General features: G+C 71.0%; 398 protein-coding genes, 1 tRNA gene, 14 pseudogenes and 1 riboswitch (1 of these 414 running past the window's edge). Of the genes and pseudogenes, 187 read left to right on the top strand and 226 right to left on the bottom strand.

From position 1 onward, the window contains the following. The 4 genes in view from PBV52_RS02070 to PBV52_RS02055 are tightly spaced (at most 42 nt apart) and all read left to right on the top strand, a layout consistent with a single transcriptional unit that may run on beyond the window. A protein-coding gene (locus tag PBV52_RS02070) for a metal ABC transporter solute-binding protein, Zn/Mn family (protein ID WP_274236530.1) crosses the window boundary here: on the top strand, nt 1-910 show its 3' portion. 32 nt of this gene lie to the left of the window's left edge; only the last 910 of its 942 coding nucleotides appear in the window; the start codon falls outside the window, past its left edge; it ends in the stop codon at nt 908-910. Then, nucleotides 907-1,734: a metal ABC transporter ATP-binding protein gene (locus PBV52_RS02065; protein ID WP_373921811.1), complete on the top strand. Its 828-nt coding sequence runs from the start codon at nt 907-909 to the stop codon at nt 1,732-1,734. Before PBV52_RS02070 ends, PBV52_RS02065 begins: the two co-directional genes overlap by 4 nt. After that, nucleotides 1,731-2,606 (top strand): metal ABC transporter permease, encoded by an 876-nt coding sequence (locus tag PBV52_RS02060; protein ID WP_274236529.1) that lies wholly within the window; start codon nt 1,731-1,733, stop codon nt 2,604-2,606. The genes PBV52_RS02065 and PBV52_RS02060 overlap by 4 nt, the downstream gene beginning before the upstream one ends. 42 nt (nt 2,607-2,648) lie before the next feature. After that, nucleotides 2,649-4,637 (top strand): heavy metal translocating P-type ATPase, encoded by a 1,989-nt coding sequence (locus tag PBV52_RS02055; protein ID WP_274236528.1) that lies wholly within the window; start codon nt 2,649-2,651, stop codon nt 4,635-4,637. Between the two features lie 16 nt (nt 4,638-4,653). Here PBV52_RS02055 and PBV52_RS02050 read toward each other — a convergent pair whose 3' ends face one another. The 4 genes from PBV52_RS02050 to PBV52_RS02035 all read right to left on the bottom strand — a co-directional run bounded on the left by PBV52_RS02050 (nt 4,654) and on the right by PBV52_RS02035 (nt 11,165). Then, a complete protein-coding gene (locus tag PBV52_RS02050) occupies nt 4,654-5,721 on the bottom strand; it encodes a LacI family DNA-binding transcriptional regulator (RefSeq protein ID WP_274236527.1) in 1,068 nt (355 codons plus the stop codon). Nucleotides 5,722-5,819: 98 nt separating this feature from the next. Further along, nucleotides 5,820-8,192, bottom strand: a complete 2,373-nt coding sequence (locus PBV52_RS02045) for a beta-galactosidase (RefSeq protein ID WP_274236526.1) — start codon at nt 8,190-8,192, stop codon at nt 5,820-5,822. Continuing rightward, nucleotides 8,189-9,955: a beta-galactosidase gene (locus PBV52_RS02040; protein ID WP_274236525.1), complete on the bottom strand. Its 1,767-nt coding sequence runs from the start codon at nt 9,953-9,955 to the stop codon at nt 8,189-8,191. Before PBV52_RS02040 ends, PBV52_RS02045 begins: the two co-directional genes overlap by 4 nt. 37 nt (nt 9,956-9,992) lie before the next feature. Next, nucleotides 9,993-11,165, bottom strand: coding sequence for a sugar MFS transporter (locus tag PBV52_RS02035; protein WP_274236524.1), 1,173 nt, complete (start codon nt 11,163-11,165; stop codon nt 9,993-9,995). Between the two features lie 152 nt (nt 11,166-11,317). On the opposite strand from PBV52_RS02035, the gene PBV52_RS02030 reads away from it, so the two are divergent. The 3 genes from PBV52_RS02030 (at nt 11,318) to PBV52_RS02020 (ending at nt 13,559) form a co-directional block, all read left to right on the top strand. Next, nucleotides 11,318-12,082, top strand: coding sequence for a transcriptional regulator (locus tag PBV52_RS02030; RefSeq protein WP_274236523.1), 765 nt, complete (start codon nt 11,318-11,320; stop codon nt 12,080-12,082). After that, nucleotides 12,079-13,056: a threo-3-hydroxy-L-aspartate ammonia-lyase gene (locus PBV52_RS02025; protein WP_274236522.1), complete on the top strand. Its 978-nt coding sequence runs from the start codon at nt 12,079-12,081 to the stop codon at nt 13,054-13,056. The genes PBV52_RS02030 and PBV52_RS02025 overlap by 4 nt, the downstream gene beginning before the upstream one ends. 143 nt (nt 13,057-13,199) lie before the next feature. Beyond that, nucleotides 13,200-13,559: a cupin domain-containing protein gene (locus PBV52_RS02020; protein ID WP_274249228.1), complete on the top strand. Its 360-nt coding sequence runs from the start codon at nt 13,200-13,202 to the stop codon at nt 13,557-13,559. Between the two features lie 39 nt (nt 13,560-13,598). Here PBV52_RS02020 and PBV52_RS02015 read toward each other — a convergent pair whose 3' ends face one another. Then, nucleotides 13,599-14,573 (bottom strand): NAD(P)-dependent alcohol dehydrogenase, encoded by a 975-nt coding sequence (locus tag PBV52_RS02015; RefSeq protein WP_274236521.1) that lies wholly within the window; start codon nt 14,571-14,573, stop codon nt 13,599-13,601. A 207-nt stretch (nt 14,574-14,780) separates the two neighbouring features. On the opposite strand from PBV52_RS02015, the gene PBV52_RS02010 reads away from it, so the two are divergent. Further along, nucleotides 14,781-15,485, top strand: a complete 705-nt coding sequence (locus PBV52_RS02010) for an SDR family oxidoreductase (RefSeq protein WP_274236520.1) — start codon at nt 14,781-14,783, stop codon at nt 15,483-15,485. A 22-nt stretch (nt 15,486-15,507) separates the two neighbouring features. Here PBV52_RS02010 and PBV52_RS02005 read toward each other — a convergent pair whose 3' ends face one another. Both PBV52_RS02005 and PBV52_RS02000 read right to left on the bottom strand, forming a co-directional pair. Beyond that, nucleotides 15,508-16,866, bottom strand: a complete 1,359-nt coding sequence (locus tag PBV52_RS02005) for a VWA domain-containing protein (RefSeq protein ID WP_274236519.1) — start codon at nt 16,864-16,866, stop codon at nt 15,508-15,510. Continuing rightward, complete coding sequence (locus tag PBV52_RS02000) at nt 16,863-17,729, bottom strand: MoxR family ATPase (RefSeq protein ID WP_274236518.1); 867 nt, start codon at nt 17,727-17,729, stop codon at nt 16,863-16,865. Before PBV52_RS02000 ends, PBV52_RS02005 begins: the two co-directional genes overlap by 4 nt. 140 nt (nt 17,730-17,869) lie before the next feature. Here PBV52_RS02000 and PBV52_RS01995 point away from each other — a divergent pair, with 140 nt between their 5' ends. Further along, the gene (locus tag PBV52_RS01995) at nt 17,870-18,439 is read left to right on the top strand and encodes a TetR/AcrR family transcriptional regulator (RefSeq protein WP_274236517.1); all 570 of its coding nucleotides are present in this window, start codon (nt 17,870-17,872) and stop codon (nt 18,437-18,439) included. A 66-nt stretch (nt 18,440-18,505) separates the two neighbouring features. Here the strand turns inward: PBV52_RS01995 and PBV52_RS01990 are convergent, their stop codons facing one another. Both PBV52_RS01990 and PBV52_RS01985 read right to left on the bottom strand, forming a co-directional pair. After that, the gene (locus PBV52_RS01990; RefSeq protein WP_274236516.1) at nt 18,506-19,816 is read right to left on the bottom strand and encodes an FtsX-like permease family protein; all 1,311 of its coding nucleotides are present in this window, start codon (nt 19,814-19,816) and stop codon (nt 18,506-18,508) included. Between the two features lie 3 nt (nt 19,817-19,819). Next, nucleotides 19,820-20,605 carry an ABC transporter ATP-binding protein gene (locus PBV52_RS01985; RefSeq protein ID WP_373921999.1) on the bottom strand — a complete coding sequence of 262 codons (786 nt, stop codon included), beginning with the start codon at nt 20,603-20,605 and terminating at the stop codon, nt 19,820-19,822. A 291-nt stretch (nt 20,606-20,896) separates the two neighbouring features. Here PBV52_RS01985 and PBV52_RS01980 point away from each other — a divergent pair, with 291 nt between their 5' ends. Further along, complete coding sequence (locus PBV52_RS01980; protein WP_274236514.1) at nt 20,897-21,826, top strand: hypothetical protein; 930 nt, start codon at nt 20,897-20,899, stop codon at nt 21,824-21,826. Nucleotides 21,827-21,950: 124 nt separating this feature from the next. Further along, the gene (locus PBV52_RS01975) at nt 21,951-23,489 is read left to right on the top strand and encodes an FAD-dependent oxidoreductase (RefSeq protein WP_274236513.1); all 1,539 of its coding nucleotides are present in this window, start codon (nt 21,951-21,953) and stop codon (nt 23,487-23,489) included. A gap of 10 nt (nt 23,490-23,499) precedes the next feature. Here the strand turns inward: PBV52_RS01975 and PBV52_RS01970 are convergent, their stop codons facing one another. The 6 genes from PBV52_RS01970 to rhaI all read right to left on the bottom strand — a co-directional run bounded on the left by PBV52_RS01970 (nt 23,500) and on the right by rhaI (nt 31,271). Next, nucleotides 23,500-24,150: an LUD domain-containing protein gene (locus PBV52_RS01970; protein ID WP_274236512.1), complete on the bottom strand. Its 651-nt coding sequence runs from the start codon at nt 24,148-24,150 to the stop codon at nt 23,500-23,502. Beyond that, nucleotides 24,147-25,634, bottom strand: a complete 1,488-nt coding sequence (locus PBV52_RS01965) for a LutB/LldF family L-lactate oxidation iron-sulfur protein (RefSeq protein ID WP_274236511.1) — start codon at nt 25,632-25,634, stop codon at nt 24,147-24,149. Before PBV52_RS01965 ends, PBV52_RS01970 begins: the two co-directional genes overlap by 4 nt. Beyond that, on the bottom strand, nt 25,631-26,386 hold the full coding sequence (locus tag PBV52_RS01960; RefSeq protein ID WP_274236510.1) for a (Fe-S)-binding protein: 756 nt from the start codon (nt 26,384-26,386) through the stop codon (nt 25,631-25,633). The genes PBV52_RS01965 and PBV52_RS01960 overlap by 4 nt, the downstream gene beginning before the upstream one ends. Before the next feature lie 71 nt (nt 26,387-26,457). Next, nucleotides 26,458-27,909: a rhamnulokinase family protein gene (locus PBV52_RS01955; protein WP_274249225.1), complete on the bottom strand. Its 1,452-nt coding sequence runs from the start codon at nt 27,907-27,909 to the stop codon at nt 26,458-26,460. 8 nt (nt 27,910-27,917) lie between these two features. Continuing rightward, nucleotides 27,918-29,957: a bifunctional aldolase/short-chain dehydrogenase gene (locus PBV52_RS01950; RefSeq protein WP_274236509.1), complete on the bottom strand. Its 2,040-nt coding sequence runs from the start codon at nt 29,955-29,957 to the stop codon at nt 27,918-27,920. Nucleotides 29,958-30,110: 153 nt separating this feature from the next. Further along, nucleotides 30,111-31,271, bottom strand: a complete 1,161-nt coding sequence (gene rhaI, locus PBV52_RS01945; RefSeq protein ID WP_274236508.1) for an L-rhamnose isomerase — start codon at nt 31,269-31,271, stop codon at nt 30,111-30,113. Between the two features lie 274 nt (nt 31,272-31,545). Here rhaI and PBV52_RS01940 point away from each other — a divergent pair, with 274 nt between their 5' ends. From PBV52_RS01940 to sigJ (PBV52_RS01895), 10 genes are all read left to right on the top strand, one after another. Then, nucleotides 31,546-33,063 carry a sugar ABC transporter ATP-binding protein gene (locus PBV52_RS01940; RefSeq protein ID WP_274236507.1) on the top strand — a complete coding sequence of 506 codons (1,518 nt, stop codon included), beginning with the start codon at nt 31,546-31,548 and terminating at the stop codon, nt 33,061-33,063. Beyond that, the gene (locus tag PBV52_RS01935; RefSeq protein WP_274236506.1) at nt 33,060-34,100 is read left to right on the top strand and encodes an ABC transporter permease; all 1,041 of its coding nucleotides are present in this window, start codon (nt 33,060-33,062) and stop codon (nt 34,098-34,100) included. The genes PBV52_RS01940 and PBV52_RS01935 overlap by 4 nt, the downstream gene beginning before the upstream one ends. Then, nucleotides 34,093-35,085: an ABC transporter permease gene (locus PBV52_RS01930; protein ID WP_274236505.1), complete on the top strand. Its 993-nt coding sequence runs from the start codon at nt 34,093-34,095 to the stop codon at nt 35,083-35,085. The genes PBV52_RS01935 and PBV52_RS01930 overlap by 8 nt, the downstream gene beginning before the upstream one ends. Nucleotides 35,086-35,115: 30 nt before the next feature. Then, nucleotides 35,116-36,195: a rhamnose ABC transporter substrate-binding protein gene (gene rhaS, locus PBV52_RS01925; RefSeq protein ID WP_274236504.1), complete on the top strand. Its 1,080-nt coding sequence runs from the start codon at nt 35,116-35,118 to the stop codon at nt 36,193-36,195. 17 nt (nt 36,196-36,212) lie between these two features. Then, nucleotides 36,213-36,533, top strand: coding sequence for an L-rhamnose mutarotase (locus PBV52_RS01920; protein WP_274236503.1), 321 nt, complete (start codon nt 36,213-36,215; stop codon nt 36,531-36,533). 69 nt (nt 36,534-36,602) lie between these two features. Beyond that, a complete protein-coding gene (locus tag PBV52_RS01915; protein ID WP_274236502.1) occupies nt 36,603-38,033 on the top strand; it encodes a BNR repeat-containing protein in 1,431 nt (476 codons plus the stop codon). An 84-nt stretch (nt 38,034-38,117) separates the two neighbouring features. Further along, nucleotides 38,118-39,143 (top strand): LacI family DNA-binding transcriptional regulator, encoded by a 1,026-nt coding sequence (locus PBV52_RS01910; protein ID WP_274236501.1) that lies wholly within the window; start codon nt 38,118-38,120, stop codon nt 39,141-39,143. Nucleotides 39,144-39,244: 101 nt separating this feature from the next. Further along, entirely contained in the window at nt 39,245-40,546 is a 1,302-nt protein-coding gene (locus PBV52_RS01905; RefSeq protein WP_274236500.1) for an alpha/beta fold hydrolase, read from the top strand. A gap of 28 nt (nt 40,547-40,574) precedes the next feature. Continuing rightward, entirely contained in the window at nt 40,575-41,318 is a 744-nt protein-coding gene (locus PBV52_RS01900) for a PIG-L deacetylase family protein (protein WP_274236499.1), read from the top strand. Nucleotides 41,319-41,351: 33 nt separating this feature from the next. Next, nucleotides 41,352-42,254 carry an RNA polymerase sigma factor SigJ gene (gene sigJ / locus PBV52_RS01895; protein ID WP_274236498.1) on the top strand — a complete coding sequence of 301 codons (903 nt, stop codon included), beginning with the start codon at nt 41,352-41,354 and terminating at the stop codon, nt 42,252-42,254. A 19-nt stretch (nt 42,255-42,273) separates the two neighbouring features. Here sigJ (PBV52_RS01895) and PBV52_RS01890 read toward each other — a convergent pair whose 3' ends face one another. Beyond that, nucleotides 42,274-42,474, bottom strand: a complete 201-nt coding sequence (locus PBV52_RS01890) for a DUF5999 family protein (RefSeq protein WP_274236496.1) — start codon at nt 42,472-42,474, stop codon at nt 42,274-42,276. A gap of 150 nt (nt 42,475-42,624) precedes the next feature. On the opposite strand from PBV52_RS01890, the gene PBV52_RS01885 reads away from it, so the two are divergent. After that, entirely contained in the window at nt 42,625-43,455 is an 831-nt protein-coding gene (locus PBV52_RS01885) for a pentapeptide repeat-containing protein (RefSeq protein WP_274236495.1), read from the top strand. On the opposite strand, the gene PBV52_RS01880 is transcribed toward PBV52_RS01885, so the two are convergent. Continuing rightward, nucleotides 43,417-44,958 carry a cytochrome P450 gene (locus PBV52_RS01880; RefSeq protein ID WP_274236494.1) on the bottom strand — a complete coding sequence of 514 codons (1,542 nt, stop codon included), beginning with the start codon at nt 44,956-44,958 and terminating at the stop codon, nt 43,417-43,419. The two genes, PBV52_RS01885 and PBV52_RS01880, sit on opposite strands and share 39 nt — an antisense overlap. Before the next feature lie 120 nt (nt 44,959-45,078). Between PBV52_RS01880 and PBV52_RS01875 the strand changes: the two genes are divergently transcribed. Together PBV52_RS01875 and PBV52_RS01870 are read left to right on the top strand one after the other, a co-directional pair. Then, nucleotides 45,079-45,687, top strand: a complete 609-nt coding sequence (locus tag PBV52_RS01875) for a TetR/AcrR family transcriptional regulator (RefSeq protein WP_274236493.1) — start codon at nt 45,079-45,081, stop codon at nt 45,685-45,687. Between the two features lie 119 nt (nt 45,688-45,806). Next, on the top strand, nt 45,807-46,532 hold the full coding sequence (locus tag PBV52_RS01870; RefSeq protein WP_274236492.1) for a DUF2470 domain-containing protein: 726 nt from the start codon (nt 45,807-45,809) through the stop codon (nt 46,530-46,532). On the opposite strand, the gene PBV52_RS01865 is transcribed toward PBV52_RS01870, so the two are convergent. The 3 genes from PBV52_RS01865 to PBV52_RS01855 all read right to left on the bottom strand — a co-directional run bounded on the left by PBV52_RS01865 (nt 46,500) and on the right by PBV52_RS01855 (nt 50,214). Continuing rightward, nucleotides 46,500-47,720, bottom strand: coding sequence for a lactonase family protein (locus PBV52_RS01865; RefSeq protein ID WP_274236491.1), 1,221 nt, complete (start codon nt 47,718-47,720; stop codon nt 46,500-46,502). The two genes, PBV52_RS01870 and PBV52_RS01865, sit on opposite strands and share 33 nt — an antisense overlap. A gap of 135 nt (nt 47,721-47,855) precedes the next feature. Continuing rightward, entirely contained in the window at nt 47,856-48,914 is a 1,059-nt protein-coding gene (locus PBV52_RS01860) for a hypothetical protein (RefSeq protein WP_274236490.1), read from the bottom strand. Between the two features lie 46 nt (nt 48,915-48,960). Then, the gene (locus PBV52_RS01855) at nt 48,961-50,214 is read right to left on the bottom strand and encodes an aromatic acid exporter family protein (protein WP_274236489.1); all 1,254 of its coding nucleotides are present in this window, start codon (nt 50,212-50,214) and stop codon (nt 48,961-48,963) included. Nucleotides 50,215-50,476: 262 nt separating this feature from the next. Between PBV52_RS01855 and PBV52_RS01850 the strand changes: the two genes are divergently transcribed. Beyond that, nucleotides 50,477-51,808: an erythromycin esterase family protein gene (locus PBV52_RS01850; protein ID WP_274236488.1), complete on the top strand. Its 1,332-nt coding sequence runs from the start codon at nt 50,477-50,479 to the stop codon at nt 51,806-51,808. 13 nt (nt 51,809-51,821) lie between these two features. On the opposite strand, the gene PBV52_RS01845 is transcribed toward PBV52_RS01850, so the two are convergent. Beyond that, nucleotides 51,822-52,316, bottom strand: coding sequence for an FBP domain-containing protein (locus PBV52_RS01845; RefSeq protein ID WP_274236487.1), 495 nt, complete (start codon nt 52,314-52,316; stop codon nt 51,822-51,824). 96 nt (nt 52,317-52,412) lie between these two features. Between PBV52_RS01845 and PBV52_RS01840 the strand changes: the two genes are divergently transcribed. Beyond that, on the top strand, nt 52,413-53,336 hold the full coding sequence (locus PBV52_RS01840; RefSeq protein WP_274236486.1) for a DUF3626 domain-containing protein: 924 nt from the start codon (nt 52,413-52,415) through the stop codon (nt 53,334-53,336). On the opposite strand, the gene PBV52_RS01835 is transcribed toward PBV52_RS01840, so the two are convergent. Then, a complete protein-coding gene (locus PBV52_RS01835) occupies nt 53,267-53,863 on the bottom strand; it encodes a PAS domain S-box protein (protein WP_373921998.1) in 597 nt (198 codons plus the stop codon). The genes PBV52_RS01840 and PBV52_RS01835 overlap by 70 nt on opposite strands. Nucleotides 53,864-54,051: 188 nt before the next feature. On the opposite strand from PBV52_RS01835, the gene PBV52_RS01830 reads away from it, so the two are divergent. The 4 genes from PBV52_RS01830 (at nt 54,052) to PBV52_RS01815 (ending at nt 59,889) form a co-directional block, all read left to right on the top strand. Further along, nucleotides 54,052-57,228, top strand: coding sequence for a cytochrome P450 (locus PBV52_RS01830; RefSeq protein WP_274236484.1), 3,177 nt, complete (start codon nt 54,052-54,054; stop codon nt 57,226-57,228). 23 nt (nt 57,229-57,251) lie between these two features. After that, nucleotides 57,252-58,214: a phosphotransferase family protein gene (locus PBV52_RS01825; RefSeq protein ID WP_274236483.1), complete on the top strand. Its 963-nt coding sequence runs from the start codon at nt 57,252-57,254 to the stop codon at nt 58,212-58,214. A 59-nt stretch (nt 58,215-58,273) separates the two neighbouring features. Continuing rightward, nucleotides 58,274-59,563, top strand: coding sequence for an ROK family transcriptional regulator (locus PBV52_RS01820; RefSeq protein ID WP_274236482.1), 1,290 nt, complete (start codon nt 58,274-58,276; stop codon nt 59,561-59,563). Between the two features lie 71 nt (nt 59,564-59,634). After that, nucleotides 59,635-59,889 carry a hypothetical protein gene (locus PBV52_RS01815; protein WP_274236481.1) on the top strand — a complete coding sequence of 85 codons (255 nt, stop codon included), beginning with the start codon at nt 59,635-59,637 and terminating at the stop codon, nt 59,887-59,889. 42 nt (nt 59,890-59,931) lie between these two features. On the opposite strand, the gene PBV52_RS01810 is transcribed toward PBV52_RS01815, so the two are convergent. From PBV52_RS01810 to PBV52_RS01790, 5 genes are all read right to left on the bottom strand, one after another. After that, nucleotides 59,932-60,960 carry an SDR family oxidoreductase gene (locus PBV52_RS01810; protein ID WP_274236480.1) on the bottom strand — a complete coding sequence of 343 codons (1,029 nt, stop codon included), beginning with the start codon at nt 60,958-60,960 and terminating at the stop codon, nt 59,932-59,934. A gap of 77 nt (nt 60,961-61,037) precedes the next feature. Continuing rightward, the gene (locus PBV52_RS01805; RefSeq protein ID WP_274236479.1) at nt 61,038-62,000 is read right to left on the bottom strand and encodes an SDR family NAD(P)-dependent oxidoreductase; all 963 of its coding nucleotides are present in this window, start codon (nt 61,998-62,000) and stop codon (nt 61,038-61,040) included. 291 nt (nt 62,001-62,291) lie between these two features. Beyond that, nucleotides 62,292-62,564 (bottom strand): hypothetical protein, encoded by a 273-nt coding sequence (locus PBV52_RS01800; RefSeq protein ID WP_274236478.1) that lies wholly within the window; start codon nt 62,562-62,564, stop codon nt 62,292-62,294. Further along, nucleotides 62,561-63,250, bottom strand: a complete 690-nt coding sequence (locus PBV52_RS01795; RefSeq protein WP_274236477.1) for an HAD family hydrolase — start codon at nt 63,248-63,250, stop codon at nt 62,561-62,563. The genes PBV52_RS01800 and PBV52_RS01795 overlap by 4 nt, the downstream gene beginning before the upstream one ends. A gap of 57 nt (nt 63,251-63,307) precedes the next feature. After that, on the bottom strand, nt 63,308-64,348 hold the full coding sequence (locus PBV52_RS01790) for a PHP domain-containing protein (protein WP_274236476.1): 1,041 nt from the start codon (nt 64,346-64,348) through the stop codon (nt 63,308-63,310). A 112-nt stretch (nt 64,349-64,460) separates the two neighbouring features. On the opposite strand from PBV52_RS01790, the gene PBV52_RS01785 reads away from it, so the two are divergent. After that, nucleotides 64,461-64,697, top strand: coding sequence for a hypothetical protein (locus PBV52_RS01785; protein WP_128435875.1), 237 nt, complete (start codon nt 64,461-64,463; stop codon nt 64,695-64,697). A gap of 9 nt (nt 64,698-64,706) precedes the next feature. Here PBV52_RS01785 and PBV52_RS01780 read toward each other — a convergent pair whose 3' ends face one another. Further along, the gene (locus PBV52_RS01780; protein WP_274249223.1) at nt 64,707-65,936 is read right to left on the bottom strand and encodes a ricin-type beta-trefoil lectin domain protein; all 1,230 of its coding nucleotides are present in this window, start codon (nt 65,934-65,936) and stop codon (nt 64,707-64,709) included. Nucleotides 65,937-66,134: 198 nt separating this feature from the next. Between PBV52_RS01780 and PBV52_RS01775 the strand changes: the two genes are divergently transcribed. Continuing rightward, entirely contained in the window at nt 66,135-66,911 is a 777-nt protein-coding gene (locus tag PBV52_RS01775) for a sulfite exporter TauE/SafE family protein (protein WP_274236475.1), read from the top strand. On the opposite strand, the gene PBV52_RS01770 is transcribed toward PBV52_RS01775, so the two are convergent. Next, complete coding sequence (locus tag PBV52_RS01770) at nt 66,908-67,528, bottom strand: VanZ family protein (RefSeq protein ID WP_274236474.1); 621 nt, start codon at nt 67,526-67,528, stop codon at nt 66,908-66,910. The genes PBV52_RS01775 and PBV52_RS01770 overlap by 4 nt on opposite strands. Nucleotides 67,529-67,769: 241 nt before the next feature. On the opposite strand from PBV52_RS01770, the gene PBV52_RS01765 reads away from it, so the two are divergent. From PBV52_RS01765 to PBV52_RS01740, 6 genes are read left to right on the top strand one after another with little or no spacing between them, the layout of a single operon-like run. Beyond that, nucleotides 67,770-67,952, top strand: a complete 183-nt coding sequence (locus PBV52_RS01765; RefSeq protein WP_274236473.1) for a hypothetical protein — start codon at nt 67,770-67,772, stop codon at nt 67,950-67,952. After that, nucleotides 67,949-68,401 carry a monovalent cation/H+ antiporter complex subunit F gene (locus PBV52_RS01760; protein WP_274236472.1) on the top strand — a complete coding sequence of 151 codons (453 nt, stop codon included), beginning with the start codon at nt 67,949-67,951 and terminating at the stop codon, nt 68,399-68,401. Before PBV52_RS01765 ends, PBV52_RS01760 begins: the two co-directional genes overlap by 4 nt. After that, the gene (locus tag PBV52_RS01755) at nt 68,394-68,645 is read left to right on the top strand and encodes a hydrogenase subunit MbhD domain-containing protein (protein ID WP_274236471.1); all 252 of its coding nucleotides are present in this window, start codon (nt 68,394-68,396) and stop codon (nt 68,643-68,645) included. The genes PBV52_RS01760 and PBV52_RS01755 overlap by 8 nt, the downstream gene beginning before the upstream one ends. Further along, the gene (locus PBV52_RS01750) at nt 68,642-69,382 is read left to right on the top strand and encodes an MnhB domain-containing protein (RefSeq protein ID WP_274236470.1); all 741 of its coding nucleotides are present in this window, start codon (nt 68,642-68,644) and stop codon (nt 69,380-69,382) included. Before PBV52_RS01755 ends, PBV52_RS01750 begins: the two co-directional genes overlap by 4 nt. Before the next feature lie 10 nt (nt 69,383-69,392). Continuing rightward, a complete protein-coding gene (locus tag PBV52_RS01745; protein ID WP_274249221.1) occupies nt 69,393-69,740 on the top strand; it encodes a sodium:proton antiporter in 348 nt (115 codons plus the stop codon). Further along, nucleotides 69,740-71,500, top strand: coding sequence for a complex I subunit 5 family protein (locus PBV52_RS01740; protein WP_274236469.1), 1,761 nt, complete (start codon nt 69,740-69,742; stop codon nt 71,498-71,500). The genes PBV52_RS01745 and PBV52_RS01740 overlap by 1 nt, the downstream gene beginning before the upstream one ends. 15 nt (nt 71,501-71,515) lie before the next feature. Here PBV52_RS01740 and PBV52_RS01735 read toward each other — a convergent pair whose 3' ends face one another. Next, nucleotides 71,516-72,178 (bottom strand): DUF4230 domain-containing protein, encoded by a 663-nt coding sequence (locus PBV52_RS01735; protein WP_274236468.1) that lies wholly within the window; start codon nt 72,176-72,178, stop codon nt 71,516-71,518. 144 nt (nt 72,179-72,322) lie between these two features. Between PBV52_RS01735 and PBV52_RS01730 the strand changes: the two genes are divergently transcribed. Both PBV52_RS01730 and PBV52_RS01725 read left to right on the top strand, forming a co-directional pair. Beyond that, complete coding sequence (locus PBV52_RS01730; protein WP_274236467.1) at nt 72,323-73,513, top strand: cytochrome P450; 1,191 nt, start codon at nt 72,323-72,325, stop codon at nt 73,511-73,513. A 101-nt stretch (nt 73,514-73,614) separates the two neighbouring features. Beyond that, nucleotides 73,615-74,568 (top strand): ribose-phosphate pyrophosphokinase, encoded by a 954-nt coding sequence (locus PBV52_RS01725; RefSeq protein WP_274236466.1) that lies wholly within the window; start codon nt 73,615-73,617, stop codon nt 74,566-74,568. A 51-nt stretch (nt 74,569-74,619) separates the two neighbouring features. Here the strand turns inward: PBV52_RS01725 and PBV52_RS01720 are convergent, their stop codons facing one another. Next, nucleotides 74,620-75,000 carry an anti-sigma factor antagonist gene (locus tag PBV52_RS01720; protein ID WP_274236464.1) on the bottom strand — a complete coding sequence of 127 codons (381 nt, stop codon included), beginning with the start codon at nt 74,998-75,000 and terminating at the stop codon, nt 74,620-74,622. Nucleotides 75,001-75,153: 153 nt separating this feature from the next. Further along, the gene (locus PBV52_RS01715; protein ID WP_274236463.1) at nt 75,154-75,591 is read right to left on the bottom strand and encodes a MarR family winged helix-turn-helix transcriptional regulator; all 438 of its coding nucleotides are present in this window, start codon (nt 75,589-75,591) and stop codon (nt 75,154-75,156) included. 103 nt (nt 75,592-75,694) lie between these two features. Here PBV52_RS01715 and PBV52_RS01710 point away from each other — a divergent pair, with 103 nt between their 5' ends. Both PBV52_RS01710 and PBV52_RS01705 read left to right on the top strand, forming a co-directional pair. Further along, complete coding sequence (locus PBV52_RS01710; RefSeq protein ID WP_274236462.1) at nt 75,695-77,146, top strand: aldehyde dehydrogenase; 1,452 nt, start codon at nt 75,695-75,697, stop codon at nt 77,144-77,146. A 25-nt stretch (nt 77,147-77,171) separates the two neighbouring features. Continuing rightward, nucleotides 77,172-78,278, top strand: a complete 1,107-nt coding sequence (locus PBV52_RS01705) for an NAD(P)-dependent alcohol dehydrogenase (RefSeq protein WP_274236461.1) — start codon at nt 77,172-77,174, stop codon at nt 78,276-78,278. Nucleotide 78,279: 1 nt separating this feature from the next. Here PBV52_RS01705 and PBV52_RS01700 read toward each other — a convergent pair whose 3' ends face one another. Beyond that, on the bottom strand, nt 78,280-79,230 hold the full coding sequence (locus tag PBV52_RS01700) for an NADP-dependent oxidoreductase (protein ID WP_274236460.1): 951 nt from the start codon (nt 79,228-79,230) through the stop codon (nt 78,280-78,282). A gap of 71 nt (nt 79,231-79,301) precedes the next feature. Between PBV52_RS01700 and PBV52_RS01695 the strand changes: the two genes are divergently transcribed. From PBV52_RS01695 to PBV52_RS01665, 7 genes are all read left to right on the top strand, one after another. Beyond that, nucleotides 79,302-80,255: a GlxA family transcriptional regulator gene (locus tag PBV52_RS01695; RefSeq protein ID WP_274236459.1), complete on the top strand. Its 954-nt coding sequence runs from the start codon at nt 79,302-79,304 to the stop codon at nt 80,253-80,255. 65 nt (nt 80,256-80,320) lie between these two features. Next, complete coding sequence (locus PBV52_RS01690; RefSeq protein ID WP_274236458.1) at nt 80,321-81,169, top strand: hypothetical protein; 849 nt, start codon at nt 80,321-80,323, stop codon at nt 81,167-81,169. Between the two features lie 262 nt (nt 81,170-81,431). After that, on the top strand, nt 81,432-83,156 hold the full coding sequence (locus PBV52_RS01685; RefSeq protein WP_274249219.1) for an ATP-binding protein: 1,725 nt from the start codon (nt 81,432-81,434) through the stop codon (nt 83,154-83,156). Between the two features lie 4 nt (nt 83,157-83,160). Beyond that, entirely contained in the window at nt 83,161-83,571 is a 411-nt protein-coding gene (locus PBV52_RS01680; protein ID WP_031485587.1) for a roadblock/LC7 domain-containing protein, read from the top strand. Then, nucleotides 83,568-83,939 (top strand): DUF742 domain-containing protein, encoded by a 372-nt coding sequence (locus PBV52_RS01675; RefSeq protein WP_274236457.1) that lies wholly within the window; start codon nt 83,568-83,570, stop codon nt 83,937-83,939. The genes PBV52_RS01680 and PBV52_RS01675 overlap by 4 nt, the downstream gene beginning before the upstream one ends. Next, nucleotides 83,920-84,525 (top strand): ATP/GTP-binding protein, encoded by a 606-nt coding sequence (locus tag PBV52_RS01670; RefSeq protein WP_274236456.1) that lies wholly within the window; start codon nt 83,920-83,922, stop codon nt 84,523-84,525. Before PBV52_RS01675 ends, PBV52_RS01670 begins: the two co-directional genes overlap by 20 nt. Continuing rightward, entirely contained in the window at nt 84,522-85,772 is a 1,251-nt protein-coding gene (locus tag PBV52_RS01665; RefSeq protein WP_274236455.1) for a cytochrome P450, read from the top strand. Before PBV52_RS01670 ends, PBV52_RS01665 begins: the two co-directional genes overlap by 4 nt. 76 nt (nt 85,773-85,848) lie before the next feature. Here the strand turns inward: PBV52_RS01665 and PBV52_RS01660 are convergent, their stop codons facing one another. The 3 genes from PBV52_RS01660 to PBV52_RS01650 form a co-directional block, all read right to left on the bottom strand. Then, on the bottom strand, nt 85,849-87,546 hold the full coding sequence (locus PBV52_RS01660; RefSeq protein ID WP_274236454.1) for a hypothetical protein: 1,698 nt from the start codon (nt 87,544-87,546) through the stop codon (nt 85,849-85,851). 447 nt (nt 87,547-87,993) lie between these two features. Beyond that, nucleotides 87,994-89,628, bottom strand: coding sequence for an amidohydrolase (locus tag PBV52_RS01655; protein WP_274236453.1), 1,635 nt, complete (start codon nt 89,626-89,628; stop codon nt 87,994-87,996). A gap of 124 nt (nt 89,629-89,752) precedes the next feature. After that, nucleotides 89,753-91,255 (bottom strand): APC family permease, encoded by a 1,503-nt coding sequence (locus PBV52_RS01650; protein WP_274236452.1) that lies wholly within the window; start codon nt 91,253-91,255, stop codon nt 89,753-89,755. A 124-nt stretch (nt 91,256-91,379) separates the two neighbouring features. On the opposite strand from PBV52_RS01650, the gene PBV52_RS01645 reads away from it, so the two are divergent. The 3 genes from PBV52_RS01645 to PBV52_RS01635 all read left to right on the top strand — a co-directional run bounded on the left by PBV52_RS01645 (nt 91,380) and on the right by PBV52_RS01635 (nt 93,090). Further along, nucleotides 91,380-92,138 (top strand): TetR/AcrR family transcriptional regulator, encoded by a 759-nt coding sequence (locus PBV52_RS01645; protein WP_274236451.1) that lies wholly within the window; start codon nt 91,380-91,382, stop codon nt 92,136-92,138. Between the two features lie 15 nt (nt 92,139-92,153). Then, nucleotides 92,154-92,618, top strand: a complete 465-nt coding sequence (locus tag PBV52_RS01640) for a pyridoxamine 5'-phosphate oxidase family protein (protein ID WP_274236449.1) — start codon at nt 92,154-92,156, stop codon at nt 92,616-92,618. 79 nt (nt 92,619-92,697) lie between these two features. Continuing rightward, a complete protein-coding gene (locus PBV52_RS01635; protein WP_274236448.1) occupies nt 92,698-93,090 on the top strand; it encodes a VOC family protein in 393 nt (130 codons plus the stop codon). 91 nt (nt 93,091-93,181) lie between these two features. Here PBV52_RS01635 and PBV52_RS01630 read toward each other — a convergent pair whose 3' ends face one another. The 4 genes from PBV52_RS01630 to PBV52_RS01615 form a co-directional block, all read right to left on the bottom strand. Next, nucleotides 93,182-93,502, bottom strand: a complete 321-nt coding sequence (locus tag PBV52_RS01630) for a DUF4235 domain-containing protein (RefSeq protein WP_274236447.1) — start codon at nt 93,500-93,502, stop codon at nt 93,182-93,184. 24 nt (nt 93,503-93,526) lie between these two features. Beyond that, nucleotides 93,527-94,540 carry a glutathione S-transferase family protein gene (locus PBV52_RS01625; RefSeq protein WP_274236446.1) on the bottom strand — a complete coding sequence of 338 codons (1,014 nt, stop codon included), beginning with the start codon at nt 94,538-94,540 and terminating at the stop codon, nt 93,527-93,529. A 382-nt stretch (nt 94,541-94,922) separates the two neighbouring features. After that, on the bottom strand, nt 94,923-95,372 hold the full coding sequence (locus tag PBV52_RS01620; RefSeq protein WP_274236445.1) for a nitroreductase family deazaflavin-dependent oxidoreductase: 450 nt from the start codon (nt 95,370-95,372) through the stop codon (nt 94,923-94,925). A gap of 82 nt (nt 95,373-95,454) precedes the next feature. Continuing rightward, on the bottom strand, nt 95,455-96,084 hold the full coding sequence (locus tag PBV52_RS01615) for a LysE/ArgO family amino acid transporter (RefSeq protein ID WP_274236444.1): 630 nt from the start codon (nt 96,082-96,084) through the stop codon (nt 95,455-95,457). Between the two features lie 310 nt (nt 96,085-96,394). On the opposite strand from PBV52_RS01615, the gene PBV52_RS01610 reads away from it, so the two are divergent. Next, complete coding sequence (locus tag PBV52_RS01610; RefSeq protein ID WP_274236443.1) at nt 96,395-97,603, top strand: cytochrome P450; 1,209 nt, start codon at nt 96,395-96,397, stop codon at nt 97,601-97,603. Between the two features lie 42 nt (nt 97,604-97,645). Beyond that, on the top strand, nt 97,646-97,846 hold the full coding sequence (locus PBV52_RS01605) for a ferredoxin (RefSeq protein WP_274249217.1): 201 nt from the start codon (nt 97,646-97,648) through the stop codon (nt 97,844-97,846). On the opposite strand, the gene PBV52_RS01600 is transcribed toward PBV52_RS01605, so the two are convergent. Continuing rightward, nucleotides 97,821-98,723 carry a sigma-70 family RNA polymerase sigma factor gene (locus PBV52_RS01600; protein ID WP_274236442.1) on the bottom strand — a complete coding sequence of 301 codons (903 nt, stop codon included), beginning with the start codon at nt 98,721-98,723 and terminating at the stop codon, nt 97,821-97,823. The two genes, PBV52_RS01605 and PBV52_RS01600, sit on opposite strands and share 26 nt — an antisense overlap. Nucleotides 98,724-98,789: 66 nt before the next feature. Between PBV52_RS01600 and PBV52_RS01595 the strand changes: the two genes are divergently transcribed. Beyond that, complete coding sequence (locus PBV52_RS01595; protein ID WP_274249216.1) at nt 98,790-99,467, top strand: FMN-dependent NADH-azoreductase; 678 nt, start codon at nt 98,790-98,792, stop codon at nt 99,465-99,467. 215 nt (nt 99,468-99,682) lie between these two features. Here the strand turns inward: PBV52_RS01595 and PBV52_RS01590 are convergent, their stop codons facing one another. Beyond that, nucleotides 99,683-100,234 carry a TetR/AcrR family transcriptional regulator gene (locus PBV52_RS01590; protein WP_274236441.1) on the bottom strand — a complete coding sequence of 184 codons (552 nt, stop codon included), beginning with the start codon at nt 100,232-100,234 and terminating at the stop codon, nt 99,683-99,685. Nucleotides 100,235-100,341: 107 nt separating this feature from the next. On the opposite strand from PBV52_RS01590, the gene PBV52_RS01585 reads away from it, so the two are divergent. The 3 genes from PBV52_RS01585 to PBV52_RS01575 all read left to right on the top strand — a co-directional run bounded on the left by PBV52_RS01585 (nt 100,342) and on the right by PBV52_RS01575 (nt 102,386). Then, the gene (locus PBV52_RS01585; protein WP_274236440.1) at nt 100,342-100,800 is read left to right on the top strand and encodes a nuclear transport factor 2 family protein; all 459 of its coding nucleotides are present in this window, start codon (nt 100,342-100,344) and stop codon (nt 100,798-100,800) included. A gap of 9 nt (nt 100,801-100,809) precedes the next feature. After that, nucleotides 100,810-101,343: a flavoprotein gene (locus PBV52_RS01580; protein ID WP_274236439.1), complete on the top strand. Its 534-nt coding sequence runs from the start codon at nt 100,810-100,812 to the stop codon at nt 101,341-101,343. A 74-nt stretch (nt 101,344-101,417) separates the two neighbouring features. Continuing rightward, entirely contained in the window at nt 101,418-102,386 is a 969-nt protein-coding gene (locus tag PBV52_RS01575) for an aldo/keto reductase (protein ID WP_274236438.1), read from the top strand. Between the two features lie 17 nt (nt 102,387-102,403). Here the strand turns inward: PBV52_RS01575 and PBV52_RS01570 are convergent, their stop codons facing one another. Continuing rightward, on the bottom strand, nt 102,404-103,225 hold the full coding sequence (locus tag PBV52_RS01570) for a phytanoyl-CoA dioxygenase family protein (RefSeq protein ID WP_274236437.1): 822 nt from the start codon (nt 103,223-103,225) through the stop codon (nt 102,404-102,406). A 63-nt stretch (nt 103,226-103,288) separates the two neighbouring features. On the opposite strand from PBV52_RS01570, the gene PBV52_RS01565 reads away from it, so the two are divergent. After that, nucleotides 103,289-104,221, top strand: coding sequence for a helix-turn-helix domain-containing protein (locus tag PBV52_RS01565; RefSeq protein ID WP_274236436.1), 933 nt, complete (start codon nt 103,289-103,291; stop codon nt 104,219-104,221). A 346-nt stretch (nt 104,222-104,567) separates the two neighbouring features. Further along, nucleotides 104,568-106,688 (top strand): ricin-type beta-trefoil lectin domain protein, encoded by a 2,121-nt coding sequence (locus PBV52_RS01560; protein ID WP_373921809.1) that lies wholly within the window; start codon nt 104,568-104,570, stop codon nt 106,686-106,688. Nucleotides 106,689-106,746: 58 nt separating this feature from the next. Here the strand turns inward: PBV52_RS01560 and PBV52_RS01555 are convergent, their stop codons facing one another. From PBV52_RS01555 to PBV52_RS01545, 3 genes are all read right to left on the bottom strand, one after another. Next, entirely contained in the window at nt 106,747-107,973 is a 1,227-nt protein-coding gene (locus tag PBV52_RS01555) for an SLC13 family permease (protein ID WP_274236434.1), read from the bottom strand. 120 nt (nt 107,974-108,093) lie between these two features. Further along, nucleotides 108,094-108,750, bottom strand: coding sequence for a DUF4232 domain-containing protein (locus PBV52_RS01550; protein WP_274236433.1), 657 nt, complete (start codon nt 108,748-108,750; stop codon nt 108,094-108,096). A gap of 56 nt (nt 108,751-108,806) precedes the next feature. Beyond that, a complete protein-coding gene (locus PBV52_RS01545) occupies nt 108,807-111,191 on the bottom strand; it encodes a SpoIIE family protein phosphatase (protein ID WP_274236432.1) in 2,385 nt (794 codons plus the stop codon). Nucleotides 111,192-111,334: 143 nt separating this feature from the next. Here PBV52_RS01545 and PBV52_RS01540 point away from each other — a divergent pair, with 143 nt between their 5' ends. Together PBV52_RS01540 and PBV52_RS01535 are read left to right on the top strand one after the other, a co-directional pair. Continuing rightward, entirely contained in the window at nt 111,335-114,442 is a 3,108-nt protein-coding gene (locus PBV52_RS01540; protein WP_274236431.1) for a glycoside hydrolase family 2 TIM barrel-domain containing protein, read from the top strand. Between the two features lie 233 nt (nt 114,443-114,675). After that, a complete protein-coding gene (locus tag PBV52_RS01535; RefSeq protein WP_274236429.1) occupies nt 114,676-116,910 on the top strand; it encodes a glycoside hydrolase family 9 protein in 2,235 nt (744 codons plus the stop codon). A gap of 71 nt (nt 116,911-116,981) precedes the next feature. Here PBV52_RS01535 and PBV52_RS01530 read toward each other — a convergent pair whose 3' ends face one another. The 4 genes from PBV52_RS01530 to sigJ (PBV52_RS01515) all read right to left on the bottom strand — a co-directional run bounded on the left by PBV52_RS01530 (nt 116,982) and on the right by sigJ (PBV52_RS01515) (nt 120,770). Further along, on the bottom strand, nt 116,982-117,707 hold the full coding sequence (locus PBV52_RS01530) for an acyl carrier protein (protein ID WP_274236428.1): 726 nt from the start codon (nt 117,705-117,707) through the stop codon (nt 116,982-116,984). 231 nt (nt 117,708-117,938) lie between these two features. Next, entirely contained in the window at nt 117,939-118,322 is a 384-nt protein-coding gene (locus tag PBV52_RS01525; protein ID WP_274236427.1) for a VOC family protein, read from the bottom strand. A 25-nt stretch (nt 118,323-118,347) separates the two neighbouring features. Continuing rightward, nucleotides 118,348-119,841: a cytochrome bc complex cytochrome b subunit gene (locus PBV52_RS01520; protein WP_274236426.1), complete on the bottom strand. Its 1,494-nt coding sequence runs from the start codon at nt 119,839-119,841 to the stop codon at nt 118,348-118,350. Beyond that, entirely contained in the window at nt 119,838-120,770 is a 933-nt protein-coding gene (gene sigJ, locus PBV52_RS01515; RefSeq protein ID WP_274236425.1) for an RNA polymerase sigma factor SigJ, read from the bottom strand. The genes PBV52_RS01520 and sigJ (PBV52_RS01515) overlap by 4 nt, the downstream gene beginning before the upstream one ends. A 208-nt stretch (nt 120,771-120,978) precedes the next feature. Between sigJ (PBV52_RS01515) and PBV52_RS01510 the strand changes: the two genes are divergently transcribed. The 3 genes from PBV52_RS01510 to PBV52_RS01500 all read left to right on the top strand — a co-directional run bounded on the left by PBV52_RS01510 (nt 120,979) and on the right by PBV52_RS01500 (nt 123,747). Next, the gene (locus PBV52_RS01510; protein ID WP_048578995.1) at nt 120,979-121,224 is read left to right on the top strand and encodes a hypothetical protein; all 246 of its coding nucleotides are present in this window, start codon (nt 120,979-120,981) and stop codon (nt 121,222-121,224) included. Nucleotides 121,225-121,227: 3 nt separating this feature from the next. Next, complete coding sequence (locus tag PBV52_RS01505) at nt 121,228-121,605, top strand: toxin Doc (RefSeq protein ID WP_274236424.1); 378 nt, start codon at nt 121,228-121,230, stop codon at nt 121,603-121,605. 522 nt (nt 121,606-122,127) lie between these two features. Continuing rightward, a complete protein-coding gene (locus tag PBV52_RS01500) occupies nt 122,128-123,747 on the top strand; it encodes an RICIN domain-containing protein (protein ID WP_274236423.1) in 1,620 nt (539 codons plus the stop codon). Nucleotides 123,748-123,962: 215 nt separating this feature from the next. On the opposite strand, the gene PBV52_RS01495 is transcribed toward PBV52_RS01500, so the two are convergent. From PBV52_RS01495 to PBV52_RS01475, 5 genes are all read right to left on the bottom strand, one after another. Further along, nucleotides 123,963-124,940, bottom strand: coding sequence for a 2-hydroxyacid dehydrogenase (locus tag PBV52_RS01495; protein WP_274236422.1), 978 nt, complete (start codon nt 124,938-124,940; stop codon nt 123,963-123,965). Continuing rightward, on the bottom strand, nt 124,937-126,106 hold the full coding sequence (locus PBV52_RS01490; RefSeq protein WP_274236420.1) for a lactate 2-monooxygenase: 1,170 nt from the start codon (nt 126,104-126,106) through the stop codon (nt 124,937-124,939). The genes PBV52_RS01495 and PBV52_RS01490 overlap by 4 nt, the downstream gene beginning before the upstream one ends. A gap of 73 nt (nt 126,107-126,179) precedes the next feature. After that, a complete protein-coding gene (locus PBV52_RS01485; RefSeq protein WP_274236419.1) occupies nt 126,180-126,878 on the bottom strand; it encodes an alpha/beta fold hydrolase in 699 nt (232 codons plus the stop codon). Continuing rightward, the gene (locus PBV52_RS01480; RefSeq protein ID WP_373921808.1) at nt 126,875-128,503 is read right to left on the bottom strand and encodes a cytosine permease; all 1,629 of its coding nucleotides are present in this window, start codon (nt 128,501-128,503) and stop codon (nt 126,875-126,877) included. The genes PBV52_RS01485 and PBV52_RS01480 overlap by 4 nt, the downstream gene beginning before the upstream one ends. 194 nt (nt 128,504-128,697) lie before the next feature. Beyond that, on the bottom strand, nt 128,698-129,249 hold the full coding sequence (locus tag PBV52_RS01475; RefSeq protein WP_274236417.1) for a hypothetical protein: 552 nt from the start codon (nt 129,247-129,249) through the stop codon (nt 128,698-128,700). A 338-nt stretch (nt 129,250-129,587) separates the two neighbouring features. On the opposite strand from PBV52_RS01475, the gene PBV52_RS01470 reads away from it, so the two are divergent. After that, nucleotides 129,588-130,022, top strand: coding sequence for a protease inhibitor (locus PBV52_RS01470; protein WP_274236416.1), 435 nt, complete (start codon nt 129,588-129,590; stop codon nt 130,020-130,022). A gap of 150 nt (nt 130,023-130,172) precedes the next feature. Here PBV52_RS01470 and PBV52_RS01465 read toward each other — a convergent pair whose 3' ends face one another. The 6 genes from PBV52_RS01465 to PBV52_RS01440 form a co-directional block, all read right to left on the bottom strand. After that, on the bottom strand, nt 130,173-130,586 hold the full coding sequence (locus tag PBV52_RS01465; RefSeq protein ID WP_274236415.1) for an STAS domain-containing protein: 414 nt from the start codon (nt 130,584-130,586) through the stop codon (nt 130,173-130,175). Between the two features lie 194 nt (nt 130,587-130,780). Continuing rightward, nucleotides 130,781-130,987 (bottom strand): CDGSH iron-sulfur domain-containing protein, encoded by a 207-nt coding sequence (locus PBV52_RS01460; protein WP_274236414.1) that lies wholly within the window; start codon nt 130,985-130,987, stop codon nt 130,781-130,783. Next, nucleotides 130,968-131,642 (bottom strand): HemK2/MTQ2 family protein methyltransferase, encoded by a 675-nt coding sequence (locus PBV52_RS01455; RefSeq protein WP_274236413.1) that lies wholly within the window; start codon nt 131,640-131,642, stop codon nt 130,968-130,970. Before PBV52_RS01455 ends, PBV52_RS01460 begins: the two co-directional genes overlap by 20 nt. Further along, complete coding sequence (locus PBV52_RS01450) at nt 131,643-132,674, bottom strand: iron-containing redox enzyme family protein (RefSeq protein ID WP_274236412.1); 1,032 nt, start codon at nt 132,672-132,674, stop codon at nt 131,643-131,645. A 40-nt stretch (nt 132,675-132,714) separates the two neighbouring features. Further along, nucleotides 132,715-132,897, bottom strand: coding sequence for a hypothetical protein (locus PBV52_RS01445; protein WP_274236411.1), 183 nt, complete (start codon nt 132,895-132,897; stop codon nt 132,715-132,717). 49 nt (nt 132,898-132,946) lie between these two features. Then, the gene (locus PBV52_RS01440; protein WP_274236410.1) at nt 132,947-133,960 is read right to left on the bottom strand and encodes a Ppx/GppA family phosphatase; all 1,014 of its coding nucleotides are present in this window, start codon (nt 133,958-133,960) and stop codon (nt 132,947-132,949) included. 101 nt (nt 133,961-134,061) lie between these two features. Between PBV52_RS01440 and PBV52_RS01435 the strand changes: the two genes are divergently transcribed. Beyond that, on the top strand, nt 134,062-134,391 hold the full coding sequence (locus tag PBV52_RS01435; protein ID WP_274236409.1) for a helix-turn-helix transcriptional regulator: 330 nt from the start codon (nt 134,062-134,064) through the stop codon (nt 134,389-134,391). A 29-nt stretch (nt 134,392-134,420) separates the two neighbouring features. Then, entirely contained in the window at nt 134,421-134,951 is a 531-nt protein-coding gene (locus PBV52_RS01430; RefSeq protein ID WP_274236408.1) for an SRPBCC family protein, read from the top strand. Between the two features lie 6 nt (nt 134,952-134,957). Here PBV52_RS01430 and PBV52_RS01425 read toward each other — a convergent pair whose 3' ends face one another. The 6 genes from PBV52_RS01425 to PBV52_RS01400 form a co-directional block, all read right to left on the bottom strand. Next, on the bottom strand, nt 134,958-136,481 hold the full coding sequence (locus PBV52_RS01425; RefSeq protein ID WP_274236407.1) for an alpha/beta fold hydrolase: 1,524 nt from the start codon (nt 136,479-136,481) through the stop codon (nt 134,958-134,960). Between the two features lie 198 nt (nt 136,482-136,679). Continuing rightward, nucleotides 136,680-139,496: an NHLP bacteriocin export ABC transporter permease/ATPase subunit gene (locus PBV52_RS01420; protein ID WP_274236406.1), complete on the bottom strand. Its 2,817-nt coding sequence runs from the start codon at nt 139,494-139,496 to the stop codon at nt 136,680-136,682. Nucleotide 139,497: 1 nt separating this feature from the next. Beyond that, complete coding sequence (locus tag PBV52_RS01415) at nt 139,498-141,723, bottom strand: NHLP family bacteriocin export ABC transporter peptidase/permease/ATPase subunit (protein WP_274236405.1); 2,226 nt, start codon at nt 141,721-141,723, stop codon at nt 139,498-139,500. Continuing rightward, nucleotides 141,720-142,526: an HlyD family efflux transporter periplasmic adaptor subunit gene (locus PBV52_RS01410; protein ID WP_274236404.1), complete on the bottom strand. Its 807-nt coding sequence runs from the start codon at nt 142,524-142,526 to the stop codon at nt 141,720-141,722. Before PBV52_RS01410 ends, PBV52_RS01415 begins: the two co-directional genes overlap by 4 nt. Nucleotides 142,527-142,669: 143 nt before the next feature. Further along, a complete protein-coding gene (locus tag PBV52_RS01405) occupies nt 142,670-142,885 on the bottom strand; it encodes a hypothetical protein (RefSeq protein WP_030052098.1) in 216 nt (71 codons plus the stop codon). 475 nt (nt 142,886-143,360) lie between these two features. After that, the gene (locus PBV52_RS01400) at nt 143,361-143,774 is read right to left on the bottom strand and encodes a PaaI family thioesterase (protein ID WP_274236403.1); all 414 of its coding nucleotides are present in this window, start codon (nt 143,772-143,774) and stop codon (nt 143,361-143,363) included. Nucleotides 143,775-143,963: 189 nt separating this feature from the next. Between PBV52_RS01400 and PBV52_RS01395 the strand changes: the two genes are divergently transcribed. Beyond that, nucleotides 143,964-145,271 carry a S1 family peptidase gene (locus PBV52_RS01395; protein WP_274236402.1) on the top strand — a complete coding sequence of 436 codons (1,308 nt, stop codon included), beginning with the start codon at nt 143,964-143,966 and terminating at the stop codon, nt 145,269-145,271. A gap of 1,197 nt (nt 145,272-146,468) precedes the next feature. Here PBV52_RS01395 and PBV52_RS01390 read toward each other — a convergent pair. After that, nucleotides 146,469-148,622, bottom strand: coding sequence for a SpoIIE family protein phosphatase (locus PBV52_RS01390; protein ID WP_274236401.1), 2,154 nt, complete (start codon nt 148,620-148,622; stop codon nt 146,469-146,471). A 355-nt stretch (nt 148,623-148,977) separates the two neighbouring features. On the opposite strand from PBV52_RS01390, the gene PBV52_RS01385 reads away from it, so the two are divergent. Beyond that, the gene (locus PBV52_RS01385; RefSeq protein WP_274236400.1) at nt 148,978-149,586 is read left to right on the top strand and encodes a response regulator transcription factor; all 609 of its coding nucleotides are present in this window, start codon (nt 148,978-148,980) and stop codon (nt 149,584-149,586) included. A 231-nt stretch (nt 149,587-149,817) separates the two neighbouring features. On the opposite strand, the pseudogene PBV52_RS01380 reads toward PBV52_RS01385, so the two are convergent. From PBV52_RS01380 to lanKC, 4 genes and pseudogenes are all read right to left on the bottom strand, one after another. Continuing rightward, a pseudogene (locus tag PBV52_RS01380) lies at nt 149,818-150,969 on the bottom strand (ATP-binding cassette domain-containing protein); the annotation flags it as partial. A 380-nt stretch (nt 150,970-151,349) separates the two neighbouring features. Further along, a complete protein-coding gene (locus PBV52_RS01375; protein ID WP_274236398.1) occupies nt 151,350-153,041 on the bottom strand; it encodes an ABC transporter ATP-binding protein in 1,692 nt (563 codons plus the stop codon). Between the two features lie 95 nt (nt 153,042-153,136). Beyond that, nucleotides 153,137-153,253, bottom strand: a complete 117-nt coding sequence (locus tag PBV52_RS01370; protein WP_274236397.1) for a SapB/AmfS family lanthipeptide — start codon at nt 153,251-153,253, stop codon at nt 153,137-153,139. Between the two features lie 58 nt (nt 153,254-153,311). Then, nucleotides 153,312-155,909 (bottom strand): class III lanthionine synthetase LanKC, encoded by a 2,598-nt coding sequence (lanKC, locus tag PBV52_RS01365; RefSeq protein ID WP_274236396.1) that lies wholly within the window; start codon nt 155,907-155,909, stop codon nt 153,312-153,314. Between the two features lie 187 nt (nt 155,910-156,096). Between lanKC and PBV52_RS01360 the strand changes: the two genes are divergently transcribed. The 5 genes from PBV52_RS01360 (at nt 156,097) to PBV52_RS01340 (ending at nt 162,381) form a co-directional block, all read left to right on the top strand. Continuing rightward, complete coding sequence (locus PBV52_RS01360) at nt 156,097-158,553, top strand: SpoIIE family protein phosphatase (RefSeq protein WP_274236395.1); 2,457 nt, start codon at nt 156,097-156,099, stop codon at nt 158,551-158,553. A 94-nt stretch (nt 158,554-158,647) separates the two neighbouring features. Then, nucleotides 158,648-159,715 carry a glucose-1-phosphate thymidylyltransferase gene (locus tag PBV52_RS01355; protein WP_274236394.1) on the top strand — a complete coding sequence of 356 codons (1,068 nt, stop codon included), beginning with the start codon at nt 158,648-158,650 and terminating at the stop codon, nt 159,713-159,715. Next, on the top strand, nt 159,712-160,710 hold the full coding sequence (rfbB, locus tag PBV52_RS01350) for a dTDP-glucose 4,6-dehydratase (RefSeq protein WP_274236393.1): 999 nt from the start codon (nt 159,712-159,714) through the stop codon (nt 160,708-160,710). Before PBV52_RS01355 ends, rfbB begins: the two co-directional genes overlap by 4 nt. After that, nucleotides 160,707-161,588, top strand: coding sequence for a dTDP-4-dehydrorhamnose reductase (rfbD, locus tag PBV52_RS01345; protein ID WP_274236392.1), 882 nt, complete (start codon nt 160,707-160,709; stop codon nt 161,586-161,588). The genes rfbB and rfbD overlap by 4 nt, the downstream gene beginning before the upstream one ends. Continuing rightward, entirely contained in the window at nt 161,575-162,381 is an 807-nt protein-coding gene (locus PBV52_RS01340; RefSeq protein WP_274236391.1) for a class I SAM-dependent methyltransferase, read from the top strand. The genes rfbD and PBV52_RS01340 overlap by 14 nt, the downstream gene beginning before the upstream one ends. Before the next feature lie 73 nt (nt 162,382-162,454). Here the strand turns inward: PBV52_RS01340 and rfbC are convergent, their stop codons facing one another. Both rfbC and PBV52_RS01330 read right to left on the bottom strand, forming a co-directional pair. After that, complete coding sequence (gene rfbC, locus PBV52_RS01335) at nt 162,455-163,066, bottom strand: dTDP-4-dehydrorhamnose 3,5-epimerase (RefSeq protein WP_274236390.1); 612 nt, start codon at nt 163,064-163,066, stop codon at nt 162,455-162,457. Between the two features lie 4 nt (nt 163,067-163,070). Further along, nucleotides 163,071-165,008, bottom strand: coding sequence for a glycosyltransferase (locus tag PBV52_RS01330; RefSeq protein ID WP_274236388.1), 1,938 nt, complete (start codon nt 165,006-165,008; stop codon nt 163,071-163,073). A 123-nt stretch (nt 165,009-165,131) separates the two neighbouring features. Here PBV52_RS01330 and PBV52_RS01325 point away from each other — a divergent pair, with 123 nt between their 5' ends. Beyond that, nucleotides 165,132-165,632: a metallophosphoesterase gene (locus PBV52_RS01325; RefSeq protein WP_274236387.1), complete on the top strand. Its 501-nt coding sequence runs from the start codon at nt 165,132-165,134 to the stop codon at nt 165,630-165,632. A 255-nt stretch (nt 165,633-165,887) separates the two neighbouring features. Here the strand turns inward: PBV52_RS01325 and PBV52_RS01320 are convergent, their stop codons facing one another. The 7 genes from PBV52_RS01320 to PBV52_RS01290 are packed head-to-tail and all read right to left on the bottom strand — an operon-like array spanning nt 165,888 to nt 173,441. Beyond that, nucleotides 165,888-166,508: an SRPBCC family protein gene (locus tag PBV52_RS01320; RefSeq protein ID WP_274236386.1), complete on the bottom strand. Its 621-nt coding sequence runs from the start codon at nt 166,506-166,508 to the stop codon at nt 165,888-165,890. Between the two features lie 11 nt (nt 166,509-166,519). Then, complete coding sequence (locus PBV52_RS01315; RefSeq protein WP_274236385.1) at nt 166,520-167,644, bottom strand: XdhC family protein; 1,125 nt, start codon at nt 167,642-167,644, stop codon at nt 166,520-166,522. Then, entirely contained in the window at nt 167,637-168,839 is a 1,203-nt protein-coding gene (locus PBV52_RS01310) for a VWA domain-containing protein (RefSeq protein ID WP_373921806.1), read from the bottom strand. Before PBV52_RS01310 ends, PBV52_RS01315 begins: the two co-directional genes overlap by 8 nt. Before the next feature lie 5 nt (nt 168,840-168,844). After that, complete coding sequence (locus PBV52_RS01305) at nt 168,845-169,720, bottom strand: MoxR family ATPase (RefSeq protein ID WP_274249212.1); 876 nt, start codon at nt 169,718-169,720, stop codon at nt 168,845-168,847. Nucleotides 169,721-169,756: 36 nt separating this feature from the next. Next, complete coding sequence (locus tag PBV52_RS01300; RefSeq protein ID WP_274236384.1) at nt 169,757-170,611, bottom strand: xanthine dehydrogenase family protein subunit M; 855 nt, start codon at nt 170,609-170,611, stop codon at nt 169,757-169,759. Beyond that, nucleotides 170,608-172,974 (bottom strand): xanthine dehydrogenase family protein molybdopterin-binding subunit, encoded by a 2,367-nt coding sequence (locus tag PBV52_RS01295; RefSeq protein ID WP_274236383.1) that lies wholly within the window; start codon nt 172,972-172,974, stop codon nt 170,608-170,610. Before PBV52_RS01295 ends, PBV52_RS01300 begins: the two co-directional genes overlap by 4 nt. Next, the gene (locus PBV52_RS01290) at nt 172,971-173,441 is read right to left on the bottom strand and encodes a (2Fe-2S)-binding protein (protein WP_274236382.1); all 471 of its coding nucleotides are present in this window, start codon (nt 173,439-173,441) and stop codon (nt 172,971-172,973) included. Before PBV52_RS01290 ends, PBV52_RS01295 begins: the two co-directional genes overlap by 4 nt. A gap of 253 nt (nt 173,442-173,694) precedes the next feature. Between PBV52_RS01290 and PBV52_RS01285 the strand changes: the two genes are divergently transcribed. From PBV52_RS01285 to PBV52_RS01270, 4 genes are all read left to right on the top strand, one after another. Then, nucleotides 173,695-175,701, top strand: coding sequence for a translation factor GTPase family protein (locus PBV52_RS01285; protein WP_274236381.1), 2,007 nt, complete (start codon nt 173,695-173,697; stop codon nt 175,699-175,701). Between the two features lie 44 nt (nt 175,702-175,745). Beyond that, complete coding sequence (locus PBV52_RS01280) at nt 175,746-176,399, top strand: tetratricopeptide repeat protein (protein WP_274236380.1); 654 nt, start codon at nt 175,746-175,748, stop codon at nt 176,397-176,399. A 97-nt stretch (nt 176,400-176,496) separates the two neighbouring features. Then, nucleotides 176,497-178,356 (top strand): cellulase family glycosylhydrolase, encoded by a 1,860-nt coding sequence (locus PBV52_RS01275; RefSeq protein WP_274236379.1) that lies wholly within the window; start codon nt 176,497-176,499, stop codon nt 178,354-178,356. A gap of 65 nt (nt 178,357-178,421) precedes the next feature. Further along, the gene (locus PBV52_RS01270; protein WP_274236378.1) at nt 178,422-179,078 is read left to right on the top strand and encodes a nucleotide disphospho-sugar-binding domain-containing protein; all 657 of its coding nucleotides are present in this window, start codon (nt 178,422-178,424) and stop codon (nt 179,076-179,078) included. Between the two features lie 28 nt (nt 179,079-179,106). On the opposite strand, the gene PBV52_RS01265 is transcribed toward PBV52_RS01270, so the two are convergent. Next, nucleotides 179,107-180,363, bottom strand: coding sequence for a YncE family protein (locus tag PBV52_RS01265; RefSeq protein WP_274236376.1), 1,257 nt, complete (start codon nt 180,361-180,363; stop codon nt 179,107-179,109). 234 nt (nt 180,364-180,597) lie between these two features. Here PBV52_RS01265 and PBV52_RS01260 point away from each other — a divergent pair, with 234 nt between their 5' ends. After that, nucleotides 180,598-181,260 (top strand): TetR/AcrR family transcriptional regulator, encoded by a 663-nt coding sequence (locus tag PBV52_RS01260; RefSeq protein ID WP_274236375.1) that lies wholly within the window; start codon nt 180,598-180,600, stop codon nt 181,258-181,260. Nucleotides 181,261-181,297: 37 nt separating this feature from the next. Here PBV52_RS01260 and PBV52_RS01255 read toward each other — a convergent pair whose 3' ends face one another. Together PBV52_RS01255 and PBV52_RS01250 are read right to left on the bottom strand one after the other, a co-directional pair. Continuing rightward, on the bottom strand, nt 181,298-181,624 hold the full coding sequence (locus tag PBV52_RS01255; RefSeq protein ID WP_274236374.1) for a PepSY domain-containing protein: 327 nt from the start codon (nt 181,622-181,624) through the stop codon (nt 181,298-181,300). A 128-nt stretch (nt 181,625-181,752) separates the two neighbouring features. Next, a complete protein-coding gene (locus PBV52_RS01250; protein WP_274249210.1) occupies nt 181,753-182,964 on the bottom strand; it encodes a glycosyltransferase in 1,212 nt (403 codons plus the stop codon). A gap of 225 nt (nt 182,965-183,189) precedes the next feature. Between PBV52_RS01250 and PBV52_RS01245 the strand changes: the two genes are divergently transcribed. Next, on the top strand, nt 183,190-185,151 hold the full coding sequence (locus PBV52_RS01245; protein ID WP_274236373.1) for an RICIN domain-containing protein: 1,962 nt from the start codon (nt 183,190-183,192) through the stop codon (nt 185,149-185,151). Between the two features lie 7 nt (nt 185,152-185,158). Here the strand turns inward: PBV52_RS01245 and PBV52_RS01240 are convergent, their stop codons facing one another. Beyond that, nucleotides 185,159-185,482, bottom strand: a complete 324-nt coding sequence (locus PBV52_RS01240; protein WP_274236372.1) for a hypothetical protein — start codon at nt 185,480-185,482, stop codon at nt 185,159-185,161. Next, on the bottom strand, nt 185,479-187,107 hold the full coding sequence (ctaD, locus tag PBV52_RS01235) for a cytochrome c oxidase subunit I (protein ID WP_274236371.1): 1,629 nt from the start codon (nt 187,105-187,107) through the stop codon (nt 185,479-185,481). The genes PBV52_RS01240 and ctaD overlap by 4 nt, the downstream gene beginning before the upstream one ends. A gap of 106 nt (nt 187,108-187,213) precedes the next feature. Between ctaD and PBV52_RS01230 the strand changes: the two genes are divergently transcribed. Together PBV52_RS01230 and PBV52_RS01225 are read left to right on the top strand one after the other, a co-directional pair. Further along, nucleotides 187,214-187,747 (top strand): RNA polymerase sigma factor, encoded by a 534-nt coding sequence (locus PBV52_RS01230; protein ID WP_274236370.1) that lies wholly within the window; start codon nt 187,214-187,216, stop codon nt 187,745-187,747. Further along, on the top strand, nt 187,740-188,696 hold the full coding sequence (locus PBV52_RS01225; protein ID WP_274236369.1) for a CU044_5270 family protein: 957 nt from the start codon (nt 187,740-187,742) through the stop codon (nt 188,694-188,696). The genes PBV52_RS01230 and PBV52_RS01225 overlap by 8 nt, the downstream gene beginning before the upstream one ends. A 10-nt stretch (nt 188,697-188,706) precedes the next feature. Here PBV52_RS01225 and PBV52_RS01220 read toward each other — a convergent pair whose 3' ends face one another. From PBV52_RS01220 to PBV52_RS01210, 3 genes are all read right to left on the bottom strand, one after another. Continuing rightward, the gene (locus PBV52_RS01220) at nt 188,707-189,555 is read right to left on the bottom strand and encodes a bifunctional 5,10-methylenetetrahydrofolate dehydrogenase/5,10-methenyltetrahydrofolate cyclohydrolase (RefSeq protein WP_274236368.1); all 849 of its coding nucleotides are present in this window, start codon (nt 189,553-189,555) and stop codon (nt 188,707-188,709) included. A gap of 22 nt (nt 189,556-189,577) precedes the next feature. After that, nucleotides 189,578-189,673: riboswitch (ZMP/ZTP riboswitch) on the bottom strand. Between the two features lie 53 nt (nt 189,674-189,726). Continuing rightward, nucleotides 189,727-190,827 carry a YihY/virulence factor BrkB family protein gene (locus tag PBV52_RS01215; RefSeq protein WP_274236367.1) on the bottom strand — a complete coding sequence of 367 codons (1,101 nt, stop codon included), beginning with the start codon at nt 190,825-190,827 and terminating at the stop codon, nt 189,727-189,729. 169 nt (nt 190,828-190,996) lie between these two features. Then, nucleotides 190,997-191,362: a nuclear transport factor 2 family protein gene (locus PBV52_RS01210; RefSeq protein ID WP_274236366.1), complete on the bottom strand. Its 366-nt coding sequence runs from the start codon at nt 191,360-191,362 to the stop codon at nt 190,997-190,999. Between the two features lie 171 nt (nt 191,363-191,533). On the opposite strand from PBV52_RS01210, the gene PBV52_RS01205 reads away from it, so the two are divergent. After that, a complete protein-coding gene (locus PBV52_RS01205) occupies nt 191,534-191,776 on the top strand; it encodes a hypothetical protein (RefSeq protein WP_274236365.1) in 243 nt (80 codons plus the stop codon). A gap of 74 nt (nt 191,777-191,850) precedes the next feature. Here the strand turns inward: PBV52_RS01205 and PBV52_RS01200 are convergent, their stop codons facing one another. From PBV52_RS01200 to PBV52_RS01160, 9 genes are all read right to left on the bottom strand, one after another. After that, on the bottom strand, nt 191,851-193,050 hold the full coding sequence (locus PBV52_RS01200) for a type III PLP-dependent enzyme (RefSeq protein WP_274236364.1): 1,200 nt from the start codon (nt 193,048-193,050) through the stop codon (nt 191,851-191,853). Then, the gene (locus PBV52_RS01195) at nt 193,047-194,801 is read right to left on the bottom strand and encodes an IucA/IucC family siderophore biosynthesis protein (protein WP_274236363.1); all 1,755 of its coding nucleotides are present in this window, start codon (nt 194,799-194,801) and stop codon (nt 193,047-193,049) included. The genes PBV52_RS01200 and PBV52_RS01195 overlap by 4 nt, the downstream gene beginning before the upstream one ends. Next, nucleotides 194,801-195,997, bottom strand: coding sequence for an MFS transporter (locus tag PBV52_RS01190; RefSeq protein WP_274236362.1), 1,197 nt, complete (start codon nt 195,995-195,997; stop codon nt 194,801-194,803). The genes PBV52_RS01195 and PBV52_RS01190 overlap by 1 nt, the downstream gene beginning before the upstream one ends. Further along, on the bottom strand, nt 195,994-197,673 hold the full coding sequence (locus tag PBV52_RS01185; protein ID WP_274236361.1) for an IucA/IucC family protein: 1,680 nt from the start codon (nt 197,671-197,673) through the stop codon (nt 195,994-195,996). The genes PBV52_RS01190 and PBV52_RS01185 overlap by 4 nt, the downstream gene beginning before the upstream one ends. Next, on the bottom strand, nt 197,670-198,845 hold the full coding sequence (locus PBV52_RS01180) for an acetyl-CoA carboxylase biotin carboxylase subunit family protein (RefSeq protein WP_274236360.1): 1,176 nt from the start codon (nt 198,843-198,845) through the stop codon (nt 197,670-197,672). Before PBV52_RS01180 ends, PBV52_RS01185 begins: the two co-directional genes overlap by 4 nt. Before the next feature lie 90 nt (nt 198,846-198,935). Continuing rightward, complete coding sequence (locus PBV52_RS01175) at nt 198,936-199,955, bottom strand: ABC transporter substrate-binding protein (RefSeq protein ID WP_274236359.1); 1,020 nt, start codon at nt 199,953-199,955, stop codon at nt 198,936-198,938. Between the two features lie 26 nt (nt 199,956-199,981). After that, entirely contained in the window at nt 199,982-200,800 is an 819-nt protein-coding gene (locus PBV52_RS01170) for an ABC transporter ATP-binding protein (RefSeq protein ID WP_274249207.1), read from the bottom strand. Between the two features lie 44 nt (nt 200,801-200,844). Then, nucleotides 200,845-201,894 (bottom strand): iron chelate uptake ABC transporter family permease subunit, encoded by a 1,050-nt coding sequence (locus PBV52_RS01165; protein ID WP_274236358.1) that lies wholly within the window; start codon nt 201,892-201,894, stop codon nt 200,845-200,847. Beyond that, nucleotides 201,891-202,919: a FecCD family ABC transporter permease gene (locus tag PBV52_RS01160; RefSeq protein ID WP_373921805.1), complete on the bottom strand. Its 1,029-nt coding sequence runs from the start codon at nt 202,917-202,919 to the stop codon at nt 201,891-201,893. The genes PBV52_RS01165 and PBV52_RS01160 overlap by 4 nt, the downstream gene beginning before the upstream one ends. Nucleotides 202,920-203,093: 174 nt before the next feature. On the opposite strand from PBV52_RS01160, the gene PBV52_RS01155 reads away from it, so the two are divergent. Continuing rightward, on the top strand, nt 203,094-203,939 hold the full coding sequence (locus PBV52_RS01155; RefSeq protein ID WP_274236357.1) for a (2Fe-2S)-binding protein: 846 nt from the start codon (nt 203,094-203,096) through the stop codon (nt 203,937-203,939). A 132-nt stretch (nt 203,940-204,071) separates the two neighbouring features. On the opposite strand, the gene PBV52_RS01150 is transcribed toward PBV52_RS01155, so the two are convergent. The 4 genes from PBV52_RS01150 to PBV52_RS01135 are packed head-to-tail and all read right to left on the bottom strand — an operon-like array spanning nt 204,072 to nt 209,474. Then, the gene (locus PBV52_RS01150; protein WP_274236356.1) at nt 204,072-205,832 is read right to left on the bottom strand and encodes an ABC transporter ATP-binding protein; all 1,761 of its coding nucleotides are present in this window, start codon (nt 205,830-205,832) and stop codon (nt 204,072-204,074) included. A 29-nt stretch (nt 205,833-205,861) separates the two neighbouring features. Continuing rightward, nucleotides 205,862-207,376 (bottom strand): TIGR00730 family Rossman fold protein, encoded by a 1,515-nt coding sequence (locus tag PBV52_RS01145; RefSeq protein ID WP_274236355.1) that lies wholly within the window; start codon nt 207,374-207,376, stop codon nt 205,862-205,864. Beyond that, nucleotides 207,373-208,707 carry an FAD-binding protein gene (locus PBV52_RS01140; RefSeq protein ID WP_274236354.1) on the bottom strand — a complete coding sequence of 445 codons (1,335 nt, stop codon included), beginning with the start codon at nt 208,705-208,707 and terminating at the stop codon, nt 207,373-207,375. Before PBV52_RS01140 ends, PBV52_RS01145 begins: the two co-directional genes overlap by 4 nt. After that, nucleotides 208,704-209,474, bottom strand: coding sequence for an isopentenyl transferase family protein (locus PBV52_RS01135; protein ID WP_274236353.1), 771 nt, complete (start codon nt 209,472-209,474; stop codon nt 208,704-208,706). Before PBV52_RS01135 ends, PBV52_RS01140 begins: the two co-directional genes overlap by 4 nt. A 256-nt stretch (nt 209,475-209,730) precedes the next feature. On the opposite strand from PBV52_RS01135, the gene PBV52_RS01130 reads away from it, so the two are divergent. Further along, a complete protein-coding gene (locus tag PBV52_RS01130; RefSeq protein WP_274236352.1) occupies nt 209,731-210,324 on the top strand; it encodes a transketolase in 594 nt (197 codons plus the stop codon). On the opposite strand, the gene PBV52_RS01125 is transcribed toward PBV52_RS01130, so the two are convergent. Then, nucleotides 210,317-210,913, bottom strand: a complete 597-nt coding sequence (locus PBV52_RS01125; protein ID WP_274236351.1) for a rhodanese-like domain-containing protein — start codon at nt 210,911-210,913, stop codon at nt 210,317-210,319. The two genes, PBV52_RS01130 and PBV52_RS01125, sit on opposite strands and share 8 nt — an antisense overlap. Before the next feature lie 83 nt (nt 210,914-210,996). Here PBV52_RS01125 and PBV52_RS01120 point away from each other — a divergent pair, with 83 nt between their 5' ends. Beyond that, the gene (locus PBV52_RS01120; protein ID WP_030051803.1) at nt 210,997-211,284 is read left to right on the top strand and encodes a metal-sensitive transcriptional regulator; all 288 of its coding nucleotides are present in this window, start codon (nt 210,997-210,999) and stop codon (nt 211,282-211,284) included. 62 nt (nt 211,285-211,346) lie between these two features. Here the strand turns inward: PBV52_RS01120 and PBV52_RS01115 are convergent, their stop codons facing one another. Both PBV52_RS01115 and PBV52_RS01110 read right to left on the bottom strand, forming a co-directional pair. Next, nucleotides 211,347-212,096, bottom strand: coding sequence for a sulfite exporter TauE/SafE family protein (locus tag PBV52_RS01115; protein ID WP_274236350.1), 750 nt, complete (start codon nt 212,094-212,096; stop codon nt 211,347-211,349). Beyond that, nucleotides 212,093-213,841, bottom strand: coding sequence for a rhodanese-like domain-containing protein (locus PBV52_RS01110; protein WP_274236349.1), 1,749 nt, complete (start codon nt 213,839-213,841; stop codon nt 212,093-212,095). The genes PBV52_RS01115 and PBV52_RS01110 overlap by 4 nt, the downstream gene beginning before the upstream one ends. 213 nt (nt 213,842-214,054) lie before the next feature. Between PBV52_RS01110 and PBV52_RS01105 the strand changes: the two genes are divergently transcribed. The 3 genes from PBV52_RS01105 to PBV52_RS01095 all read left to right on the top strand — a co-directional run bounded on the left by PBV52_RS01105 (nt 214,055) and on the right by PBV52_RS01095 (nt 216,923). Then, the gene (locus PBV52_RS01105; protein WP_274236348.1) at nt 214,055-215,143 is read left to right on the top strand and encodes an S-(hydroxymethyl)mycothiol dehydrogenase; all 1,089 of its coding nucleotides are present in this window, start codon (nt 214,055-214,057) and stop codon (nt 215,141-215,143) included. Then, the gene (locus PBV52_RS01100) at nt 215,143-215,772 is read left to right on the top strand and encodes an MBL fold metallo-hydrolase (RefSeq protein WP_274236347.1); all 630 of its coding nucleotides are present in this window, start codon (nt 215,143-215,145) and stop codon (nt 215,770-215,772) included. The genes PBV52_RS01105 and PBV52_RS01100 overlap by 1 nt, the downstream gene beginning before the upstream one ends. 236 nt (nt 215,773-216,008) lie before the next feature. Beyond that, nucleotides 216,009-216,923, top strand: a complete 915-nt coding sequence (locus PBV52_RS01095) for an SDR family oxidoreductase (protein ID WP_274236346.1) — start codon at nt 216,009-216,011, stop codon at nt 216,921-216,923. On the opposite strand, the gene PBV52_RS01090 is transcribed toward PBV52_RS01095, so the two are convergent. After that, nucleotides 216,914-217,462: a hypothetical protein gene (locus PBV52_RS01090; protein WP_274236345.1), complete on the bottom strand. Its 549-nt coding sequence runs from the start codon at nt 217,460-217,462 to the stop codon at nt 216,914-216,916. The genes PBV52_RS01095 and PBV52_RS01090 overlap by 10 nt on opposite strands. Nucleotides 217,463-217,512: 50 nt before the next feature. Between PBV52_RS01090 and PBV52_RS01085 the strand changes: the two genes are divergently transcribed. After that, nucleotides 217,513-218,310, top strand: coding sequence for an SDR family NAD(P)-dependent oxidoreductase (locus PBV52_RS01085; RefSeq protein WP_274236344.1), 798 nt, complete (start codon nt 217,513-217,515; stop codon nt 218,308-218,310). A gap of 71 nt (nt 218,311-218,381) precedes the next feature. Here PBV52_RS01085 and PBV52_RS01080 read toward each other — a convergent pair whose 3' ends face one another. Both PBV52_RS01080 and PBV52_RS01075 read right to left on the bottom strand, forming a co-directional pair. Then, the gene (locus PBV52_RS01080; RefSeq protein ID WP_274236343.1) at nt 218,382-219,842 is read right to left on the bottom strand and encodes an amino acid permease; all 1,461 of its coding nucleotides are present in this window, start codon (nt 219,840-219,842) and stop codon (nt 218,382-218,384) included. A gap of 229 nt (nt 219,843-220,071) precedes the next feature. Next, nucleotides 220,072-221,673, bottom strand: a complete 1,602-nt coding sequence (locus PBV52_RS01075; RefSeq protein WP_274249203.1) for a CdaR family transcriptional regulator — start codon at nt 221,671-221,673, stop codon at nt 220,072-220,074. Between the two features lie 359 nt (nt 221,674-222,032). Between PBV52_RS01075 and PBV52_RS01070 the strand changes: the two genes are divergently transcribed. Then, the gene (locus tag PBV52_RS01070) at nt 222,033-222,731 is read left to right on the top strand and encodes a L,D-transpeptidase (protein WP_274236342.1); all 699 of its coding nucleotides are present in this window, start codon (nt 222,033-222,035) and stop codon (nt 222,729-222,731) included. 31 nt (nt 222,732-222,762) lie between these two features. On the opposite strand, the gene PBV52_RS01065 is transcribed toward PBV52_RS01070, so the two are convergent. From PBV52_RS01065 to PBV52_RS01050, 4 genes are read right to left on the bottom strand one after another with little or no spacing between them, the layout of a single operon-like run. Then, a complete protein-coding gene (locus tag PBV52_RS01065) occupies nt 222,763-223,965 on the bottom strand; it encodes a Gfo/Idh/MocA family protein (protein WP_274236341.1) in 1,203 nt (400 codons plus the stop codon). 29 nt (nt 223,966-223,994) lie between these two features. Beyond that, complete coding sequence (locus PBV52_RS01060) at nt 223,995-225,338, bottom strand: sugar ABC transporter substrate-binding protein (RefSeq protein WP_274236340.1); 1,344 nt, start codon at nt 225,336-225,338, stop codon at nt 223,995-223,997. 11 nt (nt 225,339-225,349) lie between these two features. Next, nucleotides 225,350-226,270: a carbohydrate ABC transporter permease gene (locus tag PBV52_RS01055; RefSeq protein ID WP_274236339.1), complete on the bottom strand. Its 921-nt coding sequence runs from the start codon at nt 226,268-226,270 to the stop codon at nt 225,350-225,352. A 15-nt stretch (nt 226,271-226,285) separates the two neighbouring features. Next, entirely contained in the window at nt 226,286-227,251 is a 966-nt protein-coding gene (locus PBV52_RS01050) for a carbohydrate ABC transporter permease (protein WP_274236338.1), read from the bottom strand. A gap of 166 nt (nt 227,252-227,417) precedes the next feature. On the opposite strand from PBV52_RS01050, the gene PBV52_RS01045 reads away from it, so the two are divergent. Both PBV52_RS01045 and PBV52_RS01040 read left to right on the top strand, forming a co-directional pair. Beyond that, nucleotides 227,418-228,578, top strand: coding sequence for an ROK family transcriptional regulator (locus PBV52_RS01045; RefSeq protein WP_274236337.1), 1,161 nt, complete (start codon nt 227,418-227,420; stop codon nt 228,576-228,578). Between the two features lie 100 nt (nt 228,579-228,678). Next, nucleotides 228,679-228,864, top strand: coding sequence for a hypothetical protein (locus tag PBV52_RS01040; RefSeq protein WP_128436520.1), 186 nt, complete (start codon nt 228,679-228,681; stop codon nt 228,862-228,864). A gap of 193 nt (nt 228,865-229,057) precedes the next feature. Here PBV52_RS01040 and PBV52_RS01035 read toward each other — a convergent pair whose 3' ends face one another. Continuing rightward, a complete protein-coding gene (locus tag PBV52_RS01035) occupies nt 229,058-230,437 on the bottom strand; it encodes a S1 family peptidase (protein WP_274236336.1) in 1,380 nt (459 codons plus the stop codon). 200 nt (nt 230,438-230,637) lie between these two features. Between PBV52_RS01035 and PBV52_RS01030 the strand changes: the two genes are divergently transcribed. After that, nucleotides 230,638-231,822, top strand: coding sequence for a MalY/PatB family protein (locus PBV52_RS01030; protein ID WP_274236335.1), 1,185 nt, complete (start codon nt 230,638-230,640; stop codon nt 231,820-231,822). A gap of 94 nt (nt 231,823-231,916) precedes the next feature. Continuing rightward, nucleotides 231,917-232,303 carry a PPOX class F420-dependent oxidoreductase gene (locus PBV52_RS01025; RefSeq protein WP_274236334.1) on the top strand — a complete coding sequence of 129 codons (387 nt, stop codon included), beginning with the start codon at nt 231,917-231,919 and terminating at the stop codon, nt 232,301-232,303. A 35-nt stretch (nt 232,304-232,338) separates the two neighbouring features. Here PBV52_RS01025 and PBV52_RS01020 read toward each other — a convergent pair whose 3' ends face one another. Then, the gene (locus tag PBV52_RS01020) at nt 232,339-235,110 is read right to left on the bottom strand and encodes a hypothetical protein (protein ID WP_274236333.1); all 2,772 of its coding nucleotides are present in this window, start codon (nt 235,108-235,110) and stop codon (nt 232,339-232,341) included. Nucleotides 235,111-235,286: 176 nt separating this feature from the next. Between PBV52_RS01020 and PBV52_RS01015 the strand changes: the two genes are divergently transcribed. Next, nucleotides 235,287-236,681, top strand: coding sequence for a Gfo/Idh/MocA family protein (locus PBV52_RS01015; protein WP_274236332.1), 1,395 nt, complete (start codon nt 235,287-235,289; stop codon nt 236,679-236,681). Here the strand turns inward: PBV52_RS01015 and PBV52_RS01010 are convergent. The 10 genes from PBV52_RS01010 to PBV52_RS00965 form a co-directional block, all read right to left on the bottom strand. After that, the gene (locus tag PBV52_RS01010; RefSeq protein WP_274249201.1) at nt 236,663-237,079 is read right to left on the bottom strand and encodes a Zn-ribbon domain-containing OB-fold protein; all 417 of its coding nucleotides are present in this window, start codon (nt 237,077-237,079) and stop codon (nt 236,663-236,665) included. The genes PBV52_RS01015 and PBV52_RS01010 overlap by 19 nt on opposite strands. A gap of 158 nt (nt 237,080-237,237) precedes the next feature. Continuing rightward, nucleotides 237,238-237,978, bottom strand: a complete 741-nt coding sequence (locus PBV52_RS01005) for a TetR family transcriptional regulator (protein ID WP_274236331.1) — start codon at nt 237,976-237,978, stop codon at nt 237,238-237,240. Nucleotides 237,979-238,015: 37 nt separating this feature from the next. After that, on the bottom strand, nt 238,016-238,228 hold the full coding sequence (locus PBV52_RS01000) for a Trm112 family protein (RefSeq protein ID WP_274236330.1): 213 nt from the start codon (nt 238,226-238,228) through the stop codon (nt 238,016-238,018). Then, the gene (locus PBV52_RS00995) at nt 238,225-239,151 is read right to left on the bottom strand and encodes a DMT family transporter (protein ID WP_306801414.1); all 927 of its coding nucleotides are present in this window, start codon (nt 239,149-239,151) and stop codon (nt 238,225-238,227) included. Before PBV52_RS00995 ends, PBV52_RS01000 begins: the two co-directional genes overlap by 4 nt. Beyond that, nucleotides 239,135-239,893: a bifunctional 2-polyprenyl-6-hydroxyphenol methylase/3-demethylubiquinol 3-O-methyltransferase UbiG gene (locus PBV52_RS00990; RefSeq protein WP_274236329.1), complete on the bottom strand. Its 759-nt coding sequence runs from the start codon at nt 239,891-239,893 to the stop codon at nt 239,135-239,137. Before PBV52_RS00990 ends, PBV52_RS00995 begins: the two co-directional genes overlap by 17 nt. Then, nucleotides 239,890-241,248: a condensation protein gene (locus tag PBV52_RS00985; protein ID WP_274236328.1), complete on the bottom strand. Its 1,359-nt coding sequence runs from the start codon at nt 241,246-241,248 to the stop codon at nt 239,890-239,892. Before PBV52_RS00985 ends, PBV52_RS00990 begins: the two co-directional genes overlap by 4 nt. After that, a complete protein-coding gene (locus PBV52_RS00980) occupies nt 241,245-245,405 on the bottom strand; it encodes an alpha-(1->3)-arabinofuranosyltransferase family protein (protein WP_274236327.1) in 4,161 nt (1,386 codons plus the stop codon). Before PBV52_RS00980 ends, PBV52_RS00985 begins: the two co-directional genes overlap by 4 nt. After that, nucleotides 245,402-246,202, bottom strand: a complete 801-nt coding sequence (locus PBV52_RS00975) for a class I SAM-dependent methyltransferase (protein ID WP_274236326.1) — start codon at nt 246,200-246,202, stop codon at nt 245,402-245,404. Before PBV52_RS00975 ends, PBV52_RS00980 begins: the two co-directional genes overlap by 4 nt. An 11-nt stretch (nt 246,203-246,213) precedes the next feature. Continuing rightward, entirely contained in the window at nt 246,214-247,500 is a 1,287-nt protein-coding gene (locus PBV52_RS00970) for a glycosyltransferase family 4 protein (RefSeq protein WP_274236325.1), read from the bottom strand. Between the two features lie 197 nt (nt 247,501-247,697). Next, nucleotides 247,698-248,690: a DUF3068 domain-containing protein gene (locus PBV52_RS00965; RefSeq protein ID WP_274236324.1), complete on the bottom strand. Its 993-nt coding sequence runs from the start codon at nt 248,688-248,690 to the stop codon at nt 247,698-247,700. Between the two features lie 221 nt (nt 248,691-248,911). Between PBV52_RS00965 and PBV52_RS00960 the strand changes: the two genes are divergently transcribed. The 8 genes from PBV52_RS00960 to PBV52_RS00925 all read left to right on the top strand — a co-directional run bounded on the left by PBV52_RS00960 (nt 248,912) and on the right by PBV52_RS00925 (nt 257,534). Further along, nucleotides 248,912-249,106 carry a hypothetical protein gene (locus PBV52_RS00960; protein ID WP_274236323.1) on the top strand — a complete coding sequence of 65 codons (195 nt, stop codon included), beginning with the start codon at nt 248,912-248,914 and terminating at the stop codon, nt 249,104-249,106. A gap of 3 nt (nt 249,107-249,109) precedes the next feature. Further along, entirely contained in the window at nt 249,110-250,330 is a 1,221-nt protein-coding gene (locus PBV52_RS00955) for a helix-turn-helix domain-containing protein (protein WP_373921804.1), read from the top strand. A 125-nt stretch (nt 250,331-250,455) separates the two neighbouring features. Then, nucleotides 250,456-251,547: a substrate-binding domain-containing protein gene (locus tag PBV52_RS00950; RefSeq protein ID WP_274236321.1), complete on the top strand. Its 1,092-nt coding sequence runs from the start codon at nt 250,456-250,458 to the stop codon at nt 251,545-251,547. 115 nt (nt 251,548-251,662) lie between these two features. Beyond that, nucleotides 251,663-252,979: an ABC transporter substrate-binding protein gene (locus tag PBV52_RS00945; protein WP_274236320.1), complete on the top strand. Its 1,317-nt coding sequence runs from the start codon at nt 251,663-251,665 to the stop codon at nt 252,977-252,979. A 223-nt stretch (nt 252,980-253,202) separates the two neighbouring features. Then, nucleotides 253,203-254,027, top strand: a complete 825-nt coding sequence (locus PBV52_RS00940; protein ID WP_373921997.1) for a carbohydrate ABC transporter permease — start codon at nt 253,203-253,205, stop codon at nt 254,025-254,027. Continuing rightward, nucleotides 254,024-254,947: a carbohydrate ABC transporter permease gene (locus PBV52_RS00935; RefSeq protein ID WP_274236318.1), complete on the top strand. Its 924-nt coding sequence runs from the start codon at nt 254,024-254,026 to the stop codon at nt 254,945-254,947. Before PBV52_RS00940 ends, PBV52_RS00935 begins: the two co-directional genes overlap by 4 nt. Beyond that, on the top strand, nt 254,944-256,017 hold the full coding sequence (locus PBV52_RS00930) for a hydroxyacid dehydrogenase (RefSeq protein ID WP_274236317.1): 1,074 nt from the start codon (nt 254,944-254,946) through the stop codon (nt 256,015-256,017). The genes PBV52_RS00935 and PBV52_RS00930 overlap by 4 nt, the downstream gene beginning before the upstream one ends. Next, nucleotides 256,014-257,534, top strand: a complete 1,521-nt coding sequence (locus PBV52_RS00925) for an HAD-IA family hydrolase (RefSeq protein ID WP_274236316.1) — start codon at nt 256,014-256,016, stop codon at nt 257,532-257,534. The genes PBV52_RS00930 and PBV52_RS00925 overlap by 4 nt, the downstream gene beginning before the upstream one ends. Before the next feature lie 124 nt (nt 257,535-257,658). On the opposite strand, the gene PBV52_RS00920 is transcribed toward PBV52_RS00925, so the two are convergent. Beyond that, complete coding sequence (locus PBV52_RS00920; protein WP_274236315.1) at nt 257,659-260,103, bottom strand: polysaccharide lyase 8 family protein; 2,445 nt, start codon at nt 260,101-260,103, stop codon at nt 257,659-257,661. Nucleotides 260,104-260,301: 198 nt separating this feature from the next. On the opposite strand from PBV52_RS00920, the gene PBV52_RS51380 reads away from it, so the two are divergent. Then, nucleotides 260,302-261,084, top strand: a complete 783-nt coding sequence (locus PBV52_RS51380) for a cellulose binding domain-containing protein (protein ID WP_306801413.1) — start codon at nt 260,302-260,304, stop codon at nt 261,082-261,084. A 53-nt stretch (nt 261,085-261,137) separates the two neighbouring features. Here the strand turns inward: PBV52_RS51380 and PBV52_RS00910 are convergent, their stop codons facing one another. The 5 genes from PBV52_RS00910 to PBV52_RS00890 all read right to left on the bottom strand — a co-directional run bounded on the left by PBV52_RS00910 (nt 261,138) and on the right by PBV52_RS00890 (nt 267,686). After that, nucleotides 261,138-261,512 (bottom strand): hypothetical protein, encoded by a 375-nt coding sequence (locus PBV52_RS00910; RefSeq protein ID WP_274236314.1) that lies wholly within the window; start codon nt 261,510-261,512, stop codon nt 261,138-261,140. A 422-nt stretch (nt 261,513-261,934) separates the two neighbouring features. Further along, nucleotides 261,935-262,858: a MurR/RpiR family transcriptional regulator gene (locus tag PBV52_RS00905; protein WP_274249199.1), complete on the bottom strand. Its 924-nt coding sequence runs from the start codon at nt 262,856-262,858 to the stop codon at nt 261,935-261,937. Between the two features lie 81 nt (nt 262,859-262,939). Next, complete coding sequence (locus PBV52_RS00900) at nt 262,940-264,724, bottom strand: ArnT family glycosyltransferase (RefSeq protein ID WP_373921803.1); 1,785 nt, start codon at nt 264,722-264,724, stop codon at nt 262,940-262,942. A 37-nt stretch (nt 264,725-264,761) separates the two neighbouring features. Then, nucleotides 264,762-266,699, bottom strand: a complete 1,938-nt coding sequence (locus tag PBV52_RS00895) for a phosphatase PAP2 family protein (RefSeq protein WP_274236313.1) — start codon at nt 266,697-266,699, stop codon at nt 264,762-264,764. Between the two features lie 108 nt (nt 266,700-266,807). Then, nucleotides 266,808-267,686, bottom strand: coding sequence for an N-acetylglucosamine kinase (locus PBV52_RS00890; protein WP_274249195.1), 879 nt, complete (start codon nt 267,684-267,686; stop codon nt 266,808-266,810). A gap of 360 nt (nt 267,687-268,046) precedes the next feature. Here PBV52_RS00890 and PBV52_RS00885 point away from each other — a divergent pair, with 360 nt between their 5' ends. The 6 genes from PBV52_RS00885 (at nt 268,047) to PBV52_RS00860 (ending at nt 276,317) form a co-directional block, all read left to right on the top strand. Further along, on the top strand, nt 268,047-269,180 hold the full coding sequence (locus tag PBV52_RS00885) for an ROK family protein (RefSeq protein WP_274236312.1): 1,134 nt from the start codon (nt 268,047-268,049) through the stop codon (nt 269,178-269,180). A 275-nt stretch (nt 269,181-269,455) separates the two neighbouring features. Next, nucleotides 269,456-270,778, top strand: a complete 1,323-nt coding sequence (locus PBV52_RS00880) for a sugar ABC transporter substrate-binding protein (RefSeq protein WP_274236311.1) — start codon at nt 269,456-269,458, stop codon at nt 270,776-270,778. Nucleotides 270,779-270,903: 125 nt separating this feature from the next. Next, nucleotides 270,904-271,815 (top strand): carbohydrate ABC transporter permease, encoded by a 912-nt coding sequence (locus tag PBV52_RS00875; RefSeq protein ID WP_274236310.1) that lies wholly within the window; start codon nt 270,904-270,906, stop codon nt 271,813-271,815. Next, entirely contained in the window at nt 271,812-272,714 is a 903-nt protein-coding gene (locus PBV52_RS00870; protein ID WP_274236309.1) for a carbohydrate ABC transporter permease, read from the top strand. The genes PBV52_RS00875 and PBV52_RS00870 overlap by 4 nt, the downstream gene beginning before the upstream one ends. Before the next feature lie 2 nt (nt 272,715-272,716). Continuing rightward, entirely contained in the window at nt 272,717-274,435 is a 1,719-nt protein-coding gene (locus PBV52_RS00865; RefSeq protein WP_274236308.1) for a hypothetical protein, read from the top strand. Nucleotides 274,436-274,484: 49 nt separating this feature from the next. After that, nucleotides 274,485-276,317, top strand: a complete 1,833-nt coding sequence (locus PBV52_RS00860; protein ID WP_274236307.1) for a hypothetical protein — start codon at nt 274,485-274,487, stop codon at nt 276,315-276,317. A 171-nt stretch (nt 276,318-276,488) separates the two neighbouring features. Here PBV52_RS00860 and PBV52_RS00855 read toward each other — a convergent pair whose 3' ends face one another. Beyond that, nucleotides 276,489-277,169 (bottom strand): nucleoside/nucleotide kinase family protein, encoded by a 681-nt coding sequence (locus tag PBV52_RS00855; protein WP_274236306.1) that lies wholly within the window; start codon nt 277,167-277,169, stop codon nt 276,489-276,491. 224 nt (nt 277,170-277,393) lie between these two features. Here PBV52_RS00855 and PBV52_RS00850 point away from each other — a divergent pair, with 224 nt between their 5' ends. The 4 genes from PBV52_RS00850 (at nt 277,394) to PBV52_RS00835 (ending at nt 282,054) form a co-directional block, all read left to right on the top strand. Further along, nucleotides 277,394-278,899, top strand: a complete 1,506-nt coding sequence (locus tag PBV52_RS00850; RefSeq protein WP_274236305.1) for a hypothetical protein — start codon at nt 277,394-277,396, stop codon at nt 278,897-278,899. Beyond that, nucleotides 278,896-279,852 carry a lysylphosphatidylglycerol synthase domain-containing protein gene (locus tag PBV52_RS00845; RefSeq protein WP_274236304.1) on the top strand — a complete coding sequence of 319 codons (957 nt, stop codon included), beginning with the start codon at nt 278,896-278,898 and terminating at the stop codon, nt 279,850-279,852. Before PBV52_RS00850 ends, PBV52_RS00845 begins: the two co-directional genes overlap by 4 nt. 98 nt (nt 279,853-279,950) lie before the next feature. Further along, complete coding sequence (gene prcB, locus PBV52_RS00840) at nt 279,951-280,805, top strand: proteasome subunit beta (protein ID WP_274236303.1); 855 nt, start codon at nt 279,951-279,953, stop codon at nt 280,803-280,805. A gap of 127 nt (nt 280,806-280,932) precedes the next feature. Further along, nucleotides 280,933-282,054 carry a HoxN/HupN/NixA family nickel/cobalt transporter gene (locus tag PBV52_RS00835; protein ID WP_274236302.1) on the top strand — a complete coding sequence of 374 codons (1,122 nt, stop codon included), beginning with the start codon at nt 280,933-280,935 and terminating at the stop codon, nt 282,052-282,054. 76 nt (nt 282,055-282,130) lie between these two features. Here the strand turns inward: PBV52_RS00835 and PBV52_RS00830 are convergent, their stop codons facing one another. The 3 genes from PBV52_RS00830 to sthA form a co-directional block, all read right to left on the bottom strand. Then, nucleotides 282,131-283,102 (bottom strand): hypothetical protein, encoded by a 972-nt coding sequence (locus PBV52_RS00830; RefSeq protein WP_274236301.1) that lies wholly within the window; start codon nt 283,100-283,102, stop codon nt 282,131-282,133. Nucleotides 283,103-283,113: 11 nt separating this feature from the next. Next, nucleotides 283,114-284,586, bottom strand: coding sequence for an APC family permease (locus PBV52_RS00825; protein ID WP_274236300.1), 1,473 nt, complete (start codon nt 284,584-284,586; stop codon nt 283,114-283,116). Between the two features lie 288 nt (nt 284,587-284,874). Then, nucleotides 284,875-286,278 (bottom strand): Si-specific NAD(P)(+) transhydrogenase, encoded by a 1,404-nt coding sequence (gene sthA, locus PBV52_RS00820; RefSeq protein ID WP_274236299.1) that lies wholly within the window; start codon nt 286,276-286,278, stop codon nt 284,875-284,877. 133 nt (nt 286,279-286,411) lie between these two features. On the opposite strand from sthA, the gene PBV52_RS00815 reads away from it, so the two are divergent. After that, a complete protein-coding gene (locus PBV52_RS00815) occupies nt 286,412-287,548 on the top strand; it encodes a sulfite oxidase (RefSeq protein WP_274236298.1) in 1,137 nt (378 codons plus the stop codon). Between the two features lie 141 nt (nt 287,549-287,689). Here PBV52_RS00815 and PBV52_RS00810 read toward each other — a convergent pair whose 3' ends face one another. Both PBV52_RS00810 and PBV52_RS00805 read right to left on the bottom strand, forming a co-directional pair. Beyond that, a complete protein-coding gene (locus PBV52_RS00810) occupies nt 287,690-287,896 on the bottom strand; it encodes a hypothetical protein (RefSeq protein ID WP_128436560.1) in 207 nt (68 codons plus the stop codon). Nucleotides 287,897-288,103: 207 nt separating this feature from the next. Further along, nucleotides 288,104-289,312 (bottom strand): beta-1,3-glucanase family protein, encoded by a 1,209-nt coding sequence (locus tag PBV52_RS00805; RefSeq protein WP_274236297.1) that lies wholly within the window; start codon nt 289,310-289,312, stop codon nt 288,104-288,106. A 488-nt stretch (nt 289,313-289,800) separates the two neighbouring features. Between PBV52_RS00805 and PBV52_RS00800 the strand changes: the two genes are divergently transcribed. After that, on the top strand, nt 289,801-290,697 hold the full coding sequence (locus PBV52_RS00800) for a GNAT family N-acetyltransferase (protein ID WP_274236296.1): 897 nt from the start codon (nt 289,801-289,803) through the stop codon (nt 290,695-290,697). A 133-nt stretch (nt 290,698-290,830) separates the two neighbouring features. Next, nucleotides 290,831-291,157 carry a hypothetical protein gene (locus PBV52_RS00795; RefSeq protein ID WP_274236295.1) on the top strand — a complete coding sequence of 109 codons (327 nt, stop codon included), beginning with the start codon at nt 290,831-290,833 and terminating at the stop codon, nt 291,155-291,157. 294 nt (nt 291,158-291,451) lie between these two features. Here the strand turns inward: PBV52_RS00795 and PBV52_RS00790 are convergent, their stop codons facing one another. After that, the gene (locus PBV52_RS00790) at nt 291,452-292,240 is read right to left on the bottom strand and encodes an IS5 family transposase (RefSeq protein WP_274236294.1); all 789 of its coding nucleotides are present in this window, start codon (nt 292,238-292,240) and stop codon (nt 291,452-291,454) included. A 165-nt stretch (nt 292,241-292,405) separates the two neighbouring features. Continuing rightward, nucleotides 292,406-292,804, bottom strand: a complete 399-nt coding sequence (locus PBV52_RS00785; protein ID WP_274236293.1) for a peptidase inhibitor family I36 protein — start codon at nt 292,802-292,804, stop codon at nt 292,406-292,408. 412 nt (nt 292,805-293,216) lie between these two features. On the opposite strand from PBV52_RS00785, the gene PBV52_RS00780 reads away from it, so the two are divergent. After that, the gene (locus tag PBV52_RS00780) at nt 293,217-296,915 is read left to right on the top strand and encodes a hypothetical protein (RefSeq protein WP_274236292.1); all 3,699 of its coding nucleotides are present in this window, start codon (nt 293,217-293,219) and stop codon (nt 296,913-296,915) included. A 237-nt stretch (nt 296,916-297,152) separates the two neighbouring features. Here PBV52_RS00780 and PBV52_RS00775 read toward each other — a convergent pair whose 3' ends face one another. Further along, a complete protein-coding gene (locus PBV52_RS00775; RefSeq protein WP_274236291.1) occupies nt 297,153-297,611 on the bottom strand; it encodes a MarR family winged helix-turn-helix transcriptional regulator in 459 nt (152 codons plus the stop codon). Between the two features lie 63 nt (nt 297,612-297,674). Here PBV52_RS00775 and PBV52_RS00770 point away from each other — a divergent pair, with 63 nt between their 5' ends. The 3 genes from PBV52_RS00770 to PBV52_RS00760 all read left to right on the top strand — a co-directional run bounded on the left by PBV52_RS00770 (nt 297,675) and on the right by PBV52_RS00760 (nt 300,176). Further along, on the top strand, nt 297,675-298,043 hold the full coding sequence (locus tag PBV52_RS00770) for a VOC family protein (protein WP_274236290.1): 369 nt from the start codon (nt 297,675-297,677) through the stop codon (nt 298,041-298,043). Nucleotides 298,044-298,491: 448 nt separating this feature from the next. Then, nucleotides 298,492-298,896 (top strand): hypothetical protein, encoded by a 405-nt coding sequence (locus PBV52_RS00765; RefSeq protein ID WP_274236289.1) that lies wholly within the window; start codon nt 298,492-298,494, stop codon nt 298,894-298,896. A gap of 323 nt (nt 298,897-299,219) precedes the next feature. Then, nucleotides 299,220-300,176 carry an IS481 family transposase gene (locus PBV52_RS00760; protein ID WP_274236288.1) on the top strand — a complete coding sequence of 319 codons (957 nt, stop codon included), beginning with the start codon at nt 299,220-299,222 and terminating at the stop codon, nt 300,174-300,176. A 19-nt stretch (nt 300,177-300,195) separates the two neighbouring features. Here PBV52_RS00760 and PBV52_RS00755 read toward each other — a convergent pair whose 3' ends face one another. Beyond that, complete coding sequence (locus tag PBV52_RS00755) at nt 300,196-301,083, bottom strand: Gfo/Idh/MocA family protein (RefSeq protein ID WP_274236287.1); 888 nt, start codon at nt 301,081-301,083, stop codon at nt 300,196-300,198. Between the two features lie 265 nt (nt 301,084-301,348). Here PBV52_RS00755 and PBV52_RS51555 point away from each other — a divergent pair. After that, nucleotides 301,349-301,438: pseudogene (locus PBV52_RS51555) on the top strand (ABC transporter ATP-binding protein); the annotation flags it as partial. Between the two features lie 61 nt (nt 301,439-301,499). Here the strand turns inward: PBV52_RS51555 and PBV52_RS00745 are convergent. The 5 genes from PBV52_RS00745 to PBV52_RS00725 form a co-directional block, all read right to left on the bottom strand. Next, a complete protein-coding gene (locus PBV52_RS00745; RefSeq protein ID WP_274236285.1) occupies nt 301,500-303,971 on the bottom strand; it encodes a CBM35 domain-containing protein in 2,472 nt (823 codons plus the stop codon). A gap of 82 nt (nt 303,972-304,053) precedes the next feature. Continuing rightward, complete coding sequence (locus PBV52_RS00740; RefSeq protein ID WP_274236284.1) at nt 304,054-304,884, bottom strand: carbohydrate ABC transporter permease; 831 nt, start codon at nt 304,882-304,884, stop codon at nt 304,054-304,056. Then, complete coding sequence (locus PBV52_RS00735; RefSeq protein WP_274236283.1) at nt 304,881-305,801, bottom strand: carbohydrate ABC transporter permease; 921 nt, start codon at nt 305,799-305,801, stop codon at nt 304,881-304,883. Before PBV52_RS00735 ends, PBV52_RS00740 begins: the two co-directional genes overlap by 4 nt. Before the next feature lie 2 nt (nt 305,802-305,803). Then, the gene (locus PBV52_RS00730; RefSeq protein WP_274236282.1) at nt 305,804-307,135 is read right to left on the bottom strand and encodes an ABC transporter substrate-binding protein; all 1,332 of its coding nucleotides are present in this window, start codon (nt 307,133-307,135) and stop codon (nt 305,804-305,806) included. 187 nt (nt 307,136-307,322) lie between these two features. After that, on the bottom strand, nt 307,323-308,360 hold the full coding sequence (locus PBV52_RS00725; protein WP_274236281.1) for a LacI family DNA-binding transcriptional regulator: 1,038 nt from the start codon (nt 308,358-308,360) through the stop codon (nt 307,323-307,325). Nucleotides 308,361-308,487: 127 nt separating this feature from the next. On the opposite strand from PBV52_RS00725, the gene PBV52_RS00720 reads away from it, so the two are divergent. From PBV52_RS00720 to PBV52_RS00705, 3 genes are all read left to right on the top strand, one after another. Beyond that, nucleotides 308,488-310,638 carry an alpha-galactosidase gene (locus PBV52_RS00720; protein ID WP_274236280.1) on the top strand — a complete coding sequence of 717 codons (2,151 nt, stop codon included), beginning with the start codon at nt 308,488-308,490 and terminating at the stop codon, nt 310,636-310,638. 142 nt (nt 310,639-310,780) lie between these two features. Further along, nucleotides 310,781-311,149, top strand: a complete 369-nt coding sequence (locus tag PBV52_RS00715; RefSeq protein ID WP_274250008.1) for a hypothetical protein — start codon at nt 310,781-310,783, stop codon at nt 311,147-311,149. A gap of 213 nt (nt 311,150-311,362) precedes the next feature. Further along, the gene (locus PBV52_RS00705; protein WP_274236279.1) at nt 311,363-312,493 is read left to right on the top strand and encodes an ABC transporter substrate-binding protein; all 1,131 of its coding nucleotides are present in this window, start codon (nt 311,363-311,365) and stop codon (nt 312,491-312,493) included. Nucleotides 312,494-312,628: 135 nt separating this feature from the next. On the opposite strand, the pseudogene PBV52_RS00700 reads toward PBV52_RS00705, so the two are convergent. Further along, nucleotides 312,629-313,266: pseudogene (locus PBV52_RS00700) on the bottom strand (TetR/AcrR family transcriptional regulator). 219 nt (nt 313,267-313,485) lie between these two features. Then, nucleotides 313,486-313,818 (bottom strand): hypothetical protein, encoded by a 333-nt coding sequence (locus tag PBV52_RS00695; RefSeq protein ID WP_274236278.1) that lies wholly within the window; start codon nt 313,816-313,818, stop codon nt 313,486-313,488. Nucleotides 313,819-314,219: 401 nt separating this feature from the next. Between PBV52_RS00695 and PBV52_RS00690 the strand changes: the two genes are divergently transcribed. From PBV52_RS00690 to PBV52_RS00680, 3 genes are read left to right on the top strand one after another with little or no spacing between them, the layout of a single operon-like run. Then, nucleotides 314,220-315,479, top strand: coding sequence for an MFS transporter (locus PBV52_RS00690; protein WP_274236277.1), 1,260 nt, complete (start codon nt 314,220-314,222; stop codon nt 315,477-315,479). Next, nucleotides 315,479-318,712, top strand: coding sequence for a type I polyketide synthase (locus tag PBV52_RS00685; protein WP_274236276.1), 3,234 nt, complete (start codon nt 315,479-315,481; stop codon nt 318,710-318,712). Before PBV52_RS00690 ends, PBV52_RS00685 begins: the two co-directional genes overlap by 1 nt. Next, nucleotides 318,709-325,968, top strand: a complete 7,260-nt coding sequence (locus tag PBV52_RS00680) for a MupA/Atu3671 family FMN-dependent luciferase-like monooxygenase (RefSeq protein ID WP_274236275.1) — start codon at nt 318,709-318,711, stop codon at nt 325,966-325,968. Before PBV52_RS00685 ends, PBV52_RS00680 begins: the two co-directional genes overlap by 4 nt. 9 nt (nt 325,969-325,977) lie before the next feature. Here PBV52_RS00680 and PBV52_RS00675 read toward each other — a convergent pair whose 3' ends face one another. Next, nucleotides 325,978-326,325 carry a hypothetical protein gene (locus tag PBV52_RS00675; RefSeq protein WP_274236273.1) on the bottom strand — a complete coding sequence of 116 codons (348 nt, stop codon included), beginning with the start codon at nt 326,323-326,325 and terminating at the stop codon, nt 325,978-325,980. Between the two features lie 108 nt (nt 326,326-326,433). Beyond that, nucleotides 326,434-327,393: a GlxA family transcriptional regulator gene (locus PBV52_RS00670; protein WP_274236272.1), complete on the bottom strand. Its 960-nt coding sequence runs from the start codon at nt 327,391-327,393 to the stop codon at nt 326,434-326,436. A gap of 156 nt (nt 327,394-327,549) precedes the next feature. Between PBV52_RS00670 and PBV52_RS00665 the strand changes: the two genes are divergently transcribed. Then, nucleotides 327,550-328,011, top strand: a complete 462-nt coding sequence (locus tag PBV52_RS00665; RefSeq protein WP_274236271.1) for a DUF2269 family protein — start codon at nt 327,550-327,552, stop codon at nt 328,009-328,011. 113 nt (nt 328,012-328,124) lie between these two features. After that, a complete protein-coding gene (locus PBV52_RS00660; protein ID WP_274236270.1) occupies nt 328,125-328,343 on the top strand; it encodes a hypothetical protein in 219 nt (72 codons plus the stop codon). Nucleotides 328,344-328,349: 6 nt separating this feature from the next. On the opposite strand, the gene tgmB is transcribed toward PBV52_RS00660, so the two are convergent. The 4 genes from tgmB to PBV52_RS00640 all read right to left on the bottom strand — a co-directional run bounded on the left by tgmB (nt 328,350) and on the right by PBV52_RS00640 (nt 331,332). Then, nucleotides 328,350-329,324 (bottom strand): ATP-grasp ribosomal peptide maturase, encoded by a 975-nt coding sequence (tgmB, locus tag PBV52_RS00655; RefSeq protein WP_274236269.1) that lies wholly within the window; start codon nt 329,322-329,324, stop codon nt 328,350-328,352. Between the two features lie 16 nt (nt 329,325-329,340). Next, nucleotides 329,341-329,532: a putative ATP-grasp-modified RiPP gene (gene tgmA, locus PBV52_RS00650; RefSeq protein WP_274236268.1), complete on the bottom strand. Its 192-nt coding sequence runs from the start codon at nt 329,530-329,532 to the stop codon at nt 329,341-329,343. 118 nt (nt 329,533-329,650) lie between these two features. Continuing rightward, nucleotides 329,651-329,947: a DUF1232 domain-containing protein gene (locus PBV52_RS00645; RefSeq protein ID WP_274236267.1), complete on the bottom strand. Its 297-nt coding sequence runs from the start codon at nt 329,945-329,947 to the stop codon at nt 329,651-329,653. Between the two features lie 209 nt (nt 329,948-330,156). Next, complete coding sequence (locus PBV52_RS00640) at nt 330,157-331,332, bottom strand: TRM11 family methyltransferase (RefSeq protein ID WP_274236266.1); 1,176 nt, start codon at nt 331,330-331,332, stop codon at nt 330,157-330,159. A gap of 223 nt (nt 331,333-331,555) precedes the next feature. Here PBV52_RS00640 and PBV52_RS00635 point away from each other — a divergent pair, with 223 nt between their 5' ends. Then, on the top strand, nt 331,556-332,218 hold the full coding sequence (locus PBV52_RS00635) for a 1,4-alpha-glucan branching protein (protein ID WP_274236265.1): 663 nt from the start codon (nt 331,556-331,558) through the stop codon (nt 332,216-332,218). Nucleotides 332,219-332,255: 37 nt separating this feature from the next. Here the strand turns inward: PBV52_RS00635 and PBV52_RS00630 are convergent, their stop codons facing one another. The 7 genes from PBV52_RS00630 to PBV52_RS00600 all read right to left on the bottom strand — a co-directional run bounded on the left by PBV52_RS00630 (nt 332,256) and on the right by PBV52_RS00600 (nt 343,323). Continuing rightward, nucleotides 332,256-333,419, bottom strand: coding sequence for a hypothetical protein (locus PBV52_RS00630; protein WP_274236264.1), 1,164 nt, complete (start codon nt 333,417-333,419; stop codon nt 332,256-332,258). 224 nt (nt 333,420-333,643) lie between these two features. Beyond that, nucleotides 333,644-334,141, bottom strand: coding sequence for a lamin tail domain-containing protein (locus PBV52_RS00625; protein ID WP_274236263.1), 498 nt, complete (start codon nt 334,139-334,141; stop codon nt 333,644-333,646). A gap of 102 nt (nt 334,142-334,243) precedes the next feature. Further along, nucleotides 334,244-335,209: a DUF1152 domain-containing protein gene (locus PBV52_RS00620; protein WP_274236262.1), complete on the bottom strand. Its 966-nt coding sequence runs from the start codon at nt 335,207-335,209 to the stop codon at nt 334,244-334,246. A gap of 96 nt (nt 335,210-335,305) precedes the next feature. Beyond that, nucleotides 335,306-336,670: an FAD-dependent oxidoreductase gene (locus tag PBV52_RS00615; RefSeq protein ID WP_274236261.1), complete on the bottom strand. Its 1,365-nt coding sequence runs from the start codon at nt 336,668-336,670 to the stop codon at nt 335,306-335,308. A gap of 205 nt (nt 336,671-336,875) precedes the next feature. Then, a complete protein-coding gene (locus PBV52_RS00610; protein WP_274236260.1) occupies nt 336,876-337,694 on the bottom strand; it encodes a chitosanase in 819 nt (272 codons plus the stop codon). A 162-nt stretch (nt 337,695-337,856) separates the two neighbouring features. Next, nucleotides 337,857-340,634, bottom strand: a complete 2,778-nt coding sequence (locus tag PBV52_RS00605; RefSeq protein ID WP_274236259.1) for a SpoIIE family protein phosphatase/ATP-binding protein — start codon at nt 340,632-340,634, stop codon at nt 337,857-337,859. A gap of 163 nt (nt 340,635-340,797) precedes the next feature. Further along, nucleotides 340,798-343,323, bottom strand: a complete 2,526-nt coding sequence (locus PBV52_RS00600; RefSeq protein ID WP_274236258.1) for a SpoIIE family protein phosphatase — start codon at nt 343,321-343,323, stop codon at nt 340,798-340,800. A 270-nt stretch (nt 343,324-343,593) separates the two neighbouring features. Between PBV52_RS00600 and PBV52_RS00595 the strand changes: the two genes are divergently transcribed. From PBV52_RS00595 to PBV52_RS00585, 3 genes and pseudogenes are all read left to right on the top strand, one after another. After that, nucleotides 343,594-345,276, top strand: coding sequence for a hypothetical protein (locus PBV52_RS00595; protein WP_274236257.1), 1,683 nt, complete (start codon nt 343,594-343,596; stop codon nt 345,274-345,276). Nucleotides 345,277-345,749: 473 nt separating this feature from the next. Beyond that, a complete protein-coding gene (locus PBV52_RS00590) occupies nt 345,750-345,959 on the top strand; it encodes a hypothetical protein (RefSeq protein WP_274236256.1) in 210 nt (69 codons plus the stop codon). Between the two features lie 521 nt (nt 345,960-346,480). Next, a pseudogene (locus tag PBV52_RS00585) lies at nt 346,481-346,747 on the top strand (hypothetical protein); the annotation flags it as partial. 72 nt (nt 346,748-346,819) lie between these two features. On the opposite strand, the gene PBV52_RS00580 reads toward PBV52_RS00585, so the two are convergent. Continuing rightward, nucleotides 346,820-347,596, bottom strand: a complete 777-nt coding sequence (locus tag PBV52_RS00580; RefSeq protein ID WP_274236255.1) for a hypothetical protein — start codon at nt 347,594-347,596, stop codon at nt 346,820-346,822. Further along, on the bottom strand, nt 347,589-348,170 hold the full coding sequence (locus PBV52_RS00575; RefSeq protein WP_274236254.1) for an RNA polymerase sigma factor: 582 nt from the start codon (nt 348,168-348,170) through the stop codon (nt 347,589-347,591). Before PBV52_RS00575 ends, PBV52_RS00580 begins: the two co-directional genes overlap by 8 nt. Nucleotides 348,171-348,324: 154 nt before the next feature. On the opposite strand from PBV52_RS00575, the gene PBV52_RS00570 reads away from it, so the two are divergent. Further along, nucleotides 348,325-348,804 (top strand): cupredoxin domain-containing protein, encoded by a 480-nt coding sequence (locus tag PBV52_RS00570; protein ID WP_274236253.1) that lies wholly within the window; start codon nt 348,325-348,327, stop codon nt 348,802-348,804. Between the two features lie 167 nt (nt 348,805-348,971). Here PBV52_RS00570 and PBV52_RS00565 read toward each other — a convergent pair whose 3' ends face one another. The 7 genes and pseudogenes from PBV52_RS00565 to PBV52_RS00535 form a co-directional block, all read right to left on the bottom strand. After that, a complete protein-coding gene (locus tag PBV52_RS00565) occupies nt 348,972-349,709 on the bottom strand; it encodes an HAD family hydrolase (RefSeq protein WP_274236252.1) in 738 nt (245 codons plus the stop codon). Next, entirely contained in the window at nt 349,706-350,512 is an 807-nt protein-coding gene (locus PBV52_RS00560; protein WP_274236251.1) for a DeoR/GlpR family DNA-binding transcription regulator, read from the bottom strand. The genes PBV52_RS00565 and PBV52_RS00560 overlap by 4 nt, the downstream gene beginning before the upstream one ends. Nucleotides 350,513-350,718: 206 nt before the next feature. Then, nucleotides 350,719-351,753: a zinc-binding dehydrogenase gene (locus PBV52_RS00555; RefSeq protein ID WP_274236250.1), complete on the bottom strand. Its 1,035-nt coding sequence runs from the start codon at nt 351,751-351,753 to the stop codon at nt 350,719-350,721. 326 nt (nt 351,754-352,079) lie between these two features. After that, nucleotides 352,080-352,289, bottom strand: a pseudogene (locus PBV52_RS51550) (zinc-binding dehydrogenase); the annotation flags it as partial. Further along, on the bottom strand, nt 352,286-353,170 hold the full coding sequence (locus PBV52_RS00545; protein ID WP_274236249.1) for a carbohydrate ABC transporter permease: 885 nt from the start codon (nt 353,168-353,170) through the stop codon (nt 352,286-352,288). The pseudogene PBV52_RS51550 and the gene PBV52_RS00545, both read right to left, overlap by 4 nt. Beyond that, nucleotides 353,167-354,126: a carbohydrate ABC transporter permease gene (locus tag PBV52_RS00540; protein WP_274236248.1), complete on the bottom strand. Its 960-nt coding sequence runs from the start codon at nt 354,124-354,126 to the stop codon at nt 353,167-353,169. The genes PBV52_RS00545 and PBV52_RS00540 overlap by 4 nt, the downstream gene beginning before the upstream one ends. A gap of 78 nt (nt 354,127-354,204) precedes the next feature. After that, nucleotides 354,205-355,554, bottom strand: a complete 1,350-nt coding sequence (locus tag PBV52_RS00535) for a sugar ABC transporter substrate-binding protein (RefSeq protein ID WP_274236246.1) — start codon at nt 355,552-355,554, stop codon at nt 354,205-354,207. Nucleotides 355,555-356,270: 716 nt separating this feature from the next. On the opposite strand from PBV52_RS00535, the gene PBV52_RS00530 reads away from it, so the two are divergent. The 6 genes and pseudogenes from PBV52_RS00530 (at nt 356,271) to PBV52_RS00505 (ending at nt 359,849) form a co-directional block, all read left to right on the top strand. Then, nucleotides 356,271-357,272 carry an acyl-CoA desaturase gene (locus PBV52_RS00530; protein WP_274236245.1) on the top strand — a complete coding sequence of 334 codons (1,002 nt, stop codon included), beginning with the start codon at nt 356,271-356,273 and terminating at the stop codon, nt 357,270-357,272. 55 nt (nt 357,273-357,327) lie between these two features. Continuing rightward, nucleotides 357,328-357,726 (top strand): DUF5994 family protein, encoded by a 399-nt coding sequence (locus PBV52_RS00525; protein WP_274236243.1) that lies wholly within the window; start codon nt 357,328-357,330, stop codon nt 357,724-357,726. A gap of 159 nt (nt 357,727-357,885) precedes the next feature. Further along, nucleotides 357,886-358,206 (top strand): annotated as a pseudogene (locus PBV52_RS00520) (DUF5994 family protein); the annotation flags it as partial. A gap of 101 nt (nt 358,207-358,307) precedes the next feature. Beyond that, nucleotides 358,308-358,571, top strand: a complete 264-nt coding sequence (locus tag PBV52_RS00515; RefSeq protein ID WP_274236241.1) for a hypothetical protein — start codon at nt 358,308-358,310, stop codon at nt 358,569-358,571. A 229-nt stretch (nt 358,572-358,800) separates the two neighbouring features. Then, nucleotides 358,801-359,172, top strand: a complete 372-nt coding sequence (locus PBV52_RS00510; protein WP_274236240.1) for an STAS domain-containing protein — start codon at nt 358,801-358,803, stop codon at nt 359,170-359,172. Further along, complete coding sequence (locus tag PBV52_RS00505; RefSeq protein WP_274236238.1) at nt 359,169-359,849, top strand: hypothetical protein; 681 nt, start codon at nt 359,169-359,171, stop codon at nt 359,847-359,849. Before PBV52_RS00510 ends, PBV52_RS00505 begins: the two co-directional genes overlap by 4 nt. Nucleotides 359,850-360,147: 298 nt before the next feature. Here the strand turns inward: PBV52_RS00505 and PBV52_RS00500 are convergent, their stop codons facing one another. Continuing rightward, on the bottom strand, nt 360,148-361,962 hold the full coding sequence (locus PBV52_RS00500) for an ABC transporter ATP-binding protein (protein ID WP_274236237.1): 1,815 nt from the start codon (nt 361,960-361,962) through the stop codon (nt 360,148-360,150). 225 nt (nt 361,963-362,187) lie between these two features. Here PBV52_RS00500 and PBV52_RS00495 point away from each other — a divergent pair, with 225 nt between their 5' ends. Continuing rightward, a complete protein-coding gene (locus PBV52_RS00495) occupies nt 362,188-362,361 on the top strand; it encodes a hypothetical protein (protein ID WP_274236236.1) in 174 nt (57 codons plus the stop codon). Nucleotides 362,362-362,454: 93 nt separating this feature from the next. Here the strand turns inward: PBV52_RS00495 and PBV52_RS00490 are convergent, their stop codons facing one another. Next, entirely contained in the window at nt 362,455-363,381 is a 927-nt protein-coding gene (locus PBV52_RS00490) for a GNAT family N-acetyltransferase (RefSeq protein WP_274236235.1), read from the bottom strand. Between the two features lie 94 nt (nt 363,382-363,475). Continuing rightward, a complete protein-coding gene (locus PBV52_RS00485) occupies nt 363,476-363,850 on the bottom strand; it encodes an SH3 domain-containing protein (RefSeq protein WP_274236234.1) in 375 nt (124 codons plus the stop codon). Nucleotides 363,851-364,074: 224 nt separating this feature from the next. On the opposite strand from PBV52_RS00485, the gene PBV52_RS00480 reads away from it, so the two are divergent. Continuing rightward, nucleotides 364,075-364,524: a hypothetical protein gene (locus PBV52_RS00480; RefSeq protein WP_274236233.1), complete on the top strand. Its 450-nt coding sequence runs from the start codon at nt 364,075-364,077 to the stop codon at nt 364,522-364,524. 91 nt (nt 364,525-364,615) lie between these two features. Beyond that, on the top strand, nt 364,616-365,434 hold the full coding sequence (locus tag PBV52_RS00475) for a DUF817 domain-containing protein (protein ID WP_274236232.1): 819 nt from the start codon (nt 364,616-364,618) through the stop codon (nt 365,432-365,434). Here the strand turns inward: PBV52_RS00475 and PBV52_RS00470 are convergent. The 3 genes from PBV52_RS00470 to PBV52_RS00460 form a co-directional block, all read right to left on the bottom strand. Further along, nucleotides 365,429-366,034, bottom strand: coding sequence for an NUDIX hydrolase (locus tag PBV52_RS00470; protein WP_274236231.1), 606 nt, complete (start codon nt 366,032-366,034; stop codon nt 365,429-365,431). The genes PBV52_RS00475 and PBV52_RS00470 overlap by 6 nt on opposite strands. Before the next feature lie 132 nt (nt 366,035-366,166). Further along, nucleotides 366,167-366,502 (bottom strand): antibiotic biosynthesis monooxygenase, encoded by a 336-nt coding sequence (locus tag PBV52_RS00465; RefSeq protein WP_274236230.1) that lies wholly within the window; start codon nt 366,500-366,502, stop codon nt 366,167-366,169. 148 nt (nt 366,503-366,650) lie between these two features. After that, nucleotides 366,651-367,811 (bottom strand): S1 family peptidase, encoded by a 1,161-nt coding sequence (locus PBV52_RS00460; RefSeq protein ID WP_274236229.1) that lies wholly within the window; start codon nt 367,809-367,811, stop codon nt 366,651-366,653. A gap of 262 nt (nt 367,812-368,073) precedes the next feature. Here PBV52_RS00460 and PBV52_RS00455 point away from each other — a divergent pair, with 262 nt between their 5' ends. Both PBV52_RS00455 and PBV52_RS00450 read left to right on the top strand, forming a co-directional pair. Further along, nucleotides 368,074-368,706, top strand: a complete 633-nt coding sequence (locus PBV52_RS00455) for a bifunctional 4-hydroxy-2-oxoglutarate aldolase/2-dehydro-3-deoxy-phosphogluconate aldolase (RefSeq protein WP_274236228.1) — start codon at nt 368,074-368,076, stop codon at nt 368,704-368,706. A 139-nt stretch (nt 368,707-368,845) separates the two neighbouring features. Then, entirely contained in the window at nt 368,846-369,847 is a 1,002-nt protein-coding gene (locus PBV52_RS00450) for a sugar kinase (RefSeq protein WP_274249192.1), read from the top strand. 197 nt (nt 369,848-370,044) lie between these two features. Here the strand turns inward: PBV52_RS00450 and abc-f are convergent, their stop codons facing one another. After that, on the bottom strand, nt 370,045-371,691 hold the full coding sequence (abc-f, locus tag PBV52_RS00445; RefSeq protein WP_274236227.1) for a ribosomal protection-like ABC-F family protein: 1,647 nt from the start codon (nt 371,689-371,691) through the stop codon (nt 370,045-370,047). 317 nt (nt 371,692-372,008) lie between these two features. Between abc-f and PBV52_RS00440 the strand changes: the two genes are divergently transcribed. Next, the gene (locus PBV52_RS00440; protein WP_373921996.1) at nt 372,009-372,437 is read left to right on the top strand and encodes a hypothetical protein; all 429 of its coding nucleotides are present in this window, start codon (nt 372,009-372,011) and stop codon (nt 372,435-372,437) included. Nucleotides 372,438-372,616: 179 nt separating this feature from the next. Next, nucleotides 372,617-373,054: an ATP-binding protein gene (locus PBV52_RS00435; protein ID WP_274236226.1), complete on the top strand. Its 438-nt coding sequence runs from the start codon at nt 372,617-372,619 to the stop codon at nt 373,052-373,054. A 50-nt stretch (nt 373,055-373,104) separates the two neighbouring features. Here PBV52_RS00435 and PBV52_RS00430 read toward each other — a convergent pair whose 3' ends face one another. The 3 genes from PBV52_RS00430 to PBV52_RS00420 all read right to left on the bottom strand — a co-directional run bounded on the left by PBV52_RS00430 (nt 373,105) and on the right by PBV52_RS00420 (nt 375,019). Continuing rightward, complete coding sequence (locus PBV52_RS00430; RefSeq protein ID WP_274236225.1) at nt 373,105-373,545, bottom strand: ATP-binding protein; 441 nt, start codon at nt 373,543-373,545, stop codon at nt 373,105-373,107. A 147-nt stretch (nt 373,546-373,692) separates the two neighbouring features. Next, nucleotides 373,693-374,064, bottom strand: a complete 372-nt coding sequence (locus tag PBV52_RS00425; protein WP_274236224.1) for a PRC-barrel domain containing protein — start codon at nt 374,062-374,064, stop codon at nt 373,693-373,695. Nucleotides 374,065-374,179: 115 nt separating this feature from the next. Further along, nucleotides 374,180-375,019: a SigB/SigF/SigG family RNA polymerase sigma factor gene (locus PBV52_RS00420; RefSeq protein ID WP_274236222.1), complete on the bottom strand. Its 840-nt coding sequence runs from the start codon at nt 375,017-375,019 to the stop codon at nt 374,180-374,182. A 391-nt stretch (nt 375,020-375,410) separates the two neighbouring features. On the opposite strand from PBV52_RS00420, the gene PBV52_RS00415 reads away from it, so the two are divergent. After that, on the top strand, nt 375,411-376,286 hold the full coding sequence (locus tag PBV52_RS00415; RefSeq protein ID WP_274236221.1) for an RNA polymerase sigma factor SigF: 876 nt from the start codon (nt 375,411-375,413) through the stop codon (nt 376,284-376,286). A 328-nt stretch (nt 376,287-376,614) separates the two neighbouring features. Here PBV52_RS00415 and PBV52_RS00410 read toward each other — a convergent pair whose 3' ends face one another. Next, a complete protein-coding gene (locus PBV52_RS00410; protein ID WP_274236219.1) occupies nt 376,615-377,085 on the bottom strand; it encodes an ATP-binding protein in 471 nt (156 codons plus the stop codon). Between the two features lie 246 nt (nt 377,086-377,331). Between PBV52_RS00410 and PBV52_RS00405 the strand changes: the two genes are divergently transcribed. Then, entirely contained in the window at nt 377,332-377,733 is a 402-nt protein-coding gene (locus tag PBV52_RS00405) for an STAS domain-containing protein (RefSeq protein ID WP_274236218.1), read from the top strand. Between the two features lie 23 nt (nt 377,734-377,756). Here PBV52_RS00405 and PBV52_RS00400 read toward each other — a convergent pair. After that, nucleotides 377,757-378,098 (bottom strand): annotated as a pseudogene (locus tag PBV52_RS00400) (MarR family transcriptional regulator); the annotation flags it as partial. Between PBV52_RS00400 and PBV52_RS00395 the strand changes: the two are divergent. Continuing rightward, nucleotides 378,095-378,358: pseudogene (locus PBV52_RS00395) on the top strand (phosphatase); the annotation flags it as partial. The pseudogenes PBV52_RS00400 and PBV52_RS00395 sit on opposite strands and share 4 nt — an antisense overlap. Further along, entirely contained in the window at nt 378,355-380,097 is a 1,743-nt protein-coding gene (locus tag PBV52_RS00390) for a PP2C family protein-serine/threonine phosphatase (protein ID WP_274236217.1), read from the top strand. The pseudogene PBV52_RS00395 and the gene PBV52_RS00390, both read left to right, overlap by 4 nt. Here the strand turns inward: PBV52_RS00390 and PBV52_RS00385 are convergent. Next, nucleotides 380,064-381,110 (bottom strand): zinc-binding dehydrogenase, encoded by a 1,047-nt coding sequence (locus PBV52_RS00385; RefSeq protein ID WP_274236216.1) that lies wholly within the window; start codon nt 381,108-381,110, stop codon nt 380,064-380,066. The two genes, PBV52_RS00390 and PBV52_RS00385, sit on opposite strands and share 34 nt — an antisense overlap. Nucleotides 381,111-381,151: 41 nt before the next feature. Further along, a complete protein-coding gene (locus PBV52_RS00380; protein WP_274236215.1) occupies nt 381,152-381,976 on the bottom strand; it encodes an IclR family transcriptional regulator in 825 nt (274 codons plus the stop codon). A gap of 47 nt (nt 381,977-382,023) precedes the next feature. Between PBV52_RS00380 and PBV52_RS00375 the strand changes: the two genes are divergently transcribed. After that, nucleotides 382,024-383,739 (top strand): IlvD/Edd family dehydratase, encoded by a 1,716-nt coding sequence (locus tag PBV52_RS00375; RefSeq protein WP_274236214.1) that lies wholly within the window; start codon nt 382,024-382,026, stop codon nt 383,737-383,739. Nucleotides 383,740-383,792: 53 nt separating this feature from the next. On the opposite strand, the gene PBV52_RS00370 is transcribed toward PBV52_RS00375, so the two are convergent. From PBV52_RS00370 to PBV52_RS00340, 7 genes are all read right to left on the bottom strand, one after another. Beyond that, complete coding sequence (locus PBV52_RS00370) at nt 383,793-384,287, bottom strand: peptidylprolyl isomerase (protein ID WP_274236213.1); 495 nt, start codon at nt 384,285-384,287, stop codon at nt 383,793-383,795. Nucleotides 384,288-384,516: 229 nt separating this feature from the next. Beyond that, nucleotides 384,517-385,206 (bottom strand): GAF and ANTAR domain-containing protein, encoded by a 690-nt coding sequence (locus tag PBV52_RS00365; RefSeq protein ID WP_274236212.1) that lies wholly within the window; start codon nt 385,204-385,206, stop codon nt 384,517-384,519. 92 nt (nt 385,207-385,298) lie between these two features. Continuing rightward, a complete protein-coding gene (locus tag PBV52_RS00360) occupies nt 385,299-386,072 on the bottom strand; it encodes an aminoglycoside adenylyltransferase domain-containing protein (RefSeq protein WP_274236211.1) in 774 nt (257 codons plus the stop codon). Nucleotides 386,073-386,256: 184 nt separating this feature from the next. Beyond that, the gene (locus PBV52_RS00355) at nt 386,257-387,249 is read right to left on the bottom strand and encodes a TAXI family TRAP transporter solute-binding subunit (protein ID WP_274236210.1); all 993 of its coding nucleotides are present in this window, start codon (nt 387,247-387,249) and stop codon (nt 386,257-386,259) included. Next, nucleotides 387,246-388,664: a HAMP domain-containing sensor histidine kinase gene (locus PBV52_RS00350; protein WP_274236209.1), complete on the bottom strand. Its 1,419-nt coding sequence runs from the start codon at nt 388,662-388,664 to the stop codon at nt 387,246-387,248. The genes PBV52_RS00355 and PBV52_RS00350 overlap by 4 nt, the downstream gene beginning before the upstream one ends. Before the next feature lie 18 nt (nt 388,665-388,682). Next, the gene (locus PBV52_RS00345; protein WP_274236208.1) at nt 388,683-389,345 is read right to left on the bottom strand and encodes a response regulator transcription factor; all 663 of its coding nucleotides are present in this window, start codon (nt 389,343-389,345) and stop codon (nt 388,683-388,685) included. Between the two features lie 16 nt (nt 389,346-389,361). Then, on the bottom strand, nt 389,362-390,708 hold the full coding sequence (locus PBV52_RS00340) for an MFS transporter (RefSeq protein WP_274236207.1): 1,347 nt from the start codon (nt 390,706-390,708) through the stop codon (nt 389,362-389,364). A gap of 165 nt (nt 390,709-390,873) precedes the next feature. On the opposite strand from PBV52_RS00340, the gene PBV52_RS00335 reads away from it, so the two are divergent. Beyond that, a complete protein-coding gene (locus PBV52_RS00335) occupies nt 390,874-391,965 on the top strand; it encodes an ABC transporter permease (protein WP_274236206.1) in 1,092 nt (363 codons plus the stop codon). Nucleotides 391,966-392,063: 98 nt separating this feature from the next. Here the strand turns inward: PBV52_RS00335 and PBV52_RS00330 are convergent, their stop codons facing one another. The 6 genes from PBV52_RS00330 to PBV52_RS00305 form a co-directional block, all read right to left on the bottom strand. Next, nucleotides 392,064-393,191, bottom strand: a complete 1,128-nt coding sequence (locus tag PBV52_RS00330; RefSeq protein WP_274236205.1) for a hypothetical protein — start codon at nt 393,189-393,191, stop codon at nt 392,064-392,066. Between the two features lie 100 nt (nt 393,192-393,291). Further along, nucleotides 393,292-394,626, bottom strand: coding sequence for a polyprenyl diphosphate synthase (gene uppS, locus PBV52_RS00325; RefSeq protein ID WP_274236204.1), 1,335 nt, complete (start codon nt 394,624-394,626; stop codon nt 393,292-393,294). A 241-nt stretch (nt 394,627-394,867) separates the two neighbouring features. Next, nucleotides 394,868-395,194, bottom strand: a complete 327-nt coding sequence (locus PBV52_RS00320; RefSeq protein WP_274236203.1) for a squalene/phytoene synthase family protein — start codon at nt 395,192-395,194, stop codon at nt 394,868-394,870. A gap of 1 nt (nt 395,195) precedes the next feature. After that, nucleotides 395,196-395,588, bottom strand: coding sequence for a DUF6114 domain-containing protein (locus PBV52_RS00315; RefSeq protein ID WP_274236202.1), 393 nt, complete (start codon nt 395,586-395,588; stop codon nt 395,196-395,198). Continuing rightward, complete coding sequence (locus tag PBV52_RS00310) at nt 395,585-396,055, bottom strand: DUF6230 family protein (protein WP_274236201.1); 471 nt, start codon at nt 396,053-396,055, stop codon at nt 395,585-395,587. Before PBV52_RS00310 ends, PBV52_RS00315 begins: the two co-directional genes overlap by 4 nt. 314 nt (nt 396,056-396,369) lie before the next feature. Continuing rightward, the gene (locus PBV52_RS00305) at nt 396,370-396,969 is read right to left on the bottom strand and encodes a 2'-5' RNA ligase family protein (protein WP_274236200.1); all 600 of its coding nucleotides are present in this window, start codon (nt 396,967-396,969) and stop codon (nt 396,370-396,372) included. Nucleotides 396,970-397,204: 235 nt separating this feature from the next. Here PBV52_RS00305 and PBV52_RS00300 point away from each other — a divergent pair, with 235 nt between their 5' ends. Beyond that, on the top strand, nt 397,205-397,864 hold the full coding sequence (locus PBV52_RS00300) for a hypothetical protein (RefSeq protein ID WP_274236199.1): 660 nt from the start codon (nt 397,205-397,207) through the stop codon (nt 397,862-397,864). A 31-nt stretch (nt 397,865-397,895) separates the two neighbouring features. On the opposite strand, the gene PBV52_RS00295 is transcribed toward PBV52_RS00300, so the two are convergent. Both PBV52_RS00295 and PBV52_RS00290 read right to left on the bottom strand, forming a co-directional pair. Continuing rightward, nucleotides 397,896-398,330, bottom strand: coding sequence for a hypothetical protein (locus PBV52_RS00295; RefSeq protein WP_274236197.1), 435 nt, complete (start codon nt 398,328-398,330; stop codon nt 397,896-397,898). A 28-nt stretch (nt 398,331-398,358) separates the two neighbouring features. Continuing rightward, nucleotides 398,359-399,198 carry a DUF1206 domain-containing protein gene (locus PBV52_RS00290; protein ID WP_274236196.1) on the bottom strand — a complete coding sequence of 280 codons (840 nt, stop codon included), beginning with the start codon at nt 399,196-399,198 and terminating at the stop codon, nt 398,359-398,361. Between the two features lie 321 nt (nt 399,199-399,519). Here PBV52_RS00290 and PBV52_RS00285 point away from each other — a divergent pair, with 321 nt between their 5' ends. From PBV52_RS00285 to PBV52_RS00275, 3 genes are all read left to right on the top strand, one after another. After that, nucleotides 399,520-400,260, top strand: a complete 741-nt coding sequence (locus PBV52_RS00285) for a class I SAM-dependent methyltransferase (protein WP_274236194.1) — start codon at nt 399,520-399,522, stop codon at nt 400,258-400,260. Nucleotides 400,261-400,765: 505 nt separating this feature from the next. Next, nucleotides 400,766-402,121, top strand: a complete 1,356-nt coding sequence (locus PBV52_RS00280; protein WP_274249190.1) for an NAD(P)/FAD-dependent oxidoreductase — start codon at nt 400,766-400,768, stop codon at nt 402,119-402,121. A gap of 192 nt (nt 402,122-402,313) precedes the next feature. Continuing rightward, complete coding sequence (locus tag PBV52_RS00275) at nt 402,314-403,108, top strand: VC0807 family protein (RefSeq protein ID WP_274236193.1); 795 nt, start codon at nt 402,314-402,316, stop codon at nt 403,106-403,108. A gap of 13 nt (nt 403,109-403,121) precedes the next feature. Here PBV52_RS00275 and PBV52_RS00270 read toward each other — a convergent pair whose 3' ends face one another. Continuing rightward, nucleotides 403,122-403,652 carry a hypothetical protein gene (locus PBV52_RS00270; protein ID WP_274236192.1) on the bottom strand — a complete coding sequence of 177 codons (531 nt, stop codon included), beginning with the start codon at nt 403,650-403,652 and terminating at the stop codon, nt 403,122-403,124. 244 nt (nt 403,653-403,896) lie between these two features. Then, on the bottom strand, nt 403,897-405,423 hold the full coding sequence (locus PBV52_RS00265; protein ID WP_274249188.1) for an FAD-binding oxidoreductase: 1,527 nt from the start codon (nt 405,421-405,423) through the stop codon (nt 403,897-403,899). A 146-nt stretch (nt 405,424-405,569) separates the two neighbouring features. On the opposite strand from PBV52_RS00265, the gene PBV52_RS00260 reads away from it, so the two are divergent. After that, nucleotides 405,570-406,166: a TetR/AcrR family transcriptional regulator gene (locus PBV52_RS00260; RefSeq protein ID WP_274236191.1), complete on the top strand. Its 597-nt coding sequence runs from the start codon at nt 405,570-405,572 to the stop codon at nt 406,164-406,166. A gap of 108 nt (nt 406,167-406,274) precedes the next feature. Here the strand turns inward: PBV52_RS00260 and PBV52_RS00255 are convergent, their stop codons facing one another. Beyond that, on the bottom strand, nt 406,275-406,844 hold the full coding sequence (locus PBV52_RS00255) for a heme-binding protein (RefSeq protein WP_274236190.1): 570 nt from the start codon (nt 406,842-406,844) through the stop codon (nt 406,275-406,277). A 234-nt stretch (nt 406,845-407,078) separates the two neighbouring features. Here PBV52_RS00255 and PBV52_RS00250 point away from each other — a divergent pair, with 234 nt between their 5' ends. Together PBV52_RS00250 and PBV52_RS00245 are read left to right on the top strand one after the other, a co-directional pair. After that, a complete protein-coding gene (locus PBV52_RS00250) occupies nt 407,079-408,296 on the top strand; it encodes a sensor histidine kinase (RefSeq protein WP_274236189.1) in 1,218 nt (405 codons plus the stop codon). Next, nucleotides 408,293-408,934 carry a response regulator transcription factor gene (locus PBV52_RS00245; RefSeq protein WP_274236188.1) on the top strand — a complete coding sequence of 214 codons (642 nt, stop codon included), beginning with the start codon at nt 408,293-408,295 and terminating at the stop codon, nt 408,932-408,934. Before PBV52_RS00250 ends, PBV52_RS00245 begins: the two co-directional genes overlap by 4 nt. Before the next feature lie 98 nt (nt 408,935-409,032). On the opposite strand, the gene PBV52_RS00240 is transcribed toward PBV52_RS00245, so the two are convergent. The 4 genes from PBV52_RS00240 to PBV52_RS00225 all read right to left on the bottom strand — a co-directional run bounded on the left by PBV52_RS00240 (nt 409,033) and on the right by PBV52_RS00225 (nt 415,950). Continuing rightward, complete coding sequence (locus PBV52_RS00240; RefSeq protein ID WP_306801412.1) at nt 409,033-409,410, bottom strand: subtilase-type protease inhibitor; 378 nt, start codon at nt 409,408-409,410, stop codon at nt 409,033-409,035. Nucleotides 409,411-409,766: 356 nt separating this feature from the next. Then, complete coding sequence (locus PBV52_RS00235) at nt 409,767-411,191, bottom strand: Gfo/Idh/MocA family protein (RefSeq protein WP_274236186.1); 1,425 nt, start codon at nt 411,189-411,191, stop codon at nt 409,767-409,769. Nucleotides 411,192-411,835: 644 nt separating this feature from the next. Next, complete coding sequence (locus PBV52_RS00230; RefSeq protein ID WP_274236185.1) at nt 411,836-414,796, bottom strand: hypothetical protein; 2,961 nt, start codon at nt 414,794-414,796, stop codon at nt 411,836-411,838. 680 nt (nt 414,797-415,476) lie between these two features. Beyond that, nucleotides 415,477-415,950 (bottom strand): hypothetical protein, encoded by a 474-nt coding sequence (locus PBV52_RS00225; protein WP_274236184.1) that lies wholly within the window; start codon nt 415,948-415,950, stop codon nt 415,477-415,479. Nucleotides 415,951-416,849: 899 nt separating this feature from the next. On the opposite strand from PBV52_RS00225, the gene PBV52_RS00220 reads away from it, so the two are divergent. After that, nucleotides 416,850-417,233: a hypothetical protein gene (locus PBV52_RS00220; protein ID WP_274236183.1), complete on the top strand. Its 384-nt coding sequence runs from the start codon at nt 416,850-416,852 to the stop codon at nt 417,231-417,233. 361 nt (nt 417,234-417,594) lie between these two features. Next, a complete protein-coding gene (locus PBV52_RS00215; RefSeq protein WP_306801411.1) occupies nt 417,595-418,044 on the top strand; it encodes a GNAT family N-acetyltransferase in 450 nt (149 codons plus the stop codon). 28 nt (nt 418,045-418,072) lie between these two features. On the opposite strand, the gene PBV52_RS00210 is transcribed toward PBV52_RS00215, so the two are convergent. Both PBV52_RS00210 and PBV52_RS00205 read right to left on the bottom strand, forming a co-directional pair. Next, a complete protein-coding gene (locus PBV52_RS00210) occupies nt 418,073-418,774 on the bottom strand; it encodes a transposase (protein ID WP_274236181.1) in 702 nt (233 codons plus the stop codon). 113 nt (nt 418,775-418,887) lie between these two features. Then, a complete protein-coding gene (locus tag PBV52_RS00205) occupies nt 418,888-419,676 on the bottom strand; it encodes an ISL3 family transposase (protein WP_274236180.1) in 789 nt (262 codons plus the stop codon). A 446-nt stretch (nt 419,677-420,122) separates the two neighbouring features. Here PBV52_RS00205 and PBV52_RS00200 point away from each other — a divergent pair, with 446 nt between their 5' ends. The 5 genes from PBV52_RS00200 (at nt 420,123) to PBV52_RS00180 (ending at nt 425,141) form a co-directional block, all read left to right on the top strand. Further along, nucleotides 420,123-421,364, top strand: a complete 1,242-nt coding sequence (locus PBV52_RS00200; RefSeq protein WP_274236179.1) for a GNAT family N-acetyltransferase — start codon at nt 420,123-420,125, stop codon at nt 421,362-421,364. A 273-nt stretch (nt 421,365-421,637) separates the two neighbouring features. Continuing rightward, on the top strand, nt 421,638-422,654 hold the full coding sequence (locus PBV52_RS00195; protein ID WP_274236178.1) for a DUF6215 domain-containing protein: 1,017 nt from the start codon (nt 421,638-421,640) through the stop codon (nt 422,652-422,654). Nucleotides 422,655-422,910: 256 nt separating this feature from the next. Next, nucleotides 422,911-423,399 (top strand): transposase family protein, encoded by a 489-nt coding sequence (locus PBV52_RS00190; RefSeq protein WP_274236177.1) that lies wholly within the window; start codon nt 422,911-422,913, stop codon nt 423,397-423,399. Then, a complete protein-coding gene (locus tag PBV52_RS00185; RefSeq protein ID WP_274236176.1) occupies nt 423,389-424,159 on the top strand; it encodes a DeoR/GlpR family DNA-binding transcription regulator in 771 nt (256 codons plus the stop codon). The genes PBV52_RS00190 and PBV52_RS00185 overlap by 11 nt, the downstream gene beginning before the upstream one ends. 211 nt (nt 424,160-424,370) lie before the next feature. Next, a complete protein-coding gene (locus tag PBV52_RS00180; protein WP_274236175.1) occupies nt 424,371-425,141 on the top strand; it encodes a trans-aconitate 2-methyltransferase in 771 nt (256 codons plus the stop codon). Nucleotides 425,142-425,631: 490 nt separating this feature from the next. Here PBV52_RS00180 and PBV52_RS00175 read toward each other — a convergent pair whose 3' ends face one another. Further along, nucleotides 425,632-426,033, bottom strand: coding sequence for a DUF6083 domain-containing protein (locus PBV52_RS00175; RefSeq protein WP_274236174.1), 402 nt, complete (start codon nt 426,031-426,033; stop codon nt 425,632-425,634). A gap of 42 nt (nt 426,034-426,075) precedes the next feature. On the opposite strand from PBV52_RS00175, the pseudogene PBV52_RS00170 reads away from it, so the two are divergent. The 5 genes and pseudogenes from PBV52_RS00170 to PBV52_RS00150 all read left to right on the top strand — a co-directional run. After that, a pseudogene (locus PBV52_RS00170) lies at nt 426,076-426,451 on the top strand (hypothetical protein); the annotation flags it as partial. A gap of 161 nt (nt 426,452-426,612) precedes the next feature. Then, nucleotides 426,613-427,086 carry a hypothetical protein gene (locus PBV52_RS00165; protein WP_274236173.1) on the top strand — a complete coding sequence of 158 codons (474 nt, stop codon included), beginning with the start codon at nt 426,613-426,615 and terminating at the stop codon, nt 427,084-427,086. Between the two features lie 107 nt (nt 427,087-427,193). Continuing rightward, entirely contained in the window at nt 427,194-428,792 is a 1,599-nt protein-coding gene (locus tag PBV52_RS00160) for a peptidoglycan-binding protein (protein ID WP_274236172.1), read from the top strand. 9 nt (nt 428,793-428,801) lie between these two features. Next, nucleotides 428,802-429,275 (top strand): protease inhibitor I42 family protein, encoded by a 474-nt coding sequence (locus PBV52_RS00155; RefSeq protein ID WP_274236171.1) that lies wholly within the window; start codon nt 428,802-428,804, stop codon nt 429,273-429,275. After that, nucleotides 429,272-429,685: a hypothetical protein gene (locus PBV52_RS00150; protein WP_274236170.1), complete on the top strand. Its 414-nt coding sequence runs from the start codon at nt 429,272-429,274 to the stop codon at nt 429,683-429,685. The genes PBV52_RS00155 and PBV52_RS00150 overlap by 4 nt, the downstream gene beginning before the upstream one ends. Before the next feature lie 16 nt (nt 429,686-429,701). On the opposite strand, the gene PBV52_RS00145 is transcribed toward PBV52_RS00150, so the two are convergent. The 3 genes and pseudogenes from PBV52_RS00145 to PBV52_RS00135 all read right to left on the bottom strand — a co-directional run bounded on the left by PBV52_RS00145 (nt 429,702) and on the right by PBV52_RS00135 (nt 431,669). Further along, on the bottom strand, nt 429,702-430,163 hold the full coding sequence (locus PBV52_RS00145) for a winged helix DNA-binding protein (RefSeq protein ID WP_274236169.1): 462 nt from the start codon (nt 430,161-430,163) through the stop codon (nt 429,702-429,704). Between the two features lie 382 nt (nt 430,164-430,545). Beyond that, nucleotides 430,546-430,686: pseudogene (locus PBV52_RS00140) on the bottom strand (IS5/IS1182 family transposase); the annotation flags it as partial. 101 nt (nt 430,687-430,787) lie between these two features. Next, nucleotides 430,788-431,669: an endonuclease/exonuclease/phosphatase family protein gene (locus PBV52_RS00135; protein ID WP_274236168.1), complete on the bottom strand. Its 882-nt coding sequence runs from the start codon at nt 431,667-431,669 to the stop codon at nt 430,788-430,790. On the opposite strand from PBV52_RS00135, the gene PBV52_RS00130 reads away from it, so the two are divergent. From PBV52_RS00130 to PBV52_RS00120, 3 genes are all read left to right on the top strand, one after another. Next, complete coding sequence (locus tag PBV52_RS00130) at nt 431,650-432,195, top strand: hypothetical protein (RefSeq protein WP_274250007.1); 546 nt, start codon at nt 431,650-431,652, stop codon at nt 432,193-432,195. The two genes, PBV52_RS00135 and PBV52_RS00130, sit on opposite strands and share 20 nt — an antisense overlap. 666 nt (nt 432,196-432,861) lie before the next feature. Further along, a complete protein-coding gene (locus PBV52_RS00125; protein WP_274236167.1) occupies nt 432,862-433,104 on the top strand; it encodes a DUF5302 domain-containing protein in 243 nt (80 codons plus the stop codon). A 551-nt stretch (nt 433,105-433,655) separates the two neighbouring features. Beyond that, entirely contained in the window at nt 433,656-433,889 is a 234-nt protein-coding gene (locus tag PBV52_RS00120; RefSeq protein ID WP_274236166.1) for a hypothetical protein, read from the top strand. Nucleotides 433,890-434,378: 489 nt separating this feature from the next. On the opposite strand, the gene PBV52_RS00115 is transcribed toward PBV52_RS00120, so the two are convergent. Further along, on the bottom strand, nt 434,379-435,065 hold the full coding sequence (locus PBV52_RS00115) for a Type 1 glutamine amidotransferase-like domain-containing protein (protein ID WP_274236165.1): 687 nt from the start codon (nt 435,063-435,065) through the stop codon (nt 434,379-434,381). Between the two features lie 424 nt (nt 435,066-435,489). On the opposite strand from PBV52_RS00115, the pseudogene PBV52_RS51545 reads away from it, so the two are divergent. Then, nucleotides 435,490-435,669, top strand: a pseudogene (locus tag PBV52_RS51545) (SAM-dependent methyltransferase); the annotation flags it as partial. A 35-nt stretch (nt 435,670-435,704) separates the two neighbouring features. Here PBV52_RS51545 and PBV52_RS00110 read toward each other — a convergent pair. Beyond that, nucleotides 435,705-436,913 (bottom strand): annotated as a pseudogene (locus tag PBV52_RS00110) (WD40 repeat domain-containing protein); the annotation flags it as partial. 351 nt (nt 436,914-437,264) lie between these two features. On the opposite strand from PBV52_RS00110, the gene PBV52_RS00105 reads away from it, so the two are divergent. Next, a complete protein-coding gene (locus tag PBV52_RS00105; RefSeq protein ID WP_274236163.1) occupies nt 437,265-437,516 on the top strand; it encodes a hypothetical protein in 252 nt (83 codons plus the stop codon). A 363-nt stretch (nt 437,517-437,879) separates the two neighbouring features. On the opposite strand, the gene PBV52_RS00100 is transcribed toward PBV52_RS00105, so the two are convergent. The 6 genes from PBV52_RS00100 to PBV52_RS00075 form a co-directional block, all read right to left on the bottom strand. Then, entirely contained in the window at nt 437,880-438,578 is a 699-nt protein-coding gene (locus PBV52_RS00100) for a hypothetical protein (RefSeq protein ID WP_274236162.1), read from the bottom strand. Nucleotides 438,579-438,778: 200 nt separating this feature from the next. Further along, nucleotides 438,779-438,925, bottom strand: a complete 147-nt coding sequence (locus PBV52_RS00095; RefSeq protein ID WP_274236161.1) for a hypothetical protein — start codon at nt 438,923-438,925, stop codon at nt 438,779-438,781. Between the two features lies 1 nt (nt 438,926). After that, nucleotides 438,927-439,679, bottom strand: a complete 753-nt coding sequence (locus tag PBV52_RS00090) for a hypothetical protein (protein ID WP_274236160.1) — start codon at nt 439,677-439,679, stop codon at nt 438,927-438,929. Between the two features lie 843 nt (nt 439,680-440,522). Beyond that, the gene (locus PBV52_RS00085) at nt 440,523-440,720 is read right to left on the bottom strand and encodes a DUF6207 family protein (protein WP_274249186.1); all 198 of its coding nucleotides are present in this window, start codon (nt 440,718-440,720) and stop codon (nt 440,523-440,525) included. A gap of 215 nt (nt 440,721-440,935) precedes the next feature. Then, entirely contained in the window at nt 440,936-441,178 is a 243-nt protein-coding gene (locus PBV52_RS00080) for a hypothetical protein (protein ID WP_274236159.1), read from the bottom strand. Nucleotides 441,179-441,291: 113 nt separating this feature from the next. Next, a complete protein-coding gene (locus PBV52_RS00075; RefSeq protein WP_274236158.1) occupies nt 441,292-441,441 on the bottom strand; it encodes a hypothetical protein in 150 nt (49 codons plus the stop codon). A gap of 1,077 nt (nt 441,442-442,518) precedes the next feature. Between PBV52_RS00075 and PBV52_RS00070 the strand changes: the two genes are divergently transcribed. After that, nucleotides 442,519-442,692 carry a hypothetical protein gene (locus PBV52_RS00070; protein ID WP_274236157.1) on the top strand — a complete coding sequence of 58 codons (174 nt, stop codon included), beginning with the start codon at nt 442,519-442,521 and terminating at the stop codon, nt 442,690-442,692. Nucleotides 442,693-443,451: 759 nt separating this feature from the next. On the opposite strand, the gene PBV52_RS00065 is transcribed toward PBV52_RS00070, so the two are convergent. From PBV52_RS00065 to PBV52_RS00055, 3 genes are all read right to left on the bottom strand, one after another. Further along, entirely contained in the window at nt 443,452-443,697 is a 246-nt protein-coding gene (locus tag PBV52_RS00065) for a hypothetical protein (protein ID WP_274236156.1), read from the bottom strand. Beyond that, nucleotides 443,664-444,410, bottom strand: coding sequence for a hypothetical protein (locus PBV52_RS00060; RefSeq protein ID WP_274236155.1), 747 nt, complete (start codon nt 444,408-444,410; stop codon nt 443,664-443,666). Before PBV52_RS00060 ends, PBV52_RS00065 begins: the two co-directional genes overlap by 34 nt. A 785-nt stretch (nt 444,411-445,195) precedes the next feature. Further along, nucleotides 445,196-445,828 carry a hypothetical protein gene (locus PBV52_RS00055; protein WP_274236154.1) on the bottom strand — a complete coding sequence of 211 codons (633 nt, stop codon included), beginning with the start codon at nt 445,826-445,828 and terminating at the stop codon, nt 445,196-445,198. A gap of 10 nt (nt 445,829-445,838) precedes the next feature. Between PBV52_RS00055 and PBV52_RS00050 the strand changes: the two genes are divergently transcribed. Continuing rightward, nucleotides 445,839-446,441, top strand: a complete 603-nt coding sequence (locus tag PBV52_RS00050) for a hypothetical protein (protein ID WP_274236153.1) — start codon at nt 445,839-445,841, stop codon at nt 446,439-446,441. 92 nt (nt 446,442-446,533) lie between these two features. Here the strand turns inward: PBV52_RS00050 and PBV52_RS00045 are convergent, their stop codons facing one another. Next, nucleotides 446,534-447,244, bottom strand: coding sequence for an SDR family oxidoreductase (locus tag PBV52_RS00045; RefSeq protein WP_274236152.1), 711 nt, complete (start codon nt 447,242-447,244; stop codon nt 446,534-446,536). A gap of 381 nt (nt 447,245-447,625) precedes the next feature. On the opposite strand from PBV52_RS00045, the gene PBV52_RS00040 reads away from it, so the two are divergent. Next, nucleotides 447,626-448,102 (top strand): RES family NAD+ phosphorylase, encoded by a 477-nt coding sequence (locus tag PBV52_RS00040; protein WP_274236151.1) that lies wholly within the window; start codon nt 447,626-447,628, stop codon nt 448,100-448,102. Between the two features lie 149 nt (nt 448,103-448,251). Next, nucleotides 448,252-448,857, top strand: coding sequence for a dihydrofolate reductase family protein (locus PBV52_RS00035; protein WP_274236150.1), 606 nt, complete (start codon nt 448,252-448,254; stop codon nt 448,855-448,857). A gap of 299 nt (nt 448,858-449,156) precedes the next feature. Here PBV52_RS00035 and PBV52_RS00030 read toward each other — a convergent pair. From PBV52_RS00030 to PBV52_RS00020, 3 genes and pseudogenes are all read right to left on the bottom strand, one after another. Continuing rightward, nucleotides 449,157-449,955 (bottom strand): annotated as a pseudogene (locus tag PBV52_RS00030) (IS5 family transposase); the annotation flags it as partial. Nucleotides 449,956-449,977: 22 nt separating this feature from the next. Then, nucleotides 449,978-450,388: a RacP protein gene (locus PBV52_RS00025; RefSeq protein WP_274236149.1), complete on the bottom strand. Its 411-nt coding sequence runs from the start codon at nt 450,386-450,388 to the stop codon at nt 449,978-449,980. A gap of 2 nt (nt 450,389-450,390) precedes the next feature. Then, nucleotides 450,391-451,094: pseudogene (locus PBV52_RS00020) on the bottom strand (DUF6192 family protein). Between the two features lie 772 nt (nt 451,095-451,866). Here PBV52_RS00020 and PBV52_RS00015 point away from each other — a divergent pair. Continuing rightward, nucleotides 451,867-451,940, top strand: a tRNA-Met gene (locus tag PBV52_RS00015). Between the two features lie 495 nt (nt 451,941-452,435). After that, on the top strand, nt 452,436-454,862 hold the full coding sequence (locus tag PBV52_RS00005; protein WP_274236148.1) for a DEAD/DEAH box helicase: 2,427 nt from the start codon (nt 452,436-452,438) through the stop codon (nt 454,860-454,862). Nucleotides 454,863-455,204 lie beyond the last annotated feature (342 nt).

Here is a 455,204-nt window from a genome sequence, read left to right as displayed (position 1 = left end):
GCTGATAACCGGCACCTGCCTGGTCCTCCTTGCGGGATGCGGCAGTTCGTCGGACTCCGGCAGCGGCACCGATGCCTCGCACAGCCCCGCCGCGGCCTCCGTCATCCCGGTGGTGGCCTCGACCAACGTCTACGGGGACATGGCCGAGCAGATAGGCGGCGGGAAGGTGGAGGTCACCTCGATCATCAGCGACCCCGACCAGGACCCGCACTCCTACGAGGCCAACACGCAGAACCAGCTGGCGCTGTCCAAGGCGAAGGTCGTCATCGAGAACGGCGGCGGTTACGACGACTTCATCGACCGCATGCTGAAGACGAGCGGCGACTCGTCCGCCGAGGTGATCAACGCGGTCAAGGTCTCCGGCAAGGGCGCCCCGGCGGGCGGGGAGCTCAACGAGCACGTCTGGTACGACTTCCCCACGGTCGCCAAGCTCGCCGACCGCATCGCCGCCGCCCTGACCAAGGCCGACCCGGACGACGCCGCCACCTTCACCGCCAAAGCGAAGGCCTTCAAGGCGAAGCTGAAGCCCCTGGAGCAGAAGGAAGCCCGGATCAAGACCGCCCACGGCGGCGAGGCAGTGGCCATCACCGAGCCCGTACCGCTGTACATGATCGAGGCGAGCGGGCTGAAGAACGCGACCCCCGAGGAGTTCAGCGAGGCCATCGAGGAGGGCGACGACGTCTCCCCGAGGACCCTGCAGCAAACGCTGGCGCTGTTCACCGGCAAGAAGGTCAAGGCGCTGGTCTACAACGAGCAGACCTCCGGACCGCAGACCGAGAAGGCCGAGCAGGCGGCCAAGGCTGCCGGAATTCCCGTCGTCCCCGTGACCGAGACCTTGCCCAAGGGCAAGGACTATCTCGGCTGGATGACCGCCAACGTCGACGCGCTCGCGAACGCGTTGGCCAAGTGAGCCGGTCCACCGGGGCCGTGATCAGCCTGCGCGCAGCCGCCCTCTCCTACGGCGAGCGCGTGCTGTGGCGGGACCTCGATCTCGACGTACGGCCGGGCGAGTTCCTGGCCGTGCTCGGCCCCAACGGATCGGGCAAGACCAGCTTCGTGCGCGCCCTGCTGGGCGGGCGGCAGCTGTCCGCCGGCACGCTGACGGTGCTGGGCCGTCCGCCCCGGGGCGGCAGCCGGCACATCGGCTACGTACCGCAGCAGGGAACGCTGTCCGCGCACGCCATGCTGCGCGCCCGGGACCTGGTCCGCTTCGGCATCGACGGGCACGGCTTCGGACCCCGGCTGCGCACGGGCGCCGTACGCCGTCGCGTGGACGAGATCCTCGCCTCGGTCGGGGCCGCCGCGTACGCGGACGTCCCCGTCGGCCTGCTCTCCGGCGGCGAACGCCAGCGCGTACGCATCGGACAGGCGCTGGCGACCGACCCCCGGATCCTGCTGTGCGACGAGCCGTTGCTCTCGCTCGACCTGCACCATCAGCGGGCCGTGACGGAGCTGGTGGACGCACGGCGCCGCTCCCACGGCACGGCGGTGGTCTTCGTGACCCACGAGATCAACCCCGTGCTGGGACTGGTGGACCGCGTGCTGTACCTGGCCCGCGGCGGCTTCCGGGTCGGCACACCCGACGAGGTGCTGACGTCCGAGGCGCTGTCGCAGCTGTACGGCACGCCGGTCGACGTCATCCGCGTCCGGGACCGGATCACGGTCGTGGGCGTACCCGACGAAGTGGCGCAGCCGCCGCACCACCCCGAACTGACGCATGGAGTACGGCCATGACCATCGCCGACGGGATCTGGCAGCAGATCTTCGACTTCGACAACTACGGCGAACTGCTCGCCCTGGTCCGCAACTCCCTGATCGCCGGCGCCGCACTCGGCCTGGTCGGCGGCCTGGTGGGGGTCTTCGTGATCATGCGCGACCTGCCGTTCGCGGTGCACGGGATCAGCGAGCTGTCGTTCGCCGGTGCCTCGGCCGCGCTGCTGCTGGACGTGAACATCGTGGCCGGCTCGATCGTCGGTTCCCTGATCGCCGCCGGAGCCATCGGCCTGCTCGGTTCGCGCGCCCGGGACCGCAACTCGGTGATCGGCATCATCATGCCGTTCGGCCTCGGCCTCGGCGTGCTCTTCCTCGCCCTGTACAAGGGCCGGGCGGCGAACAAGTTCGGCCTGCTCACCGGGCAGATCGTCGCCGTCGACACCCCGCAGATGTCCTGGCTGCTCGGCACCTGTGCCGTAGTGCTCGTGGCGCTGGCGGCCATGTGGCGGCCGCTCACCTTCGCCAGCGCCGACCCGGAGGTGGCCGAGGCGCGGGGCGTGCCGGTACGGGGGCTGTCGTTCGCCTTCATGATCGTGCTGGGCCTCGCGGTCGCCCTGTCCGTCCAGATCGTCGGGGCGCTGCTGGTCCTCACCCTCGTCGTCACGCCCGCGGCCGCCGCGGCCCGGATCACGGCCTCACCGGTGCTCCTGCCGGCGCTGAGCGTGGTGTTCGCGGTGGCCTCCATCGAGGGCGGGATCCTGCTGGCCCTGGGCAGCAGCGTTCCCATCAGCCCGTACGTCACCACGATCTCGTTCACGATCTACGTCGTGTGCAGGCTGGTGGGGAGGTATCGGGCACGGCGGTGGGGAGCCGCGCGAGCCGCTCCAGTATGAAGACATGAATGAGTATTCATCTGTTCCTGTATCGTGCCGTGCATGACTTCCACGCTCACCTCGCCGTCGGCCGACCGAGCCGTGTCCGCGCGGTCCGGCCACGTGCCCCGGCGGCGTACGCGGCTGCTCGCGCTGCCGGAGGTCCGCTGGGCCGTCACGGCCACCGCGCTGTTCCTGCTCGCGCTGCCCCTGCAGTTCACCGGAGCACCTGCCTGGACCTGGGGCCCGCTGTACGCGCTGGCGTACGCCACGGGTGGCTGGGAGCCGGGCTGGGAGGGGCTCAAGGCGCTGAAGGACAGGACCCTCGACGTCGATCTGCTGATGGTCGTCGCCGCGCTCGGCGCCGCCTCGATCGGGCAGGTGATGGACGGCGCCCTGCTGATCGTCATCTTCGCGACCTCGGGTGCCCTGGAGGCGCTCGCCACCGCCCGCACCGCCGACTCGGTACGCGGACTGCTGGACCTCGCCCCCGCCACCGCCACCCGGATCGGCCCCGACGGCACCGAACAGGCCGTTGCCGTCGAGGAGTTGGCGGTCGGCGACACCGTCCTCGTACGGCCCGGCGAGCGCGTCGGAGCCGACGGACGGGTGCTGGACGGCGCCAGTGAGGTGGACCAGGCGACCATCACCGGCGAACCACTCCCCGCGGCGAAGGAGCAGGGCGACGAGGTGTTCGCCGGCACCCTCAACGGCACCGGCGCCCTGCGCGTCCGGGTCGAACGCGACGCCTCCGACTCCGTGATCGCCCGGATCGTGCGGATGGTGCAAGAGGCGTCCGAGACCAAGGCCCCCACTCAGCTGTTCATCGAGAAGGTCGAACAGCGCTACTCGCTGGGCATGGTGGCCGCGACGCTCGCCGTGTTCGCTGTCCCGCTCGCCTTCGGTGAGGCCTTCTCCGAAGCCCTGCTGCGCGCCATGACCTTCATGATCGTGGCCTCGCCGTGCGCGGTGGTCCTGGCCACCATGCCGCCCCTGCTGTCGGCCATCGCCAACGCCGGCCGGCACGGTGTCCTGGTCAAGTCGGCGGTGGCGATGGAACGCCTCGGCCAGGTCGACGCCGTCGCGCTGGACAAGACCGGCACCCTCACCGAGGGCACGCCGCGCGTCACCGACGTACGGCCGCTGCCCGGATACGGCCTGGACGAGGACGAGTTGCTGACGCTCGCGGCGGGCGCCGAGCACCCCAGCGAACACCCGCTGGCCCGGGCCGTGGTGGCCGCGGCACACGAGCGCCGCCTCGGGCTGCCCACCGCGCAGGACTTCGCCTCCGCGCCCGGGGTCGGGGTGAAGGCCCTCGTCAACGGCCGTACGGTCGAGGTCGGCGCCCCGGCCCGCCTGCTCGACCACGCCGACGGTGACGCGAGCCCGGTCGCCGCGCTCGCCGGGGAACTCGAGCAGTCCGGCCGTACCGCCGTCCTCGTGGTCGTCGACGGCGCCCCCGCCGGAGTGCTCGGCATCGCGGACCGGCTGCGCCAGGACGCCGCCGCCACCGTCGCCTCCCTCGCCGCGCTCACCGGCACCGCCCCGATCCTGCTCACCGGCGACAACCCCCGGGCCGCCGCCCGACTGGCCGCCGAGGCCGGCATCGAGGACGTGCGTGCCGGGCTGCTGCCGCAGGACAAGACGGGCGCGGTCAAGGAGTTGGAGGGCGCGGGCCGCAAGGTGATGGTCGTCGGGGACGGTGTCAACGACGCACCCGCCCTGGCCGCCGCCCACATCGGCGTCGCCATGGGCCGGGCGGGCTCCGACCTCGCCCTGGAGACCGCCGACGCGGTGATCGTCCGCGACGAACTCGCCGCCGTCCCCACCACCGTCGCCCTCTCCCGCCGGGCCCGGAAGCTGGTCGTGCAGAACCTCGTCATCGCCGGGGTGTTCATCGCCGGCCTCGTCACCTGGGACCTGGTCGGCACCCTTCCGCTGCCGCTCGGCGTCGCGGGCCACGAGGGCTCCACGGTCCTCGTCGGCCTGAACGGACTGCGCCTGCTGCGCGACGCGGCCTGGCAGCGAGCGGCGACCGACGCGACCGACTGAGGGAACCGACGGGCCGTCAGTGCCCCGGCGCGGGGCCGCTGCTGCGACGGACCACGAGGTCGACCGGGACCAGCGAGTCGACCCGGGGCGGCTCGGCGGGGCCGTCGAGCCGGTCCAGCAGCAGGCGCAGCGAACGCGTGCCGATCTCGGCGAAGTCCGTGCGTACGGTGGTCAGCGGGGGCAGGAAGTGCGCGGCCTCGGGGATGTCGTCGTAGCCCACGACACTGACGTCGTCCGGGACCGAGCGGCCGGATTCGTGCAGGGCGTGCAGCAGGCCGAGGGCCATCTGGTCGTTGGAGGCGAACACGGCCGTGACCTCCGGGCGCCGGGCCAGCTGCCGGCCCAGCTCATAGCCGGAGTCGGCGCTCCAGTCGCCGATCAGCGGGGCCGGGACCTCGGCGCCGGCCGCCTCCAGACAGGTCTGCCAGCTGCCCGTCCGGTGGTCGGCGGAGGTCCAGCCGGCCGGGCCCGCGATGTGCCACACGGTGCGGTGGCCCAGCCCCAGCAGATGCTCGACGGCCTTGCGGGCCCCGGCCCGAGAGTCGCCGGTGACCTGCTGGGTGTCGACGTCGAGGCCGTTCTCCAGCACGACCAGTGGGGTGTCGAGGTGGGTGTCCGCCAGGGTCTTGCCCACCCACAGCTGCGGGGCGATGGCGATCACCCCGTCCGCGCCCTCGGCCGACAGCCGGTTCACCGCCTCGACCACCGTGTCCGGCTCGGCCGTGTCCAGCGCGATCGAGCTCAGCAGGTAACCGGCCTCCTGGGCCGCGGTGTTGATCGCGGTGAGGATGGCGGCGGGGCCGTAGCGGGCGGCGTCGAAGGAGATCACGCCGAGCATCCGGGTCTTGCCGCTGGCCAGCGATCTGGCACTGCGGCTCGGTCGGTAGCCCAGCGTCCGCATGGCCGTCAGAACCGTCTCGCGGGTCTCGGGCCGCACCGACGGATGGTCGTTGAGGACGCGCGAGACGGTCTGCTTGGAGACACCGGCCAGCCGGGCCACGTCGTCCATCACGGGACGCGAGCCCGCGAAGTTCCGTCTGCTGCGCCCTCTCGGAGCGGAGCCGTCGGCGGAGCTGCGGGTCATGATGGCTGTTTCCTCGACGTCGGTACGGCGGTGGTGTCCCGCCCCGGCAGACCCCAGCATAGGCAGGCCGACGGGGCGGGATCCCGGATGGGCGCCGCTCAGCCCGGCGGTCGGACCGCCCAGGTACGGCTGCTGATCCACTCGGCCCGCGTCACGGCAGCCGTCCGCGCCGCGCCCCCTGCGTCCCGCGGCACGTGGACTCCGGCGTCGGCGTGCAGCGGCAGTACCCGCACCCGCAGCACCGCTCCCGCCGGGAGCCGTCCGATGTCCCAGACCCGCCCCGAGAAGAACTGGTCGGCGACCAACGCGTCCCCCACATACGCCCGCCCCACGTCCCCGCTCCAGTGCAGCCGCAGGACGGTGCCGTCCGGGAGATCCTCCGGTACGTCGATGCGGTACTCGGCGGCCACCGTGTCGAAGTACTTGTCGGCAGGCGCGCTCGCCCGGTCCAGCACGCCGGTCGAGGGCTCGGGTGCCGGACCGGCAGGCCGGACGAGGGTGACCGGCACCGCGGAGGCCTCACCCTCCGCGCCGCCGCCCCCGACGGTGTAGCGGGCGAACACCCCGTCCGCCTCGGCGGCCACCGTCGCACCGTCCACCAGCAGCGGATGCTCCGGCGCGGGCAGCACGGCGAACGACGGTCGTACGGCAGTGCTGTGCACCCGCACCTCGTCGCGGTCGAAGACGACCCCGTCCGCGCACAGCACCAGCCGCTCGGCGCCCCAGGCCTCACCCCGGTAGACGGTACGAGCCGTCGCCGCGTCCAGCACCAGCAGGCCGACCCGCCCGCCGTCCACCGCCTCCACCTCGACCAGCGCGTCGGTGCCGGGCCGCAGTCCGGTCAGCAGGATCCGGCCGTCCACCTCGGCGATGTCCCCGGACGGCGCGCTCACGGACTTCACCGTGCCCGCGTCCAGGGCGATTTCGGGCGCGACGCCGTCGGTGGCGGCCAGCACCAGGACCGGATGGCCGTCCAGGCCGACCGTGCACACCGGCTGCCCGGTCGCCCACTCCAGCCGCACACCCGCGACGTCGAGCCGCAGCGGCCAGCAGAAGTAGGCTCCGGCGGGCACGGCGACGGGCGAGCCGGGCAGCGTCAACGTCCCGGCGCCGCCCGGGAATTCGACGGTGAAGGAGGTGTCCGGACGGTCGGGCAGGGGTTCGTGCGGCTGGTGGTTGTTGACGAACAGGAAGCCCGAGGTGCCGTCCGCGCGGACCGCCCAGCGCAGCGTGTCCCGATCATGCTGGCCCTCAGGCCGACCCTCCGGCAGCACGGACTCCATCGGGGCGATGAGGTGGCCGAAGTCCGCCAACAGCAGGTGCTGCAGGCGTAGTTCGTCGTACGAGGGGCGGTACTGTCCGTACTCGCCGAGCGGTGCCTGGAAGTCGTACGTCAGGACGGGCAGGTCGTTGGGGTAGCCGGTGGCGTGGGACTCCTGGAGTGTGGATTGCTCCCCGGCCGGATTCGTGCCGCCGTGGAACATGTAGTAGCCCTGCCACACCGAGCCGCAGCCGATCTTGGTGAGCCCGAGCGCGCCGATGTCGGCGGCGTCGAGACGCGGCCGCCGGTGGTACGCCACCGCCATGCCGCCGCCCAACTCGCAGGTGGCCCAGGGAAATCGGTCCGCGAGGGCGTCCGGGGCGCCGCCCCGGACGGTGGTCGGCCGCAGATCGGCGCCGATGCCCTCGTCGTCGCGCTGGTGGGTGAAGAAGAAGTGCTTGCGGCAGGTGTCGGGCCAGCCGCCGTCCGCCTCGGTCCAGAAGGCCTCGGGGTAGCCCCCGTACAGGGGGAGCAGTTCGTCGCCCGGGAGCTGGACGCCGCCCCACGCGGTCGACGTCCACATCGGTGCGCTCAGGCCGGCCTCCTGGGCGAGGCGCTTCAATGTCCTGAGGTGACCGGGCTGGTCGTAGAGCTCGTTCTCGATCTGGATCGCGATGATCGGGCCGCCGTTGCCACGGTCGAGGCCGCGCAGCTGCTCGGCGATGGCCGCGAACCAGCCGCGCACCGGCTCCAGATACGCCGGGTCGTCGGTGCGGGGCGTGCAGTCGCGGGCCAGCAGCCAGTCGGGCAGGCCGCCGTTCCGTACCTCCGCGTGGGACCAGGGGCCGATGCGCGGGATGAAGTCCAGGCCGTGGCGGGCGCACAGTTCGGCGAAGCGGCGCAGGTCGCGGTTGCCGTCGAAGCGGACGCGGCCCTCGATCTCCTCGTGGTGGATCCAGATGAGGTAGCTCGCCACGGCGGTCACGCCGCCCGCCTTCATCTTCAGCAGTTCCTCCTCCCACTCCCCGGCGGGGTAGCGGGAGTAGTGGAACTCGCCGGAGACCGGGAACCAGGGGCGGCCCGAGCGGGTGAGCCAGCGGCTGGTCACCTCGATCGGGTCGGCGACACCGGGCGCGTCGGCGAACGGGAGGTGAGCCGTCAGTGGGGGAGCGGCGGGTGCGGGGATGCGCAGGCGGTGTGGGTGGGTCACCAGGTGTTCTCCGGTCCGAGGTCTGCGGTGTCGGTGAGCTGGGCGCGCGTGGCGGTGGTGGCGTGCAGTTCCAGGACGACGAGGTCGTTGGTGCCCGGGCGCAGGACCGGCGCGGGGACGTACAGGGTGTGCTGCGGGCCGCGGTTCCAGTAGCGGCCGAGGTGGAAGCCGTTGATCCAGGCCTGGCCCTTGGTCCAGCCGGGCAGGGCGAGGAAGGTGTCGGCCGGGGTGTCGACCTCGAAGGTGCCGTGGTGGAAGGCGGGTTCGGCGGCCGTGGGCGCGTCGGACGGCTCGAACGGCACAGCGTCCAGGTTGTGCAGCGGCAGGGGGTGGCAGTCCCAGCCCCGCAGGGGGGTGCCGTTGAAGGTGGCAGGGCCGAGGAGGCCCTTGGGGGCGCCGATGCGGGGGCCGTAGTTGACGCCGCCCATGTTCTCGACGAGGACCTCCAGCGTGGCGCCGGGGCGCGGGACGCGTACGGGGAGGGTCTCGTCGTGGCGTTCGCGTTCGAGGACGCCGACGGGGGCGCCGTCGACGAAGACCTGGGCGCGGTCGCCGACACCGCCCGCGAAGTGCAGCAGACCGTCGCCCGCCGCCTCGAAGGTCGTGCGGTAGAGGGCGTAACCGGTCTGCAGGCCCAGGTCGTTCATCGTGGCCGGGTCGTCGGTGCGGACCGGTTCGGCGAGGGTGGAGGCGTGGGGGAGGAGCGGGGCCAGGCGGTCCAACTTGACGGCGACGGGCGGGAGTTTGGGGACAGGTGCGGGAGCGGGCTCGTCGGGAATCGTCGCGTGGCGGGCGATGACCTCGCGGAAGGCGTGGTACTTGGGGCCCGGGTCGCCGCACTCGGTGAGGGCCGCGTCGTAGTCGTAGGAGGTGACGGTGGGCTCGTAGGCGTGCTTGTGGTTGGCGCCGTTGGTGAAGCCGAAGTTGGTGCCGCCGTGGAACATGTAGATGTTGACCGAGGCGCCCGCGGACAGCAGGCGGTCCAGGTCGGCCGCGGCGTCGGCCGCGTCCCGCACATGGTGCGGCCCGCCCCAGTGGTCGAACCAGCCGATCCAGAACTCCGCGCACATCAAGGGGCCCTCGGGCTGATGCCTGCGCAGCTCCGCCAGGTTCTGCTCGACCCGGCTGCCGAAGGTGGCCGTGGCCAGTACACCGGGGAGGCTTCCGGCGGCCTGGTGCTCGGGGTTGGCCTGGTCGCAGGTGAAGAGCAGCTCCTCGACGCCCTGGGAACGGAAGGCCTGTTCGAGGTGTTTGAGGTAGGCGGAGTCGTCGCCGTAGGCCCCGTACTCGTTCTCCACCTGTACGGCGATCACCGGGCCGCCCGCCGCGGCCATGTACGGCAGCAGCGGAGGCAGCAGGGCGTCGAGGTAGCGGTCGATCGCCCCGGTGAAGCGTGGGTCGCTGGTGCGCAGCTGGATGTCGTGGTCCGCGATCAGCCACGCGGGCAGACCGCCGTCGTCCCACTCGGCGCAGATGAACGGCCCCGGGCGCAGCAGGACGTGCAGGCCCTCGTCGCGGGCGAGGCGCAGATAGCGGGGCAGGTCGAGGAAGCCGTCGAGGACGAGGGGGCCGTCCGGATCGGGCTGGTGGAGGTTCCACGGCACATACGTCTCCACCGAGTTGAGCCCCATCAGGCGGGCCTTGCGCAGCCGGTCGGCCCACTGGTCGGGGTGGATCCGGAAGTAGTGCATCGCGCCGGAGATGATCCGGAACGGCTCGCCGTGCAGCAGAAAACCGTCGGGGGACGTCGTCAGAGCGGACATACGGAAGCTTCCCTTCACCATGAAGTGCGCAGCGGGTTCAGCGAGTGCGGGTACTGCGGATCAGCCAGAGCGTGGCGGCCAGGCACAGCGCCGAGACGCCGGACAGCAGGAGCGGGACCGCGCGGATCCCGGACCACTCGATGGCCTTGCCCAGCGCCGGGCCCGCCACCACGCCGCCGACCATGGAGGCGGCGATGACCACCGCTCCCGCTCTGCGGGCCCGCGGGGCCGCCCGGTGGAGCCACGGCAGGCCGGTGGGGAAGATCGGCGCGATGAACAGGCCGACGCCGGCGTACGCGTAGGGGGCCGCCCCCGGAACCGTGGCGAGCAGCAGGCACACCGTCATGCCCGCGCACGAGACCGTGATGATGGCCTGGGCCGAGAAGCGCAGCGCGATCGGGGCGACCAGGAAGCGGCCGACCGTCATCATCAGCCAGTACACGGACGTGGCGGTCGCGGCGAATCCGGCGCCGTACCCGACGGTCTCCAGATGGGTCGGTTCCCAGCCGCCGACACCTGCCTCGATGCCGACGTGCAGCACGTACAGGGTGACGAACACGGCGAGCACGGAGCCGAGGCTGCGGGCGAGGACCTGGCCGCCGTGCGACTCGCCGGCCGCCTCGGACGGCTGCGGCGCCCGGTCGCGGACGCCGCGCAGGCACAGCAGCAGCGGCAGGTTGGCCAGCGCGAAGCCGAGGAAGATGGCCGGGTAGTGTGCGGCGCCGACCACGCCGATCAGAACCGGGCTGAGGATCGCGCCGATGCCGAAGTGGGCGTGGAGGAAGTTGAGCATGGCGGTCGAGCGGTGCCCGAACCCGACCGCGAACAGCTGGTTGAGGCCGTAGTCGATACCGCCGAAGCCGAGCCCGGCCAGCAGGGCCATGGCCAGGGCGGCCGGCCAGTTCGGCGCCAGCGCCAAGCCGGCTGCGCCGACGGCCATCAGCAGATACGAGGCGCCCAGGATCCGCCGGTTGCCGATCCGGCCGTAGAGCCGGTCGAAGAGCAGCACGCCGGCCACCCCGCCGACGAAGTGCGCGCTCAGCCCGAGGCCGGCCGCCGACGGGGACAGGCCGAACTCCTCGCGGAAGGCGGGAATCGCGGGGCCGTACAGAGCCTGGAGGACGCCGATGAGCATGAAGCCCACGCAGGAGGCGACTACGGCGGCGGGGCTGAAGACCCGGGGGTTCGGGGGTGCCGACGTCACTGTCATGAGGCGTGATGTTACCGGTAACATCACGCCGCTCGTCAAGATCCGTGCCGCACTCTCAACGTCCTGGACTGCCAGTACAAACACTGGACATGTAGTCTAGAAACTGACTCGGTGGGCAGAACGCCGGGCCAAGGGCGGACGAGGAGTGCGCGATGGCGGCCGAGCCGGGCCTGGAATCCGAGCGGGACGCGATCGTCGCCGCGCTGACGCCCGTCATCGACGGGCTCGCGGCCACGTTCGGGCCGATGTGCGAGGTGGTCCTGCATGACTACCGGCGGCCGGAGAAGTCCGTGGTCGCCGTGGCCGGGTCGGTGACCGGGCGGGCCGTGGGCGGGGCGATGAGCGAGATCGGCATGCGGATCGTCGCGCGCGGTGACGGGGCGGGCGACGAGCTGAACTACGTCACCAGGACCCGGGGCGGCAAGCTGGTCAAGGCGTCCACCATGGTGCTGCGGGACTCCACGGGCACCGTGTTCGGCGCCCTCTGCGTCAACCTGGACATCACCGCCGTCAGCGACGCCCACGCCCTGCTCGGTGCCCTCGCCGGCATCGGCGGCACCCCGGCCGACGTGCCCGTCACCACCTTCGGCAACGACATCGACTCCGTAGTCGACGCCATCCTCGACGCCCACCAGATCCGGCAGAACGGCAGTTGGGCCGCCCTCGACCGCGCCCAGCGCCTGGAGCTGTTCCGCGGCCTGGACGAGCGGGGCGTCTTCGCCGTGCGGCGGGCGATCGAACAGGTCGCGGCCCGGCTCGGCATCTCCCGTGCGTCCGCCTACAGCTATCTGTCGCAGGCGCGCGCCGACGCCCGGACGGTGCCGGACCGGGCGCCGGACGGCACGACCGACCGAGCGCCGGACCGCCCGGCCGATCGCGCAGCGACCGACAAGACATCCCCTGGAGGACACGCGTGACGACCACCACCCCGCCGGTCACCCTCGACGACGTCCGCGATGCCGCCGCGCGGCTCAAGGGCGTCGCGCACCGCACGCCGGTGCTGCGCTCGCGCACGCTCGACGAACTCGTCGGTGCCGAGGTCTTCCTCAAGTGCGAGAACTTCCAGCGCGTCGGCGCCTTCAAGTTCCGTGGCGCCTACAACGCGGCCTCGCGGCTGACGCCGGAGCAGCTCACCCGCGGCATCGCCGCCTACTCGTCCGGGAACCACGCCCAGGCCGTCGCCCTGGCCGCCCGGGAACTCGGCGCCACCGCGGTGATCGTCATGCCCGAGGACGCCCCGCCGTCGAAGCGGGCGGCGACCGCCGGCTACGGCGCTGAGATCGTCACGTACGACCGCTACACCGGCGACCGTGTCGCGATCGGCGAGGCCCTGGCCGCCGAGCGCGGCCTCGCCCTCATCCCGCCTTACGAGCACCCGCATGTCATCGCAGGTCAGGGCACTGCCGCCCTCGAACTGCTCGAAGAAGTGGGGGAGTTGGACGCACTGGTCACGCCGGTCGGCGGCGGCGGACTGATCGCCGGCAGTTCCACGGTGGCCAAGGGCCTGCACCCGGGCATCCGGATGATCGGCGTGGAGCCGGAGGCCGGCGACGACACCAAGCGATCCCTGGAGGCGGGGCGGCGCATCAGCATCCCGGTGCCGCACACCATCGCCGACGGACAGGCCCTGCACACACCCGGGGAACTGACCTTCTCCGTGAACCGGCGGCTCGTCGACGAGATCGCGCTGGTCAGCGACGACGAGATCCGGGACGCGATGCGCTTCGCGTTCGAACGCCTGAAGATCGTCGTCGAGCCGAGCGGCGCCACCCCGCTGGCCGCCCTGCTCACCGGCAGGGCGGGTGCGCTGCCGCGCCGGGTCGGCGTGATCATCTCCGGCGGCAACATCGACGCCGAGCGCTTTGCCGAGCTCTGCGGGAAGCAGGCCTGAGCGGGCGTTCCCCGAATGGCGGCCCCGGTTCGACGAGCGGACGATGGAGTGGTAGGGGGTCGGCTGCCGACGGCGGTGTCCAGGGTCGCCGGGGAGACCGGCCCAGGCCGCGGTGAACCGCGGCCGGAAGGGAGTGCGTCATGGTGTTGGAAGTGAAGCCGCTCGAGAAGCCGGACGAGCGCCGTGATTTCCCCCGCGGCCACCTCGAAGCCGTCCACATGACGGATCTCGATTTCGCCGTGGCGACCTTCGAGCCCGGCTGGCGCTGGACCGAGTCCGTGGCCCCGATCGCGGGCACCGAGAGCTGTCAGATGCACCACAACTGCTACATGGTCCAAGGCCGCATGCACATCCGGATGGACGACGGCGGCGAACAAGAGGTCGGCCCCGGCGACGTCTTCGTCTGCTCGCCGGGACACGACGCCTGGGTCGTGGGCGACGAGCAGGTCGTGGTCTACGACTTCCAGGGACAGACGGCGAGGGAGTACGCGAAGTCGAAGTAGCGGCGGCACGCGTGGCACCGCTCGGCCCGCGTCGGCACCTCACACGGTGACGACGACCTTCGCGCGCGCGTGCTCCACCTCCACGTACCGGATCGCCTCGGCCGCCTCGCTGAGCGGATACGTCCGCTCGACGACCGGGGCGATCTTCCCGGACTCGGCGAGTTCGCACAGCGCGGCGAGGTTCGCCCTGCTCTGGTGGGCCGGGAGTTCGAGCAGCCGCTGGCGGGCGAAGGGCGCCGCCAGCCGCCTCCTGAAGAAGAGCCCCATCGGTCCGACGACGCTGCCGCCCTCGTACACGCCGCCGCCGGACAGCACGAGCGTGCCGGTGGGAGTGACCGCGCGCCGGAACTCGGACAGCGAGTGGTTGCCCACCAGGTCCAGCACGACGTCGTACTGCCGGGCGCCGCGGGTGAAGTCCTCGCGTGTGTAGTCGATGACGTGATCCGCGCCGAGTGAGCGGACCAGGTCCACGTTCCTCGTGCTGCACACCGCGGTCACCTCCGCGCCGTACGCCTTGGCGAGCTGCACGGCGAACGCGCCCACACCGCCCGACGCGCCGTTGACCAGGACCGTCTGGCCCCGCTGCACCCGGCCCACGTCCCGCAGTCCGATCAGGGCGGTGTTCCCCGCCAGGGGTATCGCGGCCGCCTGCTCGAAGGTCAGGTTGGCGGGCTTCGGGCCCACCATGCTGTCCTTGGCGCACACGAACTCCGCGAACGCGCCGTCGGCCTCGCCGAACACCTCGTCGCCGGGCTTGAGCCCTATGACCCCGCTGCCCACCGCTTCCACGCGGCCGGCGAAGTCCCGGCCCCGGACCCTGGCCTTCGGCCTGGTGACCCCGAAGACGAGGCGGGCGATCTTCGGGTCGCCGTGCATCAGATGCCAGTCGTAGGCGTTGACCGAGGCCGCGTGCACCCGCACCAGCACCTCGTCGGCCGCCGGCACCGGAGTGTCGAAGTCCCTGAACTCCAGCGTGTCCGCCGAGCCGTACCGGTCCTGAACCACTGCCTTCATGGGGTCCCCCTCTGTTTGTGGCGAGCGTACGGAACGCCCACGGAACCGGATATCGGGGATGAACCCTGATTTTCTCCGGAGTCGACCCCGGCCTTGCCCGGAGAAAACCGATCGGTTTACCATGGCTTCGACGATGCGGAAACCGATCGGTCTCCTGTGTCTGTGTCGAAATACCTGTGCCTGTGTCGAAACATCCGGGAGAAACCCATGACCACCATCGAAGGCTCCGTCGCCCTGGTCACCGGCGGCAGCCGCGGCATCGGCCGCGCCCTGGTCGCCGCCCTGTACGAGCGGGGCGCGAAGAAGGTGTACGCCACCGCCCGCGACCCGCGCACCGTCACGCACCCCGACGCCGTGCCGCTCGCGCTCGAGGTGACCGACCCCGCGTCCGTCGCGGCGGCCGCCGAGCAGGCGCAGGACGTCACCCTGCTGATCAACAACGCGGGAGCCTCGGTGAACGCGAACTTCCTCGACTCGCCCGTCGCGGACGTGCGGCGCGAATTCGAGACCAACTTCTACGGACCGCTCCTGGTCACCAGGGCCTTCGTCCCCGTGATCGAGCGCAACGGCGGCGGCCACATCCTCAATGTCCACTCCGTGCTGTCGTGGATCGGCCTCGCCGGCTCCTACAGCGCGTCCAAGGCCGCCTTCTGGTCACAGACCAACTCGCTGCGCCTCGACCTGAAGCCGCGCGGCATCGACGTCACCGGCCTGCACGTCGGGTACGTCGACACCGACCTGACCGCCGGCATCGACGCGCCCAAGTCCACGGCCGAGAGCGTGGCGGCACAAGCCCTCGACGGGATCGCCTCGGGCGCCTTCGAGGTGCTGGCCGATGACATCTCGCGGCAGGTCAAGGCGGGGCTGGCGGCCGATCCGGTCACCCTCTACCCGCAGCTCGCCGCCGTCTGATCAGCTCCTGATCGGCGCCTGATCACACCGGCAGCAGGCGCGCCACCAGCGCGCTGAGCTGCCGGGCGGTGCGGCATTCGTGCATCTCGACCAGCTCGGCGTAAGCGGGCGCGGCGGAGTCGCCCGTGCCCCAGCGGGAGCGCTGCTCGGGGTTCAACCAGTAGACGCGGCGTGCCTGGCCGGCGATCTGCCGTACGGCCGGCAGGTTCGGGTCGCTCCTGTTGGTGCGGGCGTCGCCGAGGACGAACACGGTCGTGCGCGGGCCGACCGCGTCGCCGTACCGCTCGGCGAACTCGCCCAGCGCCATGCCGTAGTCGCTGCTGCCGTGCCAGGCGGTGAGCCTGGCCTCCGCCTCGATGCGCGCATTGAGCCCTTCCGGGTCGGCGGTGCCGCGTTCGAGCAGCCCGGTCACCTCGTCGATCCGGTTGACGAAGGCGAACACGCGCACCTTGCTGAACTGGTCGTGCAGGGCCTGCACCAGCAGCATCGTGAAGTCCGAGAAGCCGGACACCGAGCCCGACACATCGCACAGCAGCACCAGTTCGGGGCGGACGGGACGCCGTCGGCGCAGCACCGGCTTCATGGGCACCCCGCCCGTCGACAGCGACCCGCGCAGGGTCCGCCGTAGATCGATCGAGCCCCGGGAGGCGCGGCGGCGACGTGCCGCGAGCCGGGTCGCGAGCTTGCGGGCGAGCGGTTGAACAGCCCTGCGCAGCTCGGCCAGTTGAGCCTTCCCCGCGAACAGGAAGTCGACCCGGTCGGCGGTCGGGGTCACCGCCCGCCGGGCGATCTCGTCGCGGCCGCGCCGCTCGGCGACCCGGCGCCGCGCCTCCGCGGCCACCAGCGCCCGGAACGCCTCGATGCGCCGCCGGATCTCGTCCTCCAGCAGCCGGTCGGCGAACCCCGAACTGCCGCCCTGCGCACGGATGTTGTCACGGACACGGGCGAGCAGGGTCTGCGGACGCAGTCGTTCGAGTGCCTGGTACGACGACCAGCCGTCCGACTCCGGCGAGGAACCGTAGCCACCGAAGCCGTCGACCGCCTCGACGGCCAACCGGCCCATCATCACCTGGTCGTCGGCGGTGAGCGCGGCCGCCAGCCGTTCGCGCAGGTCGTCCCGTCCCGCGGTCTTCTGCTCCGGCGCGCCGACACCGCGCGGGAAGTACAGGTCGAAGACCGGGTCGAACACCTGACGCTGGCCGTTGCCGTGCAACAGCGTCGCCGCCAGCCCCTCGCGCAGCAGCTCCCGGTCCGCGAGGCCGAGCGCCTCCACCGCCTGCGCCGCGTCCACCGTCTCGCCGGTACCGATCCGCACGCCGTGCGCGCGCAGCGCCCCGACGAGGGACGTCAGCCGCTCCGCGACACCGGCGGGCGTGGTCACAGGGCGTCCAGGGTGTCCAGGTCCAGCTTGGCGGACGCCTTGAGCACGTCGTCCTGGTGCTTGAGGAGGACGCCGAGGGTGGCCTGCATGACCGTCTCGTCCAGCGTGTCGGCGCCGAGCGCGAGCAGCGTGCGCGCCCAGTCGATGGTCTCGGCGACCGAGGGCACCTTGCGCAGGTCCATCGCCCGCAGCGCGCCCACGACCCGGACGACCGACCGGGCCAGCGCCTCGTCGAGCCCCGGCACCTTCAGCCGTACGATCCGGCGCTCCATCTCCTCTTCGGGGAAGCCGATGTGCAGGAAGAGGCAGCGGCGGCGCAGCGCCTCGGACAGCTCCCGGCTCGCGTTGGAGGTGAGGACGACGAACGGGCGGCGCGTCGCGCTGATGGTGCCCAGCTCGGGGACGGTCACCTGGAAGTCGCTGAGGACCTCCAGCAGCAGGCCCTCCACCTCGACGTCCGCCTTGTCGGTCTCGTCGATCAGCAGCACCTTGGCGTCGTCGCCCCGGATGGCCGTCAGCAGTGGCCGCGTGAGCAGGAACTCCTCGCTGAAGATGTCCGTGCGTGCCTCGTCCCACGTCTCGTCGCGGCCCGCGCTGATGCGCAGCAGCTGCTTGGCGTGGTTCCACTCGTACAGCGCCCGGGACTCATCGACCCCTTCGTAGCACTGCAGGCGTACCAGCCGCGCCCCGGCGACCTCGGCGACGGCCTTGGCCAGCTCCGTCTTGCCGACCCCGGCGGGGCCCTCCACCAGGAGCGGCTTGCCGAGGCGGTCGGCGAGGAAGACGGTCGTGGCGACCGCGGGCGAGGCGAGATAGCCGGTCTCGGCCAGACGTGCGGAGACGTCGTCGACGGATGTGAACAACGGGGCCTCCAGCTCGGCGGCGACAGTCGGGATACATATCTAAGCGCTTGTTCACCCGATGATGCCACGGGTGTTCCGTGCATCGGAAGGTGGTATACCGATCGGTTCCTCGCGTCCGGTGCCGAGGTAACCTCGCCCGTATGGCCACTACAGACAAGGCGTCCACCAAGGACCGGCTCCTCGACGCGGCGGCCGAGCTGTTCTACCGCGACGGCGTCTCCATCGGCGTCGAGGCGCTGTGCCGGACCGCCGGGGTCTCGAAGCGGTCCATGTACCAGCTGTTCGCGAGCAAGGACGAGGTCCTCGCGGCGAGCCTGGAGCGACGGCTTCCGGCGTACGAGGCCCAGCTCGTGCCCGGCTCGCAGGAGACCGGCACGCCCCGCGAACGGATCCTGCACGTCTTCGAACGGCTGGAGGCGGCGTCCGCCGAGCCCGCCTACCAGGGCTGCCCCTATCTCGCCGCGCTGGTCGAGCTGAAGGACCCCGAGCATCCGGCGAGTGTGGTCGCGCGGGCGGCGAAGGAGGGGCTTCAGGGCTACTTCCGTGCGCAGGCCGAGCAGGGCGGGGCGCGGGATCCCGAGCTGCTCGCCCGCCAGCTGATGCTGGTCTTCGACGGGGCCAGTGCGCGCGCGGGCGCGAAGGTCGAGACGCTGGACGGGCTGGCCACCGCGACCGTGATCGCGCTGCTGGACGCGTCCGGCGTGAAGTGAAGGGAGGGGCGGCCGCCGAAGCAGCCGCCCCTCGTCGCAGAGGTCCTTCTCGTGACGTCACCGTTCTCATGACGCCACGGCCACCGCCCCGACCGCCGGAGTGCGCAGCGTCCGCCGGGCCGTGACCAGGCTCGTCCCCAGCGTCACCGCCGCCGCGGTCGCGGCCACCGCGACCCCGATGTCGTAGACCTCGCCCGGAAGCACCCCGTCGGTGCGGACCACGGTGAACGGGACGATCCCGGCCAGCGCGGCCACCATGCCGAAGAGGACTCCGGTGACGGTCAGAATGAGCGTCTCGACACCGACCGTCCCGAGCACCTGGCCCGGCGTCGCCCCCGCCAGGCGCTGCTGCCCGAACTCCCGGGCGCGGTAACTCGTCGCGGCGTAAAGCGAGTTGACCAGCATCACGCAGACGAAGACCACGATGATGCCGACGACCGTGAAGTTGAGCGTCTCCAGGTTCTTGGCGTCGATCGACTTCGTCAGACCCGAGGCCTCGACGGCGTCGCTCTCCACCGCCTGCATGGTGAGCGTGGCCGTGGCCACCGCGGTGAACAGGATCAGCGACATCAGGATCCCGGCCAGATGACCGGCCCGCTCCCGCAGATTCCGTACGGCCAGCCAGCCGCTCGCCCCGCTCAGCGGCAGCCGGTCCAGTACGCCCTCCAGTAGTCGTGGTGCCATCAGCGCGAAGCCCACCGACAGCAGGATCGCCCCGTAGGCCGGCGGCGCCATCAGGGCCGCGTCCGTCGCCGAGAACACGAAGGTGGAGGCGACCGACGCCGCACCGGCGAGCAGCGCCGCGTACGCGAGGAACCTGCGTGCCCCGCCCCGCCGTTCATGCCCGCGCGTCGCCCGCCGTACGGCGAGGAAGGCGGCGCCCGCCGACGCCAGCAGCGTGATGGCGATGCCCGTCGTCAGAGCGATCGGGCCGAAGGAGTGGTCGACGGATCCGGCGACCTGACCGCTGTCCTGGAACACCTCCAGCAGTGCCTGCCCACCCAGCATCGCCGGGCCGATCGCCAGCGCCGCGCCCACCAGGGCCACGACCACTGCCTCGCCCACCACCATCCGCTTGAGCTGCGCCGGAGTCGCCCCCGAGCAGCGCAGCAGCGCCAACTCGGCGGCGCGCTGGCGGACGTTGACCGTCAGGGTGGAGGCGACGGCGAAGAACACCAGCAGGGTGCCGTAGCCGCCGACGACGCCCGCCGCGGTGGACAGGGTCTCCGCGCTGGTCGCGTCGACGCCGTCCTGCGCCGCCGTGTCGTGCATCGAGTGGAACGTCATGATGATCGCCGCGCCCAGGAACGCGGACAGCAGTGTCGCGAGGAACCGTCCGGGGCGGTGCCGTATCGACCGCATGGCCAGCAGGAACATCGCTCACACCCCCGTCGCCACGTTGTCGCCCAGGTGCGCGAGGCGTTCGGCCACCGCGTCCGCCGTCGGGGCGTCCAACCGGCCCGCCAGCCGGCCGTCCGCCAGGAACAACACCGAGTCGGCGTAGGAGGCGGCGACCGGGTCATGGGTCACCATCACCACGGTCCGGCCGTGCACCCGCACCGCCTGCTGGAGCAACCGCAGCACGTCGCGTGCGTTGCGCGTGTCCAGGGCACCGGTCGGCTCGTCCGCGAAGATCACCCGAGGCTCCGTGACCAGGGCGCGGGCGATCGCCACGCGTTGCCGCTGACCGCCGGACAACTGGTCGGGGCGGTGCCCGAGCCGGTCGCCGAGGCCGACGGAGGTCAGGACCTCCTTGGCCCGCTCGCGGTCGACACGCTGCCCGGCGAGCTTGAGCGGCAGCACCGTGTTCTGGGCGACGGTCAGCGTCGGAAGCAGGTTGTACTGCTGGAACACGAACCCGATCCGTCCCCGCCGGAACTTCGTCAGCTCGGCCTCGCCGCCGCCGGTCAGCTCGGTGCCGTCCACCCGCACGATGCCGCTGTCCGGCCGGTCCAGCCCGGCCGCGCAGTGCAGCAGCGTGGTCTTGCCGGACCCCGAAGGCCCCATCACCGCGGTGAAGGTGCCCCGCCCCAGACCGAGGGTGACCCCGTCCAGAGCGGTCACGGCACTGTCGTGCGCACCGTAGGTCTTGGTGACCTTGACCAGCCGGAGCGCCTCGGCGGCGGGTCCCTTGTCGTGCGTGCGTCGCGAACCTGCGCGCAACATCGTCATCACTCTCCGTCCGGCACTCCCTGTGCCCTGCCGAAGAAGCTACGGAGCCGGGGGGCCGACCACATTGGGCGCAGAACCCGTATTGCCGGGTGTACTCAGCGACACCCTCGACGGGGGGTCGGCCGCGGTCACGGCTCCGCGCGGCGACGGATGTACGGCGGAGGTCACGGCTCCGTGACGTCGGTGACCGGACTGGTGCCGTGGGGAGGCTTCCGGCCGGGATCCGGCACCGGTACAGCTTTCTCATGACGGACAACGGGGGACTGTCATGAACGGGGGACTGTCATGACGGACGATGAGGGACGCCGCCACCCGTGGTGGCGGGCATTGCGGGAGTCGGTCCAGGGGGCCGACACCGAGTTGCGGCCCGAAGGGCTCAGGGACGTCGTGCCGGCCGGCTTCGACGGCACCTATGTGCAGTTCGGTGATCTGTATCCCGAGCAGCAACTGCAACTGCAGCTTCTCCACGGTGCCTCGCAGCGCGCCTTCGAACGCAGGACGCGGATCTCGGCGCGGGTCACCGTGGTGCGGGTGCTCGGCAACGCGCTGAGCGACCCGCGGCTCGCCGACGCCAAGCCCAACGAGCACCTGACCCAGTATCTCGACCAGGAGATCGCCGACTTGAGGGGCCGGCTGGCGCAGGACAGTGCGACCGCCGTCAGCCGGGGCCTCAACATCGGCCTCGCCGTCGGCTCGGCCGCGAGCCTCGCCCTGCTCGCCGTACCGCTGCTCTGGGGCGTCGACCTGCTCGGCGCCCTCGGCGTGACGCTGAACTGCGCCAACCGCTGGAGCCTGCTCGGCGCGTTCGTGTGCGGCGGCGTCGGGGCGTTCGGGGCCGTGCTCAGTGTGCTGGTGCGGCTCAGGGGCAGCGTGGACCAGCTGACGCGCCGACTGAGCGACGGGCGCGAGGACATCGTCGTCCCCGGCCAGATGGCCCGCAGCATGCGCCACGAGGGCGTCTACCGCGTGTTCGTCGGCTGGATACTCGCCCTCGCCGTGTACTTCCTGCTCAGCGGCGGCATCGTGCCGGTCTTCGAGTCGCCCGCCACCGCGGCCGAGATCTGCCCGGCCGCGGGGAGCCCGGGATCGGCCGCCCAGGGCACCGAGTTCTGGGGCTTCTGGAGCGCCATCGGCTTCGTGGCGGGCTTCAACGAGCGGTGGGCCTTCGGCATCCTGAGCCGCGACTCGACGAGGCGATCGGGGAAGAGCGCCTGATTCCCGGGCTTCGAGGGCGGGGCGGCGAGTACCGCCTTCCGTCGGGCCGCTACCAGGTGACCTGCGCCGTGGGCCGACCGGCGGCCCGTCGTGTGGCCCCGTCGGTGCGGGGAACTCGGCCGCCATGGACGATCAGGGCCGCACCCACACGTCGTACTGGATCGAGACGGCACCGCCCGGCGAGCTCGCACCCCCACCCGACGGTGACCTCACCGTCGAGGTCGCCGTGGTGGGGGCGGGCATCGCCGGGCTCAGCACCGCCTGGGAGCTGGCCCGGCGCGGGCACGGCGTCGCCCTGCTGGAGGCGGACCGGGTCGCCGCCGGCGTCACCGGCCACACGACGGCCAAGCTGAGCGCCCAGCACACCTTGATCTACGACCGGCTCCGCCGCACCCGCGGCAAGGAGGGAGCGCGCCTGTTCGCGGCCTCGCAGATGGACGCGATCCGGCACGCCGCCGAGACCGCGGACGCGCTCGGCATCGAGTGCGACTGGGAGGGCACGGCGGCGTACACCTACGCCGAGGACGGCGACCGCACCGACGAGCTGCGGGCCGAGGCCACCGCGGCCCGGGAGGCGGGTCTGCGCGCCGAGTACGTGACCGACACGGATCTGCCGTTCCCGGTCGCGGGCGCGGTCCGGGTCGAGGAGCAGGCACAGTTCCACCCCCGCAAGTACCTGCTGGCGCTGGCCGAGGACCTGCGCCGCCTGGGTGGCCGGGTGCACGAGCACACGCGCGTGGTCGGTCTCTCCGAGGGCGACCGGTGTGTCCTGACGACCGAGGACGGGGTGAAGGTGACCGCGGGGTCCGTCGTGGTCGCCACCCACTATCCGATCTTCGACCGGGCCCTGCTGTTCACCCGGCTCTCACCCCGCCGCGAACTCGTGGTCGCCGCTCCCATCGAGTCGGCCGCGGCTCCGACCGGCATGTACATCACCCCCGAGCAGAACACCCGCTCCGTCCGCACGGCACCCTACGAGGACGGCAAGCGCCTGCTCATCGTCACCGGCGAGCACTTCACCCCCGGCACCGGCGACGATGTCGAGGCGCGGTTCGAGACCCTGTCCGCGTGGGCGGTGGAGCGCTTCGGGGACCTCGACTTCACGCACCGCTGGGCCACGCAGGACAACGACCCCACCGACTCCGTGCCCCTCGTCGGCCCGCTGCACCCCGGGAGCCGGCACACCTACGTGGCCACCGGCTTCGGCGGCTGGGGACTCGCGAGCGGCATCATGTCGGGCCGCCTGCTGTGCGATCTGATCACCGGCCGCGAGAACCCGTGGAGCGACCTGTACGACCCGCGCCGCGTGACGTCCGTCCTGCGCGAGGGGAAGGACTTCCTCAAGCACCAGGCCGACGTGGCACGCCACTTCGTCGGCGACCGGCTCCAGCACCTGCCGGGCCCCTCGGCCACGTCGGTGGACGATATCGCCCCCGGCGACGGCGCCGTCGTCCACGTGTCCGGGAAACGCTGCGCCGTCCACCGCGACGAGGACGGGAAGGTGCACGCCGTCTCCGCGAAGTGCACGCACCTGGGCTGTCTCGTGGCGTTCAACCGCGCCGAACGGGCCTGGGAATGCCCGTGCCACGGCTCCCGCTTCGACCCCGACGGCCGCGTCGTGCAGGGCCCCGCCGTGCGGCCGTTGGAGCCACGCGACATCTGAGGCGAATCACTCAGTCGACGAGGACGACCTCCAGGGTGCGCGGACCGTGCACCCCCTCGACCCGGTCCAGCTCGATGTCACTGGTCGCCGAGGGGCCCGAGATCCACGTCAACGGGCGGGCGGGATCGAGGCGTTCGAGGGCCTGCGGGACGGACGACACGACCTGTTCGGGGACCCGTACGACACAGATGTGGTGGTCGGGGACGAGGGTGATGCGGCGACGTCCCTGGTCGGCCGAGCCGTCCAGGACGAGGGTGCCGGTCTCGGCGACGGCCACCGCGCACGCCGTGACCACACTGTCGATCCGGTCCAGTTCGTCCGGGGTGCTCTCCGTCCGGTCCGGGATCCGCTCCGCGTCGGCCGCCGAGAGCCACTCGGGCTCCAGCCCCGGCGGCACGAGCACCGTCTTCGCACCCCGCGCGGCGAGCATCCCGGCGATCGTCGCCGGGAGGTCGGCGGCCGTGCAGCGGTGCACCACGGCCCGGTAGTCCGCCAGGTTCTCGGCCAGCAGATCGACCGTCTCCGCGACTGAGCGCTCCCCGTGCTCGCGCAGATAGTCGCGGGGAACGGCCTGCTCGTACGGCGTGTCGTCCTGTCGTTCGGCCGCCACGTCCGCCAGCGCGCGCCGCACCCGGCCCAGGATCCTGTCCCTGCTGCTCACTTCGCACCGTCCTTCGCGCCCTGCGTACGCTGCCACCAGTCCCGGAAGGGCTCCGCGGGCACCGTCGGCAGATCCCGGCTGTCGCTCCACGCCTTGCCCGGGCCCGGCAGCGACCGGGGATGCAGGCGGCGGGTGCGCGAGGCGAGCCGCTGACCGGTGCGCAGAGCACCGGGATGGCTGAACGCCCAGCGCGCCGCCCGCATCGCGGCCCGCTCGGCGGCATGCCCCTTCGCCGGCTTCAGCACCACCTTGTTGCCCCGCGCGGTCACCTGGCCGCCCTGCACCACCCGCTCCCGCAGATGCACCAGCACCTCGGGGATGTCGATGGCGACCGGGCACACCTCGTAGCAGGCACCGCACAACGACGACGCATACGGCAGCGAGGCGTCGATCTCGCTTGCCACGCCCCTCAGTTGAGGGCTGAGGATGGCGCCGATCGGGCCCGGGTAGACCGAGCCGTACGCATGCCCGCCGGCCCGCTCGTACACCGGGCACACGTTGAGGCACGCCGAGCAGCGGATGCAGCGCAGGGCCTGGCGGCCGACCTCGTCGGCGAGCGTGTCCGTGCGGCCGTTGTCGAGCAGGACGAGGTGGAAGTCCTGCGGGCCGTCAGCCGTTTCGGAGTCTGTCGTGCCGGTCCACATCGACGTGTACGGGTTCATGCGCTCGGCGGTGGAGGAGCGGGGGAGTGTCTGCAGGAACACCTCCAGGTCCCGCCACGTGGGCACGATCTTCTCGATGCCGACGACCGAGATCAGCGTCTCGGGCAGGGTCAGGCACATCCGCCCGTTGCCCTCGGACTCCACGACCACCAGCGTGCCGGTCTCGGCGACCATGAAGTTGGCGCCGGAGATGCCGACCTTGGCCCGCAGGAACTTCTCGCGCAGGTGCAGTCGGGCGGCCTCGGCGAGTTCGGCGGGGGTGTCGGTGAGTCCCTCGGGGGCTGGGCGGCCCCACTCGCTCATCTCGCGCTCGAAGATGTCCCGGATCTCAGCCCGGTTGCGATGGATCGCCGGAACGAGGATGTGCGAAGGCCGGTCCTTGCCCAACTGCACGATCAGCTCGGCGAGATCGGTCTCGTAGGCGCGGATGCCCTCCGCCTCCAGCGCCTCGTTCAGCCCGATCTCCTGCGTGGCCATCGACTTGACCTTGACGACCTCCGACTCACCGGTCGCCTTGACGAGGTCCGCCACGATCCGGTTGGCCTCGTCGGCGTCCGCGGCCCAGTGGACCGTACCGCCGGCCGCCGTGACCGCCTCCTCCAACTGCACGAGATACCGGTCGAGATGACGCAGCGTATGGTCCTTGATCCGCTTCCCGGCCTCCCGCAACTGCGCCCAGTCGGACACCTCCGCGACGGCGTTCGCCCGCTTGGCGCGGATGGTGTGCGTGGCGTGCCGCAGATTGCCGCGCAGGGTCTGGTCGTGTACGGCCTCGTGCGCGGCCTTCGGAAAGGCCGGCATCCCTACGAACGTCCCGCTCATACGGCCGGCTCCTCCTCCGTGCTCGCCAGGATCTCCGCGATGTGCACCGGCCGCATACCGGTCCGCAGCCGGGCCATGGTCCCGCCGATGTGCATCAGACAGGAGTTGTCCGCCGCGCACAGCACGTCGGCGCCGGTCGACTCGGCGTTGCGGACCTTGTCCGCACCCATCGCCGCCGAGACATCGGCGTTCTTCAGCGCGAAGGTGCCGCCGAAGCCGCAGCACTCGTCGGCGCCCGGCAACTCGGCCAGCTCCAGCCCCTTGACGGCCTGGAGCAGCCGCCGGGGCCGGTCGCCGAGGCCGAGGCCGCGCAGCCCGTGACAGGTCGGGTGATAGGTGACCTTGTGCGGGTAGTACGCCCCGACGTCCGTCACCCTCAGCACATCCACCAGGAACTCCGTCAGCTCGTACGTCTTCGGCACCACCGGCGCCAGCGTCGCCGCGAGCGTGTCCCCGCGCCCCTCGGCCCGGGCCCGCTCACCCATCCGCGGATACAGCTCCCGCACCATCGCCCCACACGACCCGGACGGGGTGACGATCGCCTCGTACTCCCCGAAGACATCGGAGAAATGCCGGGCCAGCGGCTCGGCCTCGTGCCGGTATCCGGTGTTGTAGTGCGCCTGCCCGCAGCAGGTCTGGGCCATCGGGAAGTCGACCTCGACGCCCAGCCTGGTCAGCAGTTTCACCACGGCGCGCCCGGTGTCCGGATAGAGCGTGTCGTTGACACAGGTCAGGAACAGGGCGACACGCATCGCGGCTCCTTGTGATCGATCATCGGATGAGTGCAGGGTAATGCGGACACGCGGCCGGGGGGAGACCCCGCTCACCCTCGGGTGAGCCGGGCCTCCGCCTCGCTCCAGCGCGCCGCGTCCCCCCGCGGCTCGTACCGGGTCAACGGCTGCGTACGGGTGAGCAGTCGCCGCCCGTCGGCAAGGTCGCCGACCAGCCCGTGGGTCCGTGCCTGGACCAGGACGTTTCCGAGGGCGGCGGCCTCGGTCGGGCCGGCCACCACCGGAAGCCCGCAGGCGTCGGCGGTCAGCTGGCACAGCAGAGCGTTGCGCGTGCCGCCCCCGACGACGTGCACGACGTCGACCGGATGGTCGGCCAGCCGCTGTGCCTCGGCGATCGCCCTGCGGTGGGCGAGGGCGAGCGAGTCGAGGATGCAGCGCGTGATCTCGGCGGGCGATGCGGGCACCGGCTGCCCCGAGGCACGGCACGCCTCGGCGATCCGCTCCGGCATCCGCCCCGGCGCCAGGAACGCCGCGTCCCCCGCGTCCACGACCGACCGCAGCGCCGGCACCTTGGACGCGTCGAGCAGCAGCCCGCCCAGATCGGGTTCGCCCCACGCCCGTACGCACTCCTGGAGCAGCCACAGCCCCATGATGTTCCGCAGATACCGGACCGTGCCGTCCAGCCCCAGCTCGTTGGTGAAGTTCGCGGCCCGGCTCTCCTCGGTGAGCACGGGGGCGCCCAGCTCGAGGCCCGCCAGCGACCAGGTGCCGGTGCAGATGTACGCGAACCGCTCGCCCTCGGCCGGGACGGCGGCCACGGCGGACGCGGTGTCGTGCGACCCGACCGCCGTCACCGGCACCGGACCGCTCAGCCCGGTCTCCTCCAGCACCTCGCCGCGCAGCAGCCCCGCGGGATCGCCGGGTCGCCTGAGCGGTGCGAACAGGCCCAGGTCGATGCCCAGCCGGGAGGCGATGTCGTAAGACCAGTCCCGCGTCCGCGGGTCGATCAGCTGGGTGGTGGAGGCGTTGGTGAGCTCGGTGCCCTGCTCGCCGGTGAGCCAGTACGCCAGCAGGTCGGGGATGAGCAACAGCCGCTTGGCATACGGCAGTTGGGCCGAGGACCGGGCGGCGGCCAGCTGGTACAGGGTGTTGAAGGGCGCGTACTGCAACCCGGTGGCGGCGTACAACTCCGCCGCCGGGACGGTCGCCCACACCTTCTCCGCGACGCCCTCGGTCCGGGAGTCGCGGTAGTGCACGGGATTGCCGAGCAGTGCCCCGTCGGCGTCCAACAGCCCGTAGTCCACGGCCCAGCTGTCGATGCCGACGGAGTCGAGTCGTCCACCGCCGTGGGCACCGGCCGCCCGCAGCCCCTCCAGCACCCCCGCGTACAGGGCGAGGACATCCCAGCGCAGCCCTTCGGGCACCCGCACGGGCCGGTTCCGGAAGCGGTGCGCTTCGGTCAGCTCCAGGCTGTCGGGGCCGACGCGGCCGACCATGACGCGCCCGCTGGAGGCGCCCAGGTCGACCGCGGCGTACGACTTCACGGCCGCGCTCACCGCAGGAAGGCGGCCGCGACGCCGGCGTCGACCGGGATGTGCAGTCCCGTGGTGTGGGTCAGGTCCCCGCCGGTGAGGGCGAAGACGGCGTTCGCGACATGGTCGGGGAGCACCTCGCGCTTGAGGATGGTCCGCTGGGCGTAGAACTCGCCCAACTTCTCCTCCTCCACCCCGTACACGGCGGCCCGCTTGGCCCCCCAGCCACCGGCGAAGATCCCGGACCCACGTACCACGCCGTCCGGGTTGATCCCGTTGACGCGGATGGCGTGCTCGCCCAACTCGGCGGCGAGCAGCCGCACTTGATGGGCCTGGTCGGCCTTGGTGGCGGAGTAGGCGATGTTGTTGGGTCCGGCGAAGACGGCGTTCTTCGAGGCGATGTAGACGATGTCACCGCCCAGCTGCTGAGCGATCATCACGCGCGCCGCCTCCCGCGACACGAGGAAGGAACCGCGCGCCATGATGTCGTGCTGCAGGTCCCAGTCCTTCGCCGAGGTCTCCAGCAGCGGCTTGGAGATGGAGATACCGGCGTTGTTGACCACCAGATCGACCCCGCCGAAGGCCAGCACCGCCGCCTTGAAGGCCTCGGCGATCTGCTCCTCGGACGTGACGTCGACCGTCACCGCGACGGCCTTGTCGGACCCGCCGAGCTCCTCGGCGACGGCCTGGGCGTTCTCGGCGTTGAGATCGGCGACGACCACACACGCGCCCTCGGCGACGAGCCGCTGCGCGATGGCCTTCCCGATCCCGCTGCCCGCGCCGGTCACGAGCGCGACCCGCGTCGCGAGCGGCTTGGGCTTAGGCATCCGCTGAAGCTTGGCCTCCTCCAGCGCCCAGTACTCGATACGGAACTTCTCCGACTCCTCGATGGGCGCGTAGGCCGAGACAGCCTCCGCCCCCCGCATCACATTGATGGCGTTGACATAGAACTCACCCGCGACCCGGGCGGTCTGCTTGTCCTTGCCGAAGCTGAACATGCCGACCCCCGGGATCAGCACGATCGCCGGGTCGGCGCCGCGCATGGCGGGGGAGTCGGGCAGCGCGTGCCGCCGGTAGTAGGCGGCGTACTCCTCGCGGTACTCGGCGTGCAGCTCCTTGAGCCGGGCGACGGCCTCGTCGAGGGGAGCGGTGGGCGGCAGGTCGAGGACGAGCGGCCGGACCTTGGTCCGCAGGAAGTGGTCCGGGCACGAGGTGCCCAGGGCCGCGAGGCGCGGGTGCTCGGCGCTCGCGAGGAAGTCGAGGACGACCTCGGAGTCGGTGAAGTGACCGACCTGCGGCCGGTCCTGGGAGGCGATGCTGCGGATGACCGGCGCCAGCGCCGCGGCCCGCTCCCGCCGCTCGACGGCGCCGAGCGCCGCGTACCCCTCGATCACCGGCCCGAAGGGCTCCGGCTTCCCGCGCTCGGCGAGAAACGCCTCGGCGGTGCGGATGATGTGCAGCGAGTTGCGCTCGCACTCCTCGGAGGTGTCGCCCCAGGCGGTGATGCCGTGCCCGCCGAGGATGCACCCGATCGCCTGCGGGTTGGCGTCCTTGACCGCGGCGATGTCGAGCCCCAGCTGGAACCCGGGCCGCCGCCACGGCACCCACACCACGGTGTCACCGAAACACTCGGCGGTCAGCTTCTCGCCGTCGGCGGCACAGGCGAGCGCGATGCCGGAGTCGGGGTGCAGATGATCGACGTGCGCGGCCTCGACGAGCCCGTGCATGGCGGTGTCGATGGAGGGAGCGGCCCCGCCCTTGCCGTGCAGGCAGTAGTCGAAGGCGGCGACCATCTCGTCCTCGCGCTCGACGCCGGGATAGACGTCGACGAGCGCCCGCATACGGTCCAGCCGCAGCACGGCCAGCCCGGCCTCGGTGAGCGTCCCGAGATCACCACCGGACCCCTTGACCCACATCAGCTCGACGTCACCACCGGTGACGGGGTCGGTGTCGGTGCCCTTGGCGGAGGCGTTTCCGCCGGCGTAGTTGGTGTTGCGGGGGTCGGAGCCGAGCCGATGGGAACGGGCGAGGAGGGCGGCGGCTTCGGGATGGGTTGCCATGACTGTTCAGTCCTTATGAGAAGAGGGGACGGGCAGCGCCCCTCCAGGGGCGCGGGGCTGTGTTGAATTTGCGGCTACCGCCGCGCGGGCGCGACCAGCCACATATGGCCCGCAGCCTGCAACGAATCGAATTCGGCAGACGAGACCCGGCAATCAGGCCCCCCAACCGGCCTGCTCCCCACCGACCCGCTCAGCCACGATCTTCTCGGCCCACCCGGACCGGCGGTACGCAGCAATGGGGTCGGCGTCGAGCCCCATCTCCTCCCGCACCTCGGCAAGCAACGGCCGCACATCCGTGTTGTACGCGTCCATCACCACGGCATTCGCACTGAGCACATCCCCGGCCTGCTGGGCAGCACTCAGCGCGTCCCCGTCCACGAGGAGCGCCTTCGCCGTGGCCTCCTGCACGTTCATCACCGACCGGATGATCGCCGGGATCTTCGCCTCGATGTTGTGGCACTGGTCGAGCATGAACGCGACCTCGGGAGAGAACCCACCCCCACGCACGACCTCGTACATGATCCGGAACAGCTGGAACGGGTCCGCGGCGCCCACCATCAGGTCGTCATCCGCATAGAACCGGGAGTTGAAGTCGAACCCTCCGAGCTTCCCCTCCCGCAGCAGCGTCGCGACGATGAACTCGATGTTGGTCCCGGGCGCGTGGTGCCCGGTGTCGACCACGACCTGGGCCTTCTCCCCGAGCTTCAGGCAGTGCGCATACGCCGTCCCCCAGTCCGGCACGTCCGTCGTGTAGAACGCCGGCTCGAAGAACTTGTACTCCAGCAGCATCCGCTGCCCTTCGCCCAGCCGCTCGTACACCTGCGAGAGGCCCTCGGCCAGCCGGTCCTGCCGAGCCCGGATGTCGTCCTGCCCGGGGTAGTTCGTGCCGTCCGCGAACCACAGCTTCAGATCCCGCGACCCCGTGGCGTCCATGATGTCGACGCACTCCAGCAGATGGTCCACGGCCTTGCGCCGCACCACCGCGTCGGGATGGCAGATGCTGCCCAGCTTGTAGTCGTCGTCCTGGAAGGTGTTGGAGTTGATCGCGCCCAGCTTCACGCCACGCTCTTCGGCGTGCTTGGCCAGCGCCGCGTAGTCGTCGACCTTGTCCCACGGAATGTGCAGGGCAACGGTCGGCGCGACACCCGTGAACGCGTGCACCTGAGCGGCGTCGTCCAGCTTCTCCCACGGCGTACGCGGAACGCCCTGCTGGGCGAACACCTTGAACCGCGTCCCCGAGTTCCCGTACGCCCACGACGGCGTTTCGACTGCCTGGGTCTTGAGTGCGGCCTTCACCGCGGCGAGCTCGGTCACTTTGAGGGCTCCTGTGACGTCGGGTCGGAAGGACTTCTGAACGGCTTCGCTGTGAAACGATTCAAGACGGGAACGTATGAGTCCCTCGAAGGGGTGTCAAGCCCCACGGCCAAGGGTTCTTCTCGTGACTCGGCCGTGACCTTCATTCATCGAAACTTTTTCGACACGGACCCATTGACGTGACATGCGCTCCGTGCCTAACGTCCCGGCAACCAAGTTGAAACCTTTCACGACGCCGAGAGGGCCGTCCCGCCGGCGTCGTCGAGGAGCCCCCATGACCCACCCGTCCAAAACGGGTCCGGCCCCGGTTCTGGCGCTCAAGGACATCTCCAAGTCCTTCGGCGCGGTCCGCGCCCTGCGGGACGTCTCCCTGGAGCTGTTCCCCGGGGAGGTGCACGCCCTCGCCGGTGAGAACGGCGCGGGCAAGTCGACCCTCATCAAGACGCTCGCCGGCGTACACCGGCCCGACGCGGGCCAGGTGCTGCTCGACGGTGCGCCCGTCGTCTTCCACGGCCCCGGTGACGCCCGCGACGCCGGGATCGCCGTGATCTACCAGGAGCCGACTCTCTTCCCCGACCTGTCGATCGCCGAGAACATCTTCATGGGCCGCCAGCCGCAGCGCGCGCTCGGCCGGATCGACCACAAGGCCACGCACGCCGCGACCCTGGCCCTGATGCAGCGCCTCGGCGTCGAGCTCGACCCCGACCGCCCCGCGCGCGGCCTGTCCATCGCCGACCAGCAGATCGTCGAGATCGCCAAGGCGCTCTCCTTCGACGCCCGCGTCCTGATCATGGACGAGCCGACCGCCGCCCTCACCGGCAGCGAGGTCGCCCGCCTCTTCGGGGTCGTCCGCGCCCTGCGCGAACAGGGCGCCGCCGTCCTCTTCATCTCCCACCGGCTGGAGGAGATCTTCCAGATCTGCCGGCGGGTCACGACCCTGCGCGACGGCGCCTGGATCGCCAGCGAGCCGCTGGACGGCATGACCGAGGACGACCTCGTACGCCGGATGGTCGGCCGCGACCTCGACGAGCTGTACCCCAAGCAGGACGTGAAGCCGGGCGAGGTCGCCCTGAGCGTGCGCCGGCTGACCCGTGAGGGCGTCTTCACCGACGTCTCCTTCGACGTACGACGCGGTGAGATCGTCGGCCTCGCCGGGCTCGTCGGCGCGGGGCGCACCGAAGTCGCGCGGGCCGTCTTCGGCATCGACCGCTGGGACGCCGGCGAGGTCTGCGTCGACGGCAAGGCCCTGACCAACGGCGCCCCGTCCACCGCCATGGCGTCCGGCCTCGCCCTCGTCCCCGAGGACCGGCGCGCCCAGGGTCTGGTGATGGACATGTCCATCGAGCGCAACATCGGCCTCACGGGACTTCGTACGACCGTCAAGGCGGGGTTGATGGACCGCGGCGCCGAACGCAGCCGGTCCCTCGACTGGGCCGTCAAGCTCCAGGTGAAGTACGCCCGGATCGCCGACACGGTGAACACCCTGTCCGGCGGCAACCAGCAGAAGGTCGTCCTCGCCAAGTGGCTCGCCACCGGCCCCAAGGTACTGATCGTCGACGAACCCACCCGGGGCATCGACGTCGGCACCAAGGCCGAGGTGCACCGGCTGCTCAGCGAGCTCGCCGCCGACGGCGTGGCCGTCCTGATGATCTCCTCCGACCTGCCCGAGATCCTCGGCATGGCCGACCGCGTGCTCGTGATGCACGAGGGCCGCCTGACCGCCGAGATCCCGCGCTCCGACGCCACCGAGGAAACCGTGATGGCCGCAGCAACCGGGAGGGCCGCCGCATGACGGTGATCACTCCCAAGGAGGCCCCTGTCACCGACGTACCGAAGTCCAGCGGCACCCGCCTGGTCGACCGCGTCTTCAAGATGCGCGAACTCGCCATCCTGGTCGTCTTCGTGGTGATGATCGTCGTCACCCAGCTCGGCAACAGCGAGTTCCTCACCGAGCAGGGCATCAAGGACCTGCTCCTGAACGCGACGATCCTCGTCCTGGTCGCCACCGGCCAGTCCCTGGTGGTGATCACGAGGAACGTCGACCTGTCGGTCGGCTCCACCCTCGGCATCAGCGCCTTCGCCGCCGGTACGTATCTCCAGGGCGGCGGGAACCCGGTCGTCGCCGTACTCCTGGCGGTCCTGATGGGCATCGGCTTCGGCCTGCTGAACGGCCTGCTCGTCAGCCTCGGCCAGGTGCCCGCGCTCGTCGTCACCCTGGGCACGCTGTACATCATCCGCGGCATCGACTCGATCTGGGTCGGCGCCCGGCAGATCACGGCGGCCGACCTCCCGGACGGCTTCGTCGACTTCGGCTCCGGCGGCATCTCCGCGGTGCCGTGGCTGGCGCTGATCGCCGTCGCCGTCCTGGTGGCGACCGCGTACTACCTCAAGCACTTCGGCAGCGGACGCGAGCTGTACGCGCTCGGCTCCAACCCGGAGGCCGCCCGCCTCGCCGGCATCCCGGTGCGCAAGCGGATCCTCGCCGCGTACACCTTCTGCGGTGCGCTGGCCGGACTCGCGGGCGCCATGTACCTGGCCCGGTTCGGCAACGTCGACTCCAGCACGGGCAGCGGCTACGAACTCACCGTCGTCAGCGCGGTCGTGGTCGGTGGTGTCGTCTTCACCGGCGGCTCCGGCAGCGTCTACGGCGCGGCGCTCGGCGCGCTGCTGCTGACCTCCATCAACAGCGTGCTGCCCGCCCTCGGCGTCAGCTCCGTCTGGGTGCTCGCCATCAACGGCATCCTGCTCATCCTCGCCATCGCGGTCGACCGGATCGTCGCGCTGCGCGTGGCCACCGCCCTGAAGAAGAGGAACGCCCGCCATGGCTGACTTCTCGCTGAGCCGAGCGATCCGCTGGGACACGGTCGTCGGTGCGCTTCTGATCGTCGTGCTCCTGCTGTCCTTCGGAACGGTCGATGGTTTCGGGAACGCTCTCAACCTGTCGTTCCTGATCGGAAACACCCTTCCGATCGCAATGATCGCCCTGCCCATGACGCTCCTGGTCGTCTCGGGCGAGATCGATCTCTCGGTCGCCTCCACAGCCGGTCTGTCGGGCTCGGTCATGGGTGTCCTGTGGAACCAGGGCATGGCGATCGAGACGATCATTCCGATCTGTCTGGCGCTCGGCGTGGTCTGCGGACTGATCAACGGCCTTCTGGTGACCAAGCTGGGGCTCCCGTCGCTCGCCGTCACCATCGGCACCCTCGCCGCCTACCGCGGCATCGCACAGATCATCCTCGGCTCCGACGCGGTGACCGACTTCCCCACGCAGTACCTCGACTTCGCCTCCGGACACATCGGCGACACCTTCATCCCGTACGCCTTCCTGCCCTTCCTGGTGCTCCTCGCGATCGCCGTGATCGTCCTGCACGCCACCCCGTTCGGGCGGTCGGTCTTCGCGACCGGCGCGAGCGAGGAGGCCGCGAGGTTCGCCGGTATCCGGGTCAAGCGGCAGAAGCTGATCCTGTTCACGGTGACGGGCCTGATGGCCTCGCTCACCGGGATCTTCTGGGCGCTGCACTTCGCCAGCGCCCGCTACGACAACGCCACGGGGCTCGAACTCTCCGTCGTGGCAGCCGTCTTGCTGGGCGGCATCGACTTCGACGGCGGCAAGGGCACGCTCGGCGGCGCGATCGCGGGAGTCTTCCTGCTCGGCGCGCTGCAGAACGTGATGAGCCTCCAGGACGTCTCCGCCCAGTCGCAGATCGTCGTCACCGGCGTCCTGCTGGTCCTCTCCGTGCTCGGCCCCCGGGTCGCACGGCAGATCTCCGTAGCGAGGGCGGGCCGCAAAGCCGCCTCGACTCCGGCCTCGTAACTCAGCCCTTCCTCGTAAAGGACCTTCGTCATGCGCAAGTCATCCCTCCGCCGTACCTGCGCGGCCCTCGCCGCCGTCACCTCGTTCGCCCTGGCCGCCACCGCCTGCGGCGGTACCACCAAGGAGGACGTCAAGAGCGAGGGCGCCTCGGCCGCCTCCGCCGGGAAGGCCGACCCGAACGCCGAGCTGAAGAAGGGGCTGACCGTCGGCTTCCTGCCCAAGCAGGTCAACAACCCGTACTTCACCTCCGCGGACAAGGGCGGCGAGGCGGCCCTGAAGGAGCTGGGCTCCAGCTACAAGGAGGTCGGCCCGTCCAGCGCCACCGACACCGCCGGCCAGGTCTCCTACGTCAACACGCTCACCCAGCAGCAGGTCGACGCGATGGCCGTCTCCGCGCAGGACCCGGGCGCCCTGTGCACCGCGCTGAAGCAGGCCATGAAGAACGGCATCAAGGTCGTCACCTACGACTCCGACACCACCGCCGACTGCCGCAACGCCTTCGTCTCGCAGGCATCCGCCGAGGACCTCGGCCGCACCGAGGTGCAGCTGCTCGCCGAGCAGATCGGCTACAAGGGCGAGATCGCGATCCTGTCCGCCGCGCAGACCGCGACGAACCAGAACATCTGGATCGACTTCATGAAGCAGGAGCTCAAGGACCCCAAGTACAAGGACATCAAGCTCGTCAAGGTCGCCTACGGTGACGACGACGCCCAGAAGTCCTTCCAGCAGACCCAGGGCCTGCTCCAGGAGTACCCGAACCTGAAGGGGATCATCTCCCCGACCACCGTCGGCATCAAGGCCGCCGCCCAGTACCTGTCGGGCTCCAAGTACAAGGGCAAGGTCAAGCTGACCGGCCTCGGCACCCCGAACGACATGCGCAAGTACGTCAAGAACGGCACGGTCGAGGGCTTCGAGCTGTGGGACCCGGCGAAGCTCGGCGACCTGGCCGCCCGCGCCGCCGTCGCCCTGGTCTCCGGCCAGATCACCGGCAAGGAGGGCGAGACCTTCAAGGCCGGCGACACCACGTACACCATCGGCAAGGACGGCGTGATCAGCCTCGGCAAGCCGACCGTCTTCGACGCGAAGAACATCGACCAGTTCAACTTCTGAGATCCGGAGGGTTGTTGATGCAACGCGTGTGCTTCCTGCTGAAGGTCCGGGCGGAGCGCCTCGAGGAGTACCGCGAGCGGCATGCCGCCGTGTGGCCCGAGATGCTCCAAGCGCTCTCGGCCACCGGCTGGCACAACTACTCGCTCTTCCTGCGCGAGGACGGACTGCTCGTCGGCTACCTGGAGACCGAGGACTTCGCGGCCGCCGTAGCCGGTATGGAAGCCACCGACGTCAACGCCCGCTGGCAGGCGGAGATGGCGCCGTTCTTCGAGTCGTTGGACGGCGCCCGGCCTGACGAGGCCATGAAACCGCTCACCGAGGTGTTCCACCTCGCCTGACCACACCCCGCAGGACCCGTCCCCACCCTGTTCCCCTCCCGCACCTCGCCGACAACGGAGTCCCCCGAGATGAAGAGACGTACGCTGCTGGGCGCCGCCCTCGCTGGAGCCGTCATGACCCCCGCCCTCGCGTCCGGAACCGCCCGTGCCGCCGACCCCGGCCCGTCCCTCACCCTGACCGGCACCACCACACTCGACACGCAGGCCATCTTCTTCGTGTCGTACGACGGTCTGGTCAACAACAACTCGTTCCAGAAGAACGGCCTGCTGACCTACAAGGGCTACCAGTACGCCGTCTGGTACACGGCCGACCGCAACGCCGTCGTCGGCCGCCGCGTGCTCGGCTCCAGCACCTGGTCCACGGTCAAGGTCGGGCACACGCTCCGCTACAACGACTCCCACAACGTCATCTCCATGGGCGTGTCCAAGGTCGACGGCCGCCTGCACCTCAACATGGACTCGCACAGCGACGGCTTCACCTACGTCAAGTCGGTCGCGGGGCTGGTGGACAACCCCGCGGGCCTGAGCTGGACCGCGAGCCGCTTCGGTGCCCCGCAGTCCACCCTCGACGGCCTCGCGCTCACCTCGCAGTTCACCTACCCGCAGTTCATCTCCACCCCCGACGGCAAGCTGCAGCTCAGCTACCGGGTCGCCATCTCCGGCAACGGGCGCAACGCCCTCGCCGAGTACGACGGTTCGACCTGGACCAACCTGGGTGAGTGGAGCAGCTCCACCGGGACGTACACCAGCGAGCACGGCTCGTCGACCGCTCGCAACATGTACCTGCACGGCATCGACTACGACAAGAACGGCCGACTGCACTCCTTCTTCACCTGGCGCGAGCAGAACGGCGCCGTGATGTGCAACGGCGGCGGCATCACCAACCACGACACCGGCTACGTCTACTCCGACGACCGCGGCCGCACCTGGCGCAACAACGCCGGCACCGTCGTCGGCACCACCGGCGGCTCCGACAAGGTCGCCGTCACCGACAGCGGCCTGGTGATCGACGCGCTCAACCCGGACCACTCCCTGATGAACCAGGAGAGCCAGTTCACCGACTCCGCGGGCCTGCCGCACGCGATCATCAGTTACGTGCCGGGCCGCTTCGGCCAGTGCACCACGAACTACGTCGCCGACCGCACGGCCAACGGCCGCGCCTTCCACGTCCGCAAGAACTCCTCCGGCGCCTGGCAGAAGACCGAGATACCGGTCCCGCTGAACTCCAGTCAGCGCACCAAGCTGATCCTGGACAAGTACGACAACGCGTACGCGATCTTCCCGTTCTGCCGGATCGCCGGGGCCTCCAAGGCCTCCGGTTACACGGACTGGTCGGTCCTGTACGACGGCGTCACGGCCGGGCTGAACGCCTTCGGCGAGGTCGTCATCGATGAGACGCGCATCGCACAGGACAACTTCCTGTCGATCATGTACCAGGAGAAGTCCAGCGGTACGACGCCCTCGGCGCTGCGCAACCTCAACTTCCGCCTGCCCGCCTGACCACAGCTGTTGTGGGCGGCTTGACGGTAATGTGCCTTCCCGCCGCCCCACGTCTTGTCGCGTCTTACTGGAGGTCCCTGCCCGATGACCCAGTCGGTGGGTATCAAGGACGTCGCCCGCGCCGCCGGAGTCTCCGTCGGCACGGTCTCGAACGTCATCAACCGTCCGGACACGGTCGCGACCGAGACCCGGGCGCGGGTGCAGTCCGCGATAGACCGGCTGGGCTATGTCCGCAGCGAGTCCGCGCGCCAGCTGCGCGCGGGCCGCAGCCGGATCATGGGGTTGCTCGTCCTCGACATGGGCAACCCCTTCTTCGTCGACGTGGCGCGCGGCGCCGAGCGGGCCGCGCGTGAGGCCGGGCTCGGCGTGATGGTCTGCAACAGCGCACAGAGCGCGAGCGAGGAGGCCGAGTACCTGTCGCTCTTCGCCGAGCAGCGGGTGCGCGGTGTCCTGCTCACCCCGGCCGACGCCACCGGCCGCAACATCGAGACGTTCCGGCGGCACAACATCCCCTTCGTCCTCGTCGACCGGGTCGCCGAGGGCACCACCGAGTGCTCGGTCTCCGTCGACGACGTCGCGGGCGGCGCCCTCGCCGTACGCCATCTCGTCGACGCCGGGCACCGCTCCATCGCGTACGTCAGCGGCCCGCCCGGCCTCAACCAGGTCCGCGACCGCCGCACCGGCGCCCTGCACGCGCTTCAGGAGGCCGGCCTCGGCCCCGAGCACCTGCGCGAGCTGCCCACCGAGCGGCTCGACGTCGCCGCCGGCCGGGACGCCGGCGCCCGCCTGCTCGGCCTCGCCGAGCGCCCGACCGCCGTCTTCTGCGCCAACGACCTGCTCGCCCTCGGCGTCCTGCAGGCCATGTACGCCGCGGGCGTCGGCGTCCCCGACGACCTCGCGATCGTCGGCTACGACGACATCGAGTTCGCGGCCGCCGCGGCCGTGCCCCTCACCTCCGTACGGCAGCCCGCGGTCACCATGGGCACTCTCGCGGCGGAGATCCTGCTGGAGGAGACGGAGGAGGAGACCGCGACGAGGAAGCACGAGCACCGGCGGGTCGTCCTCCAGCCGGAGCTGGTGGTCCGGCGGTCCAGTCTCTCGGCCCGCTGATCCGCCGTTCAGTACGATTTCATGATCCCGGGGCTCGGTCGGCGGACGAACATGTGCTGAACTGGGACGCGGCCCGAAAACCCTCCGTCCCGGGAGCCCTGTTGACCGTCAGCTACCGCCAGCCCGGCGTCGTCCTCACCGACCGCCACTTCACCGTGCCCCTCGACCACGACGCCCCGAACGGCGAGACGATCGAGCTCTACGCCCGCGAGGTCGTCGCCGGCGACAAGGCACACCAGGAGCTGCCCTGGCTGGTCTACCTCCAGGGCGGCCCCGGCTTCGGCGCGAACCGCTTCGTCGGCAAGGGCGCCTGGCTCGGCCGCGCCCTCAAGGAGTACCGCGTCCTGCTCCTCGACCAGCGCGGCACCGGCCACTCCACGCCCGCCAACCGCCAGACCCTCCCGCTGCGCGGCGGCCCCGCCGAACAGGCCGACTACCTCACGCACTTCCGCGCCGACTCGATCGTCCGAGACTGCGAGGCGATCCGCCGGGAGGTGACCGGCGGCGCCCCCTGGACCGTCCTCGGCCAGAGCTTCGGCGGCTTCTGCACGGTCAACTACCTCTCCACCGCCCCGGAGGGCCTGACCGCCGCCGTCATCACCGGCGGCCTGCCCTCCCTCGACGCGCACGCCGACGACGTCTACCGCGCGGCCTACCCCCGCATCGAGCGCAAGGTCGGCGCGCACTACGCCCGCTACCCGCAGGACGTCGAGCGCGCCCGCCGTATCGCCGACCATCTCCTCGCAGGCGACGTGGTCCTGCCGAACGGCTACCGCCTGACCGCCGAGGCCTTCCAGTCCCTCGGCATCGTCCTCGGCGGCAGCGAGGGCAGCCACCGCCTGCACTACCTGCTGGAGCACGCCTTCGTGCGCACCCCGCAGGGCCCGGCCCTCTCGGACGCCTTCCAGGAGGAGGTCCAGGGCCTGCTGTCGTACGCGAGCCACCCGCTGTACGCCCTCGTGCACGAGGCGATCTACGGCCAGGACGCGCGCCCCACCGCCTGGTCCGCCGAGCGCGTGCGCGCCGAGTTCCCGCAGTTCGACGCGGCCAAGACGCTCGCGGGGGACGGGCCGCTGCTGTTCACCGGCGAGACCATCCACCCCTGGATGTTCGACTGCGACCCGGCCCTGCGCCCGCTGCGCGAGACCGCCGAACTCCTCGCCGCCCGCACCGACTGGAAGCCCCTGTACGACCCGGCGCGCCTCGCCGCCAACGAAGTGCCGGTCGCGGCGGCCGTCTACCACGACGACATGTACGTCGACACCGCCCACTCCCTCGCCACCGCCCGCGCCATCCGCGGCCTGCGCACCTGGGTCACCGACGAGTTCGAGCACGACGGCGTACGGGCCGGCGGCCCCCGCGTCCTGGACCGGCTGCTCGCGCTCGCCCGTGACGAAGCGTGATGTCGGTGTGACGGGCTAGTGTGCGGGCATGACCGAGCCGACGATCACTCAGCTCCAACCCATGCCCGACGACTGGCAGCGCGCGCTCGCCGTCGTCGCACACCCGGACGACCTCGAGTACGGCTGCTCGGCGGCGATCGCCGGCTGGACGGACGGGGGCCGCGAGGTGGCGTACGTCCTGGCGACCCGTGGCGAGGCCGGCATCGACACCCTGGAGCCCGCGAAGTGCGGCCCGCTGCGCGAGCGCGAGCAGCGGGCCGGCGCTGCGGTCGTGGGTGTGTCGGCGGTGGAGTTCCTCGACCACGAGGACGGCGTGATCGAGTACGGCACCGCCCTGCGCCGCGACATCGCCGCCGCGATCCGCCGGTACCGGCCCGAGCTGGTGATCACGCTGAACCACCGGGACACCTGGGGCGGCGTCGCCTGGAACACCCCGGACCATGTGGCGGTCGGCCGTGCCACGCTGGACGCGGCCGGTGACGCGGGCAACCGCTGGATCTTCCCGGAGCTCGCCGAGCAGGGCCTGGAGCCCTGGGGCGGTGTCCGCTGGGTCGCCGTCGCCGGTTCCAGTACGCCCACGCACGCGGTGGACGCGACGGCCGGGCTGGAGCGCGCGGTGCGCTCGCTGCTGGAACACCGCACCTACATCGAGGCGTTGACGAGCCAGGACCCGCAGACGTACGCCCGCGGCTTCCTCACCTCGAACGCCGAGGCGACGGGGAAGCGGTTCGGCGGGAAGCCGGCCGTGGCGTTCGAGCTGTTCAGTCGGTAGACCTGCTCAATTGATGGGCGAAACGGGGGGAATGTGAACGACACGGAACTGCTGGCGGACCGCTTCGAGGAGCACCGCGGCCATCTCAAGGCGGTCGCCTACCGCATGCTCGGCTCGCTGGCCGAGGCGGAGGACGCCGTGCAGGAGGCCTGGCTGAAGCTGAGCCGCAGCGACGCGGACGACATCGAGAACCTCGGCGGCTGGCTGACCACGGTGGCCGGCCGGGTCTGCCTGGACATGCTCCGCTCGCGCACGCGACGCCACGAGGAGCCGCTCGACGACACCTTCGTCCCGGATCCCGTGATCAGACCGCTGTCGACGATCGACCCGGAACAGGAGGTGCTCCAGGCCGACTCGGTGGGCCTGGCCCTGCTGGTCGTGCTGGAGACACTGGAGCCCGCCGAGCGGATCGCGTTCGTACTGCACGACATGTTCGCGGTGCCCTTCGACGACATCGCGCCGATCGTGGAACGCTCCTCGGCCGCGACCCGCCAGCTGGCCAGCCGTGCCCGGCGCCGGGTGCGGGGTGCCACGCCCTCCGCCGAGCCCGACCTCGGCAGACAGCGGCAGGTCCTCGACGCCTTCATGGCGGCCTCCCGCGCGGGGGACTTCGAGGCGCTGCTCGCGGTCCTCGACCCCGATGTCGTGCTGCGGGCCGACTCCGGGCCGCTGGTCGGCGGTGTGGCGGCGTCCAAGGTGGTGCGCGGGGCGAAGCCGGTGGCCGAACAGGCGATGCTCTTCCGGCAGTTGGCGCAAGCCACGCAGTTCATCCGGTTCGTGCTCGTCAACGGCACGGTCGGGATCCTCAACGCCCCCGAAGGCCGGCCGATGTCGGTCATGGCCGTCACCATCGCCGACGGCCGGATCACGGAGATGTACATCCTGGCCGACCCCGAGCGTCTCGGGCGCCTGGACCTGACCGGTCTGGGCGTCTGACGCCTGACGCCTTGATGGCTCAGGCGGCCACGGCCAGCACGCCGACCGTACGGTGCGGGCTCACCACCCGCCCGTCCGGGAGGAGCTCTCCGGTGTCGTCGAAGACGATCGTGCCGTTGCACAGCAGGCTCCAGCCCTGTTCGGGGTGGGCCGACACGATCAGGGCGGTGTGATGGTCCGGGCTGTCGGCGGTCGGGCACGGGGGCTGGTGGCTGCACATGACGTCTCCCTGAAGTCCGTTACGGCGCCTGCCTGTTCGGCGTATGTACCAGTGGTAGCGGAGCTTGTTTTCCGTTGTATGAGGAGACCCCCACAGGGCCGGAAAATCATCGGTGAGGTTGGATGACGTCCAGGTCGTAGGCTGGCGGACATGCAAGAACACCTGACCGACCTGGTCGAACTGCGCGGCGACTGCGAGCGATGCTTCGGGCTGTGCTGCGTCGCGCTGCCCTTCACCGCCTCCGCCGACTTCGCGATCGACAAGCCGGCCGGAAGGCCCTGCCGGAACCTCCAGGACGACCACCGCTGCGGCATCCACGCCCGGCTGCGGCACAAGGGCTTCACCGGCTGCACGGTCTACGACTGCTTCGGTGCCGGTCAGAAGGTCTCGCAGGTGACCTTCGCCGGGAAGGACTGGCGCACGGCCTCCCGCGAGCACGCCCGGCTGATGTTCGACGTCTTCCCGGTCGTCCGTCAGCTCCACGAACTGCTCTGGTACCTGGCCGAGGCCCTCACCCTGCCCGCCGCCCGCCCCCTCCACACCGATCTGTGCCGGATCCTGGACAGGACCGAGGAGCTCACCCGCCAGACCCCGGAGGAGCTCGCGGCGCTGGACGTGGCCGCGCACCGCCAGGACGTCAACCTGCTCCTGCTGAAGACCAGCGAGCTGGCCCGGGCCGGCATCGGCGGCCGTAAGAAGAACCGCCGGGGCGCGGACCTGATGGGCGCCCGTCTCAAGGGCGCCGACCTGCGCGGCGCGAACCTGCGCGGTGCCTACCTCATCGCCGCCGACCTGACCGGCGCCGATCTGCGCGGGGCGGACCTCATCGGCGCCGACCTGCGTGACACCGACCTCACGGACGCCGATCTGACCGGCGCGTTCTTCCTGACCCAGCCCCAGCTGAACGCGGCCCGGGGCAGCGCGAGCACGCGGTTGCCCGCCTCAGTCAGCCGGCCTGTGCACTGGACAGCGGAGCTCTGAGGGCACGTCCTCGGCGGTCCCGGAGGAGGCCTGTGCCGTAACCGGAGTCCCGGCCGCCCGCCGCTCCAGGCGCAGCCGCAACCCCTCCGGCATCAACGTCAGCCGCTCCGTCACCCGCAGCCGATAGGCCGGGTCGCTCCCGAACTCGTAGCGGCGCAGCAGCAGCCCCAGCACCAGCGTGGCCTCGTGCAGCGCGAACTGGCGCCCGATGCAGGCCCGCGCCCCCGTGCCGAACGGCTTGAAGGTGTGCGGCGGACGCGTCCGTACGGCCTTCGGATCGAAGCGATCCGGATCGAACCGCTCGGCGTCCGCGCCCCAGACCTCGGGATCGCGGTGCAGCATCGCCGTGAGCACCAGCGCCCACGCACCGCGCCGCATCGGATGGACCCCGCCGAGCACCGTGTCCTCGCGCGCCTCCCGGGCGAAGGCGGGCGCCGTCGGCCACAGGCGCAGCGACTCGTCGAGGATCCGGCGCACATACCGCAGCCTCGCCACCTGGTCGTAGCCGGGCACCGCCGTGTCGCCCCAGACGCGGTCCACCTCGGCACGGGCGCGCTCGGCGACGTCCGGGTGCCGGGAGAGATAGTGCAGGGCGAAGGAGAGCGCGCCCGAGGTGGTCTCGTGGCCGGCCACCAGGAACGTGATCACCTGACGGCGGACATTGCGTGCGGAGAGCCGCTCGCCCGTCTCCGGGTGGACCGTCTGCAGCATCCGGTCCAGTAGATCCCCGTCCCCGGGCCCGCTCGCCGTACGGGCGCGGACCAGGTCGTCCACCGTGCGGTTGAGGTAGGCGATGTCGGCCTGGTTGCGGCGCGCGGCACGCCGCAGCAGGAACGGCGTCGGCACGGTGTTGAGCCGCTGCGCGTAGGTGAGCGTGCCGACCATCGCCGTCACGAAGGGATGGGGGCGGGCCCGCTCGAAGGAGCCGAAGTCGTGCCCGAACCCGGTGCGCGCGATGGTCTCCAGGGTCAGCTTGGTCATGTCGCCGGGCACGTCCACCGCCCGGCCCGCAGCCGCCTCGCGGTCCCAGTGGTCCATGAGCCGGTCGGCCACGGCCAGCATCATCGGGTGGTAGCCCGCCATGGCCTCCCGGCTGAACCCCGGCGCCAGGACGTCGTGCGCCAGCTGCCAGTTCGGCTCGTGGTTGTACGCCGTGAACAGACCGTCCCCGACGACCGGGCGCAGATTGGCTATGCCGAGTCCCACGTGCTTGGCGAAGCGCGCCTCGTCCGCCATGTCGGCCGCGAGTCCGGCGCCCCAGACGAACACGAACTCCCTGTTGAACGCCCTGCGCCGGAAGATCGGCCCCAACTCACGGGCGTACCGCAGGGAGTCCTGCAGCGGCGTACGCCGGCTGGCGCCGAGCACGTCGCCGAGCAGCGGGAGCCGGTGCGGGGGACGGGGTATGCGGGACAGCTCCGGCCAGCCCTGCTCGGCGCTGCGGAACCCCTTGGGAAGTCCGGTCCCGTGGGGAAGTCCGGTCCCGGTCACTGTCTCCGCCATGACGCGATCTCCCTCGATCCAGCGGCACGTTGAGCTGTTCATGCGAGCTATTTGTACGTGGGTTCAATAACGTGCTCAGTCTGGTCCCGCTGTTGAATCCACGTCAAGTAAAGTGCGGGCATGGCCGCGAACCAGGGCGAGCGCACCCGCCGCCGGCTCAGCACCGAGAAACGCCGAGAGCAGCTCCTCGCGGTCGGGGCGCGGCTGTTCTCGGAGAGCCCGTACGACGACGTGTGGATCGAGCAGGTCGCCGAGATCGCCGGTGTCTCACGCGGGCTGCTCTACCACTACTTTCCGAACAAGCGGGAATTCTTCGCGGCCGTCGTCGAGCGGGAGAGCGAGCGCATGCTGCGCATGACGGCCGCCGTGCCCGGAGCCCCGGTGCGCGAGCAGCTCGCCGCGGGTCTCGACGCGTATCTGGAGTACGTCGAAGCCCACGCGCATGGATTCCGCGCCTTCCACCGCGCCGACGCGGCCGGCGACCAGGCCGTGCGCAAGGTCTACCAACAGGCCCTGGCCGCACAGGAGAAGCAGATCCTCGCGGCCATGGCGGCGGACCCCGAGTTCGGCCCGGTCTTCGAGCTGCGGCCCGATGCCGGGCTCGCCGTGCGGGGCTGGCTGGCGTTCACCACGGCCGTCTGCCTGGAGTGGCTGAGAGGCTCGGACCTCTCCCGGGAGCAGGTGCGCGACCTGTGCGCCCGCGCCCTGCTGGGCGTCATCACACCCTGAGTGACCGCGCGCACCGTACCGCGTGCACGTGCAAAGAGATCGCACAGGATCGGCGGGTCCGGTTGGCGTGCGGCCCGATCTTCGATAGGTTAGGCAAGGCTTACCTAAGGAGGTTTGGGATGGGTGACAGCCAAGCGTGGACGGCCGCGCCTTCCGCGGCGGAGCGGGCCCGGTCGGTGCTCGCCGCCGCGTGGTCCTGCGCGGTGACCGCGGAGGGCAGTCGCGAGGAGCTCGTCGGCGCGCACACCGTGGCCGAGGACGGCCGCGTCCTGCTGGACGTGCCGGAGGACAGCGCGCTCGTCGCGGCGGCGATCTGCGCGCCCCGCGGAGAGCCCGCCGCCGTCCTGGAGTTCGCCGACGTCGCCCCCGTGCCCGTACGCAAACGGATCCGCGCCCGGCTCTGGCTGTCGGGCTGGTTCACCCCCGAGGAGGGCCAACTGGCGTTCCGGGCGACGCGGGTGGTGCTGCGGCAGCCCTCCGGTGCCGTGGTCGTCGACCTCGACGAGTTCGCCGCCGCCATGCCCGACCCGCTGGCCGCCGCCGAGGCCCGGCTGCTCACCCACCTCGCCGACTGCCACCCGGACGCCGTGGAGCGGCTCACCCGCCTCGTCGACTCCGACAGTCTGCACGGCGCGGTCCGCGTCCAGCCGCTCGCCGTCGACCGGCACGGACTGACGCTGCGGATCGAACGCGCCCGCGCCCAGGCCGACGTACGACTGCCGTTCCACCGGCCCGCCGACGACGTCGCACAGCTCACCGAACGCATGCACATCCTGCTCGCCCAGGCCAGCGCCGCCTCCTGCCCCCGCGCCCTACAGCGGCAGCGCACAGACGGCGACGGGTGACGCGAACGGCTCGCCGGCGAGCCGCAGTTCACCGCTGCCCTCGTCGACGTGGAAGACGCTGACGGTGCTCGACCGCTGGTTCGCCGCGAACAGCAGCGAGCCGTCCGGCGAGAGGGCGATCTGCCGCGGGAAGTCCCCGGACACCGGCACCGTGCCGAGCAGCCTGAGCCGGGCGCCGTCCGCCTCCACCGCGTAGCGCGCGAGGCTGTTGTGGCCCCGGTTGGCGAGATAGGCGTACCGGCCGTTCGGCGTCACGACGATCTGCGCCGGATAACTGGTGCCCGAGCCCGTGCCCGTGGACTGCTCCGCGCCGACGGTCAGCCGGCCCGTGCCGGGGTCGTACGCGCACACCGCGACGGTGTTGTCGACCTCGTTGGCCAGATACGCGTACCGGCCGCCCGGGTGGAAGGTGAGATGACGCGGGCCCGCACCCGGCTCGGTCTGCGCCCGTGCCACCTCGGTGAGCGTGCCCGCCTTCCGGTCGAGGCGATAGGTGTACACGGTGTCCGTGCCGAGGTCCACGGCGAGCACATGGCCGCCGTCGGGGCTCGTGATGAACTGGTGGGCGTGCGGGCCCTCCTGTCCCGGACCGGGCGCCGGACTGGAGTGCGTGACCAGGTCGGTGCGCTCCCCGAGCGCGCCCGAGGGATCGATCGGGTGCACGGCGACGCTGCCCGTGCCGTAGTTGGCACTCAGCAGCCAGCGGCCGCTCGGATGCACGGACAGATGGCACGGCGCGGCCCCGCCGGTGCTCCGGCTCCCCAGCACCTTGCGGTCGGCGAGGCGGACGGCGGTCACGGCGCCGTCCTCACGCTCGTCGACCGCGTACAGCGTCCGGCCGTTCGGGTGCAGCGCCAGATACGACGGGTCGCCGACGCCGCTGATCGTTCCGGTGCCGGTGATACGGCCCGTCGCCGGGTCGTACGTGGCGAGGCCGATGCCCGTGCCGCCGCCCTCGACGGAGGTGTAGGTGCCGAGGTAGAGGGGGCGCGGGCCGGACGGCTCGCGGCTCTCGGTCTGGGCGCTCGGACGGGTCCCGGGAGTGGTCGCCTCGGGGGTCGCCGTGTCGGCCGTGTCCGCGGGGGCGGGTGCGTCGTCGCACGCCGTGGCCGCCGGGAGTGTCACGCCGGCGGCCGATCCCGCGAGGGTTCCGACGAATCGGCGCCTGCTCAGCCCACCACTGCCCATGTCCACACCTCAGGTCGTCGGTCGTCGTGGTCGCGACAGCCACCTTCGCGTGGATCACCCGTCGAGCGCAAGAAGAGCAACGCGCGTTGCATACAGTGCAATGCAGGGGTGTGGCGTGCGTGCGCTTCGGGTCGCCTACCAGTCCCCGTTCTCCACGGGCTTGCCCTGTGCGTCCTTCAGCGGCGTCACCTGGCCCGGCGAGGGCGCCTGCCAGGGCTCGTGGTCGTCGCCGAGCCAGTCGCCGACCGGCTTCACCGACTCCAGCGTGTCCGTGGGGGCGAGATCCTCGGCGTCCTCGTCGTAGTAGTCGAACCACGGCAGTCCCGCGCGCGTGTACGCCGCCCGGTCCACCGGCGACGGCGGGGGAGCCTCGCCGGTGATGCGGCGCCACTGCGGCGGCGTCACGAGATGGACGAAGACCCGGCCCGCGGCGCGGTTCGACCAGTCCGACAGCGGCCGGTCGTCCTGGTAGACCTCCTGGCGCATCGAACCGCCGACGCCCAGCCCCATCGCCGCGGCGGCCCGGGGCGGCCGGCCCGCCGGAGCGGCGGCGGGCGCCGGGACCGCGCCCTGAGGGGCGGGCGCCGCCATGGGCAGGGCGGCGCCGTAGCCGCCGTACGAAGGCATCGCCCGCGCCTGCTCCGCCCGGCGCCGCTCCTCCTCACGCCACCTGGCCAGCTGCGGCTCCTTCAGCGCGAACGACTGCAGCTGTACGCCGCCCCAGACCTCCTCGCCGGTCACCTGACCCTCGACGGTCGCCCCGAGCCCCAGCGGTACGGCCACGAACTGGCGGACCGTGCCCTTCCCGGAGTTGATGCCGTCCAGCCAGGGCTGGCGGGGCAGTACGACGTAGTTCTGCGGCTTGCGGGACAGCCGGTCGCGCCACGGCTTCCCCGAGACCGCGCACACCTTGCCCACCCCGACCTGCAGCGCGGCCGGCTCCGTCGTGCCCCCGAAGCTCAGCCACATCGCCTCGCGCAGATACACCGGCAGCATCACACCGCCGCGTGACCGCCACGCCTCGGGAACGCTGTCCGCGTAGTCCGCCACCCGCCGGACCGGGAACTCGCCGAGCCCCGGCGGCAGCGGGTGCGTGCCCGACTCGGGCAGCCGCAGCGTACGGATGAACCGCACCGCCACACCGCCCGGCAGCCGCAGGGTGTTTCCGTCGATCCGCACGGTCGTGTCGGCCATCGGGCAGCTCCTTCGCCTCAGGCGCCGGCCCCGTCCCGGCGTCCCCTCACGAAGAACGCCCGCTGATCCCCGTACGGTTCCGCCACAGCTGCTCCTGAACGCCCATGCGCTCGCGCAGCCGGGTCAGGCGCGGCATCCGGGTGCGCTGCTCCTGCGAGACACGGTCCAGTTCCTCCAGCAGCCGGCGCGAGCGGTGCTCGGTGTCGAGCTCGTCGAGGATGCGGTTGACCTCGGTGAGTACGGCACCGAGCAGCTGCCAGTGCCGGTCCTCGCGCTCGGCCTCCTCGCGCAGCAGCAGGGCCAGCTTGTCGCGGGTGCCCGCCGCCGTGCGCAACTCGGCGGCGAGCCGGGACTCCGCCGCGTCGGCGTTGCTGCTGACATGGGTGGTGACCAGCACCGAGAAGCTGACCACCGCGTCGGCGATCTCGGACAGCAACTGGTCCACGACGGCGCCCGTCTCCTTCGCGAACAGCGGCTCGGGCTCCCGCTCCTTCGCGAGGTCGGTGAGGGTGCGCGCGAGCACCCGCAGGACCACCGTGCAGATCTCCAGCGTGTCCAGTCCGGTGCGCAGCACCACGCGGTGCAGCAGGCTGTCGCGCACGCGCGGATTGAGCCGCAGGCTGTCCTCGGCCTGCTTCAGCGCCGCGTCCACCTCGACGATGTCGTGGTCGAGCCGGCGCGCCTCGTGCAGCCGGGCCGCGGCCTGCTCGAACGGAGTGTGGCCGGCCGCCTCCTCGCCGATGCGCAGCATCAACTGCCGCAGCCGACGGGCCAGTCCCTCCAGCGACTCACCGGCCTCCTCCACCCACACCGGCGGCGCGAGGAGCAGATTGAAGCCGAGCCCGACCACCGCGCCGATCAGCGTCTCCAGAATCCGCGCCCAGGCCGTGTCCCCGACGGTGGTGACTCCGAGGACCAGCATCGCGCTGATCGCCACTTCGGGCACGTACTCGTCGACCCGCACCAGATGGCCCACCACCAGCGAGGCCACGATCAGCAGCGCCAGACTCCACCAGGTCAGGCCGACCAGGAGGCTGAAGGCGATGGCGACCAGGACGCCCGCCACCACGGAGTTCACCCGGCGGATGCCGTTGGTGAGCGTGGCGTACAGCGTGACCTGGACGACCAGCAGCGCCGTCAGGGGCGCGGTCAGCGGCGCGGCCTCGGGGCTCAGGCGCAACGCGATGACGTAGGCGATCGTCGCCGCGGCCGCCGACCGCAGCGTCTGGACCGTCACGGGGTCCCGGCGCAGTTTCCCGAGCCACTCCAGGGACGGCGTCCCCTCACGTACGTCCCGCATCCTCGGCTGTTCCCTTTCCACAGATGCTTCCCACACCCTGCTTGCGGAACATAACGGTCCGCAAGGAACCCCAGATTGATCGCAGCGGCCGCGGTACGGCAAGGGGCTGGGCCGGTGATCGTCGACACCACCCGCGCGAGGCCGGGCGCCCGACCGGGTCCGGAACTGAGGAAAACCCCCGCCGTCACCCGGCGGTTGACCGCAACCGGGGACGGAGGACCGCGGGATGGTCCCCGCCGGCCCGGAGCGCAAGCCTTGGATCATGAATCGGCATCGGACCGGATTACTGCTGACCCTGTTCATCATCCTCGCCGCCCTGACGACCGGCATCCCGGCCACGGCGGCACCGACCCCCACCACGGTCGTCGGGGCACTCGACCGGGCCGCCCACCCGCTGCGGAGCGTCGAACCGGGCGGCGGCACCGGCGATCTGCGCCCCCTGGACCGGATGATCGGCGACGCCCGGGTCGTCGGCCTGGGCGAGGCCACCCACAGCTCGCACGACTTCTTCGCCCTCAAGGACCGCGTCTTCCGCCACCTGGTCGAGGAGAAGGGCTTTCGCACCTTCGCCCTGGAGGCCCCCTGGAGCACAGGGCAGCGCCTCGATGACTACGTGCTGCTCGGCAAGGGGGATCCGCGGCGCATCATGCGCGAGGAGTTCCAAGGGGACTACCTGTGGTGGAACAACACCGACTATCTGCGCCTCGTCGAGTGGATACGCGCGTACAACCTCCGGCACCCCGGCGACCCCGTCCGCTTCATGGGCGACGACATCTCCTGGACCGGACCCGAGCTGTACGACGCCGTCGAGGACTACGTGGCCGCCAGTCACCCGCAGCTGAGCGCCCGACTTGCCGAGCTGTACCGCGGGCTGCGGCCCACCGTGTCGACCGGCGCATACATCGAGCAGTACCTGAAGCTGCCGTACGCCGAGTGCATGGAGCGGGCGGAGCGCACGGGTGAGGCGCTGCGGCTGCTGGAGCGGCAGGATCCGGGCGCCGACCGCGAGGCGTACGACCGGGCAGTCCAGCAGGCGAGGGTGATCGACCAGACCGCCCGGCAGTACGCCTTCGACATCGAGGACCCCGCCGAGATCGCCGCGGCCATGCGCTACCGCGATGCGGCGATGGCGGCGAACGTGGTGTGGTGGCAGGGGCGCACCGGTACCAAGGTGCTGCTGTCGGCGCACAACAACCACGTCGCGTATGTCGCGCACGACCCCGCTCAGTACCCGAAGGTGCAGGGCGCGTTCCTGCGGGACAGCCTCGGCGCGGGCTATGTGAGCGTCGGCCTGACCTTCGCGCAGGGCTCGTTCAACGCCACCGGCCAGGACGACGTCATCCAGCGCTGGACGCTGGGTCCGGCGGGCCCGGGCAGCAGCGAGCGGATCCTGGACCGGGTGCGGCACCGCGACTACCTGCTCGACCTGCGGACCGCCCCGTCACCGGCTGACGCCTGGCTGCGGCAGGCACACCCCACGCGCAGCATCGGCACCGCCTACCCCGACGGCCCGCACGACATCGCGCTCGCCCGCAGCTACGACGTCCTGATCCATCTGCACCGGGTGGAGGCGGCGACGCTGCGGGACCAGTGATCGTCGCGGGTGCTCAGACGTACAGCTTGTCGAGGAAGGCGGTCAGATTGCCCGTGGTCCGGGCGATCTGCTCCGCCGGCGTCAGGCTCTCCTCGAAGCGGCTCCCGGACTCCAGGTTCTTCTTGCCGCGGACGTACAGCGAGCAGGCGAGGTCGGTGCACATGTAGAGGCCGACCGAGTTGCCCTCGCGGCCCGCCGCCCCCGCCTTGCGGGCCGTCATCAGCGAGACGCCGCCGCCCGGATGGGTCGTCAGGCAGAGGGAGCACATGCTGCGGTGCAGGAAGCCGCGCTGCGAGGAGGGGAAGCGGAGGGTGACGCCCACCGGGCGCCCCTCCCGCTCGGTGACCAGATAGCTGCGATCGGGGGCTCCTGGATCACGCCAGCCGAGGAAGTCGAGGTCGTCCCAAGGGCGTTCGTCGAGATCGCGGGGGAGGGACAGGCGCTTGGCCTCGCCTTTCGAGCAGTTGATGAAAGAGTTGCGGATGTCCGGCTCGGTGAGTGGCTTCATGGGGAGACTCCGGGGGGTAAGGGTGTTGGGCTGATCGGTAAAACCTAGGGGCCCTAGGTTCATGGCTAGGATAGGCAGCTTGATGAGGGGGAGCCAGTGAATTTCGGCCCTGTCGGGTCACCTCGGGCCCGGGCGGCACTGCGGCACGTCGCGGCCTCGTCCACGGGGCCGGCCCTCGACCCCGAGGTGCGCGTCACCCTCAACTTCCACCCGGACCGGCTGGTGCGGGGCGTACCGATCCTGCGCGCGCTGGCCGAGGACGGCACCTACCACTCGCAGTTCGTCACCGGCACCAGCAACGGCGGGCTCACCGCGCACCCCGGCGGCGACCGCTGGCGCTGGGAGAGCCGGATCTTCGGCGGGGTCTACGACGACGCGCCCGGCCACGAGCGGCCCGTGTACGGCGCTCTGAACTTCCGCCGCCAAGTGGTGGGCGCCGCCCCGCGGTTCGGCTCCTCGCACTTCCGGCTGACCGGCACGGCACTCGCCCGCGCCACCTTCTGCTACCCCGACAGCGCGGCCGAGCCGACCGACTTCGGCGTCGCCGTCGGTATGCACCTCGTCGCCCTCGCCGAGGCCGACGAACAGGACGCCCTCAATGACTACATCGAGGCGCAGGTCCACGGGGGAGTCGTCCTCGCCCGAGACGTCGAGGCGATCGTCCTGGACGCGAGCTACCGGGGCACGCCCGTCGAGATCGCCGCCCGTCTGCTGCCGTTCCCGGTCGAGTGGCACCCCGGCTATCGGCTCACCGTGGCCGACCTGCACCGCCACGCCGACTACCGCGGCCAGGAGTACGCCGAGCTGGGCGCCCGCCTCGCCGAGAACGGACTGATCAACCCACGCGTCATCGGCAACGCCGCCCGCACGGGCCGCTACGAACTCCAGGACCTGAAGATGGTGTGGCACACCCTCGCCCGCTTCGGCGCGCCCGAGGGAGCGGGGACCGCCTACTCGGGCTCCTCCGATGCGGCCGGCGTCGGCGGCCACACCCCGGCAGCGAGCAGGCCCAGTGCGTAGGCGCGGGCGACCAGTTCCGTGCGGTTCGCCGCGCTCCAGCGTGCCGACAGGCGCCGCAGGTGGTAGTTCACGCCGTCCACGGTGAGGCCGGTCTCCCGGGCGGCCTGCGCGGTGGTGGCGCCCCCGGCGAGCAGCGCCAGGATGCGTGCCTCGGTCGGCGCCACCTTCACGGGCCTGCGTTCCTGTGCCTCGCGCTCGCCCAGGACCCGGAGCAGCACCAGCAGCGCCGGCGTCTCCTCCACGGTGTCGCTCACCGGGTCCGCCGTCAGCTCCCCGTACCGCTGCGCACCGCCGGGCGCCTGCCAGCGCACCGACACCTGGTACCGCGACCGGTGCCGCAGCCGCAGTGCCTCGGCGATCCGCTCCACCTGCGTCGCCTCCTGCGGGCGGAACAGCTCCAGCACGTCCCGGCCGCGCAGCCGTCCCGGGGTCGTACCGCACTCCGCCGCCATCGCCGGATTGGCCAGCAGGACCGCGCCGTACACATCGCAGACCGCGATCGGTACCGAGACGCGGTCGAAGACCATCAGGGCGCGGTTGCGCCAGACCACGGCCTCGGGTCGAGCCCAGTCCACAGCACCTCCGGTCCCTCGGCGCAAGCGTGACGCACATCCATGGACTACACAATCATGTAGGGGCGGGGTGCGGGTGGCCGGGGCCCGTCGATCACGCTGGATCGCAGTAGTCCCGTACCGCGAAAGGCAGTTGTCGCGCCATGCCCCCCACCGCGTTGCACCCGCAGCCCCTCGACACCCTCCCCGGTGTCCCCGTCGTCGACATCACCGCCGTCGGACCCGGCCGTACCCCGATCCAGCAGGTCATGGAGCTGATGCGGGAGCACGGGCCGGTGCTCGTGCGGCGGCTGCACGGGCGGGAGACGCTGTTCACCGCCGACCTCGACCTGGTGGCCGACCTCGCGGACGAGAAGCGGTTCGCCAAGCATGTCGGGCCCGCCCTGGAGAACGTCCGGGAGTTCGCCGCCGACGGCCTGTTCACGGCGTACAACGACGAACCGAACTGGGCCAGGGCGCACGACATCCTCATGCCCGCCTTCGCGCTCGGCTCGATGCGCACCTACCACCCCGTGATGCTGAAGGTGGCCCAGCGGCTCATCGCGTCCTGGGACCGCGACGCCGGCGCCGGACAGCCGGTGAACGTCCCCGACGACATGACCCGCATGACCCTCGACACCATCGGGCTCGCCGGGTTCGGCTACGACTTCGGGTCCTTCGAGCGGGCCGAGCCGCACCCCTTCGTCGAGTCGATGGTGCGCTGCCTGGAGTGGAGCATGAACCGCCTGGCCCGCGTCCCGGGCCAGGACCACTGCGCCGCCGACGCGGCCTTCCGGGACGACGCCGCCTACCTCGCCCAGGTCGTCGACGACGTCATCGCCTCCCGCGCCGGCACCGACCAGCGTGACGCCGAGGACCTTCTCGGCCTCATGCTCACCGCCGAGCACCCGCGGGACGGCAGCACCCTCGACGCCGCCAACATCCGCAACCAGGTCATCACCTTCCTGATCGCCGGCCACGAGACGACCTCCGGCGCGATGTCCTTCGCGCTGTACTACCTCGCCAAGCACCCGGCCGCGCTCCAGCTCGTGCAGCGCGAGGTCGACGAGCTGTGGGGCGACCGGGCCGACGTCGAGCCGACGTACGACGAGGTCGGCAAGCTGACGTACACCCGCCAGGTGCTCAACGAGGCGCTGCGGCTGTGGCCCACGGCCGCCGCGTTCAGCCGGCACGCCCTTCAGGACACGATGCTCGGCGGCCGCATCCCGCTGCGCGCCGGGCAGTTCGTCACCGTCCTCGCCCCGATGCTGCACCGGCAGCCGGTCTGGGGCGACAACCCCGAGCTGTTCGACCCCACCCGCTTCACGCCCGAGGCCGAGGCGGCGCGCTCGGTGCACGCCTTCAAGCCGTTCGGCACCGGTGAACGCGCCTGCATCGGGCGGCAGTTCGCCCTGCACGAGGCGACCATGCTGCTGGCGATGCTGGTCCACCGCTACCGGCTGCACGACCACGCCGACTACCGCCTCACCATCAAGGAGACCCTCACCCTCAAGCCCGACGGCTTCACCCTGACCCTGACCCCGCGCACGCCCGCCGACCGGGTGCACACCCCGCTGCCCGGCGCCGCCCCCGCGGCCAGGGAAGCCATGTCCGACACGGCCGCCCTCCCCGCCCGCGTCCGCCCCGGCACCAGCGCCCTGTTCCTGCACGGCAGCAACTACGGCACCTGCCGCGACTTCGCCGCCCAGCTCGCCGACGAGGCCGCCGCCATCGGCTGCGAGACGCAGATCGCGCCCCTCGACGACTACGCCGGCGGCCTGCCCACCGACCGCCCGGTCGTGATCACCGCCGCCTCCTACAACGGCCGCCCCACCGACGACGCCACCGCCTTCGCCGCCTGGCTCGACGAAGCCTCCGACGCCGGTGACGTCACCTACGCCGTCCTCGGCGTCGGCGACCGCAACTGGGCCGCCACCTACCAGCACGTCCCGACCCGCTTCGACGACCGCCTCGCCGAACTCGGCGCCACCCGCCTGACCGACCGCGCCGCCGCCGACGCCTCCGGCGATCTGACCGGCGCGGTACGGGACTTCACGGCCAGGCTCCGCACGGCTGTGCTGGAGCAGTACGGCGACCCGGACGCCACTGCCCCGGCCGACGACGAGCCCACGACGGCGTACGAGGTCCGAACCCTGACCGGCGGCCCCCTCGACGCCCTCGCCGAACGCCACGGCCTCGTCCCGATGACGGTCACCGAGGCCCACGACCTCACCGCCCCCGGCTACGCTCGCCGCAAGCGCTTCGTCCGCGTCGCCCTGCCGGACGGTGTCACCTACCGCACCGCCGACCACCTCACGGTGCTGCCCGCGAACGCCCCGGCCCTCGTCGACCGCGCCGCCACCGCACTCGGCATCGACCTCGACACCGTCCTGGACATCCGCGCCACCCGCCCCCGCCGCGACGGCCTCGCGGTGGACCGGCCCCTGACGGTGCGCCAACTCCTCACTCACCACGTCGAGTTGCAGGAGCGCCCGAGCGCCGCCCAGCTGTCCGCGCTCGCCGCCGCCAACCCGTGCCCGCCGGAGCGCATGGCGCTGGCGAACCTGACCGACGATCCGCGCACCCTGGTCGAGGTGATCGAGGACCACCCGGCGCTGCGAGGCGCCCTGGACTGGCCGACGCTGCTCGACCTCCTCACCCCGCTGCGGCCCCGCCACTACTCCATCTCCTCCTCACCCGCCGTCGACCCCGGCCACGCGGACCTGATGGTGTCCCTGCTTCAGGCTCCGGCCCGCTCGGGCAAGGGCGTCTACCGAGGCACCGGATCCGGACACCTCATGACCGTCCGGCCCGGCGACACGGTGTACGCCCGCGTGCAGCCGTGCCGGGAGGCCTTCCGGATCGGCGGCTCCGAACCGGTCGTCATGGTCGCGGCCGGCACGGGCCTCGCCCCCTTCCGCGGGGCGATCGCCGACCGTACGGCGGCACGAGCGGAGGGTGCCGAACTCGCCCCCGCCCTCTGCTACTTCGGCTGCGACGCCCCCGACGTCGACTTCCTGCACGCCGAGGAACTGCGCGCCGCCGAGGCCGCCGGCGCGGTCTCGCTCCGTCCGGCCTTCAGCGCCGCCCCAAAGGACGGCGTGACCTTCGTCCAGCACCGCATCGCCGCCGAGGCCGACGAGGTCTGGGGGCTGCTCGGCGCGGGCGCCCGAGTGTACGTCTGCGGGGACGGTTCGAGGATGGCGCCGGGTGTACGGGAGGCGTTGCGTACGCTGTACCGGGAGCGTACGCCGGACGCCGACGACGTGGCGGCCGAGCGGTGGCTCGACGGGCTGATCGCGGACGGCCGTTACGTCGAGGACGTGTACGCGGCCGGCTGACCGAAGGGGAGGGTGGGCGCACGGTGGTGGACTCCTGGGAACGGGCCCGGCAGGTCCTGGACGCGGCCGGTCTTCCGCCGGGACACCTCGCCCACCTGCGCCCGCTGTCGGGCGGCACGTACAACACGGTCGAGGAGCTGGTCCTCGTGGACGGCCGTCGCTATGTGCTGAAGGTGCCGCCCGACGCGACGCTTCCGGGCATGGCGCACGAGAGCGAACTCCTCGTGTCCGAGGCCGAGTTCTACCGCGCGGCCGCGAAGGCGGACGTGGCGGCGCCGCGTGTGGTGACCCTCGGAAGCCATCTGCTGATGACCGCCTGTCCGGGCGACCCCTGGGACGGCTCACTCACGGACACGGAACAGGCCGCCCTGCGCACGGAGTTGGGCCGTCAGGTCGCCCGACTGCACACCATCACCGGGCCGGGCTACGGCTACCCGTCCGGTGCCCTCGGCCCGCTCGCCGACGACTGGCGCACCGCGTTCACGGGGATGCTCGACGCCGTCCTGGACGACGCCCGCCGTTACGGGGCCCGCCTGCCGCGCCCCGCCGACGCCGTGGCCCGTACGCTCCGGGCCGCCTACGACGCGCTCGACGAGGTCACCGTCCCGTGTCTCGTCCACTTCGACCTGTGGCGGGGCAACATCCTGGTCGACCGTGCGTCGGGGGAGGCCCGCATCGGCGGGCTCATCGACGGGGAGCGCATGTTCTGGGGCGACCCGCTGGCCGACTTCGTCTCCCTGGCGCTGCTGGGGGACATCAAGAAGGACGAGGCGTTCCTGGCCGGATACCGGGAGGCCGCAGGGCGGGCCGAGTTCGACGCGGCGGCCCGACTGCGCCTCGCCCTCTACCGCTCCTACCTCTACCTGATCATGCTCACCGAGACGATCCCCCGGGCGGTCGACGCCGGGCAGGAGCGCTGGGTCCAGGAGGCCGTCGCTCCGGAACTCCTGGCGGCGCTGGCCGAGATCGAGGACCTGACGTCGTAGTTCACAATGGGGGACGGTTCGAACAGGGTGGGGAACAGGGCTGGTCCGAAGGGAGCCGCATGGCGGGGCGGAACGGGCGCACGGTACGCGACCTCAGACGGGGCAACCGTACGGTCGTACTGCAGCGCCTCTACTTCGACGGCCCCCTCAGCCGCTTCGAACTCGGCCCGGCGACCGGCCTCAGCTCCGGTTCCGTCAGCAATGTCGTCGCCGAGCTGATCGCAGACGGCCTGGTCGAGGAGGCCGGCAGCGTCGACTCCGACGGCGGCCGCCCCCGCATCCTCTTGCGCGTGGCTCCCGGCAGCGGTCACATGATCGGCGTCGATGTCGGCGAGACCCGGGTGCGGATCGGGCTGTTCGACCTGACCCTCACCGAACTCGCCCGCGCCGAACGGCCTTTGGCGCAGCAGCGGTACGAGGTCGAAGGCATCGTCCGCCATGTGCGCGACGGCATCGCCGAGGTGCTCGCGGCATCCGGCATCGGGCCCGAGCGGCTCCTCGGCGTCGGTATCGGCGTCCCCGGGATCGTCGAGCACACGCCGCGGCTCGGCACCCTGGTGCACGGGCAGACGATCGGCTGGGACGCGGTACCGCTGGAGCAGCTTCTGCGCGACGGCTGCGAACTCCCCGACACCGTCCCGTACTTCATCGACAACGGCGCCAGGACCCTCGGCCAGGCCGAGATGTGGTTCGGCGGCGGCCACGGCGCCCGCAGCGCGGTCGTCGTGCTGTTCGGCTCCGGCGTCGGCGCCTGTCTGGTCGCCCCCGAGGCGGAGCACGGGCGGGCGGTGGAGTGGGGGCATCTGACGGTACGGGTCAGGGGGCGCCGCTGCCGGTGCGGCGCGCTCGGCTGCCTGGAGGCGTACGCGGGCGCCGAGGCACTGCTGGAACGCTGGCGCGAGGAGGGCGGGAGCATGCCGGAGGGCGCCGACGAGGAGACCGCGCTGGCGGCGATGCTGGCCGGCGCCTATCCGCCCGAGGGCGGTGCGGCCGACCCGGTGGCGCTCGCCGTACTGGAGGAGACGGCCGAGTACGTGGGCGCGGGCCTGTCCGACCTGATCAACCTCTTCCAGCCCGAGCGCATCCTGATCGGCGGCTGGGCGGGTCTGCGGCTCGGCGCCCACCTCCTGCCCGCCGTACGCCGGCACGCGGCCTCGTACGCCCTGCGGCATCCGGCCCGGAAGGTCACCGTCGACCTCGGCAGGCTCGGCCCGGACGCGGTCACCGTCGGTGCCGCGATCCTGCCGCTCGCCGACTTCTTCGCGCGCGGCGGCCGGCGCGCCGAGCCTGTGCCCGAGGCCCCGTCGACCGCCTGGCGCACGGCCCTGGCGGAGCGGGTGGCGCCCTGAGGTTTCGCCGGTGTCGGGAACGGTACTCGCGGGGCTCACGAACGACCTTGGACGACGCGAGGAGGTGCACCATGGCCGACGACCGTCGCGCTGCGCAGGACAAGACCGGCGAGCCCGTGCCGCGGGATCTGCCGGATCAGCAGGCGAACCCGGGAGAGGACCCGGGGGAGGACCCGTGGGAGGTGCCCGTCGAGCGGGCGGACGACAGCACCGAAGCGGACGACGTCCCCGACACGGACGAGGCGGGAACGGGCCGACAGGGCGCGGCCCGGTCGGGCACGGTCCAGCCGGAGGAACATCCGGTACCTGAGGAGCCGTCCGGCTGAGACAGGTCCTCGTTGAGGCAGGGCCCCTGAGCAGGGCGCAGGTCAGCCCGCCTTGCGGCCCCGCATCGGCTCCGTCGGCGCACCCTCGCCGCGCTGCAGGCCCTGCAGAAACTCCTCCAGCACCTCGGACGCCGTGCGTTCCGGGCGCCAGCCCAGTTCCGTACGCGCGCGTGTGCAGTCCATCAGCGGCAGCCTGAGCACCGCGTCGAAGAGGTGCGGGGAGGCGGGCAGCAGGTGCAGCCCCCACGCGGCGGCGATCGCCGAGCGGGCCGCCGTACGGTGCAGCCGGACCGGGCGGGCGCCGAGCATCTCGCCCAGCAGAGCCGCGTCGACCGGGGGGTCGGCCGCGAGGTTGAAGGCGCCGCGGACGTCGGACTTCACGGCGAGCTGATAGGCCCTGGCCGCGTCGTCCGTGTGCAGCGCCTGCACCCGCAGTCCTGGAATGTCGGGCAGGAACGGCAGCAGCTCCGGGCGCGCCAGCGGGCCCGGCAGGAAGCGGCCACCGAAGATACGGCGCTGCTCGCTCGCCGACTCCCGCTTGAACAGGAACGCCGGCCGCATCCGCACCACACGCAACCTGGGATGGGACCGGTCGAAGGTGTCCAGCGCCCGCTCCAAGTAGGCCTTCTCCCGGCAGTACGCGGCGTCGGGCCAGCCGTGTGTCGGCCACGACTCGTCCACTGCGTGGTCCTTCGGCCCCGGCGAGTACGCGCCGACCGACGACGCGTGCACCAGCGTCGGGACCCGCGCCGCGGCCACCGCGTCGAAGACCTGAATGCTGCCCAGCACGTTCGTCCGCCAGGTCACGGCCGGATCGTGCGTGGGCTGGAACGCCCAGGCCAGATGGATGACGGCATCGGCACCCTCGAACAGGCTCGCCGGATCGGCCTGCTCGGACGCCAGGTCGACCGCCGCCCAGTCCGTCTTCGGCGGCGACCACTCGGGAGTCCTGCGGGCCAGCCCCAGCACGGAGCCGACCTCCGGATCCTCCGAGAGGAGCCGCACCACGCTCGTGCCGACGTTGCCCGTGGCACCGGTGACCACGATCCTGCGGGCCGGTTCGCTGCTCACCTGCGCCTCCTCACGGGAGTGGGGACGGGAGCGTCCGAGTACCCCGTTCCGAGGCGCCCGCACGCTCCGCACCCGCGCTACGCGGCGAACGCGTTCACACCCGTCAGCTCCGCCGACAGCTGCCACAGCCGTGCGGCCTGCTCCGGGTCGATCGCCCAGTCCTTGACGCCACTGCGCTCGTCGCCGTCGTGGGCGGGCTCGGCGATGTCGCAGTCCTCCAGGTAGACCCCGCCCATGCCGTCCAGCTGGGGCGACGTCGCGGCCCACACCTGCGTGGCCGCGCCCTGCGCCGGGCTCTTGAAGCCCTCCGGGTTCAGCGGGTTGCCCTGCTCGTCGATCCAGCCGCGCTCCACCATCTCCTCCTTCGGGAGGTGGCGCTGCAACGGGGTGAGGATGCCGCCCGGGTGCAGCGAGAAGGCCCGTACCCCGTGGTCGGCGCCGAGCTTGTCGAGGTGGACGGCGAACAGGACGTTCGCGGTCTTCGCCTGCCCGTACGCCTCCCACTTGTCGTAGCCCTGCCGCCAGTGGACGTCGTCCCAGCGCATCCCGGAGAAGTGGTGGGCCCGCGAGGACACCGAGACCACGCGGGCACCGCCCGGCTCGATCGCCGGCCACAGGCGGTTGACCAGTGCGAAGTGACCGAGGTGGTTGGTCGCGAACTGAGCCTCCCAGCCGGGCCCGACCCGGGTCTCCGGACAAGCCATGATCCCGGCGTTGTCGATCACGAAGTCGATCGTGTGGCCGGAAGCGAGGAACCGCTCGGCGAAGCCGCGCACGCTCTCCAGGTCGCCGAGATCCAGCTCGTCCACCTCGACGCCGCCGAGGCCGGACAGCGCCTCCTCGGCGGTGGCCCGGCGACGGGCGGGGACGACTACCTGGGCGCCCGCCTTGGTGAGCGCGCGGGTGGTCTCCAGGCCGAGGCCCGAGTAGCCGCCCGTCACGATCGCGAGCTTCCCGGTCAGGTCGATGCCGTTCAGGACGTCGTCGGCGGTGCTCGTGGCGTCGAAGCCGGAGCCGATCTTGTGCTGTGCAGTGCTCATGCCGGGAACGCTACGAATTGGAGTGCTCTCCAAGTCAAGCCGACCCGTAGGCACGCGCCCGAACGGGAGAAGCCCCGACCGGACGGGGGGTTCCGGTCGGGGCGGTCAGGGGTGTGGGTACGGATGGCGGTCGCCTCTCGGCGAAAGGCTCCACAGGGCTTCAGCCGAACGATCGTCCCTGTGGGCAAAAGGTGAGGCCCGGGGACACTGTCCCATCCGCACCCACGCGTTGTTCAACGGGCAACTACCTTTCGGTGTTCCAGCACTGGGGACGATGTGAGGTGATCTGCGTCACCCCCGTTGACCTGCCGGAACGGTCTCGCTCCACACGTTCTCCGCCTGCAGCAGCGCCGGCCGGTCGGGCGGGAGTGGCGTGCGGCCTTCGTCGGCCGCGACGGCGAGGGTCCGGGTGAGGGCCCTGATGTGCCCGGTGACACGCCAAAGCGCCGCCAGTTGGCCGGCACCATCAGCAGGGGCACCCCCGAGCGCCCGCTGTCGTACCGATTCCACGGCCCGGGTGCCCCGGCGCTCAGGCCGTCGCACCCCGTCGGTCACACGGGTCATCCGCCGCGCGCGTCCGCGCCGCCCGGCACCTCGGCCAAGGGGCTGTCCGCCAGGGACGCCAGCAGGTGGGCCGGATCCTCGTAGACCGCCCGCGCGCCCGCGTCCAGCAGGTCGGCGCGGGGGATGCCGCCGCACAGGACGCCCACGCAGCGCACACCGGCCCGGGTGCCGGCTCGCATGTCCCACACGGTGTCGCCGACGAAGACCGCGCGCTCGGCGGGCACCCCGGCCAGTTCCAGGGCGTGCTCGACGGGCTCCGGTGCGGGCTTGCCCTCCTCGACGTCGTCGGCGCTCGCGGTGGCGGTGATCGCGTCGTCCGCGGCGATCGCCCGACGCAGCGCGGACAGCTCCGCACCCCCGGCCGAGGTCGCGAGGACGACGCGCCAGCCGTTGCGGTCGAGGCGCCGCAGCAGCCGGCCCGCGTCCCGCAGCGGGGGCAGCCGGTCGAAGTACTGGCCGTACAGGGCCTTGTGGGCGGCGCCCAACTCGGCGTCCTGGTCCTCGTCCCGGTCGTCGCCGAGGAGGTGGGCGATCAGGTCGGTGGAGGCGAGGCCCACGGCCCGGTGGACGGCGTGCATGGGCACCTGGTGTCCGGCCTGCCGGAAGGCTTCCCACCAGGTCGTGACGTGGAGGTGGTTGGTGTCGACGAGAGTTCCGTCGACGTCGAACACCGCCGCCCGTTCCATGTGTGCCGCCCCTTCCTGGTGCGGGCCGGTTTCCGTACCTGCCGCACGAGTACCACGTCAGGCGCCCGCCACTCGGGACGGTGTCCGGCCCTCGTGGGTCCAGGCCAGCAGCTCGTCCATGCTCCAGGTGGTGACCACCCGCTCGGCGGGCACCGCGCACTCCTGCGCCCGCGCACAGCCGTACCGCTGCCAGTCCAGCTGACCGGGCGCATGCGCGTCGGTGTCGATGGAGAACAGCGTGCCCGCCGCCACGGCTCGGCGCAGCAGCCGCCGGGGCGGGTCGAGCCGCTCGGGCCTGCTGTTGATCTCCACCGCCGTACCGGACTCGGCGCACGCGGCGAACACCTCGTCCGCGTCGAACTCCGACTCGGGCCGCCCACGCCCGGTCACCAGCCTGCCGGTGCAGTGCCCCAGAACGTCCGCGTGCGGATCGCGTACGGCGGCGACCATGCGGCGGGTCATCGCGCGGGATTCCATGCGCAGCTTGGAGTGCACGGACACCACCACGACGTCGAGCCGATCCAGCAGCTCGGGTTCCTGGTCGAGCGAGCCGTCCTCGAGGATGTCGCACTCGATGCCGGTGAGCAGCCGGAACGGCGCCCAGGTCGCGTTCAGCTCCGCCACCACGTCCAGCTGCTCGCGCAGCCGGTCGGCCGACAGCCCGCGGGCGACGGTCAGCCGCGGGGAGTGGTCGGTCAGCGCCGCCCACTCATGTCCGAGCTCGGCCGCCGTCCGCCCCATCTCCTCGATCGGGCTGCCGCCGTCGGACCAGTCGGAGTGCAGATGGCAGTCCCCGCGCAGCAGCTCCCACAGCTGCCGCCCGCTCTCGGGCGGTGCGGCAGCCGCGGACCTGCCCTCCAGGTCTGTCAGATAGCCGGGCACCTGACCGGCCAGCGCCTCGCGCACCACCTGGGCCGTCTTCGGACCGACGCCCCGCAGCGACTCCAGCGTCCCGGCCTCGGCCCGGGCCCGTACCTCGTCCTCGGGCAGCTCGGCCAGTACCCGGGCGGCCGTACGGAAGGCGCGTACGCGATACGTCGGCGCCAGCGACCGCTCCAGCAGAAAGGCGATCCGGTTCAGCGCCTCGACGGGATCCATCGCCACCTCCCCCTCCAGGGTTCCCCGGCGCTGCCGCCCCCGCACGACGGCGGACGGATTCGTGGGTGACCTGGAGGATTCGTCGACGCGGATTGCGCTCTACGCTCTATGCATGACCGAAAGCGCGAGCCCGTACATTTCAAACCCGCGGATCATGGTGCTCGGGGTTCAGCCGGGCACGCCTCCGTTCCGCATCCTGGAGATCGACGGCGAGGTCGTCGGTCAGGCGAAAACCGTCACCGACGTTCTGGAGGCCGCCGCCGCCTTCGGCATCACCGTCCATGACCTGGATGACCCGGACGTGGTCCGCTGGGTCGGCGGAGACAAGTTCACCTGGCACCACCACTAGCCGGCCGGGTCAGCCGACCGTCCACTTCTGGTTGGCGCCGCCCGTGCAGGTCCAGATCTGCAGCCGGGTGCCGCCCGCCGAGTTGTTGCCGGCCACATCGAGGCACTTGTCGGCCTGCGGGTTGACGATGTCGCGCGCCGCGGAGACGGTCCATCTCTGGTTGGGGCCGCCGGTGCAGTCCCACAGCTGGACGGTCGAGCCGTCCGCGGTGCCGTTGCCCGTCACGTCCAGGCACTTGCCGAGCGCCCGGAGCGTGCCGTCGGCGCCGGCGGTCCACTGCTGGGCGGCGGAGCCGTTGCAGTCGTAGAGCTGTACGGGTGTGCCGTTGGCGGGGTTCGCCCCGGCCACGTCCACGCACTTCCCGGCCAGGCCCCTGATCGCGCCGCCGGTGGCCGAGTCGCCGGTCGTCACCGAGACGTGGTCCACGACCAGCTGCTGCGGAAAGACCGTGGATCCGTCCGGGTCGCCCGGCCAGTAGCCGCCGACCGCGAGGTTCAGGATCAGGAAGAACGGCTTGTTGAACACCCAGGTCCGCCCGCCCAGGTCGGCGGGTGTGCGCCGCTGGTAGACGTTCCCGTCCACGGACCAGGTGATCGAGTCGGGTGCCCAGTCGATGGCGAAGGTGTGGAAGGCGTCGGCGAAGGCCTGCCCGTTCGGGAGGGAGTAGGCGGCCCCTATGCCGCCCGACCCGGAGTAGCCGGGGCCGTGGAGCGTGCCGTGCACCGTCGAGGGCTCGAAGCCGACGTTCTCCATGATGTCGATCTCGCCCGAGTCCGGCCAGTCGACCGGTGTGCCGAGCATCCAGAACGCGGGCCACATGCCCTGCCCGCGCGGCACCTTCAGCCGCGCCTCGACATGACCGTACTGCGCGGTGAACTTCCCGGCGGTGTTCAGCCGGGCCGAGGTGTACTGGCAAGTTCCGTACCAGCACTGGTAGTTGGCGGGGTTCTCGCGTCGGGCCGTGATCACCAGGTGGCCCTGGCCGTCCAGCGCCGCGTTCTTGTTGCCCGGGGTGTAGTACTGCCGCTCGTGGTTGTTGACGTTGTCGCCGGTTTCGATCTGCCACTTCGACGAGTCGACCGCGGCACCGGCGGGCCCGTCGAAGCTGTCGGAGAACGTCACCGCGGCGGCCGTGACGTCCGGTGGTTCCGCCTGGGCGGGTCCGATCGCGGCGGACGCGACCAGGACGGCCGACAAGGCGGCGAGGAGACACGTGCGGAGCAGGCGTGGGGCGGCCATCATGCTCCCTTCCGTACGGCGACCCGGTGGACGGGTGCGCCGAGCGAGGTGGGGGGTGAAGGTGTCGCCACTTGATTTAAGGAGTGAGATAAGGGGCCGTCAATACTTTGGTACAGACCAGAAGTCGGGCGTGCGCGATCGTCCCCGCCCGGCATGATTCGTCCGTCGCCGAAGTGTTCGGTTTCTAGGCTTCTCGCCATGAACGCCGCACACATCGGTGAGTTGCTCGCCGTCCTGGGCGCGGGCATCGCCGCCGGTGCCGTCAACGCCGTCGTCGGCTCGGGGGCGCTGATCACCTTTCCGGTCCTGCTCGCGACCGGCCTGCCACCCGTCACCGCGACGGTCTCCAACGCGCTCGGCCTGATCCCGGGCTCGATCAGCGGAGCCATCGGGTACCGCGAAGAACTCCGTGGCCAGCGCCGGCGCATCCTGAAGTGGGGCGCCGGCGCCCTGCTCGGCGGACTCACCGGCGCCACGCTGCTGCTGGCCCTGCCCGCCTCGGCGTTCGAACGGATCGTGCCGGCCCTGGTGGGACTTGCCCTCGTACTGGTCGTCCTCCAACCCCTGATCGGCAGGAAGTTGCGCAGCCGCCGAGCACGCGAGGGGCGAACCGTACGTCCCGACGGTGGCCCCCTGCTGCTCGTCGGACTGACCCTGGCCAGCGTCTACGGCGGCTACTTCTCCGCGGCCCAGGGCATCATCTATGTCGCCCTGATGGGCATGCTCCTCGACGACAGCCTGCAACGCCTCACCGCCGTCAAGAACGTGCTCGTCGCCGTGGTCAACTCCGTCGCCGCGCTGTTCTTCCTCGTCGTCGCGGACTTCGACTGGACCGCCGTAGCTCTGCTCGCGGTCGGATCCGCGGTCGGCGGCCATCTCGGCGCCACGACGGGCCGCCGCCTGCGCCCTTCCGTCCTGCGCGCGCTCATCGTGGTGGTCGGCACGGTGGCCGTCGTCCAGTTGGTGCTGCGCTAGGCCTTCTCGGAGCGCGACCCCCGGGCGTGTACCGCGCGGCTCAGTCGCCGGCCCAGCAGGAGGTAGCCGATCAGGGCTCCGGTGGTGTTGAGGATGACGTCGTCGATGTCGAAGGCGCGCCCTGTCACCAGCGCGCCCTGCGCGAACTCGACGAGAAGCATGACGGTCGCCGTGAGCAGAAGAACGCGCAGGACGCCGCGCGTCCGGGGGGCGACGACGGGGACCAGGATGCCGAACGGAACGCCCAGCAGCAGGTTCCCGCCGATCTGCCGGACGGCGTCGCGCAGTTCGGGCTGGTCCAGATAGGCCCGCAGGGAGCGGCCCGGATGCAGGTTGGTGTGGGTCAGGGCCGCCGAGGCGGGGGAGGGCTGCAGGGTGAGCTTCGCCAGGACGACGGCGAAGGCGACCATGAACGCGAAGGCGCACAGCATCGCCAGAAGGCGGGCGAGGAAGCGCAGGGGGTTCTGCTTGGGTCGCGGGGTGCGCCGGGACTTGGCGCCGCGCTCGGACTTGGCGGCGTCTGAGGTTTTGGCGCCGCCCGCCGACTTGGCGCCGCCTGCGGTCTTGGAAGTGCCGGGGCGTATCGCGGCGCGCGAACGTGGGGTTCCACGGGCCATGCGGTCCTCCAGTCTTCAACTTCCCTTTGTAATAAGGGGATTACCCCGGTAGCCCGATGCGATGCCGCCTCCGCCGCTCCCGGTCACGGCCGCCCGCGGTTTCCCTTCATGCTGTCGGGGCACTCCGGCCGGAGACCCGCGCGTGCCGCCGCCTCTGTCGCCCAGGGTGGTGTTTGGATGACGCGGAACCGAAGTATGGGAAATAACGGACATCTGGAGATTCGGTCCACGGAGGTGGCGTATGGACCGGCGTACGACGCTGCTCGCCGCATCCGAGTTCCTGGCCTGGTGGGCCGCGCTCGCCGTGCTGTGGCTGGTCCTCATCAGCGCCGTGGACACCCTGGAACTCGCGGTCGGCGCGGGCGTCGCCGCCATGGCAGCGCTCGCGGCCGTGGCCGCACGCCGGGCGGTGACCGGACGATGAACGGCTGGCTCCTCGCGGCGACCGTCGTACTCGGCGGGGGAGTGGGCGCCACCCTCTGGGGTGTCGCCACCGGACCGCTGCGGCGCCGGGTCGTGGCCCAGAACCTCTCCACCGCCCTGGCCTGCCCCGGACTGCTCCTGCTCGGGCAGGGGTACGAGCGCCCCTCTTACGTCGATCTCGCCCTGGTCCTCGCCCTGCTCGGCCCCGTCGGCACCCTCGTCTTCGCCCGCCTGCTCACCGACGAACTGGCCGACGACCCGCCGCGCGCCTGGGGCCTGACGTGGGCGGCCGCAGGTCTCGCCGCGGCGGTGGTCCTGGCGCTGTGCGTGGCGGTCGGGCCGAGCCGGGCGATGGTGAAGCTCCTGCTCACGGGCGCGCTCCTGATCGGCGGGAACCTGGTCGCCTCCCGTGCGCTGGCCGGCGGTTTCGCGGGGGTGCGCGGTGGCTGACGCGGTCATCGTCGTCGCGCTGGTGCTCGTCGCCGTCTGTGCGACCGTGGCGGTAGCCGTCCGCGACCCCGTGCGCCAGGCCCTCGTGCTGGCCGTCCTCGGTGTCGTACTCGCCGTGCTGTTCACCTCGGTGCAGGCGCCCGACGTCGCCCTGTCGCAGCTGGCGGTCGGCGGCGCCCTCACCCCGCTGCTGCTGCTCCTGTCCGTCCGCAAGGTCAAGCGGCGCAAGGGGCGGGAGCGATGAACCCGCGCACCCGGCTCCGGCTCGTCCTCGTCGGCGGCGCCGGCCTCGCCGTGCTCCTCGTCGCCGCCTGCCTGCGGCTGCCGGACTTCGGCGGCGACACCCACCCGTACGGCGACCGCGCCGTGCACGAGTCCCTCGCCCGCCGCACCGCCAACTCCATCGCCTCCGTCAACTTCGACCAGCGTGCCTTCGACACCCTCGGCGAGATGACCATCCTGTTCGCGGCCGTCGTCGGCTGTGTCGTCCTGCTGCGGCAGACCCGCGACGAGCACCGCGCCCGGCCCGAACCCGCCGACGTGGCCCCGCCGGTACGCCGATACGCCCTGATCGTCCTGCCGATCGCCCTGGTCACCGGCCTGTACCTCATCGCGCACGGCCAGCTCAGCCCCGGCGGTGGCTTCCAGGGCGGCGTCGTCGCCGCGACCTCCCTGCACCTGCTCTACCTCGGCGCCGACTACCGCGCCCTGGAACGCATCCGCCCGGTCGGCCTCTACGAGGTCGGCGACGCCGTCTCGGCCTCGGCCTACCTCGTCACCGGCCTCGCGGGCCTCATCGGCTCTGCCGCCTTCCTCGCCAACACCCTGCTGCCGTACGGCACGTTCAACACGCTGTCCTCCGGCGGCACCGTGCCGCTGCTGAACGCGGCCATCGGCATGGAGGTCGCCTGTGCGGTCGTCGTGCTGCTGGCCCGCTTCCTGGACCAGGCCGTCGAGATCGAGGAGGAGAGCGGGAAGTGAGAGCGTCGTGATGGATGTCCTGCCGTACCTCGTCGCCGTGTGGATCTTCCTGGTCGGCTGCTACGGCCTCGCCACCAGCCGCAATCTGATCCACGCCGTCGGCTGCCTGTCCGTGTGCCAGTCCGCCACGTACGTCCTGCTGCTGGCCGTCGGCTACCGCGACGACGCCACCGCCCCCGTCTTCTCCGACATCGAGCCCGGCTCACGCCCCGTCGTCGACCCGGTCGTGCAGGCGCTCGCCCTGACCGACGTCGTCGTCGGCGCCACCGTCACCGCCCTGCTGCTCGCGCTCGTCATCCAGGTCTCCAAGCGGCACGGCACGGTCGACCCCGACGAACTGACCGAGCTGCGCGGCTGATGGACGACCTGCTGCCGCTGCTCGTCGCCGTACCGCTCCTCGGCGCCGCCCTCCTGGTCGCCGGCGGACGCCGCCTGCCCCGCGTCGTCGCCGAGTCCGTGGGCTGTGCCGTCTCGGCGGGCACGGCCGGGCTCGCGATCGTGCTGCTGCTGAACTCCTCGCCGCCGATGGCCGAATGGGTCGGCGGCTGGACGCCCGTCGAGGGCCGCAGCGTCGGCATCGTCCTGGCCGGGGACGGCGCGGGGCTCGGCATGGCGGCCCTGGCCTCCCTGCTGACCCTCGCGGCCCTGGCGTACTCCTGGCACTACTTCGAAGAACCCCCGCGTCGGCACGCCGGTTCGTTCCCCGCGCTGATGCTGCTCTTCCAGGCGGGCATGTGCGGGTTCGCGATCGCGGGCGACCTGTTCAACGCGTTCGTGTGGTTCGAGCTGATGAGCGTCGTCGCCTACGCGCTGACCGGGCACCGGGTCGAGGAGGCCAAGGCCGTGCAGGGTGCGCTGAGCTTCGGGGTGGTCACCTCGCTCGGCGCGTACGCCATGCTGATGGGCATCGGTCTGCTCTACGCCCGCACCGGCGAGCTCGGCATGGCGCAGATCGGCCGCGGTCTCGACGCGCACGGGCCGCCGGACGCGCTGGTCCTCGCCGCCTTCGTCCTCGTCCTGACCGGCCTGCTGGTCAAGGCGGCCGCCGTGCCCTTCCACTTCTGGCTCCCGGACGCACACGCCGTCGCCCCCACCCCCGTGTGCATGCTGCTGTCGGGCGTCATGGTCGAACTCGGCGTGTACGGCGTCTGGCGCGTGTACGGCACCGTCTTCGCCGGACCCGGCGGGATCCCGGCGGCCGACCTGGAGCGGGTGCTCGTCGTGCTCGGCTGCGTGACGGCGGTGATCGGCGCCGTCATGTGCTGGTACCAGCGGCACATCAAGCGGCTGCTGGCCTGCTCGACGGTCGCCCACACCGGGCTGTTCCTGATCGCCATCGGCGTACTGACACCGGAGGCCGACGACGGGGTCGCCCTGTACGTCCTCGGCCACGCCGGTGTGAAGGCCGCGCTGTTCGCCTGCACGGGCATCCTCCTCGACCGGTACGGCAGCGTCGACGAACACGCGCTGCACGGGCGGGCCCGGGAACTGCGCGGTGTCGCCGTGCTGTTCACAGTGGCCGGACTCGCGCTCGCCGGACTCCCGCCGTTCGGGACGTCGTTCGGCAAGGCCGTCACGGAGGAGGCCGTGGGCGGCCCGCTCATCGTGCTGTACGTCGCCGCGAGTGCGGTCACCGCCGGTGCGGTGCTGCGGGTCGCCGCCCGGGTGTTCTTCGGGCTCGGCCACCCGCCCGAGGAGGACACCGAGTACGAGACGACCGGCGGCGGTGAGCGGCCCGAGACCCGGCATCGGCTCGGCCGGATCCCCGACACCATGACCGTGGTCCCCGCCCTGCTGCTGGCCGGCTCGCTCGCCGTCGGCGTGGCCCCCGGCCTCGGCGAGGTCGTGGCGCACGCCGTCAACGAGGCCGGGTCCGGCGGTGCCGCGGTGCCCGCACCGCACTGGAGCCCGGCCGGTGTGCTGCTGGACCTCGCCTCCACCGCGCTGGCCCTGGGCCTCGCGGCGCTGGCCGTGACCCGGCCGGGGTTCCTCACCGTCCCGGACCGGGCACGGCCGCTGCGGCGCCTGCAGTCCGGGCACGTCGGGGACTACGTGGCCTGGGTGCTGGTGGGCGCCACCGTGCTCGGTGCGCTGGCCCTGCCGGGCCTGCTGTCGTAGGGGAGTCGCGGGGGCTCAGACCCCGTACGTCACCTTCACCTCCTTGAAGCCGAGGGAGTGGAGCAGCCCCTCGAGCATGTCGGTGGTGTTGGTCTCGGCACGTGCGGTCAGCCTGCTCTCCTTGGCCGCGTCGCCGATGTGCTTGACCGCCAGCTTCTGGACGGCCTGTTCGCTGTTCGGATTGTCCGAGAAGAGATCGCCGAGGCGGTCGAGGAGACCGCGCTCCTTGGACACGGCGTAGGAGCGGTCGGGGTCCAGGGACGGTTTGCCGAGGGCGGCGTGCGGGAGACGGAGCGTGGCGGACGTACGGTCGTCGTTGACCGTGACGTCGTCCTCACCGACCTTTCCGAGGTCGACATAGGCGTCCACGGTGCCCGCGCCGACGTACAGCGTGCGGGTGCCGCGGATCGCGTCGGGCAGGAACTTGGCGTCCTTCTCCAGATCCACGACGATCTGGAAGTTGCCGGAGGCGGCGTCATAGCGGCTCATGTCCTGGATGGACTGGAGCAGTGCGGGACCCGAGCGGTCGTTGGTCTCGGTGCCGAACAGGTCCTTGAGGCCGGGGATCACGCTCAGCCGGATCCCGGCGAAGAAGACGACGAGCACCAGGATCAGGGCGCTCACCACCTTCGCCCAGCCGGGCATGCGCTTGTTGATGCGCTTGATGGGAGTCGTCATGTCGACGTTCCTCCTTCCCTGTTCAACGAAGTACCCCCAAATCCCTTGCCGGACCTGTCCGTTGGCCGATTACCTCCGCTGACTGGGGCAGGGGCGGCGCACTAGCGTGGGGAACCGTCCGTACCGGCGCGTCTGGAGACCCGGATGAGCGCAGACAGCACCTCCCGGCCGCTTCGCCCCATGCACCGCATCAGCCTCCCCGAGCCCGGACCGCCCCGGCTCGGCACCCTCGCCACGGGCACCCCGGTGTGGCTCGTGACCCGGTACGCCGAGGTGCGGCAGGTGCTCATGGACCCCCGGTTCAACCGGAGTTCGCTGCACGCGGCGGACGCCCCGCCCCTGCTCGTCGTACCGAACCTGCTCGACTCCCCCGACGGGCTTCTCAACCAGGACGGTGCCGCCCACCAGGTGCTGCGCGGCACCGTGCAGCGGGCCTTCACGCCCCGGGCGATCGCGCGCTGGCGGCCCTGGGTGGCCTCGGTGGTCGAGGCCCTCCTGGACGACCTCGCCGAACGGAACCGGCCCGCCGACATCATCGAGGGGTTCACGCGGCCGCTGCCCGTCTCGGTGATCTGCCGCCTGATGGGGCTGGAGCACGTGGACCGCGAGCGCATCCGGCACTGGGCCGACCACGCCCTGTCCGGCGGCGCCCACACCGCCGAGGAAGTCGGCCTGGCGATGCGGGAGTTCGGGGAGTTCGCCGGTCGACTGGTGGCCGAGCGGCGGACGTCGCCCGGCGACGACCTGGTGAGCGGGCTGGTCGCGGCGGGCGACGAGCTCGGCATCGACGAGCGCCGCCTGGTCACCCTGGTCTGCGGACTGGTCGTCGCCGGGCACGAGACCACCATGACGGCCCTCGGCAACGCCGTCGTCTACCTCCTCACCGACGGGCAGGCCGCCTGGCCGGGGCTCGCCAAGGACACGGAGGCGGCGGCCACCGCGGCCGAACAGCTGCTGCGCACCATCCCGCTCAGCGAGGGCCGCGTCCTGCCCGGGCTGATCCGCCGCGCCGTCGAGGACACCGAGGTGGGAGGCGTGCTGATCCCGGCGGGCAGCGTGGTCGCCGTCCAGACCAACTCCGCCGGCCGCGATCCCGAGGTCTTCCCGCCCGGCGAACCCGACCTCTTCGCACCCCTGACCTCGCCCGGCATCGCCTTCGGCGCCGGACCCCACCACTGCCTGGGCGCCTGGCTCGCCCGCCTGGAACTCGAACTCGCCCTGCACCGCCTCGCCGCCCGCTTCCCACGCCTGCGCGCCGAGTTCACGCCCGAGACCATCGCCTGGCGGGAGGGGCAGATGACGCGGAGCCCGCTCCGGTTGCCCGTGTCCTGGTGAGGCAATCACCGCACGCTCTCGCCCTCGTCTGAGCTGCAACGTTTCTGCCGAGGTCAGTAGCATGATTCCGCCACCCGGAATGATCATGCTAGGAGCGGATCGTGCGAGAGATCGCCGTGTTCAGCGGTAGTGCCCACCCCGAACTGGCGGCGGAGGTCTGCGCTCACTTGGGGGTGCCGCTCAGCCCCACCCGGGTCAGCCGTTTCGCCAACGACTGCCTGGAGGTGCAGCTGCAGGCCAACTGCCGGGAACGGGACGTCTTCCTGATCCAGCCGCTGGTCCGGCCGGTCCAGGAGCACCTGGTCGAGCTGCTGCTGATGTGCGACGCCGCGCGCGGGGCGTCCGCACGCCGGATCACCGTCGTCATGCCGCACTACTCCTACGCCCGCTCCGACAAGAAGGACGCCCCTCGTATCTCGCTCGGTGGGCGGCTCGTGGCGGACCTGATGGTGTCGGCGGGTGCGAGCCGCGTCCTCGCCATGACGCTGCACTCGCCCCAGGTGCACGGCTTCTTCACGGTGCCGGTCGACCACCTGCACGCACTGCGCGAACTCGCCGCCCACTTCCGCCGGTACGACCTCTCCCGTACGACCGTCGTCTCGCCGGACCTCGGCAACGCCAAGGAAGCCGCCGCGTTCGCCCGGATGATCGGCGCTCAGGTGGCCGCCGGCGCCAAGCAGCGGTTCGCGGACGACCGGGTCAGCATCAACTCCGTCATCGGCGAGGTGACCGGGCGGGACGTGATCATCCTGGACGATGAGATCGCCAAGGGCAGTACCGTCCTCGAACTCCTGGACCGCCTGCGCGAGTTGGGGCCGCGGTCAATCCGCGTCGCCTGTACGCACGGCCTGTTCGCGTCCGGCGCCCTGAAGCGGATCGGCGAGCAGCCCGACGTACTGGAGATCGTGTGCACCAACACCGTGCCGGTCCCGGAGGAGGAGCGCACCGAGAAGCTGCACATCCTGTCCATCGCCCCCGCACTCGCCGAGGCCGTGCGCCGCATTCACAACGGGGAGTCCGTCAGCGCCCTGTTCGACGCGCCGGGAACCGCATAGACGCCCGGGCCATCTCCACCGGCACGAGATGTTCCGCAAGCCGCGGGAGCCTCATAACGTGCCGGACGTGGCCTCGGGCCGGTCCAGGGCCGCGTCCGGTGTCGGATGCGCGGGCAGCAGCCGGGACAGCCCGGTGATTTTGAGGACCCGCAGGGTGAGCGGGTGGGTGCAGACCAGGTGCAGCTGCCCGCCGTGGTCGAGCACCCGGGCGCGGGCCCGGTACAGCAGCCGCAGCCCCGAGCAGTCGAAGAACTCGACGCTCCTGAGGTCGATCACGATCCGGGCATCGGGGTGTGTCGTCACCCGGTCCAGGTACGGCGCTATCTCCACCGCCGCCGCGATGTCGATCTCGCCGCGGAACTCCAGCACCGTGTGGCCCCGGTGCCGGTGGACGCGCAGATGCCGACTGAACGGCGCAGGCTCCTGCTGCACGACGACATCGCCTCCAACCTGCTCACTTGCCGCGGGCTGCTCAAATCCAGTCCCCGCCCTGCAAGTTACCCTCGATGGAGCGAATTTGAGCATGTTCGATTGACATATGTCTTCGAATTGCGACAGAGGCTTCGCGAGATGTCCGGGGCACGGCTACGACAGTGCGTGCCAGGCCTTCGTGAGTGCCTGGCGGAACTGCTCGGTCTGATGGGCCGTGAGGTCCCGCACCATCCGCTCCTCCAGCTCCCGTACGGACTCCTCGTGCCGGGCGAGCAGCTCGCGCCCCGCGTCCGTCAGCAGGATCAGCAGCTCCCGGCGGTTGCGCGGGTTGCGCTCTCGGCGGACGAGCCCGCGGCTCTCCAGGCTGCGCACCAGATCCGCGATCGACTGCGCCGTGACGAACGAGTCGCGCGCCAGCTGTGCGGCCGACAGTCCGTCGTGCCGCTGCAGCACGGTGAGCGCGGTGTACTGCAGCGCGGTGATCCCGGACGGCCTGACCAGCTCGTCCAGGTGGGAGCGCACGACGAGCTCCACCTGCTTCACCATGTAGAGAAGCGACGGAGGTGCCTTGGTTGCCTGGGTGTCGAGCATGAGTTCACCCTAGAGCATTGACAGGAAACCTGTCTGTAATGAGACTGCGAACACGCAGGAATCCTGTTGGTTGAAATCTTGGCGATGAGGCTGAGGAGTGGCAATGACCACCTTCGAGATCGAACCCGGTCGGTTGTTCATCGGGGGCCAGTGGCGTGAGGCCGCCGACGGAGCGCGCACCGAGGTGGTCGACCCGTCCCGCGGCGCGGTCGTCACGACCGTCGCGGACGCCGGTGCCGCCGACGTGGACGCGGCCGTGCGCGCCGCGCGGGAGGCCTTCGACGACGGCGCCTGGTCCGGGCTGAGCGGGCGCGAGCGCGGCCGGGTGCTGCACCGGGTCGCCGAGCTGATCCGGGAGAACGCCGACACCATCGCGGAGCTGGAGAGCCGCGACGTCGGCAAGCCGATCACACTCGCCCACGCCGTCGACGTCACCAACGCGGCCAACGACTACGAGCACTTCGCCGCCCTCGCGCACGCCCTGGACGGCTCCGTCCGGGACACGCCCATGAACGCCCTCGCCTACGTCCGGCGTCGGCCGATCGGCGTGGTCGCGGCGATCACCCCGTACAACTTCCCGCTGATCCTGGCCGGCTCGAAGATCGCCCCGGCGCTCGCGGCCGGCAACACGGTGGTGCACAAGCCGGCCGAGGAGACTCCGCTCAGCGCCCTGTACATGGCCGAGCTCTTCAAGCGGGCCGGTGTCCCCGACGGCGTGGTCAACGTCGTCACCGGCGGCCCCGCGGCCGGCGAGGCACTGCTGCGGCACTCCGGGGTGGACAAGGTCGCCTTCACCGGCTCGACCTCGGTCGGCCGCAAGGTCGCGGGCATCGCCGGTGAGGCCCTCAAGCCCGTGACCATGGAGCTCGGCGGCAACGCGGCCCACGTCGTCTTCGAGGACGCCGACCTGGAGAAGGCCGTCGGCGCGATCATCAAGGGCTTCGTCTTCAACACCGGGCAGTTCTGCATGGGCGGCCCGCGGCTGCTGGTGGCGCGCCCGGTCTACAGCACGCTGCTCGGCATCCTCGCCGACGCGGTGCCGGGGGTTCCGCTCGGCGACCCGCGCAAGCCCGAGACCGTCGTCGGTCCGATGGCGGGGGAGCGGCACCTGCGCAAGGTGGAGGAGTACGTCGACCTGGCCCGCAAGGAGGGCGGCCGCATCGTCTGCGGTGGTGAGCGGCTCGACCTCGACGGCGGCTACTACTACAAGCCCACCGTGATCGCCGACCTGCCGAACGACTCCCGCGTGATCCAGGAGGAGATCTTCGGCCCCGTCCTCACCGTCCAGCCCTTCGACTCCGAGGACGAGGCCGTCGAGCTCGCCAACTCCACGCCGTACGGTCTGGCCTCCGGCGTCCAGACCAGCAACCTGGCCCGCGCCCACCGTGTCGCCGACCGGCTCCAGGCCGGCATCGTCTGGGTCAACGACTGGGCGATGCTCGACCCCGCGGTCCCCTTCGGCGGCGTCAAGGACTCCGGCTTCGGCCGCGAGTACGGGCCCGAGGCGCTCGACGCCTACACCACCACCAAGTCCGTCGTCGTCTCGCTCGACTGAGCGCACCGCCAAGGAGATTCACCAGATGTCCATCCCCACCCGTGCCGCCGTCGTCGAGTCCGGCGGAGCCCCCTTCACCCTCTCCGACGTGGAACTCGCCGAGCCCGGACCGCACGAGGCCGTCGTCCGCATGGTGGCGACCGGCCTGTGTCACACGGACCTCGGCGTGGCGAGCGGCGGACTGCCCTTCCCCCTCCCCGGCGTCCTCGGCCACGAAGGCGCGGGCGTCGTCGAGGCCGTCGGCCCGTCCGTCACCGGCGTCGCGCCGGGCGACCACGTCGTACTGTCCTTCACCTCGTGCGGTGACTGCCGCAACTGCCGGGGCGGCCACCCGGCGTACTGCGCGACCTGGCTGCCGCTGAACCTCATCGGCGGGCGCCGGGCCGACGGCAGCAGCACGATCAGCCGGGGCGGCGAGGAGCTCGGCGGTCACTTCTTCGGGCAGTCCTCCTTCGCCGAGCGGGCGCTGGTCGACGAGCGCAGCCTCGTGAAGGTCGACCCCGACGTGCCACTGGAGTCGATCGCCCCGCTGGGCTGCGGCGTGCAGACCGGAGTCGGCGCCGTCTGGAACGTACTGAAGCCGGTCACCGGAAGCACCGTCGTCGTCCTCGGCGCGGGAGCCGTCGGCCTGTCCGCGGTCATGGCCGCCGCCCTCACCCCCGCCACCAACATCGTCGCCGTCGACCGGGTCGGCGAACGCCTGTCACTGGCGAAGGAGTTGGGCGCCACCCACACGGTCAACGCCGCCGAGACCGATCTCGCCGAGGCGCTCGCCCAGATCACCGGCGGCCAGGGCGCCGACGGCGTCGTGGAGACCACGGGCAACGTCGGCGTCCTGCGCCAGGGCGTCGACGCGCTCGCCGCCCGCGGCACCCTGGTCGTCGTCGGCGCCCCGCCGTTCGGCACCGAGGTCGCCCTCGACGTCAACGGGCTGCTCGGCGGCAAGCAGGTCGTCGGACTCACCCTCGGCGACGCCGAGACGCAGGTCTTCATCCCCGCCCTGGTCCGCCTGGTGAAGGAGGGGCGGCTCCCGCTGCACCGCCTGATCAGCACCTATCCCTTCGCGGAGATCGACCAGGCGGTGCGGGACATGGGAGCGGGCAAGGCGATCAAGCCCGTGCTGACGTTCTGAGTCAGTCCACCACCAGGACCAGCTTCCCCGTGGTCCGGCCGGTGTCGCCCAGCGCATGCGCCTCGGCGGCATCGGCCAGCGGGAAGGTACCGGCGATCGTGGGGCGGAGCCTGCCCGCCTCGACCAGTTCGGCGATCGCGCGCATCCCCGCTCGGTCGGCGTCCACGAGGACGAACTCGGCCCGCACGCCGAGTCGTTCGGCCTGCTCGTACAGCTCCTCGTCGGCGCCCGGCAGGATCGACACCACCACTCCGCCCGGACGCAGTACCGGCAGCGAGCGCAGCGAGTGGTCGCCGCCGACGGTGTCCAGCACCACGTCGACGTCCTTCACGGCGTCGGCGAAGTCGGTCTCCCGGTAGTCGATCACCTCGTCGGCGCCCAGCTCCCGCAGGAGGTCGTGCTTGCCCGCGCTCGCCGTGCCGATCACGTACGCTCCGCGCGCCTTGGCGATCTGGACGGCCACATGCCCGACGCCGCCGGCCGCCGCGTGGATCAGGATCCGCTGACCGGGCTGGAGGTCGGCGCGCTCCACGAGCGCCTGCCAGGCGGTCAGGGCCACCAGCGGCAACGCCCCGGCCTGGACGTGGTCGATGGCGGCGGGCTTGTGTACCAGGGCACGGGCGGGGGCGACGACGTACTCGGCGTGCGAGCCGGCTCCATACGGGTAGGGCAGCATCCCGAAGACCTCGTCGCCGGGGACGAAGCCCGAGGCGCCGAGTCCGACGGCCTCGACCACGCCCGAGACGTCCCAGCCGAGGACGAACGGCGGCTCGCCGAGAAAGATGCCGGCGGCGCGGTGCTTCCAGTCGGTGGGGTTCACGCCGGCCGCCCGCACCCGGACCAGCACCTCGTTCGTGCGCGGCACGGGCCGCTCCAGCTCCACTTCCTTCAGGACCTCGGGACTGCCGAGGACGTCCTGGCTGATGGCTCGCATCGTGTTCACAGTGCTCATGGTCAACCAGCCTGCCGGGGTGCGCCGCGCTGGAAAATGGCACGATTGCCAACCTTCGATAGGATCGTGCCATGGCAGATATGGAGCGGGTCGTGGTGCTGGCCCTGGACGGCGTCTATCCCTTCGAGCTGGGCATCCCCAGCCGGATCTTCGGCGCGGCCGACGGCCGGTACGAGGTGCTGACCTGCAGCGTCGACGGCAGCCCCGTACGCAGCAACGCGGACTTCACGATCGGCGTCCAGCACGGCCCGGAGATCCTCGCCACGGCCGACACCGTGGTGATCGCCTCCGTGGCCGTCCCGCACATCCCCGTGGAGCTGCCCGCCGAGGTCGCCGCCGCGCTTGCGCGGATCCGCCCGGACGCACGCATCGTGTCGATCTGCACCGCCGCCTTCGTACTCGCCGCGGCGGGCCTCCTCGACGGCCGCAAAGCCACCACGCACTGGCATGTGACCGATCTGTTCCGGCGCCGCTATCCGCATGTCGACCTGGACCCCGACGTTCTCTTCGTCCACGACGGCCGGATCCTCACCTCGGCCGGCGCCGCCTCCGGAGTCGACGTCTGCCTGCACATCGTGCGCACCGACCACGGCAGCGAGCTCGCCAACGCCGTCGCCCGGTGCTGCGTCGTACCGCCCTTCCGGGACGGCGGCCAGGCCCAGTACATCGAGCAGCCGGTCCCCGAGAGCGGCGCCGCGAGCACCGCGGCCACCCGTGCCTGGGCCCTGGAACACCTCGACGAGTCCCTCACCCTGACCGACCTCGCCGCGCAGGCGCGGATGAGCCTGCGCACCTTCGCCCGCCGCTTCAACGACGAGGTCGGCCTCAGCCCCGGCCGCTGGCTGATCCAGCAGCGCGTCGCCCGCGCCCGGCACCTGCTGGAGATCAGCGACCTGTCGGTGGACCAGATCGCCGGCCAGGTCGGCTTCGCCACGGGAGCCTCCCTGCGCCAGCACCTTCATGCCGCGATCGGGGTGTCACCGCAGGCGTACCGCCGTACGTTCCAGGCGGCTGACACGCCGTAGACCGAACGTTCCCGCCCTCCGCCGCGTCGAAGGATCAAGGAAAGCGGCCAGGGCAGGGGGCAGGGATGCGCAGAGGGCTCGCGGTGGTGGCGGTACTGGCGGCGACGGCGGTCGCGGGGTGCGGTGCCGAGGAGGATCCGGTCGTGGCGGGCACAGCGCCGGCGGCGCCCTACGACGGTCCGCTGTACGTCCCCGCTCAGGACCTCGACGAGGACAGCGCCCGGGCCGTACGCGCGGGTTCGGGCGCTGCGGGCCGGGCGCTGGAGTGCGACGGGGAGATCTACTCGGGTGGCGGCAGCGAACCGTGGAGCGAGGGGGACGGCGGATCCACGGCCGAGGACGGCCTCGAGGCGTACTTCGAGATCGAGCAGCCCGACGTGCCGCGTTCCGGCTACCGCGTGGAGCGGGAGGGGAAGGGCCGGGTCCTGTTCTCCTACGACGTCGACGGGCGGACGAAGGTGGCGGTCATCGTGGCCAAGGACCGTAAGGACCGCCCCGGTTGGGGCCCCGAGACCAGCGCCTCCTGCGATCCCGCCGAACTCCCCGAGAGCTTCACGGCCACCAAGGAGTACGAGATCTGGACGGACGAGGACGGCCACCGCGTGCCGACCACCGAGATCAGCAGCTCCGCCGGATCGGCCCACTGCGACTGGCAGCAGGCGCACTTCCTCGAACTCGGCGCACACCAGGACCGCAAGCTGTACGCCCGCGATCCCGACGGCGTACTCGAACCCGGCATGCTGAACGCCGCCTACGACGGCGACGTACCCATGCCCGACGACGCGCACGACACCGGATACCGGCTCGGCGACCGGCGGCTGTGGCTCACCGACGACACGTCGACGGCGTACGTCCGCACCCCCGACGGTGTCGAGGCCTGGCCCCGGGTGAAGGACGGCATGGGCTGCAAGTGAACCCCGCGTGAACCCAGGCGTCGTTTTCTCCAACTGTGCAGGTCAGTAAAGGCATTTATCGATGTTTGTGCTCTTGGCTGACAGTGATGGAACCCTCACTTCCGCCAACCTGTCAGGTTGATCCTTTTGCGTTCAAACCCGATAAGCTCCCGTTCGGCGCTGCGAGTTGACTCGGTCGCGATCGGTCGTCTCGCGGTGCGTACTCATGAGTGCGATCGCCTTGCACACCCCCCTTGATCGATCGTTGCCTCGAAGGATGCAGATGGAACTCGCCACTCCGCCGCCGGCGGCGCGGCCCCCTGTCGCCTGGTACAGCTGGTGGCTGATGCCGCTGGCTTTAGGAGGTGGGACGGTTGCCGCCACGTTCATGAGCTCGGAGCGAATAACCGCCGGCGTCGCGGGTGTCGCGGCGACCGCGGCCAGCGCCGTGTGCGTACGTCTCCTGCTGCGTACCCGGACGCAGCTGACCAGATCCGAGGTCGACTTCCGCACCTCGCAGGCCGAGCACTCTCAGCAGTGGCAGCAGCACGTGGCAGGCCTGGAGCGGAAGTTCAGCGCCGAGCGCGCCGCACTGGAGAGCCGGCTCGGTGACCAGTCCGGCGCCTACGAGGCGCAACTGGCCGAGCAGGCCCGGGCCTACGAGGAACGGCTGGCCGAGGAGAGCGGCTCCTACGAGGAGCGGATCGCTGCCCAGGCCCAGTCCTACGAGGCCCAGCTCGCCGCCCAGGCCGAGGTCTGGCAGGAGCAGCTGGCCCACCAGCTGTCCGCGGTCGCCCGGCTCGCCGACGAACAGTTGCCCGAGGCGCTGCGGCAGCTGCGCGCGGGCGACGCCATCGACGACGTCCTGCCGAGCGTCAACCAGTGCGCCAAGGTCAGCGCCGAGTTGCAGGCCAACCTGCGCAAGGTCCTGCGGACCTCCCTGATCGGCGTCGAGGAGGAGTTCAACCGCTCGACCTCCGCCGAGCAGGCCGTGATCAGCGTCGGCAACCGCATCCACGTCCTGACCAGCAAACTCCGCGGCCGTCTGCACGAACTGCAGGGCGAGCACGGTCGGCTGCCGGCCGTCGCCCGGGGCCTGATGGAGCTCGACCAGGCGATCGGCCCCGCCGACTGTCTCGCCGCCAGCATCAGCGTCCTCGGCGGCTCGGACCGGCCCGGCCGGCAGTGGCAGGAGCCGCAGCGCCTGCTCAGCGTGGTCCGCGGCGGCATCGGCCGGATCAAGGACTTCCACCGCATCGACGTACGCCACCTGCCCGAACTCGGCGTCGACGGCGGCCTCGTGGACCACCTCACGCTGATCTTCGCCCACCTCCTGGACAACGCGGCCCGCTACTCGCCGCCCACCGAGCCGGTGGTCGTCTCCGGCAAGGAGGTCCCGAACGGTGTCGGCATCGAGATCCAGGACTCGGGCAAGGGCCTGAGCGAGGAGAAGAAGCGCGAGGCCGAGGAGGCCCTGACCGGCACCGCGGCCGGACCGGGCATCGGCGGCATCTCCGAGGACGCCAACATCGGTCTGCGCGTCGTCGGCGCTCTCGCCCGCCGCTACGGCATCCGCGTCACCTTCGCGGACTCGCCCTGGCTCGGCACTTCGGTGGTTGTGGTGGTTCCGCACAAGTACTTCAGTCCGCTGCCCGCCGCCGCCCCGGCCGCCGCCGCGACCCCGGCGGTGCGGTCCGCCGAGGCCGCCCCGGTACGCACGGCGGCCGCCGCCGAATGGGTGGCCGAGTCCGGCGAGGCCGTGGACACCACGCCCGGCGGACTGCCTCGGCGCCGCAGCAAACGGAACGAGACGGTGCGGCACGAGCCGGCCGAACGCCCGGAGCGGACGGAGGAGTCGAGCGTCGCCGCCGTCCCGCCGGACGCCTCGTTCGCCGGTCTGGCCGCCTTCGCCACGGCCGGCCGGGAGGTCGGCGAGGAGTCCACCGAGGAGGAGACCGCACCTGCCGGACGCGGATCCACCGAGCACCACACTGAAGAGAGCGACTAGTCCCATGACGCAACAGGGAACCGACGTGAGCTGGGCGCTCCGTGACCTGGTGGAGAGCATCCAGGAGATCAACTTCGCCCTCGTGGCCTCCAGCGACGGCAAGGCCATCACCTCCTACGGTGCCGAGGACCCCGACGACGTGGACCGCTTCGCGGCAGTGGTGGCCGGACTGCAGGCGCTGGCGCAGCCGGTCGCCGAGCAGTTCCCCAAGTACGCGGGGCAGCTCAGGCTGGCCATGATCGAGGTCGACGGCGGGCACCTGTTCGTCGTACGGGCCGGGGTGGAGACCTATCTCGGCGTCCTCGCCCGGGAAGGCCTCGACCAGGGCCTGCTCGGACATCAGATGAGGGACCTGGCGCGCAGGATGGGCGAGTTGCTCGGCACCACTCCGCGCCTGGAGGAGCACTCTGGATGAGTGCTCCCCGCCTGCCCACGAATCCGTCCGGTCTCGAGCGCTACTACGTTCTCACCAAGGGGCGTAGCGGACCGGGCGGTTCGGCGTCGAGTCTCGACGTGGCGACCCTCATCGTCTCCCGCACCGCCCCTGCACTGGGCTTGCAGCACGAGCACGAGGAGATCCTCCGGCGCTGCCGCGAACCGCTGTCGGTGGCCGAACTCGGCGCCCACCTCGGACTGCCCTTCAACATTCTCGCGGTGCTGCTGACGGATCTGCTGGAGGCAGGCCACGTCGAAGCCCGTGACCCCATCCCGGCGCACGACACCGGCCGCGGGCCCGACCTCGCGCTCCTTGAGGAGGTACTCAGTGGACTTCAAAGGCTTTGACCATCCCGGCGGGCCGGGTGGCGGGGGCACCCGCTCGGTGAAGGTGATGATCGCCGGTGGCTTCGGCACGGGGAAGACCACCATGGTCCGCTCGGTGAGCGACATCAAGCCGCTCACCACCGAGGAGACCCTCACCCAGGCCAGTGCCGACGTCGACCACCTCATCGGCGTCGCCGACAAGACGGAGACCACCGTCAGCCTGGACTTCGGCAAGATCGGCCTCAATGACAGCCTGATGCTGTATCTGTTCGGCACGCCCGGCCAGGAGCGCTTCTGGTTCCTGTGGAACGGCCTGTTCAAGGGCGCGCTCGGCGCGGTCGTCCTGGTGGACACCCGCCGGCTCGCCTCCAGCTTCCGGGCCATCGAGGAGATGGAGCGGCAGAACGTCCCGTTCGTCGTCGCGCTGAACGTCTTCCCCGACTCCAAGGACTACCCGGTCGAGGAGATCCGGGACGCCCTGGACATCCCCGAGCACATCCCGGTCGTGGCCTGCGACGCCCGCGACCGGGCCTCCAGCCGTGACGTGCTCGTCGCGCTGATCCGGCACTTGAAGGATCGCTCCTCCGTCGCACTGGAGCCCCGATGAACGAGCAGACTTTAAACGGTCCCGACGCGCCCCGCGGGTGCCCCGTCGCGCACGGCGGGGCAGAGCTCACGCGGCTGTACGGCCCGGACGCGGCCACCGACCCGCAGGCCATCTACGAGCGGCTGCGCAAGGAGCACGGCTCCGTCGCACCGGTGCTGCTGGAGGGTGACGTTCCCGCCTGGCTGGTGCTCGGCTACCGCGACAACCGGCGGGTGCTGGACAACCCTCGTCAGTTCAGCCGGGACGCCCGCATCTGGCGGGACTGGCGGGAGGGCCGGATTGCGGAGTCCCATCCGCTGGTGCCGATGGTGGGCTGGCGGCCCGACTGCGTCTCCCAGGACGGAGAGCCGCACCGCAGGCTGCGCGGCGCGGTCACCGACGGACTGCTGGCCGCCTCCAGCCGCGGCATCCGGCGGCACGCCACGTACTTCGCGAACAAGCAGATCGACGGGTTCGCCGACGACGGGCGCGCCGACCTGGTGGCCGACTACGCCGATCAGCTGCCGATGCTCGTGCTCACCCGGATCCTGGGCCTTCCCAAGACGGACGGGCTACGCCTGGTCGAGTCGTGCGCCCAGGTCTTCAAGGGCGGCGAGGACGCCTTGGTACACAACGGACACATCATGGAGATCCTGGGCGAACTCGCCCAGCGCAAGCGGTCCGAACCGGGCTCGGACTTCACCACCGCCCTGCTGGAGCACCCGGCGGCGCTGGACGAGGACGAGGTCGTCAGCCATCTGCGCCTGGTGCTGATCGCCGCCCACACCACGACCAGCAACCTGCTGGCCCGGGTGCTGCAGCTGCTCCTGACCGACACGGCACGGCTGTCCGGGCTGATCAGCGGTCAGCTGAACGTGTCCGCCGTGGTGGAGGAGGTCATGTGGAACACCCCGCCGCTGGCCGTCCTGCCGGCGCGGTTCGCCACCAGCGAGCTGGAGCTCGGCGGGCACGACATCGAGGAGGGCGACCTGCTCCTCCTCGGCCTCGCCCCGGGCAACGTCGACCCGGAGATCCGGCCCGACGAGGGCGTGGCGGTCCAGGGCAACCAGTCGCACCTGGCTTTCAGCTCGGGTCCGCACGAGTGCCCCGGGCAGAACATCGGCCAGTCCATCATCGAGGTCGGCGTGGACGTCCTGCTGCACCGGCTGACGGGCCTGCGCCTGGCCGTACCGCCGGAGGAACTCGGCTCGACCGCCTCCACGTGGGAGTCCCGGCTGGACAGTCTGCCGGTCGAGTTCGCCGTCTAGCCCACCCCAAGCGACCGCTGCCCGGCCGGATTCCGGCCGGGCAGCGTCGTGTCCTCCCCCTCCAGGGATCGCGGCGTCAGCCGTCGAGCCAGTCGCCTTCGACGCCCGTGGGACGGTATCCCGTGGCGTTCCAGAGGAAATGCGGGTGGGCGCCCGCGAACATGTAGGCGAGCAGCGCGGTGTCTTCCCTCCCGGTTCGAGGGTCGTGCAGGGTGTGAAACTTCTCGGATCCGACTACGCCGGCGTCTTGTTGGACATCACGAGCGCGGGCTGGGGACGGCTCGGCGCTGGATGCCTCCACGGCGGCGATGTAGGTGCGGCGCAGGATCTCCCACGCACTGTCGATGTTGCCGTGCCAGGGGCCGTGCAGTGCTTCGAAGGCATGGAGCTCGGCGTCGAAGAGGGGCCATGCCCGGGGGTACTGGGCTCGGCAGCGTGCGGACAGCTCGGCGGTCCGGGGGCTCAGTGCCGGTACGGCGGGTCGCGGGGCGATGGTGAGGGTGGTGCCGTGGGTGAGGATGCCGGTGCACGGGTTGGGCTGCAGGTCGCACAGCGGGCAGTCCTCGGTCGGGGGGAGGCCCTGGGTGATGCCGTCGAACCACAGGGCGTGGCGGCCCGTGAGCCCCATCCAGGTGATGGTGGTGGTCATCAGCCAGGTGTTCCACATCGAGGTGTGCGCCTCGGGCATGCAGCCGTACTTGACGAGGGCTATGGCGCAGGCGGCGTAGAAGGCCTTGGTGTGGGTGGGCATCTCGGCGAGCCAGAAATTGCTGATCTCACCGGTGAGGGCGTCGGCTCGTACGTCGGTCATGTCGTCGATGACGCGGCACAGCAGCAGGGAGGCGAGGTTCTCCTCCTGCCAGAGTTCGGTGTCGGGTGCGACGTGCCAGAACAGGCAGTCCAGCATCTGCAGGATCGAGTAGGTGCTCTGGGTGAGTGGACTGGTCTGCGGGAGCGTGACGCTGCCCGCGAGGTGCTGTTGGAGCCAGTACTCGTCGACGGACCGCTTATGGGCCGAGAAGAGTCCGCTGACCAGGGCCCGTGCGCTGTTGGTGCTGAAATTCTCGGCCAAGCGGCCTTCGGCGTGCTGGGTGAGGCGCGTCGTGTCGATGGTGTCGACAACGCGTTTGTATTCGTGGAAGACGAGGATGTCGTCCTCGAAGCGGTGGCGGTGGCCGATGTCTCGTTCAAGGTCGTTCATCTGCCGGGTCCAGGACCATCCACCGGTCAGGACGCTGTCGAGTTCCCGGCGGTACGGCCAGGTCTTGACGGCGAGGGGTCGACCGGCGCTCTGCCGCCAACCGTAGTCACCCAATGCGCGTGCGGGGGGCGTGGGCAGCCGACGGCACAGCGGACAGGCGCAGACGGTTGCCTGCTCCTCCTCGCGCGGCGGGGTGAGTGCCCGGCTCCTCCAAGCCCCTTCCAGCATCATGCAGGTCAAGCGGCATATCTCGATATCGGTGCTGACTTGGGGGAAGGCTTTCTCGATCACGCGCAGGCCGGCGTCGAGGTGCCTCAACCTGGCATAGCCTTCCTCGTCCGGAGGGAGCAACGCGGGCTGCGCCAGATGGAGGGCTCCCTCCAGATGCAGCGTGGTGCTGGAGTGGCGGGATCCGAGTGCGTCCAGCCGCTGCTGAGCGGCGTTCTGGGACCTTCGGTACTGCTCCGTGCTCCCATTGATGCGTTTCACGAAGAGGCGGGCCAGGACGTTCCCCGCTTCCGTGGGCTGGAGTTGGGCGCTTGGCTGCGCCGGGAGCAAGCTGTTGGCGGACACCGTCGGAGCAGCACCTACTATTCGAGATTTCACACCGGTTTCCCATCAAGCTGTGGTCATGACAACGGAATCGATCGACCGTGGTTGGGGGCCGGTCGTGATCCGAGGATGTTCTGTACGTTCGGCGACGGCTTCGCCGAGCACCTGCACCGCCGCCTCAGATGTGTTGGCGGCCTGCGGCAGGGCCCATGACCCGCTCCTGGACGTACTCCAGATGTCTGCTGACGGGGGTGTCGAAGGGGAGGTCGAAGGTGACGTCCTGAGGCATGCGCTTCCTTTCGGGAGACGGAACGCAGAGCCCCCCGCCCCTGCGAGTGGGCGGTCGTCGTGACCGCCCACGCACTCGAACTGGTCTTCGCGGTACGAAAGTTGAACCGAGAAGCGGTACGAAGCTGCCCAGAGCGTAAATGATCTACACCGTAACCGGACCGTGATCTGCGTTACTGCTCATGCCTCTTGAGCTGCGTATACTCGCGCGCCCCCGACATAAGTGAGAGATACACGCGTCTCCGTGATCGCCTCCGTCGGCCCCTCGAACGGATCGCGGTCCAGGACCACCAGATCCGCGAGCGCCCCGGCGCGCACCTCGCCCGTGTCGTCGAGGTGGTTCACATAGGCCGAGCCCGACGTATAGGCGGTCAACGCCTCGGCGAGTCCCATGCGTTCACCGGGCAGGAACACCGGCGTGTCGCCGCCGTCCGGTGCCACGCGGTTGACCGCCACATGGATCCCCTGGAGCGGATCCGGGCTGCTCACGGGCCAGTCACTGCCTGCCGCGAGCCGGGCACCGGAGCGCAGCAGCGCGCCGAACGGGTACTGCCACGCAGCACGTTCGGGCCCCAGGAAGGGAATGGTCAGCTCGTCCATCTGCGGTTCGTGCGCGGCCCACAGCGGCTGGATGTTCGCGGTGGCCCCGAGCCGGGCGAAGCGCGGCACGTCGGCGGGCTGGACGACCTGGAGATGTGCCAGGTGGGGCCGCGTGTCGCTGGGCCCGTTCGCGGCGCGCGCGGCCTCGATCGCGTCCAGCGCGTCGCGTACGGCCCGGTCGCCGAGGGCGTGGAAGTGGCACTGGAAGCCGAGCGCGTCCAACTCGGTGACGTACGTGGGCAGTTGTCCGGCGTCGATGAAGCTCGTACCCCGGTTGGCGGTGGCGCAGCCGCACTTGTCGAGGTAGGGGTCCAGCAGCGCCGCCGTGCCGGTCTCGGCGACCCCGTCGAGCATCAGCTTGACGCTGCCCGCGCGGAAGCGGCCGTGGCTCAAGGCGGCCCGCCGCTCGACCAGTTCGGGAATCTGCTCGGCGCCGCGCTCGCGGTCCCACCACAGCGCCCCGACGACGCGGGCGGTGAGCGAGCCGTCCCGCGCGGCCGCCAGATACGCCTCGGACGGGTCGTCCATGCCGAGGAACTCGCCGACCAGCGCGTCCTGCCAGGCCGTGATGCCGAGCGCGTGCAGATGCCGCTGTGCGTGCAGCAGGGCCGCCAGTCGGTCGGCCGGTGTGGCGGGCGGGGTGAGCCGTCCGACGAACTGCATCGCCCCCTCCTGCAGCGTCCCGCTCGGCTCACCCGAGGCGTCCCGGTCGATGCGCCCGTCGGCGGGGTCGGGCGTGTCGCGCGTGATGCCCGCGAGCACGAGGGCGCGGCTGTTGACCCAGGCGCCGTGGTGATCGCGGTTGGGCAGATACACCGGCCGGTCCGGCACCACCGCGTCCAGCAGCTCCTTCGTCGGCGTACCGCCCTCGAAGGCCTCCATCGACCAGCCGCCGCCGGTGATCCACTCCCGCTCGGGGTGCGCGTCGGCGTACGCGCGCACCGCGGCGAGGGTCTCCTGCGCCGTCTTCGCTCCGGTCAGGTCGCACTGGCTGAGCTCCAGCCCCGCCGGCACCGGATGCACATGCGCGTCCTGGAATCCGGGCAGCAGCAGCCGCCCGGCGAGGTCCACCACCTCGGTCCGCGGCCCGACGAGATCGTGCACCTCCTGATGTCCTACGGCCGCGATGCGCTCGCCGGTGACGGCCACGGCGGTCGCGGTGCGGCCCTCGGGAGTGAGGACGGGACCGCCGGTGAAGAGGAGATCTGCGTGCATGTTCCGTTTCCTGGTCGAGGTGGTCGAGGTGGTCGAGGTGGTCGAGGTGGTGGCCGAGGTGGTCGAGATGATCGAGGCGCGGTTAGGTGATCGAGGCGCGGTCGAGTTGCTCGGATCGGTCGGGTCAGCGGGATGTGGCGAGCAGCTGGGGCGCGTCCGCGTCGGTGCCCTTGCCGGTGCGGAAGTACGGCGACCTGCGCACCCACCTGGCCCACGCGGCGGCCACGAAGCCCGAGGCGATCATCGCCACGGGAGTGGACAGCAGGAACCACCCGTTGTCCGCGCTGACTTCGAAGTGATCGGCGGAGGTGTAGAACGACCAGCCGAGGTATCCGCCGAGGCCGAGCAGGGTTGCCGCGCTCAGCGCGGGCAGTACGACCGCCCGGATGCCCTGGCGCCAGTCCTCGCGCAGCAGCGAGCGGAAGCGCACGGCGGCCGCGAGGGCCGTGAGGGCGTACGACAGGGCGACCACGATGCCCACGGCGCTCACCGTCGCCATGATCATGTCGGCGAGCCGCGGGATGACCAGCGCGAGCGCCGCGACCGCCGCCGCGAGTGCGCCGATGAGCAGTGTTCCGGCGGCCGGAGTGCCGTACCGGGGGCTGACCTTGGACCACACCGGCCCGAGCGTACGGTCCCGGCTCATCGCGAACATCGCCCGGGCCGTGGGGATCACGCCGGCCTGCAGTGAGGCGACCGCCGAGAACATCAGGGCGACCAGGGGGAGCGCCGCCCAGGGCTGGGCCGCCAGCCGGTCGCCGAAGAAGGCCAGGCCCTCGGCGCCGTGGCCGACCAACTCCGGCTCGGACAGGACGCGTTGGAAGGCGATCGAGCCGAGCAGGAACAGCGCCAGCATGGTGAACAAAGTGGTGATCCCGGCCCGGGACGCGTCGCGCGGGTCGCGCACCTCCTCGTTGACGCTGAACGCCGACTCGAAGCCCCAGTAGCAGAACACCGACAGCAGCATCCCCTGGGCGAGTGCCGTCGCCGACGGGATGGCGAACGGGTCGAACCAGCTCAGGCTGAAGTCGTGTGGGCCGGTGACGATGCCGTATCCGCAGAAGCCGAGCAGGACGACGTACTCGAAGACCAGCAGCCCGGCCTGCAGTCGCGCGGCGGTGCGGATGCCGGTCACGGCGGTCAGCGTGACCGCCACCAGGACCAGGATGCCGACCGCTGTCGTCTGCGCGGTCGAACCCGGGTCCAGCGCGAGGCCGCCCAGCCGGTGGAGCCCGGCGTCCCCCGCGAGCTGGAGCAGGGCCGAGCCGGTGACCGCGGTGGTGTACGCGAGGAACGCCAACACGGCGACGATGTTCACCCAGCCGACCATGAAGCCGAGCCACGGAGTGAGCGAACGGCCCACCCACACATAGCCGTTGCCCGCGTTCGGCTCGACGCGGTTGAGGCGGGAGTAGGCGCCCGCGATGCCGAGGATCGGCAGAAACGCCAGCAGCATGATCGCCGGCAGGTGCAGACCGACCACCCCCGCGGTGACCCCCAGCCCGATGCCGATGCTGGTGGTCGCGGCCGTGCTGGACGCGGCGATGGCGACGCCGTCCAGGACACCGAGGGACTTGCGCAGCGCGGGCTGCGAGGCTGGGTCGACGCTGTGGGGATGGTCGGGCATGGCCGCTCTCCGCTCGCACCGGGGGCCTGGACGGCCCCGATGAGCGGACATGAAACTGCCCGGGGGGTTAACAGGTCAACGGTGTTGTCATAAGGTGCCCGCACCGCACCGAGGGAGGCAGTCCATGAGCGAGCGCGTCGTCCCGCCCGCCGCCCGGCAGCGCAGGCGACCCACCAAGCAGGGCGTCGTCCTGTCCGAGGCACTGATCATCGAGACGGCCCTCAGACTCATCGAGGAGCACGGCGCCGACGCCCTCTCGGTACGCCGCCTGGGTCGTGCCCTTGGTGCCGACCCCAGCTCGCTGTACCGGTACTTCCAGCACACCGACGACCTGATGCTGGCCATCGCCGACGAGCTCATCGGCCGTACGCTGCGCACCTGGCGACCCACCGGAGACTGGCGCGCCGACCTGCGGGACCTGGGCCTGCGCATGCACGCCGGGGCCCTCGCGTACCCCCGGGCGGCGGTACTCAGCTCGTACCGGGTGACCGGACGGGCGTACGAGATCCAGGCCGTCGAGACCATCCTGGGCGTCCTGCGTCGCGCCGGGTTCCCCGACGCCGAGGCGGTGCGGATCTACCACGTGTTCGTCGACCAGGCCCTCGCCCACGGCGCCCTCGACTCGGCGAGCGCGGCGATGCCGAAGGCCGCACGGGAGGCGGAGGCGGCCGTCTGGCGGGCGACGTACGCGCGACTGCCCGCAGACACCCACCCGCACATCGCCGCCACCGCCCGCCACCTGGTGGCGGACATGCCGCACAGCTCCTACCCGGCCGCCCTGGACCTGCTGCTCAGCGCCGCGGCGGCTCGACTGGCCGCAACCGGTCCTCGGACGGCCCGCCCGGCAGCGACACTGGACAGGTCCGTCAACACCGCCCCCTGAGGAGGCCGTTCGCCGATGACGCCGCAGCCCGCACGCCCCGCCAAGCAGCGCAAGCAGGACACCCTGAACCGACTGGAGCACGACGAGGACCTGTGGGTCGCCACGGCCGAGGTCGACGGGGGCGTGCCGTATCTCGTCCCGCTCTCCTACCTCTGGGACGGCTCGACCCTGCTGCTCGCCACGCCGGCCAACAGCCCGACGGGCCGGAACCTGCGGACGACCGGCAGAGCGCGCCTCGGTATCGGGCCGACCCGGGACGTCGTCATGATCGAGGGCACGGTCGACACGATCGCCCCTGCTCAACTGCCCGAGGAGGTGGCCGACCGGTTCGCGGCCAGGACCGGCTTCGATCCGCGGCAACTCTCCACGCCCTACCTGTACTTCCGCGTGCGGCCGCAGCGTGTGCAGGCCTGGCGCGAGGCCAACGAGCTGGCCGGGCGGGAGCTGATGCGAGACGGGGAGTGGCTGGTGGCGGACTGAAACGGCCCGGCCGGGACACCCGGGAGGTGCAGGGCGGCGGGACAGGACCGTCCCGCGCCCCGGACCCCTCGGAGGAATCATGTCGCTGGTGAAAGCGGGCTTCGTCGTGCTCGACTGTGCCGAGCCGGAGAAGCTCGCCATGTTCTACCGGGAACTGCTGGACGGTGAGCAGACGGAGGCGACCGCCAACCGCGTGGAGATCAGGGGCGCCGACGGCACCCGGCTGGCGTTCCGCCGCGACATGAACGCGACGCCGCCGAGCTGGCCGCGACCCGAGAACTCCCTCCAGGCCCACCTGGACTTCGTGGTGGAGGACCTGGGCGAGACGGAGCGCAGGATCGTCGGGCTCGGCGGCCGTCCCCTGGAGGCGAAGGACGCGGCGGGGCCGTACGAGGAACGCGGCTACGCCGACCCGGCCGGCCACTCCTTCACCCTGCGCCGCCTCGCCTCTACGGCGCCGAAGCAGGGCTGAGTCACCTCGGCTCCGGCCGGCCTTCCGGAGGGACGGTTCCGGCCGGTCGCCCGAAGGATCTGTTCCGGACAGGTCTCCCGTACGTGTGCTCTCAGTCCCGCCCGCCCTTCTCACTGACCGGCCACACACCCGTCGAGCGTTCGATCGCCTTGGCGCCCGTGCGGTCCGCCAAGCTGCGTGCCACCGCGAAGAGGGCGCCCTGGACCGCGGCCGCCAGCAGGATCTCGCCCCAGCCGCGGTCCCGGTCCAGGGCGTCGGGGGCGTCCTCCTCGTGCCGTATCGCCATCCATGTTTTGCGGAAGGCGAGCCCCGCCAGCGCACCGCTCGCCCAGCCGAGCGCGAATCCCAAGGGCTTGTAGGCGAGGGGGAGCTTCATCTTCTTCTGCTTGTTCCTCTTGGTCTTGCCGGCCATGTGCGCCTGCGCCTCCTTCGTCGGTCAGGGCCGTCCCCGCGCCGGGACCTGCTCGGCCTCGGGAACCGGCCCGGGCGGTGTCCCGTCGCCGAACGGCCTGCCGCCCAGCTCCTGACGGTGGTGCGGTGTCAGCCACCCCGGCAGATCCGGTCCGAGGGGCACGATGCCGGTCGGGTTGATGCCGCTGTGCACCTGGTAGTAGTGCCGCTTGATGTGGTCGAAGTCGACGGTGTCACCGAATCCGGGCGTCTGGTAGAGGTCGCGGGCATACGCCCACAGGACCTGATTCTCCGTCAACTTCCAGCGGTTGCACTTGAAGTGGCCGTGATAGACGGCGTCGAAGCGGACCAGCGTGGTGAACAGCCGGATGTCCGCCTCGGTGATCGTGTCGCCGACCATATAGCGCTGCCCGGCCAGCCGCTGCGCCAGCAGCTCCAGCCGCCGGAAGAGACGCGCGTACGCCCCCTCGTACTCGTCCTGGCCGGTGGCGAAGCCCGCCCGGTACACACCGTTGTTGACGTCCTCGAAGACGTCCGCCATCACGGCGTCGATCTCGTCCCGCCGCGCCTCGGGGTACAGGTCGGGCGCCCCCTCGCGGTGCAGGGCCGTCCACTCGGTGGCGAGGTCGAGCGTGATCTGCTGATAGTCGTTGGTGACGAGCACGCCGCTCGGCACGTCCACGATCGCGGGCACGCTGACGCCGCCCGGGTAGTCGGTCTCCCGCCTGTCGAAGGCCTCGCGCAGGAAGCGGATGCCGAGCACCGGGTCGCGGTCGTCGGGGTCCAGCGTGAAGCGCCAGCTGCGGTCGTCCTGGATCGGGTCGGCGATCGCCAGCGACAGGGCGTCCTCCAGGCCGAGCAGCCGCCGGGAGATCACCGCCCGGCTCGCCCACGGACAGGCACGGCTGACCACCAGACGGTAGCGGCCCGCCGCCACCGGCCAGCCGTCCCGGCCGTCCGCGGTGATCCGGTCCGTGAAGTGGGCCTTCGACCGATGGAACGACTTCCTCCCGTAGGCGGTGTTGCCCCCGCCGCTCATGACCGGGCTCCTTCCTGCCATACGGCTGTGTCGTACGCCGGGTTCCCCAATCTCACCCAACCTCGTCATCGCCGTCGCCAAGGCCGTCGGAGGACTCCTCGCCGGGCGGACAGCATGAACGAGGTCCAGCGGCGCCGACGAGGAGTTCGGCGGCAAGGTGGCGGGCATGGTCGTGCTCGGCGTCGCCTTCGTGGCCGAGGGCCTGTCGCTGGTGCGGGCGCCGCATGCGAGGCACGAAGAAGCCCCGCCGCGACGGGGGAACGCGGCGGGGCCTGACGCACGGGTGCCCGGCGGACAACGGTTCATGCGTCCCGGGCGAGAAAAACTTTTCGGAGGCCGATCAGCCCCAGCCGAAGCGCTGGCCGAGACCGCGGCCGACCCGTCAGTCCTCGTCGAGCGGCTCCAGCACGAAGACCGGGATCACCCGGTCCGTCTTCTCCTGGTAGTCGGCGTACGGCGGATACGCCGCGACGGCCCGCTCCCACCACTCGTCCTTCTCCGCGCCGGTGATCTCGCGGGCCCGCATGTCCCGCTTCACCGGTCCGTCCTGGAGCTCCACCTGGGGATCGGCCTTGACGTTGTGGTACCAGACCGGGTGCTTGGGCGCCCCGCCCTGCGAGGCCACCACGGCATACCGCCCCTCGTGCTCGACGCGCATCAGCGGCGTCTTGCGGATCTTTCCGCTCTTGACACCCCGGGTCGTGAGCAGGATCACCGGCATCCCGGTGTCCAAGAGGGTCGTGCCCTGGGTGCCGCCGGAGCTCTCGTACAACTCCACCTGGTCGCGTACCCACTTGGTCGGGCTCGGCTCGTACGCACCGTGAAGAGGCATGGCCTAAGTCCCATCGTCGTGTCCTGGTACTGACTTACGTCCCTCTGCAACACGCACGCGCGCGTGATTCATCCTGCCGCGACTACATCAGCATCCGTACGGCCAGTGCCAGGATCACGCCGCTCGACACCAGCGCCGTCACCAGCCGCCCCCGCTGCCCCGTCAGCACCCGCCCCAGCAGTGCGCCGCTCCCGGCGAGCAGCACCTGCCAGCTCGCCGACGCGGCGAAGGCGGCCAGCACGAACACGCCCTGTTCCAGGGGTGGTACGGCATCCGTCGCGCGGGTGCCGAGCACGAGAGCCGCGAAGTAGATGACCGTGGTGGGGTTGAGCAGGGTGATGCCGAGCAGCGCCAGGTAGGCGCGCGCCGGGCTCGGGGGAGGGGGAGTGGAGCGGCCGCCGGTGGTGACGCGGTGGTCGCGGTGGTGGCGTACGGCGCTGACGGCGCCGCGTACCGCGAGGATCGCGAGGACCAGGGCGGAGGCCCAGCGCAGCGGTACCAGTACCGGACGCAGTGCGGCGGCCAGGGCTGAGCCGCCGAGGGTGGCCACGAGGGCGTAGAGCCCGTCGGCGGTCGCGACGCCGAGCGCGGCGCAGACCCCGGTCCGCAGGGAGGTGCGGGCGGTGAGGGAGACGAGGTAGGTCGCGACCGCGCCGACCGGGACGGCGATGCCGTAGCCCGCGATCAGCCCGGCGACGAGCGCCGCCGTCACGACGTGGGAAGCGCAGGCCTCCACGGACGGCCGGGCTGCTGCTGGAACCGCACCGGACGAACGGCGACGGTCGGCGGCAGGAAGGCGGTGGTCTTAGACATGGCCGGATTCTGCGGGTGGCGGCTGCCCGCCGGCAAGCGAATTTTGCCGGAGGACCGGCCGGAGGTCTCCGCGACCGAAGCTCTGTACGACGATCTCCGGCCAGATTGCCCGCGCGCCTGATCTGGCCGAACTTGGCGTCGTCTCATTAGATGCCCCGGGCATCTAATGAAGATCGGCATGACGCACTCTTCGTCTGCGAGGTCTTTCCATGACGGACATGACGGAATCGCACACCGTCGCCTTCCCTCAGAACCGCACCTGTCCGTACCACCCACCCACCGCCTACGACCCCCTGCGCGAAGCCCGCCCGCTGGCCCGCATCACCCTCTACGACGGCCGCCCCGTCTGGCTGGTCACCGGACATGCCCTCGCCCGCACCCTGCTGGCCGACCCGCGGCTGTCCTCCGACCGCACCCGGCCGGGCTTCCCCGCGCCCAACGCCCGGTTCGCGGCGGTCCGCAACCGGAAGACCGCGCTGCTGGGCGTCGACGACCCCGAACACCGGGTCCAGCGGCGGATGATGGTTCCCAGCTTCACGCTCAGGCGTGCCGCCGAGCTGCGCCCGGAGATCCAGCGGATCGTGGACGAACGGCTCGACGCGATGATCGCCCAGGGAGCGCCCGCCGAGCTGGTGAGCGCCTTCGCGCTGCCCGTCCCCTCGATGGTCATCTGCGCCCTGCTGGGCGTCCCCTATGCCGACCACGACTTCTTCGAGGAACAGTCCCGGCGCCTGCTGCGCGGGCCCACGGCCGACGACACCATGGACGCCCGCGACCGACTGGAGGCGTACTTCGCCGAGTTGATCGACCGGAAACAGAAACAGCCGGAGCCCGGCGACGGCGTCCTGGACGAACTCGTCCACCAGCAGCTGCGCGCCGGCGAGCTGGACCACGAGGAGCTCATCGCCCTCGCCACCATCCTGCTGGTCGCCGGCCACGAGACGACCGCCAACATGATCTCCCTCGGCACCTTCACTCTCCTCCAGCACCCCGGCCGCCTCGCCGAGTTGCGCGCCGCCCCGGCGCTGCTGCCCGACGCGGTCGAGGAACTCATGCGGATGCTGTCGATCGCCGACGGCATGCTGCGCGTCGCCGTCGAGGACATCGAGACCGACGGCGGGACGATCCGGGCGGGCGACGGCGTGGTCTTCTCGACCTCGGTCATCAATCGCGACGAGGCCGTCTACCCCGACCCCGACAGCCTGGACTGGCACCGCCCCACCCGCCATCACGTCGCCTTCGGCTTCGGCATTCACCAGTGCCTCGGCCAGAACCTGGCCCGCGCCGAGATGGAGATCGCCCTGCGCACCCTCTTCGACCGGCTGCCGAACCTGCGCCTGGCCGTCCCTGCGGAGGAAATCCCCTTCAAACCCGGCGACACGATCCAGGGGATGCTGGAACTCCCCGTGACCTGGTAAGAGGCTCCGGTCATGCAGAACGAAACGCGCGAAACGCGCCCCATGCAGATCGACATCGACCACGACCTCTGCGTCGGCGCCGGCCAGTGCGCCCTCGCCGCCCCGTCCGTCTTCACCCAGGACGACGACGGCTTCAGCGCCCTGCTCCCCGGACGGGAGGACGGCGGCGGCGACCCGATGGTGCGGGAGGCCGCCCGGGCCTGCCCGGTCAGCGCCATCACCGTGTCGGAAACGGGGAGTTGACGCCGGGCGCGTCGAGCACGGCCAAGTCGAGCGCGCGCAGCCGGGCGGGGTCGGCGATCACCTCGTAGGAGCTGATCCGCCCGCCCCGCACGGTGGCCGCGACGACGTACCGCAGCCGTCCGCGCGGGGCGACGACCAGTCCCACGTCACCGCCCACGAGCGCCGGCACCGCGAAGCGCGCCCGCTCGCGCAGGAGCACCGTGCCCTCCGCGACCGCCCGGGCACCCCGCAGCTCCGCCGCCACGCCCGGCGGCAGGGCCGCGAGGTCGGCCCGGCGGACGACCTCGGGGGCCAGCAGGCCGAGCAGTGCGCCCAGGTCACCGCCCCGCGCGGCGGCGAGGAACGCCTCGACGACCTGTCGGTGCCGGTCGAGCTCGGCCCCCGGGACCGCGGGCGTGCCGCGCACCTTGTGCCGGGCCCGGCTGGCGAGCTTCTTCGCCGCCGGCACGGACCGCTCGACGACGCGGGCCACCTGGTCGAAAGGCACCCCGAACAGGTCGTGCAGCACGAAGGCGACCCGCTCGGCCGGGCCGAGCCGGTCGAGGACCACGAGCAGGGCGAGACCCACCGAGTCGACCAGCACGGCCTCGTCCTCGGGAACGGCCCCGCCGCCGGACTCCGGTGCCTGGTCCCCGTACGGATCCTCGCGCTGCGCGGCACGGGAGCGCAGCATGTCCAGGCAGATGCGGGAGACGACCGTCGTCAGCCAGGCCGCCAGATGGTCGATGCCGTCGTCACCCGCACGGCTGAGCCGCAGCCACGTCTCCTGGACGGCGTCCTCGGCCTCGTCGAGCGAACCCACCATCCGGTACGCGACTGCCCGCAGCTGACCCCGCTGGGCCTCGAACCGCCGTGCCAGTTCGTCCGCGCCGTCCATCGGTCACCTTTCTCCGTCGTGTCCCGTCACCCCTACGACGAACCCGACCCGACCGAGGTGACCGACATGACTCTGCTGCACATCGACTCCAGCGCCGACCTGGCCGCCGACTCCGTGACCAGGCAGCTGACCGACCTCTACGTGAGGACATGGCGCGCCGTACACCCCGACGGCACCCACCGCCACCGCGACCTGTCGGCCGACCCGGTGCCCCCGCTGACCCCGGCGTACACCACCCTCGGCCGCCGGGTGGAACGCGAGGGCTTCGTCCCGCCGGACAAGGTGCCGGCGCTGATCGAGAACGCCGCAGAGGAGAGGGAGTGGCAACTCACCCTGCCCCTGCTCACCGAACTGCGGTCCGCGGACACGGTGTTGCTCGGCGTCCCGATGTACAACTTCTCCGTGCCCGCGTCCCTGAAGGCCTGGATCGACCGGGTGACCTTCCCCGGCGCGTTCTCGGACCCGGACAGCGGCGAGAGCCTGCTGCACCACACCCGGGTCGTCGTGGTCATGGCCCGCGGCGGCGGATACGGCCCCGGCGCCCCGCTGGAGCACTGCGACTTCCAGACGCCTTATCTCCGGGCCTACTTCGGCCGACTCGGCGTGGCGCCGGACAACCTCCACCTCGTCGCCGCCGAGCTGACCCGGATCGACGTCCTGCCCCAACTGGCCGGTCTGGAGCACCTCGCGGACGTCTCCCTCGGCCGGGCCTGCGCGGTCGTCACGGAACTCGCCGCGGCCTGACCTCAGCGCGCCGCCGGCAGCGTCCGTGCCCGCCTCCTGGGCCTTGGTCGCCGGCCGCGCGCTGCCTGTGATGGCAGCCGTGACAATTTCCACGTCGTTGCGGCCGAGCTGACCCGGATCGACGTCCTGCCCCAACTGGCCGGTCTGGAGCACCTCGCGGACGTCTCCCTCGGCCGGGCCTGCGCGGTCGTCACGGAACTCGCCGCGGCCTGACCTCAGCGCGCCGCCAGCAGTGACCGCGCCGCCTCCCGCGCCTCGGCCGCCGGCCGCGTACTGCCGGTGATGCCCGCCGTGACCATGGCGCCCTCGGCCAGCAGAAACAGCGGCCCGGTCAGCGCGTCGGGCAGCCCCGCCCCCGCCACCAGCGAGGCGAGGTAGTCGCGGAACGCCCGCTTGTGCGCCCGGACCTGGTCCGCCACCCGCTCGGAGCGGGCGCCCAGCTCGCCGTACGAGTTGATCCACGCGCACCCGCGGAAGTCCGGCTCGCCGAACCACTCCTCCAGCCAGTCGAAGACGGCGAGGATCCGCAGCTCGGGGTCCGCCTGTCGCTCCACGGAGGCGGCGAGTTGTCCGCGCCAGCGCACGTCGCGCCGCTCCAGATACGCCTCCACCAGCTGCTCCTTCGCCGGGAAGAGCTGATAGAGCCGCTTCAGCGAGACCCCGGACGCGCCCCGGATGTCGTCCATGCCGACGGACTGGATGCCGCGCCCGTAGAACAGCTTCTCCGCGGCGTCCAGTGCCTGCTCCCGGGCGGTTGCGCTGTCCATGTACGACCACTCCTTGACGTGAGAACGAGCGTTCTCCTACCGTAGCAGTCACGCGGAGAACGCTCGTTCTCCGTTGTTCGCACTGCCCTTTCCGCCCGGAGGACGCCATGACCGACCGCCCGCCCCTGCCGCCGTTCACCCGCGAGAGCGCCGCGAGGAAGGTGCAGGCCGCCGAGGACGCCTGGAACACCCGCGACCCGCACAAGGTGGCGCTCGCCTACTCGGCGGACTCGGTGTGGCGCAACCGCGACACCTTCGTCACCGGCCGCGCCGAGATCGTCGAGTTCCTCACCGCCAAGTGGGCCCGGGAGCACGAGTACGCGCTGCGCAAGGACCTGTGGGCCTTCGACAGCAACCGCATCGCGGTCCGCTTCCAGTACGAGTGCCGGGACGCCGAAGGGCAGTGCTGGCGGTCGTACGGCAACGAGCTGTGGGAGTTCGACGAGCACGGGCTGATGACCCGGCGCGAGGCGAGCATCAACGACGTACCCATCGAGGAGAAGGAACGCCGGATCCACGGCCTGCGCCCCGAGGCCGAACGAGGGCTGTCCTTCCCGCTTGAGTAGGGTGCGCGGGTGACCGAACAGGACGAGCGAGCGCCCTTTCTCTACGTCGTCGTATGCGCCGCCGGCATCGCCACGGACGTCGGCAAGCTGATCACCGCCGCGCAGGAGCGCCGGTGGCAGGTCGGGGTCATCGCGACGCCGCTCGCCATGAACGGTTTCTTCGACACCGCCGCCGTCGAGGCGCAGACCGGCCGCCCGATCCGCTCCGCCTGGCGTCGCCCCGGTGACTCACGGCCCTTCCCGGAGCCCGACGCGGTCGTCGTCGCCCCGGCCACCTTCAACACGATCAACAAGTGGGCCGCCGGCATCGCCGACACCCTCGCCCTGGGCACCCTGTGCGAGGCGCACGGCCTCGGCGTGCCCATCGCCGCCCTGCCCTGCGTGGCCGACGCGCTGGCCGCCCATCCCGCGTACCAGGACAGCCTGATACGGCTGCGGGGGATGGGCGTGCGCCTCGGGGAGCCGTACGCCGGTGAGGTGGGGGAGGACGGCGGGCGGCCGGAGTTCGGGTGGGAGCGGGCGCTGGACCTGCTGGACCCGTGACGGAACCGGCCTCGCCCGCACCCGACCACGTACGCTCCCCCTGGTACCCCAACCCGAAGGCAGGAGCAGCAACGATGCAGTACGTGAAGCTCGGTTCGACGGGCCTGGACGTGTCGCGGATCTGTCTGGGCTGCATGACCTACGGGCTCCCCGACCGCGGCGTGCACGAGTGGACCCTCGACGAGGAGGCGTCGCGGCCGTTGATCCGGCAGGCGCTGGACGCCGGGATCAACTTCTTCGACACCGCCAACGTCTACTCCGACGGCACCAGCGAGGAGATCGTCGGCAAGGCGCTGCGCGACTTCGCCCGCCGGGACGAGATCGTGCTCGCGACGAAGGTGAACGGCCGGATGCGGCCCGGCCCCAACGGCGCCGGCCTCTCCCGCAAGGCCATCATGTCCGAGATCGACCACAGCCTCGCCCGCCTCGGCACCGACTACGTCGACCTGTACCAGATCCACCGCTTCGACCCGCAGACCCCGGTCGAGGAGACGATGGAGGCGCTGCACGACCTGGTGAAGGCGGGCAAGGTGCGCTACATCGGGGCGAGTTCGATGTACGCCTGGCAGTTCTCCAAGATGCAGTACACGGCCGAGCGGCACGGCTGGACGAAGTTCGTCTCGATGCAGAACTACTACAACCTCCTCTACCGCGAGGAGGAGCGCGAGATGCTGCCGCTCTGCGCGGACCAGGGCGTCGGCGTGCTGCCCTGGAGCCCGCTGGCCCGCGGCCGGCTCACCCGGGACTGGGGCACGGTCACCGAGCGCAGTGCGGGCGACAACTTCGGCAGCCGTCTGTACGTCGACAGCGACCGGGTCGTCGTCGAGGCCGTCACCCGCGTCGCCGACGAACGCGGCGTCCCGCGCGCCCAGATCGCCCTCGCCTGGCTGCTGCACCAGGACACGGTGGCGGCCCCGATCATCGGCGCCGCCAAGCCGCACCACATCGAGGACGCGGCCGCCGCGGTCGAACTGGAGCTCAGCGAGAAGGAGTTGGAGGAGCTCCAGCAGCCGTACGCTCCGCATCCGATCATCGGTCACTGACCGGCGCCGCCGACGGATCAGTGCGGCCCGTGCGGTGCGAACTCCGTGCCGCACGGGCCCGAGCCCTCGCTGTGCGGCAGCGGGACGCGGTCGCCGCTCATCGTCAGCGTGCGGTAGTACTCGCCGATCCGCTCGGTCGAACGCCCCACGTAGTGCCCGATGAACGACCGGCGAAAACGGCCCTCCGTGCGGTTGGGCTGCGAGCCGTGCACCAGGCTGCCGTTGAAGAACAGGACGTCCCCCGGCTCCATGTCGACGGGTACGGCCGTAAGGCCGGGCGGCGGCGGCACGTACTCACGCGCGAAGGACACGTCGGCGTCCGCCGTTTCCGGGCAGAACAGGTCCATGGCGTGGGTGCCGGGGACGACTTCGAGGCCGCCGTTGTCCCGGTCGATCACATCGCACGCGATCCACGCCGCCACACACGTGCCCGGCTCGACGCGCAGATAGAAGTTGTCCTGGTGCAACGCCTGCCCCCGGGCACCCGGCGGCTTGAAGTAGAACATGCTCTGCGCGGCCAGCACCTCCTCCCCGAGCAGCACCTCCAGCACGCTGCGCAGCCGGGCATCGAGCAGCACCCGCAGCGACAGCTCGTCGATCTCGTGCGGCTGCATCACCCGGGGATACACGCGCAACGGGTCGCCGTCCGACGGCCGGGGCTCGAAGTGCCCGGCCACCGGCCCGGCCGCGTGCAGCGCCGCGAACCGCTCGCGGAGCCGGTCGATCTCGTCGTACCCGAACAGTCCGCGTACGACCGTGAAGCCGTCGTCGCGAAACTGGCGGAGCCCGGTCTCGGGCAGGATGGGGGCGCCGGTGGCGCCGATGTCCGTGGCTGTCATGCGTCCACTCCTCGGTCAGGCGTGCTCACCCGGCCACGCTAGGCCGATGCCCGCCCCAGGAGGATGACCGTGAGCGCTGACGGATTGCCCGAGACTGCTGCACCCGGCGATCCCGCCCCGCCGCCTGGCCTGGTGGTGGTCGGGCACTTCGACCAGCCGCCGGGGTACGGCATCGACCGGCCGCGCGGCGCGGACAGCTGGCTGTTCACCTGGACCACCGGCGGGCGGGGCCGGCTGCGCCACGGAAGCACCGAGGCGCGGGCCGGGGCGGGGGATCTGGTGGTGCTCGCGCCGGGCGTCCCGCACGGCTACGGGGTCGAACCCGGCGCACGGCACTGGGAGTTCTGGTGGGTGCACTGCCAGGCCCGCTCCTCCTGGCAGTCCTGGCTGCGCCCGTACGACACCGGCGAGGGGATGTACGTCGTCACGCCGACGCCGGACGCGGTGCACGGCCGTGTCGAGGCGGCCTTTCGCCGGATGCTCGCCGACGCCCGCTGGACGGGGACGGGCGCGCCGCCCGCCTCGGCGCCCGCGTCGGCGCCGGGGGAGGGGCCGGTCGCGGTGGCGCACGGCACCGCGGCCCGCGAACTCGCCCTGTGCGCACTGGAAGAGGTCGTCCTGCTCACCGCCGGCACCGCGCGGACGCCCCCGTCCCACCCCGGCGTCGACGAGCGGGTACGCCGGGCCGAGGCGCTGATCGCCGCCGATCCGGGCGCCCCGCACACGGTGCGCTCGCTCGCCGAGCACGTCGCGCTCTCGCCCTCCCGGTTCGCCCACCTCTTCACCCGGCAGCTCGGGCAGTCACCGATGCGCGCGCTGCGCGAGGCACGTCTGCGGCACGCCGCCCGGCTGCTGGAGACCACCGGCCTGTCCGTGGAACGCGTGGCAGCCGCCTCCGGGTTCGCCAGCCCGTTTCACTTCAACCGGGTGTTCCGCGAACGGTACGGGGTGCCGCCCGGCGCGTACCGGGCGAGTGGCCCAATGGTTGGCGCATGACTTGTGTAGGCCGGGTGAAGGCGCGTGTGTCCGTATGACCAGGCAAAAAGGTGGAAGCGCGGCCGTTCAATGGTTTTCATCGGCTCCCGAAGAGCCTTGAGTGAATGCCATTTCCGATTGCCCTGACGATGTGCCGTAAATGACTGCGATCGGCTGTTGACCAATCGTCAAATCCTGATCGCCGGGCACGCAATGCACAAAAAACTGGAATCGCTTGTTCCCTGTCCCTGACCTGTGCAAAGGTGTGCCTCGCTCCCACACGCCCCATGCTTCACAAGAGCCGCGCCCGGAGCATACCCGTTGGTATGAACCATTAAAGCCGCATGCCCTCCGGAGGAATGCCGCCGTGCATGACGCAGGCCCGTCGAATTCCCCTCATGACCCCCGCCTCTTCGAAGTGACCGACGCTCAGCTGAGCGCCGAACTGAAGAAGTGGACGGGGGCGACACCGGCACTCCATCCCGTCGGTGAACTCCTCGACCGGCACTGGGAAGCAGGCTTCGCCTACGCACGGCTGTGCACCGCGGACGCCCGGTCCGCCGGCATGCTCACCACCGCGGCATTCACCCGGCTCTTCGGCGAAACACTGCGGCAGACCGGACCGACGTCGGCGTGGCGGCCCCAACTGCTCGTCACCGTGCGCCGGATCGCGGCGGAGTGGGACACCGACCGCCGACAGGAACTGCTCCATCCCGAGCTGCGGACCGAGCCCGGCAGCGGGGAGCGCGTCTCCGCCCGGCTGCTGCCCCCGGCCGACCGCCGCCTGCTGTCCGGGGCGTTCCAGCGGCTGCCCCAGTCCGCCCGCTGCCTGCTGTGGCACAGCGAGGTGGAGGCCGAACCGCTGGCGATACCCGCCGGACTCCTCGGCCTCGACGAGGAGGACGCCCGGGTCGAACTCGGCCGGGCCCACGAGCGTTTGCGCGAGGAGTGCCTCCAGGTCCACCGCGAACTCGCCCCGGAACAGGAGTGCCGTAGCTACCTGCGGATGCTGGACGTGACCTACCGGCGCGGCGGCGTCGACGTCGACCCCGACCTGCGCGAGCACCTGGAGCGCTGCGGGCACTGCAGCGACACCGCAGGCCAGCTGCACTTCTTCAACGCGGGGCTCGGCGTCGCACTGGCCGAGGCGGTGCTCGGCTGGGGCGCGAGAGCCTATCTGGAATCGAGAGCGAGCCAGGCCGAGAAGCCGGCCGAGGCCGAGCCGACGCCGACAGCGGCTTTCGCGGGCGAGTCCTTCTTCTCCGAGGGCGGCGCCTTCGCCCCTGCCGCAGATGCCTTCGCGGGCGAGGGGCGCGCGCCCGCGGCAGAGAACTTCGCCTTCGGGGGCGAGGCTCCCACGCCCGCTCCAGGGGCGCCCGCCCCCGCGGGCCGGCCCTTCTCCGCTGCGGACGTGGTCGCCCCGCCTGCACAGACAGGCCCTCGACGGGCACGCCGCACCGCACGCCGGACCGCCCCGCGCACCGACGCCACCACCGCCCCCGGTCCGGGCGCCCCGCGCAGCTGCTCCAGACGCGCCGCCCTCAAGGCCACCCGCCGTGCCGCCCGGCGCCGCAACCTCACCGCGGCCGTCGCGACCGTCAGCGCCCTCGTCGTCCTCCCGCTCGTCGTCTGGTCCGTCGTCGGCTCCGGAGATTCCACTCCGACCGCGGGCGAGCGCCCCTCCGAAGCGCCCGGCTCGAACGCGGGCTCCGCCAGCAGCAACCCGTCCTGGGCGGGCGCCGCCGAGGCCGCGAAGGGCGATCTGCGGGGCCGGCTCTACAACATCGGATCCGGGCTGTGCGTCGGCATCGTCGGCGGGAAGGCCGTCAAGAACGCGGAGACCGAGCTCGCCACCTGCTCCTCGGCCGCCGGCCAGCAGTGGTCATACGAGACCGACGGCCTGCTGCGCAGCGGCGCGGACCCCGATCTGTGCCTCGACTCCCACCTCGGTTACTCGGTCCGGCTGGCCCCGTGCACGGATGCCGCCGATTCCGACACCAAGAACGTCCGCTACGACTTCACCCTCCAGGGCACCCTGGTGCCTCGCTTCAACCAGGAACTGGCCCTCAGCCCCGCCGCCACGGACGGCTCGGGAGCACTGGTCCTCAAGACCCGTGACGACGACGGCGACGCCCAGCACTGGGTGATCGACACCTCGAAGGCCGAACTCCAGATGGAGGCGGTCAACTGGGACACGGTCGCCCGTACTCCGCAGCTGACGACCCCGAAGCCCACGCCGACCCCCACCCCGACGCCCAAGCGGTCGAAGACACCGACGCCCACCCCGACGCCGTCCGCGCCCCCGTCGACCTCGCAGCCGACCCCCACGAGCCCGTACCCGACCGACCCGTACTGCTACTACCACCCCTACTCCTGCTCGTCGGACGGCCAGTACGGCGGGTCCGGTGGGGGAGGTTACGGCGGATACGGCGGATACGGGTATGGCGGTTACGGCGGTTACGGCCAGGGTGGTGGCGGTCGCGGCTGACCGCTGATCGCTGCCCCGGCTGATCGCTGCCCGGCTCGGTCGGCCGGTCCGCCACGACTCAGCCTCCGACCACCTGGAGCGACGCCCACAGCGCCACCACGGCCGGGACAAGGGCGGCCGGCACCGCGAGCAGCCCGAGCCGGGTGAACTCGCCGACGGCGACCTCGTGCCCGTGCCGGTGCGCGATGCGCCGCCACAGTAGGGTGGCCAGCGAGCCGGCGTACGTCAGGTTCGGGCCGATGTTCACCCCGAGCAGCACCGCGAGCACCGCGCCGGGCCCGGCCGGGGCGGTCAGCGGCAGCAGGACCAGCACGGCGGGCAGGTTGTTGATCAGGTTCGCCAGTACGGCGGCCAGCGCGGCGATGCCGAGCAGCGCGGCCAGGCCCGAGCCGTCCGGCAGCACCTGCCGGAGCGCGTCGGCGAGCCCATGGTCGACCACGGCGCGCACGACGACGCCGAGCGCGAGCACGAACGCCAGGAACGCCGGTGTGGCGGCCCGCACCACGGTGAGCGGGGAGGCCCGGCGCCGTACGATCGCCCGCCCGGCCAGCACCAGTGCCCCCGCGAGCGCCGCCCACGCCGGCTCGACGCCCACTGCCGAGGCCATGACGAACCCGGCCAGCGTGCAGCCCACGGTGACCAGCGCGAACAGCGGCAGCTCGGGGGCCTTCCCGGCGTCGGGCGTGTGGACCGGCGCCATCAGCTCGTCGGCGAACCAGCGCCGGAAGACCAGGTACTCGGCGCCGATCGCGGCCAGCCAGGGCAGCGTCATCAGCGCCGCGAACCGGGTGAAGCTCAGCCCGCTCGCCTCGAAGGCCAGCAGGTTGGTGAGGTTGGACACCGGCAGCAGCAGCGAGGCCGTGTTCGACAGGTGCGCGCAGGCGTAGACGTGGGGTTCGGCGCGGACGCCCGCCCGGGCGGCGGTGGCCAGCACGACCGGCGTCAGCAGCACCACCGTGGCGTCCAGGCTGAGCACGGCCGTGATCGCCGAGCCCAGCGCGAACACCGCGGTCAGCAGCCGTCCGGGAGACCCCGCGGCCCAGCGGGCCATCCAGGCCCCGCAGGCCCGGAAGAGCCCCTCGACATCGCAGAAGTGGGCGAGGACCAGCACCGCGGCGAGGAAACCGACCACCGGCCCGAGCCGCTCCACCTCCGCCCACGCATGCGCCGGCGAGATCACCCCGGTCGCGATCGCCACCCCCGCGGCCGGTACCGCGACCGCGGCCTCCGGAAGGCCGAACGGGCGCAGAACGGCCCCGAACAGTACGGCGATGAGCAGGGCCACGGACAGTGCTTCGGCGAGCGGGGCGTTCAGAGCGGGTCCTTCAAGACGTGATCGAAGACGTGCCCGCACATGAAAACAGGCTGAGGTAAGAGCCCTGTGAGCGCCCCCGGCCGGGAGGGATCAACCACCCGTGCCGGGCTGGACCACGGTCAGGAAGACCGAGGACTCGTTTCCGGCCACGGGCACCTCACCGGCCGTCCACGCCACCTCGATCGAGTCCCGCTCGTCCGGCGGCGTCACGAGCAGTGCCTCGGGCGTGGCCGTACGGGCCCTGCTGATCTCGGGGCTGGCGAAGGTCAGCCCGGCCCAGGCGCTCCGACCCGGGGCCAGTGTGACGGTGGTGGGTGTGTCGGGAGAGCGCTTCGGATCCGGGCCGAGCTGCTTGCCGGAGGCGTCGACGAAGGCGGCACCCGGATAGCCGCGCACGGTGCAGGTCCGGTCGGCCGTGTTGGTCAGCACGATCGGGAAGTTCCGCTGTCCGGCCCCCGGGCTGGGGCGGCCGATGGCGGCGCGCAGCTCGGAGGTGTGGCACCGGGTGGTGGAGCCGGTCGGCTCGGTCGCGGGGCTCTTGGTGCCGGCCGTGCTCGGCTCGGTCGTAGGGGTCCCGCTGCCGGCTGTGCCGGGTCCGGTCGTACGGCTGCTCGTGCCGACCGGTGTCTGGACAGCGCCCGACGAGTCGGCGCCGTTGTCGCAGGCGGCCAGCAGGGCCACCAGCGCGACGGCGCTCACCAGAGGGGTCGCTCGGTGTAAGGCGTGGAATGCCCGTGCACGTCCCATGTTGGTGACGACTCCCCGTTTTGCCGCCGAGTACTCAATGTTCTGCCGCCGACTGCTCACTCCTCGTCGAGGAGCCCGATCTCCGCCCAGATCGTCTTGCCGTCCGCCGTGTGCCGGCTGCCCCAGCGCTGGGTCAGCTGGGCGACCAGCAGCAGCCCGCGGCCGCCCTCGTCGAAGATCTTGGCGCGGCGCAGATGCGGTGCCGTGTGGCTGGTGTCGGACACCTCGCAGATCAGCGTGGCCGCGTCGTGGATCAGCCGGAGGCGGATGCCGGGGGTGCCGTAGCGGATGGCGTTCGTCACCAGCTCGCTCACCACCAGCTCGGCCGTGAACGTCGCCTCGCTCAGATTCCAGGCGTCGAGCTGCTCCATGACCTGCTTGCGGATGGGCGCGACGAGTGCCGGGTCGGCCGGGATGTGCCAGGTCGCGACCTGCGAGGGGGGCAGTCCCTGGGTGCGGGCCAGCAGCAGGGCCACGTCGTCGGCGGCGCCGGCCGGCGGGAGCAGGGCGTGCAGGACGTGGTCGCAGGTCTCGTCCAGCGAGCCGGAGGAGGCCGACAGCGCCTCGCGGAGCAGGGCATGACCGGTGTCGACGTCGCGCTCGCGGCTCTCGATCAGGCCGTCGGTGTAGAGGGAGAGCACCGTGCCCTCGCGCAGTTCGAGCTCGGCTGACTCGAACGGCAGCCCGCCCAGCCCGAGCGGCGGCCCGGCGGGCAGCTCGATCTCCTCCGGCTCGCCGCCCGGCGGGACCATGACGGGCGAGGGGTGTCCGGCCCGGGCCAGCGTGCAGCGCCGGGAGACCGGGTCGTACACCGCGTACAGACAGGTGGCGCCCACCTCACCGGGGCTGCCGTCGGTGCCCGCCTCCTCGGAGAGGCGTACGACCAGGTCGTCGAGGTGGGTGAGCAGTTCGTCGGGCGCGAGGTCGATGTCGGCCAGCGTGCGCACCGCCGTGCGCAGCCGGCCCATGGTGGCCGACGCCGCGACGCCGTGGCCGACGACGTCCCCGACGACCATCGCCACCCGCATCCCGGACAGCGGGATCACGTCGAACCAGTCGCCGCCCACCCCCGACCGCGCCGCCGGGAGATAGCGCGAGGCCGCCTCCAGCGCCGCGGTGCGCGGCAGGGACCGGGGCAGCAGGCTGCGCTGCAGGGCGAGGGCGGTCTCGCGTTCGCGGGAGTAGCGGCGGGCGTTGTCGATGCAGACCGCCGCGCGTGCCGTGATCTCCTCGGCCAGCAGCACGTCGTCGGGGGTGAAGCGGTCGGGGTTCTTGAACCGGGTGAGCACGGCGACGCCGAGGGTGGTGCCGCGGGCCTGGATCGGTACGGACATCGTCGTGTGGATGCCGTGCTCCTTGATCCGCTCGGCGCGTGCCGGGTCCCAGGCGAGCCACTGGGCTAGGTCGCCGGTCGACGTCGAGGCCACGATGGTGCGGGCCGCCAGCAGCGCGTCGGCCTGGGGCGACGGGGTGGGGTACACGTCCACATGTCCCGGTTCGGCCACGGCTTCGGGGTTGCCCGGGTTGACGGACCGGTGGGCGGCCCGGCGCAGGCTGACCGGGGCGGTCAGCCGGCCTGTGGGCGACTCGCCGCCGTGCTCCGGAGGGTCCAGCAGGTCGACGCTCACGAAGTCGGCGAGGGCGGGGACGCAGATCTCCGCCAGCTCCTCGGCCGTCCGGGTCACGTCCAGGGTGGTGCCGATCCGGACGCTGGCCTCGTTCACCAGCTGCAGCCGTTCCCGGGCCAGGTACTGCTCGGTGAAGTCGTGCGCGGCGACGGACACGCCGCGCACCCGCCCCTCGCTGTCGGTGATCGGGGCCATGCGGGCCAGCCAGGCGTACGTCCTGTCCCCACCGACCGGAACGTACGTCTGCACGTCGGTGCCCCGGCCGGTGGTGAGCACGCGCAGGAGGTACTGCTCGATGTCCGTGCTCTGCGCTTTGCCGGTCAGTTCGGGCGCCCGCAGCCCGCGCACATGCTCCTCGGAGAGCCGCAGGATCTCCGCCATGACGGCGTTGATCCGGCGCAGCCGCAGCCGGTCGTCGTAGATCGCGATGGCACAGGGGGAGTCGAGGAGACCGATGTTGTCGAGCGGGTCGTCGGGCGAGCTCGGGCCGTCCCCTTCGAGCGGCGTGACCACGAGCCAGTGGTCGGGGCCGTCGTCGTTCGGCCGGAGGCGGTGGGCGAGCAGCCACACGGACACCGCGCCGCCGTCGCGATGGCGCAGGGTGACGGTGCCGTCCCAGCGGTCGCTCTCCGGCGCGACGGACCCGCTCCGCCCCGCGCCGGCCAGCAGATCCAGGGCGGGGCGCCCCACGACCTCGGCGGCCCGGTGGCCCAGCAGCCGTTCGGCCCCGGCGTTCCACTCGACGATCTTGCCGTCGTCGTCGATGACGGCCCGGGCTGTCGCGGCGTCGTCGAACGGATACTCCGGGTTCATCGTTCCAGGCTAGTGCGTCGGCTGCCCACGCACCCCGGAACTCCCGTGCGCACCCTTGACGGTATGGCGTGCCACCCCGTCAGAATCTGTTTGTTCACGATCAGTTGTGAGTACTTCTGCGCCCTGATGAGGGAGAGCCGCCCATGACAGTCAGTCGTAGATCGTTACTGCTCGCCTCCACGGCCGCCCCGGCGGCCGGAGCGCTGCTGACCACCCCGACGGCACGGGCCGCCGAGGGCGCCGAATCCAGCGGTGCCGGTCCCGGCCGCCGCACGGTCGCGCTGCGCGACGGCTGGCGCTTCGCCCTGGTGAACCCGGGCGGCCTCACCGACCCGACCGGCGCGTACGCGGGCGCCGCCGAGCCCGGCTACGACGACTCGGGCTGGCGCGAGGTCGCGGTGCCGCACGACTGGAGCATCGAGTTCGCGCCGACCACCGAGCACGGCACCACCAGCGGCACCGGCTTCTTCCCCGGCGGGCTCGGCTGGTACCGCCTCGCCTTCACCCTGCCGCCCGGCCTCGCAGGCAAGCGGATATCGGTGGAGTTCGACGGCGTCTACATGGACTCGTACGTCTACTGCAACGGCAAGGAGGTCGGCCGCCACCCCTACGGCTACACCGGCTTCGCCTTCGATCTCACCGACCTCGTGCACACCGACGGCAGCACCGAGAACGTGCTCGCGGTCAAGGTGCACAACCGCCTCCCCAGCAGCCGCTGGTACTCGGGAAGCGGCATCTACCGCGAGGCCCGCCTCGTCGTCACCGAGCCGGTGCACGTGGAGCGCTGGGGCACGTACGTCACGACACCGGAGATCACCGAGGAGCGGGGCGTCGTACGGGTGCGGACCGCGGTGGTGAACGCCTCCGGCGGCGGCACGGACGTCGAGGTCGTCTCGCGGATCGTCGATCCGGGCGGCCGTACCGTCGCCCGTACGTCCTCCACGGTCCCCGTCACCGACAAGGCGACCGAGACCCACGAACTCGCCGTCCCCGAGCCGAAGTTGTGGGACTTCGACACCCCGCACCACCGCTACACCCTGAAGACCGAACTGCGTGTCGGCGGCAGGATCACCGACACGTACCGCACCGGCTTCGGCTTCCGTACCTTCCGCTTCGACCCGGGCGAGGGCTTCCACCTCAACGGCTCCTACGCCAAGATCAAGGGCGTCGACCTGCACCACGACCTGGGCGCCCTCGGCGCCGCCGTCAGCATCGACGCCGTCCGCCGGCAGATGACCATCATGAAGTCGATGGGCGTCAACGCCTTCCGCACCTCCCACAACCCGCCCTCGGCGGAGATGATCCAGGTCTGCGAGGAACTGGGCATCGTGATGCTGGTGGAGGCGTTCGACTGTTGGAAGACCGGCAAGACGCGGTACGACTACGGCCGGTTCTTCGACGAGTGGTGCGAGAAGGACGCCACCGAGATGGTGCTCGCGGCCCGCAACTCGCCGGCCGTGCTGATGTGGTCCATCGGCAACGAGGTCCCCGACTCCACGTCCACCGCAGGGCTGGCCATGGCCGACCGGGTCATCGGCGCCATCAAGGCCGCCGACGACACCCGCCCGCTCGTCATCGGCTCCGACCGGCACCGCCGCGTGCCCGCCAAGGGCTCCCCGGCCGACCTCATCCTGGCCAAGCTGGACGGCCTCGGCCTCAACTACAACACCGCCAAGTCGGTGGACGAGCTGCACGCCGCCTACCCGCACTTGTTCCTCTTCGAGTCCGAGTCGTCGTCGGAGACCTCGACGCGCGGGACGTACCAGGAGCCGGAACACCTCAACACCGGCGAGAACCACACGCCGGGCAGGCGGGCGACCTCGTCGTACGACAACAACCTCGCCTCCTGGACCATGAGCGGCGAGTACGGGCACAAGAAGGACCGGGACCGGAAGTGGTTCGCCGGGCAGTTCCTGTGGTCGGGCATCGACTACATCGGTGAGCCCACGCCGTACGACGTCTTCCCGGTCAAGGCCTCCTTCTTCGGCGCGGTCGACACGGCCGGCTTCCCGAAGGACATGTACCACCTGTTCCGGAGCCAGTGGGTCGGCGAGCCGATGGTCCATCTGCTGCCGATGACCTGGAACCACCAGGAGGGCGACACGGTCGAGGTGTGGGCGTACTCCAACGTCGACACCGTCGAGCTGTTCCTCAACGGAAAGTCCCTCGGCACGCGGACGTTCGACACCAAGAAGACCGTCGACGGCCGGCCCTACCTGGAGACGACCGAGGCGACCGGCGACGACAAGACCTTCACCGACGGTCCCTATCCCGGCAGCTACACCAGCCCGAACGGCAGTGCGGGCAAGCTCCATCTGACCTGGAAAGTGCCGTACAGGGCAGGCGAGTTGAAGGCGGTGGCCCGACGGGACGGCAAGGTCGTCGCCACCGATGTGCTGCGCACGGCCGGTGCACCGAAGGCCGTACGGCTCACCGCCGACCGCAAGTCCCTCGCCGCCGACGGCCGTTCGCTGGTCTTCGTGACCGCCGAGGTCGTCGACGCCCGGGGTGTGGTGGTGCCCGACGCCGAGGACCTGATCGCCTTCGAGGTGACGGGCGGCTCGCTCGCCGGGCTCGACAACGGGCGGGAGGAGAGCGCCGAGCGCTACCAGGCCAGTACGCGTACGGCCTTCCACGGCAAGGCGCTGGCGATCGTACGGTCCGGCACGAAGGCGGGCGCCCTGAAGGTGACCGCGCGGGCCGAGGGCCTGCGGGCGGGGAACGTGAGCGTGCGGGCGACCCCTGCCCGTTCGGCCGCGCTCACCCCGGCCGCGGCGTTCGAGCCGGACCACCGGGCGCCGACCGACTTCCCGCATGCGGACGCCAGTTACTCCGGCCGCCCCGATACCCTCCCCGCCGCCATGCTCGACGGCGACCCGGCCACCGGCTGGTCGAACGGCTTCCTCAAGTCGGCCACGGCCCTGCTCCCCGCCTTCGGCGGAGCTCGCCCCGAGGACTGGGTGTCCGTGGACTTCGGGCGGGCGCGGACCTTCGACCGGATGGAGATCTCATTCACGGTGGACGCCACGCACACCCTGCCCGCCTCGATCGACGCCGAGGTCTGGGACGGCCGGAGGTACGTGCCGGTGACGGCGGCGTCCGTGGACTGGGCCACCGCCTCGGACGCGCCGACCGTCGTCACCTTCGACGCGGTACGAGGTTCCCGGTTGCGGCTGACCCTGACCAGCGCCCACCCGGGGGAGCCCCGAGGGGCAATACGCATCAGCAAGCTGGAGGCACCGGCCACCTGAGCCACGTCACGGTCCGGACGACCGGTACGGCAACGCCCCTGAGGGGCGCGGGGAACTGCGCGACAAACCACGACGGCGCCGCACCGGAAAACGAACGCTCGCGGCGCCCCCGGCGGAGCGTTTCGTCCGGACCGTTGACGTAGTGTCATGTCGCCAACAAGCATGGCTGCGTCCGCCACTGGGAGCGCTCCCACCCCGAGCGTCACCCGCCCCTCCCCTCGAGGAGCCCAGACGTGAAACGACGCAGAATCACGTTGCTGACCCTGACGGCCCTGCTGGCCGCAGGCCTGGCCGCCGCCCCCGCCGGCGCCGAAGAGGTCGAGCAACTCAAGAACGGCACGTTCGACACCACCACCGACCCGTGGTGGACGACCAGCAACGTCACCGCGGGTCTGTCCGACGGGCAGCTCTGCGCCGACGTCCCCGGCGGCACCACCAACCGCTGGGACGCCGGCGTCGGCCAGAACGACATCGCCCTGGTGAAGGGGGAGTCGTACCGGTTCTCCTTCACCGCCGACGGCTCGCCCCAGGGGCACGTGGTGCGGGCGATCGTCGGGCTGTCGGCGGCGCCGTACGACACCTACTTCGAGGTGACACCGGAGCTGAGCGTCTCCGGGAACTCCTACTCGTACACCTTCACCTCACCCGTCGACACCCGGCAGGGCCAGGTCGCCTTCCAGCTCGGCGGCAGCGCGGACGCGTGGCGCTTCTGCATGGACGACGCCTCGCTGCTGGGCGGCGTCCCGCCCGAGGTCTACGAGCCCGATACCGGGCCGCGGGTGCGGGTGAACCAGGTCGCCTATCTGCCCGCCGGGCCGAAGAACGCCACGCTGGTCACCGACGCCACCCAGAAGCTGCCCTGGGAGCTGAAGAGCGCGTCCGGGGCCGTGGTCGCCCACGGCTGGACCGTGCCACGCGGCACCGACGCCTCCTCCGCGCAGAACGTCCACTCCATCGACTTCGGCGCCTACCGCAAGCAGGGCAAGGACTTCACGCTGGTCGCGGGCGGAGAGGCGAGCCGGCCCTTCGACATCGGCACGGCCGCCTACGAGCGGCTGCGCCTGGACGCCGTGAAGTACTACTACACGCAGCGCAGTGGCATCGCGATCCGCGACGACCTGCGCCCCGGCTACGCCCGTCCCGCCGGACACGTCGACGTCGCGCCCAACCAGGGCGACGGCAAAGTGCCCTGCCAGCCGGGCGCGTGCGACTACACGCTCGACGTCACCGGCGGCTGGTACGACGCCGGCGACCACGGCAAGTACGTCGTCAACGGCGGCATCTCGGTGTGGGAGCTGCTGAGCACGTACGAGCGCGAACGGCTCGCTCGCACCGGGGAGCCGGAGAAGCTGGGTGACGGCACGCTCGCCATCCCGGAGGGCGGCAACAAGGTGCCGGACATCCTGGACGAGGTCCGCTGGGAGCTGGAGTTCCTGCTGAAGATGCAGGTGCCCGCGGGGCAGCCGCTGGCCGGCATGGCGCACCACAAGATCCACGACGAGCAGTGGACGGGCCTGCCGCTGCTGCCGAGCGACGACCCGCAAAAGCGCGAACTGCACCCGCCGTCCACCGCGGCGACCCTGAACCTGGCGGCCACGGCCGCGCAGGCGGCGCGCCTGTACAAGCCGTACGACAAGGAGTTCGCGGCGAAGGCGCTGGGTGCCGCCCGCAAGGCCTGGACCGCGGCGCTCGCGCATCCCGACCGGTACGCCTCCGAGAGCGACGGCATCGGCGGCGGCACCTACGCCGACAACAACGTCACCGACGAGTTCTACTGGGCGGCGGCCGAGCTGTATCTCACCACGGGGGAGAAGGGGTTCGCGGACCACGTCCTCAGCTCGCCCGTGCACACGGCCGACGTCTTCGGCTCCCTCGGCTACGACTGGGCCAGGACGGCGGCAGCGGCCCGACTGGACCTGGCGACCGTGCCGAGCGGGCTGCCCGGCCGGGACAAGGTGCGCCAGTCCGTGATCAAGGGCGCGGACGGCTATCTGGCCACCCTGAAGTCACAGGCGTACGGCATGCCCTACGCCCCGACCGGCAACCTCTACGACTGGGGCTCCAACCATCAGATCCTGCACAACGCCGTCGTGATCGCCACCGCGTACGACATCACCGGCGCCTCGAAGTACCGTGACGGTGCGCTGCAGAGCATGGACTACCTCCTCGGCCGCAACGCGCTGAACATCTCGTACGTGACCGGCTATGGCGAGGTCAACTCCCACAACCAGCACGCCCGTTGGTACGCCCACCAGCTCGACCCCAACCAGCCCAACCCACCGGTCGGCACGCTCGCCGGCGGGCCGAACTCGGGCATCCAGGACCCCTACGCACAGAGCAAACTCCAGGGCTGCGTCGGCCAGTTCTGCTACATCGACGACATCCAGTCCTGGTCGACGAACGAGCACACGATCAACTGGAACTCCGCCCTGACCCGCATGGCCTCCTTCGTGGCCGACCAGGGTTAGACCGCGCGAGCCCGCCGTCGCACAGGTGCGGCGGCGGGCTCGCGGTGGTGCCGGGTGCCCTGGCGGGGGACCTACGGGGCGATGTTCATGACGGGCAGGTCCTTGCTCACGCCCGCCAGGTAGTAGTCCTTGGGCGCCGAGAAGACGACGAACTCGCGGTCGTCCTCGCGGATCTTGGTCCGGATGGTGAAGTTCCCGGCGGCATCCGTGGTGGTCTGCGCGTCGTACTGGCTCTCGAAGTACTGCCGCAGGAAGACCCGGGTCCCGGCGACCGGGCCGTGCCCCGCGGGCCAGGTGACCTTGCCCGTCACGGTGAGGCCGTCGCCGGGGCGCACGATGAGCTTGCTGACCCGGTAGGTGAGGGAGCTCGCGACGGGCTCGACCCTGACTGCGGTGTCCGCGAAGGCCATGTGGAAGTCGGTGGGGTCGGTGTCGTACACGGCCCGGAACCGCACCTCGTGGCGCGGGGAGAGGTAGCGGCTGGGCTCGTCGTCCCAGCGGTCCGCCGGGACGTCCTCAAGGGTGTACCGCCCCTCGGCGTCGGTGCGGACGGTGCCCAGGCCGCGCGTCTCCCACTCCGTCGGGTCGATGGGGTCGCCCCACGGGTTCCAGGTCTTGAACAGCACCGACTCCTCGAGCTGGACCGGTGCGTCGGCGACGGGGGTGCCGTCGGGACGGGTCAGCGTGCCGGTGAGGTCGACCGTGCGGTGGTCGTAGTCGGTCGTGGCGGTGCTGCTGGTGAGGGTCACCTCGTAGTCGTCGCCGTCCGCCGCGTGGGCGGGCGGTACGACCACCACGGTGGCGGCCAGGGCGAGCGCGGCGACGGCGGTCGGCGGGCGGCCGGTAAACGCATGTGCACGTGAACTCCGTTGCTGGTGCGGTCGGTTGTCGCGCCGGGATCTGCGGGGGGTGCCGGCGTGGGATGTGACCCATGGGACCTCACCCGGGGTTGTACGGACCCTCAGGAATACACGCCCCGTACACGTGGAGTTCTCTCACCGGCCGCCTGCCGGTTCGTCGACCGCGTCTTAAGAAGACATCGCAGCGCGATCGGACTCGCTGCGCAGGACACAGAACTCATTGCCCTCAGGATCCGCGAGGACGGCCCAGCCCGTGCCGTCGGGCTTCCGGTGATCAGTGACCAGGGCGGCTCCGAGATCCAGCAACCGCTCGATCTCCTCCTCGCGCGAGGTCGACGGGCGCAGGCACAGGTGGATGCGGTTCTTGATCGTCTTGGGTTCCGGCACCTCGTTGAAGTACAGCACCGGGCCCTGCGGAAGCATCACCTGAGTCTCCCGATCGCCCGGCCTGTCCTGCGGATGCAGCGGACAGCCGGTCACCTCACTCCAGAACCGAGCCAGTTCATAGGCATCCGAACAGTCGATCGCCACGTTCTGCACTACCGAGATCATGCAGGTGAGCCTGCCTGAGCACCGCTCAGTCCGCCACCGGATTGCCCACGCCCTGGTGATCGCCTTCGACGAGTTCCGCGGGCCGCCGGTGGGCGGTCAGGGTGTGCAGCTCGGCCCGCTCCAGCGGCTGGTGCACCTCGACGTACTCGCCGTGCGGAAGCCGCTTGATCACGCCGGTCTCCCGGCCGTGCGACACCAGCTCCCGGTCGCGGAGTTGGATGCCCAGGCAGATGCGGCGGGTGACGACGAACACGGCCACCGGGACGACCAGCGTCGCGATGCGGATCGCCCAGGTCACCGCGTTGATCGACAGATGGAGCCGGGTCGCCACGATGTCGTTGCCGCCGCCCGCCAGGAGGATCAGGTAGAGGCTGATCCAGGCCGCGCCGATCCCCGTGCGGACGGGGCGGTTGCGGGGGCGGTCGAGGAGGTGGTGCTCGCGCTTGTCGCCCGTGATCCGGGCTTCCAGGAAGGGATAGACGCCGATGAAGACCAGCAGCAGGGGGAAGACCACGACCGGGATCAGCACCCCGAGGACGAGTGTGTGGCCCCCCAGGGTGATCTCCCAGCCCGGCATGATCCGGACCAGCCCCTCGGCGAAGCCCAGGTACCAGTCGGGCTGGGCGCCCGTGGAGACCTGGTCGGCCCGGTAAGGGCCGTACGACCAGACCGGGTTGATCGAAGCCACCGCAGCCATGAACGTGAGCGCGCCGAAGACCAGGAAGAAGAAGCCGCCCGCCTTCGCCAGGTACACCGGCATGAACGGGGCGCCGACGACATTGCGTTCGGTGCGTCCGGGACCCGCGAACTGGGTGTGCTTGTGGTACACGACCAGCAGGAGGTGCGCCACGACCAGCGCCGCCATGATGCCGGGGATCACCAGGATGTGCAGGGAGTAGAAGCGGGCCACGATGTCATGGCCCGGGAACTCCCCGCCGAACAGGAACATGGACAGATACGTCCCGACGATCGGGACGGACAGCAGCGCGCCGTTGACGAACCGCAGGCCCGTCCCCGACAGCAGGTCGTCCGGCAGCGAGTAGCCGAACAGGCCCTCGAAGAGGCCGAGCAACAGCAGGGACCAGCCGAACAGCCAGTTGATCTCCCGTGGCTTGCGGAACGACCCCGTGAAGAAGTGCCGCATCATGTGCGTGAGCATCCCGGCGACGAAGACCAGCGCCGCCCAGTGGTGCAGTTGCCGTATCAGCAGCCCGCCCCGCACGTCGAAGCTGATGTCCAGCGTGGAGGCGTACGCCTCGGACATGCGGACGCCGTTGAGGGGGAGGTAACTGCCGTGGTACGTCACCTCGTTCATCGAGGGGTGGAAGAACAAGGTGAGGTACACGCCCGTCAGGATCAGGACGACGAAGCTGTACAGGCAGATCTCGCCGAGCAGGAAGGACCAGTGGTCCGGGAAGACCTTGCGCAGATACTTCCGGCCGAGGGAGTGGATGCCGAGCCGCCCGTCGAACCAGTCCGCGACGCGCTCACCCCTGCCGGGCAGCTCGCGGGCGCTCATGCTTCCCCCCTGCGCACATGCGTGAGCTTCTCGGGGTTGCTCACGACATAGACACCGCAGACCCGCTCGCCGTCCGGTGTCAGGTCCAGGACCAGGACGGCGTACGCCTCCTCGCCGTCGAACAGCACCGCGGCGTCGTCGCCGTTGACCCGCCGGTGGCGCAGCTCCAGGTGGCCGCCCCCGCCCCCGCCCCGGCGCGCGTACGAACCGAAGAGCCGGACCGCCTTGTCCCTCCCGTGCACGGGCCGCAGCCCCGCCCGCTTCCGCTTGCCGCCGCCATCCGTCCACACCGTCACGTCCGGCGCGAGGATCTCCATCAGCGCGGCGATGTCCCCGCCCACCGCGGCCCGCACGAACCGCTCGGCTGCCTCCCGCCGCACCCGCGGATGCGCCTCGTACAGCGGCCGCCGCGCATGCACATGCCCCCGCGCGCGATGCGCCAGCTGCCGTACGGCCGCCGGGCTGCGGTCGAGGATCTCCGCGATCTCCGTGTGGGCGTACCCGAACACCTCGTGCAGCACGAACACCGCGCGCTCCAGCGGTGAGAGCGACTCCAGGACGACCAGCATCGCCAGCGACACGGACTCGGTGCGCAGCGCGGGGTCGTCGACGCCGTCGTCCTCGCCGTCCGCGACCAGCGGCTCGGGCAGCCACGGGCCGACGTACGTCTCCCGGCGGCGGCTGATCGCGGCCCGCCGCGCCAGCGCGTGGTTCACGGCGATCCGCACGAGATACGCCCGCGGGTTGGCGATCCCGTCGAGCGGCGAGCCGCCGCCTCGCGCCGTCCACGACAGCCATGTCTCCTGCAGTACGTCCTCGGTGTCGGCGACGCTGCCGAGCATGTTGTAGACGACGCCGAACATCAGCTCACGGTGCTCGACGAAGACGCCGGTCGCGTCGGCGGTGACGGACATGGGGATGTCGGACATACGGTGGGCCTCCCGGTGCGCGCTCACTACTGCGAGGCCCGGCGGGGGCCGGAATGTGACATCCCACGGTCGAATGTGACCCACGTCTCGATGACGTCGGGCGCGGTCTCGCGGCCGAGCACGCGTTCCGCACCCCCTGGTACCGGCATACATCACACTTGACCTGCAGGTATTTACGGGCAAGTACCCGAGCGGTACCGTGAAGGGCATGCCAGCTCTCAACGTGGAGTTCAGCGACCGCGAGCTAGAGGACCTGCGGCAGATCGCCAAGGAACGCGGTACGTCGATGAAGGCGCTCGTGCGGGAGGCGGCCGCGGCCGACATAGCCCGGCACCGGGCCCTGCAGGAGGGCGCCGAGGCGTTCCGCCGGTTCTTCGCGTCGCACGCCGACGAATTCGCGGCCGCCTTCCCCGACGACGAACCGTCCGCCAAGGGCGAGGGACGGGCCGCCTGACCGATGGCACCCGTGATCCATATCGACGTGCCCTGGCTGCTCCAGCGACACGAAGAGGTCCTGCCGGACCAGCCCACGATCAACGACTTCTCCGCGTTGGTCGCCGCCGTCGCACGCCATCGGGTGGATCCGCCCCGTCTGGGCGTCGACTCCGACCCGGCCTGGCGGGCCGCCGTGCTGCTGCACACCCTCGCCCTGCTCAAGCCGCTGCCCGCGGCCAACGCCCGCTTCGCCTGCGCGTCCGCGGTGGCCTATATGTTCGTCAGCGGCGTCGGCATCGACCCGCCCTACGGCGCCCTCGTCGACCTCGCCCGTGACCTGATCTCCGGCAAGGTCGACGTGTACGGCGCGGCCGACCGGCTGCGCTCCTGGCAGATCTGAGGCCGGCCGCCCGGTGGTCCGGGCTCTCCCGTGGCGGTCCCCGTTCCTCCCGCCCCGGGGGCCGCCGACCGAGGGCGGGAGGAACGGGGTCGGCGGCCCGTGGCGCGCAGGAGAGCCGCCGTCCCACGCGCGGGCCTTCCGAGAGGGCCGACTCCAGTGGACTACGCGGGCGCGTGCGCCGGGGAGCGTGCGGGGCGCTCCGGCGCGTGCGCGGGCTTCACACGGGGCGCACGGAATGTCGAAAGCTCGCGCAGCTGTGGAGAGTTGCCGCGGTATCTGACTTTCTTTCAAAGGTGCGGATGTTGCCCAAGTGCCTTGTTGGCCATTGGTGTGCTGTGCAAGGGTGAACTACCCGTGGGGGGTGGGAAAAGGCCGGGGCTCATTCGTTCCGTGGGGAACCGGGGCGGATGGACGTTGGTGAATTCACGCTCCCCGCACTCGCGTCGAAGAGGTAGGCACCAAGTCGCTCTCCTTTTCGGCGACCGGACTTCCGAGTCATGCGCGTGGGAAGGAATCCGCTCAGTGCCCACCCCCCACCCCCCTCGCCCCCCTTACCCCCCGCCCGGTGGGGTTCCCGAGGAATCCGACGAAGGTCTCGCCGCCCGGCTGCGGGGCCGTCCGGACGGCGAGGCCGCTCCGTCCGTCGCGCTGCTCATGGCGCGGCACTGGCAACCGGTTCACGAGTACGCGGTGATCTGCCTCTCCTCCCCGGAGGAGGTCGCCGACATGGTCACCGCCGCCGCCTTCCACCAGGTCCTCGGCCGTCTGGCGCTGGGCGAACCGGCCGCCGCGCTGCGGCCCCGGCTGCTCGTGGCAGTCCGGGACGCGGTCCGGCAGTGGTCTGCCGAGGACCGAATATCGGGCGTTCTGCCGGAGCTGGGGAAACCCGCGGGCGGTCGCGGTATGCGTACCGCGAAGTCCATGACGCCCGAAAATCGGAAGCTCGCCGATCGGTCATTCCAGGCGCTTCCGGGACTTGCCCGGTGTCTGCTCTGGCACACCGAGGTCGAGGCCGAGCCGTTAAGTGTCCCCGCCGGTCTGCTGGGCATGGATACCGTTACCGCCTCGGCCGCGCTCGAACAGGCGCGTGATAAATTCCGCGAAGGTTGTGTACATGTCCATCGGGAACTCGCGCCGACGAAGGATTGCCGGTTCTACAACCGCCTCCTCGACGTCCCGATTCGCCGGGGCGGCGCCCTGCTGCCGGATGTTCAGCAGCATCTGACGGAGTGCCGCTACTGCCGTAACGCCGCCGAACAACTGAGCCATTTCGAGGGCGGGTTGGGTGTGCTCATCGCCGAGGCGGTGCTCGGCTGGGGCGCACGCCGCTATCTGGACACCAGACCCGGCCGCACCCAGAGCGACGGCCCCCGCACCCGTGGCTCCGCCCGGCACGGCTCGGCACGACGGCGCCTGCTGCCGCGGATCCCCGCGCAGGTCCGCAGGGCGCCCGGCGGACCGCGCTCCTCGCGGACGCTGCTCACGGGAGTGGGCGTGGCCTCAGCAGGGCTGATCGCGATCATGCTCGCGACCGGCCTGCTGTCGGACGACGACGGGGTCGACCCCGCCGCCTCCGCCACCGGCGGCGGCACCGGATCCCCCGTGCCCCCCGCGGTCTCCGCCTCACCGCCCGGCACGGCCCAGCTGCCGGGCGCACCGCGGCAGACCAGGCTGCGCAACGACGACGCCGACCTGTGCCTCGACATCCGCGGCGAGCCCAAGGCCGGCGCCGGGACCGAGCTGGCCGAGTGCTCCGCGGACGACACCCAGCAGTGGTCGTACGAGAAGGACGGCCGGCTGCGCAGCGTGGCGGACCCCGGCCTGTGTCTGGACTCGCACGTGGACGCCGGCGTGGTGATCCTCGGCAAGTGCGTCGACGACGACTCGAAGCGGGCCGACGACGTGCGCTACGACCTCACCGTGCAGGGCGAGTTGCTGCCCCGCTGGGACGAGCAGCTCGCCCTGACGTTCACCACTGCGGACGCGGGCTCCGACATCGTCGTCAAGGTCCGCGACGGCTCCGACGAACAGCGCTGGCTGGCCGACCCGGTGGCGTCGGCGAACCCCGGGTCGCTGTCGAGCGAAGAGACCGAGACGCCGCAGGCGCGGGCGGTGCGGTTGGCGGAGGAGCAGGAGGCGTAGGCGTAGGCGAGGCCGGGGTGAGGCGGGGGCCGCGATCGGCGGATTTCGCCGGGGCGGTGACGGGCGCGACATGCGCGACCGCAGGCCGCGTCTCGGTCTTACCGTCGGGCCGTCGGGCCGAGCAGGTTGCGGGGGCGGACCGATCCGAGTCGGTCCGCCCCCGCCCGCCCCGGCCTCCGCCTCCGAGGGACCTGCCACCGGCCGGGAATGCCTGCCTAGTTCACGACGTCCTGCGGTGCTCCGCCCGACAGGAACGCGGTCACGTTCTGGACGGCGGCCAGGGCGATGCGGACGAGGGTCTCGCGGGTGACGCCGCCGACGTGCGGGGAGAGCACCACGTTCGGGGCGCGGAGCAGGCGCAGGGCCGGGGTGGGCGGTTCGGGGTCGAAGACGTCGATGCCCGCCCCGGCCAGGGCGCCCTTGTCCAGCGCGTCCGCGAGGGCGTCCTGGTCGATCAGGGCGCCCCGCGCGGTGTTGATCACGAACGCCGACGGCTTGAGGAGGGCCAGCCGCTCGGCGTTCAGCAGGTTCCGGGTCTCGTCGGTGAGCGGGGCGTGCAGGGAGACGTAGTCGGCGGTGCGCAGCAGTTCGTCGAGCGGGACATGGCGGGCGCCGCCGAACTCGGCCTCCGTCTGCGGCGGCAGCCGTCGTCGACCTGCGTAGACGACGCTCATGTCGAACGCGGCCGCGCGGCGCGCGACTTGCCGCCCGATCTGGCCCAGGCCGACGATGCCGAGCGTCTTGCCGGACAGTTCGGTCAGCGAGTGCTGCAGCCGGGGGAGGGCCCAGTCGGCCTCGACGAGCGCGGTGTGGGCGGGGACGATCTGCTTGGCCAGCGCGAGCATGAGGGCGAAGGTCTGCTCGGCCACGTTCTGCGCCTCGGCACCGCTGGAGCCGATGTTGCACACGCGCACTCCGCGCTCGCGCGCCGCGTCCACATCGACGTAGTCGAAGCCGTGGCTCGCGCACTGAACCAGCTCCAACTCCGGTGCCGTGCCGAGGTGTTCGGCGGTCACCGGGGCGAGCGCGGTGATGACGACATGCGCGGCGCGCAGGGCGTCCGGGTCCTCGTCGGCCACCTCGACGACGGTGACGTCCGCCCCCTCGGGGAAGAGCGTGGCGAGGCCGGCGCCGATGCCACGACCGCCCACATGGGGCGAGATGACGGCGAGGACGTTCTTCGTGGCGGTCATGCGGATTCCTCGATGAGGTCGGCGGGGCCGATCGTGGCGGGGGTGGCGTGCCCGGACAGGGCGAGGGTGAGGTCGAGTTCGGCGAGCAGGCAGCGGATGACGTGCTCGACGCCCGCCTGTCCGTCGAGGCCGAGCCCGTACGCGTACGGCCGTCCGACGAGCACCGCCCGCGCGCCGAGCGCGAGGGCCTTGAAGATGTCGTCGCCGGTGCGGATACCGCTGTCGAACAGCACGGTCAGCCGGTCGCCGACCGCCTCCACGACCCGGGGCAGGGCGTCCGCCGCGCCGAGGGAGCCGGCCACCTGACGGCCGCCGTGGTTGGAGACGACGACCCCGTCCATCCCGGCGTCGGCGGCCGCGCGGGCGTCGTCCGGGTGCAGGATGCCCTTCAGGACGATCGGGCCGTCCCAGTTCTCCCGCAGGAACGCGAGGTCCGGCCAGGTCTTGGCGGGGTCCGAGAACATGCCGACGAAGTGCATGACGGCCGCGTTCGGATCCTCCACCACCGGCTTGGCCAGGCCCGCCTGGAAGGCCGGGTCGGAGAAGTAGTTGGCGGTGCCCACGCCGTGCAGGAACGGCAGATACGCCTGGTCGAGATCGCGCGGCCGCCAGGCCAGCATCGGCGTGTCCAGGGTGACGACGAGCGCGGTGAACCCGGCCGCCTTCGCCCGGTTCAGGAAACTCCGGGCCACCTCCGGGTCCTTCGGCCAGTACAGCTGGAACCAGCGCTCGGCGTCGCCCATCGCCTCCGCGACCTGCTCCATGGGCGTGCTGGACGCCGAGGACAGGATGAACGGCACGCCCTGCGCGGCCGCGGCCCGGGCGGCCGCGCACTCGGCGTCCGGGTGCATGATCGACAGCACGCCGACCGGCGCCAGGGCCAGCGGAGCGGGCAGGGCGCGGCCCAACACCTCGACGGACAGGTCCCGTTCGTGCACGTCCCGCAGCATGCGCGGCACGATCCGGCGTCGCCGCAGCGCCGCCCGGTTGGCGCGGGCGGTGCTGCCGTCGCCCGCGCTGCCCGCCACATAGCCGACGGGACCGGGACCGAGGCGCTGCTCGGTCAGCTCCTCCAGCCGGGTCAGATCGGTGGGCAGCCGGGGCACGGCACCCGTCATCCCGTTCAGATAGATCTCGTACTGGAAGTCCGCCCAGTGCTTGCCCATGCGTACGCCCCGCCTCTCGCCACTGAGAACGCGCTGTACGCAGACCATACCGACCGGTAGGAGGGTGGGTGGATCAGGGGGCGGCCACCGTCTCGTGCAGGATGCGCGCCAGGTCCTGTGGCTGGGAGAACATCGGCCAGTGGCCGGTGTCCATGTTCACCAACTCCCAGCGGTCGCTCTTGAGGAGCTCGGCTGCGGCCCCCCACGGTTCGTCGCCGTCGAGGAGGCACTTGATGTAGGTGCCGGGGAGCTTGCTCAACGGGCGGGCCATGACTGCCGGTTCGGTCAGGGTGGCTCCCGGGTGTGGCGTCTGGCCGTCGACGAGGCGGGCGATCTGCTCGTCCGTCAGTCCTTGGTCCGCGTAGTGGGCCGCCGGGGCAGACGGCCAGAAGCCGCCGTTCTCCTCGATCTCCGCCCGCACGTGGTCGCTCGGCCAGCCCGACAGGAACGACTCCCCGTCGACGGCGACACTGGCGTCCACCAGCACCACGTGCCGCAGCCGGTCACCGATCCGGACGGCGGCCTGCCCGACCGGTATGCCCGAGTAGCTGTGCCCGACCAGGACGACGTCCCGCAGATCGAGGCGCTCCACCTCGGCGACGATGTCATCGACGTGACTTTGCTGCCCGGGCGCCGGCACGCCCTGCTTCTCGGCGAGGCCGGACAAGGTCAGAGGATGGACGGCCCGCCCGGAGGCGCGCAGCGATGCCGCCACCTCGTCCCACGCCCACGCTCCGAGCCTTGCACCGGCCACCAGTACGAAGTTGGTCATGCCCGCAACCTAGCCGACGGGTCTGACAACGACGCGTCGTCGCCCGATGCACCCGGACCCGTGATCGGCGGCACGGGAACCTCGACGGTGCGGACCAGCCGCGCACCCTGCGGCCCGTATACCGCGCGAGGCTCGGGGAACAGCCGCAGCAGCGCCAGGAACAGCGCCGCCGCCACGACCAGCGACAACGGCAGGCTGATGTCGACGCCGCCCGCGAGATCGCCCAGCGGCCCGACGAACTGCCCCGGAATGTTGGTGAACAGCACGCCGATCAGCGCCGCCACCCACCAGGCGGTCATGCCGCGCCAGTTCCAGCCGTGCGCGAACCAGTAGCGGCCGCCGCGCTGGCGGCGGTTGAAGACCTGCAGGGCGTCGGGGTCGTACCAGCCGCGCCGGGTCCAGTAGCCCAGCATCATCACGACCATCCACGGCGTGGTGCAGGTGATGATCATGGTGGCGAAGGTCGAGATCGACTGCACCAGGTCGAGTCCGAACCGCCCGACGAAGATGAACGCGATCGACAACGCGCCGACCAGCAGCGTCGCCTGCACCCGCGACAGCCGAGGGAACACCGAGGAGAAGTCGAGCCCGGTCCCGTACAGCGCGGTCGTCCCCGTCGCCATACCGCCGATCAACGCCAGCAGACAGACCGGCAGGAAGTACCAGCCGGGCGAGATCGCCAGCAGCCCGCCCACGAAGTCGGGCGCCGCCGGATCGACGTACTCCGGAACCTTCGTGGCGATGATGCTCGCGGTCGCCAGGCCGAAGACGAACGGCAGCAGCGTCGCGATCTGCGACAGGAACGCGGCGCCGATCACCTTGCGGCGCGGGGCGCCCGCCGGGATGTAGCGCGACCAGTCACCGAGGAACGCCCCGAAGGAGACGGGGTTGGACAGCACGATCAGGGCCGCGCCGATGAACGACGGCCAGAACAGCGACTGGGTGGCCGCATCCGCGGAGGCGGTGAAGACGCCCGCGTACGACGGGTCGAAGTCGCCGGCGAACGCGATGGCGCCGAGCAGGAACAGCACGCTCGCCGAGGGCACGGCGATCTTGTTGACGAACAGCATGAAGCGGAAGCCGTACACGCACACCGCGAGGACCAGGCCCGCGAACAGGGCGTACGCGACGACGTACGACAGCGTGCCGCGGGTCAGGCCGAAGAGCCGGTGCGCGCCGCCGACCAGGGCGTCGCCGGAGCTCCACACCGAGATCGAGAAGAACGCGACCGCCGTCAGCAGGGACAGGAAGGAGCCGACCACGCGGCCGTGGACGCCGAGGTGCGCCGAGGAAGAGACGGCGTTGTTGGTGCCGTTGACCGGTCCGAACACCGCCATCGGACAGAGGATCAGCGCACCCGCGACGACCCCGAGCAGCGTGGCCGCCAGGCCCTGCCAGAAGGAGAGGCCGAACAGGATCGGGAAGGCGCCGAGCACGCAGGTGGAGAAGGTGTTGGCGCCGCCGAAGGCGAGGCGGAACAGATCGAGCGGGGTCGCGCTGCGCTCGGCGTCGGGGATGCGGTCGACGCCGTGGGCCTCGACTTCGGTCAAGGAGGGGGCGGGGGAGGGGGGTTCGGGGTGCGAGGGCTGTGAGGACTGCGCGGGCTGGGAGGGCTGGGAGGACAAGGGGGCTCCAGCGTGGGCGGGGCGGTGGAGCGCGTCGTGGCGCGGCGGGGGCAACGGCCGGTGCCTGCCGCTGGGGTGTGCGGGCAGCGCGGATGCCGTCCTCTGGGGGGTCTGCAGACGGTATGGCGCAGCGCAGGATCCGCACCAGAGGACGGTTCATCCATCTTCGGTGCCGTCAGTGGACGAATTCTCCATCAGTCGCCGTCCCTGGGTGCCTCCTCGGTCTCGGTGTCCGGCCCCTGCGCCCGTACCCGCTGGACGTTCTCCAGGGACTCGCGCAGTTCCGTGAGCCAGTCGTCGGTGTGCCGCTGGACCAGCCGTACGCACCAGGCGAGGGCGTCGCTGCGGCTGCGGGCGACCCCGCCGGCGATCAGGGTGTCGAGGACCTGGCGCTCGGGCTGACGCAGCCGGGTCATCACGGGGGCGGCGATGTGCGTGAACAGCGCGCGTTCGTCGCCGCACTCCACTCCCCAGGAGACCTTCCGGCGGAACCGGTGCTCCGCCTCACGGGCCACCTCGATCCGGGCCTCCCGGGTGCGCTCCCGGAACTCCTGGATCCGGCCCTCCACCGCCGCCTCCCGCTCGGCGGCCGAGACGTCTTCGGCCAGGTGGGGGGAGGGAATGCGGCCGATCACGGTGATCTCCTCGCGGTCGACCGTCACCTCGGTCAGCTCCTCGAAGAGGTCGTCGGGCAGACGGCCGGCGAACCAGCCGCGCAGCTTCTCTCGTTGTTCGCTGGTAATCATGTAATGACCATTACTCCGCCCACCCATGAACACAAGGGGGTGGCGGACGAGTCAGCCGAGAGCTCAACCGGAGGGCCCAACCGGAATGTTTCAGGCCTATTAATGAGCGTGCGTAATCCGGCCACCCGGGGACTTGGAGCGATCAAGAACCGCCAAGTTCCGGCGTTGGAACGTTCGAATTCCGTTACTTCACGCCACTGATTCAATACGCAAGGTTACCGAAACGCGTGGTGTCGATGTGAGTTTCGGTGCCGGACTCGGCAGACTCCCGCTCGTCGCTCCGGCACCGATCGCGCCGGAGTCGGCACACCCTCAACTCGAGCGGAAGGATGCACACAATGCGGAACACCGCGCGCTGGGCAGCGACCATCGGCCTCACGGTCACCGCCGTATGCGGACCCCTCACCGGATCCGCCCTGGCCGCCCCGGACGCCACCCCGGCCTCGCTCTACGCACCCTCGGCCCTGGTGCTCACCGTGGCCCACGGTGACACCGCCACCATGAGCACCCCGGTGCGCGCGGTCACCCTCAGCTGCGCCCCGACGCCCTCCGGCACCCATCCCGACTCGGCCTCGGCCTGTGCCGAACTCCGGGGTGTGAGCGGGAACTTCGATGCCCTGACAGCGAGAGACGGCATGCTGTGTACCAAGCAGTACGACCCCGTGATCGTCACCGTCGACGGGGTCTGGCAGGGCCGGCGCGTCTCGTATGAACGCACGTTCGCCAACGAGTGCGTGAAGGGCTCGTACACCACGAGTCTCTTCGCGTTCTAAAGGACCGGGATCGCACGGTCCCCGTGCAGTTCGGCGAAAGGCTCGCGGATGGGGAGTGCGAGCCTTGCCGAGGGGCCCTCTGTGATCTCGCATCGGGGGTCGGCCGGGCGGAGTGGGGCCGCCCGGTCGACACCTCGGACCGCTACGGGATCACCCGCCTTCCCCGGGGATCCGGGCTAGGGGCGCAAAACGGCCGAGCAGGCCCGCGCCATGCAGTAGCCGCCGGATCCGCGGCGCGTCGGAGACGACCCGGAGGCGGCCGCCGTGCTCTCTGGCCCGCGTCTCGGCCCGGCACAGGACGCGCAGTCCCGAGCAGTCGAAGAAGTCGACCCGCCGCAGATCGACCACCACGTCGCACTCCGGCCTCGCGGTCGCCGCGTCCAGATGCTCGGCGAGCAGCGTCGCCGTCGCCAGGTCGATCTCACCCACGGCCTCGACCACGGTGAACGCGCCGCATCTGCGCGTGCGGGCATGGGCGTTCGCCGGGGGTGGCACGGACCGGAGCGGGTCCGCGGTCATGTCCTCGGTCGGTTGGGGGGCGCGGTCGTCGGCGTCCGGCGTCATGTCCGCTCCACCTCGGAAAGGGGCGCATTTGATCAGGGTTGTTACCCGGGGGCGAGGGTGAGCATCCCTGCGGCGCCGCGCGCAAGATCTGGTTCACTCGACCTGGTGAATTCCGCCCAAGGTGGTTGACTCCCCGTCGGCCTCGGCGCTGGCGTCGGCGTTCGTCGTCGTGGTCATTCGCCGTACCGACCGGCTCACCGATCCCTGGCCCGTTCGCGGTGGCTGGTGTCGCACCAGGGGTAGCGGCGGCTGCGGCGGCAGGTGCACAGGGCGACGCGGAAGCGGTCGGAGCTGACGATCGTGCCGTCCTCCAACTCCACCTCAACCGGGCCCTCCACCAGGAGGGGACCTCGGCGCTGGACCTTGATGCGGCGCGGCTCGTCAGACGGGGAGTTCGGCACGGACGACCACCAGTTCCTCCCTCTGATCCGGTGCGGACAGCAGGCCGCGCTCACGCAGCCAGCCCTCCCGTGACCGCAGGACGGGGCCGAACGGGATCATGCGACGCCGCGTCACGGACGCCTTCAGTCCTGCCCCGCGCAGGTGTGTCAGTGTCCGGCCGGGGCAACTGAGCGCCGAGTGCACGACCAGGAGAACGCCGCCGGGGCGCAGTAGCGCGGGGGCCTCCTTGCAGATCCGGTCGAGGATGAGCCGTCCGTCCCGGCCCGCGTCCCAGGAGCGGGCCGCACCGTGGGGTGCGCGGCCCGTGTCGGGCGCGGGCACATACGGCGGATTGGCCAGGATGAGGTCGAACGACTGCCCCCGCACCGGGGCGAACAGGTTGCCGTGCCGGATGCGGACATGGAGCCCGGCCAGCCGGGTGTTCAGGCGTGCCGTGCACACCGCGCGCCAGGACACGTCCACCGCGGTCACGCGTGTGCCGCGTCGAGCGGCCTCGATCGCCAGCGCACCTGTACCGGTCCCCACGTCGAGGACGTCCGCGCGATCGGGCAGCGGCTCGTCGCGCAGGGCGCCGACGAGCAGGGCGGTGTCTTCCCGAGGGGCGTACACGCCCGGCGGCACCAGTGGCTTCACGGCGCCCGGGTACCCCGGCATTCAGGAAGTAAGGCGTATTTCGGACCTTAGGGGCGTGTGCAGCGACGACCGTCCCGCGCGCCAGGCGTCGAGCAGCCGGTCGGCGAGGCGGTTCTCCAGATGGCCGGTGACGTCGATGCCGAAGGCGATGTCCGGGGCCAGGTGCGGCTCCTCGGCGAGCAGGCCGCCGATGACGTCATGGCGTACGACCTGCTCGTGCACCGCGTCCGCCTCGACATGTTCGTCGTAGAAGTGCTCGGCGGCCGGTCCGGCGCCCGTGCGGCGCATTGCCTCGGCCAGTCGCCGTGAGGCCGGTGACGAGGTGATCTCGACCGTCGCGAAATGGCCGACGAGCGCCCCGCGCAGCGCCCGGTGCAGGCCGAGCAGGGACATCAAATTGACCGTGGCCAGGGCCTGCGCGCTCGCCGCGTCGAGATACCGCCCGTACGTCGTGTCCAGGCCGAGGTCCGTCATCAGGTCGGCGAACAGGCGCGCGTGAACGCGTTCGGGCCGGCCGCCGCCGTACTCGTCGAACTCCACCGCCGCCATGCCCGCCTTGGCCCTGCCCCGCAGCCGGGGCAGCACCCAGGCGTGCGGGTCCGCCTCCTTGAGGTGGTACAGGGAGCGCTGGGCCGCGTACTCGCGCAGCTGCCACAACTCGCCCTCGGCGCACAGATAGTGGCTGACGTCCGTGCCGTCGACGGGCTCGACGAGGAGGTCGGCCAGCGCGTCCTCGACGCTGTCGTGGGTGGGCGCGTCCGCGCGCAGGGCGGTCAGGAAGCGGTGCTCCAGCGCCGCGCGGAAGCGCAGCAGGTCCGGGGCCCACTCAAGGGACTCGGGCACGGCGGCGAAACCACGGTAGTGCAGTTCGTAGCAGAGGTAGAGGGCCAGCTGGAGATCGTCGCCGTAGACGGCCGTGTCCGCGACGTCCTCCTGCCGGGGCGGCGGGCCCGTACCCCGCAGATACTCCTCCACGGCAGCGGACGCGCGACCCCGCGCGGTCGGCAGCGGGGGCCCTGCGCCGCCGTGTGCCGGGCGGAGGTCGTGTGCCATGGCCGCCGAGTACCCGTGGGGCGCCGGGCCACCCGCCCGCTCACTCGCCCTCGGACTCCTCCTGGGCGCGCGTGTTGGGGGTGATGGCGTCGCCGGCCTCACCCCTGCGCCGGCGCTGCTCGGCGGAGTCCCGGGTACGGCGCTCGGCGTCGGCGATCTCGTCGATGACCTCTTCGAGCGCCGTCTCGGGGTGCTCCTCGTGCTGCTTCCTGCCGTCGGTCACGGCGTCTCCTTCCGTCGTCGGAGGTTGCGAGCGGTGAGCCCTTCCTGGGTCAGCTGGTCGCGGGCGCGCTCGCGATCCGCAGCGGTACCGGTTCGGACGAAACGGCCACGTCGTCCAGACGGGTGATCTCCGCCCACCAGGACGCGCCGTCCTCGATGTGCCGCAGCATGATCCCTTCGCGGATCGCCCACGGACAGATCGTCACCGTACTGAGGCCGGTCAGCTTCATCGCCGTGTGCGCGACCACCGCGCCGGCCAGGCTCTGTCCGGCGCGCGGTGCGGAGATGCCAGGGAGAGCTGCGCGTTCGGCGGCGGGCAGCGCGGCCAGGCGGCCGATGGCCTCGCGCAGGTTCGCACGCGCCAACTGCCGTTCCATGAACGGCCCGTGGCGACCCGGTGCGGCCCCGCACAGACGGCCCAGCTGCTGGAACGTACGCGAGGTGGCGGCCGCCGTGTGCGGTCCCTCCCAGCGGATCCGGGCCGCGACGTCCCGCAGTTGATGGCGGACCTTGCGGCGCAGCGCCCGTACTTGTCGCGGCGCAGGCGGGTCCTCGTCGGCGAGGAACTCATGGGTCAGCCGCGCCGCGCCGAGCGGCAGCGACGCCACGAAGTCGGGTAACCGGCCACGGCCGAACGCCACTTCGAGCGAGCCGCCGCCGATGTCCAGCAGGGCGAGCGGGCCCGACCGCCAGCCCATCCACCGCCGCGCCCCCAGGAAGGTGAGCTCGGCCTCGACCTCGCCCGGCAGTGTGCACAGGCTCACCCCTGTCCGCGCGCGCACGGTACGCACCACGTCCTGGCGGTTCGGTGCGGCGCGCACCACGGCGGTCGCGAAGGCCAGGGGAGCGGTGGCGCCCCATCTGGTCGCGGTCCGGCCCGCGGCGGAGACCGCGCAGGCCAACCGCTCGACGGCCTCCTCGGGGATGCTGTCCCCGGGTCTGACCTGTTCGGACAGCCTCAGCCGCCACTTCTCGGTGTGGACGGGCAGTGGCACCCCGCCCTGCGCATCGGCCACCACCAGCCGGACCGTGTTCGACCCCACATCCACGACGCTGATTCGCATGCGTCGCCAGTACCCGTTTCGGAGCGGGGGCAACGGGGGCGCACAGGAGCGAGGCTTTGTATTCCTTGACAGGAATATAACCGCAGAGGCATGATGGAGCCATGTCCGACGCCTCGCTCTGGAGCGCCCTCGCCGACCCCCACCGGCGGGCCATCGTCGCGCTGCTCCTGGAGCGGCCGCGGCCCGTCGGGGAGATCGTGGAGGCATGCGGGCTGAGCCAGCCGAGTACGTCGAAGCATCTGAAGGTGCTGCGGGAGGCGGGCCTGGTGCGGGTGCGGCAGGATGCCCAGCGCCGCGTCTACGCCCTCGATCCCGCCCCGATCGCCGAACTCGACGCCTGGCTGGCCCCGTACCGCGAGCTCTGGAACCGCAGCCTGGACGCCCTGGGGCGCCGACTCGACGAGACGCCGGACGACACCTCGCACCCCTAGAGGAACCCACCATGAAGGACTGATCCACCATGACCGCCGACCTCACCGGCACCTACCTGAGCCTGGACGACGGCCGCCCGGCCGTCCGCTTCAGCCGTACCTACGACCATCCCGTCGAGCGCGTCTGGCAGTTCGTGACCGACGCCGACGAACTGGCCCACTGGTTCCCCTCCCGCGCCGAGATCGAGCTGCGCCCCGGCGGCACGATCAAGTTCAGTGGCGACCCGAACATGGAGGACTCCACGGGCCGGGTGATCGCCGTCGAAGAGCCCCGGCACCTGTCCTTCGAGTGGGGCGGCGACGAACTGCACTTCGACCTGGAGGCCCTGGACGACAGGCGCACCCGCCTCACGCTCACCAACGTCCTCGTCGCCGAGAACACCGCGGCCCGCAACAGCGCCGGCTGGGAGGTCTGCCTGGCCGCCCTCGACGCGCACGCGCGCGGGGAGCGCTTCGAGGGACCGCACGCCGGGGCCGAGGCACCCTGGAAGGAGTTCTACGACGGCTATGTCTGCGCCGGCGTCCCCTCCGGTGCCCCGGTCCCGGGCCTGGACGCCTGAGCCCGGTCAGTTCGTCCCGGCGGGGGCGCAACTGCTCCCGGCGCTCGGGACTCTCAGCTCCGTGAGGTAGTCGTCCACGGCGTCTCGTGTGCAGTCACTGCGCCGGTAGACGCTGTGTCCCGCGCCCGCGTACGGCAGCAGGACGGTCGTTCCGCGGGTCTGCCGATGGACGTTGACCGCCCACGCGAAATGGTTCGCCGGGTCGTGCCGCGAATGCAGCATGAGGATCCTGGGCGCCTCGGTGATGCGCAGACGGTGCTGCGGATTGTTCACCTCGTCGGGCCAGCCGATGCAGCCGGCCACCGCGGCATGCACGCGAGGCGAGCCGCGCATGTGCGGTGCGGCCTGTACTTCGGCCTGGGTCAGCCCGGCGTACTCCCGGTAGTCCTTCGCCCGGATGCTCCAGTCCTGGCAGAAGACCGCGTAGAACGGTTCCGATGTCGTCTGCTGGTCCGCGTCCTGCGACACCGGCGGCTGGGCTTGCCGAGGGTGCTCGGGCCGTCGCCGCTCGTTCGGGTCCTGCGCGTCGAGGCCCGCCACATAGGTGGCCAGCTCGTCCCAGTCCGGGCCGTAGAAGCTCTTGAAGGCGAACAGAGCGATCGCGTGCGCGCCGAGGAGCTGATCCGGGCTTTGCGGATCGCTTATCTCCCCCCGGTCCGCTCTGGCGAGCAGGCCGTCCCATACGGCGGTGACGTCCCGGCCGTGCAAGGCGCAGGAGCGGGTGCGCTCGCACCACTTCACGAACTGGTGGAACGAGTCCTCCGCGGCGGCCGCGGAGGAGACGAGGAACTCCCGGGCGCCGAGGCTGTGGTCGATGTTCGCGGTGAGGGCCATCGATCGGATGCGGTCGCCGTACTCCTCCGCGTACTGCTCACCGATCAACGTGCCGTAGGAGTGGCCGAAGTAGTTGATCTTCTTCTCGCCCAGCGCCTCGCGGAGCGCGTCCATGTCGTGGACCACGCTCAAGGTGTCGGCGTGGTCGAAGAGCGGACCGGTGTGCCGTCGGCAGTCCTCGCGCAACGCGCGGTTGAACTCGGCGAGTCGATCGAACTCCGCCTGGTTGCGGGGGTAGACCGACGGCTGTTGGTTCAGCAGTTCGGTGGAGCACTTCACCGGGTGGCTGCGGCCGACGCCCCGCGGGTCGAACCCGACGATGTCGAACCTCTCCTGGATGTCCGCGCTGAAGTGGGACCTGGCCTCGTCCACGGCGAAGTCCACCCCCGAAGCGCCCGGCCCACCCGGGTTGACCAGCAGCACGCCGACCCGGCGATCCGGATCAGTCGCGTTGCGGCGGGCCACCGCCAGATCGAACTTCTCTCCCGAGGGGCGGGCTCGGTCGACGGGTAGGCGCAGCGTCCCGCATTCCGCTGTGGCGTCCTTGGGGCAGGGTTTCCAGTCGATCGCCTGTTGCTTCGTCGAGGCATTGCCGGGAGGGTCGGTTTCCGCCGCCTCCACGATCGGGGTCGACGCTCCGGCCAGTAATAATCCGGCGGCGAGCACTCCGGTGAGCGCCCTGAAGAGCGGTTGCATGAAGTCCCTTCCGAGAGTCCTGCGAAACGGATCACGGGGGTCGCCCGCATGATCAACGTGACAGTGATCCAATCGGGGGCACAACCGTGCAGGACGGGAACCAGGGAAGGCTCCGGGGCGAGGTCAGGGCCGCTCTCGGGGCGACACCTCAGGGGTTGCCGAACGAACCCCTGAAGCTTCCCCGGACTTGATGTGCTCTCACGCCATCTGGCGTCGCACCAGCTCGTGCAGCCGCCCGTTCGTGTCCGCGAGGAGCTGTGCGGGCGGGCCCTGCTGGGCGACCTTGCCGTCCTCCATCACGATCACGCGGTCGGCGTCCAGCACCGTCGACAGGCGGTGCGCGATGACGATGCGGGTGGCGTTGAGGGCCTTGGTGGACTCGATGACCGTGCGCTGTGTCTCGTTGTCGAGGGCGCTGGTCGCCTCGTCGAAGAAGAGGATGCGCGGGCGGCGGATCAACGCCTGGGCGATCATCAGACGCTGCCGCTGGCCGCCGGAGATCGCGCCGCTGCCCGAGACGATCGTGTGCAGCCCCATCGGCATCCGCTTGATGTCCTCGGCGAGCCCCGCCATCTCGGCCGCCGCCATCGCCTCCTCCGGCGTGTACGGCTCCGTACCGCAGATGACGTCCAGGATGGACCCGGTGAAGGGCTGCGCGTGCTGGAGCACGACCCCGCACTGCCGGCGCACGGCCGACTGGTCGAGCGCCGACAGGTCCTGGCCGTCGTAGAGCACACTGCCGGACACCGGCTTGTCGAAGCCGATCAGCAGCCTGAGCAGGGTCGACTTGCCGCAGCCGCTGGGGCCGACGATCGCCACGAACTCGCCCGGGCGTACGTCGAAGGACACGTCGTCGAGGATCAGGGGACCGTCGTCGGAGTACCGGAACGACAGCCGGCGCGCCTCGATCGCCCCGGTCAGCGGGCCCGGCCGGGTGCTCGCCGTGCGCACCTCGGGCGTCGCGTCCAGCACCGGCTTGATCTCCTCGAACAGCGGCAGCGCGGCCACCACCGACACGAACGAGCCGGTCAGCTGGGTGACCGAGGTCAGCAGCATCGTCACCGAGGTGTTGAAGGTGAGGAACGCGGCCGCCGACATCGACCCGCGCGCAGGGCCCGCCAGCAGCATGAACATCAGCAGGGTGCACACCGGCAGGTACACCGCACCCATCACCGTGGTGAGGTTCTTGATCCGCCCCACCTTCTGCTGGAGCTCACGGCTGCGCGCGAACCGGTCCGCCCAGGCCGCGTACGCGTAGTTCTCGGCCGCCGCGACGCGCAGCTTCGGCAGCCCGCGCAGCGTCTGGAACGCCTGGTTGTTCAGCTTGTTGCTGAGCACCACCAGCCGCCGCTGCCAGCGCACCTGCCACAGCCCGAGCCCCAGGAACGCGCCCGCGATGACGACGAGCATGCCGATCGCCGCCATCGCCATCGGCACGCTGTACCAGAACAGCAGCGCCAGGTTCATCGCGCCCACCGTCACCGACGACGCGACGACGGGGCCGACTCCGGCCATCAGCCGGCGGATCGCGCTGATGCCCATGGCCTGGCTCGCCAGCTCGCCGGTCGAGCGCTCGGTGAAGAACTTCGTGGGCAGCCGCAGCAGCCGGTCCCAAAGGGCCGGCTGGAGCGTCGCCTCGATACGGCCCTCCAGGCGCAGGATCGTCAGGTTCTGCAGCAGCATGAACGCCGCGGCCACCACACCGCTGATCATCACGGCCAGACAGAACTGCACGATGAGCCCGGTCTGCGCCTTCGGCACGAACTCACCGAGCACCTTGCCGGTCGCGATCGGCACCAGCGCACCGATCGCCACCGTCACCAGCCCGCTGACCATGAGGTTCGTCAGGTCACCGCCGGTGCCCCGCATGCTGAACCGCAGAAGCCTGAGCGGGCTCAACGCGCGGTCGGGCAGCGGGCGGTAGAACATCACGGCCCGCGGCTCGAACTCCTCCGCGTTGGCCTTCTCGATCGGCGTCTCACGGCCGGTCGCCGGATGGACGGCGACATAGCCGCTGCGGCGCCACAGCAGCGCCACCGGCGCACCGGACAGCGCCCGGTGGCCGACGAGGGGGCCGACGTTGTCCCGCCACCACCGCCCGTCCAGGCGTACGGCCCTGGCCCGGACACGGGAGGCCAGGGCCACCCGCTCGACCGGGTCGAGCCGGTCGCTCTCGGTGCCGCTCTGCGCGGGCTCGGCCAGCGTGATCCCGGCCGCCTCGGCGACCAGCTTGCAGGCCGCGTAACTGGCGTCCGCGTCGGCGGCCGTCGTGCGCTTGTCGCTGCGCTTGCCGATGGACGCCAGCAGCGTCCGGTCGGCCTGCGCGCGCACCGCCTCGCCGGCCTTGATGCCCTCCGCGGTGCGTGTCTCGTGGGTGCGCTCCAGCTGCTCGATCCAGCGGTCCAGCGTGGTCAGCAGGCGGTACTGCTGGTCGACCATGGACTGCCAGACCGCCGGGTCCATGAGCAGGTCGGCGGCCGCCTCCGCGCCGTACAGCGAGCCGTACTGCACGCTGCCCGGCGGCACCTGCATCCAGAAGACGTCGTCGTCGGTCACCTCGGCGGCGCGCTCGGTGGCCATCGGCGCCTGGAAGAGGATGGAGAGGCTACGGCCGACGCCGAGCGCGAGGGCGTACTCCAGCGGGCTCGTCGTCGGTGGGACGTACTGCGGGTTGCCGTACTCGTCGTACGACCACGTCTGTGTGTTGGCGGGCTGGTACAGCTCGCGCAGCCCGATGCGGTGCACGACGCAGTCCCTGAGCGGGCGTGCCACCAGCGTGTGGTGGGGTCCCGGGACCGGGCCCAGCAGCAGCGAGCCCGCCTCCAGGCGACCGAGGTGGTGCCAGTGGCCCTGCTGCCCGGCGTCGACCGCGAACAGGTCCACGGCGCCGGACGCGACCAGCCACAGCACCTGCGGGCCTTCGAGGTCCAGACGGTTGAAGCCGGCGCAGTCGATGCGCGTGCCCATCTGCCCGAGCGCGTTGAGGACGAGGTCACCCTCGTGGACGGAGGTCATCTCACCGCTCCTTGACCAGCGCCGCGTACGCGCCACCGCGCGCCACGAGCTCCTCGTGCCGCCCGCGCTCGACGATCGTGCCGTGCTGCAGTACGACGATCTCGTCGCTGTCGCGCACGGTGCTGAGGCGGTGTGCGATCACCACACAGGCGCAGCCGCGCTTGCGCAGGTTGTCCATCACGACCTGCTCGGTCTCGGCGTCCAGCGCGCTCGTCACCTCGTCCAGCACCAGGATGCTGGGGCGACGCACCAGCGCCCGTGCGATCTCCAGGCGCTGGCGCTGCCCGCCGGAGAAGTTGCGGCCGTCCTGCTCGACCTTGCTGTGGATGCCGCCCGGGCGGCGCATGACCACGTCGTACAGCGCGGCGTCGCGCAGGGCGTCCACCACCGCGTCGTCCGGAATCGACGGGTCCCACAGGGCCACGTTGTCGCGGACCGTGCCCTCGAAGAGGAACACCTCCTGGTCGACGAAGGAGACGGAGGAGGCGAGGGCGCCGCGCGGGATGTCCTCGATGCGCTGGTCGTCGATGCGGATGACGCCCTCCCAGGGCGCGTACAGCCCCGAGATCAGCCGGGAGACCGTCGACTTGCCGCTGCCGGAGCCGCCGACCAGGGCCACCTGCTGACCCGGGCCGACCGTCAGGTCGAAGCCGGTGAGCAGGGGCTTGTCGAGCGGGCTGTAGCCGAAGGTGATGTTCTGCAGCTCCACGTGCCCATTGAGTCGGCGCGTCGACTCGCCGGTGCCGGGGCGGCCGTAGAGCGGGTCCGCCTCGAAGTTCTCCACGTCCTTCAGACGGGCTACGTCGGCGGCGAAGTCCTGGATCCGGCCCGCGACGCCGTTCAGGCGGGTGATCGGGGCGGTGAAGCGGGTGACCAGTGCCTGGAAGGCGACCAGCAGGCCGACGGATATGCCGCCCTCGACCGCCCGCATGCCGCCGATCCAGAGGATGAGCGCACTGTTGAGGGTCGCGAGCGTGGGGGCGACCACGCCCAGCCAGGCGCTCGGCACGCCGAGGCGCTGCTGTTCCTCCAGCGTGGTGGCGTGCTGTCCGGCCCACTTGCGGAAGTAGCCGTCCTCGCCGCCGGTCGCCTTCATCGTCTCGATCAGCTGAAGGCCGGTGTAGGCGGTGTTGGTGAGCCGGGCGTTGTCCGCGCGCAGCTTCGCCGTGCGGGTGGCGCGCAGACGGATCACGACCCGCATGGCGACGACGTTCAGCAGGGCGACGCCGATGCCGACGAAGGTGAGCTGGGGGTCGTACGTGTAGAGCAGGATCGCGTAGAGGACGACGACCACCGCGTCCACGCCCGCCGCCGCGAGGTCGCGGGCCAGCGTCTCGGCCACCGCGTCGTTCGACTGCAGGCGCTGCACCAGGTCGGCCGGGCTGCGCTGGGAGAAGAACGTCACCGGCAGCCGCAGCAGATGGCGCAGGAAGCGGGCGCTGGAGAGGGTGGAGGAGATGATGCGGCCGCGCAGCAGGTTCGCCTGTTGCAGCCAGGTCAGCACGAGGGTGAGCGCGACGCAGGTCCCCATGGACGCGAACAGCACGCCCAGCAGGGACGTCTGGCCTCCGATGAGGAACATGTCGATGTAGGTGCGGCTCAGCGCGGGCACCGCCGCGCCGACCACCACCAGCAGCAGGCTCGCCAGGACGGCGGCGGGCATCGTGCCCGCGGTGCCGCGCAGCCGGGCCGGCATCGCGCCGAGCACGCCCGGCTTGCGTCCGCCCTTGCTGAAGCCCTCGCCGGGCTCCATCACCAGGACGACGCCGGTGAAGCTGCCGTCGAAGTCCTCCATGGGCACGAAACGGCGGCCCTTGGCCGGGTCGTTGATGTACACGCCCCGGCGGCCGAAGCGGCGGCCCATGCCGTCGTAGACGACGTAGTGGTTGAACTCCCAGAACAGGACGGCCGGCGTCTTCACCTCGGCGAGGGCGGCCGTGTCCATCTGCATGCCCTTGGCCGTCAGCCCGTAGCTGCGGGCGGCCTTGAGCAGGTTGCTGGCGCGCGAGCCGTCACGGGAGACGCCGCACGCGATGCGCAGCTCCTCCAGCGGGACATGGCGGCCGTAGTGGCCCAGCACCATCGCGAGGGAGGCGGCGCCGCACTCCACGGCCTCCATCTGGAGCACGGTGGGCGTGCGGACGGTCTTCGACCTGCCCTTGGGCACGGGGCGCTTCGGCGGGGCGGCGCGGCGCCTGCTGCTGCGGGTCTCCTGGGTGGCGCTCACGGCAGCAGCCAATCGACGGGACGCTGGTCGGCCAGCCGGATCGAGGCGTCGGCCATGGTCATGGAGGTGAGGGAGAACGGCGGCCCGTCCGCGGACGACCACTTGTAGCCGCTCTTGGTGCTCGACTCCTTGTCCAGCTTCACCAGTACGGCCACGGGCCTGCCGTCCTTGGTGAACTGCTCGCCCAGCTGGTTGTCCCCGAGGAACGCGGCGATCTGCTGCGCCGACTGCGCGGAGCGGTCCACCGACTTCACATGGCCGCGCAGGACGCCGTACTCCTGGGTGGGCACGGAGGAGACGGTGAGGTCCACGGCGGCCTTGTCGGGGATGGAGGCGGCGTTCTCGGCGGGCACGTACACCGTGGCGTACAGGGCGTCCTCGGTGTGGGCGACCTTCTCCACGGCGGCGACGTTCGCGCCGGTGGCGATGATCTGCCCGATGGTGGCGGCGAGCGCGGTGACCCGGCCCGCGGCGACCGTGCGGACGACCGTGTCGCCCTTGGCCGTACGGACCTTCAGTACGGGGGAGTTCGCCGGGAGCCGCTGGCCCTGCTCGGCGAGGACCGCGGTGACCTGGCCGGCGACCGGACTCTGCAGGATGTAGCTGCCCTGCCCGTGGGTGAGGACGGCGGGCGCGCCGACCGTGGAAGTGACCGAGCCGGTCATGGCCCACACGGACGCGGCGGCCATGACGACCACCGTCACGGAGAGCACCAGCCAGCCCTGGGGGCGGGCGAAGCGCACCGGAAGGTCGAGCTCCTCCGGTGACTGGAGCTTGGCGAGGGCCTGTTGGCGGAACTGCACGGGACTTTTCCCTCACCTGAGGATGAGCGGAGACCGGCTCGCGTGAAGCCAGGTCGTGGTGCGAGTGGTGCCGGTTGTTTTATGGCACCCGAGAGTCCCGGAGCCGGGGAACGGCTCCGGGACTCAGCGGTAAAAAGGCGCGATCAGAGACCGGCGACCAGACCCGAGACCGGGGCGGTGTTCAGGCCGGTGACACCCTCCACGGTGCCGACGACCGTGTCGACCAGGCCGGAAACCGGGGCGATGCCGTTGACAGCGTCGAGGGCACCGTTCACAGCGTTGACCTGCAGGCCGCCGGAGACGTTGTCGAGCTCGGCGTCGGAGATCTCGACGGTCGCAACCTGGGGGGTGGAGTTCATGATGGAACTTCCCTTCCTAATGGGTATTTCACAAGGGGGAGCGGCCCCCTCTGGGGACAGATGACGGCCGCGACCGCAGGCGCCCGGCACCCGTTTCCGAAAGCCGTTCACGGCCCCTGCGGTGCGATGGATCAAAGCACGCTGCGGGTACGGGCTTCCAATCAAACTCCGGCCTCACCAGGGCACTTTGATCTCAGCGGCATCGTTCCGTGCAGACGCGGGCACGTCTTGTCGGCGACTTCTTCACATGCGTCACAGCATCGGCTCGGGTGAGCTGTTGCATCGGCTCGGGGGAGGTCCGGCCGGTGCGGCGGCGAATCCGACACTCCCGCCCCAAGGGGGTGACCGTGGGTAGCGCCTTGTGCAGAACCCTGGTCCACGGTGACTTCGTTGAGTATTGAATGTGCAGATTCCCTGAAGCTGGGATTCCGATCGGTGTTCACGACTGACCGCTACCGATCGGTAGCGGATCGTGTCAGCCCAATAGTGCGTACACCGTGCTCGCCCGGGCGGCGATTTCTCCAGATCCCTCGGCGGTCATCGTGATGTCGGCGAATGCCATACGACGGCCCAGCTTGGTGACGACCGCTTCGATCAGGACATCCGAACCGATCACCGCGCGCTGAAAAGACGTCGACTGCTGCACCGTCGTCATCGGCCCGTACGCCCCGCGTGCCGCCGACACGGCGATCACGGTGGCGGTGTCGGCGGCGGCCATCAGCGCCTGCCCCGACAGCGCGCCGCCCTCCCGGGCGAGCCCGTCCGACCAGGGCATGCGCAGGATCGCGCGGCGTTCTTCCACCGCCTCGACCGACAGACCCAGTTGAAGGACCCAGGGGGCGAAGTTGGCGGAGAGGATCTTGTCGGCTTCGGCGGTGGTCATCGTCATATGGGGGATTGTTCCCGCCGCCGGGTCTCCGGGCGCGGTCCTTGGCCGATTCGGTGTTTCGAGCGGGGTGTTTGCGAACGGAGTTGAACGCTCCACTCGAACCGTGCGTACCAACTGCCAACCAGGCGCCCCGAAAAGCTGCCGGACGAACGGCGGCACAGACCCCGTCCCCCCAGGAGGTCGAGAAGTTTGAGTCACAAGCGAATTCCGAAGCGCAAGGCCGCGATAGCCGCGGGCAGCGTGGTGGCGCTCGGAGCGGCCGCGATCCTGCTGCCCAACGCCAACGCGTCCCAGGACGGCGCGTCGGGCGATGCCGCCGCCCCCAAGACCCTGAAGGCGGCGGACGCGTCGGATCTCGCCTCGCAGCTCGAGGGACTGCTCGGCGACGCCTTCGCCGGTTCGTACTACGACAGCGAGAGCCGGCAGCTCGTCGTCAACGTCGTCCCCGGCGACAACAACAACGTGGTCGTCCAGGCGAAGAAGGCGGGCGCGAAGGTCCGCGAGGTCGAGAACAGCCTGACCGAGCTCGCGTCCGGCGCGCAGACCCTGAAGTCCGAGGCGACCATCCCGGGCACGGCCTGGGCGGTCGACCCCAGAACGAACAAGATCCTCGTCACCGCCGACAGCACCGTCTCCGGCGACAACTGGGACCAGCTGGAGTCGACCGTCGAGAGCCTCGGCTCCGGCATGGCGACCATCAAGAAGTCGGCCGGCACCTTCAAGACCTTCCTCTCCGGTGGCGACGCCATCTTCGCCGGCGGCTCACGCTGCTCCGCGGGCTTCAACGTCACCGCGGGCGACGGCACCCCCGCTTTCCTGACCGCCGGACACTGCGGGGTCGCGGCCGAGCAGTGGTCGGACGCCGAGGGCGGTCAGCCGATCGCCACCGTCGACCAGGCCACCTTCCCCGGCGACGGCGACTTCGCGCTCGTCAAGTACGACGACCCGGCGACCGAGGCGCCGAGCGAGGTCAACCTCGGCGACCAGACCCTCGCGATCAGCCAGGCCGCGGACGCCGAGGTCGGTCTCCAGGTCCTCCGGATGGGCAGCACCACCGGGCTGAACGACGGCCAGGTCACGGGACTCGACGCCACCGTGAACTACCCCGAGGGCACGGTCACCGGGCTCATCCAGACCGACGTCTGCGCCGAGCCCGGCGACAGCGGCGGCTCCCTGTTCACCCAGGACGGCCTGGCGATCGGCCTCACCTCCGGCGGCAGCGGTGACTGCACCGTCGGCGGCGAGACGTTCTTCCAGCCGGTGACCACCGCCCTGGAGGCGGTCGGCGCGACCCTCGGCGGCGACGCCGCGGGCGGCGCGGGCGCGGGCGAGGAGGCCGGCGCCGGTGAGGAAGCGGGCGCTGGTGAAGAGGCCGGAGCCGGTGAGGAAGCCGGAGCCGGTGAAGAGGCCGGAGCCGGTGAAGAGGTCGGCAACGGCAACGCCGACGGCACGGGCAACGGCCTCGGCGAGATCGTCGGCAACGGCGTCGGGAACTGACGCCTGACACCGACGCACGGATCCGAGTGATCCGGACGAGAACATGGTCCGGCCCTCCGGCGGGAGGGCCGGACCGCTCCGTTTCGGGGTCGTGGACCTCGCGCCCGCAACAGCCGGGTCGTCGGCCGTCCATCCACGCCGGGCCATCGCCGCCGGGCCCGCAGTCGCGTTGTCGGCCCGGCACCCGCAATGTGCCGTCAGTCTTCACCCGCGCCGGATCACCTGCCTCGGGCCCGCAGCCGCGTTGCCAGCCTCGCCCGGCACCCGCAGCGTGCCATCAGTCCCGACCCGCGCCGGGTCTTCGGCCCCGTGCCCGCACCGTGCCGTCAGTCCTTACCCGCAGCCGCGTTGTCAGCCCCATGCCCGCAGCCGTGTCGTCAGCCTCGTCCGGCGCCTGCCGCCGTGTCGTCAGCCCCGTGCCCGCAGCGTGCCGTCAGTCCCGACCCGCACCGGGTCTTCGGCCCCGGCCCGCAGCCGTGTCGTCAGCCTCGTCCGGCGCCTGCCGCCGTGTCGTCAGCCCCGTGCCCGCAGCGTGCCGTCAGTCCCGACCCGCACCGGGTCTTCGGCCCCGGCCCGCAGCCGTGTCGTCAGCCTCGTCCGGCGCCTGCCGCCGTGTCGTCAGCCCCGTGCCCGCAGCGTGCCGTCAGTCCCGACCCGCACCGGGTCTTCGGCCCCGGCCCGCAGCCGTGTCGTCAGCCTCGTCCGGCGCCTGCCGCCGTGTCGTCAGCCCCGTGCCCGCAGCGTGCCGTCAGTCCCGACCCGCACCGGGTCTTCGGCCCCGGCCCGCAGCCGTGTCGTCAGCCTCGTCCGGCGCCTGCCGCCGTGTCGTCAGCCCCGTGCCCGCAGCGTGCCGTCAGTCCCGACCCGCACCGGGTCTTCGGCCCCGGCCCGCAGCCGTGTCGTCAGCCTCGTCCGGCGCCTGCCGCCGTGTCGTCAGCCCCGTGCCCGCAGCGTGCCGTCAGTCCCGACCCGCACCGGGTCTTCGGCCCCGGCCCGCAGCCGTGTCGTCAGCCTCGTCCGGCGCCTGCCGCCGTGTCGTCAGCCCCGTGCCCGCAGCGTGCCGTCAGTCCCGACCCGCACCGGGTCTTCGGCCCCGGCCCGCAGCCGTGTCGTCAGCCTCGTCCGGCGCCCGCAGCCGTGTCGTCAGCCTCGTCCGGCGCCCGCCGCCGTGTCGTCGCCCCTTCCGCCGCTGTGCCGTCAGCCCCGTGCCCGCAACAGCAGCAGCGCCACGTCGTCGACCCGTTCCCGCACCGACGCGGCATGCTGGATGAGCAGATCGGCCAGTTCGTCCAAGGGGCGCTCCCCGGACTCCGTTAGCACCTGGCCGAGATCGGCGAGCGCGTCCTCGATGTCGACGCCGGGCGACTCGATCAGTCCGTCGGTGTAGAGGACGAGCACACAGCCGGGCGTGAGGTCCACCTCCGTGGTCGGATACGTGGGCGAGCCGTCGATGCCCAGCAGCGGGCCACCGGCGAGGTCGAGCACCCGCACCCGTCCGTCCGGCCGTCTCAGCAGCGGCGGCGGATGCCCGGCGCGGGCCATCACCGCCCGCCCGTGTTCCGGGTCGAGCCGCAGGTACAGGCAGCTGGCGAACAGGTCGGAACCGAGGTCGAGCAGCAGCCGGTTGGTGCTGCGCATGACCTCCTCGGGCGCCTGACCGACGGTCGTGTACGCGCGTACGGCGGTGCGGATCTGGCCCATCAGGCCGGCCGCGGTGACGTTGTGGCCCTGTACGTCCCCGATCACCGCCGCCGCCGTCAGGCCCTGCTCCGTAGGCACCAGGTCGTAGAAGTCGCCGCCGATCTCCATGCCCTGCATGGCGGGCAGATAGCGCGCGGCCGCTTCGACGCCGGGCAGCGTCGGCAGCGAGTGGGGGAGCAGGGCGGCCTGCAGGCCGTGCGCCAACTGGTTCTTGGCGTCATAGAGCTGGGCCCGCTCCAGGGCCTGCGCGATCAGCCCGCCCAGACTGGTCAGGACCGCCCGTTCGTCCGCCGGGAACGGATGCGGCTCGGCGTAGGCGAGCACACAGGTGCCGACCGGCCGGCCGGAGGCGATCAACGGCAGATACGCCCAGGCCGCAAAGCCGTCCGGGGTCGCGTGCCGCACCGGATACAGGCGCTCCAGCTGCTCCTGGGAATCGAAGAACGCGGGCACCCCGGTACTCAGGGCGTGCGTGCCCGGAGTCTGCTGGGTCAGCGGCATTCCGTCGAACCGCTCCACGATCTGCGGATCCGAATAGCCGCGGTGGCCGAGCACATGCAGCCGGCCCGCCCGCGAGCCCAGGACCACCAGGGCCTGGCTGCCGACGGCCGGCACGATCTCGTCCGCGACCAGCTGCACCACGTCCTGCACACCCGCCGCCTCGGTGAGCGCACCGGCCAGACTCAGGACCTGGGAGATGGTCACCAGCCGGGCCGGCGCATCGTCGGGCTGTGGTTCGCTACGACCCATCTCGGCCACCGCGCGAGCCCTGCTGATCCGCACGCTCAGGCCGGTGGTGCTCGGATACATGCGGAAGGACAGCCAGTCGCCGGGTGGGCGCAGCGCCACGAACGACGTCGTGTGCTGGCTCATCAGCGCGGCCCGGTAGCGGTCCTCGTACACGGGGTCGTTGAGCCAGGGCACCGAGGCCCACAGCTGGTTGCCGAGCAGCCGACTGGCCGGGACGCCGATCAGCTCGGCCGCCGCCGGGTTCGCGAAGCTGATCCGGCCGTGCAGGTCGAGCGAGCACAGCCCGTACGGCAGCCGCGACACCATCCGGGCCGCCTCCACCGTGCCGAGCGTGCCGGCCGCGCCGCCGAACGCCGGCCCGGCGAGCAGATCGGGCTCGGGCAGCGGCGGGCGGCTGTCCTCCTTGGCGCGCTCCAGCCGCACCGCGAGCCGACGGCAGGCCGCGGTCAGGTGTTCCCGCTCCCGCTCCGACAGCTCCGGGGGATGCGAACCTGGCCAGGTCACGAAGATCGCGCCGTAGACGGTGGTCTCGGTGGCCACGGGCAGCGCGGCCAGCGCGAAGGGGTAGGGCAGCACGACGGCGATACGCGGATACCGGGCCGCCATGTCCTCCTCGCCCCCGACCCACACCAGGCTCCGCTCACGCACCGCCTCCGCGACGGGGATCGGCGCGCTCAGCCCGACCCGCTCCCACGGCGCCGCGAAGGCCCGGGGCAGCCCCGCCATCACCGCCATCTCCAGTACGGGCTCGTCGGCCGCCAGCAGGTACACGGCACCGGAGTGCGCGTGCACCTCGTCCATCATCGACGCCAGCGCCAGCGACAGCAGCGGCCGGCCGACCCGCGTCCTCGCGGCCGCCGGTGCCTGGGCGGACGTCTGCCCGTCGGACACGCCGACCACCTCCTCGCACGGGCGCGTCCCGGAGGCGACCCGAGCCGCTCACGCGTGCCGGGCCCCCAGGGCTCAAATCTCCCCCCTCCCGGCCCTTCGCGCACGGCGAGCGCCCGGCGGCCCCGGCGCGGGCCTGGGTACGGGCACACGGGTATCCGCGGCACGGCGAGATCCGCCGCGTACCCCCTCGGCCCCGGGTCATGCCCCCACAGTCGAAGCGCGGCGCGGTGTACGGGCGCCGTGCGTGCGCCCCCGCGCACCCTGATGGCCGGTTCTTCGCGACCGGGGATGGTGCCGGACGCGAACAATGGGGCACGCGCATTTCACCAAAGAACCGGTGTAGGGCGAGTCGAAGGGGCGGGCAGTGATCCGGGTGCTTCTGGTGCACGACGCGTGTCTGGTCAGATCGGTCCTGGCGGAGTGGCTGCGCCGGGAACCGGACCTCGGGGTGTTCGACGCCTCGTGGCAGAGCGCGCCCGGCCGTCTGCGATCGGTGCGTGCGGACGTCTGCGCGGCCGACCTCGACTGCTCCGACGCCTATGGCATCCCGCCGCTGGGCGACCTCTGCGCACGCGAGGCGGGCCGGACCCCGCCCCGGCTCCTCGTGCTGGCCAGCGCGCACAGACCGGGCCTGCTGAAGCGGGCCGCCGAGGCCGGGGCGCTCGGCTACGTGGACAAGGAGAGCCCGCCCGAGCAGCTCGTGGACGGGATCCGGCACGTCTCCGAGGGAAAACGTTTCGTCGATGACTCGCTGGGTTTCGGTTTCCTCAAGGCCGCCGAGATGCCGCTGACGCGGCGGGAGCTGAGCGTGTTATCCCTCGCCGCCGAGGGAGCCTCGGTGGCGGAGATCGCGGGGAGCCTGCATCTGTCCCACGGGACCGTGCGCAACTACATGGCCGCCATCACCCGCAAGACCGGTGCCCGCAATCGCATCGACGCGATCCGGATCTCGCAGGGCGAGGGCTGGCTCTGACGGCTCGGGCGTCCAGCTGCCGACGAGAGCGCGGTACGACGCCGAGCGGCGTACGAGGTCGTCGTGTGTGCCGTACGCCGTGTGCCGGCCGTCCATGACGAGTACCCGGTCGGCGCGGCGGGCCGAGCTGATGCGGTGCGCGACGACCACCAGGGTGCCGCCCGGCCGCTGGGCGAAGGCCCGCTCCGCCAGCTCCTCGGCCCGCGGGTCCAGGTGGCAGGTCGCCTCGTCGAGCAGGGCGAGCGGGGCGCGCGAGAGATAGGCCCGGGTCAGGGCGACGAGCTGCCGTTCGCCTGCGGAGAGCGCCGCCGGATCCACGGTCGCGCCGGGCCCGCCGAGCGCCTCGAGCAACGGCAGGAGCCCCACCGTCTCGGCCGCGGCGAGCAGCTCCCCCTCGGGTACGGGGTCCGGCCGCAGGTGCCCGAGGTTCTCGGCGAGCGTGCCGGTGAACACGTACGCCTCCTGCGGGATGAGCACCCGCGACGCGGCGGCCTCGGGCCCGGGCACCGGGTGCCCGCACAGCCGGACGGTGCCGTGTCCCGGTTCCAGCAACCCGGCGACCAGCGCGGCGAGCGTGGACTTCCCGATACCGCTCGGCCCCACGACTGCCAGGTGGGCACCGGGCCGGAGGGTGAGGTCCAGGTCGTCGATCACGGGGGTCGCGTCGGGGCCGTAGGCGAAGGTGACGGAGGTGAGGGCGAGGGCGGGCGGGGCGGCGGCCGCGTTGGCCGGGCGGGCGGGGTGCGCGGGGGGTTCGTCGGCGGTGTGGGGTGGGGGAGCGGGAGGTTCGTCGGTGGCGCCCTCAGCCCTGGCCCCGGTCCCGGCCCCGCCCGCCCCGGAGGACGTTTCGCGGGTCAGTCGGTGCAGTACCACCACCAGCCGTGAGCCGCTTGTGCCCAGGCCGTGGACCAGGTTGTGGAGGGCTGGGAGGAGGGACTGAGTGACGTAGGCGAGGGCGCCCACCAGTGCGCCGGCGGTGACGCCGTGGTCGAGGAGCCAGGGCGCGCAGGCGAGGAGCAGCACGATCGGGAGCTGGCCGCCGAGTGCGAGCGAGGCCGCGCGCAGGACACCCCAGCGGGCGAGGGCGGAGGCGGCCCGCAACTCGGCATCCACACGGCTCCCCGTGGCCGCGGCGACCCGTTCCTCCGCACCGGCCGCCGTGATGTCCCGCAGCCCCGGGCAGACCGCGCCGAGCCGGTCGGCCAGCGCCTCGTCGGCGACGAGGAACGCCTCCTGCCGGCGGGCCAGCGGTCGCAGTGTCGCCGCGAACAGGCCCAGACCCGCGGCGAGCGGGGGCCCGACGACCAGCAGGAGCAGCGGGTCGAGCGACACCAGTCCCGCGACGGCGCCGATCGCGGTGAACACGAACGAACGCGACACCATCACCAGCCCGGCGAAGGTGTCCCGCGCGATCTCGACCTGCTGGGTCAGCCCGGACAGCGCTCCGGCGTCCGCCTCCCGCACCCCGCGCGAGACGACCCGCGCGACCAGCCGGTCCCGGAGCGGTTCGACCAACGCGGCGACCGCGCCGTACACCCGAGCCGTGCCGTACGCCCCGACCAGCACGCCGAGTCCGGCCACCCCGAGCCAGGCGAGCCCGATCCCGGGCCGTCCGGCCAGGAACCCCTCGTCCAGGGCGCGGGCGAGCGCGTACCCGGTGAGGAAGGTCTGCCCGGTCTCCAGAACGGACCAGCCGGCCAGCCGCACCAAGACCCGCCACCGGTCCAACAGGAAGCGCAGGCCGCGCCGGTGGACGCCCTCGGTCATGGCCGCTCCCCGTCCACGAAGACCGCCCGGTACTCGGGCATCCGCCACAGCCGCTCGTGCGGTCCCACCGCCCGCACCCGGCCCCCGTCCAGCCAGGCCACGGCGTCCGCGCGGGCGGCCGTCGCGGCGCGGTGGGCGATCAGGAGCCGGGTGCCGCCGTGCGGGCCGCCGTTCGCCAGGGCCGCGGTGATGCGGGCCTCGGTCACCGTGTCGAGGCTGGAGAGGGCGTCGTCGAGTATCAGCAGCCGGCCGCCGTGGGCGAACGCCCGGGCGAGGCCGAGGCGTTGGGACTCCCCGCCGGAGCGCGGGGCGTCGGCGACGGCGGTGGCGTAACCCCGGGGCAGACGGCGCACGAAGTCGTCCGCGTGGGCCGTACGGGCCGCCTCGCGGACACGGTCGGGGGAGGGGGACGACAGGGCGAGGCCGATCTCCTCCTCGACCGTGCCGCCCAGCAGGGCGGGGCGCTCGAAGGCGTGACCGACGGCCCGGCGCAGCGCGTCGTGGGTGAGTTCAAGCAGCGGCACCCCGTCGAGCAGCACCTCTCCCGAGTCCGGTTCGGCCAGCCGGCCGGCGACCGCGGCGAGCAGCGACTTACCCGCGCCCGACCGGCCCACGACGGCCAGCGTCGTCCCGCCGGGCACCACGAGGTCGACTCCGTCGAGCACGGCACGCCCACCGCGCCGGGCGGTCACCCCGCGCAGCTCCAGTCGGCCCGGACCGGGCGGAAGCGAGCGGTCGCCGTAGCGGGGGGCGGGCTCGGCGAGCACCTCGCCGAGGCGGCCGGTCGCCGCCCGGGCCCGGGCCAGGCCCGCGAGATGACCGACCAGGACGCCGACGCCGGTGGCGAGGACCGCGTACCGGGAGGCCGCGAGCACCTCGCCCACCGTCAGCCGGTGCCGGGCGAGCAGGACCCCGGCCACGGCGACGACGCCGAGTTGGAGCAGCGGGGCCACCGCGACGGACCGGCCGGCGGCCCGCCCCTGCACCTGCCACATGCGGTGCCCGGCGTCGGACAGTTCGGGCAACGGCCGCAGGATCCGTGCCGTCTCCCGGTCGGCCGTACCCGCCGCCTCGATGGTGCGGTGTCCGCCGACGGCTTCCGAGAGTGCCCGCGCGATCCGCCCCTGCGCCTGCTGGTAGCGCGTCACGCATTCCCTGGTGTCGCGGGCGAAGGCGCGCAGCAGCAGGGCCAGCACGGGTGCCCCGGCCAGCAGCACCGCCGCGAGCCACGGGTCGATCAGAGCGAGGGCCACCACGCCCCCGACCGGTCCGGCGAGCGCGGCGAGCAGAGCGGCCCGGGCGGTCGGTGCCGTGCCGGCCTGGGCGGCGTTGCCGACGAGACGCGCGACGAGGTCGCCGGGTCCGAAGCGGGCGCCGGCGCGCGGGCCGACGGCCAGGACATGCCCGGTCAGACGTCGGCGCAGCCAGGCGGTGGTGCGGGCGTCCACCGTGCCGCCGAGCACGGTCTCGCAGGCGTCGAACAGGGCGAGCAGCACGACGATCGCGGTGCAGTACAGCACCCAGCGGGTCGCCGGGGACCGGGACAGCAGCAGGTCCAGGGTGTGCCCGAGCGCGGCGGGCAGCAGCAGACCGGCGCCGGTGGCGGCCGTGCTCACCAGGCACAGGACCAGACAGCGGGCGGGGGCCGGGCCGAGCGGCCCGGGGAGCGTCCTGATGGCTTGTGTCATGGGCCGCACGCCTCACCCCTCGGTGTGTGCAGGACCCCGGGCGGCCCCTCCCTCGCGGGAGTGGACCGCCCGAAGTCATGGACGCACGGTGCTGGTCAGAGACAGAGCGTCAGGCTCGCCGCGCTGACGCAGGACAGCAGGCTGAGCGTGCTGGCGCCACCGCCGCCGGTCAGCTCATCGGACTCCATCGCCTGCAGGTCGAGAAGTGCCATCTCGTTTCCTTCCTTCGGTGTCGTCCACCCGTGGGGACGGGGTTGGGTCACGGCTCCGTCAAGTCGCGGAACCGCGTATGTGGGGCCGCCCGAGCGGCGGCAGGAACGGCAGGTGAGCGGTGTCCGGGGTGTCGAGGGCCGCGCCGAGCGCGAGCAGGCACCCTGCCGTTCCGGTGCTCAGGTCCATCGACAGCCGCATCATCTGGTGGCCGGGGAAGGCCAGTTGGCCCTGGTAGTCCATCGCGAACCAGCCGAGCCCGTCGATCTGTTCGGCGAGCCGCTCCTTGCTCGCGCCGGGCGTGTCCGTGCGCGCGAGGTGCAGGATCATCCCGGCACGGCCCTGGAACAGGCCGGGCTGTACGTAGAAGCGGCTGGTGGCGGCGGTCAGGATGCCGGCGCGCGCCCGCTCGAACTCTCCCTCCGAGTCGGCGCCTTGGGCGAGGTAGTCGTCCAGGACCATCCCGATGCCCGCGCTCCCGTCACCGAGGTACGGCAGCGTCCGCCAGCCCTCGTCGACCTCCAGCGAGCCGGTCGGGTGCGTCATGCAGCAGTCCAGGTCCCGGCGCAGCGCCACTTCGGCAGCCTTCAACAGCAGTGGCTCACCGGTCCGTTCGTACTGCCGCAGCAGGAACAGCGCGGGCCCGCTCGCCCCTCGCAGCAGCCCGGCCCGGCGTCGCTTCGGGGAGTCCGCAAGGGGCTGCGCGAGTCGTCGTACGAGGATGTCGGCGGCCTCGGCGGCACGGTCCCCGAGCTCCGACTCGCCGGTCGTGCGGGCCAGTTCACCGAGGACCAGCCCGAGTCCGGCCAGCCCGCCGTGCAGGTCGGAGGAGAGGTTCTGCCACCGTTCCGCGAGGATCCGCTCGATCAGGTCGAGGGCGCGCTGCCGGTGGCCGAGCCGGTCCAGGACGTGGGCGACGCCCGCGAGACCGTCGTACAGCCCCAGCGGCGTGCCCGTCGGCGGCGGCGCGGTGCGGGCCAGGAGCCAGCGCTCGCCCTCCTCGTACCGCTCGGCGCCGACCGCGTCCAGCGCGTACAGCACCCCGGCCGCGCCGTGCGCCAGCCCGAGGCCGCCGCCGTCGTTGAACTGTGTGATGTCGCCGGGGAAGAGCCGGTCGTCGCGTTCCGGGGTCGCCGAGGCGAGCAGCGCCTTGACCATGGAGTCGCGGCTGTAGGGCCAGTCCCCGGGCTCCACGAACGCCGGTGCCGGCGCCGTGCTGCCCCGCGTGATCTCCGCCACCGCCTCGTCCAGGAACTCTTTTGGTACGTCCGGGAACTGACGAGTGATCACTTCGGCGAGGTGGGCCGCCTTCCCCCGGTCGACCACGAACAGGGTGGTGACCGGCAGGAACAGGGCGAGCCGCAGACAGGCCAGCGCATAGCGGTCGACGTCGGCGCCGGTGCGGTCCGGCGGGGCGAAGAAGCCGGGGTGGGCGACCACCTGCCGGCCCTGTTCGGAGATCGGCGCCGCCGCCTCGAAGTCGAGCAGGGACACCGACTCCTCGTCGGGGCCGACCATGATGTTGAAGACGTGCAGGTCGTTGAAGGCGATCCCGCGCGCGTGCACCGCCTCCACCGCCCGCTGAACCGCGCCGTGGATGCGCACCGCCCACGCCGTGTACTCGGCCACCGCCTTCGGGTCGGGGTCCGGGGTGAGCAGCGGATGCCGCTCGGCGAAGAACGAGTTCAGCGGGCGACCCTCCAGGAAGTCCATGACCAGGAACCGGTGGTCGCCGAGCGTGAACCAGTCCCGCACCCGGGGCACCACGCCCGTCCCCGCCACCTGCTCCAGGGCGGACTTCTCCCGCTCCAGGCGCGCTATCGCGTCCGCCCCGTCGGCCGCCAGCCCCGCGTGCGGCCGCCCCTCCTTCAGCACTACCTTGCGCCCGTCCCGGGTGTCGGTGCCCGCGTACACCCCGCCGCCGTTGGAGAAGTGCAGCGCCTTCTCGATGCGGTACGGCAGCTCGCCCACCGTCGTGGTGTTGCGTGCCGTCAGATGCGGCTCCAGGAAGGCCGGCAGCGTCACCCACTCCGGCACCTGGAAGGACGGCGCCCGCCGGTCCGGCACCCGCTTGCCCTCGCCGTCGCGCACCGCCGGCACGAGCGAGCCGCGCTCGTCGACGACGAAGGTGCGCGCGAACGCGCCGTAGCGGACGTAGAGCGGGCCCTCGTACCACCGCAGATCGGTGAGGATGTACGGCCCCTCGAAGCCCTCCAGGAGCCCCCCGAGCTCGCGCAGCACGACGTGCAGCTGCTCCTCGTCGGCCGGGTAGATCGTGACGAACTTGCCGCTGGTGTCGCGGGCGGCGTACTTGGTGTTGCGCAGATGCAGCAGATGCGGGGCCGGCACGAACTTGAACGGGATGCGCCGGGGCACGCAGTAGTCCCACACGATCGCGGCGATCCGCTCCGCGTTGTCCCGGGTGGCCGAGGCGTGGATCTTCCAGCCCTGGGCCGGACCGGGCACGGGCGCCCCGTCCGCGCCGAGCGGCGTGAGCGTCAGCCAGTCGCCGATCCGCGCCGCGTCCCAGCCCTCCGGCACCTCGCGCCGTGCCGTCTCGTAGCCGAGCCCGGTGCCCGGTGTCCCTGCCGACATGCGTTCAGGCGTCTCGTAGAAGTGCCGGTCGGCGAGCGCGTACACCTCGTACCGCTTGTCCATGCGTCCCCCTCCGTGGCCCGACGCCGAGACTTCCAGCGGCCGGCCGGGCGCGGACAGTCACGGCTGTCACGAGATCACCGTGCGGAACGCATGCGTCAAGAACTGTTCGGAGGATTTCGACTGTGGCCCTCGTTGACGCTCCATCGAATGGTCACAGGGGCTGCGCAGGTGTCTCATAAGCGCTGTAATGGCGGACGTGGTCAATGAGGGCGCCGCGGGACGCAGGACGAGGAGTCTGCGTGCCGAAGGCGCCCTGAAGGCGCTTGCCGTCGAGCCGGACTCGCCCGAGCGGCTGCGCCGGGTCCTGGAGCAGGCGCTCGTCTTCGCCCGAGCCTCCTTCGCCGCCGTGTACACGCCGAGTGAGGACGGCGAGCTGCTGTGCCTGATCGAGTCCGTCGGTGTGCCCCGGACCCTGTACGGACTGCGCGACGGATACGCCCTGGCCGGACGCTCCCCGGTCGCCGACGCCCACCGCACCGGCCGCTTCGTGTGGCTCGCCCCGGAGGAGATCGCCGACTCCGCGGCGTCGCGACGGGCGCCGTCGCGGGACTTCCACCTGGCCGTCCTCCCCGCCCAGGGCGACGACGGCGGTGGCTGTCTGCTGGCCGTGAGCGAGAGCCCGGGCGGCTTCGACACCGCGGACCGCGCGTGCCTGGAGCTGGTCGCCGAGGCCGTCGCCCTGCCCGCCCTGTCTGTGGCCGCCGAGGGCGGCGAGCTGTCGGCGGGCGCCTTCAGCCTCGCCATGGACAGCGGCCGCGTCGAGGTCGGCGACGACATCCTGGAGCTGTTCGGCCTCGGCCCGGACGAGTTCGACGGCAAGGTCGAGACGCTGCTGGGCCTGACCGTCCCGGAGGACCTGCCGTCGCTGATGTCCGTCGTCGAGGCCGGTCACATGTCCATCGGCGACCGTGAGCTGGAGTTCCGGGTCCTGCAGCCCACCGGACCGCCCAAGTGGCTCAGGCTGCGCGGCCGCCTCCTGCCCGGTGGCGAGGGTCAGCCGGCCCGCCTCGTCGGCACCGTCGCCGACACCTCCACACTGCGCGCCGAGGTCACCGACGTGGCCCGCGTGCAGCGCCTCGCCGCCGCCCTCGCCACCGCGGGCACCGTCCGCGACGTCAGCCACGCCGTGGTCACCGCCCTGCGCAAGCCACTGCGTGCCGACCGCATCGCGCTCGCCGAGCTGGAGAACGACCGTCTCGTCGTCATCGTCCTCGACCCGCCCGAACCCGAGTACTGGCCGGAGCTGTGGCGCATGGAGTGGCGTGCCGAGTGGCCGGACGCGCCGGTACGGGCCATGCCCACCCTGGCCGCCGCCCTGCGCGAGGGCCGCGCCCAGATCTGGCCCGCCGGCACCCCGCTGGAGCCCGCCCTCGCCGATGTCGGCCCGGGCGGTCTCGCGGTCCTGCCCCTGCCCGCCGGGGGCCGCATGGCCGGCGCCTGCCTGATCGGCTGGGACGCCCCGCACGACTTCGGCCCCGACGAACGCGCCCTGCTCACCGCCTCCGCCGGCCTCGCCGGCCAGGCCCTGCTGCGGGCCCACGCCTTCGACGCCGAACACGAACTCGTCGGCATGCTCCAGCGCCAGCTGCTGCCCCGCCGGCTGCCCCGGCTGCCCGGCGCGGAGGCCGTCGCCCGCTATCTGCCCACCACGGCAGGGCTGGAGGTCGGCGGCGACTGGTACGACGTGATCCCGCTGTCCGACAACCACGTGGCCCTCGTCATCGGCGACGTCCAGGGCCACAGCGCGGCCGCCGCCACCCTCATGGGCCAGATGCGCACCGCGCTGCGCGCCTACGCCGTCGAAGGGCACCCGCCGGACGTGGTGGTCCACCACGCCAACCGCCTCCTCATGGACATGGAGACCGACCTCTTCGCCACCTGCTGCTACGTGGACGTCGACCTGGAGGAGGGCTCCGCCTGGTGCGTGCGCGCCGGCCACCTCCCGCCGGTGCTGCGCCACCCGGACGGCAGCACGGAGATCGCCGAGGCGGAGGGCGGACCCCCGCTCGGCGTGATGCGGGAGGCCGACTTCCCGATGAGCCCGCTCAGCCTCCAGCCCGGCACGGTGATCGCCCTCACCACCGACGGCCTCGTCGAGTCCCCCGACGCCGACATCGACGCCGGAATGGACCGGTTCGCGCACGAACTCGCCCTCGCCGACCCCGCCCACCTCGGCCTCGTCGCCGACGCCCTGCTCGTGGGCGCGCGCCGCACCGACGACATCGCCCTGCTCCTCATGCGCTACGAGGGCATGGCCGTGCGCCCGCTGCGCGACAGCTGGACGGTGTGGCGCGTCCCGCAGGCCGTCGGCCACGCCCGCCGCTTCACCCGGCGCACCCTGCGCTCCTGGGGCGTGCCGCCGCAGGACATGGACGCCGTTCTGCTCGTCGTCTCCGAGCTCGTCACCAACGCCCTCGTGCACACCGACGGCCGGGTCCGCCTCGACCTGACCCTCGTCAACCACCGGCTGCGGGTGGCGGTCGCCGATGCCTCACCCCGCACGCCGGTCAAACCGACCAGCATCAGCTGGGAGGCCACCGGCGGCCGCGGCGTCCTCCTGGTCGAGGCCGTGTCGGCGGCGTGGGGAACGGTGCCGGTCAGTGGCGGAAAACAGGTGTGGAGCGAGATCGCACTGGGCGGGTGAGGCCGGATGCCGGTGAACGTCCGGCGGCGCGGAAGCTGCGAACAAGCCAATCCCCGCACCGTCAAATCGGGGGAATCGGGGCTAAGGTGAACCGATGAAGGCTCTCGTGCTGTCCGGCGGCGCCGGTACGCGCTTGAGGCCGATCACGCACACTTCGGCCAAACAGCTCGTGCCGGTGGCCAACAAGGCCGTGCTCTTCTACGGACTGGAATCCATCGCCGCGGCCGGCATCACCGACGTCGGCGTGATCGTCGGTGACACCGCCGCGGAGATCCAGGAGGCGGTCGGTGACGGGTCCAAGTTCGGTCTGGAGATCACCTACATCCCTCAGGAACGCCCGCTGGGCCTGGCCCACGCCGTCCTCATCGCCCGCGACTACCTCGGCGACGACGACTTCGTGATGTACCTCGGCGACAACTTCATCGTCGGCGGAATCACCGACCTCGTCGAGCAGTTCCGCGGCAACCGCCCCGACGCCCAGATCCTGCTCACCCGCGTCCAGGACCCGCGCTCCTTCGGCGTCGCCGAACTCGACGACACGGGACAGGTGATCGGCCTGGAGGAGAAACCGGAGCACCCCAAGAGCGACCTCGCCCTGGTCGGCGTCTATCTGTTCACGCCGAGGATCCATGACGCGGTCCGCGCCATCACACCGTCCTGGCGCGGCGAGTTGGAGATCACCCACGCCCTCCAGCACCTGATCGACGCCCGCGCCGACGTGCGCTGCACGGTCATCAAGGGCTACTGGAAGGACACCGGGAACGTCACCGACATGCTGGAGGTCAACCGGACCGTCCTGGAGGGCCTCGCACGCCGCATCGACGGCGACGTCGACGACGCGTCTGAGACCGTCGGTCGGGTGGTCGTCGAGGAGGGGGCGCGCATCGTCAACTCGCGCATCGTCGGCCCCGCCGTCGTCGGCACCGGCACCGTCGTCGAGGACTCCTACGTCGGCCCCTTCACCTCCATCGCGGAGAACTGCCGTATCACCGACAGCGAGTTGGAGTTCTCCATCGTGCTGCGGGACTCCTCGATCGACGGGGTGGGCCGGATCGAGTCCTCGCTCATCGGACGGCACGTCGAGGTCACCCCCGCGCCCAGTGTCCCCAGCGCCCACCGCCTCGTCCTCGGAGACCACAGCAAGGTGCAGATCCACACATGAACCTTCTCGTCACCGGCGCCGCCGGCTTCATCGGCTCGACCTACGTCCGCACGCTGCTCGCCCGCGACGCACCGAGCGCACCCGGCGCACCCGAGGCACCACGCATCACGGTGCTGGACAAGCTCACCTACGCCGGCACCCTCGACAACCTCGAACTCGACCACCCCCGGCTGGAGTTCGTGCGCGGCGACATCCGGGACGCCGAGCTGGTCGACAAGCTGATGGCCGAGGCCGACCAGGTGGTGCACTTCGCCGCCGAGTCCCATGTGGACCGTTCGATCACCGGCGCCGCCGACTTCGTCCTCACCAACGTGCTCGGCACCCAGACCCTGCTGGACGCGGCCCTGCGCTACGGCGTCGCACCCTTCGTGCACATATCGACGGACGAGGTCTACGGCTCCGTCGAAACCGGCTCGGCCACGGAGGGGGGCATCCTGCGGCCCAGCTCGCCGTACTCCGCCTCCAAGGCCTCCTCCGACCTGCTCGCCCTCGCCTACCACCGCACCCACGGCCTGGACGTCCGCGTCACCCGCTGCTCCAACAACTACGGCCCGCGCCAGTTCCCCGAGAAGGTCGTCCCGCTGTTCATCACCAACCTCCTCGACGGCGAGCAGGTCCCCCTCTACGGCGAGGGACTCAACGTCCGCGACTGGCTGCACGTCGACGACCACTGCCACGGCGTCGAACTCGTCCGCACCAAGGGCCGCCCCGGCGAGATCTACAACATCGGCGGCGGCACCGAGTTGAGCAACAGGGACCTCACCGCCCTGCTGCTGGACGCCTGCGGCGCCGACCGGGACCGGGTGCGGCACGTCGAGGACCGCAAGGGCCACGACCTGCGCTACTGCGTCGACTGGACCAAGGCCCGCACCGAACTCGGCTACCGGCCCCGCCACGACTTCGCGTCGGGCCTCGCCGACACCGTCGCCTGGTACCGCGACCACCGCGCCTGGTGGGAACCCCTCAAGCGCCGCGTAGGTGAGGAGCACGGATGAGGTGGCTGGTCACCGGCGCGGGCGGCATGCTCGGCCACGACATGGTCGAGGAACTCCGTGCCCGCGGTGAACAGGTGACCGGCCTCGACCACGGCGGCCTCGACGTCACCAGCCCCGACGCCGTGGACCGCGCCCTCGCCGCGTACCACCCCGACGTGGTCGTCAACTGCGCCGCGTACACGGCCGTGGACGACGCCGAGAAGGACGAGGAACGGGCCCTGCGCATCAACGGCGACGGCCCGGGCCTCCTGGCCCACACCTGCACCACCTACGAGGCCCGCCTGATCCACGTCTCCACCGACTACGTCTTCGCCGGCGACGCCCGGACCCCCTACGCGGAGAACCATCCCACCGCCCCGCGCACCGCCTACGGCCGCACCAAACTCGCCGGCGAGCGGGCCGTACTGGACGAACTCCCGGCGGCGAGCGCCATCGTGCGCACCGCCTGGCTGTACGGCGTCCACGGCCGCAGTTTCGTCCGTACGATGATCGAGCTGGAGGCGAGCCGGGACACCGTCGACGTCGTCGACGACCAGCGCGGGCAGCCCACCTGGAGCGCCGATGTCGCCGCGCTCATCGCCGACCTCGGCCCGCGCGTCGGCCGTGACGCGACCGGCATCCTCCACGCCACCGACTCCGGCGAGGCCACCTGGTACGACCTGGCCCGCAAGGTGTTCCAGCTCCTCGGCGCCGATCCCGCCCGGGTGCGCCCCGTCACCAGCGAGGCCTTCCCCCGGCCAGCGCCCCGCCCCGCGTACAGCGTCCTCGCGCAGGGCCGTGTCCGGCGGCTCGGTCTCGCCCGAGCGCGCGACTGGCGCACCGCTCTGCAGGAAGCACTGCCCCGGATCCGCAAGGAGACCCTTCGTGAAACGCCATGAGTTCCTGAGGGACCTGCACAAGGTCAGCGGAAACCGCAACTACCTGGAGATCGGCGTCAACGACGGCCGCAGCCTCAGACTCTCCCGCGTCCCGACCATCGCCGTCGATCCCGCCTTCAAGGTCGTCACGGAGATCCGCTGCGACGTCCACCTGGTCAAGGCCACCAGCGACGACTTCTTCGCCCGCGACAACCCGCTCATCCACCTCAAGGGCGGCCGTCACCCGCTGCGCAACCTGCGCCGGGGCCGCAGTCCGCTCGGGTACTGGCGGCGTACCGTCCTCGACCTGTCGTTCATCGACGGCATGCACCTGTTCGAGTACGCGCTGCGGGACTTCATGAACATCGAGCGGCACTCCGACTGGACCAGCGTGATCGTCTTCGACGACATGCTGCCGCGCAACGTCGACGAGGCGGCGCGGGACCGGCACACCGGTGCCTGGACCGGGGACGTCTACAAGATCGCCGAGATTCTCGGGCGCTATCGCCCTGATCTGGTGACCGTTCTCGTCGACACCCGGCCGACCGGGCAGCTCGTCGTCTTCGGTGCCGATCCCCGCAACCGGGTGTTGCGTGACCGGTACGACGAGATCGTCGCCGAGTACGACGTTCCCGATCCGCAGAAGGTCCCCGAGACGATCCTGGACCGGGCGGGGGCGGTGGCGCCCGAGGTGCTGCTCGGCGCGGGGTTCTGGCGGGCGCTCGGGCGGGCTCGGGGGCTGGGTGTGCGGCGGGCGCGGGGGTGGGAGCCGTTGCGGAAGGCGGTCGAGGGGGTTGCCGGCAGCCGTCCGTAGTGCCGCGATGTGTCGTCGTTCCTCTGCGGAGCCCCATATCGATACAGCCCCGCGCCCCTCGGGGGCGTTGGCGTCAGCCGCCGTCGAGTCGCCCCGTGCGCAGTTGGGCGTAGTGGGCGGCGCAGGTCTCGTACGACGGGAGCAGGCCGGCCTCTCGCGCCTCTGCCAGTGACGGTGCCTGCTCGTCCTTGGGTGACAGTACCGGCGGGATGTGCTCCGGCCAGGCGATGCCCAGGTCCGGGTCGAGCGGGTGCACCCCGTGTTCGCGCTCCGGGGCGTAGCCCGTCGAGCACAGGTAGATCACGGTGGCCTCGTCGGTGAGCGCCATGAAGGCATGCCCGAGGCCTTCCGCGAGGAACAGCGCGTGTCGGCCGTCGTCGTCGAGGCGCAGCGCCTCCCAGCGCCCGAAGGTGGGGGAGCCGACGCGGAGGTCGACCACCACGTCCAGGACGGCGCCGCGCAGACACGTCACGTACTTGGCCTGGCCGGGCGGCACGTCCGAGAAGTGCACGCCGCGCAGTACGCCCCGGCGGGAGACCGAGCAGTTCGCCTGTGCCAGGGACAGGTCGTAGCCGGTGGCCTCGCGGAACTCGGCACCCCGGTACCACTCGTGGAAACTGCCTCGGTCGTCCGGGAAGACCTTGGGCTCCAGCGCCCAGGCGCCTTCGATGCCGAGCGATCGCATGCCGTCACCGCCGCCGGGCCCGGGCCCGCAGCCGGGCCGCCGTTCGCCCCAGCGCCGTACCGAGCCCGCGCCGTGCCCTACGGACAAGTCGTCGCAGGGCACTGGGGCGGGGAGTCCGGACCGCGCGCACTCCGCCGGCGCCGGCGCGCAGGGCGAACGGCAGCGTGAGGAAGCGCGGGCCAGGTGCGCCGAGCGCCGTCCGCCAGGTCGTTCCCCGCAGGTCGCCCAGGGGGAGCAGGGCGTCCAGGAGGGCCCCGGACCCTTGCGGGGAGAGGGTGGCGGGCACGTCACGGGCGGTGCCGGACGAGGTGAGGCGGAGCGAGACGTCCGTGCCGTCGTGGGGGACGTGCAGGGGGAGCAGCGCGCGCAGTCGGGCGCCCGAGACCGTGACGTCGTCCGGGGTGAGGGTGCCGAGGCCGAGTCGGCGGGTCGCGCGGTCCACGTCCAGGGCGAGGTTCGCCCGCGGTGCGGTCCAGTACGGCAGGACCACGTGGCCGCCGACGATGCCGGCGTGCGGGGCGGGGCGGTCCTCGCGCGGCGCGGGGCCGAGACGGCACTCCTTGGTCCAGCCGCCCAGCTTGACGCGGACGAAGGCGTCCCACAGGCCGTCGCGGGTGAGGGTGACGGGATCGACGGCGGCGGTGGCGTGCAGGACCAGGCGGACCCGGCGGTCGTCGCCGGCCGGCACCTCCTCCCGGGTGAACGCAAGCGGCTGGAAGTACTGGGCGGCGCTGGAGCGCTCACGCAGCAGCAGGTCCGCGGTGGCCTCGCCGAACCGGGCGACGGTGTCCTCGCCCACCCAGGCGATGGCCGCGGCCAGGTCCCCGGGCGGGCCGTCGAGTGGCGTACGGGCGGCCGGGTCGGCGGCGAAGGCCATCGCCTCGCCGGCGGCCGCGAACTCGGCCGAGAAGCCGACCCGCAGCGTGCCGTCCTCCCACGCCACGCGCCCGGGGACAGCCGTGAGCGCGATGCCGGCCTCCCACTCGGCGAAGGCCTCCACGTCGTCGTACCGATCCGCCGCGATCAGCGCGGCGACGACCTGCTGTGTCGGCTGCAGCCCGGCCGCGACCCCGGGCCCGAACCGCTCCACGGCGACCTGGTGGATCTCCTCGAACAGCTCCCGGCGATAGTCCGCCGGCATGGCGAGGAAACGCCGCCCGCGCAGCCGCTCGACCATCTCCACGCGCAGCCAGCGGCGCAGCAGCCGGTCGCGCAGGGGGCCCGGCTCCGTGTACCGCTCGACGACGTCCAGGGCCTCCCGGAGGTTCTTGAAGTACCCGCCGGGGTCGAAGCGCCGGAAGCCGGCGTTCGAGGCGTCGTCCCGGCGGACGTGGTAGTAGCAGACGTAGTCGCTGAGCACCGAGACGTTGCTCGCGCGCAGGTACGCCTCGGTGACGAAGACGTGGTCCTCCAGGCGCCGTCTGCCCTCGGGGAAGCGCAGGCCGATGTCGTCGAGGAAGGCGCGGCGGAACATCTTGTGCGGGGTGAGGCTGTCGATCAGTGGCGCGTCGGCGACGGTGGCACGCGGGTGGTTGCGGCGGAACAGCTCCACCGGCACCGCGCGGCCCTTGCCGGCCATCTTGCCGACCACGACATCGGCGCCGTGGGCCACGCCGTAGTCGTACATCCGCTCCAGGGCCTCGTCGCCGAGGTGGTCGTCGTGGTCCACGAACATCACGTACTCGCCGCGAGCGGCGGCGATCCCGACGTTGCGGGGCTTGCCCGACCAGCCGGAGTTCGCCTGGTGGACGACGGTCACCCGGGGATCCGTGGCGGCGAGCGCGTCGAGCCGGGCGGGTGTGTCGTCGGTGGAACCGTCGTCGACGAAGATCACTTCGTACGCGTCCGGGGGGAGCGACTGCCTGAACAGCGACGCGATGCAGTCCTCGACATAGACCCCGGGGTTGTACACGGGGACGACCACGCTGACCTTGACCGGCATCGGTCTCCGAGCCCCCCTGGGGGTCGCTGGGCGTTTGCGTCGGATTGCGGCGTTCGTGGCCAAATCCTAACCCTGCCACGCCTTTTGTCCACTGCTCAACGATCGATGCCGTACGTTGACGCCGTGCGCCTCCTGCTGATGTCCGACACCCACCTGCCCAAGCGCGCCAAGGCACTGCCTGATCCGCTGCTCGCCGAACTCCCGCGCGCGGACGTCGTGTTCCACGCCGGGGACTGGGTCGACGCGGCCACGCTCGACCTGTTGGAGAGCCGCTGCGCCCGGCTCGTCGGGGTCCACGGCAACAATGACGGACCGGACCTGCGCGCCCGGCTGCCGGAGGTGGCGTACGTCGAGCTGGGCGGTCTGCGCTTCGGCGTGGTCCATGAGACCGGGCCCGCACAGGGCCGCGAGACGCGCTGCGCCGCCCGGTTCCCCGACCTCGACGTGCTGGTCTTCGGGCACAGCCACATCCCCTGGGACACCACCGCCCCGGCCGGCCTGCGCCTGCTCAACCCCGGCTCGCCGACCGACCGCCGTCGCCAGCCCCACTGCACCTACATGACCGCCGCCGTGGCCGAGGGCCGCCTCACGGACGTGGAACTGCACCGGCTGCCACCGCGCTGACAGCCGGCGTCAACGGGGCACGCGCCTCAACAAGATCCGGGCCGCCCCATGCGAAGGGAAGCGGCCCGGACTCGGTAATGCGCTGTCATGGACCTCCTTCCCGCTCAGAGGCGTTGTTCGGGGGCACGTATGCCTCCTTGTGGAGCCCCGTACCCCTTCTCGCCCGCCTTACACCCCCGGAATCGAGTCACTCGCGGGCTCATCGGGACGCCGGGATCAGGAGGTGTGACGCCGGGACCAGGTGTGACGCCGGGATCAGGCGCGGTGGGCCCGCCGCCACCGCAGGATGCGCGCCACCCCGAGCACCACCCCGAACACCACGCCTGCCGTCACCACCGCCATCGCGGCCCGCTTCGCCACCGGCACCCCGGCCGTGCGGAGCAGATCGAGCGGCTGCTCCAGCTGCTCCTCGGCCACCGCCGCACCCCCCGCGGGCTCGGTCAGCCGCTGTGACAGGGACGCGGCGAACTGCCCGACCAGCCGGTCACCCACCTCGGCCATGACCCCACGCCCGAACTGCGCCGGCCGCCCGGTCACGGTGAGATCGGTGTCCACCGACACGGCCGTACCGCCGTCGCGCTCGCTGAGCGTGCCGGTCATCGTGGCCCGTGCGGTGCCCTGCCCCCGCGTCTCCCGGCCACGCGCGGTCAGCACCATGTGGTGCGCCGACTCGTCCTGCTCCTCGAAGACCGCGGTGCCCTTGTACGTCACGGTGATCGGGCCCACCTTGACCTTCACCGCGCCGGTCACGGTCTTGCCGTCGTACTCCTCGACGCTCGCCCCGGGCATGCAGGGCGCGACGCGTTCGATGTCGAGGAGCGTGCGCCAGGCCTCGTCGACCGGGACGGGGACGGTGAACTCGTGGTGCAGTTCCATGACTTCCTCCCTCATGCTCCCCGCGGGCGCACCCGCGTTCCGTGCGGATGGATGGCGCCGGCGGTCGCCGTCAGCGGAGTGCCGCTGCCGCCCCAGCGCAGGGCGACGATCTCGGCGGCGACGGACACGGCGACCTCCTCGGGCGTACGGGCCCCGAGGTCGAGCCCGACCGGGGAGCGCAGTCGGGCCAACTCGTCCTCGCCGAGCCCGGCTTCGGCCAGCCGCTTCATCCGGTCGTCGTGTGTAAGGCGGCTGCCCATCGCCCCGATGTACGCCGCCGGCCGGCGCAGTGCCTCTTCGAGCAGCGGTACGTCGAACTTCGGGTCGTGGGTGAGCACGCAGATCACGGTGCGTTCGTCGGTGTCGGTGCCGCTCAGATAGCGGTGCGGCCAGTCCACGATCACCTCCACGCCGTCCGGGAAGCGTTTCGGCGTGGCGAACACCGGGCGGGCGTCGCACACCGTGACCCGGTAGCCGAGGAAGTCGCCGATGCGGGCGACCGCGGCCGCGTAGTCGATCGCGCCGAACACCAGCATGCGCGGCGGCGGCGCGAAGGAGTGCAGGAAGACGGTGACCGCGTCCTCGCGGCGCTCACCGCGGGGACCGTAGTGCCGCGAACACGTGGCGCCGAGGGCGAGTTCACCGCGCGCGTCGGCGGTGACCGCCACGTCGAGGCCGGACGTGCCGAGCGTGCCCGCGACCCGGTCCGGCCACACCGCCAGCGCCGCTCCGCGCGGGGCGGGCCCGTCGGTCACCGTCGCCACGGTCACCGGCCGGCCCGCCGCGACCGACTCCGCGACCTCGCCGAAGGAGGGATCCGAGACGGCCGTGACCGGACGCACGAGCAGGGTGATCTCGCCGCCGCAGGTGAGCCCCACCGCGAACGCGTCCTCGTCGCTGTACCCGAAGGTCTCCAGCCGCGCCTCGCCGCTCGCCACCACCTCCTGCGCGAGTTCGAAGACGGCCCCTTCGACACAGCCGCCGGACACACTGCCCACGACCTCGTCGTCCGGTCCCACCGCCATCGCGGCGCCGGGGTCGCGCGGGGCGCTGCGGCTCGTGGCGACCACCGTGGCGAGTCCGAACGGCGCGCGGGCCGCGTACCAGCCGCCGAGCACCGGGAGAATGTCACGCATCGACCGCTCCTCTCACCACCGCCGCCAGCCGCTCCAGGGCGGCCAGGCTGTGCCCCTCGACGAAGGCGTCCACGCTCGGCAGCGCCGCCGCCATCCCGGCCGCCAGGGGCGCGTAGCCGGGGCGCGCCTTGCGCGGATTGGCCCAGATCACCCGGTGCGCCAGCCGGTGCAGGCGGCGCATCTGGGCCGCCAGGAGCTCCGGGTCGCCGCGCTCCCAGCCGTCGGACAGCACCACCACGATCGCACCGCGCGCCATGCCGCGCTGCCCCCAGCGATCCAGGAACGCCCGCAGCAGCTCGCCCAGCCGGGTACCCCCGCGCCAGTCGGGCACCGCCGCCGCGACCGCGGCCATCGCCAGGTCCGGATCACGGTGCGACATCTGCCTGGTCACCCGGGTCAGCCGGGTGCCGATCGTGAACACCTCGGTGCCTCGTGTGTGGGCGGCCGCGTGCGTGAAGCGCAACAGCGCATCTGCGTACGGCGCCATGGAGCCGCTGACGTCCACGAGCAGCACGACCCGGCGGGGCCGCTCCGCCCGCGCGTGCCGCCGCAGGCGTGCGGGCTCCCCACCGCGCCGCAACAGCTCCCGCACCGTCCGGTGCGGATCGACCTCGCCGCGTCTGGCCGGGCTCCGGCGCGCGGAGCGGCGTGTCTCGCCGCGCAACGCGAACGCGGCCAGCAGCCGGCGCACCTGCTCGCGTTGGGCGGCGTCCAGGTCGGCGACGTCGCGATGGCGCAGGACCTCGGCGGTGCTGGCCAGGGAGGCCGTCGGCGGGGCCTTGGGCTCGGCACTTGCGGAGGTGCCGGTGCCGCCGCTGACGACCAGCCGCAGTCGAGGTGGGGGAGGAGTGGGCACCGTACGGCTGACCCGCTCACCGCCACCGAAGCAGGCAGCGAACACCCGCTCGTACCGCTCCAGGTCGTCCCGGTCCCCGCACAGCGTCAGCCGCCCCGCCCAGTACACGTCGGCCCGCAGCCCCGGCCGCAGGACGTCCACCGCGCACAGGAACGCGTGCACCCGCTCGGCACTCGCGTCGACGCCCGCCGCGCGCAGGGCACGGGCGAAGCCCAGAAGCGCGGCGTCCGCGGCGAACACGCCCGTCACGCCCGTCACACCTGTCATGCCGGTGCCGCCTGTCATGCCGGTGCCGCCTGTCATGCCGGTGCCGCCTGTCATGCCGGTCCCGTCAGTCATGCCGGTCACGCCCCTCGCGTCGCGAGCACCGCCGCGAAGTCCAGCCCCCGTGCCCGCTCGGCGTCCTCCCGGTACTTCAGCACCGAACCCAGCGTCGCCACCGCCAGCTCCGCGTCCACCTCGCTCGCGCCCAGCGTGTCCAGGGCCTCGGCCCAGTCGATCGTCTCGGCGACACCGGGCGGCTTGAGCAGGTCCTGCGCGCGCAGCGCCTGCACCAGGGCCGTCACCTGCTCCGCCAGCCGCGCCGACACCTGTGGCAACCGCCGCCGCACGATGGCCAGTTCGCGGGCGAAGCCGGGATGGTCGAACCAGTGGTACAGGCACCGCCGCTTGAGCGCGTCGTGGACCTCGCGCGTGCGGTTGGAGGTGAGCACGACCACCGGCGGCACCTCGGCCCGCAGGGTGCCCAGCTCCGGAATCGTCACCGAGTACTCCGACAGCAGCTCCAGCAGGAACGCCTCGAACTCGTCGTCGGCCCGGTCGATCTCGTCGACCAGCAGCACGGACGGCTGGGTCTCCAGGGCGCGCAGCAAGGGCCGGGCGACCAGGAAGCGCCGGTCGTACAGCTGACCCTCAAGAAGGTCGGAGTCGGTGACGCCGGCGGCCTCGGCGGCCCGTAGGTGCAGCAGCTGACGTGGGAAGTCCCAGTCGTACAGGGCCTGCGAGGCGTCGATGCCCTCGTGGCACTGCAACCGGATCAGCGGGGCGTCGAGCGCCTCGGCGAGGGCGGAGGCGAGCGCGGTCTTGCCGACGCCCGCGTCGCCCTCGCAGAAGAGCGGCCGGCCGAGCCGCAGGGCGAGGAAGCAGGCGACGGCCAGCCCGTCGTCGACGAGGTACCCCGTCGCCTCCAGGCGGTCCCGCACCTGCTCCGGGCCGTCCATGCCGGTGATCGACCCGCCCACGCCGGTGATCGCCGCTCACCCCATCCCGGCGGCCGCCAGCACCGCCCGCTTGGTGAGCACCCGCGCCAGATGCGCCCGGTACTCGGGTGAGGCCGAGGTGTCCTGGGACGGCCGGGTGCCCTGTGCCGCCTCCTGGGCGGCCTGCGCCACGGCGTCCGGGTCCCCGGCGCCGGACAGCGCCTCCTCGGCGGATGGGGCCCGCAGGGGCGTGGTGCCCATGTTGGTCAGCCCGACCCGTGCCTCGGCGATGTGCCCGTCGTCGCGCCGTACCAGCGCGGCCACGCCGACGATGGGCCAGGCCTGGGCGACCCGGTGGAACTTCTCGTAGCGGAAGCCCCAGCCGTCCGCCTTCGGGATCCGCACCTCGACCAGCAGCTCGTCGGGCGCCAGCGCGGACTGCAGATAGTCGACGAAGAACTCCCGCGCCGGGATCGTGCGCTGCCCGCGCGGTCCCTGGGCCACCAGCTCACCGTCCATCACCAGTACCACCGCGGGCAGGTCTCCGGCCGGGTCGGCGTGTGCGAGCGAGCCGCCGAGGGTGCCGCGATGCCGTACGGCCGGGTCCGCGACCGTCGAGGTGGCGGCCGCCAGCAGTCCCGCGTGCCGCCGGACCAGCGGATCCGCGATGACGTCGTGGTGCGTGGTCATCGCACCGATGACCAGCGTGTCGCCGTCCTCCCGCACCCCGCGCAGCTCGGGGATGCGGTTGACGTCGACGACCAGTTCCGGGAAGGCCAGCCGCAGCCTCATGAGCGGCAGCAGGCTCTGCCCGCCGGCCAGCACCTTGGCGTCCTCGCCCGCGTCGGCGAGCGTGCGCACCGCCTCGTCGACGCTGCTGGGACGGGCGTACTCGAATGCGGGGGGAATCATGCCGACGTCTCCTTCCCGGAGCGAACGGCCTGCCAGACCCGTTCGGGTGTGCAGGGCATCCGGATGTCCTGGACACCGAAGGGGCGCAGGGCGTCCACGACCGCGTTGACCACGGCGGGCGTCGAGGCGATCGTGCCCGCCTCGCCCACCCCCTTGACGCCCAGGGGATTGGAGGTCGCCGGTGTCTCGGTGCGGTCGGTGACGAACTCGGGCAGGTCCGGGGCGCCCGGCACCAGATAGTCGGCCAGCGTGCCGGTGACCAGGTTGCCGTCCTCGTCGTACAGGGCCTCCTCGTACAGTGCCTGGGCGATGCCCTGCGCGATGCCGCCGTGCAGCTGGCCCTCCACGATCATCGGGTTGATCACCTTGCCGACGTCGTCGACGCACACGTACGACCGGATGTGCACGGCACCCGTCTCGGTGTCGACCTCGACCGCGCACAGGTGGGTGCCGTGCGGGAACGAGAACGTGTCGGGGTCCAGGACGTGCTCGGCGTTGATCGACGGTTCCATGCCGTCGGGCAGGTCGTGCGAGGCGAAGGCCGCGAAGGCCACCTCCTGGATGGTCTTGCGGGCTTCGGGAGAGCCCTTGACGGTGAAGGCGCCGTCCGCGAAGTCGAGGTCCGCCTCGCTCGCCTCCAGCAGGTGGGCGGCGACCTTGCGGGCCTTGTCCACCACCTTGCGTGCCGCCTCGTGGACGGCGACGCCGCCGATGACGAGTGAGCGCGATCCGTAGGTGTCCATGCCGTGGGGCGCCAGCATGGTGTCGCCGTGCATCACCTCGACGTCCTCGAACGGCACCCCGAGGGCGTCGGCGGCGATCTGGCTCCAGGACGTCACATGGCCCTGTCCGTGCGGACTGGTGCCGGTGACGACCTCGACCTTGCCGGTGGGCAGCACCCGGATGCTCGCCGCCTCCCAGCCGCCCGCGGCGTAGCGCATCTCGCCCAGCCAGCGGCTCGGCGCGAGGCCGCACATCTCGGTGTACGTGGAGACGCCGATGCCGAGGCGTACGGTGTCCCCGTGGTCGACGCGGTCGGCCTGCTCGGCGCGCAGCTTGTCGTAGTCGAACAGGGCGAGCGCCTTGTCGGTGGCGGCCTCGTAGTTGCCGCTGTCGTAGGTGAGCCCCGCGATCGTGGTGTACGGGAACTCCTCGTGCCGGATCCAGTTGTGGCGCCGCAGGTCGACGGGGTCCATGCCGAGTTCGGCGGCGAGGTCGTCCATGATCCGCTCGATCGCGTACGTGGCCTCCGGGCGGCCCGCTCCGCGGTAGGCGTCGATCGGGGTGCGGTTGGTGAAGACGCCGGTGCAGGAGAAGTCGTAGGCCCCCATCTTGTAGATCGCCGGGTACATGGAGGCGCCGAGGACCGGGATGCCCGGGCTGAGCAGCATCAGGTAGGCGCCCATGTCGGCCAGCAGCGAGACCTTCAGGCCCAGCACGGTGCCGTCGCTGCGGGCGGCGATCTCGATGTCCTGGACCTGGCTGCGGCCGTGGTGGGTGGCGACGTTGGCCTCGGAGCGGGACTCGGTCCACTTCAGGGGCCGGCCGAGGCGCTTGGCCAGCACGAGGGTGATCACTTCCTCGCCGTAGACCTGGAGCTTCGAGCCGAATCCGCCGCCCACGTCGGGGGCGACGACGCGGATCTTGTTCTCCGGGATGCCGGTGGTGACGGCGAGCAGGACCCGCAGGACGTGCGGGATCTGGGTGGAGGAGTAGAGGGTGAAGTCGCCGGACGCGGCGAGCGGGGTGACCACGACGGCGCGGGGCTCCATCGCGGTCGGGATGAGGCGCTGCTGGTGGTAGCGACGGGTCACGACGACGTCGGCCCGTGCCTTGGCGGCGGCGTAGTCGCCGCTCGCGGAGTGGTAGTCGTAGCAGCGGTTGGTGCCCTTGTCGGAGTGGACCAGCGCGGTGCCCTCGGCCAGCGACCCCTCGATGTCCAGGACGGCGGGCAGCGGGGTGTAGTCGACCTCGATGGCCTCCAGTGCGTCGGCGGCCGTGTACCGGTCGCGGGCCACCACGACGGCCACCGGGTCGCCGGCGTAGCGCACCTCGTCGACGGCGATCGGCGGGTGGTCCGGCACGACGGTGTCCTCTGCGACGGGCCAGGCGCACGGCAGCGAGCCCATCGCCTCCGCGAGGTCGCGTCCGCTGAACGCGGCGATGACGCCGGGGAGTTCGAGGGCCGCCGACACGTCGACGCGGTCGATGCGGGCGTGCGCCATCGGGCTGCGCAGGATCGACAGGTGCAGCAGTCCGTTGACGCTGATGTTGTCGGTCCAGTTGGTCTGCCCGGTGATCAGGTGGGCGTCCTCCTTGCGGGTCCGGGCGCGGCCGACCTCGCGTTCGACGGTCTCGCTCATGCCGTGACCTCCTCCTCGGAGACGTCCAGCACCGCCCGCACGATGTTCTGGTAGCCGGTGCAGCGGCAGAGATTGCCCTCCAGGCCGTGCCGTACCTCGTCCGGCGTGGGATGGGGGTGCTCGCGCAGCAGATCGCGGGCCGCCATGATCATCCCTGGGGTGCAGTAGCCGCACTGCAGCGCGTGCCGCTCGTGGAAGGCCCGCTGCAGGGCCGTCCAGTCGCCGTCGTGGGCCAGTCCCTGGACGGTGGTCACCTCGCACCCGTCCGCCTGGACGGCGAGCACGGTGCAGCTCTTGACGGCGGTGCCGTCCAGTTCGACGGTGCAGCTCCCGCAGCTCGTGGTGTCACAGCCGATCGGGGTGCCGGTCAGACCGAGGCGGTCGCGCAGATAGTGGATCAGGAGGAGGCGGGGCTCCACGTCGTCCTCGTACGTCGTGCCGTCCACCTTCACCGAGATGTGAGTCATGTGCCCTCCAGAGGCCGATCGGGGGGAGAGGGGGAAACATCGGCCGGGCGTGATGTACGTCACTCTATGGCTGTGGCGGTGACGCGGCGAGTGCTGCGGGCAGGGTTCGTTGAGCATTAATCCATTGCCTGTGCGGGGCCTGTCCTGCTGCACTGCACGGGACCCGTCGCCACACACAGAGGAGCAGCAATGCGCACTGCGTTCATGTCCCCCCAGGAAGGAACGACCCCCACTTCAAAGGACATGACGCTTCGTGCACTTGCTCAACCTCGGGATCCTCGCCCATGTCGACGCCGGTAAGACCAGCCTGACCGAACGCCTGCTGCACACGGCAGGCGTGATCGACGAGATCGGCAGCGTCGACGCCGGGAACACGCAGGCCGATTCCCTCGCGCTGGAGCGGCAGCGCGGCATCACCATCAAGTCCGCCGTCGTCTCCTTCGCGCTGGACGACGTGACGGTCAACCTCATCGACACCCCCGGCCACCCGGACTTCATCGCCGAGGTGGAGCGGGTGCTCGGCGTCCTCGACGGCGCCGTGCTGGTCGTCTCCGCCGTGGAGGGCGTCCAGCCGCAGACCCGCGTCCTGATGCGCACGCTGCAACGGCTGCGCATTCCGACCCTCGTCTTCGTCAACAAGATCGACCGACGCGGTGCGCGGTACGACGCCGTCCTGCGGGCCATCTCGCAACGGCTGACGGCGGCCGTCGTGCCCATGGGAACGGCCGCTGCCCTCGGCACACGGGACGCGCGCTTCCTGCCCGGCCTCGGCCCGTCCGCGCTGGACGTCCTCGCCGACCTCGACGACGACCTGCTGACCGCCTATGTCGAGGACACGGTCTCCCATGACCGCCTCCACGCCGCGCTCGCCGACCGGACCCGGCAGGCCTTCGTCCATCCGGTGTACTTCGGCTCCGCCGTCACGGGCGCGGGCGTCGACGCGCTGATCGGCGGGATCAGGGAGTTGCTGCCCGCCGCGGGCGGTGACCCCGACGGACCGGTCTCGGGGACCGTCTTCAAGGTGGAGCGGGGTCCGGCGGGGGAGAAGGTCGCGTACGCGCGGATGTTCTCCGGGACCCTGCACACCCGTGACCGGATCCGCTTCGGCGCGCCCGGCGAATCGAGCGACGCCGGCGGCCTCGCCGACCTGCGCACCGAGGGCCGGATCACCGCGGTCAGCGTCTTCGATCACGGCGCGGACGTCCGGGACGATCTGGTGGCGGCGGGCCGGATCGCCAAGCTCTGGGGCCTGGGCGACATCAGGATCGGCGACGCCCTCGGCGAACCCCGCAAGACGCACGGGCACTTCTTCGCGCCGCCCACCCTCGAAACCGTCGTCGTCCCGGGCGACGGAGCGGACCGGCGCGCCCTGCACCGTGCGCTCACCCTGCTCGCCGAACAGGACCCGCTGATCGACCTGCGCCACGACGAGGTACGGCAGGAGACCTTCGTCTCCCTCTACGGCGAGGTACAGAAGGAGGTCATCCAGGCCACGCTCGCCGACGAGTTCGGCCTCGACGTCACCTTCCGCGAGACGACGCCGCTGTGTGTCGAGCGGCCGGTCGGCTCGGGCGCGGCGGTCGAGTTCAACAAGAAGGACGGCAACCCCTTCCTCGCGACGGTCGGCCTGCGCGTCGACCCCGCCCCGGTCGGGTCCGGCGTGGCCTTCCGGCTGGAGGTGGAGCTCGGCTCCATGCCGTACGCCTTCTTCAAGGCCGTCGAGGACACCGTCCGCGAGACCCTCGGCCAGGGCCTGCGCGGCTGGCAGATCCCCGACTGCACCGTCACCATGACCCACTCCGGCTACTCACCCCGGCAGAGCCACGCCCACCAGGGCTTCGACAAGAGCATGTCCAGCACCGGCTACGACTTCCGTGGCCTCACCCCGCTGGTCCTGACCGAGGCCCTGCGCCGGGCAGGCACCCAGGTGCACGAGCCGATGCACCGCTTCCGTATCGAGGCCCCGGCCGACACCCTGGCCGCCCTGCTGCCGGTGCTGACCAGGCTGCGCGCGGTGCCGCAGAGCACGCAGACGCGCGGCACCTGCTGCTCGCTGGAGGGATCGGTGCCCGCGGCCCACGTGCACGAGCTGGAGCAGCAACTACCCGGGCTGACGCGCGGCGAGGGTGAGCTGGAGAGCACCTTCGACCACTACGCCCCCGCCGCACGCGGCACCGTCCCGGAGCGACGGCGCACCGACCTCAACCCGCTGAACCGCAAGGAGTACCTGTTGAACCTGACGCGCAGGGTCGGCGGCTGAAAAGTCGTTGGGAGGGTGAGGGACGGCTTTCGTACGATCGCCGGATGACTGCGGACACACGGATAGAGCAAGCCCAACTCCTTTACGAGCGTGCGGTGTTCGGAGGTGACAGCAGTGCGCTGGCGCCCGCCGAGCGAGGGCTCGACGCGGTCGAGGCGGATCTCGCCCTGACCCGCGGCAAGGTCGTCCATGCCCGATTCCTCGAGGAGCGGGTCGAGGACGCGCGGGAGCTGGAGCTCTTCGAGCGCGCGGCGCGGCTGTACGAGCGGCTCGGCGACGTGCGGGGCGAGGGGGAGGCGCTGTTCTGGGTCGGCACCTTCCACCAGGTGGTCCGTGACGACACTGAGGCGGCCCTGCCCGCCTTCACCCGCGCCCTCGACCTCGCCACCCGGGCCGACGACCGGCTGACCATGTCGTACGCCCTTCGGCACCTGGGCTTCGCGGAGCACATGGCCGGACGGCTCGATGCGGCGCGAGACCGTTTCGAGGAGTCCACCCGGCTGCGCCGCGAGCTCGGATTCCTGCCGGGAGTGGCCGCCAACCTGATCGGGCTCGCCTACGTCGCGGCCCAGCAGGACCGGCGGGAGGAAGCCGCGGAACTCCTCCGGGAAGCGGTGGAGTCGGCCGAGAAGTCCGGGGCGGAAGGTGTCCTGCGGTGGGTGGCCGAGGCTCGTGAGGACCTCGATCTGCCCGGGTAGGGACGGCAGGGATGAGACCGGCGTGCTGGCCGAGACAGAACTTACTCCAGAGTCAGGGGTGTTGACTGTGTCCTGAAATCACCGGACTGTAGTGGACATGCCGAATATCCGGACGCGTCTGCTCGTTGTCCTGGTCGTCCTTTTCGGATCCCTGACGGTGGCGGGCCCCACTCCCGCCACCGCCGCGACCCTTCCCGACTCCCTCTGGTTCGACGAAACGCCCCTCACCGTCCAGAACGGCCGCTTCACCGACGGAAACGGCCGCGAGGTCGTGCTGCGCGGCTACAACGTCTCCGGCGAGACCAAGCTGGCCGAGAACAAGGGCCTGCCCTTCGCCTCGGTCGCCGACGCGAAGAAGTCCGCGACCGCGCTGCGCGCCCTCGGCGGCGGCAACTCGATCCGCTTCCTGCTGTCCTGGGCCTACGCGGAACCCGTACGCGGCCAGGTGGACACCACGTATCTGGCCGCCGCCACCGCCCAGATGCGCGCCTTCCTCGACGCGGGCATCCGCGTCTACCCCGACTTCCACCAGGACCTCTACTCCCGCCACCTGTTCGATCCGGACAGCTGGTACACGGGCGACGGCGCCCCCAAGTGGGCCGTCGACGCCGGGAACTACCCGGACGAGAACTGCGGGATCTGCCTCTTCTGGGGCCAGAACATCACCCAGAACGAGGCCGTGAAGCAGGCGTCGCACGACTTCTGGCACAACGCGCACGGCCTCCAGGACGCCTTCCTGGCCACCGCCCAGAAGACGATGGCGTACGTCAAACAGAACGTCTCCGCCGCCGAGTTCGCGGGCGTCGTCGGCTTCGACCCCTACAACGAACCGCACGCCGGCACCTACGACTCCGGCCAGACCAGCCGCACCTGGGAACGCGACATCCTGTGGCCCTTCTACGAGAAGTTCCGGTCCCGCATGGACGCGGCCGGCTGGCAGGACAAGCCGCTCTTCGCCGAGCCGAACCTCTTCTGGAACGCCAACATCGACTTCCAGAAGCAGGAGGGCGGACTACTGGACGCGGGCACGCTCGGGCCGCGGTACGTCTTCAACACCCACTTCTACGACCAGAAGGCCATCTCGGGCGTCTTCATGTGGGGCAAGGCGGCCGACGGCCAGTACGCCGGCGACTTCGGCACCGTCCGCGACCGCGCCTCGGCCACGAAAACACCCGCGATCGTCAGCGAGTTCGGCCACCCACTGGCGGGATCGGTCTCCGACAAGGCACCGACCGTGCTCAAGGCGATGTACCAAGCCCTCGACTCCCGGGTCCCGGGCAAGAGCTGGTGGTCCGACCCGGCCGGCTCCGGCCCGGTGCTCTCCGGTTCGCAGTGGCAGTGGGACATCTACAACGGACGCCACCACGAGCTGATGAACGACAACCCCGACAAGGTCCTCACCACCGGTGACGCCTGGAACGAGGAGGACCTGTCCGCCGTACGCCTCGACGACTCGGGAACACCGGTGCTGCGGCAGGACGCCCGGCTGCTGGACCGCCTCTACCCGAGCGCCACGTCCGGCGCGACGGTCGCCTTCACCTACGAGGACCGCTCCCGGGACGGCGACACGACCCTGACCTGGAACCCGGTGCCCAGCTCACTGCCGAACGTCGCGCAGCTGGTGGGGTCGGGACAGTACGGGCTGCTGCTCTGGCGCTCCAACAGCGGCACGGCGCCGACCGAACTGCACCTTCCCGCGTCCTTCCCGACCGGGTCCGCCACGGTGGTCTCCGACCTGGGCACGGCGTACGCGCCGCCGTCGTACACCGCGGCCACCCCGGTCGGCGTGGCCGCGGAACCGGGCGGCACGGGAAGCCGCCGCCTGCTGCTCACCGACTCGGACTCCGGCGTCCTGCACTACGCGCTGGTGACGAACGGGGCGAGCGCTCCCTCGACCGCCCTGTTGAACGCCGCCCGGTCCGAGCTCTCCGCGTGGGCCGCGCGGACTGCCGGATAGGCAACGTCGTTCGACCCTCCCCTTACGTCGGGCTGCACGCTGTACGCCGACGAAAGGGCAGGTGAATGAGCTACTCCGTGGGGCAGGTCTCGGCCTTCGCCGGGGTGACCGTGCGCACGCTGCACCACTACGACCGGGCGGGACTGCTCTCGCCCAGTGGCCGCAGCGGCGCCGGTTACCGGCTGTACAGCGACGCCGACCTGGAGGACTTCCTCGCGGCCGGAGCGCGCCCGGTGTTCGTCGGCTTCGGCAGTAGGGCGGGCGGCCACGGTGAGCGGCTGAGCGAGATCGCCGTCGAGGCGCTGCGCCGCGCCGGGTTGCGCGGGATCCTCCAGGCGGGCAGCGCCGGACTCGCGGCCGACGCCGACGCCGACGCCGACGACGTCCTGACGATCGGCGACGTACCGCACGACCTGCTGTTCCCGAGGGTGGCCGCGGCGGTCCATCACGCCGGGGCGGGCACCGCGGCGGCAGCTCTGCGCGCCGGGGTCCCCGCCGTCCCGGTGCCGGTGGCGGCGGACCAGCCGTTCTGGGCCGGGCGGCCGGCCGCGATCGGTGCGGCCACCGCCCCGGTCCCCTTCGCGTCCCTCACCGCCGAACGCCTCGCCGACGCGCTCGGTCGGGCCGTACGGCAGCAGGCGTACACCCGGGCCGCCTCGGTCGCCGCGCGGCACATGGCGGCCGAGGACGGTGTGGGTGCGGTGCTCAAGGCCCTGGGCTGAGCTCAAAGGGCCCCGGTCCCTGGGCTGCTCAGCCGGTCGACGGGCTGGTCCAGTCGGCCGGTACATGAGCCAGCCGGACCCGCTGCGGGTGGTCGCCGACCGGGACGGACACCTGCTTCTTGCCGGTGGCGAAATCGATGGCCGTGACCTGGTCGGTGCCGCTCTCGGAGACCACGCAGGACTTGCCGTCGCCGCTGACCGTGGCCCAGTAGGGCTTGGAGGCGGTGACGAGCGGGCCCTCCTGGAGGGTGGTGCGGTTGACCACGGTCGCGTAGTCGTCCATCGTGCCCGCGACGCACAGTTTGCTGCCGTCGGGGCTCATCGAAAGGCCGTGGTGGCGTGAGTCGTTGACGAAAGTGGTGCGGTCGTCGCTGGTCGCCGCGTTCTTCGGCAGGGTCTTCGTGCGGGTGATCTTGTCGGTGGCCAGGTCGTACTCGAAGAAGCCGTTGAAGAACGACACCTGGAAGTACAGCTTCGACTCGTCCGGCGAGAACACCGCGGGCCGGACCGCGTCGGAGTAGTCCGTGAGACCGATCGCGTCCAGGCGCGGGCGCATGTCGATGACTTTGACCTGCTGGTACGTGGTCGCGTCGACGACGGTGATGCGCCGGTCGCCCTTCGTCCAGTCCAGCCACGGGGCGTCGGTCTGTGTGTTCACGTCGCCGATCGCCATGTTGTAGATGTACTTGCCGTCCTGGGTGAAGATGTTCTCGTGCGGCTTGTCGCCGGTGGCGAACTTGCCCAACTCCTTTCCGGAGTTGATGTCCAGCACGTGCACGGTGTTGGCGGTCGAGGCCGACACCGCGACCCGCTTGCCGTCGGGGGAGACCGCCATGTGGTCGGCGCGGTAACCGGACACGGAAAAGCGCCAGTTGATGGCACCGGTGGCCAGATCGATGGAGACCACGTCGGCGAAGCTCGGCCGGGAGACGACCATCGACGTGCCGTCCGGCGTGGAGTACATGTCGTCGACGAACTGGTCGTGGCCCTCGCCGACGCTGTTGCGGATCGCCATGAAGTAGATCCACTTGATCGGATCGGCGTTGATCTCCGCCATCCGCTCGTCCTTGTCGGGGACGACATCGATCCGGCCGATCTTCGCGAAGTCGCCGGAGGACTTGATGACATCGGCGGTGCCGTCCCAGTTGTTGCCGACGAACAGCACCTCACGCAGGGCGGCGGCGGAGGAGTCGGCGGCGGCCGTGGCGGCGGTCGCGGGGGCGGTCACGGTCAGGGCGAGGGCGGCGGCTACGGAGCACAGGTGCCTGGGTCTGATGGCAGGCATGACTGCTCTCTTCCTCTGAGGTGGGGCGTCAGGAGTGGGGCATGGCAAGAGCGGGACGGTGACTCCGAAGCACGGTGAAACTCCGAAGCACGGTGAGCTCCGAAGCACGGCGAATCTGAACACCGGTGCTTTCAGAATCAACTTACTGAAAAGTAAGGAGGGGGTGCCCTTCTCCACAAGACTGCGTACACGACAAAATTGGCCGTCGGGTCGGCGAGGCGGTGGGAGGACAGTGTGGCGGGCAGGCTCAAGGCGCCCACCGGCCGCTACGGCGGCAAGTCGGCCGAGGAGCGACAGGCCGAGCGGCGGCGCCGCTTCCTCGACGCCGCGCTCCAGCTGTTCGGCGACAGCCCCGGTTACCGGGGCACGACGGTCGCGGCGCTGAGCGAGGCCGCGGGCCTGTCGACGCGTCAGTTCTACGAGGAGTTCCGCACGCTCGAGGACGTCCTGGCCGCCCTCCACCTCCAGGTCAACGCGTGGGCGGAGGAGGCCGTTCTGGCGGCGGTGACCGGCGCGGAGAACCTGCCCCTCGCCGAACGCGCCACCGAGATCTTCCGCGCGTACGCCGCGAACGTCACCTCCGACCCGCGCCGCATCCGCATCACCTTCGTCGAGATCATCGGCGTCAGCCCCCGCCTGGAGGAACAGCGCCTCGCCCGGCGCGCCCGCTGGGTCGAACTCGTCTGCGCCGAGGCGGCGTTCGCCGTCACCCGTGGCGAGGCGGTGCCCCGCGACTACCGCCTCGCCGCGACCGCGTTCATCGGCAGCGTCAACGGGCTGCTGCACGACTGGAGCGCGGGGTGGGTGGACGCGACCCTCGACGAGGTCGTCGACGAACTCGTCCGCCTCCTCCTCGGCATCCTGCAGCCGGCCGGCCCACGGCTTGCCGGGCCCTGACACAGGGGCTCGACGGTGGTGCCGGCACCGTCGGGGATCAGTCCTGGTCGTTCTTCTCGCTCTCGCTGTCCGCCGAGCTGCCGATGACCTTGAAGTCCTTGTCGAGGTGGACGTCCGTCTGCTTGCCGTTGCCGAGCGTGACCTCGACCTCGTAGTACCCGTCCTCGTCGCCGACCTCGGTGTCCGTGACCTTGCCGCCTCCGGTGTGCTCCAGCGCGGCGGCGCTCGCCCTGTCGAGCGCGCTTCCCGTGATGGGCTTCTCGGAGTCGTCCCCGCCGGCGGTGGCCACGGCGAGCCCGGTGCCGCCGCCGATGAGCGCGGCAGAGATCACGCCTGCGACGATCCACTTGCCCTTGTGCCTCATGTCCACTCCCTGTGCCGCGCGGTGCCGCGCCCGCCCTGTCGGGCGGTCTGGCCTGTGCTTCCAGGATGCGATGCCGCCGCTGAACGCCTGCTGAACGAAGCTGAACGGCGATTCAGCTCTGCTTCGCCTCAGCCCTGGAGCCGGTTCAGCGCATCGAGGACGGGAGCCACGCCGTCCTCGGCGCGCAGTCGCTCGGCCAGGGTCCGGGCGCGACGGCCGTAGGACGGATCGCCGGTCGCCTGCCGCAGGGCGGCTGCCAGCGCCTCGGCCGTGAGGTTCCGCAGCGGTACGGCGCCGGGTGCCACGCCGAGGGTGACCAGGCGACCGGCCCAGAAGCCCTCGTCGAACTGGATCGGCACCGCAACGGCCGGCACCCCGGCGCGCAGCCCGGCAGCGGTCGTGCCCGCCCCGCAGTGGTGGACCACGGCCGCCATCCGCGGGAACAGCGCGGAATGCGGCACCTCACCGATGGTCAGTACGTCGTCCCCGGCGGCCTCCAGGCCACCCCAGCCCCGCTGGATCACCCCGCGCAGCCCGGCCCGGCGCAGGGCGCCCACGACCTCGGCACTCAGCCGCGCCGGATCCGGCACGGTCGCGCTGCCCAGGCCCACGAAGACCGGCGGTGGACCCGCGTCCAGGAAGTCCCGTAGTTCGGGCGGGAGTTGGGCCTCACCGTCGTACGGCCACCAGTAACCCGTCACCTCCAGGCCCGGCCGCCAGTCGTGCGGCCGGGGCACCACCAGGGAGCTGAAGCCGTGCAGTACGCGGCCCCCGTGCGTGCCGCGTGCCTTGCCGCGAGACAGCCCCAGGCGTGCCCGCAGGTCCGGTACGGCTGCCGAGAAGACCCGCTCGATGGCCAGCTGCACGCCGTGCCCGGCGACCCGGTTCCCGACGGCTCCCCAGGAGCGGCCCCCGAGCATCGGCGGACCGAACTCCCGGGTGGGGGCGAGCGGTTGCAGGGGGACGTCGATGCTCGGCAGCGACAGGCCCTCGGCGATGACCTGCCCCAGCGGCGCGGTGGAGCCCGCCAGGAGCAGGAGGTCACTGGACCGGGCGGCGGCCAGCATGTCGTCCGTCATCCGGCCGGCCAGGGTCCGTGCCATCCCCACCACGCGCACCAGCTTGCCGACGCCGGTCGCGCTGCGGTGCAGATTGCGGCCGCGCGCGGACTCCAGTTCCGCCCGTGGATCCAGCGGCATCGGATGGAAGCGTACGCCCGACCCGGCGACCAGCCGCTCGAAGCAGCCGTGCGTGACCAGGGTGACCTCGTGTCCGGCCCGGGACAGGGCGTGCCCGAGTCCGGTGTAGGGGGCCACGTCGCCCCGGGAGCCCGCCGTCATGATCGCTACGCGCACGTCGGCCAGTATGGCGGCGCCCATGCCGAGTGCGAAGGGCCTGTGGGCGAGAGGGACTTCGGATCCGTCCCATCCGTTGACTTCCCTGTCTCCTGGCTCTACTTTCAGCGCCATCATGTTCGATGTTACGAATCATGTGCGATATATCGAACAATCGGGCAGTCTGGATGATCCTCCCGCACTGGTGATCCTCCCGCACTAAGGAGCCGCATGTACCCCCCGCCTCGACCCCGTCTCGTACGCCGTTGTAGATCCGCCGTCGCGCGCGCCCTAGTCCTGGCGCTCGTCGCGACGGCCGCGTTCCTGTTCGCCGGGGCCGCCCCGGCCCAGGCGGTGACGGCCCGTCAGATACCGGTGCCCGAGGCCCCGATGGGCTGGGCGTCCTGGAACGCCTTCGCCGCGAAGGTCGACTACAACGTCATCAAGCGGCAGGTCGACGCGTTCGTGGCGGCGGGTCTGCCCGCGGCCGGCTACGAGTACATCAACATCGACGAGGGCTGGTGGCAGGGCACCCGCGACAGTGCCGGCAACATCACCGTCGACGAGGCCGAGTGGCCGGGCGGCATGAAGGCCATCGCCGACTACATCCACAGCAAGGGCCTGAAGGCCGGGATCTACACCGACGCCGGCAAGGACGGCTGCGGCTACTACTTCCCGACCGGCCGCCCCGCCGCGCCCGGCTCCGGCAGCGAGGGCCACTACGAGCAGGACATGCTGGCCTTCTCCCGCTGGGGCTTCGACTTCGTGAAGGTCGACTGGTGCGGCGGTGACGCCGAGGGCCTCGACCCGAAGACGACCTACCAGGCGATCAGTAACGCCGTGGTCGCCGCGACCGCCTCCACCGGCCGCCCGCTCGCCCTCTCCCTGTGCAACTGGGGCTACTCCAACCCCTGGAACTGGGCCCCGGGCATGGGCCCGATGTGGCGGACGAACACCGATATCTTCTTCCACGGCGGCACACCGTCGTACAGCAACGTCCTGACCGCCTTCGACCGCAACATCCACCCCACGGCCCAGCACACCGGCTACTACAACGACCCCGACATGATGGTCGTCGGGATGAACGGCCTGACCGCCGCACAGAGCCGCTCCCACATGAACCTGTGGGCGATCTCCGGCGCCCCGCTGCTCGCCGGCCTCGACCTCACCACCCTCACCACCGAGACGACGAACATCCTCACCAACCCCGAGGTCATCGCCGTCGACCAGGATCCGCGCGGCCTCCAGGGCGTGAAGGTCGCCGAGGACACCTCCGGTCTCCAGGTGTACGGCAAGGTCCTCGCCGGCACCGGCAACCGTGCCGTCGTCCTCCTCAACCGCACGTCGACCACGCAGAACATGACCGTCCGCTGGTCCGACCTGGGGCTGACGAACGCCACCGCGACCGTCCGTGACCTGTGGGCCCGCCAGAACGTCGCCACGACCGGTACCAGTTACACCACCAGCGTCCCGGCGAACGGCTCCGTCATGCTCACCGTCACCGGGGGCACCGAGCAGTCCGCGAGCACCTACAGCGGCACGTCCAGCTTCTCCGGCGTGGTCGCCGGAAGCGCCGGCCTGAAGACGGTCGACGTCTCCTACACCAACAACACGTCCACCGCCCGGACCGCCACCCTCACCGTCAACGGCCAGACCCCCACCAAGGTCTCCTTCCCGCCGACCGGTTCGAGCGCCGGCAACATCTCCGTCAACGTCTCCCTCGTCAAGGGCAGCACCAACACGATCTCCTTCTCCGGCGCCCCGACGCTCGACGGCATCGTCGTGCGTCCGCTCCCGGGCAAGAACGGCGCCCTGGTCACCGGCACCCAGTCCGGCCGCTGCGCCGACATCAACGACAACACCATCGCCAACGGCACCGACGCCCAGCTGTGGGACTGCACCGGCGGCCAGAACCAGGTCTGGCAGTACAACAGCACCCGCAAGGAGCTGGTGGTCTACGGCAACAAGTGCCTGGACGCCTACAACCGCGGCACCACCAACGGCACCCGGGTCGTCATCTGGGACTGCAACGGCCAGAACAACCAGCAGTGGAACCTCAACAGCGACGGCACCCTCACCAACGTCAACGCCGGGCTCTGCCTGGACGCGTACGGCGCGGCCACGGCCAACGGCACCAAGCTGGTGCTCTGGACCTGCAACGGCCAGAACAACCAGAAGTGGACGGTGAGCTAGCGCAGTCCTAGGCAAGGCACACGGCAAGGACACCGAAAGCCAAGGCGCAGGTCAGCAGCCAGCCGGCCAGCAGACGGCGCCGCAGGCCGCGGTATCTCGCCTCGTACTCGTCCCGCAGTCTTCCGGCACGCGCCGCCGTGTGCTGCCAGGAGGCGCGGGCGAGTGCGAGGTATTCCGCCTCGAACCGCCGCTCCACCTCGCCGCGCTGAACCTCCGTCAGCCACTGCAGCGGCGCACTGAATCGCGCGGCGGCGGTACGGCCTTCCTCGCGGGTCGCGGCCAGCAGCAGATGACCCTCGATGTCGTTGAGGAACTCCTCCGCGATGCTCACAGAGCTGTCAACTCCTTCTCCGGCGTGGGAGCGTGCCGCAGGTCGAACGCCGGGGATTCGGAACGGATCCGGGGCAGCGTCAGGAAGTTGTGGCGCGGCGGAGGGCATGACGTCGCCCATTCCAGCGAGCGGCCGTAGCCCCATGGATCGTCGGCCTCGACCTTCTCGCCGTATTTCGCGGTCTTCCAGACGTTGTAGAAGAACGGCAGCAGCGACGCGCCGAGCACGAACGAGAAGACGGACGACAGGGTGTTGAGCGTCGTGAGCCCTTCCACTGCCAGATAGTCGGGAATCCGGCGCTGCATTCCGTTCACGCCCAGCCAGTGCTGGACCAGGAACGTGCCGTGGAAGCCGATGAACAGCGTCCAGAAGGTCATCTTGCCGAGGCGCTCGTCGAGCATCCTGCCCGTGAACTTCGGCCACCAGAAGTGGAAGCCGGAGAACATCGCGAACACCACCGCGCCGAAGATGACGTAGTGGAAGTGCGCCACGACGAAATAGGTGTCGGACGTCGGGAAGTCCAGCGGCGGAGAGGCGAGCATGACGCCGGTCAGACCGCCGAAGACGAAGGTGACCAGGAATCCCGTGGCCCAGAGCATGGGTGTTTCGAAACTCAGTGAGCCCTTCCACATCGTTCCGATCCAGTTGAAGAACTTCACGCCTGTGGGGACGGCGATGAGGAACGTCATGAAGGAGAAGAACGGCAGGAGTACGCCGCCGGTGACGTACATGTGGTGCGCCCACACCGTCACGGACAGGCCCGCGATCGCGATGGTCGCCGCGATCAGACCCATGTAGCCGAACATCGGCTTGCGGGAGAAGACCGGGATGACCTCGGAAATGATGCCGAAGAACGGCAGGGCGATGATGTAGACCTCCGGGTGGCCGAAGAACCAGAAGAGGTGCTGCCACAGCAGTGCTCCGCCGTTGGCGGAGTCGAAGACGTGGGCGCCGAACTTGCGGTCCGCCTCCAGCGCGAACAGCGCCGCGGCCAGCACCGGGAAGGCCAGCAGCACCAACACACCGGTCAGCAGCACGTTCCACACGAAGATCGGCATGCGGAACATGGTCATGCCGGGGGCGCGCATGCAGATGATCGTGGTGATGAAGTTGACCGAGCCGAGGATGGTGCCGAAGCCGGAGAGCGCCAGACCCATGATCCACATGTCGGCGCCGATGCCCGGGCTGCGGACCGCGTCCGACAGCGGGGCGTAGGCGAACCAGCCGAAGTCGGCCGCACCCTGCGGGGTGAGGAAGCCGCCGACCGCGATGAGCGAGCCGAACAGGTACAGCCAGTAGGCGAACATGTTCAGCCGCGGGAACGCCACGTCCGGCGCGCCGATCTGCAGCGGCATGATCCAGTTCGCGAAGCCCGCGAACAGCGGCGTCGCGAACATCAGCAGCATGATCGTGCCGTGCATCGTGAACGCCTGGTTGAACTGCTCGTTCGACATGATCTGCAGGCCCGGACGGGCCAGCTCGGCGCGCATGAAGAGCGCCATCACGCCACCGATGCAGAAGAACGCGAACGACGTGACCAAATAGAGCGTTCCGATCGTTTTGTGATCCGTGGTGGTCAGCCACTGGACGGCTTTGACGCTCCTGATGTCTCTGATCCTCTTCACGCCCCGCCTGTGTCCGCGCCCCACCCCGCACGTCACACTCGAGGGACGCGACAAGAATCACGGAAACGGGTGTGACGATCCCGCGGGTGCCGGACACGAACGGAACATGAGCAACGACGAGATCTTCGCCGCTGCCTATCGCGAGCACTACTGGGCGGTCAGCCGCTACGTCGCGCGGCGACTGGACGGGCGCACGAGTGAGGTCGAGGAAGTGGTGGCGGAGGTGTTCACCGTCGCCTGGCGGCGCCGGGACGACCTCCCGGCCACGCCGCTGCCCTGGCTGTACGGCGTGGCACGCAACTGCCTGGCGAACGCGGTACGCGGCTACGGGCGACGCCGCCGACTGGTCGACCGGCTCGGCAACGACGAGACCGCGCACGGCCGGCACATCGTGGACAGCCCCGACTCGGAGGCGCCGGGCGCCTGGGTGCACGAGGCGCTGAACCGGCTGTCCCCGGCCGACCAGGAGGTGCTGCGGCTGACGGCGTGGGAGGAACTGGGCGTCGAGGAGGTCGCCGTGGCCCTCGGCTGCGGCAGCCGGGCCGCGGCCATGCGGCTGCACCGGGCCCGGCGCCGGCTGAGAGCCGAGATCGACCGTATGTGCCCGCCGACCGCGTCCAAGGAACGAAGCCATGGCTGACGAACTCGAACTTCTGCGCCGAGCCAACCCGGTCCCGGTCGACGGTCCCCACTTCGGCGACGGCCCCCTCGACCACCACGCCGAGCGGCAGCTCGACCACCTGATGCGGCAGCGGCCCTCCCACCGCCCGCGGCTGGTCTGGGGCCTGGCAGCCGCGGCCGTCGTCGCCGCGCTCGTGTCGGCGCTGCTGTTCACCGGCCAGACCACCGCCCCGGCGGTCGCCGCACCCCGCCCGCTGCTCGTGCAGGCCGACTCCACCCCCGTAGCCCTGCAAACCCTGGCCGATCGGGCACGGGCGGCCGCGGCCGACGGTGCGCCGAAGCTCCGCAAGGGCACGCACGTGCAGTCGTGGAGCATGGGCATGAGCGACGACAAGCCGCCGATCACGCTTCCCGAGGAGCGCATCGTGCGCTGGAACGCCGACGACAGCCACACGGAGATCGTCGTGGCGACCGACCCCCGCCACCCGGGCCGGCCGGTCCTCGGCGGCGAAGGGGAACTCGTCGAGGACGGCCATGTCCTCAGCAGGCAGACCTACCCGCCCAGTTGGAGCGACGCCCCGCCGCAGGCGCCGCCTCCGACCGACGTCGCACGCCTGCGCGCCTACCTGCAGGAGGCCGGGTACAGCAAGACCGCACTGAACACCGGCGAGCTCCTCGACGCCGTCGCCTCGCTGCTCGACACCTGGACCCTCGGCGCCCGCGAGTCGGCGACGCTCGCACGGCTCCTTGAGGACACCGAGGGGCTCAGGCCCGTCGGGCAGGTGACGGACCGGCTCGGGCGGCGCGGACAGGCGTACGTGTACGACGGGTCCGGCCCCCGCCGCATGCTGATCATGGACCCGGCCACCGGTGCCGTACTCGGGCTGGAGACCACCTTCACGAAGGCGGAACCGGAGTACGGCGTCAAGGCCGGCGACGTGATGTCGTACAGCGCCTGGATGCGCTGACCCGGAGCCATCACACCCCGAGCTGCCGGGCGGCCGCGTCCACGGTCTGCTCCAGCAGCGTGGCGATGGTCATCGGACCGACGCCGCCCGGCACCGGAGTGATGAGCGAGGCCCGCTCGACGGCGGAGTCGAAGTCGACGTCGCCGACGTTCCCCGCGTTGTAGCCGGCGTCGATCACGACGGCGCCGGGCTTGATGTCCTGACCCCGGATCAGCCGCGGCCGGCCCACGGCGGCGACCACGATGTCCGCCTCACGCACGGCCGCGGACAGATCCGCCGTACGGGAGTGGCAGTACGTCACCGTCGCGTCGCGGGCCAGGAGCAGCATGCCGGCCGGCTTGCCGAGGATCGCGCTGCGGCCGACGACCACGGCGCGCCTGCCGGCCGGGTCGACGCCGTACTCGTCGAGCAGCCGCACGATCCCGCCGGGCGTGCACGACACGAACCCCGGCAGCCCGAAGCTCATCGTCGCGAACGAGGCGAAGGTGACACCGTCGACGTCCTTCTCCGGCGCGATCGCCTCGAACGCCGCCCGCTCGTCGATGTGCGGGCCCATGGGGTGCTGGAGCAGGATGCCGTGCACGGCGGGGTCGGCCGACAGGTCGCGCAGGGTGCCCACGAGTCGTTCCGTGGTGGTGTCGGCGGGCAGCGGTACGTGGCGCGAGATGATGCCGGCCTTGCGGCAGCGGTTCTGCTTCATGCGGACATACGTCACGGACGCGGGGTCCTCGCCGACCAGCACCGTCGCGAGGCAGGGCGCGGTGCCCGTGCGTTCGGTGAGGTCGGCCGCCTTCTTGGCGGTCTCGTCGACGATCCGCCGGGCGAGCGAGGTGCCGTCCATGAGCCGGGCCTGAGACATGATCCACTCCTGGGCTGGTTGTCCGGTTCGCCCAGGCGCACGGCATCGACTCCGCGTCGACTTTGTCAGGGCCGCTCCCCGGTGGTGCTCCACCTCAGCGCCAGTCACGGCCCACGGCCCACCCTAACGGAGGCGGCGCAAGGCCCGGACAGCGCGTCCGTACGCGGGCCGTCAGGGACCGCGCAGGCGTCGCCGGTCCTGTTCGTCCCACGTGCGGGTGTCGCGCGGCGGTGTGTAGGGCTCCTCGTCGGGTGGGTGACCGCCGGCGATCGCGCGCTGTCGTACGGCCTCCGCGTCGAACTCCAGGCCCAGCAGAATGGCCAGGTTGCCCACCCACAGCCAGACCAGGAAGACGATCACGCCCGCCATGGTGCCGTAGGTCTTGTTGTACGAGGCGAAGTTGGCGACGTAGAAGGCGAAGCCCGCGGAGGCGATCAGCCAGATCAGCAGGGCGAGGAAGCTGCCCGGAGTGATCCACCTGAAGCCGCGCACCTTGGCGTTCGGGGTCGCCCAGTACAGGATCGCGATCATGGTGGTCACCAGGACGGCCAGCACGGGCCACTTGGCGATGTCCCAGACCGTCAGGGCCGTGTCCCCGATGCCCAGCGTGGAGCCGACCTGGCGGGCCAGCGCGCCGGTGAAGACGACGATCAGCGCGCTGATCACGGCCAGCACCATGAGCACGACGGTCACCGCGAGCCGGATCGGGAGGACCTTCCACACCGGGCGCCCCTCGGGCATGTCGTAGACCGCGTTGGCGGTGCGGATGAAGGCCGCGACATAGCCGGAGGCCGACCACACCGCCAGGACGAGACCGACGACCGCCATGACGGAGCCGAGACCGCCGTTGCCCTGCAACTGCTCCACCGCACGCGTGAGGATGTCCCGGGCCGAGCCGGGTGCGAGCTGGTTGATGTTGTCCAGGACCTTGTCGGTGGCCGACCTGCCGACCAGACCCAGCAAGGACACCAGCACCAGCAGGGCCGGGAAGAGCGACAGCACGCTGTAGTAGGTCAGGGCAGCCGCGCGGTCGGTCAGCTCGTCGTCCTTGAACTCCCGCAGGGTGCCCTTCAACACCGCCCGCCACGACCGTCGGGGCAGCTCGGTCGGCGTGTCGGGCGCCTGCCGCTCCACCTGCGGATCGGGCCCGAAGCGCTCCGGCGAGGTCTGCGCACCGGCTGCGCCCTGCCCTGCCCGGTCGGTGGCCGGTGGCGTGGGCGGACTGCGTCGCGCCCGGTGATCTTTGCGCCTGGATTTGAGAAGCCGAGTCATGCTCCCCCGGGTATCCCGGCCGTACCCTGCTCAAGCGCCGCCGCGCGAGCGCTCCACCGACGGCCACGGCCACAACTGCGTCTACGACAGCGACCGAAGAGCAGCCGAGAAGGGCCAGGTCGGTCACGAGCCGACCTGGGCCTTCGGCGGTCCCTTCCTGCTACGTCTCCTACTCGTCCCACGCCTCGATCAGGATCTGCCGGGAGATCTTGCCGTCGCGCAGCGTGATCATCGACTCGGACAGGACGCGCACCCCGTCCGCGTACTCGCAGGACTCGCTGTAGGCCGCGCGGTCACCCTGGATCACGCATCCCTCCAGCTTGTGCGTCATGTCGCGGCTGTAGACGTCGCTCAGCATGTCGGCGATCTCGCCTCGGCCGTGCAGAACCTTGGGGTGGCTGGGCTGGGCGTTGCGGTTCACGACGCGTAGCTCCGCGTCGTCCGTGTACAGCGACAGAAGCGTCTCGGGGGTCTGTCCCTCTATACCCCGGCGCAGTGTTTCGGTGTCGAACGAGGGGCTGGTGGCTGTGCCCATGGTGACCTCCTTCGAGGCCCGCGGCAGGGGCGAGGTGAGGACCGCGAAAGCCTCTCCTCCGAGGCTCCTCCGCCCCGGCGGACTCGGCAAGCGCAGCCGGAGCGGTGCGCCTGTCGAGTGAGTGGCGCCGGGCGGCCGTGTCCGGCGAGGGCCCGCCGCGTTGCAGAAAGCATGATCTCAACACGACGTATCGTCGCCGCCGTTGGTCTGGCCGCCGGAATCACCGGACTCACCGTGCCGATGGCGAACGCGGCCGACGTGGACGCCCGCAACGCCGGTTCGCTGAACCCGGTCGCCACGCTCGACTCGCTCGCCGCGACCGGCATCCCCGAGGAGCACAAGCACCGGGTCCCGCGGGTCTCCCAGCACCTGGGCCACCTCAACCACCTCAACGGCCTGAAGCAGCTGCCCTAGGTCACCGACCCACAGCAAGGGCCGCCCGGATCCCGCCGGGCGGCCCTTCGTGTGTGCCGAGAGTGACGCGCCGACTACCCGGCGGCGCCCAGGAAGTGGAAGCCCGGCCTGGGGTGCATCAGGAAGTCGTGATGGGAGATGTTCCAGGCGTAGGCCCCCGCCAGCGAGAACGCCACCCGGTCCCCGGCCCGCAGTCCGGGCGCGGGCACATGGCGGGCCAGCAGGTCCTTCGGCGTGCACAGCTGGCCGGCCAGGGTGACCTGCTCGCCGTCGGCCGCCGGACGCGGCCAGGGGTGCGGCCAGGCGTCCACCGGCAGCACGGAACAGGGCTGGTCGTGGCCCTTCGTCGCCGGGGTCCGCAGATGATGCGTGCCGCCGCGCACGACGCCGAACTGCTCGCCGTGGCTGTGCTTGACGTCCAGCACCTCGGTGGCGTACCAGCCGCAGTACGCCGTCAGCGCCCGGCCCGGCTCGATGCGCAGCGTCAGCTCCGGGTGCGCCTCGGCGAGCCGGGCGAGCCCCTTGCCGTACGTGGCCCAGTCGAAGCGGCGCCGAGGGTCGGCGTAGTCGACGTGCATGCCGCCGCCGACGTTCACCTCGGCGAGCGGTACGCCCAGGCCCGTCGCCCAGCCGACGACCGACTCCGCCACCGCCACCTGCTCGGCCGCCTGAAGGCCGCTGGCCAAGTGGGCGTGGATGCCGCGCAGTTCGAGGTGCGGATACGTCCCGTCGGTGAGGGCGCGGACAGCGTCGGCAGCCTGCGCCGGGTCCATCCCGAACGGTGTCGGACGCCCGCCCATCGCCAGCGAGCTGCCCGCCAACGACCCGTCGGCCACCGGCAGGTTGACCCGGGGCAGCACCGCAACCCGCCGACCCGGCGCGTAGCTCCGGGCCAACTCCGCCAGCATGCACAGCTCGTGGAGGCTCTCGACGTGGAAGCGCTCGACTCCCGTCTCCAGCGCGGCCGTCACCTCGCCCGGCGTCTTGCCGGGCCCTCCGAAGGCGAGCGGCCGGCCCGGCACCGCCCCCGCGACGTGGGCGAGTTCGCCGCCCGAGGAGACCTCGTAGCCGTCGACGTACGGGCCGAGCGCGGCGAGGATCTCCGGCTCCGGGTTGGCCTTGGCGGCGTAGTACAGCTCGACCCGCTCGGGCAGGGCGTCCCGCACGGCGGCGGCGTGGGTGCGCAGGGCCGTCAAGTCGTAGACGTACGCGGGGAGTTCGACGGAGGGCAGGGACAGGACGCGGTCGCGGACCGCGACTGTGGGCTCGGTCATCGGGCAGCACTTCCGCTCGTGTCGCGCAGGATGTCCGCGGCGAGGGGGGACGGCAGCCGGACGTAACCGGCCTCGCGGTCGGCCTTGCGCTCCCAGCGGGTGAGCAGGTTGGCCTTGGCGGGCAGCGGTACCCCGGCGAGCAGGGCGGCGAGACGGGGCGGGCAGCCGTCCCGGTCGGCGTACGTCCGCAGCGTTTCGCGCACCCGCGCCCACAGCGCGGCCTCCGCCTCGGGGTGCAGGTCGGCGAGCGCGGCGAGCAGCTCGGCGATGTGGTTGACCAGCAGGCAGTAGACGACCCGGTCCCAGCCGCGCTGGGCGTCGTACGTCATAGGGCCCGCCACCTCGGGCGGCAGCGCGGCGAGGGTGTCCCCGTGGTGGTCGGGGACGAGCTTGGTGCCCTCCAGGTCGCGGAAGAGGACCTGGGCGGGCATGCCGTCGCCGTCGACACAGACCAGGACGTTCTGCAGGTGCGGCTCCAGGACCAGGCCGTGGTCGAAGTAGGCGGACATGACCGGCGGGACGAGCAGTTCCAGGTACGCCGACCACCAGGCGAGGGCGGTGCGGGCGTCCGCGCCCCGCAGGAGGCGGGAGATGTGCGCGGGACTGGTCGGGTACTCGTCGGCCACCGCGGCCGCCAGCAGGGGAGTGGTGCCCGGCGCGAGGCGCTGCGGCAGGCCTTCGCGGACGATGACCCCGAAGCCCTCGAACAGCTCGCGGTCCGGCGTGCCGTCCGGGCCGGGGAGGGCGAGCGTACGGTAGGCGGGCTCGCGCAGCACCGCGCTGCCGGGGAAACGCTCGGCCAGGTCGGCGAGCGCCGGGGCCAGGACACGGGTGAGGGCGACGGCGCCCGACAGCTCGTACGTGCTGTTCTTGCGCAGGCAGTTGGTGATCCGCACGTTCAGGCTGAACTTCAGGAACGTCTCGCCGTCGTACAGGGTGCGCACCGATGCCGTCGCGGCGAAGGGCCGTCCGCCCGGGCCGAGGTCGAGGACGTCGCCGCGGTCGAAGGCCGCGCGCAGCAACGGGTGCTCGCGGAGCGTCTCGTACTGCCAGGGGTGGGCGGGCAGCAGACGGTAGCCGTCGGGGACGTCCGTGCGCTGCCGGTCCAGCGGGGCGACGGCCGAGGCCTCGACGTACTCCTCGGCGATCAGGTCGGCGCGCACGGCAAGGTGCCGCAGCGGGAAGGCGGCCCCGACCTCCGGGGCGTACGCCGACCAGGCGCGCGGGTCGCCGGTGCGGGCCTTGGGCGTGGGGTGGAAGCGGTGGCCGAACAGCAGGGACTGCTCGGAGGCGAGATAGGCCGGGAGAGGGGCGAGCGGGCCGGCCGAGGGCGAAGCCGCCCGCGGGCCGGCCAGCGCGGTCGCCACGGCCTCGTGGCTGGAGGCGATCTGCTCCAGGAACTCCTCGTTGCGCACACCCGTGCGCAGCGACAGCTCGTCGTGCGTGTACTCGGCCAGACGCCGCCAGCCCACCTCCGCCCAGTCGCCGTCACGCTGCTCGCTCACCGGGCCGGTGAACCGGTGCGCCCCGAGGAGCGAGGACCTGCGCAGGGCGACGCGCAGGAGGACCCCGCGGCGGGGCAGGCGCAGCAGCAGGTTGCCGTCCGTGACGACCGTCTGGTGTTCGGGGCCGGACACCTCGCGCAGCAGGCAGTTGAGCAGGGTGTGGGCCACCGCTTCGTCGGCGGTGGGGAGTTCGGCCGTCGAGAGCTTGGAGGAGGAGCTCCCGAGGGAGTCGGTCAGGGAGGGCATCAGCGGCTCCGGCGGGTGCGGTGGTTCAGTGTGGGGAGAAGAATCACGACGACGGTGACCGCGGCGGCGGCGCCGCCGGTCAGCACGGGTGCGGCCGGTCCGAAGCGGGCGCTGCCCACCGCCGCGGCCACGCCGGCGGCGACCGCGCCGGCCTTGGAGAAGAACTCCAGCGAGCCGAACATCCCGCCCGGCGCACGGCCCCTCGCGCAGTCGGCGGCCAGCACCGACAGGCACACCAGGCCGAGGGTGAGCCCCACGCCGAGCAGCAGCCGTACGGCGATCAGCGTGGTCAGGGACCCGGCGACCCCGTGCCCGGCGAGCCCGAGCGCGATACAGGCGAAGCCGAGCGCGATCCCGGCCCGCGGCCGGTTGCGGAACGCGGCGTGCACCGCCAGCGCCGCCACCAGATAGACCAGGTGGGGCAGGGCGAACAGCACACCGGACAGCGCCGGCGAGGTCCCCGGGATCCGGTCGTCGACGAGCGCGATCAGATAGGGGAAGGAGATGACGGTGGAGAACACGAAGGCGAACTCCAGCGCGTACAGCGCCCTGAGCGAGACCACCGCGGGCGTGTCGTCCGCCGTCTCGGGCTTGGTCCGACGCTGCTCGACGGGTTCGGGTTCGGGCAGCGCCGCGAGCAACAGGGCGGCCGTGAGCGGCAGTACGGCGAGCAGGGCGTACTGCCGGTGCGGGGAGAGCCAGCCGGACAGCGAGCCGACCACGATCGGCGCGACCACCAGCGCGGCCCGCGCGCTTCCCTGCATCAGGGTGAGCGCCTTGGACAGCGCAGGGCCCTGAAGAGCGGCGCCCAGATAGCCGTTGGACGCGGCGAAGGTGCCGCCCAGGATGCCCTGGAGCACCAGCGCCACCGTGAACGTGGCCAGCGAGTCCGCCCAGCCCGCGAGCAGGAAGGACACGGTGAGCCCCAACTGGGCGCGCAGCAGCAGCCGTTTGCGGCCGAACCGGTCCGCGAGCCGCCCCCACAGTGGGGCGCCGAGCGCACCGAACACGGTCGGCACGATGTAGAGCACGCCCGCCCAGCGGGCACCGTGGTCGCCCAGCTCCGGCAGGATCTGGGTGAGATACGGCGGCAGGCCGAGCGCCGCGAACGACGCCACGAAGTAGCAGCCGGCCACCGCTTGCACGTGCCCGCGTCCGAACCCGGTGCGCGGCATCCGCAGAGTCTGCACGGTCATGCCGAACCACCGCCGGGCAGGAGGTAGTTGGGGCCGGTCGTGTAGTGCTTGTTGATGTCGGCGGCGCCGGAACGCTCCTTGGACAGCAGTGTCCCGGCCGTCACCATCGCCTTCACCGGCAGTCGCGGCGCGTCCAGCACGCGAGCGCGCAGGACGGCTCCGGCGTCGCCGCCGAGCCGGTCCACCGCCTCGGTCAGCCGGTCACGGATGAGGTCCAGCAGGGCCTGGCGGTGCCCGGTGAGCCCGAACGCGTAGGACCCGGCGCACAGATGAACCGTGATGGTGGCGAACACGTCGGCGACCGGCCCGTCGTCCGTACCGAAGATCCGCGCGTCGTCGAAGTCCCACGGCCCGGGGAGCACGGCGGCCAGCCGCTCGGTGTTGATGCGCGGCCCGTCGTTGTCCTTGAACAGCAGCCGCAGACTTCCCGGCCGCAGCACCACCGAGATGTTCTGCTGGTGTGACTCCAGCGCGATGCCGTACCCGAACAGCGTCGTCTGCCAGTCGAACAGCAGCGTCAGGAGGGCGTCCAGCAGGGCGAGCGGGTCGCCGCCGTAGAAGCGGTCGGCGAGATGGCCGACGACCGGCCGCCCGTCGGGTGCCTCGGCGAGCAGGGCCGCCAACGGTACGACCACCGCGTCGTCGAGTCCCGCCGGGTAGCGGCGGCACAGGACCGCCAGCAGTTCGTGACCGGCGTGCGCGTACGTCGTCTCGTCGGCGTGCAGGATCGTGTCCCGGAAGCGGGGCTCCCGGGCGATCACCGCCTCCAGCAGTCGCTGTCCCGCCGCGCCGTCGATCAGCGTGCCGGGCTTGACGGTCCGCTTGTTGCGCAGGCCCAACGTGGCGGTGGCGAGGGGGAGTTTGAGATGCAGCGTGAGATCCGCGACCGTGGCGACGGTACGCATCGACAGGGTCGGTACGACGTCCAGATGGGCGCGGTCGGCGAGCACCGCGCCCTCGGGGAGAGCGGCGGCCGACAGAGCATCGACGGTCAGCGGATGGACGGGCAGGGCCACATGGGTGTCGCGCACCCCGGGCAGCCCGAGCGTCGCGGGCGTGGGCCAGGACTGCGGGAGGGCACCGGCCAGGGTGACCGACTCGCGGGGCACGGCGAGCCACCGCAGCGCGAAACGCGGATGGAACTCCGGGGCGTACGCGCGCAGTTGCTCCTCGCTCAGCCCGGAGCGGCCGCGCGCGGTCGGGTAGACGGGATGGTCGATGCGGGCGGCGAGGGTCTCGTACGCCAGAGTGCCGCCGAGCCCGGTCCGGTTCCCGAGCCTGTCCATGACCTCGGTACGCGTCGCCGCGTGCAGCCGCAGGGTGGCCAGCGTCTGCCGGCACTCCTCGGCGAAGGCGTCGAAGCCGCCCTGGTCCTCCGGCTCGGCCAGCGCACGCAGCGCGCTCAGCACGGTGTCGTACGACGTCAGCTCGGCGCCGTCCGACTCGCGCACGAGGAGCGGCAGCCGGGCGGCGTACTCGCACTGGTAGCCGTCCTCGGCGACGGGCAGCAACAGGGCGTCGTCGCTTGCGGCGGCCAGCCGTATCCAGGGGCCGTCGGGCCGCTGCGTCAGCGTGCCCTTCGTGCGCAGCCCGACCACGTCCTCGCGCAGCAGGGCGCTGAGCACCCGCGTGAGCAGCTCCGCCTCGCAGGTGTCCGTCACAGGCGGTGCGGTCACGGCTGGATCTCCCAGCGCCGCTCGGCCAGGAAGTCGGCCACCACCCGGTCCACGGTCGGCTGGTCGGTGCCGCAGGCCCGCAGGACGCCGAGGTAGTCGCGGTTGGTCCCGTACAGCTCGTGCCGCTCACCCACCGCACGCAGGGGACGGTACGTCAGACGCACGCCGTCGACATCGAGATCCGTGGCCTCGGGGGCACCCGCCAGCGTGCCGGCGCGGTCGGCGCACGGGTACTCCAGACGGGCGGCGCCGTCGCGGCGGGCGCCCAGGCCGGCCGGGAGGGGCTCGCCGAGATGGGTGCGCAGGATGTGCTCGAAGAGCGGGATCTCCAGCAGCCGGGCCAGCAGCAGATCGCACTGGTCGCCGATGGCGCGGTAGTTGACCTCGATGATCCGCGCCCGCCCGTCGTGCACCACGAACTCGGTGTGGCAGGCGCCGAACCCGACGCCCAGCGCGTCCAGTTGCGCCAGGACCTGCGCGACGACCGGCTCGGGGTGGGCGGGGACGAAGGTGAGACGCTCCTCGATGAAGTACGGCGGCGGCGACAGCTCGGTGTGGAAGCCGCCCAGCACATGGCGGACGCTGCCGTCGCCGAGGGTCTCCAGGGTGAACAGGTCGCCCGGGAGGTACTCCTCGACGACCAGGACGGCGCCCGGCCGACGCTCCAGGATCTCCTTGGTACGCGTCACCAGTTCTTCGGGGCCGTCGACGAGGACCACGTCCTCGGAGGCCACGCCCTCACGCGGCTTGACCACACAGGGGTACGGCGCGTCGCCGGGCGCGACCGGTTCGGTCAGCTCGGCCGACCACACGGTGTCCACGCCGGCCGTCGCGAGCCGGCGGCGCATCTCGGCCTTGTCCTTGCAGCGCAGGGTGGCCCGCCAGTCCTTGCCGGGGAGGTCGAAGTAGGCGGCGGCCAGGGCGGCCTGGGTCTGGAGGTGGTCGCTGTTGGTGAAGACGGCGTCGGGGCGGTGATGCGTCGAGATCCGGGTGATCACGGCGCGGAAGTCACGGACGTCGCACTGCAGGATCTCGACGTCCGGGTAGACGCGGCGGTGGGCCTCCGGCTGGTCGGTCAGGACGGTGACGTCCAGTCCGAGCCGGGCCGCGGCGGGCAGGAAGCCCTCGGTGACGGAGTCGGTCGGATTGAGCGCGAGCAGGTACAGGCGCATGGCAGAGGAACAACTTCCGCTAGCGGGTGGGGGGTTGGGGGCGGGCCACGCCGGTCCGGGCGTGCGGCCCGCCCCCGTGAACAGCGGCGGCTACTTCGCCGGGAGCTCCACGCCGGTGGCCTTCGCCACGTCCTTGAGCATCTCCTCGGCGGCCTGGACGCCGATGCCGGACATCCACGTCTCGTCCGGCACCTCGAAGACCTTGCCGTCCTTCACGGCCGGCAGGTCCTTCCACACCGGGTTGGAGACGACCTCCTTCTTCTGGGTCTTGTCCTCGGCGTCGGCGGCCGTGACGAAGATCAGGTCGGCGTCGGCCTGGTCGATCTCCTCGGGGCTGACGTCCTTCATCGTGACCTCGGGGTCGCTGGAGATCTGCGACTTGGGCCGCTGGAAGCCGATGTCGTTCAGGACGACACCGCTGTAGGAGTTGGTCTGGTACAGGCGGGTCGGGCCGGCGATGAAGCGGACCACGGAGACGGTCGGCATGGTGCCGCCGTCCTTCTTCTTGATGGCCGCACCGAGCGCCTTGGCCTGCGTCTCGTACTCCTTCAGCTTGGCCGCGGCCTCCTTCTCCAGGCCCAGCGCCTCGGCGTGGACCTTCAGGTTCTCCTTCCAGACACCGCCGGTGGTCTCGGTGAAGACGGTCGGGGCGATGGCGCTGAGCTTGTCGTAGACCTTCTCGTGCCGGACCTTGGAGGACAGGATCAGATCGGGCTTCAGCGAGGCGATCTTCTCCAGGTTCGGCTCCAGGAGCGGACCGACGTCGACGGTGTTCTTGAGCTCGCCGTCCAGGTACGTCGGGAAGCCGCCCGAAGTCTTGAAGTGCGGGGCGACCGCGCCGACCGGGTCGATGCCGAGCAGGGTGACGTCGTCCAGCTCACCGGTGTCGAGCACGACGACCCGCTTCGGCTGGGACGGGATCTTCACGTCGCCCATCACGGTCTTGAGGGTGCGCGGGAAGGCGGAGCTGTCGGCCGCGGCCTTGGCCGCGTCGGTCTTGTCGGAGGAGTCCTCGCTGCCACAGGCGGCCAGAACGGCTGTACCGAGCAGGACGGAGAGCAGCACGGCGAGGAGCCGGCCGATTCCGCGCAGGGGAGAGCGCATGAACATGGGGTCTTTCTGTGAGTGGGGACTGATCAGGCGGTCGCGGCGGTATGCCGTACCGCGCTGCTCTTCGGGATGACCAGCGGGGTGCCGGTCTCCGGGTCGGGGATCACCCGGCAGTCGACCTCGAACACGGACTTGACCAGCTCCGCGTCGAGGATGTCGGCCGGGGCGCCGGCGGCGGCGAGGCGGCCGTCCTTGAGGACCACCATGTGGTCCGCGTAGCGGGCGGCCTGGCCGAGGTCGTGCAGCACCATCACCACGGTGCGGCCCGCCTCGGCGTGCAGGGCGGCGACCAGGTCGAGGACGTCGAGCTGGTGCCGCAGGTCGAGGAAGGTGGTCGGTTCGTCGAGCAGGAGCAGCTCGGTGTCCTGCGCCAACGCCAGCGCGATCCAGGCGCGTTGCCGCTGACCGCCGGAGAGCTGGTCCACGGGGTGGTCGCGCAGCGCCGTGGTGCCGGTGCGCTCCAGGGCCTCGTCGACGGCCTTCTGGTCGGCGGCCGACCAGGGGCTGAGCAGCCGCTGATGGGGATAGCGGCCGAGTCGTACGAGCGCCTCGACGGTGATCGCCTCGGGAGTCACCGGCTGCTGCGGCAGCAGACCCAGGCGGCGGGCGAGGGAACGGGCGGACATACGGTGGATGTCGGCGCCGTCGAGCGTCACGGTGCCGGCGGCCGGGGCGAGAAGCCGACTGAGCCCCCTCAACAGGGTCGACTTGCCACAGGCGTTGGGGCCGACGATCGCCGTGACGGCGCCGCCCGGCAGCGTCAGATCGAGACCGCCGACCACGATCCGGTCGCCGTAGCGCAGATCGAGGCCCTGCGTGGAGAGCTGGTTGGTGGTGGGGGACATGTGCGGCTCCTGAAGACCGGTGGAGAGTTCGTGCCGGGCGCCGGTCATCGGTGACTCCTCTGGACGGGCGAGCTCTGGCGCAGCATCAGCACCAGCAGCCACGGCGCGCCGAGCGTGGCGGTGACCGCGCCGACCGGCAGACCCTCGATCGGCAGCAGGTGCTGCACGACCAGGTCGGAGGCGAGCAGCAGCACCGCCCCGGTGAGCCCGGCGAGGGCGAGGGACGCGGCGGTCGGCGGCCCGGTGACGAACCGCACGATGTGCGGCACGGCGAGCGCGACGAACGTCACCGGCCCGGCGAGCGCGGCCGCCAGCGACGTCAACACGACGGCGACGACCAGCAGTTGGAGACGGGTGGCGGAGGTGCGCAGGCCCAGGGCCCCCGCCGAGTCGTCCCCGAGGTCGAGCACCGCCAGCTGCCGGTGCATCACCAGCGCGGCGGCGAGCGCGAGCACCATGGCGCCGCCCGCTCCCCACACCTCCGTCCAGGTCCGCCCGTACACCGAACCGGTCGTCCACTGCAGGGCCGATCCGGCGAGCTCGGCCGGGAAGCGCACGATCATCAGGTTCACGGCCGCGGCGAGGCCCGCCTGCACGGCGAGCCCGGTGAGCACCAGCCGGGTGACCGCGAGCCCCGAGCGCCAGGCGAACACGCCCAGCAGCAGCGCCGCGAGCAGCCCGCCGCCCAGCGCCCCGACCGGGATCAGCACCTGCGAGGCCCCGGCGGCGATCAACGCGACCGCGCCCAGCGAGGCGCCGCCGGTCACGCCCATGACATCGGGAGACGCGAGCGGATTGCGGAACAGGCGTTGCAGCACCAGGCCCGCGGCGCCCAGCCCGGCACCGGCGACGATCGCCGCCACCGACCGCGGCGCCCGGAACTGCTGCACCACCAGCACGTCCCCCGGATCCCCGAGCCCGACCAGCGCACGCAGCGCCGTGCCCGCGGGCATCGGTATCTCACCCGTCGTCAGGGACACGGTGAGCAGCACGAACAGGAGGGCCAGGCCGGTCGTGGCGAACACCAGGACGCGGCGCCGGACCCGGGCACGGGACGTGGACTTCGTACGCACGGACACGACCGCGGCGCTCATCGGGCCACCCTCCGTGCCAGCAGCGCCAGCAGCGGCGCACCCAGGAACGCGGTCACGATGCCGACCTCCAACTCCGAGGGGCGGGTCACCATCCGGCCGAGCACATCGGCCGCGAGCAGCAGCAGGGGCCCCGCGATCAGACAGCCGGGCACCAGCAGTCGGTGGTCGCCGCCGAGCAGCGGCCGTACGAGGTGGGGCGCAGCCAGCCCGATGAAGGCGATCGGACCGGCCACCGCCACCGCCGAACCGGCGAGCAGGACGACCGCGATGCCGCCGGCCAGGCGGATCCGGGCCACCGGAACGCCGAGCGCCTGGGCCGAATCGTCGCCCAGGGCAAGGGCGTTGAGGGCGGGGGAGACGGCCAGAGCCACCACCAGCCCGAGCACCAGGGTGGGCAGCACCGGCCACAGCACGTCGAGGGTGCGGCCGGACAGCGAACCAGCCAGCCAGAAGCGGGCCTCGTCCAGGGTGCGCTGGTTCATCAGCATGACCGCCCACGTCCAGGACAGCAGCACGAGTTGGAGGACGGTGCCGCCCAACGCCAGCCGTATGGGATCGATGTCTCCGGCGCGGCGGGCGAGGGCCTGCGCGAACAGGGCGGCGCCGGCCGCTCCGGCGAACGCGAACCACACGTACTGGGCAGGGCTGTTGAGTTTCAGCGCGAAGATGGCGACGACGACTGCGAAGCCGGCGCCCGCGTTGATGCCGAGCGTGGTCGGCGAGGCGAGCGGATTGCGGGTGATGCCCTGGGCGACGGCTCCGGCGACCCCGAGAGCGGCTCCGACGGCGAGCCCGATGACGGTGCGCGGCAGGCGCAGCCCGGTCACCACGAGGGCGTCGCGTCCATGGGCGTCGCCGAACAGCGCGTCCGTCACTGTGGACAGGGGCACCGAACGGGCGCCGAGGGCGAGGCTCAGGGCGGTGCAGAGCGCCAGGGCCGCGATGCCGATGAGGAAGAGCGGTATGTGCCTCAGGGCACGGAAGGACACACCTGTGGGGGGTGCGTCCTGTTGGGTCGCAGTCACAAGCGGTGAGATTAGGTTAGGCTTCCTTTAGATTACAACTGCTGTGAGTTCGCTGTGACATGCGCAATAGATGATCGCCGCACCCTGTGCCGCCTGGCTGTTTCCATGTGATCATGGATGTAAGGTAAGCCTTACCTAGTTGGTTTTCGTTGAAACCTCGCAACAGGAGCGCCGATGTCCGTGGCCCTGAAGACCTCGCCGACCGGCGCCGTCGCGCGCACGCTCGGTGACGTCTACGGGCGCCTGGCGGACCTGTGCGAAGTCCTGTCGGTGCGTGTCGCGGAGCCCGGCACCGAGGTGGCCCGAGCGGGGGTGACCGCGGCGGAGCTGACGAAGGACCAGTTTGTGCTGGACGCCTTCGTCGAGGCCGAGGCGGCCCGCATCCAGGAGCGCTACGGGACGGTGCCGCGCCGTCACGTCGCCGCCTCCCGCGCGCTGCACGACTACGCCTGGTCCGTCTCGCTGTTGATGAGCGGGGTCTGGTATCTGGAGCGCCGGGTGCCCCGGATCCGGCCCGAGGACCTGCGGCTGGACCTCGCCACCGCCGAGTTCACGCTCGTTCCCGGCGTCGATCTGACCTGCCTGGCCGACGACCCTGCGGGGGCGCTCCCGGGAGTGGTGACGGTCCCTCATGAAGAGGCGCTGCGCGCCGAGTTGAGGGTCGCGGTCGCCGAGCACATGGAGCCGCTCCTGACCGCGATCGGCCCCACCGCACGGCGTGGCTCACGCGCCCTGTGGGGCATGGTCGCCGACGACCTGGTCTCCGGCATCTGGTACCTCGGCCGCACACTCGGCCGCGAGGACGACGCCGTACGGGCGGCCACCGAACTGCTGCCGACCGGGCGCGCTCCCTACCCGGGCGGCGCAGACTTCCGGTACCTGACGACCGACGACGGCCGTCGGCACCCGACACGCACCCGGACCGGCTGCTGCATGTACTACACGATCCGCCCCGACGAGGCGTGCGCCACCTGCCCCCGCACCTGCGACACGGAACGCCTGCGCCGTCTCCAGAGCTGAAACGGCCTATCGGCAGCGCCCCTCAAGGGGCGCGGGGCTGCATGGAACATGCGGCTTCGCCGCGTGGGCGCGACAAGCCACGATGGCGCCGCAGACGCCCGACAACACAACGCGGCACTCCTCATCGCGGCACTACCCGGCGGAGCGCGTCGCCAGGAACTGCGTCGCCGCGAGCTCCGCGTAGAGCGGATCGGCCGCCACGAGTTCCCGGTGGGTGCCCACCGCGCGCACCCGGCCCCCGTCCATCACCACGATCCGGTCGGCCATCGTCACCGTCGACAGCCGGTGCGCGACGACCAGAACCGTGGTCGTACGGGCGACGTCGGCGACGGTGTCGCGCAGCGCCGCCTCGTTCACCGCGTCGAGTTGCGAGGTGGCCTCGTCGAGGAGCAGCAGGCGGGGGCGGCGCAGCAGGGCGCGGGCGATGGCGACGCGCTGGCGTTCGCCGCCGGAGAGCTTGGTGCCCCGGTGCCCGACGAGCGTGTCGAGGCCGGCCGGCAGCCGGGAGACCAGGCCGTCCAGGCGGGTCGTCTTCAGTACGCGCGTGAGGGCGTCGTCGTCCGCGTCCGGGTTGCCCAGCAGCAGGTTGTCCCGCAGCGAGCCGGACAGGACCGGGGCGTCCTGCTCCACATAGCCGATCGCCGAACGCAGTTGGGGCAGCTCCCAGTCGGCGAGGTCCCGCCCGTCGAGCGTGATGGTCCCGCCCTCGGGGTCGTAGAACCGCTCGATGAGGGAGAACACGGTCGTCTTGCCCGCGCCGGACGGGCCGACGAACGCCGTCATGCCCTGGGCCGGCACGGCGAACGTCACCCCGTGGTGGACGTACGGCAGATCGTCGGCGTACCGGAAGCGCACGTCCTCGAACGCGACCGCGGCCGGCTCCGCCCCGGCGGTGGGCAACGGCGCGGGCGCGGCGGCCGGTTCGGCGGGCAGCCGCAGCGCCTCCTGGATCCGGGCGAGCGCCGCCGAGCCCGTCTGGTACTGCGTGATCGCGCCGACCACCTGCTGGATCGGCGACATCAGATAGAAGACGTACAGCAGGAAGGCGACCAGCGTGCCGATGTCGACCGCCCCGGTCGCCACCCGCGCCCCGCCCACCGCGAGCACCGTGATGAACGCGATCTGCATGGAGAGCCCGGCCGTGTTGCCCGCCGCCGCCGACCACTTGGCGGCCCGCACGCTCTGCCGCCACGACTCCTCGGCCGCCTCGTGCAGCGTCTGCTCCTCCCGGTGCTCGGCGCCCGAGGCCTTCACCGTGCGCAGCGCGCCGAGGATCCGCTCCAGCGAGGCCCCCATCACCCCGACCGCGTCCTGCGCCTGCCGGCTGGCCCGGTTGATGCGCGGCACGATCACGCCGAGGATCGTGCCGGCGCCCAGGATCACGGCCAGCGTGACCGCCAGCAGCACCGGATCCACCAGGCCCATCATCACCACCGTCGCCACGAGCGTCAGGCCTCCGGTCCCGAGACCCACCAGCGAGTCGGTCGTGACCTCGCGCAGCAGGGTGGTGTCCGAGGTGATACGGGCCATCAGATCGCCCGGCTCACTGCGGTCCACGGCGGTGATGCGCAGCCGCAGCAGATACGACGACAGGGCGCGCCGCGCCCCGAGCACCACCGACTCGGCGGTGCGCCGCAGCACGTACGAACCCAGCGCGCCGACCGCGGCGTTCGCGACCACCAGCCCGGACATGATCAGCAGTGCCCCGGTGATGGCCCGGTCGTGGGACAGGTCGTCGATCAACTCCCGCGCCACCAGCGGCAGCAACAGCCCGGTGGCACCCGTGACCAGGGAGAGCACGGCGCCCGCCAGCAGGGCCCAGCGGTGCGGGCGCACGTAGCCCAGAAGCAGCCGCCAGGTGGGCGGGGCGGTTTCGGTCGCTGCGATGCTCAACGAGGCTCCTCAGGAGTCGTACGGAGCATTCAGGCTACGTCGGCCCCCTCCCGCGGAGCCTGCCAGTTTCGTGCCACGGCGAGCGCCAGGGGCCGCTGCGCGCCCTCGGGCAGACAGCCGTCCAGCATGCCGGTCAGGACGGCACCCGGCCCGAGCTCGACGCAGACCGTCACACCGTCGCGGTGCAGTCGGCCGGCGGCGTCCGCGAAACGGATCGGCTCGCGCATCGCCCGCACCCAGAAGTCCGGCGTGGCCGCCTCGGCCCCGACCGGCTCGGCGGTGGTGTCGGAGAGCAGCGGCAGGCGCGGGGCACGCAGGTCGAGCGACTCCAGGGCGCGGCGGTAGTCGTCCAGCAGGGCGTCGAAATGGGGGGAGTGGGGTGCCACGTCCAGGCGGAGCGGATGCGTACGGCGACCGCGGGCCGCCCACTCCTCGCAGATCCGCCGCACCGCCGCACGGTCTCCCGACACGACCACCGACCGTGGCCCGTTGACCGCCGCGATCACCGCCCCCGGCCCAGGGCTGAGCTCCGCGGGGGACGCCTCCACGGCCGCCATGCCCCCCGTCTTCGGCAGCGCGTCCGCGAGCCGGGCCAGCGCGCCGACCGCACGACAGGCGTCCGGCAGGGACAGCACCCCCGCCGTGTGCGCGGCGGCCATGTGACCGGCCGAGTACCCGAACAGCACGTCCGGGCGCACCCCTTGGCTCTCCAGCAGCCGGTACTGCGCGATCTGCAGCGCGAAGACCGCCGGATACCCGAACGCGACCCGGTCGAGCAGGGCGGCGGTGGGCGTCCCCGCCTCGGCGAACATCACGTCCCGCAACGGCACGCCGACGTACGGATCGAGCAGCGCGCACACCTCGTCGAGGGCATCGGCGAACACCGGGGACGAGCCATGGAACGCGCGCCCCATGCCCGGCTGCTGCGATCCGGCAGCCGAGAACAGGAACGCGACACGCCCCTTCGGTATCCGCACCGCGGCCGGCGCCTGCGCAGGCACGTCGCGCGCCTGCGTCAGCCGCGCCACCACCTCCTCGACCGACGCGCACACCACGATCCGCTCCAGATCCCCGGGATACAGGAAGCCCTCGTCCCGCGCGTGCTCCAGGAAGGACAGCAGAGGGCGATAGAAGCCGGACGGGTCGAGGAGCAGGCACGGTTTGTGGTGGATCCGCAGCTGGGCCCAGGACAGCACCTCCAACAGCTCCTCCGCCGTGCCCAGCCCGCCCGGCAAGGCCACGAAGGCATCGCCCTCGGCGGCCATCCGCGCCTTGCGCTCATGGATGTCGCCGACCACCACGAGGTCGGTGAGTCCCGTGTGGGTGATCTCGTACGGCAGCATCAGGCGCGGCACCACTCCGGTCACCGCCCCGCCGGCGTCCAGCGCCCCGTCCGCCACGGCGCCCATGAGACCGGTGCGCGCACCGCCGTAGACCAGCCGCAGGCCGGCCCCGGCCAGCGCGCGGCCGAGTGCGGCGGCGGAGCGCAGATGGCCGGGGCCGCGGCCGGGGGAGGCACCGCAGAAGACGGTCACCGCGGTCACGTCCACAGGCCGTACCCCCTGGTCAGGACGTGGTGCGGGTCGTACAAGTCTTTGGCGTGGGCCAGATCCGGCCAGACGGGGCCGAAGTGGGCGCGCCAGTCCCCGGGCGACATCGGCAGCGCGCCGACCGGGTGGAGGACACCGCCGACGGTCCTGGCCCGCTCGTACAGCGCCCGGTTGGCGGCGACCAGACGCCGTACGACCGCCGGGGCGGCGGGCGGTGCCGTGCGCATCAGGGCGAGCAGACAGAGCAGTTCGCCCGCGGGCCTGCGCAGCAGCGGGGCGTGGAGCGTGCGGCCCGTCAGCGGGCGGAGCTGGACCGTGCCGCACAAGCGCAGGCCCTGCTGGGCACCCTCGGCCAGTACGGCCGGGACGAAGGAGCCCGCGGCCTCCTCCGGCAGCAGCAGGGTGAGCCAGGGATGCGGGCGGTCCCACTCGCCGGTGGCGCGCAGCAGCCGCTCGTCGCGGTCCAGGCGGTGCACATACTCGGCGTACGACAGGTCCGCGATCTCCTCGGTGTCGCGGTCGTGGTCCAGATCGCCGATCAGCAGCTCGTCGTCGGCGGGCGGTCCGCCGTCGTGCGGCACGACCGCCTCGATCATGTAGCGCCAGCTGCCGCCGAGCGCCGGCCGCGGCTGGCCCGCGACATGGCTGAAGCGGCTGTCGCGGGACAGGCGCCGCTGATCGGTGAGGTAGGTGCCCGGGGCGTCGTGATAGAGGCGGTAGCGGCGCACATGGGTCGGCGCGGGCACCAGGGCGAGGGTGGCGCGCAGGATCAGGGCGCACTGGCCGAGCCCCGCCAGGACCGCGCGGAAGAGCTCCGGACGCCGGTCGGGGGCACAGACCAGCCGTTCACCGGTGCCGGTGACGACCTCCAACTCCCGTACCCAGTCGGCCACCGGACCGTACCGATGGCTGGAGCCGCCGAAACCTCCGGTGCTCAGCAGCCCGCCGACGCTGCCGCCGAGGTGGTCCGGCAGCACCGGCGGCGTGAGCCCCGCGGCGAGCGCGGCCCGCACGACGTCCCGCCACAGCGCGCCGGCCCCGGCGGTCAGCGTCCGCTCGCCCGGCGCACAGCGCACGTCGTCGAGGGCGGCCATGTCGACGACGTAACCGCCGTGCGCCTGCCCCTGCCCGTACAGGGCCTGTCCGGCACCGCGCGCGGAGACCGGCAGCCCGCGCGGCCCGGCGAAGGAGACGAGTTCCTGTACGTCGGTGGCGGAGCGGGCCGTGACCACGCCGAGCGGACTGGAGCCGACGATATGGCCGAAATCGGTGGAGGCCTCTTTCACCCCCGACTTCACCCACTTCACCCCGGTCGCGCCCGTCATGCCGCACGCTCCAGCATGCCGAGATCGAACGTGGGGGCCGTCGTCGCGTTCTCGAAAATTTCGGTGAACACGCGATGTTGGAGAATGCCGTGTTCCGCATGCCGCTCGGCGATGAGAGCGGCGATCCGGTGCAGTATGTGTTCGGGAATTTTCTGTTTGTCGATGGTCGCCGCATCTAGTGAGTATTTCGCGCAGCATTCGAGCACGGCCTCGAATCCGTTGACGGACGCGGCCAGCCGGCGCTGCCGCGGATCGTGCCAGAGCGCGGCCAGTTCCTGGAGCAGCCCCGGGCCGCAGACGCCCGGCGTGAGCATCTCGCGGGCCCGGTGGGTGAGGTTGGCCAGGTACACGTCGCACGCCGGAAGCGGAAGGAGACGGACCGTCAGCCGCCAGGCGAGCTGCGCCCGGCGAGCGCACAGCACCCGCAGCAGCGATATCGAGCCGCCCTCGATGATCACCAACCGGTGCCGGGCGGCGAGCCGCTCCACGAGTTCGACGAGTGCGTCCGCGGCCTCCGCCGCGGACAGGTCGCCGTCGGCGAACGTCCGGTCCCCGAGCCAGTGGCGGCGCACGCCCGGCACCTCGGCCCCGGCGCGGGCGCTCGTGGTGGCGAGGTCGGTGAAGCACTGCAGGCGGTCGGCGACGACGATCGGGGCGCCGGTCACCCGGGCCAGCTCGGTGGCCGCGGCGCTCTTGCCGACCCCGGTCGGCCCCGCGATCAGATGGACGAACGGACGGACCGCGGGAGACGTTTCGTGCTCGACCATGGCGGGATGTCCCCTTCCGCTTCGGGTACGGGAAAGACCACTGCACAAGTTACGCAGCACGGCCTGCGGGGACACCCAGCGAAAAGCCCGGACCGGGCAAAGAGACTGCCACATTCATGTGGGCTTGTTAAAGCTTCAAGCGGGACTCGTTGGGAGGACTGATTTCGGGGAATCCAGGGTCTTGTGAGTGGCCGTCGCATTGTTTCTTAACGAATTCATGACGCGTCGCAGGAACCCGTCCCCAGGAGGACCCGCCGTGCACCCCGACATGCTGCAGGCCGTCGCCGAATCCCTGCCCACCGCCCGCCCCGACGGGCCCGCCGGACGCGGCACCGTCCTCGTCGGCTACGGCGCCGTGGAGGAACTCGCGCGGTTCGCCACCGACCCGCGCTGGAGCGTCCACGTCCCCGGCCATCCGGACGAGGTGCGCCATGCGATCGGGCGCGCCGTGCAGCGCGGCGAGCGGGCGTACGTGCACCTCTCCGGAGGGTCCAACGCCGAACCGCGCTGCCCGGCAGAGGGCTTCGAACTCGTCCGGGAAGGGTTCGACGGCGTCGTCCTCGCGGTCGGCGCCGCCCTCGACCCCGTGCTGCGCGCCACGGCCGGCCTCGACCTGGCCGTGCTCTACGCGGCCACCGTCCGCCCCTTCGACGAGGTCGGCCTGCGGACGGCCGTGCTGGCCGCCGACCACGCCGACGTCGTGCTCGTCGAGCCCGGACCGCCCGGCCTGTCGGCCCGGCACGTCGCCGAGACCCTGGTGCACGTACCGCACCGGCTGCTGCCCCTGGGGGGCGCGGACGGCCTGGACGAGGACGTCCTCGCCCGGGCCGTCCGGGACTTCCTCAGATGACCGGCGCCTCCCCGCGCTGAGCCAGGGCGGTCAGGGTCGCCTCGAGGTCCGCGGGGCGCGGGCGGTTGTGCGGCAGCTTCGACAGCAGTACGGCCATGCCGCAGGTGTCGGTGAGCGCCGAGAAGACGAGGCCGCCCGCGATGCCGGCGGACAGCAACTGCCAGGCCGGGTGCAGCAGTCCGAGGCCGAGACCGGCCAGGACGATCGTGCCCGCGGTGAAACGGACCTGGCGCTCCATGGACCAGGTGCCGCGCGAGGCCGCCGTCGGCCGGTGCAGCTCGTGCCCGCGCTGCGCCCAGCCCTGGGTGCCGCCCGTCAGGGTCATGGCCCGGACGCCGTGCTCGGCGAGGACGCGGCAGGCGTTCTCCGAGCGGGCCCCGGAGGCGCACACCACCAGGAGCTGCTCGCCGGGGAGCCGGTGCAGGGCCGGCAGGGCGCTCTTGAGCCGGTCCAGGGGGATGTTCAGGGCGTCGGGCAGATGACCTGTGGCGTACTCGCCCGGCGTGCGGACGTCGATGACGGTCAGGCCGGGCAGACGGGAGCGGGCCTCGTCGATGTCGATGTCGAGGGGGCCGTGGGGTGCGGTCATGGGAAATGAGATCCTTTCCGAGGAGGAGGTAAAATACCCCCAAGGGTATGTGGCGGTAGGTAGCGGTAGGTAGGGGAGTGATCGTGGAGCTGCAGTTCGAGGGTGATGACCTCAAGTCCGTGCTGAACCGGCTGCGCCGGGCGCAGGGGCAGATCTCCGGAGTGATCAAGATGATCGAGGAGGGCCGCGACTGCGAGGACGTCGTCACCCAGCTGGCCGCCGCCTCCCGTGCCCTCGACCGGGCCGGCTTCGCGATCATCGCGACCGGGCTGCAGCAGTGCCTCACCGACGCCGAGAAGGGCCGGAGCAACGGCGAGACGACGGAGCAGATGAAGGCGCGGCTGGAGAAGCTGTTCCTGTCACTGGCGTAAGGGCGTAGGGCGTAAGGGCCGTAAGGGGGAGGGGCGGCAACGGGCTGTCGTAGGCCCGGTCGTCATACGACGGCGTCGGCGAGCATGAACACGGCCACCGCCAGCAGGACGTACGCGAAGATCCGCTGCAGCGTGCCGCCCGAGACCTTCGCGGCGAGACGCTTGCCGTCCCACGCGCCGAGTATCGCGGCCGCGGCGAACGGTCCGACGGTGGTCCAGTCGAGGCTCACGGCCGAGCCGGACCTGGCCGCCAGCGCGACCAGCGAGTTGACGGTGATGACCAGCAGACTCGTGCCCACGGCGGACCGCATGCGCAGCCCCACCACGTTCACCAGCGCCGGTACGGCGAGGAAGCCTCCGCCCACCCCGAGCACCCCGGTCACCGCGCCGAGCCCCGCTCCGGCCCGGACGACCCGACCGGCACGCACCGGCACGTCGTCGTGCCGTACGGAGGCCGACGGCCGGAGCATGCGCAGCGCGGCGAGAGCGGCGATCACCGCGAACGCCCCGGTGAGCAGCCCGGGAGACAGCCGCCCGGACACCGCACCGCCGACCGCCGCCGGCATCAGGCCCGCCGCCGCGAAGAGCCCTCCGGCGCGCCACCGCACCGTGCGCTCGCGGGCGTGCGCGGCGAGCGCGGTGGCGGAGGTGACGGCGACGACGACCAGACTCGCGGTGGCGGCCTCGGCCGGCGTGAAGCCGAGCAGGTACATCAACGCGGGCACGGCCAGCACACTGCCGCCGCCCCCCAGCGCCCCGAGCGCGAGCCCGGTGACGCCACCGGCGAGCAGCCCGAGGACGAGGGTGCTCACCGGGGGTGGCCGGGGGTACACGCCCCCGGCTCCGCCACCACGGGAAGCCCCGCCTCGACCCAGGCCCGCATGCCGCCGATGACGTCCACGACGTCCGTGCCGCCGCGCGCGGTGAGCAGGGCGGCGGCCTCGCGGGAGCGCTTGCCGGAGCGGCAGATCGCGACGATCGGGCGGCCCTGCGCGGCCTGCGGCAGCAGCTCCCCGGCCGTGAGTGAGGAGAGCGGCGCGAGTACGGCGCCCGGGGCGTGGCCCGTGGCCCACTCGTCGGGTTCGCGGACATCCAGGAGTACGGCCTCCGAGCCCGCCCGCTCCTCGGCCTCGGCCGCAGTGATGCGCGCCATCGGGAGCCCGGCGTCGCGTGCCGCGGCGAACCCGTCGTCGACGGCGACGACCTCACGTCCCGCCGCGTCGAGCAGCGAGGCGGCGATGGCGGCCCGCATACCGCCGGCGCAGTGCACCCACACGGTGCCTTCCGGTATCTCCGGGAGGCGTTCGCGCAGGTGGTGCAGCGGAATGTGCACCGAGCCCTTGATCCAGTCGGCGTCGCGCTCGGAGTCGCGCCGCACGTCCAGGACCACGACGTCGTCCTGTGGGGCCAGTTGGGCTGCGGCCAGTTCGGCGAAGGTGCCGCGCGGGAAGGTGCGCGGCCGCTCGTCCTGCCCTATCCAGTCGGTGGGGGAGCCGGTCGCGCCCGCGGCCGGCCGGTCGATGCCGACCCGGACGAGTTCCCGCTGGGCGTCGGCCAGTTGGGCCGGTGTCTCGGCGAGCAGGGTGACCGGCTTGCCCCACGGCAGCAGCCAGGCCAGATAGGTGGCGAGCTGCCCCTCGGCCTCGAAGTTGAGCGACCCGGCGACATGCCCTTCGGCGAACGCGACCCGGTTGCGCAGATCCACCACCCACTCCCCGGCGGCCAGCCGTGCCGCGATCTCCTCGGCGTCGGCCGGGCGGGGCGGCGTCAGGTCCACCGGAGCCGGGCCCCGTGCGTTCGCCGGACCCATGTGGGCGTAGTACGCGGGGATGTCGTCCAGCCCGGCGAGCAGGTCGGCGACGAACGCGTCGACGTCCTTCACCAGGGCCTCGTTGACGGCGCGCTCACGCCCGATCGTCGTCGCCGTCCCGCCCGCCGCCTGTGTGGCGGAGCAGAAGCTGCCGAAACCGTGCGTCGGCAGGACCGCCGTCTCGTCCGGCAGCTCGGCGGCCAGCCGGTGCGCGGAGTCGTACTGCGCCCGCGCCAGCCGCCCCGTCAGCCCCGGTTCGACCAGGTCGGGCCGTCCCACCGTGCCGATCAGCAGGGAACCGCCGGTGAAGACGGCCACGGCGCGCGCCGACTCCTCCGGGACCTCCTCCCGGGCCTTCTCCCGGATCTCCTCCTGGATCTCCTCCAGGACGTACGACGTGTGGTGCGGGGTGTGCCCGGGAGTGGCCAGGGCGCGCAGCACCAGGCCCTCGTCGATCTCCGTACGATCTCCGTCGGCGACCGGCACCCGCTCGTACCCGACCCGTGCCGCGGCCGGCACGAGGTAGGCGGCGCCGGTGATCCGGGCCAGTTCCAGGCCGCCGGTCACGTAGTCGTTGTGGACGTGGGTCTCCACGACGTGGGTGATGCGCACACCCCGCCGCGCGGCGGCCTCGATCACCCGGTCGATGTCCCTGGGCGGATCGACCACCGCGGCGCTGTGCGCGCCGCCCGCCAGATAGCCGCGGTTGCCCAGTCCCGGCACGTCGATGGTGTCGACGAAGTACACGGCAGCACTCCCTCTCCTGGTGAAGCGTGTGAGCTCCCCCGGGCGGAGAATTACCCCCGGGGGTATATGAACCACAGTAGCAGGGTACCCCCGGGGGTATTTTGGGGAGGTGGCCGGAAGCAGATGTGGAGGCCCTGGCTCCGTGCCTTTACCGATCAGTCACGTCTAGGGTCGGAGGTGGACGGAGAGCCGCCGAGCGAAGGGTTCAGCACCATGGCGCAGGAAGTACGGGGCGTGATCGCACCGGGCAAGGACGAGGCCGTGCGCGTGGAGACGATCGTCGTGCCGGACCCGGGGCCGGGAGAAGCCGTCGTACAGGTGCAGGCCTGCGGGGTCTGTCACACCGACCTGCACTACAAACAGGGCGGCATCAGCGACGACTTCCCCTTCCTGCTGGGCCACGAGGCGGCCGGTGTCGTGGAGTCGGTCGGCGACGGCGTCACGGACGTGGCGCCCGGTGACTTCGTGATCCTCAACTGGCGTGCGGTGTGCGGGAACTGCCGGGCCTGTCTGCGTGGCCGGCCCTGGTACTGCTTCGACACCCACAACGCGCAGCAAAAGATGACCCTCGCCTCGACCGGTCAGGAACTCTCCCCGGCGCTCGGCATCGGCGCCTTCGCGGAGAAGACGCTGGTCGCGGCCGGGCAGTGCACCAAGGTCGACGCATCGGTGGCCCCCCAGGTCGCCGGTCTGCTGGGCTGCGGCGTGATGGCCGGAATCGGTGCCGCGATCAACACCGGCAACGTCGGCCGGGGCGACACGGTCGCGGTGATCGGCTGCGGCGGGGTCGGGGACGCGGCGATCGCCGGATCGAACCTGGCAGGGGCGGCGAAGATCATCGCCGTGGACATCGACGACCGCAAGCTGGACAAGGCCCGCACCATGGGCGCCACCCACACGGTCAACTCGCGCGAGACCGACGCGGTCGAGGCGATCCGCGAACTGACCGGGGGCTTCGGTGCCGACGTCGTCATCGAGGCGGTGGGCCGCCCGGAGACGTACAAGCAGGCCTTCTACGCCCGCGACCTCGCCGGCACGGTGGTCCTCGTCGGCGTACCGACGCCGGAGATGAAGCTCGAACTGCCGCTGCTGGACGTCTTCGGCCGTGGCGGGGCGCTGAAGTCCTCCTGGTACGGCGACTGCCTGCCGAGCAGGGACTTCCCGATGCTCATCGACCTGCATCTGCAAGGCCGCCTGGACCTGGAGGCCTTCGTCACCGAGACCATCCAACTGGACGAGGTGGAGAAGGCGTTCGAGCGGATGCACCACGGCGACGTGCTGCGCTCGGTGGTGATGCTCTGATGGCCGCCCGCGTCGAACGCCTCGTCACCTCCGGGCAGTTCACGCTCGACGGCGGCACCTGGGACGTCGAGAACAACGTGTGGCTCGTCGGCGACGACCACGAGGTGATCGTCATCGACGCCGCCCATGACGCCGACGCCATCGCCGCGGCCGTCGGGGACCGGCGTCTGATCGCGATCGTGTGCACCCACGCCCACAACGACCATATCGACGCCGCGCCCGCCCTGGCGGACCGCACCGGCGCCACGATCTGGCTCCACCCCGACGACCTGCCGCTGTGGAAGCAGACCCATCCGGACCGCGACCCCGACGCCCACCTCGTGGACGGCCAGATCATCGAGGCGGCGGGCGCCGACCTCACGGTCCTGCACACCCCGGGCCACGCGCCGGGCGCGGTCTGCCTGCACGACCCCGGCCTGGGCGTCGTCTTCACCGGCGACACCCTCTTCCAGGGCGGCCCCGGCGCCACCGGCCGCTCCTACTCCCACTTCCCGACCATCATCGACTCGATCCGCACCCGCCTGCTCGCCCTCCCGCCCGAGACCAAGGTCCTCACCGGCCACGGTGACGCGACCACCATCGGCGCGGAGGCGCCCCACCTTCAGGAGTGGATCGACCGCGGTCACTGAGGAGGCTGCCGCATCTGGTTCCTGCCGACCCACGAGATCTGGTTCCTGCCGACCCACGAGATCTGGTTCCTGCCGACCCACGAGATCTGGTTCCTGCCGACCCACGACGTACTCGACGCGAGACTGCGCCCGGCCGGGTGACCCGCCGGCAGGGCCAGGAAAAGACGACAGAAGATGTCCGGCTTACCCGGCACCCTCGACAGCGACATCGCTCGTACAGGGTCGGGAGGCCGGACATGTCACAGCCGTTGCAGGACAAGGTCGCACTGGTCGCGGGGGCGACACGGGGAGCCGGGCGGGGCATCGCCGTGGAGCTCGGGGCGGCCGGCGCCACCGTCTACGTGACGGGACGCAGCACACGTGCCCGGCGCTCGGAGTACGACCGCCCCGAGACGATCGAGGACACCGCCGACCTGGTCACCGAGGCCGGCGGTCACGGGGTCGCCGTACCCACCGACCATCTCGACCCGGCGCAGGTCCGCACGCTCGTCGACCGCATCGCGGACGAACAGGGCCGCCTCGACATCCTCGTCAACGACATCTGGGGCGGCGAGAAGCTCTTCGCCTGGGACAGCCCGATCTGGGAGCACGACCTCGACAAGGGCCTGCGGCTGCTCCGGCTCGCGGTCGAGACACACGCGATCACCAACCACCACGCCCTGCCCCTGCTCCTTCGCCACCCCGGTGGACTCGTGGTCGAGATGACCGACGGCACGGCCGACTACAACGGCGACCACTACCGGAACTCCTTCTTCTACGACCTCGCCAAGTCGTCCGTCCTGCGCATGGCCTTCTCCCTCGGCCACGAACTCGGACCGCGCGGCGCCACGGCCGTCGCGCTGACCCCGGGCTGGCTGCGCTCGGAGATGATGCTGGAGGCGTTCGGGGTGCGGGAGGACAACTGGCGGGACGCCCTCGAACGCGTCCCGCACTTCGCCATCTCCGAGACGCCGCGCTATGTCGGCCGCGCCGTCGCCGCCCTCGCCGCCGACCCCGACGTGGCCCGCTGGAACGGCGAGTCCCTCTCCAGCGGGCAGCTCGCGCAGGTCTACGGCTTCACGGACCTCGACGGCAGCCGCCCCGACGCCTGGCGGTACCTCGTCGAGGTCCAGGACGCGGGGAAGCCGGCGGACACCACCGGCTACCGCTGAGGAGGTACCGGATCGACCGCGGGGAGCGGCCAGCGCGCGGAGTGGCCCGGCGGGAGGCCGAGGTCCTCGCGCACCGCCGTGTAGTAGCCCGCACGTCCGGCGCGCTGCCGTTCCAGCAGCGCCTGCCAGGCCTCGCGGTCGTCTCGGCGCTCCCGCACGAACCGCTCCATCTCCAGCGCCGTCACGACCCAGGCCCGCGCCTTCTCCACCACCGCGGGGCTTCCCAGCATGATCAGCGCTTCACCTGAGGGATCCCGGCGGGTGGTGGCCTCGGCCAGCAGCGGCTGGGCCTGTTCGAGCGTCAGGGGGTCCGGGTGCGGATCGACACCGGCCTCGGCGGCGACGCGGTACGTCACCGTGACCGTCTTCTTCACCGACTGCGCGTAGTCGGCGTACACCCCCAGCCGACGCTCCTCCCAACGGGCCGCCTGCTCCCGCCGAAACCTCACCTGGTCGCCCCGCACGACCGCCAGATACGAACCGAGCGCGCCGATCACGACGCCGATGAGCGCGGGGAGTTGCTGAATGAACACGGACATGGACGCACGCTATCTGCCCGGATGATCGCCCCGGCACTACGGTTCGGCGCATGACGGACACAACGCGCTTCGCAGGTTACGGAGTCCTGATCACCGGCGCGGCCCGCGGCATCGGCGCGGCCGTCGCACGCCGTTTCACCGAGGAGGGTGCGCGCGTCCTGGTGACGGACAGGGACGGGCCCGAGGCCGAGACGACAGCGGCGCGACTGCGGGGACGAGGCCTCGCGGCGCAGGCGCTCACGTGCGACGTCGCCGACCGTGCGTCCGTCGAGGCGGCCGTCGCCCACGCCGTCGACACCTTCGGCTCGCTCGACGTCCTGGTCAACAGCGCCGCCTCCTGCACACCCGACACCCCGCTCTTCGAGGACGGCCCGGACGAGGCGTGGGCCCGCGACCTCGACGTCACCCTGACCGGCACCTACCGCTGCTGCCGTGCCGCCCTCCCGCACCTGGCCGCCACCGGCCGCGGCGCCGTCGTGAACATCGGCTCCGTCAACGCCCTCCAGGACTTCGGCAACCACGCCTACAGCGCCGCCAAGGCCGGCCTCGGCTCCCTCACCCGCACCCTCGCCGGGCATGCCGCCGCCCGCGGCGTCCGCGTGAACCTGGTGACGCCGGGCACGGTCCGGACCTCGGCCTGGGAGGGGCGGGAGGCGGAACTCGACGCGATCCGCCCGCTGTACCCGCTGGGGCGGGTCGGTGAACCCGAGGACATCGCCGCCGCCGTCGCCTTCCTGGCGTCCCGCGACGCGGCCTGGATCACGGGCACCACCCTCACCGTCGACGGCGGCCTCACGGCGGTCAACACGGGCTTCCATGTGGGGACGCGGGGGCGGGGCGGCACATGAGCGGCCCAAAACAGGACGGCTCCCCGCCGAGGTGGCGGGGAGCCGGGGACGCGGTACGGCAGTCGCGGTGACTACCGGGGCGCGACCGCTTCCTTGGTGCCGTTGCTCCGGATCCGCTCCCGTACCACCGAGATCCCGATCACGAGGGCGGCGACGAGCACGGAGAGCAGGACCTGACTGCGGCCACCGCCCTCGCTGTCGTCGGTGAGCATGTAGACGAGCACGAACGAGATCATGCCGATCGTCGCCCACGTCAGATACGGGAACAGCCACATCCGGACCACGAGCTTCTCCGGGCTCTCGCGCAGGATGATCCCCCGCATCCGCAGTTGCGAGAAGCAGATGACCAGCCACACGAACAGCGCGATCGCGCCCGAGGAGTTCAGCAGGAACTGGAAGACGGTGTCCTTCCACAGGTAGTTGAACAGGACCGCGACGAAGCCGAAGGCCACCGAGGCCAGGATCGCCGGCTGCGGGACACCGCGGGAGTTCGTGCGGACGAAGGACCGCGGCGCGTCGCCACGCTGGCCGAGGGAGAAGGCCATGCGGGAGGCGGTGTAGAGGCCGGAGTTGAGACAGGACAGCACGGCCGTCAGCACGACGACGTTCATGATCTGCCCGGCGTGCGGGATGCCGATCGAGTCCAGGGCCGCCACGTACGAACCGTGCTTGGCGATCGAGGGGTCGTTCCACGGCAGCAGCGCGACCACGACGAGGATCGAGCCGACGTAGAACACGCCGACCCGCCAGATGACGCTCCTGGTGGCCTTGGCGACGGCCCGCCGGGCATCGGGGGACTCACCGGCGGCGAGGGTGACGATCTCGCTGCCCATGAAGGAGAAGACGACCAGCAGGATGCCGGTGAGGATCGCGCCGGGCCCGTTGGGCAGGAAGCCGCCGTGCTCGGTGAGATTGCCGAAGCCGGTCGCGGCGTGGTCGGAGCCGGGCAGCACACCGAAGATCGCCAGGCTGCCGAGGACGATGAAGCCCGCGATGGCGACGACCTTGATGCCCGCGAACCAGAACTCGAACTCGCCGAAGGAGCCGACCGAGGCCAGGTTCGTGGCGGTGAGCACCACCATCACGATCAGCGCCCAGGCCCACTGCGGTACGGCCGGTACCCACCCCTCCAGGATCACGGCACCCGCGGTCGCCTCCACGGCGAGCACGACGACCCAGAAGAACCAGTACAGCCAGCCGATCGAGAACCCGGCCCAGCGACCGAGCGCCCGGTCCGCGTAGGCGGAGAAGGAGCCGGAGGTCGGATTGGCCGCGGCCATCTCGCCGAGCATCCGCATCACGAAGACGACCAGGGCGCCGACCAGTACGTACGACACCAGGATGCCAGGTCCGGCGGCGGCGATACCGGAGGCGGAGCCCACGAAGAGCCCGGCGCCGATCACCCCGCCGATGGCGATCATCGACAGATGGCGGTTCTTGAGACCGGCCCGCAGACCTGCCTGCTCCGGGGGCTGAGCACCTGCGGGCGGAGCGGTGTCAGGGGGGAGAGAACCGAGGGGACGTGTAGTCATGTCGACATCCATTGAGTGGTTGGGGAGGGCCTGGCGGGGAGTGGGCGCCCGGAGAAAGCGTTCACGGCGTGGAGCAGGTGTCTCGCTCCGTCTCCTCGTGGGAGGTGAGCCGTGTCACTTGGGGAAATGGATTTGCGCAAGCGTATGGGGGGCCGTGGGGCGACGTGTTTGTGAAGGACGAACAAACTGGCCCGCAATGCCTGTACGAGCGGCCAATGCGCGGGCGGCGTCAGCCGGTGGGCGGCAGCCGCAGCTGGAGCATGGCCAGCAGACGCTGGTCGGGACGGCTCAGGTCGAGACCGGTCAGCTCCTCGGCCCGGCGAAGGCGGTAGCGCAGCGTGTTGGGGTGCACGTGCAGCTGGGCGGCGGCCTCCCGGACATCACCGAAGGCGTTCAGGTAGACCAGCAGGGATTCGGCCAGCCGGCCCTGGTGGGCGCTGTCGTGTGCCACCAGGGCGGTCAGCCGTGGATCCCGTATCTCAGGGTGGGTGGAGAGCAGCGTCAGCATCTCGCTGACCAGCACTTCCGCCTGGATGTCGGGCAGCGCGGCGACCGCGGTGGGAAGGCCGGCGCTCATCATGGCGTCGAGGATGCGGTCGGACTCCCGGCGCGACTCGGGGACGTCGCCGAGCCCGGCCACCAGGCGGCCGACCGAGCCACGCAGCGGCAGGCCCAGGTGACGCCGTGCCGCGTCGGTGATCTCCTGGCACCAGCCGCGCAGTGTGTCCGTGTCGATGCTGCGGGGCAGCTGGGGCAGGAGCACGTAGATACGGGGATCGAGCTGCGTGACCAGCGCGCTGCGGTGCCGTGCGGCGATGTGCACCGAGATCAGGTTGGTGACCTCGGTGTGGGTCAGCTCCGGTGCGGCGCCGACATGACTGGTCTCCGGCGCGGCGACGACCTCCGCGGTCCCGTACGAGAACCCCAGGACGGCGGCCGGGAGGCCGGCGTCGAATCCCAGGTGGGTGGCGAGCGGCTGCGGCCCGGTGCTCCCCTCCAGAAGCCCGGCCAGCAGGGTACGAGTGAGCGTCAGGTCCTCGGAGAGCTCCCGGCGGCGGCGCACCAGGTGGTGCGCGGCGACCCGGGCCGCGCCCAGAAGTGCCTGTTCCGAGTGCTCGGACAGGGGTGCCGAGCCCTCCTGTACCCAGATGGTGCCCAGCTGCCGGTCCCCGGACCGGATCGCCACCGCGAGCCGGCGACGGATCCCCAGCTCGGGGTGGCTGTCGATACCGATGACCTGGTCGCTGGAGTGCAGGTGCTGGAACACGCCCCACTCGCGCAGCTTCGCCAGGTACGCCTCCGGTCCCTGCCAGCCGAGGATGGAGCGCCGCCGAAGGTCGTCGATCTCGTCGGAGTCGGTGGAGCGGGAGTAGGCCAGCACCCGGTTGGCGGCGTCCTCGATGCTGACGATGCCGCTGGTGAGGATGGCGGTGGTCTGGGCGAGGGAGAACAGGTCGCCCTCTTCCGCCCCCGCGCCGGGGTGTCCCGGAGGGGCGTCGTCGAGGGCGGCGCGGGCCAGCGCGCTCACCTGCTCCCAGCGCGCTTCACTGCGCAGCGAGAGCAGAGCCACCCCGGCCTCGGCGGCCGTCTCGCCGAGGGCCGCGGCCTGACCAGGACCGTCCAGCTTGACCACGACGGCGGCGGCTGCGTCACGGGCGGCGGCCCGCAGCGCGGGAAGGGCGGCGCGGCCCCGGGCGCCGATGACGAGAACCAACTCGCCGGGCTGGGCAGTCGGAGGGTCCTCGGGGTCGAGCAGGGCAACGCCCCGGATCTCGACGTCGAGCCCGGCGGGAGCGGCCTGCAACTCCACCAGAGTGTCACCCAGGGCCATCAGCAATTGGCGCAGGCTGACACTGGCTGAGGGCGAAGACACCGCGGCCGGATCCATGAACGGGGATCGTACTGGGGTACGGCAGCCGACCTGCAAGCATCGCCCGGGGCCGGCCGCCACGACGTCGGCCGCCCGCTCGACCCCTTCCCCCCGCCGGGCGTCCGTCGGCATGCCCACCGCAGGCGGACTGCAGAAGCTCCGGAAGCCGGGAGAGATCGTCGGCGAGTATGCGATGCACCACGGCAGCGTAGGCACAATTTCACCGTTCGGTCACAGCCGCACCCGGACCACAACCCCCGACCCCGCGCACCTGTCTAGCTGGCAGAGAACGCACGAATCACAAGGGGAAAGGCCTGGCCATGGGGGACATTCGCAGACGGCGCGCCGTCGCACTCGGCATCACGGGCGGACTGGTCGCACCGCTCACGCTGGCACTCGGCGCCGCGCCGGCGCAGGCCGCGAGCTGTACGACGCAGACCGGGCCGTATCAGAAGCAGGTGGAGAAGTTCCTCGGCCGACCGGTCGACGGCAAGCAGTCCGCCGCCGACTGCAAGGCCATCCAGGCCTTCCAGAACAAGCACGGCATCACCCCGAACGTCGGGTACGCCGGCCCCGTCACCTGGGGCGTGATGGACCTGATGAACAAGCAGAAGGCCGTCGGGAACAACCCCAACAAGGACGGCAGGTGCCCGACGAACAAGGGCCGCATCGCCTGCGTGAACCTCACGCTCCAGCTGAGCTGGATCCAGGACGGCAGCAGGCTCGTCCACGGCCCGGTGCCCGTGCGCACCGGCCGTGACGGCTACGAGACCCGCACCGGCCTGAAGAAGATCTACTGGCGGGACATCGACCACGTCTCGAACATCTACGACGTGCCGATGCCCTACAGCCAGTTCTTCGACGGCGGCCAGGCCTTCCACTCGGTCGGCGTCAGCATGTGGAACCCGCCGGGTTCGCACGGCTGCGTCAACATGACCAAGACCAGCGCCAAGAAGTACTGGTCCCTGCTGAAGAACGGCGACGACGTCTTCGTGTACGGCCGCAAGCCGGGCACCTGACGCAGCACAGGTGCCCGGCCGCGGGAGGGCCTCACGCCTCGGGCGCGTCCCCGAAGTCCGGGATCTCCAGCCTGACCCCGCCCTGCCGCGCGGACTCGTGCGCGACGATGCCCGGCAGGGTGTAGCGGGCCGCCACCCACGCGTTCACCGACGGCAGCGTGCGGGTGTTGACCGCGGTCACGAAGTCGTCCACCAGGAAGTGGTGGCTGCCCTCGTGGCCGTTGTGCAGGTTGTCGAACTCCCGGGGCAGCCGCGACCGGTCGTGCACCGGCGCCGAACCCGAGGTGAAGGCGGCCCGCAGATCCGGCGCGATGTGCTGGAGTGACGGGTCGTCAGGAGCCATGGTCGGCTTGGGCTCCAGCAGCTCGCTGATGTCCTGCACGCCCTTCTTGTCCTGCCACAGCGCCACGGTGGCGAGCTGCTCCATGCTCGCCTCGGTGCCGAAGAACCGGAAACGCGACTCCCGTATGTGCGAGGGGTAGCCGACCCGCCGGAACTCGTTGGTACGGAACGAGCCGCCACCCGCGACCTCGAACAGCGCGGTCGCGTTGGACACGTCGTTGCCGAACTGGCTGACGGACTTGTCGAAGACACCGTCGCCGCGGTCGTCCACGACCCCGATCGCCGACACACTCACCGCGTGCGTCCGCCAGGCCCCCAGCACACCGCCGACCGCGTGCGTCGGGTACAGCAGCGGGGGATAGCTGGCGGTCGCCTTCCAGTTCTCGCCGCCGCTGTACTGGTACGCCTCGTAGAACCCCAGGTCCATGTCGTGGACGTAGTCGCCCTCGGCGTAGAAGAGCCGCCCGAAGGCGCCCTCGGCGATCTGGTTGCGGGCGTGCACCGTCGCCGGGTTGTACTGGCTGGTCTCACCCATCATGTACGTCAGTCCGGTCGCCTTGACCGCGTCGATGATCGCCGCGATCTCCTGCGTGGTGATCGCCATGGGGACCGCGGAGTAGACGTGCTTGCCGGCGTTCAGGCCCTGGAGCACCAGCGGGCCGTGCGTCCAGCGCTGGGTGAAGATGGCGACCGCGTCGACGGCCTTCGACTCCAGCATCGCCTCGTACGAGGGGAAGGTGCCGGCCAGTTCCTGTGCGTCGGCGAGCTGCTCGGCCCGCTCGGGCAGCAGATCGGTGACGTACACGTCGCTGACCCCGGGGTGGGCCTGGAACAGCGTGGCGAACTGGCCGGAGAACTGGCCGGCGCCGACGATGCCGAGGGAGAACGTCATGTAAGGCGTGCCCTTCACTGGTAGAGAGATCACTGCGAGAGGATCCGGTTGATCTGGCTGGTGGTCTGGTCGAGGCCGTTCACCGATGCGCCGTTGCCGTAGATGTCCTCCATCTGCGGCTGCATGAGCGCGGTGACGTCTGCCGCGTAATTGGTGATCGGGTAGGAGAAGGTGCGGAAGCGCTTCTTGTCGGCCACGGGTTCGGTGAAGGCCGAGACGTCGATGCCCTTCCTCTCGTAGGCGGCGATGGCGGCCTTGGTGCCGGCCGGAGCGGCGGGGAAGACGACGCCGTACTTGCCGACGACGGTCTGGCACGCGTCGGAGGCCAGGTAGGCCACCCACTTGCGGGCGCCCTCCTTGTTCTTGGAGGCCTTGGTGATGGAGTCGGCGAGGCCGTTCATCATGGTGGCGCGCCTGCCGGTCGGGCCGACCGGGGTGACGGCGGTCTTGATGTCCCTGCCCTTGAAGCCGGCGTAGGTGGAGATCATCCAGGCCCCGTCGAAGGCGGCGGCGGCCTTGCCTGCCGCGACCTGTGTGTTGGCCTGGTTGGACTGGACGTTGTAGTCGGAGAAGGGGGCCAGGTAACCCTTCTTAGCCAGCCCGAAGTACCACTTGACCACGTACTTGAAGGTCTTGCTGTCGTACTGGTACTTCGTGCCCCAGCGGGCCTTGTCCGTGAAGTTCCACCCGGCGGAGGCGGTGAACATGCTCCACTGCGTCTGGCCGTCGCCGTAGCCGCCGCCGTTGCTGGCCAGTCCGTACACCTTGACATGGTTCTTGTCGAAGCCGGGCTCGTCGCCCCGCTTGCCGTTCCGGTCGACGGTGAGGTGCGCGATGGCCTTCTCGAAGGTGCCGCCGTCCTTCGGGTTCCAGGACAGGCTGTCGAGCTGCTCGGTGGTGAGCCCGGCGCTCTTGGCCATCTTGTCGTTGTAGAACAGCGCGACGGTGTCCCAGTCCTTGGGGGCGCCGTAGCGGTGGCCGTCCTGGCCGATCCAGTTGGCGGCGAGCCCCGGCTGGTAGCGCGAGTCCTTGATGCCGAGGTCGTCCAGCGGCTCCAGCACCTGCAGATCGGCGAACTGGCCGAACTTCTGGATGTGGTCGGTGAACACGTCCGGCTGAGTGCCCGCGATGAACCCGGCGGTGAGCTTGGTCCAGTAGTCGCTCCAGCCCAACTGAGTGATCTTGACGTGCAGTCCGGGGTTCTCCTTCTCGAACCCCTTCGCGCAGGCCTGATAGGCGGGCAGCTGGTTGGCGTCCCAGAGCCAGTACGTCACGGTGTTCGCGGACGCCCCCGTGGAGTCGCCCTTCGCGCAGCCGGTCGCCAGGGACAGTGCCAGCGCTCCGGCGAGCGCGGTCAGCGTACGAAGTCGCATCTTCAAGTCCCTCACTTGATCCCGGTGAAGCCGATGGAGCTGACGATGCGGCGGGCGAAGCAGGCGAAGAGCACCAGCATCGGGAGCGCGGCGATCAGCGTCGCCGCCGTGAGCCCGGACCAGTCGACGCCGGTCGCCGGGGTCTGCGCCCGGAAGATCGCCAGTGCCACGGTCAGCACGCGAGAGCTGTCGCTGTAGGAGACCATCAGCGGCCAGAAGTAGTCGTTCCAGGAAGTGATGTACGTCAGCACGGACAGCGTGATGATCGGCGTGGACGCCATCGGCAGGACCACCCGAAAGAAGATCTTGATCTTTCCGGCGCCGTCGAGCAGCGCCGCCTCCTCGATCTCGCCGGGGATGTTCATGAAGAACTGCCGCAGGAAGAACACGGCGAACGGGGTCATGAACAGGCTCGGCAGGGCGATGCCCAACAGCGAGTCCACGAGGTGGAGTTGCTTGATGAGTACGAAGTTCGGCAGCAGCGTGAAGATGGTCGGCACCATCAGCCCGGCCAGGAACAGACCGAACACCTTGTCCCGGCCGCGCCAGCGCAGCCGCGCGAAGGCGTAGGCGGCCATCGCCGAGAAGAAGATCTGGCAGCCGGTGATCAGCGTCGAGACGATCACCGAGTTGAGCAGGTAGCGCCAGAAGTCCAGTCCGCCGCCGGCGCCGCCCTGGGCGATGGCCTCCTTGGCGGACTGCAGCCCGAGGGCGCGTTCGAAGCCGCTGGTGGTGAGGCCGACGGGCAGGGGATTCGCGGGGTCTGCGTTGAGGCCCGCGTTGCTGGACAGCGCGGTGCGCAGGATCCAGTAGAACGGCAGCGCAGTGATGAGGACGATCAGGCCCATCACGGTCCAGGCGGCGGCCCGGCCGACGGAGAACCTGCGCCTGACCGGACGTATCCCGGTCGTCGTAGTGGTCACGGCAGCCACGGTGAGCTCCTTCCGTCAGCCGAGGTCGGTCTGGCCGGCCCGGGTGAGCCGGTACTGCAGGACGGTGATCGCGCTCAGCACGACCAGCAGGGCGACGGACATCGCCGACGCGTAGCCGAACTGGAAGCGGCCGAAGGCGGAGCCGTAGATGTAGTACTGAAGGACGTTGGTCGCGTTCGCCGGACCGCCCGCGGTGGTCACCGCCACGGTGTCGAAGACCTGGAACGAACCGATCACGGTCATGATCAGCACCACGGCCAGCACCGGCCGCAGCAGCGGCATGGTGATCCGCCAGAACATCCGCCACTCGCTCGCGCCGTCCACCCTGGCCGCCTCGTAGACGTCGTTCGGGATGGCCTGGAGGCCGGCGAACAGGAGCAGCGCGGTGTAGCCGACGTGCCGCCAGACGTTGATCAGGGCGATCGTGGGGATGGCCCAGGTCTCGTCGTTGAGGAAGGGGATACGGTCGAAGCCGACCGCGCTGATGATCTCGTTGCCGATGCCGAGCTGGGTGTCGAGGATCCACAGCCAGACCAGGCCCGCGACGACGTTCGACATCAGATACGGCGTGAGCACGATGCCCCGCAGCATCGCCGACTGGGTCAGCCGCTGCAGCAGCACCGCGATCGCGAGCGCGGCGACCGTCTGTACGCCGATGTTGATGACGACGTACTCGACGGTCACCTTCAACGAGTCCCAGAAGATCGGGTCGTGGACCATCCGCACGTAGTTGTCCAGGCCCACCCACTGCGCGGGCGTGAGCAGGTTGAACCGGGTGAAGCTCAGATAGATGCCCCGCAGCGTCGGCCAGAGCAGGAAGACCAGGAAGCCCAGCATCGCCGGAGCGATGAACACCGCGGCGAGCCGCCCGTCCCCCTGACTCTCGCGGGAGCGCGCCCGCCGCGTCCTCGACTTGGTCCCTGCCCCCTCGGCGCCGCCCAGAGGCAGACGCGACGGAGGGCTGCTGGAGGCGATGGTCATCGGGAGACTCCCTCGTCTGCGGCTCTCGTCCTCGGCCACTTACTTTTGTGGCGGAAGAATCCACCCGTCAAGAGGCGTGCCGATATCTTCTCCAGGCCCTGTCGAACGGCTTAGACTGGCCTGGTTGCTTTTGTAGGGAAAAAAATCATGTGGGAGCCTGACGACCATGACCGCAGTAGCCGCCAGCTGGCTTCCCCTCAGCCCCGGTGAACGCTCGGTGGCGATCGAGGTGCTCCTCGGCGGCCCGGTGTCGCGCACCGAACTCGCCCGGCGGCTCGATCTGTCCGCGGGCAGCCTCACCCGGCTGACCAAACCGCTGATCGAGTCGGGCCTCCTCGTCGAGGTCCCCGAGGCGGGCGCCCCGGCGGAGGTGCGTCAGGGCCGGCCGTCCCAGCCGCTGGACGTCGTCGCCGAGTCACGCTCCTTCATCGGCTTCAAGATCACCGATGACATGGTCTACGGCGTCGTCACCACCCTCCGGAGCGAGATCGTCGCCCGCTACGACCGCCCCCTCGCCACCCACGACCCCGCCGAGGTCGTGGACCTGCTGGGGGAGATGGCCGACGAACTCGCCGGCAGCCACCCCCGGCTCGCCGGCATCGGCATCGGTGTGGGCGGTCTCGTCGAGGAGCGTGCCGTGGTCGGGGAGTCCCCGTTCCTGCACTGGCGCGACGTCCCGCTCGCCGAACTGGTCGAGGAGCGCACGGGCTTGCCGGTCGTCGTGGAGAACGACGTGGCCGCCCTCGTCGAGGCGGAGACCTGGTTCGGCGCCGGCCGCGGCCTCGACCGCTTCGTCGTCCTCACCATCGGCGCCGGCATCGGCTACGGGCTGGTCTTGTGCGGCAAGCGGGTGCCGTATGCCGAGGAGGACCGGGGCTTCGGGCGGCACTGGATCGTGAACCCCAACGGTCCGCTCACTCCCGACGGGGCCCGCGGCAGCGCCGTCTCCCTGCTGACCATCCCCAACATCCGCTACCAGGTGCAGGCCGCCACCGGCCGTGACCGCACATACGAGGAGATCCTCGAGCTCGCCGCGGCGGGCGAGCCGATGGCCTCCCGGGTCATCGAGGAGGCGGCCCGCGCCCTGGGCACCCTGGTCGCCCAGATCGGCAACTTCGTGCTGCCGCAGAAGGTCCTGCTCGCCGGAGAGGGGGTCGGTCTGATGGAGGTCGCCGGCAAGACTGTGACGGAGACCATCCGCGCCCATCGGCACCCGCTGGCCGCCCCGATCGACCTGGAGATCAAGGTGTCCGACTTTCACGACTGGGCGCGTGGTGCCGCCGTTCTCGCGATCCAGGTGCTGGTGCTCGGGGCGGCGGACGCCTGAACTCCTCGACCCGCGTTGACAGATGGACGTGATCAGCAACACGGTCTGAAATGTCCGTATTGTGCGAGCTTACTCACGGCGCCTTCACCTTGGGAGCTCTATGCTTCACAGCATGTCCACCACTGTTGAATTCGCCTCCGATCGATCGGCTGACGAGGTCAACGAGGAGATCCGGGCGCTGTGGCGCCGGGCGGGCGGGACACTGAGCGTCGAGGAGCGCGAGGAGTACCAGCGCCTCGTCCTGGAGTGGGCCGCCGCGGTCCCGCAGCCGGCGAAGGCGGCCTGAGCACTCGCATCGGCGAAGGCCCGAGCGGCCGTCCCCGACGAGATCGCCTCGCCTCGGCGACACCTTCCCGGGCACTCCTGACCCGTTGAGTGCCCCTCTCCCACTGACCTCGGCTCGCACACCGACCTCAGCCGGCGCTCGGCCGGCCCCGAGGTGCGGGCCGGCCACGTCAGGTCCCGTCAGGTCCCGTCCGTCAGCCCCAGGTCGCCGAGTAGTGGCGCCGGTACGCCTTGCGGTCCTGCTCCGCGCGGATGAAGCGGGCCGCCACCAGCGCGACCATGCTCCCCGCGATGACCAGCAGCCCGGGGCCGACGTTCTTCGGGTCCGCGAGCCGGGACAGCAGGGTCGACGCATCGGCGCCGGCGATCGGGGTCGACGAGCCGGGCGATGCCGCACCGGGCGCGATCGCGCTCTGCGTGGCCGACGCGGACGGCGTCGGAGCGGGCGAGCCGTTCTGCTGACCAGCGCCGCTCGGCGCCGCGACGATCAGCTTCATGCCGAGCGAGTCCAGCGCCTTCGTCACCGGCTGGAAGAAGGTCGTGCCGCCCGCGTTGCAGTCGCCGCTGCCGCCCGAGGTCACCCCCAGCGCGATCCCCTCGGAGAACATCGGACCACCGCTGTCCCCGGGTTCGGCGCACACGTTGGTCTCGATGAGCCCCGTGACCGTGCCCTCCGGGTAGTTGACCGTCGCGTTGACCGCGGTCACCTCACCGTCGCGCAGCCCGCTCGTGCTGCCGCTGCGGAACACCCGCTGCCCCACGGCCGGATCGGCCAGACCCGTGATCCGCACACCCTTGCCGTCCCCGATGGAGACGACCTCGGCGCCGGCGCCCGCGTCCCCGCTCGCGTACTCCACCAGGGAGAAGTCGGCGCCGGGGAAGTTCTGCTTGACGGTGCGGCCGATCTGCTGGGTGCCCCGGTTGTCGGCGAACCACACGGAACCGTCCGGCCCGCAGTGCCCGGCCGTGAGGATGAAGTCGCGCTGTCCGTCGGTGACGTTGAAACCGGCCGAACAGCGCCCGGCGGTCGACAGCAGCGGCAGTGCGCCGTTGAGCCGTGTCGTGAACGTGCCCTCGGTGCGCTCCATGCGGACGAAGCCGCCCATGCCGTCCGCGAGCTTCGTCATCCGGGACCAGTCGGCGGCCGAGACGGTGCTGTCGCCCCGTACCACCACCTCGTTGGACCGGTAGTCCATGACCCACGCTGTACCGGCCACGCGGGGCGCCGAACGCAGCGTCGACGTCGCCGACTTCAGCTCGTCCATGCTGTGGTCGACCATCTTGGCCTCGGCGCCGGACTGCCGCACCTCGGCGGCCGCCTCCTCGTCGGTGACCGCGACGACCGGCTTCCCGTCGGAGCCGATCCAGCTGCCCGCCGTACGGGAAGTGCCCAGGCGGGAGACGAGACCGCTGCCGGTGTCGGTGGCCGGAGCGGCGTAGGTGTGCGGGCCAGTGGAGCCGTCGGGAGGTTCGCTCGCCACGGCGCGTGTGACCATCGTTCCTCCGAGGAGGAGTCCGCCGACGGCCGCCAGCCGTGTCACTCGCCGGACGAGACGTCGTCGTGCGTGCCTCATGCAGGGCTCCCGAACCAGTACAGCGCGGCGTGAACGCCGCGGGGCCCTCCCGGAGTTGAGCACCCTCTCTCCATACGTGGCCCGGCAGGCCCGCGTTCACCGCACAGGTGATCGTTCTTGCGTCGGCGCCGCACCCGCCACCGACCGCTCCCCGTCCTCACCGTTCCCGGCCACCGCACAGGCCTCTATCTTTGTGCCCCATGACCAGGATCCCGTACGAGACGTCCGGTGAACCGAACCCCTTTCGCGCACTCGCCTTCGACCGTCTCCGATGTCGTACGAGCATGAAGTGGCGTGCCTATCCCGACGACGTGCTGCCGATGTGGGTGGCCGAGATGGACGTACCGCTCGCCGAACCCGTCGTCCGCGCGCTCACCGACGCCCTCGCACTCGGCGACACCGGCTACCCGGCGGGCACCGGCTACGCCGAGGCTTTGGCGGGGTTCGCGGACAAGCGGTGGGGCTGGGACGGGCCGGCCGTGGAGCGGACGGCGATCGTGCCCGACGTGATGCTCGGTGTGGTCGAGATGCTCAAACTGGTCACCGGACCGGGCGATGCGGTCGTGGTGAACTCACCCGTCTATCCGCCGTTCTACCAGTTCGTCGGGCACATGGACCGGCGGGTGCTCGAGGCCCCGCTGGGCGTGGATCTGCGCATCGACCTCGACGCTCTTGACGAAACGTTCCGGCGGGCGGTCGCCGGCGGGCGGCGCGCCGCCTTCCTGCTGTGCAGCCCCCACAATCCGACCGGCACCCTGCACACCGCGGACGAACTGGCCGCCGTGGCCGCCCTCGCCGACCGCCACGCCGTGCGGGTCGTCACCGACGAGATACACGCACCGATCACCGCCGGCGGTGCCGAGTTCGTGCCGTACCTGAGCGTCCCGGGTGCCGAGAGCGGGCTGTCGCTGATGTCGGCGTCGAAGGCCTGGAACCTGGCCGGCCTCAAGGCGGCCCTGGCCATCGCCGGGCCCGCGGCCGCCGCCGACCTGGCCCGCCTGCCCGAAGAGGTCAGCCACGGGCCCAGCCACCTCGGCGTCATAGCCCACACCGCCGCCCTGCGTGACGGCACCGGCTGGCTCGACGCCCTGCTGTCCGCACTCGACGACAACCGGCGCCTGCTCGCCGACCTCCTGGCCGAGCACCTCCCGGCGATCACCTACCGCCCGGGCGAGGCCACCTACCTCGCCTGGCTCGACTGCCGCGCCCTCGACCTCGGCGACGGTGTCGACCCGGCCGACGTCTTCCTGCGCCGCGGCCGGGTGGCACTCAACTCCGGGATCCCGTTCGGCACCGGGGGAGCCGGGCACGTACGGCTGAACCTGGCCACCTCGCCGGAGCTGATCAGGGAAGGCGTACGGCGGATGGCGGCGGCACTCGACTGAGACGGCACGGGCGAGGGTCGCGAGGCTTGCCCGACAGCAGGGGGGGGCGAGGGCGCCGGTCGGCACCCGCACCCCCCTGCCTACACTTCCCGCCATGGACGACACGTTGCTGGAGCAGCTCGGCGCGGGCAAGTACCTGCTCATCACCAGCTACCGCAAGAACGGCACAGGCGTGGCCACGCCGGTCTGGGTGGTGCGCGACTCGGACGCACTCGGCGTCTGGACGGTCGCCGACTCCTGGAAGGTCAAGCGCATCCGGGCCCGCGGCGACGTCCTCGTCGGCCCCTGCGACCTGCGCGGCAGGCCCACCGGCGACCAGGTCCCCGCGACCGCCGAGATCTGCGACGAGGCGACCAGTGCCCGCTACCGCCGGCTCATCGCCCGCAAGTACGGGATCACCGGCCGACTCACGCTGCTCGGCAGCCGACTGCGCCGCGGTGTGCACGGCACAGTCGGCATACGCATCACGTTGACGCCCTGACCTGCTGACCTACGTCACGGCCGGCCGGCGGCGCGTCACGGGGCGTCCAGCACCGTGCCCGTCACCGCCGGCGTGCCGGGCAGCGGCTCACCGTTGTCGTCGGCCGGCTGGAAGCGCACCGACTCGGCCGGCTCGGCCACCTGGTCCTTGAGTGTCGGCACCTGTACCTCGGTGCTGGTCTGCCCCGGCTGGACGGACGCCCACAGGTAGAGACCGTCGACCTTGGACAACGGCCGCTCCGGATCCGGCGACGCACCGGTGTTGTCCAGGAGCCAGCGGGGGTCGACGTCCTTCGTCGACAGCTCAGGACCGTCGGTGACCGGCAGCACGGTGAGCAGCCCGCTCACCTCCGCGTCGGCCACCGCGGACAAGGAGATCCGCCACTTCAGCGGCTGCCCCTCGGTCACCCGGTCGGCGACCGGCGTCACGGACACCGAGGGCACCGGATCGTCGTTCTCCACGGTCACCCCGCCCCGGTGCGCGCCGATGACGGAGCCGCGGACCGCCTTCACGAACACGTCGTGCGCCAGGTCGTAGCCGTAGCGGCGATTGCCCTCGACCTTCACCGGTACGTCGATGTCGTGCGCGCCCGGCCGGACCGTCACCAGCCGGTCCGTGGTCCGGCCGGTGTCCGGGTCGGCGACGAACAGCCGTACCTGCCCGCTGCCGTGTCCCGAGACCCGGACCGGCACCCGGTACGTCCGTACGCCCGAGTCCCCTTCCTTGACGGTCAGCCGGCCGATGTCGACCCGGGGCAGCGGAGCCTCGCGCACCAGCGGTGTGCCCGCCCGCCAGCCCCAGGCGTCCATCAGCCAGGCCCGTCCGGACCCCGTGCGCGGCGTCAGTTCCAGAGACTTCACGTGGCGCAGGTCGAGCGCGGCCGCATCGTCCGACCCGATCGGCACGCGCACCTCACGCGCCCAGTACGAGGCGGTCCGCTCCGTCCCCGGCAGCCCGTCGACCTTGACCCGGCCGAGGGTTCGCTGCCGTCCGGCGGTGTCGGTGACGGAGACGTCCAGCTGCGTTCCGGTGCTGTTCGGCGGCACGATGACGCGCAGCGCCAGCGCCTTGTCACCCGCCAGGGACAGCGGCCGGTCCGGTCGGATCCGTGCGGCGGAGCCCGCCGCGGACCAGCGCAGCGCGACCGCGCGGCGGCCGGGCTCGCGGTCGGTGTCCCACCGCGCGAAGTGCGGTGAGGCGCCGGCCGTCTCCGACGACAGACAGGCCTTGGCCGCGGAAGGATCCACCGCCGAGCACAGTCGGCCTCCACTCACGCCGACCTTGCCGTCCGGAAGGAACCCGGCGCCGCGCCGCGCGCCCACCGCATGCGTGAGAACGCGCGCGGGATCGGCCGACGGCGCACGGCGGCCCGAGCCGTCGAGCAGCGGACGGACCCGGTCGTCCCCGGCGACGAACAGCCGTGCCGCCGCCGCGATGTAGGTGGCGCCGGCCTTGTGCTGCTGGTCGGCGGTCAGCCGGGTCCTGGTGCCGGGGGAGCAGACCGGGTCGCGCTCCTCCTCGTCGGTCCAGAAGTCGTCGTCGGCGGGTGCCTCGGCCTGCCCCGGCGTCCACTCGCTGTTGAAGTAGTTGTGGTTGGCGCCCACCATGTACACGGCACTGTGCAGCGCGGCACCGCGGCTGACCCGGCGGGTGCCGTCGACGTACACCTCGCCCTGCAGATCGGAGACATCGCCGTCACAGCCCGGCAGGATCGTCATCGACGGCACATCCGCGACCGGGTTCTGGCCGAAGATCGTCGGGCCGATGAGCACGGTGCCGCGGATCCGCCAGCGCACCGGGCCGTGATAACCGTCCTGGTCCGCGGGCGGCGGGTAAAGGCTGTCCATCGCGGCCCGGTTGACGCCCTCGCCGCCGCGCGAGTGCCCCACCAGCAGCACCCGCGACAGATCGGCGCCGGGTGCCTGCCGTACGGCCGCCGGTGCGGTGCCCGGGTGGGCGGACCAGCCGGCCCAGCGGGCGAGATGCCGGCGTACGAGTGACGAGCGGGCCTGCGCGCCGCCGTCCTCGGCGCGCCAGTCCTGGCCGTTGATGCCGTTGGCGGAGATCGACACCGTCACATAGCCCTGGGAGGCGAGCAGGCGCTGGTCGCGCAGATAGCCGCGGTGGCTCGGCACCGGCTTGGAGCCGGCCGCGCAGGGCCAGTCGCCGCTGATCTCGCCCTGCCGCGTGTAGCAGGTGACGTGGCGTCCGTGGAGGAACAGGGCGAGCGGCCGGCGGCCGTCGGCACCCTTGGGCGCCACGACCACGGCCCGCATCTCGACCGGCTCGGCGAAACCGGGCAGCCGTACCGGGTCGAGGTCGTACTCGCCGGTGACGGTCCGGTACACGCCCGGCTTGCCGGGGTCGACCTGGTTCGCCGGCAGCTGCCGGGGGGCGGTCACCGCCGAGCGGCCACCGCCACCGGTGCCGGCCTCGGGCGCGTCCAACCGGCGCCCTGCGGCCCGTACTTGAAGGTCCTCGACGGAGACCGGCGGGACACCGTCGAGGCCGAGCCGGAACGTGCGCCCGTCCTTCGCCGGCGCCGGACGGCCGAGCAGTTGGTCACCGGCGTAGAACTCGACCCGGGCGTTCCCCATCGGCACCCGCTCGTCGGACCGCCACACCAGCTTGCGCGCGGATCCCTCACCGGTGATGCTCCAGTCCGGCGGCAGACCGTCGCCGCTGTCCGACGAGTCCGCTAACGGCCGTACTTCGGACGCCTGTTGGGCCTGAGCCCACCCGGGCGACGCCCCCACCACCGCGAGGACCGCCAAGGCGGTGACCCATATTCGCCGGGCACGGATCACGTGCCCCTCCTTCCACTCGCCCCAGGACGTCCCCGGGGCCCTCACTCCGGGAGGACGGAAAGAGGTGCTTGTGCGTTGCCTGTGAAGGACGGGAACGATGATGGAACCGGTGGTCGGCCGAACACCGGGTCGGTGGCTGAGGACTGGCCGGGCGGCCGAGGGGAAAGGCCACCACAATGAGCCGAACTCCGCACCGCCGCGCCGCCGTTGTCGGCACCGGCCACCGCGCCCAGACCTTCACCCGGGCCCTCGCCGAACGCCCCGGCCACCTCGTCGCCGCCCTCTGCGACCCCAGCCCCACCCGGATGGCCTTCCACAACCGGCTGTTGGCCGAGGCCGGCGCACCCGCCGCCACCCAGTGGGCGCCGGACCGCTTCACCGACATGCTCGCCACAGAGGACATCGACGAGGTCGTCGTCACCACCGTCGACGCGGAACACGATCGCTACATCGTCCCTGCGCTGAAAGCGGGCTGCCGCGTCGTGACCGAGAAACCGATGACGGTGGACGCGCAGCGCTGCGCCCGCATCCTCGACACGGTCCGGGACACCGGCAACTCCCTCACCGTCGCCTTCAACTACCGCTTCAACCCCGTGCACGAGAAGGTCCGCGACCTGCTCGCCGACGGCGCGATCGGCGAGATCCTCTCCGTCCACTTCGAGTGGCTGCTCGACGTACGCCACGGCGCCGACTACTTCCGCCGCTGGCACCGGGACAAGCGCAACAGCGGCGGCCTGATGGTGCACAAGTCAGGCCACCACTTCGACCTGGTCAACTGGTGGCTCGCGGACGAGCCGAGGGACGTCTTCGGCTACGGGCGGCTCGGCTTCTACGGCCCCGCCGCGGGCGAACGCCACGGGCTGCGCCGGGACTACGACCGCGCCCACGGCGCCGACCAGGCCGCCGACGACCCCTTCGCCCTGGACCTTGCGGCCAACGACACGCTGCGGGCCCTCTATCTCGACGCCGAGCGGGACGACGGGTACGTGCGTGACCGCAACGTGTTCGGCGGGCCCGTCTCCATCGAGGACGACATGGCCGTCCTCGTGCGGTATGCCGGGGGCGCGACGATGACGTATCACCTCACCGCGTACTCGCCGTGGGAGGGCTACCGGGTCATGTTCAACGGCAGTGCGGGACGGCTGGAACTCGAGGTGGAGGAGAGCCGCTGGCAGCCGCCCCGGGCCCGGATCGGCTCCGGCAGCGGTGCGGTGCACGGGGACACGGCCGCCGAGCACGCGGGCGGCGCCCGGCTCACGCTGCGTCCGCTGTGGCGGCCTCCGGTGGACGTTGGGCTCGTGACCGCCCACGAGGCGCACGGCGGGGGCGATCCGCGCATGCTGGACGCCCTCTTCGGCCCCGTCGATCCCGCGCAGACGGCCGACTCGGGGACGGAGGCACCCGCGGTGGCGCATCCCACGGCCACCGAACGCGACGGCGCGCTGGCCCTGGCCGTCGGGCTCGCCGCCAATCAGTGCTTCGAGACGGGACGGCCCGTGGCCGTACCGGAGTTGATCCCCGGGATCCGGAAGCCCTCAGTCGATCAGGGGGCTCAGGTCCAGGCGCGGTAGGGCTCGTCGATCAGCTGGAACACCGGCTCGCCCCGGACCGGGTCCTTCGCCGTGGACAGCCGGACCCGGTCCCCGCTGTGGATGCCGATGGGCGGGCCCATCACCCGTCCGCGTACGACGAACCCCTCGGCCATCTCGACGAGCGACACATTGCGCGCGGCGGGCGTGTTGCGGTGGACCACCGTCGAGTGGCGTACCGTCCCCACGCCCTCGCTGCGCTCCGTCCGCAGGTCACTGCCCTGGCAGACCGGACACAGCAGCCGGTGGTACATCGCCGTGCCGCACCAGGTGCAGCGCTGGAAGAGGACGGCCTCCGTGGCAGGGGCCGCGGGGTCGAGTACGCCGGCCGCGGAACCTGCGGTCTGACGAGCAACAACGCTTCCTGAGTGGTGGTACACGCTGGTCAACTCCCTGCGCTCGGCCGGAATCCCACGTGCGCGGGTCACCCGTGCACGCACGTGCCCGGTTCACCGTGCCACCGTGCACAGCGGCAGCGTATGGCACTCAGTGCCATACGTAAAGGCACTCCGTACCCTGAATCTGTTCGGGGACCCGATCAGTCCCGCCCGAGCGTGGCCTCGATCTCCTGGACGACCCGCCACAGCGGGGCACCGCGCCGGGACACGACGACCACCACGTCCTCGGGCTCCTCCGCACCGGCGGGGCCCGGGGGAGGGGCGGCGCCGAAGGCCGACTGCACATACCCCAGGGCGTGGTCCACCGCGGCGCTCGCGTCGCCCTGGCCGTCCGAGCGCAGCCAGGAGCGCAGCGCGTTGTTGTGCGCCGCGACCACGGCGGCGGCGATCACATCGGCCTGCAGGGTTCCGTCGCGCCGGGCGGCGAAGCGCTCGCGCAGATACTCGGCCAGGGCACGCTCGTAGCGCCACACCACCGACAGCTCGTAGGCACGCAGCCCCGGCACCTTCTTGGTGAGCCGGTAGCGCTGCACCGAGAACGTCGGGTTCTCCGCGTACATGCGCAGCACCAGCCGGGCCGCGTCGCACACCCGGCGCACCGGCTCGTGCTCCGCGCCGCTCGCGGCGAGGAAGGCGGTCATGTCGGCGAGGCACCGCTCGTGGTCGGGGAAGACCACGTCCTCCTTCGAGGGGAAGTAGCGGAAGAAGGACCGCCGTCCGACACCGGCCAGCGCCACGATGTCGTCGACGGTCGTCTGCTCGTAGCCCCGCTCCGGGAACAGCTGGAAAGCCGCCGCGACCAGCGCCTCCCGCATCGGTGGCTTCGCCGCCCCGGCCTCCGTCTTCTCGTCGCGGCCGGGGGTCCCGCTGCTGGTGCTCATGGACGGGAACGTAGCACCAGAGCGAGGCCCGTGGCACTCAGTGCGCTGTCGGCAGGGTACTGAGTGCTGCCAGTTGTTCGTCCGACACCGGCTCCCCCGAGTCGGGCAGCAGTTGGGGGATGCCGTCGATCACGGGATAACGGCGACGCAGGCGGGGGTTGTAGAGCGCGGAACCCGGTCCGTCCAGGATCAGCGGTCCTTTGTCGAGGGGACAGACCAGGATCCTCAGCAGCGGGTCGTCGGGCTTCATGAGCGGTTCCCTTCGGGGGTGGGGCGGTGCGCGTCGTGACGCGGCAGGGTGAGCACGACGGCCAGGGCGAGCGCGGTGCCGCCCAGGCGCAGGGTCAGCCGCAGCGGGTCCTGCGGGAGCGGTTCGCCGAACGCGACCGTGCCGCCCGCCACGCTGAACACGCAGGTGACGGTGGTGCACACGGGCACGATCAGCGAGGCCCGGCAGCGTTGCAGGGCGGTCTGCGAGAGCACGAGGCCGAAGGCCCCGGTGAGGAGCAGGAGGTAGGGGTAGGGGGAGGCGAGCAGAGCCGGTACGGCGTCGCCGAGACCCGCGGTGGTCAGCCGGCCGGACACGCCCTTGATCGCGAGCGAGCTCACCCCGTACAGCAGCCCGATCGCCACGGCGTACACCACACCCGTGGTCGGCGGCCGATGGCGCCGGCGGGCCCGCCGCTCGGCCGTGCCGTACAGCCACAGGCCGAGCGCGAGCGCCGGTACGCACAGGGCGAGCAGGGTGCCGGCCGGAGCGGTGCGCGCGATCGGCTCGGGGCTGTCGCGCAGCGACGCCACCATCATCAGCAGCGCCAGCGCGATGACGGCGACACCCCGCCGCTCCGCGGCCGTCAGCCGCTCGCCCAGCACCACCGAGGAGAGCAGGAGCAGCAGCACCAGCCCGGAGACGAACAGCCCTTGCGCCGCCGCGATCGGCAGGACCCGGTAGACGGCCAGCTGAGCGGCGAAGCCCAGGGCCAGGGCCAGCGCGCCGCCGACCCACAGCGGGCTGCCGGCGAGCAGGCGCAGCGCCCGGCCCGGCCGTGCGGCGCGCAGCGGCGGCAGACCGGCCAGCGCCCGCTTCTCCAGCACGAACCCGGTGCTGTAGAGGACGTTCGCCAGCAGGGCCGCGACCACTCCCCAGACCACGGCGCTACCTCCGCCTGGCATGCACGAGGAGGATCGAGGACAGGGACGGCAGCCGGCAGGCCAGCCGGTCGAGCGGGCGCAGCGCACGCGGAACCCCGTGGAAGGGCGCCCCCTCCAGCCGTACCACCTCGAAGCCGGACGCCGTCACGAACTCCCGCAGCGCCCGCGCCGTGAACAGCCGCAGATGGCCCACCACTTGGCTGCCCGGCCTGCCGTGGACACGGCGCAGACTCACCTCCGAGAAGACGGGCTGGACCCCGCCGACCAGCAGCGCCCGGTTGTACCAGGCGGCCAGGTTCGGGGTGGAGAGCATCAGATGACCGCCCGGCCGCAGCACCCGGCGCAGCTCGTCGAGGGCGCCGTCGGGGTCGACGAGGTGCTCCACGACCTCGCTGAACAGCACCGCGTCCGCACTGCCGGACACGAACGGAAGCCCGCCGTCGGACAGTTGGCCGCGCACCACCCGCGGCAGCCGCCGCGCCGCCCGGCGCAGCGCGTCCTGCGACCAGTCGACGCCCACGATCCGGTGCCCGTCCAGGACACGCGCGGCGACGGCCGCCGCCGAGCCGTCCCCGCACCCCACGTCGAGCACGGTGGCGGGCGGTCGCTCCGGCACTGCGGGACCGAGCGCGCGGGCCAGCATCCTGGCCTGCCGCCGACTGCGGTCCTCGCCGGAGGCGACCGGGACGGCCGGGTCCTCGTAGAAGTCCCGAAGCCCCGGGGCGGGAGCCTTGGTGGCCGGGGACGGCGGTGATGTGGTCATGGCGCGCTCCGAGGGCCGTATGTCATCAACAGGCACTCCTCGAAGAGACGGGCCAGGGCGGCGCCGGCCGCGTCGTCGAGGAGGTCGCGCGACCAGCGCAGCGTCATGTGCAGCCGTCCGCCGGTGGAGGCCGCCGCCAGGCTCAGACCGCGGGGCATACGGGCGGGCGCGGAGAACCACACGGCACGGGCCCGCCCCGCGTCGCCGAAGTCCAGCGGATACGGCACCCGCCCGAGGTTGCTGAGCAGCAGGGTCGACGTCCATGGGGCGACGGCCCGGCGCGCGCCGCGAGTCAGCGCGCCGCGCACCCCGACCGGAAGCAGGGGCGCCGTCAGCAGAGCCGCCCCCGGTCCCAGTGGTGTGCGCTGTGGTGACTTCAGCGTCCGGGTGCGCCGGGCGGTGGTGCGCAGCAACCGGGTCACGGCCGCCGGATCGGGATGCCGGGCCAAAAGCAGCGGTGTGTCGGTCCGGTCCGCGGGCGTCATCGGCACCTCGGCGAGCCGTGTCCCGTTCCCGAGGGGCATCGCCAGGTCGCGCGAGCGGTCGTCCACGGGCATGGTGATCCGCACCGGGCGGTCGGGCCTGCCGTGCGACTGGTTCCAGCGGCCGACCATCAGGGAGGCGGCGACCAGGAGTTGGTCGTTGACGGTCCAGTCGGCGGCCGGATCCGGTTGCGGCAGTGGCAGGTCCATCTGGAGCATGCCGTTCGCCGCAGCACGCGCGCGCGTCGGGCGGGCGGCGGTGTCGGGGGCCAGCCGTGCGGGCCGGGCCCTTCGCACACGGCCGTCCCTGTGCCGCCCGGCGGGCGCCCGGCGCACGGGCGCGACCGGTGCGGTGACCGTGCCCTCCCCGCCGTAGAGCGCGGCCGTCGTGGCGAGCACCCGCAACCCGGACGGCGCGTCGAGGGCGGTGTGGTGCAGGGTGAGCAACAGGACGGACCGTACGGCGTCGAGGGCGACCACCTCCAGGCGCACGGGCGGCGACCGGTACAGCGGCGGGCACAGCGCGAGCGCCCGCGCGCGGGCACGGGCCAGGGCGCCTGGGCCCGGCCCGGCGAAACTCACCGGGTCCACGTCCGGCGTGCCGGTCAGCTCCCACTCGTAGCACCGCCGGTACCAGCGGTGCGGCGCCTGACGTACGAGGATCCGGGAGTGGACGAGCAGCGCCCGGCCGAACGCCTCCCACAACCGCCGCGCGTCCGGTCGGCCGGGCAGATGGACCTCGATGTGGACGGTCTCCGGCTCGTCGTCGCTGAGGCAGTGCCGGGACACCTCGTCGACGATCGGGAACGCCAGCCGTGCCGGAACCGGCGCGCTGCCGCGCCCGGTGAAGGGGTCGGTCTCGAGCGCGGTCATCGCTCACCGCCTCTCCCGCCGGTCCCCGTCCTGCCGGAGCCGATCGTCACGACCGCCGCGGACAGGGCCACGAGCGCCAGCACCTGGGCCACCGCGCCGAAGGCGCCGCGATCGGCGGAGAGCGGCGCGCCCGCCCCCGTGGCCGCGGCGATGCCCGCCCCGGCCATGGCCGCCGCGGCGACCGGGACCAGGGCGCCGGGTCGCAGCCGGGCGACCAGCGCGAGCGCGGGGACCACCAGGGCGAGCGGTCCCGCCACCAGTGCCACGACCGCGGTCGGCGCCACCGTTCCGAGGAACAGACCGGGCGCGGCGGGAACTTCCTTGTGTCCGGGCGAGGTTCGAGCGGTACGTCGCCGTCCCACGAAGGCGAGTGCCACGAGCGCGGCGACACCGACCGCCCCGCCGACCAGCGCGGTCCGGTACAGCCCCGCGGGCTCGTACTCCATGTGCACGGTGCCGGACTTCCCGGCCGGGACCAGCCAGGCCTGCTGCCAGCCGTCGAGCCGGACCGGCGTGAGCTCCTCGCCGTTCAGCGTGGCCTTCCAGCCGTCGTTGACGTTCTCGTACGTCCGCAGGTACGACGCCTCTCCCGACCCGGCGGACACGGAGACCGTCCGGCTGTCGCCGGTCCACTTCCGTACGGTGACCTCGCGGTCCGCCGCAGCGGCGACGGCACGCGGCTCGCCCCGGGACAGCGTGACGTCCGTGATCGCGAGCGGCCCGGTGTCGCCGGCCTCCACGCGGTGCCTGCCGAAGGCCAGCTCCAGGCCGCCGGCCTTCGCCTCGTCGCTCGCGCACAGCTCCACCTTCACCGGCCGGCGCTCCGTCAGATCGCGGACCAGGCCGGACGCCTTCGTCGGGTGGAGCGTGCCGTCGACGTCGAGCTGCGGGCCCTGTCCGCACGGCAGCGAGAAGCGGGCGTCCAGCTCGGGCGGCGGAACACGCAGGCCGGCGAGCGCGGGCAGGTACACCTCGCTCAGGCCCACGGGCAGGTGGAGCCGTTCGTCGGCCACGGGGTTGTAGAGGGTCAGCGGCGCGGTCTCGGTGACCGTGATGTCGAGGCGGTCCGTGGTGATCGCGTCGAACCGCGCGAGCCCTTCGGAGTCCACGTCGGCCGTCGCCGTGCCGTGCGGCGAGCTGATCCGCACCTGCTCGGGACGGGAGGACAGGCCGCCCGCCGCGCCGAGGACGATCTCGTCGATCTTCTTCCTGCCCGGCCAGCTCAGATGGATCACGGGTCGGTCGCCGGCGATCCAGGCCGTCGTCAGATCGCCGTCGACCAGGTTCCGTGCGCCGAGCGCGACGCCGCTGCGGCCGGTGGAGTCGGCGGTCGCGGTGATCCTCTGGCGCTGCTGCGGGGCGATGCGGTCCAGCAGGCGGTCCAGTGCGTCGCCGGGCACGGCCACGGCCTGGGCCGACACGTCGTACGCGCCCGTGCCCTCCCGGGTGTGGAACTGCCGGTGCAGCCCCGCTTCCGTCGAGGCCGGGGCGAGCCCGCCCGGGTCGGTGCCGCGGTGCAGCGAGTAGACCTGCGCGTCGGCATGGGTGCCCTCGGCGTCGGTCGGCAGCGCCAGCAGTCGCGTCACCCTCACCCCTGGCACGGCCACCTCGGAGAATCCGGCGCCGGACAGCCCGGGGCGCGCCGACTCGGCGTCCAGGATCTCGATCTTCAGCCACTTCGCCCGGCCCTCGGGCGCACGGACCGACTGCCGCTCACCGTCCGGCCGCAGCTTGCTGTCGACCGAACCCCGGTCCGTCTCGATCCGCACCCGCGTGGGAGCGGGCCGCGTGGCGTCCCCGGGCAGCGGGGTCAGCCGGAGCGACGCCGGTATGTCGGTCGGCGCGGTGAAGTCCACGCGCAGCCACTGGCCGGCCGGCTCTCCCGGGCTGCCCTCGGCCCACGCGGTCCGCGGATCGCCGTCGAAGGCGTTGACCGGGTCGTACTGCGGCAGCTGGAACAGCCAGTTCCCGCTGCTGGACGCGGCCACCGACGCCGCACCGCGCAGCACGGCCGTCGTCTGATGGCCGGTGCCCTGCACGGGCAGGATCTGCTTCGGCTCGCCGCCCGGGTTCTGGAGGCTGCCGGAGGGGTTCCGCTCGGTGGCGGTGTAGGTGTACGAGGTGTGGGAGTTGACCAGGCCGAAGCGGGTGTCGGCGCGGCGCATTCCGTCGGTCTCGGCCTCCACCGCCGGCGCGTCGACCCCGGGGTGGGCGTCCCCCGCCAGCACGGCGGGCCGGTCGCGCAGCGCCGGGTCGGCGGAGAGCTGGAGCAGTGCCTCGGGGCCGCCGCTCACGACGGCAGTGTCGGCGGCCGCGTCGATCCCGACGAGCCCCGGCCGGTCGGCGGCGCCTTCGGGCTCGTAGATCTCGACCGCCTGCAGGCGCGGGTAGAGGCCCTGCACCTGGACGGGGGTGTCGGCGGGGATGCGTCCGGCGGTCACGAGCGGGCCGAAGCCGGCGGCCTTGCGGTAACCGGAGGCCTCCAGGGTCCGCCGAACCGTCTGAGGCGGTACGTAACCGATCTGGTCGGGGTCGAGGTCGTTGCGCACGACCACCTCGTGCAGCCCCGCCCGCGCCAGGTACGCCTGCAGGCCCGGCACCTCGCCGCCGGACATCAGCGCCTGCTCGACCGCATCCAGCGCCCGACGCGAACCGGCGGTGCCGAACGGCACGAAGTCCCGCTGCGCCCACCGGCTCTTCGCCAGCACGTCGAAGGGCTGGTCGATCGGGGAGCCCCAGGTGTAGGTGCCGTGCGCGGTGGCCGGTACGACGAGGGCCCGGCTGTCCCCGGCGTGCTCGTCCAGCCAGTCGGCGGCCTGCTCCCAGTGGGAGGGCAGCTTGGTGAACGCGCCCGGCTGGAGGATGCTGCCGTTCACGTACGGCCACGCCAGACCCGGCAGGACGAGCAGTGCGGCGATCACCGGGACGTACCGGCGAGAGCGCGCCGCCCGCGTGCCCCGGCGCTCGGCGACCACCGCCGTCAGGTGCGCGAGGCCCAGGGCCAGCGCGAGGGCGAGCCCCGGCTGGAACTTGTAGACGTTGCGGAACGGCCTGAGCGGACCGTCGAGCCACCCCTGCACCGTGTCGTGGAAAGGCGCGCCGAGGGCGCCGCCGTACCCGGCAAGCGCGAGCAGTGCGACGGCCAGCACGGTCAGCAGCAGCCAGCGCCGCTCAGGGATGTCCCGGCGGGCCAGTCCCGCCAGGCCCAGGGCGGCGGCGAACGCCGAGCCGAGCACGGCGATGACGGACGCGGCGACGGTCCAACCCGCCGGCAGCCAGGCCTCACCGAAGTGGAGATACGCCACCCAGTTACCGGCGCCGCGCAGCAGTTCGGTGGCCGACATGGTGGCGGTGGTGGTGTCCGCCTGCTCGACGTACGGCATGAAGTCCTCGCCGTAGAAGCGCAGAAGCAGCAGCGGCACCGTCCACCAGGCGGTCGCCAGCACCACACCGGGCAGCCACCAGGCGAGCAGGGCGCGGCGCCGGGGGCCCTTCGGACGGCTGAGCAGATACAGGCCAACCGGCAGGAGCGAGGCCAGAGTCGACGCGGCGTTGACTGCGCCCATGCAGGGGATGAGCAGCGCGGAACGGGCGGCGGCGAGGCGCGGGCTCAGCGTCGCGGAGGTCAGGGGCAGCAGCACCCAGGGCAGCAGGGCCCCGGGCAGCGCGGCGGCGGACGTGGAGCCGACGACGACGGTGAAGGTGGGCCACAGCGCGTACGCCACCGCGCCCAGCAGCCGGGTCCCGGACGAACCGACGCCCAGCCGCTCGGCCAGCCGCAGGGCACCCCAGAACGCCGTGGTCACCACGATCGACAGCCACAGCCGCTCGGCCAGCCACACCGGCAGGTGCAGCAGGTCGGTCAGGGCGTAGTACGGCAGCGTGGGGAAGGCGTAACCGACGTACTGGTCGAAGATGCCGCCGAAGCCCGCCCGGTCGTGCCACAGCTGACCCAGGTCGCCGAGGAACCTCAGCGGATCGGCGGCCACACCGAGCTTCGTCTCGAAGGTCATCCTGCCCGGGGACACCGAGAGGAAGGCCGCCAGTACGGCCGCCCAGAACCCGAACAGCAGGCGTCGTCCGCGCCGTTGCCCGGGCGGGGCCGTCGGCGCGGGTGCGGGGGCGGCATGTGCGGGAGCCTGGACGGTGCTGCTCATGAACGTGCCTCGCTAGAACGTGCCTTGTTGCCGAGGGGCGTCTCCGGAGAACCGGTGCGGCGCAGGATCAGCAGGAGATTCCAGGCGGCGATCTCTCTCAGTCCGGGGACCCGGGCGATGACACCCGGGAGGAAGGGCCAGTAGCGGGATCGGGCCGAGACGACACGCACGTCCTCGCGTGCGCGCACGTGCCGCAGGGTGGGGCCGATGTGGAGGGGGAAGAGGTTCTCACCGACGGTGTGCTTGGCCTCGCGCCCGGTCCGTCGCCGGTAGCGCTCGCGTGCCCGGCGCGCTCCGAGGTAGTGCCAGGGCGCCGTCTCGTGGCCGCCCCATGGTGAGAGCCAGTTGGTGAACGACATGTAGATCAGCCCGCCCGGCCGGGTCACCCGGACCATCTCGCTGAGGAAGGTCTCCGGGTCCGCCACGTGCTCCAGGACGTTCGAGGAGAAGCACACGTCCGCGACGCCGTCGGGCACCGGCAGCAGATATCCGTCGGCGACCACCGCACCCTCCGGCGGGCGGCCGCGCGAGGCCAACTCGCCGAGGTCGGGCTCGAAGAGGTAGCCGTGGGCGCCCCGGCGGCGGAACTCCTCGGTGAAGTGGCCGGGGCCGCCGCCGACATCGAGGACGATCCGGCCCCGCAGGTCGGTGTGGCGCGCCACCTGGGCGACCGCGTCGCGCGCCAGCAGCGAGTAGCAGCCCTCGGGGTCGGTCTGCTCCCGCATGAAGGCTCGGAACAGTGTGAGCGAGCGGCGCAGGGAGGGGTCCTTGAGGGGGCGTTCGACGACCTCAGTCATGTGCGGTCACCTCACGCGCCGTCGGGAAGTTCGGCAACGGCCGCTGACGCAACGCTCTGTCCACGCGGGGTACGGGGGAGGGGCAGGCCGGGTGCCATGGGCGAGGCGCCCTGCGTGGGCCGTATCGTGCGGCAGGCCTCCGCGGCCACCTCACGGAACTGCCGGACGGTGCTGCTCCACCGGAAGTTCTCGGCGCGCGCCTCGGCGGCACGGCCCATGACCCTACGGCGCTCCGCGCTGAGCGCGAGGGTGCACCAGGCAGCGGCGAACGAGCTCTCGCCCCCGGCCAGCACACCCGTCACCCCGTCCACGACGGAGTCCCGCAGACCGGGTATGTCGAAGCCGACGGCCGGGGTGCCACGCGCGGCGGCCTCGGTGACCACCAGGCCCCAGCCCTCCACCAGCGACGGATGCAGCAGCAGCCACGCCCGGCACAGCAGCCGGTGCTTCTCCGCCTCCGAGACCCGGCCGGTGAACACCACATCGGGCCCGGCCATGGCCTCGAGCCGCTCCCGCTCGGGACCGTCGCCGACGATGACGAGCCGCCCGCCGGTGACCGGACGCACCCGCTCCCACAGCCGCAGCAGCAGATCGATCCGCTTGTACTCGACCAGCCGCCCGACGGCGACGAACAGCGGCCCGGAGGCCTTGGGCATGAGCGGTCCGGGGGCGTCGACGCCGTTGTGGACCACCCTGATCCGCTCCGGCGGGACACCGATGGCGCGCAGTGCCGCGGCGGTGGAGTCGGACACGGCGACCGTCAGGCTGTCGCGGTGCGGGCCGGCCAGCGCCCAGTGCTCCAGCCTGCGGCCCAGCCGGGCCATGGGGCCCGGGTAGCGCATGTCCCACAGGTCGGTGTGCACATGGTTCACCAGGCACAGCGTCGGCCCCTTGTGCCACAGCGGTGCCAGGTACGGCATGCCGTTGCACACCTCCACCAGGAGGTCGCACGCGCCGACCTGACGGGCGAACGCCCGCTTGGCGCGCAGGAAATGACCGGCGTCGCCGCCCGCCGACACCACGCGGTAGTCGCGGTACGCCGCCGGGCCGCCGCACAGCAGCGTGACCTGGTGGCCCGTGGCGGTGAGTCCGTCGGCGACGCGGTCGACGAGGAGTTCCGAGCCGCCGGCGGCCGGGTTGTCCAGGTCGCGGCGGGCGAGGAAGACGATCCGGCGCGGATACGGGGAGGCGCCGGAGGCGGTGACTTCGGCGCCGGGGGTACAGCGACCGGCGTTGCGGGGATGAGCGGCGGTGGTCTTCTCCTGGCCGGAAACCAGGGAGGAAGCGTGCTGGGGCATCGTTGCTCCAACTCGTCGGATGCGGGGGGTGGGGAGCCGGGCGTCCGGGGGAGACACGCAGGGCCGGGACGTGGTGCGACGGTTGGGCCGGTTCCGGGAGAACGCGGATGTACTGGTTGGTAACGTAAGTTTTCGGATGAACCGTTCGATCTGGCTACGCACGGAGGTGACAATTTGTCCCTACTCGCGCTCCCGGATCAGTCACCTGTGTGAGTCCTGTCGACCGTCTGTGAGTCCTCCGGTACGGCTCGGCGCCGCCGCTCACGGACCAGGAACGTCAGTCCGGCAGCCGTGAGCACCCCGCCCGCGACGCCGGCGAGCGTGGGCGCGGTCTCGCCCAGGACCTCCAGCCGCCGGCTGTCGCGCGCGGCCTGAGCCACCTGGGTGCGCCGGGTCGCCTCGGTGAACTCCACCCGGTCGCTCGCCAGCAGCGTGACGGCGTCGGACCGGGCACCGGGAGCCCGCAGCGTGATCCTCGGCGCGATGCGCGCGTTCATGATGCGGCCGGTGCGCTGCTCCACCACCAGCTCGATCCCGGCGTTGGCGTACCACTCCTCGGCCGCCACCTGCCGCTGCTTCGGCCGTCCCACCAGCGATCCGGGCACCTCCCGGGTGACACCCGTGCGCCTGGCCTGCACGGCGCCGGTGAACCGGTAGCCCTCGCGCCCGAGCACCTTCTCGCTCCCGGAGAACTTCAGCGGTACGGCCCCGCCCAGCACGCCGTCCCACCACTGGTACGTACGTTTCTGCACGTCGAACGGGAACTTCAGATAGGCGTCGCCCCGGAACGACGGCTGCTCGCCGCAGCAGTGCACCGGCAGGTTGGTCCGCCGGTCCGTGACCCAGCGCTCGGTGGTCCACTGCAGCGACCTGCGCGGGTCCCGAAGGGGCAGGGTGGTGGGGGTGTCGATCTGCGTGGAGACGTTCCACACCGCGTTCCCGCTGCGCTCGGAGGCGGCGACGTCGCCCACGACCCGGCGGGTGATCGTGATCTGCTTCCCGTGCACGGTCTCCAGGGCGCCGGTGTCGAAGAAGCTGCCGGTCCCGGTGAGGACCGAGTCCGTCTCGACGTCCACCGGCGTGCGCTTGACCCGTGGCTCCACGTACCGGTCGAGCAGCTGGCCGAAAACCAGCGCGAAAACGCCCAAACCGATCAAAATCAACGGCAGAACGGAAGCTGTACGGCGCATGAGGGCACTCCGGTGGCAGCGGAAAGATGCGGACTGTGCGCCAGTGCGCGAGACAGTCCGGCTCACCCGGGGCGAATCTGGCCTACCGGGGAGTAAGTAGTTATGACCGGCGAAATTAGGCCGCTATTGACCCAGTGTCAACACTGACTTAATACTGATCGTGCCGGTCCGGGCCGGAACGCTGGGTGACAACCTCATCGACCGAGAGGCTCCTCGTCCCCATGCCCAGAATCTTCGCCGCCCTCCTGACGTGCGTACTCTCCGCCGCCCTGGCCGCGGGCGCCGCCTTCGGCCTCGTCGCCGCCCTGACCGCCACGCCCGAGCAGCCGAACGTGCCGCTGGTCACCTTCCCCGACCCGGCGGGCGACCGGTCCGCGCCCGTGCCCGCGCCCCGCACGCAGATCGCCGACCGCTAGGAGATGGTGCCCGTGCCCGCGCCCCCCGCCTGGCACAAGGTGCCGCCGGAGCAGGTACGGCGGTTCGCCGACCTGGCCATGGAGCAGGTGCCGGACATCGCGGGGGAGATCCTGCGGGCCATGCGCCAGGAGTTCCCGAACCTCGAGCTGACGACCGACGACATGGGCGTGCCGAAGGCACTCCTGGCGATCCGGCTCGCACTCGAGAGCTTCGTGTCGCAGCTGACCACCGACATCGAACGACCCCGCGAACTGCCCGAGGTCTTCCGGGAGTTCGGACGCAATCAGGCACTGAAGGGCCGCCGGCTCGACTCCCTCCAGGCGATCTACCGGCTGAACGTACGGCTGGCCTGGCGCAGCCTCGCCGAGATCGGGCAGAAGGTCGAGATTCCGCCACCGGCGATGTACGAACTCGCCGAGTCCGCGTTCGAGTACCTCGACGAGCTCGTGTCCCATTCCGTGCACGGTTACGCCGAGGTCGCCGCCGGCCGGGCGGGGGAGCGGATCCGTCGCCAGCGCCTGCTGGTCGACCTCCTCCTCACCGAACACCGCACCGACCCGTCCGGCGCCCTCGCCGAACGCGCCGCAGCCGTCGACTGGCCGCTGCCCGACGAGGTCGCCGTCGCCGTCCTGCTCCGGCCGGCCCAGCAAGTCGTCACCCCCGCCCTGGGCGACGAGGTCCTGCTGGACATGGACGGCGAGCACCCCCGGCTGGTGCTCGCGGACCCCGACGCACCCGGCCGCGTCGAGCGGCTGCACCGCGCCATGGGCGGCTGGTCCGGAGCCATCGGCCCCGCCGTTCCCGTGGCACAGGCGGCCACATCGCTGCACTGGGCGGCGGCGGCCGCGCGGATGATCGAGGAGGGCCTGCTGCCCGAGGGCCGCCTCCTGCGCTGCAGCGAGCACTCCGAGGCCCTCGTCCTGCTTCCCGCCGAGAAGCTGATCGACGACCTCGCGCGCCGGCGGCTGGCCCAGCTGACCGAGGCCGGACCGGAACAGGCGCGGCGCCTGGCCGAGACACTCCTCGCCTGGCTGGAGACCCAGGGCGGCGCGCCCGAGGTGGCCGCCCGGCTCGGCGTCCATCCCCAGACGGTCCGCAACCGCCTGCGGCAGATCCGGGACCTGTGGGGCGAGGACCTGGAAGACCCCGACCGCCGCTTCGAACTCGAACTGGTCCTGCGAACGCGCCGATTGCGTGGGGAGCTCGCCGACCCGCACGCCTGAGTGAGCACCTTCGTGATCGTATTGATTGCAAACGATCGATATGATTGTGGGCGTAGAGTGTGCAGCTCGGGACCGCGCTCAGCGTGTGCCCGTGGATCGTTCGACCGTTGCCCCAGGGGGAACCGATGCGACTGCACGTCGACCAGCGTCATGAGCGGGTACTCGAACTCGTCCGGGAGCGGGGCAGCCTCCGGGTCTCCGAACTCGCCGCCGAACTCGGCGTCTCGGCGGTCACCCTGCGGCGTGACGTGGAGGCGCTCGCCGGGCAGGGCCGGGTGCATCGGCTGCACGGTGCGGTGGTGTGGCCGGGGGAGACGGCCGTCGAGGTGCGGGAGCGGTCGCAGGGCGCCGAGGGCGCGGTGATCGGAATGATCGTCCCGACCACGAACTACATCTTCGCGGACATCGTCCGCGGCGCCCGCGAGGCCGTGGCGGCGCAAGGCGGCCGCCTGGTTCTGGGGGTGTCCGGATACGTCGACGCCGAGGACCCCGTCCAGGCCGAACACCTTCTCTCGGGCGGTGCGCAGGGACTGCTCGTCGCGCCCAGCTGGTTCGGCGGAGTCCCCGAGAACGGCCAGGAGAAGTGGCTGCTGGAGCACGATGTGCCCGCCGTCCTGGTCGAACGTCTGGCCCCGCCCGGAAACCCCGCCGCGGTGCTCGACCGGGTGCGCACCGACCGTGCCCACGGCGCCGCCGTCGCCGTCGGCCACCTCGCGAGCCTCGGGCACCGCAGGATCACCGCCGTCCTGCAGGAAGGCCCCCACGCCACCCAGATCACAGCCGGGTACCGGGCGGCCGTGCAGGCCCTGGGCCTCGAGGTGGACAAGGGGGCCCCGACCGTGCGCGAACACGGGGACTACGAGGCCAGCGTCGACTACCTCGTCGATGCGGTGAAGAAGCGTCGCGTCACCGCCGCGCTGGTGCACAGCGACGAGGACGCGATCGTGCTGGTGCCACGGCTGCAGGCGTGCGGCATCCGGGTCCCGGACGACCTCGCGCTGATCGCGTACGAGGACGAGGTGGCCGGCCTCTCCGACGTACCGCTCACCGCCGTCGGGCCCCCCACACGCGCGGTGGGGGAGCTGTCCGCCAAGCTGCTGCTGGAGCGCCTCGCGGAGCGCCGGAGCGGACGGGAACCGGGCCCGCGCCAACACCTCGACCTGCTCCCGGAGTTGAGGGTTCGCTCGTCCTGCGGCGGTGAACCGATCGCCCGATGAGCGATCGACGATCGTTTTGATTGTTTCGCGCGAACGCTCTTGACTCTGATCGTGTGCGCACAAAGGATGTCCTGCGACCGCCTCTGCCCGTACGAGGTCTCGTAGGAGACGTGCAATGACACGCACTTCACGTTCGTTCCGCACCACCGCCACGACCGCCGTCGCCGCCGTGGCCGCGCTCGGCCTGCTCGCCACAGCCTGCGGCGGCGACGGTGACTCGACCGGCACCGCCGCAGCAGGCAAGCCGGTCACGCTCACCTACTGGACCTGGACGCTCGGGGCCAAGTCGACCGTGGAGGCGTTCAACAGGACGCACAAGGACATCAATGTGGAGTTCACCGAGATACCGAGCGGCACCGAGGGCTACAGCAAGCTCGCCAACGCGGTGAAGGCGGGCAACGCGCCCGATGTGGCCACGATCGAGTACCAGATGGTTCCCGAGTTCGCGAGCCAGGGCAATCTGATCGACTTGAGCGAGTACGCCGGTGAAACGGTCAAGACGAAGTTCCCGCAATCGATCCAGGATCTCGTGACCTTCGGCGGCAAGACCTGGAGCGTGCCGTACGACGCCGCGCCGCAGCTGTACTACTACCGCACCGACCTGTTCAAGAAGTACGGCATCGAAGTCCCCAAGACCTGGGACGAGTTCAGGAAGGCTGCCGAGAAGGTCAAGAAGCAGGACAAGAACGTCCGGCTCGCCTCCATGCCGAAGAGCGACCCGGCGCTGCTGGCGGCACTGTCCTGGCAGGCGGGCGGGAAGTGGTTCTCCACCGAGGGCAACGCGTGGAAGCCCGCCGTCAACGACACCGCGAGCAACAAGGTCGCCGGCTACTGGGACAGCCTGATCGAGAACGACCTCGTGCAGTCCTTCACCGCCTACAGCCCCGAGGAGACCAAGGCCCGCACCTCCGGCAAGACCCTCTCCTTCCTCGGCGCCTCCTGGTCCGCCGGCGGCATGAAGACCGCCATGCCCGACCAGCAGGGCAAGTGGGCCGCCGCGCCCATGCCGCACTGGGGCACCGCCGCCAGCGGCAACTACGGCGGCACCTCCTACGGCGTCCTCAAAGGCAGCGAACACGCCGAGGCCGCCGCCGAGTTCATCACCTGGCTGACCACGAACAAGGCCGGCGTCGAGGCCCGGCTCGCCGACCTCGACTCACCCAGCAGCGCCCTCCCGGCCAACCCCGAGATGCGCGAGGTGGCCGCCGCCAAGTTCGACACCGCGTACCTGGGCGGCCAGAACCTCTACGCCCTCGCCTCCGAACAGGTCGACACCATCGTCCCCGGCTGGACCTGGGGCCCGAACCAGATGGACGTCTACACGGCCATCCAGGACGAGACCGCCAAGTCGGGCTTCACCGAGGGCATCGAGGCGGGGCAGCGGAAGGCCGAGTCCGGCATCACGGAGCGGGGTCTCAAGCTCGCGGAGTGAGGAGCGGGGCAGGGCGGGGAGGGCGATCGGCGCCTCCGGTCCCCCTCCCCCTCCCCCCTCTCCACGTCTACCTCCACCATCTGCCTTCTCTCGCCCCTCCCACCAAGGAGCCGCCGTGGCCCCACCCCTGGCCCAGCCCCCGAACGCCTCCCGCCTCCGGCGCAGTGAGCGGCGTACGGCCGCCCTGCTCATCACACCGTTCTTCGTGCTGTTCGGCGTGGTCATGGCGGCCCCCATCGGCTACGCCGTGTGGATGAGCCTGTTCCAAGAGCGCTCCTCCGGGCTCGGGTTCGGCGGCACCGAGCGGGTCTTCGCCGGCTTCGGCAACTACACCAAAGCCCTGGCCGACACCGGCTTCCGTGCCTCTTTCGCGCACATCGCGCTCTACTGCGCCCTGTACATCCCGGTCATGATCGGCGGCTCCCTCGCCCTGGCCCTCCTGGTCGATTCGGCCCTCGCCCGCGCCAAGCGCCTCTTCCAGCTCGCCCTGTTCCTGCCGCACGCGATCCCCGGACTGATCGCTTCGATCATCTGGATCTACCTGTACACACCGGGACTGAGCCCGGTGCTCGAATGGATCGGTGCGTTCGGCGGTTCCTGGGACTTCTATCGCAACGATCATGTGCTCGGGTCACTGGTCAATCTGAGCGCCTGGCAGTGGATGGGCTACAACATGGTCATCTTCTACGCCGCCCTGCAGGCCGTTCCGCGCGAAGTGATCGAAGCGGCCGTCGTGGACGGTGCCGGGGCACTGCGCACGGCTCTGCAGATCAAGGTGCCGATGATCGCCTCCGCGATCGTCATGACCGTTCTGTTCACCTGCGTGGGTGCGATCCAGATCTTCACCGAGCCGAAGCTCCTCAACCAGCGCGGCGCACCCTTCATCGACACCGAGTGGTCCCCGACCCTGTTCATCTGGAAGGCCGGTTTCGTGCAGCACGACTACGGCCTGGCCGCCGCCGCGTCCCTGATGCTGGCCGCCCTCGGCGTCGTCCTCTCCTACCTCGTCACCCGGCTCGGCAACCGGTGGAAGGCGGCCACGTCATGAGCGCCCTCACCCACGACACCGCACCCGCCACCAAGCCGCCCGCCACCCCCAGGCCCACCACGACCGCCCACCACCGCACCACCCCGAACGCCCTGCTCTCCAAGGCAGTCGTCAACGGCCTGCTGATCATCGCCGCCGGCTACACACTCCTGCCCGTCACCTGGCTGCTCTTCGCCGCCACCAAGAACCACCGCGACCTCTTCGCCACCCCTGGCTTCGCCTTCGGCGACTTCAACCTCCTCGCCAACCTGCGCCACGTCCTCACCTTCAACGACGGCATCTACCTGCGCTGGTTCGGCAACAGCGTCCTCTACTCCGTCGTCGGCTCCGCCGCCTCCACGCTCATCTGCGTCGCCACCGGCTACGCCTTCGACAAGTACGACTTCAAAGGCAAGGAGAAGCTGTTCGGCCTGGTCCTCGGCGGCGTCCTCGTCCCCACCACCGTCATCCAGCTGCCGATGTACCTGCTCGCCACCAAGGCCGACATCGTCAACACCTACTGGGCGCTCCTCCTGCCCGCCCTGGTCAACCCCTTCGGCGTCTACCTGGCCCGCGTCTTCTCCGAGGGCCACGTCCCGAACGAGGTCCTCGAAGCGGCCCGCGTCGACGGTGCCGGCGAACTGCGCACCTTCGCCCGTATCTCCCTGCCCATGCTGGCGCCGGGCTTCATGACGATCTTCCTGTTCTCCTTCACCGCGAGCTGGAACAACTTCTTCGGCGCCCTCGTCATGCTCAACGACGAGCAGCTCTACCCCGTCAACCTGGGCCTGTTCATGTGGAACAGCGTCACCCAGCAACAGCCCGAGTTCTACTCGCTCGTGATCACGGGCTCGCTCGTCTCCGTCACCCCGCTGATCGTCGCCTTCGTCTGCCTGCAGCGCTTCTGGCGCTCCGGCCTGACCGCGGGCGCGGTGAAATGACGACGCCACCCCCGACGCCCGTACCGGAAGGCACCCTGCTGAACACCACGCCCCGACCGCACACGGTCCTCGCCATGGGCGCCGAGATCCACCGCCAACTGCTCGCGGAGAAGGCCCTCGACCGCCTCCACCGGGTCGCCCTCGTCGACATCACGACCACCGTCACCGACCTCACCACCGTCACCGACCTCACCAGCGCAGACCCTTACCAACTCGCCCGCGCAGAAGTCCTGTTCACCCACTGGGGCGCACCCCTGCTCACCGAGGACGCGCTGCACCGGATGCCCCGGCTGCGCGCGGTCGTCCACGCGGCAGGCTCCGTCAAGCACCACATCACCGACGCCGTCTGGCGCCGCGGCATCACCGTCTCCTCCGCGGCCGCCGCCAACGCCCTGCCCGTCGCCGAGTTCACCCTCGCCGCCATCCTGTTCGCGAACAAACGCGTCCTCGACGCCGCCCGCGCCTACGCCACCGAACGAACCCGCCCCGACCTGCTGCCGCACTACAGCCGTTACGGCAACTACCACCGCACCGTCGGCATCGTCGGCGCCTCCCGCATCGGCCGCCGCGTCATCGACCTGCTGCGCCCGCTCGACCTCGACATCCTCCTCCACGACCCCTATCTCGACCCCGAGCGGGTGCGCGCCCTCGGCGCAGCACACGTCGGCCTCGACGAACTCGTCCGGCGCAGCGACGTGGTCTCCATCCACGCGCCCCAACTCCCCGAGACACACCACATGTTCGACGCACGCCGCATCGCCCTCCTGAAGGACGGCGCCACCCTCGTCAACACCGCCCGCGGCAGCCTCGTCGACACCGACGCCCTCACCGCGCACCTGGTCACCGGCCGCATCCACGCCGTCCTCGACGTCACCGAACCCGAGGTGCCGCCGGCGGACTCGCCGCTGTACTCCCTTCCCAACGTGCTCCTCACCCCGCACATCGCCGGCTCCCTCGGCAATGAACTCGGCCGCATGACCGACTGTGCGGTCGACGAGGTCGCGCGCTACGCCCAGGGTCTGCCCTTCGCGTACGAGGTCGCGCCGGAGGAGCTGACCCGCTCCGCATGACCGACCAGACGGCGATCGCCAACGAGCAGTCAAAGAAGGGAACTTCCGTGCAGACCAGCACCCACCGCGTCCTCGTCGTCGGCATCGACGGCGTACGCCTGGACGTACTGAACCGCCTGCCCACCCCCCACCTCGACGCCCTGGCCGCCGAAGGCTTCCTCACCCCGGTCGAGGTGGACGCCGACACGCCCACCATGTCGGGCCCCTGCTGGGCGACCGTCGTCACCGGTGTGACGGTCGCCCAGCACGGTGTGTGGAGCAACGACTTCACCGGCCACCGCCTCGACGTCTTCCCCGACTTCGCCACCCGCCTCGCGGAGGACGGCCGTCGCACCTTCGTCGCCGCCGGCTGGCGGCCCCTGATGCAGGCACACGGCGGCGGCCCCCTCTTCCGCGCCCCGTCCAGGACCGCGTACGTCTCCCCGACGGCCGACACCCCCGAAGCCTGGGAACACTGCGACGAGCAGATCACCGACGCGGCCGCCCGCATCCTGGCCGACGCCGCCGACGAAACGGTGGCGTCCTTCGTCTATCTCGGCGCACCCGACGAGACCGCGCACGTCCTGGGCTGCGGCGAGGCGTACGAGCACGCGATCCGCCGTGCCGACGCCCGCCTCGGCCAACTGCTCACCGCCGTGCGCTCCCGGACCACGTATGCCGACGAACACTGGACCTTCCTCGTCGTCACCGACCACGGCCACGTCGACGCGGGCGGCCACGGCGGCCGTACGCCCGAGGAGCGCACCGCATGGCTGGCTGCGGCCGGCCCGGGTATCGGCGGCTCGGCGCCGCGTCCCCTGCGCCACGCCGACGTCGCGGCCCAGGCGTTCGCCGCCCTCGGCCGCCATCCCGACCGGCACTGGACCCTCGACGGCCGACCCTTCGCCGCCGCCCCGCACGCCGTGCTCCTCGACATGGACGGCACGCTCGTCGACACCGAGTCCCTGTGGCTGCGCACGGTCCGTGAGACCGCGCCCCGGATCGGCACCGACGACCTGTTCGACGTCCTGGGCCGCTCGGCCGCCGAGGCCGCCGCCCACCTCCAGCCCCTGACCGGCGGCGATCCGAACGCACTCGCCGCGGACCTGGAGGCCCGCTTTCTGACAGCCGTCCAGCGCGAGGCGACCCCGCTCCCCGGCGCCCTCGAACTCCTCGACCTGCTCCAGGAGTCGGACATCCCGGCCGCGCTCGTCTCGGCGTCATCGAGGCCGGTCATGGCCGCCGTACTCAAGACCCTGGGCGCCGACAGATTCCGTACGACGGTCGCCGAAGGCGAGACACCTCGCACCAAGCCCGCCGCCGACCCCTATCTCGCCGCCGCCCGTACCCTCGGGGTGGACCCCGCCGCCTGCCTCGCCGTCGAGGACTCGCCCACGGGCGTCGCGGCCGCCGAGGCGGCGGGCTGCCGCGTGCTCGCCGTCCCGTCGTACGCGCCCATCGAGCCCGGTCCTCGGCGCACGGTGCGCCGAGGCCTGGCGGGAATCGGCAGGCAGGAGCTGTGGTCGGCAGGGCTGTGACCTCGGCTTGCCCGACTCGCTGGATGCCCTGGACGACACGCGAAGGGACGCCTTCGTCGCCGCGATGAAGGCGTCCCTGCCCGTCGCCGCGGCGTCCTGACCGCGGCCCCGCCCCCTGCCTCGGTCACCCCAACCGGACGGTGACCTTCTGCGTCGCGCCCTTGGTCGTGCTCAGGTCCGCGAAGGTTAGCTTCAGTGCGGCGCCGGTCGTCGCCGAGGTCACGGTGGACGGTTTGGAGATCACCGCGGACACGGCACGGTTCCAGGTGAGCGTCAGGCTCGTCTGCATCCGCATCGGATCGCTGACGCAGATCACCGCCGTACCGTCGGACTTCTCGCTGATCATCACGCAGCACGGATTGCTCGCGACCAGCGCTCCGACCGTGCCGCCGAACCAGAAGTTGACGCCGGTGAAGCCGAGCGGGGGAACGACCACGCCTTGCTGGTCGTTGGTGTTGGCGAGGACGGTCAGCCAGGTCGTCGCGGCGGCGCGGGCCTGCGTCTGGGCGGCCGTCGCACCCGGCATGAGCAGATAGGCGTAGGTGCCGTCCGTCGGGTTCGTGCCGTGGTCGACGTACATCGTCAGGTACTTGCGGTTCAGGACCGTCGTGGAGCCGCCCTTGTTGATGTCGCTCCACCGGCCGTCCCGCGCGTCCCGCAGTGCCTTGACCGTCGCCCCGCCGGGGAACACATAGCCGCCGTGTCCGCCGATGTGCGCCCAGGTGGCGCCGGTGAGCGTTGCCGACCAGGGGGAGGTGGCGGGCTTGGTGGTGCCGTCGACGATGAAGGGGGTGGCGCCGGTGGGGCCGAGGTTGCGGTTCTCGATCGTCGACTCCACGGCCGTGCCGTCGGTGCACTTGATGCCGGCACCGAGGCAGACGACGGTGTCGTCCAGGAAGAACCACGACTTCTTCGCCAGCAGCGTGGACTGCAGGCCCTTGAGGTACTGCCCGATCGCCGCCCGCTGACCGTCCGTGGCCCCGCCCACCCAGTTCACGTCGGGCAGGGAGGCGCCCCAGTCGCCGCCGGCCGCGTCCGCGAGCACCTTGCGCGAGGCGGTGGTGCCGGGCAGCCGGTACGGGTCGACGGTGGGCCAGAAGGCGTCGCTGTACTGGCCGTTGCCGAAGGTGTCGCCCCACCAGTAGAGCATTCCGGAACCGGTGTGCCAGCCGCGCAGGTTCTCGCCGTTGCCGGTCTCGTAGTACGTGATCCGACGGTCGGCCATGCTGAGGGAGGCCGCCCAGCCGGGTCTGCGGTGCGTGGCCCGGGCCATGTTGGTGAACAGGCGGTGGCCGGCCGGCTCGGCGATCGAAGTGATCGATGTGTCGTCCAGGACCGACTTGAGGCGGGCCAGGCCGGTGAGACCGATCGACCGATTGCTCATCGGCGGGCTGTAGTAGTCGCGCTGCAGCCACCCCTTGACCAGACCGCGCCAGCGCGCGTTCTCCGTCGCGCTCGCGCCCTGACCGAGCAGAACGATCGACGCGAGGATCGGATGGCCACGCAAGTGATCGTCCTGCTGGATCTGTTTCGTGTCGGACGCGGACAGGCCCCGGCTGATCGCCCGGCCCGACACGCCGTCCATCACCAGCCCGTTGTAGAGGAACGGCGCCCACGCCTTCTCCACCGCGTCGAACACGATCTGCCGGTTCGCGTCGGTGACCTCCCAACTCGACCCCGCCAGCAGCGCGAACAGCATCCCGAGCCCGCCGAGCAGGACCGAACCGTACGAGCCCGTGTACGGCACGGTCGTGTGCTGGACGAACGACCCGTCGGGGTAGAGCCCGTCCCCACCGGTGACGTACGGGAAGACGGGGGACAGGGCATCCCGCGCCAGCGCGACCTTCGCAGCGTTCGCACCGACGATGCCGCGCAGCGCCAGCACCCGGCACAGGTCGACGCGGTTGGCCCCGGTGCTGGTGCCGGTGTAGACGGCGACCGCCGAGTCGGGCACGAAATGGTCCACCGCCGCGAGGTGGTCGGCGATCTGCCCCGCCGAGAGGTGGTCGCACATCAGCACACAGACGTCCAGCAGCGCCTGCGGGGCGCCGATCTGCCAGCTGTACCAGTTGCCGTACCGGGTCTGGCTCGCGTTGTAGACCTCGGAGTGGAGGTGGTCCAGCCCGGTGAGGATCGCGTCCTTGAGGCCGGTGTCGCCCGTCAGCCCCGTGCCCTGCTGGGAGTACGCCTGGGCGAGCGTGTTGATCCGGTTGTAGCTGGCGTTCATGTTGCCGGAGTAGCCGTACGACTCCTGATCGGTGTCGGGTTCCGGGTCGGCGTACACCAGGTCCGGCCACAGGGAACCGGCTGCCGGGGCCATGGAGGACTGCAACTGGCTGGCGGTGCTGCCCAGTTCGGCGAGCCGGCTCTTGAACGGTTCGGACGTGGGGCTGAACCCCTCGCACAGGAGGAGCGTGCGCCACTTCTGCCGCAGGGTCGCGAACTCGTCCGCCTCCGCGGCCGTTACGGCGGACGAAGGCGCGGCGCTCGCCTGAACGGACAGGCCGAACGCGACAGCGGTGCCGGTGCTTGCGGCGAGAAAGCCGCGACGTGACCAACGAGTCGTCATGACGGCGCTTTCTAGCAGGGGAACGTTCAAACGCTCAATAGCGGATTCCGAATTGAACGTATCGATCGTTTTCACCACGTGCGTCACAGCGGGCGCCCGGCGCATTCGCCGGCGTCCGCTGAACCGGCGGGGCGGCAACCCCGTATCACTCCTCGGGGAATGGCGAAGCCCGTGCAGACGGGACGGAAGGAGAGTGGCGTGCCCACACGGCCCGACCCCGAGCAGCCCGACGAAGGGCCGGCCCTGGAACCGATCCGCGTCCTGCGGCCACGCCGCACCGACGCCCTGGCGGAGCTGTTCAAGGAGTTGGAGCGGGACCGCAACGGCTACGAGGCCGTGCCCGTTCCCGGGGCCCTGCCCGGCGCCGAGGATGCGACACAGGAACTCCCGCCCGTCGCAGCGGACACGAGGATCGCACCGCGCGGCGGCGGCGTCCGCCCCGCTCCGGCCGTATCCGGGCCCGGATTTCGCCGCGCCGCCGTCGCGGTCGCCGTGACGGCGGCGGCGGTCATCGGTTTCGGTGGGGCTCTGCTGCTCTCGGGCCGCAGCGACGGCGCCGCGGCCCGAGAGCCGGCTCCGTCCGCGACCGCCGCCACATCGGCCGCCGCCGGTGAGAGTGCTCCGGGCGCACCCGGCGCCGGTGACCCCGGCGACCCGCCCGCCTGCACCGCGTCCTTCCGGACCGTGAACAGCTGGCAGGGCGGCTATCAGGGCGAGGTGACGGTGACCAACGCGCCCGCCTCCTCCGTCTCCGGCTGGACCGCGACGGTCGTACCGGCCGACGGAGCCCGCCTGACCCAGGTCTGGGACGGCACCCTCACCACGACCCGGCATGGCACGGCCACGGTCGCCAACGCGTCATGGAACGGGAGGCTGGAGCCCGGTGCGAGCGTCAAGTTCGGGTTCCTCGCCGACGCCTCGGCCTCGACCGGTGCCCCGTCGGCGACGGTCACCTGCGCGGCGACGAACGACGCGCCCTGACGCCGCGACGAACGACAGGTCCTGACGCCCGGCGCGACCTCAAGAGCGCTCGGTCAGCGCCCGTGGTCGATCAGCGCCTGGGACACCGCGCGCACGCTGCGGGCGATGTGCTGAAGCTGCATGACCTCCGCCGCGTACAGCTTGATGGTGTGCTCGATGACCGACTCGGGCATGCCGAGCGAGGGCAGGTCGGCCCGTGCGGTCTGCAGCGCGGTGCGGGCGACCCGGATCTCGTTCTGGACCTGGATCTGCGCATGGCGGGCGAGCAGGACGGGGTGGCGGATCAGGGCCGGATAGCTGGCGTAGCGGGCCGGCACCAGCTCGCGCAGCCACTTGGCCGCCGAGCGCTCCCAGTCGTAGGAACCGGGGGACTTGACCTGGCACGGCCAGTCCGAGCTGATGCGCGTGGTCGTCAGGGGCATGGTCATCGCTTCCGGGTGTGCGGCGTCGTTCGGGGTGTCCGACGGGGTCGGGGCGGCCCCGGCCTAGGGGATGACCGGGGCCGCCGCCACGGGCGCTCGCGCAGGCGATGCCCGACCGAACAGCCCGAGCGCCGACGCGGGTAGGAGACGGCGGCTGCGGCTGTTCGTTGAGGAGCCCGGAGAGGCAGACGGCGTTCGCACGGCGGATGGGGTGACGTGCGCATGAGCGGACCGGCTGCTTTCTGCGGGCGGATGATGCGTGTGAAGTATTTATATATGCCGTCCGCTTTGCAAGGAGTATGAAAACATTCATGCGCGATTTGGGGTGAATGGTTCCCCTGCGGTTTGTTTGTCTGAAGTGGGGATCCGCCCGCTAAGGCAGGCGTGGCAAGGCATGCGTGGCAGGGCAGGGCAGGGCGAAGAGCCGATCAGTCCCGCAGGAAGAACTGGTGCTGGTCGGAGATGTGCTCGTAGTCCTCGAGCCGCGCCTGCGTCCTCTCCGGGTCGGCGTCGGTCATCGCCTGCAGCAGCGCGGAGGCCATGACGCCGGGCGCGGCGTAGGAGTCGAAGACCAGCCGGGAGCCGGTGCCGGTGGCGAAGACGACGTCGGCCGTGTCGGCCACCGGCCCGAGCGCCAGGTCGGTGACCAGGGCGACCCGCAGCCCGGCGCTGCGCGCGACCCGTACGGCCGTGAGCGTCTCCTGGGCGTGCCGGGGCATGGAGAACGCCAGCACCCAGGTGCCGCCGGCCTCGCGCGACTGGAGCAGCGAGTCGTAGGCGACGCTGCCGCCCCGGGTCACCAGCCGCACGTCCGGATGGATGCGGCGGGCCGCGTAGGCGAAGTACTCGGCGAGGGACGCCGAGATGCGCAGCCCGAGGATGGTCAGCGGGGTCGACTGCGACAGTTTGCGGCCGATGTCGATCACCTGGTCGGGGTCGGCGAAGTCGCGCCGCAGGTTCTCCAGGTTCTCGATCTCGGCGTCCACCGCGGACTGCAGCTCGTTGGCGCCGTTCTCCTCGGCGGCCTCGGGGCCCTTGGCCAGCGTGCCCAGCGCGATCGACTGGAGCTTCTCCCGTAGCGCGGGGTAACCGCTGAACCCGACCGCCGCGGCGAAACGCGTCACCGAGGGCTGGCTCACGCCGACCCGTTCCGCCAGATCGGTGATCGAAAGGAACGCGGCCTCGGTGATGTGCTCGATCAGATACTGGGCGATGCGCCGCTGCCCCGGGGAGAGCCGAGGATGGTCGAAGAGTGTCCTGAGCTGGGAAGTCGGGGATGCTTCCACTTCCGGAGCGGTCTTTCCCGAGGTGATCGCGGATGCCTGTGCGCGTGCCTGCTGCGGCGATGGCAGGGAGGCGCCTCCATTGTCTTCCACAGTGCTTCAACATAGCTCACACACTGTGGCGACCAGGGCCCGTCCGAAAGTCAACGTTCACCGGCGATAGATCGTGATCGAATGACCGACCGTATCGATCGAACGACTGTTGTCGATCAATTCGGCCAGCCGCCCGGTCGCCTTGGCCACCGAGGAGTCCGACACGACCAGCAGCCCGCGCACGTCGCGGGCGGGCACCTCGCGTGGATCGGCGGCGCGGATCCCGTAGAACGACGGCACCCCGCTGCCCTTGTACACGAGCCAGATCCGCTCGCCCCGGTACCGCTCGCGCAGCCGGTCCGCGAGCCTGCCGAGGTCCTGACCCCAGTCCACGTTGGAGTCGTGCAACCGCAGATGAGTCTTCTCCGGACCGCCGAACGCCTCGTTGGAGTACGGCAGATAGTAGGGGTACGTCCGCACCGAACTGACCGCGACGAACAGTGCCAGCGCCCCCACCGCGACCGGCGCCCACCGCCACCGCACCGCGAGCACACAGCCCGCCGCCACCGCCAGGAACATCGGCACGAACACGGCGTACCGCGTGCCGAAGTCCCGCGACCCGGTCATCGCGGCGGCCAGGAGTACGGCGGTGGGGACGAGCAGATACGGCGCCGCGGGCCGCAGCCGCCGTACCGCCACGACCGCGACGGCGCCCGCGGCCCACAGCGCGAGCATGCCGAGCGGCGTCTTCACCAGCAGCGCGGCCGGCAGGTAGTACCAGAGCGACCCGGTGTAGAGCCGCCCGAACAGGAAGCCCTCCCACGGGTAGTTCTCGAAGCCGAACTGGATGCGCATCCCGTCCCGGTACGCCTGCGGAAACGGCAGCAGATCGACGAACAGCCCCCGCAGTCCGTGCACGTCGGGCACCGGCTGCTGCGGCGACCAGCGCAACCGCGGGTCGACCACCAGATACGAGGCCCATACGACGGCGACCGCGGCCACCGCCACGACACCCGCGCCCGCGAGCGCCCACGCAAGCCGCCTGCGGATCGGCTCCGAGGCCGACCGCTCCGAGGCCGCCTGCTCCGAGGCCGACCGCGCGCGCCAGACCGAGAGCGCGGCGAGCCCCAGCAGCACCGGAACCACCGCCAGCGTGCTCATCTTGGTGGCCAGCGCCGCACCCAGCGCCACACCGGCCGCCGGCACGAACAAGCGAGGCCGCCGACGAGCCCGCCACAGCAGCCACGTCGACGTCAGCACAAACCCGGCCGCGGGCACGTCCAGCGTGGCCAGCGAGCCGTGCGCGATGACGTCGGGGGAGAAGGCGTACAGACCGAGCGCGATCAAACCGCCCACTACACCCACAAGTTCACGGGCGAAAGCGAAGACGATCAATCCGAACAGAAGCGTCAAAACGATCACGGGCAGTCGGGCGAACAGCATCAGATGCCACGGATCGTTCCCGGACTCGTACAGCAGATGCCGCCCCAGCCGGCCCTGATCACCGGTGAAGGACCCGTCGACATGCGGGTCCGCCACCCCCACTCCGACGGCGACGACCAGTTTCCCCAGTGGCGGATGCTCGGGGTTGTGGCGCAGGCGGTGCTCATGGAGATAGTCGGCCGCCGTACCCACGTACACGGGCTCGTCGATCGTCGGCGTCTGCCGCACAGCGGTCGTCACCATCGCGACGGCCATCTGGCCGAGCAGCACGACGACGAGGAGCGGCACGAGCCAGCGCCTGCGGTACGGCCGCGCGGGCTGCGCTGGCTGCGCGTCGGGCGGACCGGGCGTGCCGGGGAGCGCCTCCGCGGCCGCGGCCGAGTGCTGTTCGAGCGCCATCATCCGCCCCGCGGCGCCGTCGACCCCGCGACGGCGGGAGCTGATCCAGGGCCGGCCCATGGGCCTACTCTGCATCAGCTCCCGCCGGGAGACGGCGTTACCGCTTCAGGAGTCGTACCGACAGACCATCCGTCGTGTACACGGGTACGGCTCGCAGCGTGTCGGAGTTCAGCTCCACACGGTCGAACTGGCCACGCAGCTGCGACGCCGCGATGACGGGAACGGTGGTCCCGGCAACGGGCGGGCGTTCGGCATCGAGGCGCAGCGACAGCACGCTGCCCCGGCCCAGCTGGACCCGGCGGGACACCTCGAGGGCGGGGCCGTGGTTCTTGCGGACCAGCAGCTCCAGGGTCGTCTCCCCCTGCTGCACGTACGTGCCGCGCACGCGCAGGACCTTGTCCGCGCGGAGCGTGCCGCCCACCACCCGCACGTCGCCCTGCCCGAGGGCGCCAGGCGACGCGGCGACGAGGACGCCGTCCTCGACCACGGTGCCGCCGTGGTACCGGTTGTGGCCCGTCAGGGTGAGCGTGCCGGTGCCGCGCTTGGTCAGGCCGCCGTCGCCCGCGATGTCGTTGCGCCAGCTGTCCGCCGTGCCGAAGCCCCCGGCCGCCTTGTCGAGCGTGACGGTCACGTCGGAGTCGAAGGAGCCGTAACCGTCCGCCGCCGCAAACAGGTTCAGCCGCCCCCACTGCTCGAAGCCGTCCAGCAGGACGTACCCGGCGGGCAGCGCGGTCGTGCGCAGTACCTCGCGGCGCTGGGCCGCGGTCAGGTACGGCTGGCGCGTCTCCAGCAGCACTTCGGCGCCCTTCGGCACGGTCAGCGGTTCGTTGTTGCCCTGCCGGGTCAGCACGTACGTCAGCTTGGGCTTGACCGTGCGGGTGTTGGCGTCCCGGTCGGCGTACGGGTCGGTGTCGGTGCCGGCCGAGTGGGCGTACGCGTAGAGCGTGTCGGCCGTCGTGCCGGTCCGCTGCTCGAAGTACGCCAGGGCCTGGGCCCGGGCCGCGGCCTTGAGTTCGGCGTTGGCCGGGTCGGCGAGGGCGGCGGCGGCCAGGGCGGTGGCCATGATGCGGCCGCTGAGGACGTCGACCGTGGAGTGCATGCCCGCCACGATGCGGGTGTGGCTGAGCTCGAAGGCGCGGGTCACCATCTCCTGGAAACGCTCGGGTACGGCGTAGGCGTAGGCCAGGGCCGCCAGGTGCAGGGCGTTGGTGTGCCCGCTGGGGAAGCCGCCGTCCTCGGCCGCGGTCTCGCCGCGCTGGCGCAGCAGCTGCGGGGCGACGACCACTTCCGAGTCGTAGACGGGGAAGCCGAACGCGTCCTTCTCGCCGGTGTCGACGACCTCGCTGTCCTCGTTCATCCGCCACGGACGCGGGTACTGGAAGGCGAACTTGGCCGGGTTGCCGGAGGCGAAGGGGCCGCGCACGGTGTCGACCAGCTTGGCCACCCTGCCGAGCTCCGAGTCGTACGACCCGGCGCCGATCGCGGAACCGGCCGGGGCGTCGGCGGGCAGGGCGTCGCTGATCTTCCCGGCGGGGGTGCCGTCCGGCGCGCTGGTGATCGAAGTGACCGCCTTGGCGCCCGACTTGTACAGGTCGGCCAGCGGACCGAGCCCGGCGATCACCGAGTAGCTCTGGTGCTGCCGGTCGATGATGAACGATTCCTTCGCCTGAGCGTCCGTGCGCGCGGCGGTGATCCAGGCGCAGTAGCGCATGTTGGCGCGCAGCACCTCGGGCATCAGCGGTATGCCGGTGTTCCAGGCGCCACCGGTCTTCCAGACCTGCGCGAATCCGCCGAGGATCCGGATCACCGCATTGGTCTCGGGGGTCTGGTTCGCGACGACGTTCGTCTTGTAGTCGTCGACGAACGCGGCGGCGGCCGCGGCGGCCTTCGCGTCCGCCGCGGCCAGCCAGCTGACGAGGGTGGGCGCGGCCACGACGCCGGCCGTGGCTCCCAGGGAGGTCTTGAGGAACCCCCTTCGCCGCATGGTGCGTTCGGTGAGCGGCGCGGGGGAGTGCTGCCCGGCGGATGACGGCATGGGTGTGGCCTCTCTTGAGTTCTGCGGCCGTGCGGCCGGGAGGTCGTACGAGCGAAGATCTACGGGCGAGTCATGGCGGAGCGGAGGAGAGACGGCGACCGGAACATGTCACACAAGTGAACGGGCCATCGCCACCGCGCCCTCGACCGGCGGTGCCCGCAGGGGGCGCGGCCGGGCCGTCGGCACACTCTCCTCCAGCGCCGACACGAAGGCGTCGTACAGCGGGGGCTGGGCGAGGACGGTACTGCCCGCGACCACGACGTCGTCGACCACCACCCCACGGGCGGCGAGGCGTTCGACGAGCGCGGCCAGGGCGCGGCCCGCCTCGGCGATCACGGTGCGGGCGAGCGGGGAGCCGGCCTCGGCGGCGGCGAAGACGGCCGGGGCGTGCCGGCCCCACTCGGCGGAGGCAGCGGTGACGGACTCCAACGCGGCGCCGAGCGCGGGTACTTCGGGGACGTCGAAGGCGGCCAGCAGACCGAGCGCCAGCGCGTCGGGCCCCTCGCCGCGGTCGTGCGCGGCCCATACGGCACGGACGGCCTCGCGGACGAGACCGGCGGCGCCGCCCTCGTCGCCGAGCAGCGCGCCCCAGCCGCCGACCTGGACCGGTGTGCCGTCGGCGAAGCGGCCCACGGCGACGGATCCGGTGCCGGCGACCAGGCCGACACCTTTGTCCAGGCCCGCTGCGGGCACGAGCAGTTCGGCGTCGCCCACGACCAGCGCGGGCGCGTCGAAGTGCAGTTGGAGCGCGGTACTGATCTGTGCGCACTGACGCGCGGTCTCGCAGGCATGGGCGCCGACGGCCAGCGCGGACGGGCGCGTGCCCTTGGGAAGGGCCTCGGCGAGCAGCGCGGCCAGCCAGCCGGCGGCGGCCACCGGATCGCACGGCCGCCAGCCACTGCTGGGACGGACGTGATCGGCCACGACGGTGTCGCCGGTGAGCGCGCGGAGATGCGTCTTGGTGCCGCCCACGTCGATGCCGACCATCAGAGGGCCAGACAAAGGGGTGACCTGCACGGATCCTCTTTCGTCGGTGCGCTGTGTGCTGCGACGGCGGGCGAACCGTGCCGGAGGGCAAGACAGTCGAAGAGCTAGGAAGAGCCAGGAAGAGCTAGGGAAGCCCCGGGACGGGCCTCTGGACGGACCACGGCAGGCGAGTACCGTGACGTTCGTTAGGAAGTTAACTAACGAAGTACAGTGCGTGTCAATAGGCGTCGCGCAGTCGGCTTCCCGGGCCTTTCGCCCGGGTCGGCAACGCGTGCCGCCAGGGCAACCCACCGCCGCCTTCCGCCGAGCCGATCGGCCCGGGAGAGCAGCCTGTCACCTGGGGGAACTGTGGAACACGACGTGGTAAGAGCCCCCCGTCTGACCGAGAGCGCGAGCCACGTATTCGCCGTGCTGGCCCAGGCCGGCACCGCGACCCGGCCGCAGCTCGCCAGCCTTGCGCGGCTGTCCAAACCGACGGTCTCCTCCGCCGTCGCCGAACTGGAGGGCGTCCATCTGGCCGCCCACTCCGGCACCGCTTCCAGCGGCACGGGCCGCAATGCGGCCGTCTACCGCCTCGGCCCGGCCGCCGGTGCCGTGCTCGCCGTCGACCTCGGCCCTGCGCTCACCCGGGTCCGCGGCTGCGCCCTGGACGGCACCCTGCTCGCCGAGGCCACCGGACCCCGGGCCCAGGCGGCCGACGTGGTGCGCGACGCGCTCCGCGCGCTGCCCGCCGACGCCCCGCTGCGCACCATCGTCGTGGCCGTCGGTGACGTCACCGCCCGGGCCGAGGAGGGCTCCGGCATGCGCCCGGCGACTGCGAAGGCGGGGCCCGTCTTCGACGCGGTGGCCGTCGCGCTGCCGCCCGGAGTCCCCGTCCATCTGGAGAACAACGTCAACTGCGCCGCGCTCGCGGAACTGCACGAGGGCGCGGCGCGCGGCCGTCATACCTTCGGCTATCTGCGGATCGGCGTCGGTATCGGTCTCGGCATCGTCGTAGGAGGACAGGTGCTGGCCGGGGCTAACGGAGCCGCCGGAGAGCTCGCCCGGCTGCCCTACCCCTGGGACGACGACCTGGAGCCCCGCCACGAGGCCCTGGAGGAGTACATCGGGGCCCGTTCCCTGCTGCGCCGGGCCGCCGAGGCATGGCCGGATACCGACGGATCCAGCCCCCGTACGGCCGAGCAGCTCTTCGCGCTCGCCGGACAGGGCAGTGCCCCGGCCCGTGCCGTCGTCGCCCGGCACGCCGTGGACGTGGGCCGGCTGGCCGCCGCCGTGACCGCCGTACTGGACCCGGGACTGCTCGTCCTGGGCGGCAGTACCGGCGCGTTTCCGCAGCTCCTGCCCGGTGTGCGGGCCGAGCTGGAGCGGCTCAGCTGGCCCACCGAGGTGGTCAGCAGCCAGGTCGGTGATCTCGGCACCGTGGTCGGCGCGGCCCGCCTCGCGGTCGCCAGAGGAGTCCAAACCGTGACCGAGGCGCCGCGGACGAAGCATTGACGGTTTCGGACTCGGTCTGCCAATGTCCGGACAAGCGCTTTCTAAGTCGGCCGGGACGCCGGCTTGGGGCGAACATCCCGCCCGTACTCGACGTACGGCAACCGCACGAGGGCGTGCCCGTGCGGTGACGGCCAGGACGGCCGGGGATCTCGCCCCGCGTGGACGACGCGGCCGGGCGAGGCCGCGCCCCCGGAAAGCGAATTTTCCTGCAAAATGCACCCGTGCCGCCTTGGTCGGCGCCGTGCTCCGTCCCCTACCACGAAAAGGGATCGAAGATGACCACTGTGGGTGTGCGGCGCTCCCGCCGACTCGGCCGCGGCGCCATAGGCCGCCTGGTTCCCCTCGCTGCCGTGGCCACGGCAGGTGCCCTGCTGCTCTCCGCCTGCGGCGGGGGATCCGACTCGGGCGGAACCTCCAAGTCGCTGACGTTCTGGATCTCCACGGTTCCGGGGCAGGACGCGGGCTGGAAGAAGATGGTGGCGCAGTACGAGAAGGAAACCGGCGTCAAGGTCAAGCTCGTCAACATCCCCTACGACGGCTACACGACGAAGCTGCACAACGCCGCGCAGGCGAACTCCCTGCCCGACGTGGCGGCCGTGCCGGCGCTGGACCCGATCTGGTCGAACAAGCTGATCGACCTCAAGGACATCGCCGACAACAAGACCAACAAGATCAACGGCAACTTCGTCGCCAAGGACTCGTCCGGGAAGGTGCTGTCCATCCCCTCGGACGTCACCGCCTCCGGCATGTTCATCAACAAGTCGCTCTTCGAGAAGGCCGGCGTCTCCTACCCGGCCTCGCCCCAGAAGACCTGGACCTGGACCGAGTTCATCGAGGCGGCCAACAAGGTCCGGGAGAAGACCGACGCCAAGTACTCCCTGACGTTCGACCAGTCGCCGTCCCGGCTGCGCGCCATGGTGTACGAGATGGGCGGGAAGTACGTCCACGCGGACGACTCCGGCAAGTTCTCGGTGGACTCGGCGACCAAGAAGGCCGTGAAGTACTTCGTCGGACTGAACGACGACAAGACCATGCCGAAGTCGGTGTGGACCAGCGGCGCCGACCCGTCGGCCATGTTCCAGAGCGGTGACGTGGTCGCCTACTGGTCCGGCGTGTGGCAGGTTCCCGCCTTCGCGGAGAGCATCAAGAAGTTCGAGTGGGCGAGCGTCCCGACTCCCGCCCAGCCGGTGCAGGCCAGCGACGTCAACAGCGGCGGCATGACGGTGGGCTTCAACAACAACGCCGACGCGGCCGCCGCCGCGAAGAAGTTCCTGTCCTGGCTGTACGAGCCGGCCCACTACCAGGCGCTGTGTGAGGCGTCCGGGTTCCTGCCGGTCGAGAGCGGTCTGAACCCGAAGTACCCCTTCAAGTCCGAGGCGGCGCAGGCGGCGTTCAAGCTGTACAACGAGTCGATCCCGCTCTACGACCCGATCTCCGGCTACTTCAACGGCGCGCAGACGAACTGGGTGCTGAAGGGCAAGAGCCTCACAGAGGACCCGACCAAGACGGAGCTCGGCAAGGCGGTCAACGGCCAGCAGTCGGCCGACAAGGCCCTGCAGAACATCGTGGACGGCTACAACCAGCAGGTCGGCGGCTGAGCGTAGGCCGACAGGCCCGGGCGGCGGGGTCGAGACACCGCCGCCCGGGCCTGTGGACCCCACGTGATGCCGGGCTCATGGCCTGAGCCCACAGGAATCCATTCCACCAGCACGGAGTCAGGAAGATGACAAAACGCGCCTCGGACGTGTCCGCGAGCCCGCCCAGGAGACGCAGTAAGTACACCCTTGCGCCGCTCGTCCTCATCGCGGCCAACGTCGTGCTCTTCGCGCTGTTCTTCCTCTGGCCGGCGGTGATCGGGCTCGTCTACTCCTTCACGAACTACACGGGCGTGGGCGCGTTCCAGTTCGTCGGACTGGACAACTACAGCAACCTGTTCGGGGACTCCGCCTTCTACGACGCGATGACCCGCACGCTGCTGTACACCGTGCTCTTCGTACCGCTGAACTTCGTGTTCTCGCTGCTCATCGCCAACGTGCTGGTGAGCAAGCACGCCAAGGGCGTGTCGGTCGCCCGCATCTTCTTCTTCATCCCGTGGCTGCTGTCGCCCATCGTCGTGGGTGTCCTGTGGCGGTGGCTGTTCGGTGAGAACTTCGGACTGGTCAACTACCTCATCGAGAAGGTCGGCGGAAGCGCCGTTCCGTGGCAGTCGAACGCGGACCTGTCGCTGCTGGTCGTGGTGGTGGCGGCATCCTGGGCCTGGACGGGCTTCTCGATGCTGCTGTTCATCGCGGCGATCAAGAACGTACCGACGTCGTACTACGAGGCGGCCGCGCTCGACGGCGCCGGTCCGTGGCGCCAGTTCTTCAGCATCACACTGCCGAGTATCGCGCCCACTTCCTTCATCGTCATCCTGCTCAACACCATCCACGGGATGAAGGAGTACCCGCTGTTCGCCTCCCTCAACAACGGCGGACCCGGAACGTCGAACAACCTGCTGGTCCAGTACATCTACCAAACCGGCTTCAAATCGGGCCAGATCGGCTACGCGAGCGCCGCGTCGTTCGTGCTCATGCTCATCCTGATGGTCGTCGCGATCATCCAGATGATGGTCAACCGGCGGGTGGAGAACCGATGACAACCACAGACATGCCACGCAAGGTCGACGCCGGGCCCGGACGGGCTGTCCGCAAGAAGCGGCCCAGCGGCGCGGCCAGTGGTGGGCTTCGGCGCGCGATTCCCGCGACGACACTGCTGTGGGTCCTGGCGGCCCTCTACGGGGTGCCGGTGCTGTGGTTCGTCCTCAGCTCCTTCAAACCGGCGGGAGACCTGTTCTCCCTTCCGCTGACGCTGTTCCCGCACAACCCCACCGTGTCGGGTTACGAGGCGGCGTGGGACAGCGCCAACTTCTCCCAGTACTTCATCAACACCACCATCGTGTGTGTGATCGCGACGATCCTCACGGTGGGAGTCAGCTGCTGCACGGGCTACGCGCTGGCCAAGTACGACAACAAGTGGCTCAAGGTCTTCTTCGTCGGCATCCTGGCCACCACGATGCTGCCGTCCGAGGTCATGCTCGCCCCGCAGTTCCTGGTGGTCCGCGACCTCGGTCTCTACAACTCGCTCGCCGGCATCATCCTCCCGGCCGTGCTCACCGCGACCGGATGCTTCATGTTCCGCCAGTTCTTCCTGACGGTCCCCGACGAGCTCATCGAGGCCGCCCGCATCGACGGCGCGCGTGAGCTGTCGATCTTCCTGAGGATCATGGTGCCGATCTCCCGGCCCATCATGCTGACGCTCGCCATCCTGTCGTTCCAGTGGCGGTGGAACGACTACATCTGGCCGCTGCTGATGCTCAACGACCCCGAGAAGTTCACCGTGCAGATCGGCATCCAGAGCCTCGTCGGGGCGCAGAACATCAACTGGTCGGTGCTGCTCGGGGGATCGGTCATCTCCATGGTGCCGCTGATCGTCGTCTTCCTGGTGTTCCAGCGTTACGTCATGAACGCCGACATCAATGCCGGACTGAAGGACTGACCTTGCCCACCCCGCTCGACCACGAGTTCGTCCGCGCGGTGGCCCGCGCCGCCGACCGGCTGGCCGCCCCGCTGGCGGCCGGCCCCGACGAGGAGCTCGCCGGGGTGACCCACCGCGCGCTGGCGCGCCGGGTGAAGACTCTGGTCGCGGCGTACCGTTCCCCGGACTCGGCACTGCACGGCAACAGGCAGGCCGTCGCCGCCGCGATGACCCACCTCCGCGCCCTGCGGGCCGCGCAGACCGCCACCGGCCTCTTCGCCGGCGGCGACAACGTGCAGTCACCGCCGGACTCCGCGTTCACCGTCAACGACGTGTGCGACGCGCACGTCCTCGCCGCAGGCGCGGGGCCGGAACTGCACGACGTCACGGCCGCGCTCGCCGAGATCGCCGACGCCGCCACCGGCAGTGTCCTCACCGGTGGGGTGCACACCCCGAACCACCGCTGGGAGCTGTGCGCGGCGCTGGCCCGACTGCACCGGTCGTTCCCGGACGACCGGCTGCTCGACCGTGTCGAGGAGTGGCTCGCCGAGGGCGTCGACATCGACGCGGACGGCCTGTACTCGGAACGGAGCGCCAACTACGCGGCCCATGTGTCCAACCCGTCGCTGCTGCTCCTGGCCGAGGTGCTCGGCCGCGCCGACCTGCTGTACGCCGTCGAACGCAATCTCGCCACGACCCTGGACCTGATCAGGCCGGACGGCACGGTGGAGACGGTCCACTCGCGACGACAGGACCAGAAGCACCCGTTCCCACTGGCGCCCTACCTGCCGCACTACCGGCTGCTCGCGATCCGCACCGGCCGGGGCGACTTCGCCCGGGTGGCGCGGCTGGCGGCCGCCGGCGGTATCGACGACCCCGACCTGCTCGCCGAGACCCTCCTCACCCCGGACCTGTGCCGCGCCCTGCCGGCCCCGACTGCGCAGACCCTTGCGCGCGACCGGTACATCACCACCGCACGCCTTGCCGCACGCGCCTCGGCCACCGCGCACACGGTGGTGTACGGCGGCTCCGACGTGCCCGAGCACCGGCGCATCCGCTCGGGCCTCGCCTGCAACCCCACCTTCCTGCGACTGTTCGCCGGCGACGCCGTCCTCGACGCGGTCCGTCTGACGCGGGGGTTCTTCGACCTGGGCCCGTTCCGCGCCGCCGACATGGAACAGCTCGCCCCCAACCGGTACCGGCTCACCGAAACCCTCACGGCCGCCTACTACCAGCCGCTCCCGAAGGACGAGCGGCGGGACGACGGCGTCTACCGGCTGGTGGACGACGGACGCTTCTCGGCCTCGATGGCCTTCCCGGACCGGCCTCGGGACGAGGTCTCCCACACGACCCGCGTCGACGTGGACCTGCGGGAGGACGGCGCCGACCTGCGGATCGACATCAGCGGACCACGGGTGCCCTGGGCACTCGAACTGACCTTCCGGCCGGGCGGCGTACCGGAGGGCGCCGTACCGATCGGCCACGGACGCTGGTGCCTGACGACCGGGTCGATGACCTACCGGGTCGGCGACGACGAGATCCTGATCGAGTCCGACGTCGAGGCGGGCGAACCGCTTGCCGGGCCGGACCGGAGCGACGTACTGCGGTACGACCCGGGTCAGGACTACACCGTGGTGGGCGGCACCGATGCGACGACCGGGAACCGCGTCTACATCGGTGGACTCGGCCCGCACACACTGACCGTCGCACTGCACGCCCGCCGGCCCGCACCTGTCGGGTGACTCCGATGACCCACACCATGGCCACCTCAGGCATGAAGGGCTGACCCCCGTGCATCTCCCTCGCCAGCTCGGCGCCCTGCACGACCTCCCCGACACCCCGGAGGCGTACGACGCAGTCCTCGCCGACGTCGCCGAACAGGCCCTGGCCCGGCTTACGCCGGAGGGCAACCTGGAGCACCCGGACTGCGTAAACGACATCGGCGACACCTCGCTCGGTATCACCTCACTCCTCGCCCTCGCCTGGCAGCGCGGCAAGGACCCGCGCCTGCCGGAGGCGGTGCGCCGCAGCCTCGCCTTCCATCTGCGCGAGCGGGTGTACACCGACGACAACCCCGGCTACCCGAACCTGAAGTCACGCAACTCCGGTCTGCCGTACGCCCGTTACACCCTCGCCTCCGGCGCCCATCCCATCGGTGACTGGCCGAGCACGGTGTGGGCGCTGCTCCAGGCGGTCAACGTGCTGGACCTGGCGGAGGGTCTCGTCGAGGACGAGCAGCGCGCCGCACTCGTCGCGGTGGCGCACGGCTACTGGCGCTGGCTGACCGAGGCGACCTTCTTCAACCCGCAGGAGGCCGGCAACCAGGCCATCGGCTGCGTCGTGGGCGGACTGATGCTGGCCCGCCATCTCCCGCCGGAGCAGGGCGAGCCGGTGCGTTCGCGCGCGATCGCCCTGTACGTCGACCAGATCCGCGCCCACCGCGTCGCGGACCGTGGCGCACTGCTGCCTCCCGAGCACGGCGGCGCCTACGACAACAACTACGGCCCGATCTCCCTGTCCTTCCTCGCCCAGGCCCACCGGATCAGCGGCGAGGACATCTTCGCCGAGGACGGCGACGCGCTCGCCCGCTACATCGACGCCCGCCTGACGAACGGCGGCTTCGACAACGGCGGCCCGCGCTACAGCGAGCAGCACTCCGCCTTCGAATCGGTCCTGGGACTGCGCTACTTCGGCACCCGGATCGGCTCCGACCTCGGCCGCTACCGGGGCGACAGCCGCTGGGGCCTGCACGCGGTCAAGGCGGACGGCGGAGTCGACGGTCACTTCGCGTGGATGCTTGTCTGGCAGATCCAGGACACCACCCCCTGGCACCGCACGCCGTCCACCACTCCCGCCCGCCACCAACTGCGCGCGGGCACGGTCTCGGTGGCCTTCGACGACCGTATGACCCCGTCACTGGTCGAGGCCGCGGGCACCTACTACCTGGCGGCGGCGGTGAACCGGCAGCACGGCTTCGGCCCGGTGACGGACGGCTTCCTGTTCTGCCGCCCGATGGGCGAGGTCCGCGTCCGCGACATCGACGCCGATGGCCTGACGGCGAAGCTGGTCACCAAGCCGGTCGTCGGCCGCGACCACGTCCTGCGCCACGTCCGCTCCCTGTACGTCACCGACGGCACCAGCCTGTGGGCGACCGTCGCGGTGGAACGGCTCCCCGGAACGCCGTACCTGCTCGCCGGACTGCCGTACGCCACCGACGACGGCGACCGCGTACGCAGGGTCGCGGACGGCGAGGTCACCTCGGCCGGTGAACTCCGTCTGACGCACCCGAAATCCGACGGCGTGGAGCACTTCGACGCCCGCGCGGACCTGACCCAGGAACAGGCGGCCTTCGCCCTGGCGGCCGACCCCCGCGGCTACGGCAACCCCGACGAGGGCTGGAGCCACCTGGTCAGCTCGACCGCCCTGGAGGCCGGACCGGCTCCCGGCGCTCCGGAGGGCCTGCACGTCTTCGCCGTACGCTACGGACCGACGGGTCCGTTCGCGCCCACCTTCGCGCACGACGCTTCAGGCCTGACGGTCCGCACCGAGGCGTTCACCGCCGTGATCGGCGAGGCGACGGGCGACGCCCACGGAGAACCGGAGCTGACCCTGACGGCCTCGTAACCGGCGCCCCCGACGGCGAAGCCGTCGAAGTCCTCGATCCGTCCGCCCGGACGCGCGCCATGGACGTCGTACGCCGCACGCAGCCCTCCCAACAGCGGCTCGACGGCGGCCCGGCGGGCGGCCAGGACCGGCACCGTCTGCGGCGGGCAGGCTGCCCAGCCCCACCCGCGGTCAGGCCCTCGCGCGGGCGGCCGACGGCTCCTGGGGGAGGGGGAACGCCGTGCACGGCACGACCAGGTCGGCCCTGTGCCGGGTCGCGGCGACCAGCTCCGCGTTGTGCTGGTCCGAGCCCAGCACCCACGCGACCGCCTGCTCGTGCGGCTTGCCGAACTCCTCGTGCCGGGCGACCAGCCGCCGGATCCGCTCCGGTTCGTCGAGCTCGCAGAACCACACCTCGTCCAGCTGCGGCCGCACTCGCGCCCACGCCCCCGTGTCCAGCAGCAGATAGTTGCCCTCGGTCACCACCAGCCGGGCCGTCGGCTCCACCGGAACGGCTCCCGCGATCGGCTGCTCCAGGACCCGCTCGAAGCCGGGCGCGTACACGGTGCCGCCGCCGGCCTCCTCGTGCAGGCGCCGCAGCAGCGCCGCGTACCCCGCCGCGTCGAACGTGTCGGGCGCCCCCTTGCGGTCCCGGCGCCCGAGGCGGTCCAGCTCCACGTCGGCGAGGTGGAAGCCGTCCATCGGCACATGCGCGACCCAGGGCTCCCCGGCACCGTTCAGCTCCCGCACCAGGCGCTCGGCGAGCGTCGACTTGCCCGCACCGGGGCTGCCCGCGATGCCGAGGACGGCACGGCGGCCGTCGCGGGGGAGGGACCGGGCGCGCGTGAGGAGATCGTCGAAGGTCAGGGCCACACAGCAGAGTGTGCCACCCGGTCCGCACGACTGACGCCCCGCCGGCAAACACCCCACCGAGACCGGCCGGCCCGCGTCAGGCGCCTGGCCCAACATCGCACTGCACCCTTGTCCCCTGCGGGTTACTTTGTCCGTGTTTTTGGTGCTTTCCCGGCTCCCCGCTGCCCAACTCGCCTGGCTGTGGGGCTCAGAAACCCTACGACGCGTAGGGGGAGGGGCGGACGATGGCCCACGGCACGAAGCCCATGCTCGTGACCACGGGGTGGCGCGACGACGCGCTCGTGGCCAACAGGTCGTGGCGGTCGGGCGGTGACGGCCTGCTCGTGGCGGTGGCCGGCGCCTTCACCCTCGCCCAACTCCTCCTCGTGCGGCCCTCGATGGGCCTCGGCTGGGACGAGGTCGTCTACGTCAGCCAGGTCGGCCCCGAGACACCCGCGGCCTTCTTCAGCGCACCACGCGCGCGTGGCGTCCCGCTGCTGGTGTGGCCCATCGCCTCCTGGTCGTCGTCCACGACGCTGCTGCGGGTCTTTCTCGCCGTCCTGTCCGGACTCGGCCTGTATCTCGCCCTGCGCGCCTGGCGCGGCCTGTTCCCGGCCCGTGTCCTGGCCGGCGCGGGCGCCCTCTTCGCCACCCTGTGGGTGACCCTCTTCTACGGCCCGCAGGCCATGCCCAACCTCTGGGTCGCGCTCGCCGCCCTGCTGTGCGTCGGCTGCTACCTGCGCGCCCGCGCGGACCGCCTGCACCGCCTCGACCGACGGGCCCTGTGGGGCGTCCTGGCCGGTGCCGCGCTGATGGCGTGGATGCGGCCCACCGACGCCGTATGGATCACGCTGCCGCTGCTCGTCCTCGCGCTGGTCGCGCAGCACTGGCGACTCGGCGCCGCCCTCGCGGCGGGCCTGGCGTCCGGCGGCGTCGAGTGGGTGATCGAGGCGTACCTCAGCTTCGGCGGCCTGCGCGAACGGCTGAACCAGGCCTCCCGTATCCAGGGCGACCTCGGCTGGAACCTCGCCGTCGACGACCAACTGCGCAGCCTGGTCGGCAGCACCCTGTGCCGGCCCTGCAACGGCGAGTTGCCCCACCCGGTCGTCTTCGCCTGGTGGTTCGTCCTCCCCGTGCTCGCCGTCTACGGGCTGGCGATCGCGATCCGAGGCGTCCGCACCACCCGCACCCTTCTCCCGCTGGTCTGCGCCGCGACGGCCGCCTTCCCCTACCTGTTCCTCATCGGATACGCGGCCCCCCGCTTCCTCCTGCCCGCCTACGCACTCCTCGCCATCCCCGTCGCGGACGCCCTGCTCCACCTCCTCATCACGCCGTCCGGCCGGTGGCGCCCGGCCGTCGCCGCGGTGATCTCGCTCGGCCTGGCCGGACATCTGGCCGTGCAGTACGCCGTCCTGCACCGCACCGTGGACCGCACGACCGCCGGCCGCCACGCCTGGGCCCGCTCCGCCGCCGAGCTCCACCGGCTCGGCGTACGCCCGCCCTGCCTGCTCACCGGGCACGAGGCCATTCCCGTCGGCTACTACACGGGCTGCTCCTCCGGCGCGATCCGCGGCCACAACGCCAACACCACCAAGGCCGACATCCTGCGGACCGCCCGCAGTGTCCCGGTCGGCGCCCTCACCAGACCCGGCGGCAAACCGCCCCGGTACGCCCGTGACTGGGAGCTCCACCGCCTCGACGGCCTGGACGTCCGCATCGCCCCGGCGCCGGGCGCGGGCGGGACGGCGTGACCCCGGAGCAAGTCCGCACCGCGCCCCGACGCAGACATGCCTACTGGCACACCGCCCTCACGCTCGCGGTCCTGGTGGCCGTCGCCTGTCTGGCCCGCCGCCACTGGCCGCTCCTGGAGACCGGCGCGGTCCGGCTCGCCGCCGCCGACCAGGGCTGGCTGCTGGTGGCCGCCACGGCCACCCTGGCGACATGGCCGTGCTCGGCGCTCGCCCAGCAGGGCGCGGTGCTGCGCCGACTGCCGCCCGGGCGGCTCGTGGCGGGGCAGTTCGCCGCCTGTGCCGCAGGCCACGTGCTGCCCGCGGGCCTCGGCGCGGGCGCGGTGAACCTGCGCTTCCTCATACGCTGCGGCATACCGATCGCCGGCGCGGCCACCGCGGTCGCGGTCAAGGGCACGGCCGGCGCGATCGTGCGTGGCGCCCTGATCGCCGTACTCGTCGCGGCCTGCCCCGGGGTGCCGCACCTCCCGCGCGTCAGCGGGGGCCTCCTGATCACCGTAGGCGCTGTGGCCACAGCCGCTGCCGCTGCCGCGGTCGCCCTGTCGGCCGGTCCGCTGCGAGCCCGGTGCCGACGGGCCCTGGCGGGCGTACGGGCGTACATCGCAGCCGTCCATGCGCGACCGGCGAGGGCGGCGGCCCTGTGGGGTGGCTCGCTGGCCTTCGTGACGCTGCACTGCGTCGTGCTGATCGCCGTCACCCGGGCGGTCGCCCTGCCCCTCCCGCCGGCCCGGGTGGCGCTGCTCCACCTCGCGGCCGGCGCCGTGGCCGCCCTGCTGCCCACACCTGGCGGCCTCGGCTCCCTCGACGCCGTGCTCGCCCTCGCGCTCACCGCCGTCGGCGCCCCGGCCGCGGCGGCCGCCTCCGCGGTGCTCGGATATCGTCTGCTGACGGTGTGGCTACCGCTGGTTCCGGGGCTGGTGGTGCTTGCGGTGCTCGTTCGGCGCAGGGCACTGTGAGCGCCAAGGGCGTTTCCCGGGCGGCCGGTTCAGGTAGGAGTCCGGTTGTCGGCCGACTGCCGGCCGGTTGTCGGTCCGCACGGAGGAGGGGGAGCGCGATGGCGAGCACTGAGCACGACGGGCGGTTGGGGGAGGAGTTCTTCACTCCGGGGACCTCGTCCTTCACCGAGTTCCTGGCCGCCCACCGTCCGTCCCTGCTGCCCACGCGCCGCCCTTTCCCCGACGGCGTCCGCGCCGCACCCGACCGCTTCCCGCACGGCACCACGGTGCTGGCCCTCACCTACCGCGACGGCGTGCTGATCGCCGGCGACCGCAGGGCCACCATGGGCAACCTCATCGCCCAGCGCGACCTGGAGAAGGTCCACCCCGCGGACGACTACACCGCGGTCGCCTTCGCCGGCACCGTCGGGCTCGCGCTGGACATGGTGAAGCTCTACCAGGTCGAGTTGAAGCACTTCGAGAAGATCGAGGGCATCCCGATGACCCTCAAGGCGAAGGCGACCCGCCTCGCCGGCATGATCCGCCAGAACCTCGGCCAGGCCATGCAGGGCCTCGCCGTCGTCCCGCTCCTCGTCGGCTACGACTTCGGGGCCCCCGAGGGCGCGCGAGGACGCATCTTCGACTTCGAGGTGGTCGGCGGACCGTACGAGAAGTACGACTTCCACGCCGAGGGCTCCGGATCGCCGTACGCACGCGGCGCTCTGAAGAAGCTGTACCGTCCGGGGATGTCCCGGCGCGAGGCGGCCCTGGCCGCGCTGCAGGCGCTGTACGACGCGGCGGACGACGACTCCGCGACCGGCGGACCGGACATCAACCGCCGGATCTTCCCCATCGTTTCGGTGATCACCGAGGACGGCTTCGAGCGGCTGCCGGAGTCCGAGACCGAGGAACTGAGCCGCGAGATCGTGCAGCAGCGCCGCGGCCGTCCGGACGGCCCGAACGCCGCGCCCTGATCACCTGGACTTTCCGCTTCCATGGTGAGGATCTTCCGCCTCCTTTACTGCATGTCATGTGCAACTGCATGAGGATGGCGGCAGGCTGCGAGGCGCGGCCGGTCACCCGGAAGAAAGTTCCTGCCCGATGACGGTCGTCCCCGGCACTGCTCCCTGCGCAACCGTCCCGCGTGTCCGTACCGCCATGACGCGGCAGGAGTGGAGCAGGGTCGGCGCAATGGCGGCGTTCGTGCTGGCCCTGCACGTCATCGGCTGGTTCACCCTCGTCGCCGTCGTGGCGCCCGAGCACTACAGCGTCGGCCGGCAGTCGTTCGGCATCGGCATCGGCGTCACCGCGTACACGCTCGGCATGCGCCACGCCTTCGACGCCGACCACATCGCGGCGATCGACAACACCACCCGCAAGCTGATGGGAGAGGGGCAGCGGCCGCTGTCGGTCGGCTTCTGGTTCTCGCTCGGCCACTCCAGCGTCGTGCTGGCCCTGGCGCTCCTGCTCTCCCTCGGCGTGAAGACCCTGGCCGGACCGGTCCGCGACGACGGCTCCCGCCTCCACGACATCACCGGCCTGATCGGTACGACGGTCTCCGGGGCCTTCCTCTATCTGATCGCGGCGATCAACCTGGTCGCCCTCGCCGGCATCTGGAAGGTGTTCCGCCGGATGCGCTCGGGCCGCTACGACGAGGCGGCCCTGGAAGAACAGCTGAACAAGCGCGGCTTCATGAACCGGCTCCTCGGCCGGGTCACGAGGTCGGTCACCAAGTCCTGGCACATGTACCCGCTAGGCCTGCTCTTCGGCCTCGGCTTCGACACCGCGACCGAGGTCGCCCTGCTCGTCCTGGCGAGCTCGGGCGCCGCCTCCGGCCTGCCCTGGTACGCGATTGTCTGCCTGCCCGTCCTCTTCGCCGCCGGCATGTCGCTCCTGGACACGATCGACGGCACCTTCATGAACTTCGCCTACGGCTGGGCGTTCTCCCAGCCGGTCCGCAAGGTCTACTACAACCTCACCGTCACCGGCCTGTCCGTCGCGGTCGCCCTGCTCATCGGCACGGTCGAGCTCCTCGCCCTCCTCGCCGACCGCCTCGCCCTGCACGGCCCGTTCTGGACCTGGATCACCGGACTCGACCTCAACGCGGCCGGCTTCGTCGTCGTCGGCCTGTTCGCCGTGACCTGGATCGTCGCCCTCCTGGTGTGGCGGATCGGCCGGATCGAGGAGAGGTGGACGACCGGACCGCGCGCCGAATCGCCTTGAGGCAAGGCCGGCCGGATCGCCTGAGGCAAGGCCGGATCGCCTGGGACAGGGGCCGAACCGGCTTGCCGCAACCCGGTCACCCGCGCGGCACCATCTCCCCCCGCCACCTCACGAACTGCTTCTCCGGATCGCCGAGGTACACCCACGGAGCCCGCGTGGCCCGGCGCCCCAGCATCCGGAACAGGGGTGCGGCGATGTCGTGAACCCCCGCGTAACACGCCGCGTGCGCCAGGTAGTTGAGGTCGCGCAGCTCCCCGGGGGCCACGCCGTTGTCCGTGCGGCCCATGATCCAGCGCTCCCAGGTCCGGCGTACGTCACTGACGGCGCCGTCGTCACTCCAGTGCTGTCCGAGCCCCACGGAGGCATGCTGTCCCTTGGCCGCGTCCAGGGCGTAGCGGAACTCCTCGACCCGGGCGTACTGCACGAGCACCGGCAGCGCGCAGCCGGGCGGTGCGACCCCGGCCGCGTCCCGGGCGAAGTCGTACATCTGGCCGTGGGTGCCGTGCCAGCGCGAGGAGTAGTAGTGCAGGACCTGGAGGTGGCCCTCCACGCTGTACGGGTCGCGCTGGTGCAACTCGTCCCACCAGCGCCCCAGTTCCTGCCGCCGCACACCCGACGGATACAGCCGGGCGACGGAGATCAGCGAGATCCACGGCGTCGGATCGTCCGGGTAGGCGTCGGCGGCCCTGAGGCAGGACAGCACCGCGGTGTCGATGCGCTGCTGGTCGATCGGTACGCCCCGGCCCGCGGCGATGGCCAGATTGAACGCCCGGGCCGTCTCCGTCGCCGCCCGCAGCACCAGGGCGTCGGCGCTGTGCGGCTCGGCCGCCAGCCACGACTCCGCCGTCGAACTGCCCGCACAGGCCTGGGCGAGCAGCCGGATCCGGTGGCCCCGCACCAGCCAGTCGGGGCCGGTGACCCGCAGCAGCTCCCGCAGCCCCTGCCAGCGGCCGATGACGATGTCCTGGCGGGCGCAGGTCAGGGGCGCGTCCCCGCAGTCGGGGTCGAAGTCGGGAGTGAGGTCGCGTTTGGAACTGCCTCGCGCCATCGGGTTCTCCCTCAGAAGTCGGTGGGAAGACCCTCGTGGGCAAAGGAGCCGGGGCCACCACGGCCGACGGGCACGTAGTCCGCCTCGATGGTCCGCGTGGCGTCCAGCTTGGCCGGCCGGTAGTAGTCGCTGCCCTGCCGCCAGTACCAGAGCATCGGGATCAGCCCGGCCGCGAGACCGCCGACGCCGATCGCGAGCGCGGAAGTGCTCAGCTCGCCCAGCGACTCGACGAAGATCCAGAACATGAACAGGGCCCCGAACAACGGCCACACACCGCCGAGCACGAAGTTGCCCACCGACTTCAGCAGCATCTTGCGGTAGGCGACGACCACCGCGAGGCCCGTCAGCCCGTAGTAGACGGCGATCTGCAGACCGATGGCCGAGATGGCGTCGGAGAGGATGTCGCCCACCGTGCCCAGGGAGTTGGCGGCGACGAACATCGCCAGCGCCACGACGCCGACCACGACGATCGCCACCCACGGCGTGTTCCACCGGCGGTGCACACGGCCCAGCGCGGACGGCATCGTACGGTCCCGGCCCATCGCGAACAGCGAGCGCGTGACCTGGATGAGCGTGGTCTCCAGGGTGGCGACGGTGGACAGCATCACCGCCACGATCAGCAACTTGCCGCCCCAGCCCGGCCACACCTCCTCGCCGAGCACGGCCAGTACGTTGGCGTCGTTCTCCTGGATCTGCTTGGAGGAGAGGATGACGTTCACCGCGATGGTGAACACCTCGAACAGCAGGAACACGATGCCGACTCCGATGAGCCCCGCGAGGCCCGTCGTACGGCGGCTGTTGCGGGTCTCCTCACTGAGGTTGCTGGTGACGTCCCAGCCCCAGTAGTAGAACGCGGCGATCAGCGCGCCCGAGGCGAATCCGGTCACCCCGTCGAAGTGCCCGAAGCCGAGCCAGGACCAGTCGAACGCCCGGGCGCTTCCCGAGTGGAAGAGGGCGAGTACGGCGAACAGAGCCAGTATCGCCAGCTCGACACCGGACATCACCAGCTGCGCCCGGACGGTGAGGCGGGCGCCGCCCAGCACCACGAACAACATGATCAGGAACCAGCCGGCGCCGACCAGCGTCGACAGCGCGGTGTCGTCCGCGAGTTCCCCGTCGAAGAGGGCGAGCGTCATCGACCCGGCCGGCAGGGAACCCGCCACCATGAAGATGGTCGCCGAGATCACCAGCGCCCAGCCGCTGATGAACCCCAGGAAGGGGTGCAGCGTACGCCCGACCCACGAATAGCTGGCGCCCGCGTTCACGTCGATCCGGCTGAGATAGCTGAAGGCCAGCGCGATGCCCAGCATCGGTATCGCGCAGTACAGCAACGCGGCCGGACTGGCCAGCCCCACCGCGCCGACGAGGACCGCCGTGGTCGCGGCGATCGAGTACGCCGGGGCGCTGCCCGCGACCGCCATCACCACCGTGTCGAACGTACCGAGGGCATTGGCCTGCAGCCCTCTGCCCCTGCTGTTGCTCATGGATGCGCTGCTTTCCGTTGTGCACGACGCGCGGGCGAACCGGCCCCGACGGCGTATGGGGGGTGGGGTGGTACAACGCCACGAACCGCTGAGGGATGACCTCGGGGCAGGGGCGGCACAAAGGGGTGGCGGATACGGCACGTCGGTGCGTCGCCGTACGGTCACGCCGTGTGTGCGAGTGATGATAGCCCCACTCATTGAGGCTTCAAGAGCGCCTGGATCTTCCGGGGTTGGAGAGCGCACAACGGGAAACGCGGTTCAGGACACACCCGAAGCGGAACCGGCTGCTCAGTCCCCGATCCGGTCGATCTGGCGCAGCCGGTTCGTGGCGTCCAGGGCGGCGACCTTGTACGACTCCGCCAGCGTCGGGTAGTTGAACACCGCGTTGACCAGATAGTCGACGGTGCCGCCGCATCCCATCACCGACTGCCCGATGTGGATGAGTTCCGTCGCCCCCGTACCGAAGCAGTGCACCCCGAGCAGCGTGCGGTCCTCGGGGGAGACCAGCAGCTTCAGCATGCCGTGCGCGTCGCCGATGATCTGCCCGCGGGCCAGCTCCCGGTAGCGGGAGACGCCCACCTCGAACGGCACCTGCTCCTCGGTGAGCTGGTCCTCGGTCCGGCCCACGAAGCTGATCTCCGGGATGGTGTAGATGCCGATCGGCTGGAGGTTGTGCATCCGGCCGACGGGCTCCCCGAAGGCGTGGTACGCCGCCGCCCGCCCCTGCTCCATCGAGGTCGCGGCCAGCGCCGGGAAGCCGATGACGTCGCCGACGGCGTAGATGTGCGGCACCTCGGTGCGGTAGTGCTCGTCGACCGTGATCCGCCCGCGCGGGTCCGCGCTCAGGCCGGCCTTGTCCAGGTCCAGCTCGTCGGTGAGCCCCTGCCGGCCCGCCGAGTACATCACCGCGTCGGCGGGGATCTTCTTGCCGCTCTCCAGGACGGTCAGCGTGCCACGGGGATGCCGCTCCACGGCGGCGACGGTCTCCCCGAAGCGGAACGTCACGGCGAGGTCCCGCAGGTGGTACTTGAGCGACTCGATCACCTCGACGTCGCACATGTCGAGCATCCCCGCGCGCTTCTCCACCACGGTGACCTTGCTGCCGAGCGCGGCGAACATCGAGGCGTACTCCATGCCGATGACACCGGCACCGACGATGACCATGGAGCGCGGCACCCGCTCCAGCGCCAGGACGTTGTCCGAGTCCATGATCGTCCGCCCGTCGAACTCCACACTGCCGGGCCGCGCGGGCCGGGTGCCGGTGGCGATGACGATGTGCTCGGCGCTGAGCAGCCGTTCGTGGCCGGTGACCTCGCGCAGGGCCACGGTGTGCGGGTCGACGAAGCGGCCGGTCCCGGCGTACAGGGCGACGTGGTTGCGGGAGAGCTGGCTGCGGATGACGTCCACCTCGCGGCCGACCACGTGCTGGGTGCGGGCGGTCAGGTCGGTGACGGTGATGTCCTCCTTGAGCCGGTAGCTCTGGCCGTACAGATCGCGCTGGGTGAGACCGGTCAGGTAGAGCACCGCCTCGCGCAGGGTCTTGGAGGGGATGGTCCCGGTGTGGATGGAGACGCCGCCGACCATGTCGGGGCGGTCGACGACGGCGACCCGGCGGCCCAGCTTGGCCGCGGCGATGGCGGCCTTCTGGCCACCCGGTCCGGATCCGATGACGAGCATGTCGAAGTCGGGCACCTTCAGGAGTCTGACAGTCGGCAGGCCCCTTTCGAAAGGGTGAGCCCGAAACCAATGCCGGTGTGAAGTGTCAGGGGAGGAACGGAAGTTGCGCCACCTCCCCGCCAGGCGGGTATGGGGCGACAATGTGGATATGGGGCATCGACTCGCCGACGTGAGCGCACCGGCCAGGCTGGCCGCCCCCGAGGAGGGCATCGGCCGGGACGAACTCGCGCTCGCCACCCGCAACCACGGCCTCCCGCTCGAAGCCCTGCGCTACGACCTCACCCCGCCCGGCCTGCACTACGTCCTGACCCACTACGACATCCCGTACGTCCCCGACGACACCCCCTGGCACCTGAGCCTCGGCGGCCGCGTCCGCCACCCGCTGCGCCTGGACCTGGCCGATCTGCGTTCGTTCCCGCAGTCCACCACCCGGGTCACGCTGGAGTGCGCGGGCAATGGCCGGGCCCTGCTGACACCGCGGCCGGTGAGTCAGCCCTGGCTGGTCGAGGCGGTCGGCACCGCCGAGTGGACGGGCGTACCGCTGCGCCTGCTGCTCGCCGAGAGCGCGGTCGAGGCGGACGCGGTCGACGTGGTCTTCACGGGCGCCGACCACGGCGTGGAGCGCGGCGTCGAGCAGGACTACCAGCGCGCCCTGCCCGTGGACGTGGCCACGGGCGGCGATCCGGAGGTGCTGGTGGCGTACGCCATGAACGGGGCCCCGCTGCCCCCGCAGCACGGCCGCCCGCTACGGCTGGTCGTGCCCGGCTGGTACGGCATGGCGCACGTGAAGTGGCTGCGCGAGGTGACCGTCACCGACGAGCCGTTCACGGGGTTCCAGCAGGCCGTGGCCTACCGGTTGCGCCGGCACCCCGAGGACGAGGGCGAACCCGTCACCCGCATCGCGCCCCGCGCCCTGCTCGTCCCGCCGGGCTTCCCCGACTTCATGTCCCGTTCCCGCGTGGTCCGGCCCGGCCCGGTGACCCTGGAGGGGCGTGCCTGGTCCGGGCGTGGGCCGGTGACGCGCGTCGAGGTCAGCACGGACGCGGGCGGCAGCTGGCAGGAGGCCGAGCTGGAGGCGGACACCGGTCACCGCTGGGCGTGGCGTCGCTGGCGGCACAGCTGGACAGCGACCCCGGGCGCCCACGTGCTGAGCGCACGGGCCACCGATGCCGGAGGCCACACCCAGCCACTGGACCAGCCCTGGAACCGCGGGGGCTTCGCCAACAACCTCGTGCAGCGGGTGCCGGTGCTGTGTCCGCAGGAGGACGGGGGCGAGGCCGGGTGAGTACGCCGGCACGGCGTGGCACGGCGTGGGCCGGCAGGGCGTGGGACGGCAGGCGCACATGGCCGCCGCCGGGTGCCGGCCCGCACCCGGGGGCGACCCGTGCGGATCGTGGCCGTCCCGTGCGGATCGTGGCCGTCCCGGCTAGGGCAGCAGCTTGTCGAGGGCGGAGGGGCCCTCTGCCTCCAGCTTGCGCTTGGCCCATTCCAGGTTGCGCGGGGTGAGGTCCTTGCCTGAGGCAAGCACGATGTCCTCGGGGGACACATCGGTGCCGGTGCGGGCGTGGAGCAGGTCGTCCGGGGTGGTGCGCTCCTCGGACGGCCCGGACGCTTCGGGCTGGCTCGTCGGCATCATCTCTGCTCCTCGGATCCGGATCACTACTTCGGGCCCGGTGCGGTCATCGGGTCTGCTATCACCATTCAACGCCGGAGCGGACCCTGCATCCGGAGGCGCCGGGACCCCGCCGCGCACCGGTCGGCCCCTGGACACCCGCGGTACCTCTCCGCGCCCGCAGCGAAACCGGCCGTGCCCGAGGACCGGGCACCCTCGCGGGCCGCGTCAGCCTTCGAAAGGCGTGAGCGTGAGCGTGATCCCCGTCGGCGCCGTGTCCTGGACGTACGAGGCGAAGTCGGCCACGTCGTCGAAGGCGAAGCCGTACGCCTTGCCGTCCTCGGTGGCCGTGTGCATCGCCTTGGCGTAGTGGTTGGTCGGGCCGGTCCGGTAGAAGGTGGCGGCGTCGGTCGTCGGCTGGGCCGGGTGGCTGAGCAGCGTCGAGCGGTTGAACCCGGCACCGAGCACGGCGGCGACGGGGCCGGTCGTGCCGTCGTTGGGGGCGGCGAGGTTGCCGTCGCAGAACAGCACGTCCCGCGTCGACGGCTTGGCGAAGGACACCTGAGCGGGCCCGTCGAAGGTGAACCGATCACCGCGCACCCGCCCCGTGAACGTCCCCGCGTTGGTGGTGACGGTGAGGTCCCGCCCGGTGTACGTGCTCCACACCTCGTCGATGTACGGGGCGAAGTAGTCCTTGGCGAACAGCCCGGCGTCCAGGCCGTGCCCCGGGGCGATGACGCGCGTGTCGTCCACGACGAGCCGAGCGAACTCCTCGACCTGGCGCACCGCGGCGAACGCGGCCGCCCGCCCGCCGGCACGCAGTCTGCCCGTCGTCTGGTCCTTGGCGCCGGTCAGCCGAATGCTCATCGGGACGCTGAACATGTCGACCATGGTGGTGTTGCAGAACATGCCGGCGGCGTTGTAGGTGAACTCGGCACAGTCGTGCAGCACCGGGTAGTTGGGGTCCGACGCCACCCAGCCCGCCGGGTACTGCAGCGCGGCATTTCCGTTGCCGTCCGTGACGGCCTTGAACTTGAGCTTCTCGCCGAGCGACACATAGATCCGCCCGGACATGTAGGGCAGGGACAGCCGGGTCTCGCCGCTGCCGGCGAGGCTGATGGCGTAGTCGGTGAAGCCGTCGGCGCCGTTGTCCGACAGCGCGATCGGCGCGAGGGTGCCGTCGGGCTTGACGCGCACCTGCCTGCCGTCCTGGTTGCCCACGATGTAGACATGCACGTTCGCGTTGCGGAAGGAGCCGCTGTCATTGACGAGCGTCAGCGGCAGGGGGCCCGCCGCGGTGGGCCCGACGCCGTCCGCGGGCGTACCCGCGAGGGCGTACGGGGCCACGGTGGCGGCGGCGGGGACGGCCACCGCCGTGCCGCCGAGGGCGAGGAGAAGCCTGCGTCGACCGAGATGGCGCTGATGACGGGAAGTCATGTGGGGGGTCTCCCGGAGTACTTGTGCGGGTACTTGGGCGCGGCGGCGACGTGCACCGTCAGTCCCAGAGTCATTCTGAGAGCGCTCTCGAACCAGGCGCTGCCGCTGCCGGTGGGCCTCGATGCTACGCACGACCCCCGCATCGGCCAATGGGTCTGCAGAGCGCCCAAACTCCCCTCAACTGCAGGGACTTGAAAGACCACGGAATGCCCACGGCCGCTTAACCCTCTCCTAAGGCCCACTTAAGTCGCACGGGCTCGTGAGAGCGCTCTCCAACGCTTGGCGGAGCCTCGCTCAAGGCCCGCGGAAAACCCGTGGACGGGCCCGATGAAGAACACGTACTGTGTGGCTCCACGCCCTGAGACGGACGGAAGGAGGCGAGTGCCGTGCGGTTCACACCTTTCCAGCGCTCCCTTCTCCGTTGCCCCGGCGTGTTGCGTCAGATCTGACCGGGAGCGCTCCAAGCAGCCCTTATCCCGGAGGAATCCGTGACCGATCTGGTCATCCGCGCGCTCTCCGCGAGCGACGCCCATCTCTTCGACGCACACCCCGACCCGCTGGGCGCCCGTGAGGGGCACCGGCGGACCCGGTTCCGCCCCGAGTGGAAGCGAGTTGCCCTGCGCGACGGCACGGTCGTCGCTCGCGGCGCCTGGTGGGGCGGCCCCGACGACTCGGAGCCCATCAACATCAACTGGTTCGACGTGGCCGAGGGCGAGGAGGCGGCCGGCGCCGAACTCCTGCGCTCCGCCCCCTGGCAGGTCGAACTCGAGATCAACCTGCCCGGCGGCTGGCGGGACAAGCCCGACCTGAAAGCCGCCGCCGAGACCCGCTTCAGCGCCGCACGTGCGGCCGGCCACGAACTCCTGGTGGAACGCTTCCTGTACCGCTGGACCCCGGAGCACGGCCTGCCCGAGCGGCCCGGACGCCTGCGCTTCAGCGCCGAACCCGATGACGCGGTCTTCTTCGACGCGCTGCGCCGCATCCACTCCGTCACCCTGGACGCCCATTCGCTGCGGGCCATCGAGGAGGGCGGCCTGGACCGGGCCGCCCAGGAGGAGCTCGACTTCTTCCACTGGTGCCCGTCCCCGCGGGAGTGGTGGCAGCTCGCGCACACCCCGGACGGCGACCTCGCCGGCATCCACATCCCGGCACACAACCCCTCCGGCCCGACGATCGGCTTCATCGGAGTCGTCCCGGAACAGCGCGGCCGCGGCTACGCCTACGACCTCCTCGCGGAGTGCACCCACTTCCTCGTCGACCAGGGCGCGGAGGTCGTCACCGGAGCGACGGACCAGGGCAACTTCCCCATGGCCGCGAACTTCGCCAAGGCGGGCTTCCCCGTGGTCAGTGAGCGCATCAACTTCCAAGCTGCGGCCCAGGCATAGCGAGGCGTAGAACCGAGGAGCAGCAGGAGTAGTACAGGGTGGGCGGTCCGGGCCTTCTGCGGTCCGGGCCGCCTGTCAGTGCCGGGTGGCATGCTGGTCGGCGGTGTGATCGACAGCGGGCGACGGAGGCGGCATGGGGTTCGACGGTGGGGTCTGGCAGGTCCGCGGCAGCGACGAGCCGGTCGGGGAGATCCTGATCGACGAGGCCGACTTCCCGTGGCTGTCGGGCCGCTTCACGCCCGGTCCGGGGTACGACGCGGTACGCGCCCTGTTCGCCCGTGAACTGGCCTTGCTGGAGCGGGACTACGACGAGGTCTGGGAGGCCTGGGAGGCGGCCTACGACGAGATCCGAAGACGCGTCTCACTGTCCTCGCCGGACGGCCCGGTCGCCGAGTTCCTGCTGCACATCGAGGGGGACAGGGCCTGGTTCCGATGGAGCGACGAGCCGTTCGAGGCCTAGGCTGGTGGGACGGCCTTCTACTGGACGAAGGGCGACCCAGTACTCGCTCATGGGCCCTGGGTGCACGGAATCGTAGTGCTCCGGGGGACCAGAGGAGGACGTCGCGGCTGGGGTTGTGCCTCGCTCGATGCGGCGGGTGACCCTGCCCTCGACGCCGTCACCTGGCTGCCCGTTGTCCCGTCGGTCGCACCTGATCTGCTGGCTGAGCATCTTCGAGGCTTGTTTGCCACTGGTGTCCCGACGGCGAGAGTTGAGGGGCCCGGAGCTGACGAAGTCGAGGACTGGAGTCCTCAGTCACAGCCACTCGTTGAGCACTGCGATTAGTACGGTCGCTTCGTAGCGGACGGCGAGTTTGTCGTATCTGGTGGCGACCGCGTGGTGGCGTTTGAGCCGGTTGATGCCGCATTCGACCGCGTGCCGCTGCGCGTAGTCGGTCTTGTCGAACTGCGGAGGCCGACCGCCGCGGAAGCCGAGGTTCTGCCGGTTGCGGACGCGGTCCGCAGGGACCGGGATCGTTGCCTTGATGCCACGCCTGCGCAGGTAGGCGCGGTTCCTGCGGGAGTCGTATGCCTTGTCGGCCCGCACTCGGTCCGGTCGCTTGCGTGGCTGGCCCAAGCCCATCCGAGGAATCCCGCCCTGTTCGACCACGAGGTGGATCTTGCTAGTCAGGCCGCCGCGGGACCGTCCGAGCCCGTGGTCGGCCGGCTCGACAAAGATCCCGCCGGGCGGCTCCTTCTGGAGCCCCCTTTGTGCCGCCCCGGCGGCGTGCTGATGCGCCCGGCAGACCGTCGAGTCGACGTTCACCTCCCAGGTGATCAGGCCCTTCGCGTCCGCCTCGGCCTGGAGCCGGGTGACCATTTGTGCCCAGGTCCCGTCTCGCTGCCAGCGCCAGAACAGGTCATAGACCCGGTCCCACGGGCCGTAACGTTCTGGCACGTCCCGCCACGGGGCGCCGGTCCGGGTCCGCCACCGTATGCCGTCTATCAGCTGCCGCCGAGTCCACACCTGCGGACGGCCCATCTTGATGCCCTGCGACAGCAACGGCTCAAGCCGGGCCCACTGGCCGTTCGACCTAGGGGTCACACAGCGCGGCGCCGGCTACTCGCGGCACGCGAGTTACCCCGGCAGGGGCTGGTACCGGGATACGTGGAGTTCGCCTCTTCCGCCGCCGTGATCACGCTGCTGGCGACCATGCTCGGCGTTCGCCCGTCTACGGACGGGCGAACGCCTGCGGCACGGGGCCGGGTGTCAGGAGGCCACCCACTTGTGGGACCTCAGCTTGACGCTCGACCCGTCGCTCTTGGTGTTCCCGCACCAGCCCTTCGCGGCTGGGGCGTAGTAGTTCACGTAATCCGTTTCGTAGTAGAACTTCACAGTCTCGAGGTTGTTGGGGTCCTCGGTGCCGTGGTTGCAGATGGACTTCACCCTGCCGGTGAACTTCTTGTCTCCGGTGAGCCAGTTGGAGTCGTTGCCCAGCCACTTCTGCATGGTCCCGGTGCCGTTGAGGCCCGTGTAAACGCAGATGTATCCGGACGGGCAGTCGTCGTAGGCAGCTGCGGAGCCGACATCGGCTCCCGCGCCACTTGCGGCACCCATAGTGAGGGCGACGGACGCGCCGAGCGCTGCAAGGACGGAACGTGTGCGCATTGGTCCTCTTTTCTGTTTCCGCCTCGTTCGAGGCATGCGGGTCCGCAGCCCGGTTTCAATCTGCGGAGTGAGTGCGTTGTGAGGCTCGGAGGGTTTGCTCCCCCTCGGCTTTGGCTTGGCGGACTGCTCGGCCAGCCGTGATCTCAGCCTTCGGGACCAGGCGATTGTCTGGCAGACCCCCTTCACCACTTCAGACAATCCCGTGGCGGGAACGGCAGGTTCACGTCATGTCGGTGTGCCGACTGGCCCACCTCTGCTGGGATGCATAGCGTCCGACGGGGATGTCGTCGCCAACGGGGGTGTCATGGGGCGTCGGGAGCGACCGCTGGACCCGGCCGAGGGGCCCGTCGCGCGATTCGCGTACGAGTTGAGGAAGTTGCGCCAGGAGGCCGGGGGCATCACCTACCGAGCGATGGCGGACAAGGCGCACTACTCCACCGCGACACTCGCGCAGGCCGCCGCCGGAGACCGGATGCCGTCCCTGGCCGTCACCCTGGCCTACGTGGGGGCCTGCGGCGGCGACCGTGAAGAGTGGGAGCGGCTCTGGCACCGGGCGGCGCACGAGGTGGCCGAGGAGGCCCGCACGGCTGCGAGTGACAGCGAGCCGCCTTACCTCGGCCTGGCCCGCTTCGGCATCGACGACCATGAGCGCTTCTTCGGCCGGGACCGGCTCGCCGAGCAGCTCTCGGAGCTGGTCAGCCGCGAGCATCTGGTCGTGGTGACCGGGCCCTCCGGCAGCGGCAAGTCCTCCCTGCTGCGCGCAGGGCTGATTGCCCGATTGCAGCGGGCTGAGCCTCAGGCCCGGCCCACCTCGATCCGCATTCTCACGCCCGGGCCACATCCGGCGCGTACACATGCCGGCCTCCTCGAGCCGCAGGCGACTCGCGTGGGCACGCTGATCGTGGTGGACCAGTTCGAAGAGGCCTTCACGTTGTGCACCGAGCGCGCCGAGCTGACGCGCTTCCTCGACCTGCTGTGCAGCGCCGCCCAGCCCGAGCACCGCATACGCGTCGTCCTCGCCGTGCGTGCCGACTTCTACGGCCACCTTGCCCGGCACCGCCCGCTCGCCGAGGCCGCCCAGCGCGCCACGCTGCTCCTCGCTCCCATGAGCCCGGAGGAACTGCGTGAGGCGATCGTGAAGCCCGCGGCCCTGGGCGGCCACACCGTGGAGCGCACACTGACCGCCCGGATCGTCCGTGAGATCGCCGACGAGCCCGGCGGCCTGGCGCTGATGTCCCACGCCCTGCTGGAAACCTGGCACCGACGCAAGGGCAGGGCCCTGACCGAGACCGCCTACGACGCTGCCGGCGGCCTCCACGGCGCGATCGCCCACACGGCGGAGGACCTCTACGCACGCCTGACCCCCGACCAAGCCGAATCGGCCCGTCGGATCCTGCTCCGCCTGGTCACGCCCGGGCAGGGAAACCAGGACACCCGCCGCCCGGCCGACCGCGCCGAGGTCACCCTCCTGGGCCCCGGCCCGCAGGACGACGCCGGCCTCGTCCTCGAACGCCTTACCCGCGCCCGCCTGATCACCCTCGACAAGAACACCGTCGACCTCGCCCACGAAGCCGTGCTGACCGCATGGCCCCGACTGCGCGCCTGGATCGAAGAGGACCGTGAACGGCTTCGCGCCCAGCGGCATCTCACCGAAGCAGCCCAGACCTGGGAAGCACTCGGTCGTGACGCGGGCTCCTTGTACCGGGGCGTACGCTTGTCTGCAGCCGAAGCACACTTCCACGGCTTGGACGACGACCTCACCCCGCTGGAACGGGAATTCCTCGCCGCAGGCCTCGCCGCCCGCCACCGCGAACGGCGCGGCCGCCGCTTCCGTACGACCGCGCTGTCGGTCCTCGTGGTGCTCAGCCTTGTAGCGGCTCTCGTAGCCTGGCAGCAGAACCAGGCGAGCGAACGCCGTCGCCTGGAGGCCGAAGCCCGCCGCGCCGCAGGTGTCGCCGACAGCCTGCGCGGGTCCGACCCGATGACGGCCATGCGCCTCAGCCTCGCCGCCTGGCGCGTCGCCGACCTTCCCGAAACCCGGTCCGCACTGTTCGGCGCGATGACGCAGAAGAACCAGGACACGTTCGTCGACCCCGACGGAGACGCGGACACCATGCGCTATCTGAGCGCCGACGGACAGACACTGGTCAGTCTCGGCTCGGATCAGGTGGTCGTCCGCGACGTCCGGACCGGCAAACGCAAAGAGACGTTGCCGGGGCTGGGCGACGGATCGCAGGACACGGGCGTGATGCTGGCCGATGCCCGCTGGCTGCCCAGGTTCCTCGGCGAATCGCGCAGAGGAGAGCCGCGGAAGGTCGCGCTGTGGGACCTCGCGACAGGCCGGCAGGACGGTCCCGCCTTGGGGCGCGCCGCGTACGGGGTCGAGATGGGCGCGAGCGGACGGCACCTCATGGTCTACGACGAGGATGGCGACTCCGCCCACGTGGTGCAGATCTGGGACGTGCAGCGGCGGCGGGTTCTGCTGGAGGTACGAAAGGCGAGGGAGGACCTGGCAGAAGACAATTCCGAAAGGCAGCCGTCCGGTGAGGCCCAGCATCAGCGCAACGGGAGGGGGTTCAGTTCCCTGAGCCTGCCCGACGGGGCAATGAGCCGGGACGGTCGACTCTTCGCGCTCTGTGTGCCAGGCGAACCGCTGGAGATATGGGATGTCGTCAAGCGGAGCCGCTTGGACGCGCCCTGGGCACCGAAAATGTCGAAGTATCAGTGCAGCAACGAGATCTTCGAATTCTCCCCGGATGGGGAAAAGGTGGCTGTAGCAGGAGAGGCAATTCAAGTCTGGGACATAGCCTCCGGGCGGGCGGCCATCGCAGATGTCGAAGACCAAACCGGAACACAGGAACTGCAGTTCAGTGATGACGGCAGATTCCTGGCCACCGTGAAAGGACGTGAAATTCTGCTCTTTAGGATGGCGAGTTCTTCCGGGGCAGTTTTCCACTACCCGATATCAGGGGAAACGGCCCGCAATCTCAGACTCGACCTCGACCGCGGGCTGATCCGCTACATCGGAGGGCCGGAAGAGGGCTGGGGATCCACCGTCCGCTCCGTCGACGTGGGCCGTGCCATCTCCCCCGACTGGATCAGGTCCGGCTTTGATGAAGCACTGTTGAGCCCGGACGGTCGGGTGCTGGTGACTGCCCGGACGGACAAGCACCGGAAGCGGATCCAGTACCGGGTGCACGACAGGAAGACTGGGGAAACCGTCCGACCCGAAGGCGCGGACATGCCCTGTCGGATTTCGACAGGGCCCCTGCAGGGTCTGTCCTGCGTACCCCTCATGGCATTCAGCAGCGACGGAAAGCTGCTTGCCTTCGGTGCCGGTCGGAGTGATCGGACACGAATGTATTTATGGAATGTTGCGCAACGCCGGATGGAATCCCGGATTAATTTTGAGCCACCGGACAGTGTTCCGGTGCAGGATATGCATTTCACCTTTGGTGAGAGATCGCTCATACTGTCGAACGGTGACATATGGGTCTGGGACATCCGGAAGCGTGCCGTCAGGAAACTCCTGTCCCGGGCTGCGGCCGGTATCACGCCGCGCCCCGATGGACGTCTGATCGTCACAAACGAAGGCAAGGTGCTCGAATTTCCGTCAGGCAGGGCACATTTGCGTGCGCAGAATCCCGGAACCGGATTCGTGGCTTTTAGTGCCGACAGTAAATTGTTGGCCGCAGAAGCCCCCGACGGAATCGTCCTGTGGGACGGCCGCGTCAGGCGGCGCCTCGGCGTGCTGCCGACACCGGAAGGCGCCTACTCCGCCGTGAGAGCGATGGCCTTCTCGCCCGACGGCACCGTTCTCGCCGCAGCTCACGGCGACGGCTCCTTGCAGCTCTGGAACACCACCTCGCACCAGCCCATCGGCGGCCTCCTCCCCACGCCCGGGGACGAGATCGTGTCACTCGCCTTCAGTGCCGATGGCCGTACCCTGTACGCGGCCGGAAGCCATGTCCAAAACCAGAAGTACGACATCGACCCAGCCCACGTGGCTGAGTCAGTGTGCGGCCGTGTCGGCAAGGGAATGTCACAAGGGGAATGGCAGGACCTTCTCCCGAATGTTCCCTATCGGCAGACCTGTCCGGGCAGTAGCTGACCGAGCGTCCCACCCTTTGACGCTGTCGGACCTTTCCCCGCCCGCCTGGACTCAGCGGAGCGGGATTTGAAGGACGAAAGCAGAAGCGCCTCAAGTCGATCGAGACGAAGGCAGATTCAGAGCTCATTGCAGTAGAGGGTGTAGTCGGGGTCTGTCGGTTTTCGAGGTCGCCGACACGGATTTCAGGCTCGGCTGCACTCCTGTCCGAGCGCGACGAGACGTGCGCCGCGGAACGAGCTATGCACCCTCGTTGTCACCGCGCAGGGAATGGATCATGTTCTGCAGGATCCGGAACGCGTCTGACTGCTCGGTCTGGGTCAGGCCGGCCAGCATTCTGGCCTCGACGGACCGGACGGCTGCGCTCGCCTTCTCGAGGCTTCGTCGGCCGCGAGGCGTGAGCCGCGTGGGAAGCACCTTCCCGACGGGTGCCTCCGCAGGCCTGGCCACGTAGCCGTCTCGTTCCAGGGCCTGGAGCAGCACGTTCATCGTCTGCCGTGTCACGAACGCGCCCCGCGCGAGCTCGGAGTTCGACAAGCCCGGTCGTTGCGCCAGCAGCTCGAGGCAGGAGTAGTGCGTCACGCTCATCCCGAGCGGCCGCAGCACTTCCTCCATGGCCGTGCGGAGGGCGCTCGACGCTTCTTTGAGCAGGTAGCCCAGTGACGTCTCCAGGTTGACGCCGACACCTTCCTGACTCATGTCAGTATTCTGACATAGGTTGATGCATGTCAGAAAACTGACACGAAAGCAGGGAGCGTCATCATGCCCGCCACCGGCCCCGACTTCATCTCGCTCCAAGTACGCGACCTCGACGCTTCGCAGGCGTTCTACGAGCAGTACCTGGGCCTCGTCCGCTCGTCGGCCGGACCTCCGCACGCCGTCGTCTTCGAGACGAAGCCGATCGCGTTCGCACTCCGCGACGTCATTCCCGGCACCGACCTCGCATCCGTCGCTCAGCCCGGCATCGGTGCCGCGATCTGGCTCCACGCCACCGACGTCCAGGCCATCCACGACGCGCTCGTCGCCGACGGCCACACCATCGTCTCCGCACCGATCGACGGCCCCTTCGGCCGGAGCTTCACCTTCGCGGACCCCGACGGCTACCAGGTCACGCTCCACGACCGCGCTTGATCGACCAAACGCCACCGGACGATCATCAGCTGTTGCGTCCCCCGCCTCCGGCTGAACCTCGCGAAGGGAAGCACGGTCGACTTCCACGTCACGGCCAAAGCCTCGTCTCCAGGGGTTTACGAGTGGACGGCAGAAATCAACATCGAAGACATGCTTCCTGACGACGGTGACCACTGCTGGCAACACCCAGACGACCCGTCGTGCTGAGCCCCACCGGGAGGGGGCCACACTCGCCACCCATGCCGGCCTGCCCCCCGACGGACAGCCGTGCACCGCGAAGCTGCCTCGCGAACGGCCGGGTCTCAGGCACCAAGCGGTTGGACCTCTCGTCCTTGGCCGAGCGTGAGATGCCGACTCGCGGGGAAGGGCAAGGTGAAGTTGGTGCGCGATTGCGGGTGTTGACCTGCCCGGATGGGCGCCATGCCGGGATTCTTGTCGAGGGGCGGACGTGGGGCGGTTCACGCGGAGCGCAGCGGACGGCGACAGCGACGGCGCCTGGAGGCCATGGCTCGAGCACGCGGCTGGGGTCGGGGAAGCCGACTTCGACCGGGCAGAGTTGGTCGACGGCTATGCGGTGCTGCGGTGGCAGACCGGTGTGGGCGGAGTCGGGCTGGTGCACTCGCTGATCGATGGCAATGCCAGCCCTCAGACGGTCACCCGAGCTCTGCTCCGGCGTCACGGCGAGCGTCTTGCTGACCGGTACGCGTGTGTGGCGGCGGCGCAGACCAGCACTCAGGTGACACAGCCGTATGTCCCCCAGCTCCTTGCCTTCGACGTCGACGGGGCCGGCAAGCAGTACGAGACGACGTGGGCACAGCTGGCGGCGGTGCTTGGGCAGCCGGCGCCGTACTGATTTCACACGGTGCGCGACCGCGACGCGATCGCCGCCTGGCGGCCGGGCGTACCGCCGGCGGTCGTGCCCGCACGCGACATCGTCACCCCCGTCACTGCGCTCGTCGAGCTTGCCGCCGATGAGCCTGATGGCTCCCCCTCACTTCGCCAACTGGGCCGCTCGGATGCCCACTGCAGCACTCAATTTCAGGGCCGCGACCAGCACTTTCGCAACAGGCCCTAGGTGTATTGATCACGAGCGTTGTTAACGCTGGCCGGGCTTGATCATGGCGAAGACCTCCGGTGTGGTGGAGCTGTCTAGGACTGCACCGCACGGAGGTCTTCATGTCCCACCGTAATGCCCGGCTGACCGTTCATGGCAGGCGGCTGCTGGTCGAACGTGTCTGCGCCGGTCGCCCGGTCGCCCATGTCGCAGCCGAGATGGGCATCTCCCGCGTCACGGCCCATAAGTGGATCCGCCGCTGGCGGGCCGAGGGCGAGCAGGGGCTGCACGACCGCTCCAGCCGGCCGATGACGACACCGCACCGCACGGCGGCCGCAGTCGAAGCCCGAGTGTGCCGACTGCGCCAGGACCGTAAGCTCGGTCCCGCCCGTCTCGGCCCGATCCTGGGCCTGCCCGCCTCGACCGTGCACCGTGTCCTGGCCCGGCACGGCCTGAACCGGCTGGCGTTCATGGACCGGCCCACCGGGCAGGTCATCCGCCGCTACGAACGCGCCCGCCCCGGCGAGCTGGTCCACGTCGACGTCAAGAAGCTCGGCCGGATCCCGGACGGCGGCGGCCACAAGACGCTGGGCCGTCAGGCCGGCCGGGCCACCCGCAGCGGCATGGGGTTCGACTACATCCATTCCGCCGTCGACGATCACTCCCGCCTCGCCTACAGCGAGATCCACCCCGACGAGAAGGTCGCCACCTGCGCGGGCTTCCTCACCCGCGCGGCCGCGTTCTTCCACGCGCACGGCATCACCCGCATCGAGCGCGTACTCACCGACAACGCCTGGGCCTACCGCAAGGGCCTGGCCTGGAAACACGCCCTCGCCCAGATCGGCGCCACCGGCAAACTGACCCGCATCTACCGGCCCCAGACCAACGGCAAGGTCGAACGCTTCCACCGCACCCTGCTCGAGGAATGGGCCTACCAGCGGCCCTACACCAGCAACGACGACCGCACCGCAGCCCTCGACAACTTCCTGCACACCTACAACCACCACCGCTGCCACACCGCACTCGGCGGCCAGCCACCCATCACCCGCGTCAACAACCCTGCGGGTCAATACACCTAGGCCCTGTCCGGCCGCGCCGTCACGCGCCGTCGTTCAACAGTGCTTCGGCCGCCGCCAGAATCTCGGTGACCCGCAGTGCGAACGCCGCGTCGCACGCGTGTGCGCGCCCGGTGCGGGAGGCGGCCAGCAGGGCGTCCCCGGCTCGGATCAGGGCGGACACCGCGCTGTCGGCGCTCTCCGGCAGCAGCGTCACTCCGGCCGAGCCCCGCAGCTCCACCGTTGCCCCCGCTGCCGCGGGCGGCGCCGTGAGGCTCAGGACAAGCGTGCTCGACGCGCCGCTGACGTGCTCGAGGACCAGATGGACGGTGTCGCCGGGCCCGTGCGCGGCGGCCGTCACGCGCCGGGCGTCACCCAGGATCGGCAGCAGCACGGACAGGGCATGGGGACCCACGTCCCACAGCGCGCCCTTCTCCCGCCGCCACGGCGAGGCGGCGAACGGGTTGCCGTCACCGCTGAACACGGCGCCGAGCCACTGCGCCCGCCCCGTGAACCAGCCGTCCACGGCCGCCTGTTCGGTGATCCACGCCTCGGTCTCCGACTGGAAACGGGCGGTGAAGAACACGACCGAGGCCACACCGGCCTCCTCGACGGCCTCGACGACCGCCCGCCCCTCCCGCACCGTCAGCGCGAGCGGCTTGTCCAGCAGCAGATGGCAGCCCGCCCTCGCGGCCCGCACCGCCAGGTCGGCCTGGACGGCCGGCGGCAGGGCGACGGCGACGGCGTCCACATCGGCGAGCAGCGCGTCCACGTCGTCGTAGGCACGCACGCCGTAGCTGTCGGCCAACTCCTTCGCGGCGGCCGTACGACGGCCCCATACTCCCGCGAAGTCCAGTTCGCCGTGCCGGCTCAGGGCGGGAGCGTAGGCCATCTGGGCCCACGGGCCGGTGCCGAGCAGTCCGATGCGCATGCCGCCGCCTCTCACCGTGCTGGTCGAGGGTGAGCGTGCCACACCAACCGGGAGGCCGCGCAAGCGGATGGACGGACGGACCGCCGAACTCGGCACCGCGGATTCAGTGGTGCCGTCGCTGAATGCGTTCTCTTTCTTCCATTGGACCTCTCGCGTCCGGACAGCCAGGCTGGAGTCGGTCCGGTACGGCCGTGATCCGCGGCCCGCCCGCCCGTCGGCCCGCCCGCCGGACGACCACGTTTTCCGCGCGACAGCCGAAAGAGGCGACGGCGGGATCCAGGAGATCGGCACGCACGAGGAACTCCTGCGCCGGAACGGGGCGTACACCGCACTGCACAGCGGGCAGGCCGCCTGACACCCTCCACCTCGCGCCCGGCCTCGTACCGAGTCGGTACGAGGCCGGGGGAGCGGCCGGACTACGGGCGGTCGACGACTCGGCCCAGTTCGATGCGGTCGATGTTCGGTGCCCACGCCGTCGCGTTGCCGAACGTCACCTTGTTGGAGCCCTTCTGCAGGTCGACGGGGACGCCGAGCGTCCAGTAGTCGTCCGAGCTCCAGGTGTTCTTGAAGGTGACCTTCACCGGCGTCGCGTCCCCCAAGGTGATGTCCGCCGTACGGGACATGATGTCCGTGTTGTAGGCGTGGCCGTTGTCGCGCCGGTCGTTGTGCGCGTAGTGGACGACCAGCAGATAGCGGCCGGAGCTGGGCGCCCGTACCGTGAACTCGGCGGTGCTGGACGGGTTGTTGCCGAGCTTGCCGATGAAGGAGCCGGCGGAGGCGTACGGCGAGTCGACGAGTTCGGCCCCGCCCGCGAGGGTGGCCGCAGCCGCCTCGTAGGAGAGCGTGCCGGACGTCGATCCGTCGCCCGAGACGTCGAGGGAGCGGACCAAGGCGTGCGCCGCCGTCACCGCGACGCGGTTGTTGCCGGCCACCAGGTAGAGCCGCAGGGCGCGTCCGGGCGCCGCCGTCACCGCCTCGCCGTGCAGCGCAAGCCGCACCGGGGCCGAGGCCCGCGGCACCACCGTGTAGTAGCCGTCACGCGGGGCGTAGACGTCGAACACCGCCTTGTCCCCCGAGCGCAGGACGAGCGAGCCGGTGCCCACCCCGGTCGACGACGAGTAGTCGTACGACGGCTTCCCGCTGATGTCCGCCAGCGTGGCCTCGTACGACGCGGAGGCCGCGCCCGCGCGGGCGGTCAGGTCGACGCGGTCGAGGGTGACCTCGGCGTCGCCCTTCGCGAGCGTGAGGACATGGGTGCCTGCGGACAGCCGCAGAGTGACGTCCTGCTTGGCGCGGTAGGTCCAGTTCTCCGTGGAGGGATAGGTCACCGTGACCGGGGTTCCTCCGTCCACGGACAGCTTCTGCGTGGCGGGGGTGCCGGACTGGTTGCCGTACAGGATCGCCAGGTCGTAGGTCCCTTCGCGCGGCACCGTGACCGTGAAGTCCACCTTGCTGGCGGCCTGGTTGAGGGAGCCTACGTCCTTGGTGCCGGAGGCCGCGTAGCCGTTGGCGTTCTCGACGGTGCCCTGCGTATAGACCTTGCCGTCGGTGATGGCGGCGGCCTCGGCCTCGTACGACGCCGACCAGGGGACGGCGGCGGGGGAGGGGGTGCCCGTACCGCCGGGGGTGAGGACGACCCGGTAGGCGGACATCTTGTGCATGCCGCGCAGCGGTACCGTCACCGAACCGTCGTCGGCGACCCGCACCTTCGTACGGGTGAGGACGCGAGGCGTGGCGTGCTGCCCTTCGTAGCCGGACCAGGCGGCCTCGGCGACGGTCGCGGTGACCGTACGGCCGAAGAGGGAGCGGTCGACGCCCCGCACCACGACGTCGGAGTCGCCGGCGGAGCCGCCGAGCAGGACCTGGGCCTGGCGGCGGGAGGTGTCCAGCGAGGCCAGGCCCTGAAGGGTGTCGATGGTGTCGGGCTGCGGCGGCGTCACCTTGACGGTGTCGCCGGTCATCCCGGCGTACCAGCGGAAGAACCACCAGCCGCCGTTGGGGATGTTGGAGCGCACGACCTGGCCGCTGAGGTTGCCGGCCGCGTCCCAGTACGCCATGTTCGCGTACACCTTGTTCCGCTCGAACATCGAGACCCACTGCACGAGTTGGCCCGGAACGGACAGGTCGCGCCGGTTTGCGTACTCGTCAATGTTGATCTTCAGGGGGGCGATGCCCAACTCCCGTTCCAGCGAACGGTAGTTGTCGTAGTGCGCCTGGAAGTCGCGCAGCGATCCGGAGCCCAGCTCGTGCCAGGTCATCACCTGCGGCAGGACGTTCTCCCGCTTGGCGAAGGCGAGGAAGTCCTTCAACAGGCGGGAGTGATAGACGGCTTCGTTCGGGCCCGCGATCCTCGCGTCCGGGTCGATCGCGCGGATGCGCTGGTAGACCGTCTTCCAGTCCTTGAAGAACCGGTCCCGGTTGGCCTCGTACTGGGCCTGGTCGGCGACGCCGAGCTTGTACCAGATCTGGTCGGGCTCGTTGAACGGGATGTAGACGAACCGCTCGCTGTTCGGGTCCGCCGCCACCTCCTTGGCGATCTTGTCGACCTTGGGGAGGTAGTCGTCGATGCCGAGATCCTCGTACGGCCACTTGGCGTAGATGTCCTGCATCATCACGTTGATCTCGCCGCCGCCGTTGCGGAAGAACGACTTCGAGACGGTGAGCGCGTCGCCGTTGGGATGCTGGGCGCCGCCCTCCGGCTTCTGCGAGATGCTGGTGACCTTCAGGGGTTCCAACGCGGCGTCGCTGGGCACCCCGTCGTCGCTGAGCCCGTACAGCGCGCCGTTGGCGCCCAGCATCACCGGGCCCTCGGAGGCGGCGAGGTCGACGGTGAGGCGCTGGGGGTCGGCGGCGGCTGCGGACCCGGTCGCGGGCAAGGTGGCTGCCATGGCGGCTACTCCAAGTGCGGCTGCTAGCAAGGCGGTGCGGGATCTCGTGCGGGTGGGGGCGATCACGCTGCTGGACCTCCGGTCACTTGACGGCTCCACTGGTGATTCCGGACACGATCTTTCGCTGGCCGACGAGGAACACGGCGACCATGGGCAGGCTCATCACCACGACGTACGCGAAGACGAGATGCCAGTTGTTGAGGTAGAGCTGGGCGCTGGCGACCTGGTAGAGGTTCAGCGGGAGGGTGGCCCGCTCGCCGCCGCCGAGGACGAAGAAGGCGTAGAAGACGTCGCTCCAGGCGTAGAGCATCACCATGATCGTCGCGGTGGCGATCACCGGGCGCAGCAGCGGCAGGATGATCCGCCAGAAGATCCGCGCCGGTGCCGCCCCGTCCATCCGGGCCGCCTCCTCCAACTCCAGCGGAATGGCACGGATGAAGCCGGTCATGAAGAAGATCGACGTCGACAGGTACATGCCGGTGTAGACGGCGATCATGCCGGGCCGGGTGTTCGCCAGGCCCAGCTGCCGCAGCTCCATCACGATGGTGATGACCGCGGGCGGCAGCAGCAGCCCGCTGATGCAGAGCGCGTACGCCGTCGACACCAGCTTCGACTTGCGGCGCGCGAAGACCCAGGCGGCGCCCGCCCCGAGGAGCAGGACGAGGACGACCGAGGGCACCACGACCAGCAGGGAGTTGAAGAAGCCGCGCAGCATCTCGCCCTGGCTGACCGCGTCGGCGTAGTTGCCGGCGGGCTGCCAGTGGTGCGGCAGATCCAGGTTGGGCTCGATGGCCTCCGCCTGCGGCTTGGCGGAGGTGACGGCGACCAGCCACAGCGGCACGCCGACGGCGAGACCGGCGAGCAGCAGGACGAGGGCGGGGCGGCCGTAGCGCCATGCGGCGGACGGGTTCACAGCAGCTGCTCCCTTCGCCGCAACCCGACGACCAGCGGAATCGCCACCGCGACCACGACCAGGAAGAGGACGAGGCTCATCGCGGAGGCCTGGGCGTACAGGCCCTGTCCGAAGATCCGGAACATGTAGATGTTGAAGACCTCCGTGGCGGCCGCGGGCCCGCCGCCGGTCGTGGCCTGCACGATGTCGAAGGTGTTCATCGAGCCGATCAGCGCGGTGGTGACGTTGAAGGTGACGGCCGGCGCGAGCATCGGCCAGCGCACCGACCAGAAGGTCCGCCACGGTCCGGCGCCGTCCATCCGCGCCGCTTCGAGCATGTCGCCCGGAATGCCCTTGAGCCCGGCCAGGTAGATCAACATGGACAGGCCCATCCACTTCCAGCCGTGGATGAGGGTGACGACGACCAGGGTCCAGGTGGTCGAGCCCAGCCATGGAACGTCCGTCCCGAGCACGGAGTTGACGGCTCCGTCCTGGTCGAGCAGGGCCTGGAAGACGTAACCGGTGGCGAGCGCCGAGATCAGCACCGGCAGGAAGAACACCGCGCGGAAGAACCGGTTGAAGCGGCTGTCGGCCTCCAGGAGGAGCGCGAGTCCGAGCCCGAAGCCGTTCTGGAACAGCGCCGCCAGCAGGGCGTACAGCAGGGTCGTGCGGATCGCGCGGAGCAGCGAGCCGTCGTCGGCGATGGTCTTGAAGTTGTCCAGGCCCGTGAAGGCGATGTCCGCGTGGTACGAGGACCAGTTGGTGAACGGGTAGTAGAAGTTCAGCAGGTTGGGCACCAGGAAGAAGCCCGCGAAGACGACGATCGCGGGGAGCGCGAACCACCAGGGGTGGTGCACGGCCGCCCGTGGCAACCGTCCCACCTTCTTCGGCGCGCCCGTCACGGGGGCGGGCTTGGCATGTACGACTGTGTGAGCCATCGTCAGAACCCGGGCGCGCCCTGGGCCTTGGCCACCTGCGCGAACTGATCCTGGATCGCCTGGGCGACCTGCTGCGGGTTCTTCTTGTCGAAGATCATGTCGGCGAGGTAGAGGTGCGTGTCCGGGGCGACGATCGCCTTGGCCTGGAAGACACCGATGGCGGTGGGCAGGGCCGCGACCTGGGCCTTGGACGTCTGCGGCAGCCCGTCGGGGGTGGGCACGGACGGCTGCACGGACGGGATCTTCATCGCCTTGATGTAGTCGGCGTAGTCCGGGCCGAGCCAGAAGGCGAGGAACTGCCGGGCGGCGTTCTGCCGCTTGTCGTCACCGGTCTTGAAGGCCACCACACCATTGGTCTGGTCAGGCGAGTACATGCCGGTGGCCGAGGAGTTGGCGATCGGGAACCAGCCGATCTTCTTGTCGATCTCGGCGGTGGAGTACTTGGCCTGCAACTGGCTCTGGAAGGAGGTGACGTTGAGGACCATGCCGGCCTCGCCCTTCCACAGCGCGTCGGCCTGTCCGGTGAAGGTGCCGGTGCGGTAGTTCTTCTGGGCGAGCCCGGCGTCGAGCAGCTTCTCCTTGTACTTCTTGATCGCGCCGACCACGACCGGGTCGGTCCACTTCTCCTGGTTCTTGTTGAGCCCGTCCCACCACTGCTGGTCGAGGTCGGTGAGCTGGACCTGCATCTGCCACTGCAGGGGCCACTTGTCGCCGCCGGCCTCGTAGAAGGCGGCGGCGTCCGACTTGTCGACCACCTTGTGGCCGAGCGCCAGCAGCTCGTCGTAGGACTTGGGGAAGTCCTTCTCGCTCAGCCCGGCCTGCTTGAAGACGTCCTTGTTGTAGTAGACGCCGAGCATGGCGGGGCTGGTGACGATCGCCGCGTACCGCTTGCCGTCGATCATGCCGAGCGACTTCTCGGTGTCGCCGAGCTTGGCCTCCCACGGCTCACCGTCGAGGGTGAGGAGGTTCTGCTTCGGCTGGATGAACGGCAGCGTGGAGATGGACGGCTGCCAGAACATCAGGTCCGGACGGTCGCCGGAGGCCAGCTTCGTCGGCACGTTCTGCTCGTACAGGTCCGGGATCGCCTGGGTCTGAACCGTCGCGCCGGTGGCCTTCTCGAAGGCGTCGATGACCTGCTGGGGGGCGTTGACCGTGTTCTGCGCGGTCCACATCGTCAGCTTCACGCCGTCCAGGCGGGCGGTCGGATCGACCGCGGCCTGCTTCCCGTCCGCCGCGGAGTCGCCGGAAGAGCCGGCCGTCGGGTCGCTGCACGCGGTGGCGGCGAGGCCGATGGCGCATATCAGCGCCAGGGCGGGGAGAGCTCTTGTCTTCATCACGTGCCTTTCGCGAACGGGTGGTTCAGGAAGCAGGAATCAGAACAGCGGTGCTCGTGCGGAGCGTTCAGGGGCCGCGCGGTGTGGTCGGGGATCGTTCGGTGCGGTCAGAGATGGTGCGGAACGGTCAGGGATGGTGCGGTGCGGTCAGGGATGGTGCGGTGCGGTCCGGGATCGTGCGGCGCGTTCAGACGGCGGCGGGCGGCGGTCCCGAACTCTCCCGGACCACCAGCTCCGGTACGGAGACGGGATGCGGGGCGATCTGAGCCGCCTCCTCCAGCACCCCGTGCAGCAGGGCGAACGCGGCCCTTCCCAGGCCGGTGAAGTCCAGGCGCACCGTCGTCAGCGACGGGGTCAGAAAGGCGGAATGCGGGGCGTCGTCGAACCCGGCCACGCTGACGTCGCCGGGGACGGAACGGCCGGCCTCGTGCAGGGCGCGCAGTACCCCGAGCGCGAGGTCGTCGTTGCCGCACAGGATGGCGGTGACGGCCGGGTTCGACGCCAGCTTCGAGCCGGCCGCGTGGCCGCCAGCAGGGCCCCAACTGCCTTGTACGGGGCGGGGTTCGGGGGCCCCCGCCTCCTTCAGTGCCTGCCGCCAGCCGCTGGTACGGGCGCTGGTGCGCCGGGTGCTGGACGGGATGGCGACGTAGTGCACCGTCTCGTGGCCCAGGGAGAGCAGGTGGCGGGTCGCCTCGTAGGCGGCCTCGTGGTCGTCGGTCCACACCCAGGGGCGGTCGCCGCCGGGCGGGCTCGCCGGGGTCTCGACCACGCCGACGACCGGGAGTTCGGCGGGGACGGCGCTCAGCGCCCGCACACCCGCCGGATCGTAGGCGATCACGATCAGTCCGCCGCCCGCGTCCGCCGCCCGCTGCACCTCGGCGGCGACGGCGGCTTCGTCCGCCGATTCCAGTACGCCGATCCCGACCGCGTAGGAAGCCGCCCGGGCGGACTCCTCGATGCCCTGGAGGATGGAGGCGTAGCCGTAGTGGGTGGTGTTCGCGGTGAGCACGGTCACGGCCCTGCTGCGTCCGCTGGCCAGGGCGAGCGCGGTGGCGTTGCGCCGGAAGCCCAGTTCGTCGATGGCGGCGAGCACCCGGTCCCGGGTGGTCGGCTTGACGCTGGGATGGCCGTTGATCACCCGGGAGACGGTCTGGTACGAGACGCCGGCGGCGGTCGCGACGTCCCTGATGCTCGCCGGGCGACTTGTGTGACCGGTCACATTCATGCCAGGATTGTGACCGGTCACATCAGGAACGTCAAGAGACCGTAACGAGGGATTCACGCGGCTGACGCGACCGTCTCCTGCTGCGGTACGGGCAGGCGGGGTCGGAAGGGAAGGCACCTTGACCGGCATGGCGGATGTGGCGCAGGAGGGTTCCCACCAGCCGCATGACGAGTTCAGCTGGGGTCATTCGGCGCTGCGGGCCGGATTCGCCGTCGCCGCGGACGGAACGCTGCGGCTCGTCGGACTGGGCCGTCCGGGGGAGGTGCGCGTCGCCGACCCGGACCGCGCCCTCCCGCTCGTCGAGTTGACCGCCCTCGGGCACGGCAGCGCCTGGTCCGGCCCGCGCTTCACCGGGACGGCGTTCGGTACGCGCCTGAAGTACCGGGACCACCGCGCCGGCAGCCGGGGCGAGGGGGAGTGGCTCACCGTCGAGCTCCACGACCCGGCCACCGGGTTGACGGCGTTCGTCGAGCTGACGTCCCCCGGTGGGCTGCCGGTGCTCCGCTCCCGCGTGCGGCTGCGCAACGACGGCTCGCAGCTCCTCGTCGTCCAGTCCGTCAGCAGCCTGCTGATCGGCGGCCTGCCCTCACCGGACGCCCTCGACGTGCACCGGGCGCGCAACGACTGGCTCGCGGAGTGCCGTTGGTACACCGAGCCGCTGCGGGACACCGTCGCCGACATCAACGTCGACGCCCATCAGCACGACAGCCGGGCCGCCCTCGTCCTCGCCGGGCGCGGCAGCTGGCCCACCGACGGTCACCTGCCGATGGGGGCGCTGACGGAACGGGGGAGCGGCCGGACCTGGCTGTGGCAGATCGAGTCCCCGGCCGGCTGGCGCTGGGACCTGGGCGAGAGCGCGCACGGCACGTATCTGGCGCTGAACGGCCCCACGGACGCGGAGCACCAGTGGCGGGTCCGGCTCGCCCCGGGTGAGGAGTCCACCACCGTGCCGGGGGTCCTGGCCCTCGGCGCCGACTTCGACGAGGCCATGGGCGCCCTGACCTCGTACCGCCGCGCCGTACGCCGCCCGCACCCCGACCACACCGCCCTCCCGGTCGTCTTCAACGACTACATGAACACGCTCATGGGCGACCCGACCACCGAGAAGCTGCTCCCCCTGATCGACGCGGCGGCGCAGGCGGGCGCGGAGTACTTCTGCGTGGACGCCGGCTGGTACGACGACTCGGCGGACGGCGGCTGGTGGGACAACGTCGGCGAGTGGCTGCCCTCGACGCGCCGCTTCCCCGAAGGCGGAATCCGGGCGGTCCTGGACCGGATCCGGGAGCGCGGCATGGTGCCCGGGCTGTGGCTGGAGCCGGAGGTCGTCGGCGTACGCAGTCCGGTCGCCGCCGCGCTCCCGCCGGAAGCCTTCTTCCAGCGCGACGGCGTACGCCTCACCGAACAGGGCCGTCACCAGCTCGACCTGCGCCATCCGGCCGCCCGCGCCCACCTCGACAAGACGGTGGACCGGATCGTGGGCGACTGGGGCGTGGGCTACCTCAAGCTGGACTACAACATCGTGATCGATCCCGGCACCCTCGCCCCCGGGGACCTCGCCCCGGGAGCCGGACTGCTCGGCCACGCCCACGCCTACCTGGACTGGCTCTCCGAGGTGCTGGACCGGCACCCGCACCTGGTGATCGAGAACTGCGCCTCGGGCGGGATGCGGATGGACGGGGCCACGCTGGCCGTCACTCAGCTCCAGTCCACCAGCGACCAGCAGGACCCGCTGCGCTACCCGCCGATCGCCGCCGCCGCGCCGACGGCCGTACCGCCCGAACAGGGCGCCGTCTGGGCGTACCCGCAGCCCGGGTTCGACGACGACCTGATCGCCTTCACGCTGGGCGGGGCACTGCTCGGGCGGATCCATCTGTCGGGCCATCTGGACCGGATGTCGCAGCGTCAACTCGCCCTCGTCCGGGACGCGGTGAGCACGTACAAGTCCATCCGCGGTGACCTCGCGCGGGCCGTGCCGTTCTGGCCGCTGGGGCTGCCCGGGTGGACGGACGAGTGGCTGGCGCTGGGGATGCGCTCGCCCGACGACCGTACGTCGTACATCACGCTCTGGCGCCGCGGCGGAGAGTCCGAACTGCACCTGCCTGTACGGCACTTGGCGGGCAGCGATGTAAGTGCGGAGATCCTGCACCCGTCCTCCGCGCCGACCGGCTCGGCGGTCTGGGACGGTGACGGACTGCGGGTGTCACTGCCCCGCACGCCCGGTGTCCTGCTGGTCCGTCTCACGGCGGGGGCTCAGCTGCCTGGGCGGAACCGGCCGTAACCTGCAACGAGCCGGCTCGGGCCGGACCGCGCCTCGCGCCACGGTCGACGGCGACCTCGCCATGGACGTGACCGGGAAGGGGGTCGGCGCGTCATCCGGGGCGAGGACGCCGCCCCGCGGGTCGCCGCCGCCCCGGTGGCCGATGCCGTACGCAGAGGCGCGCGTGCTCACCGGTGGCGGCGCGCCGGAAGGGGGCGGCCCTGCACCCGACGACCGTCCTGACCGACCTGCTCGAGGGCGCGGCACCGCACCGCGCCGTACCGAGGCCTTCGGTCCCGTCGTCGCCGTCAAGCCCTTCACGGCGGACGGCCGCTTCCGTGGAGGCTGGGGCATCGCGTCCTTCTCCCGCACCCGCTGGGCCACGACCTCCACCGGGCACGCGAACCGCCCCTTCCGAGCACGGGGCCTGCTCGGCCAACGGCGGCGCCAGGGCAGCGTTTCGGGATCGGCGTCCGTGACGGCCGTGTGTTGCGGAGCCGGGCTGATCGCCTCGCCGATCTCGGCGAGTTGACCCACTTGGTCGTCGGTCAGTACGTCGAAGACGGCCCGTCGTACGGCCTCGACATGGCCCGGGGCCGTCCGCTCCAGCAGTTGCCGCCCCTGCTCGGTGAGGGCAAGCTTTGTTTGAACTTTCAATCCAATCGTTGTAGCGTGCAGTCAACGTCCCGTTTGAAACATCAAACGTATGCGGGCCCATGAGGCAGCTGGAAGGCAGCACATCGCTATGAAGCTCAGCAAGAAGAAGAAACTGGGTGCGGCCGTCGCCACGGGTGTGGTGCTCGCCGCGGTCGCCACGACGGCGATCGCCCAGACCACCCGGCCGGCCACCGTGAGTGAGCAGGATCAGCTGCAGGCCCTCTACCGGGCGGCGAAGGCCGAGGGCGGCAAGGTCACCGTCTACATGGGCGGCGACGCGCCCGGCCAGTGGGACGCGCTGTCCGCCGCCTTCGCCCAGCAGTTCCCGGACGTCAAGCTCCACCTCGTCACCGACCTGAGCAAGTACCACGACGCCCGCATCGACAACCAGCTCGCCGCCGGCCACCTCGTCGCCGACGCCGCGATCCTGCAGACCACCCAGGACTTCGACCGCTGGAAGAAGCACGGCGACCTGCTGAAGTACAAGCCGGTCGGCTGGGACAAGGTCTTCACCAACGCCAAGGACAAGGACGGCTACTACACGGGCGTCTTCTACGGCGCCTTCTCCTACGTCGTCAACACCAAGCAACTCCCGGCGAACGCGGGCGACTTCAAGGGCACGGACCTGCTCAAGCCCGAGTACAAGAACAAGCTGATCCTGACCTACCCGAACGACGACGACGCCGTGCTCTTCGGCTACAAGCAGATCGTCGACGAGTACGGCTGGGACTACCTGGCCCACTTGGTCGAGCAGAACCCGAAGCTGATCCGCGGCGTCCCCGGCTCGGCCGCCGGAGTGGCGAGCGGCGACTACCTCGCCGCCGTCGCCGTCGGCGGCGACGCCCGCCCGAGCGGCACCCAGGTCTTCTCGGACTCCGAGCGCTTCAACTCCTGGGCCCAGCGCGGCGCCATCTTCAAGCAGGCCCCGCACAAGGCCGGTGCCAAGCTCTTCATGAGCTGGCTGAACTCCCAGTCCACCCAGGAGCACGCCATCGCCACCTGGACCTGGTCCGTACGCAAGGACGTCGCGCCCCCGACCGGCCTCAAGCCGCTCGCGTCGTATCGGAACACCGACCCCAAGGCCTTCGCGAAGTTCATGTCGAACCGCGCCGCCGTCGAACGCTTCCGCTCCCAGGTCGAGCTCTACTTCGGCCAGGTCAAGGGCACCGACCCCGGCGACCCCAAGGGCACCCTCGGCCGTACGCCAGGTGCCTTCTGAATCTCCGGGCGGCAATGTCCACGGCCTCCACGAAGACGTGCCGGGACGCCGCACCGCGGCTTGAGCCGCCGGATCGTCGGCCTGTGCAGCTTCCGGACCCGGGCTGCACAGGCTGTCGGTGTCGCCGGGCGCGGATCAGCGCGCTGCCGCCAGGCGGGTCGCCGCGTCGTGGACGAGCTGTGCGTGCAGCTCGAACAGAGCCACGAGGTCGACGCCGTCGCCGGTGACCTCCCTGTGCACGAACAAGCCGTCGGCACCGGCGACGGTGTAGGTGGTGAGGGTGTGTACGGCGTCCTCGTCCAGGCCCGTCCAGGCCGGGGAACAGGGGCGTGAGCACTTCGGCGACCTTCTGGTGGGTGACGTCGCGGACCTGCAGGAACACCGTGCGGCCCCGGAGTTCGGTGGGGCGCCGTTCGAGGGCGAGCATGAGGCCGAGACGCAGGAAGTCGGGTGCGTCGACGAGCGACTTCGCCACGTTCGCGGCCATGGCGGTGACCCGCTCCAGAGGTGTGCCGGCGTCTTCGCCCGGCAGCTCGACGGCCGTGAGCCAGGCCTCGAAGCTGCGCTCTGTGACAGCGGCGATCAGGTCGTCCTTGTCCTTGACGTGCCAAGTAGATGGAGCTGGCGGGCAGCCCGCACTTGGCGCTGACGGCCGCGATGGAGGTGCCGTCGTAGCCGAGCTCGCCGGCGATCTCCACGGCGGCGTCGAGGATGCGCTGCCGTGACTCCACTCCGTTCGCATGCTTCCTGCGTGCCGTCTGCCGCCTGGTCATGAGGTGCCTTCTCCGGTCGTACAGGGCCGTCGACCACGGCTGAGTGATCATCTTCCGAAGCGTCCACCCTCGTGCGAGCAGCTCCCGCGGCAGCGGCGGTGAGCTCGGCGGCTGCCGGACTGCCGCAGGAGGCTGCGGGCTCACCGTCCTTGCCCCGCGTCCTGGCGCTCGCCCCGGAGTCGTCATCGAGGCCCGCCACGGCGGGTCGCTCACCGAGACCTACGGTTCGATGCGCGGCCGGCGGCAGCGCGCCGCGAAGATCGGCGCGCCGTCGCGGTGGACCATGTCGTCCAGCAGATGACCGAAGTCGGGCTTGGGCTCGTCGTCGCCGAGCAGCTGCCGCATCGCGACCGCGGTCAGGCCGACCTTGTGACCGACGACCGTCGCCCCGTCGGCGATCCGCCGGGCGACGTTGTCGCGCTGGATCGCATAGGCGTCGGTGAGATCCAGTGCGGGCAGCAGGGCCGACAGCGGCTCGACCGGGACCGTGTGGTGCTCGGCCCGGCGCAGCAGCCGGCCGGCCTCCTCGCGCTGTGCGTCGGTCGGGGCCATCCCTCGCCCTGCGCAGCGCTCCGAAACCGCCAAATCCGGACCGGAAATCATCTGGACCTCGTCGGAGCCTTGAACGGCCGCGTCCGGGTCTGCTTGGGTGACGGACCAATGGCCGCTGTCCGGCGGCGTATGGGGGGAATGGTTTTTGTGCTGGGCCGGCAATGGGGGCATGAACACGCCGTGCGACAGCGGTGCGCATCGACGCACCGAGAGCGGTCGGGGCCGGTGACCGGGCCGCCGGCACCACGGCAGCGCTTCCCGCGCGACGGACGCGACGGGCGACCGCACCGCGACCTGCCGTCCGCCCGGACCGCACGCCGCCACTGAGCCGGCGGGCAGGGCATCCCGGGTCTCAAGCCACTCACACCACTCACACGCTTCTGCGGACCAGAGGAAGGTGCATGAGGTATTTCCGTCTGCTCGTGCTGGGCAACGGCATCTCGGCGTACGGCAGCTACCTGAACATGGTGGCGCTGAACGTCTTCGTCTACGACGCCACGGGCAGCGCGCTGGCGGCCGGCCTCTTCATGGCCGTACGGCTGGCGACGAGTGTCGTGTCGGGCTGGGTGAGCGGTCGACTCGTCTCGGCCCACGACCGCAAGCGCCTGATGGTCGGCGCCGACCTGTGCCAGGCCGTGGCGCTGCTGACGCTGCTGCTCGCCCCCGACGGCACGCGTCCCGGGCTGCTGTACGTCCTGGCCGTGGTCACCGGCGGCTGCTCGACACTGTCCCAGGTGGCCCTGCGCAGCAGCATCCCGGAGATCGTCGGCGCGGAGCACCGCGTACGCGCCAACGGGCTGCTGGTGACCGGGCGTTCGCTCGCCATGATCGCCGGGTTCGCGTCGTCGGGCGTGGTGGTGGCCGAACTCGGCTACTCCGCGGCGTTCGCGCTGGACGCCGCGACCTTCCTGGTCTCCGCGACGGTGCTGTTCCTGCTGCCCGTACGCACCAGGGCAGCCACCGACGCCGCCGCCGGCGGCACCGCGAAGTCCTCCGGCGCCGCCCGCTGGACGGCCCGGATGCTGCTGGGCACCGCCCCGCTGCTGATGGCGATGATCGCCATCAGGGCGGTCGACGGGCTGGGCTCGTCGTCCCACAACGTCGCCCTGCCGATCTACTCCAGCAGCCTGGACCCCGACCATCCGGCCACGTTCATCAGCCAGTTCTGGGCCACCTGGGCCATCGGCAACATCATCGCCCAGCAGGTCATCGGGCGGGTCACCAAGAAGACCGGGCGGACACCGGGGGAGCGGGCGTTCGCGCTCGGCGCCTGTGTGATGTCGGCCGGGTTCATCGTGGTCTTCAGCGGACTGCCGACCGTGCCCGCCGTCATCGCCGCGCTCGTCGCCGGGGCCGCCGACGGATTCACCGAGATCGTCTACGTGTCGAGGCTGCAGACCGCCCCCGACGAGCAGCGCGGCCGCCTCTTCGGGCTCTCCGCCTCGGCCGAGAACACCGGCTTCGGCCTGGGCATGCTCGTGAGCGGCGCCCTGCTGGAGACGTTCTCACCGCTGCAGGTGGTGGCCTCCTTCCACGGCCTTGCGATCGTCCTCTGCGCGGCCCTGCTCCTGCTGCTCCTGAGCCGGGGCCGCACCCGCGACCCCAGCGCTGAGGAAACGGTTGGCCAGGACAGGACGACGGTGACGGAGGGACGGGGTTGATGGCCACGAGCGAGGCCGATCCGCGGATGGCCGTCATCGGCATGGCCTTCCGGCTGCCCGGCGCCGACACCCCCGAGGAGCTCTGGCGCGTCGTCCGTGACGGCAGGGACTGCATCACCCGTTTCACGGAGGAGGAGCTGGCCGCCGCCGGCGTCCCCGCCGAGGACTACCGGGCGGCGGATTTCGTCGGCGCCTCCGGAGTGCTCGACGACATCGCCGGCTTCGACGCCCAGCACTTCGCGATGAGCGCCCGCGAGGCCCGGCTCACGGACCCCCAGCAACGCATGTTCCTGGAATGCGCCCAGCACGCCCTGGAGAACGCCGGCTATCCGGACGAGCGGGACGGCACCCGCGTGGGCGTCTACGCCAGCACGGGATACCACCTGTACACCCTGCAGAACTACCTCCTCAACAACGTCCTGCCCACCCAGCCCGCCACCGACTGGACGGCGGGCATGCAGATCACGGTCGGCAACTACGCCGACTTCACGGCCACCCGCGTCGCCCACCGGCTGGGCCTCACCGGCCCCGCCGTCAACATCCAGACGGGCTGCTCCAGTTCCCTGGTCGGTGTGCAGTCGGCCGCGCAGTCGCTGCTCATGGGCGACTGCGACATCGCCCTCGTCGGCGCCACCGCCGTCCATGTCCCGCAGGCCCTCGGCTACCGCTACGTCAAGGGCTCGATCCTCTCCAGGTCGGGCCGCCTGCGCGCCTTCGACGCCGGCGCCGACGGCACCGTGGGCGGCACGGGCGTCCTGGCCGTCGTACTGAAGCCGCTGGCCCGGGCCGTCGCCGACGGCGACACCGTCCACGGAGTGATCCGCGGCTGGGGCATCAACAACGACGGCGCGGACAAGACGGCGTTCGCAGCGCCCAGCGCACAGGGCCAGCGCGCGGCCATCCGCCAGGCCCTGCGGCGCGCCGGCGTCGGCGCCGACACCATCGGCTACCTGGAGACCCACGGCACCGGCACCCTCAAGGGCGACCCGATCGAGTTCGACGGCGCCACCGGCGCCTACCGCGAGGACACCGACCGCACCGGCTACTGCGCGCTCGGCTCGACCAAGGCCAACATCGGCCACCTCGACGCGGCCTCCGGACTGGCCGGACTCGTCAAGACCCTGCTGGTGCTGCAGCACGGCGTGATCCCGCCGATGGCGAACTTCCGCGCGCCCAACCCCGGCATCGACCTCGACCACAGCCCCTTCTACATTCCCCGGACGGCCCGGCCCTGGCCCGAAAGCGACACACCCCGCCGCGCGGGCATCACCTCACTCGGCGTCGGCGGCACCAACGTCCATCTGATCCTGGAACAGGCCCCCGAACCCACGCCCAGGACCGACGCCACCTCCCCTCCGGACGTGCTGCTGGTCTCCGGAAGCAGCCAGGAGGCCCTCGCCGACAACGCCCGCGCCCTGCGCGACCGGTTACGGCAGTCACCCACACCCCACGTCGCGGACCTCGTCACCACCGCCGCCCTCGGCCGCGCCCACCGCCGCCACCGGCTCGCGGCCCGCGGCTCCACCCCGGCCGCCCTCGCCGACGCCCTCGACGCCTGGCTCGCCTCAGGCGCCGGAGCGACGATCACCGCGGGGACGGCACCGCAGGAGGGCCCCGCACGCGTCACGTTCCAGTTCACCGGGCAGGGCAGCCAGTACCCGGGGATGGCCGACGCCCTGCACGAGCGGTTCCCCGCCGCACGCGAGGTGCTCGACGCCTGCGAGCACCACTACCGCGACCTCACCGGCGACCCGTTGCTCACGGCGCCGTCCGAGCACACGGACACCGCGCAGCCTGCCCTGTTCGCCCTGCAGTGCGCCCTCGTCCGGCTGTGGCGGGAGGCCGGTGTCGAACCGTCCGCCGTGACCGGGCACAGCGTCGGGGAGTACGCCGCGCTGTACGCGGCCGGAGCCCTGTCGCTCGACGAGGGGCTGCGCCTCACCACGGTGCGCGGCCAACTGATGCGGCAGCGCTGCGCGCCCGGCGCGATGGTGGCGGCCGCGCTCGACCGGGAGACCGCCCTCGCCCTGGCCGACGAGGTGCCCGGCCTGGAGCCGGCCGTGACCAACGGGGACCGCGCCCAGGTGCTCGCCGGGCCGGTCGAGGCCGTGGAGCGCGTGTGCGCCCTGCTGGACGAGCGCGGCACACCGGGGCAGCTGCTGCCGGTGACCCGCGCCTTTCACACCGCCCTGATGCAGCCGATGCTGGAGGAGTTCCGGAAGGTCCTCGACGACGTGGACTTCCGGCCGGTGCGCATCCCCTTCGTCAGCGCCCTGGACGGTGTGACCCGCCCGCCCGGCTGGACCCCGGACGCCGACCACTTCGTACGGCACACCCGCGAACCCGTCCGTTTCGACGAAGCGTTGCGCGGCATCGGTGCACAGCAGCCCGACGTACTGCTCGAGATCGGGCCGCACACCACGCTCAGCGGTCTGGCCCGCAGGGCGCTGCCCGACGTGCGGTCGCTGCCGTCGCTGCGGCGCGGCACGGGGCTCGGCGTCCTGTGGGGTGCGGCGGCGGGACTGCACTGCGCGGGGGCGGACCTCGGCTGGCGGGTGCTCCTGGCCGGCAGCGGGGGCAGGCGCATCCCGCTGCCCGGATACCGATTCCAGCACAAGGACTACTGGACAGGGCCGGAGCCGACCGCCCTGAGCACAGGAAGATCAGCGAGAGAGGAAGCCGAAGTGGTTCAGCAAGAGGCAGCGGTCGCGCGGGTACTGCACAGCATCGTCGAGGCGACCGCCCGGCACCTCGGCGAGGATCCCTCGGCGATCGTCGGGGACGCGTCCTTCTTCGACCTCGGCGCCGACTCGCTGCTGATGATCAGCGTGCTGCGGGAGCTGGAGCAGGAGCACCGGGTCAAGGTGACGATGCGGCAGCTGTTCGAGGAGACGGGTACGCCACGGCGGCTCGCGCAGTTCATCGTCGCCCGCATGCCGGACGCTCCCAGCGACGCACCTCAACCACCCGCCGTCCCCGTCCCCGCCCCCGTGCCCACGGCAGCCGTACCCGTATCTCCACTCGTATCCCCACCCCCACCCGCACCCGAGCCCGCCCCTGCCGTCCCCGGACCCGCTCCCGAGTACGCGACCCGCGAGGAGCTCGAGGACCTCGCCGAGAAGATCCACCAGATGTCCCGGATACAGCTGCAGATGATGTCCCAGCTCTCCCAGCTGCTGGCTCTCCAGACCGCCTCGGTGTCGGACCGGCTCAACGGCAAGGTGGCCAAGTGACCGGGCTGGACGGCATATCCGCCGCGCTGGACCGGGACCTGGCGGCGATGACCGAACTCTCGCAGCGCATCGCCGAGCAGATGGGCACCGGCCCTCACGTCCCGCAGCAGCACTCCCCGGAGCCGCCGCGCGTCCACGGCCCCCGGGTGACGGTGGCGAGGACCTCCGGCATGGTGCGGGACGCCTCCCCGCGCTCCCAGCAGGAGCACCTGGACGACCTCGTACGCCGCTACACCGCCAGGACCCCGACCTCCAAGCGGATCGCCCAGCGCTACCGCCGTGTCCTGGCCGACAGCCGTGCCGTCGTCGGATTCCGCAGCGGCACCAAGGAGATGCTGTATCCCCTCGCGGGCCGCAGGGCGAGCGGGGCACGGCTGGAGGACGTGGACGGCAACGAGTACGTCGACATCACGATGGGCTTCGGCGTCCTCCTCTTCGGCCACGAACCGGACTTCGTCACCGAGGCCGTGCGCGAGCACCTGTCCCGCGGCATCCAGCTCGGCCCGCGCACCATCGAGACCGGCGAGGCGGCGGAGCTGCTCGCCGAGCTGACCGGTCTGGAGCGGGTGGCGTTCGCCAACTCCGGTACGGAGGCGAACTCCGCGGCCATCCGCCTCGCCCGCGCCGCCACGGGCCGCGACAAGATCGTCACCTTCCTGGGCGCGTACCACGGCCACGCCGACAACGTCCTCGGCCGCACCTCCGGCAGCGGCCCCCACCAGGTCACCGTGCCCGTCTCCCGGGGCGTCCCGCAGGCCGCCGTGTCCGATCTGCTGGTCCTCGACTACGGCAGCGACACCGCACTGGAGACGATCGCACGGCACGCCGACGACATCGCCGCGGTCGTGGTGGAGCCGGTGCAGAGCAGACACCCCTCGCTCCAACCGGTCGAGTTCGTACGGAAGCTGCGCGAACTCACCCGTCGCCACGGCATCGTGCTGCTCTTCGACGAGATGCTGACAGGCTTCCGCCCCGCCCCGCGCGGCGCACAGGAGCTGTACGGCGTCACACCGGACCTCGCCACCTACGGCAAACTCCTCGGCGGTGGCTTCCCCATCGGCGCCATCGCCGGCCGCGCCGACATCATGGACGGCGTCGACGGCGGCTTCTGGTCCTACGGCGACGACAGCTACCCGCCCGCCGACACCACCTTCTTCGGCGGTACGTACATCCAGCACCCGGTGTCGATGGTCGCCGCGCGCGCCGTACTGACCCACCTCAAGGAGCACAGCCCCCACCTGCAGGAGCGCCTCAACGCGCGTACCGCCGAACTGGCGACGACGCTCAACGGCTTCTTCGAGGCCGAGGAGTACCCGCTGCGGATGAGCCACTTCGGCTCCCAGTTCCGCTTCGAGCACCGCGCCGACATGGAGCTCCTCTACCACCATCTGATGGTGCGCGGCGTGCACGTCTGGGAGTGGCGCAACTTCTTCCTGTCCACCGCCCACTCGGACGGCGACCTGGAGTTCGTGGCGGACGCCGTACGGGATTCGCTGCGCGAGCTGCGGTCGGCGGGCTTCTTTCCGGGCGGGCGGCCGGTGACGCCGGCACCGCAGGCCGCGCCACCCAAGGCCGCGCCACCGAGGCCGGCACCGGCTGCACAAGCGCCGACGCCGGCCCCGGTCGCCTCCATGGCCTGGAACGCCGCCGCCGTCACCGAATCCCGGGCGCGACCCGCGAGTGAAGCCGCCGCGCGCACCACCGACTTCAGTGTCTACTTCTTCGGCGACTACCCCCAGGACGCCTCCGCACCGCGCCACGGCCAGTACGAACTCCTCATGGACATCGCCCGGTTCGCCGACCGGCAGGGCTTCCATGCGCTGTGGATGCCCGAGCGCCACTTCCACTCCTTCGGCGGCCTCTTCCCCAACCCGGCGGTGCTCGCCGCCGCGCTGTCCCGCGAGACCGAGCGCATCCGGCTCAACGCCGGCTCCGTCGTCCTGCCGCTCCACGACCCGATCCGGGTCGCCGAGGAGTGGTCGATGGTCGACAACCTCTCCGGCGGGCGCGTCGGCATCGGCGTCGCCAGTGGCTGGAGCGCCAAGGACTTCGCCTTCTTCCCCGACCGTTTCGGCCGGCACAAGGAGCTGATGTACGAACAGCTGGAGGAGGTACGGAAGTTCTGGCGCGGGGACGCCGTGCGCCGCAGGACCGGTGACGGCGAGGCCGAGCTACGGCTCTTCCCGCGACCGGTGCAGGACGCTCCGCCCCTCTACACCGCTGTGGTCGGCAACCCCGCCTCGTACGAACTCGCCGCCCGCCACGACCTGGGCGTCGTCACCAACCTGATGACCCAGACCGTCGAACAGCTCCAGGAGAACATCGCCCTTTACCGACGCACACGGGCCCTGCACGGCCTGGACCCGGACGCCGGACGGGTCGCCGTCCTGCTGCACACCTACCTCGCGGAGGACCACGACACCGCGCGGACCGAGGCGTACGAACCGCTGTCCCGCTATATGCGCGCCTCCCTCTCCGTGTTCAGCGGCGTCACCAACAGCCTCGGGCACAGCATCGACCTGTCCGCCCTGAGCGAGGACGACCTGGAGACGGTGTTCCGGCGTGCCTACGGCCGCTACTGCGACCAGCGTGCCCTGATCGGCACGGTGGACAGCGTGCGCCCGGTGGTGGACGCGGTGACCGGGGCCGGTGCCGACGAGATCGTGGCGCTCGTCGACTTCGGTCTCGCACCGGACGAACTGCGCGCGGGGCTCCCGCGCCTGGACGCGCTGCGCCGCCACTACCGTGGGACGGTCACCTCCACTCCCGATGACGCGCCGTTGTCGCCCGGCCAGGAACGTATCTGGTTCCTGGAGCGCCTCCTTCCCGGACGTACCGCCTACAACGAGGTCAAGGCGATCCGCCTCGACGGCCCTCTCGACGTACCCGCTCTGCACGCGGCACTGCGCGGCCTCGTCGCCCGTCATGAGGGGCTGCGTACCGTCTTCCGCGAGACCGAGGGCGAGCCCCGGCAGGTCGTGCAGGTGTCCGCCGAGCCCGACTTCGAGATCGTGGACGGCCCGCTCCAGGAGGTACTGGCCGCCGAGAGCGCACGCCGCTTCGACCTGGCGCAAGGCCCGCTGTTCGTCACCCGACTGGTCAAGCTGGGCGAGGCCGAGTACGTCCTCGTGCTGTCCCTGCACCACATCGTGGTCGACGCGGCCTCCGCCACCGTCCTCGCCCGTGACCTCTCCGTGCTCTACCGAAGCGAACGCGACGGAACCGCCCCCGAACTCCCCGCCCTCACCTGGAGCTACGCCGACCACGCCCGGGAACAGGCGGCGGCCGCGAACAGCCCCGAGGCCGACGAGGACCTGGCCTACTGGCGCCGCACCCTCGGCGGCGACCTGCCCGCCCTCGCCCTTCCCACCGACCGGCCGCGCCCGGCGACGATGACCTCCGACGGCCGGGCCGTCTTCCACACCCTCGACCCGGAACTCTCCCGGCGCCTGCGCGAGTTGAGCCGCGCCCGCCGCAGCACCCTGTTCATGACCCTGCTCGCCGGGTACGCGGCGATGCTGCACCGGGTCACCGGGCAGACGGACATCGTCGTCGGCACCCCGATCTCGGACCGGCCCGAGCGGGCCGAGCACCTGCTCGGGTTCTTCGTGAACACGCTCGCGCTGCGCCTCGACCTGTCCGGCGATCCCGAGTTCGGCACGCTGCTGGACCGGGTGCGCACGGTCGCCCTCGACGCGTACGACCACGCGCGGGTGCCCTTCGAGACGGTGGTGCGTGAACTCGCGCCGCCCAGGGCGGTCGACCGGACACCGGTGTTCCAGGCGTTCGCCGAGTACCAGCGGGCGGAACCGTTCCGCTTCGACCTGCCCGGCATCGAGGCCACACCGCTGGACGCGGGACCGGACAAGTCCCTGACGGATCTCACCGTCTACTTCACCGACCAGCCGCACGGCATCCGCTGCCATCTGGAGTACAACACCGACCTGTTCGACGAGGACACCGTCGACCGGTTCTTCGCCACCTTCCGGGACCTGCTCGCGGCAGCGGTCGACGCACCCGAGGCACCGCTGTCCCGGTTCGCCCCGGCAGCCGTCGACACCGCAGCCGACGGGGCCCCTGTACCGCTGTCCTGGCAGCACGGCCCGTCCCGCCCGCGCACGGACACCACCGTCCACGACCTCGTCGCCCGGCAGGCGGCCGCGCTGCCGGACCACACGGCTGTGATCAGCGGCGACACGAGGCTGACGTACCGTCAACTGGACGGCCGCGCCGAGCAGTTGGCCGCGGCTCTGCGGGAGCTGCAGCCCATCCGCGGTGAGGTGGCCCTGTGGCTGCCCCGCTCCGCCGACCTCGTCGTCGCCATGCTCGCCGCGCTCAAAGCGGGCCGCGCCTACGTGCCGCTCGATCCGTCCCTCGGCCGGGCGCGCGCCGAGCAGGTCATCGCCGAGTGCGGGGCCCGCATCGTGGTGTCGACGCCCGACGATGCGGCCGCTTTGAGGCTGCCGGCGGGAGTGACGGTCGTACGGCCCGACGCGACGGCGCGACACTCACCGCGCACCGCGTCCGCCACCGACCACCAGTCCCCGTGCTGCGTCCTCTACACCTCGGGCAGCACCGGCACCCCCAAGGGCGTCGTGGTCACGCACCGCGGCGTCGTCGACCTGTGCGCGTGGCACCACCGGCGCTTCGCCTTCACACCGGCCGACCGCGCTGCCGTCGTGTGCAGCCAGAGCTTCGACGCCTCGCTCCTGGAGATCTGGCCCGCGCTGACCGCGGGAGCATCGGTCACGATCGCCGGCGAGGAGCTCCGCAGGGATCCGCTCGCCCTGGCCCGGTGGTACGGGGAGCAGGACGTCACCTTCTCCATCCTCCCCACCGCCCTGGGAGAACAACTGCTGCGCCTGTCGGCGGGCGACCAGCCGCCGCTGCGCCACCTGCTGCTCGGCGGAGACGTGCTGCGCACCCGGCCGCGCCCCGAGGCGCGGTACGAGACGGTGAACGTGTACGGGCCCACCGAGGTCACCGTCCTGTGCACCACCCAGACCGTGTCCTCGCAGAGCCCGGACCCCGCCCGCCCCATCGCGATCGGACGCCCGGTCGACAACGTACGGCTGAGCGTGCTCGACGAGTCCGGCAGCCCCGTGCCCGTCGGCACGGTGGGGGAGTTGTACGTCGGCGGCCCGGGCGTGACCCGCGGCTATCTGCACCGCCCCGAACTCACCGCGGAGCGCTTCCTGCCGGACCCGGCCGGCGGTCCGGACGCCCAGAGGTACCGCACCGGCGATCTGGTCCGCTGGAGTGCCGAGGGGACGTTGGAGTTCTGCGGCCGGGCCGACGACCAGGTGAAGATCCGGGGCTTCCGGGTCGAGCCGGAGGAGGTCTCCCGCGTGCTCAACGCCCTGGACGGCGTGCGCGAAGCGGCCGTGCTGGCCCGCCGCAACGACCGCGGCGAGGCGTACCTCGCGGCCTGTGCCGTCCCCGCCGACCCGATCGGCGCGGCGGCCGACGACCGGCAGGCGTACGCCGATCTCCTGGCCGAGGAACTGGCGGCCAGGCTCCCGGAGTACCTCGTGCCGCGCGCCTGGCGGATCCTGCCCGCCCTGCCCGTGACGGACAACGGCAAGCTGGACCGCTCCGCGCTGCCGGCACCCGACCTCGTCACCTCGGCACCCGGCCGCAGACCGGGCGCCGACGCCCGGCACGCGGCGGAAGGCAACCGCACAGACGTCGAGCGACGGGTACGGCAGCTGTGGGCGGCCGAGTTCGGCGTCGAGGCCGACGGCATCGCGGCCGACGCCTCCTTCTTCGAGCTGGGCGGTCACTCGATCACCGCGATGCGGCTGGTCAACCAGGTCCGGGAGGAATTCGGCACCGAGTACCCGATGCTCCGCTTCTACCAGGAGCCGACGCTGCAGGCCATGACGGCCCAACTGGCGTCGACGGCGGGTGAGATGACGGCCAGTGCGGCCTCCGAGGCCGACGACGGACCCGGCACGGTGGAGCGCCGGGCGCCCGCCACCGCGCAGCAGGCCCGCTTCGCCGCGGTGCACGCCGACCACCTCCTGCCCCAGGTCTTCAACGTCGCCCTGCGGATCACCCTCTCCGGTGACCTGGACGTGGCCTCCCTGGGCACCGCCCTGACCCGGCTCGTCGAGCGGCACGAGGGACTGCGGACCCGCCTGGCCCGCAGCGGGGAGGGCTGGGAACAGCAGGTGCTGCGGCCCCGTCCGGTGGAGCTGGCGGCCGAGGATCTCACCGCCCTGCCCGCGCAGGAGCGGCAGGCCGCCCTGGAACAAGCCAGTGCGGAGGCCGCCGAGACACCGCTCGACCCCACCGACGCGACCCCGGTGGCGCTGCGCCTGCTGCGCACCGGCGAGAGCGACTGGGTCCTGCTCCTCGTCCTGCACCACTCCGCCTGCGACGGATGGTCCGTCAGCCTGCTGCTCAAGGAGCTGGCAGCGCTCTACGGCTCCGCCGTCACGGGCGAACCCCCCACCCTGCCACCCGTGCAGTGCCAGCCCGTGGCGTACGCGCGATGGCAGCAGGAGCAGCCCGACGGGGCGGCCGACGAGCGGAACCTCAAGTTCTGGCTGCGCGAGCTGGACGGCGTGCCGTTCACGGTGGACCTGCCGCTGGACCGGCCCCGGCCGAAGAGCGCGAGCGGACGGGGCGGCGCCGTGATGTTCACGGTGCCGGCCGAGGTGCGGGCCGGCGTCGAGCGACTGGCACGACAGCGGGGCACGACGCCCTTCGTGGTCACGGCCGCGGCCCTGGGCCGCATGCTCGCCCGGAAGTCCGAGCAGCCGGACGTCGTGTTCAACATCTCCTACGCCAACCGCGAGCGCCGGGAGTTCGAATCCCTGCTGGCCTGCACCGTCACCGGCTTCGCGCTGCGCGTGCGGGACGCGGCGGCCGGTTCCTTCGCCGCCCTGACGGACCGCGTCGCCCGTACCGCGGTGGAGTGCATGGACCACGCCCTGCCGGTGCGCCGGATCGCCCCCGCGTTGCGGGAGCGCACGGGCGTCGACGTACCGGACCGGCTGGACGTCGGCTTCGCCTACCAGAGCACGCTGGACGCGGAGGTCGAACTGCCCGGGCTGACCACGGCCGTCGAGGACCTCGCCCCCGCCGCGGCCCGGACGGAGCTCAGCTTCGGCCTGGTCCCGGCCGGGGACGAACTGAAGGGCTTCGTGGAGTACTCGGCCGACCTGTGGGACCGCACCACGATCGAGGGCTGGACCCGTGACTACGTCGACCTCCTGCGCGAGGAGGTCGACCTGGCCCTCGACAGCTGACCCGGACGCTCACGCGGCGCTGCTGCTGCGCGGCATCCCGTGCCGGCAGGTCACGTCGTGCTCACTGCCGAGGCTCGTCCACCAGCGCTCGCAGCACGCCGAGTCGAGCTCCGCACGGACGATCGCCTCGGCGGCGTCGCCGGCGCGCCCGGCCCGCGCGATCATCTCCAGGAGCCACCGACGCTGTTCGCCGATCACGGTCTCCCGAACGACGGCGATGACCGGCACGAGACTGGCGGCGGTGAACAGGCACGCGGCCCACACGGGGCCGTACCGGAAGGTGAGGACCGAGGTCCAGGCGAGCCCCGCGCTCGTGGCGATGTAGAGGACGCAGAGGAGGCGGCTGGAGCAGTTCATGGGAGTACACCGTCCTTGGGGAGGATCGATACCCCTTGTCCAACTGCTGACGGCCCGTGTGGACTCGGGTGATTTTTCCCACCGTGACTGATCAGGGCGGGTCACCGGCTATGACGGGGCGCCGACCGCGGCCTTCCCCTGGAACGCGCAGCGGTAGGCGTGCGGCGTGGTGCCGGCCACCCGGCGGAAGCGCTCACGGAACGCCGTCGGCGAACCGAACCCCGCCTGCCGGGCGATCCGTTCGATCGGATGGTCGCTGTTCTCCAGCAGATACTGGGCCCGCCGCACCCGCGCCCGCAGCAGCCACTGCAGCGGAGTGGTGCCGGTCTGCTCACGGAAGCGGCGGCTGAAGGTGCGCTCGCTCATCCCCGAACGCTCCGCCATCGCCCCCAGGGTGATCTCCCCGGCCAGGTTGTCCTCGATCCACTCCAGCAGGGGTTCGAGCGCCGAGCCCCGCGGTACGGGCGGGTGTGCGTGCACGATGAACTGCGCCTGTCCGCCCTCCCGTTCGAGCGGGACGACGGACATGCGTGCGGTATGCGCTGCCACGGCCGACCCCAGATCCCGCCGGATCATGTGCAGGCACATGTCCAGCCCCGCGGCGGCTCCGGCGGAGGTGAGGATCTGTCCGTTGTCGACGTACAGCACGTCCGGCTCCACGTGGACGTCCGGGAAGCGCCCCGCCAGCTCATCGGTGGCCATCCAGTGGGTGGTGGCGCGCAGCCCGTCCAGCAGGCCGGCCTCGGCCAGGACGAAGGCGCCCACACACACGGAAGCGATCCGCGTGCCGGCCTGTGCCGCCTGCCGCAGGGCCGCCACCACGTGCGGGGAGGGCGGCCCGGCGTCGCAGCCCGGCACGATGACCGTGTCCGCGTCCACCAGCCCGTCGAGCCCTCGGTCGATCCGCAGGGCGAAACCCTCCGTGGCCACCTCCGGCGACTCGGCGCACAGCCGGACCCGGTAGGGGCGGCGGCCGTCCGGCAGCCTTGTCCAGCCGAACATCTGCAAGGGCGTCGCCATGTCGAACGGCACCACATTGTCGAGGACCAGGATCGCCACGGTGTGCATGAATGACACCCTAGGCGGATTCCCGCCACCGGCATAAGTCCAGGTGGTACAGGCCGAGTGCGGTGAAACAGCGGTCTGGGCTGTTGGCGGGAATCCGTTGCAAGCTGTCATTTCAGCCCCTGTCCGATCACCCGCGGGATCCCTAGCGTGGGGCGGGTGACCAAGATCCTCCTCACCCTTCACGTCCTGGCCGCCATCGTCGCCGTCGGCCCCGTCACCGTCGCGGCCAGCATGTTCCCGCCGGCCGCGCGCCGCGTCCCGGCGACGGACGGGGCGGTGGCGGTGGGCACCGTGCGGCTCCTGCACCGCATCTGCCGCGTCTACGGAGCCGTCGGGGTGTCGGTGCCCGTCCTCGGCCTGGCCACCGCCCTGGCCATGGGCGTCCTGGGCAGCGGTTGGCTCATCACGTCCATCGCTCTCACCGCCGCGGCCGCCGGAATCCTGATCGCCTTCGTCCTGCCCCGCCAGGAGGAACTCCTTGAGCAACTGGGCGCCGATAGGCCCGTCGCACACTCGGCCACCGTTCAACTCGCCATGTTCACCGGCATCTTCAACCTCCTGTGGGCAACCGTCACCGTCCTGATGATCGTCCGGCCCGGCTCGACGACGGGTGCCTGACGTCGCCCGTCAAGCGCTCTGGCAGAATTCGCACTTCAGTGTGCGTCGGCGCCTAGACTCGACAGCCGTGCCCAAATGCACACAGGGCCACGACATGAAAGGCGCGTTGACGGGTGTTCCAGGATTCCCCCATTTACGACCGGCTCATCGCGGAGCGCGGCGACATCCCCACCCAGGTGCGCCGGGAGGCCGAACGCGTCAGCAGGGAAGTCGAGTTCGCCATGCAGCCGCTGCTGCAGTCCAGTGGCCCCGCACCGGCACCCGGACGCCCGGCGCCGCCGGCCCCGACGTGGCAGCGCGGCGCCCTGCCGCCCGGCCCGCAGCACCTCTGAGCACGATCAGAGAACCTGCGCGCTCGCCCCGTTGACCTGTGACGGTCGCCCTGAGGCGGGTCGGGCGAGCCACTCGGCTATGCCCAGGGCGATCGGCTGGCCCGTGTCCACCTCGATGAAGCCGAACTGCCCCGACTGGTTGCACTCCAGGAACCACCACGTCCCGTCGGCGTCCTCCGCGAAGTCGAAGGCGCCGTAGGCGAGTTCCGCCTCCCGCATGTAGGCGCGGACGGCCTCGGCGACGCGCGGTGCGACCTCGACGGGACGCCATGGCGCGTCGGAGGCGTCGAAGCGGACGTCCACCTCGGCCTCGGGGTCGCTCGCCCTGCGGGCGGCCAGCAGCCGCTCGCCCACCACCGTGAGCCGGACGTCGGCCCGCTTGGCGACGCGCCGTTGCAGCAGGGTGGGCCCGAACGCGACGGCGGAGAAGTCCGCGTCCGGGGCCACCCTGCTGGTCGGCACCGCCCGGGGCGGGTCCTGCGGATGGGTGCCGGACACCGGCTTGACCACCAGATCCGGATAGCGATCGGCGAAATCGCGGGCGGCCTGCGGGAACGTCGTGATCAACGTGGCCGGCACGGGCAGCCCGCAGCGCTGGGCCACCCGCAGCTGCCAGGGCTTGTAACGGGCCCGGCGGGCCGCGTCGGGCTGGTTCATCCAGCGGGCGTCACAGCCGCGCAGCATGCCGTACAGCGCCTGCCCGGCCTCCTCCGTCAGCCAGGCGGAGGGCGCGGCCGCCCGGGCGGCCGGGGTTCCCGGCCTGCGTATCCAGACCGACCGCAGCCCGTCGATGCCCACCAGGCGTCCCGCGGACGACAGATGGCCGCGGAAGGCGCCGTGGACATACTCGCCCGACAGCGCGACCCCGCCGGTCAGGTCGGCGGGATCGAGTCGGACCACCGGGACGCCGGACGCGTTCAGGTGCACGACCACCATGTCCGCCGTCACGTCTTCTTCGCTGGTCAGAATCAAGACGGTCATCGTCGCCGGCCTGTGTTCAGTCGTCGAAGTGGGTCTTCGAGCCCGCCGTGGACGTCGTGGTCCCCAGCTCCCGCAACAGAGCATGATCACGGGCGGCTATCCGCCCGTCACGGAGCACGTTCAACTGCAGACCGGTGTCGTAGACATACGGAGCGCTGACCTCCAACTCCGCGGCCGGCCGTGCATAGTTGAGCGCGAACGGTTGCATCGTCTCTCCCTCAAAGGTGCTGCTCCGATCGAGCCTGGTCACCCAGCGGCGTCCTCGGGTCCGCCGACGTTTTTTGGGTTCCTCTTACTTAAACGAATCGAACGAGTGATTGGTTTCCTTACTTTCTGTAACCAACGGCGTCCGGCGGTCCCGCATCGGGAGAGCGGCGCAGGGTACGCAGTGCCAGCAAGAGCACGCCGATGTCGTCCAGATACACCGGATCCGGCACCAGATCGGCGGGCAGCACGAAGTAGGCGACGGCACCCCAGAACACCCATCGCGGTCCGGTCGGCAGCCCGGCACGCCTCATGACGCGCCGGGTTCGCACCAGCCGCACCAGAACACCGACGGCCACGGCGAGCACTACGGCCGCAAGGGCCACGGCGACGACGATCACTGTGGTGGTCGACTCCACGGACCCTCCTCCTGCCGGCGGTGCGCACGACACACTGCTGGTCGGATTCCCCCTCGCGGCGTGCACATTGCATGACGGCGGTCACCTGGCTGCCCCCGTCACCCGTCAGGACGAAAGACGCGCAACCGGCCCCGGCACCTGCCTGGGCAGGAGCCGGGACCGCCCACCACGCGCACCGAAGGCAACCCGCTGGACGCAGTACGCGCCTCCTACGAGTCCTGCGCAGGCGCCGTACGCACCGCGCGGGGGCGCGTGCGGCCCTTGTCCTCCACCTCCCGCCGGGCCCGAGCACGTCCGCGGTCGCGTTGCCGTTCGAGGCGGACCAGCAGCGGACGGCTGCCGAACAGGCTCAGTTGCTGTAGGTGGACGGGAGTCAGGCCGAGCGCCAGGGCGTGGCCCAGTCCGCGTGCCTCGGGCAGCAGCACGATCGCGCGCCCCTCGTCGGTGAGGACGCGGGCGAGTTCGCGCCACCATCGCTCCGGGTGCCCGGCGAGGCGTCCTCCCGCGTCGACCTGTGCTCCCCACGGCGGGTTGCACAGGACGCGGTCGATGCTGCGATCGGCGACGGGCAGGGCGCCGGCGTCGCCGTGCTCGACGGCGACCGGGAGCGGCCCGGCGTTCTGCCGTGCCGCCCGGCGCGCGGCCGGATCGAGATCGAACCCGAGCAATGTGGTCCCCGGCACCGTGTGGTGGGCCTCGATGAGCAGCGTCCCCGCTCCACAGCACGGGTCCAGCACCCGCTGGCCCGGCCGTAGTTCGGCCGCCTGCGCCATGGCGGCGGCGACCGGCGGGTGCAGCGTTCCCGCAACGGTCGCGTTCTTGTAGGCGCGCCGGTGTGCCGGGCGCCGCCCCAGGCGCAGCAGCAGGGTGGCGTGGGCGCCGTCCAGCGTCAGCCGCCACCCGCTGTGGCCGGGCGGCGCAGGCTCGCCGTGCCGGCGCTCGTGGTACGGCACACCGGCGCGCTCGGCCAGCACCCGGCCGACGGCGTCCTCGATGTCGTACCGGTTGTACGTCCTGCGCCCCAGGAAGGACGCCGAGATCTCGATCCCGCCGAACCCGGCCGGCCCGCCGCGTGCCCGGCGTTCCCGCGCGAGCCCTGCCAGATCGACCGCACGCGCCATCTCGGCCAGGGCGGCCAGGTCGCTCTTGTGCGGACCGATGTCGTCCCGGCGCAGGGCGAGCAGGAAGACGTCGTCGGCGGTCCGCAGCCGCACCTCGCCCTCGTCGCTGTCGCCCCTGCTCTTGCCGCTGTCCGTACTGGTCCGGAAGCCCACCTCACGGTGGCCGATCCAGTCGATGGTCGCGGAACCCGTCCGCAGAATTTCCGTGCCGAGTGCGGGCTCCAGCCCGCGTACGCACCGCGCCACCAGGCGCGCCGCCGTCACGAGACGGTCGGCGTGCCGGGACGCGGGTGTCGAACGAACACGCGCCGTGTGCGCATGATGCCGTTTTCTCCCACGTCGCAGCCCGGGACGGTGGAAGACCGTCCCGCATCGTCGGCGCCGGGTCGAGCCGCGCAGTGCCGACGGAGCGGCTAGCGGAGGGGGAAGAAGTACGTCATGATCGAACAGAGTATCAGCGCGTCAACTTCCGTGAGAGCCTGCGGACATGGCGATCATTCACCGCACCACCCTCACACCGACGAAGCTGGAACTGCTCACCACCTGGCTGCCCTCCCGTCCGTGGTACGGCGGCGCCGATGAACCCAGGCTGGCCAAGGCCGGCGGGTTCCGGCTCGACGACCCGCGGGGCGAGGTCGGGATCGAGTTCATGGTGGTCACCGACGCCGCCGGTGCCGAGCCGGTCAGCCACCTGGTGCCGCTGACCTATCGCGGCGCCCCGCTCGACGGTGCGGAGCACGCCCTCGTCGGGACCATGGAGCACGGGGTGCTGGGTCACCGCTGGGCCTACGACGGCTGCCACGACCCGGTACTGGTCGCCCAGTTGTGGGCCCTGATCGAGGGGCGCGTCCAGGCTCAGGCACAGAGCATCAGCGACGCCGTCGACGAGGAGGTCACCCGCTCCTACGCCGGTGCGGGCCTCACGTCGACGCAGGCCACGGCCCCCGCCACCGACGACTCGGACGGCACCCGGCTGGCCGCACCGGACGGCACGACCCTCCGCCTCCACCGGGTCCTGCGGCCCGCCCCGAACGCCGCATCGCTCCTTCCCGAAGGAGCCACCGCTCATGTGGGCGGCGCCTGGCAGCTGCCGGACGGCACCCGCGTCCGCGGGCTGTTCGCCGCTCTGCACACCGGTGCCCGGGGCTAGTTCTGTCTCTTCTTCCGGCTCGTCGACAAAACCCGCGCTAGCGGTCCGACGTCTCCGCCTGCTCCTCGACGGCCTTGCCCTCCTGCTCGCGGTCCGCGCCGGGGCCGGGCCTGCGAGCCCAGGCGGGGACCTTGAGGCGCTCGAAGGTCCGGGTCAGCTGCTGGAGCGGGGACGTCGCCGTCCCGGCGTCCGGCTGGGGCCGCGTCTCGGGCTGGGCCTCGGCGGACTCCCGATAGGCCGCCAGCGCGGCGTGTGCCTGCTCGGCGGCCTCCCGGTACAGGTCGCGGGACTTCGTCATCGCCTCGAGCGCCTCGGCGTACATCGCCACGAGCTTGCGCTCACGGGCGAGTTCCTCCTCGACCGTCAGCAGCCGCCAGTCCTCACGCAGGGCCGTGACGGCCTCCTCGCCGCCCTCGGGCAACGGGCGCGGCAGCGCGGCGAACCGCGTCACGGCGTGGATGAGCTCGGCCGGTTCCGAGCCGTCGAGGAAGACGCTGCGTACGGCGAAGTCGTCGGCGTCGTAGCCGGACGAGGCCGCGGTGCCCGGCAGCACCACGGCACCACCGCGCGGCACCTGGACGCCGAAGTCCCGCAGGGCCCAGTTCACGACGCGCAGCTGATGGGGTGCGGCACGATGCTCGACCACCCGGTGCCGCAGGCTCGGCGGCAGCATCCCGGCAAGCGGCACACGGCCGCGCTCGTCCGTGGTCATGGCCTCGTGGACGACGACGTGGATGCTCCAGCCGTCGCGCGCGGAGTCGCGCAGCACGCGCCGTACGGCCTTGTCGTCCGAGGGGAGGGGGTTGATGTCCGTCAGGCGCAGGCCCGTGAGCGCATCGTGGTCCCAGGTGGCGTCCGGCTCCTGCGGCCAGAACATGGCGGTCGGCGACGGCCATCGCGGATCCCACGGGGCCTCCGCCTCCGCGACCAGCACCCACTCCTGTCCCTCGGCGGAGCCGCGTTCGAGGGTCAGCCGGGCCCGTACGGTCACCGTCTCGGCGACCCGCCATCGGGCCTCGAAGACCGACTCCTGGGCGCCCTCGGCCTCGGGCACCTCCAGACAGTCGTCTATGACCCGGCTGTCCTTGAGCTGCCGCAGACTGAGCCGGAGTACGTCTTCCGCGGCGGGGCCGAGGTGGCGGCCACGGGCCGACCACACCGAGGGCGGGATCGTGGGGCGGGCGCTGGAGGAGCTGGGCATGGGTCCATCTGTGGGCCGGGGGTACGTGTACGTACCAGTATGGTCGCCGCAGACGGATGCCGATCGGGCGGGGGGTCCGCACACGGGGTGTGTACGCTCCGCACAGCCCGACCGCCGCTCACTCGTGGCCCGCACCGCGTCCGGTCACGACAATGACTCGGTGAGCAGGACCCGCCCACCATCCGCATTGGGGCGGGTCCTGCTCACACGCGGCCTGCGAACGGTCAGCCGTGGTAGGTGATGTAGCCGTTCCCGTCCGGGTCGTTGCCGCTCTTGGTGTACGAGTGCGAGTCGGCCCCGGCGCCCGAGGGCTTGTACAGCTTGATGGTGTCCTTGTCGTTGTTCCACATGAAGTTGCAGTTGTCGCGGTACGCGACGTTCTTGCTGTCGGAGTCGGTGCCGTGGCCGCCCCGGAGCTTCACGTAGTCACCGGGCTGCAGATAGTGGTTCGCGGGGAAGACGAACTTGTTGGTGCTGCTGGCGTCCCTCACGACGTAACCCTTGAGGTTCACGGTCGTGCTGGACGAATAGTTCTTGATCGTCAGGTACTCCTCGTCGGTGTTGCCGGTGGAGCAGCTGTTGGAGTCGCGGCCGGGCGCGTCGTACTGGATGCCCTTGATCTTCAGCGCGGACGAGTACTCGGTGGCCTGGGCCGGTGCGGCGGACAGCGCGGCGAGCGTGCCGGCCGCGACGGCGGTTGTGGCGGCAATGCGTATACGCATGGAGAAACATCCCCCCTGTGTGGAACTTCTGTGAAGATCAGGAGTGTATGCAGCACACACGAGTGCCGTGGCGACTTCACCGAAATGTGAGACAGGGGCAAGTCAGTGCGGGTAGGCCCGCGGTGGCCGCTGACGCGGGAGCTCGTCGCGGAACTCCGCGATGGCCGAGCTGATCTGGCGCATGAGCGCCGTGTTCTCCAGTCGGTCGAGATAGAGGTTGTGCCGGGCCAGGGCGGGCGCGTCGACGCAGAAGTACAGGGCCATGAGCGGATTGACGAACAACTCGCTGTTCCTGGTCCGCTCGGTGAAGCGTACGTCGCCGAAGTCACCGCGTACGGCGGCCGCGACGGAGCCCTGGACGATGCTCGGGTGGTCCGGCGTGCACCGCTGGGCATGCTCCACCGCGTCGAGGTAGAGGCCGCCCTCGCGGCTGTCGCGCGGCAGCGAGAACGTACCGAGGTAGCCGCCCTCACGGTCCAGCGCGGCGAGGTTCTCCAGCACCAGGGAGTGGTTGACCCCGTGATAGGCGTCCACCCCGAAGCCGAGGCACGCCACCAGTCGCACGGGAACCTCGTCGAGCCCGGCCACGGCGGCCAGGCTGGCCATGTCCTCCTCCGGCGTGCCCAGACCGTTCTCGTCGCCGCGCATCAGGATGTCGGTCCCGCCGTCCACCAGCACGATCGCGTCCACCCCGCCCAGATGCTCGACAAGCGCGCGGTAGGCGGCCCGGAGCGGCTGGACGCCCGTGAGGGGAAACGCGTACACCGTGTCGGGCAGGCCCTGCTCGGCGAGCCATGTGGCCAGAGTCCGCTCGGGGAAGTAGTCGCCGCGGGCCGTGGTGTCCGGGCGTATCGCCGCCACGTCGTGGTCCACCCACGCATCGAGGTCCAGCCCGTACAGATCCGAGAAGGACAGATTGGCCAGCCGGACCTCCTTGCCGGCCGCCCGCAGGGCGAGGGCCAGCGGCACACCGGCGTACACGTCGAATCCGCCGCCGGCACCGGCGACGAGCACCCGCCGCGCATCGCGCAGCCGGGTGAAGAAAGGGGGCTCGAGAAGTGAGAACACCGGGGGACGTTAACAGGCGGCGATCACCTCGCAGAGGGTGAAAGTCGAGAGGGCCGGGGAATGAACCCCGGCCCTCTCTCCGTCTGCGTCGGCGACTTACGCGCCGCTCTCCCGGAGCATGTCCTCGCGCTCGACGATCTTCACGCGCTCACGGCCCTGCGGCTCGCCCAGCGCCTTTTCGGCGGCGTCGAGCTGGTACCAGCCGTCCCAGGTGGTGAAGCGGATCTCGCGCTCGGCGAGGAACGCCTGCACGGCCTCCGGCTCGGGCGAACCCGGCGTCTGCAGACGGCCGTTCGCGAAGTCGTCCAGCAGGTTCGCCACCGTCTCGTTGGCGTCGCCCTTGGTGTGGCCGATCAGGCCCACCGGACCGCGCCGGATCCAGCCGGTGACGTACGTCGACTGCAGGTGCTCGCCGGACTCCTGGATGACCCGGCCGCCCTCGTCCGGGACGGTGCCCGAGTCGATGTCCCAGGGCAGCTTGGGGAGTTTGTCGGAGAGGTAGCCGACGGCGCGGTAGATCGCGCTGACGTCCCAGTCCTTGAACTCACCGGTGCCCTTGACGTTGCCGGTGCCGTCGAGGGCGGTGCGCTCGGTGCGCAGGCCCACGACCTTGCCGTCCTCGCCGAGGATCTCCGAGGGCGACTCGAAGAAGTGCAGGAACAGCTTGTGCGGCCGGTTGCCGACGTCGCGGATCGCCCAGTTCTCCAGCGTCTTGGCGACCATGTCGGCCTGCTTGTTGCCGCGCCGGGTCTCGATCGAGCCCTCGTCGTAGTCGATGTCCTCGGGGTCGACGATGACCTCGATGTTGGGGGAGTGGTCCAGCTCGCGCAGCTCCATCGGGGAGAACTTCGCCTGCGCCGGGCCGCGGCGGCCGAAGACGTGGACCTCCAGCGCCTTGTTGGCCTTGAGACCCTCGTAGACGTTCGGCGGGATCTCCGTCGGCAGCAGCTCGTCCGCCGTCTTGGCGAGGATGCGGGCCACGTCGAGGGCGACGTTGCCGACGCCGAGCACGGCGACCTTCTCCGCCTCCAGCGGCCAGGTGCGCGGCACGTCCGGGTGGCCGTCGTACCAGGAGACGAAGTCCGCGGCGCCGTACGACCCGTCGAGGTCGATGCCGGGTATGCGCAGCTCGCGGTCGGCCGTCGCGCCCGTCGAGAAGATCACGGCGTCGTAGAACGCGCGCAGGTCGTCCAGGCTGATGTCGTTCGGGTAGTCGACGTTGCCGAAGAGGCGGATCTGCGGCTTGTCGAGCACCTGGTGGAGGGCCGTGATGATGCCCTTGATGCGGGGGTGGTCGGGCGCGACGCCGTAACGGATCAGTCCGAACGGCGCGGGCATGCGCTCGAAGAGGTCGATGGACACGCCGGGTTCGGCGGCCACGTCGGACTTGAGCAGGGCGTCGGCGGCGTAGATCCCGGCGGGGCCGGCTCCGACGATGGCTACCCGCAGAGGGCGGGGCATGATCAGGGTCCCTTCGAGTGGCGACAAACGATCTCGTCGGGAAGCCTAAGCTAAGGCAAGCCTAAGTCGGTACGCGGGTCCGGTCTATGAGCTCATAAGGCTGCTTTATGAGGTGTCCGGGCCGCGCCGGACACTCTCTCATGTCGGGCGTGGGGCGCGTTCGGCGAGGTCCGGCGCCCCGTTCGGCCGGGGCGCCGGATGTCGCTCAGCCGATGTGGTAACTGTCCCCGTACACCTTCCAGTCGAGCGGCGGATCGAGGTCGAGGTTGCTCTTGCGCAGGAACACCCGCTGGGCGGTGTCGACCCGGCTGGTGTCGCTGTGGGCCTCCTCCTGCTTCATGGCCCACACCCGCGCGTCCAGGAAGGCGTCCAGGTAGGTGACTTCGTCGCCGCCCTGGGCCGGCGGCCGGGCCCGGTTCAGGGCGCGCCTGCGGATGTTGCGGAAGCTGGTGGGGTCGTCGCCGTCGCCGTGCATGACGATGGCGTCGTAGTACGCGAACTGGCCGAGCACCCGCAGACCGTCGCTCTTGCCCTGCCGGACGGCCGGGTTGAAGTACACCCGGTCGCGCTCGTCGTTCTGCGCCTGCCGGAACGCCTGGTCCTGTGCGGCCCGGGCCCAGTCGCGGGGGAAGTTCGGGTCGAGCCCGTCGTGCGAGTCGGTGCCGTTCACCCGGCGCAGCGCCGGCAGGTACGGGGCGAGGACGTTGCCGGGGCGGCGGTCAGCGTAGAGCTCGACCAGGTCGAGCATGTCGCCCGTGCCGGAGCAGAACCCGATGATGCCGGCGGTGTAGCCGCGGCCGTCGCCGATGTCCTCGATGTACTTGTACTGCGCCTTCCAGTCGAGCGAGGAGTTCTCCGCGCTCGACACCAACTGCATGGCGAGCTCCTTCTTCGCCGGATCGTCGAGCCCCGCCGCGGCGCAGAGGGCGGCGGCACGGGGGGAGTTGAGGAGCGGGACCGACGCCAAGGACGCGCCGATGAGGGCGAGCAATGTGCGGCGCGATGTGTGCGCGGGGTGCTTCACGGCGGCTCCAAGTGATGGTGGGGGGTGGGGAGTTGGCCGTAACTGCCACTGATAGGAAAGTTTCCTACCAGACACGGGTCGCGAGCGGCACCCGTCGCGCCAAAGGTTCGTACCTATGCACAAACAGACGGGTGCCAACAGGCGTGTGCGCACAGGCGCCCGCTACGGCAGCGGCTGCTCCGCCCAGATCACCTTGCCGGTGGGCAGGTACCGCGTACCCCAGCGCTCGGCGAGCTGCGCCACGAGGAACAGGCCGCGCCCGCCCTCGTCCGTCATGGCCGCGTAGCGCAGATGCGGCGAGGTGCTGCTGGCGTCGAAGACCTCGCAGATCAGAGTGCGGTCGCGCAGCATGCGCACGCGGATGGGGTCACCGCCGTACCGGATCGCGTTGGTGACCAGTTCGCTCAGGATCAGCTCCGTGGTGAACGACAGCTCCTCCAGCCCCCACCTCTCCAGCGTCCCCGTCACATCGGAGCGCACCTGGGCGACGGCCGCCGGATCGGACGGGACCTGCCACTCGGCGACCAGGTCGGCGCCGAGTGCCCGCGTCCGCGCCACGATCAGCGCGATGTCGTCGCTCGGCCGCTCGGGCAGCCGGCCGTCCAGTACGGCCTGGCAGGTCTCCTCCGGCGACCGGCCGGCCCCGGCCAGCGCGGCCCGCAGCAGCTCCAGACCCTCGTCGATGTCCCGCTCACGGTCCTCCACGAGCCCGTCCGTGTAGAGCACGAGCCGGCTGTCCTGCGCCAGCTCCAGCTCGGCCGTCTCGAACGGCAGCCCGCCCAGGCCCAGCGGGGGACCGGCGGGCACGTCGGGGAACTCGACGGTGCCGTCCGGCCGGATCAGGGCCGGCGGCGGATGTCCGGCGCGGGCGATGGTGCACCGTCGGGAAACCGGGTCGTAGATCGCGTACAGACAGGTCGCACCGGCCACCGGAGCGCTGTCGCCCTCCTCCGTCTCGTCCTGGTCGATACGGGCGACCAGCTCGTCGAGGAGCGCGAGCAGCTCGTCGGGCGGCAGGTCCAGGGCGGAGAAGTTGTGCACGGCCGTACGCAGCCGGCCCATCGTGGCCGCCGCGTGCAGCCCGTGGCCGACGACGTCCCCCACCACCAGCGCCACCCGGGCACCGGACAGCGGCAGCACGTCGAACCAGTCGCCGCCCACCCCGGCCTGCGCCGGCAGGTACCGGTAGGCGATGTCCAGCGCGTTCTGCTCGGGCAGCCGGCGGGGCAGCAGGCTGCGCTGCAGGGTCACCGCCATGCTGTGCTCGCGCGTGTACCGGCGGGCGTTGTCGATGGACACCGCTGCCCGCGCGACCAGCTCCTCGGCGAGCGCGACCTCGTCGGCGTCGAACGGCTCGCCCTTCTGCGACCGCCAGAAACTGACCACGCCCAGCACCAGGGAGCCCGCCCTGAGCGGCACTGCGATCAGTGAGTGGATGCCGAAGTCCAGGACCTGCGCCGACCGCTCCAGGTCCTGGGCGCGCCAGCCGGACGCCTGCTGAAGCCGCGGCTCGACGACGGCCTGCCCGTCGCTGAGCGCACGGGCCTGCGGCGAGGAGTCGACGAACCGGAGGTGCTCGCCCACCGGGTACAGCGGGGCGTCCTTGCGTATCCCGCTGGACGCCGTGCGCCGCAGCCGGGTCACCGCCTCCGGCTGCCCGCCGGCCAGCACGGCGTCGAACAGGTCGACGGTGGCGTAGTCCGCGAACCGGGGCACCGCGATCTCCGCCAGTTCCTCGGCGGTACGGGTGACGTCCAGGCTGGTGCCGATGCCGACACCGGCGTCGTACAGCATGTTCAGGCGCTCGCGGGCCTCCTCGGCCCGGCCGGACAGGGCCCGCAGTTCCGTCGAGTCGCGGAGCGTGGCGACGCTGCCGGAGGGCCGGCCCCTGAGGTGGGTGGGGCGCTGGTTGACGGCGAGCAGCCGGTCCTTGACCAGGTGCACCTCGTCCGTGGCCATCCGGCCGGAGTCCAGCAGTTCGGCGGTGTCGGCGGCGAGACCGAGGTCGATCACCCGGCGTCCCTCGGCGTCCTCGGGCAGGTCGAGCAGGCGGTGCGCCTCGTCGTTGGCGAGCAGCAGCCGCCCCTCGTCGCCGACGATGATCACGCCCTCCCGGACGGCGTGCAGGACGGCGTCGTGGTGCTCGTACATCCGGGTCATCTCGTCCGGCCCGAGGCCGTGCGTCTGCCGCAGCAGCCGCTTGCTGACCAGGGCCGTGCCCGCCGTGGACAGGGCCAGGGCCACCGCCGCCGCGGTCAGGACCAGCGGCAGCTGCCGGTCCGCGGTGCCGCCCACGGTCTTCGTCGTGATCCCGGCCGACACCAGGCCCACGACCTTCCCGTCGGGGTCCTTGATGGGGACCACGGCCTGCACGAGCGGACCGATGGTCCCCGTGATGTGCTCGACCACGACCTTCCCGGCCAGCGCCGGTTCCAGGGTCCCGACGAACTTCTTCCCGATACGGTCCGGCTTGGGGTGGGAGTAGCGGATGCCGTCGGTGTTCATGACGACGATGAAGTCCACGCCGGTCGCCTCGCGCGCCGCCTCGGCCCGCGGCTGCAGGATGGCGCTGGGATCCGGGCTGTCCAGCGCCTCCCGGGTGCCGGGCGCGTTCGCGAACGCCTCGGCGACCGCCACCGAACGGTTGCGTGCCTCCTGCGTGGTGTCGTACCGCGTCTGCAGCACCAGTGCCACCACCGCGGCGACGACCAGCAGCAGCACGATCACCACTTGCAGCAGGAACACCTGCCCGGCGACGCTGCGCCCGCCCAGCGCCGACCGCACCCCGGCGAGCAGGCCCTTGCGCTGCCCGTCGGCGAGCGGATCGCGCGGGATTCCCCGTTCGGGCACCGCAAAGACGCGGTCGGGCGCACCCCGGGTGCGCAGACCGCTCGGACGACGGGCCGACCGGGCCCCGGATCGACCCGATAGTCGGACCATGTGCCCATGTCTACACTGCCGCGCCCCAGGAGGCGAGAGACGTCACGGACCGTGACAGGACCCGCTGTCTCTCTCACACGACGATCACAGAAGTGGGGGGTCGCATCCGGGCAACTCCCGTCCCCACGACAGGGTTACGCCGCCCGGCGTCCTCGGCACGCCCTCATCTCCGGTGCGGTGGCGTGGCCCGCCGGGTGGCGAGCAGCAGCGCGATGTCGTCGGGGCGGTCCGCCGTGTGCCGGGCCGTCACGGTGAGCCGGTCGGCCACGCCCGCCAGCGCGCGTCCGCCCCGGCGGGCACCAGGGGCACCGGCCTTGGCCAGCGCCACCCGCAGCGCGCTGATCCCGTCGTCGATGTCGACACCGGGCCGCTCGACCAGACCGTCCGTGTACAACGCCAGGACGGCACCCGGCTCCATCAGCAGCTCCGCCACCGGATACTGGGCCTGCGGATCGACGCCGAGCACCACCCCGCCGGGCAGGTCGACGACATGCGTACGGCCGTCGGGGCGGCGCAGCAGCGGCGGCAGGTGCCCGGCCACGGCCGCCTGGGCTACGCCGGTCGCGGGATCGAGCCGGATGTAGCAGCAGCTCGCGAACAGACCGGCGTCGAGGTCGATCAGCAGGCGGTTGGTGCCGCTCATGACCTCGTCGGGCGGCCGGTCGCCGAGGGCGAAGGCCCGCACGGCGCTGCGCAGCTGGCCCATGGTGGCCGCCGCCTGCACACCGTGCCCCTGCACATCGCCGATCACCAGGGCCAGACCGTCCCCGGCGGCGACGACGTCGTACCAGTCGCCGCCCACCTCCATGCCCTGGGTGCCCGGCAGATAGCGCCCGGCGGTCTCCACCAGGGGGTGCTGCGACAGCCGCCGGGGGAGCAGCGCCTGCTGCAGCCCACGGGCCAGCGCGGCCTCGTTCTCGTAGCGCTGTGCCTTCTCCATGGCGTGCGCGATCAGCCCGGCCATGGCGGTGAGCACGGTGCGCTCCTCGGTGCTGAAGCTGCGCGGCCGGTCGAAGCCGAGGATGCACGAGCCGACCGCACGCCCGGAGGCGATCAGGGGCAGGAAGGCGCGGGCTCCCTCCGTCGCGTCCAGCGGGATGCCCGGATAGGCGTCGGCGAGCTGCTGCATCGAGTCGAAGAAGAGCGGGCGGCCACTGGTCAGCGTCTCGACGCCGGGCAGCCGCGCGTCCAGGCCCACACCTTCGAACGGGGCGAGGAACCCCTTGGGAAAGCCGGTCTCCCAGGCCAGGTACAGATGCCGCTCCTGCAGCAGGTAGATGGCCAGCCGGCGGCCGCCGAACGCGGGCAGCAGCTCCCGCATCACCACGGCGGACACCTGACGGGCGGTGACCGCCTCCGTCAGCGCGATGGCGAGGACGATGGGGCGGTACAGGGGAGAGAGCGAAGGCGCACCGGCCGTCTCCGGCGAGCCGGGCGCATCCGGGAGTCCGGCCGGACCGGCCGCCATGCGGTGCCCCGGCCGGAGCGTGCACGTGAGCAGGTCCCGGCCGGGGTAGACGGACATGGCGAGCAAGTCGCCCTCGATGGACGGGGCAGCGGACTCACGCCCATGGGCGGACGGCCTGCGGACATGAAAATGCACCGGGTCCGGGGACAGCAGGGCTCCCCGCAGGTGATCCTCGACGGCGGGCTGGTTCAGCCACGGCACGCCCTCCCACAGGGTGCGGCCCAGCAACTCGGTGCGCGGCCGGCGCAGCAGCCGCGCCGCATGCGGATTGGCGTAGACGACCGCACCCACCCGGTCCAGGCAGAACACACCGTCCGGCAGCAGATCGGCCGCCGCGTCCGCCACCGCCCCCTGCCCCGGGTCGAGGACGACACCCCGTACCGTCCCCGCACCGAACGGGGCCGAGTCGTCGTGCGGCCCCCAGACCTCGACCAGCCGCAGCGCACCGTCCGGCGCGCGCACGTACAGCGGCAGGGCCGGCGGCCGGCCACCGGCCGCCTCCCGCAGCGCCGCCAGAATCCGTTCCGCATCCCCCGGAGCCAATGCCTGCGCGAACGTCTCCGCGGTGCCGTCGGCCTTCCCCGCGGCAGCATCCAGTACGACGTTCAGCCGCTCGTCCGCCGTCACGACACCCGCCACCGGATCCCAGGCGAACCGGCCGACGCGCCCCGTCGGCGGACGCCCGGAAGGCGGCCGGACACACAGGGGTCCGCCGTCCCAGGACACCGCCGACGCGTCCGCGGCCTCCAGGGTCCGCAGGGCCGACGCCAGCTCCTGCGCCACCTGCGCCATGCGCTCGCGCACGGGCAGCAGCTCCGTGGCGTCCGACGCCGAGGGCCGCAGCACGGTCAGCACTCCGTACACGGCCGAGCCGCTCGCCACGGGGACGTACAGGGACCCGAACTGGAACGGCAGACCGGCCGCGAACTGCGGATAGCGGCGCATCGTCTCCGTCGCGTTCGGCAGCACCACCTCGACGCCGAGCCGATAGGCGTCCGCGACAGGGAACGGCCGGTCCACGTGCAGCCGCCACCACGGCCGGAACAGCGGCCCCGGCAGCCCCTCCAGCACCGCCAGACGAAGCAGTCCGGGCGTGCCGGAGCGCAGATAGACCCCGGCCGCGTGACCACCGGCCGCGCTGATCGCCTCCGCCGAGGCATCGATCAGCAGCGCCGCCAGCCTGCCGGGCGTCCGCTCTGCGTCCTCGGCGCTCCCAGTCATCGGCCCTACCTCGTCCGTACGCCATCACGCGCGCGACACAGCAAGAATGCGCCACGACGCACCTTGCCCGCACCTGGGCGGCGCAAAGCGAGGCTCCTGCGGGCAGTCGAGAGGCCGCCGGGGGGGCGGGGGGTGCGGGCGGGGGCCCGGAAATGCCCGAACCCGCAACCGGGCATCAGCCCTCCCCGTTGTCGGTGCGAGACCGGACCCCGACCGACCCCGAGCGGCCGCAGCGACCCCGGCGGGCGCAGTACTGGCAGGAGACAGACGATGGAGTACTACGACCTCGGCACCTACACCCGCTCCGTGACCACGTCCCGCGCCCAGGCGCAGGTCTGGTTCGACCGCGGCCTGATGTGGACGTACGCCTTCCACCACGAGGAGGCCGTCGCCTGCTTCGAGGCCGCAGCCGCGGCCGACCCCGACTGCGCCATGGCCCACTGGGGCATCGCGTACGCGCTCGGCCCGAACTACAACAAACCCTGGGAGTTCTTCGACGACCAGGACCTGGCACGCACCGTCGACCGCACCCATGCCGCCGTGGAACTGGCCCATGCGAAAGCGGACACCGCCACCCCCGTCGAACAGGCACTGATCGCCGCACTGCGCACCCGCTACCCGCAGGCGAAGGCCGTGGAGGACTGCTCCGTCTGGAACGCCCTCTACGCCGACAGCATGCGCGCGGTCTACGAGCTCGCCCCCGACGACCCGGACATCGCCACCCTGTACGCCGACGCCCTGATGAACCTCACCCCCTGGCAGCTGTGGGACCTGAGGACCGGCCAACCGGCCGAGGGCGCGCGCACGCTGGAGGCCAAGGCAGCCCTCGACCGGGCCCTCGCAACCGACGCGGGACGTGACCACCCGGGCGTGGTGCACATGTACATCCACCTGATGGAGATGTCCCCGACCCCCGAGGCGGCCCTTGTCGTCGCGGACCGGCTGCGCGGCCTGATGCCCGACGCCGGGCATCTGCTGCACATGCCCTCGCACCTGGAGGTGTTGTGCGGCGACTACCGGAGGGTGGTCTCGGACAACACCGCGGCGATCGCGGCCGACGAGAAGTACCGCTCCCGAGCCGGGGCGATGAACTTCTACACCCTGTACCGCACGCACAACTACCACTTCAAGATCTACGGCGCCATGTTCCTCGGCCAGTGCGAGGTCGCCCTCCAGACCGTCGAGCAGCTCGAGGCCTCCATCCCCGCGGACCTCCTGCGCGTGCCGAGCCCGCCCATGGCCGACTGGCTGGAGGGCTTCCTCGCCATGCGGGTCCACGCCCTGATCCGCTTCGGCCGCTGGGACGACATCCTTCAGCTACCCCTGCCCGCCGACCCCGAGCTGCACTGCGTGACGACCGCGATGCTCCACTACGCCCGCGGCGTCGCGTACTCCTCGACCCACCGCGTCCGGGAGGCCGAGACGGAACGCCGACTCTTCCACGAAGCCGTCGCCCGTGTCCCCGAGACCCGCATGCTCTTCAACAACACCTGCGCCGACATCCTCGCGATCGCCTCGGCGATGCTCGACGGCGAACTGGAGTACCGCAAGGGCGACTTCGCCGCCGCCTTCGCAGCCCTGGAACGCTCCATCGAACTGGACGACAACCTCCCCTACGACGAACCGTGGGGCTGGATGCAGCCCACCCGGCACGCCTACGGCGCCCTCCTCCTCGAACAGGGACGCATCGAGGAGGCCGAGGCGGTCTACCGGGCCGACCTCGGCCTCGACGGCACGCTCCCGCGCGCCTTGCAGCATCCCGGCAACGTCTGGTCCCTGCACGGCCTGTACGAGTGCCTGATGCGCCTGGGCAGGACCGCGGAGGCACAGATGGTGGGCCAGCAGCTGCGTCTGGCGGCCGCGATGGCGGACGTACCGATCGAGGCGTCGTGCTTCTGCCGGCTCGGCACGACGTCCCGAGGCGTCACTGAGGACGACTGCTGCGCCGACTGACGGGGCCGGCGGCAACGTGTTCGGCACGCTCGCAGGTCACCTCCGGGGTACGGGCGGGGATCTGTGCGGCGTGGCATTCCGGCTTCAGGGAATCTGCACATCGGATACCCAACCGCGTCACGGAGTGCGAGACATCCGTACAAGGGCGTGCCGGATGCCGATGTGTTGGTGCGGAGTGTCCGGTTCCGAATCCTCGTGGCAATATCCGAGGCGTCCTGATGCTGCGCGGGATGTAGAGAAGCTGCCCCCAAGTTGTGCGCATGCCTGCACGGATGCGCAGCCTTTTCGTTCAACTTCCCGGGTGCGTGCTCCGGTTGATTGGTCGCCCGGTGCGCTCCGTGCTTTGATCCTCTGCACCGCGGAAGCGCGCGAAAGTCTCCGGAAACGGGTGTCGCGCGCCTGCGGCCGAGGCCCGCTTTCTGTCCCCGGCGGGCCGCCCCTTGAGGACCCTCCATACGAAGGGAAGTTTGATCATGAACTCCGCTCCCCAGGTTGCGACCGTTGAGATCTCCGACGTCGAGCTCGATGACGTCTCCGGCGGTCTGAACCCGCAGGCCAGCCTCGTCGTCGGCCCCACGGCGATCAGCAGCGCGGATGTCCTGGCCCAGGTCGACGCCGTCAAGAACGAGGTTCTGGGCGCCGTCGGCCAGTACAGCCACGTAGGCGTCAGCGCCTCCCTCTGACCTGCAGTCCGACCGCCGGTCGGTGACTCCCTGCCCACCTGACAGCGTGGTTGGGTGGCGGGGATGCGGGCGGTACGGAAGGTGAAGCTCCTGGCGGCAACGGGCTGTTGAGAAAGATCAAGCCGCTGCCAGGAGCTTCGAGCCAAGTCGACGACGGGTATCGTCACCCCAAAGGGGCGCCCGCCCTGCATAGTTTCCGATCGCAAGATACTTTCCATTTGAACTGAACGCGATAGCTGTCGTGTAGTCGCCGGGGCCGTGACGGATTTCCCTCCGCCCATCCGGTCGAAGCGCCGATTCCTCCTCCCTATCGCCGATCCGACCCCATTCCGCAAGGTCTTGAGTTTCAGGTGTCGGCGCGCGTCCGAGATTTCAGTCCCCTACTGCCCCGGACGCCACCAGATTCCGGCCGTCGCTGGTCAGTGCAAACACCATGAACAGGGCTGTGCCGGTCAGCAGAGCACGACGACGCGGGCGACGGAGGCCAGCGCGGCGTCGAAGGCGCCGGTGGAAGCTCGGCCAGTACGGCGCCGACCTTCACCACCGCGCCGAAGCGCTCGCTGCGTACCGGGAGCGTCAACACCACCGCCGTGCTGAGCTCCGTGAAGCTGCTGGCCCCCACCACGGCCACCTTCGGCCCGAGCACCACCAGCTCCAGCCGCACCGCCACGTCCAGCCGCTCCGCCGCCTGGGTGGTCTCCCAGGCCTCCGGATCCGGCGAGATCGTCGTAGTCGGTGTCAGCGGCCGTCCCACCGTCACCACCGACGGACTCGTCCACATCAAGTGACACCAACCCACGCGGTGGCAGCGGCGTTCATGATCCGCCGTTGCTGCCACGGCGGGTGCCGGTGAACCGTGGTCACCGGTTCTGCCGTGCGTCGAACTGGGCCGTGGCCAGGACGGAGCCGTCCGCGGCCAGCAGTCGGGCACCGGACACCGTGTCCGGGTCGACCCGGGTGGGGGCTCCCCAGTAACCCCGGCCGGCGTCGTCGAGGGAGAACTCCCCGAGGAGGACCGACGTGCCGTCCGTACGCTCCAGTCGGCAGCTGACCTCTCCGGCCTCCGAGTATCCGTCGCGCGAGCCTGAGGCCTCGGTCTCGTCCCCGGCCCGGGAGTCGGATCCGGGCCCGCCCCGGCCGAGCTGGACCGACATGTAGACCCAGCCCGGAGATCCGGTATAGGCGAAGATCCGGCCCACCGGGCGGTGGTCGGGGGCCAGCAGAGACGCTGCGAGCAGGCCGTGCTCCGAGCCGGGGGGCTCCGAACTCCGCGAGGAGGGAGCCGACGCTCCCTCGATGGCCGTACCGACGGCCCAGCCACCGAAGCCGAACCCGAGGGCGACAGCGGCGGCGGCCGCGGCCGCGACCGCCACGCGGGTCCGTGGTCGCCGCGGTCGCGCCGGCCGGTTCAGGCCCAGCCCGTCCATCACCCGTGTCTCGAAGCCGGCGGGCGGCTCGCTGCCCGGCAGGAGGGAGAGCAGTCCGTCTCCGACGAGCGTCAGCTGTTCGACGTGCTCCCGGCAGGTGGGGCAGCGGTCCAGGTGGGCGATGGCCTCGGCGCGCTCCTGACCGGGGAGGATACCCAGCGCCAGCTCGTCGGCGACGGCCCTCAGCCACGCGCAGTCCCTGTCAGTCATGATCGGCTCGCTCGGGTCCCAGAACCGTCCGCAGTTTCCCCATGGCCGTCCTGATCCGTGACTTCGCCGTGCCCAGGGGGATCCCTTCGAACTCGGAGACCTGCCGTGCGGTCATCCCGTAGATCCCGGCCATGACCACGGCACGCGCCTGCTGGCGCGGCAGGCCGGCCACCGCGGCCCGTATCCGGGCTGCCGCATCGTCGGCCAGTGCCCACTGTTCGGGCGTCCGGGTCACGATGCCGAGCAGAGCGTCGAGGTCCTCGGGGGAGACCGGGGTCGCGTTGCGCGCGCGGACTGCGTCGATCGCCAGATTGTGCGTGATGGTCCCCAGCCAGGTCTTCACCGATCCGCGCCGGGAGTCGTAGACCTGCGCGTGCCGCCAAGCCCTTTCGAAGGTCTGCTGGGCGATGTCCTCGGCGAGCTGGGGGTCGCCGACGACCGCGATGGCGATACCGAAGACCATGCGCTGGAACCGGCGGACGAATGCCAGGGCGATCTCCGGGGCGCCGGTCGCCATTCCTGCCAGCAGCGCCTCGTCCGAGAGCCGATCGAGTGGTGGGCCCAAGCTCCGCATACCAGTGGATACGGCGAACCTCGCCGAACGGATTCCCCCGGTGCCACGCGGGATCACGACCCCATTCTCCCGCGTGCTTCCGCTTGCCGGAAATCCCCTGGCGCGGTCCGTCCGTATCTCTGGTCAGGAACGATTTCTCGCGGAGGGCCGAGACATGGCGACGACGCTCATGACGTTCGTGCGCAGGAACGTCGGGCCCGGGCTGGCCGCCGGAGCACTGGCGGGCATCCTCGTGGCGTGCGGGGGCGGAAACGACGACGGTGGTGGCTCGACATCGTCGCCTCCGGAGCAGAGCGGCGAGCCGGGAACCACCCGGGTGGACGTGAAGATGACCGACTACAAGATGCAGCTTTCCCGGACGACGCTGGAGGCGGGTGACTACACCTTCGTCGCCAAGAACGACGGACAGCACGACCATGCCCTGGAGATCGAGGGCTCGGGAACGGAGGAGGAGACGCGGACGCTGGCACCCGGAGAGTCGGCGAACCTCACCATCACGCTGAAGGACGGCACGTACGAGGTCTACTGTCCCGTCGACGGGCACAAGGACCTGGGCATGAAGACCGAGCTCACCGTGGGCGGCACCGCCTCGACGGACGGCGGCACCAACACGACCGACGGCAATGGCTACTGAGTGGAGAGACGGCGCCGGCCGACCTCCCGCGTGAGGTGAGGTACGCGGTCAGGGACACCCCGTCGAGGATCTCGCTCTGGGCCGGCCGAGGTGTGCGCGAGGCGATGACCCGTGGCGCGGCGTTTGCCGGCCTGCCTGTCTTCGGCCGGGCGGCGCCGGTCGGTGGGTCAGGTCACGAGCCGGAGGACTTCGGCCAGCCCCCGATCGCCGGTGCGCGGTTCGGCCGGGAGGATGTAGGCGCGCATACCGCAGGCGGTGGCGCCGCCGTCCCGTCCCGGGTTGTCGCCGACCATGAGCGTGGCCCGGGGATCGGCGCCGAGGTCGGCGCAGGCCTTGAGGAACAGCTGCGGGTCGGGCTTCTCCCGGCCCACCTCGCAGGAGATCACGCACGCGTCGACCAGGTCCTCGAGACCGGCATGGGCCAGGTGGACCCGCAGGTCCCAGGCGAAGTCGCTCACGATCCCGATGCGCAGTCCGCGGGCGCGCAGCGCACGGAGGGTGGGTTCGGTGTCGGGGTAGGGCAACCAGGCGTCGGGTGCGGTGAGTTCCCGGTACGCCGTTTCCTCGACGCCCCGCAGGAAGTCGACGTGCCCCCACCATCCCTGCATGGCGCGGCGGTGCCGTTCGCAGGAGAGGTCGCGGCCCTCTTGGAGGGCGACGACGGCGGGCAGCCGGAAGGTGTCCCGCAGTTGTAGCGCGATCCCTGCCACGGCACCGGGCTCCTCCAGCACGTCGGCACGGTTGCCGGCGGCGGCGACCCGCCCCAGCCATGTCTCCAGGTCGATCATCTGGAAGATCGTGTTGCTGAAGTCGAACAGCACGGCCTCGACCTGCGGTACGGGAGCGGCCATCTCCGCGGCGGTGGGACGGTAGGCACTGGGGGTTTCGAACAGGGCGTGTATCACGGGGCGTGCTCTCCGGGGTCGACGGCTTCGACGGGGACGCCGAGATCGCGGAGGGCCGCGATCTCGGTGTCGGGGGTGCCGGTGTCGGTGATGACCGTGGCGTAGTCGGCCACCGTGCCGTACGCGTGGGTGGCGGTCTTGCCGAACTTCGAGTGGTCCACGAGGAGCAGGGCCCGCTCGGCGGATTCGAGCATGGCCAGCTTGACCTCGACGTATTCGCTCAGGGGGTGGAAGAGCCGGCCCGCGTGGACGGCGGTGGCGGACATCAGGGCGAGGTCGGCGTGGATGCGGGAGAGGGTACGGGTGAGCTCGGGGCCCGTGCAGGAATTGAAGTCGGCGTGGTAGCGCCCGCCGAGCAGGGTGACGTCCAGGCCCGGCGCGGACCCCAGACGCTGTGCCAGGCCGACCGAGTTGGTGACGACGGTGATCTGCTCAAGCTCGGCCAGGGCGGGTGCGAGGGGGAAGAGGGTGGTGGAGTCGTCCATGAGGACCGTGCTGCCGGGCCTGATGTGGCCGAGTGCGGCATGGCACAGGGCCTCCTTGGCCGAGATGGCGGCGCCTTCTCGGAAGCGGGTCGCCGTTTCCATGAGCACCGCCGGGAAGGGGACGGCCCGGCCGCGCTCCTTGCGGAGAAGGGAGCGCCGGACGAGGTCGTCGAGGTCGCGGTGCATCGTCATCAGGCTGACGCCGAAGTGGTCGGCGAGTTCGTCGATCCGGGTCTCGCCGTGTTCGACGACGTGGCGCAGCACGGACTGACGCCGCTCCTCCACGGCGGCCTGCGACGACCGAGTCCTGGCGGGCACTACAGCTCTCCCCGTCTCTGCGTTCTGCGTCCATGGCGCGGCTGTGGGCGGCCGTGCTGTGACAGCCTCGCGGCGCGTGGCGACGGCTGGAGGCTTCGACCTCGAAGTCTCGCACACGGTCCGGGAGGGGCCGGGAGCCGTCGTCTGCCGACGGCTGCCTGCTTCCGCCCGGCCCAGCGGGCCCGGCCGGCCGCTCTCAGCGGCCACTAGGGCGCTTCCACGGTGACCAAGACCTTGACGTGTTCGGGGGCGAGCGAGGCGGTGAAGGCCTTGGCCGCCTCTTCCAAGGGGAAGGTGGCGGTGACGATCTCGTCGGTGTCGACGGCGCCGGAGGCGATCAGGGCGATGGCGGTGCGGTAGTCGTCGGCCGTGTACATCAGCGTGCCTTCGACGCTGATCTCGCGGTCCTGGATCAGATCGAGGCGTACGGGGGTGGTTCCGGCGGCGCCGACGCCGACGACGATGATCCGGCCGCCCTTGGTGACCAGGTCGGTGGCCTGGGCCATGGACTGCTCGCGGGCCACGCAGTCGAAGACCACGTCGACCGCTCCGCCGAGCGCCGCCCGGGCCTGCTCGGTGAGGTCGGCGGCGTCGGCGGGCAGGGCGGCGTCGGCGCCGAGACGCAGGGCGCGCTCCCGCTTGCCCGGCAGCAGGTCGGTGACGGCGATCTTCGCGGCGCCCGCGTGCCGGGCGGCGGCGAGCACGAGCAGCCCGATGGGTCCGGCGCCGAGGACGGCCACGGTACGTCCGGTGAGGTCACCGGCCTTGGCCACGGCGTGCACCGGGGTGGCCAGTGGTTCGACGAGTGCGGCCTCGATGTCGGTCATGCCCTCGGGGATGTGGTGGACGCGGTCGGCGGGGATGGTGAACAGGTCGGTCATGGCGCCGGGGGTCTGGCATCCGAAGACCTTCAGCTCCTCGCAGATGTTGTAGCGGCCGGTACGGCACTGGGGGCACTGCCCGCAGTACAGGTTCGGCTCGACGATGATCCGGTCGCCCGGGGCGAACCCGTCGGTGCCTGAGGCGACGGCGGCGACGACGCCGACCGCCTCGTGTCCGGGGTGGTAGGGAAGGGGCATGAACGGGTGGCGGCCCTGGGCGGCGTGGGTGTCGGAGCCGCACACGCCCACCACGGCGGTGCGGACGAGGAGTTCGCCCTCGTCGGCGGTCGGCGCGGGGACATGCTCGACGGTGATGTCGTCGATCGACCGGACGAGGACACGGCGGATCTGTTGGGACATGGGGGTGGTGCTCCGTTTCGGGTGCGGTCGGGCGGCGCCGGCGCCGGCGGCGGAGTGGGCAACAATGCGCGGCTCGACGGGTGGGGGAGACGTGCAGGGATTGCGCCGCGGGTCCTATGTGTCCTTGAGTCCGGGCTGGATCTGGATCTTGCGGCGATGCCCGCCTGGAAGCGGGCGATCGCGTCCGGGAACACGGCCGGCGGGAGGCGGTCGCTGATGAAGACGTCCGGGTCGATGACGCCGGTGGCGAAGAGGTCCGCGGCGCGTTCGACGCCGAACTGCAGGTAGGTGCCGCCTTTGCCGACCCGGCCGAGGGCATCCTGGATGGCCTTGGCCTTGGCCTTGGCGTTGCCGGTGGCGTCGACGACCAGATCCCAGCCGTAGGGCGGTCGTTCGAGCTCGTCGGCGGATGTGGCAACGGCGGAACAGCCCAACTGCCGTGCCGTGGCCAGGCGTTCCGCGTTCATGTCGACGACGACGACGACGTCGACGCTCGCGGCGCCGGTGGCCTTGGCGAGCTGGACGGCTGCTCTCACTTAACGGCTCCCAGGGAGAGGCCGCGAACGAGCTTGTCCTGGGCGGCGAATCCGGCAATGAGGACGGGCAGGGAGACCAGCGTGGCCGCCGCGCACAGCCGGGCGAGGAACAGGCCCTCGTTGGTGATGAAGCCGACGAGGAAGACCGGTGCGGTCGACGCGTTCGTCGCGGTGAGGTTGACGGCGAACATGAACTCGTTCCAGCTGAAGATGAAGCAGATCAGCGAGGTGGCGGCGAGTCCCGGCATGGCGACGGGTGCCACGACCCGCCACAGCACGGTGAGGAGGTTGGCGCCGTCGACCTCGGCCGCCTCCAGGATCTCCTTGGGGACCTCGGCGAGGAACGAGCGCATCATCCACACCGCGATCGGCAGATTCATGGCGGTGTAGAGGACGATCAGCGTCCACACGTTGTCCAGCATCCCGACCTCTTGGACGATCAGGTAGACCGGCAGCAGGGCCGCGATGGCGGGCAGGAACTTGGTGGACAGGAAGAAGAACATCACGTCGGTCCACTTCTTGACCGGCTTGATGGACAGCGCGTACGCCGCCGGCACCGCCAGGGCGAGCACCAGAAGCGTCGAAATGACGCTGGCCATGGCCGAGTTGAGGAGGAACGGGGTGATGTCCCGGCTGAACAGCAGCTTGTACTGGTCGAAGGTGAAGGGGGCGAAGGGGGCCGGCGGGTTGGTCGCCGCGTCCGCCTCCTGGTGGAAGGAAGTGAGCACCATCCACGCCACGGGCGCGAAGAACACCAGCGTGGCGAGCCAGGCGACGAAGGTCCAAAGCGGCGACAGCCGTGGCGCACCGCCGTGGTCGTCGCGTCGTCGGAGGAGCTTGTTGAGCCTTGCCCCGGGGGCGACGGCTGCTGCGTGAGTCATCGGGATACCTCCTCGCGGAACAGCGACGCGATGGTGCGCAGCGCGAAGGTCGCGATCACGATCGAGCCGAGTACGACGACGACACCGGCGGCGGCCGCCTGGCCGTACTCGTACTTGCGGAACATGGTCAGGTAGATCTCGTAGGGCAGGTTGGTGGTCTGGGAGCCGGGGCCGCCCTGGGTGATGGTGTAGACCGCGTCGAAGGTCTGCACGACGTAGATCGTGCCGAGCAGCACGCCCAGCTCGATGTACTGGCGCAGATGCGGCAGCGTGATGAAGCGGAAGGTCGCCATGGCCGACGCCCCGTCCATGCGGGCCGCCTCCAGGACGTCACCGGGCTGCGCCTGCAGCCCGGCCAGCAGGATCAGCATCATGAACGGGGTCCACTGCCAGACCAGCGACACCACGACGGCGGGCATGGGGTACGACGAGATCCAGTCGATGGTGGGGCCGTGGTCGGCGCCGAAGAACTGGTAGACGGCGTTGAGGGTGCCGTTGAGAAGGCCGTAGTCGGGGTTGTAGATGGCGTGCTTCCACAGCAGCGCCGCCGCGACCGGCATCACCAGGAACGGCGCGATGAGCAGGGTGCGCGCCAAGCCGCGGCCCACGAACCGGCGGTCGAGCAGCATCGCCAGCCCGAGGCCGAGGAGCACGCTGATCATGACCACCGACGCGGTGAGTACGACGGTGTTGAGCACCGCCGTGCGCAGCCGTTCGTCGGTGAAGACGAACGTGAAGTTGGACAGGCCGACGAAGTGCCGGTCGCCCGGCTTGAGGATGTTCCACTGGAAGGTGGAGATCACGAGCGTGGCCACGAAGGGCAGCTGCGTGACGACGATGGTGAAGATCAGCGCCGGCAGCAGGGGGATGCGGCGCTTCCACTTGCTGATGCCCGAGGACTTGTGGGTACGGGCGGGTGGGGGTGCTGTCTTGAGGGGGGCGGTGAGCGTGGTCATGGACTTTCCTCCGCCAGTGACGGCCGGGTAGGGGGAAGCGACGCCCGGCCGGCGCCGAGGCCGGCCGGGCGGTGACGGTCACTGGTAGTTCTTGGCGACGTCCTCGGCGAGCTTCTGGCCGTCGTTCAGCGCCTTGTCCACGCTGGTCTTGCCGGCGATGGCGGCGGAGATCTCCTGGGTGACCTTGGTGCCCAGGTCCTGGAACTCGGGGATGGCCACGTACTGGATGCCCACGGTCGGCCTGGGCTGGACACCCGGGTTGGCCGGGTCGGCCGCCTCGATGGACTTCAGCGTGATGTCACCGAACGAACCGGCGGCCTTCTGGTACTGCGGGATCTCGTACGTGCTGGCCCGCTTGCCGGCCGGGACGCGCGCCCAGCCGAGCTTCTCGCCGACCAGCTTCTCGTACTCCTTGCTGGAGGCCCACAGCATGAACTTCGAGGCGGCGTCGGCGTTCTTCGTGGTCTTCGGCATGGCCCACGACCAGGCCCACAGCCAGCCACTGCTGTCCGTCTCGACGGTCGGCGCGTACGCGTAGCCGACATGACCGGCGATCTTGCTGGAGCTGGAGTCCTCCAGCGACCCGGCCGCGCTGGTCGCGTCGTACCACATCGCGACCTTCTTCTGGCTCATGGCGTTGAGGCACTCGGTGAAGCCGGCCTGCGCCGCGCCCGCCTCACCGTGCTCGCGGACCAGGTCGACGTAGAAGTTGGTCGCCTTCTTGAATTCCGGGCTGTCGACCTGGGCCTTCCAGTCCTTGGTGAACCAGGTGCCCCCGAAGGTGTTGACCACGCTCGTCAGCGGAGCCCCCAGCTCGCCCCAACCGGCCAGACCGCGCAGGCAGATGCCCCGCATCCCGGGCTCCGCGCCGTCGACCTTGGCCGCGATGTCGGCTATCTGCTGCCAGGTCGGGCGCTCGGGCACGGTGATGCCCTTCGCCTTCATGACGTCCTTGTTGTACATGAGGAAGGAGGACTCGCCATAGAACGGCAGGGCGTAGAGCTTGCCGTCCGAGCCGGACATCGACTGCACCATCGGCTTGAGCAGGTCGGCCTTGTCGAAGCTCGCATCCCTGTCGGCGTAGGTGCCGAGATCGTGCAGCCAGCCGTTCTTCTCCCAGATGGGTACCTCGTAGGCGCCGATGGTGGCCACGTCGTACTGACCGGCCTGGGTGGCGATGTCCTGGGTGACTTTGTCGCGCAGCTCGTTCTCCGGAAGGATCGTGAAGTTCACCTTGATCCCGGTGTCCTTGGTGAAGTTGTCCTTCGTGAGCTTCGCGATGTCCTCCATCTGCGGGTTGCCCACCATCAGCACGTTGATGCTCTTGCCGCCGCCCGAGGATCCGCCTGCTCCCGCTCCGGAACAGGCGGTGGCGAGCAGGGCGCCGGCGGCGGCGCCGGCGATGAGGGCGTATCTGGTCGATCGCATGACGGGGGACCTCTCGTGCGGGTGGGTCGGGAAACGGCGTAGGGGGCTCCCGCGGCGGTGCCGCTCGTCGGGAGCAGCCGCTCATCGGGGTTCGCCGGGGCCTCGGCTGAGGCTCGGCGGGGGAGGGGAGGCGGGGTGTGGATGCGGCCCTGGGGTGTGGGCGCCGATATCGATGGCGGAATTATTAGCAGGACACTGCGCCGTTGTTAACACATCTTGCGAGATATTTTTCCTGACTTTATGGTTGGACCGCCCTGACGGACGCGCAGCGCAGGAAGCCCGCGTGGCGCCCTCGCCGGCCGGGGTGGGCGGCGGATCCCCGGCATCACCGGCGCACCGGGCGCGGGCAAGTCGCCCCTGGCCAGGCTGACTTCGGCCGCGGGATCGAGGAGTCCATCCACTCGGCCCTGCCGGTGCCACGCGCGATCCCCGTGATCATCACCGAGGGCAACTACCTGTGCAGACCTCGCTGTCAGGCGGTCCGTGAGGCAGAAACCCTTGAGCCGGACGACCGGCCGGCCCCCGACGGCAGCACGGCGGGAGTACGGTGGACGGGCCGAGGACTTTTCGTATGCCGGAATTCGGACCGGTTCCGGACCGTCGTCTCGTGTTCCGGAGTTCACCGGACCACGTGCTTCCACAGCACGCCACCCGTCCTCACATGGGCAGCCCGTGACCCCGGCCGCGCCATCCGCATCCAGGCCGAGGAGCCACGTATGCCACTCAGTCCGACCACGTCCGCGACGGTCACACCGTCGGACCCCGCCCCGCCGCCCCAGGGCTACGACGGGACGTCCCCCTTCCCGCCGGACGGCCCGGCACTCGCGCGCGACGGCGGGGAGCGGCTGTACGTCATGGTGACGGCGGTGATCGTCGTCCTGCCGTTCGTGGCGATCGGTCTCGCCGGCTGGCTCCTGTGGGGGAGTCTCATCCATCCCGCCGACATCGTGATCGCCCTCGTCCTCTACACGATCACGGGCCTCGGCGTGACGGTCGGATTCCACCGTGGCCTCACCCACGGCGGCTACCGGGCCGTCCGTCCCGTGCGCATCGCGCTCGCGGTGGCAGGGTCGATGAGTTTCCAGGGCGATGTCATCGGCTGGGTCGCCACCCATCGCCGCCATCACGCCTTCACCGACCGGCCCGGCGACCCGCACTCCCCGTACCGCTACGGCACGCATCTGCGCGGCCAGTTGCGCGGTCTGCTCCACGCGCACGTCGGCTGGCTGTTCCGCAACGACCGTACGCCGCCGGAGCGTTACGCCCCCGACCTGCTGGCCGACCGCGACATCCGTGCCGTCGCCCGTGCCTTCCCGGCGCTGTGCGTCCTCACGCTCGCCCTGCCGTTCGCGGTGGGCTGGGCCATCGGCGGCACGTGGCTGTACGGCGTGAGTGCCCTGCTGTGGGCGGGACTTGTGCGCATCGCGCTGCTGCACCACGTCACCTGGAGCGTGAACTCGCTCTGTCACATGATCGGTGAGCGTCCGTTCCGCACCCGGCGCCACGACCGGGCCACCAATCTGTGGCCCCTCGCCCTGCTCTCGTTCGGCGAGAGCTGGCACAACCTCCACCACGCCGACCCCACCAGCGCCCGCCACGGCGTCGACCGCGGCCAGCTCGACCCCTCCGCCGCCGTGATCCGCCTCCTCGAACGCCTCGGCTGGGTGCACGACGTGCGCTGGCCGACGGCGGAGCGGGTCGCGGCCCGCCGCGCCTGACACCGGCCACACGCCTCCCGCATCCTCCGCCGCACGGCTGTCACCAGGAGCTTTCATGACCACCGCACTGCAATCCCCGCCCCCCTCACACCCCCTCCTACGCCTGCGCCTGGCTCCCCACGGCGGCATGCCCCGGCCCATCGACGGAGCGTGGTGGCCCCGTTCGTACGACCTGCTCGCCGAACTCCCCCGGCTGCTCGCCGGGTTGCCGCGCACGTGGGGTCACATCACCAGCGTCACCGTCCACGGGGCGACGTGGTCCGCGGTGCCCGGCCGGATGCTCGTCTCCAACCAGGTCGTGCGACTGCGCAGGACCGTGGCGGCATCCGCCCCGCACACGATCGTCCTGCTCGCCCCCGGCCGGGGGCGCTGGGACCTGCTGGTCGTGCCTCCCGATACCAGCGAGGCGGCCGCGGAACCGCTCATGGCGGCTGCCGCGGGCGATCCCGTGTGACGGGACGTTTCTCCGTTGGCCGTAAGGCCCATCGGGCGTATCCGGAGAGTAGGCTGAAGTAACCGAGGATAATTCGCGCACCGGCTTCCAGGCTCGTGTCGTTTTCGGCGATTGAATATTCCGGGCCGGTTGCGGTCGGCCCGGGGCAGGGTCCGCGTCATGACTGCGACCATTTCCCTCCCGCCGGCAGTCGAAGCCGATGACCGCTCGTTCTCCTCGTCCTCTCTCCGTCTGTCGCTGGCTCCCGCCGGTCCCGCACCGGCTCTGCTGGACGGCGCATGGTGGCCCCGCTCCCGCGATCTCGGGGCGGAACTCCCCTCCCTGACCGCCGTACTGGATCCGCTGTGGGGGCGGATCACCCGGGTCACGGTGAATCCCACCCACTGGCCGGTCGTTGCGCGCAGGGTGCCCGTCGCCGGGCATGTGGTGAAGGTGGGCTGGTTCCTGTCCGAGCAGGACCCGCACGAACTGCTGTTGCTGGTTCCAGCGGCCCATGCGATACGAGAGGCGCGGCTGCGGACGGTGTACGAGGGCGACCGGGCCGCGATGCCGCATCCGCCGATGGGGAGGTGAGGACCGTGATGACGTTCCTGACCGTGATCGTGGTCCTTGCGATGATCGCCTTCGGGGTGCTTCTCATCCACCTGCTCAACTCGCAGCACAGTGACCGCGTCGCCGCCTTCCACTACGGCCGCTACGGGATGCCTGTCCCGGGCCCGGCCCCGTCGGCTCCGCGGAAGAGCCACGGCCGGGCGAGAGCGAGCGGCACCGCGGGCCGCCGCGACCATCGTGACGACGGGCCCGACCGACCGAGCCCGCCGAACCGACAGCGCCGCCCGCACTGACAGCACCGCCCGCAGCCCGGGACCCCGGCCGCAGCACCGCACATGACAGGCCGGGGTCTTCAACGTGTCCTGTGGTCCCCGAGCCTGGGGAAGGCACAAAGCCCGGACCGTCCGTCCACACGTCACCGCGTACCTCCCCTCCCGAATCGGCGGCATGTCGCGAGGGCCGGACCCGGCCCCGCCACGCGGCACTCTGCGACGGGTACTTCGTATGTCGAACCGAGGAGCCATGCCCCTTCCACAACTGAACGTCCACCGGCACGACCACACCACGCGCGCGCTGATCACCCTCGCAGGAGAGATCGACCTCGCCACCGCCCCGCTCGTGCGCGCCGCACTGGCCGCATGCATGCGCGACGGCATCCTCACCGCCGACGTCGATCTCACGGCGGTCACCTTCTGCGACGCCAGCGGACTCAACGCCTTCATCACGGCATCCCGTCTCGCCACCGAGGCCGGAATGACCCTCCACCTGCACTGTCCGCCGCCGGCCATGGCCCGCATCATCGAGATCACCGGGTGCGGCTTCCTGTTCCACGAGCTCCACGCCGTTCGACCGCCATCACCTCGCGTTCCCGCTGCCGCGGGCGGTGCGCCGTGACGGCCCCGCTCCGCCGGGAGCCGCCAGGGGTTGAGGGAAGCACACCGACTCCCGCCCACGCGTTCCGCCTGCGCCGGCTGAACCGCTGGCAGGCCGAGACCCTGCGGGAGGACCTGGCCGATCTGTACGTGGAGTCCTCCCGTGCACAGGCAGGCCAGGGGTACCGAGGCCGGGAGGCGTTTCTGCGGCGGCTCACCGGTAACATCCGGCGGGCAGGATTCGCCCTGCTGATCGCGGAGGACAGTGCCTTCGCCGGGTGCGCCTACGGGTTCCCCGTACCGCGCGAGGGGACGTGGTGGAACGGGTTCGACGGGACCCTTCCACACAGCGTCGAACAGCTCACCGCGTCCGGCCACGTCTTCGCGATCACCGAGATCGTGGTGCATCCCCACACGGACGACCACGGCCTCGCCCGCAGGCTCCAGGAACGACTGCTCGCCGACCACCACGCCTCCCTCGGGGCGACGCTGGTCGACCAAGCCGACGCTCCGGCCTGGGACACCTTCCAGTCGTGGGGGTGGCAGGACATCGGCGCGATCCGTCGGCCGCCGGATCCCATGGTCCTGCGGCCGTCGGCGCCTGTGGTGCTGCGGGCTCTGGTGCTTCCCCTCGGCCCACGCACGGCCGCCCGCCCGGACGGCCTCGCTCACGAAAACCGCACCCAACGGCCCGACTGACGACCGACGTGCGGCCGGGCCGGGCGACAGCAGGGGTGTCGTGCATGGATCTCATGGCGATCGCCGCCGCCCTGCACGCTGTCCGACCGCCCGCCCACTGGGGCGGCTGACGCATCCCGGACCTGCCCGGCAACCGCTACGCCGAGGCGCCCCCGGGGTGCGGGAGATCTGCGCCCGGCACGGACTGCCGTACGTCACCGGGCCGCTGTGGCGGCAGTACACCCCGATGTGGGGGCGCGGCGCGTCCTGCGCCATGCGCTGCCGTAGGCGGTCGCTCGCCGTTCGCCGGGTCTCCGGTTCAGGGCAACTCGACCCGCGCAGGGTTGTCGTCGAGGAAGCCGCCCGACTGGTGCTCCCAGAGCTTGGCGTAGGCGCCCTCCGCCGCGAGCAGTTCGTGGTGGGTGCCCTGCTCGACGATCCGCCCGCGGTCGAGGACGACGAGTTGGTCCATGGTGGCGACGGTGCTCAACCGGTGCGCCACCACGAGCGCCGTCCGCCCGTCCATGAGCCGCCACAGCGCCTCCTGGACGAGGATCTCGCTCTCGGAGTCGAGAGCGCTGGTCGCCTCGTCGAGCAGCAGGATCGGCGCGTCACGCAGGATCGCCCGGGCGAGGGCGACCCGCTGGCGCTGACCGCCGGACAGCTTGATGCCACGCTCGCCCACCATGGTGTCGAAGCCGTTCGGCAGTGCGTCGGCGAACTCCGTGACGTGGGCCGCCTCGGCCGCGCGGCGGATCTCGGCATCGGTGGCGTCCGGCCGGGCGAACGCGATGTTGTCCCGCAGCGTGCGGTGGAACATTGCCGGGTCCTGCGGCACATAGGCGATCAGACCGCGCAGGTCGGCCTGGCGCAGCCTGCTGATGTCCTGACCGCCGATCAGGATCCGGCCGCCGTCGATGTCCGTCATCCGTAACAGCAGCCGGGTGAGCGTGGTCTTGCCGCCACCGGACCGGCCCACGAGGCCGACCTTCGTCCCGGCGGGCACGGCCAGGTCGAGGCCCTCGAACAGTGACCGGCCGCCGGCGTGGGCGAAGGTCACCTGCTCGAAGCGGACGTCGGCGGCCCCGGGCGGCAGCGGCGCCGGCGCCGGCGGGTCGAGCACGGTGGGCGGGGTCAGCAGCAGCTCGGTGAACTGCGCGGCCTCCGTCATCGAGCTCTCCAGCCGGCGGTAGATCTGGTTGAACTCGAACATGATCCGCGTCGCGTTGGTGTAGTAGGTGAACGCGACCACGACCGCCTCCACACCGTGCTCGCCCCCGCCGAGCGTGACCGCGAGCAGCAGGCCCAGCGCGTTGGTCAGCACCGACATCGGTGCGACCAGGGTGTCGATGCGCAGATTGCCGTAGTCCCACGACCGCAGGGTGAGCGCCCGCGACACCGCCACACGCGAGCGGTGCTCGGCGGCCTCGCGCCCCTCGGCGGCGAACGCCCGCACCGTGTCCATGTTCATCAGGCTGTCGGCGACGTGGCCCGACACCCGGGCGATCGCCTCCTCACGCTCGTCGACGAGCGCCTGGCGGCGCCGGATGAGGGGCACCACACACAGCGCCGTCACCGCGATCATCGCCAGCAGCCCGACCACCAGCAGCGGTTCGTAGCGCCACAGCACCACCGCCCCGAACGCCAGCGGCACGAAACTGCCCACGATCTGGAAGGTCAGCGTGTCGACGAACTGCTCGAAACGGGAGGCGAAGCTCAGGACGCGCTTGGTGAGCGAACCGGCGAAGTTGTCGTGGAAGAACGCCGCGTCCTTGGCGAACAGCTCGTCCATCCCGATCACGTACAGGTGCTCGATGCCCAGGGCGTCGAGGCGGTTCAGGCAGTGCAGAGCGATGCGCCACAACGTCTCCGCGAGCAGGAGAACGCCGACGAAGCCGAGGACGTACGGCAGCGTCGAGGCGAGTGTGACGTGCGTGTCGCCCGCGATGTCGCCGACGAGCTTGGCGACGATCAGCGGCGCGATGTAGTTGATCCCGATGTTGCCGAGCGCCGACAGCAGCATCGCCGGTGCCGTCAGCCACCGTAGACGGGCCAATTCCCGTCCGTAGTAACGAAGCGCGAGAAGCACCGAGCGTTTGCCCGGCAGGACCCTGTGCGATTCAGGCGTTCCCATCCCACCCCTGTGATTACGTGGAGTTACGGCGTGAGTACGCAGTGTCCCGCGTCAGCTGCCGCGAAGTCCAAGCGTTTTCCAGCGCGCTCGTGGGTCGAACCGGAGCCGCGACTTCCCCCTACCACAAGTAACATGATCAACTTCTCTGTCAGGTGCGCCGCGCGGTCCCTTCGGTACCCGCCCCGCCGCCTCCACCCCCCTCCGTCGTCGACTCCGAGGACCTCGATGCCGTCTCAAGACGATGCCCTGCAGCAGACACGTACCGACTACGAACACCACATGCAGACCTGCCGGCAGTGCCACGCCGACTCGGCGCCGTGCGCGGTCGCGAAGCACCTGCTGCGCCTGTACAACAACGCTCGAAGAAGCAGCGCCCATCAGGGCCTCGGGGCCCGCTGACCGACCGGTCCCAGCCGGCCCCGGTGTTGCGCACCGGGGCCCGTGTGCCACTGACGCCGCGGGCACAGGCCTGCTGGCGCCGTGGCCTCCCGGTCACTTCAGGACCGCCTCCCAGGTGTCGACGGCGTAGTGGACGGCCATCCCGTGCCGGGCGTACAGAGCGGGAGCCCCCGTGGCGTTGGCGGTGTCCACGCCGAGCCCCACCGTCTCCCGCCCGCGCGCGGCGAACGCGGCGAACGCCTGCCGCAGCAGTAGGCCGCCGAGACCCAGACCGCGGGCCTCTCGCGCCACGCCGATGCTCCGGATCCAGCCCATCGCCTCCCGGTCGTCGCGGGCGAGCAGGAACCCGGCGTCCCCCAGCTCCTCGGTACCGACGATCCACACCAAGGACCAGTCGAGCACGTCGGCGTCGACGTCTCCCAGCCACTGGTCGTAGGTGCGCGGCTGGAAGTCGAAGTGCTCGGCGAAGCTCGCCTGGTACAGCGCATGGACGCGCGCACGGTCCGCTTCGTCGGCGCACGACCGCAGCCGTACGCCGGACGGCATCTCCGGCACGACGTCCACGGCCGCATCCAGCGGCCGTTGCAGCACGTGATAGCGCCGTACGGGGTACCAGCCCCGCGCCTCGATCAGCCCCGTGTCGAGCGTGGGCTCCGTGTTGAGGTGCAGATGCACCACCGCCCTGGCCGCACCGTTCTCGCGGGCCTTGTCCAGGGCCCGGGCCTCCATCGCGTCCAGAATCAGCTCCCCGGCCCGCTGGTGGTCGGGCAGCACGTAGTGGTCGACGTCGACGCGCTCGCCCCCCGACTCGTCCCACAGCAGGCCGTACGCCACCAGCCGGTCGCCGAGGAAGACCAGCCAGGAGTCGCGCTCCAGAGCGACGTCGGTCCGCTTCAGATCGGCCTCGACGGCGTGCAGGTCGGTCTCGGGCCGGCCGATCTCGATGAGGTCGACCTCGTTGAGCAGTTCGGTGACGGCGGCCGCGTCGGTGAGGCAGGCGGGACGAAGGATGTAGGACATGGGCTCAGGGTCCGAGGGAGGGGAGCGCAGCCGCAACGGATTTTCGGCGACGGCGCGCCCTCTCCCCTCTCCTGTCGCCGGGATCGAAGGCGGTTCAGCAGGTCGCGGAGGCGGGCAGATCGCCGTACTCGTTGCCCTTGAGGTAGACGGCGCTCACGTAACCCTCGACGAGCTTGACCCACACGTTGTTGGTGTAGCCGTTGTCGCTGATGGTCTCGCCGTGCACCCAGCAGTACGCGCCACGCGGCTGGTTCGCCGCGACGCTGCCGACCTTGTCGTACGAACGCGCCGGTCCGGAGCGGACGTTGACCGTCTCGTACGGCACGACGGCGTACGGCGCGGCCATGATGCGGGCCCCGCCCCCGTCCGCGTCGGAGGCCGCGACCGCGGTCGCCGCGGTGAGCGGCCCGAGCAGGGCGAGCGCACCGGCACCGACGAGTGCGGCCCGGGCGAAGGTACGGGTGGACATGACGGGTTCCCCCTGTTCCGACGGGTGACTTTCGACTTGCCCGGCACCTGGCCGGTGCTGAGAACCCTAGGGAAACGTGAGGTCGCGAGGACCCTGAGACTTCTCAGGTACCGCCCCTGCGGTGCGGCGGCCTACTGTCCTGACGACGAGCGGCGCGAGGCTGTAATACGGCCGGCGGCGCCGCTACGACCAGGACCCCACCGACCCACGAAAAGAGGGCTCGCATGCGCCGCCGATCGCTCCCGACCCTGCTGGTCACAGGAGGCGCCGCCGTGATGATGGCGCTCACACCGTTCGCTGCCGAGGCCGCGCCGTATGCGGGCGGCAACTACGGGGCCTACGCGTACGAAGGCCAGTACCCCACCGTCTCCAGTTGTTCCGGGACCTTCCGCCAGGTCGGCCCGACCAAGACGGCCGAAGGGATGGCGCTGAAGTACTTCTACTCCGACAAGTGCGGATCCTTCGCCCGTATCGAGAACTCCCGCGCCAACTGCGCCGCCGTACTGGAGCGCTCGAACTCCGGGGCGGGGCGCGCCGACGGCTGGGTCTCCGAGACCGTCGACTCGGGTATCAACTACGCCTACTCGAAGATCGGCAACAACCTCAACGGCCGTGTCTCGCGCGCCCTGCTGGCATGCGACGGTCACGTCCTGGCGAACACGAACTGGTACTGACCGGCGCAAAGCGGTGGGGCGGCCCGGCCCCGGCACAGCCAGTGCCGAGACCGGGGGCAACCGAGGAAGCCGCAGGTTCGTCTTCGGGATCATGGTCACCACAAGCATCACAGGTCCCCTGGCGGCATCGTTGCGCCAGCTGCTCGACTTCGCGCTGATACAGACGCGGTCCTGCGCCTTCGCCATCGCGCTGATGTCCGGCGTGGCGGCATCCACCCTGCTGCCCGGCCTGCCCGTGGCCCGCTACGACCTGCTCGTCGCCTACGGGGTGCTGCTGACGCTGCTGTTCTGGCTGCGCGGCTGGGAGAACGGGCGGGACGTCGCCGTCATCGCCGTCTGCCACGTCATCGGCCTGGCCTTCGAGATCGTGAAGGTGTCCCTCGGCTCGTGGAGCTATCCGGAACCGGCCGTACTGAAGTTCGCGGGCGTGCCGCTGTACGGAGGGTTCCTCTACGCCGCTGTCGGCAGCTACGTCTGCCGCGCCTGGCGCCTGTTCGACCTGGAGCTGGTCCGATACCGCCCGCGTTCGACGGCCGTGGTCGCCGCGGCCATCTACGTCAACTTCTTCAGCCACCACTGGCTTCCCGACGCCCGCTGGCTCCTGGCCGCACTGCTCCTGGCCGTCACCGCGGGCACCTCGGTGCGCTACACGGTGCGCGGCGCACGCCGACGGATGCCCCTCGCGCTCTCGTTCGTCCTGATCGGCTTCTTCCTCTGGGTCGCGGAGAACCTCGCCACCTACCTGGGCGCCTGGCGCTACCCGTACCAACTCGACGGCTGGCAGCCCGTGGGAGTGGAGAAGTTCGGCGCCTGGTCCTTGCTGATCAGCGTCACCTTCGTCCTGGCGGCCATGGTCGCCCGAGCGCACCACCACAAGCCCGCGAGCACCGGCACACCGCCGAGGTCATGAAGCCCGGGCCTGCAGCAGCTTGCGGGTGAAGCGGTGCATGTGCGGATCCATCGAGTCGAGCGTCTGCGCGAGCACCTGGTCGAAAGTCAGCCATCGGATCGCCGTGAACTCCTCCTCGTCACAGGAGGTGAGGGTTCCTGCGTCCGCGCTGATGACGTACCAGAGCGAGACGTCCGTGTGTTCCCCTTGTCCCCGGGTCCGGGTGACGGTGAGGAACAGGGGCCGCTCGCCCGTGATGTCCGAAGCGACCGCCGGGATACCCAGCTCTTCCCGACACTCGCGCACAACCGCGGCCCACGGGTCCTCATCCTGCTCCACATGCCCTCCCGGCGGCAGCCACAGGCCGGCTTTGCGGTGCGCGACGAGCAGCAGTTCCCCGCGCTTGTCGTCCAGAACGACGAAGTAGCTCACGAGGTGCGTCTTCGGGACGTCAGGCTTCCGGATCCGGTACACCGGTGCGCCGCCGGCCAGCCACTCGCCGGCCGTGCTCAAGTGGGTCCGCTCCAGGTCATCCCAGGGTTCGATGCCTTCGACCAGTTTCACCAGCCGGGCCCGAAGACGTCCGTCAGGGGAACCGGGGAGGCTGTGCGAGGACGACATCCCCGCATTCTGGCATCGGGCTGTGACAAGCCGCCTTCGCGGGAGCGGGTACCAGCCGCTGAGCCCCGGCGCGCGACCGGGGAACGGTGACGGCGCGGCGGGGGTGTCACCCCCGCCGGTGACCGCTACTCGCTACTCGCTATCGCCCTTCGGCCCGGCCTGCTGCACGACCTCGAAGGACCACAGCGTGGACCCGCTGGCCGCCGGCTTGGGGCGTTCGCCGCCTTCCGCGCCGCCGCCCTGGTGGGCCGTCTTCATGGGGCCCTCCATCCAGGCCTGGAAGGACTCCTCGTCACGCCAGCGCGTGTACACGAGGTAGGTGTCGGTGCCTTCGACCGGCCGCAGCAGTTCGAACCACTCGAACCCGTCGGAGCTCTCCACGGCATGCGCACGGGAGGCGAAGCGCTTCTCCAGCGTCTCGCGCTGCTCGGCGGGGACGGTCAGTACGTTGATCTTGACTACGCTCATGGTGCTCATCCTGCCGCACGGCCACCGCCGGACGCGCGGCGGCTCGTGCGTCACGGGCATGGGTCGCTCGGCGGCGCTCGCGCGCTCGTACGGTCCGAGAGGAGCGATCCGGTCGGCCACCGCCAGGGACCGCCCCTCCCGCCCTGAATCAAGCCGTGTGCAGGGTCAACCCGTAGCGGCCGAGGATCTCGTTGACGGGCTGGAACCAGGTCTCCCCGCCGCCGGAGCAGTTGCCCCAGCCTCCTGAGGTGACCCCTTGGGCCTGGTCACCGCTGATGAAGGAGCCTCCGGAGTCGCCGGGTTCGGCGCAGACGCTGGTCTTCGTCATCTGGTGCACCGCGCCCTGGCTGTAGTTGACGGTCTCGTTCCTGGCCAGCACGGTGCCGCAGTGCCAGTGCGTCGTGGAGCCGGACCGGCATATGGACGAGCCCACGGGTGCCTCGGCCGAGCCGCGTACGAGGCGGTCGGGCACCGTGCCCCAGCCTAGGACCACCGGCACGGTCCACCAGCCGCCGCCGACGCTCACCCAGGCGTAGTCGTTGTCCGGGAACGAGGAGCCCTGGAACGTTCCGACGTAGCTGCCGTCCCAGCCCCTGACACCGGCCCCCTGGCCGCCGCAGTGCCCTGCGGTGATGAAGCCGCCGTGCACCGAGAAACCTATGGAGCAGCGGACGTTGCCCGTGTAGTAGGGGTCGCCGCCGACCGTTCCCGCCGCGAAGGTGCGCGGGGCGGCGGAGACCGTCTCGACCGTGACGGGTCCGGTCGCCAGGGCGCGGGAGGCGAATCGCCGGACATCGTTGTCGGCCCGCCTGTCGCGGACGACGTTCACGACGACCGCGTTGGCCGCCGGGTCGACGTGCCAACTGCTCACGCCCGCTGGTGCGGGGAGGCGGTCGATGCGCGCTTTGGCCGCGTCGAGTTCGCGGGCACTGTGCGCGACGGTGCGCACGGTCGCGCCGGCGGACCGGATCTCCCGGACGGTCGCGGGCGCGGCGTCCGACGTGACGGCCACGGTGAGCCGCTCGCTCTCCGCGTCGAACCACGAGCCGCCGTAGGCGGATCCGGCTGCCTTGCGTGCCTTCGGTGTGAGGCCCATGGCGGTGCGCTCTGCCGCCAGCCGCGCCTTGGCCCGCTGTTCGGACAGGCCGAGGTCTCGCTGCATCGCCTGCAGCAGTCCGGGGGAGGCGGGTTCGGTATCGGTCACCGTGGGGGAGTCGGTCGCTGCGGCCGAGGTGGTTCCGCCTGCGGTCCAGCTGCCGAGGACGAGCAGCACGGCGAGTCCGGTGTACTTGAGTCTGATGCGTCTCAAGGGAGTTGCCCTTCGTCGTTCCCGTAAGGTGGGGTGGAACAACCGCAATCTGAGAGCGCTCTCATTCAGGGTCGGGCAGAGCTTAGCCATGGCGACGTATCAGGTCCATACCAATCCACCGGCTGAATATCTCGGGCGACTCCTCGTCGATAAAGTGGAGAGGTTCTCCAACGCCACGACGTTCTGCTCGAGTTGCTCGGCCCGGCGGACGGAGGGCCGCGTCTTCGACCTCGTCCACCCCCGCACAGAAGGAGCACCGTCCGTGGACCTGGCAGCCGCGCTGGCCACTCACCGCCTGGTCGCGATCGTGCGGGGCGACGACCCCGACGCCGCGCTGCGCACCGTGCTGGCTTTGGCCGAGGAGGGCATCGAACTGATCGAGGTGTCACTCGCCTCCCCGGAGGCCCTCTGCGTCATCGAACGCGCCCGCCAGGCCCTCGGCCCGGACCGTCCCCTCGGTGCCGGCACCGTGCTGACCGCCGAGGACGCCCGCGCCGCGCACCGCGCCGGAGCCGACTTCGCGGTCACCCCGGGGCTGGGTGACGGCGTCGGCGCGGCACAGGAGCTGGGCATGCCGGTCCTCGCCGGCGTGCTGACCCCGACCGAGGTCATCGCCGCCCGCGCCCTGGGCGTGGCCGCGCTGAAGGTCTTCCCGATCGCCCAGGCCGGGGGAGCGGCCTATCTCAAGGCCCTGCGCGGCCCGTTCCCCGACGCACCGTTCGTCCCGGTGGGCGGAATCGACGAGGCCGCCGCCCGCGCCTGCCTCGTGGCCGGTGCGATCGCGGTCGGCGTCGGCTCCCCCCTCGTCGGCGACGCCGCCGACGGCGGCAGCATCGCCGCCCTCAGGGAGCGCGCCCGCACGTTCCTTGCCGTCGCAGGAGAGGCAACGCGGTGACCGCAGTGCCCGCCTGCCGACTCGACACCGCCCGGCATCCAGCGACCACCGGGGGGCCGGCAAGGCCGGCGGTCACCGGGGGGGGGCCAGCATGACCGCCGCCCAAGCATCCGACACGACCGCCGCACGGGCATCCGGCATGAGGGGCCCATGGCGTCCAGCCTCCGGTCCGGTCGTCTGCATCGGCGAGACGATGGCGGCCCTGGCCCCCGACCCACCCGGCCCGCTGCCGAACGCGGCGCACCTGCGACTCTCGGTTGCCGGAGCCGAGTCGAACGTCGCCATGTACCTGGCCGACCACGGCATCCCGGCCGCCTGGTTGTCGGCACTCGGCGACGACCCCTTGGGGCACCGCGTCCGTGCCACGGTCGCCGCTGCCGGCGTCGACGTGTCGCACGTACGCACCGACCCGCATCGCCCAACCGGCCTGCTGGTGAAGGACCCGGGCCCCGCCGGGACTCGCGTGCACTACTACCGACGCGGTTCGGCCGCCTCCGCCCTGGGCCCCGAGGTGCTGGACGGTCAGCCCGCGCGTACGGCCTCGCTGCTGCACCTGACCGGGATCACACCGGCGCTGTCCGAGTCGTGCCGCCACCTGGTGGCTCGGGCACTGGCCGCCGAGCCCGGCGCCCGCCCGTACGCGGTGAGCTTCGACGTGAACCACCGCGCCGCCCTGTGGCCGGACGGGTCGGCCCCGGCCGTGCTGCGCGAACTGGCCGACCGGGCGGACATCGTGTTCGTCGGCCTGGACGAAGCACAGGACCTGTGGGGCGAGGAACTGACGCCGGCAGGCATCCGGGCTCGACTCCCGCGCCCCCACATCCTCGTCGTCAAGGACGGAGCGAACGCCGCGACCGCGTTCACCGACGAGGGCGTAGTCACGGTGCCGGCGCCCCGCACGACCGTGGTGGAGGCCGTCGGCGCCGGTGACGCCTTCGCGGCCGGCTTCCTCGCGGGCCTGCTGAGGGGCGCGACCACGACCGGCGCCCTGCGACTCGGCCACATCACCGCCGCCTCCGCCCTTCAAGTGACGGGAGACCACGGCCCGTTGCCCGACCCGCAGGAGATCGAAGCGCTGCTCGCCCTCTCGGCGGGGGAGTGGGCAGAGCCGGCCGCCGCATCATCGCCGACTGAGCACTGACGCAGTCACGAATACCTGCTCACGGAGCAGGGCAAGGACTTCATTCCGGTCCTCGCCGCCCGACGTACGGCGCCGCTTCTCGCCGGACTGACCAGGCAACGCGATGCACGCCCCGCCGCACATCCGGATGCATGCGGTACGCGTGTCGGCGTACTGGGCGAGGCTCTCGTTCAGCCAGGGCGCACCCCCGCGGCGGCTCAGCACCTGCGACCTGCGCGCAGCTCCAGCCGTTTCCCCGGGAACTGCTCGCGGAAGCTGCGGTCGTGCGAGACCGCGACCACCGCGCCCGGGTATGCCGTCAGAGCCGCCTCCAGGTCCTCGACCAGGTCGAGCGCGATGTGGTTCGTCGGCTCGTCGAGCACGAGGAGGTCCGCGGGCCGGGTGACGAGGTTCGCTATCTGCAGCCGCCGCTGCTGCCCCGCGGACAGCGCCGCGACCGGGACGTGCAGGTCCTCCTCGCGGAACAGGCCGAGCGCCAGCAGGTTTTCGGCGTACTCCTCCGGCAGCCCGGGCCGCCCGGCCGCGAAGGCGGCGAGCAGAGGCAGCCGTGTCGAGTGAGCGGGCAGCTCCTGCGCCAGGTACCCGATCCGGGCGGGGCGGCGTACCGCGCCCGCATCCGGCTCGAGGTCGCCCGCCAGGACGCGCAGCAGCGTCGTCTTGCCCGCCCCGTTCTCGCCCGTGACCAGCAGCCGCTGCCCGGGCGCGATCGCGAGCAGCCCGTCCAGGCGCAGCCGCTCGCCGACCGCTACGCCGTCGAGTTCGGCGAGGGGGCACTCGACAGGCTGCTCGCCGCCTGACGTCGGCAGCGCCGCCGTGAACCGCAGCGGTTCCGGCGGCGCCGCCACCGGGTTGCGCTGCAGGTGGGCCAGCTGTTCACGGACCGCGCGTACCTGCCCGCCGAGCTTCGCCTCGTGCGAGCGGCGGTGCTTGCCGAAGCCCTGGCGCGGGTCCCTGCCGGTGGTGGCCAGCTTCCTCCCGGCGGCGTCGAGCAGTTCCTCGGCGCGGGCCACCTCCTCGAGCCAGGCCGCGTGTTCCTGCTCCGCGCGGCGTCGGGCGGCGGCCTTCGCGGTGCGGTAGCCGGCCCAGCCGTCGCCGTACCGGTGCACCGCGCGCGCATCCCGGTCCACCTCCAGGATCGTGGTGGCGATGCGCTCCAGGAAGCCGCGGTCGTGGGTGACCGCGACGACGGTGCCGCGGTGCGCGCGCAGGTGCTCCTCGAGCCAGCGCACGCCCGCCGCGTCGAGGTGGTTCGTCGGCTCGTCGAGCAGCAGCAGCTCGGGGGCGGCGGCCAGCACACAGGCGAGCGCGAGCCGTGACTGTTCGCCGCCGGAGAGCGTGCCGAGCACGCGGTCGCGGGTGATCCAGGCGAGTCCGAGCCCGTGCATCGCGGCGTCGACGCGGGCGTCCGCCTCGTATCCGCCGCGTTCCTGGTACGCGATCAGCAGCTCACCGTACGCGGCGAGTTCGTCCCCCGACGCCTCGCCGAGCCGCTCCTCCGCCGTCCGCAACCGGCGCTCCAGGTCGCGCAGTTCGGCGAGGGCGAGGTCGACGGCGTCCTGCACGGTGCAGTCCGGGTCGAGGTCGAGCGTCTGGGCGAGGTGTCCGAGGCCGCCGGGGAAGCTGACGGTGAGCTCCCCGGCGTCCGGCACCTCGGCGGCGGCCAGCAGCCGCAGCAGGGTGGACTTGCCGGAGCCGTTCTCGCCGATGACGGCGGCCTTCTCGCCCGGGCGGACGGTGAAGGAGACCTGGTCGAGGACGGTCCGGGTGCCGTAGGACTTGGTGACGTCCTTGACGGACAGCTGCGCCACGGCAGTGGGCGCGGTGGTATGGGCGCGTGCGCGCATGCGACTTTCCCTGGGTGCGAGGTGTCTTCGGGCGGCGGAGACGGCGGCGTCGGCCGTGCCCGGACTCAGCGGAAGTAGTAGAAAGTCACGCGCCCACTATAGCAAGACGATGCGTCTCGTCTCTACTCGTGTGCCTCGCTCCTCGCGGTGGGCGCGGCAGCGGTGTGCGCCGCCGTACAACCCTTCAGGCATGTGACTGGTCTCAACCACCGTACGAACCAATCCGACCTTCCGGTACATCTCGTTCCACGGGGGAACATATGAGCCTGGTCCGCAACCAGCACCGCAACCGCAACCGCAACCGCAACCACAACCGCATGCGTCGCGCCGTGACCGCAGTCGTCACCCTCCTGATGGTGGCCGTCCTCGGTGCGGCGGGTGCCGGAGCGTCCAACGCCGACACCGCGGCACCGCAGACGCGGCAGATCGCCTCGTCCGTCCTCGGCAGCGACTACAAGGTCACCCTGACCGCCCTGCGGTCGGCCGAGGACCAGTACGCCGCCTCGGTGCGGCTGCAGGTCTACACCCAGAGCGGTGGCGCCTGGAAGGAGTCCGACCGGGTCACCGTGGGAGACGTCGACGGATGGTTCTGGTACCCGCTGACGGGCAGTGGGGCCGTCTGCGAGTTCTCCACCGCGAGCACGGAGCCCGCGCCGCTCACCGTGAGCCTGCTGATCACCCCTTCCATCGGCTGCTCGGAGCCCACGCACTACGTGGTGAAGCAAGGCCGGGTGTACGCCGGCTGACCCGCGATCCGGTCGGCACGGCAGGCTCTGTCGTCGCTCTCGTCCGTGGTGCCCCGCCGCTGCGACCAATTTCGGACGCGTAGCCGCGCTCTGGCTGGGAACCAGCGGAGTGGAAGCAGCACGAGAAGCAGCACGACGAGTCACCGCGGCCGACGGGCGGACGGGCCGAAGAAGGTGTGATGGCGACCGAATCGCGTGGGGGCGGCAAACCGTCTTCCGAAGAGATCGAGGACCGGGAGGTCAGGTTTGACGGGGGATTCGGCGATGTGACGAGAGCCCGCCTGCGCGCGGAGGAGTTCCTGACCACGCTGGCGCGGTCCTCACCGCCGGCGGCGCCCGAGTACCGGGACGACATCCTGCTGGTCGTCAGCGAGCTCGCCGCCAACACCATCCAGTACGCCCCGGGGCCGTTCGAGCTGACGATGCGCAGGGCGATCGACGGTGTCCATGTGACGCTCAGCGACACGAGCACCACTCCACCGGCGCCACGGCCCTTCCAGCCCGGTAAGGGCGGTGGCGGCGGTATCGGCTGGTATCTGATCCACACGCTGTGCGACCAGGTCAGCGTGGTGGTGCGTGCGGACGGCAAGGACGTGCACGCGTTCCTGCCCTGGTGAGATGCCCGTCGCCCGTCGCCCGACGAGCGGACTTGCGTGCGCGCGGGCTCTCACGTCAGCGGCACCAGCACGCCGACCGTCTTGCCGCCCTCCCGGCGGCGCTCGATGAGGATCTCGCGGGACAGGCGGATGATCAGCGGCCATCCGTATCCGCTGCCCTCGTGCGTGCGGGGCAAGGTGCCGGGCCCGTAGGCGGCGGACGGGACGGCGTCGCTGTAGTCGTGCACGCTCAGCTTCACCCCCTCGGGAAGCAGGGCCAACTCGAACCCCGCCAGGCCACCGCCGTGCCGGATGGCGTTGGTGACCAGTTCCGACACGACCAGCAGGAGGTCCATGACGGCTCTCTCACTCGCCGGGCCGGACGGGGCACGCCAGTGCTCGGCCACGACCGACCGCACATAACTGCGTGCCGTCGCCGCACTGGTGATCGGGGCCGGCCGGCCGCGCGCCGTCCCGCTGTCCCCGGCTGGACGGGGCTCCGCCGGCTTCACGATCGCTCGTTCGCCGCCCGCGGGATGCTCGCCACTCGCCGAGCATCGCAGGCGCATACCAAGAGGACTGCGGCTTGTGTCACTTCACCACTCCTCGCACGCTGTCGTCTCCGCTCCTCGTCGTCCGTCTGCGTCCATGCGGCTCGGCTACCCGTTCGCGCCCGAACCATGGGGCAGAGCGGCGTAATACGCACCGACGGCGGACAAATACTCGGGATCGAGGGTCTCGCGGTCGGTCTCGAAGCGGGGAGCCGCCTTGGCCTCTGCCCGGGTACACCCCACGGTGACCACCCGGGTCTCCATGTCGACGCCGGTGACCGTGCCCGCGGGTATCAGCAGGCTTCTGCCGAACACCCACGCGCCCGTGTCGACGATCAAGTGCCGCAGGGGAGTGTCGTCGGCCTGGCGGTCCACATGGCCGACGACCCCATCGGTCGCCTCGACCGTGAACCCGGTGAGTGTCCACCCGTCCTGGTGGCCGCTTCCGGGAGGGTACGACCAGATTCTGTCGGTGCTCACATCGCTTCCTTCTTCCTGTCGATGCCGCTTCCTTGTGTGCGAGTGGCTGTCGGGACAGCTCCTTCTGCGCTGCCGTGGCTGTCGGGAGAGCCCGCCGTCGCCGGGGCCCGTCGCCTCAGCGCCCCGGCTCCACCCCCGCGTCGAGGGCCTCGTCCCGCACCCGCGCGCAGCACCGGCTGATGATGCGGGAGACATGCATCTGGGAGATGCCCAGGCAATCGGCGATGCGGCTTTGCGTCATGTCCTCGAAGAAGCGCATGTACAAGATGGCGCGCTCACGCTCGGGCAGGCGCCGCAGCCCCTCCTTCGCCGCCTCCCGGTCGACGACGACGTCGTACGCCTCGTCGCAGGTGCCGATCGTGTCGGCGAGGCTGAAGCCGTCGTCGCTCGAGGACATCTCGGCGTCGAGGGACAGCGTGCTGAAGCTCTCCAGGGCCTCCAACCCCGCGCTGACCTCGTCCTCGGTGAGCCCTGTGTGGGCGGCGATCTCGGCGACCGAGGGGGTGGAGCCGGCGGCGGTCTCGGCGAGGTCGCGGCGCGCGAACCGCACCTTGTTGCGCAGCTCCTGGACGCGACGGGGAACCCGCAGGGCCCACATCCGGTCGCGGAAATGCCGCTTGATCTCGCCGGTGATGGTGGGCACGGCGTAGCTCTCGAATGCTCCTCGTCCGGGCTCGAACCGGTCTATGGCCTTCACCAGTCCGAGGGCCGCGACCTGGCGCAGATCCTCCAGCGACTCCCCGCGGTTGCGGAATCGGCCGGCGATGCGGTGGGCCATGGGCAGCCACACCTTGGTCAGTTCGTCGCGTACCGCGTCTCGTTCGGGCCCTTCGGGCAGTGCGGACAGGCGGGCGAAGTCGGCCGCGGTGTCGGGGGCGTCGTCGTAGACGCGTCCGCCGGACACGCGGGGACGGGTGGCTAGGTCGGAACCGTGTGCGGACGTCTCAACCAGCATGGGGAACAGCTCCTGAACGGCGTTCTCAGGGAATCTCCGTGGCAAACGGTGCACGGGGCACGGTGCACGGGGCGCGAAGGCCCCGGATCGGTCACACCTGTAGCACCGGTGCGCCTCTGGTCCGAAGCACGAAATCCCGCATGCCCCACGACTGACCACGCAAACGGCCGCGGACGCAGGAGGGGCGAGAAGCGGACGCACGAGGGGCGAGAAAGGGACGGGCATCGGTCGGGGACTTCCGCGGGCGATGTGTCCGGAATGGCCGCGCCCAGGGGCGACTTCACGCCAGAACTCACCACCGTGCCGTGTTTCCGGCGTCGCAAGGGGAGTGAGCCCTGCGAGCCCGGGCACGCGGGGAAGGACAACTGGTTCCGGCGATCGGGAGGGCGGCATGGCAGCCGTGACGGTGGCGCGGGCAACGGCCACGGCACAGGAGACGGTCACGACGGACGGGGCGGCGCTGCCGCTCATCGAGGAGCCGACGAGGGGGAGGCCCCAGGACGCACGCGAGTTGTCGCGGCAGTTCTTCGACCGACTTGTCATGCTGGATGAGGGCACGCGCGAGCACCAGTACGTACGCAATACGCTGATCGAGATCAACCTGTCGCTCGTGCGGTACGCCGCGTCGCGCTTCCGCGCCCGTGGGGACTCGCTGGAGGACGTCGTCCAGGTCGGCACCATCGGGCTGATCAAGGCCATCGACCGCTTCGAGGTGTCCCGGGAGGTCGAGTTCACGACGTTCGCCGTCCCGTACATCGTCGGCGAGATCAAGCGCTTCTTCCGCGACACGAGCTGGGCGGTCCATGTGCCGCGCCGGCTGCAGGAGGCGCGCGTGGAACTGGCCAGGGCGACGGAGGAGCTCCGTTCCCGGCTGGGCCGCACGCCGAGCACCCGCGAGCTCGCGCAGCTGATGTCGCTGTCGGAGGAAGAGGTGATCGAGGCCCGCAAGGCCGCCAACGGCTACCAGTCCGCCTCCCTCGACGCGGCCGTCACCTCCGACGCCGAGAACGGCGAGTCCGTCCTGGCCGACCTCCTCGGTGAGGAGGACCCGTCGCTGGAACTCGTCGAGGACTTCCACTCGTTGGCACCCCTGATCGCCGGTCTCGACGAGCGTGAGCGCCGGATCATCCATCTGCGTTTCGTCGAGGAGCTCACCCAGGCGCAGATCGCCGACCGGATCGGCGTCTCCCAGATGCACGTCTCGCGGCTCATCAGCCGCATCATCAAGCAGCTGCGCGCCGGGTTGTTGGAGCCAGGGGTGGCCTGAGCAGGGGGGGCTGCGGTTCCGGCCGGTTCGTCCCGCCGTCAGCAGCTGAGTCGCGTCGGCCGGGTCGCCTGAACGGTGTCGGCCGAGGTGGTGCGGGCGCGGGCCGAGGCGCGCCGCGGCCGTCGGTCCGTCCGCTCGTCCCGTCTGCTCGGCCCGGTGGCCGTCGGTCCGTCCGCTCGTCCCGTCTGCTCGGCCCGGTGGCCGTCGGTCCGTCCGTTCCCTGGTCCGTTCGTTCCGTCTGTCCGCTCGGCCCGGTGGCCATCGGCTCGTCCGGGCCTGGTCCCGTCCGGCCCGGGTCAGGTCCCGTCAGGGTCTGGTCCCATCCGCGTCAGCTTCCGCCGACCCGGTATCGGCACTGTGCCGGCAGGGCAATCACCGCCGTGATGCGCTTGCCGCCGGCCGGGAGGTCCGACACCAGCACGGTCCGGGACAGTCGGCACACGATCGGCCAGCCGCGGCCTCCGCAGCGGTGCCGTCCGTGACGGTCGACCGAGTCCACGGCGACCGGCCGGCGCCGCTCCCGGTCGCTGACGGACAGGTACAGGTTTTGGCCGACGACCTCGACGTCGAAGCCGGTGACGCCGCCGCCGTGCAGCATCGCGTTGGTCGTCAGTTCCGATGCCACCAGCAACGCGTCGGAGAGCGTGTCCGGCCCGCACGCGGTACCGCGTGCGCGCGACTGTTCGGACAGGACCCGCCGCACGGCTCCGCGTGCCTCGGCCGGACTCAGCGATCCGTGGCGCACACGGCCCGCGCCCGCAGGGCTCTTGGTGGCGCCGGTCCGGTACTTGTCATTCATCCTTTCGCTCCCTGACCGAGGCGAGGAGTTCTCCCTCTTCGCGTGACCAGTCGACCGGCCGCCAAACCGCTCTTCGGGCAGTGTGCTGGGGAGATTCGGGGGTAGGCGGGCGAACGCATCGACGGACGGTCGTCAGCGCGCCGAGCCGGCACGACAGGAGTCACGACAGGAGTGTCGCCCCCACGATGCATCAAATCCGTCCGTCGGGGCACCCGTCCCGATCGTCAACGCCTATGGGAGGTACTTGTGTCCGTTGCCCAGAATCCCTTGTCGATCAAGGTGGAACTGCCCCGTGAGGACGCCGTGCTGCTCACGGTCGAGGGCGACCTGGACATGGATACAGCCACCGAGTTGCAGCATCACCTGGCGAATCAGCTCCACCACGGCCGACGCCACTTCCTGCTCGACATCGCCGACGTGCCCTTCATGGACTCGTCCGGCATGAACATCATCCTGCGGGCCTATCAGGAGGTGCGGGAGATTCCGGGCGGTGTGTACGTCATCTCCCCGGCGCCCGCCGTCCGGCGGATCCTGGACCTCACCGGTGTCAGCATCACCGTCCCGATCGTGGGGAGTGCCGAGGAGGCGCTCGCCGTCGCGGATTCGGGATCGGCGGACCCCGAGCCTCCGGCCCCGACGGAGGGGTGAAGGCCCCGTCTCAGAAAGGCAGTTCATCGATCGCGAACCGCACCGACAGCGAGCAACGACGACCTTCCTTCACGGATCTGCGCGGACGCCGCGGCGCAGAACGCCTCCAGGCCTTCCAGCAGAGCAGTCCGCTTCGTGACGGGCATCTGCTCCAGCACGCACTGCAGGGCCGCTTCGCGTCGTGCGCGCAGCCCCGCCAGAAAGGACCGTCCGTGACGGCTCAGCCGCAGACGCAGTTCGCGGCGGCTGGAGGCGCTGGGCCCGCGTTCGACGAAGCCCACCGCCTGGAGGCGGTCGCACAGCCGGCCCGTCGACGGCGGCGTGGAGCCGAGGGCCTCGGCGAGCATGCGCAGGTTGATGCCGTCCCGGCATCGTCGGCACCCACCTCCCCACGCACCTGCCGCAACAACAGCAGACCTGGACGGACGACTGCCTCCTGGTCCTGCACAGTGACGGCCTGCCGAGCCGCTGGAGCCCCGGTCCGGCCGCTCACGACCCGTCGCCCATCGACCCCGCCGTGATCGCCGCGGCGATCGTGCGGGACGCCAGCAGCCCCGCCCGGCCGGTACGCGACGACACCGCCGTCGTCGTGCTGAGCCCCTGCCCCCCGGACCCTTCCTCATGACCCGCACCTGGCACGTCCGCACCATCACCGACGCCGCGCAGGCCCGCATCGCCACGGCGCGGCTGGCCGCCGCGTGCGGAGTGACCACCGTCGAGCGCACCCGGCTGGTGGCCGCCCTCACCGCACAGCTGCGGCAGTGCCTCACCAAGGGAGGCGAGTGGCGGGTCGGCGTGGCAGCGACCCTGTCACCCGGTGGGGGAGACTTCAGCGTCGTGGTGGCCGCGGCCAAGCGCCGCCCGGACGACCGGCAGCCCCCCTGGCGTGCGTCGGTCCCCTGCGCCGAGGACGCCGACGTCTCCGGTGCCGAGCGGGCCGCCGACGACCCGGCTGCGCTGGCCGAGGCCCTGTTCGGCGCCGACGAGGACGCGGCCCTGCTGCTGGAGCGGCTCGAAGAGCAGGAGGGCCTGGTCGCCTTCCACCGTGAGGAACTCCACCAGACCAACCAGGGCGTACTGGCGCTCCACGCCGAGCTCGACGCCGCCGGCCGCGCCCAACGCGACCTCTTCGACGCCGAGCAGCAGGCCCGCAAGGAGGCGGAGAACGCCCGCGGCCGGCTGACCTTCCTGGCCGATGCCAGCGCCGCCCTGACCGCCTCCCTGAACCACGAGGCCATCGTGCGGCTGCTGCCCGCTCTGCTGGTGCCGCGATACGCGCGCACCGTCGACGTCTGGCTGTTCGACGACGTGGACGACGCGCTGCGCGGCGGCCAGCATCCGGCCGCAGCCGTCCTCGCGGCCCGCCGCGGCCGCCCGCAGTACGCCGCCGACCACCCCGGCAACCTGCCCGGCGTCGACGACCAGCCGCCCTCGGCCCTCGACCCCGGCAGACCCCTCCTGTGCATCCCCCTGCTCACCCGCCGGGCATCGCAGGGCGTGCTCACGCTGTCGCCGCCCGACGAGCGCTGGGACGCGGACGACGCCGTCATGCTGATCGAGCTCACCCGACGCGCCAGCATCGCCCTGGAGAACGCCCGGCGCTTCGAGCACAACCGGGACATCGCCGAGACCCTGCAACGCGCCCTGCTCACCGAACTGCCCACGACACCCGGCCTGACCCTGGCCGCACGCTATCTCCCGGCCACCCGGGGCCTGAACATCGGCGGGGACTGGTACGACGCCTTCCGCCAGCCCGACGGCAGCCTGATCACCGTCATCGGAGACGTCACCGGGCACGGGCTGCACGCCGCCGTGATGATGAGCCAATTGCGCACCGCCCTGCGCGCCTACGCCGTCGACGGCAGCAGCCCCGGCCAACTCCTGACGCGACTGCATCTGTTCCTGCACCGCCTGCGCCTCGACCTGTACGCCACCGCGGTTATCGCGCGCTTCCACCCGGACGACCCCACCCTCACCTGGGCCGCCGCCGGTCACCCCCCACCGGTGCTGCGCACCCCCGACGGCCGGGTCCACACCCTCGACGCCAAACCCGGTGCCATGCTGGGCATCCCACTGAAACAGGAGATCCGCGACCACACCGTGCCGCTCCTGCCCGGATCGACGCTGGCCCTCTACACCGACGGTCTGGTGGAACGCCGCGCCCACGGGATCGATCCCGGTATCCGGCGCCTCGCCGAGGAACTGGGCGGCTTTCGCCCGACCGAACTCGACGAGGACCTGGAGACGTCGGCCGACCGACTCCTGCACCCCCTGCTGCACGACTGCGAACACGACGACGACGTATGCCTGTTGCTGTGCCACGTGCACGGTCACGGGCGCCGGCAGCGGGCACCGGAGTCGTGACTCCATCGGGGATCCACATGGATCTTGGGGCCGGGCCCGGCGCTCTCCGGCCGTTCGCCCGCGAGCACCGCTCCGACCTCGTCGAGGCTCACCGTGGCGGCGACGAGGGGTCTGGGGTCGACCGCTCCGGTCGCGTAGGCCCGGATGGTGGTGTCCAGGCCGGGAGAGCCGGACAGGACACCCACCGCGGTCACGTCCTTCAGCACCAGTGCGCGGGTGTCGATCCTGCTCGGCTCGCCTGCCAGCCCGATGTACACGACGCGACCGGACGGTTCGACCAACTCCAGTGCCCTCTGCGGCAGATGGGCGGCGTTCGTGGCGTCGACGACCGCGTCGAAGGGCAGCTCCGGCAGGGACCGCTCGTCCCACACGTGCTCGAAGCCCAACGCGTGGGCGAACGCGGGCGAGCTGTCGGCACGGTCCAGCAGGTGAACCTCCGCGCCCGACGCCCGCAGGAACAGCGCGACCAGGAGGCCGATGGTCCCGGGCCCCAGCACGAGAGCACGGTCCCCGGCGTGCACTGCCGCCGCCCGCGCCGCGCGCAGGGCATTGCCGCCCGGCTCCACGAGCGCGCCGAGCACGGCGTCGACCGCGTCGGGCAGGGCGTGCAACGAGGACGCCGGTACGGCGAGTTGCTCCGCCAGGGCCCCGGCCCGCGCTCCGCGTATACCGACCTCCTGGCGCTTCTCGCACACGTGCTGACGGCCCCGCAGACAGCGGCGGCAGCTGCCGCAGCCGAGCATGGTGTCCCCCATGACGCGGCGGCCGATCCAGCCGGCGTCCACGCCCTCGCCGACCGCCGCGACGCGCCCGGCCCACTCGTGCCCGAGCCGCATCGGGTAGGAGGAGTGTCCTTGGTGGAGGTAGGCCATGGCGCCGGTGAAGAACTCCATGTCGGTGCCGCACACGCCGACCCGCTCGACGTCGACGACGACTTCACCGGGCGCGGCCACCGGTGCCGGGAGGTCCTGGACCTCGTACGCGCCGGGCGCGGTCAGGACGAAGGCGCGCATGAGACGGCGGCTCCAGAGGGGGTGGTGAGGGACAGGGCATGTCAGGAGTGGGGTTCGCCGAGCGGGCCGAGCAGGGCGCGGATCTCGTCGAGGGCGTGCACGAGGGACGCCAACGGGGTCCGGTACGCCAGCGCGCTGACGCTCACGGCTCCGGAGGGCACTGTGGGCGAGGTCGGATAGACAGGAAGGGCAAGGCAGTTGACCCCGGTCTCGTTCTCCTGGTCGTCGACGCCGTATCCCCGCTCGCGCGTGGCCGTCAGATCGTCGTGCAGGGCGGCGGCCGTACACAGGGAACGTTCCGTACGACGCTCCAGCGGCCGTTCGCCCCGCCACGCCGCGACCTCCTCCACCGTGCCCAACCGCCGGGCGAGCAGAAGTTTTCCGACGGCGGTGGTGTGGGCGGGGTTGCGCCCGCCGATCGTCGACGTCAGCCGGACGGCACCGGTGGGCGGGTCGACCTTGGCGCGGTAGACGACTTCACGGCCGTCGAGCACCGCGTAGTGCGCGGTCTCGCCGAACCGGTGCGCCAGCGCTTCGAGTACGGGGCGGACACGGACCTGCTCGGGGCGGGCCTCGTGGTGGGCGAAGGCCATGCGCAGGAAATCATCCCCCAGCACATAGCGTCCGCGGACGTCCTGGTCGGCCAGTCCGGCCCGCCGCAGCGCGCCGAGCGCCCGGTGGACGGTCGGCTTGGGACTGGCGACGACCCGGGTCAGTTCCTCCAGCCCCACACCATCGGGATACCGGGCGAGCTCCTTCAGAACCGCCAGCACCCGGTCCGAGCCCACAAGACGGTTGCCGTCGGCGGCAGTTGGACTGTTCGCGCCGAGGGCTGTCGATCCGTCGTACGTCTGCGTATGCTCCATGGCGTTCCAGACTGTAGACCTCCGTACCGACTGCTGGAAGAGGTCCCATGGTGAGGCTGCGCAGCGCACAGTGGTACGAGGGACAGGACCGCAATGCCTACATCCACCGGGCGTGGATGCGCAGGGGCGTGCCGGGCGACGCCTTCACCGGCCGACCGCAGATCGCCATCGCCAACACGGCCTCGGACCTGACCCCTTGCAACGCCCATCTCGACGAGGTCGCGTCCTCGGTGCGCGACGGCGTGTACGAGGCGGGCGGCATCCCACTGGACCTGCCCGTGGTCTCGCTCGGCGAGACGAACGTACGGCCCACCGCCATGCTCTGGCGCAACATGGCCGCGATGGCCACGGAGGAGATGCTGCGGGCCAACCCCATCGACGGCGTCGTCCTGCTGGGCGGCTGCGACAAGACGATCCCGTCGCTGCTCATGGCCGCCGCGTCGGTGGACCTGCCCGCCGTAGTCGTACCCGGCGGTCCGATGCTCACCGGGACCTTCCGAGGCACACCGCTGGGCTGCGGCACCGACGTGTGGCGGCTCTCGGAGGAGGTGCGGGCCGGGACGCTCTCGCAGGAGCAGTTCACCCGCTCGGAGTCGGCGATGATCCGCAGCCGCGGCCACTGCAACACCATGGGCACCGCCTCCACGATGGCCCTGGTCGCCGAGGCCCTGGGCACGGTCGTCCCCGGCGTGGCAGGAACCCCCGCCCCCGACAGCCGCCTGCTTCAGGCCGCGCACCACACCGGCCGCCTGGCCGTAGACATGATCGGCGCCGACCGCCGGCCCGGGACGATCCTCACCAAGGCGTCCTTCCACAACGCGATCGTCGCGCTCGCCGCCATCGGCGGCTCCACCAACGCCGTCGTCCACCTGCTGGCCATCGCGGGCCGCCTGGGCATCGACCTCCGTCTCGACGACTTCGACCGCATCGGCTCCCGCGTCCCGGTCCTGGTGGACCTCCAGCCGGCCGGCCGCTTCCTCATGGAGGACTTCCACCGCGCCGGAGGCCTGCTCGCCGTCCTGCGCGAGGTCCGCGACCTGCTCGACCCGGACGCGCTCACCGTCACCGGCGAGCCGTTGGTCGACGCACTGGGCGACGCCCCGATCTGGGACCACGAGGTCATCCGCACCCGCGCCGAACCTCTGGTCGCCGAGGGCGGCATCGCCGTCCTGCGCGGCAACCTCGCACCCGACGGCGCCCTCATCAAACCCGCCGCAGCCTCCCCGCACCTGCTGCGCCACCGCGGCCGGGCCGTCGTCTTCGACTCCATCGAGGACTTCCACGCTCGGATCGACGACCCGGACCTGGACGTCGACGCCGACTCGGTCCTCGTCCTGCGCGGCTGCGGCCCCAAGGGCTACCCGGGCATGCCCGAGGTCTCCAACATGCCTCTGCCGAAAAAGCTTCTCGAACAGGGCGTCCGCGACATGGTCCGCGTCTGCGACGGCCGCATGAGCGGCACGGCGTACGGAACGGTCGTCCTGCACGTCGCCCCCGAGGCCGCGGCCGGCGGCCCCCTCGCACTGGTGCGGACGGGGGACTTCATCACCCTGGACGTCGAGGCCCGCCGCATCGACGTCGACGTACCCACCGGCGAACTCGCCCGCAGAACCCCCGGCAAGGCGACCGTGGCCGGCTTCGCCGATCCCCGGCGCGGCTGGGAACGCCTCTACATCGACCATGTCCTCCAGGCCGACACCGGCGCCGATCTCGACTTCCTCGTAGGGGCCAGCGGCTCGCAGGTGAGCCGCGAATCACACTGATCGCGGCAGCGACGGGGCAGGCCGGTCAGGGCCTGCCCCCTGCAACAGGGTCGTCAGGCGACGACGCCGCAGTCGTCGATGACGATCTTCTTGGCCGTCGCGCCCGAGCGGCTGCCGAGGCCCTCGATCGCCTTGACGACGTCCTCGCCCTCGACGACCTCGCCGAAGACGACGTGCTTGCCGTCCAGCCACGGCGTCACCACGGTGGTGACGAAGAACTGCGAGCCGTTCGTGCCCGGACCCGCGTTGGCCATGCTCAGCAGGAACGGCCTGTCGTGCTTGAGCTGGAAGTTCTCGTCCGCGAACGTCTCACCGTAGATGCTCTTGCCACCGGTGCCGTTGCCGTTGGTGAAGTCACCGCCCTGCAGCATGAACTCCGGGATGACCCGGTGGAAGGGCGAACCCTTGTAGCCGAACCCGTGCTGGCCCGTCGCCAGCTCACGGAAGTTGCGCGCGGTCTTGGGCACCACGTCGTCGAACAGTCGGAAGACGATGCGGCCGAGGTCCTCGCCACCGGCCGAAACTTTGAAAAACACGTTCTCGCTCATGGTCATGATTCTCCACATCTGGCGGCCTGAGATCGAATCGGCCGCGCGCGGCGCTCCCTGAACGCGTCTCGGTGCGGCCACGCACACGCAATGTGACGGCCTCGGTCCGAGTGAAATGCCCGGGGCTGGGGACTTGGCGTTCAGGCCGGCTCAGCGGCGTACCCATTGGGGGCTGGCCCGGCCAGGCTCCTCTGGTTCAGACCACGAGCCGGGGGAGCCGCCCGCGTGATCACGACAGAGGGCCGCGCTCGCAGATCAGGCGCGCGACCTCACGGAGTTTGACGTTGTTCTCCTGAGAGTAGCGGCGGAGCACGTCGAAGGCCTGCTGCTCGGTGAGGTCGTGGCTGCCCATGAGGATGCCCATGGCCTCGCCGATCATGTGACGGGTGGCGACGGCGTGTTCCATCTGGGCGTGCGTGCGGGCGCTGGAGAAGGCGACCGCGGCGTGGGAGGCCAGCAGCCAGCCGGCCAGCTCACCGGCCTCGGTGAAGGCGCCGGGCTTGCGAGCGTAGAGGTTCAGCGCGCCGAGATCCTCGTCCTCGGTGTACAGCAGGAAGCCCATCATGCTGCCCACGCCCAGTTCGTGGGCCCGGGGGGCGAAGGCCGGCCAGCGCGGCTGCTCCCGGGTGAAGTCCCGGATACGGAGCACCCGCTCTCCCTGCGCTGTGCGGGCGGCATCGAAGCACGGCCCCTCGCTCAGCTTCTCCTGCAGCCGGTCACAGTCGACGACCAGCTCCTCGGTGGGCGCCAGCGACTGGACCTTCTTGCCGTGCAGCACCAGGATGCCGGCCGCGTCGCAGCCTTCCACCAGGTCGACGGCCGAGCCGGTGATCCTTTCCAGGGTGGCGTCGACCGACTCCTGCGCCAGCAGATCCCGTGCCATCGACGCCATCTGCTGCGCGAACCGAGCCCAGTCCATCACCCTCGCCACCTCTCGGTTCGCCTCGGTGGGTGTCTACCCAGCATTTCACGCAGATCCGGGGGAGGGGCCCGGTCCCGGGCCCGGCTCCGTCAGTCGGCGAACGCCTTTGCGTAGGCAGCGAATGCGTACATCGCGTCGATACTGCCGGGCCGTGGCGGATCGGCCGGGTCGAGGCCGCGGACTCGGTCCTCGATCACCTGGTCGAGCAGCGGGTGCCACATCGGATCAAGGTGGTCCCGGGCCCACTCCAGCGCGCCGCGCTTGGAGGCGACCTGACCGGTGTGCAGCGTGAAGAGCGCCCGGCAATAGGCGGTCACCGCATTTCGCTGAGCCCAGGCCATGTCGAAGCGGGCCCAGGTCTTCAGGTCGTCCATGAGGCCGGGCAGCATCGTGCGCATCGCCTCGCGCATGGGCTGCGGTGGCACCGCGTCGACCAGGCCGCTGATCGGCGGCCCGGCGAGCGTGATGCCGTGGTTCCGGAGAATCCAGCGGGTGTGCAGGCTGTTGCAGTGGGTGTCCCAGACCAGCTCGCAGTGGCCGTGGTCGCAGAACAGCCACCGCGTTCCGAGGCCGGAGGAGGCCCGCAGGGACGTGGTGTCCGCGTAGGAGCCTTCCAGGTGCTTCGTCCAGTGGCCGGGGCGGGTGGGGATCTCGGCGTGCAGCCGGCGCAGTTCCGCCTCCGTCGCCCCGCTGGGCAGGGCGGTGGTGGCGACGATGAAGTCGCAGTCGCTGTGCAGGTCTCCGGCGCCCAGCGCGAAAGAACCCTGCAGGTAGGCACCGACGAATGTGTCACCGAGGATGCCGCGGACCGTGCCGACGAAGTCGGCCAGGAGCGCATCGAGCTCCTGACAAGGCGTGAACATGGGGGATCTCCGTGCCCGTAGTGGTGGTGGGAGGGTTCACGGGCGCGACGGGACGAAGGACCGGTGCCGCCGCGCTCAGGCGCGGCCGATCCACGTGGCGGCGAAGCAGTACGACATCACGGCAGGGACGGTAGTTCCGGTGCCGACCGCTGATCAGACGAATTCCGGCTCTCGGGACGAGTGGCTAACCGTGCAGCTCGCGGTAGGCGACGACCGCCCCGGAGTGCAGGGGCACCACCCCGGTGGAGATCAGGCTGCGGGCGTCGAGGAACTGGGTGCCGAGGGCCGTGGTGGGGACGAGCCGGGTGGCGCGGCGCACCAGGACGTGGGTGAGGGCGGCGGCGATGGGCGCCGGCAGGTCGGGGCGGCACAGGAGCAGGTTGGCCACGCCGATGGTGGTCACCTCGGGCGTTCCGCGGTACGCCCCGGCCGGCACCGTCACCGGCTCCACCCCCGAGGCGAAGAGTCCCGCGTCGGCGCGCAGGCGGGGCAGGAGGTCGGCCAGCGGCAGGAGGCGGATGCCGGGGTGGGGGTCGAGGCCGGAGAGGGCCGGCAGCGGTAGGCCGCCCGACACCAGCAGGGCGTCGATCGCGCCGTCCCGCATGGCGCGTACCGCCTGCGGCAGCAACAGATGGCGGACGCCGACGTCGGAGCCCGGGGTCAGGCCCGCTGCGCGCAGCAGTCGGTCGCCGAGGACGGCACCGCCGGATGCGGGTGCGCCCAGCGAGACGGTGCGCCCGGCCAGGTCGGCGACGGTGGGGATCCGCGCGTCGGCGCGCACGGCCAGCTGAAGGTAGTTCTCGTAGACCCGGCCGATGGCACGCAGCGGGACCCGACTGCCGAACGGCGCCGAGCCGCCGTACGCGGCCCCCGCGATGTCGGCCAGTGACAGGGCCACGTCGGCCCGGCGTGCTCGAAGCAGCCGTATGTTGGCCACGCTGGCCTCGCTGTTGATCACCTCGCAGGACAGCTGGGGGTAGGCCGCCGTCACCTGGTCGGCGAGCAGCCGGCCGAAGGCCGCGTAGAAGTTGCCAGACTCGCCGGTCGCAATGCGCAGCCTGCCCTTCGGACCGCGGTCCGTGTGCCGCGCGTCGGACGTCGCGGCGGTGGCGAGCAGTGCGGTGCACGCCGTTGCGAGGGCGGCGCGCAGTGCGGTGCGGCGGGCGGGGCCGGTCATGCTGTAAACCCCTTCTGGCCGGACGCCCTGCGCTCGGCGCGGGGGAGCAGGACCCGGACCCGCAGGCCGTGCGGCTCGGCCGCCGCGAACTCGGTGCGCCCGCCCCGGCCGGCCACCAGCTGCTCGGCGATCGCCAGACCGAGGCCGCTGCCGCGCACCGCGCGGTGCCGCTCCGAGCGCCAGAAGCGGGTGCCGGCCCGGGGGAGTTCGCCGGTCGCGAGGCCGGGGCCGTCATCCCGTACCTCGAACACCGCGTTCGCGCCCTCGACGAAGCAGCGCGTCTCGACGCGGGCGCCGCTCCCGGCGTACTTGATCGCGTTGTCCAGCAGGATGTCGGCCACCTGGGCCAGTTCGCCCTCCGTGCAGGCCATGAGGACGGAGGGGCCGGGGGAGAACTCCAGGTGGACTCCGTCCTGTTCGGCCACCAGGTGCCACAGCTGTGCCTGGGCAGCGGTGACCGCCGTCGCGTCGCAGCACGCCTGCGCCCCGTCCGTCACGGCCAGTTCGCCGGCGCGGTGTTCGGCGTTGGCGAGGGCGAGCAGGTCGTCGAGGAGGTGCTCCATGCGTTCGAGTTCGGCGGTCACGCCCGTGTAGGTGCGGGTGGCGGTGTCCGGCAGGCGGGGCTGGAGGGAGTCGATGCGCAGGCGCAGTGCGGCGAGCGGGTTGCGCAGCTGGTGCGAGGTGTCGGCGACCAGGCGGCGCTGCTGTTCCAGTGCGGTGGTCACCGCGTCGGCCATGCGGTTGAAGCCGGTGGCCAGCTGGCGCAGCTCGGGCGGGCCGCCGGCCCGGGCGTGCTCGGCCGGCAGCCCGGCCGCGAGCGTGCCGACCGCGCGGTCGAGGCGGTGCAGGGGGCGTACGACCCACCGCGTGGCGGCGCGGCCGACCAGCACGCACGCCACCGCGAACAGGCCCGCGCCGGCCAGGACCAGCGCCCAGCGCAGGGCGATGTCGTCGGCGGCGGCCCGCACCGAGGCCCGCAGCACCACGGCGCCGGACACCCGGGTGCCGGTGCCCACCGGGCGGGCGAGCATTTTGTCGCCGCGCGACCAGGGGCGCAGCGTGCCCCCGGGCGAGACGGGCTGGTTGCGCAGCGCCGCGTCGACGAGGCGGGCGACGGCCGGGTCCGCGGCGTGCATGCCGCCGGTCTGCGCCACCGGGGCGCGGCGGGCGTCGACGACCACGACCGCCTCGCCGTACAGCTCGGTGTACCGGGTGACCTCGGCGGTCAGCGTGCCGGTGTCGCCGCTCTCGGCGGCCTGCTCGGCCAGCCCCGCGAAGCGGTCGAGGTCGGCGGTGCGGGCCGCGACGAGCTGCTCGGTGCGCTGGGTGGCGGTGACACCCAGCAGCGGGACGGCGAACCCGGCCACCGCGAGCACGGCGAAGGCCAGGACGACGGTCAGTACCCGGGTACGCATGCGAGGGTCCCGGCCGGCTCAGCCGCCGCCGAACCGGTAGCCGAAGCCGCGGATCGTGGTCAGCACCTCGGGGCGGCCGATCTTGGCCCGCAGCTGGGTGAGATGGACGTCGAGCGAACGGGACACGGCCAGGTAGGCGTCGCCCCACACCTCGTCCATCAGCTGCTGGCGGCTGACCGCCGTACCGGCCCGGGTCGCCAGGGCGGCGAGGATCGCGAACTCCTTGGTGGTCAGCCGCACCTCGGCCCCGCCGACCGTCACCCGGCGCGCGTCGAGGTCGACCTCGACGTCGTCGGCGCGGACCGTACGCGGCGCCGGTGCGGCGGCTGTCGCGGCGCGCCGGGTGACGGCCTCGATACGGGCCAGCAGCTCGGCCAGCCGTACCGGCTTGACCAGGTAGTCGTCGGCGCCCAGCCGCAGGCCGCGCACCACCGACCGCTCGTCGCCCCGCGCGGTGAGGACCACCACCGGCAGACCGCTCACCGCGCGCAGCTTGCGCAGCACTTCGAGGCCGTCGAGGTCGGGCAGGCCGAGGTCGAGCAGCAGCAGGTCGGCCTGCCGGTGACGGACGAGGACCTCCTCGCCGCGCCGCACCCGCGTGGGCAGATGACCGTGCTCGTACAGGGCCTCGGTGAGGGCGTCGGCCACCCCGTCGTCGTCCTCGGCCAGCAGCACGCGCACGGTCGCCTCCCTTCCGTCAGTGGTCGCGGGTCTCGGTCTCCAGCGGCGAGCCGTCGGACGTCTCGCGCATCCGAATGTAGACGAGCAGCGAAATCAGGACACAGGCGGTGACGTAGTAGAAGTACCAGCTCTCGTGCCCGGCGTTCTTGAACCACAGGGCCACGTACTCGGCCGTCCCGCCGAACACGGCCACGGTCAGCGCGTACGGCAGGCCGACGCCCAGCGCCCGGATCGAGGTCGGGAACAGCTCGGCCTTCACCACCGCGCTGATCGAGGTGTACAGGGAACTGACCGCCAGCGGCCCGACCATGAGCAGGAACGCGTACACGGGGTCGCTGGTGTGCGACAGCAGCGTGAGCGAGGGCACCACGACCACCGCGCCGAGCACTCCGAACGCGATCAGCATCGGACGGCGCCCCACCCGGTCGGACAGCAGCCCCATGACCGGCTGCAGCACCACGAACACCAGCAGCGCGAAGAAGTTGATCCAGGCCGCCGTGGGCTTGGCGATCCCGCTGGTGTTGACCATGAACTTCTGCAGATACGTGGTGTACGTGTAGAAGAACAGCGTGCCGCCCATGGTCAGCCCGACCACGACCAGGCACTGCCGGGGGTAGGACAGCAGCATCCGCAGGCTGCCGCGCGCAGGTCCACCACTCTCGCCTCCGTCGCCCTCGGCCGCGACCCGCTCGAAGCTCTCCGACTCGTCCATGCCGCGCCGCAGCCACAGCACGACGATCGCCCCCGCGGCACCGACGACGAACGCGACCCGCCAGCCCCACGCCTCCATCTGCGCGGCGCTGAGCACCTGCTGCAGGACGATCTGCAGACCGAGCGCCGTCAACTGGCCGGCGATGAGCGTGACGTACTGAAAGCTGGAGTAATAGCCGCGCCGGCCCGGCGACGCCACCTCCGACATATAGGTGGCCGACGTCGAGTACTCACCGCCGACCGACAGGCCCTGCAGCAGCCGCGCGGCCACCAGCAGCACCGGCGCGGCGACACCGATCGAGCCGTACGACGGGGTCACCGCCACGATCAGCGAACCGGCCGCCATGAGCGTCACCGACAGTGTCAGCGCCGCGCGCCGCCCACGGCGGTCGGCATAGCGGCCGAGGACCCAGCCGCCGACCGGGCGCATCAGGAACCCGACCGCGAACACCGCGGCGGTGTTCAGCAGCTGGGCGGTCTGGTCGCCGGACGGAAAGAACGCGGCGGCGAAGTACACGCTGAACGCGGTGTACGCGTACCAGTCGTACCACTCGATCAGGTTGCCGATCGATCCGCGCACGATGTTGCTGACGACCCTGCGCTCCGCGCGGCGTGACTTCTGCGCGCGCACGGGTGTGGTCTGTGTGGCCATCGAGAACTCCCTTGTCTGCGGCCCGGGAGCACACAGAGTCGAGGGCATGACGGGGCCGTTCAACATCGCGAACGAAGTCCTAACAGTCCCTTAGGGCTGAGGCGGCGGGGAGTACGACGTCCACGGCCAGGGGCTCGTTCACGTACCCGTGCGATCATCGGCCCCGTGAACTCCCCGTCCAGCCCTCCCCAGGGCATATCCCCCACGGACTCCGCCGCCGACGCCCCCGTCGACTCCGCCGCCAAGTCCCCTGGTTTCGTCGCCGAGTTGAGGGACGCCGTAACGCTCCGGGCGTTCGGACTCGTGCTCGGTGGCCTGCTCGTCCAGCTCGCCTTCGTCGTCTCGTACGTCGGCGCCTTCCACTCGCCCACGCCGCACCGGATCCCGGTCGCGGTGGCCGCTCCGCAGCAGGCGTCCGCGAAGATCGTCGCCCAACTCAACGCCCTCGACGGCAACCCGGTCGAGGCCACGGCGGCCCCCAGCACCGCCGACGCCCGCCAGTGGGTCCTCACGCGGAAGGCCGACGCCGCCTTCCTCTTCGACGCGACCGGCACCAAGGACACCCTCCTGGTCGCCTCGGCCGGCGGGCCGTCGGTGTCGCAGACCGCCACGCAGATCGCCCAGAAGATCGAGGCGGCGCAAAAGCGCCAGATCACCGTCACCGACATCCGGTCCCCGAACTCCGGTGACGGGCGCGGCATGACGTCCTTCTACCTCGTGCTCGGCTGGGTGATCGGCGGCTACCTCACCGCGACGATCATGGGCATGGCCGCGGGTTCGCGGCCCGCCAGCCGGCACCGCACCCTCATCCGGCTCGCCGTCCTCGTGCCGTACGCGATCGTGTCGGGCATCGCCGGAGCGGTGATCGTGGGGCCGGTGTTCGACGCGCTCGGCGGCCACTTCTGGGCCCTGAGCGGCATCGGCACCCTCGTCGTCCTCGCCTCGGCGGCGACCGCGCTCGCGCTGCAGACCCTGCTGGGCCTGCTGGGCACCGGCGTGGTCGTCCTCCTCTTCGTGGTGCTGGGCAACCCGAGCTCCGGCGGTGTGTACCCGGCGCCGCTGCTCCCGTCGTTCTGGAGCGCGATCGGCCAGGCCCTGCCGCCCGGGGCGGGCACCACCCTGGTCCGCAACACCGTGTACTTCTCCGGCAACGCCACCACATCGGCACTCTGGGTGCTCGGCGCCTACGCGGCGGGCGGTGCGCTGCTGGCCTGGTCGGCTTCGTGGTGGCGCGAACGCAAACCTGCCGGCGCCTGACCCGCGGTTCGACGGGGCCCGCGCGAGAGCATGGCGTGGGCCCCGGCTGTCGTGGATCAGGTGGCTGGATTCGGCCCCGGCTCGGTACGGAATCCGCGTCAGGCTTCGAGGCGTTCCGTGTACGCCTCGGTCGGAGGAGCCGGGGTGGGACTCGTCATGCCGACCGACCAGAACCCTGCGGTACCGGGAACGGACGTCACGTCGTTGAGGTACGGCGCCGGCGCCGTACCGGCCGGGCCTCGAACGACGGTCCAGGCGCCGCCGTCCCGCCGCAGGTACGTACTGCGGCTCTGGTCCTGGTAGTTCCAGCCCGATATCCATGCGGCGCTACCCTGCGCATCGCCCGCGATTCCACTCAACGCCCCGACGGTGAAGCCCGCTTCCACCCGCGTCCAGGCCGTGCCGTCCCAGTGGCTCAGCGCGGGGTTGCCGGGGCGGCCGGGCGGCCCGCCGACGCCGGCCTCGGTGCCCACCGCCCACACATCGTCCGGACCGGCCGAGTGAAGATCGGCGATACCCAGACGCAGGCCCGCGATCGGGGGCAGGACCGTCCAGGCTCCGTCCCAGCGGGCCACGAGTCCGGACCATCCTCCGCCGTTCGACTGATCGCCGCTCACCCAGACCTCGCCCGGCGAGCGCAGTACGACCCGGTACAGACTCGCGCTCGCGACGGGCAGCGGGTCCAGCCATTGCCATCGTTGCCCATCCCAGTGCAGCAGCCGGGTGGCGCCGCCTCGGCTGCCGCAGATCCACACCCGCCGGTCGTGGCCGACCGCCACCGCGTTCAACCGAACGTCCGGCTCGCCCTGGCCCGGGAACGTGGCTTCCCGCCAGGTGGTTCCGTCCCAGCGCAGCAGCGGGCTACCGTTCCCGGCAGGCTGGCCCACACTCCACCCGGCGCTGGAGCAGACACCGGCGACGTCGCTCAACCGCGTGTGGTCCAAGTGCGACAGGTCGGTCTTCGTCCAGGCGCTGCCGTTCCACAGCATGGCCAGCGCCCGCCCCTGCGACGGCCCGGCGCGGCCCTCCTCACCGACCGCCCAGCCCAGACGGGAGCCGGCCGCGGCGATACGGCGCAGCTGCGCGGCCGGAGTGCTGCCGGGCGCCGGCACGGCCTGCCAGCCCTGCGTACGGGGCGTCGGCTCGTCGGCCCGGGCCGGACCGGGGCCGAGCGCGATACCCGAGAGGGTGCCGATCGCCCCTGCGACAAATCGCCTTCGTCTCACTGCTGGATCCCTCCAGGCGGATAGGGCCGGACAGGAGGGACCACCGTGAACCAGCGAACCGCAGAGTTCTAGATACTCACGTGACAAAGCCCGTACTGCGTCATGGCTTCGAAGGTCCGGCGGTGGAGGGCTGGGCGGGGATGCGGGGGAGTGAGCCGTAGCGGCGGCTGCGGCGGGCGTACTGTTCGATCGCGTCCCACAGGTCGCGGCGGTCCACCTCGGGCCAGGGGGTGTCGAGGAACAGCAATTCGGCGTAGATGGCCTGCCAGGGAAGGAAGTTGGAGGTCCGCTGGTCGCCTCCGGTGCGCAGCAGCAGGTCGACGTCGGGCAGTTCGGGGACGTGCAGGTACCGGGCGAAGGCATGCTCGGAGACGGAGCCGGGGTCGATCCTCCGGGCGGCCGCTTCCTGGGCGAGCTTGGCCGCGGCTGCCGTGATCTCGGAGCGGCCGCCGTAGTTCACACACATGGTCAGGGTCAGCCCGGTACGGTCGCGGGTGGTCCGCTCGGCCTCGACGAGGGCCTCGACGACCTCGGCCGGCAGGCGAGAGCGCACTCCGGCCCAGCGCACGCGGACGTCCAGTGTCGTGTCGCCGTCCGTCAAGCGGCGCAGGCATGCGGGGATCTCGTACATCAGCGCGTGCAGTTCGTCGGCGGGGCGCTTCCAGTTCTCGGTGGAGAACGCGTAAGCGGTCAGGTGCTTCAGGCCGATCTCCAGGGCACCGTGGACGACGTCGATCAGTGCGTCGGCGCCCGCCCGGTGGCCGTCGCTGCGCGGCAGGCCGCGGGCGGCAGCCCAGCGGCCGTTGCCGTCCATCACGAGCGCGACGTGGCGCGGCATGGCCTCGGCGGGCAGCCGGGGCGGGCGGACGCCGGACGGGTGCGGGGTCGGAGGGTCCGTCGGACGCCGCTGGACGGCCCCCGAGCGCCTCTCCTCGGCCCGGCCGGCCGCTTCGGGCGCGTCTGCCGACGCGGGGTCCGGCGGGCAGGACCGGATGGGGAAGGGGAACAGCCCCCAGGCCAGCGCGGCCTTCGCCCGGGCGGGCAGCAGCAGGCGCAGCCGGGCGCCTCGCGGCAGGGCCGGGCGGCGGTGCAGCAGCGCGGCGGGGGCGTCGGCCGCGGACTGCAGGCGCAGCCTGTACAGGTCGGTGTAGGCGCCGAGCGCGACGCCGACCGCCGGGTGCAGCACCGGTGGCAGCGGGGTGCGGTCCAGCCATGCGCGGGCCCGGTCGGCCAGGCGGCGCACCAGTTCCTCGAACGCCGGGGTGGCGCGCCGGGCCAGCAGGTCCGCCCGGGACACGCCGACCTCGTCCAGGGCTTCCTGCGGCAGCGGCACATGGCCGCGGGCCAGGTCGTCGGAGAGATCGACGAGGGCGTCGGTGAGGTAGAGACCGTCCACGGCGGTCTGCCACGCCACCGCCGCGTCGGGCACGCCCACGGCGAGTGTCTCCGGCTCGGCGGACAGGCCCGCGGCCCGCAGCAGCAGGGAGCCCGCGCGCAGCCAGAACGGGGTGTTGACCAGGCTGCTGTAGCGCCGCCACTCCTGCCATGTGGCGAACTACCGTCCGTGGATGTCCTGGCGCAGCTCCTCGAACACCGTGTGCAGGAATCCCGGCGGCAGGTTCCAGGTCAGCATGGTGTGGATCAGCGCCTGTCGTACCGGGTCGCCGCTGCGGCCGTCACGCAGGTCCGCGTCGAACGCCGAGATCCATGCCTCCAGCCGCCTGGCCCGCTCCGGATCCGGCCCGCCGACGGATCCGCTCCGGCTGCCAGGGGTTTGTGTGCCGCAGGGATGCGTCGGCCAGGTCGTCCACGGCCCGTACGGCGCCGTACAGGGCCCAGGTGGCGGTCCGCAGCGGAGGCGGCAGCAGCAGGGAGACGGCGTACTCGACCTCGCCCGTGGCTCGGGTGGCGCGACGGCACGCCTCGTAACCGCGGCGCAGGGCCGCATCCTGGATGCCGCTGCGCTGGTAGACCCGGGCGGGGGACAGGGTCGGAGACCTCACCTCACGCCTCCTCTTCCGGGGTCGCGGGCGCCTGCTGGGGGATCCAGGCCAAGGCCAGGGCACTGCCGACGGCGGTGAGCAGGAAGCCCAGCAGCAGTCCGCCGAGGTTGGCGGCGACCAGGCTGACCAGGGACAGCACTGCGGCCAGGACGCCGGAGAAGTAACGCAGGGCGGGGTTGCGCCACGTCGTCACACCGGCGACGACGAACAGCGCCCCGAGGGTCCACGAGGCGGCACCCGCGGTCCCGGTGAACCGCAGGAAGCCCAGCCCCACCCAGGAGACGCAGATCAACTCCAGCCCGCCGAGGCCCAGCAGCAGCCCCGCCGCGAACGGGCGACTCCGCCGCCACCCTTGCAGGCCGCACCGCCGGCCAGGCCGAATCGCCGTACTCATCGGGCCGCTCCCGGCTCACAGCCGCCCGCATCCCGGCGCACGTCGATGGAGACACCCCGGGAGGTGATCGTCCCGGCAGTGAAGGCGTGCGGCTGCGTGGTCACCGCGCTGCCGCTGACCTTCTGCGCGCCTACGGTGAACAGGCCCGTGGGCTCCTGCAGGGACACCCGCGGGGTGCTGAACTTCGCGCCGGAGAGCTTCACCGACCGGGCCGTGGCCTTGCCCGCCTCCACCGTCAGGCCAGTGGCGGAGGCCCGCTCGATACGTACGACGGCCGTCACCGCTCCGACGACCGGCAGGTCGGCGGTGGAGGTGACGCAGGCGTCCTCCACCGTGGCCTGCTCCACCCGCGTCGCCAGTGCCGGCAGCAGCCCGCCACGGCCCGAGGCGGCCGGGGAGGCCGACACACCCGATGCGGACACCCGCGCGGCATGCACGGTGACCGGAACCTCCCCCGTGAACGCCACCGACACGGCACCTGCTGCGCTTCCGGCCAGCAGGAGGCACCCACCAGCAGGGGAGCCAGCGCCAGGGCGAACCGGCGGCGGCTTGTCCGCCCGGCGCCGATGCTGGTCATCACGGGGAAGTCGTCATCGATCACGACCGACCCAACGACCGTCCCGGACCGAAGTACCGCCAAGCCCACGATCGGCTGATATGACACCGCGGCCGGTTGTCGCGCCGGGATTTCCCAGGTGACGTTCACTGCCGTTCGTGTCTGCCGTTGCCCTGACGGTCGTAGTTGGCCTCCGGACCTCACGGCGCGGTCATCACCGCGCACTCAGCACGTGCGCGGGTGGCGGACCTCGCCCGTGCCCAGTGTGATCACGGCCCGGGGCCGCATGGGTTCCTCGCCGCGGCGGGAGAGCAGAACCACCTCCTCGACCAATGCCGACAGCGTGCCGAGCCGGACGGCACACTCGGTCGCCAGGCGCTGCGGGTCCTGGGTGCGGCCGAGGGACAGATGCGGGGTGAAGCGGCCGCCGCGCCCTTGGCAGAGCGGGAACCGCAGCTGCAGCTCCCGACGGAGACGGGCCCATGGCGCCGTGTCCGCCGCGGCCGGATCGAGCCAGACCGTCGCGTAGTGCCGGTGCCGGAAGTACCGCACCCCGGCCAGGCGCGCCGTGAACGTCGTGCTGTGCGCCGCGACGGCGGAGAGCAGCGGCACGGCCCGGGCGAACTCATCCTCCGGCACGAAGCCGAACAGCAGATTCACATGCGGCGGCCAGCGCCGTACCTGCGGATCGTGCTCCCAGCGGATGTCTTGAATGGCCGGCCAGAGCTCTGCAGGCGGCAGCCATGCCACCGCCGTCCGGGCCGTCGGCGTCACATTGAGCGCACCCATCGGCTCCGCCCCGCCGAAAGCAGGATTACCGTTCACCTGGCCATGGTCCCAAATGTCTCGACCGCCGATCCAGCTCAAACCAACGTGTCAGCAATGAAATTGACCGTGCATCAGTTCTGGAATCAAGTACAACTTTGCCCGTTCTTGGTGTAGCCCGGCCGTCGATTACGTGAGCCTCGTGGGCACCAGGCGGTGACTGCAAGCCCTGCCAGAACAGGGGCGGCGCGATCACCGTTCCCCCCACGTACGGTAAGAGGCAACAAGGATGACGATGAACCGCACGCTGCGCTGCGGCGGCCGCACACTGGCGTTGACGGCGACCACGCTCGGGGTGATCGCGGCAGCCGTGCCCGCTGTGGCGGAGGAGCAGCCGACCGCGGAGCAGATCATCGCCGACTGCGCTTCCGGAGAAGGCATATGCAGCCTCAATTCCCCGGAAATCGGCGAAGCTTACGTCGGCAAGCCCCGACAGGTCTCCGAACTGCTCTACAACTGCACCCCCTCGCCCGCCTCCCAGTCGATGTCGTGGGCGGACACCGTGGGCTCCTCCCACTCGGTGGGAGGCTCGGTCACCGTCGGGGGAGGCATCGAGGGCATCATCACCGCCAGTGTGACCGCGACGTACAACTACACGTGGCAGAGTTCGCACACGGAGACAAGTACCTTCACCGTGACCGTGCGGCCGGGAGAAGTGGGCTGGATCTCCCGCGCCCAGGTGATGCAGCAGATATCGGGCACGTGGCAGACCCACTACGACGACCCCAAGTGGGGCCACTACTACTGGTTCGTACCCGACGTGATCACCGGCCCCGCCCCGAACGGCACGGACGGCAAGCACAGCGCGGTCGTGGTCGAGTCCCGCAAGATGACGGCCGCCGAGAAGGAGCTCTGCTCCACCGGCTCCACCCAGGACAAGCTCTTCACCCGCTGACCCGGCACGGAGATGACGCTGCCGCTGCCGTTCAGAAGTCCGTGGGCAGCCCACTCACCTCGGCGATGCCCCGCAGCTCTTCGGTCTGCCTGTGCCGTTCCCTGATGTAGTCGGCGATCTCGCCGAGGCGGACGGGGTCGGACGCGGTGGTCGCATCCGTGACGATCCTGACCGGGCCGGTCTCGTCGACATCGATCTCGATCACTTCGTTGTCCAGGCGGCCGGTGACGGCGGTGGCGATGACGAGGGCGGCCTCGTCACGGACCTCCTGGGGCAGCTCGTCGCCGTCCTCCGTGTCCAGCGCGAGGTCGAGACTGGAGAGGCGCTCCTCTTCGATCGCCTGAAGGGCTGGTTCCACCACGCGCAGTAGAAGGCGGTAGTCCTCCGTGTCCATCCGGATGCGCAGGAGGTCCAGGTACACGTCCACGGGCCGGCCGTCGTCATGCGGAATCTCGGAATCGCTCATCCGCACCGTGTTCCCCGTACGACGGCGCTCAGACCTTTCGCCAGCGGGCCATCGCGAAAGAGAACAAACCGAACAGCATCAGCCCGGCCGCGACGCAGACCAGCAGCCAGGGGCCCAGCGGCGTGTCGGCGAAGGCACGCAGCGTGTCGTCCAGCCCCTTGGCCTGGTCGGCTTCGTAGGCGATGGCCGCGCGGACGGCGAAGACGCCGGCCCCGGCGAACACCAGCCCGCGGGCGGCGCCGCCGGCCACGCCGGTGACGTCCACCAGCTGCCGTGTCCGGTGGCTCATCCGCCCGAGCCTGAGCTTGTCGTGGTACTTGCGCAGGACCGCCCGTACGCCGATCCAGCCGCCGGCCACGACTACGGCGATCCCGGCCGCGCCGACCAGCCACTCGCCGGCGGGCAGCTCCAGGGCCCTGGCGGTGGCGTCCCGGGACTGCTGGTCGCTGGATCCGCCGCCGCTCTGGTTCCGGCTCGCCGCGAACGACAGCACGGAACAGGCGACGAAGACGTAGAACGCACAGCGCACGGTCGCCAGCAGCCGCTTGCGCGCGCTGCGGCCGTCCTGCCCGACGGAGCCGAAGAGCGCCTCGGACAGCCGCCACAGGGCCATGCCGACGAGTCCGATGCCCAGCGCCCACAGCAGCAGCGCGCCGAACGGCTTCTGCAACAGTTCGGCCAAGGCTCCTGCGCGGTCGGCCTGCTCGTTCGTGTCGCCGAAGGCGATCTGCAGCGCCAGCGCACCGACGAGCAGATAGATCACACCCCGGGCGGCGAGGCCGGCCCGCGCCGCCCCCTCGGTGACCGAACCCCGCGCCGCCCGCCGTGCCCGGAACCGTCCGGTCCATGCCAACGCACTCGTGTCCATGCAGACCTCCCGGCACTCCGAATGCCCCGGCTCGCCCGCCACACACGCTGACGGACAGGCCGAGTGCCCCCTGCATGCCTGGCCGGACAGTCCGACCGAGCACGAGGAGCGGGCGAAGAGCGCACCGACGTTGTCCCTTCATCCGCTCCCACCCATACGCCCACTCGTACAGGAGGCCGGAACGATGTCCGCATCTTCGTGGCTTCTGCCAGTACGTCGGTCTGCCGGGGTGCGGAAAGACTGCCTGCCAGAGGCCGCGGCGCGTCCCGGCAACGGGGGCCCGCGGCCAAGGACATGACGAAGCACAGCGGAGGACACCACGTGAGCGTGCAGCAGTACGACGAGATCGGTGAGGCGTTCGAGGGCTTCAAGTCCCTTCCACTGACGCGGTACGGGGAGGTGCCCAGCTTCCTGGCCATGGTCGGGGACGTGCGCGGCAAGTCGGTCCTCGACCTCGCCTCCGGCACCGGTTTCTACAGCAGGGAGTTCAAGCGGCGCGGCGCCGCGGAGGTGCTCGGCATCGACATCTCCGGTGAAATGGTCGCCGCCGCACAGAAGTTGGAGGAGCTCGATCCGCTGGGTGTGCGCTACGAGGTGGGCGATGTCTCCGAACTGCGGCCCCTTGAGCGGCACTTCGACCTCGCCATCGGGGTCCAGCTGCTCAACTACTCCCGGGACATGGAGGACTTGGAGCGGATGTGCCGCAACGTGCACCGGAGCCTGGTGCCCGGCGCCGAGTTCTTCGTGCTCGCCCAGTCACCCGACTACCAACCCGACGCGCAGTCCCTGGAGAAGTACGGCTTCCGCTGCGAGCCGACCGGCGAGGAGATCGAGACCGGACCGCGCTTCCGGGTCACGGCGCTGCTCGACCCGCCGATCAGCATCGTCAGCACCGCCCTGCGCCGCGAGGTCTACGAAACGTGTCTGCGGGCGGCCGGATTCGGCGAGGTGACCTGGGTCCCACTGGAGGTGTCCGACGCCGGAGTACGCGAGTTCGGTGCGGACTTCTGGGCGGACTTCCGCGCCAACCCGCCACTGGAGATGCTGCGCTGCCGCGCCTGACGACCGGCCGGATCTCCCGCCGGTCCGACCTGGACCGGCTTGAACAGCCACGCGGGGGCGGGGGGACATCCTCGACCAGGTTGGCCTGCCGGGAGGAAGCCGCGGTCGACTCCCCGCCGCCACCAGATGCACGACGGCGAACGAACACCCGCAGATCGCTGTCGGTCCTCCGCCCTCCGCCCTCCGCTGTCGTCGAAGTCGTCGAACTCGTCGTGGCCGACAAGCCCCCGTCCGGCGTCGACGCCGCTTGCGGACGCGTCATAACCATCGGCGCCGCCTCCCCGAATACCTCTGCCATGCGCTGCGACGGCGGGGTCGGGGGGGCTGGTAGGAGTATTCGGGGAGGCGCAAAAGGGCTTGAACACGATCAACCCGTCCTGCGGAGCGGGATACTGGTGGCTTCTTGCGACGCGGCGGCGATCAGGGGAGCGGCTCGGTGAACTCTTCCGGAGGAAAGGGCGGTTGGGGCGTGGGGGATGACTGGGGCGGGCGGCACGCGGTGGTGGTGGGCGGGAGTCTCGCGGGGATGCTCGCGGCGCACGTTCTGGCTGGGCACGCCGACCGGGTGACCGTCGTGGAGCGCGACCGGTTCCCGGACGGGACGAGGCCGCGGCCGGGCGTCCCCCAGGGCAGGCATCCGCACGTCCTGCTGGAGGCCGGGCAGGTGGCCCTGGAGTCGCTGCTGCCAGCCATCCTGGCGGAGCTACGGGCCGCGGGGGCGCCGCGGGTGGGCATGCCCTCGGACATGGTGCTGTGGCAGAACGGCCGCTGGTTCCGCCGGACGCCCGCCACGACACACATCTACACCGGTTCCCGCGCGCAACTCGAGGAGCTGGTGCGGCGGCGGGTCCTGGCCAATCCCGTGATCGGCGTGGAGGAGGGGACCGATGTCGTAGGGCTCCTCGGCGACGCCTCACGCGTGCGGGGCGTGGTGCTGCGGGACCGCTCCGGCGACGCCCGCGGGGAGCAGCGGGCCCTGGAGGCCGACCTGGTCGTCGACGCCTCCGGCAGCGGCACGAAGGCCCTGCAGTGGCTCACGTCGATCGGGGCCGAGGTCCCGCACGAGGAGACCATCGACACGGGGCTTGCCTACGCCTCGCGCATCTACCGCGGCAAGAGCGGCGTCCTCGACGGTGACACCCTCGGCTACTACGTCTACCCGAGCCCCGACCAGGTCCACGCCGGCGGTGCGCTGCCGCTGGAGGACGGCAGCCATCTGGTCATCGTCTCGGGGCTGCGCGGTGACGAACCGCCCACGGGCGACGACGAGTTCGTGACGTACACCAAGAGGCTGCCGCATCCGCTTCTGCACCGGTGGCTGGACGAGGCCGAACCGCTCTCGCCGGCGTTCGGCTACCGGCGGACCGCCAATGTCCGCCGCCGCTACGACGTGCCCGGCAGTGGCCCGGCCGGCTTCGTCGCCACCGGCGACGCCCTGTGCACCTTCAACCCGATCTACGGGCAGGGCATGGCCGTCGCCGCGATGAGCGCGGTCGCTCTGCGCGATGCACTGTCCGATCCACGCCGGACCCCCACGACGCGGCGCGTGCAGCAGGCACTCCTCGCGGCGTCCCGGCAGGCGTGGGACATCTCCGCCGGGGCGGACCGCAAGATGCCGGGCGCGATCGGCAACGCGGTGGCCGGCAGGCCCGCGGACCGCGCCGCCGACTGGTACCTGGGGCGCGTCCAGGAGTGCGCTACCGGCGACCCCGTCGTAGGGCGCGCCTTCCGCTCCGTACTGACCCTCTCCGCACCCGTCACCGCCCTGTTCGCCCCGCCTGTAGCCCGAGCCGTCCTCTTCCGCCCGCCGGCTACGACCCCTGCCGAGCCGCCGGCGACACCGGAGGAACCGGGGGCCTGAGCGAGGTTGGCACTTGGACAGGCAATGCGCTGCCGCGAGGCTCGCCGGGCTCCTCAACGCTTTGCCGACTTGGGCGAGTTGGCTGACCTGCTCCGGCGATGTGCGGCGGTGGTGCGGTGCTGACATTTGTCATGTCGAGGGCCGGACGATCGTTTCTACCGGTGGCCCGTCGGCGGCCGGGAAGCTGGGTGCATGACGACGAACACGGGGACCAGCATCAAGGGAAGTGCCACCAACGGCCGGCGTGCGGTGCGGAATTTCGCGCCGCTGCTCATCGATGTGGCGGTGCCCCTCGGGGCGTACTACCTCCTGAAGAACGGCTTCGGGATGAGCACGCTGATGGCGCTCGGCCTGAGCAGTATCGTGCCGGCCGTGCGGACCGGGTGGGGCGTGGTGAAGGCGCGCGAGGTCAACGGGCTGGCGGCCCTCATCCTGTTCGTGAACGTCGTGTCTGTGCTGCTCGGCTTCGTGGCCGGTGACCCGCGGTTGATGATCGCCAAGGACAGCGCGGTCAGCAGCACGATCGGGATCGGGATCATCGTGTCCGTGGCGCTCGGCAAGCCGATGATGACGGCCGGTATGAAGCCCTGGGTGGTGAAGGGGGACCCGGGCCGGGAGGCCGCGTGGGCGCGGCTGCACGCCGGGTCGGTGCGGTTTCGGCGGGCCGAGCGGGTGTTCTCGCTGGTGTGGGGTGGCGTACTGCTCGCGGAGTGCGTGGTGCGGGTCGTGGGGGCCTACACGCTGCCGGTGGACACCATGGTGTGGGTCGGCAATGTGATCATGGTCGTCGCCATGGGGGTGGGCTTCCTGGTCGGCGGTGCGCTGGGCGCCGGTCCGATGGCTCGGATGGTCATCGCGGAGGCGAAGTCGGAGGCGAAGACCAAGGAGGAGGGCGAGGGGGAGGGGGAGACTGAGGCTGGTCGGCCCGTCGAGTCCTTCGAGGGCGATCTCGACTCCGCCGGCCTCGCCACCGCCCAGCAGAGCTGAGGGAGATTCACAGCTACGGTTCGTCGTGGTGTGCGGAGGCCTCCGCGACCTTCTTGAGCGCCGACGCCGTGGCAGGGTCGCCGACCTTGGCGGGTTGATCGTGCCTGCCGTGTTCAGGGCGGTCGTGCTGGAAGTGGGAGGGGGCCAGCCTGTCGCCGGGGCTGTGGGACTCCGACGGGGCGTCGGCGGCTCCGGCGGGATCATTGCCGGCCCCGACCGCAGTTGGCCGCCGCCCGCTGTCCTGCGCCATGTCGTTCTGTGCCGTCTTTCCCTGCGAGCCCTGGCGGGGGCGCGGCTGGGTCAGCCAGGCGACGGCCGCCCCGGTGAGAGCCAGGGGCCATTCCACCACGCCGGCCACGCCGAGCACCCCGGCTCCGGTGTAGACCGCGATCCGCCGTCCGCGTGGCGAGACCGCTCCAATCCGATCCAGCGCACCGCCGGCGACCCGGCTCACCTGCCCGGCTCCGGGCAAGTGGCGGAACCCGGCGCCCAAGGCCCGCAACGGCTGAGGGAGATCCGAGGAACTCGTCCTGACCTGGCTCATTGCGTACTCCCTCCGCGCGTCACCAACGGTTCCCGGTCCGAGTTTCCCCCGTTCCATCATGTATGCGGCATTGGGTGGATATCGGGGTGCTATGGAAGCTCAAGCGCTCAGGAGGCCGATCAGCAGGGCGAGAGGCGCGAAGATCAAGGGAATCGACGTGGGGGAACGCTGAGTCGACAGGCCGGTGGGCCTCCCGGAGGCGCCACGGGCGGTACGCGACCACCCCGTGCGCACAGTCCAGTGCTCACCGCGCCGGCAGCAGCACTCCGGGATTGAGGACGCCGGCCGGGTCGAGAGCGGACTTGGCGGCGGTGAGCGCGGCGGCGAAGGGGCCGGGGCGCTGGCGGTCGTACCAGGGCCGGTGATCGCGGCCGACCGCGTGGTGATGGGTGATCGTGCCGCCGCTTTCCGCGATCGCCTCGGAGACCGCGGCCTTGATGTGGTCCCACTGGCTGACGATGCTGCCCCAGCGGCCGGGCGCGTACACACTGAAGTACGGCGCCGGGCCGTCCGGGTAGACATGGGTGAAGCGGCACGCGATCACCCCCGTCCCCGCGACCTCGGCGAGAGCCCGCCGTGCCGCCTCGGTGACCGCCTCATGCAGTGCGCCGAACCTGTCCCAGGTGCAGGCCGTCTCGAAGGTCTCGGCGATCACCGAGTGGCGAGCCAGCGCGTCCCGTTGGTAAGGCATCCGCAGGAACGACGAGCGCCATGTCTCGGCGGCGGACTCGCCGCGCACGTCGCCGACGGACTCACCTCGCGCGTCGCCATCAGACCTTCCCGCAGCGTCGGCGGACGGCTCGCCGCCGTGGTCCCGGCACAGTTCCACCGCTCGCTCCAGACCGGCGCGCACCGGGTGGTCCGCCGACTCGAAGGCGAGGACGAGGACGCCGCCGCCGACGCTCACGCCGGCGTTGATCAGCGCCTCGGTCGCGTCGAGCAGACGGCAGTTCGCCGGGTTCAGCCCGCTCTGCGCGACGGCCCGGGTGGCCGCCACCGCCGATTCGTAGTCGCTGAACCGCACGGAGGTACCGGCGCGCCAACGCGGGCGCTCCTGCAGACGCATCCATGCCTCGGTGATGATCCCCAGCGTTCCCTCACTGCCCAGGAAGAGCCGGTCCGGTGACGGTCCGGCACCCGAGCCCGGCAGCCGCCGCGACTCGCTGATCCCGACGGGTGTCACCACACGCATCGATTCGAGCAGGTCGTCGATGTGCGTGTACAGCGTCGCGTAGTGCCCGCCCGCCCGGGTGGCGAGCCAGCCGCCCAGAGTGGAGAACTCGAAGGACTGCGGAAAGTGCCGCAAGGTCAGGCCGTGCGGCCTCAGTTGGTCTTCCAGCTGCGGGCCGAACACGCCCGCCTGGATCCGCGCGGCACGACTGGTGGCGTCGATCTCCAGGACCCTGCTCAGACGCTCGAGGTCGACGGTGACGACGGCGGGGTGGTCGTCGCACCGCGCCTCGACACCGCCCACCACCGAACTGCCGCCGCCGAACGGGACCACCGCGATGCCCTCGCGAGTGCACCAGTCGAGCAGGTCGGTCACGTCGCGCTCGTCACGGGGGCGGGCGACGAGGTCCGGTACATGGCGCAGGTCCCCGTGCAGATTGCGCACCACGTCCCGGAACGCCTTGCCATGCGCGTGCGCGGCCCGGTCGGCCGGATCGGCGGAGCACACGCCGGCCAGGGAGGCCGGGGGAGCCACGCGCGGCCCGGGCAGATCGAGCGAGGCGACGCTGGGCGGCTCGTGGGCCGTCAGCTCGCCCGGCATCACTGCCCGCACCCGCCCCAGCAAGGCGTCGAGCTCCGCACCGCCCACCGCGATCGCGTCATGTCGCCCGCTCTCCCTGCGCCGTCCGTCGAATTGACCAGTGGGTAAATTACTGCTCGGTCATATCGTTGGCTAGGATGAGCCTCATGGGCAAGGCCGGAACCAAGGGCGTCTCCCGCGCCGATCGGGAGCTGCAGATCGTCGACGTGGCCGTGGAGGAGTTCGGCAGACACGGCTACGCAGGCGTGTCCGTCGCCGCCGTCGCACGGCGCGCGGGCATCTCCAAGCCCCTCATCTACAGCTACTTCGACTCCAAGGACGGCCTGTACCTCGCCTGCGTCCACCATGTCGGCGCCCTCTTGGTGGACTCGGTGGCCGCCGCCCGGTCCCGCAGCGGATCGACCGGTCACGCCGTCGACACGCTCACTGCGATCTTCACCGCGGTCGAGCACTGCCGGTATGCCTGGTCCGTCCTCTACGACCCGGCTCTGCCCCCGGCCGGCGAGATGCGCGACGCCGTGAACCGCTACCGTGAGCGCCTCGCCGCCATGGGCGCCGCCGGTGCCGCGCAGCTGCTGGCCGGTGCCGGACAGGACGACCCGCTCGACCACGACCTGCTCAACCACGTGTGGCAGCACGCCGTCACAGCCGTGATGCGCTGGTGGTTCGAGCACCCGGATCAGAACACGTCCGAGATGACGGCCCGTTGTGCCCGCCTCCTCATGGCCCTCGGCACCGGCTGACCCGGGCACGCCGTCATCGCTCACCGCACGAGGCCATCCGCCCGGCCGGCAGGGCGAGTTGTGGATGTGACGTGCCTGGGTGCGAGGGGCTGATCCGCCGGACAGGCTCTAGCGAGCGATCGCGTCCGCCCCCGCCTGCGCGAACTTCTCGTCCAGCGCGCCGGACGGGGCGCCCGCGACGCCGATGCCGGCGATCGGCGCCTTGTCGGCGGTGACGGGGACGCCGCCCGCCAGGAACAGGGTGCCGGGGATGTCCTTGAGGTTGGGGGCCTGTGCCAGGCGCTCGGCCAGCTGGGAGGTGGGGGCGTTCCAGGCGACCGCGGTGAACGCCTTGCGCTCGGCGGACTCGTAGGACTGCGGTCCGGCGCCGTCGCCGCGCAGGGTGACGATCGTGTTGCCGTTGCGGTCGACGACGGCGACCGTGACGCGCTGGTTCTCCTTCTCGGCGGCGTCGAGCGCGGCCTGCGCGGCCTTGGTGGCGGCGTCGATCGTCAGGTGGGTGGAGGTGGTCGTGGCCCGGTCCGGGGCAACGGCCGAGGTGGTGGCGGCGGGCGCCGAGGCGGGTGCCGAGGCGTTCGCGGACACCGCGCTGAAGCCCGCCAGGGCGACGACGGCGAGCACGGCGCCGCCGGTGGCGACGCGGGCACGGCGGGAGAACTGCTTGTGCACTCGGTTCATGGGTCGGTCGACTCCTTCGGTGGGCGGGCGGCCCGGTTGCCGCCCCGCTTCGTCCGCCCTCCACCCTCGACCCGGAACCAGGCCGCGACGGTCGACGTTCCGGCTGCCTCCCGGTCGCGCGACGGACGACACCGGTGTCATCCGATCGGTTGACCTGCCCGGCCCGCGCACCGGGCCACAATGAAGGTGTTTGCCCAGTTCAGCGCCCACAAGCGGGAAGGGAGGCGACCCCGTATGGGGAACCGGCCGTACGAACCGGACGCCGTGGACACCCGGTGGCTCGGCGCCGTGATGCACGCGGCGTTCTTCCTGCTGCTCGGCGGAGCGCTCGCCCGCTTCCTGCTGCGCCACCCCGGCGAACCGAGTACGCCGTGGATCACCGCGCTGTGCGTAGTGCTCACCGTGCTGCATCTGCTGGGCCCCAAGGCCGGTGACGCGGGCCCACGGCCCACTCGGCGGCACACGGCCTGGCTGGCGCTGGTCGTCGTGGTGTGGATGATCCTCGTCGTGCTCGCCCCCAGCTTCGCCTGGTGCGCGGTGCCCCTGTTCTACACCGGCCTGCGCACGCTGCCGCCGCGCGCGGCACTCGCGCTCGTGGCGCTCCTGACCGTGTTCGTCGTCGCCGCGCAGGTACAGCTCGCGGGCCGCTTCGACCCCAACCTGGTCCTCGCCCCGCCCGCCGTCGCCGCCCTCGCCACCGCCGTGTTCCTCCAGATGGAACGGCACACCGCACGCCAGCGCGTCCTGATCGACGACCTGATCCGCACCCGCCACGAACTCGCCGCCGCCGAACGCCGCGGGGGCACCCTCGCCGAACGCCAGCGGCTGTCCATGGAGATCCACGACACGCTCGCCCAGGGCCTGTCCAGCCAGCGGATGCTGCTCCAGGCGGCGGACCGGGTGTGGGACAGCGAACCGGCCAAGGCCCGCGCCCACGTCCGCACCGCCGCGTCCGTCGCCGAGCACAACCTCGCCGAGGCCCGGCGCTTCGTGCACGACCTGGCCCCCGCCGACCTCGCCCGCGGCGGCGGTCTCGCCCAGGCGCTGCGCGCCCTGGCCGCACGCGAGGCCGGTTCCGGTTCCGGGGCGCACCTCGCCGTGCGCGTCCACATCGACGACGACGGCCGACTCCCCGAGTTGCCCGACCGGGTCCAGTCCGCCCTGCTGCGCATCGCCCAGGGCGCCCTGGCCAACGTCCGTGAACACGCCGTCGCCGACAACGCCACGCTCACCCTCACCCTCCTCGACGACGCGGTTGTCCTGGACGTCACCGACGACGGCCACGGCTTCGACCCCACCGCACTGCCCGCCTCCCCAGACGCGGAACGCGGCCACGGACTGCCCGCGATGCGGGCCCGCCTACGTGCCCTCGGCGGCACCCTGACCGTCGAATCCGCTCCCGGCGAGGGCACCGTCCTGTCCGCCGCCGTCCCCCTGGAGGCGCCCCGATGACCCCCGACCGCGCTCCCGTGCGGATCCTGGTCTGCGACGACCACGCCGTCGTACGGGCCGGGCTGCTCGCCCTGCTGGACAGCGCCCCGGACATCGAGGTCGTCGGCGAGGCCGGCACCGGCGAGGAGGCGCTCGCGCTGGCCGCGAAAATCGCCCCGGACGTGGTGCTGATGGACCTGCAGCTCGGTGAGGGCATCGACGGCGTGGAGACCACCCGCCGCCTCACCTCCGCGCCCGGCTCCCGCGCCCACGTCCTGGTCCTGACCACCTACGACACCGACGCCGACATCACCCGCGCCATCGAGGCGGGCGCCACCGGCTACCTGCTCAAGGCCGAACGCCCCGACGAGCTCTTCGCCGCGATCCACGCCGCCGCACAGGGACGTACCGCCCTGTCGGCACCGGTCGCCAGCCGCGTCATGGCCAACCTGCGCCGACCCCGCCCCACCCTCACCGACCGCGAACGCGACATCCTCGCCCAGCTCGCCCGAGGCATCGGCAACCGCGACATCGCCCGCGCCCTGTACATCAGCGAGGCCACGGTCAAGACCCACCTACGGCGCATCTACGACAAGCTCGGCGTCGACACGCGCGCGGGCGCGGTGGCGGTCGCGAAGGAGCGACGTCTGCTGCCGTGACGTACGGTCCGCCTGGAGCGCGCATACGGAAGGGGCGGGCCGCCCGCCAGTGTGCGCCCCGCCCCGTCGATGTGAGGCTTTACCTCGGCCGTGGTGGCTCAGAAGGTAAATGCCGCAGCCCCTTGAGTTTCCTTGATGCAAGGATTGGCGAAGGCGTGCTCGTAGTTTATGCGTGTACCACGCCATACACCTTGAACGGTGACGACAATGGGGCGGTATTCCCTGGTGCAGATTTGTGCCGCCTCATTCCCGCGGAGTGTGGCCAAGCGGTCGAGGTCCCCGTTCACGCGGTCCAGATCCGCGCAGGCTTGTCGCGGGTCGGGGTGAGTTCCCGAGGTGGTGTACGCACAGTTCACCGTCACCGCGCGCTCCGGTGTCGCGGTGGCGGCCTTCTCTCCGTGGCCAGTGGTCATGACCAGCGCCGAGGGGGCGTACAGCGAGGCGGGTGCGGGGGCGGGCGCGCTGTGGGCAGGCATGCTCAGAGGGCCCGCAAGAGCCGTGGTGAGCAGGGCCCCTGCCATTGCCCAACGTGTCATTGGTCGCATGATGTGACTCCTTTCTGTTTGCGGTGTTCGATGCCTCGAAGTACCCGCCTTGTCGCTCCCGTCTCAGGACGCTGGTGCTGAATTCTGTCCTGCCGCTGGAATTCGGACCCCATTGCCTATTCAATCAGTGGCTGGAATGGCAGATCGGTCCTCATGGTCGGGGAGGTGAGAGGTCTTTCATTCCGTTCGCCGGTTGAAGGTGTGGCCGATGTGCCTGGGGTATGAAATGGCCTGAAATCTGTCCTCGCGGGGCGAGGCACGCACGGGCGTTTACGCTCCCGCGCTCCTCAGCCGGCGGGCGGCATGTCCGTGGGGCTGGAGTCGAGTCCGGGCCGTTTGCCGGCCCAGGCGCCGCGGGTGAAGTCGGGGATCTCGACCGGGCGGCCCTGCCTCGCCAGGGACGCGGCGCTCAGGGGGACCGCCGCGCACCAGGCAGCAGAGTCGTACACGTCGATGTCGGGCACCAGCCCGGCACGCATCAGCTGGACGGTGCGCCACTGCAGGACGTAGTCCATGCCGCCGTGACCGCCGTTGTTCGCGGCGTCGTCGCCGACCTTCCGCCACAGCCAGTGGTCGTACTCCTTGCGGTAGTCGGCGAAGTCGCGCCAGGTGTGGCCGCCGTGGTCCGGTTCGAGATAGACGCGTGCGCCGGTCGGGGCAGGTCCGGCGTAGTCCTCGACGATCCCGCGGCTGCCGGCGAGGGTGTTGATCCTGCTGTACGGCCGGGGTGAACTCACCTCGTGCTCGGCCCGGATGACCCTGCCCCTCTCCGTCTCGATGAGGCAGGTGACCAAGTCACCGTTGATGTACGTCTCCTTCCAGGACGGGTGGTCCCGGGGGATGAAGCGCTCGCGGTAGTCGGCAAGTCCCCTCGGCGCGGTCGCGGTGGCGCGCAGGGTGGTCATCCGGTCGCCGCGGTTGATGTCCATGGCCGCCGCGATCGGGGCCAGCCCGTGCATGGGGTACAGGGACGCGGTGCTGCGGGTGTGCCACAGCCGTCGCCAGGAGTCGGTGTAGTACGTGTCTGAGAAGAGGAGTTCGCGCAGGTCGTGGAGGTAGCCGCCATGGCCGTTGGTGATGTCGCCGAACAGGCCGGCGTGCGCCATCCTCAGCATGGCCAGCTCGTTACGCCCGTAGCTGCAGTTCTCGGCGAGGAGCAGGTGCTTGCGGGTGCGCTCGGAGGTGTCGACCAGGTCCCACAACTGGCGCAGTTCGGTCGCGACGGGGAGTTCCACCACGGCGTGCCTGCCGCTTTGCAGCGCGGCTCTGCCGTGCTCGTGGTGGAACTCCCACGGCGTGGCGACATACACCAGGTCGATGTCGTCGCGCTGGAGCATCCGGGCGTAGGAGTCGGCTGATCCGCCGTATTCGGCGGGGCGGGGCTCGCCCTTGCTCACCAGCCGGTCGGCGGCGCCTCGCGCGCGGTCGGCGCGGATGTCGCAGACGGCGGTCACGGTGCAGCCGGGTACGGCCGCCCATCCCGTGACCATGCCTCCGCCACGGTTGCCCAGGCCGATGACACCGACGCGGACGGTTCTGTGGACCTCGAACGGCACGCCGATCATCGACTTCTGTCCGGGACGGCGGCGGGGCACCTGTTCGGTCGCGGCGGACGCGCCCGGTGCCGCGGTGGTCATCCCGGCCGCGAGCGCTCCGGTGGCGACGGCTCCGCCCAGGAGCAGTCGGCGTGAGACAGCGGGTGTTTCGGACATGACGGCAACACTCCTCGGTGAGGTGGCTTGCATCACTGTCGGGGCACTGTCAGGGCACTGTCGGGGCATGACTCTGCGGGCTTCGAGGATGCATGTCAATATGTGCTCGATAGAAAGCAGTTCCGAGCAATATCGAGCATCCTTCGGCTGGCCTGCAGCTTGCCAGACCGGTCCGATCGGTCCGGACGCCGACCGGTGTCATGCCGATGCGTACGGTCAACGTCCGCTCGACGAAGGCGGGTTCGGGTCCGGTGTCCTCGTTCGCGAGCTGGCCGAGCTGGCCGAGCGGGTTCGGAGTCCGTGCCCGCCTTGGCGGTGGCAGCGACCGGGCCGTGAGAGGGGGATGACCAGGTGGTCGAAGGCGCCTGGCTGAGAGGTGAGATGACGCAGCGCGGCGGCGAGGAACTCAGGCCCGGTGCCCCAGGACGACGACGTAGTGCTCACCCATGTCCCGTTCAAGTCCGTGGAGACGAGGGACAGGCCCTCGATCCAGGAGGGGTCGGCCCGCAGCGCGTCGACGCGGTCGCGGCCTCCAATGAGGCGGCCCGGGACGTGAGGGAGACCCCGACACTGCGCACGGTGGCCTTGAGCGCGGTCATCGACCTCACCTCCCCGGGGACCGCCCCCACCCCTGGACGGCGAGATCACTCCTCGCGGCACACCGTGTCCGGGTCGGCGCCTTTGCGGCCCGGCGGCGCGGAGAGCGGTTGGTCGCTGCCGGCCGGCCGCCCGCACACGGTGACCGAGCGCACCTTGTGGCCGCGGTAGGTCACCCGCACGATCTTGTAGCCGTGTCCCCGCTGGTCGGCGTAGGGCTGGCTGCCGGCGAAACTGACCGTGCCGACCGGCAGGTTCGGGTTGGGGCGCCAGCGCAGGTCGGCCCAGGTCTCCGGGGCGGTCTGCGGGGCGTCGCCGTTCTTCGAGGCCCGGTACAGCACCGCGGTGGCGCTGTAGGCCAGTACCGTCTGGCCGCTGGAGAAGAGCGCGTCGTCCCAGGGCCGGGCGGGCTCGGCCAGCGCGGTCGCCGCCGCGCCCGTGGGGAGAAGGTCGCCGAGTACGCGGTGGGCGTCCTCGTAGAAGCCGGCCGCGCTGACGAGGTCCATCGGTGCCAGCGCGAAGTGGTAGAGGGTGACCTCCGGAGGGATGCGCAGACTCTCGCCCTCGTCGTAGTTGCTCTTGGCCAGGTCGTCGCCGGTGAACACGGTGATGTGCCGGCCGGAGCAGCCGGGCGTGGAGCCCAGTTGGGACATCAGGTTGGGCACGTCCTCCACCCGGCCCGCGAAGTACAGGGCCCTGGGCACCGGGTCGCTCGCGCAGATGCCCTCGACCGGGTCGGTGAGTTCCGGTTCGCCGTTGGGGCTCAGCCGGTAGGAGCGGGAGGGCAGCGGCGTGAAGCCGGCCCGGTCCAGCATCTGCTTGCCCACCCTGGCCTGTTCGGTCGTGTAGAAGTCCTTCTCGCTGCCGACCTTGCGGGCCAGCACCACGGCCCGGGCGCCGTCCTCGCGCTCGGCGAGTTGCCTGGCGACGACGAGCAGCGCGTTCGCCTCCTCCTCGTCGGTGGCGGCCAGACCGAACCAGTTCGACAGCTCGCGCGCCAGATGGCTGCCGGAGTTGGTGGTGCTCACCACGGGCAGGCCCGCGCCCTTGAGGATCTCCACGGCGTCATCGCTCTCCGTGGTGTCGCGCCCCAAGCCGACGACACCGACGACCGACCGATCGCGCCGCGCCAGCTCCGCTATGTGCCGGGCCATGGGCAGCACCTGGAGCATGTTCTCGCCACCGTTGGCGAGCAGGACCCTTATCTTGGTCGGCTGGTGGGTGCTGACGTTGGCGTAGTGCTGGTAGAGGTAGACACCCGTGATCTCCTCAAGTCCCTTGCGGGTGGCGGATTCGTCCGCCGCGGTGACCGGGCCGGCGTAGACGATCGTCACGTACGTGTCCTTCGGGCCGATCTTCGCGTTCTCGGCCCTGATCGCCTGCTCGACGGCGTCGAAGGTGACGCCCTTGCCGGCCCCGTACAGTTCCAGCTCGTTGCCCGCGGCCAGCCGGACGTCCCCCGTCGCGACTCCCACACACTCACCGCCCACCAGGACGGAGTCCGTGTTGGAGCCGATCAGTCGGCCCTCGCAGTAGCGCTGGGCCATCCACCGGTTGCCCAGGAAGCCGAGGGCGAGGGCGATGGCGAGGACCACCGCCAGGCAGGGCCTGGACCACAGCAGCCAGGCAGCCGTACGGCGGATCCGGGTGGTGGAGTGCTGTGCGGAGTGCCGGCGGCGCAACTCGTCGGCGGACAGCGGTATCCACAGGATCCACGGCAGCGCGGCCGAACGCCCGGGGGACTGGCCGACGTTGAGGCCGGTCACCCACTCCTGGTACCTGGCGTCCGCCGCGAAGGCAGGCTCCGGATCGTCCTGGGCGGGCCCGTCGGGGCGCGGTGCGGCGGGCAGGCCGGGCTCCCCGGGCAGCTCGGAACCCGGTGGCCGCAACCGCGCGGCCGCCGGAATCGCGGCCAGCACCAGCAGCGGGTCCACTTCGCTACGGCGGGTGCGTACGTTGCTGATCGCCCGCAGCAGCAACAGGCCGCCGTCGTCCTCGGTGGCACACGGCAGATACACCACCGGGGGAACCGTGCGCTTGCGGCGGCGCAGGTCCAGCGTCCGGGGCCGGAAGTTGTCGCGGAGATCCTCGAGCAGCGCCAACACCCGCAGTTCCAGATGGAACTGACGAGCCGTCGTATCACCGGCCTGGGCGGCTACCACCTGCTGGGCGACGGCGAAGGCCCGGCCACGGATCGTCTCCCAGGACTTCGTCGGCCGCCACCGGGACCATTCGGCGGCCTCCGGCCTGTCGCTCGAAGGCGCCAGGAAGGTGGTGGTCGCGAACCACCGGCTGGCCCGGCGCAGCCACAGCAGCGGCGGCGCGCTGCGCGCCAGCAGATGCACCACGCCGAACGCCGCCAGAGCCAGGGCCCCACCCCACACCGCCGTCTGCCACCCGCCCTCGCCGAGCAGCACGCTCAGACAGGCGATGAACATCGCGCCCACGAAGCCGGACGGGTTCACCACCGCACCGAAGGTGTCCGTCAGCGCCGAGACGCGCCTCTCCTCGTCGGTGTCGTCCGGATCACGCCCCGGCCGCCAGCGCAGCTCGGCCAGCCGCCGCATCAGCCGTTCGCGGCGCTGGGCGGCGGACCACACCGTGCTCACGTCCCCGCCGACCTCCGGCGCGGCCTGCTCGATGGCGCGCAGCAGCCGCGAGCGCGGAAAGCCGAACGGCTTGTACTGCGACTGGTTCTGGTTGTCCCAGGGGTGCTCGCACATCTGGCGGACCATGTCGATCGCCGAGGAGTACGCGTCCGCGCCTCCTCCGCCGTCCAGCCGTTTGGCGATCAGCCCCCGCGGCTGATGGCCCTGGCGGACGAACTCCACGACCTGCGCGACCCGCCGGTCCAGGGTGCCGGTGTCGTCCTCCTCGCCGGCCTGAAGGACCACCAGCGGTGTCACCGGCGGGTTGTCCCGGAATTTGTCGATGAGCCGTCTCATCAACTCGAACACCGCGTCGGCCGCCTCTATACCGGCGCTGCCGCTCCATGCCTCTCTCGCCACTCGCTCCGCCCCCGTCGCATCCGCCCGACCCGGCACTCCCGGATCCGATGCTGATACCCACACCGAAACGCGCTGCACCGTACGGACGTCGGGATTCTCACGACCCGCCAGAACGCCTCGGCTGCTTCCCCGCGCGGCGATCGACCGTCCGGACAAGCACCGGCACCGGCTGCTTCGTCGACGCTGCGGCGGCGCGCAGGCTCACCGGCGGTGAGGACGCCGTCCCGTACGACGACATCACCGACGGCATCCTCGCCCTCGACGGCCCGAAGCCCGGGGGCAACCTCGTCGTCTACCCGAGCGGCATGGGAGACGGCTCCTACGCGGTGTGGATCGGCCGGACGCCGACGGCGAGTTCCCCTGCCTCGTCGCCGACACGTTGGCCTGGGCCGCCTCGCCGCGGTCAGATCCTGCTGCCTCAGGCCCAGGACACCCGGTCCACGCAATTGCCGGGCTTCCCGGCGCGACCTCGTCTAACTCCTTGCTTTCGACGACGAGGTCCTCACCGCCGTCCGCCTCGAAGCCCTTGAGGATGTCCTCTGAGGATGTCGCCTGCCACTTGGTTGCCCGTGCGCTCGTTGCCCCGCCGGTTGCGGACCACGGCCGGCACCGACTCCTACCGCCTCGCCCAAACCAAAGCTCAGGCCGAACGATCCATCGGATGACCACGTCCACTGGAACTACCGGAGTGGTCCGCGCTCATCGATGAACACGCTGGGCGCGGACAAGAACACATCGGCGTTCACTGGGCCGTATGCGATGTTGAACGTGTCCAGCCAGTACGTCCAGCCCCGAATACCCAGTGCACTGCTGAAACGGTAGTTGAGCTGCCAGCGGACCCATTGGCCGGGGACGAGCCGGACAGCCGGTGGCCGCCGCTTCCGAGGCGGCAAGGCAAACAGAGGCTGCACTCGCGGGAATACCCGCAGTCGATCATCTGCTTCACGGAGCTGGACATCGACCTTGCTCAGGACTTTCCGGCTGTCATACGGCTCGAAGCCGTCGCGCTCATGCATCCGGATCACATGCGCGAGGGGAGCCGCCTCATGCGGGAGCGCGAAGCCGACCGGGGCCGCGTTCCTTCGAGCCGCAGCATCCCCGCCCCGCGATTCCTTCGTCCAGGTCGTCCGGATCCACTGGACGGTGATCTCCACGGCCGTTGCCCCTACCGCCTTGTCGAGGAGTCCACTCTACGGCTCCGTCCTCACGCCAACACGAGCACTCGCACGCATGAGCGACTTCAGTTCTCGGTTCTGGCACAGATCTTGGGGAGCGGCCGCGGAGGGTAACCGCAGTGTTCGATCGCGAGGGCCTCTTGAGACCGCCGTGTGTCCTGCCCGCCTCGCTAGCCTCGCTCTTTCGTGATGGTTCCGCCGGTGGAACAGGTAGGCCGTTTCGCTTTCCATGTCAGGGCTCCGGCGCAGTCGCGGCCCGAGCGGCGAATGAACCGCCTGGGCTGCCGCCTCGGTTGGCCGCTGTCCCCGATGCGCCATCGGCGGTCCCTGGACCGCATCGGCGCCTGGCCGACCGATCGCCGCACTGGGCCCGGCCCGACAACCCGGCGGGCGGTGGAGGTGGACGGCAAGAGCCTGCGCGGCGCCGCCAGAGCCGACACACCATGGTCGTCACGGGGGTGGGTGAGTCGGCGATGTCGTGCCTGTGGAGCCGGAAAACCTGAGGTCAGCTGCTATGGATCAAGGTGACGGGCACTGGTGCGGAACGGTCATGGTCCGGTCACATTCGCCGCACGGAACGGTCATGGGCCGCTGTGAGCCTCCTGTGTGTCCCCGCGACAGGTCCGGGGAGAAGGAAAGGCTCAGACTGTGTCAGCGCTGCTCGTTCTGCCCCTGCCACGTGCGCCATGCAGGGAACCGGGGTGTGGTCCTGCGAACCATCACCGCGGAGACGCACCGCGCCTTCCTCGCGTTCCCCGACGGCGCCGCCCTCGGCGCCGTTTGGTATGCGTAGCTGCGAGGGTCCAGCCGTTAATGATCAACATCTGGGGGATTCCATGTTGAAGTCACTTCGCCTGTTGCTGCTCACTTCACTGGCAGTGGGCACGCTGATGACCACCTCCGTCGGGCCGGCCAGCGCCGCGCCGGAGAAGATCAACCGGGATCAGGTGCTTTCGATCTCGGACAAGAAGACCGCCGAGTGGACGTCGATCGGCGGGTTCCAGGTTCAACTGCGCTATGGCACCTACGACGGTTCCCAGTACGGCTGGGCCAAGTTGGACAACTTCCCGGCGGACCGGCAGGGTGGCATCTGGCTGGAGACCAGTTCCGACGGCGGCGCGAACTGGGTCACCCGGTCCATCTACAGCACGACGGTGAGCGTGTTCACCGAAGGTGTCCAAACCAGGTCGGACAGCAGCTTCGTGATGCGTGCCTGCTATCGGGGCCCGGAAACGAACAAGTGGTGCACCGACAAGTGGTGATCGGCTAGCCTCGATCGTTCATGAGGGGCCGTCAGCTTGCTGACGGCCCTTTGTGGTGGGTGTTGTCAAGGATTTTCGGAGTATGGGCAGGCTGATGGCCCGGTTGTCGCGTCGGGTCGGCGCCGGGTTCCACGGCTCCGGAGGGTGGTGGTGTTCGCAGGGACGGGACGCTGCTGGTCAGCCGGGGTTCGGGAGGGCATGGAGCCCGTTCCAGGGCATGAGTGATCACGTCGGTCCAGGGCCAGTGTCTGGCGAGGCGGAGGTAGCGGCGGCGGCCGGTGGTGATGAGCTCGACGTGTGTGGAGTCGGATGTGGTGTCGAGTTGACGACGAGAAGTGGCACCGCCGCAGAGGGGATCGACATGTTCATTGCAGAAGAGGGCGTTTTCGATCCTGCGGAGATGCTGAACCTCTACGACTCGGTCGGCTGGGAGGGCTACACCAGCGACGTCGACAAGCTCTGTCGGGGTCTCGTGAACTCTCACCTCGTCATCACGGCACGAGATGGATCGGGAAGGCTCCTCGGACTGGCCCGGACCATATCCGATGACGAGCACATCTGTTACGTCCAGGACGTCGTGGTGAATCCGGCGAACCACAGGCAGGGGGTTGGCCGGACGCTGGTCGAGCACCTGATGCGGCGCTACTCCCACTGCCGATTCTTCCTCCTGTCCACGGACCACGAGTCGTCACCGGAAGGCAAGCGCAACCACGCGTTCTACCGGAGCCTGGGCTTCCTGTCGTACGAAGAAGAGGGGATGGCAGGTTTCGGACTGCCTAGGAACCGCCCCGACCTGCGCGATATGCCTTGAGGCAAAGATCTTCAGAAGCTCCGGAAAGTTACTGGAGCAGGACCATCTTGCGGAGTGGTTCGCATCCGGCTCGGCCGTAGAGCTGCCTCTTGATCTTCTTGATGCGGTTCACGGCGCCTTCCGTGCCGCCGGAGCTCCAGTGCAAGGTGAGGCCGGCGGTCACCGCATCGAGGTCCCGGAGCAGGTGGAGGGCGAAGTTGGTGCGGCCGGGCAGCTGGCTGGCATCGACGGCCTCGATCCATGCGGGGAGCGTGGGACCCAGGCGGTGAGCCAGGATCTCGCCGAAACCGTGGACATGTTCGGCCGCGATATCCAGTTCAGGACAGCGAGCCAGGACGTCCTTCAACGCGGCGCGCTCGTCTTCGCTCAGGGTTGAGGGGTGACGGGTGAGCCAGCCGGTGACCCGCCTCACGGTCGGCGGCGGGGGCGGCGCCTGCAGCGGTGCGGCGCGCAGGGTGGCAATGTAGGCGCGGACCATCTGGTAGGTGACGGGCGCGTTCTCAGCGATCAGTTCGCGATGCAGGCGGGTGACGTTCGTGCATCCCGCAGCGAACCGCAGCTCGAGATAAGGCTTGTAGGGGGCCAGACGACTGGGTCGGGGACGGTTCTCCCGGAGGGTGTCCTGCCAGGTGGCAGCACGTGCATAGCGCAGCACGGTGTTGAGCCCCCAGCCCAGATGCCGGGCGATCGCCCTGCGAGAGTGCCCCTGCGCGAGCAGTTCGTGAACCATGACGTGCGCGGCCTTCTTGCGTTGGGCCCGCCGGCCATCAAGATCCGGTCCGCCGCGCGCCGAGTCGTCGGGCGACGCCTCAACGTCCGCTCGTGTTGACGTTGTGCGTCCGTTCAGGCATTCGCGGTGGGCGGGCGACGCAGGTTTCCACGGCTCGGCCGATGCCCTGCCACAGGTGGAAACGGTCGGCGACCTGAATCGCTGCGGGAGCGCCGAGGCGCGCGCTCGGCATAGGCGCCCGCCCGGTCCCGGCAGATGATTTCCACGCCCGGGTGGGTGGCCAGCCACGCGGCCAGCGGTCCCGAGTCGCGAGTCGGAAGCACGTCCACCACGCGATGGGTCTCTCCGCAGGTCAAGACGGTGGAGTAGGTCTGCCCGCGGCGCGTAGCGAAGTCGTCCACACCCAGCACGCGCGGCGTGCTGGGCTGCGGGTCAGGCCGTGCCATGACCCTGCGCAGCAGAGTCATCCGTCCCACCTGGAAACCCAGGCGGGCGGTCAGCCGAGCACCGGCCCGTCCGGCGAGTGCGAGCCCAACGCGCTCCAGGACGTGGCCCAGCCGCGTGGTGAAGCGCGCGTACGGGGCGGTCAACTGAGCGAACGGCTCGGCGAACGTGCGACGCGGGCAGTTGTCCGTGCTGCAGATGAAGCGCCGGACCGTCAGATGGATCACGACACTCTGTTCAGCGAGCGGCAGATCCTTCAGTCTGCGCTGGTAGGAGTCGTGCACTCGGTTCGAGGAGCGTCCGCAGTCCGGACATGCTGCCCCGGCTGCCCGGCCTCTGGCCGTGACGTCGACCGTGCCGAAGGCGGCGGTCACCGCTTCGACATCCACGTCGTCGATTCCGTCGAACACGAGGGAGTCCCAGAACGCTGCGTCGGCCTGCATGACCAGCACCGTCACCGCTCGTTGCGGTCACCGGAGAGGTCGAGCGCAGAGCTGACGGAGCGTCACTCCCTGCTGCAAGGGGAAAGGCGTACGCGGTCTCACGCGAATCTCGGTCCGCGCAATCGAACGCCGCGGTGACGCTCCGCGACCGCACCCCAAGATCTGTGCCAGAGCCCAGTTCTCACCGACATTGATCTTCGCCAAGATGGGCTTCGCAGCGGGGGGGGGCTTGTGCACTACGCCGACCGACCTTGACTGCGGCGGCGATCTCGCGGACTGACCGGCTTCGGCGTGGCGGGCGAGGATCATCCGTCACTTATCGGCGTCCACCACAGGACGGCGGCCCTCGATGCGGCCGCGGGCCCGGCCGTAATTCGCTTGCCCTTGCCACGGGTCAACGCTGCACTGTGGCCAGACATCACGAGTCGTGGTGCCGGTATCCCGAGGAGGCAGCAGCAGCAATGGAGATCCGTCCCACGACCGACAAGGATCTCGACGTCTTCGTCGACACCGTCCATGCCGCGTTCGGGCGCTTCCCGGAAACCCCGATCGAAGGCGGCGGGCTCTGGTGGTCGGCGCTCGAAATGGACCGCTGCATGCTCGCCCTGACGGCGGACGGGCGGCCCGTCGGCACCGCCGCCACACACTCCTTCGAGCTCACCCTGCCCGGTGAGACCCTCGTCCCGGCCGCCGGGGTGACCGCCGTCGGCGTCCTGCCCTCGCACCGGCGCCAAGGCGTGCTCACCGCGATGATGCGGCATCAGCTCGCCGAGTTGCGGGCCCGTGGGGAGTTCCTCTCCGTGCTGCTGGCCTCTGAGGCCCCGATCTACGGCAGGTTCGGCTACGGACCGGCGACCTACACGCAGCGGCTGACGATACCGCGCCACCAGGCTGCCCTCGCCGTTCCCCGGGCGCGCGGAGTGGCCGACGCGCCGGCGGCCGGCTCGGACAGCGGCTCGGACAACGGCTCGGTCGAGGTGCTGCGGCGTGCCGAGTGCGGCGAGATCCTGGAAGAGGTCTACGACCGGTATCGCCGCGCACAGCCCGGCGCGCTGTCCCGGCCGCACCGCTGGTGGGCCTTGCGCGCGGGGCAGCCCCCGATCTCGCCGGCGCCGCGCTATGTCGCCGTTAACCGTGACACCGACGGCGTCCCGGACGGGTACGCCAGCTACTCGATCGAGTCCGGCACATTGACGGTCGATGAGACCATCACCACCGACGACGCCGTCTTCACGGCCCTGGCCCGGTTCATCCTCGGACACGACCTGGTCTCTCAGGTCGAGTTCAAGCACGTCCCGCCCGAGCACCCGCTGCGCTGGCAGTTCGCGGACATCCGCGCCGGCGAGGTGAGCGGCCACATGGACTGGCTCTGGGTGCGGCTGCTGGACGTCCCGCGTGCTCTGACCGCGCGCGGCTGGTTCATGGACGGCGAGCTCGTCCTCGAAGTCGACGACCCCTTCCTCGGCGAACACGACCGCTACCTGCTGACCGTCCGGGACGGCAAGGCCGACTGCGTTCCGACGGATCGGGAGCCGGACCTGTCCCTGGACGTGAGCGACCTGGGCTCGGTCTACCTCGGCGGCACCACCCCGAGCACGCTCGTGCGTGCCGGACACATCAGGGCCCACCGCCCGGGTGCAGCCACCCTCGCTGACGCACTCTTCCGCGCCGAGCGCTCCCCGCACTGCCTGCACTGGTTCTGACTCTCACCGCGCTCGCAGACCCTGCACAAGTCTCGTACGCCGGCTACTCGTTCGGCCTGACGGACAGGCCGGAGACGAAGCAACGGGGCGGTGTCCCGCACCCGTCAGTGATCGAATGGTGCTTCGAGCCGGCGCGACACAGGCGAGGCGGGCGTCGGTGCCGTGCTGCGCCTCCTCACGCGGCACTTCAGCTTGGCGGGGGCCGATGCCGTGCAGGGCGGAACTGTGGCTTCCACCACGGCGAAAATGGTCTTGAACTGGTGAGATCGTCGGATGCTCGGTTTCCTCCTCCGCCTCCTGCCATTCTGGGTCCGCGAGCCCTTGCTCATCGCGGTCGGGTCCGTTCTCGGCGTACGCATCATGTATCTCGCCGTCCGTGATCACGATCGGGTCGCGGCCGGTCTCGGCGTGGTGTTCCTCGTGTTCACCGCAGTACGCGTCTACGTGGTGATCCGGGCTTTGCGCGCACGCCGGAATCCGAGCCCGGCGGCCTCCGCGGACGGGCCGACCGTCGATGCCGCCGCCCAGCCCCAGCCCCAGCCCCAGGCCCAGACCGGAGCCGGGCCGCGTCCCGGCCCGGGCACTCCGGAGAAGGAGCCCAACGCGTGGGGCCAGGCCATCGCGGCCGTGGCCGTGTTCGGGGCACTCGCGGGCGCGCTGTGGGTGGCCCCACGCGTGATGCCGGCCGACGACACCACCCCGCAGCCCGCCTCGTGTTCGAGCGGGGAACACGAGGAACTGCCGAAGGCGTACAACAAGACGCCCCAGCCTGTGACAGGCGAAGAGCTGTGCAAGGCGCTCAACCGGCCAGACCTGGCCAAGCTCCTTGGAACACCTGAAGAGACCGCGACCACTGCCTCCGGCACCAGCAACACCGCTCCCCTGACTGATGGGAAGGTCGCCCAGCCGGAGGCCGAGGTCACTTTCGAGACGTACACCGTGAATGTCTCGGCCACTTACAACGACCTGTCGACTGACCAGTACGTGAAGCTGATGAAGTACGGAGACGAGAAGGACGTCAAGACGCTCACGGTTCTCGGCCGGCCCGCGGTCTTCGCCTCGGATCACACCATGAAGTTCGAGATCAATCTCGGGAGTGGCGGATCCGGCGGACCGGTCGAACAAGGTCCCCTGGCCAGGACGTTGTCCGTGGCCCTCGACCGTAAGGACCGGGGCGGCTACTTCGACGTCACTGTGTGGAGCACGTCCGGAGCCCTCCCGGATGACAGCGCTCTCCTCGGCATCGCTGAGAAGGTTCTTCCCGCGATCCCCGAACGGACTGTTCGATGAAACGTCCAGAACTTTTCGGCCGCGAAAAGAACGGCCCGGCCGCGCCGCGGACGACGGCATCGGTCTGATGACGGGATGCGGGCCGCGGTCTTCTTGGCACAGCGCCCGGTCGGCGGCGGGTCCGGCCCACCGGTATCCAACGCGGGCCGCCTCGCGAAGTGTCGTGTCCCGCACTCGCAATCTGACGCACACCGCCGGGCGCGGGACCTGCCTCTTCTTCGCGGCCACTCGCATGATGAGGGCTGGGGCGCGTGAGTTGATCCTGGCGGAGTACCAGGTCACTGGACTGTCGCCGGAGGTGATCGGTGAACTCATCGCTGAACTCATCGCTGAAGTAGGGCCGTTGCGGCATCAGCAGCATCAGGGTCGGCTCATGGCTCGGCTGCGGCGTCGGGCTGTAGGAACCGGGGCGAAGCACAAGCTCGTCTTCGTCGACCGGCTGTTGGCCACACTGCCGAACCTGCGCCATGGCACCACTCATGACGTGCTGGCCTGCTGGCTCGGCGTGGACCACTCCACCACCACACGCGCCATCGGCGAGGTGCGGCCCCTGCCGACCGGGATCACCGACGGCACGGAGATCCGTGTGCGACGTCCGACCGCAGGCCGCCGCAAGGCCCGAGACAGGTTCGTCTCCGGAAAGACCAAGCAGAACGCCGTGAAGTCCAGTAGTCGTCAACTGCGGCCAGAAGTCGGCAGATTGCATAGGCCACCAGCCTGTAGTGTCCGGTTGCGTGCTGGCTGAACGACGACACCAACTCATCCTGCAGGCCCTGCGCTCGGGCGGCACCGCGTCCGTGACCGATCTCGCTGAGCAACTGGATGCCAGTGCGGCGACGGTCCGCCGCGACCTCCTCAAGCTGGAGGCCGACGGGCTGCTCACCCGGGTGCATGGCGGGGCGGTGATCGAGGAGGATCAGCCGTCCTTCGACGAGGTCGCCACGGTTCGGGTGGGCGAGAAAGACGCGATCGCCGCCCGAGCAGCCACGATGATCGAGGACGGCCAGTCTGTGATCCTCGACAGTGGCACAACGGTGCACAGGCTGGCGCTCCAACTGCGCGGCCGCCGACTCACTGTGATCACCAACAACCTCGCGGTGTACGACGAACTCAACCATGACGAGAACATCGACCTGATGTTGCTCGGGGGCATGGTCATCCGCGAGTCACGCATGTTGGACGGTTTCATGGCCGAGGACAACCTCCGCCAGGTTCACGCCGACTGGCTGTTCATGGGCGCTTGCGGCCTTCGCCCTGGGGGACAGGTCATGGACACCACCGTGGCCGAGGTGCCCGCCAGGCGCGCCATGATTGCCGCCAGCGACAAGGTGGTGCTCCTGGCTGACAAGAGCAAGTTCCCAGGAACCGGCATGGTGAAGATCTGCGGCCCCGAGGACCTGGATGCGCTCATCACCAACACATCGGAAGACGACGCGACCTGCATGGCCCTGCGTGAGGCCGGTGTGAGAGTGATACAGACAGCTCCGGCCACAGTCGACGGCTGACACGGCGACTTGTACTGCCGCGATGCCCAGCCCGTGCCGTGCCGGGTCCCGCGACGGGCGATCGCAGGCACGATGCCGCGAGCGCCCACCCCGTCGCGGTAGATGTCGTGGTTCTCCAGACTTTGATGTGTCTCATGAGACATCAACTCGTGTCTGGGGCCCCCGGAAATGTTCAAGCACCGGAGGCGCGGCCCATGTCAGGATGCTGGGCATGCCTGGTCGCGCGCTGAGCTTCGGAGTGGTGGCGGAAGCATACGAACGGTTCCGGCCGGGGTATCCCGTGGAGCTGTTCGACATGGTGATGGCATACGCGGGGCATCCGGTTAGGACGACCGCCCTCGAGATCGGCGCCGGGACAGGTAAGGCAACCCGCCTGTTCGCTCAGCGGGGGGTCACAGTGACCGCTACCGATCCTGACGGGTCCATGCTCGCCGAGCTGCGCAAGCACGTGCCGACGAACGTCAGGACGGTGCAAACTGCGTTCGAGGACCTGCGGCCGGGCGAACGGTATGGGCTGGTCTATGCGGCAGCAGCGCTGCATTGGACGAACCCGGAGGGCCGGTGGTCGCGTATGGCCACGCTGTTGAAACCGGGTGGCGTATTCGCCTCATGCGGCGGGCCATTTCGACTGGCTGACCCGGCTGTAGAGGAAGCTGTCCGTGCGGCGCGAGCACCATTCTTGGAGAGCGACGAGATCCCGTCGCCTGACGGGACACCTCCGGGTCATGAGATGCAGTGGCCGGGTACGGAGCTGCAACGGTCTGAGTGGTTCACCGGCGTTCAGCAGTCCGTGATCGAACGGCGCGTGACGATGAGCGCTCGCGACTACGTTGGTCATCTCTCCACCATCTCGGCCTATCTCGTCTTGCCGACCGCGGAGCGAGAGCAGGTATTCAGCCAGATCATGCAGGTACTGCCGGACAGAGTCGAGATAGCCGCCGACATCACCGTCCATCTGGCGCGTCGGCGCTACGAGGACTGATCACGACACCTCGCCATGTCAGCCCGCCGACCCCAAGGATGGTTCCGAGCCACCCACACTCCCGTGTGGAGTGTGCTCGGTCGAGCGGGATGACGACGGCTGAGCGTTGGGTGATCTGCTCGCGGAGGGCCGCGTTCTCCGCGAGCAGGACCGCGATGACCGTGGCGGCGGCATCAACTTCGTCCAGGAGTCATTGTCGCTCGTGTCGGTTGTCTCGCAGCCGGCGGCGGAGACGGGCGATCTCCGCGGCCTACGCCTGGTCGTGCTTGCTTGCGGAGCTCTGGCTGACGTGGTTGTCCCAGTCGGCAAGCACTGCGGATGATCCACCAGTGGGCGGTGGGCAGGTCGGGATCGAGCTTGCGTTTGACCGACTTCACAATTACTGGCGGGAGGGGGTTATTCCGACCGTGCACTATTCCACTTCCGCCACGCTGCTTATGTGGCAGCGGCCGCGAGGACTCCCAAGGACGGCCAGTTGCGGATGTCGCGTTCAGTGACCGTTCTCGGTGGGGCTGACCAGGGCGAGTCGGATTCGGTTTAGGCGCGGAAAACCTTCCGAAGGAGTTCGCCGAACTCGGCGGGGTGTGTCCGAGTGCCGATCCGGCGCCGCAGCGCATCCAGGTGCCGCGCCCGGCCTGCGCGCGCCGTGCGCGCTCACCGCCGGGGGGGCAGCGGCGGACAGGGCGAAGCCGCTGGCGTCGATCCGGCGGCGGGTGTTGACGGCCGGCGTCCGGCGCAGCCCGGCCAGTTCGGGCGGCACTGAGGTCGCATCCTGGGCGGGGCACACGGCAGTGTGCGGGAGGCGGCTCCAGCCGCTGCCATCGCCCGCCGGGGGCTCGATCTCGATAACCGTCCGCCTGGCCAGGCCACTGCGGACGGCAAGCGCGAGCATGGCTCCACCAAGCACTCTGGGTTACGAGCCGAGCCAGTCAGGATGTCCACTCAGAGTTCGCGCAGTTGGGCGCGGTGGTGGCACCCGGCAGCAAGGAAGGCCGCCCTCCTGCCCGAGCGGCCGGCGTACCACCCGGACCATCCGCTGGGCTGCCACCGCCCACGCATCAGCGACCGGATCGTCTTCGACAAGATGCCGGAGCTTCCGCGGTTCGGATGCTCCTACCAGGCGATCGCCGACACGACCTGCTCGGCCACCACGATCCGCAACCGTTGCGACGAGGGGATCAGACTCGGTGTCTTCGCCAAACTCAAGCAGATCGTGCTGGCCATCACCAAAGCCCCCCGGGAGCAGCGATACCGCCAGTCGTTCACCGGTCGATCGCGCCAAGCAGAGCCTGAAACGCTCGAGTATGACGCCGAGGCGGAAGCCCGGTCCGTCCGGTCCGTCCGGTCCGTCCGGCCCGGACAGCGGCACGTGAGGCCGCGTGCTCATGACACAAGATCAGGTATTATCCCTGGCCAGAAGGCATGGACCGCCACGGGGGTGTTCGGCCGTTCAGATCAGGGGGCGGGGAGATTGTCCGGTACGGGCTCGGACGGCTACAGGATCCACGCGAGCGGCATGGACGGCGAGGCCGGAAAGCTCGACCGGGCAGGCGACGACGTCGGCGTCATACGCAAGGCCGTGGAAGACCACATGTGCTACGCACCGGACGCTCTCGGCGGCTCCGACTCCGGCCCCGCGTACAACAACTTCGCCGCCGCCTGGCAGGCCGAGGCGAAGACGTTGGAAGCCGCGCTGCACGAACTCGCCGACAAGGTCAGCATCTCCCAGCGGAACTACGAGAGCGCCGACCACGAAACCATCGTCGCGCTGCACTCCGCGGGCGCGGATGGCAGCCTGACGACCATGCCCGCACCCGCCGCCGCCCACCCGGGGATGACCACGGGTCTTACCCCGGGCGCGCGCCCCGCCGCCCTCGGTGGGCCGCCCATCGGCACCCAGCCCACCCCGGGCGCGCCTCCGCCGAGCCTCGCCGACTTCGACTGACGGACCGGCGCACGCCACACAGATCGACACACCGGCGACCGCGCGCACCCGGCCGACGTGTGTGCTTCCACCTGACACCTGAGCAAGGACAGCGGGGCTCTCACACCATGGCTGACGCAGGCGAATCCACCACCGACCGCAAGGAAAAGATCGACCGTTACACGGGAGACCTCGCGGTGGCCGGCAGCAAGAACGAGGTCCTGGAGGCCATCGACAACCTCCTCGGTGTCTCCGCGCCGGTCGGTTCCCCGAGCACCCTGGACGCCATCGCCCAGCGCTACAAGAGCCAGGCCGACGATGCCGCGGACGTACAGGACCGGGTCGAGAAGGTCGCCGCGTCAGGGCTTCCGTCGGTGTGGGTGGGCAGCACCGGCGCCAAGGCGGCCGAGGTGGTGGCGGCGGCCGGCCGTTCCGCCGAGCAGATGGCCGAGGCGTTCCGTAAGGCGTCCAAGGCCCTCTACGACCTCTCTGACGCACTCACCTCCGCCCAGTCCAAGGACGGCGACGGCCGCGAGCAGCTGCGCCGGGCCCGCACGATGCTCGGCGGCGAGGACGGTTTCTTCGACGACATGGTCGAGAAGGACGAAGAGGAAGCCGAACGCAAGCGGGCCCAGGACATCGCGGGAACGGGGGCCAACCTGCTCTACGCCGCCGCGCAGGAGGCGGACGACGCGGCGCGGGCAGCGGCGCGGGAGCTGAACAAGTACGCGGCCGAGGCCCGCGCCGGGCAGATGCACACCGACAACATCTCCGCCGCCGACCGCCTCGTCCTCGCCGACGTCGGCGTGTTCGGCGGCCCGCAGGAACAGAACGAACTCCTCACCGCGGGCGACCTCGAACGCTCCGGCCGTTTCATGGAGAAGATGAACGCGCGGGACGAGGCCCGCTTCGAGCGGATGCTCGCGGATGCCAAGACGCCGCAGGAGCGGGCGTATCTGGTCAAGGCGCTGGCCGCGGGCTATGACGTGGACGAGGTCGGCCAGTTCCGCGACAAGATCCATGACAAGGACCCGTACTGGCTTCAGCAGCACCTCAGCCCGATCGTCACGGCCGGCGACAGCAAGGTGGACGAGGGGGTCAACGCGGACGCGTCGAACAAAAACACCGACTACCAGTGGTTCGGCGACGAGAAGTGGTCCCAGGAGGGCAACACCTGTGTGCCGTCGAGCACCGTGACCGCCCGCGCCATGGTCGATCCCGTCTACGCCCTGGAGTTGACCGGCGGACCATCCGGGCAGGAGAACGACCCCGACGCCTTCCGCGACCGTCTCCACGACGAACAGCTGCGCCTGCACGAGGAAGGCGACGGCGACTACACGCACTGGTGGACCGACGTTCCGGACGGAATGGACAGCGACGGGCAGAACGAGATCGCCAACGACGAGATCAGCCCGCACACCGGCAGCACGTACGAGTACCAGCAGGTCCGCGGTGCGGACGAGCGCCGTGACGTGCTGACGGACATCGAGAAGTCCGTTGCCGAGGGCAAACCCGTCCCCATCGAAGTGGAGGGGTACGACAAGGACGGCCGGCACGGACACCAGATGATGGTGATCGGCCAGGAGGGCGACATGCTGCAGATCTACAACCCGTGGGGCCAGACGACCTGGGTCAGCGAGGACGACTTCGTCAACGGCCACATGGACAAGGCCTCCGACTCCCGCATGCCCGACGCGTACGCCGTCCACCTGCCCGCCGACCGATAAGTGAGCGTCATGACCAGCGCCCTGCGCCGACTCGCCCTTCCCGCCCTGCTGATGACCGTGCTCGCGGGCTGCGGCCTCACCGAGCCGGACACCTACGAGCTGGGTGAGAAGCACATACAGGTGGATGAGGGGGAGGAGTTCACGCTGTCCGTTCCGGTCGACACCGCGATGGGGGAATGGTGGTACCTGACATCGCCGGAGCCCGACCCCGACGTCGTCCGCAAGACGGACAAGCGGGAGGAGATCGAGGCCGACGACGACGCCGTCGGCAGCGGGAGCGGAACGGACTTCTTCGACTTCAAGGCCGTCGGTCCGGGCACGACGAAGATCCGGCTCATCCAGTGCCCGCACGGTGCCTGCGCCGGCGGCGGCGATGCCGGCGGCCCCGTCACCCCGTCGCCTATCCCCAGCGGCAGCCCCACCCCCCAAAGGAAGTACCGAGCCACCATCCACACCTACACCGTCACCGTGAGGCAGCCATGACCTCCGCGCCGCAGACCTCGCCCCCCGGCCGGACCGACGACCAGCTGGCACAGTCGGACATCCCGACGATGCTCCGTTACGGCCTCTCCTTCGCCGGACCGCACCGCACCGCCCTCTTCGGCGACGGCGCGGTCGGCGCCGCCGTCCTGCTGGACCGGCTCGGCATCCAGCCGCGGGCGGTGGCCTTCCTTGCCAAGGTGGTACGTCGCGGGGGTGTCCGGTACGCGGCCGAGCTGCGCGAGCCGGTGCCGGGCGACGAGGCGGCGTCCATGGTCCGTGCATGGCTGGAGTCCGCGGCCACTGCCGCCGACGGGATCGACGGCGACGAGGAGACCGCCCGCTGGCTGGAGGCCGTCGCCGAACTCCTAGGCCTCCGGCACGTCCACCGCTCTCGGGTAGCCGGGGAGTGAGCGGCGGGCCTCCGGATCACAGGAGCATCTGGGCGAGTTCGTCCAGCAGGGCGGTCTCGCGGCGTGCCTGGGCCGGGTCGCTGAGGGCGGAGCCGAGGGTATCGTCGATACGGCGACGGGCCCAGCGGGCGACAGCCTGAGAGGCGTGCGCCGTGACGCGTACGCGCGTGCGCCGTACATCGCTGGGGTCGGCCGTGGTCTCGATGAGCCCGCGGTCCTTGAGTCGGGCCACCGAGGTGGACACGTAGCTCTGTACGAAGCCGGTCCGCCGGTGAATCTTGCTGACCGAGCTGACCGAGCTGACCGAGCTGACCGAGCTGACCGAGCTGACCGAGCTGACGGACCTGGCCGGGTGCTTGATGACGTCTTGGCGTACGGCCCTCTCGCCCGGCGCAGGGACCAGGTCGCCGGGCTCGCCGGTGGCCCGCCGCGGACAGTTCGATGAGCCGTCTGTCGAGCCGGTGCGGTTCTCCGCCATCCACCCCTCCGAGGTGGCGGGTTCGAGGAGGGAGCGGCCCGCGCAGCCGAACGAGCCGTTGAGGGGCGTGGGGAAGACTCCCTTGAGGGGGGCGATGGTGAGGGCGAGGGAAAGCCGACGGGAGGACCGGCTGTTCGAGGGCTCCTACGCCCGGGTCTTCGTGGAGGCGGTTCCGAGAGTCTCCTCAGAGGCCCCGCCCGGCCCTGGTGCGGAGCCCGCGCTCCGGGGGCCGCTGGCCTCCCCGGAGCGGCTTTCCACGCCCACGGCGTCATCCGTACGCGTTTCGTCGACGACTACCTCACTGGCGCCACCGAACTGCCATACGCGTTGCTTCGTGACCGCAGTTCCCGCACACGCGAGCGCGAGACGGCCCTGCGCCGCACTTGTCGAAGACGATCCGGTCGCTGATGCGTGGGCGGTGGCAGCTCAGCGGATGGTCCGGGTGGTACGCCGGCCGCTCGGGCAGCAGGGCCACGACTTGGCCTCAGAGCGGGTCGGTCAGCCGGGATGGCAGGACAGGCACAGGTCTCCTCGGTGATCACAGAGCGTCGCAACTCCACGATCACCAAGAGCTGTGCCCGTCTTGCTGCCGGGTGCCACCACCGCGCCCAACTGCGCGAACTATTAAGCGGGGTTCACGTCGGTGTGCAGCAGATGGTGGTCCGAGTACGGGGTCGGATGCACTTGGTGCTTGAGCGGGACGATGCCTCGCAGGAAGACGTAGTCGAACTTGCTCTGCCAGTCGGTGGTCGGCTCGCAGGTGCTGGTGGGCGAGGGACGGCACTGGCGGTCTGTATCCGCGGCCAGCGCCCATACCCGGGCGAGTTCGGGGGCGTCCGGCACGGCGTTGAAGTCGCCGAGAACGATCGCACGGTCGTGCCGGGCGACGTCCGCGGCGAGTACGCCGGCCTGGTCCGCTCGCACTGCCTCTTGACGTCGCTGGGCGAGATGTGTGTTGAAGACCCGGACGGACCGGCCGCCCACAGTGGTGGTGACCGCCATGTACCCACGGTCTTCGGATCCGCCGTCGGGATATTCCACGTTGACGCGGCCTGTCATCGGTGCCGCCGACAGCAGCGCCTGACCGAACCCTCCCGGACTCCACAGCGCTCCCCCGCAGCGGCCCCAACTCCGCAGCACCATCCCGTACTCAACGTGGTAAACGAGCCCGTAAAGGTACTCCAGATAATCCCGGATCCTCTCGACATCACCCACGCACGCTTCTTGCAGGCCGATGACTTGGGGCGCAAACTTGGCGATTTCCGCCGCCCGGGCAACGTCGCTTTCCTCGCAGGGGTTGCAAAGGTTCCACGTCATGACCCGGTTCGGTACGACGTCTCTGACGGCTTCGACGGGCAGTGACCTGGCGGAGAGAGCACCGCTCGGTGCACTGGGGCCGACAAGCACAATGCAGGCCACGGCCATGGCGCCCGCGAGCAACCGCGTGCCCCTTCCGAGCACTAACGCCTCCTCAAAGTGGATACATATGGCAACTGACGTCTCCATGCACGAGGTTATGGGACGGAACTCAGGAGTACGACAACAAAGCCGAACGGGACTACGGATACGACTGAAGGGCCGCTGGACCGAGGTCGTCGACCCAGCCAAGGGCAAGCTCACCACCACCTACGACGACGACCGACCGCTGACCGTCACGAGCACGGTGAACGGCGCGACCAAGACCCTCATCACGGAGTACGACGTACTCGACCGCAAGACCGGCATCCGGGAGGACGCCAAGGACAGCGCCCACCAGCGAACCAAGTTCATTCTGACCGGCAGCAGAGGCATGGCGGACTACTTCTGCTCGATCGGCTACTCGCCGCTCGGTGAGATCGAGGAGACCCCGCCCGGGACGGGGTCGGCGACCCCCTCGGCCCCTCCCTGCACCCCGCATCCGGCGCTCGGCCGCCAAGGGCGGCTGGCCAAGCTCGGCGCGACCGTACTCGAAGGCACGAAGGCACGAAGGCGACCGCCGTGGCCCGTCACACCGCGTTCCGGATGGGTGGTGGGTTGGCCTGAGCTTCGTTGAGCGCCGCTATGCGGTGGTGGCGAGCCAGTACAGGGCGGTGTCCATGTCGTGTGGGTCCAGTTGCGGATCGGGTCTGGGGCGATGGCGAGGAACTGGTCGATCGCTTCGATGCAGCGGCTGTAGCGGCCGGGTGCGTGGCTGAGGGTGATACCGAGGGCATGCCGTGCGCTGTGGGCTCGTCGGCCGTAGATGGCCATGCGGTCCGGTCCGGCTGCCGTGAGGACGGCGCAGGCGAGGGCGTCGCCGGTACGAAAGCCCGGTAGCGAGGCGAGGGCTACTCGGCCGGCTTGTGCTGCCGCGCTGCGGCTGTCGCGCGGCGTACGTCGGCGTCCGCGAGGGCCATGAGCTCGGCGGTATGCGCCGGGGGCCCGGCTGGTGTCGACGCGGTAGGTGGCCGGTGTGGTGGAGACTATGGGGCATACGGTCGCGGCCCGCGGGATGTGCTGTGCCTACGGGGATACGGGCTTGGGAAAGACGGTCGCCGCCAAGCATTTGTATTTGCTGCCCGGCCGGGTGCCGGTGTGGCGGGCGGTGGTGGGGGTGGGGCCTGGTCCGCCGCATGTGCGGTCGCGCTGTGCGAGGCACTTGGGCCGCAGTCGGGTGTGACTCGAGCGGTGCCCGGCATGACAAGCTGTGCTCTCCACTGCCCGAACCCAGGAGGTCACCATGACTGCAGAGTCTCCATCACGCAAAGGTGCGGAGCCGGTTGACGCCGAGAGCTCTGTCGTCTCGCCCGACGATGACGGCCAGTACGACCTGAAGCGCAAGTTTCGGGAGGCCCTGGCGCGCAAGCGCGGTGTGCAGGCGGACACCACCGACCTTGCTGCGAAGACCGACGCGTCGAATGTCCGCGGCGCGCACGGCCCGGCTGTGAGCCAGCGGTCGTTTCGTCGTAAGAGCGGCGGCTGAGTCAGAACGGCCACCGGAGTGGACTCGGTAGGACACGGGTCGGCCGTCATGCCGATGATGTCCCGCCGGGTCCTGCCGACTGGTGAGGGAGGTCGGCTCCGTTCAGGCGATGCGCCAGCGGTTGGACAGCGGTGCCCGTCAAGCCGTTGTGAGCTGCTGGGCGTCGTCGGGGACGCATCGCGAAGTGCTCGAATCTCAATTCTCGGCTTCCGCTGAGGCGCATGGCGTCCTTATGTCCCTCGCATGCCGATCCGAGAGAGCTGCTTCACACGTGTCGGGGGCCGGTTGTTGTGATCAGAAGTAGGCGCCGCATGGAAGATGCGCACGCCAGATGTGAGGAAGCGACGGCAGACGTGCGCATAGGTGCGCAAGCGCAGCCTGGCCGTTGACGTACTGGGCCTGGTGATCGCGCTGGTGGTGCTCGCCGTGTCCGTGCACGACAACGCCGCCGGCATCACGCTGCTGGACAAGGTCGCCGCCGACACCAACACCGTTCAGAACGCCTGGTCGACCAGGGCTTCGAGAACGCCGCCGTCGCGCACGGGGAGAGGGTGGGCATCGAGGTGGAGATCGTCGAGCGCAACCCGGCCCAGACCGGGTTCGTGCCGATCCCCGAACGGTGGATCGTGGAGTGCGCCTACGAGATCTTGATGCCGCACCGCAGCCTGGTGCGCGACTACGAGTACCTGCCGCGCAGTTCGGAGTCGCGGGTGTACTGGGAGATGACCGTGGTGATACTGCGCCGGCTGACCGGGGCCACCGCCGCGGCCTGGCGCAGCACATGAGTGGCGGGGAGCTGACCCTCGGGGCGGTGCTGGCGCGGCTGGAGGAGCGGGAACAGGAGATCGCCGCGCAGGCCGAGACGACGAGGAAGCAGATAGCGCAGCTGACCGCACGGGTGGACGAACTCGGCCGGGCCGCCGAGGAGGTCCGGATCACCCGCAAGACGCTGCTGGAGCTGCCCGATCCGGCACCGCTGCGCCGCTGGCCCCGAAGTTGCCGGACCATCCGGCCTACCAGCAGATCAAGGCGATGGACTTGGAGATCGCACCCAACTACATCAACAACACCCGCCGGCGACGCAGCGGCCAGCCCGCTTGCCCCTCCCGATAGAGCGAAACGGACGTCAACTCACGCACCACCCTCTGGCAACGGGCAGGCAGGCCATTCCTCGTCCCCTCTGGGAGCCGCCTGCGATCGAGCTGTTCGCCTTGTGCCCTCGTTCGCCCTGAGCGCGGCATGAGCGGGCGCTTGCCGAGCGCTCTTGCCGGCGGCTAGGAGGAGAACAGCTTCCAGTGGCCCTCGGAGACGACGTCGACGGTGCCGTCGGTCACTGCGATGGCGGTCTCGTCGTCGATCGCGTACGCCGGACCCGGGATCCCGGCCGCCCATCTCTCGGCGTCGGCCATGGTGTTCTCCGGCAGGAGTTCGTGATCCAGGTGCGGGAAGATCGAGAAGTCGACGATGCCCAGCGTGGTGTCGCCACCGGTGGGCGGCTTCCACTCGACGAAGTCCTCCCCGATACGGGGGGTCATCACCATGCTCCCGGCGCTCAGCCCCACCCAGACGGTCTCGCGCAGCGACGGCAGGAGATCCGCCAGCCCGGACTGCCGCATCCAGTAGCACAGGTACAGGGCGTCGCCGCCATTCACCAGCAGGACGTCTGCCTCTCGGACCCAGGGGACCCAGCGTTCTTCGTCGATGCTGGGCAGCGCGGTGAGCTCCAGCACTCCCAAGGACTTCCAACCCAGCTCACACATGGGTGTCGAGGACTGACCGGTGATGAAACGCCATGCCCCAGCAGGACTGCCTTGGGGGTGCCCGTACCCCGCAGTGGGGATACAGAGGGCGTTGGAGTCGGCGATCGGTTTGCCCAGCAGGTCGACTAGCGCGTTGTGGATGCTCGTGTTTTTGATGCCGGCGGAAGTAAGAAGAAGCCTCACACTGCCTCCCGGTGTCATTGGCGGGGCCAGACTACCTGCGGCGGCCGCTCTCGTAGGGCTTGCGCTCGCTCACGGTGTTCAGCCCAGCACGCCCGAGCCCGCCGACCGGCTGGGATGCCCCGTCGGACGGGGCGTAGCCCGCCGATGGCTTCGTTCACTTCCGGGGACAGCGTTTGGTCACGGGTTCGGACAGCACTTGGCGATCAACGCGCTCTTCAATGTTCACGAGTTTTGGCTCTGGTTGACTTGGTGTGGTCGCGTAGACAGGGTGGCTGTTGATCTTTGCTTTCGCCTAGTGGTGGTTTTCGTGGTCGTGGGCAGTCAGTGTGGGCATGGGTGGCTGGTCGCGTGTGAACCTGGCTCCATTTATCGGGGTCTCCTGGAGTCGGTTTTCTGGGCTGGCGCGGTGGCTGATGAGTAGGAGTGGGTGCAGCCGTCGGGAGTGTGGGCCGCGGTGGTGGGGGTGGTCAGGGTGCGGGCGTTGGAGACCGAGCGGGAGAAGGCCCTGTTCCGCGGTCCACTGGCCCAGGCCTTCGCCGCCGCTGGCGGCCTGTGGCCCTCCTTGCCGCTGCTGCCCGGTGACGGGGCCGCGCGGCGCTGCTGGCTGGCTGTGTCCCACAGCCGTACTTCCTTGTCCCTGCTGCCGGTGGCGAGGAGGTTTTGGTCGGGGGAGAACGCCACCGAGTACACCTGATCGGTGTGGCCGGTGAGGGGGGCACCGACGGGGATGTGCCGGGCTGTGTCCCACAGCCGTACGGTTTTGTCCCTGCTGCCGGTGGCGAGGAGGCGGCCGTCGGGGGAGAAGGCCACTGAGTAGACGTCTGCGGTGTGGCCGGTGAGGGGGGCGCCGACGCAGGTTTGGCCGGCCACGCTCCACAGGCGCACGGTCCTGTCCTCGCTGCCGGTGGCGAGGAGGCGGCCGTCGGGGGAGAAGGCCACTGAGTAGACGTCTGCGGTGTGGCCGGTGAGGGGGTCACCGGCGGGCGTGTGTCCGGCTGTGTCCCACAGCCGTACTTCCTTGTCCCTGCTGCCGGTGGCGAGGAGGTTTTGGTCGGGGGAGAAGGCCACGGAGCAGACTCCGTCGGTGTGGCCGCGGAGGGGGTCACCGGCGGTGATGCGCCGGGCCGTGTCCCACAGCCGCACGGTCTTGTCCCTGCTGCCGGTGGCGAGGAGGCGGCTGTCGGGGGAGAAGGCCACTGTCCAGAACGGTACTTGACTCCTGCCGGTCAGCGGAGAGCCGAGGGAGACGCGCGTGGTCGGATCCCACAGGCGTATGACGTTGCCGCTCACGATGGCGAGGAGGTTTTGGTCGGGGGAGAACGCCATCGCGCAGACGGCCCCGGTGTCGCCGGTGAGCGGGGCGCCGGCAGGGGCGAAGGGCTCAGGCTGCGGTGCTGTGGGTGAGGTGTTCGCTGTGGGTGGTGCCGGTAACTGCTGTGTGGGAAGGGGTATCTGGGAGGGTGATGCCGCCTGCGCTCTGGCCGCGGCCGTGTTGTCGTCTGCCGTGGCTGCCGGAAGGAGGGCGGGATCAGCGGCCAGGGCTTGGAGGGGGCTGCGGTGCTGGTGCTTTGTGAAGCGGCTGGGTATGTCGTCGGGCGCCAGGCCCTCGTGGCCGGACGGGATCGCGTCCGGGTCCTGGCCGGCCTCGGACGCCGACTCCGCTTGTTGTGCCGAAGATGCGCGGCGCGATGAGGCCCGCTCGCTCTCCAGGGTGTGCCACCGGTTCCTCCAGGCCTGCAGTTGAGGATCGCGCCGTTCGGGCGGCTTCACCTCCTCGCCGTCGTCGTATGACAGCAGGACGCGCACCAGCCACAGCAGCCGGTCCAGCGAGGCGGGGCCGCGTCGTCCGGCGAACACCTCGCTCATCGAAGCCTTCGACATCGCTGACCGCTCGCCGCACACCTTCTTTCCGCGCACCAGGATCCGGTCGTAGGAAGGGGCACCACGCTCGCGCTTCAAGTCTGTGAGTGCCTCCCCCAGCCTGCGCAGCGTTGCCGCGTAACCGCTTTCACCGTGCCCGCCGTTGCCTGCCACGTCACTCCCGTCTTGTGTGGTGAGCAGCAGAGTAGGCGCACCTGGCCGGAACGGCACCGAACATGACGGAACAGCCCGGAACACGGTGTGGTGTGTTCGACGTGAGGCGATCCTGATCAGGCTGGACCCCGGCTTGTTCGATTGATGCAGGTCAACGGCAGGCTCTTGGGGGATGGTGCTGGCATGACCCAGTCGACACCTTCGCCGGCGCAGCCCGGCCCGAGCGGCTTCGAATCAGAACCGCCGTTTCTGTCCCTGCACACCACCGTCGTCCTGCTCACCGCGCTCGTACTGGGGCTGGTCGTCGGCGGTCTCACCGTGCTGGCCGGCGCCCCCCTGGCGGGCGCTGCCCTGGCCGGGCTCAGCGCGTCCGGCTCCATGGTGCCCGTCCTGCGCTCGTTGATCGGCCGGCCCCGCCAGCGCTTTGATCCGTAAGTGCTGTGACTCGCTTTGCACGTCGGCATGCGCACGGCCCCGGGGGGGCGGGGGCGGTTGAATCCGTGGCGCCCGTCATCGCCGCGCGCGCCGGCAGCCCGGGGCCTGGGGGTGAGCAGGCTGGTGACTTCGGCGAGGGCCTCGTGGCCGGGCTTGAAGTATTTCCGGGCGCTGGAGATCGGCCTGGCCCACAGCGGTGCCACCGGCGAGGAAGTGGAGCGGGCCAGCTGCTGGGGGCCCGGCTCCCGGAAGACATCGGCACGAGGTTCCGCGAGCAGGCCTCGCGCCGTGGGCGCTGCACACCTGGTGAGCCTTGGGCCGCCTGTGAGGACATGGAACCAGAATGCCGTGCGGTCCCATTCGCTAGGGCTTGTGTCCACCGGCGGGGTTTTGCGACCAGGCTTCCTGCGGCGGCGTTTCTGAGAGCCACCTCTGTGCCCATTCAGCGGCACGGTCCCGTCGGCGAAGGTGCCCGTCGTACGGGTGCTTGCCGTCCAGGAGAGCGGTGAGACTGGCGTGCAGTGCTTCGCCGGCCAGCCGGTGCACCATGGGCGCCGTATTTGCCGCTGCTGACGCCGTTGCCGGGCCGCCGTGCGCGAGAGCATTGCGTACCGACGTCAGCCGATTCACGGCCCGCGACCATCGTTCTTCCAGCTCTGTGTACCAGGCATGTCTGCCGTCGGGGACGCTCACCCTGTGGGCCATGTCCTGGGTGCGCCGTTGCTGCAGTGTGTGCGGAGGACGGGCGGCGGCCAGGGCGGGAAGAGCGGTGATCGCCTGCGTGACGTCGGTGCGAAAGCCCCACCGCTGATGCTGCACGAGGCTGTCATGGAGCGCGATGACAGCCTCGGCCGTCTTCGGTCCCAGCGACCGTACGTCGTCTCGCGCGTGCCACACCAGATGCACCAGGTCGGCGGCCGTACGGTCGCGGATCCATGCGGTCTTGTGGTGTTTGGTCGGATGTCTGTGGCGGGGTGGTGCCGTCGAGCCGGGTCGTGAGCTATTCCAGGATTCTGTCGTGCGGCAGCACTGTGTTGAGGTTGTGTCGCGGGTGCCTTTCACGATCCGATTGCGTCGATTGCTTCGGGCATGGCGGTGCCAGGTTTCGCCGAGTGGGGTGTTGTCCGGGGGGCTGTCTCGGACAGTTGTGCGGCGGTGATGGCCGAGGGTTCGTGCGGCAGCTGGTTCTCGATGTCCTCCTTTGCGAGAGGGAGGATCTTCCAGTCGTACTGGTCATCGGCAGTGTGGATGTAGCCCTCGTGCTACTGCCGGTCGTGCCGGTCTTCGGGGAAGGCCGCGGCCAGGATCAGCGATTGCACCAGGAGCCGGGAATCGGATGGTGCGTCGGCGCGGGCTCCCACCCCTGGATCGGCCTGGGCCATCACCACATCTTTGCCCTTGGGCAGCATTTCAGCTGGGGAAGAGGTATCTGGGCCTGTCGTTTCGGCGGGCAGGGAGCTTCTGAAGGGGCCGACGATGCGTGAGATTCCTGCGCTGCCATTCGTCATCGAAGAACGTGACCGGGCTGAGCTCCTCGACCATCCTGCTGATGCCGGCCCGACCGAAGGCATGCCGTACCACGTGATGAGCTGCGGCAGGCGGATTGGCCAACAGGCGCAGACACGGATCGGCCCGGTCTTTCGGACTCAGGCCGGCCGATGCCCCCGCGATGTCCTGCGTTGGCTGAACAACGGCGATGTCGCCGAGACGTAGCTGTGCCCGTCGCACGTTCATCAGTTGGTTCCGCAGCACGCCGGCCATCCGGCGGCATGACCGTTCTACATCGCGGTCCGATCGGTGCAGAGGCGTCGCCGGCAGGTGGCCTTGTGCACGGACCTTCTGGAAAGGAGCGTTCTCATGCACCGCAGCCACCGGATTCTTCCAGGCCAGGGGCGGCAGCCGTCCTGTGTCCGTCGTCTCGAGAGTCTCGTCGGCCAGGCGGGCGGCTCGAACGGCGCGGTCTCGCGCATTGTCGGCCGGCGGAGTCGACAACACGCTCAGCAGCTCAGGAAGGTGCGGAGCATGTCCTTGACGGACCTCGTTTCGCAACTGGTCGGTAGCGTGACGGAAGTCGGTGAGGGCAGCCTCCCAGGGCCGCTTGTGCTGGCCCGTGTACGGGCGGGTGTCGCCCAGCCGGGCCCGCACCTGCTGCAGCGTCTCCACCCACGCCAGGTCCTGGTCAACGACGCCGTACGACCGGTCCCGGAGGACCTGCGCAAGCTCATCAGCTCACGACAACTGAGTGATCTTGTCCTCCACGTTCATGGTGTCAGTCTGATATCAGTCTCAGGCAGTGGCGGGATCATTTCTGGGAGGCTCGAGCCAGGCGCAGGACAAGCCGCGGGCACGGACAGCGGGACACGCATGGCGGGCCGAGACCGACGAGTGTGCCGGCCCGCTCACGAGTACCGAGGGGCCGTTCACCAACCTGTCCTTGCCAGTGATTTGGCCTATGGGGGAAGAGGCCTGCGAGTTGCTGTGCGGCTGTGGCGGGGACATCGCCGAGCGATTCACCTCCTGCCTGCATTGCGGGATCGAGCTACGCTGGTCCGCCGAGGTGCGACGCAGCTCTCCTTCGCCGGCCGGCTCCCTGTGCCGAACGCTGCGGGCCTGCGCTTCGAGGACGTTCGAGCGGCTGGCTGACGACCACTTTCGCGGGCCAGTGCCGGACGAGGAGGCTTACACCAAGTTCAGCCTGCAAGACCTCTGCCGTCTGCACAGGTACCGCATCGTGATCCGTGAGTTCCGGCGGAGCGAAGAGGTCCGCAACGGGGCTGACTGGGAATGGTGGTTCCACGCGGGCGGCGAGGGTTTCGGGATGCGCGTCCAGGCCAAGCGCGCCGAACGCGGCGGCGGCTACGGCCTCGAGCGCATTGTCCGCCAGACCAGGGCTCGTCATCTAGTGCCCGCTGGGACGATCGTTCGGCTGACGCCCTGCAGTGCCTTTCGCCGCGTAGAAGACCGCCCTTCACGACCGCGTTGTTGTGCCCACGGCCCTGAGCGGACTCACCGTTCGGGGCCGTTGCGCTGTCCGGCCCCGAACGACCGATGGGCGCTGGGACAGGCGTCGTCCAGGTGGCAGCGCAGCCGTACGCCCGGCTCACCGGGGGAGTGTGTTGTCTCCTCCGCCGTCGCGGTCGTCCACCGTGCGGCGAGCGCCTCCTGGAGGGCCGCCGCCCGGGGACTGCGACGCCGGGCAGGGATTGCCCGGGTAGGCGGCTTGAGGTGAATACGGCCCTGGTACCCGTGGGGACGGTAACCGGCCCGAACCTGCGGGACGTGCCCAAGTTGTGGTCAGCCAGGGCTGGTTGGCTGCCATCTCGGCCTGCAGGCTGGGGGAGTCACTCCGGGAGCGTGCGCGGCCGCACTCGATGTCCGACCGGCAGGCGAGGCAAGCCACCCGCTGAGCCGCGCCGGGCCTACCGGGGATCCTCCCGGCCGGGGTCGCGCCGTGCAGCCTCGTATGGGGCCACGTCGGGTTCGTGGTCGAGCCACTGCTGACAGACGGTCCAGTGGATGCGCGGGCTGCCTGCATCGCAGAGGAAGACATCAGCGACGAGGTCCCGGGTGCAGGTCTTGGCACCGTGTGCGCTGCACACGGTGTCGGCGAGCTGCGGCTGCGGGGTGCTCCACCGCACGATCTGCACGATGCGCGACTTCATGACCGACACCGTAGTGGCACGGGCCGCGGCTGCCGTCCCCGATGGCGCCGAAGAGGCTGCACCAGCTTCTCCCTGTGTGTGTCTGTGGCCTCAGCCACGGCGTCGGTGTGCTCTCACAGTCCGCGCCATCGGCGGGTGACGCGGCCGGCGCAGGGGCGGGGCCGGCAGGGGTCGTGGTCGGCAACACCGTCCAGCTGGGGCAGCAGGGTGAACTGGTGGGGTGCGTGCCGGCCGTCGCGGATGAGGGCCCATTCGGCTGCCACGGGCCACTGGTTGAGCTGGGCTTGGATGCCGGGGCGCCATTGCTGCCAGGTCGTGCGGCCCCGGCCCAGCCCAGCTGGCGCAGCTCCAGCTGGCGCAGCTCCAGCTCGTCCTCGCACAGCCGCAAGTACAGGCGTGCGGCCTTGAGTTCTTCCCCGGTGCACGCTGTGCCGGCCGCGGCGACGAGGGCCTCGGCGGGGGAGGTGGTCGAGGATCTGCCGGCAGCGTGCGATGTAGGTGTCCTCGATGGTCTTGATGCGGGCTTTGGCGGCGCCGGCGGAGCTGGTGGGCAGTGCGATCAGAGCGATGAAGCCGGTAGCGAAGGCGACCCAGAGTTCTGCGTTCCTGACGTGTCCCGTCCTCGGCTGGTCGGGCGGCCGTACCACCCGAAAGAGCAGAGCCAGTGTCAGGGGGGGGCAGGCGCGCCGGTGGGCGTACTCGGCGTGCTGGGGGAGAGCGGACCACGTGCACAGGGCTGCGGCGCAGGCGGGACATGGTCGGGATGCTGTCTGCGCCCCGCGGCTCCTCCGCGGCCCCGGTGCCCGCCCGGTCGCAGCCTCCGATGGCCGCGCGCTTCGGACCCCTTCACGGGGAGTTGCTCGGCCAGAGGTTACGAGTCGCTTCAAAGCGGGGATAAACAGTATAGAGTTGGTCGCCAACTTGGTTGAGTTGGCGAAACTTGGTCCTCGTTTTCCTGTCAGCCCAGGTGAGACAACGGCCAAACAACCAGCGGGCGTGTAGCAGCAGGCCCGCAGGGGCCCTGTAGCAGCAGGACCCAAGACGCATGCGGCCTCGCCGGATCAAGATCCGGCGAGGCCGCATGCGTAGGTTCGCCCCGCAGGATGCGTGAGAGCGACCTCCTGCATAAAGGCGCCTTGCCCCGGAGCCACGTTCTGACACAAAGGCGACAGGGCATCTCTCGGAACACGAATATGCGGCTGCTACCGCATACTTCGGCGCCCCACCCGTCTCACCTGGGCTGACCCGAGAGGAAAACCTTCATGAGGAACCGCGTGTCCCAGACTCGAACCCCCTTAGAGCCCTCGGGCCTTGAACAACCCCCCGCTGCTGTCGCGCAGTTGCCCGTTTCCAATGCGGTGTCGGCGGTGCTGATCGCCATAGTCGCCCTGCTCGGCGCCATCGCCGTCCTGCTGGTGATGCCGGGCGAGCTCGAGGCCCTCGGAACCGCCGTGACGATCGCTGGTTCCGGGTTCACTCTCGCCGCCAAGATCGCAGTCCCGCGCTCGAGCTGACGCCGGACTGTGCGGGCCCGGCGTGCACGCCGGGCCCGCACAACCACCGCGAGGGGCATGCGACCGACCAATGCCTGCGGCCTGCTGCCGAAAGGGAGTCGGTCCACCGGCCCGATCCCGGCAGCATGCACCCCGGCAGGCCGGCGTGGTGCAGTACGGACGGCAGACAGGCGGCGCCGTTCACCAGCTCCCACGCATGTGCGTGACACGCGGGGTTCGACTGCACTACGGCAGCCGGTACCGGTGTGCTCCCGGGGGTGGCAGCGGCACGTGTTGTCAGTGCCATGGCCGATAATGAGCGCATGCGGGCTTTCCCATTCCGCAGCAAGCCAGTGCGCTGCACGTCGGCATCCGTGGCGGGCCGATGAACACGGAGAACGCAGACCGCATTGCACAGTTGCTCAGCCGGTTCGGGCTCGGTGTCGTCGCAGTCGTCGGCGCCGGCTGTCCATCTCGGCCCGATACCCGACCAGCCCCGGTCTGACCGCACTGCTGTGGGACGCTCTCGACGCCGATCCTGCCGCTCGCGGCGCCCTCGCCGCCGAACTCGGCACGCGCGATGCACCAACAAAGCTGCTGGTCGGGGACGATGCCGCCCACGGGGATCCCGCATGGCGCGCCGTCGAGAGCTCCACACCGGCCAGGCAACGCTTTCAGGAGGAGATGGCCAACCTCGACCGCCACCGCAGCGCGCAGCCGTCCGCCGCCCATGAGGCCCTTGCCGCACTGATCCACGCCGGTGTCATCGAATGTGTCGTCTCACTCAACTGGGACACCGCCCTCGAGTCCGCCTACCGCCGTCGGTACGGGACCGATATCCCCGTCGGGATCCTGTTCAAGCCGCACGGTGATGCCGCTCATCCGGAACAGCCCTGGATGCTTCCGCACCTGCCCGGCACTCTCATCCCTGACCTCACGGACCGGGTCCGTCACCTGGTTGCGGATCACCCCGGAACCCTCCTCATCGTCGGCTACTCGGAGCGAGACCGTGTCGTCGTCGACCAACTCATCGCACCGCTCGACCAGGGGTGGCGTGTCTGCCGCATCGGCCCCGAGTATCCGGCGACGACGACATCCCCTCCACGGCCGACACCGCCCTGCCCGCCCTCGCCGACGACGTCCGGCGCCGGGAAGCCGCATCGGCGTGGCACGTGCTCCCCTTCACCGGGAAAAACGACATCGGCCACGCCCTGGCCGGAGAACGTCTCGGTCCCTCCGACGTCGACGCCTGCCCCCGGCTGACGGAAGTCGCCCTCCTCACTGACGCGCTCCGCCGCGATCACGCGGTCGTCCTCAACGGGGACAGCGGCTGCGGCAAGTCCATCACCGCCTACCAGGCCCTGAGCGACCTGCTCAAGGACGGCTACGAAGTGCTCCGGCTGCGCGACGACGCCCGCAGGGGTGACCCGCGGCAGTGGACAGCCGACCTCGCCGGCTACCCGCACCGCAAAGCACTGCTCATTGACGACGCCCAGGACCTGCCCGCAGACCTGATCCGTGAACTCGCCGAGACCGCCACCGAAGACCAACTGGTCCTCGTCGTCGGCGTGGACCACGTCGCCGGCGGGATCACCACCTGCCGCATCAGCGACGCCGCAGCGATCGGCACCCTCACCCGCGCCATGCGCGAGGGAACGGACCACATCCTGCCCAAGGTCCGGGCTCTGGACGACTCCGTCGGAGACCAACTCGGTGACGAACCGCTTCACGAGCCGCATCGACGAAGCCTCCACACAAGGCTCGGCCTGGCTCTTCTTCTACACACTCACCGGCGGCTGGCGCCGCACCGAGCGCGACGCACTCGACCTGCGCCACCACGACCGGGCCGACCTGCTCCTTCTGGCACTCGCCATCGCCCAGGTCGCCGGCGTCGACGCCGGTGTGACAGCCGACGACCTCGAGCCCTGTGCGCACGCATTCGGCCGCGACCGCCACTGGATCGACCGAGGCCTGCGTACCCTGCAGGACAAGCGGCTGACCACCCAGAACGACCCAGTCCTGCGCTGCGCACACCTCAGGTCCGCCTGGGCCCTGATCAAGTGGATGCTCCACCCGCCGGAGTTCCGCCACACGCCCGTGCAGCGCGTCACGGTAGCGCCGATCGTGTCCGCCACCGAGCACCCGCCGCCCTCGTCCGCCCCCGCTCCCCGCTGGAGACCGCAAGCCCGAGCGGTCCTGGCTGACCACCAGATCGAGGCAGACCGTGAGAGCGCAGCGGCACTCTTCCGCCTCGCCCTGGACTCACCCCACACACCACTGCGCGGCGCCGCATGGCTGGTCGGACGCAATCTCTGGCATGAAACGCGATGGGTCCTTCGCCGGCACGGCGTGCTGACCCGTGCACGCATCCGTGCTCTGGCCGAACGAGCACGTGCCACGCCGGCCGGAGCCGAGACAGCGATGGCCGCCCAGCTCCTTGAGCACCTCCTGGTCCCGGACCAGGACGACTGCCTCGACCTGATCCGCGAGCATCACAGCAGGCTCCGCGAAGGGGTGCACCACGTCACCCCGGAAAACGGGGTGGGCCATCGGCGACCTGATCAACACGCTGTCCAGCGACGAGCGGGCCTTCACCGAGCAACTGCTGACCGACGCGGACGCACACGCACTCGCCCGGCTGATCCCCGAAGGGGGATGGCCGCACATCTACTCCACCACCCATGCCGTGGAAAGGATCACGCAGGCCGGCGGAAAGCCGCTCATCGAACACGTCGGCAACGCCTACGATCCCAGCGCCTTCCACGCACTGGCCGCCGAACCTCCCGCAGGCATCGAGGCCATCGATGAACTCCTCAACACCTTGGCCTGCACAGCACGCGACCTCGGACGTGCCGTGTTCGAGCAGTTGATCCCCCACCTCGCCGCACAGGTATCGCGCAACCTCCCCGTCGAGTCCCAGAAGATCTTCCAGACCTGGGCATTCCTCCTCGGATTCGCCCCACCGTTCCTGCGCGGCCGCCACACGCCGGACCCGGTGGCCCGCCGACTGGCCAGGACCTTCGTGCGCACGCTCGACCCCGAACGGTTCGCCGACACGCTGTCGCGCCCCCGCGCCGACCGGACCTGGCAGAACTTCCCCTCCTTCGTCGAGTTCGTCAAGGAAGCCGATCCGCCGAGCGCCGAGCGCCGAGCGCATCGTCCGTCGTATGGACACCGACGTGCTCGCAGCGGAACTCGAGCACAGCCTGCCGACGCCGGCCCAGAACCACCTGTACGCGGTAGAGGTCCTCAACGAACACCGGCCGGCCGAAGCGCGAGCACTCCTCGAACGCTACGAGTCGCGATTCGCCGGCATCGATCCTCTCCTCGCCTACGTGCATCCTGCGATGACCATCCGGCTGCTGCGCCGCGGTCTGCCCCTCAACCTCGCCCTGCAGGACCAGCACTGGGGGACTGCGGCCACCATCCTGGAACGCATCGCCGCCCACGACGCCCAGGTTGCGGCCGAACTCGCCGAGGCCAACCTCCCCGGATTCACTGCGGGACTTGCCTCGAGCTGCACCGACCCGTTCGAAGGCCTCTCCAGGTGGCTCCAAGCCTGCGGCAGACACGCTCCCGGACTCGCCGGTCAGGCCGTCCGCCAACTGCCCTCCGGCGCCGTCGCCGCATGGGATACCGCGCTCAGAAAGAAGAACCGCAGGCGGGAAATCGCCCCGCTGGTGCATCGTGCCGCGGCGTCGCAGGGGCCGGCCGCAGCAGAAGCACAAGAACTCATCCGTCGCTTCCCCGGCCTGCAACGCCAGGAATAGGGCGCCCGATTGAGGGTGTGCCGCGGACCGGGCGCTGCGAGTTGGCTCCGACCCGTTCAGGTCAATGTGCGGGACCAGGGCGCAAAGCGCGCTCACTGATGCGGACTGTCACCGACTGGGGAAGCAGTCCGGGAAGTCTGGCCAAGAGTGCGTTCGCGCGGCCGCTGACGACCGAGGGCCGACGCCGACGCCGGCGCAATGCGCGCAGTGCCGTGCTGACGACTTGCTGTGGTGTCTGGCGCTTGCCGGCTGACGCCGAGTCGGTACCCACGACATCGAGGAACGGTGTCTCGGTCGCACCGGGGCACAGGGCCAGGACGTCCACACCTGTCGCCCGTGTTTTTTGCCCACAGCGCCTCTGAATAGGAGAGGACGAACGCCTTGGTGGCTCCCTGGACCGCCATGTACGGATCCGGCTGGAACCCTGCGGTGGAGGCGACATTGATCACTGCGCCGCGTCCGCGCTTGACCATCGCGGGCAGGAAGCGCCCGGTCAGGTCACCTACCGCGCCCGCGTTGAGCGCGATCTGCTCGGCGGCGCGGGACTGGTCCGCGTCGACGAAGCGTCCGTGCATGGCGGAGCCCGCGTTGTTGATGAGGACATCGATGGCCAGTCCCCGGTGCGTGATGTCTGCGGCCAGATGTCCGCCGGCTCCGGGGACGGCCAGGTCGGCCGCGATCACCTGGATGTTCACGGCGTGCCGGCCCTCAAGGCGCTCGGCCAGTTCGGTGAGCTTGTCCTTCGACCGTGCCACGTCGGCCTGCACCGCCAGTGCTGAGAGGATCTCCCAGTCCTCTCCCACGCCTTCCGCTCCAGCGCCAGGAGCCAACCCGCCACCCCCAGCGCACAGATGACTGCCTTGGCAACGGAAGGGCCAGACGGCAGGCTGACAGCCGCCCAGGAACCCCACCACACCGACACAGTCACCAGCGTCTCTCCCGGCACCGCGCATGTTCCGGCGCACCAGCCTGTGCGCGAGCATTCCAAAAAAGGCACCAAAGGCACCAAAGGTGCGCGAAAAGCGGCGGCGACCCGTCCAGCACTGGGACGGCGGCGACCTCGTCAACGAGTACGCCGTCCGCGAGGCGGCCCGACACGATGACGTGGGGGTGGAGCGCCATTTCATCGAACCCGCCAGGACGAAGCGCTGCTCGACGGGTGGATGCGCTTCAGCCGCGAAGTGATGTACCGAACCAGGCATGTGTTCTGGCTGGCACCATCCGACAAGGACGAGGCCTATCTCGATGGCGGCGAGATCCCCGCCGCAGCCATCCTCGACACCCCCGGTGGCCTCATCCCCCAGGCAGGCCTCGTACACGAGATCCCGGCCGGGCACCGCCTGTGGCGCGCACGGGCCCACGAGACTCCCCAACAGCACTGGTCCGCACACCTCCTGGGAACCGCGTCGCCTGTCCAGGCCCGACACCCCGATCGGATGAGCCCAGCAGGCATCCCTCTCTTCTACGGAGCCGACAGCCCCGCCACCGCCATCCAGGAAGTCGCCCGGCACGCCAGCGACGACACCACGCTCGTCACCTACGCCGCATTCGAAACCACCCGCCCCTGCACGGTGGTCGACTTCACCCGCCCGGAGCTCGTCCCCACGATCTTCGACACCGACCGCGCACACCTGCGGCGCGCACTGAGAACCCATCTTTGAACCAACCCTCCGGGCCCTGCGAAGCAGTGCCGCTCCGCCGACCTGATCGGCTGCAGCGTCATGGGTTTTCTCGTTACTCCACAGCGCGGCCGATGAGTTTGTGGCTCCCGGCGGGTCCAAGCTCATGACACCTAGGAAAGGACACCGCCATGTCGGAGCTTCTCGTCGACTTCATCACCTCCCTCGATGGCCACGCATCGGGAGAGGGATGGCCCGGTTTCTGGGGCCTCGAGGGCCCGGAGTACCTCGCATGGCTCGGTGAGCAGCCCGAGGCCACCTACCTGATGGGAGCGAACACCTACCGCCTGATGTCGGGCTTCGCCGCAGGCGAGGTCCCGGATGGCCAAGACGAGTTCAGGCCCGAAGAAGAGGCGTCCGTCGACGAGCTCACGCAAGCGTCCAAGGTGGTGTTCTCCTCCTCACTCGAGGAGCCACTGACGTGGGCCAACTCCACGCTCGTCCGCGACGACGCCGTCGAGGCGGTCCGCGCCATGAAGTCGAGTGGCTCGGGGCTCCTCAGCACGATCGGCAGCCTCAGCCTGTGCCGGTCCCTGCTACGGGCCGGACTCGTCGACCGCTTCCGGGTCGTGATGTTCCCGGTGATCACCGGGGCCACGGGCGAAGAACGCATCTACGACGGCTATCCGGACGTTGCCCTCGAGATGATCGAGCACCGCACCTTCGACGGCCGCATCCAGCTGGTCGAGTACAAGCCCCGCGTGCTCGAGCACCCGCCGCTCGGCGTCCCTGCGTGACGTCGCCCCGTCCGCCGGTCTGGACGGCCGCCAGGCCGGCGCCGGCGGGCGCGGAGCAAGACCCAACAGGGGGCGAACGGCCAGCGCCAGGACGCCCGGTCCGTGTCGTGGCGCGGTTGAGGGAGACAGGGTTCCTTTCGCACCCGGAGGCGGTCGCGGCCTCAGCCGACACGGTCACGTCCGTCATCAGGTGTTACTCCGTTTCGAAGATCCACCGTTGACCGTACAGACCCGGCAGCTCAGGCTGCTGCGACGGCCGGCACGGGCCGGGGAACGGCCGAGGCCGGGTGAACGCTGCCGCGGGTCAGCCGACGGGTCATGAGAGTGATCGCAGCGAGCGCGAGCATCGCTTCGGAGTGCTCGGGCAGCCTCCCGTAGTCCCTGACATTCCGGCGTGCGTGCAACCACCACGCCGGCGACCTCTCCACCACCCGCCCACGCGGCAAGATCACGAACCCCTTCGCTCCTTTCGGCCTGCTCACGGACTTGATCGTCAGGTGCAGGAAGGATTTCGCCCGGTCGACGAGCGTGCCCGCGTAGGCGAGGTCGGCCCAGACGACGGTGACTTCGGGGTGCATCAGCCGGAGAGGGAAGAGGACTTCGCGTGCGGCAACGCTGTCGTGCATGCCGGCAGGGGCGACCATCACGAACAGCGGAAGGCCTTTCAGGTCCACGACAATGTGTCTCTTCCCGCCAGTGATCTTCTTGCCCGCGTCATAGCCGGAGGTGGCGCGGGGGACGGTGGCGGCGGCCTTGACGGACTGCGAGTCGATCACCACGGCGACGGCGTGCGGGGACATGCCCATGAACGTACGGACCCGGCGCCGCAGCTGGTCGCGGATGAGGTTGAAGACCCCGGCCTCGGACCAGCGGGTGAAGAAGCCGAACACCGTCTTGAACGGCGCGTAGTCCTGCGGAAGAGCGGCCCATTTGCAGCCGGTGTCAACGACGTGGCGCAGGGCATCGACGATCTCGCGACGGGGATGAGCCTCGGGGCGGCCGCCGCGGGGAGTGCGGCAGGCCGGCACCAACAGCAGCGGTTCGATCAGCACCCATTCGAGATCGGTGGTGTCCCAGGGGGTAGCGGCGCTGCCGCATGCCGGCCATCCCCCCTTCGACCTCATGCGACGAGGTCGAGGGTGGACTCGACGGAGTTGAGCCGGGCGACGATGTGGCGGACCCACTTGTCCTCGGGGGCTGCGGCGGCGTGCGGGGTGACGGTGCCGGTGATCAGCCTGCGGATCTCGGTCAGCTCCTCGCGGACCACCCCGACCTCGTAGGCCTGCAGGACATCGCCGTCGATGGTGAACTGGTAGCCGTCGGCGCGGGTGTAGACCAGCGGCGGCCAGCCGTTGTCCGCGATGATGTCGCGCAGCATCGCCAGCCCGGACCGGACCTGGCTGCGGGTGAGTTCGGTCGCCTCTATCAGCTGCGGCATGTGCAGGCCGGCGGGCCTTGCCTGCAACAGCACCCGCCGGATCGTCTTGGCCCAGCCGCGGGCGGCATCGCCCTTCTTGCGGGAGCGTGGCACGGCTACTCGCCCCGCAGCAGCTTCTCCAGCTCCTCGTCCATGTCCAGGTGGCCGCTGTCGACGGCCGTCACGATCCATTCGCAGGTCGCGTGGACCCGGTCGACCTGTTTGTGGATCAGCTCCCGCTCGTCGTCGGTCAGGCGCCGGCCGCGCAGCTGCGGCATCAGCCGGCCGGTCGCGGCCACGAACTTGTGGCAGGCCCCGATCAGGTCCAGGAAGTCGATGGTGCGGTCGAGCTGCCGCACGACCGGGGCGATGGGGCACTCCGGCTGGCCGGGCGGCGGCGTGTTCTCGTCGATCTCGTGCCACCGGTCGGCCTGCGCCTTGTTGAACAGGTGCCGGGCGGTGTCGTCGCTCGCGGCCCTGAAGGCCACGTTGGGGCGGCGGAGGAAGCCGGTGGCCACCCGCGCGGCGACCTGATCGTCCGAGGCCAGATCGTGGATCGCCTCGACCTTCTCCTGTGCGCTCTGCGGGCTGGTCACCTGCCACCCGACCTGCCGCTTCGCCGCATCCTGAGTCCAGCGCGGAACCCCATCACGGGCTGCGGCGGCTTGGTGATCCGCTCGAAGCGGTCGTCGAGCTTCTCCAGGATCCGGTGGATCTCAAACGAGACACCCGCGGCCCGGTGCTTCGCGGGCCACTTGCTGCAGGTCTGCCGCGTGATCCGCACCTGGTTGTAGAGGACGCCGATGTCCTCGGCGTACATCTCCAGAGTTTCGCGGACCCCGAGCAGTTCCTCCCCGGCCGCCGGGAGCGAGCCGCCGTGCGGGCGCATCGGCTCTATCTCCAAAGCATGGTCACCGATCTTGAACTGGATCTTCGTATCGACCTCGATGAGCTTGCGGTCCTCCGCGATGATCTCCTCGTACCGCGCTCGGGAAACGCTGCCGACCTTTGTGCTCGCGGGCATGACACCCACCCCACCTCGCAGCACGGGACGCCAGCGCTCCCTTCGCCGACACCAAGCCCAGGCCTCTCCCCGCAGAATCCCGCCACCGCCAGATCCGTAGCAACCAATGGCCAGAGCTCTGCCTTCAGCAGGTTCAAAGATGGGTTCTGAAGGCCTGGCAGGAGGGCAAACGCCGCCCCTCCAAGACCAACCTGGAACGCACCGACCAGGCGTACCGGACAGTGCGCCGTCACAACGTCGCCCGCCACCTCCTCAGGCGCCTCAACCGCGACGGACGCGGGACGCGAGTGGAGATCCACCCGCTCAACCAGTCCCAGGTGCCGCAGCCGCTGCAGCGCGTGGTGGAGTACCGGACGATGAACGTGCGCCGCTGGGACCGCATCGTCGGCTCCTGGGCGGCCGGCGACCACCAGAGCCTCGACGCTGCGTGGCAGGACACGATCGTCGACCTCGGCTCGCAGCGGGGCCAGTACGAGCACGTCACCAACGTCGGCTTCGCCGCACAGAGCCCTGCGCCGGAAGGCGGTCTTCGGCGCCTGCTGGGATGGCGTACGGTGGGGGATACCGACGCGGGGTGGAGCAGCTCGGTAGCTCGCTGGGCTCATAACCCAGAGGTCGCAGGTTCAAATCCTGTCCCCGCTACTGCCGAAGAGGCCCGGATCTACACGATCCGGGCCTCTTCGCGTTCCCGGCACGAGCCACGTCTGCCTCCTGCCCGGCAGAAGGCCCTGCCGCCAGGTGCACTGGGTCGACCGGGACCGGCTGCGCCGGTGGGCCGAACACGGCACGCCCCTGCCAGACCTTCTGCGGCTGCCCACGGCTCGCAAGACAGCCCTACGCCGGGCCGCATGAAATCAAGGGGAGAGAGCTCAACCTCCACAAAACACAACCAATCGGAACGCCCGCAATCAAGAAGAGGAAGACCGGCCGTCTCTAGGCCCCACGGCGATCAACTCGCGCTCTCCTCAGCGCAACGTAGCCGCCACCATCGCCCATGACCCACAACCAACGACGCAGATCACGGGGAACGCGTGGCCCGCAGCGCCCCCCCGCCAACCAAGAGACACTGCGCCACACCCCCTCCGTACGCGAGAATAAACGCGAGTCAGCCCCTCACATATGCCGAGGAACCGCGCGATGACCGCCAGTCCCACCGCAACAGAACACACCGGGCGTCTGGTCCTGCGCACCGACCAACAAGAGGGCCTCGCCAACACAATCCGCCACCTGCGCCGCCCGCGCACCCGCGGACACGCCGTCTCGGCCTGCGGCACCGGCAAGACCCTCTTCGCACTGCGCGTCGCCGAAGAACTTGGCGTGCGACACCTGGCAGTGGCAGTGCCCAGCCTGGACCTGGTCGCGCAGTGGGCGGCAGCGGCTCGCACGGACGGCCGCCAAGAGCCGATGACCACGGTCTCCTCGCTGCGCGCCGAATCACACCCGCTCCTCGCCAAGGCCAAGGTCGACTCGGCCAACGCGGGGGAGTACCTGGCATACTGGCTCGCCCGCCACCCCAAAGCAACGGTCTTCTTCACCTACGACTCGCTGTCCAAGATCGAAGAAGCCCAACACTCCGCGATCTTCCCCGCCCCCGTCTTCGGCCTGCTGATCGTGGACGAAGCACACGCCACGGCTGGCACCTGGGAGAAGAACTGGACCGCGCTGCACGACAACGAACGCATCCCTGCCGAGCGCCGCCTCTACCTCACCGCCACCCCGTATGTGTGGGAAGCCCCACGCCTGACCGAGCCGCCCACTACCAGGGCGCAGCCCAAGCGCACCGCCGCCACAGCACCGGCCTGGGACGACCCGGCCCTGCTGGCCACCATGGACCAGCCGCAGATCTTCGGCCCCCGCCTGCACACCTACTCCCACGCCGACGCCATCGATGACGGCGTCCTGGCCGACTACCAGCTCGTCGTCCCTACCATCACCGACACTGAACTGCACACTGCGCTCACCGATCCGGAAGCCGGGCCCACCGCGCGCCGCACCACCGCCCTGCACTTGGCCATCCTCAAAGCCATGCGCGAGCAGGACCTGCGGCACGTGTTCGTCTACTTCCAGCAGATCGCCGACGCCGCCGACTTTGCTCGCCAGTTCGCCCACACCCTGCGCACCCTCCCCGACGAACTGCGCCCCGACTGGGCGGACGACGTCGTCGTGCAGTCCATCGACGGCACCCACAGCCCCCGCCGACGCGCCGACATCATTGCCCGCTTCACCGACGCCGACCGGGCCGTGCTGGCCAACGCCAAGGTCCTTGGCGAAGGGGTCGACCTGCCAGCCGTCGACGCCGTCGTCTTCGCCGACCGCACCGCCAGCGTCCGCCGCATCATCCAGGCCCTGGGCCGCGCCCTACGCAAACCACCCACCGTCACGACGAAGACGGCCAGCCTCGTTGTCCCCGCCTACATCCCGCCCGGTGCCGACCCCACCGACCTCCTCGGCACCCCCTACGAAGCCCTCTGGCTGGTTACCTCTGCCCTGCGCCACCACGACCAGACCATCGCTGCCCGCGCCCCCCGGGCCAAGAACCAGCATCCCGCCCGCGACTCCCACACCTACATCACCCGCCGCTTCCGCTTCGACCACACCCTCGACCCCACCGCGATCGCCCGCGCCCTGGACCTGCTCGTCTGGCCCTCCCACGGCGCCGTCCTGTCCGCCCCCCGCCGCGCCGGCCTAGCCGCCGCCATCCGCTACCAAAGCGAACACAGCCACCTGCGCGTGAGCGCCGACTACGAGGACGCTTACGGCTACCGGCTGGGGCAATTCATCACCGGCCAGCGCACCGCCTACCAGGCAGGCGCCCTCGATCCGGCATGGATCGCCGAGCTCGAGGATCTCGGCATGATCTGGGACGACCACGAGGCCACCTGGCAGGGCCACCTGGCCACCGTCGAGGCCTTCCACGCCGAACACGGCCACCTTGCCATCCCCACCCAACTACCCGGCGGCCAGTTCCTTGCCGACCAGCGCGCCCTGGCCCGAAAGGACCGCCTCACCCCCGACCGCGACAACCAGCTCACAGCCCTCGACCCAGACTGGAAACTCCCCTACGGCCCCGACTGGCATCGCAAGTACCATCTGCTGCGCCGCCACCTGGAAGCCGGCAACCACCCCAGCACGCTGCGCCGCGACACGGTCATCCATGGAGTGAAGGCGGGCAGATGGCTGCACCGCCAGTTCACCAGCTGGCCCGACCTCGACCCCGGCCAGCGCGACCTGCTCGCCCGCATGGGAATCACCCCCGACCGCGCCCTCCTGGACCAAGAGCACGCCACGGGCAGGCCGAGCACATCGCGGCGGCGCACGTTCGCGCAGACCACCGAGATCCTCGGGCTCTTCGTGGCACGGTGGGGACGCACCCCCGGCGCCCGAGAGTGGATCGAGGTGGACGGCGACCGTGTCATGATTGGTCCCTGGCTCGCCAAGGTCCGCACCAAGCTGAACGCTGATCAACTCCCCTCAGAGCAAGAAGAGTTGGTGTCCGCTACCCTTGCCGAGCACGGCATCGATCTGGTCCGTGCTCCCGGCACCATCGGGCCATCAAACGGCTGAGGTTTGGCCGCTGAGCTCAGTGCGGCGGCAGCCTCGTTTCGCGCGCCCCGGGTCCCATCTCCGGTATGCGTGGGAGCGGCAGAACTCGAATACTCCAAAGTTTTGGAGATAAGGAAGCAGCGGCACACAGGATTGGCACGGCTCGACGTTCTGGTCGTTAACTGACGAGGCGTCACCAAACATCTAGTCAGGCACAACAACGACCGTCGGTCCCTTACTGCTAGCCGAATTAACCTGCACCCCAGTCATGTTGGACTTGAAAAGCCAAGGCAAGTCGGGGAGGGGGCACGATCGCGGAGCGATCGGGACACCGCACCGACGACCCAACTCGATCCGCGGAGC

Origin of the sequence: Streptomyces sp. T12 (assembly GCF_028736035.1) — a bacterium.
GTDB lineage: Bacteria > Actinomycetota > Actinomycetes > Streptomycetales > Streptomycetaceae > Streptomyces.
The sequence above is the reverse complement of the archived record's forward strand: the minus strand, read 5'-3'. Positions and strand labels throughout refer to the sequence as shown.

Excerpts from the sequence above, each read along its gene's own strand:
- PBV52_RS02060 (WP_274236529.1), top strand. The coding sequence starts at position 1,731 with ATGACCATCGCCGACGGGATCTGGCAGCAGATCTTCGACTTCGACAAC.
- PBV52_RS02055 (WP_274236528.1), top strand. The coding sequence starts at position 2,649 with ATGACTTCCACGCTCACCTCGCCGTCGGCCGACCGAGCCGTGTCCGCG.
- PBV52_RS02050 (WP_274236527.1), bottom strand. The coding sequence starts at position 5,721 with ATGACCCGCAGCTCCGCCGACGGCTCCGCTCCGAGAGGGCGCAGCAGA.
- PBV52_RS02040 (WP_274236525.1), bottom strand. The coding sequence starts at position 9,955 with ATGTCCGCTCTGACGACGTCCCCCGACGGTTTTCTGCTGCACGGCGAG.
- PBV52_RS02035 (WP_274236524.1), bottom strand. The coding sequence starts at position 11,165 with ATGACAGTGACGTCGGCACCCCCGAACCCCCGGGTCTTCAGCCCCGCC.
- PBV52_RS02030 (WP_274236523.1), top strand. The coding sequence starts at position 11,318 with ATGGCGGCCGAGCCGGGCCTGGAATCCGAGCGGGACGCGATCGTCGCC.
- PBV52_RS02015 (WP_274236521.1), bottom strand. The coding sequence starts at position 14,573 with ATGAAGGCAGTGGTTCAGGACCGGTACGGCTCGGCGGACACGCTGGAG.
- PBV52_RS02010 (WP_274236520.1), top strand. The coding sequence starts at position 14,781 with ATGACCACCATCGAAGGCTCCGTCGCCCTGGTCACCGGCGGCAGCCGC.
- PBV52_RS01995 (WP_274236517.1), top strand. The coding sequence starts at position 17,870 with ATGGCCACTACAGACAAGGCGTCCACCAAGGACCGGCTCCTCGACGCG.
- PBV52_RS01990 (WP_274236516.1), bottom strand. The coding sequence starts at position 19,816 with ATGTTCCTGCTGGCCATGCGGTCGATACGGCACCGCCCCGGACGGTTC.
- PBV52_RS01985 (WP_373921999.1), bottom strand. The coding sequence starts at position 20,605 with ATGTTGCGCGCAGGTTCGCGACGCACGCACGACAAGGGACCCGCCGCC.
- PBV52_RS01980 (WP_274236514.1), top strand. The coding sequence starts at position 20,897 with ATGACGGACGATGAGGGACGCCGCCACCCGTGGTGGCGGGCATTGCGG.
- PBV52_RS01975 (WP_274236513.1), top strand. The coding sequence starts at position 21,951 with ATGGACGATCAGGGCCGCACCCACACGTCGTACTGGATCGAGACGGCA.
- PBV52_RS01965 (WP_274236511.1), bottom strand. The coding sequence starts at position 25,634 with ATGAGCGGGACGTTCGTAGGGATGCCGGCCTTTCCGAAGGCCGCGCAC.
- PBV52_RS01960 (WP_274236510.1), bottom strand. The coding sequence starts at position 26,386 with ATGCGTGTCGCCCTGTTCCTGACCTGTGTCAACGACACGCTCTATCCG.
- PBV52_RS01950 (WP_274236509.1), bottom strand. The coding sequence starts at position 29,957 with ATGGCAACCCATCCCGAAGCCGCCGCCCTCCTCGCCCGTTCCCATCGG.
- PBV52_RS01940 (WP_274236507.1), top strand. The coding sequence starts at position 31,546 with ATGACCCACCCGTCCAAAACGGGTCCGGCCCCGGTTCTGGCGCTCAAG.
- PBV52_RS01935 (WP_274236506.1), top strand. The coding sequence starts at position 33,060 with ATGACGGTGATCACTCCCAAGGAGGCCCCTGTCACCGACGTACCGAAG.
- PBV52_RS01930 (WP_274236505.1), top strand. The coding sequence starts at position 34,093 with ATGGCTGACTTCTCGCTGAGCCGAGCGATCCGCTGGGACACGGTCGTC.
- rhaS (WP_274236504.1), top strand. The coding sequence starts at position 35,116 with ATGCGCAAGTCATCCCTCCGCCGTACCTGCGCGGCCCTCGCCGCCGTC.
- PBV52_RS01920 (WP_274236503.1), top strand. The coding sequence starts at position 36,213 with ATGCAACGCGTGTGCTTCCTGCTGAAGGTCCGGGCGGAGCGCCTCGAG.
- PBV52_RS01915 (WP_274236502.1), top strand. The coding sequence starts at position 36,603 with ATGAAGAGACGTACGCTGCTGGGCGCCGCCCTCGCTGGAGCCGTCATG.
- PBV52_RS01910 (WP_274236501.1), top strand. The coding sequence starts at position 38,118 with ATGACCCAGTCGGTGGGTATCAAGGACGTCGCCCGCGCCGCCGGAGTC.
- PBV52_RS01900 (WP_274236499.1), top strand. The coding sequence starts at position 40,575 with ATGACCGAGCCGACGATCACTCAGCTCCAACCCATGCCCGACGACTGG.
- PBV52_RS01890 (WP_274236496.1), bottom strand. The coding sequence starts at position 42,474 with ATGTGCAGCCACCAGCCCCCGTGCCCGACCGCCGACAGCCCGGACCAT.
- PBV52_RS01885 (WP_274236495.1), top strand. The coding sequence starts at position 42,625 with ATGCAAGAACACCTGACCGACCTGGTCGAACTGCGCGGCGACTGCGAG.
- PBV52_RS01880 (WP_274236494.1), bottom strand. The coding sequence starts at position 44,958 with ATGGCGGAGACAGTGACCGGGACCGGACTTCCCCACGGGACCGGACTT.
- PBV52_RS01875 (WP_274236493.1), top strand. The coding sequence starts at position 45,079 with ATGGCCGCGAACCAGGGCGAGCGCACCCGCCGCCGGCTCAGCACCGAG.
- PBV52_RS01870 (WP_274236492.1), top strand. The coding sequence starts at position 45,807 with ATGGGTGACAGCCAAGCGTGGACGGCCGCGCCTTCCGCGGCGGAGCGG.
- PBV52_RS01865 (WP_274236491.1), bottom strand. The coding sequence starts at position 47,720 with ATGGGCAGTGGTGGGCTGAGCAGGCGCCGATTCGTCGGAACCCTCGCG.
- PBV52_RS01860 (WP_274236490.1), bottom strand. The coding sequence starts at position 48,914 with ATGGCCGACACGACCGTGCGGATCGACGGAAACACCCTGCGGCTGCCG.
- PBV52_RS01855 (WP_274236489.1), bottom strand. The coding sequence starts at position 50,214 with ATGCGGGACGTACGTGAGGGGACGCCGTCCCTGGAGTGGCTCGGGAAA.
- PBV52_RS01850 (WP_274236488.1), top strand. The coding sequence starts at position 50,477 with ATGAATCGGCATCGGACCGGATTACTGCTGACCCTGTTCATCATCCTC.
- PBV52_RS01845 (WP_274236487.1), bottom strand. The coding sequence starts at position 52,316 with ATGAAGCCACTCACCGAGCCGGACATCCGCAACTCTTTCATCAACTGC.
- PBV52_RS01835 (WP_373921998.1), bottom strand. The coding sequence starts at position 53,863 with ATGGTCTTCGACCGCGTCTCGGTACCGATCGCGGTCTGCGATGTGTAC.
- PBV52_RS01830 (WP_274236484.1), top strand. The coding sequence starts at position 54,052 with ATGCCCCCCACCGCGTTGCACCCGCAGCCCCTCGACACCCTCCCCGGT.
- PBV52_RS01820 (WP_274236482.1), top strand. The coding sequence starts at position 58,274 with ATGGCGGGGCGGAACGGGCGCACGGTACGCGACCTCAGACGGGGCAAC.
- PBV52_RS01815 (WP_274236481.1), top strand. The coding sequence starts at position 59,635 with ATGGCCGACGACCGTCGCGCTGCGCAGGACAAGACCGGCGAGCCCGTG.
- PBV52_RS01805 (WP_274236479.1), bottom strand. The coding sequence starts at position 62,000 with ATGAGCACTGCACAGCACAAGATCGGCTCCGGCTTCGACGCCACGAGC.
- PBV52_RS01800 (WP_274236478.1), bottom strand. The coding sequence starts at position 62,564 with ATGACCCGTGTGACCGACGGGGTGCGACGGCCTGAGCGCCGGGGCACC.
- PBV52_RS01795 (WP_274236477.1), bottom strand. The coding sequence starts at position 63,250 with ATGGAACGGGCGGCGGTGTTCGACGTCGACGGAACTCTCGTCGACACC.
- PBV52_RS01790 (WP_274236476.1), bottom strand. The coding sequence starts at position 64,348 with ATGGATCCCGTCGAGGCGCTGAACCGGATCGCCTTTCTGCTGGAGCGG.
- PBV52_RS01785 (WP_128435875.1), top strand. The coding sequence starts at position 64,461 with ATGACCGAAAGCGCGAGCCCGTACATTTCAAACCCGCGGATCATGGTG.
- PBV52_RS01780 (WP_274249223.1), bottom strand. The coding sequence starts at position 65,936 with ATGGCCGCCCCACGCCTGCTCCGCACGTGTCTCCTCGCCGCCTTGTCG.
- PBV52_RS01775 (WP_274236475.1), top strand. The coding sequence starts at position 66,135 with ATGAACGCCGCACACATCGGTGAGTTGCTCGCCGTCCTGGGCGCGGGC.
- PBV52_RS01770 (WP_274236474.1), bottom strand. The coding sequence starts at position 67,528 with ATGGCCCGTGGAACCCCACGTTCGCGCGCCGCGATACGCCCCGGCACT.
- PBV52_RS01765 (WP_274236473.1), top strand. The coding sequence starts at position 67,770 with ATGGACCGGCGTACGACGCTGCTCGCCGCATCCGAGTTCCTGGCCTGG.
- PBV52_RS01760 (WP_274236472.1), top strand. The coding sequence starts at position 67,949 with ATGAACGGCTGGCTCCTCGCGGCGACCGTCGTACTCGGCGGGGGAGTG.
- PBV52_RS01750 (WP_274236470.1), top strand. The coding sequence starts at position 68,642 with ATGAACCCGCGCACCCGGCTCCGGCTCGTCCTCGTCGGCGGCGCCGGC.
- PBV52_RS01745 (WP_274249221.1), top strand. The coding sequence starts at position 69,393 with ATGGATGTCCTGCCGTACCTCGTCGCCGTGTGGATCTTCCTGGTCGGC.
- PBV52_RS01740 (WP_274236469.1), top strand. The coding sequence starts at position 69,740 with ATGGACGACCTGCTGCCGCTGCTCGTCGCCGTACCGCTCCTCGGCGCC.
- PBV52_RS01735 (WP_274236468.1), bottom strand. The coding sequence starts at position 72,178 with ATGACGACTCCCATCAAGCGCATCAACAAGCGCATGCCCGGCTGGGCG.
- PBV52_RS01730 (WP_274236467.1), top strand. The coding sequence starts at position 72,323 with ATGAGCGCAGACAGCACCTCCCGGCCGCTTCGCCCCATGCACCGCATC.
- PBV52_RS01715 (WP_274236463.1), bottom strand. The coding sequence starts at position 75,591 with ATGCTCGACACCCAGGCAACCAAGGCACCTCCGTCGCTTCTCTACATG.
- PBV52_RS01710 (WP_274236462.1), top strand. The coding sequence starts at position 75,695 with ATGACCACCTTCGAGATCGAACCCGGTCGGTTGTTCATCGGGGGCCAG.
- PBV52_RS01705 (WP_274236461.1), top strand. The coding sequence starts at position 77,172 with ATGTCCATCCCCACCCGTGCCGCCGTCGTCGAGTCCGGCGGAGCCCCC.
- PBV52_RS01700 (WP_274236460.1), bottom strand. The coding sequence starts at position 79,230 with ATGAGCACTGTGAACACGATGCGAGCCATCAGCCAGGACGTCCTCGGC.
- PBV52_RS01695 (WP_274236459.1), top strand. The coding sequence starts at position 79,302 with ATGGCAGATATGGAGCGGGTCGTGGTGCTGGCCCTGGACGGCGTCTAT.
- PBV52_RS01690 (WP_274236458.1), top strand. The coding sequence starts at position 80,321 with ATGCGCAGAGGGCTCGCGGTGGTGGCGGTACTGGCGGCGACGGCGGTC.
- PBV52_RS01685 (WP_274249219.1), top strand. The coding sequence starts at position 81,432 with ATGGAACTCGCCACTCCGCCGCCGGCGGCGCGGCCCCCTGTCGCCTGG.
- PBV52_RS01680 (WP_031485587.1), top strand. The coding sequence starts at position 83,161 with ATGACGCAACAGGGAACCGACGTGAGCTGGGCGCTCCGTGACCTGGTG.
- PBV52_RS01675 (WP_274236457.1), top strand. The coding sequence starts at position 83,568 with ATGAGTGCTCCCCGCCTGCCCACGAATCCGTCCGGTCTCGAGCGCTAC.
- PBV52_RS01665 (WP_274236455.1), top strand. The coding sequence starts at position 84,522 with ATGAACGAGCAGACTTTAAACGGTCCCGACGCGCCCCGCGGGTGCCCC.
- PBV52_RS01655 (WP_274236453.1), bottom strand. The coding sequence starts at position 89,628 with ATGCACGCAGATCTCCTCTTCACCGGCGGTCCCGTCCTCACTCCCGAG.
- PBV52_RS01650 (WP_274236452.1), bottom strand. The coding sequence starts at position 91,255 with ATGCCCGACCATCCCCACAGCGTCGACCCAGCCTCGCAGCCCGCGCTG.
- PBV52_RS01645 (WP_274236451.1), top strand. The coding sequence starts at position 91,380 with ATGAGCGAGCGCGTCGTCCCGCCCGCCGCCCGGCAGCGCAGGCGACCC.
- PBV52_RS01640 (WP_274236449.1), top strand. The coding sequence starts at position 92,154 with ATGACGCCGCAGCCCGCACGCCCCGCCAAGCAGCGCAAGCAGGACACC.
- PBV52_RS01635 (WP_274236448.1), top strand. The coding sequence starts at position 92,698 with ATGTCGCTGGTGAAAGCGGGCTTCGTCGTGCTCGACTGTGCCGAGCCG.
- PBV52_RS01630 (WP_274236447.1), bottom strand. The coding sequence starts at position 93,502 with ATGGCCGGCAAGACCAAGAGGAACAAGCAGAAGAAGATGAAGCTCCCC.
- PBV52_RS01625 (WP_274236446.1), bottom strand. The coding sequence starts at position 94,540 with ATGAGCGGCGGGGGCAACACCGCCTACGGGAGGAAGTCGTTCCATCGG.
- PBV52_RS01620 (WP_274236445.1), bottom strand. The coding sequence starts at position 95,372 with ATGCCTCTTCACGGTGCGTACGAGCCGAGCCCGACCAAGTGGGTACGC.
- PBV52_RS01610 (WP_274236443.1), top strand. The coding sequence starts at position 96,395 with ATGACGGACATGACGGAATCGCACACCGTCGCCTTCCCTCAGAACCGC.
- PBV52_RS01605 (WP_274249217.1), top strand. The coding sequence starts at position 97,646 with ATGCAGATCGACATCGACCACGACCTCTGCGTCGGCGCCGGCCAGTGC.
- PBV52_RS01600 (WP_274236442.1), bottom strand. The coding sequence starts at position 98,723 with ATGGACGGCGCGGACGAACTGGCACGGCGGTTCGAGGCCCAGCGGGGT.
- PBV52_RS01595 (WP_274249216.1), top strand. The coding sequence starts at position 98,790 with ATGACTCTGCTGCACATCGACTCCAGCGCCGACCTGGCCGCCGACTCC.
- PBV52_RS01590 (WP_274236441.1), bottom strand. The coding sequence starts at position 100,234 with ATGGACAGCGCAACCGCCCGGGAGCAGGCACTGGACGCCGCGGAGAAG.
- PBV52_RS01585 (WP_274236440.1), top strand. The coding sequence starts at position 100,342 with ATGACCGACCGCCCGCCCCTGCCGCCGTTCACCCGCGAGAGCGCCGCG.
- PBV52_RS01575 (WP_274236438.1), top strand. The coding sequence starts at position 101,418 with ATGCAGTACGTGAAGCTCGGTTCGACGGGCCTGGACGTGTCGCGGATC.
- PBV52_RS01570 (WP_274236437.1), bottom strand. The coding sequence starts at position 103,225 with ATGACAGCCACGGACATCGGCGCCACCGGCGCCCCCATCCTGCCCGAG.
- PBV52_RS01565 (WP_274236436.1), top strand. The coding sequence starts at position 103,289 with ATGACCGTGAGCGCTGACGGATTGCCCGAGACTGCTGCACCCGGCGAT.
- PBV52_RS01550 (WP_274236433.1), bottom strand. The coding sequence starts at position 108,750 with ATGGGACGTGCACGGGCATTCCACGCCTTACACCGAGCGACCCCTCTG.
- PBV52_RS01545 (WP_274236432.1), bottom strand. The coding sequence starts at position 111,191 with ATGAACCCGGAGTATCCGTTCGACGACGCCGCGACAGCCCGGGCCGTC.
- PBV52_RS01540 (WP_274236431.1), top strand. The coding sequence starts at position 111,335 with ATGACAGTCAGTCGTAGATCGTTACTGCTCGCCTCCACGGCCGCCCCG.
- PBV52_RS01525 (WP_274236427.1), bottom strand. The coding sequence starts at position 118,322 with ATGATCTCGGTAGTGCAGAACGTGGCGATCGACTGTTCGGATGCCTAT.
- PBV52_RS01520 (WP_274236426.1), bottom strand. The coding sequence starts at position 119,841 with ATGAGCGCCCGCGAGCTGCCCGGCAGGGGTGAGCGCGTCGCGGACTGG.
- sigJ (WP_274236425.1), bottom strand. The coding sequence starts at position 120,770 with ATGTCCGACATCCCCATGTCCGTCACCGCCGACGCGACCGGCGTCTTC.
- PBV52_RS01510 (WP_048578995.1), top strand. The coding sequence starts at position 120,979 with ATGCCAGCTCTCAACGTGGAGTTCAGCGACCGCGAGCTAGAGGACCTG.
- PBV52_RS01505 (WP_274236424.1), top strand. The coding sequence starts at position 121,228 with ATGGCACCCGTGATCCATATCGACGTGCCCTGGCTGCTCCAGCGACAC.
- PBV52_RS01495 (WP_274236422.1), bottom strand. The coding sequence starts at position 124,940 with ATGACCGCCACGAAGAACGTCCTCGCCGTCATCTCGCCCCATGTGGGC.
- PBV52_RS01490 (WP_274236420.1), bottom strand. The coding sequence starts at position 126,106 with ATGGGCAAGCACTGGGCGGACTTCCAGTACGAGATCTATCTGAACGGG.
- PBV52_RS01485 (WP_274236419.1), bottom strand. The coding sequence starts at position 126,878 with ATGACCAACTTCGTACTGGTGGCCGGTGCAAGGCTCGGAGCGTGGGCG.
- PBV52_RS01475 (WP_274236417.1), bottom strand. The coding sequence starts at position 129,249 with ATGATTACCAGCGAACAACGAGAGAAGCTGCGCGGCTGGTTCGCCGGC.
- PBV52_RS01470 (WP_274236416.1), top strand. The coding sequence starts at position 129,588 with ATGCGGAACACCGCGCGCTGGGCAGCGACCATCGGCCTCACGGTCACC.
- PBV52_RS01465 (WP_274236415.1), bottom strand. The coding sequence starts at position 130,586 with ATGACGCCGGACGCCGACGACCGCGCCCCCCAACCGACCGAGGACATG.
- PBV52_RS01455 (WP_274236413.1), bottom strand. The coding sequence starts at position 131,642 with ATGCCGGGGTACCCGGGCGCCGTGAAGCCACTGGTGCCGCCGGGCGTG.
- PBV52_RS01450 (WP_274236412.1), bottom strand. The coding sequence starts at position 132,674 with ATGGCACACGACCTCCGCCCGGCACACGGCGGCGCAGGGCCCCCGCTG.
- PBV52_RS01440 (WP_274236410.1), bottom strand. The coding sequence starts at position 133,960 with ATGCGAATCAGCGTCGTGGATGTGGGGTCGAACACGGTCCGGCTGGTG.
- PBV52_RS01435 (WP_274236409.1), top strand. The coding sequence starts at position 134,062 with ATGTCCGACGCCTCGCTCTGGAGCGCCCTCGCCGACCCCCACCGGCGG.
- PBV52_RS01430 (WP_274236408.1), top strand. The coding sequence starts at position 134,421 with ATGACCGCCGACCTCACCGGCACCTACCTGAGCCTGGACGACGGCCGC.
- PBV52_RS01425 (WP_274236407.1), bottom strand. The coding sequence starts at position 136,481 with ATGCAACCGCTCTTCAGGGCGCTCACCGGAGTGCTCGCCGCCGGATTA.
- PBV52_RS01420 (WP_274236406.1), bottom strand. The coding sequence starts at position 139,496 with ATGACCTCCGTCCACGAGGGTGACCTCGTCCTCAACGCGCTCGGGCAG.
- PBV52_RS01405 (WP_030052098.1), bottom strand. The coding sequence starts at position 142,885 with ATGAACTCCACCCCCCAGGTTGCGACCGTCGAGATCTCCGACGCCGAG.
- PBV52_RS01400 (WP_274236403.1), bottom strand. The coding sequence starts at position 143,774 with ATGACGATGACCACCGCCGAAGCCGACAAGATCCTCTCCGCCAACTTC.
- PBV52_RS01375 (WP_274236398.1), bottom strand. The coding sequence starts at position 153,041 with ATGACACAAGCCATCAGGACGCTCCCCGGGCCGCTCGGCCCGGCCCCC.
- PBV52_RS01370 (WP_274236397.1), bottom strand. The coding sequence starts at position 153,253 with ATGGCACTTCTCGACCTGCAGGCGATGGAGTCCGATGAGCTGACCGGC.
- lanKC (WP_274236396.1), bottom strand. The coding sequence starts at position 155,909 with ATGGACAAGCGGTACGAGGTGTACGCGCTCGCCGACCGGCACTTCTAC.
- PBV52_RS01360 (WP_274236395.1), top strand. The coding sequence starts at position 156,097 with ATGGCGGACGTGGTCAATGAGGGCGCCGCGGGACGCAGGACGAGGAGT.
- PBV52_RS01355 (WP_274236394.1), top strand. The coding sequence starts at position 158,648 with ATGAAGGCTCTCGTGCTGTCCGGCGGCGCCGGTACGCGCTTGAGGCCG.
- rfbB (WP_274236393.1), top strand. The coding sequence starts at position 159,712 with ATGAACCTTCTCGTCACCGGCGCCGCCGGCTTCATCGGCTCGACCTAC.
- rfbD (WP_274236392.1), top strand. The coding sequence starts at position 160,707 with ATGAGGTGGCTGGTCACCGGCGCGGGCGGCATGCTCGGCCACGACATG.
- rfbC (WP_274236390.1), bottom strand. The coding sequence starts at position 163,066 with ATGCGATCGCTCGGCATCGAAGGCGCCTGGGCGCTGGAGCCCAAGGTC.
- PBV52_RS01330 (WP_274236388.1), bottom strand. The coding sequence starts at position 165,008 with ATGCCGGTCAAGGTCAGCGTGGTCGTCCCCGTGTACAACCCCGGGGTC.
- PBV52_RS01320 (WP_274236386.1), bottom strand. The coding sequence starts at position 166,508 with ATGGAACTGCACCACGAGTTCACCGTCCCCGTCCCGGTCGACGAGGCC.
- PBV52_RS01315 (WP_274236385.1), bottom strand. The coding sequence starts at position 167,644 with ATGCGTGACATTCTCCCGGTGCTCGGCGGCTGGTACGCGGCCCGCGCG.
- PBV52_RS01310 (WP_373921806.1), bottom strand. The coding sequence starts at position 168,839 with ATGACTGACGGGACCGGCATGACAGGCGGCACCGGCATGACAGGCGGC.
- PBV52_RS01305 (WP_274249212.1), bottom strand. The coding sequence starts at position 169,720 with ATGGACGGCCCGGAGCAGGTGCGGGACCGCCTGGAGGCGACGGGGTAC.
- PBV52_RS01300 (WP_274236384.1), bottom strand. The coding sequence starts at position 170,611 with ATGATTCCCCCCGCATTCGAGTACGCCCGTCCCAGCAGCGTCGACGAG.
- PBV52_RS01295 (WP_274236383.1), bottom strand. The coding sequence starts at position 172,974 with ATGAGCGAGACCGTCGAACGCGAGGTCGGCCGCGCCCGGACCCGCAAG.
- PBV52_RS01290 (WP_274236382.1), bottom strand. The coding sequence starts at position 173,441 with ATGACTCACATCTCGGTGAAGGTGGACGGCACGACGTACGAGGACGAC.
- PBV52_RS01280 (WP_274236380.1), top strand. The coding sequence starts at position 175,746 with ATGACTGCGGACACACGGATAGAGCAAGCCCAACTCCTTTACGAGCGT.
- PBV52_RS01275 (WP_274236379.1), top strand. The coding sequence starts at position 176,497 with ATGCCGAATATCCGGACGCGTCTGCTCGTTGTCCTGGTCGTCCTTTTC.
- PBV52_RS01270 (WP_274236378.1), top strand. The coding sequence starts at position 178,422 with ATGAGCTACTCCGTGGGGCAGGTCTCGGCCTTCGCCGGGGTGACCGTG.
- PBV52_RS01265 (WP_274236376.1), bottom strand. The coding sequence starts at position 180,363 with ATGCCTGCCATCAGACCCAGGCACCTGTGCTCCGTAGCCGCCGCCCTC.
- PBV52_RS01255 (WP_274236374.1), bottom strand. The coding sequence starts at position 181,624 with ATGAGGCACAAGGGCAAGTGGATCGTCGCAGGCGTGATCTCTGCCGCG.
- PBV52_RS01250 (WP_274249210.1), bottom strand. The coding sequence starts at position 182,964 with ATGACGGCGGGCTCCCGGGGCGACGTGGCCCCCTACACCGGACTCGGG.
- PBV52_RS01245 (WP_274236373.1), top strand. The coding sequence starts at position 183,190 with ATGTACCCCCCGCCTCGACCCCGTCTCGTACGCCGTTGTAGATCCGCC.
- PBV52_RS01230 (WP_274236370.1), top strand. The coding sequence starts at position 187,214 with ATGAGCAACGACGAGATCTTCGCCGCTGCCTATCGCGAGCACTACTGG.
- PBV52_RS01225 (WP_274236369.1), top strand. The coding sequence starts at position 187,740 with ATGGCTGACGAACTCGAACTTCTGCGCCGAGCCAACCCGGTCCCGGTC.
- PBV52_RS01220 (WP_274236368.1), bottom strand. The coding sequence starts at position 189,555 with ATGTCTCAGGCCCGGCTCATGGACGGCACCTCGCTCGCCCGGCGGATC.
- PBV52_RS01215 (WP_274236367.1), bottom strand. The coding sequence starts at position 190,827 with ATGACTCGGCTTCTCAAATCCAGGCGCAAAGATCACCGGGCGCGACGC.
- PBV52_RS01210 (WP_274236366.1), bottom strand. The coding sequence starts at position 191,362 with ATGGGCACAGCCACCAGCCCCTCGTTCGACACCGAAACACTGCGCCGG.
- PBV52_RS01205 (WP_274236365.1), top strand. The coding sequence starts at position 191,534 with ATGATCTCAACACGACGTATCGTCGCCGCCGTTGGTCTGGCCGCCGGA.
- PBV52_RS01200 (WP_274236364.1), bottom strand. The coding sequence starts at position 193,050 with ATGACCGAGCCCACAGTCGCGGTCCGCGACCGCGTCCTGTCCCTGCCC.
- PBV52_RS01195 (WP_274236363.1), bottom strand. The coding sequence starts at position 194,801 with ATGCCCTCCCTGACCGACTCCCTCGGGAGCTCCTCCTCCAAGCTCTCG.
- PBV52_RS01190 (WP_274236362.1), bottom strand. The coding sequence starts at position 195,997 with ATGACCGTGCAGACTCTGCGGATGCCGCGCACCGGGTTCGGACGCGGG.
- PBV52_RS01180 (WP_274236360.1), bottom strand. The coding sequence starts at position 198,845 with ATGCGCCTGTACCTGCTCGCGCTCAATCCGACCGACTCCGTCACCGAG.
- PBV52_RS01175 (WP_274236359.1), bottom strand. The coding sequence starts at position 199,955 with ATGTTCATGCGCTCTCCCCTGCGCGGAATCGGCCGGCTCCTCGCCGTG.
- PBV52_RS01170 (WP_274249207.1), bottom strand. The coding sequence starts at position 200,800 with ATGTCCCCCACCACCAACCAGCTCTCCACGCAGGGCCTCGATCTGCGC.
- PBV52_RS01165 (WP_274236358.1), bottom strand. The coding sequence starts at position 201,894 with ATGAGCGCCGCGGTCGTGTCCGTGCGTACGAAGTCCACGTCCCGTGCC.
- PBV52_RS01155 (WP_274236357.1), top strand. The coding sequence starts at position 203,094 with ATGTCCGTGGCCCTGAAGACCTCGCCGACCGGCGCCGTCGCGCGCACG.
- PBV52_RS01140 (WP_274236354.1), bottom strand. The coding sequence starts at position 208,707 with ATGACGGGCGCGACCGGGGTGAAGTGGGTGAAGTCGGGGGTGAAAGAG.
- PBV52_RS01135 (WP_274236353.1), bottom strand. The coding sequence starts at position 209,474 with ATGGTCGAGCACGAAACGTCTCCCGCGGTCCGTCCGTTCGTCCATCTG.
- PBV52_RS01125 (WP_274236351.1), bottom strand. The coding sequence starts at position 210,913 with ATGACCGCACCCCACGGCCCCCTCGACATCGACATCGACGAGGCCCGC.
- PBV52_RS01105 (WP_274236348.1), top strand. The coding sequence starts at position 214,055 with ATGGCGCAGGAAGTACGGGGCGTGATCGCACCGGGCAAGGACGAGGCC.
- PBV52_RS01100 (WP_274236347.1), top strand. The coding sequence starts at position 215,143 with ATGGCCGCCCGCGTCGAACGCCTCGTCACCTCCGGGCAGTTCACGCTC.
- PBV52_RS01095 (WP_274236346.1), top strand. The coding sequence starts at position 216,009 with ATGTCACAGCCGTTGCAGGACAAGGTCGCACTGGTCGCGGGGGCGACA.
- PBV52_RS01090 (WP_274236345.1), bottom strand. The coding sequence starts at position 217,462 with ATGTCCGTGTTCATTCAGCAACTCCCCGCGCTCATCGGCGTCGTGATC.
- PBV52_RS01085 (WP_274236344.1), top strand. The coding sequence starts at position 217,513 with ATGACGGACACAACGCGCTTCGCAGGTTACGGAGTCCTGATCACCGGC.
- PBV52_RS01080 (WP_274236343.1), bottom strand. The coding sequence starts at position 219,842 with ATGACTACACGTCCCCTCGGTTCTCTCCCCCCTGACACCGCTCCGCCC.
- PBV52_RS01075 (WP_274249203.1), bottom strand. The coding sequence starts at position 221,673 with ATGGCCCTGGGTGACACTCTGGTGGAGTTGCAGGCCGCTCCCGCCGGG.
- PBV52_RS01070 (WP_274236342.1), top strand. The coding sequence starts at position 222,033 with ATGGGGGACATTCGCAGACGGCGCGCCGTCGCACTCGGCATCACGGGC.
- PBV52_RS01065 (WP_274236341.1), bottom strand. The coding sequence starts at position 223,965 with ATGACGTTCTCCCTCGGCATCGTCGGCGCCGGCCAGTTCTCCGGCCAG.
- PBV52_RS01060 (WP_274236340.1), bottom strand. The coding sequence starts at position 225,338 with ATGCGACTTCGTACGCTGACCGCGCTCGCCGGAGCGCTGGCACTGTCC.
- PBV52_RS01050 (WP_274236338.1), bottom strand. The coding sequence starts at position 227,251 with ATGACCATCGCCTCCAGCAGCCCTCCGTCGCGTCTGCCTCTGGGCGGC.
- PBV52_RS01045 (WP_274236337.1), top strand. The coding sequence starts at position 227,418 with ATGACCGCAGTAGCCGCCAGCTGGCTTCCCCTCAGCCCCGGTGAACGC.
- PBV52_RS01040 (WP_128436520.1), top strand. The coding sequence starts at position 228,679 with ATGCTTCACAGCATGTCCACCACTGTTGAATTCGCCTCCGATCGATCG.
- PBV52_RS01035 (WP_274236336.1), bottom strand. The coding sequence starts at position 230,437 with ATGAGGCACGCACGACGACGTCTCGTCCGGCGAGTGACACGGCTGGCG.
- PBV52_RS01030 (WP_274236335.1), top strand. The coding sequence starts at position 230,638 with ATGACCAGGATCCCGTACGAGACGTCCGGTGAACCGAACCCCTTTCGC.
- PBV52_RS01025 (WP_274236334.1), top strand. The coding sequence starts at position 231,917 with ATGGACGACACGTTGCTGGAGCAGCTCGGCGCGGGCAAGTACCTGCTC.
- PBV52_RS01015 (WP_274236332.1), top strand. The coding sequence starts at position 235,287 with ATGAGCCGAACTCCGCACCGCCGCGCCGCCGTTGTCGGCACCGGCCAC.
- PBV52_RS01005 (WP_274236331.1), bottom strand. The coding sequence starts at position 237,978 with ATGAGCACCAGCAGCGGGACCCCCGGCCGCGACGAGAAGACGGAGGCC.
- PBV52_RS01000 (WP_274236330.1), bottom strand. The coding sequence starts at position 238,228 with ATGAAGCCCGACGACCCGCTGCTGAGGATCCTGGTCTGTCCCCTCGAC.
- PBV52_RS00995 (WP_306801414.1), bottom strand. The coding sequence starts at position 239,151 with ATGCCAGGCGGAGGTAGCGCCGTGGTCTGGGGAGTGGTCGCGGCCCTG.
- PBV52_RS00990 (WP_274236329.1), bottom strand. The coding sequence starts at position 239,893 with ATGACCACATCACCGCCGTCCCCGGCCACCAAGGCTCCCGCCCCGGGG.
- PBV52_RS00985 (WP_274236328.1), bottom strand. The coding sequence starts at position 241,248 with ATGACCGCGCTCGAGACCGACCCCTTCACCGGGCGCGGCAGCGCGCCG.
- PBV52_RS00980 (WP_274236327.1), bottom strand. The coding sequence starts at position 245,405 with ATGAGCAGCACCGTCCAGGCTCCCGCACATGCCGCCCCCGCACCCGCG.
- PBV52_RS00975 (WP_274236326.1), bottom strand. The coding sequence starts at position 246,202 with ATGACTGAGGTCGTCGAACGCCCCCTCAAGGACCCCTCCCTGCGCCGC.
- PBV52_RS00970 (WP_274236325.1), bottom strand. The coding sequence starts at position 247,500 with ATGCCCCAGCACGCTTCCTCCCTGGTTTCCGGCCAGGAGAAGACCACC.
- PBV52_RS00965 (WP_274236324.1), bottom strand. The coding sequence starts at position 248,690 with ATGCGCCGTACAGCTTCCGTTCTGCCGTTGATTTTGATCGGTTTGGGC.
- PBV52_RS00960 (WP_274236323.1), top strand. The coding sequence starts at position 248,912 with ATGCCCAGAATCTTCGCCGCCCTCCTGACGTGCGTACTCTCCGCCGCC.
- PBV52_RS00955 (WP_373921804.1), top strand. The coding sequence starts at position 249,110 with ATGGTGCCCGTGCCCGCGCCCCCCGCCTGGCACAAGGTGCCGCCGGAG.
- PBV52_RS00950 (WP_274236321.1), top strand. The coding sequence starts at position 250,456 with ATGCGACTGCACGTCGACCAGCGTCATGAGCGGGTACTCGAACTCGTC.
- PBV52_RS00945 (WP_274236320.1), top strand. The coding sequence starts at position 251,663 with ATGACACGCACTTCACGTTCGTTCCGCACCACCGCCACGACCGCCGTC.
- PBV52_RS00940 (WP_373921997.1), top strand. The coding sequence starts at position 253,203 with ATGGCGGCCCCCATCGGCTACGCCGTGTGGATGAGCCTGTTCCAAGAG.
- PBV52_RS00935 (WP_274236318.1), top strand. The coding sequence starts at position 254,024 with ATGAGCGCCCTCACCCACGACACCGCACCCGCCACCAAGCCGCCCGCC.
- PBV52_RS00930 (WP_274236317.1), top strand. The coding sequence starts at position 254,944 with ATGACGACGCCACCCCCGACGCCCGTACCGGAAGGCACCCTGCTGAAC.
- PBV52_RS00925 (WP_274236316.1), top strand. The coding sequence starts at position 256,014 with ATGACCGACCAGACGGCGATCGCCAACGAGCAGTCAAAGAAGGGAACT.
- PBV52_RS00920 (WP_274236315.1), bottom strand. The coding sequence starts at position 260,103 with ATGACGACTCGTTGGTCACGTCGCGGCTTTCTCGCCGCAAGCACCGGC.
- PBV52_RS00910 (WP_274236314.1), bottom strand. The coding sequence starts at position 261,512 with ATGACCATGCCCCTGACGACCACGCGCATCAGCTCGGACTGGCCGTGC.
- PBV52_RS00900 (WP_373921803.1), bottom strand. The coding sequence starts at position 264,724 with ATGGGCCGGCCCTGGATCAGCTCCCGCCGTCGCGGGGTCGACGGCGCC.
- PBV52_RS00895 (WP_274236313.1), bottom strand. The coding sequence starts at position 266,699 with ATGCCGTCATCCGCCGGGCAGCACTCCCCCGCGCCGCTCACCGAACGC.
- PBV52_RS00890 (WP_274249195.1), bottom strand. The coding sequence starts at position 267,686 with ATGGTCGGCATCGACGTGGGCGGCACCAAGACGCATCTCCGCGCGCTC.
- PBV52_RS00880 (WP_274236311.1), top strand. The coding sequence starts at position 269,456 with ATGACCACTGTGGGTGTGCGGCGCTCCCGCCGACTCGGCCGCGGCGCC.
- PBV52_RS00875 (WP_274236310.1), top strand. The coding sequence starts at position 270,904 with ATGACAAAACGCGCCTCGGACGTGTCCGCGAGCCCGCCCAGGAGACGC.
- PBV52_RS00870 (WP_274236309.1), top strand. The coding sequence starts at position 271,812 with ATGACAACCACAGACATGCCACGCAAGGTCGACGCCGGGCCCGGACGG.
- PBV52_RS00850 (WP_274236305.1), top strand. The coding sequence starts at position 277,394 with ATGGCCCACGGCACGAAGCCCATGCTCGTGACCACGGGGTGGCGCGAC.
- prcB (WP_274236303.1), top strand. The coding sequence starts at position 279,951 with ATGGCGAGCACTGAGCACGACGGGCGGTTGGGGGAGGAGTTCTTCACT.
- PBV52_RS00835 (WP_274236302.1), top strand. The coding sequence starts at position 280,933 with ATGACGGTCGTCCCCGGCACTGCTCCCTGCGCAACCGTCCCGCGTGTC.
- PBV52_RS00830 (WP_274236301.1), bottom strand. The coding sequence starts at position 283,102 with ATGGCGCGAGGCAGTTCCAAACGCGACCTCACTCCCGACTTCGACCCC.
- PBV52_RS00825 (WP_274236300.1), bottom strand. The coding sequence starts at position 284,586 with ATGAGCAACAGCAGGGGCAGAGGGCTGCAGGCCAATGCCCTCGGTACG.
- PBV52_RS00815 (WP_274236298.1), top strand. The coding sequence starts at position 286,412 with ATGGGGCATCGACTCGCCGACGTGAGCGCACCGGCCAGGCTGGCCGCC.
- PBV52_RS00810 (WP_128436560.1), bottom strand. The coding sequence starts at position 287,896 with ATGCCGACGAGCCAGCCCGAAGCGTCCGGGCCGTCCGAGGAGCGCACC.
- PBV52_RS00805 (WP_274236297.1), bottom strand. The coding sequence starts at position 289,312 with ATGACTTCCCGTCATCAGCGCCATCTCGGTCGACGCAGGCTTCTCCTC.
- PBV52_RS00795 (WP_274236295.1), top strand. The coding sequence starts at position 290,831 with ATGGGGTTCGACGGTGGGGTCTGGCAGGTCCGCGGCAGCGACGAGCCG.
- PBV52_RS00785 (WP_274236293.1), bottom strand. The coding sequence starts at position 292,804 with ATGCGCACACGTTCCGTCCTTGCAGCGCTCGGCGCGTCCGTCGCCCTC.
- PBV52_RS00780 (WP_274236292.1), top strand. The coding sequence starts at position 293,217 with ATGGCGGACAAGGCGCACTACTCCACCGCGACACTCGCGCAGGCCGCC.
- PBV52_RS00775 (WP_274236291.1), bottom strand. The coding sequence starts at position 297,611 with ATGAGTCAGGAAGGTGTCGGCGTCAACCTGGAGACGTCACTGGGCTAC.
- PBV52_RS00770 (WP_274236290.1), top strand. The coding sequence starts at position 297,675 with ATGCCCGCCACCGGCCCCGACTTCATCTCGCTCCAAGTACGCGACCTC.
- PBV52_RS00760 (WP_274236288.1), top strand. The coding sequence starts at position 299,220 with ATGTCCCACCGTAATGCCCGGCTGACCGTTCATGGCAGGCGGCTGCTG.
- PBV52_RS00755 (WP_274236287.1), bottom strand. The coding sequence starts at position 301,083 with ATGCGCATCGGACTGCTCGGCACCGGCCCGTGGGCCCAGATGGCCTAC.
- PBV52_RS00745 (WP_274236285.1), bottom strand. The coding sequence starts at position 303,971 with ATGGCAGCCACCTTGCCCGCGACCGGGTCCGCAGCCGCCGCCGACCCC.
- PBV52_RS00735 (WP_274236283.1), bottom strand. The coding sequence starts at position 305,801 with ATGGCTCACACAGTCGTACATGCCAAGCCCGCCCCCGTGACGGGCGCG.
- PBV52_RS00730 (WP_274236282.1), bottom strand. The coding sequence starts at position 307,135 with ATGAAGACAAGAGCTCTCCCCGCCCTGGCGCTGATATGCGCCATCGGC.
- PBV52_RS00725 (WP_274236281.1), bottom strand. The coding sequence starts at position 308,360 with ATGAATGTGACCGGTCACACAAGTCGCCCGGCGAGCATCAGGGACGTC.
- PBV52_RS00720 (WP_274236280.1), top strand. The coding sequence starts at position 308,488 with ATGGCGGATGTGGCGCAGGAGGGTTCCCACCAGCCGCATGACGAGTTC.
- PBV52_RS00715 (WP_274250008.1), top strand. The coding sequence starts at position 310,781 with ATGCCGTACGCAGAGGCGCGCGTGCTCACCGGTGGCGGCGCGCCGGAA.
- PBV52_RS00705 (WP_274236279.1), top strand. The coding sequence starts at position 311,363 with ATGAAGCTCAGCAAGAAGAAGAAACTGGGTGCGGCCGTCGCCACGGGT.
- PBV52_RS00695 (WP_274236278.1), bottom strand. The coding sequence starts at position 313,818 with ATGGCCCCGACCGACGCACAGCGCGAGGAGGCCGGCCGGCTGCTGCGC.
- PBV52_RS00690 (WP_274236277.1), top strand. The coding sequence starts at position 314,220 with ATGAGGTATTTCCGTCTGCTCGTGCTGGGCAACGGCATCTCGGCGTAC.
- PBV52_RS00685 (WP_274236276.1), top strand. The coding sequence starts at position 315,479 with ATGGCCACGAGCGAGGCCGATCCGCGGATGGCCGTCATCGGCATGGCC.
- PBV52_RS00675 (WP_274236273.1), bottom strand. The coding sequence starts at position 326,325 with ATGAACTGCTCCAGCCGCCTCCTCTGCGTCCTCTACATCGCCACGAGC.
- PBV52_RS00670 (WP_274236272.1), bottom strand. The coding sequence starts at position 327,393 with ATGCACACCGTGGCGATCCTGGTCCTCGACAATGTGGTGCCGTTCGAC.
- tgmB (WP_274236269.1), bottom strand. The coding sequence starts at position 329,324 with ATGACCGTCTTGATTCTGACCAGCGAAGAAGACGTGACGGCGGACATG.
- tgmA (WP_274236268.1), bottom strand. The coding sequence starts at position 329,532 with ATGCAACCGTTCGCGCTCAACTATGCACGGCCGGCCGCGGAGTTGGAG.
- PBV52_RS00635 (WP_274236265.1), top strand. The coding sequence starts at position 331,556 with ATGGCGATCATTCACCGCACCACCCTCACACCGACGAAGCTGGAACTG.
- PBV52_RS00630 (WP_274236264.1), bottom strand. The coding sequence starts at position 333,419 with ATGCCCAGCTCCTCCAGCGCCCGCCCCACGATCCCGCCCTCGGTGTGG.
- PBV52_RS00625 (WP_274236263.1), bottom strand. The coding sequence starts at position 334,141 with ATGCGTATACGCATTGCCGCCACAACCGCCGTCGCGGCCGGCACGCTC.
- PBV52_RS00615 (WP_274236261.1), bottom strand. The coding sequence starts at position 336,670 with ATGCCCCGCCCTCTGCGGGTAGCCATCGTCGGAGCCGGCCCCGCCGGG.
- PBV52_RS00605 (WP_274236259.1), bottom strand. The coding sequence starts at position 340,634 with ATGGTCCGACTATCGGGTCGATCCGGGGCCCGGTCGGCCCGTCGTCCG.
- PBV52_RS00600 (WP_274236258.1), bottom strand. The coding sequence starts at position 343,323 with ATGACTGGGAGCGCCGAGGACGCAGAGCGGACGCCCGGCAGGCTGGCG.
- PBV52_RS00595 (WP_274236257.1), top strand. The coding sequence starts at position 343,594 with ATGGAGTACTACGACCTCGGCACCTACACCCGCTCCGTGACCACGTCC.
- PBV52_RS00590 (WP_274236256.1), top strand. The coding sequence starts at position 345,750 with ATGAACTCCGCTCCCCAGGTTGCGACCGTTGAGATCTCCGACGTCGAG.
- PBV52_RS00580 (WP_274236255.1), bottom strand. The coding sequence starts at position 347,596 with ATGACTGACAGGGACTGCGCGTGGCTGAGGGCCGTCGCCGACGAGCTG.
- PBV52_RS00575 (WP_274236254.1), bottom strand. The coding sequence starts at position 348,170 with ATGCGGAGCTTGGGCCCACCACTCGATCGGCTCTCGGACGAGGCGCTG.
- PBV52_RS00570 (WP_274236253.1), top strand. The coding sequence starts at position 348,325 with ATGGCGACGACGCTCATGACGTTCGTGCGCAGGAACGTCGGGCCCGGG.
- PBV52_RS00555 (WP_274236250.1), bottom strand. The coding sequence starts at position 351,753 with ATGTCCCAACAGATCCGCCGTGTCCTCGTCCGGTCGATCGACGACATC.
- PBV52_RS00545 (WP_274236249.1), bottom strand. The coding sequence starts at position 353,170 with ATGACTCACGCAGCAGCCGTCGCCCCCGGGGCAAGGCTCAACAAGCTC.
- PBV52_RS00540 (WP_274236248.1), bottom strand. The coding sequence starts at position 354,126 with ATGACCACGCTCACCGCCCCCCTCAAGACAGCACCCCCACCCGCCCGT.
- PBV52_RS00535 (WP_274236246.1), bottom strand. The coding sequence starts at position 355,554 with ATGCGATCGACCAGATACGCCCTCATCGCCGGCGCCGCCGCCGGCGCC.
- PBV52_RS00530 (WP_274236245.1), top strand. The coding sequence starts at position 356,271 with ATGCCACTCAGTCCGACCACGTCCGCGACGGTCACACCGTCGGACCCC.
- PBV52_RS00525 (WP_274236243.1), top strand. The coding sequence starts at position 357,328 with ATGACCACCGCACTGCAATCCCCGCCCCCCTCACACCCCCTCCTACGC.
- PBV52_RS00515 (WP_274236241.1), top strand. The coding sequence starts at position 358,308 with ATGACGTTCCTGACCGTGATCGTGGTCCTTGCGATGATCGCCTTCGGG.
- PBV52_RS00510 (WP_274236240.1), top strand. The coding sequence starts at position 358,801 with ATGCCCCTTCCACAACTGAACGTCCACCGGCACGACCACACCACGCGC.
- PBV52_RS00500 (WP_274236237.1), bottom strand. The coding sequence starts at position 361,962 with ATGGGAACGCCTGAATCGCACAGGGTCCTGCCGGGCAAACGCTCGGTG.
- PBV52_RS00495 (WP_274236236.1), top strand. The coding sequence starts at position 362,188 with ATGCCGTCTCAAGACGATGCCCTGCAGCAGACACGTACCGACTACGAA.
- PBV52_RS00490 (WP_274236235.1), bottom strand. The coding sequence starts at position 363,381 with ATGTCCTACATCCTTCGTCCCGCCTGCCTCACCGACGCGGCCGCCGTC.
- PBV52_RS00485 (WP_274236234.1), bottom strand. The coding sequence starts at position 363,850 with ATGTCCACCCGTACCTTCGCCCGGGCCGCACTCGTCGGTGCCGGTGCG.
- PBV52_RS00480 (WP_274236233.1), top strand. The coding sequence starts at position 364,075 with ATGCGCCGCCGATCGCTCCCGACCCTGCTGGTCACAGGAGGCGCCGCC.
- PBV52_RS00475 (WP_274236232.1), top strand. The coding sequence starts at position 364,616 with ATGGTCACCACAAGCATCACAGGTCCCCTGGCGGCATCGTTGCGCCAG.
- PBV52_RS00470 (WP_274236231.1), bottom strand. The coding sequence starts at position 366,034 with ATGTCGTCCTCGCACAGCCTCCCCGGTTCCCCTGACGGACGTCTTCGG.
- PBV52_RS00465 (WP_274236230.1), bottom strand. The coding sequence starts at position 366,502 with ATGAGCGTAGTCAAGATCAACGTACTGACCGTCCCCGCCGAGCAGCGC.
- PBV52_RS00450 (WP_274249192.1), top strand. The coding sequence starts at position 368,846 with ATGAGGGGCCCATGGCGTCCAGCCTCCGGTCCGGTCGTCTGCATCGGC.
- abc-f (WP_274236227.1), bottom strand. The coding sequence starts at position 371,691 with ATGCGCGCACGCGCCCATACCACCGCGCCCACTGCCGTGGCGCAGCTG.
- PBV52_RS00440 (WP_373921996.1), top strand. The coding sequence starts at position 372,009 with ATGCGTCGCGCCGTGACCGCAGTCGTCACCCTCCTGATGGTGGCCGTC.
- PBV52_RS00435 (WP_274236226.1), top strand. The coding sequence starts at position 372,617 with ATGGCGACCGAATCGCGTGGGGGCGGCAAACCGTCTTCCGAAGAGATC.
- PBV52_RS00420 (WP_274236222.1), bottom strand. The coding sequence starts at position 375,019 with ATGCTGGTTGAGACGTCCGCACACGGTTCCGACCTAGCCACCCGTCCC.
- PBV52_RS00415 (WP_274236221.1), top strand. The coding sequence starts at position 375,411 with ATGGCAGCCGTGACGGTGGCGCGGGCAACGGCCACGGCACAGGAGACG.
- PBV52_RS00410 (WP_274236219.1), bottom strand. The coding sequence starts at position 377,085 with ATGAATGACAAGTACCGGACCGGCGCCACCAAGAGCCCTGCGGGCGCG.
- PBV52_RS00390 (WP_274236217.1), top strand. The coding sequence starts at position 378,355 with ATGACCCGCACCTGGCACGTCCGCACCATCACCGACGCCGCGCAGGCC.
- PBV52_RS00385 (WP_274236216.1), bottom strand. The coding sequence starts at position 381,110 with ATGCGCGCCTTCGTCCTGACCGCGCCCGGCGCGTACGAGGTCCAGGAC.
- PBV52_RS00380 (WP_274236215.1), bottom strand. The coding sequence starts at position 381,976 with ATGGAGCATACGCAGACGTACGACGGATCGACAGCCCTCGGCGCGAAC.
- PBV52_RS00375 (WP_274236214.1), top strand. The coding sequence starts at position 382,024 with ATGGTGAGGCTGCGCAGCGCACAGTGGTACGAGGGACAGGACCGCAAT.
- PBV52_RS00370 (WP_274236213.1), bottom strand. The coding sequence starts at position 384,287 with ATGAGCGAGAACGTGTTTTTCAAAGTTTCGGCCGGTGGCGAGGACCTC.
- PBV52_RS00365 (WP_274236212.1), bottom strand. The coding sequence starts at position 385,206 with ATGGACTGGGCTCGGTTCGCGCAGCAGATGGCGTCGATGGCACGGGAT.
- PBV52_RS00360 (WP_274236211.1), bottom strand. The coding sequence starts at position 386,072 with ATGTTCACGCCTTGTCAGGAGCTCGATGCGCTCCTGGCCGACTTCGTC.
- PBV52_RS00355 (WP_274236210.1), bottom strand. The coding sequence starts at position 387,249 with ATGACCGGCCCCGCCCGCCGCACCGCACTGCGCGCCGCCCTCGCAACG.
- PBV52_RS00350 (WP_274236209.1), bottom strand. The coding sequence starts at position 388,664 with ATGCGTACCCGGGTACTGACCGTCGTCCTGGCCTTCGCCGTGCTCGCG.
- PBV52_RS00340 (WP_274236207.1), bottom strand. The coding sequence starts at position 390,708 with ATGGCCACACAGACCACACCCGTGCGCGCGCAGAAGTCACGCCGCGCG.
- PBV52_RS00315 (WP_274236202.1), bottom strand. The coding sequence starts at position 395,588 with ATGAGTACGGCGATTCGGCCTGGCCGGCGGTGCGGCCTGCAAGGGTGG.
- PBV52_RS00300 (WP_274236199.1), top strand. The coding sequence starts at position 397,205 with ATGAACCGCACGCTGCGCTGCGGCGGCCGCACACTGGCGTTGACGGCG.
- PBV52_RS00295 (WP_274236197.1), bottom strand. The coding sequence starts at position 398,330 with ATGAGCGATTCCGAGATTCCGCATGACGACGGCCGGCCCGTGGACGTG.
- PBV52_RS00290 (WP_274236196.1), bottom strand. The coding sequence starts at position 399,198 with ATGGACACGAGTGCGTTGGCATGGACCGGACGGTTCCGGGCACGGCGG.
- PBV52_RS00275 (WP_274236193.1), top strand. The coding sequence starts at position 402,314 with ATGACGACGAACACGGGGACCAGCATCAAGGGAAGTGCCACCAACGGC.
- PBV52_RS00270 (WP_274236192.1), bottom strand. The coding sequence starts at position 403,652 with ATGAGCCAGGTCAGGACGAGTTCCTCGGATCTCCCTCAGCCGTTGCGG.
- PBV52_RS00265 (WP_274249188.1), bottom strand. The coding sequence starts at position 405,423 with ATGCCGGGCGAGCTGACGGCCCACGAGCCGCCCAGCGTCGCCTCGCTC.
- PBV52_RS00260 (WP_274236191.1), top strand. The coding sequence starts at position 405,570 with ATGGGCAAGGCCGGAACCAAGGGCGTCTCCCGCGCCGATCGGGAGCTG.
- PBV52_RS00255 (WP_274236190.1), bottom strand. The coding sequence starts at position 406,844 with ATGAACCGAGTGCACAAGCAGTTCTCCCGCCGTGCCCGCGTCGCCACC.
- PBV52_RS00250 (WP_274236189.1), top strand. The coding sequence starts at position 407,079 with ATGGGGAACCGGCCGTACGAACCGGACGCCGTGGACACCCGGTGGCTC.
- PBV52_RS00245 (WP_274236188.1), top strand. The coding sequence starts at position 408,293 with ATGACCCCCGACCGCGCTCCCGTGCGGATCCTGGTCTGCGACGACCAC.
- PBV52_RS00240 (WP_306801412.1), bottom strand. The coding sequence starts at position 409,410 with ATGCCTGCCCACAGCGCGCCCGCCCCCGCACCCGCCTCGCTGTACGCC.
- PBV52_RS00235 (WP_274236186.1), bottom strand. The coding sequence starts at position 411,191 with ATGTCCGAAACACCCGCTGTCTCACGCCGACTGCTCCTGGGCGGAGCC.
- PBV52_RS00215 (WP_306801411.1), top strand. The coding sequence starts at position 417,595 with ATGTTCATTGCAGAAGAGGGCGTTTTCGATCCTGCGGAGATGCTGAAC.
- PBV52_RS00210 (WP_274236181.1), bottom strand. The coding sequence starts at position 418,774 with ATGGTTCACGAACTGCTCGCGCAGGGGCACTCTCGCAGGGCGATCGCC.
- PBV52_RS00200 (WP_274236179.1), top strand. The coding sequence starts at position 420,123 with ATGGAGATCCGTCCCACGACCGACAAGGATCTCGACGTCTTCGTCGAC.
- PBV52_RS00195 (WP_274236178.1), top strand. The coding sequence starts at position 421,638 with ATGCTCGGTTTCCTCCTCCGCCTCCTGCCATTCTGGGTCCGCGAGCCC.
- PBV52_RS00180 (WP_274236175.1), top strand. The coding sequence starts at position 424,371 with ATGCCTGGTCGCGCGCTGAGCTTCGGAGTGGTGGCGGAAGCATACGAA.
- PBV52_RS00175 (WP_274236174.1), bottom strand. The coding sequence starts at position 426,033 with ATGCTCGCGCTTGCCGTCCGCAGTGGCCTGGCCAGGCGGACGGTTATC.
- PBV52_RS00160 (WP_274236172.1), top strand. The coding sequence starts at position 427,194 with ATGGCTGACGCAGGCGAATCCACCACCGACCGCAAGGAAAAGATCGAC.
- PBV52_RS00155 (WP_274236171.1), top strand. The coding sequence starts at position 428,802 with ATGACCAGCGCCCTGCGCCGACTCGCCCTTCCCGCCCTGCTGATGACC.
- PBV52_RS00150 (WP_274236170.1), top strand. The coding sequence starts at position 429,272 with ATGACCTCCGCGCCGCAGACCTCGCCCCCCGGCCGGACCGACGACCAG.
- PBV52_RS00145 (WP_274236169.1), bottom strand. The coding sequence starts at position 430,163 with ATGGCGGAGAACCGCACCGGCTCGACAGACGGCTCATCGAACTGTCCG.
- PBV52_RS00130 (WP_274250007.1), top strand. The coding sequence starts at position 431,650 with ATGGCAACTGACGTCTCCATGCACGAGGTTATGGGACGGAACTCAGGA.
- PBV52_RS00135 (WP_274236168.1), bottom strand. The coding sequence starts at position 431,669 with ATGGAGACGTCAGTTGCCATATGTATCCACTTTGAGGAGGCGTTAGTG.
- PBV52_RS00125 (WP_274236167.1), top strand. The coding sequence starts at position 432,862 with ATGACTGCAGAGTCTCCATCACGCAAAGGTGCGGAGCCGGTTGACGCC.
- PBV52_RS00115 (WP_274236165.1), bottom strand. The coding sequence starts at position 435,065 with ATGACACCGGGAGGCAGTGTGAGGCTTCTTCTTACTTCCGCCGGCATC.
- PBV52_RS00105 (WP_274236163.1), top strand. The coding sequence starts at position 437,265 with ATGACCCAGTCGACACCTTCGCCGGCGCAGCCCGGCCCGAGCGGCTTC.
- PBV52_RS00095 (WP_274236161.1), bottom strand. The coding sequence starts at position 438,925 with ATGCTGCCCAAGGGCAAAGATGTGGTGATGGCCCAGGCCGATCCAGGG.
- PBV52_RS00080 (WP_274236159.1), bottom strand. The coding sequence starts at position 441,178 with ATGAAGTCGCGCATCGTGCAGATCGTGCGGTGGAGCACCCCGCAGCCG.
- PBV52_RS00060 (WP_274236155.1), bottom strand. The coding sequence starts at position 444,410 with ATGCGGCTCGTGAAGCGGTTCGTCACCGAGTTGGTCTCCGACGGAGTC.
- PBV52_RS00055 (WP_274236154.1), bottom strand. The coding sequence starts at position 445,828 with ATGCGCTCGGCGCTCGGCGCTCGGCGGATCGGCTTCCTTGACGAACTC.
- PBV52_RS00050 (WP_274236153.1), top strand. The coding sequence starts at position 445,839 with ATGGACACCGACGTGCTCGCAGCGGAACTCGAGCACAGCCTGCCGACG.
- PBV52_RS00040 (WP_274236151.1), top strand. The coding sequence starts at position 447,626 with ATGTACCGAACCAGGCATGTGTTCTGGCTGGCACCATCCGACAAGGAC.
- PBV52_RS00035 (WP_274236150.1), top strand. The coding sequence starts at position 448,252 with ATGTCGGAGCTTCTCGTCGACTTCATCACCTCCCTCGATGGCCACGCA.
- PBV52_RS00005 (WP_274236148.1), top strand. The coding sequence starts at position 452,436 with ATGACCGCCAGTCCCACCGCAACAGAACACACCGGGCGTCTGGTCCTG.